The sequence below is a fragment of the Nocardiopsis metallicus genome (genome assembly GCF_014201115.1).
Lineage (GTDB): Bacteria > Actinomycetota > Actinomycetes > Streptosporangiales > Streptosporangiaceae > Nocardiopsis > Nocardiopsis metallicus.
In genome coordinates this window covers 5,666,620-6,127,992 of sequence record NZ_JACHDO010000001.1, presented here as the reverse complement: position 1 = coordinate 6,127,992, position 461,373 = coordinate 5,666,620, and the positions used below count along the sequence as shown (strand labels likewise).

Genomic DNA, 461,373 nt, shown 5'->3' with positions numbered 1-461,373 from the left:
ACGGGTTGAAGGTACTGGGAGACCCCTCGTACATCAGAAACCGCTGCTGGTGGCCAGACCTGCAGGCTGTACAAGTCGCAGCATAAAGGAGCCCGGAGGAGAGCTCTGGGGGCCTCAACCGTCTCATATCGGACGGAAGGATCCAGTTGCCTGGTTCCGACTTATCCCAGCAGCTCTCTTCGGGGCTCCCTCAGTGTCAGGCATCCCTGACACCGTCATCATAGGCGTGCATGGGGGCAACCCGTCAAGCTGTCCCGGACTCCAGCAGTCAGATCAGACCGGGGCCTACTGGGATGGGTAGGACGATAGATCCGCTTCCCCGTGACGATGTCCGACCATGTCATCCAGATGAAGACATACCGGTCAGCAACAGTGGACCTGATCCGCATCCCGCAGGCGGTCGAACTAGCTCCGCTGTGACTCCAGTGTTCCGAAACCCGGCGGTCGGCGGTGGTCTTCCGTGGTCTCCAACGGCACGGCAGCACCCGGGCAGGCTGGAACGAATCACCGCGTATCGGGGCAAAAATCCCACCATCCCGCAAACTTTTAATCCGCGGGTTCAGGGTTCGATCCCCTGGGGCCCTACCAGGAAAAACCCCAGGTCAGAGCGTGTTTACTACCGTTCTAGCCTGGGGTTTTCGTGTGCCCGGGACACCCGAGAAACTTCATGTGCGCTCTATGCCATCGCCCATGACTCCACCTGAGTGAGGGCTGGCTCCGCGAGCCTCAGGCAGTCCCGGTTTAGCGACTACCCGTCGCGCCACGCGTCGGTGGCACAGGCGACCTCGAAGTGCCACCACCCGTCCTCTTGGCCGCGGACGAGCAACGCCTTGAGTCCGCCGAAGTCCGCATCGGCGGGCACGGTGAAGGCGACCAACGGGAATTCCTCGCTGAAAACCTCGCCACCCAGGCCAAACGGCGACAGCAGCTCGTGTACAGCCCGAGGGCTTCGCCCCAGCGGGCCGGAGGGAACGGGCAGGACCCGGATGGTGCAGTTGCCCGATGCCTCAACCCGCTCCTGCGCCCAGTGGAGGCCATCGGCGTCCGTCACGAACCGCACGATCTCGCCCTCGGCCACCCCGTCCTGCAGGAAGGGGGCGTTCTCCACGCGGGCGGTATCGCGGCTCAGCCGCGTGGCCCACAACCCCTCAGTGTCATGAGGGAGCCAGCCTTCTCGCGGCGCGAACCGGTACCACACCTTGATCCGACCGTTCCCAGCGGTGACGGGCTCGGGTGGAGTCATGGAAGTCATGGTCCAAATGATCGCGCACTCACCCTGAAGCATCGAACGCGAGTACGTCTGCTCTTGGCCCGGAAGATGCTCTGCGCGGTCCCGGGCGTGTTCGCTCCGTCAGGGGCGGGGCTGTTCGGCCTTGACCTCGCCAAGGAAGGCCTGCCACGCCGCCGGAGGGAAGCTGAGGTGCCCGAGCTCCCTGTTCTGGGTGTCGCGCACAAGCACGGTCTCTCCCTCCGAGACCTCGACGCGCTCCGCACCGCCGCTACCGCTGTAGGAACCCTTGTGCCAAGTACGGTGGCTCATGATTCTCCCGCTCGTCGCAGATCTCGGATGAGGTCCAGCCAGGGGCAGGACCGTGCTCAGACGCCCCGGCTGCTGGTCCAGGCGTACCGGGCCGCCGACGCGATCGCGGACAAGTTCGGCCTCCACCACCTCTCCGCCCGTACCATCCAGGTGCTCCTGTACGCAGCCGACCAGACCGGGGACGAGGTGAAGCGGGCCGCCGCCACCTACGTGCGCGGGAAACCTTCTTCTGCTCCGGCGAACACGAAGCAGGGCGCCGCCTGCTCGAACGGACAGCGGAGAATCTGGCGCCCTCGGACGCGCGCTCGTGGGCGGCCTACGGATCCCTGCACATGCGTGCCGCCGTGTTCGCCGCGCGGAACCGCCAACCCCGGCAGGCCGCACCCCACCTGGTACAAGCACGCCTCGCAGCTGAGCACACCCGGGAGGCGGTCTACACCGGAACGGCCTTCGGCAGCGCTTCGGTGCGCGTCCACCAGGTCACCCTGGCCCTGGAGTGCGAGGACCCCGACCAGGCCCTGCAGGCGGCTGCGGGTTGGACTCCGCCCCGGGAACTTCCCGTCGAGCGAGCTTCGCACTACTTCATCGACGTAGCCCGCGCCCACCACCTCCTGGGGCGCCAGGAGGTGGCTCTGGCCAACCTCCGGGCCGCGTGGCAGAAGGCCCCGGAGCACACACGGCTCAACCCTCACGTGCGGGCGCTGTCAGGTCTCCTCCTGGTCCCTGGCCTCGCAGAGGAGATCACAGAGCGGTTGGCCTCCGACCTCGGTTGCCGTGACGGCAAGCCAAGTCGGCTCTGGGTCTGCGCGAACAGGGTTCTGGGGGGCCAAGCGCCGCAAGCAGGAAACGGACCAGACCGCGCACGCCCGCCGAGCGGGTAGGGCACTGCTGGCGGGGCTGTAGTGACCACCGGGAGATCGCCAACCCCGGTGACCACGCTTGGACACTTATCCATCGGCCCGGCATATGCCAGAGCGTCCATCACACCCGGCCCGAAACACCTCGCGCACGTCCCCGACCGCTCCCGGCGGTGACCGCGGCGGCGGGAATGGTCGGGCGCCTGTTTCGGTCCCCTGCCCCGGGATGATCTTGCTACCAGGAGGAACTTCGGCGCTGAACTTGCTTCTGGTAGCAAGATCACCGGGGATCAGGGGGTTTGGGAAGCAACGGACAGGTACCCGTGGTCACGGGCGACGGAGCGGGCCTCTGACGGGGCACGGTCAGGGTCTCGCTGACGGTCGCCGCCTTCGGGAGTGAATAGTCCTCCGGCGCCGGTTACTTCTCGGACGGCTCGGCCTGCTCGGCCTGCCCGGAGGGTTCGGCCTGCTCAGCCTCCTCGGACGGCTCGGCCTGCGCGGACGGCTCAACCTGCGCGGCGATCTGGGCGGCCTCTACCCGGTCGGCTTCGGTGACCACGCGGCGCAGGGCCGGGACGGCCAGGGCCAGGGACACCAGCACCAGGACACCCGAGGCGAGGGGCACGTAGTACAGCTCCACCCGGCCGAGGAAACCCGCGGAGAGGGCGGCGATCGGGCCGAAGGCGGCGCCGGACACCTGGACGAACGACATCACCCGGCCGAGCTGGCGACCCGGGACGATCAGCTGGATGGCACCGAGCATCACGATGTTGGACGCGGTGATCACGAACCCCAGGAGCACCCAGGCGGCGACGGCCGCGTAGGCGTTGGGGGCCAGGCCGAAGCCGATGAAGCACAGACCGGTGACGGTGAAGAACACCACCTCCAGCCGGAACCGGCCGAGCCGGGCGACCAGGAGGCCGACGGTGGTGGCACCCAGGAGGGCACCGACGGCGGAGGACCCGAGGAACACCCCGTACAGGGCGGCCGGGACACCGAAGTGGTTCTGGGCGAGCAGCACCATGACGGCGCTCAGAGCGGTGAAGGCGGCGTTGAGCGCCAGGTTGAAGAGCAGGATCGTGCCGAGGGAACTGCCGCGGAAGACGAACCCGAACCCTTCGCGCAGGTCGGCCAGGGGCGAGGGGCGTTTGGCGGCGGAGTCCTGGCCGGAGTCGTCGTGGCCGGGGGCGCGGCGGACCGCCAGGGGCAGGCCGAGCAGCACCAGGGCGCCCAGTGCGTACGCACCGGCGTTGACGGCGATGGGGAGGAACGCGAAGACCACGAACAGGAACCCGGCGAGCGGCCCGCCGGCGAAGTCCTGGGTGACGGTCCGGCCGCCCTCGACGCGCCCGTTCGCGCGGTCGATCGTGCCAGCCGGGGCGAGAGCCGGCATGAGGGCCCGCCCGGCCAGGTCGTAGAACACCTCGCAGGTCATGACGGTGAACATGACCGCGTACAGCACCCAGATGGTGGCTTGGCCGGTGGCGATGAACCCGGCCAGGGCGACCAGCACGACGGCGCGGATCAGGTTGGTCCCGATCATCAGGCGGACGCGGTCGACCCGGTCCACGATCACCCCGGCGGCCAGTCCGAACAGCAGGAACGGCAGGAAACGGGCGGCGATGAGCCCGGAGACGAGGAGGGGGTCGTTGGTGAGGAAGGCCGCGACCAGGGGCAGGGCGATCACCATCATGCCGTCGCCGAGGTTGCTGGCCAGGCTGCCGAGCCAGAAGCGGTTGAAGTCGCGGCCGAGGCCGGGTTTGCGAGTGGCCTTCTGCAAGGGGGATGACTCTTTCCGAGAGAGCTGTGCGGGCCGTGCGGTCTGGTTCATAGTGCCGGTTACCCGACCCTGTCCCGTGAAGGGATCATCACGTCTTGGCCACTGTTGCCGCACCGCCACAGGCCTTCCGGACACTGGCCGAGCGCGCCCGTACCGCCCCGGAGCTGGGGTTCTCGTGTGCCCGGAGTGATCATTGTGGGTTACAGTTGTCGAACACGAGTTCGATGAGCAGCGTCTTCCCCTTCGGCTGCGTTCGCAGGCGGAGAGGGGGGACCGGTGTTCGCGCATCTGCGCGTCGCCTCGGCGTTCTCGTTCCGGCACGGGACAGCCCCGCCCGCGGCGTTGGTCGAGCGGGCGGGCTTCGACGACCAGCCGGCGGTGGCCCTGACCGACCGGGACGGGCTCTTCGGGGTCGCCGAGCACGTCAGGGCATGCGCCGCGACCGGGGTGCGGCCCGTGGTGGGTGTCGACCTCGCCCTCGCCTCGCCCGGGGGCGGACGCATCGTGCTGTTGGCCCGAGGCGCCCGGGGCTGGGCGAACCTGTGCCGCCTGGTCACCCGGGTGCACCACGCGGCCGCGCCCGTGGCGGTCACCTCCGAGCAGCTGGCCGAACACCGCGAAGGCCTGGTCGCGCTGCTCGGCTCCGACTCCGACGTGGGCCGCGCGCTGGCCCAGGACCGGCCGTCGCACGCCCGTGAACTGCTGCGTTCCTGGCGGGAGCTGGGCCTGGAGACCGCCCTGGCACCGCACGACCACGGCGCCTCCGGGCAGCGGCGCACCGCCCGGGACATGATCCGCCTGGCCGACGACGAACACCTCCTGGTGGTGCTCACCAACGCCGTGCGCTACCCGAACCCCGACCGGGCCGGGGTGGCGCGCGCCCTGGACCGGATCCGGCAGCACGCCCCCGGCGGCTACCGGCCCGCCCCGTACACCGACCGGGCCCACCTGGCCTCAGGCGAGGAGATGTTCCGGGCCGCGGTCGGCGTGTGCGCCGGGGACCGCACCCGGGCCCGGCGGCTGATCGCGCACACCCTGGCGCTGGCCGCCTCCTGCGCGCTGGACCCCGGGGCCGATCTGGGCTGGGGCCGCCTCCACCTGCCCGAACGCGCCCAGGCCCGAGCCGAACTACGGAACCGGGTCGCCGAGGGCGCCGCCCGGCTGGGCCTGGCAGGCGACCGGCGCGCGGACGAACGCGCACGGCGGGAACTGGAGACCATCGCCCGGCTGGGCCTGGACAGCTACTTCCTCACCGTCGCCGACGCCGCCCGAGCCATCCGGGACAAGCAGATCCGCTGCTCCGCCCGGGGTTCGGCGGTGGGCAGCCTCACCGTGCACCTGCTGGGGATCTCCGCGACCAACCCCCTGGACCACGGTCTGCTGTTCGAGCGCTTCTGCACCCCGAGCCGCCCCGGCCTGCCCGACATCGACCTGGACGTGGAGTCGGCGAGGAGGTTGGAGGCCTACGACGCGGTCATCGCCTCCCACCCCGGGGCGAGCGCGGCGGTGGCCATGATGGAGACCTACCGGGCCCGCAGCGCCCTGCGGGACGCCGGGACCGCGCTGTCGATGCCCGCGGCCGAGGTCGACCGCATCGCCTCGGTCTTCCCCCGGGTACGCGCCTCCCGGATCAGCGAGACCGCCCGCGAACTCCCTGAGCTGCGTGGCCTGGACGGTCTGGACAGCGAGCAGGTGCGCAGGCTCTTCGCGCTCGCCGAAAGCCTGTCCGGCCTGCCCCGGCACGTGGCGATGCACCCCTGCGGGCTGGTGCTGGCCGACCGTTCCCTGGGCGAGAGGGTGCCCACACAGCCCTCCGGTGCCGGGTACCCGATGGTCCAGGCGGACAAGGAGGACGTGGAACACCTCGGGCTGCTCAAACTCGACGTACTGGGGGTGCGGATGCAGTCGGCCCTGGCCCACAGCCTGGACGAGATCGACCGCACCACCGGGCGGAGGCCGGACCTGGAGGCCCTGCCGGACGGCGACCCGGCCACCGCCCACATGGTCGGGGCGTCCAACACCCTCGGCTGTTTCCAGATCGAGAGCCCGGGCCAGCGAGAACTGGTCTCCCGGCTGCGCCCGCGCGGGATCGCGGACCTGATCGCCGACATCTCCCTGTTCCGGCCCGGCCCCATGGGCACCGACATGGTCGCCGCCTACCTCGGGGCCCGCGACGGCGCCTGCCCGCCCCCGCTCCCCCACCCCGCCCTGGCCCCGGTCCTGGCCGAGACCGGCGGCGCGCTGCTCTTCCACGAACAGCTCCTGCGCGCCCTCGACACCATGACCGGGTGCGGGCTGGACCGGGCCGAGGCGATGCGGCGCGCGCTCGCCACCGACCAGGGCCGCCGCGAGGTGGAGGAGGAGGTGCGCACCCGGATGGTCGAACGCGGACACGACGGCCGCACCGTCGAGGACACCTGGCGGTTGGTGGCGGCGTTCGGCAACTTCGGCTTCTGCAAGGCGCACGCGGCCGCCTTCGCCCTGCCCACGTACCAGAGCGCGTGGCTCAAGCGGCACTTCCCGGCGGCGTTCTTCGCGGGTTTGATGACCCACGACCCCGGCATGTACCCGCGCCGGGTGCTCCTCAACGACGCCCGCCGCATGGGGGTGCACGTGCTCGGCCTGGACCTGCACGCCTCCCAGCGGCACTGGAGTGTGGAGCGGATCGGGGAGCGGCGGTGGGGGCTGCGTCCGGCCCTGGCCGACCTGGCCGCCCTCACCGGGACCGAACTCGGTCGCCTGCTGGCCCGGCGCCCCTTCGCCGACCTGCGGGACCTGGTCACCCGGGGCGGCCTGTCCGGGGAGGCGTTGGACAACCTGGTCCTGGCCGGCGGCCTGGACGCCCTGGCCGGGGCCGACGGATCGCCCGGCGCTCCGGACCGGCGCGACGTGCTCGTGCACGCCCACTCCCTGGCCCGCGCCCACCACGGGCCCGCGGGCGGTCCTGGCGACACCCCCGGGCAGCTCTCACTGAACGACACCCCCACGGCCGTGCCCGCGGGACGCTCCGCGCCGATGACCCACACCGAACGCGTCAGCGAGGAGCTCCGCGCCCTGGGCTACGAGCTCTCCGGGCACCGGCTGGACCCCTACACGGCGCGCCTGGCCGAGCTGGCCTCCACCAGGAACCTGGTCCAGGCCCGGGATCTGCACCGGCTCCCCGACGGCGCCCGGGTGCTGGTGGCGGGGGTCCGGGTCTGCACCCAGACCCCGCCCACCCGCTCGGGCCGACGCGTCATCTTCACCAGCGTCGAGGACCGCAGCGGCGTCATCGAGGTGGCCCTGTTCTCCGACGCCCAGCGGCACTCCGCCGAAGCGGTGTTCACGTCGCGGCTGCTGGCCGTGCACGGCCGGATCCGCCGTGCCGCCCCGGGTGCCCTGCCCACCGTCACCGCCACCCGGGTCCAGCCCTTGGAGGAGCTCTGAAGGTCAGGGTCGGCGCCCGGCTAGGACGCAGAACTCGTTGCCCTCCGGGTCCACGAGTACGACCCAGCTCTCGGTGCCCTGACCGACGTCGGCGTACCGGGCGCCCAGGTCGAGCAGGCGGCGGACCTCCTCGCTCTGCTCGCGGTCGGCGGGGCTGACGTCGAGGTGCAGCCGGTTCTTGACGGTCTTGGCCTCGGGCACGCGCGCGAACGTCAGGACAGGCGGCACCGGACCGGGCCGGTCCCCGCCGAGGGCCCGGGGCGGACCGATCGTGACGGTTCCGTCGGCCTCGTCCACGTCGTGCACCTCGTATTCGAGGACCGAGCACCAGAACCGGGCGAGGGCGGTCGGGTCGGCGCAGTCGACGCCGAGTTCGGTGAGCCTGCTGGCCATCTTCGGTACCTCCAGAGACGGATCGCCGTTCGCTCCGAGCTTGCCACCTCACCGCTCGGGGCCGCTCGGCCGCCGCAACGGGATGCCCTGGACGTCACAGCGGCCCGGCGGACGCCCCCGGCCTCATTCCGGGTCGGTCAGCAGCTCAGAGTGGGCCGAGGCGTTGCCCAGGGAGCGGAGCAGCTCGCCGACGAGGCGGTCCGTGGCGCTGCCGGGTTTCTCCAGTTCCAGTTGGGGCACCCGGGTGACCTGTTCGTAGCGTTCGGCGTCGTACTCCACACCCGGGGACGGGTACCGGTCGTCGGCCCAGGCGGACACGCCGTGCAGGTTGGTGACGGCCACGCCCACGTCCCAGCTGCCGCCGTACCCGGCGTCCTCGGAGAGGCTGCCGAGCAGGTCGAGGAAGGCGCGCACCCGGAAGGCCAGGGCGCCGTCGAAGATCAGGTGCTGGCCGTACCGGCGGTCGGCCGACCGGCCGCAGTACAGGAACACCTCGCCGCGTTCGCGGACGATGAACCGCAGGTCGTTCTGTTCCCTGGCCTGCGCCGAGGTCTGGCTGGCGATGCCCACGCCGCCCGCGGTGCGGAACCCGGACCACAGGTCCCCGAACTCCGGGGCGACCAGGGCGGTCTCGCCGCCGCGCTCGCGGGTGCGCGCGGAGATCCCGTCGCGGACGAGGTCGAACAGCAGGGGGCGGGCGTCCTCGGCCGCCGTCCAGGCCTTGAACATGCCGGGGATGCGGCGCGAGGGCAGCGCGACCACGTGCAGGTGGGCCAGCTCGCCCTCGGGGAAGGGGTCCTTCTGCACCTGTTCGCGCAGTGCGGTGCGCACCACGTCCAGGGAGGTGTCCCTGGCCCGGATGAGCCGTTCCACCTCGGCGTCGGGCAGGCGCCGCTTCTCCCGGTCGCCGCGCCCGTAGTACGCGCCGCCCGCCATGTGCGGGGCCAGCGGGGAGGCGGGCACCTCGATGAGCAGGTACCCGTGGCCCGGCAGGGCGCTCTCCAGCCAGTCCACCGAAACCTGGAGCGGCGGGTCGCAGGAGGAGGCGGCGATCCGGGCCGGGGTCTCCAGGATCTGGTCGGCCCACTCGACCGGTGCCAGTTCGAACCTGCCCTCGGTCTTGATCTCCCGGACCCCGACCACGATCAACCCGCCGTCGATCGCGAACGAAGCCATGTCCTTGGCCTGGTCCTTGGAGCTGCGGAGCTGCTGTTTGGCCTCGCGTTTGGGCGTCTCGGTGAACGCGCCCTCGTTCAGTGCCGCTTCGAGTTCGGCTTCGCTGGAGGGCCGCCACGTCGGGGGGAGGACTCGATCCATGTCGGCATCATGCCCACTCTCACCGACAACCGCGCACGACTGGCCGAATCAGGGCCGACTCGTCCCGAATCGCAACCTTGACCTCCCCGAACCCCCCGAACTCGTCGCTGTGGCGCGGGTCCGGGAGGATGCGGCGCGGCCCCGGGGCGGCACGGGCGCCAGCGGGATCTCGGTGGCCACCGTGGCCCGTGACCACGCAGCACGCGTACGCTCCTACGAACTGAGCACCCATGAGTGGAACCGCCGCGGCCGGACCTCGGCTGACCACGACGGGCGCGGTCGATGGCCGACAGGTCCGAGTGACGGAGTGACGGAGTGACGCGATGACGATCACAGTGGCGATCCTCGACGACTACCAGGGGGTCGCGGCCTCGCTGGCCCCCTGGGAGGACTCCGCGCTCGACCTGGAACTGAAGGTGTACCGCGAGCCGGTGCGCGACGAGGACCAGCTCGTGGAGCGGCTCGGCGACTGCGACGCGGTGGTGCTGATGCGTGAGCGCACCCCGCTGCCGCGCCGGGTCGTGGAGCGGCTGCCGGGGCTGCGCCTGGTGGTCACGACCGGGATGAGGAACAGCGCGATCGAACCCGGGCCGGGGGTGACCGTGTGCGGGACGGAGTCCTCCTCGGCGCCCCCGGCCGAGCTCACCTGGGCGCTGATCACCGCGCTGCGCCGGAACCTGCTCGCCGAGGACCGGGCCGTGCGCGAGGGACGGTGGCAGAGCACGCTCGGCGGGGACCTGGAGGGGGCGGTCCTCGGGCTGGTCGGCCTGGGCAAGATCGGCGCGCGCGTCGCGACGGTAGGTCAGTCCTTCGGTATGCGGGTGCTGGCCTGGAGCCAGAACCTCGATTCCGCCCGGGCCGCGGACCTCGGTGTGGAAGCGGTGCCCAAGGACGAGCTGCTGGCCGGTTCGGACATCGTGTCGCTGCACCTGCGACTGAGCGAGCGCTCCCGGCATGTCATCGGCGCGGCCGAGATCGCGAGGATGAAGCCCGGGGCGCTCCTGGTCAACACCGCGCGCTCGGGCCTGGTGGACACCGAGGCGCTGCTCAAGGCACTGCACGAAGGAGGGCTCGGCGGCGCGGGCCTGGACGTCTTCGACACCGAGCCCCTGCCGGCGGGCGACCCCCTGCTCAACGCCCCGAACACGGTGCTCGCCCCGCATCTGGGGTACGTGACCCGGGGAAACTACCGCACCTACTTCACCCAGGCCCTGGAGGACGTGGAGGCCTTCTTCACCGGAGCCCCGGTTCGGGTCATCGAGGAGGGAACCCGCGCCTAGGCGGTCAGGGCTCCGCGGACTCCGCGTTCGCCGTCCCCCGGAAGGTACGGCGGTAGGCGCTGGGCGACACCCCGAGCCCGGCCTGCATGTGCTGCCGCAGTGATGCCCCCGTGCCGAAACCAGCGCGGTCGGCGATGCGGTCCACCGGCAGGTCCGAGCCCTCCAGGAGCTGGCGGGCCAGGTCGAGTTTGCGCTGGGTGAGCCACTGGCCCGGAGACATGCCCGTCTCCTCGCGGAAGCGGCGGGTGAACGTGCGCACGCTCATCGCCTCCCGTTCGGCCATCTCGGCCAGACCCGGCTGGAGGTGCAGGTTCTCCTGGGCCCAGGCCCTGGCGCGGGCGGTCGCGGACCTTTCCGGGGCGGGCACGGGCAGCTTGATGTACTGGGCCTGGCCTCCGTCGCGGTGCGGCGGGACCACGGTGTTGCGGGCGACCTGGTTGGCGGTGGCGGCTCCGTGGTCAGTGCGGATCATGTGCAGGCACAGGTCGATGCCGGAGGCGACCCCGGCGGAGGTGAGCACCCGGCCGTTGTCGGTGTAGAGCACGTCCGGGTCGAGGTCGATGTGCGGGTACATCGCGCGGAAGTACCCGGCGGACATCCAGTGCGTGGTCACCCGGCAGCCGTCCAGGAGTCCGACGGCGGCGAGCACGAACGCGCCCGAACAGACGGAGGCGATCCTGGTGCGCTCGCCGACCCGGGTGAGGGCGGCGGCCAGCGCGGGGTCGATCGGGTCGTGCGGGCGCTCGCCGTAGTCCTCCTCGGCTGCGGGCAGGACCACCGTGTCCGCCTCGGCGAGGGCTTCGGGGCCGTGCCGGACGTTGAGGGTGAGGTCGGAGTCGGAGTCGGTGCCGATCACGCCCGGTTCCAGGGCGCAGGTGGCCACTTCGTAGAGCGGTCGGCCGTCGGCCCCGCGGACCCGGCCGAAGAGGCGGTGGACGATGCCCGCCTCGATGGGGAGTACGCCGTGCCGCACGAACACGGCCACACGGTGGCGGTCGGATCGGGTGAAGACGCTCATACCGCCACCCTCATACTTCCGAGCTCATGCCTTCACTATATGGCCCGATTCTTTCGATTGTTGACTTTCCGGCCACTGTTTCTGGAGTGCCCGGAAGACGAGCCTGGGGGCATGTCTTCCAGAACCGATTCCCCCAGTGCTTCCACGACCTCCGGGGCCTCCGCACGTCAGCGCCCGCCGGCACGCGTCCACCGCGCCTGGGGGGTCGCTCTGGTCTCGGGCCTGGCCATCGTGGCCGCGGCGGCCTTCACCGCGATGCCGGGCCTGCTCATGGACCCGCTACACACCGAGTACCGGTGGTCGCGCGCCTCGATCGGCCTGGCCGCCTCGGTCAACATGGTCGTCTACGGCCTGGTCGCGCCGTTCGCGGCGGCGATGATGGACCGGTTCGGCATCCGCCGGATCGCCCTGGCCGCGCTGGCGGTGATCGTGCTCGGCTCCGGGCTGACTACCGTGATGACCGCGCCCTGGCAGCTGACGCTCTACTGGGGGCTGCTGATCGGCGCGGGTACCGGTTCGCTGGCGATGACCTTCGCCGCGACCGTCGCCCACCACTGGTTCCTGGAGCGGCGCGGCCTGGTCGTCGGGGCGCTGACCGGGGCGAGCGCCTTCGGGCAGCTGGTCTTCCTGCCCGCCCTGGCGTGGGTCGTGGACCAGCAGGGGTGGCGACCGGCCCTGGTGACGCTGGCCCTGACCGCCACCGCGACGGCGGTACTCGTCGCCCTGCTGCTGCGCGACCACCCCGCCGACCTCGGCCTGCGGCCCTACGGCGCGAAGACGGACGTACCCCGGCCGGAGGCGGAGCGGGGCGCGGCCCGGCGGACGGTCGGGGTCCTGTTCGAGTCCGTGCGCGGTCGGCGGTTCTGGGTGCTCGGCGGGACCTTCGCGGTCTGCGGGGCGACCACCAACGGCCTCATGTGGACCCACTTCGTGCCCGCCGCGCAGGACCAGGGCATGGCCGTGACCGCGGCCGCCGCGCTGGTGTCGGCGATCGGGGTGTTCTCGCTGGTCGGAACAGTGCTCTCCGGCTGGCTGACCGACCGATTCGACCCGCGCCGCCTGCTGGTCGCCTACTACGCGGGCCGAGGGCTGCTGCTGGTCGCGCTGCCCGCGCTGCTGGGCCCGGACGCCGGGGCCGCGCTGGTGGCCTTCGTGGTGGTCTTCGGCCTGCTGGACGTGGCGACCGTTCCGCCGACCATCCTGCTGTGCCGCCGGGTCTTCGGCGCGGACGGGGCGATCGTCTTCGGGTGGGTCAACGCCCTGCACCAGGTGGGTGCGGGGTCCATGGCGGTGCTGGGCGGGTTCACCCGCGACCTGACCGGCGGCTACGGCCCGGTGTGGCTGGTCGCGGCGGCGCTGTGCGCGGTGGGCGCCCTGCTGGCTCTCCAGATCCCCCGTACCGACAAGGACGAGGAGGAGTGATCCCATGGCTGAGCGCGACTGCGACCCCGGTTCCGGACCCCGCCGCCCCTCCCGGCCCTCCCTCCCCTTCTCCCTGGCCCTGCTGCTCCTGGCCGCGGCCGTCGCCTACGTGGGATGGGCCGGACTCGACCAGAGCCTGAGGGCCGCGCGCGGCGAGGGCGCTCCGGGCGTGTTCACCGCCACCGGCCTCAGCTGCGTCCAGCACCCCGGGCACGAGTCGTGCACCTGCCACGGAACCTTCCGCCCCGACACCGGGGGGACGGACCGCGACGTCTACCTGCACGCCGCCGGGCACGACACCTGCCGGGAGGGCGAGCCGGTCCCGGCCGTCGACGCGGGTGCCGCCAACCGGGTCTACGGCCCGGACGGCTCCCGCGAGTGGCTGCTCTCCCTCGCCCTCCTCGCGGGCACGGCGGCCGTCTACGCGGGGGTAGCCCTGGTGTGGGCGCGGTGGGCCCGGTCCCGGTCCCAGCGGAAGGCGCGCTGGAGTTCGCGCGGGGCCGCCTCGACCATGGTGTCCAGGAAGCGGGCGGCGGCGGAGGCGTCCCGCGCCTCCCGGTCGCCCTCCCCCGGCACGTCGAAGGCGCGGGAGGTCAGCTCCACCACCGAGGCGGGCCAGCCGGGGCCGGAGTCGTCGCAGCCGTAACCGGTGATCAGCAGTTCGCGGCCGAGCTCGGTGACGTAGCGGTCGGATTCCTTGCTGCCCACGCCGAGCGATGCCCGCAGCGCCCGGGTGGTCATCGGCCCCTGGAGCAGCAACGTCCGGGCCAGGTCGCGGGCGCCCGGGCTCAGGTGCCCGCACCGGGTGAAGTCGTCCGGTTCGCCCGGATAGGCGTACAGGTCGGCGAGCAGGTCGGGGCTGATCAGCGTCTGCCGGTTGCCGAGGAACCTACCGAGCCAGGCCTGGCCCCGGGCCGGGAGCTCGTCCTTCCACCCCCACATCGCCTCGAAGTCGGCTCCCATCCCGGTGGAGAGCACCTCGGCCTCGTCGTCGCGGGAGATCTCCCGCAGGCAGGGGTAGGCGGGCCGGTCCCCGCCGAACAGCACGGCGAACCCGACGTCGTGCACGAACTCCCGCGCCTCGTCGATGGTGCGGATGACCGGCCGATCGCACCACCAGCGCTTCAGCCTCGCTTCGAGAAGATCGTCCATGGCAACTCCTGAGGGGCCCGAGGGGCGTGCGGTCGAACAGGGGTTCGGGTGATGCGTGGTTATTGTGGCAGGTATGACCGAGGACCGTCGGCGGGCGCCGCTGAGCAGTGAACTCGCACAGCGGGTGGTCGACCTCATCGCACCGACCATCAGCCACAACATCAACGTGATGGACGAGCACGGCACGATCATCGCGTGCATGGAGCCCGGCCGGGTGGGCAGTCTGCACCGCGGTGCCCAGCGGGTCATCGCCGAGCGCCGCAGCGTGCTGGTGACCGTGCCCGAGCCGGGGACGTCCGACCGGCCCGGCGCCAACGAACCCCTGATGATCGACGGCGAGCTGCGCGGGGTCGTCGGGGTCACCGGCAACCCCCGGGAGGTGGAGGACCTGGCCCGGGTGGTCGCGCTCACCGTCCAGCTGCTCATCGCCCAGGAACACGAGCAGGACGCGGTGAGCAGGCGGCACACCGAGGCCCGCGACCTGGTGGCGGCGCTGAGCTCGGGGACGACCCGCCCGGACGACGCCCGGGCCCGGCTGGCCGCGGCCGGGCTCCAGCCGCCGTGGTCACTGGCGCTGTGGGCGGCGGGCGACCCCAGGCCCGGCGGCGGGGTCGCCCCGCCGCCGACGGCGGAGAGCGCCGCCGCCAGGGTGAACGGCGACGGCGCACGACGGGCGGCCGTCCTGCACGGCGCACTGTGGATCATCGGGCACGACCGGGCGCCCGCGGCGGACTCCCCGGGCCTGCCCGCGGCCAGCCGCCACACGCGCACCCCCGCCACCGACGACGTGGACGCGCTGATGGCCTACGCCGAGGAGTCCCGGGCGCTGTGCCGGTACGCGGGGCTGATCCCCCGGATCGAGCGCGCCGAGCCGTGGTCGCGCGAGATCGCCGTGTCCGTGGCCCACCTGCCCCGCCGCACCCTCACCCGGATGAGCGCCCGGACCGCGTCGCTCAGCGGGGCGCAGCGCCGGACCGTGTCCGCGATGGCCTCGGCCGGTTCGATGCGCGAGGCGGCCGACGCCGTGTTCGTGCACCGCAACACCCTGCTCCAGCGGGTGGACCGCATCCGGAGCGCCACCGGCCTGGACATTCGGCGGCCGGATCACCTGACCACGGTGCACATGTGTCTGTACGCGGAAGCCGCACTGGGCATTTCGCACATACCTCCGGGGTAAAAGCGCAGGAAGACTGGGCTCTACGCCGTCGAAATGCACCGAACCGGATTCTATGATCTGGCTCATGTCCACCGCGTTGCATGCACATGACGAGACCGTTGACGCACCCCCAGCCGTCCGTGTCGTAGTGATCCCCGACTCGTTCAAGGGGAGCGCCTCCGCCGTGGAGGCCGCCGAGGCCATGGCCGACGGCGCCCGCGAGGCGTACACCGACCGGGGAATCCCCGTGTCCGTCGACGCCCTGCCCTTCGCCGACGGCGGTGAGGGCACCCTGGACGCCCTCCTGGGCGCCTGGGGCACCGAACCGCTCACGGTGGACACCACCGACGCCCTCGGCCGCCCGACCCGGGCCCGCTTCGGCGTCTCCCCCGACGGCGCCACCGGGGTCATCGAGGCCGCCGAGGCCAACGGGCTGCCCGGCATCGCCGACGTCCCCCTCCAGGCCCGCACCGCCAGCAGTCGGGGCGTCGGGGCCCTGGTCACCGCGCTCCTGGACCGGGGCGTGGCGGAGATCCTGCTGTGCATCGGCGGTTCGGCCTCCACTGACGGCGGCACCGGCATGCTGAGCGCGCTCGGCGCCCGCTTCCTCGCCTCGGACGGCACCGAACTCCCCGACGGCGGCGGCCGCCTCGGGGAGCTGGCCTCCCTCGACCTGGACCGGCTGGACCCGCGCGCCCGCGAGGTGCGCTGGCGGGTGGCGTGCGACGTCACCAACCCGCTGGTCGGCCCCGAGGGCGCCGCCGCCGTCTTCGGCCCGCAGAAGGGCGCCGACCCCGAGGACGTGCGCGTCCTCGACACCGGGCTCGACCGGCTGGCCGACGTGCTGACCGAAACCACCGGCAGCGATCTTCGGGACGTGCCCGGCATGGGTGCGGCAGGCGGCATGCCCGTCACCCTCACGGCCCTGCTCGGCGCCGAGGTCCTGCCCGGGTCGCAGATGGTCGCCGAGGTCCTGGGGGCGGAGAAGCTGCTGGCCCGCGCCGACCTCGTCCTCACCGGCGAGGGCCGCTTCGACAGCCAGTCCCTGGGCGGCAAGGTCGTCGACGCGGTCCGCCGCCTCACCCCGCAGAACGTGCCCGTCGTGGTGATCGCCGGCAGCGTGTCGGTCGGCCGCGACGAGCTCCGCCGCTCCGGGATCACCGCGGCGTTCTCTATCGCCCAGGGCCCCCGGACCCTGGACCAGATGCGGGACGAGGCCGTCCCCGCCATCACCTGGACGGCGTTCAACTGCTGTCGTCTGCTCGCACACCATCCCCGGCAACCGGCCCCCGGCCCGGATCCAGCCACCCCTTAAGGACCGCTCCCTTGCTTGACCTCGTCATTCTCCTCCTGCTGGTGGCGGGCATCGTGCTCGTCACCGCGAGGTGGAAAGTCAGCCCGTTCCTGGCGCTGATGGGCGCCGCCGTCCTCGGCGCGTTCCTCTACCGGCTCCCGCTGGTGGAGATCATCCCGACCGTGACCACGACGTTCGGCACCACGCTGGGCAACATCGGTCTGGTCATCCTCTTCGGCACGATGATCGGCGTGATCCTGGAGCGCTCCGGCGCCGCGATCGCGATGGCCGAGAGCCTGATCAGGATCCTCGGCACCCGGTTCCCGAACCTGACGATGTCGCTCATCGGCTACATCGTCTCCATCCCGGTGTTCTGCGACTCCGGGTACGTCATCCTGAACTCGCTGCGCAAGGCGATCACCCTGCGCACCGGGGTGTCCGCGCTGGCCACCTCGATCGCGCTGATGACCGGCCTGTACGCCACGCACACCCTGGTCCCGCCGACCCCGGGTCCGCTGGCGGCCGCCGAGAACATCGGCGTCGCCGACAACCTCGGCATGATCATCGCCGTCGGTCTGCCCGTCTCCGTCGTGGCCGCGCTCGCCGGTCTGGCCTACGCGAGCTTCTTCTCCCGCAAGGACTTCGCCCCGCTCCCGGCCGAGGACGCCGCTGACATCAGCGAGCAGTCCTACGACGAGCTGCGCGAGAGCTACGGCAAGCTGCCCAACGGCTTCCTCGCCTTCTTCCCGATCCTGCTCCCGCTGGTCCTGATCTGCGTCGGGTCCGTGGTGAAGCTGCCCGCGCGGCCGATCGGCGACGGAACCCTGTTCGACGTGGTGTCCTTCCTGGGCACCCCGGTCATCGCGCTCACCCTCGGCCTGATCTGCGCCGTGACACTGCTGCGCGGCCACGGCAAGCTCGCCCGGTTCAACGAGCAGATCAACGACTCCGTGCGCATCGCCGCGCCGATCCTGCTCATCACCGGTGCCGGTGCCGCCTTCGGCGGTGTGCTCGCCGCCTCCCCGCTGACCGAGTTCCTCTCGGACAACCTCAGCGGTCTGGGCATCGGCCTGGCCGTACCGTTCCTGATCGCGGCGGCGCTCAAGACCGCCCAGGGTTCGTCGACGGTGGCGATCGTGAGCAGCTCGGCGATGGTCGCGCCCATGCTCGGCTCGCTGGGCCTGGGGTCGCCGGAGGGCATGGTCCTCAGCGTGCTGGCGATCGGGGCCGGTGCGATGGTGGTCTCGCACGCCAACGACTCCTACTTCTGGGTCGTCTCGCAGCTGAGCCGCGTCCCGGTCGCGACCGCCTACCGGACCCTCACGGTGGCCACCCTCATCGAGGGCGTGGCCGCTTTCGCGGCGATCTGGGTGGCGAGCCTGTTCCTGTTGTGAGCCAGCTGCCGCAGGGCAGTGAACAGGGCTGATCGGGTGCAGGCGATCAGGCCACGGGGTCCGGACGGATCAGTGTTTCCAGAAACACTGTCGTCCGGGCCCCTCTCACGTGCGCCGGCCACGGGGGAACCAAGCGTCCCGCAGCCGCATCACTACGGTGGGTCCGGCCCCCAGCCCCCAGCCCCCCCCCAGACCCCCACGAAAGCGGACCGGGTGCAGCCCCTCGGCCCGAACGACCCCAGCGCACCGGCCCCCACCGCCTCACCCCTGTCCTCGGCAGCGGCGGCACGGGCCGCGTCTTCCTGGGTCGTACCCGGTCCGGCATCCGGGACCGACACGGCTCGACCAGAGCGAGGGCCGAGCCGGTCAACCGGAAGCTCAGGCGCGGAAGGCGGCCTGGCGGGTCTTGTTGAGGCAGGAGGCGATGTCCCAGACAGCGATCGCGACCACCGCGGCCGCGATCGGGAAGGTGGCCACCGACCAGTCGGCGGGGACGTCGAAGACCGCGCCGAAGCGCTCGGGGAGGTCGGGGACGATCAGCTGGTCCCGAAGGAGCAGCCACACGGCCACGGTGGCCCAGGTGGCCCCGGCGAGGACGTTGCCCACGGCCAGCGCCGGGGTCCACCGGCCGGCCCACCAGACGCCGACGGCCACGGCGGCCTCGACCGCGATCAGGCCCACCAGCAGCACGGCCCAGGGCCGGGCCAGGTCCGGGTTGAGCACCTGGACCTGTGAGGACGGGTCGGAGACCCCGGTGAACTGCCACGTCAGGAGAAAGATCACCAGTCCCAGCAGAGCCACCTGGAACAGCGTCTCCCCCAGCCCGACCTGGCGCCACGGCGTCTCCTCCGGCAACTGCTTGGTGTCCCAGGCGAGCAGCGGCTCCTCCCGCTTGTCCGCGGGGCGGGCCCGCTCCACCGCCGCGTAGGCGAGGGTCACCCAGAAGCAGACGTGCACCGCGGTCACGAACAGGGTGCCCACCGCGGCCAGCGCGGTGTCCCCGAAGCCGTCGGCACCGGACAGCAGCCGCTCCAGCAGCACCGCCCCGAGTCCGAGCGGCAGCAGGATCCCCAGCAGCGTCCTCAGCAGACGGACGTAGCCCGGGTACAACCCCGGCCCGATCAGATACCGGGGACGGTCCCCGTACTCACGGGCCAGCGCGTCGGGATCGCCCAGCTCGGTGAGCGCTTCCACCTCGGCCTTGGCCGGGTCGGTACCGGCCTCGACCTTGGCCTCGATCGTGTCCAGGATGGACCCGCGCAGTTCACGGGCCACGTCCGGACCGGCCTCCGAGTCGAGGTGGCGGGTGACGCTCCAGACGTAGCGGTCGGTCAGCGTGGATTCGGTCTTGCCTTCACTCATCGGTTTCCCTTCGTCCGAGAGCCCGGATCGCGCCGTCCAGCACGTGCCACTCCCGCGTCAGTTGTTCGAGCAGTGCCTCACCGTCCGGGCTGACCTGGTAGAACTTGCGCGGCCGCGCCTCCTCGGTGTTCCACTCACTGGTCAGCAAGCCCTGTTTCTCCAACCGCCGCAGCAGCGGGTAGAGCGTGTTTCCGTCCACCGAGAACCCGGCCTTCTCCAGGGTCTCCAGCAGGGCGTAGCCGTAGCGCGGCCGCCCCAGCGTGGCGAGGCAGGCCAGCACCACCGTGCCGCGCCGCAGTTCCTGAAGGTGTCCGGCCAGGAGCTCGTCTTGCTTCATGCTCCACACGATAGTGTGCGCCACACACCATCGTCAATCACACATCACTGTGGAGACAGAAAAACGGACCCCCGGCGCAGGCCGGGGGACCGACAGGGCCAGAGGCCCGATGGAGGTCGCGCACAGGGTCAGTACTCGGGGAGACCGCCCCCGAAGAACGCCCTGGGGTGTCCACGAGCATCGCCTCGATCCGGGCCTCCGACACGCCGCGCTCGCGGATGCGCGGGAGGACCTCCTCGCCCAGGTGGAGGTGGTTCCACTGGGGCAGGAAGGCCACCACGTTCGGGGCGAGCCGGTCGTTGAAGCAGGCGGCGTCCTGGGAGAGCACCATGCGTTCGGCGTAGCCCCGCTCACACATCCGCACCAGGGGGTCCGCGCGGGCCTCGAAGGCGGTGTCGAAGTTCAGGCCGAAGCGGCCCATGCCCAGGACGAACCCGGCGTCGGCGAGCCGGGCGAGGTGGTCGGCGCCCGTGGTGCCACCGATGTGGCCCAGGAGGACGCGGGCCGGATCCACGTCCTCCTCATCGCACATGACCTGCTTGACCAGCAGCCCCGCCCGGGACACCGGGTGGGTGTGCACGGTGACGGGGACACCGGGCGGGTGTGCACGGTGACGGGGACGCCGGTCTCGTGGTGGGCGCGGGCCACCGCGCGCATGACGCGTTCGACGCCCGGGGCCCGCCCCGACCCGGCCATCGCCCGACCCCCGCCCGAGCCCTCTCAGCCGGATCCGGCCTTGTAGGCGGACCGCGGTCCGCCTACAATTCTGAACAGTGTTCAAAGATATGACGGGGGACCTCTGATGGCAGCGCCACGGTTACTGGCACCCGACTTCGCCAGGGGCGGAATGCTCCTGCTGATCCTGTTGTCCAACACCGCCTTCTTCCTGTACGCCGGGGACTACACGCGTTCCGACAACTACCCGGACCCGACCTCGGTCGCGGACAGCGTCACGCAGTTCCTGATGCTCGCCCTGCTCGACGTGCGGGTCTATCCGCTCTTCGCCTTCCTGGTGGGCTACGGGATCGTCCAGACCCTCACCCGCCGGATGGCCGCCGGGGCCACCCAGGACGAGGCGGCCGCGACCATCCGCAGCCGCAACCGCTGGCTGTTCGCCTTCGGTTTCGTACACGCCGCCCTGCTGCTGAGCACCGAGGTCCTGGCCGCCTACGGCCTCATCGGCCTGGTGCTGTGCGCCCTGTTCCTGCGCGGAAGCGAGCGGCGGCTGCGCGCGGGCATCCTCACCGGGGTCGGCCTGCTCGCCCTGGTGTTCGCGGCGGCCGCCGCGGCGCTGGCCCTGATCACGGTCCTCAGCCCGGCGGGGGAGGCCGTCGCGCTCACCGACGGGGGCGCACGCTACCTGCTCAGCGGTGCCGCGGAGGAGAACTACCTCGTCTCCGTGCTGTTCCGGCTGCCCACCTGGGTCGTGCTGCTGTTCATCAACGGTTTCGGCGTGGTGCTGCCGACCGCGATCCTGATCGGCATGTGGGCGGCCCGGCACCGCGTCCTGGAGGAGCCCGAACGGCACCGCACCCTCATCCGGCGCGTGGCCGTCATCGGCACCGCCCTGGGCCTGGCCGGTGCGCTGCCCGGAGCGCTCAAGCACGTGGGCGCCTTCGACCCGGCCCCCTACTACGGGCTCAGCGACACGGCCATGACCTTGACCGCCTGGACCAGCGGGCTCGCGGGCGGCCTGGGGTACGTGGCGCTGTTCGTCCTGCTCTCCGGGTTCCTCACCCGCCGGGGACGCCCGCCCGTGGTGGTGACCTCGGTCGCCGCGCTGGGCAAGCGTTCGCTGAGCGGCTACCTGTCCCACTCGATCGTGCTGGTCCCGGTGCTCTCCGCCTGGGGGCTGGGCCTGGGAGCCCACCTGACCAGCTTCACCATGGCCCTGTTCGCGCTCGGGCTCTGGCTGGTCACCGTGGTGGTCGCCGCCCTCATGGAGCGCGGTGGCAGGCGGGGACCCTTCGAGGTGCTGCTGCGCCGCCTGAGCCTGCGCAAACGACCACGACAGCTGAGCGGCCGGTAGACCACCGGAGCTCCCGGGGCAGCGGAGGCGACCCGGGTCAGCGGTTAGATTGGGCGCATGCCGACCACACCCGAGCCCGAGACCGGCGGCCCCACCAACGGCGGGGCCGCCGAAGGACGCCGCACGCCGGGCCCCCGGCGGCGGCTGAACCGGGAGCGGATCGTCAGCACCGCGGTGGAACTCATCGAGGCCCGGGGGCTGCGCGCCCTGTCCATGCGCAGCCTCGCCGAACGACTGGAGGTCGCCCCCGGAACCCTGTACACCTACGTCGCCAACCGCACCGCGCTGGAGACCCTGATCCTGGACAGCGTGATCGCCCAGGACGGCCTCCCGCACGAGCTGCCCGGCCCCTGGCTGGAAAAGCTGGCCGCCTGGGCCCGGAAGGACTGGGTGACCTTCCGCGAGAAGCCCTGGGTGACGGAGCTGCGCCAGGCCAACCACGACTTCGGCCCGGCCTCGGTCACCTGGCTGGACTCGGCGCTGCGGGTCTTCGACGGCACGGGACTTCCCGCGCAGGTCAAGTTCGACATGATCGACAGTCTGGACGCCTACGTACTCGGGGCCGCCACCGTCCACACGCAGTCCGTCGACCGCGTACCGAACCCCGCCCCGGACATGCTCCCCGAGATCCACCAGGCCAACCTGGAGGCGACGACGCTCGTCGAAGCCGTGGGCGAAGGTGGCGTGCCCTTCAGCCAGAGCCGGTTCGAGTTCGGTCTGCGCTGCCTGCTCGCTGGTTTCCAGGTCATCGCGGAACAGGAGCAAGCACAGGAGCATGGGCAGGAGGAGGGGCAGGGGGAGGGACAGGGCACACCCGCCGAGGCCCCCTGAACCACCCTGTTCCAGCGATCACGGAGCAGGAACAAGAGCGGGAGCAGGGCGCGCCCGCACAAGCCCGCCGAGCCCTAACCCCCGGGCTCCGCCGGGGCGTAGAGTTCGGCGACCTCGCCGACCGCGTTCCAGGCGTCATCAGTGGGCCTGCCGTCAGCCGCCAGCGCCAGGGCGTCGAGCATCACGTGCCAGCCGGTGGCGAAGTCGGCGGCGGGCTCGGGGAGCAGTTCACCGTGCACGAGTGTGAGCCGGGTCCCCTCGGGCACGGCTTCCAGGGTCCAGCGGACCTGCGAGTCGGGGACGCCCTCCCAGCACCAGGTGTGCACGAGCACCCCCTTCTCCCCCTCCCCCGGCGGGACGGCCTCACTGACCACCCCGGTGGCCGCGCCCTCGTCACCGAAGTCGAAGCCGACCGCGCCTTTGACCCTGGGGTCGATCGTGCAGCCGGGGAGCCACAGCGCCAGCCTCTCGGGCTCGGTGATCCATGCCCACACCCGTTCGGGGGCGTGCGCGAGCACGCGTTCGAAGCGGATCCGGAACGCGCCGTCCGCACCGATGCCGAGCGTTCCGCGCAGGGAATCCGGGGTCGGGGTCGAGGTCGTCATGACTCTCCTTCGTCCATGGCTCGTTCCAGGGCGTCGAGCGCCGTGTTCCACCGTCCGCGCTGGGCTTCGAGCCAGTCGCCCACCTCGTCCAGCGCGGCCGAGTCAACCGAGTAGAACCGCTGCCGCCCCTGGTTGCGCACCCGCAGCACCCCGGCCTCGACCAGCACGCGCAGGTGCTGTGAGACGGCGGGACGGCTGATGTCGAACCCGGCCGCGATCTCCCCGGCCGAGCGCTCGCCCGCCACCAGCACCTCGACCACGCGCCGCCGGTTCGGCTCTCCGATCGCCTCCATGACATCCACACCAAATATGTAAGCATCGACTTACGCATTTGGTCAAGAGGCTGACCCGGAAAAAAGAAGCTGTGACTCCTGGGACTGGTGTGACAGGTTGGGCCCATGCCTGATTACCGCCGTGACCTGCTCCGCGACCAGTACGACATGACCTGGGCGCTGTTCGAGTACCACCTGGAGCGCCTCCGGCCCGACGACTTCCTCTGGGAGCCCGCCGAACTCTGCTGGACCCTGCGCCAGGGCCCCGGCGGGGTGTGGACCCCGGACTGGGCCGACAGCGAACCCGACCCCGTCCCGGTGCCCACCATCGCCTGGCTGACCTGGCACATCGGCTGGTGGTGGACGGTCACGCTCGACCACACCCTGGGGCGCACCCCGCAGGAGCGCGCCGAGATCCGCTGGCCGGGCGAGGAGCGGACCGTGGACTGGCTCCGCGGGCTGGGCCTGGACTGGATCGAGGCGCTGTCCGAGATGGACCTGGACTCACCCGCCTCCTTCCCCTGGCAGGGGGCGAACGGCAAGACCAACGCGCACACCGCCGCGTGGGTCAACAGCGAACTGATGAAGAACGCCGCCGAGGTCGGCCAGCTGCGTATGCTGCGGGCCGCGTTGAAGTCCTGATCCGGCCCCGGTCACCCCTGGCCCCGGGTCACCCCTGGCCCCGGGTCGCCCCTGGTCCCGGGTCGCCCCTGGTCCCGGGTCGCCCCTGGTCCCGGGTCACCCCTGGCCCCGATCGCGCACCACGACCTTGCTCAGTTGGGACACCCCTGCCTCCAGCGGTCCGCGGCCGACGGTACGGCGCCAGAGGAAGGCGCCCACCACGGCGAACACGAAGAAGACCTCCGACGCGTTGCCGTTGACCCAGTACGCCATCCGCCCGGACTCCTCGCCGACGGTCTCCTGCCAGGCCAGCAGCAGGGCGTGCAGGACGTAGACGGTCAGCGCCAGGGCCCCGGCCGCCGTGAAGGGCGCGACCAGGCGGGGCAGGCGCTCGGCCGCGTACAGGCAGCCGACCAGCAGCACCGCGGCCACCCCGATCCCGCCGAGCACCTCGGGGGCGGTGGAGGTGTGGGACATACTGCTCAGCAACCAGCGGGCGTCGTCGGTGGGGACCGGCCCGGAGACCTCCTCGCGCGGGCCCAGTTCCCACACGATCCCCCAGGTCTCCCAGGCGTGCCAGGAGCCCCGGTAGGCCACGAAGGCGGCCAGCATCCCGGCACAGGCCAGGCGCAGCCGAACCACCTCCGAGCGCAGGTCCAGGCGGCCGACGGCGATCCCGGCGAGCACCGCGGCGAGGCAGCTCAGCGCCGGGTAGAAGCCGTAGACCAGCAGTTCCAGCAGCCCCTGGTGGACCAGCAGCTGGGCGGGGTCGATCTCGTTCCAGAACCCCGCGAAGTCGGCCATCCACCCGCCGGTCTCGCTGGAGTGGCGCAGCGCGAACAGCAGCTGCGGGCCGATGATCAGACTGGCCGCGGCGGCGGTCGCCACCCACGGCGCGGCCATCCGCAGGAACGGGATGGCCAGCAGGAAGTAGAGCCCGTAGTAGGTGATGATCACCGTCAGGTGGGACTCCGCGGCCACGATGACGGCGTTCAGCGCCCAGCCGATGAGCATGAGCGCGGCCCCGCGCACCGCCACCCGTTTGGCGGTGATGCCGCCCCGCCGCCCGGTGTGCGGTCGTCGTCCCCCGGAGAGCAGGGCGAGGGACACCCCGGCCACGAAGGCGAACACCAGAGTGGACCGGCCCCAGGCGTACTGCTCGATCAGGTGCGCGATGGGGCGTTCGGGGTCCATGAACGGCACCCAGAAGTGGACCACCAGCATCCCGGCGATGGCGATCCACCGGGCCAGGTCGACCCCGTCCAGCCGTCCCGGGCCCGAGCCCTGGGCGGGGGCCGTGTTCTTCTCAACAGTGCCGCGCTCGTTCCCCGCCGTATCGGCCTTGGGAGGTGGGTCGGTCCGCCCGCTTCGGGGGTACTCGGCCTCGGCCTCGGTGACTTCGGCGGGCTCGGTCGGCTGGGGTGAGCGGGGGTACTTCATCGGCCTCTAACGGGGTGGCGGAGAGGGAGAGTGGCTACACAAAGGGGTGAAACCGTAACATGTCACTCCTTTCCCCCTCAGGCACCGCGTACGCCCACCCCAGCCCCCTGACATGGCTCGGCTCCGTCCGCAGCCGTGCTCCCACCCCGGTGCTCCGACGTGTTGACCACACTCTCCGTGTCCTCCGATGGGGGGACTGTCGGTCGGGCCGGCGAGAACAGACACTGGAGTGCCGCGCCCCTTCCCCCGGCCCAGAGGTGGTCATGCTCGCCGACATCAGGAACCAGCACCCCGCCGCCACCTGGCGCTGGCTCCCCCGGTCCTCGCCGTGCTCGCGGTCGCACTCGTCCTGGTGGTCCTCCTGGGCGGTGTGCGCCAGACCTCCGAGGCCCTGTGGATCATGCTGGTCAACCTGGCGATCGGCTTCACGGCGCTGGCCCCGGTGGCCTGGCTGGCGGTGCGCGGCCGCCCCGGCGGCCCGCGCGCCCTGGTGGTGGCCGCGGCGCTGGTCGCGGTCAGCATGGTCGCGCTCTTCCTGCCCCGGGTGGGGTTCTTCGCCGACCTGGACTGGAACTGGCAGGGCAAGCTGATCGAGCTGGTGTGGCTGGTCGTGCTCTTCCTCGTGCTGCGCCGGTGGGCCCGCGAGGAGGCCGGGCTCCGCTGGCGGTGGGAGCCGGGTTCGGTCCGTCCCGTCGTGACGGTGATCGCCCTGTTCTTCCTGGTGATCATGGGCCTGCTGTTGTTCGCCCTGTGGCTCCAGGGCGACCCCGCCGAACCGGTGGACGGTGAGCGCCTGCTGTTCGACTCCACCTACCCGAACCTCACCGAGGAACTGCTGTGGCGCGGCGCGATCCTGGCCGTACTGGACCGGGCTCTGGGCACCCCGTGGCGGTTCTTCGGCGCCCCCGTCGGCTGGGGTCTGGTGCTGACCTCGCTCGGGTTCTCCTTCTGGCACGGCTTCCTCTACGGCCCCGACGGGATGACGGTCAGCCTCGGTCTACTGCTGTTCTCGCTGATCTCCGCGGTGATCCTGGGCTGGGTGCGGGCACGGAGCGGTTCGGTCTGGCCCGCCTACCTCGGGCACTGCGCACCCGAACTGGGTATGAGCGCGGCGCTCGGCCTCTGGTGGGTCCTAGCCTGACCTCGGAAGCTCCGGGGGGTGTCAGTCGGTGGCCGCCGGGGCCTTCTCCCGAGCCACCGCGCCCTCTCCGCTGCCGCCCTCGTCGTCCTCGGCCCCGGTCTCGGCACCGCCCGCACCGGTCTCCTCGGTGGCGTCCAGGCGGGTGTGGCGCAGCAGCCACAGCACCGCCACGCCCACCGGGGCCAGGACGAGCGCACCGAAGCCGTAGCCGAACTGCACCGCCGTGGTGAAGGCGCCGAAGGCCGCGTCCAGCAGCTGCCCCGCCTCCTCGGCCGGGAGTTGTTCGGCCACGCCCATGGCCCCGCCGACGCTCTCCCCGGCCTCCTCCCGGAGCGGTCCGGGCAGGTCGTCGAGCCCGGCGCCGCCCAGGCCCCGCCGGTAGACGATCGCGGCCATGCTGCCCAGGAAGGCCATGCTGAGCGCGGCTCCGAAGCCGCCCGCGACATCGCCCATCGCCGCCGCCGACCCCGCCTTGCGGACCGGGGCGCTGACCACGATGAGGTTGATCGCGAGGGTGAAGAGCGGGCCCAGGGCCGTGGCCATCACCGTGGCCAGGCCGATCAGGACGGGAGCGCCGACCTGTCCTGCCAGGAGCGCGAAGGCTCCTCCGGCTGCGGAGGCCACGAGCAGACCGCCGCCCATGGCCGCGGAGGGGCGCATCCAGCGGATCAGCAGGGGCGAGGCCATCCCGCCGACGATCGAGGCGAGCGCCGGGACGACCATCAGCAGACCGGTCTCGGCGGGTGAGAGCCCGAGCGAGCTCTGGAAGTACTGCACCAGCAGCATGTCCGCGCCGCCGTAGGCCAGGAGCATCAACAGCATGGCGCCGAGCGAGACGGCGAAGGCGGGGACGGCGAACAGCCGCATGTCCATGAGGGGTTCGGGCAGGCGCAGCTGCCTGCGGACGAACAGTGTTCCGAGCACCAGGCCGACCGCCACCGGGATCAGGTAGGGCCACACGGGGCCCTCCGCGCCCGAGGCGCTCCGGTCGGCGATCTCCTGGAGCCCGAAGATCACGCTGATGATCGCCCCCATGGACAGCAGGACGCTCAGCAGGTCCACGCTCCCCTCGACCCGCTCCCGGTGGCCGGGCAGCAGCGGCGCGCTGACCAGCAGGAGCACGGCGACCGGGACGTTGATCAGGAAGACCGCGCCCCACGAGAAGTGTTCGAGGACGATCCCGCCCAGCGGCGGTCCCAGGGCCATCCCGGCGGAGAAGGAGCTCATGACCACCGCGACCGCCACGGAGAACTGGCGGGCGTCGGTGAAGGCCACGCGGAGCATACCGAGGATGCTCGGCGTCATCGTGGCCGCGGCCATGCCCATCAGGGCCCGCATCGCGATCAGGACCTCCGGGGTGGGCGCGAAGGCCGCGACCAGGGAGGCGGTCCCGTAGACGGCCACCCCGGTCATGAGCAGGCGGCGGCGTCCGATCTTGGAGCCCAGCCAGCCCATGGTGAGGACCAGGCTGACCGCGAGGAACTCCCCCACGTGCAGGATCCACAGCATCTGGGTGCTGCCCGGCGCGAGGTCGGCGGCGATCGCGGGCAGGGCCATGAACAGCACGGTCATGTCCGTGGCCGCCATGACCAGGGGAAGTGTCATGACGGCGAGGGCCAGCCACGCCCGCCAGGTCGCGCGTTGGGGGGCTTGGGAAGTCACGGCGTCCTCCACCAGGTTCGATCTCCAGGTTCGATGCGGTCTGCCCGACGTTAGGACCTCAACCAATGTTGAGCTCAACCCCGAGCCCCCTCTTCGTGTCCCGGATCACCCTAGCCGCCCCGCCGATTCACTTTCCCCGCGAGAAACACTTGCCAAGTTGGAAAGTAATTGCCACCCTGAAAGAGAAGCATCCCCTACGGAAGGCAGCACATGAGCCACCACGCACCGGCGCTGGAGGCCACCGGACTGGTCAAGCGGTACGGCACGGTGACCGCGCTCGCCGGAATCGACCTGACCGCCGCTCACGGCGAGATCCTGGGCCTTCTCGGCCCCAACGGCGCGGGCAAGACCACCACCATCGAAATCCTCACCGGGCTGCGCGCCCCCACCGAGGGCCGCGCCCGGGTCCTGGGCCTGGACCCGGTCCGTCGGCGCGCCGAGGTCCGCGAGCGCGTCGCGGTCCAACCTCAGCAGGCCGCGCTGTTCGAGCACCAGACCGTCATGGAGACCCTGCGCCTGTGGGCCTCGCTCCACACGGACCCCGCCGGCCCCGAGGAGGTGGTGGAACGCATGGGCCTGACCGCGTCACGGGACGTGCGCGTGCACCGGCTCTCCGGCGGCCAGCGCCAACGACTGCTGGTCGGCACCGCGCTGGTCTCCCGGCCCGAGCTGCTCATCCTCGACGAACCGTCCACCGGCATGGACCCCAACGCCCGCCTCGACCTGTGGGCGGCGGTCCGGGGCCACCGGGACGGCGGCGGCACCGTCCTGCTGTCCACCCACTCCATGGAGGAGGCCGCCGAGCTGTGCGACCGGGTCGCACTCCTGGACCGGGGCAGCCTCGCCGCCCTGGGCACCCCGGCCGACCTGGTCTCCCGCCACGCCCCCGAGCAGGCCGACCGAGGGCTGGGGTTCGGTCTGGAACAGGTCTTCCGCGACCTCACCGGCCGTTCCCTCGCCGACGCCGACACCGAGACAGACGCCGAGACCACGCAGGAGACCCGATGAACACGCGTTCCACCCCCGCGGGGCCGAACTCCACCACCACGGGCCCGGTCACGGCCGCCGCGCCCCCGCTCTCCGCCACCCGCGAACTCCTGGGGCTACACACCCGCGAGTTCCTCCGCGACCGCCGCAACTTCCTGCCGGCCCTGATCCTGCCCCTGGCCCTGGGTGCGCTGTTCCTCGCCATAGCCCACACCATCCCCGAAGCCGAAACCGGTGCCGGGTTGACCTTCGGGCAGATGATCGTCCCGATGCTGCTCCTGCTGACCATGACCAGCGCACCGCTGACCGCGACCGCCAGCCCCCTCGCGACCCTGCGCGCCCAGGGTTCCCTCCGGCTGCTGGGCACCACCCCGGTCGGCCGGACCCGCTTCCTCCTGACCCACATGCCGGTCCGGCTGGGACTGGTCGCGGTCCAGCTGGTCGTGCTCGTCACGGCAGGCACAACCCTGGGCCACATCGCCCCCGCCGACATCCCGGCCCTGTTCGGCGTCTCCGTGCTGGGCCTGCTGATGTTCGGCGCCGCCGGCTACCTGATCGGCGGGGTGGCGGGCGGGACCGACTCCGCCCAGAACACGAGCCTGTTCGTGCAGATGGTGTCGATCATGCTGTCCTTCATGTTCCTGCCGATGGGCATGCTCCCGGACAGCCTGGCGAAGGCGGTCAGCTACCTTCCGCCCAGTTTCCTCGCCGACCTCTTCCTCTCCCTGACCCCGGGCTGGGAGCAGCTCCACCCGACCTGGCTCTCGGTGCTGGTCGTCCTGGGCACCGCGGCCGTCCTCACCGCCCTGGCCGTCCGCCTCTTCCGCTGGGACCAGGGCGAACGGTAGCCGAGCGGGGAGGGGTGACGCGCACAACTGCACAAGGCCGGTCCCGTCGGGCCTGTGTGTAATATCGTCCCTCCATGACCCCCTGCGCGAAAGGCTCCCCGTCCCACGGCACCGCCCGAGTCGGCAGCCCGGATCTGGTCGACGCGCTCGCGGAGCAACTCGGCCTGCGGCTCGCGCCACGCGAGTTCTCCCTGCCCGACGGGACGCGGGTCGCCGTGGACGGAGCCGACGGCGACCCGCCCAACGTGCTCGTCCAGAGCACCCGGATACGGGGACAGCTCAAGTCCAGCCACCGCAACAAGATCATCTCGAACGCCTTCAAACTGCTGTGGTTGCGTGACAGCACCTTCCCCAGCGCCCACCCCCTCCTGGCGGTGAGCCCCGAGGCCGCTCGGCTGTTCAGCGCCGACGCCTGGCTCACGATCGCCCTACGGCACACTCGCATCGCCGTGGTCGTCGTTTCCCCCGAGGGAGACATCACCACCCCGATACCCCTCCGTGATCAACTGTTCACCGGCCGGTGACGCCTCACTTCTAGCTTTGACGGGTCAACGACCCCGCGGGCCGTCGACCGTTTCGCCGCTTCCGCCCGCTCTCCCACGACGTCCTGGCCCGACCCTGCCCAGGACAGCTCACACGGAGGGCGCACGGTGGAATTCCGTACCCCGCAAACGAACGCTCCGATTCCGGTCACGGACCCGACGTGACCGACGATCACATCGAGATACGGGGCCTCACCAAGCGTTATCCGGGCGGCGACCCCGAACGGCCCGCCCTGTCCGGGATCGACCTCGACATCGGGCACCGCCACTTCGTCAGCCTCATCGGCCCCAGCGGCTGCGGCAAGTCCACCCTCCTGCGGGTGATCGCCGGCCTGGAGGGCCACGACGACGGGAGCGTCTCCCTCTTCGGGGAGAGCCCGCGCGAACTGTGCCGACGCAAGGCGGTGGGCCTGGTCCCCCAGACACCGGCCCTGCTGCCCTGGCTCACCGTGCGCCAGAACGTGGCCCTGCCCTCGAAGGTCAACCGGCGGGCACCGCGAAACGGGGACTCCCCCGACGAACTCCTCCGCGCGGTCGGTCTCGACGACGCCGCCCACCGCTACCCGCACGAGCTGTCCGGGGGCATGCGCCAGCGAGTGGCGATCGCCCGTGCCTTCGGGCTCCGGCCGGAGGTACTGCTCATGGACGAGCCGTTCTCCGCCCTCGACGAGTTCACCCGGGAAGCGCTCCAGATCCAGCTCCTGGCCCTGTGGCAGAGCCGGGCGACCACGGTCGTGTTCGTGACGCACTCCGTGCACGAGGCGGTCACGCTCTCCGACCGGGTCGTGGTGATGTCCGCCCGGCCCGGCCGCGTACACGAGGTCCTGCCCATCGACCTGCCCCGGCCCAGGGACCGGGAGGTCGTGAGCGGATTGCGGACCAACGACCTGGAGCGGCGCGTGCGCACCTGCCTCCAGAGCGCCTGGGAGAGCGGTGCCGCGCCCGACGACCTCATCCCCCCGGCGGGTGTCCGGTGAAGCAGAGGACGAACGCGGCCGCCCCGACCCACGGGCCCGCCCCCGAGCCATCGGCCGGGAACGCCCCCGGCACCGCCCCCGATGGCGCTCACCCCGGCCGGAGCCGCTCCGGGCGGCCCCTCCTCGGCCAGCACCTCCTCGGCTGGCCCCTCTTCGGCCGGGCCCGGTCCGCCGGGGCCGGGCGCACCGCCCCGCGGCGCTCCGGTGCCCGGCGGCGCTCCCCGCTCCGCCCCGCCGTCTGGTTGCCCACCGCCGTGCTCCTGGTGGTCCTCGGCTTCGCCTGGTCGGCGGTGGCCGAGGAACACCCGTACATCCTGCCCGCGCTGTCCGAGGTCGGCCGAACCCTGGTCGGCGACCCGCTGCTCTTCCTGGGCAACGCCTGGGCCACCCTCCGGATCGCCCTCGTCGGTGTGGCCTTCGGCGCCGGGACCGCCTTCGTCCTCGCTCTCCTGATGTCGGAGATCCCGCTGGTCCGGCGGGCGCTCATGCCCCTGGCCGTGGTCCTCAACGTGACCCCGGTCGTGGCCATCGCCCCGGCCCTGGTGGTGGCCTTCGGGTTCGGCATGACCCCGAAGGTCGTGGTCACCGCGATCATCACCTTCTTCCCGGTGCTGATCAACGTGGCCACCGGCCTGCGCTCGGTCCCCTCCCCGGTCCTGCACGTCTTCCAGACCCTGCACGCCTCCCGCCTGGAAGTGCTGTTCCGCCTGCGGATCCCCAGCAGCCTTCCGTACACCCTCGCCGCCCTCCGGGTGGTGCTCCCCCTGTCCATCGTGGGTGCCGTGGTCGCGGAGTTCGTCGCCGCCGGGTCCTCCGGCGGCCTGGGGACGATGATCCGCAACTCCGCGGCCACCGCCCGCCTGGACTACGTCTACGCGGCCATCACCTGCCTGGCCGCGATGGGTGTCCTGATGCTCGCGCTGGTCACAGCGGTCGAACGCCGACTGCTGTTCTGGCACGACTCCCAGCAAGAACCCTCACGATGAACGGAACACACATGCCAGCCCCCGCCCCCAGCCACCCCCGCCCCCGCCCCCGGCACCTCAGACCGATCGCCGCGCTCCTGACCACCGGTCTCCTCGTCTCGGCCTGCGGTACGGATGACCCGGGAGACGCTCCCCGGGCCGCTTCGGTCATCGACGAGGAGCGCTGCGAGACCAACGCCGCCGCCGGAACGATCACCTACATCACCGGCTACCACTACCAGGCCTCCGTCACCCAGCTGGAGGTCATCGCCGCGGACGGCCTCGACCTCTTCGACGCCCTCTGCCTGGACGTGGAGATCCAGCCGGGCAACGGCGACGTCATGGGCAACGCCCAGCTGGTCTCGGCGGGCACCGCCCACTTCACCCCCACCAGCAACGAGGCCGAGGTCCTCCAGGCCAACGAGCGCGACCACGAGGTCATCGGCATCGCCACCTACGGCCACGTCCCCATCTCCTCGCTGCTCACCGGAACCGGCATCGAGGACCTCACGGAGCTGGAGGGACAGACCCTCGGCCACCAGAGCATGATCCCGGCACCGCTGGAGGCCATGCTCGTCTCCGCCGGCGTCGACGTCGACTCCATCGAGCAGGTCGAGGCGGGCTACGACCCCAGCATCCTGCCCCGGGACCAGGTCCAGGCGCTGACGGGCTTCCGCTCCAACGAGCCCCACCAGCTCGACGCCATGGACGAGGACTACACCGAATGGCTCCCGGAGGACTTCGGGGTCGTCGGCTCGTTCGGTGTGATGGCCACCAACCCGGAGTGGGCCGAGGAGCACCCCACCGTCGTCGAGGACTTCCTGCGCGCCATCGCCAAGGCCTTCGAGCACTGCACGGAGAACGGCGAGGAGTGCGTGCAGTACGCCGCTGACCTGGACGAGGCCGGGTTCGACACCGAGCACAACCTGAAGGTGTGGAACACCGAACGCGAGCTCGTCGGCGCCTCCACCCCGGACGACCAGCCCAACGGCTACATCGACCTCGGAATGACCGAGCAGGAGGGCCAGACGCTCCTGGACAACGGCGCCCTGGACAACCTGCCGGACCTGGAGCCGCTCTTCGAGCCGCGTTACCTGGAGGCTGTCCACGTGGCGACCGAGGTCGTCTGGCCCGTCGAGGAGTGACCGGCCGGGCGGGGAACGCCCGGACAGGAATCACTCGAACAGGGACGACAGAGGAGCCCACGTTGGCAGCACCATACGGGACCCCGGCCGACGCGACCGAGTACGGGATCTTCCTCCCGATCGGCAGCGGCGGCTGGATCGTGTCCGAGACCGCTCCGCACCCGGAGGCGACCTACGAGTACAACCGCGAGGCCGCGGTCCTCGCCGAGGCCCACGGTTTCGACTTCGTCATGTCCATGGGCAAGTGGCGCGGCTACGGCGGAACCACCGCGCACTGGGAACACACCCTGGAGTCCATGACGATGATGGCGGGGCTCGCCGAGGCCACCGAACGCGTCAAGGTGTGGGCGACCGTACACACCAACCTGTTCCACCCGGCTCTGGCCGCCAAGATGTTCACCACGCTCCAGGAGATCAGCGGCGGGCGCGCCGGGATGAACATCGTCGTCGGCGCCTACGCGCGCGAGTTCGAGCAGATGGGGCTCTGGCGACAGGACCTGGACCACGCCGACCGCTACCGGTACACCGAGGAGTGGGCCACCGCGCTGCGGCGCCTGTGGACCGAGGACTCGGTGACGATGGACGGCGAGTTCCTCCAGCTCGACGACTGCCGTTCGCTACCGCACCCGGCCCCTCCGCCCACCCTGATCGGCGCGGGGCGCTCCCCCGCCGGTCTGGGGTTCCAGGCCCGCCACTGCGACGGTTCCTTCCTCACCGCCCAGGACCTTCCCGGACTGCGTGAGGCGAGTCGACGCGTGAAGGAGGGGGCCGAGCAGCAGGGGCGGAGCATCCGCACCTACTCGATGCTCACCGTGGTGATGGACGAGACCGACGCCGCGGCCCAGGCCCGCAGGGCCGAGTTCGGCCGGGGCGCCGACGTCGAGGCCATCGTCAACATGAAGCGTTCCTGGGGCCTACCCCTGGAGAAGGCGCTGTCGTTGACGGCCGACTGCCCGGCGGACGAGGTGTTCCAGACCCCGTTCGTCACGGGTTCACCGGAAACGGTGGCCGCGCGGGTGCGCGAGTTGGTCGAGGAGGCGGAGCTGGACGGGCTGATGCTGATCTTCCCGGACTACCACGCCGACCTCCGGGCCTTCGGGGAACGGGTCATGCCGCTGCTCCAACCCGAAAAGGCCCTGCGGTGACTGGGCTCATCACCGACGTGTCCGGGGGCCTCCGGCCTCTGCCCGCCCCTCGGGGAGAGGCCGCGCTCCTGGTGATCGACGTCCAGCGGGACTTCGCCGCCCCGGATCGGCTCCCCTGGCTCGCCGAGAGCGACCAGGACCGAATCACAGGGGCGGTGGAGCGCGTCGCGGAGCTGGTCCGGGCCGCGCGCTCCGCCGGGATCCGGGTGGTCTGGGTGGCCCTGGAGCAGGATGCCGACGAGCCGTGGGAGTCCTCGCTCTGGTTGCGCGGCATCGCCCGGGAGCCGCGGGAGACCAGGCTCGCACAGGAACCGTGTGTGGCGGGTACCTCCGGCGCGGAGTGGTTCGGGGTCGCGCCCGCCCCGGGTGAGGATGTCGTCGTCAAGCGGCGCTACTCGGCCTTCCACGGCACGGACCTCGCGGAGCGACTGCGCGGCCACGGGGTCACCTGGCTGGCCGTGTGCGGTCTGACCGCCGACTGCTGCGTTGACGCCACCGTACGGGACGGCTTCCAGCTCGGTTTCCGCACCGTGGTCGCCGCGGACGCCACCGCCTCCTACGACCGGGACCGGCACGCCCACACACTCGACGTGCTGGGCCGGCACGCGGCGGTGGTCGCCACGGTCAAAGCCATGACCGAGGCCTGGGGCTCGTCCTAGACGACCGGTACGGCGGCGGCCCGGATCATCCGGCGGGTGTCCTCGCGCGCAGCGGGGCGCCCGCCTCGTGCATGTGGGTGATGGCCTCGACGTGCGAACGGACGAAACCGGTCTCGTGGTAGGACACCCCGATCTCCTCGCAGTAGTCGCGCACGATCGGCTGGGCCTTGGCCAGGTGGGGGCTGGGCATGCTCGGGAAGAGGTGGTGCTCGATCTGGTAGTTGAGCCCGCCGAGCGCCAGGTCCGTGAAGCCGCCGCCGCGGACGTTGCGCGAGGTCAGTACCTGCTTGCGGAGGAAGTCGAGTTTCTCGCCCTTCTTCAGGGTCGGCATGCCCTTGTGGTTGGGCGCGAAGATGCAGCCCAGGTAGACCCCGAACAGCCCCTGCTGGACCGCGATGAACGCGACCGCCTGGAGCGGGTCGAGGACGATGATGATCGCACCGAGGTAGAGCACGAAGTGCCCCGCCAGCAGCGCGCCCTCCAGGACCCGCTGTTTGGTGGAGGGCTTGAAGAGCGCCCGCACACTGCCGACGTGCAGGTTCAGCCCCTCCAGCAGCAGGAGCGGGTAGAAGAGGAAGGCCTGGTAGCGGCCGAGGAAGGCGGGGATGCCCCGCGCTTTCCTGGCCTGGTCCTCAGACCACACGAACAGGTCCGGGTTGACGTCCGGATCGTGCTCCTCGTGGTTGGGGTTGGCATGGTGGCGGGTGTGCTTGTCCTGCCACCAGCCGTAGCCCAGGCCGATGCCGAGGTTGCCGACGACCCGGCCGACGGCCTCGCTGAGGCGGCGACCGTTGAAGATCTGACGGTGCGCGAGCTCGTGGGAGACCAGCCCCACCTGGCCGAACACGGCGGCCATGGCGACGGCGGTGACGATCTGCCACCACGAGTTCCCGATCAGGAAGAACGCCACCCATGAGCCGACGAAGGCCAGGGCGATGAGGCTCAGTCGCACCGCGAAGTAGACGGGGGTGCGTTCCATGAGTCCGGCGTCCTGGATCCGACGGGACAGCCGGGCGAAGTCACTACCCCTGACCTTCGTGGCCCCCTGGTCGGTTTCTCGGGTTCCTGTGGTGTTGTTGGGCATGGGTACTGCCACTCCCCCGACGTTGATGGTGCCTCCGACTCCGGTGGCCCCGATAAACCAACGCTAGGCCGAAGCGGGCCGCGGTTCCATGGCGCTCGCACGACGCGGGATGGGGGTGCCTGCACCCCTGATTTTTCGCTCCCCTTGCTTTGCTACCTGCTGGTCACCCGCCTGGAGGGCTCCATACCCTGCATAAGTATACTTCGCTATATATATTTAAAAGTATAGTCAGCGTCGGTATCGCGGAGCTCCCTCACGGCCGCGATCCCCCGACCGCCCCGCCCCGGCGGGGCCTGGGAGGACAGGAGGACCTTCGGTATCTTGACAGTGCCGCCCCTGCCCTCGGGCGGGACGCCGCCCCGAGCCGAAGGTGCCCCGTGACGCCCCCACTGAAAGCCCTGCTCCCCCATGACCCCGAGAGTCTCGGCGGCCACCGCCTGCTGGGACGGCTCGGCTCCGGCGGCCAGGGCACCGTCTACCTGGCCGAACAGGCCGACGGGACTCAGGTCGCGGTCAAGACCCTCGACCCCGGGGGCATGGCCGACCCCGAGGTGCGCCGAAGATTCGAACGCGAGGCCGAGGCAGCGCGTCTGGTGACCTCCTTCTGCACGGCGGCCGTGCTGCACGCCGACTTCGACTCCGAGCCCGCCCACATCATCAGCGAGTACGTGGAGGGCCCCACCCTGCACCGGACGGTGGCGGACGGCGGTCCGTTGGACGGCGGCGACCTGATGCGGCTGTCGGTGGCTACGGCGACCGCCCTGGTCGCGGTGCACGAGGCGGGCATCGTGCACCGCGATCTCAAGCCCGGGAACGTACTCATGGCCCCGGGCGGACCACGGGTGATCGACTTCGGCATCTCCCAGATCACCGAGGGCGCGGGCACCCTCACCCGCCCCACCATCGGCACGCCCGGGTTCATGTCGCCCGAGCAGCTCGCGGACGGCCGGGTCAACGCGGCCACGGACGTGTTCGCCTGGGGCGCGGTGATGGTCTTCGCGGCGACCGGAAAACCACCCTTCGACGCCGCCACGGTACCGGGGGTCCTGCACAGGGTCCTGCACGTCGAACCCGACCTGAGCGGACTGCCCGAGCACCTGCGTCCGCTGGTCGCCCAGGCCCTGGCCAAGGCCCCGGCCGACCGGCCCACCGCCATCGACGTGCTGCACCGCCTACTGGGCCGCGCACCCGAGCCCGCGCCTGAACCCGCCCCCGAACCCGCCGAGGCGCCGACAGTGCCGAAGGCACCGGCGGCACCGGCGGCGCCGCGCACGCTTCCCCGGCCCGCCCCCTCCGACGAACCGACCCGTGTTCTGCCGAGCCGACCGCCCCACCCGCCCGCGAACAGCCCGGCGAGACCGCCGACGGAGCGGCCGACCGACAGGGCGAAGAACGACCCGCCGCCGGTGAACCCGACTATCGCGTGGACGGTCACCATCCTGATCCTGGTGGCCCTACCGGTGACCGCCGTCATCCTCGCCATGACGCCCTGACCCGCACCGAGCCCGTACATCAGCGCTGTTCAGGGCGGTAGAAACTGAGGACAACCTCTCAAACGGGACTCCGTTGTACATAACGCAAAAGTGTTAGGTTAGGCTCTCCTTCGTCGTCAGCAATTGAAGGAGAAACCACCATGAAGTCCCCTGGTCGTCCCGTCACGGCGCTCTCGCTCATTCTGGCATCCTCCCTGGTCCTGGCCGGATGCTCGACCGACGCACAGGACTCCGACGGCTCCGCCGCCGCTGACGGCACCACGGTCGAGGTCGAGGACAACAACGGCACGCAGACGGTGGCCTCGCCGCCCGCGTCGGTGGTCGCACTCGACAACCGCACCTTCGAGACGCTCTCGGACTGGGACATCGAGCTGTCGGCCGCCGCCGTCTCGCTCATGCCCGACACGATCGGCTACACGCAGGACGACTCGATCATCGACATCGGCACACACAACGAGCCCGACCTCGAGTCGATCGTCGCCGCCGAGCCGGACCTGGTCGTCAACGGCCAGCGCTTCACCCAGCACCAGGACGACATCGCCTCCCTCGTGCCCGACGCCGCGATCCTGGAGCTCGAACCGCGTGAGGGCGAGCCCTTCGACGCCGAGCTCAAGCGCCAGATCACCGTGCTCGGCGAGGTCTTCGACAAGCAGGACGAGGCCGCCGAGCTCGTCGCGGAGTTCGACGCCGCCGTCGAGCGGGTCAACGACGCCTACGACGAGGACGCCAGCGTCATGGCCGTCACCACCTCCGGCGGCGAGATCGGCTACCTGGCCCCCGGCGTCGGCCGCACCCTCGGCCCGGCCTTCGACATCTTCGGTCTCACCCCGGCTCTGGAGGTCGACGGTGCCAGCGACGACCACCAGGGCGACGACATCTCCGTCGAGGCCATCGCCGACTCCAACCCCGACTGGATCCTCGTGATGGACCGCGACGCCGCCGTCGCCGTCGACGAGGCCGGGTACGAGGAGGCCGACAAGATCCTGTCCGAGTCCGAGGCGCTCGCCGGCGTGAGCGCCGTCGAGAACGAGCAGATCGTCTACATGCCCATCGACACCTACACCAACGAGGGCATCCAGACCTACACCGAGTTCTTCAACGCGTTCGCCGACGCGCTGGAGGCCCAGGCTTGATCCGCCCCACCCGTTCGACGCGCGCCGACGGCGGTGCCCCCGCCACCGTCGGCGCGTGCCGCTGTGCGGAGGTCGATCCCGCATGAAGACCGCGCCCCCGGCCGCGTCCCCGAAGCTCTCGCGCACCCGGCGCCCCGGACGGCTCTTCGACTGGAAGCTGCTCGTCGGTATCGCCGTCGTGGCCGCCCTGCTCGTGCTCTCCCTGACCACCGGCGTGTACGACGTCTTCGGCGCCGAGGGCGGCGGCGAGATGTTCGCGATCACCCGCATCCCGCGCACGATCGCCCTCGTACTGGCGGGCGCCGCGATGGCGATGTCGGGGCTGATCATGCAGCTGCTGACACAGAACCGCTTCGTCGAGCCGACCACCACCGGCACCACCGAGTGGGCCGGGCTGGGCCTGCTCACCGTGATGATCCTGATCCCCGGGGCGAGCATCGGCACCCGCATGTTCGGTGCCGTCGTGGCGGCGTTCATCGGCACGATGGTGTTCTTCCTGTTCCTGCGCCGGGTCACCCTGCGCTCCTCGCTGATCGTCCCGATCGTGGGCATCATGCTGGGCGCCGTGGTCAGCGCGGTGTCGACCTTCATCGCGCTGCAGACCGACATGCTGCAGAACCTGGGCGTGTGGTTCGCCGGGAGCTTCACCTCGGTACTGCGGGGACAGTACGAGATGCTGTGGATCGTGGCGCTCGTGGCCGTCGCGGTGTTCGTCATCGCCGACCGCTTCACCGTCGCCGGGCTCGGCCAGGAGATCTCCACCAACGTCGGCCTGAACTACAACCGGGTCATTCTGCTGGGCACCAGCCTGATCGCGATCGCCACCGGCGTGGTGACCGTGGTCGTGGGCAACCTGCCGTTCCTCGGGCTCATCGTGCCCAACATCGTCTCGATGCTGCGCGGCGACGACCTGCGCAGCAACCTGCCGTGGGTGTGCCTGCTCGGCATCGGCATCGTGACGGTGTGCGACCTGATCGGCCGGACGATCATCATGCCCTTCGAGGTGCCCGTCTCCCTCATCCTCGGGGTCGTCGGCGCCGCCGTGTTCATCCTTCTCCTGTTGAGGCAGCGCCGCCGTGGCTGAGTCGACCGCTTCCCCCGCAAGCCCTCCGGGTGCCCCGCGACCGCCCCGGGTGACCGAGCCGCTCGCCGCACCGCCCGAACGCGCCGAGCCCGCCGCGGCCGCCGAGCGCCCTGAACGCACGTCCCGAACCCTGCCCGCCGGGCGCGCCCGCCGCCGCTACTGGACCATCGTCACGGTGCTCTCGGTACTGGCGGTCGGGTTCGCCTTCGGCCTGCTGGCCTGGGACAACCCGATGCCGGTGGGCTCGGACGGCTTCTGGCGCATCGCCCAGATGCGGGCCACCAACATCGTGGTCATGGCCGTGGTGGCGATCTGCCAGGCCATCGCCACGGTGAGCTTCCAGACCGTCACCAACAACCGCATCATCACCCCGTCCATCATGGGGTTCGAGGCGCTCTACATCGCCGTCCAGACCAGCGCCGTGTACTTCCTGGGCGTCGCCGGGATCCTGGCCATCCAGGGGGTCTCGCAGTTCCTGCTGCAGATCGCGGTCATGGTCGGGTTCGCCATGCTGCTGTACGGCTGGCTGCTGTCCGGCAGGTACGGCAACCTCCAGGTGATGCTGCTGATCGGCATCATCATCGGCGGCGGCCTCGCCTCGATCTCCACCTTCATGCAGCGGCTGCTCACCCCGAGCGAGTTCGACGTGCTGGCCGCCCGGCTGTTCGGCAACGTCTCCAACGCCGACGCCTCCTACCTGCCGGTCGCGGTCCCGCTGTGCCTGGCCGCCGCGACCCTGCTGGTGCTGAGCTCGCGCCGGCTCAACATCGTGGCGCTGGGGCGGGACGCCAGCACGGGCCTGGGGCTGAACCACCGCCGCGAGACCATGCGCGTGCTGTTCCTGGTGTCGATCCTCATGGCGGTCTCGACCGCGTTGGTGGGGCCGATGACCTTCCTCGGCTTCCTGGTGGCGACCCTCGCCTACCAGTTCGCCGACACCCACGACCACCGCTACGTCTTCCCGGTCGCCGCGCTGACCTGCTTCGTGGTGCTCAGCGGCGCCTACTTCGTCATGCGGAACATCTTCTACGCCAACGGCGTGGTCTCGATCATCATCGAGCTCGTCGGCGGCCTGGTGTTCCTGTTCGTCATCCTCAGAAAGGGCCGACTGTGATCACCCTCAAAGGTGTACGCAAGGAGTACAGCAGCGAGGTCGCGATCGGCCCCGTGGACCTGGAGATCCCCGAGGGCGGTCTGACCGCCCTGGTGGGGCCGAACGGCGCCGGGAAGTCGACGCTGCTCACGATGGTGGGCCGCCTGCTCGGCATCGACGAGGGGACCATCGAGGTCGCCGGGTACGACGTGACCAAGACGGCCTCCAAGGACCTGGCCAAGATCGTCTCGGTCCTGCGCCAGGAGAACCACTTCATCACCCGGCTGACCGTGCGCCAGCTGGTCGCCTTCGGGCGCTTCCCCTACTCCAAGGGACGGATGACGGTCGAGGACGAGGAGATCGTGAGCCGGGCGATCGACTTCCTGGACCTCACCGACCTGGAGGACCGCTACCTCGACCAGCTCTCGGGCGGGCAGCGCCAGCGCGCCTACGTGGCGATGGTGCTCTCCCAGGACACCGAGTACGTGCTGCTGGACGAGCCGCTCAACAACCTCGACATGCGCCACTCGGTGCAGATGATGAAGCACCTGCGCCGCGCGGCCGAGGAGCTCGACCGGACCATCGTGATCGTGCTGCACGACATCAACTTCGCGGGCCACTACGCGGACCACATCTGCGCGGTCAAGGACGGCTCCGTGGTGGAGTTCGGCACCCCGGCCCAGATCATGACCGACGACGTCCTCACCCGGGTGTTCGAGACCCCGGTGAACGTCGTCGACGGCCCGAACGGACCGCTCGCGGTCTACTACTGAGCCCGGGCCGGGGCCGGGGCCGATACTGGAGTGATGCGCACACCTCCCGCCGAAGTGGCCATCACCCCCGAACTCGTCCGCCGGCTCCTGCGCGAGCAGCACCCCGACCTGGCCGCCCTGCCCCTGGCGACGGTCGCCAACGGCTGGGACAACACGATCCTGACCCTGGGCGAGCACCTGTGCGTCCGGGTACCGCGGCGCGCGGCGGCCGAGCGGCTGGTCGTGAACGAACAGCGGTGGCTGCCCGGGATCGCCGAACGCGTGGGCGTCCCCGTCTCGGCCCCGCTGCGCGTGGGACACCCCGGCCCCGACTACCCCTGGCACTGGTCGGTGAACCCGTGGTTCGAGGGCCGCACCGCCGCAGAGGTACCGGTCGGCGAACGCTCCGACCTGGTCGGACCGCTCGCCCTCTTCCTGTCCCAGCTGCACGCGCCCGCGCCCGGGGACGCCCCCGAGAACCCGTTCCGGGGCGTCCCCCTGGGCGTACGCGAGTCCAAGCTGCGCGAGCGCGTCGCCGACAGCGGCATCCCCCGCTCGGCGGAACTGCTCGCCCTGTGGGAGAAGCTGGTCGACACCCCCGAATGGACCGGGCCGGCGCTCTGGCTGCACGGCGACCTGCACCCGGCCAACATCCTGGTGAGTACCGAGGCGCGCACCCGCGCCGAGGGCCGCCTGTCCCTGACCGCGGTCCTGGACTTCGGCGACCTGACCTCCGGCGACCCCGCCTCCGACCTCGCCGTCGCCTGGATGACCTTCACCCCGCAGGACCGCGCCCGCCTGCGCGCCGAACTGGACCGGCTGGCGAGCACCGGCGAACACGTGACCGGCCTCGACGACCACACCTGGCAGCGCGCCCGCGCCTGGGCGATCCTCTACGCCGCCCTGCTGGCCGCCAGTGCCGAGGAGTACCCGCTGCTGGGGGCTATGGGAGACCACACCATCACCCAGCTGCTGGACACGTAAGGCGGACGAAGGCGGTAAGAGGAGCGGGTTTGTCACCCCCCGAGCAGGTAGGGGCGGACGAGGGAGTCCGTGGGGTCCTCGTGTTCCGGCCAGAGTTCGATCAGGTCTTCGGGCAGGGTGTGTGGGGTGTCGTGGGCGGTCGTCTCCGGGGCCGGGCGGGGGATCGGTTCCCGGTAGCGGCTCAGTTCGAGGCGGCGGGGTGCCGGGGCAAGCGCCGGACGGGGCCGAGGGAGGGGTTCGGTCCGGGTGGGGGCGCCGATGACCTGGGCGAGGCTCCAGGCCACCGCGGAGGCGAACACCCACCACAGGCGGGAAGTCATCGAAAGTCGGGGCCTGCGGTGACGGCCGCCGGTACAGTTCTGCACAGTTGATCTCCTGTTGTGGCAGGTGGTTGATCAGCCCCGGGGCCGGTGTGGGTAGCACCGCCCCGGGGCGTTCTGCGTTCTTGAGTGCTGGCGCGGACTGGTGAAGGGGTGGGGCGGGGGAATAGGAGCGGGTGTCAATGGCCCGTGTGCGCACGGGCTGCGCTTCCCGCCGTGTCGGCTGGTGCTGGTTGGCGGTGATCAGCTGGCCAGGTCGTACCAGGCCTCGCCCAGGTCCGGTTCCCGGTCCAGCCGCACCATGGCCCGCATCTCCAGCGGCATACCCAGCTCGCCTTCCCACCACCAGTACTCGGCGATCCGGTCCACCAGCCACAGCCCGCGTCCGCCCGGGGTCATCTCACCGGGCTGCCGGTCCACGAGCTGCGGTGTGGAGAAGGGCCCGCCCCACTTGCGGCCCTGGTCGACCACGCTGAGCAGCACGACCTGGTCGCTGAGGAGTTCGAGGCCGACCCACATCCGGCCGTGCTGCTCCCCGGTCGCGGTGTGCTGGACGGCGTTGCTGGCCAGCTCGCTGAAGACCAGCTCGACCCAGAACCCGCGCCCGTTCCGGAGTAGGGCATCGCGCACGGACCACTCGCGCACCCGCGCCACGTCCGTGGTGTTGCCACCGAAGTAGGCCCATCGCGGCGACCACACCCCCACCCCACCCTTAGGCCGCCGAGGCCCCGGTGCCCGACCACCACTCATAACACCCTCCCTGGATCGCTCTCCACCAGATGGCAGCTAGATCTGCTGCCCTCAGCACAAGCATGGACCGCCAAAGCTAAATCTGCAATAGTGCAGAAAGAAGTCATGCTGTTTACGTAGATTGATTGTTGAATCATGCCGAGTGATACGGTTCACGAAGATCAAGGGAGGTCAGACAGGATGGTCGTGCGCCTCAGCCCCACCGCTCGTCAGCGACGCCTCATGGCTGAGCTGACTCGGCTACGCGACAGCTCGGGGCTCTCCAGAGCCCAGGTCGCCGAACGCATCGGGATCACCGACAGCACACTGTGGCGCTACGAGACCGGTATGACCCGCCCCAAACCCGGGGACGTGGCCATCCTGCTCGACGTCTACGGGGTCCACGGGGCAGAGCGCGAAGAGCTCATCGAGATGGCCAAGCACGCGCGTAAGCGCGGCTGGTGGCACCGGCACCGCCAAGCCCTCAAGCCCGGCTTCGACAGCTACATCGGGTTGGAGGCCGCCGCCTCGGTGGTGCGTACCTTCCAGACCAGCGTGGTCCCCGGCATCCTGCAAACCGAGGCCTATGCCAGGGCTGTCATCGAGCAGACAGCCATCTCCTCGGCCCCGGACATGGTGGACGAGAAAGTGCTGGTACGGATGTCCCGCCAGGAACTGATCACCCGTGAGGACGCCCCGCTCCAGGTTGTCGCCATCCTGGACGAGGCGGTCCTGCGCCGACAGGTCGGCGGCCCCGAAACAATGCACGAGCAGCTCCAACGCCTCATAGCCCTGGCTCAACACCCCAATGTGACCATCCGCGTGGTGCCCTTTGCCCACGGAGCCCACCCCGGGCTTGACGGGCAGTTCAACCTCCTCGAATTCCCCGAGCAGGCCGACCCTGATCTGGTCTACCTGGAGCAGGCGGGCAGCGGCCTGGTTCCGGAGGACCCCGAGGAAGTTCGCAGGTATACGCTGATGTTCGGGAGTCTGCTGGGCAGGGCGCTCAAGGCCAACGAAAGCCTCTCCTTCATGCGCGGGCTCCTGTCAGACGACCAGTAAGCCCCCCTCGAACGATGAGGAGGCCCGGAGATGTCCGCGCCGCACACCCCCGCTCACACCTCGTGGCACAAGAGCAGCTACAGCACCAACGGTGGTGATTGCGTCGAGGTGGCCGAGGGCCACAAAGTCCTGATCCGCGACACCCAGCACCGGGAAGACGGACACCTCTCCTTCCGCAGTGCCGAGTGGTTCAGCCTCCTGAGCGCTCTCAAGCTCTGACACGGGCGGGGACCTCGACCCGCTGGTCGGGGAAAGTGACGTCGGGTTCGGCAGGGTCCTCCGCGAAGAAAACCTCTCCGGCCCCGCAGCGAACGATTTGAAGGATGAGGCACAAGGTGACTTTTGACGAGGCCGAGCAGATGGGCTGGCGCAAGTCCAGCTACTCGGGTGGCGGCGGTGGCAACTGTGTTGAGGTTGGCTGGCACAAGAGCAGCTACTCCGGAAGCGCTGGAGGCAACTGCGTGGAGGTCGCGGAAGGACAGAAGGTCCTGGTCCGCGACACCCAGCACAGGGAACACGGCTACCTCTCCTTTCAGGGTGGCGAGTGGTCCAGTCTCCTGAGCACTCTCAAGCGCTGACACGAACGGGCGCCCCGCTCCTCCAGCCGGGGGCGGTCACCCCTTCCTGCTTCCCCTCCTTCGCGGTGCCGGAGCCGCCTGAGGGTCAGCAGCCCTGGGCCGAGCCAGGGAAGGCAACGTCGGGGTCGGCGGGGTCTTCCGTGAAGAAGACCTCCCCGACCCCGCACTGCTCCGAGAGGGCCGAAGCGAGCTCCTCTCGCTGCTCGCTCTCCTGGAGCTCGATGACGTACCGGGACGCGAAGTCGCCCGGCCGCAGGTCTTCGGCCGACTCCCCCTGTCCGGTGAGCTCATCGAAGACCTCCCCCTCGGTGAGGAAGCGGTAGACGACCACCTCGGCGGTCTGGTCCAGCAGCTCCTCGACAGCCTCTCGCTCTTCCTCGGTGGCGGGACCGTTCTCCACGCACACCGGTTCCGTGGACTCTTCCGCGCACATGACGACGGTGAGCTCCTTGCTGTGCTGAACCGGGATCAGGCCGCACCCGGTGGCGGACACCAACAGCAGAGGGGCAGCGGTCAACGCGGTCAGGGTTCGGGGCAGGGGCATCGGTGGAACTCACTTCTGGTCGGGGACTCCCCTGTCGGATGCCCGTACGCCTCCCCGGGTTTCCCTCAAGCGCCTACCGTGAAGCGCATGGACACCGCTCAGCCACGGTCCGCACCCTCGCGCGGTGCCGTCGCCCTCATCGAGAACTCCCGCGGGGAGCTCCTCCTCCACCTGCGCGACGACATCCCGGATATCGCCTGGCCCGGCCGCTGGTCCGCGCTCGGCGGGGGCTGCGACCCGGACGAGAGCCCCAGGGAGACCATCGTCCGCGAACTCGACGAGGAGGCCGGGCTCGCCGTCGACGACCTGGTCGAGCTCTTCGAGGTGCCCGACCCCGGCGGGTCGAGTGACGTCGTCACCGTGTTCGCGGCCACCTGGAACGGCGACGCCCGGGAGCTGCCCCTCACCGAGGGCGTCAAGCTCGACTGGTTCCACCCCGACCGCCTGGGTTCCCTGAGCCTGCCCCTGTTCCTGCGGGAAGCGCTCCGCAGATACCTCGGGGACTGAGCCGGTACACCGGGAACCGAGCCGGGCCCGCTTCCCCGGAAATGTCTCAGGCGGGTGCGAGCATCGGGTTCCGGATTCCTTTCCCAGAGGAGAGCCCCATGTCGTTCCAGGCCTACTTGGACACCATCGAGGACAAGACGGGACTGGTGCCGCGTGCGCTGGTCGACCTCGCCAAGGAGAAGGGGTACGACGACCCCTCGGTCAAGGCGGGCACCATCGTCAAGTGGCTGGCCGACGACTACGGGCTGGGCCGGGGCCACGCGATGGCGCTGGTCCACGTCATCAAGAAGGGCCCCAAGATCGACGCCAAGCACGTGGGCACCTCCGGCAGCCACCGGGACGCCTCCGACGAGCTCTGGCTCGACGGCAAGGCCACCAACCCGAACAGAGCCTGAAACCGGGCCGGGTCCGGGGCCTGCGCATTCGGCCCCGGACCCGGCCCCGATCAGGGCGTGACGATCGCGAAGTTCGGATCGGGCTGATCCAGCACGCCCATGAGCTTGTGTACGGCACCCAGGTCCCCGCTGTGGTCGAGTCCGGCGGTGTCCCCGTTCGCGAGGAGGCCGAGGAACTGCGGCTTGGTCAGGTTCAGGGTCAGGTCGGCGTCCGTGCCGCCTCCGCTCCCCTGGACGGGCCAGTGGACGAAGGCTCCGTTGGACAGCTGGGAGCGGTGGCTCTCCCCGAGATCGGTGATGTTCCAGTCGATGGTCAGCGCCGTCCCGGCGGCCTCGGGGCCGTTCACCCGGATGGAGATCGTGTCCAACAGCTGCGTGACGGTGAGCATGGCGGCCAGACTCGACGAGCCGAGCTCCGTCTTCACCACCCCGTCGCGCAGTTCGCTCGCCCCGGTGAGGTAGCAGTTGCGCCAGGTGGCGTTCTCCGCTCCCTCTCCGAGCCGCTGGTAGACCGAGGCGAGCAGCTCCCTGGCGTCGGGGTTCGACGGCTCCGCGAACACGGCGTGCTTGAGCAACTGGGCGGCGAACCTCAGATCACCCTCCTCTGCGTAGGAGCGGGCCTTGGCCAGCACGGCGTCGATCCCGCCGATCGTGTCCACGTACCTCTTGGCGCTCTCCGTCGGCGGGTGCTCCCAGAGTGAGGACGGGTTGCCGTCGTACCAGCCCAGGTAGCGCTGGAAGATCGCCTTCACGTTGTGGGACAGCGAACCGTAGTAGCCCCGGGTGCTCCAGGCCCCCTCCAGCCCTTCCGGCAACCGCAGTTCCTCCGCGATCTCCGGGCCGGTGAGCCCCTGGTTGAGCAGGCGCAGGGTCTGGTCGTGCATGTAGGCGTACAGGTCGCGCTGCTCGGACAGGTAGCCCACGATCTTCTCGCGGCCCCAGGTCGGCCAGTGGTGGGAGGCGAACAGCACGTCCGCGCGGTCGGCGAAGCGCTGGATCGCCTCGTTGAGGTAGCGCGACCAGATCCGGGCGTCGCGCACCACCGCGCCGCGCAGGGTGAGGATGTTGTGCATGTTGTGGGTGGCGTTCTCCGCCATGCACAGGGCCCGGTGGTCGGGCAGCAGGAAGTTCATCTCCGAGGGGGCCTCGGTGCCGGGGGTCATCTGGAAGACGAACCGGACCCCGTCCACGACCTCCTCCTGGCCTGTGCGGGAGATGTCCACCGTCGGCGGTACCAGGCCGGGCGTGCCCGTGGACACGGTCGGCCCCAGCCCCATGCCGACCACCCCGGCGGGGCCGATCCCCAGGTTCGCGCCCGAGTAGTACATGCCCCGCCGCAGCATCGCGGGCCCGGCGTAGACGTTCTCCACCACGGAGTGCTCCAGGAAGCCCTCCGGAGCGAGGATCGGCGCGTCGTCCCGCTCCGGGTCGATCACCCCGGGGGCGCCGCCGAAGTGGTCGAGGTGCGAATGGGTGTAGAGCAGCCCCGTCACGGGCCGCTCACCGCGGTGTTCCCGGTACAGGGCCAGCCCCGCCGCGGCCGTCTCGGCCGAGATGAGCGGGTCGACGACGACCACCCCGCGCTCGCCCTCGATCAGGGTCATGTTGGACAGGTCCAGTGCCCGGACCTGGTAGATCCCCTCGGCGACCTCGTACAGCCCCTGTTTGGCGCACAGCTGGGACTGGCGCCACAGGCTCGGGTCGACGGAGTCGGGACGCTCCCCCTCCAGGAAGGAGAAGGCGTCGATGTCCCACACCACGTCGCCCCGGGCGTCGCGGACCACACCGGGGGTCAGTTTGGCGACGAAGCCGCGGTCGGCGTTCTCGAAGTCCGTCCTGTCCTCGTGCCTGAGCTCGGTCACGGTCGTCCCTCCAACGGAGCACACGGGTGCGGTCGGGCCGCCTGGCCCACCCTCCATGGTCGGCGGAGACAGCCCACCGGGGCTCCGCCGCCGCACCAAGCCCGCACCAACTTCCGGTACTGATCCCGTACCGGCGATCAGCCGGGACCGGAACCGCTTACAGCCCGGTGACCGGCACGGCCCCAGCGAGTGCGGGCGCGCTCCGGGCCCCGCACCGGAGCGTCATCCGAGCAGGCGCGACCTCACCCGCCGGACCAGGGCCAGGGCGGCGGCCGCCGCGATCACGAGTCCGCCGAGCAGGACGGTCCACGGAGGGACCGCGTCACCCGGATACCCCGGCAGGGCCAGCAACGACCATGCGGGCGGCAGGACCAGAAGCGGAGCCCACCAGGGCCCGGGCAGGACCCAGAGCAGCACCGGCGCGAGGACGGACACGGCCGCCACCCCCTTGACCACGACCAGCGCCTCGACCTTGTTGCCCGCGAACGCGGCGGTGGCCAGCACCACCAGGGGCGCGAACAGCGAGGCGAGCAGCACGGCCGCGACCAGGCCCGGCGACACCTGCGGGCCCAGCCCCGAAACGGGAACGGCGATCGCCAGTCCGACCAGGGCGAGAAGGAGGGCCGTCCCCGTCCGGAACCCGAAATAGGCGGGCAGGGACAGCGGAGAGACGCGCAGCACCAGCAGGACGCGGTCGTCGACGTCCTCCGTCACGCGCAGCGCCACCACGCTGCCGACCATCACCGGCACGTGCAGCAGGACCAGTGCGCCGAACACAGCGCAGGCGTGCGGCGCGGGATCGAAACCGTGGGCGGACCGCAGGTACTCGGCGATCGCCGGATAGGCCCACCGCAGGACCAGTGCCAGGGGCAGGGGCGCCAGGGCCACCGCCAGCAGAAGCGGGTCGCGCCGCCCGCCGACGAGTTCGTACCGGGCCAGGGCCAGGACCGGGTGGACCCGCCGGCCGGGCCCGGCGTAAGGCCCCGAACGCGCCCGGGCGGCGGGCCCCCTGCGGGGGGCGCGACCCGCAGGGGGCCGGCCGCCCCGGCCCGCCCTCTCCTCCCCGGTGACGGTGCTCTGCCGGGCCGCCCACCAGCACAGGGCCGTCGCGGAGACGACCGCGTACACCAGCGCCACCGCCCAGCCGGGCCCCTCCGGTATCCCGTCCCGAGCGGTCAGGCCCCGGCTGATCAGTTCGGCGCCCGCGGTGGTGGGCACGGCCCACAGCAGCGGGCTCTGGACGACACCGGCCAGGTGCAGTACCGGAACCGCGACGAGCGGGGCGATGACCGGAGCCGTGGCGAGCAGGGCGCCCTGGAGGGTTCGGGTGAGCGCGCCCAGCCCGAGGCAGGCGGCCACCAGCAGGACCGAGGTCAGCGCGACTCCGGCCGTGCTGTAACCGAGCGCGCCCCACAGGCGCCCCTGCGGCGCGGTCACCGCGATCATCGGCAGGGCCATGGCGACGGCGGGCAGGGCCAGCGCCCCCACGCGCACGAGTGCGGCTTCTCCTGGGCTGACGGGGGTGACCGCGCGGGCGGCGTCGGTTCCCTCGACCCGTTCGAACATGAGCAGGGCGACCGCGAACAGCGCCCCGAACCCGGCGGTGTCCAGGAACAGGAGGTAGGGAACCAGGGCCTGGGCGCCCGAGGCGGGTAGCGCCAGCAGCAGTCCGGTCCAGAGCGCGGCGAGGACGGCGGCGATCGCCACGACCCCGTACCGCCACAGCACCTTCGCCTCAAGCGCGAACGCGCCCGCGAGCCGGTTCACAGCCGGACCCTGGTGACCTCGGCGAAGACGTCGTCGAGGGTGGCCTCGCGGGTGTGCAGGGTCGTGACCGCCCCCGAGGCCACGAGGTCGGACAGCTCACCGCCCGCACCCAGGTCCGCGAGGCCGAAGGTGCGTCGGCGGGTGCGGCCACCGGTCACGTACTCGGCCACCACGCCGGGGTGGCCGTAGCGGCGGCGGAAGCCGTCAGGGGTGTCGACGGCGGCGATCCGGCCGTCGACGACGAAGGCCAGCCGGTCGCACAGGTCCTCGGCGGTACGCATGTCGTGGGTGGTGAGGAAGACGGTGGCGCCCCGGTCCGCCTCGGCCCGGACGACCTCGCGCAGCCGCGCCGCGCGTACGGGGTCCTGACCCGAGGTGGGCTCGTCCAGGAAGAGCAGGCGTGGACGGTTGAGCAGGGCCCGGGCCAGGCTCAGGCGCATCCTCATCCCCTTGGAGAAGGTACTCAGCCGCTGGTCCGCGGCCTCCGCCAGGTCGACGCGCTCCAACAGCCCGGCGGGGTCCGCCGCGGGGCCGCGGTAGAGGGAGGCGAACGCCTCCAGGTTCTCCCTCGCGGTGAGGCGGGTGAACTCGGCGGGCAGCTCGAACCCGACACCGATCTGCTCGTAGTAGCCCCTGCCCCATTCCGTGAGCGGTCTGCCGAGCACGCTCACGCTGCCTTCGTAACCGCGCAGCAGCCGGGTCAGGACGCGTTGGACCGTGGACTTGCCGGCCCCGGAGGGGCCGAGGAAGCCGAAGACCTCCCCGGCCGTCACGGTGAAGTCCATCTGACGCACCGCGTCCCCTTCGGCCCCGCGGTAGCGCACGCTCAGGTCCGCCACGGAGATGACTTCGTCTGCGCCGACCGCCTCAGCCATTGCGGGCTCCGGGGTTTTCGAGGGCGTCGAAGGCCTGCTCCATGAGTGCGGGCAGGTCCGTCTCACCGTCCTGTTCGACCCAGACGGTGATGGCGGTGGCGAGCGCGGCGGTGCAGGCGGACGCGACCACGCGGGCGGCCATCGGCGGCGCTGCGGCCGCCTCCGGGTCGCTGAGTCCCCTCTCGAAGGCGCTGCGTGACCCGTCCATGCTCTCCCCCATGCGGGAACGCAGGGCCGGGGTGGTCAGCAGCAGCCGGGACCTCAGCAGCAGGGCCTCCCGCTCACGTGCGTAGACGGCGGGCACAGCGCTCATCACCGCGTCCCGCACGCGACGCAACGCGGGTTTGTCCGGTGGTTCGGCCCGAATCAGCTCTTCGAGCAGGGGGTCGTAGTCGTCCCGCAGGACGACGTCCTCCTTGGTGGGGAAGTACCGGAAGAACGTCATGTGCGAGACGCCCGCCTCGGCCGCGATCCTGGCGACGGTCGTGTCCTCGTACCCGTGTTCGGCGAACAGCCGGAACGCCGCCTCCCGCAGTGCGTTCCGGGTGCGCTCCCGTTTCTGCTCACGCCAGTGCGCCATGACCCTCGAGACGATTGGTGTTAGTTGATAACACGTTAGTCTCTAACACTACGCGCGCGGATCCTTCGTGTACACCGTCTGGGGCCGGTCCGCCTTCGAGCACGGCCGACACCGGCCAGCAGCGCGCAGGCCGGGTGACGGCGCGGGGAAGGAACCGGCGCCGGTTCGGAACCGGAGCGATGGCGGGGTGCGCCGACATGCGGCAGGAACGGGGCACGGCCGCGGGGCCGGGAGCAGCACCCGACGCCTTCCCCGCCTACGCCGCCTTCGTGTTCGCCCTCCCCCTCAGCGCGCGGGCGCCGCGCCGAGGGGGCCCGCGCCTTTGAACCGGGTGGCGGGAGAGAGGTGGGGGGACCCGGGTGCGCCCCTGGACCGGAGCCTCAGGAGTCGGCCCCGCAGACCAGCTCGCGGATCTTGTCCGGGAACTCGTAGGGGGCCAGGTGGCCCGCCCCCTCCAGGACGTGGGTTCCGGTGTTCAGGAAGCGGCGGGCGGGGCCGTGCAGGCGGGCCGGGGAGAAGAACACGTCGTCCGAACCTGTCGCCACGGTGACGTTCTTCTCCTGCCAGGCGAGCAGCGACTCGGTGTCCAGCGGCCCCGGCGCCAGACTGGTACGGCAGTACCTGCCGACCATCGTCATCCAGTGCGCGAACGGGTGGACGGGGTACCGGGAGGAGGGTCCGCTCATGAAGTTCAACAACCGGGTGCTCTTGTCCTCCCGGGGGCCGATCATCCAGGGGAGCGTGACCCGCATCAGTTCGGGGGAGGTAGCCGCCGGGGTCAGCCCGGCGGGGTTGACCAGCACCAGACCCTTGACCAGGGAACACGGCCTACTCGCCAGTGCCACCGCCGCTCCCAGGGAGTGCCCCAGGACGATCGCGGGACGGTCCACGAGCTCGGGCAGCACCTCGTCGAACCAGGCGCCGTAGGCCCGGGCCCGATGACCGCGGGGGCGTTTGCCGCAGCTGAGCCCCGGCTGCCCGGGCAGGTCCACCAGGAGTACGTCCCTCTCCGCCGTCATGTCGGAGGCGGGGGAGGCGCTGAGGGCGCTGTTGAAGTTCGTACCGCTCAGCACGACCACCGGGGCTCCGGAACCGCCCTCGAAGCGGAAGGCGCGGGTCGGGCCGATGGCCGTGGAGATCCGCGGCAGGGCTTCGAGGTCGGTGAACTCGGCCAACCGTTCCTCGCACCAGCCCCGAACCAGCCTCTCGGCGGCCTCGGATCGGTAGACGCGCGCACCTTGGATGGCGGCCTCGGTCATCGAACACCTGGTTTCGGGTAGGAGTCAACCTTCGCCGACCAGTCTTCCCGGCACACCCGCTGAGGACCCTACGCCGCGCGAAACAGTCAATGCTACCGCTGAACACATCCGAGACCAACCTGGCCGCGGAAGGTTATTTTACCTGTTCAGGGGATATGTTGAAGTCCAGCCTCCCACTCCTCGACACGTGAGTGAAATCCCACGAAAAGCGTCTGGAACTGGACATACACTCTCGCATCAACGAACATGGGCGCGGCGTCAAGCGCCATCACAGGTGTGCCGGGAAGACTGGTCGGCGTCCCTGTCTCCCCATGTCCCGGAGTTATGACGCATGACGCCCCAGCACGCCTCACCTCTGCGCGCCCGGCGCAGGTCCCGTTTCGCCGAACGGCCACAGGCACCGGCGCCACACAGTCTTCCACTCGGCACCAACGGCTACACGTCCTCCTGGGGCCACAACGCGCACGGCGAACTCAGCGCCTGCCCGCCAGGACACGGCTGACGGCCTGACCGCAAAAACCACCTTCCGCTCCGTCACACCGTGTTCGCCGACCGGGACACCCCGGCCGTGCACACGGTGTTCAGCCGTGAAAGGACAGTGGCGTGGTGCTACTGCTTCTCCTCATCGTGCTCGCCGTGACCGTCGCGAGTACACCCTTACTAGACAGGTTCCTGGGCCGTAACGCCGGTTGGCCCATCGCCGCGGTGTTCCTGGCCCTGACGGTCATGGTCGCTCTCCAGGCCCCCCAGGTCCTGGGTGCCGGTGTCCCGCTGGAGTACACCCAGCCCTGGATGCCCAGGCTCGGGGTCGACCTGCACCTGCGCATGGACGGCCTCGGCTGGATGTTCACCATGCTGGTCACCGGTATCGGTGCCCTGATCATGGCCTACTCCACCAGGTACTTCCCATCAGGCCGCAGACTCGGTTTCTACTTCCTGATGTCGCTCTTCGCGTTCGCGATGGCGGGGCTGGTGCTGGCCGACGACGTCGTGCTGCTCTTCGTGTTCTGGGAGATCACCACGATCGCCTCGTTCTACCTGATCGGCCTTTCCGGGCCGTCGGCGAGCCGCCCGGCGATCCGTACCTTCCTGCTCACGGCCATGGGCGGACTCGCGCTGCTGGGCGCCGTCGTGCTGCTGGTGGTACGCACCGGAACGACACAGCTGAGCGTGATCCTGTCGGACACGGCGTGGACGCAGGACACCGCGTTCGTCTCCGTGGTGGCCCTGCTGGTGATCGTGGCGGTCTTCAGCAAGTCAGCGCAGTTCCCCTTCCACTACTGGCTGCCGGACGCCATGGCCGCGAGCACTCCGGTCAGCGCCTACCTGCACGCCGCCGCCATGGTCAAGGCCGGGATCTACCTGGCGATGCGTTTCACCCCGGCGTTCGGTGACCTGTTCCTGTGGAACGTCCTGCTCATCTCAGCGGGTCTGATCACCGCGGTGATGGGTGCGTTCTTCGCACTCCAGCAGAACGACCTCAAGCGGCTGGCGGCCTTCTCCACGGTCAGCCAGCTCGGTCTCCTGGTGGCGGTGATCGGTGTGGGCACTCCCCAGGCCCTGGTGGCCGCCTCGGTGCACACCGTCGCGCACGCGCTGTTCAAGTCGGCCCTGTTCATGGTGGTCGGCCTGGTGGACATCCAGACCGGTACCCGGGACATCCGCAAGCTGGGCGGCCTGCGGCGCCGAATGCCGGTCACAGCACTCATCGCGGCACTGGCCGCCCTGTCCATGTCGGGCATCCCTCCCCTGCTGGGCTTCATCAGCAAGGAGAGCTTGTTCGAGTCGTTCCTGCACGCCCCCGGCCCGGCCTGGTTCGGTCCGCTCGCCGGCGTGCTCGCGGTCTCGGCCTCCGTGCTCACGTTCGCCTATTCCTTCCGCTTCGTGTACCGCACCTTCTTCGGCGCGTCCCGCAGCGAGGAGGGCACGAAGGAGGCCACGGCCGGCGAGGCCCGGGGCAGCTTCTGGGCCCCGGCCATCGTCGCCTCCCTCGGCGGCGTGCTGCTCGGCCTGACCGTCCCGATCCTGGACCCGCTGGTGAACGAGGTGGCCGCCAACACCACGCACGTGACCTCGGACGCCCACCTCGTGCTGTGGCACGGGTTCAACGCCGCGCTCGTCATGTCCATGGCAGCGATCGGCCTCGGCGCCCTCGTGGCCTCGCGCTCCCGGGCCGGAGACGCCCTGGCCGGCCGCGACTTCGTACCGGTCTCCGGCGTGGGGGTGTTCGAATCCCTTTACAGCGGGATCATCCGGTTGGGCAAGCGAACCGGTGACCTCACCCGGACGGACTCCCCCGCCTTCCACCTCGGCGCGCCCACGGTCCTCATCGTCGCGTTGGCAGCGGTAGCGGTCATCTTCGGTGTGGACCTGCCGCCGGCCGCGGGACAGACCTCCTTCGGACTAGACTGGTTGCTCGTCGGACTGATGGCGGCGGCCGTCCTGGCCGCGGTCATCACACGCTCCCGCATGGCGGGGCTGGCGCTGGTCGGCGTGGCGGGGTTCACCGTGGCGCTCTGGCTGCTCTTCCTCGGCGCCTTCGACGTCGCGCTGACCCAGTTCCTGGTGGAGATCCTCACCGTGGTCGTCGCGGTCCTGGTACTGCGCCGGCTGCCCAAGAAGTTCCACCCGGTCAAGAGCGGGCGCAAGGCGCTGACCGCGGTGATCGCCGTCGCCGCCGGGCTGAGCGCCGGTATCGCGGCCTTCGCCCTGACCGGCCGCCGGGAACTCTCTCCGGCGGCGGAGTACTTCCTGGAGAACGCACCCGCGGACACCGGCGGTACCAACGTCGTCAACACCATCCTGGTCGACTACCGGGCACTCGACACCTTCGGTGAACTCGTCGTGCTGGGCGTAGCGGGCCTGATCATCATCGCGGTCCTGCACTCCAGCGGGCTGCTGCCCGTGCACGGTTCCCGCCGGGTCGTGGTACCCAGCAGCAACGCGGCCTTCTCCGCCGAGGACAACACCGTGCTCATGCGCACGGTCGGCCGCTACCTGATGCCGCTCCTGGTGCTGTGGTCCCTGTACCTGCTGTTCCGCGGGCACAACGAACCCGGCGGCGGTTTCATCGCCGGCCTGGTCGGCGGCTCGGCGTTCGCTCTGCTCTACTTGGCCGCTCCCAGCGACAAGAGGGCGAAGATCCGGCTGGCCTACCCGGCGATCATCGCTTCCGGAGTGCTCATCGCCGCCTTCTCCGGGTTCCTGGGCTACGCGGACGGATCCTTCCTCCGGCCGCTGCACGCGGAGATCCCGCTGGCCTGGGGCGGCTACTTCCACTTCACCACGGCCTTCGTCTTCGACATCGGCGTCTACCTCGGCGTCGTCGGAGTCCTGCTCACCGCACTCAACGAACTGGGGCTCGACCGGGGCTCTCCCCAGAACGGCGAGGCCGAGAACGCAGGCGCCGACCCCGAGAAGGGGCGTGACTCCGAAACGGACCGCGACACCACCGTCCTGGACGACTCCACCACAGGAGGTAAGCGATGACTCTCGCCATCACGATCGGGATCCTGGTCGCGGGAGGCGTCTACCTGATGCTGCAGCGCGGCATGGTCAGGATCGTCCTCGGTCTGCTCCTGGTGGGTCACGGGGCGAACCTGCTGCTGATGTCCTCGGGGGGCATCTTCCGCCGGGAGCTGCCCCTGCTCCAGTTCGGCTGGGGCTCCCAGACCGCTGACCCGCTTCCCCAGGCCTTCGTCCTGACCGCGATCGTCATCGCCTTCTCGATCGCGATCTACATGCTCACTCTCGCCGCTTCCGGCAGCGACGACGACACCGAGGAGGCCTCATGAACACCGCGTTGCTCCCTCTCTTCGTCGCGGCCCCGTTGGTCGCGGCAGGGCTGTTGCTCTTCGTCAGAGGGCCCCTGTGGGTCCGGCGCACGCTGTTGCTGGCGCCGAGCGCGGGCGCGATGCTCGCCGGCGCCTGGCTGATCTGGCTCACCCGTGACGGGACCGTCTTCGCCCACAACGTGGGCCTGTGGCAGGACGGGATCGCGATCCCCTTCGTCGCGGACGTCTTCAGCGCCCTGATGCTGTGGACCACCGCGCTGCTGGCCCTGGTCTGCTCGATGTTCGCGATAGCCACCGGTGACGACCGGCAGACCTATTTCTCCCCGCTGGTGCTGGTCCTCACCTCCGGTGTGTCCGGTGCCCTGCTCACCGGCGACATCTTCAACATGTTCGTGTTCATCGAGGTCATGCTCCTGCCCTCGTACGGACTGCTGGCGATGATGGGGGTCTTGGGGCGGCTGAAGGCCGGTCGCATCTACGTCACCGTGAACCTGCTGACCTCCACCGTCTTCCTCGCCGGTGTGGCGCTGGTCTACGCGGCGGCGGGAACCGTCCACCTGGGTGAGCTCGCCGGAGCCGCCAAGGAGTCCCCGATGGTGGCCGTGGGCATGGGTGTCATCATCCTGGCCCTGGCGATCAAGGCCGCGGTGGTGCCCATCCACGGCTGGCTGGCACGCACCTACCCCTTCACCTCGCCCGCCATCACCGCGCTGTTCTCGGGGCTGCACACCAAGGTGGCGATCTACGCCATCTACCGCCTGTACGCGCTGGTCTTCGACGGGGACGCGAAGTTCCTGTGGATCGGCCTGGTGGCCTTCACCCTCACCATGGTCATCGGTGTCATGGGGGCGGTCGGTGAGAACACCACCCGCTCCATCCTGGTCTTCCACATGATCAGCCAGATCGGGTACATCCTGCTGGGCGTGGCCCTGTTCACCGAGATCGGCCTGATGGCGGGTATCTTCTACCTCATCCACCACATGATCGTGAAGGCCTCGCTGTTCCTGTCCACCGGGGCCATCGAGCACACCCACGGCACCGGCTCCCTGGACCGGCTCGGCGGCATCGCCAAGCGAGAACCCCTGCTGGGCATGGTGTTCATGGGCGCGGCGCTGTCCCTGGCGGGACTGCCGCCCTTCTCCGGGTTCGTCGCCAAGCTCAGCCTGGTGATCGCCGCGGTGGACGGCGCGCAGTGGACGGTCGCGGCCGTGATGATCGCGGTCAGCCTCATCACCCTGATGTCCATGCTCAAGATCTGGGGCGGGGTCTTCTGGGGCAAGGAGCCGGAGCCGGAGGGCTCCGACCAGGCTCCCGTGACCGCCGCGGGGAACGGAGCCACGGACACGCTCACCCGGCCCAAGATCAAGGCGTCCTTGATCGTCCCGGGCCTGATCCTGACCGTGACCACCCTGTGCATCGGCCTGGGCGCACACGTGCTCCTCGAGTTGAGCGCGCAGGCCGCCGCGAACCTGTTGGACACCTCCACCTACGTCGAGGCGGTGCTGGGCCGATGACCTATCTGACATGGGCGCTCCGAACGCTCTGGTTCCCCTTCTACGCGGCCGGGGAGATCGTGAAGACCTCCTTGCAGGTGATGTGGGACATCGTCACACCGGGCAGCTCCGCCACCCCGGCCTTCGTCGAGGTTCCGCTCCGGGCGAGCAGTGACTTCGAGGTGACCATGCTGGCCAACCTCATCTCGCTGACCCCCGGAACAGTGACGGTCGCCGTACGGAACGAGCCCTCCACCCTCTGGGTGCACGGCCTGTACGTGGAGGACCGGGAGTCCTTCCAACGGGGCATCCACGCGATGGAGGACCGTCTGCTGGCAGTCACCCGACCGACCGGATCGACGGAACACGCTCTCGACGAGGTGGGACAGCGCTGATGGAGTTCATCGACATCGGTATCGTCGCGATCATGGTGGCCATGGTCATCGCGACGTACCGCATCCTGACCGGCCCGTCGGCCGCCGACCGGGGAGCCGCGTCCGACGTGGTCTTCTTCGGCTTCGTCGGCCTGGTCGCCATGCTGGGGTTTCGGATCGACACAGAACTGGTCGTGGACATCGTCCTGGTGTGCGCCCTGGTCGGCTTCCTCGCGGCCCTGTCCCTGGCCCGACTGATCACCGGAGGCAAGCGATGAGCGTGCTGTACGTGCTCGGAATCATCAGCATGGTCCTCGGGGCCATGGTGTTCCTGGTCGGCTCGATCGGGCTGCTGCGGCTGCGTGACTTCTACGCGCGGCTGAGCGGGGTCACCATCGCCGGAGCCCTGGGGACGGGCCTGCTGCTGTTCGGGCTCTTCCTGCACTACCCGACCGTGGCGAACGCGATCAAGCTCGGCCTGGCCCTGCTGATCCAGCTGGCCACGGCCGCGGTCGGCGGCAACGCCCTGGTCCGCGCCGGATACCTGACCGGGGTCAAGCCGGTCGCGGACACGAAGTTCGACGACCTGGCCGCGACGACCTCGGAAAACGATTCCAAGTCCGGTTAGTCGTCGTCCGGACCTCCAGCGAGACAGCACGGGCCCCGTCACCGAAAGGTGGCGGGGCCCGTGCGCTTATACGTTTTCACCACCGCCGGGCAATGGTGAAGAGCCTCACCCGCTCTTTACGTTTATGCCGCACCCATCTTTGCAAACTTCGGCCTCCGTTGTCAGGGTCCTTGCCCACAAGTCACAGGACACAGCGGTGACGCGTCACAGGACACAGCGTGACGCGGGCCGGATCGCGGTCGCTCACCGGCTCAGCCCTCCTGACCGGAGAGCCTGAGGGCGACGACAGGACCGAGCACACCGGCACACCACCGCCCCGGACCACAGTCAAAAGCGAACCAAGCAGAAGTAAAAAAAATACAAGCGCCCTGGAATAATGCCGCGTCCATTCCTCTACCGCTGTGTCGGTTAGGGGTTGACCGGAAATTGTGAAATGACTGTGACGTGGTACTTCTGCTACTGCTTCTGGTCCTCGCCGCCGCCGTGTTCGCGACGTTCCCCCTCCACCGGGCCCTGGGGCGCGCCGCCGGTTGGCCGCTCGCGCTCGTGCTGCTGGCGTCGACCGGACTGGTTCTGGCCCAGGCCCCGCAGGTACTCGGAGCCGGCACGCCGATCGAGTTCGCCAAGCCCTGGATGCCCGAGATCGGCGTCGAACTGCGCCTGCGCATGGACGGGGTCGGTTGGCTGTTCACCCTGCTGGTGAACGGCGTCGGTGCGCTCATCCTGGCTTACTCGGCCCGCTACTTCCCGCCCGGGCCGCGGCTGGGCTTCTACGCCCTGATGACCTTCTTCGCGCTCGCGATGACCGGGCTGGTGATGGCCGACGACGTGGTGCTGCTGTTCGTCTTCTGGGAACTGACGACCGTCGCCTCGTTCCTCCTGATCGGCACGTCCGGCCGCTCCGGAAACGCCCCGGCGATCCGCGCCCTCCTGACCACCGTGGTGGGCGGGCTCGCCCTGATGACCGCCGCGATCCTGATGGCCCTGCGCACGGGAACCACACGGCTGAGCACGATCCTGGCCGACCCGGTGTGGGCCGAGGACCCCGCCTTCTCCTCAACGGTGGCGGTACTGGTGATTCTGGCGGCCTTCACCAAGTCGGCCCAGTTCCCCTTCCACTACTGGCTGCCGGACGCCATGGCGGCAAACACCCCGGTCAGCGCCTATCTGCACGCGGCGGCGATGGTCAAGGCCGGGATCTTCCTGCTGATGCGGTTCACCCCGGCCTTCGCCGAACTCCCCCTGTGGAACTACACGCTCATCGCCTTCGGTCTGGTCACCGCGGTGGTCGGCGCGGTGTTCGCGTTCCAGCAGTACGACCTCAAGAAGCTCGCCGCATACTCCACGGTGAGCCAGCTCGGGCTGCTGGTGGCGGTGATCGGGGTGGGCACCGAGGCGGCCCTGGTGGCCGCTGCGGTACACACCCTCGCGCACGCGCTGTTCAAGGCAGCGCTGTTCATGGTGGTCGGGCTGGTGGACCACCAGGCGGGCAGCCGCGACCTGCGCGAGATCCGCCGGTTGGGGATCGCGGGCGGTCTACGGCGCCGGATGCCGGTCACCGCGACCGTGGCGGCGCTGGCCGGACTGTCCATGGCGGGCGTCCCGCCGCTCCTGGGTTTCGTCAGCAAGGAGAACGTCTTCAAGGGCCTACTGGAGGCGCCCGGCCCCGCGTGGGTGGGGCCGGCCGCCGGAACGGTCGCCGTCATCGCCTCCGTCTTCACCTTCGCCTACACCTACCGGTTCGTGCACGGCGCGTTCTGGAGCTCCTCGCCGCGCCCGGACCGGAGCGGAACCTCCGTGTCCGAGGCCGGATACGGCTTCGCGGGCCCGCCCGCCGTCGCCGCCGTTCTCGGCCTGGTGCTGGGCCTCGCCGTCCCCGTCCTGAACCCGATGGCCGAACGGGCCGCCGCCGAAGCCACCGGGGAGGCGGAGGCCGAGGCCGGGCTGGCCCTGTGGCACGGACTGTCCGCTGACCTGTTCATGTCCCTGGCCGCGATCGCCCTGGGCGCACTGCTGGTGTGGTGGACCGCCTCCGGTGAACGGCTGGCCGGTCGCCGGCTCTTCCCCGTGGACGGGGTCATCGTCTTCGAGGCGCTACGCGAGGGGATCATGGCCCTGGGCCGACGCGTGGGCGACCTCACGCGCTCCGACGCTCCTCCGCGGCACCTGGTCGTGCCGATCGTTCTGGTGATCGCGCTGGCCGGGATCATCACCGCGACGGGTCTGGAGGTACCCGAACCGTACGGGGAGACCTCCTCTCCACTGGACTGGCTGCTGATCGCTCTGATCACGGCCTCCGTCATCGGCGCCGTCTACGTCCGGTCCCGCACCGCCGGGCTGGTCCTGGTCGGCTCAGCCGGGCTGACCACCGCGCTGTGGCTCTTCCTGCTCGGCGCGTTCGACGTGGCCTTCGCCCAGATGGTGGTGGAGATCCTCACCGTGGTCATCGCCGCCCTGATCCTGCGCCGGCTGCCCGCGCGGTTCCACCGGATCTCGCTCCGGCGCTACCTCGCCACCGGGGCGATCGCGCTCTTCGCCGGCCTCTCGGCGGCTTTGGGGGTCTTCTACCTGACCGGGCGCCGGGGCCGGTCGGAGGCCTCGCAGTACTTCCTGGAGAACTCCGAGGAGGACACCGGCGGCACCAACGTCGTCAACACCATCCTGGTCGACTACCGGGCCCTGGACACCCTGGGCGAGCTGGTCGTCCTGGGCGTGGCAGGACTGATCGTCATCGCCGTGCTCAACTCCAGCGGTCTGCTGACCGCGCACGGTGACCGCAGACTCGTCGTCAGCCGCTCCAGCGCCGTCTACGACGCGGACGACAACACCCTGGTCATGCGCGCGGTGAGTTACCTGCTGCTGCCGCTGATCGTGTTCTGGTCGCTGTGGCTGTTCCTGCGCGGCCACACCGACGTCGGCGGCGGCTTCGTCGCCGGACTGCTGGGCGGAGCCGCGTTCGCGCTGCTGTACCTGGCGGCGCCCAGCGCCTCGGTGGCCAAGATCAGGCTGGCCTACCCGCGCATCATCGGCGCCGGTGTGGCGATCTCCCTGGCCTCGGGGCTGTTCGGGTACCTGGACGGCTCGTTCCTGCGCCCGCTGCACGGATACGTGACGCTGCCGCTGGTGGGTGAGTACCACCTGACCGCCGCACTCGTGTTCGACGCCGGCGTCTACCTCGCGGTGGTCGGCGTCATCCTCACCGCGCTGAACCAGCTCGGGTTGGAGGAGTCCCTGCCCGGCGATTCCACCGCCGGCACCGTGAGGCCAGTCAGGGATCAGCCGCCCACCGACGACCCCGGGACCCCGCCCGAGGTGGACGCCCAAAGCCCGCTCCGAGAGACACCGGACAAGGAGGGAGGTGCCCGATGACCCTGGCCATCACCGTGGGCGTACTGGTGAGCGGCGCGGTGTTCCTCATGCTGCAGCGCGGCCTGGTACGGATCATCCTCGGCTTCGTACTGCTGGGACAGGCCGCGAACCTGATCCTGATGTCGGCCGGCGGAACCTATCTGCGGGCCCAGCCGCTGCTGGACTACACCCCGGTGGACCAGGCGTCCGATCCGCTGCCGCAGGCCTTCGTGCTGACCGCGATCGTGATCGCCTTCTCGATCACCATCTACATGCTCACCATCGCGACGGCCGGATGCTCCGACGACACGGAGGACCGCTCGTGAACACCTCGCTGAACCTGCCGGAGCCGACCGCCTACCTTCCGCTGCTCATCGTCCTGCCGTTGGCGGTCGCCGCGGCCCTGGTGCTGTTCCGCGTACCGGTCCGCCTGGAGCGCGCACTGCTGCTGGCCCCGGGCGCCCTCATCCTGGTAGCGAGCACCGGGCTGCTGTGGCTGGTCCGCGACGGAACGGTCCTGGCACACAACGTGGCACTGTGGCAGGGGGGAATCGCCATCCCGTTGGTCGTGGACGCCTTCAGCGCGCTGATGCTGTGGGCCACCGCCCTGTTGGTACTGGTCTGCACGGCCTTCGCCATCGCCGTGGGCGATGACCGGGCCGCCTACTTCGGACCGCTGGTGCTGACGCTCTCCGCCGGTGTGGTCGGCGTGCTGATGACCGCGGACGTGTTCAACATGTTCGTGTTCATCGAGGTCATGCTGTTGCCCGCCTACGGGCTGCTCGCCATGCTGGGGTCGCGGGACCGCATCCGGGCCGGACGCGTGTACGTCACCGTGAACCTGCTGACCTCCACCATCTTCCTCGCCGGTGTGGCCCTGGTGTACGGCACGGCCGGCACGGTGAACCTGGCCGCCCTGGCCGGTGCTGCCGCCGAATCCCCGGCGGTGGCCACGGGAACCGGGGTCATCATCCTCGCCCTGAGTGTGAAGGCGGCGGTGGTCCCGGTACACGGCTGGCTGGCCCCTTCCTACACCAACACCTCCGCGGCGGTGACCGCTCTGCTCTCGGGGCTGCACACCAAGGTGGCGATCTACGCCATCTACCGCCTGTACGCCGTGGTCTTCGACGGGGACACGCGCTTCCTGTGGATCGGCGTCGCGGCCTTCTCACTGACGATGCTCATCGGGGTGCTCGGGGCGGTGGGGGAGAACAGCACCCGTTCCATCCTGGTCTTCCACATGGTCAGCCAGATCGGCTACATCCTGCTGGGCGCGGCCCTGTTCACCGAACTGGGCCTGATGGCGGGCATCTTCTACCTGATCCACAACATGTTCGTGAAGACTTCGCTCTTCCTGTCCACCGGGGCGATCGAGCACACCCACGGCACCGGAGCCCTGGACCGGCTCGGCGGCATCGCCAAGCGGGAACCCCTGCTCGGGGCGGTGTTCCTGGCCGCGGCGCTGTCCCTGTCCGGGCTGCCGCCCTTCTCCGGGTTCGTGGCCAAGGTGACGCTGGTGGCGGGCGCTCTGGAGGCCGGGCAGTGGGAAGCCGCAGCCACCGCCGTCGTGGTCAGCGTGTTCACGCTGATGTCCATGATGAAGATCTGGGGCAGCACCTTCTGGGGCGATCCGCCGAAGGAGGAGGGGGGCGACGGCGACACCGGGAACGCGGGAGAGGACGCCGCCGGAGGCGGGGTCGCGATCCAGGACCCGCCCCGGGTCCGGACCGCCCTGCTGCTGCCCGGTCTGGTCCTGGCCCTGCTGACCCTGGCTCTGGGGCTGGGCGCCCAGGTCCTGCTGTCCCTGAGCGCCCAGGCCGCCGGCCACCTGCTGGACCCGTCAACCTATGTCGAGGCGGTGCTGCGATGACTCCGCGAACCTTCCTGGCCTGGATCCTGGGGATGCTCTGGCTCCCCTGCTACGTCCTCTACGACCTCCTGCACGGCTCCGTCAGGGTGTCCAGGGACATTCTGCTGCCGGGCGACACGATCGTCCCGGCCTTCGTCGAGGTACCCCTGCGCTGTCGCAACGACCTGGAGATCAGTCTGATGGCCAACCTGATCTCGCTCTCGCCCGGGTCGCTCACGGTCGCCGCCCGGCACGACCCGGCGACGCTGTGGGTGCACGCGATGTACGCGAAGGACCACAGGTCGGTCCTGCACCAGGTCCACACCCTGGAGGACACCGTGCTGCGCGCCACCCGGCCGGAGGGGGTGCCGCCCCGCCCGGAGGACCTGGAACGCGACGAGAAGGGGGAACGGCGGTGACACTGATCAACCTGGCCCTGGTCCTGGTCGTCGTCTCGATGGTGCTGGGAGTGGTCCGGATCCTGCTCGGCCCCAGCGGCGCGGACCGGGGCGCCGCCACGGATCTGGTCTTTTTCGGGTTCGTGATCCTGATCGCCCTGTTGGGCGTGCGACTGAGCACGACGCTTCTGGTGGACATCGTCCTGGTCGCGACTCTGGTGGGGCTGTTGGCCGCGATCTCCCTGGCCCGGCTGACCGCGGGAGGAAAACGGTGAACGACGTGATGGAGAGTGTCGGCGACACCGTGATGTTCGTCGGTGCACTGGTGTTCCTGGTGAGCGCCATCGGGATGCTCCGGCTGCCCGACGTGTACTCGCGGTTGAGCGCGTTGACCATCGCGGGCTCGCTCAGCACGGGACTGGTCATCATCGGGCTGTTCCTGCACCAACCGTCGCTGGGCAACGCCCTGAAACTGGGTCTGGCCCTGCTGATCCAACTGGTCACGACGGCGGTGGGCGGGTCGGCGATGGCCCGTGCCGGATACCTGATCGGCGCCCCCAGGAACGAACGCACCCTGTTCGACGACCTGGCAGTGGAGGGGGACCACGGCGGCGGCGACAGCCGGCACCCCGGGTACTCACGGCCCTCCGAGGGCGAATCCGGGCCGGAAAACCGCACATAACACGTTTTTCGTCCGGTTCGATACCACGTTTTACGGTGCCATGAGACACACGCTGTTTTCCCGCTGAACCGAAAATCGTGTGCTAGATTCGGAGAAGTTGCAGTCGTGGTACCCGTTGAGTTTCCAACGTTTCGGGTGATCACCGCGGTGACGGGAAAATCGTCAGACCGCGGTTTTCTTCATTTTCCCCGAACGAGAGGTTCATCTATGGCTACCGGCACAGTCAAGTGGTTCAACGCTGACAAGGGCTTCGGCTTCATCGAGCAGGACGGCGGCGGCGCCGACGTCTTCGCCCACTTCTCCGCCATCCAGTCCACTGGCTACCGCGAGCTCGCGGAGGGCCAGTCCGTGGAGTTCGACGTCACCCAGGGCGCCAAGGGCCTCCAGGCTGAGAACATCACCGTCATCTAATCGAACACGACCCCTGGGCCGACCAAGCCCTAAGGCTGTTCGAGCGGCAGGGGCCCGACCTACTGGTGCTGGGCCCCTGTTTTCTTGTTTCACAGGACCGGATCTCTGGCCGTCGTTCTCCGACAGGCACCGGTTCGTCCGCCACGACCCCGGGTTTTCCCGCGTGGGCCGTGGATCTCGAAGTATTTTTCTTCGACGCACACCCGGTGCCACACGCCGAAGCCCCGCTGCGGGCTTCAACCCGGCAAGCGTCGTTGGCGAAAGGTCACCCATGAACCACCCCCGTACCAGCGCGCGCCGCGACCGTCCCTCCAGCAGTTTCGGTGGCGGATCCCGCGGCGGCTCCGGCTCCTACGGCCGTCCGCCCCGCCGTTCCTTCGACGGCCCCCGTCGCGGCGGCGGCTACCAGGGCCGCTCCGGCGGCGGCCGCCCCTCCGGTGGAGAGTTCGCCCTCCCCGTCACGGTCAACCCCGGGCTCGACCCGGTCGACAACTTCCAGGACCTGGACATGCCGGCGCCGCTGAAGGCGACGCTGGCCCGCCAGGGCCTGACCACCCCGTCCACCATCCAGGCGGCCACGCTGCCGAACTCGCTGGCCAAGCGGGACGTCCTGGGCCGCAGCCAGACCGGCTCGGGCAAGACGCTCGCCTTCGGCCTGGCCCTGCTGGCCCGCCTCGACGGCCGCACCGCTGAGCCGCACCGCCCGCTGGCCGTGGTCCTCGCACCCACCCGCGAGCTCGCCCAGCAGGTCACCGACGCCCTCACCCCCTACGCCCGCTCGGTGCGGGTGCGGATGGCGACCGTGGTGGGCGGCATGCCCATCAGCCGCCAGGCCCGCGCGCTGCGCCAGGGCGTGGAGCTGCTCGTGGCCACCCCGGGCCGACTGCGCGACCTCATGGAGCGGGGCGACTGCGTCCTGGACCAGGTCGAGGCCGTCGTACTCGACGAGGCCGACCAGATGACCGACATGGGCTTCATGCCGCAGGTCACCGCGGTCCTGGAGCAGGTCCCGGCCGACGGTCAGCGCATGCTGTTCTCCGCCACCCTGGACCGGAACGTGGACCAGCTGGTCCGCCGCTTCCTCAACGACCCGGTCGTCCACTCGGTCGACCCGTCCGAGGGCGCGGTCTCCACCATGGAGCACCACGTCCTGCACGTGGCCCACGCGGACAAGATGTCCACCGCCACCCACATCGCGGCGCGTGAGGGCCAGGTCATCATGTTCCTGGACACCAAGCACGCCGTGGACCGGATGGCACAGCACCTGCTCGACAGCGGCGTCCGCGCGGCCCCGCTGCACGGCGGCCGCTCCCAGCCGCAGCGCACCCGCACCCTCAAGCAGTTCAAGGAGGGCACGGTCACCGCGCTGATCGCCACGAACGTCGCCGCGCGCGGCATCCACGTGGACGGCCTGGACCTGGTCGTCAACATCGACCCGCCCACGGACCACAAGGACTACCTGCACCGCGGCGGCCGTACCGCCCGCGCCGGTGAGTCCGGCAACGTGGTCACGCTCGTGACGCCCAACCAGCGCCGCGAGATGACCCGCCTGATGTACCGCGCGCGGATCGAGCCGCAGATCGCCCAGGTGCACCCCGAGGACCCGGAGCTGGCCCGCGTGACCGGCGCCCGCGCCCCCTCCGGTGAGCCGGTGACCCTGCCGGCCGAGCCCCGTCGTGAGAACCGCCAGCGCGGCCCGCGCGGCGGCGGCTACGGCGGTTCCCGCAGTGGCGGCGGCTACGGCGGCCCGCGCGGAGGTTCCTCCTCCCGTCCGCGCCGTCCGCGCCGCGCCCCGCAGGTCTAGGGCAGCCAGACACACGAGCCCCGTCACCCCGAGGGGCGGGTTCTAGCGATCCCCGCAACACCCTGGATTTCAGGGAGTTGCGGGGACCCCGAGAATCCGCCGAGTGGGTGGCGGGGCTCCGTCGTGTCCGGGAGCGGGTCAGGGGCGGACCAGGACCCGGGCGAATCCGCCCCCGCGCATGAGGGCGAACCCGTCCGCGATCTCGGCCAGCGGCACCGGCGGAGACAGCAGCCGGTCCAGGTCCAGGCCGTCGCCGTGCTCCAGCAGCCAGTCCACGCCCCGGACGAAGCTCTCCAGGGTGTAGTTGTGCACCCCGATCACACTGATCCTGCGGGTGACCAGCAGGGCCGGATCCAGGGTCACCGCGGTGGCGCCCGGACTGACCGAACCGGCGGCGATCAGGCGACCGCCCACGTCCACCGCGTCCAAGGCGCCGACAAACGCGTCCGGGTGGCCGGAGGCCTCCACCACCACGGGGTAGGGGCCTTCGGCGTCGGGGCCGCCGCCCAGGCTCTCGGCCAGGGTCAGGCGCTCCGCCGAGGGCTCACGCACGCCCACCCGGCATCCCATGGCCGCGAACATGGCGACGCAGTAGGCGCCGACCGCGCCCGCGCCCACCACCAGCACGGCGCGGCCGGCTACCTCCGGTCCGGCCGCCGAGACGATCTCCGCCGCCGTGGCCACCGCGCAGCCGGCGGAGACCACCAGGGTGTCCTCGGGGCCGTCCGGGACCCGCAGAACGGGTACGCCCGGGAGCAGGCGCACGCGGTCGGCCAGGGTTCCGGTGGCGCGCGGCTCCCGGTCCACGGACTCGTGGCCGTACTTGAGTACCGAGCGGCACTTCATGGCGAGCCCGTCGGCGCAGCGGTCGCAGGTGCCGCAGGCGTCGAACAGCGCGAACACCACCCGGTCGCCCGGGAGCAGCGGGGTGCCGCGCAGGTCCTTGGCGTCGGGGTCGATGTCGTGGACCACGCCCACCCCCTCGTGGCCGAGGGCTGTCCGCGGCGGGGCCGGGCGGTGCCCGAGCACCGTGTGCAGGTCGGACCCGCAGACGGCGGCGGCGAGCATCGTCAGATCGATCTCCCCCGCTTTCCTGGGGGAGAGCTCGACCCGCTCGACCGCCACCTCCCCTTCGTGGAAGGTCGCGATCCTCGCGAGATCGGCCCCGTCGCGCGGTTCGGCGTCCAAGGAACCCTCCGTCCGAAATCTTCCGAAGGCCCATGCTGGTGGGAGACAGCCACGGTGGGGTGAGCGGAGAGTGGCTCCCCGGAGAACATCCCGTTCAACGGTGACCGACGAGAACGCCCCTGGTGAACTCGGCCGCCAGGAGCCAGGCCCCGTGCGAATGCCGGGCATCCAGGGGTCAGCCGTGTCGTCGGTGATCCGGCCCACCCGGGCCGAACCCTCGGTCGACCGAGTCAGCAGGCAGCCCCGAAAGCGCATCGCGAGCGGTGACTGGCCAGGGGCTGTTTCGGCCCCCTCTCCCGGGATGACGCTTCTATGTCAAGTGGCGGGTTGAAGACAGACCTCAGCCCGCCCTCTCACCACTTGATCAGCGACCATCGCCCGATACACCACATCCACCAGATGCCGCTTCAAAGCCCGATACGCACCCTTGGTGCCCTTGGCCCCCTCCCGGGAACGCACGAACTCCCGCGCTGGCTCACCCAGCCGGACCTGGACCACCCCGATCGAGTGCAACGCCCGATTCACCTGCCGGTTCCCACCCCGGTGCAACCGGTGCCGATCCCGCCCCGAGGAAAACACCGGAATCGGCGCGCTCCCCGCCCACCGCGCCATCCTCGCCGAGGTCGCAAACCGCGACACATCCCCCACCTGCGCAAGCAACACCGCAGCCCAGACCACACCCACACCACGAATCCCCAACAGGTTCGGCGCCAACGGCTCCACCAACTCCTTCAGGCGCCGCTCCACCTCGGCCGCACGCACGAACAGGGTGTGGATCTCCTCCAACTGCTCCAGCAGAGCCCACCGCACCATCTCGTCCAACCCGGCCCCCTCCACCAGCGCACGCACCCGCCCCACCTTGGCCCGGGTGGCCAACGCCCCCTGGCCCAGACGGTGGTCCAGCTCGATGTGCACCGCCGCCAGCACCCGGTTGGTCAGGGCCACACGCTGATCGGTCAGGTTCTGGCGCAGGTTCACCAGCACACGCACCTGCCGCACCTGCGGGTCGATCCGGTGACGGGCCAGGCCAGGGTCGGCCAGGGCCGCACGCGCGATGGCCACCGCGTCGATCACGTCGGACTTGGCGCCCACCGGCCCGCCCAGGCGGCGGTGGGCGGCCATAGCACGCGGTGGCACCCACACCACCTCCTGGCCCGCCCCCAGCAGAGCGTCGGCCAGGGCCCGGCCCAGGCCGGGGCCGCCCTCGATGGCCCACAGCACCGGGCTGTTTGCGGCCAGGGCACGGATCCAGGCCAAGAGCTGGCCCAGGGCCTGGGGGCCCGTGTTGACCTTCTTGGCCCTGCCCAGGCGGGTGCCGTCCTGGGCCAGCGCGACGGCCTGGTGCATGTCCTTGTGCGGATCGATACCCACTGTCACCATGGTGGTGTCCTGCTTCCTCTTGGTCAGGAACGGGACGACTACCAGGGCCCTGGCCCGGGGGACAGATCTACTGTGAGTTATCGGCTGCACAGGCTTCTATGAGGTCACTCCCGCGGCCAGGGCCTTGGCCTGCGAGCGCTGGTGGACAGGTCATCGATAGGTCCACGCGGGACAGATCTTGCTGGAGTCACCCCAGCGCCGCTGCCGGGCGGCTCCCGTCGAAACCCTCCCGACACCCACCATGGTGAACCAGTAGATCTTGCTACCAGGGGCGAGTTCGGCGCCGAACTTGCCCCTGGTAGCAAGATCACCGGGGGTCTGGAGGTTGGGGACACAGCGGACAGTTCCGAGCGCGGGTTTCGGGCCCCGGACCATACCGCACCGTCTCGCACCACCCCGCACCGTTCCCGCGGCGCACCGTCTCGCACCACCCCGCACCGTCCCCGTGGCGCACCGTCCCCGCACCGGCCGAAGGCAGCCGAAGGGCTGCCCGCGGGCACGCCGAAGAACCCCGCCGGGTGGCGGGGCCTTCGGCGCCAGGGGGTTGCGGGAGGGGTGGCTAGGTGAGGGACTCGCGGTAGGCGAGCCAGCCGCCGTGGTGGGTGATGTCCTCGGCTCCCTCGGCAGCCGCCGGGTCGCAACCGAAGCCGACCACGGTACGGTCGTCGGCGAGAGTGACCGCGCCGAGGGACATGGGGGCGGGCAGAGCAGCAAGGAACGCGCCGAGTCCGGCCGGGGAGATCGACCAGACCTCGCAGCGCAGTGCCGAACCGCCGCTGTTCACCCGCAGCAGGCCGGGTTTGGGCGGCGTGGTGGCGAGGGCGAACAGTCGGTAGTCCTCGCTGGTGGTGGTCGCCTCCAGGAAGCGGGCGCCGAGTCCGGTGAGCTGGTGGTTGAGGGGCTGGCCGCGCAGGTGGGCGCCGAAGACCGCCAGTTCCAGGCCGTTGGCGGGTTGGACCCGGCCGGGCTCCTCTTCGTTGAGGAGTCCGGCCAGGTCCAGGGCCACCTGGTCCTCGAAGGCGTTCGTGACCACGGTGACCCCGAACGGGTGGCCGTCGGCGATACCGGCGGGAACGGCGACGGCGGCGAGGTCCAGGAGGTTGACGAAGTTGGTGTAGGTGCCCAGCCGGGAGTTGACCCCCACCGGGTCGGCGGCCACCTCGGCCAGGGTGGGGTGTCCGACGGTGGTCGGCAGCAGCAGGCCGTCGAAGCCGCTCAGGAGCGCGCGGGCGGTCGCCTTGTAAGCGGTCAGGCGGTGCTGGTCTGCCGCGAGTGCGGTGGCGGGCAGCTCCGCGGCGGACAGGATGATCCCGGCGACCGTGGGGTCGGCGCCTTCGGGGTGCGCGGCGAGGAACTCGCCTACGGCCGCGTGGCGTTCGGCGACCAGCGCGCCGTCGTAGAGCAGCCGGGCGGCCTCCAGGAGCGGGGTGATGTCGACGCTCTCCACCGACACACCCGCGTCGGTGAGCCGGGCGGCGGCCCTGTGGAAGGCTTCGCGTTCGGCGTCGCTGAGCGCGGACAGGCCTTCGGTGGTGGGAACCGCGACCCGGGCCGGGTCGCGTGGAGCCAGGCGGACGTCGGCGGGCCAGGGTCGGCTGGCCGGGTCCTCGGGGTCGGGACCGGTCATCACCGCGAGGGCGCGCTGGCCGGTGGCCAGGTCCGGAGCGAAGACGGTGACGGTGTCGTAGGGCTTGGCGGCGGGCACCACCCCCGTGTTGGGGACCAGGCCGAGGGTCGGCTTGAGGCCGACGATCCCGTGCAGGGCGGCGGGCACCCGGCCGGAGCCGGCGGTGTCGGTACCCAGGGAGAAGTCGGCGATCCCCAGGGCAACCGCCACGGCCGAGCCCGAGCTGGAGCCGCCGGAGACCCGGGTGGGGTCGAGGGCGTTGCGCACGGCGCCGTAGGGGCTGCGGGTCCCCACCAGGCCGGTGGCGAACTGGTCCAGGTTGGTCTTGCCGAGCACCAGCGTCCCCGCCGTGACCAGCCGCTCCACGGCGGTCGCGCTCTCCCGGGGTGTGTACGCGAAACCGGGGTGGGCGGCGGTGGTGGGCAGACCGGCGACGTCGATGTTGTCCTTGACCGCGACGAGCGTTCCCGCCAGTGGCAGCGTCTCACCCGAGGCCAGGCGCTCCTCCAGCGCCTTGGCCTCCACCGCCAGCTCGCCTTCGGGGCGCAGCGTGATCCAGACCTCCGGCCGGTCAGCCTCGGCGATCCGACGGTAGGCGGCGTGCACTCTTTCGGTGGGTGTGGGCTCGGTGGGTGTGGGCTCGGTGGGTGTGGGCTCGGTGGGTGTGGGCTCGGTGGGCGTGGGCATCAGGCGGCTTCTCCTCGGGTGATGACGGCCATGGCGCGCCCCGGGTCCAGGTGCTGGCCGGGGCTGACGAGGATCTCGGCGACGGTTCCGGCCGAGGGCGCCCGAACCACCACCTCCAACTTCATGGCCTCCAGGCGGACGATGGGCTGCCCCTCCTCGACAGTCTCCCCCGGTTCCACGTCCACCTTCCAGACGCTCGCGGACAGCGGCGCCTCCACCAGGGACGCACCGGACGGAAGCTCCAGCTCCCCGGCGAGCGCCACCGGCTCGGGTTCGGGCTTGTCCTCGAACTCGCCCGCGGCCTCCCAGCGCTGCCGCTCCTCCTCGAAGGCGGTGGCCTGCCTACGCTCGAACTCCTTGATGGAGTCGGCGTTCTCGGCAAGGAAGCGCTCGTGGTCGGCGAGCACGAACTCGCCCTCGGCCACCTGGAGCTCGTGGCGTCCGGCGAGCAGGTCGGCCCGGATGTCCAGCAGCTCCTCGTGCTCCACCGGGTACCAGGTGATCTGGTCGAAGAACCGCAGCAGCCACGGGGTCCCCGGCTCGAACCGGCCGTACTGGCGCAGCCCGGACCAGATCGGCACGGTGCGCCCGATCAGCTGGTAGCCGCCGGGGCTCTCCATCCCGTACACGCACAGGTAGGCGCCGCCGATCCCCACCCCCGCCTCGGGCGTCCAGGTCCGCGCGGGGCTGTACTTGGTGGTGACCAGCCGGTGGCGCGGGTCCAGCGGGGTCGCGGCGGGCGCGCCCAGGTACACGTCACCCAGGCCCAGCACCAGGTAGGAGGCGTCGAAGACGATGTCCCGCACCTGGTCCACGGAGTCCAGGCCGTTGATCCGGCGGATGAACTCGATGTTGTCCGGGTTCCAGGGCGCGTCGTCGCGCACCCCGGTCTCGTAGCGCGCGATGGCCTCGTGGATGGAGGGGTCGTCGAAGGACATCGGCAGGTGCAGGGTCCGGCTGGGCACCCGCAGCCGGGCGGTGGGCGGAAGCTGTGCCTCGATCTCCTGGAGCAGACCGAGGAGGGTGCGCAGCGGCAGCACCTCGGGGTCGGTGTGCAGGTGCAGCGAGCGTACCCCCGGGGTGGTGTCCACGATCCCGGCGGGCGCGGCCTGGTCGAGCGCGGCCATCAGGGCGTGCACGCGCATCCGGAGCCCCAGGTCGAGCACCATCGGCCCGTATTCGACCAGGATGTTGTCGTGGCCGCCGCGCCGGTAGGTGACCTCGGGGGTGCCCTCACCGGCGGGGACGCGGGCCAGGACGCCGTCGTCGCCGTCGGCCCCGGTGGAGCGCAGCAGCGGCGCGGAGACCGGGGCGGTGTGCAGCTTCTCGGCGGCGGCCTCGGTGACCGGGTGGAACCGGACGGTGTCGCCGGGGCGGAGCTGGCCGACCTTCCAGCGCGAGCCGCTCACCACGGTGACCGGGCAGACGAACCCGCCGAGGCTGGGCCCGTCCGGGCCGAGCAGCACGGGCGTGTCGCCGGAGAGGTTGACCGCGCCGATGGAGTAGGCGGTGTCGTGCACGTTGGAGGGGTGCAGCCCGGCCTGGCCGCCGTCCGGGCGGGCCCAGGTCTGCTTGGGCCCGGACAGCCGCACGCCGTTGCGGGCGGACTGCGGGTGCACCCGCCAGGAGGTGGCGTAGAAGTCGGCCAGCCCCTCCCGGGTGAGGAAGTCAGGTGCGGCGTGCGGGCCCTCGGAGACCTCGATGTCCCAGTGCGTGCCGTCCCCGTCACCAGCGTCCGCGGGCGCCCGGAAGTCGGGGCGGTCGGCGTCGGGGACCGGGGCGGTCGCGGGTGGGTTCGCGGGGAGCGGGTTGGCCCTGAGCACGTCACCCAGCCGCAGCGCCCGCCCCGCGTGCCCGCCGTACTCACCGGCAGTGAACGTGGACGCGCTGCCCAGGTACTCGGGGACGTCCAGTCCGCCCTGAACCAGCACGTACGTGCGCATGCCCGGCCCCTTCGCCGGTCCCACGTCCAGCAGCGCCCCGGCGGGCACGACCACCGGCTCCCACTGCGGCACCGGCTCGCCGTCCACCGTGACGTCGGCCGGAGCGCCGGCCACGCACACCGTCGTGCTGTGGGTGAAGCGCAGCGCCGGGCCCTCCATCGTGCACTCCAGGCCCGCGGTGCCCTCGGGGTTGCCCACAGCCGTGTTGCCCAGGCGCAGCGACAGGTCGTCCATCGCGCCCGACGGCGGTACGCCCACCTGCCAGTACCCGGTGCGGCCCGGGAAGTCCTGGACGGTGGTCAGGGTGCCCGCGCGCTCCACCTCGATGCGCGGTTCGGGGTCGCCGACGCCGCCGCAGGTGGCGGTGGTGTGCGCGAGGGCGCGCACGTCCGGGTGGGCGCTCAGGGCGCGCAGCAGCCCCAGGTTGGTCTGCACCCCGTCGATCCGGGTCTGGGACAGGGCCCGGCTGAGTCGTCCAAGGGCGTCCTCGCGGTCGTCGCCGCGCACGATGACCTTGGCCAGCATGGGGTCGTAGTCGCTGGTCACCCGCTGTCCGGTCTCCACCCAGCCGTCCACGCGGACGTCGGCGGGCGCCTCCACCCGGGTGAGCAGCCCGGAGCTGGGCCGGAAGTCGTGCGCCGGGTCCTCCGCGTACACGCGGGCCTCCACGGCGTGGCCGACGCGCTCCGGCCCTTGAGCCGGAACACCGTCGAGTACGTCCTCGCCGCGGGCCAGGCGCAGCATCCAGGCCACCAGGTCCACCCCGGTGATCTCCTCGGTGACCGGGTGCTCCACCTGGAGGCGGGTGTTGACCTCCAGGAAGGAGGCTTCCCCCCGTTCCACGTCGTAGACGAACTCCACGGTCCCGGCACTGCGGTAGGACACCCCGGAGCAGAGTTCACGGGCGGTGCGGTGCAGCTCGGCGCGCAGCGCGTCCGGCAGCCCCGGGGCGGGCGCCTCCTCCACGACCTTCTGGTTGCGCCGCTGCAGGGAGCAGTCGCGGTCTCCGAGGGTGACCACGTTGCCGTGGCCGTCGCCGAAGACCTGCACCTCGATGTGCCGGGCCCTGGACACGAAGCGTTCCACGAACACCCCGCCGCCGCCGAAGTGCGTCTGCGCCATCCGGCTGACCTGATCGAAGGCGGAGCGCAGCGCCTCCTCGTCGAAGCAGGGGCGCAGGCCGATCCCGCCGCCGCCCGAGGTGGACTTGAGGATCACCGGGTAGCCGATCCGCTCCGCGGCGGTGAGGGCCTGCTCCACGTCGGGCAGGGTCTCGCTGCCCGCCACCATCGGCAGCCCGGCGGCGGCCGCGGCCTTGCGGGCGGTGTGCTTGTCGCCGAACTCCTCCAGGTGGCGCGGTTCGGGGCCGACGAACACCAGCCCGGCGGCCTCCACGGCGTGCGCGAACTCCGCGCTCTCGGACAGGAACCCGTAGCCCGGGTGGACGGCACCGGCACCGGTCTCGGCGGCGGCCGCGAGGACGCGCTCGATGTTGAGGTAGCTCTCGGCGGCGGGGGCCGGGCCGAGGCGGACGGCCTCGTCGGCCGTCCGGGTGTGCGGCGCGCCCGCGTCGGCGTCGGAGTAGACGGCGACGGTGCGCAGGCCGAGTTCACGTGCGGAGCGGATGATGCGGCAGGCGATCTCGCCGCGGTTGGCGACGAGCACGGAGTCGAACACGGGGCTCTCCCTCTGGTCGGAGGCTGAGGCTGGCGGTCGGGATCGCGAGGGGTGGAGGGCGCGGGGGTTCAGTAGAGGTCGGAGTGCAGCGCCATCTGGACCAGGGCGCGCTGGGCGCGTTCCAGGACGACCTCCATGGACGCGCCGACGTGCTCGTGCAGAGCGCGGTAGGCGGCGTCGAGTTCGTCGGCGCGCAGGTGCTCGACGATCTGGAGGTGCTCGCTGATGGTCGAGGTGATCCGGTCCTCGGTGAGGAAGTCGTACATGCGCACGCGGCGGATCCGCTGGTTGACCGAGATCAGGGACTCGGTGAGGGCGCCGTTGCCGGAGGCCCGGGACAGGGCGGCGTGGAACTCCTCGTCGAGGAGGACGAACGAGGGGTCGGGTTCGGGGGGATCGGCGCTCAGCTTCTCCCAGCGCTCCAGTTCGGCGACCAGGATCCGCGGGTCGTGCCGGATGGCCCGGTCCTCTATGGCACGGGCGATCCCGCGCAGTTCGAGGGCGACCCGGAGCTCGTAGAGGTCGCGCAGCTCGGCGAGGTTGGGGACGGCCACGTAGAAGCCGTTGTCTCGGCGCTCGACCAGGCCGTCGGAGTGGAGTCGGGCCAGGGCCTCGCGGACGGGGGTGCGGGAGACCCCGAAGCGTTCGGCGAGGCGGACCTCGCCCAGGCGGGTGTGCGGAGTGACGCGGCCGCTCAGGACCTCCTCACGCATCAGGGCGTAGACACGGTCGCGTCGGGAGAGGGTGCCCTCCTCGGCGCCGGTCGGCCGTGTATACATCGGTGTGTCCATGGGCCCAGACGCTAGGAAGCCCGTGTTTCACGAACCCTGTCGCACGGTGAAGCCTGGGTTTCCCTGTGTTTCGGTGTGTTTCGCGCCTGGCCGGGAGCTCACACCGGGGCGCGCCGTCCCCCGGGCGCACGAACAGGGCGCCCCTCCTGGTTCCGGTGAACGATGACGGAACCGGGAGGAGCGCCCGTGGGAGTGCCGGGACGGCGTTCGGGAGAGGTGAAACGCCGTCCCGGGGAAGGGGCCGCCCGCTCTCTACTTCGCGCGGCCCGTGGTCGGTGGGCCTACAGGGAGATCCCCAGGGCCCAGGTCATCAGCCCGTACATGGTGGCCAAGACGCACAGGAGGGCGGCCAGGTTGAGCCACACTCCGCCTCTGATCATCTCGCCGATCTTGACGTAGCCCGACCCGAAGGCGATCGCGTTCGGCGGGGTCGCCACCGGGAGCATGAAGGCCATGGTGGCGGCGAGCGCGACCGGGACCACCAGGGCGAGGACGTCGACGTCCATACCCATCGCCACACCGCCCATGATCGGCAGGAAGGTCGCCGCCGTGGCCGTGTTGCTGGTGAGCTCGGTGAGGAAGAGGACGAGTGCGGCGACAGCCATGATCAGCACCCAGACGGGCACGCCAGACAGGAAGGAGACCTGCCCGCCGATCCAGGAGCTCAGGCCGGAGTTGGTGAACTGGGCGGAGATGGCCAGGCCGCCGCCGAAGAGCAGCAGGACGCCCCAGGGGAGCTTGACCGCGGTGTCCCAGTCGAGCAGCTGGGTCCTCTTGTCCACCGGGATGACGAAGAGCAGGACGGCGACGGTCATCGCGATGCCGGCGTCGCTCACACTGCCGAGCCACGGCGCGACGGAGGCCACCCGCTCGATGTCGGCGATCATCGGGACGAAGATCCAGGACAGCGCGGCGAAGGCGAAGATCGCGAGGACCAGCTTCTCACCGCGGGACATCCGCCCCATCTGGTCGAGCTCGTCGCGGATGAGCTCCTGTGCCCCCTCGACCTTCCTGATGGACGGCTTGAAGAGGCGGGTGAGCACGAACCACGCGATGAGCATGAAGATGACCGCCAGCGGCACGCCGGCCATCATCCACTGGCCGAAGCCGATCTGGATGTCGTGGATGTCGTTGAGGTAGCCGACCATCAGGACGTTGGGCGGGGTTCCGATGAGGGTGGAGACGGAGCCGATGGAGGCGGCGTAGGCGATGCCCAGCATGAGGGCGGTGGCGAAGTTCGCGTCCGTGCGGCCGCCCCGGAACTGGGCGATCAGCGCGATGACGGAGAGGCCGACCGGCAGCATCATCACGGCTGTGGCGGTGTTGGACACCCACATGGAGATGAAGCCGGTGGCGATCATGAAGCCACCGATCAGGCCGACCGTGTTCGATCCGACCCTGGAGACGATCGTGAGGGCGATGCGCTTGTGGAGGTTCCACTTCTGCATGGCCAGGGCGAGCATGAAGCCGCCCATGAAGAGGAAGATCGTGTCGGATCCGTAGGAGGGGGCCACGTCGCCGATGGCCGTGCCGTCCACCATGAGGGGGAAGAGCACCAGCGGAAGCAGTGAGGTCACCGGGATCGGGATCGCCTCGGTCGCCCACCAGGTGGCGATCCAGGCGGTGATCGCCGCGACCACCGCTCCGTTGACCGACAGGACCTCCTCGGTCTCGCCGTCGCCGAGCGGCAGCGGCATCTCCGGCATGAGGAGGTAGATCACCAGGGCGAGCACCGGGCCCAGGGCGAGGCCGACGATCCGGCCGCGGGTCATGACGTGCGAGGACCTCTCCTCGCGTTTGACCGACGACGTGTCGGGGGCGTCGACGCCCTGCGGGGTCGCCATGGGTTCCTCCTCCGTTGCGCGCCGATTCCGCGAGGCGCCCGTCTTCGGAGGTGCGACCCGCGCGTTGCTGCGGGATTACCTCCGGATTACGTCCTGACCTCACAGATGGTGAGCTCACAGGGTGGTGTGCGCAAAGTAACTCTCCATTTCTTGGGATTCCTCTGACATAGAGCCACGTTCGGTATATGTCACGGGACACAAGGTGATGTGGGTTCGTCCGCTCAACCCACGCCTCACCGCGTCTAAGCTGCGAGTATGCGACCGACAGGACCCACCAGACGGGCCGCCCTCCTGGGCGCCGCCGGAGCCCTCACCTCGGTCGTCGTGGGCGGTTGCACACGCAGCCCCGCCCCCGGGCTCAGCCGGATCGTGATCGCCACCGGGCCGCCGGGAGCCGTCTACCGGGAGATCGGCGGGGAGCTGGCCCGACTACTCGACGAACGGATGCCCGACCAAGAGGTCGTCACCGTGGAGACCGGAGCCTCCCACGACAACCTGATCCTCCTGGACGCGGGCGAAGCCCACCTCGGGCTGTCCAGCCTCGACTCCAGCCTGGACACCGACGTCGCCGCCCCGGGATCGATGGTCAGCGCGGTGGGCCGACTCTACGACAGCTTCGTGCACCTGGTCGTGACCCAGGAGTCCCCGGTCCGGCGGCTGGCTGACCTGGAGGGCCGGAGGGTGTCGATCGGCGCCGTCAACTCCGGCACCGAGTTCACCGTCGACGAGATCATCGACGTCACCGGTGTTCGGCCCGAGGTGGTCAGGCTCGACCAGGCCGACTCCGCCCAGGCCCTGGACTCCGGTGAGATCGACGCGATGTTCTCCCTGACCGGCCTGCCCACGCCCGCCATCGCCGAACTCGCCGAACTCCGTGCGCTGCGCCTGGTCGACCTGGCCGAAACCGCCGACCAGATGGCATCCGTCTACCCCGAGGCGTACTTCCCGGCGACCATCCCCGCCACGACGTACACAGGTATCGCGGCCTGCCCCACGATGTCCATACCGAACCTGCTCCTGTGCCGCAACGACCTGCCCGACGACCTCGTCTACGTGGTGACCGACAGCGTGTACACGGGCGCCTCCCGGGTGGCCGAACAGCGGCCGGAGGCAGCGCAGATCAACGTGCGCACCGGCATCTCCACCGGCGTCGTACCCCTGCACCCGGGCGCGGAGAGCTGGTACCGGGACAACAAACCCGCCTCCCAGGGGTCCGACACCCCGCCACCGGGCTGAGTCGCCCCAGGCGGTTCAGTCGTCCTCCGAGCCCTCCTCAAGGGCCGGAGGATCCGCCGGGGGCAGGGTGATCACCACACCGAACCCGCGTCTGCCGTCCTGGGCCAGACCGTCGCCCAGCGTGAGCCGCCCGCCGGACTCCCGCACCAGGTCGGCGACGATCGCCAACCCCAGCCCGGTGCCCTCGGTGTTCTGGTGGCTGGGCGAACGCCAGAAGCGGCCCAGGGCCAGCTCCCGCTCCTCCTCCGGCAACCCCACACCGTCGTCGAGCACCCCGATCCGCACCTGTTCACCGTCCTCGGCGCGCACCTCGATCCGGGTGCCGCCGGACAGCCGCAGGGCGTTGCTGACCAGCTCGTCGAGGATGCTGCCCAACCCGCCCGCGGGGGCGTGCGCCCACACGTGGTCGGGCAGGTCCGTGGTCACCTCGATACCGCGGGACTCACCCAGCGCCTTCCAGCGCGCCACCCGGGTGTCGACCAGCCCGGCGACCTCGACCACTTCGGAACCGGTCACGCTCTCCAGCCGGGTCGCGGCCAGCAGCGAGTTCAGCATGCGGTGCATGACGGTGGTCTCGTCGATCGCCACCTCGTGCGCCTCCCGCGCCTGCGGGCTCTTCAGGTAGGGCGCAAGGTTCTCCACCGAGAGCCGCAGGCTGGCCAACGGGTTGCGGAGCTGGTGGGAGGCCTCGGAGACGAACGAACGCTGCCGCTCCAGGGCGCGGCGCACCACCTCCACCATCGTGTTGAAGGAGTCCGTGAGCCGGCGCAGCTCCGGCGGACCGCTCTCGGCGTCCACACGGACGTCCAGGTCACCCGAGGTCACCGCCGTGGTCGCCTCGTCCAGTCGGCGGATCGGCTGCAGGACCCAGCGGGACAGCGGCATGGACGCGGACACCAGGAGAGCCAACGGCAGGGTACTGAACAGCGCCATCCACCCCCACGTGCCGAGGATGGCCCCTGCCAGCTCGTCGGTGGGCGAGACGAGCACCACGACACCGGCGACCTCGCTGTCCCGACCGATGGGTTCGGCGACGACCAGCGGCGCCGACTCCCAGGGCCACACCGTGGTCGGCGGTTCCGGGCGCTCCCCGGCCAGGGCCGCGGTGATCCCACCGGTCTCGGCCGCCTCGGCGACCACCTCCCGCATCCGGGGACGGTCGCCCGAGCCCGCCACCACTCTTCCGTCGGGGGCGACCACGACGGCGGGGATGCCGTAGAGCTGCTCGTACCGGGCCATCTCCTGGGTGAGGGCGTTGCCCCGGTCGGTCTCCAGAGCGGTGCGGGCCAGTGCCGCGAACCGCCCCGCGTCAGCGAGGCGGTCGACGTAGACCTGCTGGGTCTGCTGCTGGGCGATGACCGCCCCCAGCGGTGCCAGCACCGCCACGACCAGCACGAAGGCGACCGGCAGCAGAATCGTCAGGAGCCGCCGCAGCACGGCTCAGGCCTCGTCGAGCATGTAGCCGACCCCGCGCACCGTACGGATCCGCGGCACCGCACCGACCTTGGCGCGCAGCGAGGCGATATGGGTGTCCAGGGTCCGCGAGGAGGCCTCCCACGCGGCGCCCCACACCTGGTCGAGGATCTGGTCCCGGGCCACCACCCTGGGCGCACGCTCCACCAGCAGACGCAGCAGATCGAACTCCTTGCGCGTCAACGGGAGCGGTTCGCCCTCCACCCGCGCTTCCCGGGAGTTGACGTCGAGCGTGAGCGGCCCGACCCGCAACGGCGGGTCCTCCCGCTCGGGTTCGGCACGCGCCGACCGCGTCCGCCGCAGTACCGCTTCGATCCGCGCGAGCAACTCGGCGACGCCGAAGGGCTTGACCACGTAATCATCGGCACCCGCCCGCAACCCGCGCACCCGGTCCCGCTCCTCGCTCCGCGCGGTCACCGCGATGATCGCCGTCTGCGGCCGCTGCCGGAGCTTGCGCAACAGGTCGATCCCGTCGGCGTCGGGCAACCCGAGGTCGAGCAGGACCACATCGGCCGCCGGCGCCGAAAGCGCCCGCTCGGCCGTGGCCACCCGCTGCACGTCAAAGGAGGCCGCCCGGAGCGCGGTCACCAGCCCGCGGGCCACCCGGTCATCGTCCTCGACCACGAGAATACGCATGGCTAGACATAGTAGGCAGAGTTCGAGGCCCCCGGCCCCGAGGCCACGCGCTCAGGCTCTCGGCAGGCGGCGGTCCTCACCGTGAACCACATCGGAGTACGCCCGCGTACCTGAGGCGCGCTCGGCCAGGAAACTCCGTTCTTGCGAGCTCATCGTGTGCGGCACGGTGGCCGCCAGCAGAGGGTGTACCGAGACCCTCCCCTCCCGGAGAGCCCTGATGATAGATGTTCTGGCTCAGGTGACGGATCTGCCCGCTCTGTGCAACGACCGAGTCGTCCCTCGCGTCACCCGCGCTGTTTCGAACCTCCGGACCCTCCGTGGGGCCTCCTTCTCCTCACTCTCATGCGTTCCCTGGAACGGTATGGCCCAGCAGCCACTTCCACCGTTCCCAGATGACGCGACTTCCTTTCCGTCAAAACCGGCCTGAAGTGCCTGCCCAGGGCTCGCCGTCCGACACATTTCGCAGCTCTCCGATATGACAACCTCCTCACCCCGGCAGGGGATTTCATGTAAGCACAGAGAAGCATGTGACCAGTGAGGTTTTCTCAGCGAAATGATCTCTGCGGAGCAGGGTGATTTTCGGATCCCCGCCGGGCCGGACGAGTGGCACCTGGATGCGAGCAGACGTAAAGCCCCTGGTAGGACAGGTCTCACCACAAGATCATGTCCGTAACCACCAGAGGCTTCACGTTGGTCACCTATTCTGCCACCCTCGACGTCCCACGCCACATCGTCGAGTTCCTCGCCCGACACCTGGCCGCCCACCGCCGAAGCATCGCCACTCCGAAGGGCTCACGGGCACTCGGGCCGTTCCGCCAAGCGGTGCTGGTGCTGCGCTGGTTCCGTGAGCGCGGCTGTGTGCACTGCCTGGCCCGTGACGCCGGAATCTCCCAGGCCACCAGCTACCGCTACCTACACGAAGGCATCGACGTCCTCGCCGGCCAGGCCCCCGACCTGCACGAAGTCTTGGCCAATTGCCACAACGAAGGGATAGCGCGCGTAGTCTTGGACGGCACGCTGATCGCCTCCGACCGCCTCGCGGGCGTCCGCGAGAACGGCAACGACCTGTGGTTCAGCCAAAAACACAAGGCCTTCGGCGGCAACATCCAGTTCCTATCCGCACCGGACGGCACCCCGCTGTGGGTCTCCGCAGTCGAGCCCGGATCCACCCCCGACATCACCGCCGCCCGCCTCCACGCCCTGCCCGCCCTGTACAAGGCAGCGGCCGAGGGCCTGCCCACCCTGGCTGACAAGGGCTACCAAGGCGCCGGTATCGGCGTGCACACCCCCATCAAGCGCCCTACGGGCCAGGGCGAAGGGGCTCTGCACGTGGACACACGGATGTATAACGCGCTGTTGCGGCACGTGCGTGCGCTCGGTGAGCGCACCGCCGCCGAACTCAAGGAGCGCTGGCGGACGCTGAAGTACGTCACGCTTAGCCCGAGCCGGATCGGAGACATCGCCCGTGCGGCTCTTGTCCTCAACAGGCAGTGGAAATGATCTTCGCTGAGAAAACCTCAGTGGGAGAGATGTTCTTCCTGGACATCAGTGAAAAGTATCAGTTCTGTCACGCAACCCAAAGGTGCCCACGGGTTTCATTTTGATCCATGCTGCCACCAAGGGCTCAGCGGCCGGCGACCCAGGGCCCGTTGCCCCCGACCAACTTCAGCGTTTCGAGCCGAAGACCGCTTTGACCTTTCTGGACCTGCCCTGTTTCCGCTCCTGCCAGGGTTAACGGAAACCTGAGCACATCCGCATAGGTGTTTCGACCCCTGACTCCCACGGCGTCGAGGACACTTTCGCCAACACGGAACCGACAACCCTTCATTCAGCCTCAGACCTCGACGGCAGCTCCCCGGGTGCGTCAAACTTGAAACGTACATCGCCTCTCCGTTTATGCACCCCTCCGCCCACACGGGCCGGATCCGGTCGACATGAATAACACCCTCGTGGGGATGTACAAGCAGGACCTGCTATCAGCACAATACATAAGTGGGACAGCGCCGACCCTCACTTATTCAAGGGACCACGGGAAACAGGAGCATCAATGGTGGCAACAGAAGAATCGAGGCCGACGCGTGGGTGACGCGGAACTGCACGGACGAGCCAGACGGGGGCTCAGGTGAAGGGGCTGGGAACGGACCTCGGCCGATGGCGGAAGTCGAGCTACAGCGCGGACCAGGGAAACTGCGTCGAAACCGCGCTGCGGGACAGCGGGGAGGTCAGGTTACGGGACTCCAGTCGGCCAAACGACACCACGCTGGGGTTCGGCCCGTGCGAGTGGACAGCTCTGCTCCAGCACGTGATGGTCGGGTGAGCGGTGCTCCGCGCGGCCCGGGTGCCCCCGGACCGCGCATTCCAAGAGTCAGACCAGGCTGACGTAGATGTCGGCGTCCCCGCGCACCTCGTCGTCCAGGGTGCGGGTGGACGGGTGCTGCGGCCCCATGACGTCCTGGTACTTCCGTCGGACGGCCGCGTACTCCTCGGCCACGTCCTCACCCAGGCCCTTGCGGCTGAGCAGGTGGTTGCGCTCGGCCAGCAGGGTCAGAGGGTGCCTCTCCCCCAGCTTGGTCCGGCAGGCGACCAGAGCCTGCTCGTCCATCTCCCGAGCGGTCTCGACCTCCCCCAGCATGAAATGGTTGTTGGCCAGGTTGACCCGGCAGGCCAAGGTATTCGGGTGGTCGTTACCGATCGTCGTGGACATCAGTTCCAGGGCCGAACTGTCCAGTACCAGTGCCTCCGCTGGCCGGCTGAGGCGACGCATGATGAGAGCTCGGTTCACGTTGGCGGCGGCCACGTACGGGTGGTGCTCCCCCAGGAGCCGCGTGTAGGGGTCGGCCACGTCCTCCGCCAGTTTGAGCGCCTCGTCGAAGCGGTCGATCGTCCGTAGTGACCGGGCGTGCACCATGGCGATGTACAGAGCTTGACTGCTGCCTCGCCCCTGGAGTGCCACGACGCGTTCCCAGGCGTACCTGGACTGCTCGTAGGCCTCCTGGTGGTGTCCGGCCCGGCGCAGCATCACCGACCAGGCGGCGATGTTGATCAGCAGCTGGACGTCGTCCTCGTCCCACAGCACCTGGCAGCGCTCCACCAGGTCGGCCTGGACCCGCTCGGCCTCCTGATAGCGACCGTCCTCCATGAGCGCCTCGGCGTAACCGTTGACGGTACCCAGAGTCCTGATGTGTTCGTGCCCCTGAACGATCTCGAACCGCCGCAGCGCTTCCTCGTACCTGCGCACGGCACGGTCCGGAAAACCGGTGAGCTGTTCGTTGAAGGCCACCACACGGGCCATCATGAGGGTCCACGGATCGTCCTCACCGAACAGACGGATCCGTCGGTCCAGGCTGGCCGTGGCCTCGATCAGTCCGTCGTGGAACCGGCCGGCCAGCCACAGGTTGCGAATGTTCTCGCGTTCGGCCTCCATGACCTCCGGGTCGTCGTCTCCCATGACCTCACGCATGGTCGCCAGGGTCTCCCCGCACAGTTCCCGTGCCTCGGTCAGACGTCCCAGCCGCTGAAGGGCGCGGGAGAGCTGAATCGCCATGGAGAGGGTGTCGGGGTGCCGGTCACCGAGCGTCCGCTGCCAGGTGTCGTAGGTGACCTGGCACAGTTTGATGATCTCCTGGGCCTGGCCGCGCACCACACCGGTCCAGCAGAGCGTGATGACCACCCGACGCATCCACGGGTCCTCACAGTCCCAGGCCTCGGAGGCCCACACGTGCGGGAGCAGGTCGGCGTAGCGGGGGCTGCCATCGGCGACGTCGCCCCGAGGACCGGCGCGCCCCAGGAGCTGGTGGGCGCAGTGCTGGAGCACGACCCTCTCCTCAGGGGTCATCGGGGCCCGCACCGCCACCTGTACCAGTCGGTGCAGGGAGATGCTGTTCTGCTGGTGGTCGATGTGCGCGAGGCTGTTGCGGCCGATCGCACGGATCGCGATGTTCAGCCTGGTGGGGTCTTCCAGCACCTCCACCAGTTCCGGTGGCCCCACGATCCCCCGGGCGAACTCGAAGACGTACTTGGGGATGGGTGACGCCGCCAGGAAGGAGCAGAGCTGGAGCAGTCGCAGGGCACCCGGGTTGGTCACCGCCAGCCGGTCCAGGGAGACGTTCCAGGCCGCCGCCACCGGGACCTGGTAGTCCGGGTCCTCCGGTTCCAGGAGACGGATCATCTCCTCTTTCTTGCGGGCGAACTGTTCGAGGTAATCGGCTGCGGACATACCGCTCTCGTGCAGCCAGACCGCCGCCTGGTTGAGCGCCAGGGGAAGGTCACCGAGCTCCTCGGCCAGCTGTTCGGCCTCGTTCGCGGTGAGCGACCGGGGACCGCGCCTGCGCAGCAGCTGGATGCTCTCATCCCGGTCGAACTCCCGGATGGACATGGAGCCGTAGCCCCCTGGAAGCTCCCAGCTTCCATCCCGAGAAGTGATGATCACGTGCCCCTCGCCCCCGACAGGAAGAAATCTCTGGATTTCCGCCCGGGACTGCGCATTGTCGTAGATGAGGAGCCAACGGCGAAAACGGCTTCCCTGGCGCAGGGCCTCCAGCACCTCGCTGACAATGTACTCATTGTCAGCGCCGGCACTACCGATACCGAAGCTGGCCGCTATATGCGCGAAGGAATTCCGAACCTGGTTGATGTGCTGGGCTGGAATCCAGCAAATCAGATCGTACTCGGCGGCGTTACGATAGAGGTACTCCTTCGCCATCTCCGTCTTGCCGACACCGGACATGCCACGAAGAGCGGTGATGACCTGCTGCTGATCCCGCAGGAGCTGTTCGCGAAGTGAGTTCAGCAGTCCCTCACGCCCCACGAAGGAGGCGTTGCGGTGCGGGACCTGGACCCAGGTCGCGGCCCGCGGGCGCCCTCCCGCCGAGGACCGACCGGCAAGCTCGGTGGGCCTGGAGGCCGAAGCGAGAGAATCTGTCATGTTTTCCCCACCAAACTGGCTCTCGGGATTTTCCGGGCTTCCCTCCGTGCTCCCCGGGGCCGTTCTGGGACGCGCCCCCAAGGGAACATCCGCAGAATCCTCATGCGCAGACCCGGACGATTGCGAGTCTAGACCAAACTCGCGGGGGGCCGTTGCCCTGGACGTGGAACGGGGAGGGTGGTTTTCGTGTTCCTGCTGGGCCTCGGTAAGTTCTGTGGTGATATTGGCCGATTCGAATCGAAAACCGGATATGGATACAGAATCCAGCGCATCGGACATCGAATTCATCCAATAACGCGACACGGGGGTCCGGCGCGGGTTCTCCGGTCTGCGCCCGAGCAGCAGCAGGGGAAGCTCCTCGAACCACGGGTCGAGGTCGCGCAGGTGCTCCGCGGCCAACCACAGCATCCGGAGCACCTCGGGCACCCGTCCGCCGAGCAGTAACAGCTCGCGCCGGACACCCTCGCGGAACTCCCACCGGGCCTCACGCGGGCGCCACCTGCCTTCAACGCCCCCGCCCGTGCCGGGTTCCTCCACCTGACGGATCAGGCCGCTGAAGAACACCTCCGTGAGTTCGGAGGGAGAGGCCCCGCCCAGGACGTCCGCGCAGACCGCCTTCACCATGCGCGGATGGAGCGGTACCGCGGCCAGGGCCACAGCCAGGTCGAAGGCCTCGGGGCTGACGCTCTGCTGGAAGCGGCGCACCTCCCGCGCCCAGTCGGACTCCGCGGGTCCGACCGCGTCGCCGCCCCGGGCACCCTCGGGCGGGTCGGGGGGCGACGCGTGCGGCTGCTCCCGGGCGGGGAACTCGGCCGTGTGCACCCACAGCCGGGACCTGCTCCGGTACATCACGAACGAGGCCCAGTCGTGCAGCGCCCCGGGCCACAGCGGCAGGACCGGGATGAGGGTGCCGAAGGGCGCCTCCTCCTCGCCGACCTCGGTGATCGTACGTTCACGCAGGTAGCCGCGGTTGGGCGCGCCCGGAGCCGCGGGCCAGGACATCCGGATCTCGGTGGGGACGGTGCGCAGGGTGCCGCGCCGCCACACCTGCGGCTGCAGCAGGTGCACGACCGCGACCGCGCTCCGGGCACCCAGGTCCGCGAGCCAGGACTGGAACTCGCGGTCGCCCCAGGCGGTACCGAGTCCGCCGGTCAGGACCAGGGTGATCCGGGGTCCGGACTCCTCCGGTCCGGGAATCCGGCGGACCCGCCCCCTGGAATCCACCAACCGGGGCTCGCCCGTGCGCTCGGAGTCGAAGTACAGCCGACGCACCTCACGGAAGACCCCGCTGTCCTGGAGCATCCGGCCGAAGGCACCGGCCACCCCCTGCTGGAAGAGCATGGAGACGCCGTCGTCGACGAGCACGGTCAGCCGCACGGAACGCGGGCGTCGGCGGCGGGTGGCCGGGACGATCGGAACCCCCGCGGACTCACGTTCCCGTTCGTCCCACTGGAGGCTGTCCAGGAGCGCGCGGGCGTAGTTGCGGGCGGTGCCCTCCGGGTCGATCTGGTCGGCCGGGCCCTGCGGGGTTCTGAGATTGAAGGGGCTGAGGGCGGAGAGCAAGCGCTGCCGGTCCTGGAGTACGGGCTGGGCGAAGGCCGTCTCCAGTTCGGACTCTTCCGGCGCCCCTGCCTGTACCGCCTGCCTGGAGGGCGCCGGGGATCCCCGCCGAAGGCCGGCCCCCTCGCCGAGGAGAGGGGCGTCCTGGACCGTCGCGCCCGTGGCGTCCGGGCCGGTGTCGACCGTGTCGGCAACCCGGTCACCGTCGGTCCCGATCCATGTCCCGCCCCCGGCGCCGCCGCCCCGGGCGCCGTCGGCGGCCGGGGACCAGAGCCCTCCGGGATCCTCCGGCAGCGGTTCGGTGTCGGGTGCGTGGTACCGGGGCGCGTAGCGCGCGGGCGCGGCGTCGGTGCTGCGTTTCATCACGGCGGCGAGGTAGAGGGCGTCGGCCAGGTCGGTCGCGGACAGGCCCAGGTCACCGAACGGGATGCCCGTTCGGCTGCCGTCCAGCCGACCACCCGGAGGCAGCGGGAAAGCCCCCTCACTCATTCAGGGTCGTCCGTGAGCCGGTGCCACAGGAGTTCGGCCAGGTGGTCCACTTGGTCGCTCGTCGGGCCCGCTTGCTGCTGCGTGGTCTCGGAGAGCAGGTAGACCGCGTTCAGGAGTTGGTCCAGGGCCAGCCGGTCCCCGTCGCGGCCCGCCTCCAGGAAGCGGGTGATCAGTTCCCGGGTGCCGGTGGGCGGGGTACCCCGGAAGTGTCCGGCGACGGCGGCCATCAGTTCGGACTCGTCCGGCATACCGACCCGCACCGGGATGCAACGGCGCAGAAAGGCCGGCGGGAGGTCCCGGTCGGTGTTGCAGGTCAGCACGATGATCGGAAATGCCGAGCAGAGGATCTCGCCGTTGTGGACCTCGACTCGCCGCCCGGGGTCGTCGGTGCCGACCTCGATCGACTCGGCCACGTTGGCCAGCCGGGCCAGTTCGGGGATCCGGTAGCCGCCGTTCTCGAACAGGTCGAGGAGGTCGCCGGAGAGGTCGAAGTCGCCGAGGTCGAAGTCGTCGATCAGCAGGACGCGGGGGAGTTTGCGGGGGAGGAAGGCGGTGCCCAGCGGGCCGAGGGTCAGGTAGCGGCCGATGGACTTGGCGCTGCTGCTCAGGTGCGCCTCGGTCTCCGCGCCGGTCCGGGTGGCCTCCTTGGAGTAGCGCAGGTCAGTGGGGCCGCGCGTCCTGTTCCTGGTGTTCTCCAGGTTGAGGTCGTGGATCTGGGTGAGGGGGTCGTAGGCGTACAGCCCGTCCGCCGCGGTGGCCCTGCTGGTGACCGCCCAGCGCAGCAGGCGGCCCAGTTTCAGTTCCCGGGCGATCTGGTGGGCCAGGCTGGACTTGCCCACACCGGGCGGGCCCACGAGCAGCAGGGGGCGCCGCAGGTGGATGGCGGCGTTCACCTTGTCCAGCAACTGGCGGCGGTTGGGGCCGAGCGGTACCGCGAACCCCAGGGAGCGGGCCGGGCCGAGGTAGCGGCCGCTGTCCTGGTCAGGGGGCGGCGGGGCCGGGTCGGGGGTGCCGGAGTAGGTCCGCCAGGGGGGTGGGGGTGGTAACTGTGACGCCAGGTCGAGGTGACCGCGCGGCTGGCCGGTCCCGTGGAAGATCCACCACTCCGGCACCTCCCGAGCGGAGTCGGTCGCCCCTGGTTCTGTGCTCATGGACTGTCCTTCAAAGCGCCGGGCGGTGGCTAGAGGATGCTGTCGGGGGATATCTGGGACGGCCGGGGCGGGCGCACGGGCTGTTGGTCATGGAACATCATGGCCACGTCGGAGGGGTTCTCGATGTACACGCTGGCCTCGGTGGACCCGGCTCCGGTCCGACAGTCGAAGAGGACTTTGGGCAAGCCGTACACCTGCTTCGCCGTCAAAGTCACCTCTCCTTCCAACCGCACCGGATTCAGCCAGTCTCCAATCGACCCTTCTCGCTCTCCGCAATGCCACACGACAACCGGGACCCCAACACCAAGCGCACGAAGAACATGCTTAACCGGATGTTTGAGCCCGCTCGGAACAGAAAGGCAGATGATATCTTCATTTCCCAATCGTCTGTGGAGCAGTATCTCATCCATATCCCCCGCGTGGAAGAGGTCAACCACATTCGCGTTTCCCCGTTGTTCGAGAGATTCCCACCGCTCCCGTGTGAGCTGGCGAATCTTCCCCACGGCCTCGAACCGGTGGTCCGTCACCTCCGCGGCCCGGTAGACCAGCTCGGCCCGGTCGCCGAGCGCGGGCCGGTCCCCCGCCCCCTCGTTCTGCCAGGACTCCACCCGCAGAGCGGACATCAGGTCCAGTCCGACGACCAGTTCCACCCGCAGCCCGGGGTGCCGGAGGATCCGCGCCTCCTCCTCCACCAGATCCAGTCGCTCCCCTACCCTGCGCGCGATCTCACCGCTGGCGACATCTCGGTCGACCCAGTGAGCCCAGAACTCCGGTAGGCCGTCACCGCGTTGGCGGAGCACCGCCCAGCTCTCCAGTTCGTAGCGGTCCCGGCGGGCTCCGGAGCTGACCCACACGATCAGACGGGCCGGGCCGTCCACGGAGGCCGGGGGGTCGAGGGGAGGACGCCAGCGGGTGGGCTCCCCCCATGCCGAAAGCAGCGCGGCGCAAGAAAGCCCGGGGTGGTCACGGGACAGCTGGGTACACATGATCAGCACCGGGGGAACGCCGTCCCGCGCGGTGAAATCGGCGAGCGCGACCAGGGCCTCCCACGCGGTGTTCGGCGCGGGCAGCCTGCCCTGAGCGACGAGGCCCCCTCTCACCTGCTCGTAGACGGCCCTGATCCGGCCCTCGCAGGGGATGCGACTGAGCTGTTGGCGTACCTCGTCCAGATCGGGCCAGGTGGATCCGGGGAGCTGGTGGGCGAGGGTCTCGTTCTCCTCGGCCGCCACGAAGGGGCGCAGCAGTTCCACCACCGCCAGCGCGGGCCGGGAACCGGACTCGCGAGCGGGCAGCCACCGGCTCAGTTCGAGGAAGGAGTAGTTCCGGGCGCAGTGATCGACCATGCTCTCAGCGAAGACCTCCGCCGCGCCCGTCCGTACCCGGTTGCGGGTTCTGGTCGAGAGGTAGCGCAGGAGGGTCGCCTGCCCCCGCTCCTCAGCGAGGTTGTCGATCTCGCACAGGGCCTCCACGATGCGCGACCGCAGCTCGGGAGGGAGCTCGTGGCCCACGGGTAGGCCTTCGGGCGCGCCCTCGCTCACTCCTCCTCTCCCAGCAGGGGCCGGGCCGCGTCCCAGACGGCGCGCATGCGGACACCGCCGTCCTCCCGCATGTCGAGCTGGTCGAGAACCTCCTGCAGGATCCCGAAGTCCCGGTGGGCCCGCAGGACCAGCTCCTCCGCGTAGAGCTGGTCCGGCTGGTCGGAGGGGATCCGGCTGCGCAGGCGCTGGTCGAGCGCTCGGTGGAAGGCGCGGCGCGCGACGGGGGAGGAGATCGTGTCCAGTTCGGCCGCGAACAACGAGAGCCGATGGATCAGGTCGGGCCGGACCGGACCGACCTTGGGGGGACCGGGGCCGGGGCCCGGCCGCCACACGGGCGGGATCTCCTCGGTGGGGATCATCCAGCCGACCCGTCCCTCGGACGAAGCGGCGCAGACGATGCCCAGGAGCTCGTTGTCGTGCGGTTCGATCACCCCGCCACCGCTGAACCCTCCCTCGATACGGACGACGCTGCCCGGTTCGGTGTCGAACTGGACGTACTCGCTCCTGGGGCCGCCGCGGCGCCGCAGTCGTGCGGTGGCCCACCGTCCGTGTTCGGCGTTGACGAACCCCGACACGCTCACCCGCTCACCGCGGGCGCGGAAGGCCCCCACCCGGTTGAACGAAACGGGCCGGACACCGGGGGCGGGGTCCAGGCGCAGTACGGCCACGTCCCAGGGTGCGCGGTCCTCCCACCACCAGCCGTCCTCCAGCACGGTTCCGGTGATGACCTCCGGGTGACCGGGGCGACGCAGGTGGACTGTGCTGCCGGGCCCCGCGTCGCTCCCCCCGTCAGCCCGGACCGCGCTGTTGACGACGTGCGCGCAGGTGATCGCGTGTTTCGGAGACACCACGACCGCGGCGCCCCACAAACCCCGGCCGTCCCGGTCGACCATTCTCAACTGCCAGTCCGTGGACACGTTGTACCTGTTCAATCAACGAGCTCCCGTTCAACCGACTAACGGGGGCCGGAACACAGGGGGACGGTTCCCGTGAAACACAGCCCCACTGACAACGCGACTGTTTGTTTCGGCCACATTCTACCGATCATCACCAAAAACCAGGGGGCCGAGAACCTACATTTTTTACACCGGAAGAGACACCAAGCACTACACAAGTCGAAAAGCGATGACTTTCACTTAAGGCCACAGACCACCGCATAGATAAACTGGCGAAACAACAGCACCTCAGAAAACACGAACGGCCGCCCAACACCATGGGTGGACGGCCGCGCCAGCGGTGCGATCCCCGACCGGGGTGACTTCTCGGGCCCCTGGTCAGGACGGACGCCGAACCAGTCCGGGCGGGTCAGGCCGACACGGACTCCGCGGCCCCGCTCTCCTGGCGGACGCGACCCCAGGGCAGCAGCCGGTCCACCGAGTAGCGTCCGCCGGAGAAGCCCAGCGCCAGGGCCGCGACGGCGAGGACCAGCGGCAGCTCGAAGCCGCCGACCAGGGGGTCGCCGACGTGGGCGAAGAAGTACGCCGCGCCCATCATGAAGGTGAGGAGCAGCCCGGCGAGGGGCAGGGCGAAGCCGACGATGAGCGCGACCCCCGCACCCACCTCGATGACAGCGCCCAGGAGGGCGGAGAACTGCGGGAAGGGGATGCCCATCGCCTCGAAGCCCTGGGCGGTGCCGTTGAGGTCGGCCGCCTTGGGCAGTCCGTGGGCGATGAAGACGACCCCGACGACGACCCTGGCGAGCAGAGCGGTGAGGTCACTGATGCTGAGTCTGAGCGATTCGGTCATGGTGGTTCCTGTTTCTGTGAGCGGGTACCCCCGGAACCAGGCGGAACTCTCGGGCCTACGACTCCAACACTTGAGTGCGCAACCTTTTCCAGGGAAGCCACATGTTAGTACGTATCCGCCCGGACACATAGCGTGGACGGGTGAGAGTTCCGTGAGACTTGGGTAAGATCCGCGTCCGCCCCGGCCAGGGCAGACAACAGAACGCCGCTCAGTCCCGGACGTCGGCCGTGTCCGGGTCCGCGTACCTGGGCTCCTCGCCCTGGGGGTCGAGCGCGGACAGCATGGACTCGGAGATCTCGCGCAGCTGCCCCACCTGCTCACTGCTGAGCGCGTCGAACAGGACCCGGCGCACCTCGCGCACGTGGCCCGGGGCAGCCGCCTCCAGGACCTTCATCCCCGCGGGCGTGATCTCGACGATCGTGGTGCGCCGGTTCTCCGGCCGTTTGAAGCGGCGGATCATCCCGTCGCCCTCCAGCCGTGCGGCCGCGTGCGAGAGCCTGCTCGGCGAGGAGCGCAGCAAGCGGGCCAGCCGGGTCATCGTCAGTTCGCGCCCGGGCGCCTCGGAGAGCATCGCCAGGATCTGGTAGTACGCGTGCGGAAGCCCGGAGTCGTGCCTGAGCTGGCGGTCCAGCGCCCCGTCCATCAGGTTGACGGCCATCAGGAAGGCACGCCAGGCCTGCTGCTCGCCGTCGTCGAGCCAGCGCGTCTCGGCCATCGGACCCGAGCCCCCTGAAGTACTTGAGCGTGCAATTGTGACGCTGCCGCACACGAGCCGCGCCCCCGCGTGAACCCGTAGGCCGACCGACTGGTCTGGTGGCCGGGCCCGCCCGAAGACGCACCCGGACGGCCTCCGCGCACGCGGAGGACGCCCCGCCGACCATCGGCGCCACCGCGGACGGCAACCCCGCTGACCTAAGGCTTCCGGGGCTTTCCGCCACGCTACTACGACGCGCCCCGATCTGCCCGGGGCGCTCCCTTGCTCAGCGAACACAGCAGCGGTCCCACCACTGGTCCAGATGGGATCGTCCCTCGGGGCCCACTCGCGACCGGAACCCGACCAGAGGCCCGTGAACACGAGAAACCCGGTAGAAGGGCTACCGGAACACCATGGGGTTCTGGGAAACTCCCGATCATGACAGGCACACGAAACCCTGCCGACGCGAGGACCGTGGAGGATCTGCTCCGGATCGACGGACGGATCAAGTACCTGCACTTCTGGGGGCACCAGCCGCCACCCGACGGGGTCTCGGCCAGCTGCCTGTCCCAGTGGTGGCCCGCCGGCTTCACCGTGGAGGGGACCGACTACCCCACCGCCGAACACTTCGTGATGGCCGGGAAGGCGCGGCTGTTCGGGGACACCGAAGCCGAAGAACGGATCCTCGCCGCGGGTCACCCGCGTGACGCCAAGGAAATCGGCCGCGAGGTCCGCGGCTTCGACGAGGAGGCCTGGGAGCGGGAGCGCTTCGAGATCGCCGTCCGGGGCAACGTCGCCAAGTTCGGTCAGAACGAGGACCTGCGCGCCTTCCTGCTCGATACCGGCGAGCGCGTCCTGGTCGAGGCCAGCCCGCGCGACCGGGTGTGGGGGATCGGGATGGGCAAGGAGAACGAGAACGCCGAACGCCCGCGCCTGTGGCGCGGGCGCAACCTGCTCGGCTTCGCCCTGATGGAGGCCAGGGCCAGGCTCTCCGAGCGGGACGGCTGAACGGGACTTCCACCCAGGGCTTCCACCCGGGCTTGTGCCCAGGGGATCCGGAGTGGGTCGGGGAGCGTTCTCCCCGATTTCACTTCGGATTCCCTTGTTTACCCTACGTGCCCACCCCTGCCGGAGTAGAGTCCGAGAACGCGGACAGCACGGTGCCCCGGCACCCGCGCCTGTTTCCCGCCCGAGTGGCGCTTGGGCCACCGAACCCGCGGCCCGACCAGCGAGGTCCCGCCGTGTCGGGGAGACAGATCCTCCAGCTTCGTCGAACGCGCGTGTTCCGGACTCCACCGTCCTCACTTTCCAGGACGACACCCAGGGGAATCCCATGGCCTACTACCGCATTCAGCTGAACGACGGCTCCTCCCACACTCTCCAGGCGGTGCGGATGCGCACCGACGCGAGCAGCCTCTACCTGGAGGAACGCGCCGCCGGCGACTGGCGCGAGGTGTTCAGCAACCCGATTGACGACGTCGAACGCGTCCAGCGCCGGTTCACCGAGAACGACGGCACCTGGACCTGGCTCCAGGAGCGCCTGCCCGCCCCGGTCGGCGGGGTCCGCGCCTGGTGAACCCGAACGGCGCGGGGCGCAGCGGCCCCGCGCCGCCTGGTTCGGTCCGAGGACTACGGGGCTACCAGGGCAGGACGCCGTAGCTCTCCGGGTCCTGGGCCGAGGCGAGGTGCCCCCACAGGACCCCGCTGGGCCCGTCCTCTGGCAGGTTGGCCAGGTGCAGGCTGACCAGCGCCCCCTGCCTCGCGCTGCGCGGACCGCTGTGCCCGTTGAGGTCGGTGGCGCAGAACCCCGGGTTGGCGGCGTTGACCTTCACCGAGGTGTCCGCCAGCTCCTTCGCGTACAGGGCGGTGAGCATGTTGACCGCCGTCTTGGACACCGGGTAGGCAGGCGAGCCGGACATCCCGAAGAAGGGGCCCTCCGGGTCGGTCATGGATCCGATCGAGCCGACCTCACTGGACACGTTCACCACCCGCCCCGCCGCTGACCGGCGCAGCAGAGGCAGGAACGCGTTGGTCACCGTCACCACCGAGACCGTGTTCAGGTCCAGGAGCGTGCGCAGCTGATCCGGGTCCGAGGTGCTCGGGGCCGCCCCGAAGCCCAGGGCCGCACCCGCGTTGTTCACCAGCACGTCCAACCGCCCGAACTCGCTCTCCACCCGCGCCGCGGCCGCCTTCACGCTCTGCTGGTCGGTGACGTCCAGGGCCACCAGGTGCACGTCCGACCCCTCGTCCCGCAGGTCCCGCTCCGCGGCCGAGCCGCGCTCCGGATCCCGCGCGCCGAGCAGGACGGTCGCGCCCGTCTCCCCCAGCAGCCGTGCGGTCTCCAGCCCGATGCCCTTGTTCGCCCCGGTGACCAAGGCGATCCTCGTGTCGTCGCCGTTGGTGCTCTGCTTGTTCTGACTCTCACTCATGGGGCCATCGTGGGCACCCGACCGGGACGGGAAAAGGGACCGGCCGATGGTGGTATCGGCAGTACCAGTGTCATCGGCATCCGACTCAGGCACTCTGGAAGAGAGCCCGCAGCGACCGGAGCACCGAGGAGGACGTGATGGCCGACCGTTCCGAACTGGCCGCGTTCCTGCGCGACCGCCGCGGCCGGGTCGTGCCCGCCGACGTCGGACTCCCCGAGACCGGGCGGCGCCGCACCCCCGGGCTGCGCCGCCAGGAGGTCGCCCAGCTCGCCGGGATGTCCGTGGAGTACTACGTGCGCCTGGAACAGGCCCGCGGGCCGAACCCCTCCGACCAGGTGCTGTCCGCGCTCGCCCGGGCACTCGTGCTCTCCGCGGACGAACGCGCCTACCTGTTCCGGATGGCCGGAGCCGAGCCGCCGTCGGTCCGCGCCCCGGTCCGGGAGGTCTCCCTCGCCGTCCGGCACCTGCTGGACAGCCTCACCGCCACCCCCGCCTACGTCCTGGACGCCAAGTACGACGTCCTGGCCTGGAACACGCTGGCCACCCACTTCATCGGTGACATGGCCACGGTCGACGAGTCCGAGCGCAACATCATCATGTGGATGTTCCGGCGCCCCGACGACGACCCGCGGGTGGCTGAGCGCCCCCACGCCAACTGCATGGAGCGCAACTCCGTCGCGGACCTGCGCGCGGCCTACGCCCGCTACCCGGGCGACCCCGGCATCAACCGGATGCTGACCACGCTGCTGGGCACCTCGCCCCGCTTCTCCCGGCTGTGGGCGGAGCGCACCGTGCGGGAGCGGCGCGGCTTCCGCAAGAGTGTGGACCACCCGCTCGTCGGCTACCTGGAGTACGAGTGTCAGGTGCTGCACGTCCCCGAGACCGACCAGCGGGTGATGCTGTACTGCGCCGAACCCGGCTCCCCCAGCGAGGAGGGGATGCGCCGCCTGGCCGCCGAGCACACCCCGCCCCGGGCAGGTGACTTCCCCGGCGGAGCCCGCAACGCCACGCTCGGTGCCGACCGCGGTACCCGACGAAGCGCCTCGGAGGGCCGCCAGTAGTCTGGCCGCGGCCCCTGCTCCCGGATACCCCTGCCCCGAGCCCCCTGCCCCACCGAGGATCCGTGCCCGACTCCCCTGCCGTGGACACCAGGCTGCCCAGAACCTTCGGTGCCGTCCTGTGGCTCCCGCTGTCCCTCTACGCCCGGCACCCGATCGCCCTGCTCGCGGCCACCGCCCTTCCCCTCCTCCCCGGCCAGGCCCTCAGCGCCTACTACGGCTTCCGGGAGACCGAAGGCGCCCGTGTGGTCGACGGCGAGGTGCTGGCGCCACCAGTGCCGCCCGGCTTCGACGACTCACTCACGCTGGGCGTCCTCCAACTGTCCCCGGGCTGGCCCGCGGGTGCGCTGACCCTCGTGGGCTGGGTGGTCGGGTTGGCCGCCGGAGCTCTGGTCGCGGCGGCCCTGCTGCTCGGCCGCCGCCTCCCCGCCCGCGCGGTGGTTCGGAGCCTGCTGCGCCGTCTCCCCCTGCTGCTGCTCTGGACGGTGGCGGTGCTGGCGTACGCGTCCCTGTCCCTGTTCACCGGCGGGATGGGGTTCGCGGTGCTGGTCTCCCTCTTCCAGGACCCCTCCCCCGGGCTCGCGGGCGGAGTGGCCTGGCCGCTGGTGGGGCTGGCGGCGCTGCTGGTGCTGACGCCCCTCCTCATCGGGATGCCCGTCGCCCTGCTCCGCGGTCTGACCCTGGCCGAGGGGATCGGCGCGGCCTGGCTGCTGTGCCGTCGTCGCCGGATCGCGCACCTGCTGTGCCTGGTCCCGCTGGCCGCTCTGCTCCTGCTGCCCCAGGAGGTCGGGGAGCGCATGGCTGGGACGGTGGCCGGAACCGGCCCCGCCCTCGGGGCCGCGCTCGGCCTCGAGATCCTGCTGGTGCTCCTCCTCGCCCCGCTGCCCGTGCTCCTGCTGACCGCCCAGTCGCTGTGGACCCGGTCCGGTCCGGTGCCGATCGGCGGCCCGTCCGACAGCGACTGGGTCGCCGACCACCTGGACGACCGTGGCGCCACCGCCGAGGCCACCGAGGCGCCCCACCGCCGTCCGACGGCTGCCATAGCCCTGCTCGCCGTGCTCGTCCTGGTACCGCTGGCAGGTGGCGGTGCCCTCCGGTCCAACCCGCACGCGGCTCCGGGCGTGACCACCGAGCGGCTGGGCCGTGACGAGCCGCCGCGGCTCATCGCCGACGCGCCGCAGGCCGAGGCTGGTGCGCATCCCCGTAGGGCGTTCGTGGACGGGGAGAGCCGGATGCTGACCTTCCTGGCCTGTGCCGACCCCGAATGTTCCAGCTGGGAGAGCGCGGAACTCCTCCATCCGGACGACCTCCCGTACATCCCCACCCCTGAGAACCCCTGGGACTGGGAGCCCGTCCACGTTCTCTCCCTGGACGACGACCGCCCGGTGCTGTTGGTCGGGCGCACCCGGGTCACCTGTGTCGATCCCTTGTGCGGCCTGCGAGCGTGAGGTAGGGCGGAAGCGGCTGTGCGGGGCGCGACCTCCGAAGAGCTCGGGGGAGGACCCCGGCACGGGCGGGCCGGGAGGCGCCGCCCGACCCTCTGCCGGTGAGGTCGGAACGTTCATGCCCCAGTCGCCTGGTCTGAGTCTCGTCCAACGAGAGGACAGTTACTGAATGTTTATTAAGCAAGTGAGGACCGGGAAGTCTCGATAGCGTGGTGGCCAACCGGGCGCGAACCCCCGAGCCATCCGCCCGGAGTACCCGTGCGGTACGAGGAAGTGGAGAGCAGGAATGAGCGAGACGAGCCCCGGGCAGACGCGTTCCGACGAGGACCGGGCCCCCGAGCGCGCCCCGCGCAAGCGGGTGAACCGTCGCGAGCAGATCCTGCGCACCGCGGCCGACGTGTTCTCCGCCCAGGGCTTCAACAACACCTCGCTGGCCGACATCGCGGCGATGCTCGACATCACCCCGGCGGGGGTGCTGCACCACTTCGGGTCCAAGACCGACCTGCTCACCGCCGTGCTGGAGCTGCGCGACGACGACGAACCCGCCCCCGAGGGCGGCGGCATGCTCGACCACCTGGTCACCACGGCCCAGCGCAACGCCGAACGCCCCGGGACCACCCAGCTGTACGCGGTGCTGTCCGCCGAGAGCGCCACCGCCGAGCACCCCGCCCAGGAGTGGTTCCGCGAGCGCTACACGGTGCTGCGCCAGGAGGTCGAGGACGCGGTCCTGGACCGGATCGGCCCCGAGCACCGAACGGCCGCGAGCACCCCGGGCCCGAGCGGCCACTCCCCCGCCCGCTCCGCGGCCGCCGCGGTGCTCGCCACCATGGACGGGCTCCAGGTGCAGTGGCTGCTGGACCCGGAGGCCGTGGACATGGCCGCCGTCACCGAGCTGGTGATCGACGCGATCGTGGCGAAGCTGAGTGCCTCGGTGGCCGGTGGCGGCGTCCCCGCGGCCACCGGGAACACCGGGGACATCCAGATCTGAGTGTGCGGCCCGAGGACCAGCGGGCAGCGGAAAGGGGCGTCGCGGTGCTGTTCGCACCGCGACGCCCCTCGCGTTCGTTCGGGGCCTAAGCGCCCCGGACCGTGCCCGCTACCTCAGGGTCACAGGCCCTCGCCGTGCACGGAGCCGGGCGTGCCGTAGCTGGTCATCTGCGGCTCGCCGGTCTCACTGCCCTCGAGCCACTCGTCCCAGGACTTCTGCCAGTAGCCCCAGCCGTTGTCCCACTCGAACTCGCGGTCGGTACCGGTGGTGTCGAGGATGTCACCCATCAGGGTGTTGTCGAAGAACCACTTGGCGTCGTCGTAGCGCATGTTGGTGCAGCCGTTGGAGGTGTTGGCCGAACCGATGTTGCCGTTGGCCGACATCTCGTGCACGAACTCGCCGCTGTTGGAGGTGCGCACCGCGTAGTTCACGTCCACCCGGTAGGACCCGGGGGCGTCCTCGGGGATACCGACGGTCGCCGAGTCCATGGTCAGCTGCGTGTAGCGCTCCATCAGCACGTGGACACCGCTGGTGGTGGTGTCGAAGCGACGGTTGGCCGCTCCGTTGCTCACCTCGATGACGCGGTCCTCTTCGCCGTCGATCTCGATGACCATCTCGTGGTCGGGCACGTGCATGGTCGCGATGAGCTCGCGGCCGATCTCGAAGTTGATCTGGTAGTTGCGCACACCGAAGACACCCTCGGAGGCCTCGACCCCGGCGAGGTTCAGGTCGACGGTGACCTCCTGGTACGCCTCCCAGTACTGCTCGGGCCGGAAGACCGCCATCTGGTCGGTGACCCAGTTCCAGGCGCCGGCGACCTCCTTCTCGGCGACGACGTTCATGGAGTTCTCCACCTGCGCCTTGTTACTGACCGGCAGGTCGAAGTTGATCACCACGGGCATGCCGACACCGACGGTGTCACCGGAGCTGGGGAAGTTGGAGACGAGTTCGAGGCGCTGGCCGGGGACCGCGTCGTGAGTGGTGAACTCGGCGCTGAACTCCGTCTCCTCACCTGAGCCGTTCTCGGCCGTGGCGGTCACCACGATCTCCGAGCCCGGGCGCAGGTTCCAGTCGCTGACCCACTCGGTCTCGTCCTCGTTGAGGGTGCCCGTCATGGCGTAGAGGTCGCCGTCGTCGTCGCCCTCCTCGCCCCCGGCCGCGGCCTCGCTGACCACGACCTGGTCGACCTGGACGTCGGTGATGACCCCGTGCTCGGCGCTGACCCGGATGGGGGTGTTGGGGGCGATCTCCTCGGCACCGGTCTCCGGCGTGATGCTGAGCTGGGCCGGTTCGGCGTCAACGGGATCGCCGTTGCTCTGCGTCTCGGCGTCGCCGGACGTACAGGCGGTCGCGACGAGCGCGAGCGCCACCAGTCCGATGCCGAACCGTCGCGTCACCGCCGGGTGGGTCTTCCCCGTCACGTCTGGACCTCCATAGCTGAAACTCGAACCCGACCTACTGCCTACTGCTCTGAGTAAGACGCTCCCACACGGAAAAGGTTCTGAACTTTCGCGCATCGGTATGGAGCGGTTATCCGGGACGCGTGCCCACCGCCCCCAGAACCGCCGAGAATACACCCAGGGGGTACGCGCCAGTCCACCAGGGGGTGGGGTTCCGGCCGCCCGGAAGCGCCTCTGCTTGCCCTGCCATCATGCCCGAACTAAAATCTTGTTCGTTCGCTCAGGTTTCTGGGAAATGAAAGCTGTGCACTCGATCAGGTTTCAGGCAGCAGAGAGAGGAAGAAGCGGTATGCCGTGGATCTGGCTGGTCGGCGCGATCCTCCTCGAGGTCTTCGCCACCACCTCGCTGAAGTTCTCCGAGGGTTTCACCAGGCTCCTGCCCTCGGTCCTCGTCGTCGGCGGTTACGCCGGAGCGTTCTACCTGCTCTCCCAGGTGCTCAGCCGGGGCATGCCGCTCGGCGTGGCCTACGGGGTGTGGGCGGCCGCCGGGATCGCCCTGCTCGCGGTCATCGGGGCGGTCTTCCTCGGCGAATCCCTGACCTGGGTGCAGGTGGGCGGGATCGCGCTGGTCATCGCCGGGGTCATGGCCCTGGAGATGGGCGGTGGGCACTGACCGCCGGACGGCTTCGGGCAGGATGGCGAACGTGAGCACCGAGCAGCGGGTCGAGGACCCGGAGAACATCAGTGACGGCCGCCGGCGCAAGGGCGAGCAGCGGCGCCGCCTGCTCCTCGACGCCACCATGGAGGTCATCACACGGGACGGAGTCACCGCCGTCAGCCAGCGCCGGGTCGCCGCCGAGGCGGGGGTCCCGCCCAGTACCGTCACCTACTACTACGCGACCGTCGACGACCTCCTGGTCGACGCCCTCACCAGGGTGAACGACGCCTACGTGCGGTTGGTCGACGCCCTGCCCGAGGACCCGGACGAGGCCCTGCGCGGGTTCGCCGCCCTCATCGCCGAGGGCGCCGGAAGCGACCGGGCGCACGCCCTGGCCGAGATGGAGCTCTTCCTCATCGCGGCCCGCCGCCCCGCGCTGCGGGAGCAGGTCGACCGCTGGACGGCGGCCGTGGACGCCTTCCTGGCGCCCTACCTCCCCGACCCCGCCGCCCGGGCCGGGGTGGCCGCGGCCTCGGACGGGTACTTCCTGCGCTGCTGCACGTCCAACCCCCCGCCCGACGCCGACGAGGTCCACCGGGCCCTGCGCCGCCTCATCGACCGCGAACGCGCCGCCCTCTGAGCCCCTGTCGCCCCCGCACCGAACTCCGAGGAACCCGAACCCCGAGGAACACCGTGAACACAGTCCACCCATCCTCCGGGCACCCGGCCACGGGCTCTGCGTCCTCCGACCCCCTCTCCACGGAGGGGGTCCGGCGCATCGCCATGGAGCTCACAGCGCAGGCGGAGTCGGGGCTGGCGTACTGCACCGACCGCTTCGACATCGAGCGCTTCCACCGCATCGGCGCCCTGGCCCGCGACCTGATGCAGACCGTCGCCGCCGAGGACCTGCCCGCCTACGAAAGAACGGTCGCCTCGGCCGCCGGGTACACCACCCCGAAGGTCGACGTGCGCGCCGGGATCTTCGATCCCCCTGGCAGGGTCCTGCTCGTGCGGGAGGTCTCCGACCCGCACCGCTGGTCCCTGCCGGGTGGATGGTGCGACATCCGGGAGAGCCCCCGGCAGGCGATCGAACGCGAGGTGGCGGAGGAGGCCGGGCTCACCGTGCGGGCCACCCACCTCGCGGGGGTCGTGGACCGGGAACTGTGGCCGCATACCCCGGTGTACGACCGGCACATCTACAAGCTCCTCTTCGTGTGCGCGCCGTTGGCCGAGCTGGACCCCTCCTTCACGAGCGAAGAGACCAGCGAAGTGGCGTGGTTCGAGGTGGACGACCTCCCCGAGCTGTCGCCGTCGCGGGTCGTGCCCGAGCAGATCACGCTGCTGCACCGGCACTGGGCCCGCCCCGGGCCCGCGCACCTGGACTGATCCCGGTGGCGAGGCCCCGGAACGCCGCACGCCGCACGCCGCACGCGGTCAACGCCACGAGCGGTCATCTTCGTTCACGGTCCCCGCCGTCTCGGACCATGTCCACCAGCAACCGCAGTACGAACATCGCCGTGGTCGCCAGCAGCAGCCACGCCAACAGGTTGAGCGCCTGGGTGTGGGTGGCCAGTTCCGGCCAGGACACCCCCGGCCGCTCGGTGACGTTGAACAACCCCACCGACATGAATCCGGTGACCACAGCCAGCACGGTCATGACCGCGCGGCGCACCACCGAGCGCAGGAGCCTTCGGTCCTCGGGGTGGGCGAACATCCGGGCCTGCACGGTGAACCGGCCCTTGTGCAGCTGGTCGGTGATCCGGTCCAGCCTGCGCGGCAGTCTGCGCAGGGTGGGCAGCAGGGCGATCAGCTCCCCGGACGCCATCTGGCGCAGGTTGCCCGTGCCCAGCTGCTCGGACATCCGGGCCCCGGCGTACCGTTTGGCCTCGGCCACCGTGTCGAAGCCCGGTGACAGGTGCACCAGCGTTCCCTCCAGGGTGGCCATCGCCCGGAAGACCGCGGCCAGTTCGGCCGGGAGCACCAGTCCGAACCGGGTGACCAGCATCAGCAGTTCGGTGAACATCCGCATGCTGGCGGTGGTTCCGCCGTTCAGGTAGCGCGCCATGAACTGACCGAGCGAGCGACGCAACCGCTCGGTGTCGATCTCCCCCGGGTCATCGACCACGTCGAGCAGGGTGTCCGTCAGCAGCACCGCGTCGCCCCGGTCGATGGCGAGCAGCATCATCTGCAGGGCCTCCCGGGTCTGGGCGTCCAACCGGCCCACCGACCCGTAGTCCAACAGCCCCACCCCGCCCCCGTCGAGCAGCAGGATGTTGCCCGGGTGCGGGTCCGCGTGGAAGATCCCGCTCGTCAGCACCTGTTCCATCAGGCAGTCCAGGAGGATGCGGGCGGTACGCTCCCCCTCCTCCGGGGACAGGTCTCCCCCGCCGACCTGGGTCCCGTGCAGCCGCTCCATCACCAGGACACGGCGGCTGGTGTAGGCGTCGTACACCTGCGGGATGCGCACCGGGGAGTCACCGGTGGCGTCGGCGACGGCGGCGATGTTGGCCGCCTCCACCTCGAAGTCCAGCTCCTCCAGCAGCGCCTCGGCGAACCCCTCCGCCAGTTCGAGCACTCCGATCGCGGGCCCCCAGTCGGTGTGCTCGTCGAAGCGCCGGGCGAGTCTGCGGATGATGTCGAGGTCGCGCCTGACCACCGGGCCGATCCCGGGCCGCTGCACCTTGACCACGACCTCCTCGCCGCCGTGCAGCCGGGCCAGGTGGGCCTGGGCGATGGAGGCGGCGGCCAGGGGTTCGGGGTCGAACTCGGCGAACACCGCACCGGACTCCCGGCCCAGCTCGCCCTCCACGCACTCACGGATCTGCTCGAAGGGCACCTTGGCCACCTCGCTGTGCAGGCGGCCCAGCTCCTCCACGAACACCGGCGGCAGCAGGTCGCGCCGGGTGGCCAGCACCTGGCCGAGCTTGACGAACACCACCCCGGCCTCCTCCATGGAGCGCACCAGGGAGCGGGCCAGGCGCCGCTGCACCGAGGTGTCCTCGACCCCCTCTCTCCGGCCGAGCACGTAGCCGCCCAGCCCGTGCCGGGCCAGGATCCACAGGATGCGCCGGTAGCGCCCCATCCGGCCGAACCAGCCCCTGGCCTCGCGGACCATGGCGACCGGCCGGACTCTGGTACCCCGGGGCAGGAGCAGTTCCAGGCCGACGAAGGCGAGCATCGCGCCCACCGCCATCGCGAAGAGCATCAGTGCCATGAACCCCGGCTGGTCCATCTCGGCGGGCTCGGTGGAGTTGAGCGCTTCGAAGGTGCCGTAGTAGGCCAGGATCGCGCCCACGGCGCCCACCGGCGCCCCGAACAGTGCCGCCAGGGCCAGCCTCGGCAGGTTGAACGGCACGTCCATGAGTCGGCTGGCCAGCTTGCCCAGGCCCAACAGCACCAGGACGAGCAGGATCAGCGACAGGACCTGTCCGACGACCATGCCGAACACCGAGGCGACGGTCAGCGTTTCCATGAACGCCCTTCCGAGGAGTCCGCCCCGGACGCACGTGGAGACGCACGCACGGGGACACAGGGTTATGGGTGCAGGGTTCCAGATGCACCGCGGGTCGGGGGCACCGAGGTGCGGACACGGCGTTACAGAGGCAGGGGGTTACAGCGGCAGGTGGTTGCAGAGGCAGGGGGTTACAGCGGCACAGGGTGACAAGGGCACAGGGCGCCAGCGGCACGCGGTCAGGGGGCAGGTTTGCCCAGACGTGAGGACACAGGGCTGACAGAGGGTTGTCGTCGAGGCGCTGGTGGTAGGGGCGCGGGGCCGCGGGAGCACCAGGTTCTGGGGGCCGGGAGGATGGTGCTGCCTGAGTCCAGATTGCCATCCCTGGCTCCCCGGGCGACAGTCCGCTTCCTCAGCCTGTGGATAACTGCCCGGACCCGCGGCCGGGCCCGGTGGAAAGGGAACCAGCGCCGAAAGGCCCGAGGTCGAGGGGCTCAACGGCGAAGGGCCCGAGGGAACACGTCCCACGGGCCCACTGCGCTCAGCCGCCTGATCGCCTCGGCGGGCGGTCGTCAGCTTCTCAGCAGGTCAGCTCCCAGGAGCACTCCAGCTCACCGATGCCCGGGCCGCCGCCCGCCTCGCGCTGCGCGAACGTACCCGCCGGGGCCTGGTTGCCCAGGTACTCGGCCAGCCGGACCACGATCGCGTTCTGCACGTGTGTGGGCGCCGCGCCCGCGTGGTCGTTGTTGACGACGCTGAAGTACAGCTCCGCACCGTCCGGCCCCTGTACGTAACCCGAGAGCGCGCTCACCCCGGTCATCGTGCCGGTCTTGGCCTGGGCCACACCCTCCGCGGCGGTACCGCCCATCCGCGACGCCAGGGTGCCGCCGACCCACGGGTCGCGCTCGCCCGCCACCGGCAGCGAGTGGTGCCAGACCTCGTACCAGGAGGCGTCCTGGACACTGTCGAGCAGGTCCACGACGGTGTTCGCGGTGACCCAGTTGCCCCGGGACAGCCCCGACCCGTCGTTGAGGACCAGGTCGGAGGTGTCCACCCCCACCCGCTGGAGCGCCTCCTCCTGGGCGGCCAGACCCGCCTCCCAGGAGCCCTCGCCCGCGACCTCCCGGCCGATGCTCTTGACCAGCATCTCCGAGTGCCCGTTGTTGCTGAACTTCATCAGCGGGACCAGGACCTCGCCCAACGTCATGGAGGAGTGCTCGGCGACCACCCTGGGCCGGTGCCACTCGCCTGGCACCTCACCACGGGCCACCTCTCCCTTGACCGCGACGCCGTTGTCCTCCAGAGCCCGGGCGAACAGGTGCCCGGCCAGCCCGGCCGGGTCGTCCACGGTGCGCAGAGCCACCAGCGGACCGGCGTCCGCGGGCAGCGACCCGGTCACCTCGATCGTGTTGGTGCCCACCGGGCGGTCGACCACCAGGCTGCTCACACCCCCGGCCGGCCCGGTGACGGCCCGGTTGTCCAGCTCGACGTACCCGTCGGCGGCGCCCAGGTCCACGCTCACCGGTCCGCCCTGCGCCCCCGCGGTCACGGTCACCTCGGTGACACCGGTGTCGAAGCGCTCTCCGTGAGCGACCGTCAGCGCCGAGATCTGCGCCGAGTAGGCGTAGGGCTCATCCTCGGGCCACCAGTCGTCCACGAGCCGCTGGTCGTCGAACCACGAGTCGTCGGCGTACAGGTCGCCGACCGAGGTCACTCCGGAGGCGGCCACGTCGGCTGCGATGGCGTCCAGGTCCGCCTCGGCCAGGGTCGGGTCGCCCCCGCCGACCAGGTACAGCTCCGGCACGTCCCCACGGCCCGGGCGGCGCTCGACCACGGCCTCCGTCTCGAAGGTGTGGTCGGCCCCCAGCACCTCCAACGCGGCGGCGCCGGTGAAGGCCTTGATGTTGGAGGCGGGCAGCAGCCGGGTGTCGGCGTCACGCGAGTAGAGCACCTCACCGGTGTCCGCGTCGGTGACCACCACCCCCGAGGTCGCGCCCTCCAGCGCGGGGTCCTCCAGGAGGGCGTCGATGTCGGAGCGCAGGTCGTCGAGGCGCTCGGTCGGGTCCGCGGTGTCGGCCAACGCGGGCACGGCGGTGAGTGGGGCCAGGGAGACCAGCGGGGCGGTGGCGAGGGCGGCCGCGGCCAGCCAGCGGCGGCCGCGCCGCGTCCCCTGGCGGTGGGGGGTTGCGGGGGTCATGGGACTCCTCGGAGGAAAGTGCCGATCTGGAGCATGCCAAGCGAACCTAACCGACGGTCCCCCGTTGACGCCAGAGCGTGCCCGGCGGTTCGCTGACAAAAGGGGCGGGCCGGGGAAGAATCCCCGACCCGCCCCGGCGGCCGCTCCGGCCGTTGACCCGGTACCGGCCCAACACCGGCTCAGCGGTCAGATCAGTTCGATCACCTGCGAGTAGTGGCACGCGTCCCGGTGCCCGCTCCCCCGGTCCATCAGCTCCGGAGGCTCCTCCACGCACTTGGTGCGTTCGGCGTCCGAGAGCTCGTTGGCGAACTTCGGGCAACGGGTCCGGAACCGGCAGCCCGAGGGCGGGTTGGCCGGGCTGGGGATGTCACCGGTGACGGTGATCCGCTCCCGGGTCCGCTCCTTGATCGGGTCCGGCAGCGGGATAGCCGAGATCAGCGCCTGCGTGTACGGGTGCGCCGGTGCGGTGAACAGCTGGTCCGTCGTGGCCGTCTCCACCATCTTGCCGAGGTACATCACGGCAACGCGGTCCGCGATGTGCTTGACCACCGACAGGTCGTGCGAGACGAACAGGTAGGACAGACCCAGCTCGTCCTGGAGGTCCTCCAGCAGGTTGATCACACCCGCCTGGATGGACACGTCCAGCGCCGAGACCGGCTCGTCCAGGACCAGCACCCTCGGGTTGAGCGACAGCGCGCGGGCCACCCCGATGCGCTGGCGCTGACCGCCGGAGAACTCGTGCGGGTACCGGGAACCGTGTTCGGGGTTGAGCCCCACCAGTTCCAGGAGCTCCGCCACGCGCTTCCTCGCGTCCCGATGCCCGCTCCCGTGGATGCGCATCGGTTCGGCGATGATGTCCGCGACCGTCATACGCGGGTCCAGGGAGGCGAACGGGTCCTGGAAGACCAGTTGGAGGTCCTTGCGCAGCGGCCGCATCTGGCGATCGGACAGACCGTGCAGGGGCTGACCCATGTAGGAGATCTCGCCCGAGGTGAGCTTGATCAGGTTCAGCAGCAGCCGCGCCGTGGTGGACTTGCCGCAGCCGGATTCCCCCACCAGCGCGAGCGTCTCCCGTTCGCGCAGGTCCAGCGAGATCCCGGAGACCGCCTGCACGTCGCCGATCTTGCGGCGCAGCAGCCCCTTGGAGCGGATCGGGAAGTGCTTGACCAGGTCGGTGGCGCTGAGCAGGATCTCGGGCTCGGCCGCGCCGGAAACCTCACGGCCCGGCTCGGCGCCAAGCTCCTCCAGGTACTCCTCGCGGGCCTCGGCCCCCAGCGACTCGGCCGCCTCCATCTCGGCGACCGAACCCACGCCCTCGGTGTCCACCGCGGTGGCCTTGAACAGGTCGGCCGCCTCGACCCCCACCAGCTCCTCGCTGAAGTGGCAGGCCGCGCTGTGGGCGGTGGGATCGTCCGTGGACTCGGCCCGCGGCCCGTCACCGGTCCGCTCTTCGCCGTTCTCGATGAGGAGCAGGCGCGGTTCCTCCTGGTGGCACAGGTCCCGGGCCATCGGGCAGCGCGGGGCGAACCCGCAGCCCTGCGGAAGGTCCCGCAGTGAGGGCGGGGTGCCGAGGATGGGCGTGAGCCGGTCGTTGCGGTCACCGTCCAGACGCGGCAGCGAACCGAGCAGCCCCAGCGCGTAGGGCATGCGCGGCCGGTAGAAGACCTCCTCCACCGTGCCCTTCTCCACGATGCGGCCGGCGTACATCACGCCCACCCGGTCGACCTGACCGGCGACGACGCCGAGGTCGTGGGTGATCAGCACCAAGGCGGCCCCGGTCTCCCGGCGGGCCCGCTGCAGGGCGTCCAGCACCTGCGCCTGGACGGTCACGTCGAGCGCCGTGGTGGGCTCGTCCGCGATGATCACGTCCGGGTCGTTGGCCATCGCGATCGCGATCACCACGCGCTGGCGCATACCGCCGGACAGCTCGTGCGGGTACTGCTTGAGCCGCTGCTCCGGGGACGGGATGCCCACGATCTCCAGCAGCTCCAGCGCCCGGTCCAGGGCGGCCTTCTTGCTCACCTTCTTGTGGGCGTGCACCGCCTCGGCGATCTGGTAGCCGATCGTGTAGACGGGGTTGAGCGAGGTCAGCGGGTCCTGGAAGATCATCGCGATCTTCTGCCCCCGGACCGCGCTGATCTGCTTGTCGTTGAGCCCGAGGATCTCCTGGCCCAGCACCCGGACCGAGCCCTCCACCTTGGCGTTCCTGGGCAGCAGGCCCATGATCGCCATGGAGGTCACGGACTTGCCGGAGCCCGACTCGCCCACGATGCCCAGGGCCTCGCCGCGGCGAAGCCGGTAGGAGACCTCCCGGACCGCGGGCAGCGGCCCGTCCTCGGAGGGGAAGGTGACGCTCAGGTCGGTGACCTCGAGCACCACGTCGTCGGTGTCCGCCACGACGGTGTTTCCTTCATTCGTGTACTCAGTCGTCATCGCCGCACCTTGCTCTGTCGTGGGTCGAGAGCGTCCCGGAGACCGTCACCGATGAAGTTGATCGTCAGACAGATCAGCACCAGCAGCACACCCGGAGGGTAGAACAGCCACGGACGCGTGGACACCGCCGTACGGGCGCTGCCGATCATCTGGCCGAGCGAGATGTCCGGCAGCTGGATGCCCAGCCCCAGGAACGACATGCCCGCCTCGGCGAGGATGGCCACCGCGACCAGCAGGGTGGCGGCGACGATGATCGGGCCGGCCGCGTTGGGCAGCAGGTGCCGCAGGATGATCCACGGCGCCGAGGCCCCCGAGGCGCGGGCCGCCTCCACGAACTCCTGTTCGCGCAGGGACAGCACGACACCGCGCACCACGCGGGCGATGGAGGCCCAGGAGAAGATCGCGATGATCAGTGCGATCGCGGCCCAGTTCGTACCGGCACCGCTGTTGCCCGCGATCGCCGCGGCGGCGACGAGCAGCGGGACGATCAGGAAGATGTCGACGACCCGCATCATGAGGGCGTCGACCCGGCCGCCGTAGTAGCCGGCGGTGGCGCCCCACAGGGAGCCGACGGCCGTGGACACCAGCGAGACGGTGAAGGCGACCTTCAGCGTCTGCTGGGCCCCGCGCATGAGCTGGCCGAGGACGTCGTGTCCGGCGGCCGAGGTGCCCAGGGGGTGGGTCCCGGACGGCGGCTGGTTGCTGGGGATCTCCCGGTAGACCGTGTGGTCCCACATCCAGAGGAAGGGGCCGACGAACGCGAACAGGACGATCAGCACCAGGATGAACAGGCTGATCATCGCCGGACGGTGTCGGCTGAACCGGAGCAGGACGGTCTGGAGCTGGGTGCGGTCGGCGCTGCTCCTCGCCTTCTTCGCCGGGTCACGGCGCGCGCTCTCGAACATGCCGTTCTCACTCATAGCGAATCCTCGGGTCCAGCACGGCGTACAGCAGGTCGGCGATCAGGTTGGCCAGGATGACCAGCGTGCCGCTGAGCAGCAGCCAACCCATCAGTGCGAAGGAGTCGTTGTTGTCCACCGCGGTGATGAAGAAGTCACCGAGACCGCGCCACTGGAAGACCACCTCGGTGAGGATGGCCCCGTCGATGACGCCCGCCACGCTGATGGCGACCACGGTGGTCAGCGGGATCAGCGCGGTGCGCAGGGCGTGGCGGCGGATGACCGTGTGGTTGCGCAGGCCCTTGGCCCGGGCCAGGCGCACGTAGTCGCTGTTCATGACTTCGAGCATGGAGGTGCGCTGGTAGCGGCTCCAGGAGGCGAAACTGATCAGCATCAGCACGATCGTCGGCAGGGCCATGTGGGCGAAGGCGTTGAGGAACTGGTCCCACAACGGTTCGCCCTGGGCTCTGAACCGCCCGTCACCGATGGTGGCGAAGACCTGTTCGCCCACCATCAGGTTGAACTTCACGCCCGCGGCCTGCATGATGCCGGCGAACCAGAAGGTGGGCATCGCCAGGGCCAGGAAGCCGATGAAGGTGAGCGTGTAGTCGAGCTTGGAGTACTGGCGCAGCGCGCTGACCACACCGGTGATGATCGCGAGGCCGAGGGCGAAGACCATGGCCGCGCCGACCAGGCGCAGGGTGGTCCACAGGCGCTCGGCGATGTTCGCGCCGATGTCGTAGTGGGGCCCCTGTGTGGAGGGGCCGAACTCGCCCTGGAGCAGACCGATGTCGCCGTTGCCGCCGATGCCGGTCATCCACAGCCAGTACCGCTCCGGCATGGAGCGGTCCAGGTAGAGGCGCTCTTCGGCCTGTTGGAGGACGGCCTCCGTGGGCGGGGGCTGGGACATCCGGATCTCGGCGAGCGGATCACCGGTGACGTCGATCATCACGAACGTGAGGACGGATGCGAGCAGCAGGACGGGTATCGCGCCCAGGAGTCGCCGCATCGTGTAAACGAGCATGGGAGTGATCCTTCAGGGGTGGACGAGGACCGGCCCGGCCCCGGGAGTGTGTCCCGGGACCGGGCCTGCGGTACTCACCGGACTAGTCGCAACTAGTCGGCGAGGTCCCACTCACCGATGTTGTAGGTGGCGCGGTAGCTGGACTGCAGGTTGTCGTGAACGTCGGGCAGGCGGTCGGTGTTCACGAAGAAGTAGTTCGGCTCCGCCATGATCGGCAGCACGTAGGCCTCGGGGACGTGGATCGCCATGGCCTGGTTGGCCAGGTCGGCGGCGGTGTCCAGGTCCGGGGCGTTGTCCACGCCCTCGGTCAGCTCGTCGACCTCGTCGTTGGAGTAGCCGCCGAAGTTGCTGCCGCTCCCGGAGTTCCACTGCTGGTACGGGGTCGCGGTGAAGTACGGCGAGCCGGACCAGCCGAACTGGACGATGTCGTACTCGGCCGCGCCGAGCATGCCGCCGAGGTCGTCGGTCATGTCGATGTTGGCGGTGATGCCGATCTCGGCGAGCTGGGCCTGGATCAGCTGGACCGAGGTGTTGCGGATGGCGGTGTCGGTGCTGCGCAGTCGGAACGGACCGATCTCCTCACCGTCGAGGGTGAGGGTGTCGCCGACCTCGTAGCCGGCGTCCTCGAGGATGCTGGTGGCCTCCTCGATGTCACCGGTGCCCAGCGGCTCGTCCGCGTAGTGGTCGACGTAGTACTCGCTGTCGCTGCCGAAGGTGTGGTTGTTCTTCAGCTCGTAGTCGGGGTAACCGGCACCGAAGTTGCGGTTCGCGATGTCGTCGCGGTCGATCGCGGTGAAGATGGCGCGGCGCAGCTCGACGTCCTGGAGCTGCTCGTTCGCCAGGTTGAGGTCGATGTGCTCCCAGGTGGCACCTTCGGCGACGGTCACCTCCGCGTTCGGCAGGTCCTGGATCTCGAGGATGACGTCCTCGCTGTACTGGGCGGGGTTGGCCCCGTCGATCTCACCGTTGACGAAGGCGTTGGCGAAGGTGCCCTCGTCGGTGTTGAACATCATCGTGATGCGGTCGAGCTTGGGCTCGTCACCGAACCAGTTCTCGTTCGGCTCCTTGACGACCTCGTTCTCCAGGTCGCCGTCCACGATCAGGTACGGGCCGCCGGACCACTCGGGGCGCTCGCCGTGCAGCCAGGAGTAGTACTCGCCCAGGTCGTCCGCGTCGTCGACGTCCCAGCCGTTCTCCTCGGCCAGGTGCGCGGGGAGGAAGCCGCCGGCCTGGTTGTGGGCGTCGAACAGGCCCATCCACTCGGGGTTGGCCTGCCCCTCCTTCAGCTGGACGGTCGCGGTCTTCCCGTCGACCTCGATGCTCTCGACCTTGTCGTTGTTGGCCGAGGAACGCGGGTCGCAGCCGGTGCAGTAGCCCTCGTCGGGGCTGGTGCCGAGCATCCAGGAGACGCGGAGGTCCTCACCGGTCATCGGCTCGCCGTCACTCCACACGGCGTCGTCGGCGAGCGTGACGGTCCACTCGAAGGGGCCCTCGTCGACGTCGTCGTTGACGAGCTGGGGCTCCTCGGCGAGGTAGTCCATGTTGAACTCGTAGGTCGCGTCCGGCTGCCACTGACCCGTGTAGGGCAGGACGCCGGAGAGCATCTGGACGGTGTAGACGCTACCGCCCGCGACGCTGATGGCCTGCCAGTCACCGGGCAGGCTGTTGATCACCCAGGTGACCTCCTTGGCACCACCGTTGCCGCCGTCACCTCCGCCGTCACCGGCACAGCCACTGGCCACCATCACCGCTGACGTCGCCGCGGCGGCGAGTGCCAACGTCTTTCGACGCTTGAACATAGTCACACCCTTGATCACTCATGCGAACTGGCTACGGGGTCGATGCCGGTCGGGCACACCCCGCCGAAACTAGGCGATTAGTCAATTAGAAGACCATTGAGTGAAATGTCTGTATAGCCCCAATGCCGGATTCGTGACCCATCCGCAACCGGTTCGCGCTCATGCCCGGTCGCGACCGGCACGAAACCCCAACACACCGGACACTCCTGCATCGCAGCAGGTCAAGCGAACCCCAAGCGGCAACGCCAGGCTAACCAGATACGGACACCAGGGAAAAGCATTGCGGTCCAATCAAGTCCCCTCACCGCCCGAGAGGGAAATGTAAACGACGTTTAACTACAATTTCGACGCATGCGACCACTGAGAGAGAAACCGACAGGCGGCGCAAACATCCCATGATGGGCAAGCTTCACCCTCAGCACACCCCGCACCCACGCGAAGGCGGCCTACACTTCGAGAAAAAATTCATGGGATGAACCCATGGCCACTTCTTTAAAAGCAGCAGAGGACAAAAAGCATCCGTGCGCGCGTCCCGAACCCCACGCACGGGCCGACCGAAACCGCGAATCCTGCTCCCACGAAGCGGATAGGGTTCCCAGTGACGACTCCCGTCATCCTCAGCGCCCCGCCCAGCGAGAGAGGCATCCACCGTGTCCGAATCGGTCCGCCTGGTCTGTCCTGCAGGCCGCAAGTACGTGGAGCTATGGGGCGGTTACGCTCTGGTCGCGCTGGGCGCCGTAGTCGCGGTCAGCGGCTCCGGCCACTGGGCGAGCATCGTTCTGGGCGCCCTCCTCGTCCTCGGCGGCGCCGCCGCGGCCTTCGACGGCCACCGGATCAAGGCGCCGGTCCTGGAGGTCTCCGAGGACGAGTTCCGCTACGAACGCGGGAGCTACGTCGTGCGGGTCCCCTTCAACGAGATCGGCTCCTACTACGTGTTGCCCGGGCGCATCCGCTCCCTGGGCCTGTGCGACCACACCGGGCGCCCCAAGCGCTTCCCGTCGCTGAAGAGCCGCCGGACCTCGCGCACCTACCTGCCGCTGACCGGGATGACCAACCCCGCCAAGGTGGAGTCCTTCATGGCCGTGGCCGGCATCCCGCCCCGCAAGCGCTCCCTGACCGCCTGAAGCCCGAGCAGGCCTCCTACAGGCCGTGCGCGCGGCGCCCGTTCGGACCGGCCGCTCACCGCCGACACGGCACTCATCTGTGAACACAACAGATCATTTCGCCCACACGCGCCCCAGGGACATACCACCGCAAGGCTGATTCATCTAGGCTCGATGGGGTGAAGCAGTCCAGAATCACCGCCATCCTGACCGTAGCGGGGATGCTCGCGGCCATGTGGGTCTTCGAGATCCTCGACACCCCTCTCGGGGGCCAACTCGACCGGCAGTTCGGCATCCAGGCCGGTAACACCTCCGCGCCCTGGACCGTGCTGACCGCACCGTTCATGCACGGCAACTTCGCCCACCTGATCGGCAACTCGCTGCCCTTCCTGGTGCTGGGCTCACTCGTCGCCTTCAGCGGCCTGGGCCGGTTCCTGCTCACCACGCTGATCGTGGCCGTGGTCAGCGGCGTCGGCGTGTGGCTGTTCACCGCCAGCGGCGTCATCACGGTGGGCGCCAGCGGACTGGTCTTCGGCTACTTCGGGTACACGGTGCTGCGCGGCATCATCGAACGCAAGACCGTCGACATCGTCATCATGATCTGCGTGGTCATCTTCTACGGAACGATGATCTGGGGGGTCCTGCCCCAGCACCCCGGCGTCTCCTGGCAGGCGCACCTGTTCGGCTTCCTCGGCGGTCTCCTGGCCGCCTACGTGCTGCCCAGGCGCGAGAAGCCGGGCCAGATCAACCAGGGAAGCGTCGGAGGGGCCCAGGGCGGCTACTACGCGCCCTGAGGCCGCACGGACACGGCGGGGGCCGCCTCCCCTCCCGGGAGGCGGCCCCCGCTTCGTGTGCGGCGGCCGGAGTCGGCCGGACGGGACCGGACGCGCGGCCAGAGCGCGAGGGCTCAGAACTCCAGGCCCTCGGCGTCCTCCATCAGGGTGCGATCCAGGAACAGGGGGTTCTGCGCGAGCCACTGGCGGGCGCCCTCCGCCGGGTCGGTGACCCCGGGGCCGACCGTGAGCGCCTGCAGGGAGGCCAGCTCGTCGTCGTTCATGGTCCAGTTCCGGATCCACTCGGTCAGCTCGGGGTAGTCCTCCTCGAACCCCGCGCGCCCGATCGAGTGCAGGCCCTCGCTGCCGCCCATCGCCCCCTGCGGGTCCTCGAGGTCCCGCAGCTCGTACTGCGCGTAGGCCGGGTGCGGACGCCACAGCGTCACCACGATGGGCTCCTGCGCGGTGACGGCCTCGTCCAGCTCGGTCATCATCGTCGAACCCGATGAGGTCCGGAGCTCGAAGTCCTCCTCCAGCCGGTACCCGGGCATGGCCTGGTCCCGGGTGACCTGGGTCAGACCGGCGTCGGGTTCGATACCGACGATGGTACCGTCCAGGTCGTCGGCGTACCCCGGGAGGTCGTCGATCGACTGCACGTCCTCCATGTACTCGGGGACGGTGAGGGTGAGGGTCGCGTTGTCGTACCAGGAGCCGAGGCTCTCGATCCGGCCCCGGTGCTCCTCCATGTACTCGTGGTGGGTGACCGGAAGCCACATGTCCAGGTACAGGTCGAGCTCACCGTCGGCCACCCCCTCGAAGGCCGGGGCGACGTCGACGTCGGTGACCTCGACGTTGTAGCCCTTCTCCTGAAGGATGACCTCCCACATGTGGGTGACCGCGATGGCCTCCTCCCAGGCGATCAACGCGATGTTCACGTCCTGGAGGTCCCCACCGCCGTCGAGGCCGTCCATCATGCCGTTCTCACCGGCGCAGGCGGACAGCAGGAGCACACCGCTCATACCGGCGGCGGCCAGTGCCGTCCCGCGCTTACGGCTGTCCATCATGTAATCGTTTTCCCTCACTGCGTGCCTCCACGGAGCCGACCCACGTGAGGGGGGGCCACCAGGACCGGCTCCGGAACAACTTCGCCCAGACGAAGGCCGCCCCCACACATGGTGGAGGCGGCCGCTCCCGTATGTCTACCCGATCAGACAGGGCGTTTTGTACGCCCAGTGATCAGGGCCACACACTGGGATTCCGAAAGGCAGGGCCCGGGGGCCAGTGCACACCGGGCCCCTGGGACCGGGGTCCTAGAACTCGAGGCCCTCGGCGGCGTCGCCCAGGGTGCGCTCCAGGAACTCGGTGTTCTCGGAGAGCCACTCGCGGGCGCCGGCCTCGGCGTCGGTGACGTCGTCGCCGACGGTCAGCTCCTCGAGGGTGGCGAGCTCGTCGTCGCTCATGGTCCAGCCCTCGAGCCACTCGGCGAGCTGCGGGTAGTCCTCGGTGAAACCGTCACGGCCGACCGAGTGGATGGTCTCGGCGTCGCCCATGAGGCCCTCGGGGTCCTCGAGGTCCTTCAGGTCGTGCTTGGCGTAGGCCGGGTGCGGACGCCACAGCGTCACGACGATGGGCTCCTCGTCCGCGATCGCGGAGTCCAGCTCGGCGAGCATCGCCGCACCGGAGGAGGTGACCAGCTCGAAGTCCTCGTCCAGACCGTAGCCCGGCATCGCGGAGTTCTCGGTGGTGTCGGTCAGACCGGCGCCCGGGTCGATGCCGACGATGCGGCCGTCCAGCTCGTCCGCGTGGTCGAGCAGGTCGGGGATGGAGTTGACGTCCTCCATGTACGCGGGGACCGTCAGGGTCAGGATGGCGTTGTCGTACCAGGAACCCAGGTCCTCCAGCTGGTCCCCGTAGTCCTCCCAGTACTGCGCGTGCGTGTTGGGAAGCCACGTGTCCAGGAAGAGGTCCACGTCGCCGTTGGCGGCGCCCTGGTACATCGGGGCGACGTCGACGTCGGTGACCTCGACGTTGTAGCCCTTCTCCTCGAGGATGACCTCCCACATGTGGGTGACCGCGATGGCCTCCTCCCAGGCGATCAACGCGATGTTGACGTCCTGGAGGTCGTCCGCGGTACCCGCGCCGCCGTTGCCGGCGTCGTCGGAGCCTCCGGTCAGGTCCTCGCCGTCGCCGCCACAGGCGGACAGCAGGAGTACACCGCTCATCCCGGCCGCGGCCAGGGTCGTCATGCGCTTACGGCTCTTCATCTGGGTTCCTTCCATCAGGACTACTACGTAAAAGACTGGGGATCAGGACGAGCTGCTGGCCCGGGCCTGAGGACTCTTGCGGGTGACGGCCGCGGTCAGGCGGTCCAGGAAGATCGCCAGGATGACCACGGCGATACCCGCCTCGAAGCCCAGCGCACCGTCGTTTCGGGTGATGCCCTGGTAGACCTGGCTGCCCAGACCACCGGCACCGACCATGCCCGCGATGACGACCATGGACAGGCCCAGCATGATCACCTGGTTGACGCCGGCCATGATCGTCGGCAGGGCGAGCGGGAGCTGGATGCCGGTGAGGATCTTGTGTCTGGGGGCACCGAAGGCCTCGCCAGCCTCGACCAGCTCCCTGTCGATCTGCCGGATGCCGAGCTCGGTCAGGCGCACACCGGGCGGCATCGCGAACACGATGGTCGCGACCACACCGGGCACCGCACCGATGGAGAAGAAGAAGATCGCCGGGATCAGGTAGACGAACGCCGGCAGCGTCTGCATCAGGTCCAGGACCGGCTTGGTGATCTTGCTGACGAAGTCGTTGTAGGCGGCCAGGACGCCGATCGGGATCGCGATGACCACCGCGATGAGGCTGGCCACCAGGACCAGGCCCAGGGTGTCCATGGCGTTGGACCACTGGCCGACGGAGGCCACGACCGTCAGCGCGATCAGTGCGAACACTCCGAGGCGCCATCCGGCCACCGAGAGCGCGAGCAGGCTCAGCAGCAGGATCATCAGCAGGGAGGTCGGGTTGGTGACCAGCATCGGCAGGACCAGCCAGCCGAGCAGGACCAGCACGAGCCAGCCGCTGGCCACGACCCCCGTGCGCACGCGGTTGGCGGGGTCCACCAGGCCCAGCGCCGTCGTCGCGATCAGGAAGACCAGCGAGACGACGAAGTAGGGCTCGACGTTCGTGTCGAAGAGGTTCATCGCCCAGATGAAGAGCCCCGGCACGCTGTTGATGACGGTGGTCATCAGCTCGAACTGCGCCTGCGCGATGTACAGGAGCGAGGTCACCACGACGATGGCGAGCAGCGGGGTCCGGCGTGAGCGCACCAGCGGGACCGCGATGATCACGGCCGCGATGAAGGCGAGCTGACCGGCGGCGGGATCGACGAAGAACCCGGACAGCACGGCGACGGCCCAGCGGATAAAGTCGCCGGTCAGATCGAAGAACAGACCGAAGTTGGCCTTGAGCCAGGCGTTGAACGCGTTGAACCCGTCGCCGATGGGGAGGGCGGGCGGGAAGTCGACGGGGGTCACTTGGCGATCTCCTCGTTCTCGTCCCGGGCGAGGGAGGCGAGCACCGACTCACGGGTGACCATGCCCAGGACCTCGCCCTCGGCCGACACCACTCGCAGGCGGTCGGCGGTGGAGACGCTGGTGTACAGGTCCGCGACCAGCGTGTCCGAGCTGACCTGGGGGGCGCTGGCGTCGACGGCCACACCGGCGGCGACGGCCTCGGCAGCGGTGAGCACACGGCTGCGGTCGACGTCCTCGACGAAGCGCTCGACGTACTCGTTGGCCGGGGCGTTGAGGATCTCCGCGGCCTCGCCGATCTGGGCGACGCGGCCGTCGCGGAGCACGCAGATCCGGTCACCGAGGCGCATGGCCTCGTTGAGGTCGTGCGTGATGAAGATGATCGTCTTGCCCAGCGTCGCCTGGAGCTCCAGGAGCTGGGTCTGCATGTCGCGGCGGATCAGCGGGTCGAGCGCGCTGAAGGCCTCGTCCATGAGGATGATGTCGGTGTCGGCGGCCAGGGCGCGGGCCAGGCCCACGCGCTGCTGCATACCGCCGGAGAGCTGGTGCGGGAGCTTGTCCTCCCAGCCGTCGAGGCCCACGAGACCGAGGGTCTCCTTGGCCTTGGCGAAGCGTTCGGCGCGGGGCATGCCGCGCAGCTCCAGGCCGTAGGCGGCGTTCTCCAGCACCGTGCGGTGCGGGAGGAGGGCGAAGTGCTGGAAGACCATGCTGATCTTCTCGGACCTCAGCTTCAGCAGGTTCTTGTGGCTGAGGGCGGTGATGTCCACGCCGTCGATCTCGACCGTTCCGGCCGTCGAGTCGAGCAGGCCGTTGAGCATGCGGATCAGGGTTGACTTACCCGATCCGGACAGACCCATGACGACGAAGATCTCGCCCGGTTGGACCTCGAAGGACACGTCGATGACAGCAGCGGTCACGTCGAGGTCGGCGATGGTGTCGCGGTGGCTGCCGTCGGCGAGCCGTTCGACGGCCGCCTTCGACTGCCTACCGAACACCTTGTACAGGTGGTCTGCGCGTACTACTGGCACGGTCTCCTCTACGGGGCTGTCCCTGACCGCGAGATGCGGCGGAGCCCCGAAAGACCCCGCAGTCGTCCCGCGGTTCCTTCAGGTAGCCGGTCCACGCAGAGCCCCCCGTGCGCGCCCTAAGCGGGCGAAACCGCTACCTGGTTCACGTCGGGGCGCCACCTTACCGAGATGTGTACGCACAGTTCAGACGGTATGTCACTACCAAATAACATGTTTAGCCGCCATAAAACCCGTCCGCCGACCTGTGGCACGGGATGCCGGGGCCACAGAGCACCCATATGTGATCTATACCACTGGACACTTTGGGGCGACAACGGTCACATTTACGTGACAGGCGCACAGAGCGACGGAACGTGTCAAAGCATGACCGTACCGTAAGGCCCCCTCGGGCCACCAGAGCGGCCCCTACCCCTCTCCGATCCGGGTCCGGGAGAAGTTCTGGTGCGACCGCGAGGGCGTCGGTCCGCGCTGGCCCTGGTACCTGGAGCCGTAGGCGGCCGAACCGTAGGGGCGCTCCGCGGGCGAGGTGAGCCGGAACATGCACAGCTGCCCGATCTTCATGCCCGGGTAGAGCTTGATCGGCAGGGTCGCCACGTTCGACAGCTCCAGGGTGACGTGCCCGGAGAACCCGGGGTCGATGAACCCGGCCGTCGAGTGCGTGAGCAGGCCCAGACGGCCCAGGGAACTCTTGCCCTCCAGCCGGCTCGCGATGTCGTCCGGCAGCGTCACCGCCTCGTAGGTGGAGGCCAGCACGAACTCCCCGGGGTGCAGGATGAACGCCTCGTGCCCGTCCGTCTCGACCAGCCGGGTCAGATCCGGCTGTTCCACCGACGGGTCGATGTGGGGGTACTTGTGGTTCTCGAACACCCGGAAGAACCGGTCGAGGCGCACGTCGATACTGGACGGCTGGACCAGTGAGGGTTCGAAGGGATCGACCCGGACCCGCCCGGAGTCGATTTCTGACCTGATATCGCGATCGGAGAGCAGCACGCTCCGAACTTACCGCCTGCGGGAACACCCCGGATGCGGCTCGACCCCGGCGCCCGCCCACCGCGCCGACTTGCCCTCGGGGCCCCGAGTTGGGCTAGGATAGCCAGCGTCGGCCAGCCCCCGGGCGCCGCAGCGCGGATGTAGTTCAATGGTAGAACTTCAGCTTCCCAAGCTGATAACGCGGGTTCGATTCCCGTCATCCGCTCCGTTCGAAAGACGGCCCCTGAGCAGCGAACATCGTTCGCACGCCAGGGGCCGTTTTCGCGTTCAGGGTGCACCAGCGGGTGCACGGGGGTGCGGATGACGCGCCCAGCTCCCGTCATACAGCCGGTTCGGCAGGCGCACGGGGGTGCACGACCACCAGACATCAGCTCCGCAAAGCAACCCGAGGCACAGGCGAGAGCCATGCCTCCGGTCTCTTGAAGCCCCCGGTTATGTCACCCCGGGCAACTACCGTGCCTTCATGGACCTGACCTACATCGAGGCATGGCAGCTCTGGTTCACAGGCACCCAGCTTTCCGACCACTCCTTGTATGGCGCCCCCATCGTGTGGTGGGGCCGGGGAGGAAAGCTCCTCGCTTTCGTGGCTGGCCTAGCCGTACTTGTCGACATCATCGGCCTCGAGCTCCTCCGTGACCACGGCCGTCGGGTTTTCGCGGGCTTCGACAAGTTCATCCAAAACGAGGGACGTGAGCAAGCCCCGAGATGGTTTTACCGAGCCTTCGCCGTCTACGGGATCCTCCTCCTTGCCTGGCTATTCTCGGTCGTCGCTCACTTCGCCCGGGGCTGGAGCTACTCGCTCCTCTGGTGGTGGTCTCCACTCCTGGTTCCTGCAGCGTTTTTCCTCGTCATGCTGGCCGTCATGGTGCTGGTGGCCGTCTACAGTGCACTCTTGACACACCCGGCCCTAGCCCGGATCGCGAGCATCATCAGCCTGCTGCTTTTCCTCATCGGGTTCCATTTCGACTTCCTGGCATCATAGACCTTGATCAAATTTATCTATTCATACAAATAAGACCAAATGGATCAATTTTCATGATATGAGAATTTTCTGTTCGCGCGCCGAAGGTTTTCGGAGATCTTTGGTGAATTCCCTTTGATTCAGGCCGCACCCAAGCGATGGTCTGCACCATGGCGACCATCAACCAGCGCAAACTCGCAGGCGGGGCCACCCGGTACTGGGTCAAATGGCGGCTCGGCGGCACCCGTGACGGGGCACCCCAGTCCGAGCCCTTCCACAACCACGCCGACGCCCACACCTTCCGGCTCCACGTCGAATCCGCGGGCCACCAGTGGCCCGAGAACTGGATCCCTCGGCAAGGCTGGGCCGAGGGATGGATCCCCGGCCAGGGCTGGCTCAAGACCGAGGAAGAGCCCGAGGATGAACCGGCACTCTTCGCTGACTTCGCCTGCGAGTACCTCGACTCCCTGTCCGGGATCGACGAGCGCACCCGAGCCGACTACCACCGCGACCTCAAACGCCACCTGCTCCCCCACTTCGCGAAGGTGAACCTGCGCGAGCCAGGCGAGCTCACCCATCAGCACGTGCGGCAGTGGGTCAATCACCTCCAGGCCGGGGTGGCCGACCCGCGCACCCCCATCAACCCCCGCACCGGCAAGGGTTCCAAGAAGGGGGCCAAGCGGGGACAGCGCGCCGGGTGGCTCCGACCTCCGCTCGCACCGAAGACCATCCAGAACCTGCACGGGCTACTGTTCATCATCTTGGCCGAGGCCACCCGCACCGAGCCGCCGCTGCGCCAGTCCAACCCCGCCGCCCGCACCCGCCTGCCCCGCGTGGACGACGGAGAAGGCAACCAGGAGATGTGCTTCCTCACCAACAACGAAGCACGCCTGCTCATCGAAGCCATGGACCCCGACGTGCGCGACATGGTCGAGGTGCTGCTGCGCACCGGGCTGCGTTACAGCGAACTCACCGCCCTGCAGGTCCGAGACATCACCACCACCTCAGCCCGCACGGTCGACGGCAACCAGGTCCACAAGGGGTTCTTGGAGGTCAAGCGGGCCTGGAAGCGACAGAAGGACAACTCCTTCAAGCTCGGCGCCCCGAAGACGAAGACCTCGCGCCGCCGGGTACCGCTCACCCCGGACACCATTGTGCTGCTGCGTTCGCGCTTGGAGGGCAAGGGCCCGGAGGAGTTCGTGTTCACCACTTCCACCGGGGCGTGGTGGCGCCACTCCTCCTTCTACACACGCCGCTGGGCACCCGGGGTCAAGCGCGCCCGGGAACGCGGGCTGGCCAAGAAGCCGCGTATCCACGACCTGCGCCACACCCACGTGGCACGGCTCATCGACAAGGACGTGCACGTGTTCAAGATCCAACGCCGCCTGGGCCACTCCTCGATCACCACGACCATGGACCGCTACGGCCACCTCATGGCCGATCTGGACGAGACCATGATCGAGGCCATCGACGGCGCACCCACCGCCCACACCCCCGGGCTGGGCCTGGACGAATACCAGAAGCTGAAACTGATCTCCTAACTCGGATGCCCTCAGTCGAAGCGCACGAGGGTGGGGGTGGGAGCGGGCTCGAAGCCCGCTCCCACCCCCTCTTTGTCACTGCTGATGGGTTCAGCCGGGAGCGGGCCACCGCCGTACGGTGCGCCTGCGGGGTACGACCTGCTGGGCCGCCTGCTCCACGATGTGCTCCAGATCCTGTGCGGTGAAGCGCACGTGCTTGCCCAGCCTGCGGTGCGGTACCCGCCGCAGGCGTACCCGTTCTCGCAGCCAGGACTCGGGCACCGCCAGTACCCGTGCCGCTTCGGGGATGCTCAGCAACTGCTTGGTCAACGACCCCGTGTCAGGGACTTCAGGCGGCTCGGTCGTCGTCACCCTCGACCTCCACTTTTGCGAACCCTTTTGCGAACGGTTCTGCGATCGTCCTTCTTGTCTTGCGGTCGGTTCTGCGAACGGCCCGGATCAGGCGTCTCTCCTCCTCAGACGTCCCGCCCCACACCCCGTACAACTCGCCCCGGCCAAGGGCATCGGTTAGACAGTTGAGCTGGACCGGACACACCCGGCACACCCGTTTGGCGGCCCGTACCGACGTGCTCTGGGCTGGGAACCACAGATCCGGGTCCATGTCCCGGCAGGCCGCCCAGGCCCACCAGCCCCCGCTTGCCCGGTCGGGCCCCGTGGGGCCACCAAACGGCCCGTCTGCCCCGCGCGACCCAGACACGCCCGCCGGGCGCGGGAACCGGTCCTGGGCGGCCACGGCGGCCGGTGCGGCCCGCGTCCGTGACGGTGCGTTTCGTCCGATGTCTGCGCCAGCCGTTGGAACGTCATCCATGGGCTTCGCCTCCCGCGCTGGTAGCCCGCACCATCCCCGACCTCGTCACCGGGAGCCAGCGCCGACAGCATCCAGTGACCACACCAGTCATAGGCATCAGCAAGGCGTTGGTACGGGACACGGTGAACTCGGTTTCGAGGCACCCAGAGTCGTAGTGGGCCAGGGAGTCAGGGGCCGTGTGTACGGGGACGTTCGCGCCCCCGCACACACGGGCCCCCGCCCGCCCTACGTGAAATAGACCGCCAACTGGGCTATAAAGCCGGGGCGTCCGACGGACCACCCCAAAGCCCGCCTGACCTGCAGTGAGTCTTGACTCACGGGTAGTCCGCCCCAGGCCGGAACACCAGCTGGCCCCTGGGACGGAACAAGCGTTGGAGGGGTTACCGGAGCCCCTGTTGGCGGGGTACCGATGGGCGCATTTCAGGCACCCCATCCGACCTCCTCATACGTCTCGAAGGCTCCGGCAATGTGCCTCAAGCCCACAGGGCGAAGGTCAGTGGCCGCACGCCAGATGGGCGCACCGGCCCCCGGCTGCTCCAGCTCGTGTTGGGTGGTCAAGTACACCTGGAGTCGGTCCGAGCAGGTCTCGGCCAACTTCTGGGCGACGTTCTCTCCTCGCTTGGCGGAGTGCACGACGAACAGCACCAGGGTGACGACGCCGCTGAAGCGGATCCTGCTCTTGTAGCCGGACATCTTGTTCTTGAGCTGGGTCAGGGACTCGGTCCCGGTGTCGTACTCCACGAACGCCTGGAGGTTCAGACCGTTCTCGCACCAGAGCAGTCGGGCGTCGGGGCGCACGTCATAGCCGAAGCGCTTCTCGCACTCGCGCTCTCCGAGCCACTCCTTGAGCTCGGCTCCGCAGGCTCGCGCGCCACGCAGGAAGTCCACCCTGGTCTGCGCCAGGCCCAGGATGTGGTTCAGCTTGGGCGAGTGGGCGACCGCCAGGGCCCGGTCCGAACGGAACTTCAGCGCGTCGGGTTCCTTGCCCTGGTGCAGGGCCACCAGCACAGCCCCGGTGGCGTTCAGGATCCAGTGGTCAGGGGCGTTGCGGTCGTGAGCGTGACGGCGGAAGCGGTCAATGACCCCGTACCGGTGCAGGGTGAGCAGGCGGCTGCGCGCCCGGCGCGGTCCCGCCTCGGGGAAGAAGAGGTGCTGTAGGTGGTGGGTGGTCAGTACCCGGTGTTCCCAGAGCGCGACGAGGATCTGCCGGTCCCTTTTCGTGATCCGGGGAGCGAGTCGGAGCAGGGTCGAGCGGTAGTTCCCCACAGGTGTCCTCCACGGTGGTGACTGAGTTTTTCCTTTCACTGAGTGAGGGACGCAGCGACTACCAGAATTCGACACCAGGAGCCGATAATTCTTCTCATCCGGACTTTCGAGCAGGAGCCCGGAAGCACGCGATCACGCTGGCTCGGAAATCACTCAAAACCCAAGCAATAGATCCCCATAGCTGACATATTCTCGATCTCGTTGACCACCCGACGCCTGCCGCCACCAGCAAGGCAGGGCGGCACCGACAACGGCACCGCCCCAAGGCGAGGACGCGGTTCAGCTGGCCAGGCTCAGCCAGGTGCGGACCAGACCAGCGAGTTCATCGAACTCGCCCTCCGGACTTCGCGAGCCCTCTCCGCGCAGGAGGGCCTCTTCGACTGTCGGTGGGTGGAAGAGGTAGGGGCGGACTCCTCGCACGCCGTCGTCGTCCACGCACCAACCCCGGTCCGAGGGGTGCGGCTCACGAGGTCGCGGCATCCTCCATGCCGCGACCTCAGACACACTCTTGAACAGCGCGAACGGGTCTTCTCCCGTACGTGCTTCCCCTGCTCCACGCCTCGCTGCTCCAGTCTCGATCGAGGTCGTTTCGAGCAGCCGCGATCGTTCGCTGGGCGGCCGGAACGCACGCTGTTGCGGCCGCAGTGGGGTGGCGCTGCACAGTACGGCGGCCAACAGGGATCCGAGCATCCACCGCAGCCGTTCACGCCAGCCCTGTAGGGGTTTGCGGTGCCTACCGATAGGCTTTTCCACGATCTCCTCCTGGTGATGTCAGGTGGGGATTGAGCCCCGGCTCGGTGTTCGCAGCACCGCGCCGGGGCACCTTCGTTGTTCTGGACTTCCTCTCTGTGCGGCGCTGAGGGGTGTCTCTGGTTCCGGGTTCGCACACCACCCGAAACTGCGATTATCACTCAAGCCACATAAAGAGAATCAATCATTCACGAACCCGCTCAGAATTAACTTTTTCTGCACGGTTGGTTGATGTTCGCTTGGGTGAGCAAGGTTCTTCAAGGCCCAGCGAAAACGAATTCACTTCCGGAATCCGGAACGGTTACCAGCGTCGGGTCAGGCCCACCAGTTCCTCCAGCTCCCCGTGCTGCCAGGCGGCCAATGGCCGGGCCAGGACGGCCCTGGCTGCGCCGACGAGGAGTTCCTGCCGGACCAGGTACGGGCGGGCTCCCCTCCGCCGCCGTTGGCGCCGACTACGCTTGTCCACGATTTCCTCCTGCTCATCCGGGTGGTGATCAGGCCCCGGCCGGTGTTGCCTCACCAGCCGGGGCACCTCGTCTCGCCTGGTTCGCGAAGACCACGGGTGTCGATGGCACCGAAGCTCCGGGCTGCACTTCCCGTCGTCATCCGATTCAGATCACGGACATCGTGTGCGCGGGAAGCCAGCGACGAGCACGCTCCTCGACCAGGCCGCGCACCTCTACGGCGTTGAGTTCGCCCCCATCGCTGTCCACCGCGAACCACACACGCTTGCCCTCGCCCCAGCGGTAGGCACCGCACACCTGTCGGGTGAAAGCTTGCATGAGGGCGAGCCCCCGCCCGTGCTCGGTCAGGAGCTCCACCAGTTCCCCGCCCTCGGGGAAGCGGGGGAGGGTCGGTTCGGCGTCGTACACCTCGACCACTCCGCAGCGGCCCGACCGCGCCCACACCTCCACTCCGATCTCAGGCCGGCCGTGCAACAGCGCATTGGTGAACGCCTCGCTCACCGCCAGCCTGGCCACTCCTCGCCCGGCCTCGCCGATACCGGCCGCCACCAGCGCGTGGTCGACCATCGTTCGCGCGAGCCCCACGTCCGTCGCCCTCGGACGCCTCCACTTACACGAGACCCCGTTCATCCAGCACCACCTCGTCTGTCCGCTCTCGAACCTGTGCCACCTCTACATCAACACCGCAGGCCTCCCACCGGTTCGGCCGTCAACCCGCGATGGGTCCATAATGATTTGCAACAACGCAAATTACAAGCACAGCAAGTTGATTTGCGTACAATGAGTAATGATGCGTGTTTCCCGTGTGGTGGGAAGATGACAGCGCCAGCACAGCGACGACAGGAGGTGGAGATGCCCGAGGGCACTCCGGTCCATGGTTCCCCTGCCCGGCGGCACTACCTGGTCAGCCAGCTCAAACGGCTACGCACCCGGACCGGGCTGTCCCAGGAGGAGGCCGCCGAGGCGATGGGCTGGCACAAGTCCAAGGTCTCCCGAATGGAGAACGGCAAGTGGAAACGGCTGAGCGGACCGGAGATCGACGCCCTGTGCCGCCTCTACGAAGCCCCTGACGAACTCCGCGAAGAGCTCTCCCACATCGCCAAGGCCGCCAGCCGCAACCGGTCCGCAGCCTGGTGGAACGCCTACGAGGACGTCCCCGGCGGTGCGTACTACCCGCTGGAGTACGAGGCCGGGCAGATCTTCGAGTACACGCTCGGGCTGTTCGGCGGCCTGGCCCAACACCCCGACTATGTCCGGGCCCTCATGGAACGAGGCGCGGTGCCCGACGAGGCCGAGCGCGAACGCAGGCTGGAAGCCCGTGTGGAGCGGACCCGCAGCATCCTGCGGCGTGAGACTCCCCCGCAGATGTGGTGGGTGATCGACGAGCCCGTCCTCACCTGCCAGATCGGCGGCAACAAGGTGATGCGCACCCAGCTCGAACACCTCCTGGAGCTGAGCGAGCACCCCGCGATCAACCTCCAGGTGCTCCCGCAGTCCGAGGGCATGAGCCTGAACTACGGCTTCTCCCTGCTGTGGATCGGTGACGATCGCGTGGGGCATGTGGACGTCCCACCTCATGGGTTGTTGTTCGACGCCCAGGAGGATGTGCAACACCATGAACTCAGGTCCCAGCACCTGCGGGCCGCGGCCGCTTCTCCCGAACGCTCCCGCGACCTGATCCGCGCCAGGATCAGCGAACTCACCTGAGGAAGGTCCCCACATGAACGACATGACGACGCCCTGGCACAAGTCGAGCTACAGCAACGAGGCCGGTACCTGCGTGGAGGTCCGCGAAGGCCCCAACACGCTGGTTCGCGACAACCAGAACCCCCACCTGGACGTACTGGGTTTCCCCACCCGGGCCTGGGCCGACTTCCTGTCCGGGATCAGAGCGAACTGACGCTGGGGCCACCCGTCCCGAAGGACGAGCGGCCCCAGATCCCCTCCCGGCTTCCCTTCACCCGGCCTCGCGGAGTACGTTCACCACCCGTTCCAGGTGCTCATGAGGGAAGAGAAGATGCGCGCTGGGCGCTGTCTTGCCTCGGCCTCCGATGAGCTCGGGTAGAAGCGGGCGTACGCACCACCAGGACTCGGTGAGTCCCCACTGGGACAGGGCCAAGCGGAGCTCGGGGTCTCGGCTGAGCAGGCCCACCAGGTGTTCGGCGTCCTCGGCCTCCAGCTCCAGCCAAGCCCGGTCCGCGCAGAAGTCGATCCACCGACTATCGCCCGCCGCGAGTCCGGGCGGTGAGGCGGCGAGCATGGCCCCGTAGTCCTGGCAGCTCGATCGGGTGCGGATACCGAGCTCCCAGAGCCGGGTGATGAGCGGCATCAGGTCCTCGTCAATAGGAACCTGCGCCCCTTGAGGTGTGCGCAGCGGCCGCCAAGGATGGAGTGCGGGCGGCGACGTCATCGCGGTCTCCGTTCGTGCGTGCGGCGGCCAGGGCCCAGATCCGCACCGCGTCGATGTGGGCGCGCTTCAGGCCCTGGTAGGGGTCGGGTTGGATCAGCAGGGTGGGCACCCCGTTCAGGGCTCGCTGGCGGGCCCACTCGTGGTCGGGGTGGGCAAAGTCGTCGTCGATCCACACCAGGGGCGCCTGCGCGGCCCAGGTGGCGACGGCGTCGCGTTTCCACAGGTAGCCGTTGGGGTGGCGGGTGAGCTGCCTGATGGGGCCGAGGTCGATGTGCGGGTAGACGTCGAGGCCGAGCCGGGGGCCGATGGTGCGTGCGGCCGCGCACTGCCAACTGGTGGCCCAGATCGGGCGAAGCAGGCCCGTGGAGTGGAGCTCGGTGATCCACGAACCGTGGTCCGGGTTCAGCCAGACCGGCACTTCGGTGCCGTTGAGGTCGACCCGGTGGGGCCGGTAGTCGGGTGGGAGTGAACCTCCGGGCCCGGGGAAGGGGTTGAGCACCCCGTCGATGTCGATGAGCAGGTACGGGGGGTTGGCCGTCATCACACATCCCGTCAGACGTTGAGGAGCCGGACCGCTTCTTCGATATGCGTGCCCACGACCCGGGCGTACATGTGGTCATCGGGTTCATGGGCGATCCACAGCGCGGCCTGGGCGAGGTACCACTCGACGATCCACACCCGGTGCCAGCCCAGCGCCCAGTCCTGAGCGGACAGCCCGCCCCGATCAGCCAGGGTTTCCTCGGGGCCTGCGGCCTGGACGTAGCGTTCGAGCAGGGCGCGGGTGCGGTCAGGGTCGGCGGGGTCGATGGTGCCGTGCCAGGAGGCCAGGTCGAGCAGGCCGGGCCCGTGGAAGGCACGGGCGAGGTCGTACATGTACACCCGGCCCGGGCTGATGAGCAGGCTGGTGGGGTGGAACTCCGAGTGCACCCACCCGAACGGGGCCAGCGCGGCGCCCTGCGCCCTGGCCGGTGCCGCCTTCTCCAGCAACCTCAGAGCGGTTTTGAGGTCGGCGGTGTCGGCCCAGCGGTTGTTCTCGTGCAGCACGGTCAGGGTGCGCAGTGCCCGGCCGGGCAGTGAGGCCAGCCAGTCGGTGTCTCCGGGTGAGAGGAAGTCGGGGACAGCGGCCGAGTGCAGTTGCCGGGCTGCAGCCACCCCGTCGTCGTCACTGGCCTGGCGGCAGGGTTGGCCCAGGTCCTCCAGGAGCATCCCCAACGTGGTGCCACTCCGGGTCGAGGTGAGCACCCAGGGAACGTCGACCCCGGCCTGGCGGGCGGCGATGAGGGCCTGATCCTCGTGAGTGAAGGGTTCACTGGCGTACTTGAAGATCACCGTCCCACCATCAGGGGTGTGGAGGCGTTCCACGTGCGAGAGCGCCCAGCTGTGCAGGACCTCCGCCGAAGTACTGTCGACCCCCGCAGCGCTGGTGACCTCCTGGCGCAGCCGGTCGATGTCCTGGGTGTGCACGAACACTCCCTTTCTCGCGATCGAAGCGCCGGGGCCGCGCGGGCCCCGGCGGGCCTGGTTGTTCAGGTGGTGGAGCCGTAGGAGCGCACGGCCTGGATCCACTGGTCGCGGAACTGGGCGAGTTCGTCACGGAAGCGGCCCATGGGGGTGCCGTAGGCCGCGACCACGCCGCCCTTCTGGGAGGGGGTGGACTGGCAGCCGTGCACGAGCCGACCGCCCAGGGCGGTGTGGGCCTTGATCGACTCGATCCTGCGGTTCTCGTTGAACAGGCCGCCGTGGAAGACCTCGTCCAGGGCCTGCACGGTGGGCTCGTCCAAGTCGTAGACCACGCGTGCGGTGTCGCCGAAGAACCAGGCGGGTCCGACTACGGAGATTCGGCCGTCGGCGTCGACCTTGTTGAGCGCGGTGAGCGTGGACACCTCCGCAAGGATCCTCAGGTGTTCGGCGGTGATCCCGGGGACGTCCAGGGTGGGCAGGTGTTCGGTGCGGAAGAGGTAGCTGTAGACCTTCCAGGCGATCCCCAGCACCTCGGCAGGGTCGTGGGTGATGCGGACATGGTCCTCGATGAACCGCAGCGCCTTCTGTTCCAGGGCTTCGTCGGAGGACTCCTCCAGAGGCAGCATCCGATCAGTGACGGTCTGCCAGTCGACGACACGCCAGCCGGTGGACTCCAGACGGAAGAAGTAGTCCTCGGGCTGAACGGTAAGCGTGGAACCGTCCACCGTGATTCCGGGCAAGCGTTCCCAGCGGGGGTCGAAGCGGTGGTCGGGCAGCTCCACCGTGAACGGGGCGAGTGTGGTCGTCATGCCTGTTCCCTTTCCTCTTCTGCAGCTTCGGACAGATCTCACCGTCTCGTCGGGGAGCCTCTGCCGAGAAGGCTCGGCCTCGGGGTTCGTGCGTGAGTCCAGAGCGAAGGAGTGCACAGGGGGCGTGCGTTTTCGCAACTTCGTTCCCCACAGGCCAGGCGCGTGCCACACTGCACTCCCCCGGACACCGCGGAAACACTGTGGAGACGCCGTGCCGCGCACCCCCAAACAGCCGAACACCCAACTCGCGCAGCTCTTGGACGAGTCAGGTATGCCCGCAAAGGGACTCGCCCGCCGAGTGGTCTCGCGCGGTGATGAGCTGGGGCTCTCACTGTCCTACGACCACAACAGCGTGCGCCGCTGGTTGGAAGGGGAACGGCCACAACAACCGGTCCCCGCGCTGATTTCCGGAGTTCTCTCCGAGGCCCTGGGGCGCCCCGTCAGCCCGCAAGAGTGCGGCCTACCCGGCGGGGACGAGCGCACCCTGGAATTCCCGCTCTCCTGGACCACGGGTATCTCCACCGCTGGGCAGCTGTACCGGGCCGACGTCGAACGCCGCCGTGTGCTGCTCGGCGGATACTCCCCTGCCGCCTACCCGAGCGCCACCACCCGCTGGCTCACCCATCCGCCCTCCCCGGGCCCTGCGCACCGGGGCCGAACACGGGTCGGACGCCCTGAAATCGCCGCCATCCGGCAAATGACCCGGGCTTTCCGCGACCTCGACAACCGCGTGGGCGGGGGCCGTATCCGCAGCACCGTCGTGCAGTACCTCGACGCCAACGTCACCCCGCTCCTCCACGGCACCTACACCGAAGAGATCGGACGGGAGCTGTTCTCAGCGGCGGCCGAGCTGACCAAGGCTGTGGGGTGGATGGCCTACGACTGCGAGCAACACGGCTTGGCCCAGCGCTACCTGGTGCAGGCGCTACGCATGGCCAAGACCGCGCAGGACGACGGCCTGTGCGCCGAGATCCTCGCCGCGATGGGCCACCAGGCCACCTACATCGGCCGCTCCGCCGAAGCGGTGGACCTTGCGCGGGCAGCCCAGTCCGCAGCCACCCGCACCGGGCTCACAGCGCTCATGGCCGAGTGCCACCTCATCGAGGCCCACGGCCACGCGGGCCTATCCGACCACCGAGCCACCTCGGTTTCCCTGGGCGCAGGGGTGAAGGCTTTCGAGGCCGAGGATCCCGATCCTCCGGAGTGGCTGGCCTACTTCGATGAGGCTTACCTCGCGGCGAAGGTCGCGCACTGCTTCCTCGCCCTGAACGACGACACCCAGACCGCCGCGTACGCGGAACGTTCCCTGGAGATGAACACCGACTACGTCCGCGGCCGCACGTTCAACCTGCTGATGCTCGCCACAGCCCACGCCCCCAACGAACCCGAAGAAGCCGTCCGGATAGGTGGCCAGGCCCTGGATCTGGTCGAGGGATTGCAGTCCCGCCGAGCCCTGTCCTACCTACGTGGCTTGGGCCACCGCCTCCGCGCCCACGAAAGCTCGCCCGCAGTCGAGGAGTTCACCGTGCGGGCCAGGGAGGCCGTCACACGAGAGTGAGCGTCCGGTAGACCGCCACAACCGTGGACGCACCGACGATCTCGCCGCGGTCGATCATCTTCACTGCCTCTTCCAGAGGCCACCAGCGGATCTCCTGTGCCTCGTTAATGTCCGGAGGGGTGTCGGTCAGGTCAGCGCCGCGAGCCAGGTAGATGATCTGGGGTTGGTCCACCGACCCGATCGCGGGTTGGAAGGTCACCATGTGCTCCATCGAGCGAGGCCGCCACCCGGTCTCCTCCTCGACCTCACGGGCGGCTGCGGCCTCGATATCCTCCGCGCCGTCCACGTAGCCGCCCGGTAGTTCCCACACCCAGCGGTCGATGATGAACCGGTGCCGCCGCATCAGGAGCACTTCTCGCTGGTCGTTGGCCACCAGCGTCATCGCGGCCGGGGGCATGGCCACGACGTACTGCGTGAAGGACACCCCGTCCGGGAGGGTGATGTCGACCGTAGACAGTCGGATGTGCCGGTTCTCGTCCACCAGCTTCTCGCCGTGGATCGTCCATTGCGTACTCACACCGGCATCCTAAGTTCAGAATCACCAAAAAATTCCCCATTAATGCAACTGATTTAGGCCTGATTCTTTTTTATTCCCCCAATAGAACTTCCCTGACATGATCACGCTCTTCCGATTCATTTTGCATGTCTTCTGATTCAGAACCTGATCCTTCAAGAACCCAGTAAGCATCTGAACTTGATAGCGCCGACTCGGCCCCCTCTTGCACTACCCCAGAGAGAACACGGTCTAGAGCCTCCTCTCGCCGAACACGGCTGAGTCGATCGCTGGCAGCGCGCTCGACTGATCGCAAGTAAGCACTCGCAGCCTGGTCTTTTTGAACTTCCGACATACCTGTTGAAGCTTCCGAACCACCCTCCCCACGTTTAATTGTGTTCACCCTCTCAGAGAAGTCTTGAAGAATATCCAATAGGGCTTCTGATGAGACTGGGAGATGCTCCGCCTTTTTCGCCAACAAGACGAAAAGGGTGTAAAAATCTGATTTATTGCGAAAGCGAGTCCGGCGCATCTGACTGGCAATCGGAGAAAGCGTTGAAATAACACGACCAAATCGACGCTCCAAATCCTCAATCACTCCAGCAGGAACACCCTGTTTTTCATAAGCAAGGAACAGCTCATCAAGCCCGTCTTTCTTGTTTGGGTAAGCTCCAGAAATTACAGCATAGGAAATTTCCGCCACGAATTCATCGCTTCTTCTGCGCAGATAGTCCTTCGGAGAAAAAAGGCCCAAGTCTGAAAATAGTGAGTTCTGCGAAGCCAGTTCAATAAGTTTTACAAATGGCCCAGTGTAGGCGGCATGCCTTAGCTCTTGGGGTTCCATTGCCTCAACAGTTTTGTTCAGGCGGCGGAATATCTCACGAAGGACATTATCTCCCACACTTGGCAATTTTCGCGCGACAAGCTCGTAGCTCCGGAATCTACGCTGCAGACCTTCCTCCAGCTCAGAGAACGTCTTACCTCTCCACTCATCACCTAGCTCCTCACCCCCACCCAGCCTGATCTTACCTTCAATAAAGTTGAGGCAAGCCGAAATCCTCTGCTGACCATCAACAACAATCGTACTCTCACTTCCATCTGCCGAAGTCTCAGTTTGGATATAAACTTCAGGAACCGGAAGGCCCCTGAGAATCGAGTCAACCAAGAACCCTTGCTGTTCAGTATTCCAAACCAAGTTTCGCTGAAAAGGAGGCCTTAGAATTAGCACACCTTCCGCGTACTGCCTGAAGAAGTGATTAATCGTCAGGTTCGAAGGCGTGGAAGCCAACTGCGGATCAAAGGCAAGAGAACCTTCAGGCGTCATTCGTACATTCCCCTTCTGCATTTTACCAGCCCGTCGGATACATAGTTCCTAAGACTCCAATAGTCACGATATATCCATATACCGAGAGAAATTTCTCGGTCCAACAGTCTAGAAATGTGCTCTTCTACTCCAACAAGAGCGGTCATCCAGCTCGGCCCAAAAGAAAGAGCCGGGAGTAGCTTATGAGCCAAAATCGTTCCATCAAATAAGCGCCTTCTCTGCCATGAGATATTATCCCTTACCAGCTCTTCCATGTAACCCAGCGTCGGCTGAGACGCTTTACGCAGATCTCTCCATGCAGTTTCAAAGTGGTACTCAGAAATAACAGCAAGATCTATATCAGATTCAATATCAAACCTCTTCAGCTTACCGAATTTCGCCTTGGATGGATTCAAGGAAAGCCCAATGGCACCGGATCCGATACAGAAAATGCCATTCCGATCCACCTCCAAGCTGTTCGCAATCAAAGCAGCAGTAGACCTAAATCCATCAGGAGTATCCTTGAAAGAATAGGGGTCATTTCTGAGAAAGTTATCGTCAATCCATGTGAGAACAGAATCACACCGCAGGATTTCATCCTCCGATGGATATGCCACGCTTCAGCTCCTTAGCGATCTAGTTAACGCATGCGCCATGCTATCCTAAAGCAACCGAAAGAGGAAGCACTAATCCAGGAATGTGGAATAGCAACTCGACTGGACAAACTAAATCCGAGGATTTTGAGGTTAGCTAAGCTGTCCTCTAGTCGTTCTAATGTTCAGGGGTTCTAACCGTACTCCAATGGAGCCCGAACTAGCTCCGCTGCGTCTCCACTGCCATAGAAACCGATATTCGGTGGCGGCCTTCTGTGGACACCGACGGCATCACAAGGCCTAGACAGGGTTGGAAGAAACATCGCATAACGAGCGAAATCCCTGCTCTTCCGTGAATTTTAAGCCGCTGAGTGACGTTCGATTCGTTGTTCTGGTGCACCCGTGAGGGTGCACCAGAACAACGAAGGTCGTGCACCCGCCCGGTGCACGGGGGGCGGCACAACGTGGGGGAACCAGGGGCAACAGAGTGATGGTCAGCGCCACTGCCTGCGGATTCTCGTGTTTACGCAGGTCACGCCACTCACGGTGGGCGGTTCGATTCCCGTCATCCGCTCCGTAAGAAAGACGGCCCCTGAGCAGCGAACACGGTTCGCACGCCAGGGGCCGTCTTCGCGTTCAGGGTGCACCAGCGGGTGCACGGGGCCTCAGATGACGCGCCCAGCTCCCGTCATACGCGCGGTTTGCAGATGTGGTGGGTAATCGGCGAAGCCGTCCTCACCTGCCAGATCGGCGACAACAAGGCGATGCGCACCCAGCTCGAACATCACCTGGAGCCGAGCGACCACCCCCGATCAATCTCCAGGTGCTCCCGCCGCCCGGGGGAACGCAGGCTCTGCGGCACCCGCAATCGAACCCGCTGAGATCATCATCCGGGGCTTGTTCCGCTCCCCCGGATCCGTCCGCGCCCCACCCGGGGCAGAACGCGGCCCTCTCTTGTGAAACCTCCGATTGCACCCGTTGACAGAGGTGACCCAGGACACAAGAATGGTGATACTTTTGGGAGCGCTCCCAGCGCTTCCGGCCGCTACCCCCAAGCGGAAGGACCCCCGTGAACCCGGCACACAGAACAAGGATGACGGCGCTCGGCGCAGCAGCCGCTCTAGGTGCGAGTCTCCTCGCGGCGCCCCCGGCGCAGGCCGACGAGGAACCCGTCGAGCAGATCACCAACGGCGACTTCTCCGACGGCACGACCGGCTGGTGGGCCAGCGAGGGACTGGACCTGGCAGTCACCGACGAGGAAGTCCTGTGCGTGGACGTCCCCGGCGGCACCGGCGACCCCTGGGACCAGATCATCGGCCAGAACGACATCCCCCTCGTGGCCGGTGAGTCCTACGCCTTCTCCTTCAGCGCCTCCGGCGCCGGACGCCCCGCCCGCGCCCTGATCCAGGAACCCGTCGACCCCTGGCGGACCCAGCTGGACGAACGGCCGGTGCTCACCGCCGAGACCTCCTCCCACGAGTACGTCTTCACCGCCTCGGCCGACATGGACGACGCCCAGGTCGCTTTCCAGATCGGCGGCGCCGCCGAGGACTGGGTCTTCTGTCTGGACGACGTGTCGCTGCTCGGCGGGGCGGAGCCCCCGGTCTACCAGCCCGACACCGGGCCCCGGGTGCGGGTCAACCAGGTGGCTTACCTCCCCCACGGCCCCAAGAACGCCACCGTGGTCACCGACTCGGAGGACTCCCTGCCCTGGGAGCTGTCCGACGCCGACGGCGCGGTCGTGGCCGAAGGCGACACCGTCCCGTACGGCCTGGACTCCTCGTCCGGCCAGAACGTGCACACCGTGGACTTCGGGGGCGTCACCGAGGCGGGCCAGGGCTACACGCTGACCGCGGACGGGGAGACCAGCTATCCCTTCGCGATCAGTGCCGACCCCTACGCGGAGCTGGCCACCGACGCCCTGGAGTTCTACTACACCCAGCGCAGCGGTATCGAGATCCTCGACGAGATCGCCCCGGGTTACGGTCGCGAGGCCGGGCACGTGGGGGTCGCGCCCAACCAGGGCGACACCGAGGTCACCTGTCACCACTCCGAGCCGTGCGACTACGCCCTGGACGTGTCCGGAGGCTGGTACGACGCGGGCGACCACGGCAAGTACGTGGTCAACGGCGGCATTTCGGTGCACCAGATGATGAGCGTCTACGAGCGCGCGCACACCGCGCCCACCGGTAACCCCGACCGGGTTTCGGACTCCTCCCTGGCGATCCCGGAGCGCGACAACGGTGTCCCGGACGTTCTGGACGAGGCCCGCTGGCAGATGGAGTTCCTCCTGTCCATGCAGGTTCCCGAGGGTGAGGAGCTCGCGGGCATGGCGCACCACAAGGTTCACGACGAGCGCTGGACCGGCCTGCCCCTGATGCCCGCCGACGACCCCCAGCCCCGGTATCTGCACCCGCCGTCGACGGCTGCCACGCTGAACCTGGCCGCGACCGCGGCCCAGTGCTCCCGGGTGTTCGCCCCATACGACACCGAGTTCGCGGCCGAGTGCCTGACGGCCGCGGAGACAGCCTGGGAGGCCGCCGTAGCCAATCCCGAGCGGTACGCGGCGGCGGGCGGCGAGGGCGGCGGCCCCTACGACGACGACACCCTGGTCGACGAGTTCTACTGGGCCGCTGCGGAGCTGTACCTGGCCACCGGGGCCGGAACCTACGAGGAGGCGGTGACCTCCTCGCCGATGCACACAGAGGACGTCTTCACCGCCTCCGGGTTCGACTGGCGCTGGACCGCCCCGCTGGGCCGTCTCCAGCTGGCTGCCCTTCCCAACGGTCTGCCCGACCGCGACGAGGTCCGCGCCTCGGTCGTCGAAGGGGCCGAACAGTACCTGGCCAGTGTCGAGGAGCACCCCTACGGCCTGGCCTACGCTCCGGACGACGGCGTCTTCGCCTGGGGCTCCAACAACCTCGTGCTCAACAACCTGGTGGTGGTCGCCACCGCGTACGACCTCACCGGCGAATCGCGCTTCCGCGACGCGGTACTGGAGGGCATGGACTACATCCTCGGCCGCAACGCCCTGAACCAGTCCTACGTGACCGGATACGGCACCAACGACGCGGTCAACCAGCACAGCCGCTGGTACGCCAACCAGCTCGACCCGGCCCTGCCCAACCCACCCGCGGGCACGTTGTCCGGCGGACCCAACTCCGACACCGGGACGTGGGACCCCGTGGCCCAGGCCAACCTGGCCGGATGCGCGCCCCAGTTCTGCTACATCGACCACATCGACTCGTGGGCGACCAACGAGCTGACCATCAACTGGAACTCCACGCTGGCCTGGGTGTCCGCGTTCGTGACGGACCAGGGCGACGCCTCCTCCCCGGCTACGGCCTCCTGCGAGGTCGACTACGTGGTGCACGGTGAGTGGTCCGGGCGCTTCAACACCCAGATCACCGTACGCAACACCGGGGACGTGCGGGTCGAGGGCTGGGAGGTGGCCTGGTCCTTCCCCGGGGCGCAGAGCCTGGACCGCCACTGGAGCGGTGTGCTCACCCAGTCCGGACACGCGGTGACCGCGGGCGACGCCGAGTGGAACGCGGCCATCGCACCCGACGGCGAGGCGACCTTCGGCTTCATCGGCACGCTGCCCGACGGGGTCGCCAACGCCGTACCGGAGAGGTTCACCCTCAACGGAGCCGTCTGCGGCTGACCCGTAGCGGCGGGAACCATCTCGAAACCCCGGCCGGGGTCTGGGCGAAGGCGCACGGCGTCCCGTCCAGACCCCGGCCGGTTTCTCGGTGGAGGAGTGCGCCAACCTCCCGCGGTGGTTCCCGTCCCCTCCCCGGTACGCCTGTTGAGGCAGTGCTCGGACGTTGCCCTCCTACCGGGCGTGAAACGCAGGTTCGACGCTGAACCGGCTGTCCGGCCTGATCGGGCCGGCGGGCTCAGGGTGGTTCCGGTGTTCCCGGGCGGCGCTGCCGGGCCCCGGTTCCGGGTGGCGCTGCGGGGACGGGCACGCAGGGGTCCCAGAGCGGCGGGGTGGGCCCGGCCTCGGAAGAACCACCCTCAGCGAGCATCGAAAACCTACAGCGGCCACAGTAGACATGGCTACTTCGTGCTGCTACATTTTCTGTCGTAGCCACCGAGATACACGGCTAGGCCACCGGATACGCCGGTGGGGAGCAGGACGGCTCGCCCGGCGCGCACTGCCGTACGGCGCCGGGAGCCGGTAGGACCGCAGTACGAATAGTTCAGCAGTACCCGCAGTAACGCAGTACCGGCCTTCCGCTCGCACAGGGAAGGCCGCAGCAGGAAGTAGAGCAGGACGGCTCGACGGTGTGCACGTGCTTCAAGACACCGGGGGCCGGTAGGACCGCAGTACGAAAAGTTGAGCAGTACCCGCAGTAACGCAGTACCGGCCTCCCGCTCGCACAGGGGAGACCGCAGCAGGACGAAGGACGCGGTAGGGCTCGACCGGCGCACGGTTGTTCAGCGTCGGGGGCCGGTAGGACCGCAGTCGAAAACATTGCACGAAGTGAGAAGCGAGAGGAGTAAATGCCATCAGGATCGCCTGAGCGAGGAGAAGTTCCGCTCGGGTACCGCAGGCCCCGGTTCGGAAGAAGGTGGTCCACGGTCACACAACCGCGATCCCCGCGATCCCGTTCTAGCTCGACTTCGGGAAGCGGAAGACCGGCAGCTGCCGGTAGGTGGTATTGAACTCTCGGGCCCCAGCGCCGTACGGCGCTGGGGCCCTCGACGTGCGTTCAGGAGAAGAAGGACACGCACTTGCCCCGTCCCGAAACCGGCAACCGGTTCGACGATGACGACTACCCCGCCTACACCGTGGGCGCCGCAGCGGAGATGATCGGCACCACGCCGGCCTTCCTGCGCGCACTGGGAGAGGCCAAACTGATCAAGCCCCTGCGCTCGGAGGGCGGTCACCGCCGCTACTCCCGCTACCAGCTCAGGATCGCCGCACGCGCCCGCGAGCTTGTGGACGAAGGCACACCGATCGAGTCCGCGTGCCGCATCATCATCCTCGAGGATCAGCTCGAGGAGGCACAGCGCATCAACGAGGAGCTTCGTGCCGCCAACCCGCCCCAGACGTGAGAGGGGACCCGCCCGCTGGCCCCGGGCCGGATCCTGAGCCCACACGAGCAGCGCCGTGCGGATAAGCGGGGCCCTTGCGAACTCACTGCTCCGCGGGTCCGCGACGGCTGCCTCGGTCGGCCTCTGAAGAGCGGCGTGCCCTGTGCCGGCCCGAACTGTTTCGGCAAATTCTGAATAGAAGTCGGAATACGTGGCAGGAAGTCACTGAGACAGGCGACGACGTCACCGATCCGTACGAGGAGGAGTGCTCATGAGCCAGTCGGAGAAACTCAGGGGCAGGGCCGCCCAGGTTTCGGGGAAGTTCAAGGAGTTGGCCGGCAGGGCGACCGGGAACAACCGGATGCGCTACAGGGGCCGCTTCGAGATGTTCAAGGGCCGGGCTCTCACCCGGACCGCGGTCTGGAAGGACTCCCTGCGCGGAACCCTCCGCGACCTGCGCGTCAGCGGACGATGAACACCTGAACACCGAGCGCTGCCCCATGCGAACGGCCCTTCCCGCGACGATTCCGGGAAGGGCCGTTCCTGTCCGATGGCCTGACGGCCGTCACTAACCGATGGGTGGATAGGCGAGGAAGAACAGGCCCGTTCTCAGGAGTGTGTTCAGCCAGAGGTTGCGGTAGCAGGCCCAGAGGTAGCCGCACAGCAGGCCGATGGGGGTGTAGATGAGCAGGGCCATCCCGAGGTGCTGGACGAACGTGTCGCCGGGCAGGGGGATGAGGACCAGGTAGGGCTGGATGAGCGCGTAGAACAGGGCGAACAACAGGGACGTGGTGATGATCCCCGCCCACCTGCCCCAGAGCAGTTCCAGGCGGGTCTGGACCATGGTCCGGAAGAAGGCCTCCTCGCAGAACGCGGCCGCCAGGAAGACCGCGATCAGCACGACCACGATCACCACCGGCGGCCAGCCGACCCGGAACGGGGCGAGCAGGAGGGCCGTGAACGCGATCGCCAGCAGCACCGGGGCCAGGCCGAGCCAGCGCCAGGGTTCGGTGACCTTCACCGCGATCTCGGACAGGCCGGTACCCTCGCCTCGGAGAATGGTGATCAGGCGGTCGATCGCGATCGCCGGGAGGGCGAGCAAGAAAAGCACCCGCGGGACCAAGGAGATCGGGGCGGTCGTGCTCACGTCCGCTCCAGGGCCGAGGGCGCTGAGTACCCAGTAGAGGCCCGCGATGGCCACGACGCAGGCGGCCAGGCACAAGCCCAACCAGACCAGCTGGCCGTGGACGGGCTGTGTCGTGAGGGCTTGCCTCACCCTGCTGTCGAGTTCACGCCGCCGACCGAAGTACACGGTCAGGAGGCCGGCGAGGACCCCCGCGGTCACCGTCGGCCCCCAGGAGACGAGGAGCCGATACCCCCCGCCGTACATGACGTCCTGCCGTAGCTGTGGGTCGATGGCCAGGGTGAACACGACGAGGAACAGGGCGGTACCGACCGCACCCGAGATCACCATGCTCCGCAGCGTCACCGCCAGCACCCCCTGGTCACAGCCGAACCTCCATCATCACCCAGAGCCGTCCGAAAGGGTGAGTGTGCGTCTGACGTGTGTCGATGCGGGCGAACCGCTCCGAGCTGGCCGTACCGGAAAACCGGTTGCCGCCCTGGAAGGTCTGCTGGAGGCTGGCGGACCATGGACGACTACCACCCCCTGAAGAGTTACGGACCGGGCTCGGCCCAGCAGTACGACAGGCACCAGCGCGGTGACGAGGAGGCCACGGCCGCCTTCCTGGCGGAGTACGCGGGCGCTGGCGGATCGGCGTTGGAGTTCGCGATCGGGACCGGTCGGATCGCGCTTCCGCTCGGGAGGCACGGTGTGCGGGTCGACGGCATCGAGCTCTCACCGGACATGGTGTCCGGACTGCGCGGGAAACCGGAGGGCGCGGACCTGGAGGTGATCGTCGGTGACATGGCGGCCGAGACCACCGGTCGGACCTATCCGCTCGTGTACCTGGTCTACAACACCGTCTACAACATCCTCGGCCAGGACGGCCAGGTGGAGTGCTTCCGCAACGCCGCCCGCCATCTGGACGAGGGCGGGGTGTTCGTGGTCGAGGCGGCCCCGCCCTGGCAGTGGATCAAGGGTGACCAGTTCGTCAACGTCGAGCGCATCACGCCGGGCTCGGTGACCCTCGACGTGAACCAGTACGACCACGTCACGCAGCTGCTCGACGAGAACCACGTGCGGATCGGCGCCGAAGGCATCAGGCTCGCCCCGATCTCCTGCCGCCTGATCTGGCCCTCGGAGATGGACCTCATGGCACGGCTGGCCGGACTACGGCTCCTCGACCGGTGGGGCGGGTGGAACGGTGAGCCGTTCACCGAGCGGAGCCCCATGCACGTCAGTGTCTACGGCCGGGCCTGAACGCCCCGATAAATAATGACTAATGAGTACATTCCACTGACCCATAACTCACAATGATGCGCCTTTCCGGATTGTGTCCGGATGCGGCCACAGCCGAGATGGGCGACAGAAAAGCGATGTAGTACTGGCTTTCAGAGGGGTGACGCGGCTCGCGTTTCCCCTCTGAAACCTGTTCACGGAGAAGATTCGGGCAAGGGATCTCGTATGAACGAAGTAGCCAAACGCTGCGTCGCCGCCGCGCTTCTCGCCGCGGGCCTCACCGCGGGGGCCGCGGGGACGGCGCTCGCCGGCACCCAGATCGGGGGCGGCACCTGGTATCACGGCACCACTTCCAGCAGCGTCTACTCGAACTACTACCACGCGCGCAACTGCCACGGGTCGACCGCGGTGGGCGCCTACACCGACCGCTCCAGGAACACCGCGCCCGGACTCACCTCCTACGCCAGTGCGCCCAAGGCCTGGACCAACAACCAGACCTACTACCGCAGCGGCTGCTAGCGCATTCGGGAAAGGAGTCACCGTGAAAACCCTCAAGCGTATTTCGGTCGCCGGAATCGCGACCGCCGTTCTCACCTTCGCGGCAGCGGGAACCGCCTCGGCCGGGCATTCCTTCGTCGGCGGAGGTGAATGGTTCCGGGGTGTCACCGGAGTCCCCGGAGCGGGCGAGGTCTTCTCCCACTACCGCCACGGCTCCGCCTGCCACGGCGCCACCGCGGTGGGTACGCGCACCGTCCGGGTGAACAGGGACGCCGGGCAGTGGGCGAAAGCCGCCGCGCCGCGCGCCAACGCGAACAACCAGAGCTACTGGCGCAACAGCTGCTAGATCCGGGAGCCCCGTGAAGACCCTCGGCCGCCTCCAGCGCACCTCCACGACAGCCACGACAGCCACGACAGCCACAACCACCGTCATGACCGCACTCGTCACCGCGATCACGACCGTCGTCATCACGGCCGCGGTCATCCTCGGGACCGCCGCGCCCGCCCTCGCCCAGACCTCCCATGTCGGCGGCGGGGTGTGGGAGCGCAGCCTCACCGGCGTCCCGGGGCAGGGTTTCGTCCGCTCGAACTACCACCATCAGAACAAATGCCACGGAGCCACCGCCGTGGGCACCCACACCGAGCGGGTCAGCGCCCCCGCCGGGATCTGGGCCAGGGCCGAGGCCTCGCGAGCCAGGGCCAACAACCAGCAGTACTGGCGTAACAGCTGCTGACCGGCGTCCGTCCGGTGGACCCGTCGGCCAGCCCGCTCCAGGCCCCGGGTCCGCCCCTCCCTGACAGGACCGCACCAGGTGCCGAACCGCACCCTCCGCTTCGCCTACACCGCGTGTGCCGCGTTCGCCGCGCTGCTCGCCTTCCTCCTCGCCGCCACCGCGGAACAGACCGTCCACGTGCTCGAGGACTCCGCCCTGGTCTGGATCACCGAGAACGACGGCACCCACGACACCGACGAGGTCGCGCGTGCCGTACAGGAGGTCGCCGACACGCACGGCACCGCCATCGGCTACAGCGTCCTGGACGTCAACGACCCCTCGTCGCTGGCCCACCTGTACCTGGCGGTCTCCGACCCCGGCTCCCGGTACGCTCGCTGGCTGGACGAGGGCTACCCCTCCTTCGGCCGTGCCTTCACCGTCCGGACCCATCCGATGCCGGAGTTCGGCGACGTCGGCCCCAACGGGTACTACCTGGTGTTCGGCGGCCCCGAAGCCGAGCAGGCCCTGCGCACCGCTCTCGCCGAGCACGGCCTGTTCGAGGCCCCCGGCAGCCAGACCACCCAGCTGTGGCACTTCCTCACCGGCGGCCACCTGCTCCACCTCGTGGCCGTCGCCCTGCTCACCACCGTCACCGCCACCGGCGCGGGCGTGCTGCTCTCCACCCGCGACCACGCCGTCCGGCGTCTGCACGGCCGTTCCTACCCGGGCACCCTCGCCGGGGAACTGGCCGGAGTCCTACGCCTGTGGGCGGTGGCGCTGCCAGTCTCGGCCGCCGCCGTGCTGCTCCTCCTCGGCGGTTACAACGGCTGGAACCAGATCGGCCTCTATACCGGTCTGGCCCTGCTGTTCCTCGCCCTACTCGCCGTCGCGTGCCTGGTCGCGCACGCGCTGTGCCTCGCCCTGGTACACACCACCGAGATCCTGCCCGCGCTCAAAGGGCGCCTGCCCGTGCGCGGCGCCACCGTCGCCGTTCACCTGGTCCGCGTCCCGGTTCTGTTCCTGACGCTGACGCTCCTGGGCAGTGTCGTGACCACCGCCCAGGACGTCCGGGACCAGCGCCTCGGCCTCGAGGTCGTCGAACAGTACGGCCAGACCTCGCGCCCCGCGCTGAGCGCCCACTACGGCTGGGCGGACGAGGGGGCGGTGGACGACGAACTCGGCCCGTGGCTGCGGCAGGCCGACATCGACGGCGACATGGTGCTGGCTGCCCAGCTGCACCCCGCCGAACTCCTTCCGTCCGCACCCGCCGAACCGGACGCGCCCGCCCCGGGAAACCCCACCCCGGGAAACCCCATCCTTCTGGTCAACGACACCTACCTGGCCCAGGAGGAACTCCTCTCCCCCGCCGGGGAACGGTACGGGCCGGACCGGGCCGTGCGCCTCCTCCTGCCCGCCTCGGCCGCGGAGCACGCCGCACCCCTCACCGAAGGGGTGGCCGGGTGGCTCGGCGCCAACAGCGCCCCCGAGAGCGTCTCCGAGGTGGTGGTCCGGCCTGCGGCCGACGGCCAGAACCTGTTCACCTACGGCGCCGGGGAACGTCTCGGCGCGGCCCTGCCCCTGCTGTACGAACCCGTGGTGATCGCCCTGCCCAACGGGGCGGTCCTGTCCGACAGCGGCTACGTGAACCACCTGTCCGGGCGGCAGACGGTCTTCCCCGACCCGGGTGTGGTGGAGGCGTTCCGGACCCGGAACCCGGAGGCGTCCCGCTACATCTCCATGGTCGAGCCCCTCAGCACCAGTGCGCGCACGACCCACGCCCGCACCGTGCACGCGCTGCGCGCCGAACTGTTCAACCTGTTCGGCGCGGGCACCGTGCTCCTACTGACCGCCGTCGCCGCGTGCGTGGTGCACGTGCGCACCCGGGCACAGGAGATCTTCGCCCGCCACCTCAGCGGCTGGAGCTTCCCGGCCACACACCGGAGGCTGCTGACCACCGAGGCGGCCATCGCGGCGGCGTTCGTGGGCTGGACCGCCTGGACCACCACCGAGACCGAACCCGTCCACGCTGCGGGAATCGCCCTGGCCTCGCTCACCCTCACCCTGGGCGCGCTCGCGTACTTCCACCGACGCGTGGTCCGTGAGGGCGCCAGCCAGGCCTGACCCGCCCCGAAGCAGAGAAGCACCGAGGAGCACCGTGATCACCCTGAGGAAACTCACCAAGTCCTTCGGCCCCCGCGTCCTGTGGCGGGACCTCGACCTGACCGTCGAACCCGGCCGCATGCTCGCGCTGGTCGGCGCCAGCGGATCGGGCAAGACCACCCTGCTCAACTGCATGGGTCTGCTGGAGCGGCCCACCTCCGGGCAGGTCCTGTTCCAGGGCACGGACCTCAGCAGCCTGGGTCCGGCGCGCCAACGCCGCTTCCGCCGCGACCACCTGGGCTATCTCTTCCAGGACTACGCCCTGATCGAGAACGCCACGGTCCGGGCCAACCTCGACGTGGCCCGTCGGCGCGGCGCCCGCCCACCAGGCCGCGCCGAGGCCCTCGCCCGCGTCGGCCTGGCCGGTCGGGAGCAGGAGAGGGTCCACCACCTGTCAGGCGGCGAACAGCAGCGCGTGGCCCTGGCCCGACTCATCGTCAAACGGCCGGCGCTGGTGCTGGCCGACGAACCCACCGGTGCCCTGGACAGCGACAACGCCGCCATGGTGGTCGATACGTTGCGCCAGCTGAGCCGTGAGGGCTGCGCGGTGGTGATCGCCACCCACGACCCCGCCGTCCGCGACGCCTGCGACTCCACCCGCGCTCTGGAAGCCCGAGGCCGCCCCGAGGGCCTCGGACGAGCGTGATCTAGTCTCGGCCGGGTGAGGAACACACCACCGCGGAGCGCGGGTGCGACGGCCGACCGGGTGACGCGGGCCGTGACGAGCGCGGTGGAGACCGTCCGCGCGGCGCTGGCCGACGCCCACCGGATCAGGCGTCTGCGCGCCTTCGTCGAGCTCTGGCCGGAGTCGGCGCTGGACCGCGCGGCGGAGGTGGACGCCCGGGTCGCCGACGGGGCCCGTCTGCCGCTGGCCGGGGTTCCGCTCGCGGTGAAGGCCGCGGAGGGGACCGCCTCGCACCAGGCCCAACGCTTGATCGCCGCCGGTGCGGTGCCCATCGGCGCCACGTCGGTGCCGGGGCCGGGAACGCGGTGGAAGACCTGGGGGCACACGGACGAGGGGCCCACGCTCAACCCCTGGCGGGCGGACCGGGTTCCGGGCGGTTCCTCGGCCGGCTCCGCCGTCGCCGTGGCCACCGGAGTGGTGCCGTTGGCGACCGCGAGCGACGGTGCCGGGTCCACCCGCATCCCCGCGGCCTGGTGCGGGGTCCTCGGCTACAAGCCGACCACGGGCCTGCTCCCGGCCCGCGACCGCGCCGGTCTGACGGTCGGCGGGCCGATCGCGCGCACGGTTTCCGACCTCGAGCTGTATCGGAGTACCGTCCTCGGCGGCGCGTCTGCGGCGGCACCCGCCCAAGTGCGCGTCGCATGGTCCCCCGCCCTGGGATTCAACCGGCCGGACCCGGAGGTGGTGGCGGTCGCGGAACGGGCGCTGCGGCACTGGGCCCGGACTTGCGACGTGACGTTGTCGGAGCCCGGGCTCGCGCTCACCGACCCCGCGGAGTCCTGGCTCTCCCGCAGGGACCAGGACTCACCCGCCAGCAGACCCGACGTCGATGGGGACAGCATCTCCGCGCTGGCGGAGCTCTTCGCCGCCGCGGACCTGCTCGCCACACCCGCACTCCGGGCCGGGCGAGGTGATGGGCGTGGGCTTGACCTGGCTGTTCAACCTCACCGGCCACCCGGCCCTGAGCCTTCCCGCGGGGCTCACCCCGGACGGTCTGCCCGTCGGGCTGCACCTGGTCGCGCGGCACCACGAGGACGCCCTGCTCCTGGCCGCGGCCCGATCCGCCGAACAAGCGCTCCCGTCCCTGCCCGAGAACCCCCTCGGCGGTGGGGTTCGCGCGTCGGAGCTGTAGCATCTGAGGCGGATTCTCCCCCTCGTCCGCGTGTTCCCCGGTCCCGGAGAAAGCCGTGCGACGGGGCTGCCCCAGACACGGAAACGGACGGCATGGACGCTGAAGAGACCCAGGTCATGGCCCGGACAGGCCAGTTCACGACCACGGTGACCTGGGAGACCTCGGTCAGAGGCCGGGTGGCCGCCGCGATCGACCGGTTCTCCGGCCCGCTGACCGACCTCGCCGAACGCGACGCCAACGACGGCGACACCCGCATGCTGGTCGCCGACTTCTTCAGCGTCGGCCTGAACTTCAGCAAGTTCCAGGACCTGACCACGGAGTACCGCACCAGCGGGGACTCGATCGACTACGCGATCATCCTGGAGGGCGAGCTCTTCGCCCCGATCGAGGTGCGCCGGATCGGCCAGGACCTGGACCTGCGCAACATCCAGATGGCCCGGCGGCTGGCCGTCGACGAGGGCGCGGACTGGGTCTTCCTCACCAACGGACGGGTCTGGCGGGTCTACCACCTGCGCCCCGACCCCGGCGGCGGCGCGCCCCAGCCGGTGACGGTCGTCGACGTGGACCTGTTGGACGAGGAGGCCTACGAGCGCAACGTGGACGGCCTGTTCCACCTTGACCCGCGAGTCCGTGGAGCACGGCCGGCTGGACGCGCTGCGCCGCTGGCGCGAGGCGGTCGAGCCCGCCCCGCTGGCCGGGGCCCTGCTCAGCGACGAGGTCGTGGCGGCGGTCCGCGGTCGGCTGCGGGACGCCTCCGAGCACCCGGGGCACCCCGGTGAGGACGACGAGATCCGCCGCGTCCTCACCGAGGAGGTCGTCCCCCGCGGGCTGCTCGGCTGAGTCGAACTCCGGCGCGGACCGTTCCGGCGAGCCCAGCACCGGAATCACTCCAGTGGACCGACCCCACGGCTCACTCCAGCGGGACGCTCATGACCCGGTCGTCGTCATCGGCCGGGGAACCCCAGGGGTCGCGGTTGCTCGTGCTCAGCCACAGGGCGTCGCCGTCCGGGGCGGTGACCACCGTGCGCAGACGGCCGAGCTCATCGACGAAGTGGGCCTCGGGCTCACCCACCGTGCCGTCGCCGTTCAACGGGACCTCCCACAGCCGCGCGCCGCGCAGCGAGGCCACGTACAGCGAGTCACCGGCGATGGCCGCCCCGCTGGGCGAGGCCTCGGCGGGTTCCCAGGTGACCAGCGGGTCCGTGTACTCGTCACCGCCGCCCGGGCCCTCCACCTCGGGCCAGCCGTAGTTGTTGCCCGGCTCGATCAGGTTGACCTCGTCCAGGAGGTCCTGGCCGAACTCGGTCGCGTACAGGTTCTCCGCCTCGTCCCAGGCCAGACCCTGTACGTTGCGGTGGCCGTAGCTGTAGGCGTAGTTGTCGAAGGGGTTGTCCGGCGCGGGGTCGCCGGTGGTGGTCATCCGCAGGATCTTCCCGGCCAGGGAGTCGGTGTCCTGGGAGCTGTCCGGGTCCTGGGCGTCCCCCGTGGCCGCGTACAGGTATCCGTCCGGGCCGAACTCGATCCGCCCGCCGTTGTGGGTGTTGGCCGCCGGAATGCCGTCCAGGATCACCTCCGGTTCACCGAGGGAGTCGGCTTCGTCGTCGTACTCCACCCGGCTGACCCGGTTGTCGGATTCGGTCGTGTAGTAGACGTACACGTAGGGCTCCTCCGGGAAGTCCGGGTCCACGGCCAGGCCGAGGAGGCCGCCCTCGCCGCCGTGCGCCACCCCCTCGATCGTGCCCGCCTCCGAGGTCTGCCCGTCCGGAGCCAGGCGGGCGACCACCGCGGAGTCCCGCTGGGCCACCAGCGCGGAACCGTCGGGGAGGAAATCGATCCCCCACGGCACGTCGAATCCGGTGGCCAGGTCCTCGGGCTGGCCCGGGTCGAGGGCTCCGGCCCCGGCCGATCCACTGCCGGGTTCGGTGTTCTCCCCCGGTCCCGCACCGTTGGCCTCGGTGGTCGAACAGGCACTCGCGAGAAGCGCGGCACCCAGGAGGGCGAGGGTTCTGGTGGTGTACGTGTGCGTCCGAGTGTGTGCTGGTGTCCGTTCCATACCCGGACCCTGCCCCGCTCGGCACGCCCGTATCCGCGTCCCGCGCCGCTCGCCCCCACCCTCCGGCCGCTCAGCCGCGATCCGCGCGCGTGCTGTTCTCGTAGCCCTGGTCGACCTCCTCGAAGAGCCGCTCGACGTCGGTGAGCAGGCCGCTGTAGACCGGCCAGTTCTCGTCGTCCCAGCGCTCGCGCATCCTGGTTCGCTCCTCGTCCACCAGGCGCAGTGCGTCCTGGACCCGCCCGCACAACTCCTCGGAGGCGGAGCCGCGTTCGGGCTCCTCGTGGTCGTGCACGGCCCCGAAGATCTCCGAGGCGCGCTCGACCAGCGGGGCGAACTCGCGCAGGAAGGCGTCGTCGGGCCCGGAGTAGCGCGAGCCCCGGCCCGTGGTGGTGCGCAGGGTCCGGACGATGGACTGCACGTGCCGGGAGGCCCGGCTCAGGGCGGCGATCCAGTCCCGGTAGGTGTCCAGGGCCCCGGGGTCGAGATGCTTGCCGGGCACGAGGCGCCGCGGGTTGAGCCGGGTCCGGTCCTCCTGGCGCCGGACCGCCTCCTGCGCGTTGCGGACGGAACCGTCGAACCCGCCGCTGGCCCGCCCCCAGTGGTCCAGGTCCAGGCCCTCACGTCCTTCACGCAGGCCCTCGGCCATCTCACTGGTCAGGGAACGCAGGCCGTCGGCGAGGTCCAGGACCGCGTTCTCGGCGTCCCGGAACCGGATGGCCGGAGCGAACACCGTGTTGGTGGCCAGCGCGCAGACGGCGCCCACGCAGACCATCAGCAGGAGGTAGCCGAGGTCTTCGGGGTTCTCCGCCGTGCCTCCCGCGAGAGCGAAGGCGGCGACCACGGGGAGCTGGGTGCCCTGCGCGCCGAAGAAGCGCGCCTGACCGGCGGCCAGCGCGACCAGGAGCAGCAGGGCGAACGTCCACAGCTGGGCACCGGTCGTGAGCCCGACCAGCCCGGCCAGCAGCGCACCGGCGAAGACCGCCGCGACGTAGCGGCCGGACTGGAGCACCGACCCGTACACGCTCGGCCGGACCACGAGCAGCGCGGTGAAGGGCGCGAAACCGACCTGTGAGGAGGCGCCGAGCAGGGTGCCCACCACCCAGGCCAGGGTCGCGGCCACCGTGCACTTGAGGATGAGGACGACGGTCTCGCGCTCGAAACCCCGCCGCTGGCGGGCACGCCTGAGCCCGTCACGTAGCCTCTCGAACATCCTGGTCCCCCTCCGGACACGCGACGCAGTCGAACGTGCGGCTTTTCCGCTGGACGTGCTGACCTCAGTCCGAGGGGGGCGCCGTGGCCAGGTAGACGGTGTTGGTGGCCGGATGCTCCTGGTAGGGGTTGGGGAAGCTGACCACCTCGGCGCGCACGTCCGTGAAGCACTGGCGCAGCACCTCCGTGTACCCCTCGTCCGGCGGGTCGTTGGACCACAGGGCGAAGACCCCGCCGGGGTGCAGGTGCCCGAGGAGGCGGCGGACCCCGTCGGGCTCGTAGAAGGGCGCGTGCGCGGGGTTGAGCAGGTGGCGGGGGGAGTGGTCGATGTCCACGACCACGGCGTGGAAACGGCGGCCCGGGTCCTGCTGGTCCAGGTCCTCCCCTGCGGCGAGCGCGAAGAAGTCGCCCTGGGCCAGGCGACAGCGGGGGTCCGCGGTGAGCCGCTTCCCCGCCGGGATGAGTTCGGCCTCGTGCCAGGCCACGACCTCGGACAGCGCCTCGACCACCACCAGCGAGCGCACATCGGGGTCTTCGAGCACGGTCAGGGCGGTGTGGCCGAGCCCCAACCCGCCGACCACCACGTCGTAGCCGCCGTCCGGGACGGGGCCGCGGTGGAGTTCGGTGAGGGCGAGTCTGGCCACGTCGATCTCGCCTTGGACGAACAGGCTGGACATGAGGAAGTCGTCGTCGAGTTTGATCTCGTGGACCTCGGCCTTGGCCATCGGGTCCCATCGGACCCGCAGACTGATCACGCCCATGGGCGTCGGCCGCCAGTCGAGTTCCTGGAAACGCAGGTTCACGGTGCCCCCGGTTCAGTGGTCGCGCACAGGTGTGCGCGGTGTCGACACTAGGGCAGCACAGAGCGTGAGCGGGGCCGGAACGCCCCGCGGAGCAAGGCCTATATCCGTTCCTCGATCAGTTCGACCCCGGGCGCCCCCGTCATCGCCTCGGCGGCCTCGGCCCACGGCATCCGTACCGGCATCGGCTGTCTGCCGCGTACCTTCGCCAGTTCCTCGCGGAAACGGAAGAGCACCGCGAAGTCGCGCGGAAAGGCCGACGGATCCGTTCCCAGGAAGGTGCCCACCTTGGTGGCCCGGTCCAACACGGCCTGCCACTGGTCGGCACGGGCGAGCCCGACCGACTCCACACCGTGGGAGAACAACCCCATACGGATCTCCTCGTAGGCCGGGGAACGGTCCAGGTACTCCTCCAGGGCCCGCAGGGAGGGTTCCTTGTTGAACACCGTCCAGAACGGCACCGACCCGCTGCGCAGGGCCCAGTACGGTTCGACGAGCATGAAGGACTCCACCAGCAGCCGGTCCGAGGGCAGGCCGCGCCGTCGGTGCCAGCCGCGGTACATGTCGGCCACCGGCGGGCTGAGCGACTCCGGTTCGTCATGACGCAGCCGTAGCAGTGTCCACCCCTGCTGTTCGGCGAGTTCGCGGAGGTCGTCCATGAGCTCCTCAGCGAAACCCCATTCGGCTTCGGGGCTGTCCCCGTCGGGTTCGGGGGCGACGAAGGACGTGTAGTCGGAGTCGTACGCGCGCAGGTAATCGCGTACCCGCTCACTTCCGTAGCGCAGCTCGTCCAGGGTGGCGCCGCCGAACCCGCCGTGTTGGAACACGTACCGGTCCTCGACCCGGGTCGTGGGCCAGCGCATGGCGCAGTCGGACACCACGAGGGTGCCGCCCGGCTCCAGGGTCCTTCGGAGGTAGGCGCGGTAGGCCTCCGGCAGACGGAGCCACTTGACCCGGAAATAGCACATGCCCGCGACCATGAGCCTGTCCTGGTTGGGGTCGTGCATGTGGTGCAGCCGCCAGTCCGGGTTGGCGCGCAGCAGGTCCTGACCGGTCGAGCGCATCTTCAAGAGGTCCTTCTCCCCGTCCTCCGGGGGGACACCGTGGCGCCGGACCGGTATCAGCAGCGTCTGGGGGATCCAGGGCGCCTCCAGCGCGGCTGCCAAGTGCGTCAGGGCCCCGTTCGCCGAACCGACGAAGGCGACGTCCGCCTGCTTCCTGGGATGGTGGCGCACGATCCACTCGGCGAGTTCGTCGGACCTGACGTCCCTGACACTGTGCGCCTGGATGGCCTCGTACCAGCCCGAGACCGCGTACAACCGCTCCTTAGCGGGCCGGGGGATCCGGTTGACGATCCCGGCCGCCACCGCCAGCGCCCGGGCCGTGGCCTTGGGCGTCTCGCCTCCGGTGGGGGAGTTCTCAGCTGCGTTGTAGGAAGAAAGGGCATTCAACATCGCGGTCGCCGAATCGAACCCGGCGACGACTCGCTGTGGCTTCATGACGCCTCCTCGCGCTCACCGACGAAATCTTGGACCGCGTCCGCGAGCTGTCGGGGACCGGTGGAGCTGAGCGCGTGGTACTGGCCCGGCAGGACCACCAGGCGACCTCGGGGAAGCAGCCGTGTGGCCTCCTCCACCCAAGCCTGGGAACAGACCTTGTCCTGACTCCCCCAGACCACCAGGGCCGGCTGCGACACGTCGGGCAGGACCCGTTCGAGGCGGTGCTTCCTGCTCTGCGCCCAGCTTCGGAGCACACGGCCCGCTCCGGCGTCCCAGTAGTCGGGCACGCTGTAGGACAGCACGTCGGCCCCCTCCAGCATGTTGTTCCAGATCAGGCGTGCTCCGAGCAGGGGCCAGGCCCTGCCCCGGGGGTCGGTGGTGGGTGCGGCCAGGACGACCGACCCCACGTCGTCGGGGGCCAGGGCCGCTGCCTCGGCCACCACCTGGCTTCCCATGGAGACACCGAGGAGGCAGGGCCGGTCCATCTCTCGGGCCCTTGTCCACTCCAGGAGTGCGTCCGCCAGCTCCGGCACCGCCAGGAAACCACCCGGCGACGTGCTCTTGCCGTAGCCCGGGAGGTCGACGCCCCACGCCTCGACCCGGCCGGACAACCGCCTCAGCAGAGGCATCGTCTGTCTGGTGGACACTCCCGCGCCGTGGACGCAGACCACCGGGCCGAGTGGCCCCGGCACCCGCCAGCTGGCCACCTCGCCGAAGGAAATCCTGTCCGTACACCTCTGAGGTTCCATCTCCCCTCCCTGACACAGGTAGGTGATCCGCTGAGGTGGGATTGCACCCCCTACCCATCTGGGCAAAGGCCGAACCCCGGGCACCGCCCGGAAGACGGGCGCGCCCTTCCCCGGCCGGGGTGTCAGGAGCAGCGGACGCGCGGGGACAGCCACGGGAACGGCGGGGGGACTACTTGCGGACCATGACCAGAACGCCGCAGGACCAGCCGAGCAGCGGGAGGCGTTCCCAGCCGGCGCGGGACTCCAGGTTCTCGATGAGGGCCTCCACCGCCAGGCAGTGGTCCTCGGGGGCGCAGGCGCCCGAAGGCTGGCGGGCGAGGTCGTCCACCACGTAGAAACCACCGCGGTCCACCAGGGAGAGCGCCTCGTCCAGGTGGGTGAACTTGCCCGGCCGGGTGTCGGCGAAGACCAGGTCGTAGCCGGGACCGTCGTCGGTGGCGCGCGCGCTGAGCCACTCTCCGCCGTCGGCCTCGAAGATCGTCACCCGCGGGTCGGGCGTGTGGTGGCGCCGGGCCACGCCCAGGCGTTCGGGGTCGTTGTCGAGGGTGTCCAGGCGGGCCTGCGCGTCCATTCCGGCCAGCAGCCAGGCGGTGCCCGCCCCGGTCCCGGTGCCCAGTTCGAGGATCCGGCCGCCGGGTTTGGCCGCGGCGAGCGCGCGCAGGAGCTGCCCGACCGCCTCCTCACAGGACATGCTGAACCCGATTCCCTCGGTGTCGTGCTCGATCGCGTCGAGGGTGACGGGACGCCGACTGTTCTGGGTGGCTGCCACGGTGACCGCTCTCCGCTTCGGTGGGTCGGGGAGTCCAGGCTACGCCGGAGGGGCGCCGTGATCCAGGAGTCTCAGCCCTGGTGAGGCGCGGGGCGATCCGCGGAAAAGAGGCCCCCGGTGGCGGGGGACGGCCACCGGGGTGGTGTGGAGACGGGGGGTGGCTGCCGGAACGGTGCCGTCCTCACCATTCCGGCAGCCCTACCGCTCTTCCCGCACCGGAGAGGGCACCGGAGGAGGAGGCGCGAGCCGTGCGGGGAGAGGGCGGGCACGAAGCCCGAGTGGGATTCTGTCGCTTTCGGGATCCGAGGACCACTGACCAGTCGGTAATTCGACCCGAAAAGGATCACTGTCGTTTCGCCGTGGGTGAGAACAGGGGACTACGCGGCCTCGTAGACCCGGTTCAGGCGTTCCATGTCCACGATCACCACGCTCCGGTACCTGGACAGCAGCAGGCCCTCGGAGCGGAAGCGGCGGATCGCGTTACCGACGGCGTCGGTGCGGGCGCCGATGAGTTTGCCCAGGTCCGTGTGGGAGAGCCGGATCCCCAGGTGGACCCCCTCCTCGGTGGGTACCCCGTGATGCCGGGCCATGTCCACCAGCATCCGGGCCACCCGGGCCTCGACCTCGTAACCCGCGAGCTCGGCCCGCTGGAGGTCCGCGCGCTCCTGGCGCTCACCCATCACGGCGACCATCGCCCGCCAGGCGTCGGGGTGCTCCTCCAGGAAGGAGTCGAAGACCTGGTGCGGGTAGACCCGGACGGTGAGCGGGGCGCACGAGGTGACCGTGGCGGAGGGCCTGGTCCCCCGGAACAAGCTGAGCTCCCCGACCAGGTCGCCCCAACGCCGGATACCGAACATCGCCTCGGTGCCGTTGCGCAGGACGGACGTGACCTTGACGCAGGCGGGGTCAGCCCGCTTGCCGCGCCCGGGCGGGCCCAAGAGCATGACCTGCTCCTCCTCGTCCCCCTGGGAGATGAGGACCCGGTCGGCGGGCAGGTAACGCGGCGGCGCGAGTGCGAGGAGCGCTTCCGCGGTCTGAGGCCCGAGCCTGGACATGAAGCTGCCCTGAGGCCAGTCGGTCATGCGTCCTCCGATCATCCCCACAATGATGCCCGGGTGGTACCCGGTTCCGCCGGAGAAGCACGGGATACGGGAGATCTTGTGACCTTCGGCCAATCTCCCGGGTCAGACCGACGGCTCGGTGGGGAAAAGCTCCAACAGGTCGAGTGCTTTCACTCAGAGGAGTTCTCACGGGTACGCCCGGTGTGTTTCGAAGGACACCGGGGCAGCGTGGAGGACGGCACCGGCGGGTCAACCGATGCGGCTGTCAGGCCATGAGGTCGGCCAGGCCGCGGCCAGGGCGTCTTCAGTGGGTACCGCCCCTCCTCGGAGCAGGCCCTCAAGGGCGGCCAGCTCTTTCGCGAACGGCGTGAGCGCGGGTTGGCTCCGACCGGGATCGCCTGGCCAAGGGTTTTCCGGACAGGGCTGGGAGGGCTGTCACCCGGGCACCGTAGGCTTCCCCCAAACCCCCCGAAAGACAAGGTTCGTATGCGCTTCTTCAGACGCGGCTGGCGGCCCTGGAAGGGTTCGCGGCCTTCCGGACCACCTGTGGCGCCCGCTACCGGGCCGCCCGCGCCCGAGCCGTTGAAGGGGGAGCTGCCCCGGTACTACGACCACGTGGTGCGCATCGGGGTGGAGGTGCAACCACAGGACGAGGCCGCCTTCCTCGGAGCAGTGGCTGGTCAGCCCTGGCAGGTCCAGAGCCTCGGCCAGGGGCGGCACGACGTGCGCGTCCCGGTCTCAGGTGCCGCGCTCGGCTCGACGGGGGCGGCCCTGGCGGAGTTCCACCACGCCCTGAACAGGGCCGGAGCGGGTGTTCGGATCGTTTTCGCGGCCCGTCTGCGCCCACAGCTGTCGCCGTCGCGCCGGTACATGGTGATGCCCCGGGGCTGGATGACCAGGCCGGGGTGGCTCGCGGCCCCCGTCCGGGGGCTGATGGCCTGGCGGTCCCGGGGAACCATCCAGGCGGCCTCCCTCGCTGAGGCGAGATCACGGCTGGCGGACTTCGCGAACCGCAACCCGGAAGCCGGTTCACCGGACGGGCTCACGGTGGTCGGGCCGCCGGACCCTCCCCGTGCCACGAACCCCGGCACGGATCCGGCTCCGGAGGACCTACTGGACGACTGGCGTTTCCTCCTCGCCACCTCGCTCCTGGTCTGCGTCGTGGGCGGATCAGCGATCCTCGGCCTTTACGCCGCCACGTGGCGGTCCGAGGGGAACGTCTTCCCGGTCGCCGCCGCCTCCCTGCTCGCCCTCCCCAGCGGGTTCGGGGTGTGGCAGATGCTGCGGCACATCCCGGAGGGCCGGATCAACACGTGGCTCCCCCTGGGACTGACCACCCTGGGCGTGCCCCTGACGGTTGCCCTGAGCACCTCCAACCAGGACGCCTATCTGGCGGCGTTCGGGATCTCGCCCGGGGACGTGGTGACCAACGGCCCGGGGCGGCTCTTCGCACTGGCCGGCTTCCTGCCGGCGCTGGCCGTCCTCTTCGTCTCCCTGGGGGCGTTCGGGCTCCTCAGGTACTTCCACCTGGGCGGTCGCGGGACGGAGTTCTTTCCACGGCTGATGACGGTACTCGCGGTCTGCCTGTACGGGCTCGCCACCCTGTTCGTGCTCCTCACCACCATGAAGGGGCCATTGGAGCAGGGCGCCCAGGTCGGCGCCGACCACGTCGCCCACTACCGGTCGGAGGGCGGTGCACCACGCGGCCACGTGGGGGTCACCCCGTCCGCTGTGTGCGTCGAACCCCCGGATGACCCGGTCAAACGCATCGGAGCGCCGCTGACCACCGACCGCCCGGTGCTGTACTTCGAGGGGGCGAACGACATCGACCTCCTGTGGGACCGCGAACACGGCCTCACCAAGGTGCCCCGCTTCTCGGTGAGCCTCACCCCGGTCACCGACCTCGACGACGTCTGCCCCAGACCCCGGGGCACCGGCTGAAAGAGCGCAGTCCCCGAGGAAGGACACCTCACCTTCGGGACTCCGCCCGGCCGAGCACAGCACCGGTGACAGCGGGCTCGTCGCACGAGAACCGACCAGGCCGCTGCACCCCGGACTCGGAAGCACCGGACTCGGAGGCACCGGGCTCCCCAGGCCTGCGGGGATCGGCGCGGCGTGTCGCGGCTGGTCATTCGCCCGGACGGAACAGCGGCGGCGAGGTCAGTGGTGGTGTCTGGGGCCGGGCGCCTGTTTCGGTCCCCTGGTAGCAAGATCATCGGGGATACGGGGGTTTCGGAAGCAACGGACAGCCCCCAGACGCGGGTTTCGGGCGCCATCCCCACGACACACGGACCGGCGCGCCGCTTCCGTCGCTGCTGCTGTTCCGTTGCCGGAAATGACCGGCCGCGACACGGCCAAGCGTTGGGCACCGGGGTGGGGAGGGCACCGGCCGAAGGCCGAGGCAGTTGGGCGCCTTAGGCCCCTTTTGGCCCCTTTCGGGGCCCGTCTGCCACCCCGACCACACCTCCCCCGTTTCCCGACAGCCGCCCACCGCCGTCGCAGCGAAGCGGGTCAGGGTGGAGCGCCCTGATTCGGCGAAGCCGCGACGGCGACGACCTTGACGCGCGCAGCGCAGACGGCCACCATCGAGCGGCGGGAAACGGGGGAACCAGAACCGGAACCGGACACAACGCGTGGAGTCCGGGACTCTTGCAGTCGCCTCTGGTGGTCCGCAAGGTGCCGCGAACCTTCGTCAGAGGGCCCGCGGATTCCTTGTAGGGCCGGGGAAAAGCGCGCCGCTACGATGTCCCGCATGACTGCAAACGTGGATGTTCAGGTCACGTTCGACTGCGCTGACCCGGAGCGGGTCGCCCGGTTCTGGTGTGAGGTGTTGGGGTACGTCGTGCCTCCGCCGCCGGAGGGGTTCGCCAGCTGGGACGAGTTCGGTCAGACGCTGCCGCCCGAGCAGCGGAATTCGGCGTTCGCCTGCGAGGACCCCTCGGGCAAACGGCCGCGGTTCTATTTCCAGCGGGTCCCCGAGGGCAAGACCGCCAAGAACCGGCTGCACCTCGACGTGCGGGCCGGGGCGGGGCTGGTCGGGGAGGAGCGCCTCTCCACGCTCCAGGCCGAGCGCAAGCGGCTGGAAGCGCTTGGGGCGACGTGTGTGCGGGTGATGGAAGCCGACGAGATCAACGAGTCGTGCATCGTGATGCAGGACGTCGAGGGCAACGAGTTCTGCCTGGACTGATGATCTGAACCCGAGTGCCTGGTTTCGGGAACCCGGGCGGGGCCGCAGGGGGTTCGGTCCCGCCCGGGTGGGTTCACTCGTCGAGGTGCTTGTCGACCCAGGCGTCCAGTGGCTGGCCCTGGATCGCCGCCGCCATGAGCTCGGGGAAGGCGTCCGGGGTGCAGGCGAAGGCCGGGACTCCCAATTCGGCCAAGGCCGAGGCGTTCTGGCGGTCGTAGAAGGGGGCGCCCTCGTCGGAGAGGGCCAGCAGCACCACCACCTGGACCCCGGCGGACTTCATGGCCGCAACCCGCTTGAGCATCTCCGCGCGCACCCCGCCCTCGTAGAGGTCGCTGATCAGCACGAAGATCGAGTCCTGCGGGCGGTCGATGAGGGTCTGGCTGTAGCGAAGGGCCTTGTTGATGTTGGTGCCGCCGCCCAGCTGAGTGCCGAAGAGGACCTCGACCGGGTCGGTGAGCTGGTCGGTGAGGTCGACGACGGCGGTGTCGAAGACCACCAGGGAGGTCTTCAGGGTGCTCATCGAGGCGAGCACCGCGCCGAAGACGCTGGCGTAGACGACGGAGGAGGCCATGGAACCGCTCTGGTCGATGGCCAGGACGACGTCCTTTTGCACCCCCTGGCTACGGCGGCCGTAGCCGACCAGGGTCTGCGGGATGACCGTGTTGTGCTCGGGCAGGTAGTGCGCCAGGTTGCGGCGGATGGTGGCGTTCCAGTCGATGTCCGCGACCCGGCGGGGGCGGTGGGTGCGTGCGGAGCGGTCGATGGCCCCGCGGACCACCGATCGGGTCTTCTGGGCGACGCGCCTCTCCAGGTCGTCCACGACCTTGCGCACGATGGCGCGGGCGCTCTCCCTGGCCTCGGCGGGCATCACCCGGTTGAGGGAGAGCAGGGTCCCGACGAGGTGCACGTCGGGCTCGACGGCCTCCATCATCTCCGGTTCCAGGAGGAGCTGGTGCAGGCCCAGCCGGTCCATGGCGTCGGACTGCATCACCTGGACGACGGACGACGGGAAGTACTCCCGGATGTCCCCCAGCCAACGGGAGACGCGGGGCGCCGAACCGCTGAGGTCGGCCCCGCGGTCACCTCCGGAGGCCGCCTGGTCGCCCCGGTTGTACAGGGCGGACAGCGCCGAGTCCATGGCTTGGTCGGTGCCGGTCAGGTTCGCGCACCGGGACTCCGAACCGAGGACGAGACGCCAGCGGCGGGACCGCTCGGCGCCCCGGGTGGCCTCGGTGCTCCCGGTGGCCTCGGTGCCCCCGGTGGCCTCGGTGCTCCCGGTGGCCCCGGTGGCCTCTGCCCCGGCCACGACTGCTTCCGTGCTCACGCGCCGCTCCTCTCCAGTAGTGCCGTCACCGCGGCGACGGCCGGGGCCGCGCGGCGGTGGTCGATGGGGCGCCGGGTCCGGGTGACCGCGGCCTGACCGCCGTCGACCCTGGTCACGGCGGTACCGATCTCCTGCCGTTCGGGACCGCCGAAGGCGCCGAAAGTCCGGCGGAGCAGCGGCAGGACGGCGGTGAACCGTTCCTCGGACAGGCCGAGCAGCCAGGTGTCGATGAGGCCGAGCAGCCGCTCGTCATGCACCAGGATCAGCCCGCTGCCCTGCAGGAAACCCTCCAGCCAGGCGGCGGCGCGGGTGGGTTCGGTGCCCGGGGACATCGCCAGGCCCAGTCTGCGGCGCAGCTCCTCCGGGGTGATCCGGCCCGCGTCGACGAGGACGCGGTTCACCCGCCCCGCGATCCGGCCCGGCACGTTGTCGCGTTCGGCCAGGGACTCCAGGGCCTCGGTCCAGCCCCGGGCGTCCTCGTCCAGCAGCGCCGCGGCGCTGTGCGTCTGGTCGATGGCCTGCACGAACCTGGCCGCCGCGTCGTCGTCCAGCCCGCGCACCGCCGGGGCCAGGCCCACGCACACCCGGGCCAGGATCTGCCGGGCGACCGCGCGCAGGCGGGCGCTGTCCGTACCGCGTACGTCCCCGTACCGGGCCGAGCGGGCCAGCGGCGGCAGCGCCGCCATCAGGTGGGTGATGTCGCTGTCGGTCGCGGCCCGGTCGGTGAGCAGGGCGAGCACGTCCGGGAGCGCCTCGCCGAGGTCGGCGAACAGGCACTGCTCGGTGAGCGCGGTCAGGGTGGGCAGTTCGGCGTCGGCGGCGATCTCCACCACCCGGGCGGTGGCGGCCGAGACCACGGTGGTCCCCCACGGAGCGGCCTCGATCAGCGCCACGTCCATGTCGGGCTCCCAGCGCAGCCGCCAGGACTCGCGGAAGGTGCCCCGGGAGCCGCTCCCGGTGCGGCTGGTGGAGCGCGGCACGCCCCATTCGACACCGAGCACCCTCAGCCGGTGCAGCAGCACGCTGCGTTCACGCTGGCTGTCCTTGCGCAGGTCCAGGTCGAGATCGCGGTCGAAGGCCTCGGGCTTGAGGCGGAGCCGTTTCTGCGCGGACACGAGATCGCGCTGCAACGGCACCATGGGGGTGTCCGGGGGCACCGATCCGAGGCGTTCGCCGATCACCATCCGCCCGTGCACCAGGGCCGCCCGGGTCTGCTCGCCCTCGCAGAGCACGGCGGTGACCGCCTCGGAGACCTCGTCGATCCCGGCCAGCGGCCGCCCGCGCAGCACGGCGAGGCTCTCGGCGAGCCGCACCCCCTCGATCACGTGCGAGGAGGAGACCGGCTGGCCCTCCTCGCGCAGGATCCGGGCGGCCTCGGTGAGCCAGCGGTGGACCGGCAGGTCGGGCGCGGTGAACAGGTGGTGGTACCAGCCGGGCGAGGTCACCCCGGCGCCGTAGCCGCTGGCGGTGGCGAGCCGTCCGTGCGTCCACGGCACCCAGGTGGCGGTGGTCTTCACCTTGGGCAGCGCCTTGAGCAGGGCGTTGTCCGCGGAGACCGGGTAGTCGGAGAGGTCGCGCAGCGCGGGCGCGTGCCAGGCCCCGCACACCACCGCGACGCGTTCGTACCCCTCCCTGAGCACGGCGCGCAGGGTCTTGCGCATGTAGGCCTCGCGGCGCGCGTCCCGCCCGGTCTCGGGGCCGGACTCGGCGCGGACGGCGGCCATGGCGTCGGCGATCGCGGGGAACGGTGAGGGTTCACCGTCGCCGCGCTGCTCCACGACGTCGTCCCACCAGCGTTCGGCGTCGTCGTACCCGGCGGCCTCCGCGAGCACCCCGAGCGGGTCGGTACGGACCTTGGGCGGCTCTGCCCCACCCGGCTCGACCGCCTCGGTCTCCTGTGCCTGCTCCTTCAACCCGTGCTCCTCGGCCTCCGCCCGCTCGATCCGCTCCGCCAGCGAGTGCGAGGCGGGCAGGTCGCAAAAGCGCACCGGGACGCCGCGTCCGTGCGCGTGGACCAAGGCGGCCCACTCCGGGGAGAAGGACGCGAACGGCCAGAACCCCCAGCCCTCCTTGGACCGCACCGTCCCGGCCTTGGGGGTGTCGGCCAGGTGGACCAGCAGCGCCACCGGCGGTTCCAGGCCGCCCACCAGGGAGGTGATCGCGTCGGCCTCGGGCGGCCCCTCGATCAGCACGATGTCCGGCTTGATCTCGTCCAGGGCGGCCGCCACGGCCCGGGCCGAACCCGGGCCGTGGTGGCGGACACCGAGGACACTCACCTTGTCGGCGTCCGGTCGGGGTCGTCCCATCAGGCGCCCACCTCGCGGCAGGCCCGGTAGAAGTCGCCCCAGCCGTCGCGCTCGCGGGCGACGGTCTCCAGGTACTCGCGCCACACGACCCCGTCGGAGACGCGGTCCTGGACGACGGCGCCCTGGATGCCGGCGGCGACGTCGGCCGGGCGCAGCCGGCCGTCGCCGAAGTGGGCGGCCAGCGCGATCCCGTTGGTGATCACCGAGATCGCCTCGGCGGTGCTCAGGGTGCCGCTGGGCGACTTGACCTTGGTGGTGTTGTCCTCGGTGAGGCCGGAGCGCAGCTCGCGGAAGACGGTCACCACCCGCTGGATCTCGGTGAGGCTGGTGGGCACCTCGGGCAGTTCCAGGGAGCGGCCGAGCTGCTCCACGCGCTGGGTGACGATGCGGACCTCGTCCTCGGCGCTGTCCGGGACCGGCAGCACCACGGTGTTGAAGCGGCGGCGCAGCGCGCTGGAGAGGTCGTTGACACCGCGGTCGCGGTCGTTGGCGGTCGCGATGATGTTGAACCCGCGCTGGGCCTGCACCTCGATGCCGAGTTCGGCGACCGGCAGGGCCTTCTCCGAAAGCACGGTGATGAGGCCGTCCTGCACGTCGGAGGGCATACGGGTGAGCTCCTCGATGCGGCCGATGGAGCCGCGCGCCATGGCGGTCATCACCGGGCTGGGCACCATCGCGGCCTCGGAGGGGCCCTCGGCGAGCAGGCGGGCGTAGTTCCAGCCGTACCGGACGGCTTCCTCGGAGGTCCCGGCGGTGCCCTGGACCAGCAGGGTGGAATCGCCGGAGACCGCCGCCGCGAGGTGCTCGGACAGCCAGGTCTTGGCGGTACCGGGGACCCCGATGAGCAGGAGGGCGCGGTCGGTGGCCAGGGTGGCCACGGCCACCTCCACCACCCGACGCGAGCCGATGTACTTGGGGGTGATCTCGGTGCCGTCGTCGAGGGTGGCGCCCAGCAGGTACTGGGTGACCGCCCACGGGGACAGGTGCCAGCCCGGGGGGCGCCGGCGGTCGTCGGCCTCGGCCAGCGCCGCGAGCTCGGCGGCGTAGGTCTGCTCGGCGTGGGGTCGCAGAGCGGTCGCTGCCTGCGTGCTGGTGGCGGTGGTGGTCAACTGAGCTCCCTGTGCATGTCGAGGCGGAATCGGAGGGTGTCCCGGAGGAGGGCGTGGGGGTGGGCCTCCTCCTCGTGGGGCGGACGTTCCGGGAGGAGGTCGAGGTGCTGCGGCGGCATGTGTTCGGCGATGACCCCGCGGAGTACCCGTCGGCCCCGGTCCCGGGCGCTGTGCCGGGCACCGGGTCGGCTGCCGGCGGGGGCGCTGTCGCCGCCCTCGAGGAGAAGTCTGACGGCGGCCTCCGACAGTTCGCGGGTCCACGGGGCGCCGACGGCGCGGAGGGTTTCGCCCAGGAAGTCGTGCCGGTGGGCCCGCTCGGCGACGGCGAGGGCCCGCGCGCACCGTTCGGCCGCGGGCAGGGCGGCCAGTAGCGGGGCGATCCGCTGTCCGAGCGGGTCGTGGGCGCCCACGGCGACCATCCGGGGCAGCCCGGCCTCGGGGTCGTCGAGCACGGCCCTGGACCAGTCGGCGTCCTCGCGCAGGCAGGCGGCCTCGATGAGTGCCGAACGCAACTCGGGGTGGTCGGCGGCCAGGGCCAGCACTCCGGCCGGGTCGGTGTCGAGCCGTTCGGTCCACACGTCCAGCGGGGCCTGGGTGAGGAGCGTGCGGCTGAGGACCCAGCGTTCGTCGTGGGTGGGGTTGGCCTTGCGTGGCGCGGTGAGGGCGAGGTCGCGCAGCAGGTCGGCCCGGCCGGTGTCCAGGTCGGCGACGTCCACCGGCCGCGGTGAGGCGCGGTCGATCCGCAGGTGGTGGCGTAGGTGGTCGCGGAGCCGATGGGCGTGGGCGCTGTCGGGCAGTCGGGTGAGCAGGGTCAGGGCTCGGCCGCGGACGGTGGCGTTGCGGTCGTCCAGGGCGGGGGCGAGTACCGCCTCGTCCTCGGGTCCGAGGTTGACCGCCAGGGCCTCCAGGAGGCCGCGCCGATCCTCACCCCTGGTCTCCTGCGGCCAGGTGGCGGCGAGCAGGTCGCGGGCGGCAGCGGGGTCCGCGGCGCGCAGGGCGAAGAGCGATCGGCGGCGCTGGGCGGGGGTGCCGCCGTACCAGGCGGCGTCGGTGTACACGTCGGTGGCCAGGGGTTCGCGGGCGACGAAGGACCACGCACCGTTGAACGAGGCCAGCCAGGTGCCCCGGCCACCGACGGCGGTGGCGACGAGGGGGCGCAGCCCGCTGTCCCGGGCGGCGCGTTCGAGCAGGTCGGGGATGTGGGTGTGGCTGGCCCGGCGGCCGCACCGGAACGCCAGGTGCAGCCATTCGGGGAGGAGTTCGGAGCGGTCCGCGAGGATGACGTCCAGCCGGTGGGTGGCGGCGGCGCTGACCTCGGGGCGGTGGTCGGGTGCGTCGGGGGTGACCGGTTCGGCGGTGTGCGCGGTGTACCCGGCGCGGGCGCGGACGGTGTCGAGGGCGACCAGGTCCAGCAGGGCGGCGGCGCCCTCACGGGTACTGCGGGGCAGGTCGGGAAGGGCGGGGACGGGTCGGCGGGAGGTGCCGACCAGCGCGGTGGAGACCAGGCGGTCCCAGGAGGGGGACGGGGGCGATGAGGGCCGGGGCTCGGCGGACGCGCTCTCGGGGAACGTGCTTGCGGCGGGCTCGGTCTCGGGGGAGGTGTTCTCGGACAGAGCGCTCTGCGGGGGCTGGGGGTGGTTCACAGGGTCACTGCCTTTCCGTCGGCGTCCCACACGGTCATGGGGGTCAGGCCGGTGGCGGGTGACCACTCGGCGGCGACGGTGGCGGGGCGTCCGCCGGTGACCGCGAGGAGCCGCCACAGCTCCGCGCTGTCCATGGGCAGGGAGGCCCCGGTGGGGTCGGCCAGGTGCCAGCCGTCGGCGCGGGCGGGGACCGCGTTCTCCAGGACCACCGGCCAGGCCTCCAGCCAGGGGTCCTCGGCCAGGGCCTCGGCGTAGGAGTCCAGGGCCTGGTCGACGGTGCCGCCGGGCGGCGGCGGGGCGGGGCGTTCGGTCATCGAACCGGTGCGGACCGCGCGGCGGCCGTCGGGGTGGAAGGCGAGTTCGCCGTCGGCCTCGGTGCCGGACCGGAAGGGGGAGTCCGGGGTCCGGGTGGGGCGGGCGAAGGTCAGGGAGAGGGCGTACCTGCCGGTGGCCGCCCCGCGCAGCCACTGGCGACGGCTGCGCATGCCGTCGGGGGTGAGGCTGTCGCGGTGGCCGAGGACCCGCCAGGCGTCCTGGAGCCGCTCCCCGCCGGCCAAGACCTCCTCGGTGCGGGTGCTGATCCCCACCCGGGCGCGCAGCACGGCCCGGGAGCGGAGTCTGGTCCGTGCGAGGGCGTCGCCGGAGGAACCGGTGGCGTCCTGGGCATCGGCGGGACCCGGACCGGACTCGGCGGCCGCGACCGCCAGGTAGCCGTCCACCAGCAGGTGCAGCATGCCCAGGCGTTCCAGGAGGCGGTCCGGCCAGCGGTCCCCGTTTTCCCCGCCGCCCCGGCCGCCGGTTTGGGGCAGCTGGGTGACCAGCGAGGCCGCGCCGCCCGCTTTGGCGTCCACCAGGCGTTTGGCCATCCGGTCCCAGTGGTCGTAGCCGAGTGTGGGAACCTCGGCGAGGCCGCCGTCGACCTGGTCGTGCAGCCACAGCCGGAGCTCCTCCAGCCCGGCGGTGACCGCCTGTTCCCGGGCGCGCAGGGTGGCGGCCGCCTTCTCGGGGTCGACCGGTGCGGGGGCCGCGGCTCCGCTCGCGCGCCCCTGGCGGGCCGCACGTCCCGCGAGCCACGTGGCGACCCACTCGGGCCGGTCCCCGCGTTCGGCCACCGCGCCCTGGCTCCACAGCGCGAGCAGGGCGAGGACGTGTTTGCAGGGGATCTTGCGGCTGGGGCAGCTGCACTTGTAGGCGGGGCCCTTGTCCCCGTCCAGGTGCGCTGCGGCCAGGTAGGGCTTGGCCCCGCTCCCCTTGCACTCACCCCAGACGGCCGAGGCGGCGCCGCCGTCGGCGGCGATGACGCCGCACTCGGGCCACGATCCGGCCTTGGCCACCTTGAGAGCGGCCTTGTGTGATGAGGGGTCCGGAGCCAGAGCCCAGACTTCGTCGGTACTCCATCGATCGCTCACACAGGCAACACTAGGGAGCACCACTGACAATCCGGGGCCCTCGGGACACCGCCCAGTCCCGGACAAAAAAGAAAAACCCAACACGGGTCCGGAAAAGAATTCGGGCGGGAACCGGCACGTGTTGAAAAGCCGGTGCGAACAATCCTAGGATGCCAGGATCAAGGCGACTCGATCCCCGGCCGCCCCGTCCCGTTTCTCGAACACCCCGCTCCCCTTCCTTTCACCTCGTCAGTACCGCGTGTCCAGGTGACTTATCAACCCGAAGGGAGGGAAGCGGCCCCGCGAACCCTTCTCCGGGTGTCCGCACCCCCGAGATGACGACGACTCCGCACCATGTCGAGAACGGCGGCGAGCGACCCGCTTCCGCCCCGGTCCGCAACCCCGCCCCGCACGACCCGACCGCGTCCCGGGGCTGCCCGGTCACGGCCGCCCAGGATTCCCCGGCCGCCCACGGCTCCCCCGCCGACAGGATCCGGCTGTACGAGCCCACCCCGCCCGAGGGGCGCACCAAGCTCTGGAAACGGCTGCGCGAGCGGCACGGGCCCCTCGTCCCGGTGGAACTGGAGCCCGGGGTGCGCGCCTGGCTGCTGCTCGACTACCGCGAGACCCTCACCCTCCTCCAGCAACCGCACCTGTTCGCCCGGGACACCCGCAAGTGGCGCGAGGCCGTCGAGGGCCGGGTCGACCTCGACCGCACCGTCCCCATGATGACCTGGCTGCCCAACGCCCTCTACGCTGACGGCGCCGAGCACGCCCGGCTGCGCGCGCCGATCATGGACGGCCTGACCCGGATCGACATGAACGGCATGGCCCGCACCGTGCGCCGGATCGCCGACGAGCTGGTGGACTCGTTCGTGACCCGGGGCAGCGCCGACCTCATCGGCGACTACGCCGGCCAGCTCCCCGCCCTGGTGGTGAACCGGCTCTTCGGGCTGCCCGACAGCTACGGCCACATGCTGAACGGCCTCACCGCCCTCATCTTCCACGAGGACGCCCAGCGCACGGACGAGGCGATCAACGGCATGCGGCAGTACTTCGCCGGCCTGGTCTCCCGCAAGGCGGACGCCCCCGGGGACGACCTGGTCAGCCAGATGATGGCGCACCCCTCGAAGCTCACCCCGCTCGAGGTCGCCTACGAGGCGTCCCTCATCGTCAGCGCCAGCCACATGATGACCGCCCACCTCATCGGCAACACCATGCGTACGCTGCTCACCGACGACCGCATCCGCTCCGCCCACACCGACGCGCGCCTGTCCACGCACGACCTGCTGGACCACGTCATGTGGAACGACAGCCCCCTGCAACTGCTGGCCGGACGGATCGTGCTCCAGGACGTGCGGATCGGCAAAGCGCGGATACGCAAGGGCGACGCCATCTACCTCGGGGTGGAAGGGGCGCACCACGACCCGGCCGTGCGGGTCGGCAGGCCGGACCCGGACACCGGTCTGGCCAGCGGCAGCCGCGCCCACCTGGCGTTCGGCGCCGGACCGCACAGTTGTCCGGCCCGCGAGATGGGCCGTCTGGTGGCCTCGACCGGTGTGACCGTGCTCCAGGAACGGCTCGGCGGGCTCCGACTCGCGGTCGACCCGCGGGAGCTGCGCCCGCTGGCCTCCCCGTTCCTGCACGGGGTCCGGGAACTGCCGGTCGCCTTCCAGCCCGGCCGCCCCAGCGAACCGCCCGCCGCTCAGACCCAGCAGATGGAGCAGGTCCCGCCGGTGGCCGAGGAGGAGCAACCTCCGGAGGACCTGCTCGGAAGGCTGCTCAACTGGTGGCGCGGCCTCGGAAGCTGAAGGATGACGCGGGTTTTTCGGGCTTGTGAACAGGGAAGCCGCCACTACTGGTGGTTCAACGGATGCACGTTCACGCGATCGACTTCATAGTCGGATCCACGCCCCCATAAGGCAGCCCGAGAAACCCGATTTCCGGGAATCGCCCTTTATGGGAACCGGTCCACGGACCCCGTTAATTCCGTGGACTCCCGCTGCACGAGAAAAGGAAAATACGTGCGAACATTGAATCCCCCCTCCCCCTCCCCCGCCCCGGCGAAGGCCCCGAGGAAACGCTCCTGGCTGACCGCGATCGCCGCGAAGTCCGCACTCGTCGTCGGTCTCTCCCTGTTCGGTGCCGGCGCCGTTGTGGCGCCCGCCCAGGCCGCCAACCCCTACGAGCGCGGCCCCGACCCGACGGAGCGGAGCGTCACGGCCCTGCGCGGCCATCTCGACACCGACACCACACGGGTCTCCTCCCTGGTGAGCGGGTTCGGCGGCGGCACCATCTACCACCCCACCGACACCAGCGAGGGCACCTACGGCGGCGTGGTGATCGCGCCCGGTTACACCGCGAGCTCGTCCTCCATGTCCTGGTACGGACACCGCATCGCCTCCCAGGGGTTCGTGGTGTTCACGATCGACACCATCACGAGGTACGACCAGCCCAACAGCCGCGGCCGACAGCTGGACAGCGCGCTGGACTACCTGGTCGACCGCAGTGACGTCAGGGACATGGTGGACGGCGACCGCCTGGCGGTCATGGGCCACTCCATGGGCGGCGGCGGCACCCTCGCGGTGGCCGACGACCGGCCGGAACTGCGCGCGGCGATCCCGCTGACGCCCTGGCACACCCAGAAGAGGTGGGGGAGCGTGCAGACGCCGACCCTCATCATCGGCGCCGAGAACGACCTCACCGCGTCGGTCCGCTCACACGCGATCCCGATGTACGAGAGCCTTGACGGCTCCCTGGACGCCGCCTACCTGGAGTTGCGCGGTGCGAGCCACTTCGCGCCGAACGTCTCCAACACGACCATCGCGAAGTACAGCATCTCCTGGCTGAAGCGGTTCGTGGACGATGACGTCCGCTACGACCAGTTCCTCTGCCCGCCGCCCCGCACCGGTTTCGGCACGGACTTCTCCGACTACCGGGACACCTGCCCGCACGGCGGCTGAACCGTCTGAGACTGACAAGGGCGGTGGCCCGGAGGGGATTTTCCCCTCCGGGCCACCGCCCTTCGCGCGCTGCCCGGGTCTGGGGCCCCGGTGACCCGTCCTTCGCCGGTCGCCTCCCCGTCCCGGTGGAGACGGGAGGCCGGGTCGGCAGGAAACGCCGCTGCCACGGGCTCGCCGCTGCCCCGGGCTCGGCGCTGGAGCTCGCGGGTGCGAGGGCGCTCCGGTCCGGCGCGGCCGTCGAGAGCACGGCCGCAGCCGAGGCCGTACGGACTCGTCCGACGCACCCCGAGGACGCTGCTCCGCCGGTCGAGCGATGCGCGGGAGCCAGCCCGGCCTCCTCCCCCGCCCCTGTGCGGCGAGGCACGCTCATCGTTGGGACGGCACTGAGGTCGGCCGCCGATCCCGTGGGAGAACCCGGTTCCGACTGGCTGCGGGCGAGGGGCCCGGCCCGCGGGGATCCTCGGGCAGGAGCGGGGCGGACCGGGGAGAGAGGCGCTCGAAGCGGACGGGTCGGGAGGCGGTCCGCGCACAGGACGGCGGCCCGGAGGAGGTCCCCCCGGGCCGCCTGTCTGGTTCTGCCCGCTAGTCGTGGAAGGGCAGGTCCTCCGGGGAGAGCCGCTCGAAGTCGACCTCCTCGATGGGGCCGCCCTCGCGGTCGGTCACCCGGGCCTCCTGGACCATCTCGATGTCGCCGCCCGACTTGTACTGGACGACGTAGACACCCTCGTGGCCGCCGTGGTCACCGTCCGAGGAGGCGAAGGGCGTGAAGCCGGGGCCCTGCCACTCCTGCGTCTCCAGGGCGTCGATCAGCGACTGCCGCGTGAGGTCCTCGCCAGCGGACTTGAGGACCTGGGCGAACATGACGGCCTGGGTCATGCCGAACACGTGCGTGTTGGTGACGGGGCCGCCGTCACCGTACTCGTCGTAGACGGCCAGGAAGAACTGCGCCCAGTCGTCGTCCTCGTCCTCCACGCGCGGCATGTAGCTCGTGATGATCGTGTCGGCCAGGAAGGCGTCGGCCGGCACGTCCTCGGCGTCGGTGCCCTCGGTGAATGAGGAGAGCAGCGCCTGGAGCGTGGCGGTGTCACCGCCGATGCTGGAGACCACCCACTGCGGCTCGTAACCCATTCCGGCGGCCTCGAGCATGGCGAGCGCGACGAAGGCGGGGATGCAGGAGCAGACGATCACCTCGGCCCCGGAGTTCTCCATCTCGGCCATCTGCGAGCTGAGGTCGGTGACCTCGGCCTCGTAGTGCTGCCGGGCGACGACCTCGTCGCCGAGGTACTGGTCGAGCCCGGCCTGGGAGTCCACGCCGATGTCGTCGTTCTGGTAGAGGTAACCGACGTTCTGGCCGGCGAAGTTCTCGGCGATGTACTCGCCCTGGATCTTGGCTTCCTTGGTGTAGTCGGTCTGCCAGCCGTAGGTGAGCGGGTGCTCCTCGGTGTTGTTCCAGGCCAGGGCACCGGATGACGGGAAGATGTCCGGAACGCCCTCCTCGTTGAGGTAGTCGAGCACACCACTGTGCGTGGGGGTGCCCAGACCTCCGACCATCGCGAAGATCTCGTCCTCGATGACCAGCTGACGCGTGACGTCGATGGTCTCGGAGGGGTCGTACTTGTCGTCCTCGACGCGGTAGTCGATCTGCCTGCCGTTCACGCCGCCCTGGGCGTTGACGTACTCGAACACGGCCGCAGCACCCTGGGAGACGGCCATGTATCCGGGCGCGGCGGGGCCGGTGAGGGGCTGGTGGGAGCCGATGACGACGGTGTCGTCGGTGACACCGGGCGCGACGTCCAGGTCGACGTCGGCGCCCTCGCCGACCTCGCCCGCTCCGGAGCAGGCGGTGGCCAGCAGGGCCAGGGCAAGGGCCGAGGCCAGGGCGGCTCGGGTTCCACTTCGCTTTCGCATGGTTTTCTCCTTCGTCAAGGGGGGATCAAGAGGAGTTGCTGTTGCGGGCTCGGAGCCGGGCTCTGAGGCTTTGGAGTGCGCCGTGGACCCCGAGGGGCCAGAAGCGCAGGATGAGGATGAGGACGACGCCGAAGAACACGATCGGAAGGTTGTTCTCGGCGTTGCGGGTCAGGTCCATGGCCCGGGCCAGGTCCCTGGCCCAGATCTCCAGGTAGACGACGGCGATCGAGGCCCACAGGGCACCCCACAGGCTGCCGATGCCGCCGAGGACCAGGGCGGCGAGCAGGGTCAGCGAGAGCACCAGGGTGAAACTGCTGGGGGTGACGGTGCCGAGCACGTACGCCTGGAGGCCGCCGGCCAGGCCGCCCGCGGTGGAGGCGATCACGAAGGCGACCACCTTGGTCTTGCCGACGGGGATGCCGGCCATGGCGGCGGCGGTCTCGTCGTCGCGGATGGCGCGCATGCGGCGGCCCAGCCGTCCGGCGGAGATCGTGGCGAGCGCGGCCAGACCGATGACCACCGTCGTCCACACGACCAGGGCCCGCCACTCGCTGGTGGAGACGATGCCGTCGAGGAAGGGCGGGGCCCCGGCGGTGCGGATGTTCAGTCCGTTGCTGCCGCCGAAGACGTCGTGGTAGCGGTGCGCGAGCCCGGGCAGGCCGACCGCGAGGATGAGTGTGGCACCGGCCAGGTAGGGGCCGTGCAGGCGCGCGGTGGCGGCGCCGACCACGACGCCCGCCGCGATCGAGACCGCGACGATGATGAGGAGGTTGGCGGCCAGCGGAAGCATCGGCTGGTGCAGGACGAGCAGCGCCATCGTGTAGGCGCCGATCATCATGAACGCGCCGTGGCCCAGGGAGACCTGGCCGGAACCGCCGACCAGCAGTTGCAGCCCCGCGATGGCGAGCATGGTGTAGCCGACGGCGGCGACGCGTAGGGCGGTGAGGTCCCCGGTGGCGAACAGCAGACCGGTGACGGCGGCCAGCCCGAGCGCGGCCAGCAGCAGGTGCCGGGCGGGCAGCGGCAGCGAGCCCCACCGGGAGGTGCGGGGCAGCCCGGGCGGAACTGTTCCGGAGCCGGAGCTGGTCGAGCGCTCTTCGCGCTCGGTGGTGGGCGAGGTCATGTCTGGCTACACCTTTCGCGCGGTCGGTCGGGACAGGATGCCGTCGGGGCGCACGCTCAGGACGATGACGACGATGGCCAGGGCGGCCAGGGTCGCCAGTTCGGGGCCGACGTACCCGGACACGTAGGACATGCCGAGGCCGATGAGCAGGCCGCCGATGACCGCCCCGAAGGGGTTGTCCAGGCCGCCGACGACCGCCGCGGTGATCCCGAAGACGAACACGACATCGAAGACGTTCGGGGAGATGAACGGCGGACCGGCGAGCATGCCCGCCAGCGCGCCGATGAGGGAGGCGATGCCCCAGCCGGCGGTGAGCATCAGGCCGACCTTCACGCCGCTGAGGCGAGCGGCCTCGGGGCGGAAGGCGGCGGCGCGCATCCGCAGGCCGAGCGGGGTGAACCGGTACAGGGCGAACAGCAGGAGGGCGACCACGCCCACGGAGGCCAGTGCGAACACGTCAGAGGGCGCGAAGCGGCCCACGTAGCTGAACGCGTACTGGAAGCCGTGCTGCTCGTTGCCCCAGATCATGCCGACCCCGCCCTGGACCACCAGCAGGATGCCGAGGGTGACGATGATGGCGTTGAGCTGGGAGGTCCGGGCGATGGGCCGGACGATCACGCGTTCCACGAAGGCACCGACCAGCAGACCGGTGGTGAGGGCGGCGGCGAATCCGATCCAGTAGGAGCCGGTGAGCTGGGTGACCGTGTAGGCGGTGTAGACCGACAGCAGCGCGAGGGCGGGCTGGGCGAAGTTCACCAGCCGGGTGGCCTGGTAGATGATGACCAGGGACAGCGCCAGCGCCGCGTAGGCCGCCCCGGACGCCAGCCCGTTGAGGGTCAGGGTGATGAAGTAGTTCATGGGGTCTCCCTCAGAAGCCGAGGTAGGCGTGGCGCGTGCGGTCGTCGGCCAGGAGTCCGTCGGAGGGGCCCTCGGCGGCGACACTCCCCTGGTTGAGGACGTAGCCGTGGTCGGTGACGGACAGGGCCCCGGCGGCGTTCTGCTCGACGAGGACGACGGTGAGCCCGGTGCGGTCGCGCAGGTCGCGGAGCAGGGTGAAGATCTGCTTGGTGACCAGGGGCGCGAGGCCCAGTGAGGGTTCGTCGAGGAGCAGCGCCTTGGGCCGGGCCATGAGCGCGCGGCCGATGGCGAGCATCTGGCGCTCACCGCCCGAAAGGGTGCTGGCGGTCTTGTTCCGGCGTTCCACCAGGGGTGGGAACAGGTCCATGACCTCGTCGAACGTGGTGCGGTCGCGCCGGTCGGAGCGCCACAGGGCGCCCAGGCGCAGGTTCTCCTCCACGGTGAGTTCGACGATCACTCCGCCGCCCTCGGGGACGTGCGCCAGGCCTCGGGTGATGACCTTCTCGGTGGGCAGGCGGGTGATGTCCTCGCCCGCGAACAGGACCCTGCCCGAGGAGGCGCGGTGCAGTCCGGTGAGGGTGCGCAGCAGGGTGGTCTTGCCCGCGCCGTTGGCGCCCAGGACGGCGCACAGCCCGCGTGCGGGGATGTCCAGGCTGACGCCGTCGAGGGCTCGGACGGCTCCGTAGGAGGCGCTGAGGCCCTGGACGCTGAGGAGGGGCTCGGCGGTCAGGGGTCCGCCGTTCCCGTTGGTGCCGGTACTCGTGGCGGCCGGGTTGTTCATCGGGGGGCTCCGTTCCCGTTGCCGAGCGAGGGGTCGACGACGGCGGGACCGCCGTCCGAGGGACCTTCGTCGGCGGGTGTGCCCAGGTAGGCCTGGGTGACGGCGGGGTCGGCCTGGACCTCCTCGGGGGTCCCGGAGGCGATGACCTTGCCGAAGTTGAGGACCACGATGTGGTCGCAGACCTTCATGACCAGGTCCATGTGGTGTTCGACCAGGACGACCGCCATGTGCTGGCTGAAGCCGCGGATCTGGTCGGCGAGCGTGTCCATCTGCTGGCCTGAGAGCCCGCTGGCGGGTTCGTCCAGGAGGAGGAGTTCCGGTTCGCTGACGCAGGCGCGGGCGAGGGCGACCTGCTTCTGCACGCCGTAGGGGAGGGTGCCCGGTAGCCGGAGGGCGTACTCGGCGATACCGAAGCGCACCAGGGTGGCCATGGCCCGCTCCTTGAGCTCCTGCTCGTCGCGGTGGTGCCGCCCGAAACCGCTGATCAGCGAGAACGCTCCGCCCTTGGCGGTGCGGTCGGCGCCGACCATGACGTTCCAGATGACCGGCATCATCGGGAAGAGGTTGAGGCCCTGGAAAGTGCGGGCGATCCCGGCCTTGGCCAGGTGGTGGGTGCGCTTGCCGGGTGGCGGCGCGCCCTTCCAGGAGATCTCTCCCTGCGTGGGGCGCAGCACACCGGACAGGACGTTGAAGAGGGTGGTCTTACCCGCTCCGTTGGGGCCGATGAGGCCGACGACGGAGCCCGGCTCGACCTGGAGTCCGACGTCGTCGAGCGCGGTGAGCCCTCCGAAGCGCACGGTCACCCCGTTCGCTCTCAGGAGATGTTCCGGTGCGGTCGTTGTCATGACTGCCTTTCTCGCGGTAGCTACCAGAGAATCCGTACCGACCAGTTGGTATGACTAGATGGAAGAAGCGCTGTGGATAGGGGGCGCTGCTGGTGTGGGGACCGTCCGCCTCGTCGCGGCCGGCCCAGGGGGATGTTTCAGTTCAGTAGGCGTGCCAGGTCCACCCGGGACCTGATGTTGAGCTTGCGGAAGATGCCCCGCAGATGGTGCTCCACGGTGCGCGGGCTGATGAACATGTGCGCGGCCACCTCGCGGTTGGTCGCGCCCTCCGCCACCAGCCGGGCGATCTGCTGCTGTTGGGCGGTCAGCTCGCCGGTGGAGGGTGTCTCGGGACCGCGGTCCGCGGTGCCGATGGCGCGCAGCTCGGCGCGGGTCTGTCGCACCCACAGCCGGGCGCCGAAGCGCTCGAAGGTCTCCAGCGCGTTGTACAGGTGCTCGCGGGCCCTTCCGGGCAGGCGGGCCCGGCGCAGGTGGGCGCCGAAGAGCAGTTGGGTGCGCGCCTGTTCGACGTCGTCGTCTCCGCAGACCCGGTGCTGGGACAGCGCGACCTCGAAGTGGTCGGCCGCCTCCTCGCCCGCCGCGAGCAGGCCGTCCCCGCGCGCGGCCAGGGCCAGCGCGCTCGGGCTCTCCACTGCCTCGGCCCAGCGCCGGTACCCGGCCTGGGAGGTGCGCGCCCACTCGGTCTCACCGGTGCGGACGGCGGCCTCCACGAAGTGCGGTGCGGTGAGCAGGCGCATGGTGGGGTGCCCGTGCCCGGGGCCGGCGTGCACCAGGGAGCGCAGCCGGAAGAACGCCTCCGCGGCGTTGCCCCGGGACAGGTCCAGGACGGCCAGGGCCCAGGCGGCCAGCGCCGAGGGCAGGCCGAGGCTGTTCTCCCCGGCCTGGGCGGTGACCGCGCGCGCCCGGATCTGGCAGGTGTCGACATCGCCCTGGATGGCGGCGATCATCGCGAGGGAGGCCAGGTGTTGGGTCGCCCAGATGGACTGCCCCGACTCGCGGGAGGTACGCAGTCCGGCCAGGGCGGTTCCGGCGGCGGACGGGAAGCGGCCGCTCCAGAACTCGGAGAAGACCAGGAAGGCCAGGGCCGAGGGGACGAACGCGTGCTCACCGCGGGAACGGGCCGCCTCCACCGCGCGGGAGGTGATGGTGCGGACGAAGGGTGCGTCGCCCAGGCGCAGGCCGGCGATGCCCGCCCACACCATCTCCGAGGGCGCGGTCATCTCGTGCGAGAGCCGGACGGCCTCGCGCAGCAGCGGGGTGGAGTTCGCGTAGTCGCCCCGGAAGGAGATCGTGCACCCCTCCAGGTAGTTGGCGGCCAGCCTCATCGGGGCCGGATCGTCCGGGCGGACCAGGGGCACGGCGAGTTCGGCGGCCTTGGCGTGCCGGACCGGGTCACCGGCGTAGGAGGCGCTGTCGGCGGAGCGGACCAGCGCGCGCAGGGCCAGGTCGCGGTCGTGCGGGACGAGGTCGCTGCCCACCGCGTACAGGCGTTCGGCGGCGTCGATCGCGTTGGAGTCGCGCATGTCGAACTCGGCCTCGATGAGAGCGACGATGGCCCGGCGCCGGTCCGACACCGCGAGCGGCCGGGCCTGGCCCAGCAGTCGGGCGGCGCGGGCGGAATCCCCGGCCAGGTAGGACTCGAAGGAGGCGGTGGCCAGGCGGCAGGTGCGTTCGTCGAGGTCGGGGGTGAGGGCGGCGGCGCGCTCGTTGGTGAACGAGGCCGGCATCGGTCCCTCCAGGCGCTTGGCCCGCCTGGCCGCGGCCGCGACCTGATCGGCGAGCTCGGCGTCGGGGACGTCGGCCCCGCAGGCGGTGTGCCGGGCGAACTCGACCGGGGCGTACTCGCGGTCGGTCACCGCGGCCAGGGCCCGGTGGGCCTCGCGCAGACGCCCGGCGGGGGTGCCCTGGGCGACGGCCTCACGCAGCAGGGGATCAACGAAGACCAGGGTGTCGCCGTCCACGCGCACCAGGCCGCGCTCCTCGGCGGGTTCCAGTTCCGTCACGGACAGGTGCGGGCCGTCGGCGGCGTCGAGCAGCAGGTGGACGCGGGGCTCGGCGGCCAGGGCACCGAGCAGCAGGATCTGTCGGGTCCGCTCGGGAAGCTCCTGGTAGGGGGCGAGCTGAGCCGCCCGCAGGCGCCCGGCCAGGGGCAGGGGGTCAGGAAGGGAATGGTCGCCCTGGACCTGCTCCGTGGTCAGGGCCGCGAGGAAGCCGAGGACGGCGGCCGGGTTGCCGTGGGCGGCGCGGACCAGGGCTGCGCGAACCGAGGAGGACAGGTGGGCGGGGGCGCGGTCGGTGAGGATGTCGTGGATCGCGCGGTCCTCCAACGGGACGAGGACCTGCTCGGCGACCCCCGGAACCAGTGCGGATCCGGGGCCCTCACCCGCGGCGAACACCGCGACGACCCGGGTGCCGGTGAGGCGGCGGGCGGCGAAGGCCAGGGCGGCGAGGGAGGCGTCGTCGAGGAGGTCGGCGTCGTCCACGCACAGCAGGAGGGGCTGATCGGCGCTGACTTCGGCGAGGAAGTCGAGAAGGGAGGTGTAGAGCGCGAAGCGGTCGGTCTCGGCGACGCCGCCCCGGGTGAGGGCCGCGCACAGCAGCTCGCGCCGGGGTTCGGGCAGCCGGTCCAGGACCGGTTCGACCGGCCGGAGGAGGCGCTGGAGTCCGGAGAGGGGGAAGTCGGCCTCGTCAGCGACCCCGGCCATGTGCAGGACGGTGAATCCACCTGCGGTGTTACGGGTGTGTTCGAGAAGGGTGGTCTTTCCCAGGCCGGGGCCGCTCGTGAGGAGCACGGACGCGCCTCGCCCGGACCTCGCGTCGCCCAGGGCTTCGGCGAGGATCCGCTGCTCAGCGTCCCGGCCCCGGAGGCGTACGCTCAGGGGCTCCGTGTACCGTTCTGTCACGTTGCTCACATTCGCACAGCGACACCCTGTTCCGGCAGGTCTGCGTGGGCACACTGGTCGTTTCACCGATACCCGCACGGAGTCACACACGGTACCCGTGCGAGGGGGCCCGGAGGGCTTTCGGAGGGGCTCCCGGTAGAGGCGTTCCGGGTGTGGAACCCGTTGCCCACCTGCGCTTCCGCGCCCGAGAAAAAGTGACACCCATCACCCTGGCGGGCCGCCGGAGGCGCCCCCGACCGCCCCCGCACGCGTCCGGCCTGGTTATCAAGACGTAACGTGCGGGCAACACCTCACCCGCGAACCAGACAAATAACCCATAGAACCCTCTGGATAGTTTTTTGTCCTCTTCAGGACACTGTCGGTGATGTCCCCGGCCGGGATATCCAGTGCGGGACACACTGGATCGGACAGCCGGAGGACCCGCATGGAGAACCGCTCCCTGACAGCGGAAGACCGACCCGTTCCCGTCGGCACCGCCAACCGACCCCTCACGTTCGGTGTGGAGGAGGAGTTCTTCGTCGTCGATCCCCGCACCCGCCGCATCCTCTCCAGAGCACCCGAGGTCCTGGCCCGCGCCCAGGGTCTCGGCACCCACCTGTGCGGTGAGTTCACCGGCGCCCAGGTGGAGGCCAACAGCCCCGTGTGCACCACCGCCGAGGACGCCCGCTCCTTCCTGGTGACCGCCCGCGGCGAACTCCACCGGGCCGCCGCCGACGCCGGACTGGCCGTGGCCGCCACCGGCACCGTGATCCTCGGCGACCCCGCCGCCGCCTCCCTCAGCGAGGGCCGCCGCTACGCCGCCATCGCCGCCCACTTCGGCGCCCTGCGCGACTCCCACGTGGTCTGCGGCTGCCACGTGCACGTCGGCATACCCGACCGCCCCACCGCCGTGGCCGTCAGCGACCACCTGCGCCGGTGGCTGCCCTTCCTCGTCGCCCTCTCCGCGAACTCCCCCTTCCAGTCCGGCCGCGACACCGGCCACGCCAGCTGGCGCACAATCACCTGGAACCGCCTGCCCTCCTCCGGACCGCCGCCCCTTCTGCGCACCCTCACCGAACACGAACGCGCCGTCCGGGGCCTGGCCGCGACCGGGGCGATCCTTGACCGGCACATGGTCTATTGGGACATCCGCCTCTCCGACCACCTGCCCACCCTGGAGATCCGGGTCGGCGACGTGGCCGCCACCGCCGAGGAGGCACTGCTCTTCGCCATCCTCACCCGGGGGCTCACCACCCGGGCCCTGACCGACGTACGCGCCGGCGCCCCGGCCCCCGCCATCAGCGGCCCCACCCTGCGCGCCGCCGTCTGGCGGGCCGCCCGCGAGGGCCTGGAGGGCGTCGTCCCCGACCCCCTGACCGGTGAGACCCTCACCGCGAGCACCGCGATGGAACGGGTTCGGCGGGCCGCGTTACCCGGCCTGGCCCTCACCGGCGACACGGACCTGGTGTCCTCCCTACTCGACCGCGTCCTGACCTCGGGCTCGGGCGCCCACCGCCAACGCGCCGCCTACGCGAAACGGGGGCGGATGACCGACGTGGTAGACCACGTCCTCACCCAGACCAGGGAAGGGCTAACAACCGTCCGGTGTCGGTGAGGGCGACCTGGGTGACAGGTCAGGGGGCGTCCGGATCCCGTGCTCCCTCGACAGCGCCGACAGCGCTGCCAGGTAGCCGGACATACCGTGCGCTCCCGGCCCGGGAGGGGTGGAGGCGGAACAGAGGTAGACCCCCCGCAACGGCGTGCGATACGGATCGACCCGCGGAGCGGGCCGCATCAGGGTCTGCCGTACCGTCATCGCGCCCGCCGCGATATCACCTCCGACGTAGTTCGGGTCGTACTCCTCCAGGCGGGCGGCGGACATGCCCCGAGCCGCGATGACCGTGTCACCGAAGCCCGGCGCGTACCCCTCCACACGGCGCCGGACCAGTTCCACCGGATCGCGCGTATCACCGTTCGGCACGTGGGCGTAAGCCCACACCGGACGCCGCCCCGGCGCGCCCCGTCCGGGATCGGTGACAGCCGGATCCACCAGGAGCACGAACGGCTCCGCCACCGGGCGCCCGCGCGCGGTCTCGGTCTCCGCGCGGAACATCTGCTCCTGGGTACCACCCAAGTGAACCGTGCCCGCCCTTCCCACCTCCGGCGCCGCCCAGGGAACGGGCGCAGAGACGAGGAAGTCGGCCTTGGCCGCACCGGGGCCGTAGCGGAAACGTCGCAGAGTGGCACGGTAACGGTCGGGCAGCAGCTCACCCGCCATGGACAGGAAACCTCGGGGTGCGACGTCCAGCAGCATCGACCGGGCCGGGGGAAGGTCACGCAGGTCCGTGACGTCCGCACCCGTGTGGATGACGCCACCGTGCGCACGGAGATCGGCGACCAGGGCATCGGCTATCTCCGCGCTGCCGCCCCGGGGCAGCGGCCAGCCTCCTGGGGCGTGCGCCAGATGCCCCAGGAGAAGGGCGACCGCCGCCCCCGGCAACGAGGGCAGCGGGCCCGTCACGTGCCCGGCCACACCTGCGAACAAGGCCCTGGCCCGCTCCGTGGTGAAGGGACCGCGTCCCCACCCGTGCGGGAGGATTCGTGAGGCCACGAGAGCCGCGGCGACCGGGTCGGGGAGAGACCGCTGGTCGGACAGGAACAGATCCGTCACCCTGTGGCCTCGACCGACCAGGGGTTCCATGAGGCTCCGCCAACGAGGGCCGTCTTCGCCCAGCTCCGCGCATGTCGCGTCCAGGTCGGCATAGGCGAGAGCGGCCCCGCCTCCGGGAAGAGGATGGGCGTAGGAGACCTCCGGGCGGAGCATCCGTACACCTCGGGCGGCCAGGTCGAACTCCCGGAGGAACCGCGAGGAGCCTGCCAGCGGGTGCACCGCCGAACAGATGTCGTGCCGGATGTCGGAGTCCAGCAGGGCGAGCGTGCGCAGCCCGCCGCCGACCACGTCGTCGCGCTCGTAGACCGCGACGCGCAGTCCCGCCCTGGCCATCGTCACCGCGGCCGCCAGCCCGTTCGGCCCGCTTCCGACCACCACGGCGTCAGCGTCACGCATCCGGTCAACACCTCCCTCGTCGAGCGGTCCCCGGGGAAGAGGAGCACGGCCCGAACCCGCTACGCGACCGCGGCGACAGCGGTTTCCGGATCGGTGTCCGGCTTCCCCTCTGCGAAGCCGAGCAGCTCGATCAGCTTGGGATTCTCCTGCGCGATGGGGCCCCGCGCCGCCAGCAACAGCTGGAGGACTTCCTCGCCGCCGTACTCGGCGACGGCGGAGAAGCCGTCCTAGGGCTCCGCCCCGGCCGGGTTCTCGACAGTCCGCGCGCCACAGTCTGCGCGCTTCCGCTGGCGGTGCTGCCCGCCATGGCCGGGGCGGGGAAGGCCCCACCGCTCAGAAGTACCGCGCAGGCGGCGACAGCAAACGTACGCCTTCCCTCTTCTCAACTTCACTCCTCATGGCCGTTGGCCCCAGCCTTGGATCGTAAGCATTCAGAAGGCGTTGGGGACTGCGGAGGGTAGATGGCCTTAGCTGGTCAGGCGGAGGCGGGGATGGGCGGCATCCACAACTGTCCGGTGAACGCCCGGCGCAGCGCTTCGAACGCGCTCACCCCGTGCTTGCGGGCCGAGTCGATGTAGGAACGCACCCCGAGCCAGGCCGCCGCCCCCTGACGGGACTGGTGGCAACCGGAGATCTTCACCTGGGTCTTGAGGGGTCTGAGCGCTCTTTCGGCGAGGTTGTTGGTGAAGGGCACCAGGTGGGGCCGGTCGGAGAAGCCCAACACCTGCTCGGCCCGCTCCCGCAGACGCTCGAGCAGGTTGCGGGCCGGTGATTGCTTCCTTCCTTGGGCCCGGGGATGGCAGGACAGCCCGACCGCGATGCCGTGGTGGAACAACTCCCCTTGGGCCAGGAGCACCCCGGCGGGGATGTGCTCGGCCTGGCCGCAGCGCACACGCCCCGCCTCGCGGGCCAAGGTGGCCAGCGCGGACCGGATCTGACGGTGCCAGTGCTGGCCGGGGTGGTCCTGTTCGGCAGCGGTGAGCTCGCGGATCAGGTGCGCCCCGCACAGCTGGTGGGCGCACGTGTAACCCGAGTACAAGGCCAAGGAGTCGTGCACCAGGGTGCCGGTAAAGCCCGGCAGTACCCCCAACGTGTTCGCCCCGGCTCGTGAACGCGGAGCTAGACCCAGCAGGGTCAGGTGCTCGTTGCAGGCCACATGCAACCAGCACCGTTGGTCCTTGATGCGGGTGGTGGTCTCATCGGCGTGCAGCACGTGGGCCAGGGTGAGCAACGCCCGGATCAGGTTGAGGCTGTCGCTGACCAGAGCATGGGCCTCGCCCAGTAGATGCGACACCCATCCGGTGGAGACCTTCGCGCCGGTCAGGTCGTTGATGAGCTGTGCGGTGCGCTCCACCGGGATGTGCTGGAACACGAGCAGGTAGACGGCCAGGGTGCGCAGGTGGGGGCCGTAGGAGGAAGGGGAGGCGGCCAGTTCCTGGGGCATCGCTGCTTGGGTGATGCTTCCGCACTGGCACGCGCAGGTGTGGGCGCGGTGCTCACTCACCTGCACCGTGACCAGGGGGATGTCGCGGACCTGACGGCGCTGGTAGCCAATGGAGGAGGCCGGGTCCAGCTCGGCGTGGCACCCGGTGCAGGTGGCGGGCAGATGGTCGTGGACCTGGTCGGGGTTTTCGACCATAGGCAGTCCGAAGCCTTCAGCGCCTGGTTGGCGTCCGCGTTTGCGGGCGCTCTTCTTGGCGGGTGCGCGTTCGGGCTTGTCGAACAGGTCCGAGGAGGGTGGCAGGGAGGAGTTGCCGGAGTTGCGTCCCAGGCGGCGTTCGAGCTGCGCGACCCGGGTGGTCAGACGCGCGTTGTCGGCTCGGAGCTGTTCGTTCTCGGCCTTGAGGCGGGTGATCTCTTCGGTCTGCTGGGCCAGGTGCTGGCGCAGGGCGGTGTTTTGTTCGTGGAGCACACCGATCAGCGCGAGCAGGTCCTCACGCGAGGCGGTCTCCAGTCCCGACGGCATGGTGGACATCGTGCCTGGTCCAGTGTCGCCCTGTCAGGCGAACCCAGCAACTGAATGCTTACAGCACGCCCCTGTCCGTTGTGACGAGATCTCGCACCGGCCCCCGGGTCCCCCTCCAGGACATCGACAACCTCTGCCACATTGGTGAATTTCAGCCGACCAGGATCACTGATCCCCGAAGTCTCGAACTCCCCTTGCCGATAACCGATAACGGCAGCGACGGCGATACTCGAGAGCAGGGACATGAAAAGCACGGAAGAAACGACGGCAAGGATTTTTTTCAGCAGAAGGACCACCACCCCAGGGAAGTATGCACCATATCGGAGACTGAATCACCTCCTGCGAACCCTGAGGGCTTTTCGATGCAGCCACACCGTTCCCTCGCACCCGGCGAGCTCTGGTCACGTTGTGTGGTGTGACGTGGGCCGTTTCGGTTTCGGGACGGCTGGGATAGCGTTTGCCGGGCTTTGGCCGCACGGTTGTTCGGAGGGCGCCCGTTGTCCGGGGTCATCGTCGGGTTCGGAGTCATCGCCAGCATCGTCGTCATCGGCTACATGCTCGGGCGCATCCCCCTGCTGGGGCCGGGTGCGAAGGAGGTCCTCAGCAAGCTGGCGTTCTACGTGGCCAGCCCCGCGCTGCTGTTCACGATCCTCTCCGGCACCGACCTGTCGGTACTGGTGTCCGGGCCGGTGCTGGTGAGCGTGCTGAGCGTGCTGGTCGCGGCGCTGACCTTCCTCGTGGTCGGAATCATCCGACGATGGGGTGTGGGCCGCACGACGGTGGGGACCCTGGGCTCCTCGTACGTGAACGCGGGCAACCTGGGCATCCCGATCTCCGTGTACGTGCTCGGTGACGCCTCGCTGGTCGCACCGATCCTGCTGCTCCAGCTGCTGGTGCTGGCACCGGTCTCGCTGACCGTGCTGGACCTGAACAACGGCAGCGCGAAAGGCTTCTGGCCCGTACTGCGCCGCGCGCTGGGCACGCCCGTGCGCAATCCGGTGGTGATCGCCTCCCTCGCCGGGGTCCTGGTGTCCGCCTCCGCCTGGACGCCGCCCGGTCCCCTGATGGAGCCGTTCGAGCTGGTCGGCGGGATGGCCGTGCCCGCGATGCTGCTGGCCTTCGGGATCTCTCTGCACGGCAGCGCCCTGCCCGGGCGTGGTGGCCCAGACCAGGGGCCGGTGCTGCTGGCCGTGGCCCTGAAGTCGGTGGGCCAACCGCTGGCCGCCTGGGCGCTGGGTTCACTGGTGTTCGGGCTGGAAGGCGCCGCCCTGTTCTCGGTGGTGGTGCTGGCCGCGCTGCCGACCGCGCAGAACGTGTTCAACTACGCCACCCAGTACCGGACCGGCGAGGTGCTGACCCGGGAGGTGGTCCTGCTGTCCACCTTCCTCACCGTCCCGGCGCTGTTCGCCATCACCTTCCTGTTGGGCTGACCTCCGAGGAGGCGCCCACAGGCGAAGGCCCCGCCCGCGCTCGGTGCGCGGACGGGGCCGGGACCGGGGCCATGCTCCCGGAAGTGCCCGGTCAGTCGGCGAAGGGCACGTTCTCGATCTCGCCGAAGGGGCCGGCTCGCAGGGTCAGCTCGTCCACCTCGGCGGGCGGGGCGGCGAACACCGCGATGAGCTGGTAGGAGTTGCCCGGCTGCATCTCGTGGACCTCCTCCGCGAACCCGGAGTAGGTCTGGCCGCCGAAGTTCAGCAGCGTCACGTAGCGGACCAGGTCGGTGTCGGGCTCCAGCAACTGGAAGCCGCCCAGCGCGCCCTGGCTGAACTCGGCCGGGCCGCCCGGGGAGACCGCGTCCTCGCCTCCCATGTCGGGCAGTACCGGGTCGTCGCCGGTGTTGGTGAGGGTGACCGTGCTGATCACGTAGGCGCCGTCGCGGCGCAGCGGGTGCACGTCGAGCCGGATGTCGCCGTCGGTGACGGTGTCCACGGTCTCGGCGGTGTCGTCCTCGACGAACGGCGCGGGCGGGAACACGTGCCGGTCGCTGGAGCCGAGCGTGCCCTCCTCTCGGCTGCCGCTGGAGCCCCCGTCGCGGCTCTCGTCGCGGTCCACCCGGTAGGAGAACTCCACGCGGCGGTTGCGCGCCTCGGCCTCCTCGGTGTCCGAGCCGCCCTCCTCGGCGACGGGTTCGGTGGCCCCGCGACCCTCCACGGTGAAGGTGAGGTCGCCGTCGGACTCCTCTTCGAGGATGTCCCGGACGGTCTCGGCGCGTTCCTCGGACAGGGTCTGGTTGTAGTCGTCGGAACCGGTGCCGTCGGTGTGGCCGATGACGGTGACCTCGGGGTCGGCCGGGTCGATGTTGCGTTCCAGGGAGGCTGCGGCCTCGCGGACGATCTGCTCGGCCTCGTCGGTGAGTTCGGCGGAGTCGAAGTCGAACATCACGTCGGACTTCAGGGCGACCGTCTCGGTGTCCCCGTCGCGGGTGGTGGAGGCGACGTCGGAGTCGACGAAGCTCTCCATCTCGCCGATCCACTCGTCCCAGCCGGGCTCGGGGCGCATGTTCTCGAACTCGACCGTGTCGCCGAACTCGGGCCCGTCGCGGACGGTCATGGCGGCGCCGTTGGGGTCGACGGGGTCGGGCTGCTCCTCGTCCACGTCCACGACGGGGATGCCGGTCATGGCCCCCAGGCCGCTGCCGACGAAGGTGACCTGCTGGACCTCGTCGGGCAGGCGCGGGAAGTAGCCCCGGTACTGGTTGGTGGCGCCCACGGTGACGGGGAAGAGGCCGTCGTCGGGGGGAACGGAACCGTAGTAGTAGCCCTCCTCGTCGGTGAGCTCGGCGTAAGCTCGTCCGCTGACCGGGTCGATCAGGGTGTTGGGCATCGACAGGTTGCTGACGATGCCCCGGAAGTGGTCGACGTAGGTCTCTTCGTAGTGGATGACGGTGTACTCGTCGGTGCGCTCCAGGCCGTTGATGGCGAAGCGCAGGGTGGAGTCCTGGCCGGTGTCCTGGAAGATCGTCCCCTCCCGGGTGTAGGGGAACTCGGCCTCGACCTCGGGGCGGGGATCCTCTTCGGGGTCGACGTCGATGGTGTCGGGGCCGGGGTTGTCGTCGGCCTGGAGGTCGCGGACGATGCCGCAGCTGGACAGGGCCAGCGCCGCCGCGGTGACGACCGCGGTCACGGCCAGCGCGCGTCCTGCCGCGAGGGGCTGTCGTACTGACATGGGGGTGCTCCCTAGCTCGCTTACCCAACACTGGATAGGACCCGACCAACATCGTGTTGGTTCCTCCCGGTTCGGTAATTTTTGCGCCTGGCACTACAGCTAGCCACCCGAGAAGAACGGCCCCCAGCCCCAATGCCCCCGGCGGGCGGAATTCCTAGCGTTGAGGTGACCTCGACCGACCTCCGCTGGAGCCTTGATGTTTTCGCCCCTCACGCACTCCACCCGTACCCGAAGCCGCCCCGCCCGGCCCTCCTGGCCAGCCTCGCTCGGCCTTTCCCTGGCCCTGGGCATGGCCGCTCCCCTGGCGCTCATGCCCTCAGCACCAGCCCAGGCTCAAGCCATCGCCCCGGCCCCACCTCTCACCCCGGACACGGCACAGGCCTTCGTTGACGGTCGTGTCCCCGAACTCCTGGCCGAGCACGGCGCCCCGGGGCTGACGGTGTCGATCGTCGCCGACGGCGAACCCCTGGCCGGGGCCGCGCACGGGGTCGCCGACCTCGCGGACGGGACACCCATGGATGAGGGATCCCACGCCTTGCCCACCGCATCGATCGCCAAGTCCTTCACGGCCGTGGCCGTGCTCCAGCTCGCCGAACAGGGCGAGGTGGACCTGCACGAGGACGTCAACACCTACCTGCCCGAGGAGCTGCGCGTACCGGACACCCACCCGGGTGAGCCGGTCACCCTCCACCACCTGCTCACCCACACCCCGGGGTTCGACGAGCGCACCGACATGGACGACCCCGAGGACACCGCCGGCCAGCGGGACCTGGCGGAGTTCCTGCGGGACAACACCCCCGAGCGGATCTTCCCGCCGGGCCGGTACACCGCCTACTCCAACTACGGGACCGGCCTGGCCGGGTACGTGGTCCAGGAGGTCAGCGGGGTGCCGTTCGAGGAGTACGCCGAGCGGAACGTGTTCGCCCCGCTGGGCATGGACGGCACGGAGTTCGGCCAGCTGCACGAGCTCGCCCAGGAGCACGACCTCGTCACCGGGCACGGACCCGACGGCGCACCGGCCGCCCTCGTCCACATCCCGCTGGTCCCCGCCGGGGCCGCGGTGACCAGCACCGGGGACATGTCCAGGTTCATGCTGGCGCTGCTCAACGGCGGTGAACTGGACGGCGAGCGCGTGCTCGGCACCGAGTCGGTGGCGATGATGCTCGACCGGCAGTTCGAGCACCACCCGGACGCCACCGCGATGGGCTACGGGACCTACGAGTGGCGGACCGGGCCGCCCCGGGGCGTGGGGCACGGCGGGGACCTGGACGGCATCCACACCGGCTACCTGCTCCTGCCCGAACTCGACGCGGGGGTGTTCGTTGCCGTCAACGGGGACGACACCGACCCCGAGGCGGGGGCGGGCCTCCTGCACGACCTGCGTTTCGCCGTGTTGCAGGCCTTCGCCGACGAGTTCGGCCCGGCCGACGCCCGAACCGGTTCCGAAGCCGCCCCCGAGGCCGACCCCGGAGACGACCTGAGCGTCTACTCCGGGAGCTACGTCACCACCAGGCGCGCCGTTGAGGGAACCGCCCGGATCATCACGCTCTTCGACAACCTCGCGGTGCGCGACGCGGGTGACGGGACGCTGCGGGTCCGAGGCGTCATGATTCCCCAGGAGCGCTGGCTCCCGGTCGGCGACGGGGTGTTCGTCGGCCAGGACAGCGGGGAGCGGCTGGTCTTCACCGTCGAGGACGGCCGGGCAGCGGCCGTGTACCTGGACGCCAATCCCACCAACGGTTACGACCGGACCTCGGCGCTCGCCGGCCCCGGGCTCCACCTGATCACCGTGGTCGTCGCCCTTCTGGTACTGCTCACCGGCACCGCGCACCTGCGCCGCCCCCGCGGCGCGGCAGGGGTCGCCGCCGCCGTGTCAGCCTCCCTCACCGCGCTGGCCTGCCTGGTCTCGGTCGGCCTGGTCGTCTACGCGGTCACGGATATGAACCGGCTCCAGGACTGGGTCTTCGGTGACTCGGTCGTCCTCACCATGCCCCTGGCCTCGGCTGTTCCGCTCGCCCTGACCACGGCCGGATTCGCGGTAACCGCCTGGGTCCGTGGCTGGTGGGGTGAGGGATGGTGGGGCCGGATCCGACGCGTGCACTACTCGCTGCTGCCCCTGGCCGCCCTCGCCGTGATCGCGGTCGGCGTCCAGTACGGTCTGGTCTGGCCGCAGGGCTGAGAACAGGGGCCCGAGACCGCGCGCACGGGCAGAGTGCTCAACAAAAACCTCGGTCAAGGGTTGGTAACGCTCCCGGAACGGGAACACCTACCTTGAGGGCCCGCCCCCACCCCCTTGGGGGACGGGCCCGTCCACGTGTCGGCGCCCCGAGCGGCCCGAACAACCCGAACGCCCGGGTAACCGGAGCGGCCCGAGCGCCCAGAACACCCGGGCGCACAGAACACACCGAGGGGCCGGCGCGGCCCCGGGATCACTCCCCGGCCGCACCGGCCCCTCGCTCTTCTTCGGCCCCGGGGCTAACCCCAATGCCGTGTAGTTAGGCGAAGCGCGGGTGTGTCAAATCACCTGAAACCAGGACGGAGCTCCTGCTAGAACCGTGTCAACCACGATCACCGTTCAGCAGGAGCTCCGTTGGACACCCAGTGTGCCATCTCCCAACCGTTCACAGTCGCGTCCGGGGCCTTCGCCCCGGGCCACCTCGGCGAACTCACCCGCATCATCCCCTTCGAGATGGTCGACCACGCACTGGACCAGACCCACAGGACACAAAAACGGATCCGGGACCTGCCCTCCCGAGTCGTGGTCTACCTCCTGCTGGCAGCAGCTCTGTTCCCCGATATGGGCTGGTCACAGGTATGGCAGCGCCTCACATCGGGCCTGAAGGGCCTGAGCGTGTCCGCACCCACCGCCAGCGCGCTGGCCCAGGCCCGCACCCGGGTCGGGGCCGCGCCGCTACGTTGGCTACTCGACCTGCTACGCGGCCCGGCAGCGGGCATCGCCACCCCCGGAACGCGGTGGCGGGGCCTGCTGGTCTGTGCGATCGACGGCACCACCATGTCGGTCCCTGACAGTCCAGCCAACCTGAGGCGCTACACCAAGCACGGCTCGCACAACGGCGGCTCCAGCTACCCCTCCCTGCGGCTGCTCGCACTGGTCTCCTGCGGCACCCGCACGCTCATCGACACCTGTTTCGGGCCCACCACCCGCGGCGAGACCACCTACGCCCCGGCACTGTTGCGCAGCCTGGGTGAGGGGATGCTCGTGCTCTTGGACCGCAACTTCGCCGCCCAGGACCTGCTCAAATACATCGCTGCTACCGGCGCTCACGTCTTGGTCAGGGTGAAGATGAGCCGTAGGCTGCCGGTCCTGGCCCGGCTGAGCGATGGCTCCTACCTGTCGCGGATGGGCGCGCTTCGGGTTCGCGTCATCGAATGCCAGATCACCGTCGCCACCACCCAGGGCCGCCGCACGGTCGATTACCGGCTGGCCACCACCTTGACCGGTCACCGGGCCCATCCCGCTGCCGGGCTGGTGCGGCTCTACCACCAGCGTTGGGAGATCGAGACCGCCTACCTTGAGATCAAGTCCACCCTGCTGGGCGGGCGTGTGCTGCGGGCCCGTACCCCGGGCGGGATCGACCAGGAGGTCTACGCGCTGCTGGTCACCTATCAGGTACTGCGTTTGGCGATGGCCGATGCCACTGCGGCCCGCGGCGGTGTCGATCCTGACCGGGCCAGTTTCACTGTTGCGCTCAACACCGCCCGCGACCTGGTCATCCAGGCCGCGGGGGTGATCGCTTCAGCGGTGATCGATCTGGTCGGTGTCATCGGTCGCCGGGTGTTGGCTGATCTGTTGCCCGATCGGCGTATCCGGACCCGACCCCGCGTGGTCAAACGCGCGATCTCCAAGTACAACGCGAAGGGCGTGGTTGACCGGACCAGTTACAAGGCCACCATCAGCATCGACATCCTGGCTGGGCCAGGCCCTTGACACAGCACCCAGAACCTTAACTACACGGCATTGGGGCTAACCCCAGGCCAGAGCGGTCAGCTCCGGGTCCTCCAGCGCGGTGCCGATGTCACGCAGCACCTTGGAGCCCAGCTCGCCGTCGACCAGCCGGTGGTCGAAGGAGAGCGACAGGGTGGTCACCTTGCGGATCTTCAGCTCACCCTTGTGGACCCACGGCATGTCGCGGATTTGCCCGAAGGCGAGGATGGCGGCCTCGCCCGGGTTGATGATCGGCGTACCGGCGTCCACTCCGAACACACCGACGTTGGTGATGGTGATGGTGCCGCCGGACATGTCGGCCGGGCTGGTCTTGCCCGCCCTCGCCTTCTCCGTCAGCGCCTTCAGGGACGCCGCCAGCTCCGGGAGGGTCTGGGCGTCGGCGTCCTTGATGTTGGGCACCACCAGGCCGCGCTCGGTGGCTGCCGCGATCCCCAGGTTCACGTAGTTCTTGACCACGATCTCCTGGTTCTCCTCGTCCCAGGAGGCGTTGACCTCCGGATGGCGGCGGACCGCCATGAGCAGGGCCTTGGCCACCAGCAGGAGCGGCGACACCTTGACGTCGGCGAAGTCGCGGCGCTCACGCAGCCGGGCGACCGCCTTCATCGTCTTGGTGACGTCCACCTGGAGGAACTCGGTGACGTGCGGCGCGGTGAACGCGCTGTTCACCATGGCCGCGGCGGTGTGCTTGCGCACGCCCTTGATCGGGACGCGCCGCTCGCGGGCGGTGCGGTCCGCCGCGGGCGCGCCCTCCGGTGCCGCAGCCTCGGCGGCCGTCGCGGACGGGGCTGTCCCCTGCGCGGACGCGGCGGCCTCCACGGCCGCGTGGACGTCCTCGCGGGTCACGACCCCGCCCTTACCGGTCGGGGCGACCGTCGCCAGGTCCACCCCGAGGTCCTTGGCGAGCTTGCGCACCGGCGGCTTGGCCAGCGGACGGCCCGAGGCGGGCGCGGGCCCGGCGGGCACCGCCACGACCGCGGGCGCGGGCTCGGCGGGCTTGGGCGCGGGCGGAGAGACCGGCCCCGAGGGGCTCGGGCGGCGGCGGGCGCGGCGCTGGGTGGCGGACGCCTTCTCGCCGTAGCCCACCAGGGGCTTCTCCCGCTCCTCGGTGTCCTCGGTGGGGCCGGCGGTCATGCCGGCGGCCGGGGCCGGAGCCTCAGCGCCGGACCCGGAGTAGGGCTCGGTACCGGAACCCCCGGTGCCGTCGTCCACGGTGATGATGACCGAGCCGACCTCGACCGTGTCGCCCTCGGCGGCGAGCAGCTCCTTGACCGTCCCGGAGAACGGCACGGGGAGCTCGACGACGGCCTTGGCGGTCTCGATCTCGCAGATCATCTGACCGTCGGTGACGGTGTCGCCCGGCTTGACGTACCAGGTGAGGAGTTCGGCCTCGACCAGGCCCTCACCGACGTCGGGCAGTTTGAACGAGTGCACGCCGTCAACGGCGGGCGCGCTCTTGTGAATCGCCATGTTGTGCGGTTTCCCCGATCTAGTACGCGAACGCCCGGTCGACGCCGTCCAGGACCCGGTCCAGGTCCGGCAGGTAGTGCTCCTCCAGCCTGGACTGCGGGTAGGGGGTGTCGAACGCGGCCACGCGGATGACCGGCGATTCCAGGTGGTAGAAGCACTCCTCGGTGACCCGGGCGGCGATCTCCGCGCCGGGGCCGCCGGTGAGGGTGGCCTCGTGCGCCACGACCAGACGGCCGGTGCGCTTCACCGACTCGGTGATGGTCGGGTAGTCGATCGGCGCGAGCGAGCGCACGTCGACGACCTCGATGGAGTGTTCGGTGTCGGCTTCGGCCGCCTGGAGGGCGGTCTTGACCATCGGCCCGTAGGCCAGCAGCGTGCAGTCGGTGCCGGAGCGCGCGATGCGGGCCGCGCCCATCGGGGTGACCTCGTCGATGGAGGCCTCGGTGTCGACCTCGGTCTTCTCGTAGTAGCGCCGCTTGGGCTCCAGGAAGATGACCGGGTCGTCGGAGCGGATGGCCTGCTGGATCATCCAGTAGGCGTCCTCCGGGTTGGCGACCGTGACCACGCGCAGCCCGGCGGTGTGCTGGAAGTAGGCCTCCGGCGACTCGCTGTGGTGCTCCACCGCGCCGATGCCGCCGCCGTAGGGGATGCGCATGACGACGGGCATGGCGAGCTTGCCCGCCGAACGGCGGCGCATCTTGGCGAGCTGGGTGAAGGTCTGGTTCGCGGCGGGGAAGAAGAAGCCGTCGAACTGGATCTCCACCACGGGTCGGTAGCCGCGCATGGCCATACCGATGGCGGTGCCGACGATGCCGGACTCGGCCAGCGGGGTGTCGATGACCCGGTCGGCGCCGAAGTCCTTGTAGAGGCCGTCGGTGACCCGGAAGACGCCGCCGAGCTTGCCGACGTCCTCTCCCATCATCAGGACCTTGGGGTCGTGCTCCATCGCGGCGCGCAGTCCGGCGTTGATGGCCTTGCCGATAGTGAGGTTGGTTCCCATGGCCTAGCGGCCCCCTTCCGCGCCCGCACCCTCGAAGGAGGACAGGTAGTCGGCGAACTCGGCCCGCTGCTGGTCGATGTGGACGTTGGGTTCGGCGTAGACCTCGTGGAAGATGTCCAGCGGCTCGGGGTCGGGCATGTTGCGGCACTGGGTGCGCACCGTCTCGCCGACCTTGTCGGCCTCCTCCTCGATCGAGGCGAAGAAGGCCTCGTCAGCGAGGCCGTTGGCCTCCAGGTAGCGGCGTACGCGCAGGATCGGGTCCTTGGCCTTCCACTCGTCGAGCTCACCCTTGTCCCGGTAACGGGTGGGGTCGTCGTTGGTGGTGTGGGCACCCATCCGGTAGGTGAACGCCTCGATCAGCGTGGGTCCGTTGCCGGTGCGCGCGTTGTCCAGGGCGGCGCGGGTGACCGCGAGGCAGGCGAGGACGTCGTTGCCGTCCACGCGCATGCCCGGGAAGCCGAATCCGGCCGCGCGCTTGTAGATCGGCACGCGGGACTGGCGCTCCAGTGGCTCGGAGATGGCCCACTGGTTGTTCTGGCAGAAGAAGACCACGGGTGCGTTGTTCACCGAGGCGAAGTTGAAGGCCTCGTTGGTGTCGCCCTGGCTGGTGGCCCCGTCCCCGAAGTAGGAGATGACGGCGGTGCCGTCCTCACCGACGGCGCCGTCGCGCTGGACGCCCATGGCGTAGCCGGTGGCGTGCAGCGCCTGGCTGCCGATGACGATCGTGTACAGGTGGAAGCCGTGCTCGTGCGGGTCCCAGCCGCCGTTGCTGGCGCCGCGGAACATGCTGAGCAGTTCCTTGGGCTGGATGCCGCGGCACCAGGCGACGCCGTGCTCGCGGTAGGAGGGGAAGGCCATGTCGCGGTCGTGGAGTGCGCGCCCGGAGCCGATCTGCGCGGCCTCCTGGCCGAGCAGTGAGACCCACAGGCCCAGTTCGCCCTGGCGCTGGAGGGTGATCGCCTCGCTGTCGACCCGGCGGACCAGCACCAGGTCTCGGTAGAGCGCGCGGATCTCCTCCGCGCTGATGTCCAGGGGGTAGTCGGGGTGCTCGGTGAGCTCCCCTTCCGGTGTCAGGAGCTGGATGAGCTCCGGCTCCTCGTGCGCGGCGGTGTCCGACACGTCGCTCCTCGGGTTCTCGGGGCCGACTTCGCGTGGGTGAACGCTGATCGACCGTTTAACGGCCCATGCGCTCCCAGGGTGTGGGGAGGGTCATGGACAGCCCTCCCCACATCGTGACAGAACTCACTGTGGGGAGCGCAAGACCCCAGCGGCACCTTTTACGTTGTGCGACCCATGCTCCCGGACGCGTGACCAGGCGAGTTACCAGGGCTCCCTAGCATTTACAAGGTCTTCCAACTACTTTGCGGCAACTTGTCCGCAACGGGCGGATAGCGCCCTGCCCGGAACCCGGGAAGTGCCCAGTCCGTGTGAGCCAGTGCCGACTGCTCGGTGGCAGCGCGAATGCGCACAGGCGGAGATGCCCCTCATCCGGGCCGGTACGTCCACGCCCCTATATCCCCCGTGATCTTGCTACCAGGAGCGATTTCGGCGCCGAACTTGCTCCTGGTAGCAAGATCACGAAGGAAAGGGGCACAGGAGGACCGCGCCGCTCTGCTGGAACGAAGCGGCCGTTCGGGTGAGTTCTGTCGGGTGGGTTGTGGAGGGTCAGCCGAGCAGGGCGAGCAGGTGCTGGCCCATCGCTCCGGCCGTGACGGCCAGGGCGTAGCCGGTCAGGAGGAGGCCGGTCCGGCGGCGGGGCTTGCGGTGGCTGGCCGGGCGGCGGGGGCGATCCGAGCGACGGGGCAGTGGCGGGCGCGGAACCTGCTCCCTGCGGGGGCGGGGGATCGACACCGGGCGCTTGGGCTCGGCCTCCTCGGCGGGCTCGCGTGCCGGTTGCGGTGCGGGAGCGGGTTCCGGGGCGGGGGTGCGGTCGGAGACGTCATCCTGACGCCAGCAGGATTCAGCGGACTCGGCCCCTCGCAGCCACGCGGGCGGGTCTCCCTCGGCGAAGCGGCGACGCAGTCCGGGGGTGTCGGGCATCCGCGCGAGGAGCTCGCGCTCCCTCGGGGTGCGTCCCAGCGAGACCAACGGCGGAAGCGACTCGGGTGCCCGACCGCCGGAGGAATGCACCTCCGGGCGGATTCCGGGCCGGAGCACGGGGCGGCTGAAGCGTCGACCCCGGGGAGCATCCAGGACTCGGCGCAGGTCGAGGGGCATGGTCTCGGTGCTCATCGGGCGCCTCCGCAGACACACGGGGCAGAGGACACGGTGGTGGCGGTGGCGGTGGGGTAGGTGAACTCGGCCCACAGCACCGTGCCCAGCACGCTCAGCGAGTCCGGTTCGGCCCAGCGCTGGGTGCCCCACTCGTTGGCGAGCTGGTGGATGAGCTGGAGGCCGCGCCCGGACTCGGCCTGTGCCCAGTTCTCCACCGATCGCCGTGCGGGCGGGAACATCGGCCGGGCGTCCAGGGGCCCGTCATCGATGACGGACAGCCGCAGGGTGGTCTGGCGGCCCATCACGATGGGCGTGGAGAGCATCCGGATCACCGTGCCGCCGGAGCGCTGGGATCGCGAATGCGTGACGGCGTTGGCGAACGCCTCGCTCGCACAGAGTTCGACGTCCTCGCGGATGTGGCGGGGAACCCCGGCGAGGGATTCGAGGTCAGAGCGGAGTTCCGCTCGGAAGCGGGGACAGGTGGAGGGCGTTCCGGGGTACTGGCGCGCTTCCCAGCGCCGCCCCGGGTAGGCGGGAGTGGGCATCTGAGGGAGAATGGACACGTCGGCAACTCCTGTTCGAGGGTTCGTTGTCGGCCTGGCCCCGGGGGTGGTGCAACACCCGCCGGGGTTTCCCATGCCATCGGAGTGCGCTGGAACTCAACGTCACCACCGGTGTACGCAACGATAGAAACTTATGGCATAACCGTCAACACATATGCAATAAGTTTGTTGAGATCTTGCGCTGCCGGGCAGGAGGGGGCAGGTACGTCCCGGCGCTACGGTGGGACGCGAGTACACGTCATGCCGGAAGGGGCACGCTGGATGAGCACCCTCGAACCGCCTCGTGCGCGGTACAAACAGGTGGCCGCGCTGCTGCGCGACGCCATCCGGAGGGGTGACTACGCGCCGGGCAGCACGCTGCCCAGCCAGCCGGACCTCGCTCGGGAGTACGGGCTCAACCAGAGCTCCATCAGCCGGGCGGTGTCCATGCTCCAGGCGGAGGGATGGGTTCGGACCGAGCACGGCCGCGGATCCGTCGTCCTGGAGGTCCCGACCGTCAAACGTGTTCGGAAGATCGACCGCGACTACCGTTCCTCGCACAGCGGCAGTTCCTACGCCGAAGAGCTCGCTGAGGCGGGGCTGACACCCCGCACCGAGCTCGTCCACTGGGGTGAGGAAGCACCCAGCGAAGAGATCGCCGAGGCCCTCCAGATCGCCCCTGAGGACACTGTGCTCGTGCGCAAGCGGCACATGTTCGCCGATGAGAAGCCCGTTCAGCTCGCCATCTCGCACATCCCCATGCAGGTCGCTGGCGGCACCGAGATCGCCATGCCCGACACTGGCCCGAGTGGCATGTACGAGCGGCTGGCCCAGCGCGGTTTCGGGCCGGTCCGCTTCTCCGAGGACATCGAGGTGCGCGGAGCGACCGCGGAGGAATCCGCCTTCCTCGACATCGCCCAGGGGCAACCCGTCTTCCAGGTCATGCGTACTGCTTTCGACACCGGGGACAGGCCGGTCGAAGCCTGCTTGAACGTCCTCGCCGCACTGCGCTGGCGCCTCACCTACACCTGGGAGCAGCCACGGTGAACGACGGTGTCCTGCACAGTGTCAGTGTCAGCGCGATCGTGGTGCGCCCTGAGGACGGGAAGGTCCTCGTCATCCAGCGCGCCGACGACGAGCGGTGGGTGCCGCCGGGCGGTGTCCTGGAGCTCGCGGAGACCCCCGAGCGGTGCGCAGTTCGTGAGGTGCGGGAAGAGACCGGGGTCGAGGTCCGACCACTGCGGCTGACCGGGGTCTACAAGAACATGAAGCTCGGCGTGGTCTCCCTGGGTCTGCTGTGCGAACCGATCGGCGGCCAGGCCCGCCCCAGCGACGAGGCGCTGTCCGTGGCCTGGCTCGAACCCGAAGCGGCGATCCGCGCCGCACCCGAGGCCCGGGGTATCCGCATCGCCGACGCGCTGTCCGACGATGGCCCCTTCATCCGCGTCCACGACGGAACCCACCTGTTGACCAGCACTGCCGAGGACGATCTCGGGTAGCGAAGCACCCACAACGCTTGCGGAGAACCCTTGGGCTGCGCCCGTGACGCCCCGCACCGGACCCAGAGGTGGGTGCTATACACGCTGGAGTTCCCATGCGCAAAAGAAAAGCTCACATACAAACATGCGTGCCACTAAGGTGAGCATCATGAGCGACGAGGTGACCGACGCGCGTCCCCTACAGGTACGCATCGCCGATGACCTGCGCAACCAGATCCGCCGGGGTGACCTCGCCCCCGGGAACAAACTCCCCGCACTCCACGCACTCGCCGAGCGTTATGAAGTCAGCGTGATTGTGGCCCGAGGCTCAATCGACCTCCTACGCCAGGAAGGGCTGCTGACCAGCAGGAAAGGCAGCGGCACCTACGTCCGTGAGCCCAAGAGGGCGCGCCGCTACGGGCTCCAGCGCTACAGCCGATCCGTGTGGGGCGGCCCCGAACCGCAGAGCGTGCTTCGGGCAGAGGGCGCGGAGCAGGGGCAGAAGGTCGAGCAGGAGACCGAGACAGCGCAGATCCCCGCCCCGCCCTTCGTGGTGGAGCGGCTGCCGGACGTCGAGGAGGGCGACCTCGTCTTCGTGCGCAGGCGCATCACGAAGCTCGACGGGACCATCAACCAGTCCGCGGACAGCTACTTCAGCCTCGCCACCGCCGAGCAGAACCCCGAGATCGTGGACGGGCCCGGAGGGCACATCGCCGACATCGATCGTGTGAGTCCCGTGCGGGAGATCCAAGAAGAGATCGGGGCCCGCATGCCCACCGGCCCGGAGGCGAGTCGGCTGCGCATTCCACCGGGCACCCCGGTGTTCGAGGTGATCCGGACCTATCACACCGAAGACGGCCCGCTCGATGTGGCGCAGTTCCTGATCCGCGCCGACATGGCCGTCTTCGACTACCGCTTCCCTGTCCCGGACTGATGGCCGGATCCGGCCCAGGCTTTCTGACATCGTCCTTGGCGCTCTCAGAGCTGGGTGAGGCCCTGGCGGGTCACGCGCCAGACTCCCGGGGTCTTCTCCACCGCGCGGGTGCAGATGTCCCTGAGGTTCTGGTGCAGGAGGGCGATCAGGTCATCGCGGCGAACGTTGTTGGGCAGCATGAACATGTGGATCCTGGCGGCCTTGTACGCCGCCAGTTCCGTTGGCCGTTGGAGGATGTGCTCGTCCTTGCTGATGACCGCCCAGTCGTGCGCGGTCAGTTTGGCGAGCCAGTCCTCGTCGCGTACGCCCTCAGCCAGCTCTCGGCTGCCGTACAGGTCAGCAGGGGTATGCACCACATAGCCGAGGTCGCTGAGGCAGCGGCGAGTCGTCCGGCCCGCCACGTTCTCGTCCATGTAGAACTCAGGCGGCCTGGCCCAGAGCGAGGCGTGCGGCGGTTCGGACGGAGTCGACGGTGATCCCGAACTCATCGGCTACCACCTCGGGGGACTCGTCGGCTCTGAGCATCCCCGCGACGTCGGCCACGCGCACCCCGGAGTCCGCGAAGAAAGGCTGCCCGAAGAACCGGTGCGGGTCGATCACCACCGCGTGCGGTTCGGAAACCATCAACCGCAGCCGCTCCGGGTACTCGTCGTCCTCCCAGACGACGTACCTCAGGTAGTCCTGGATGATCTCCCGCATCACGTGCTGACCCGTGACTCCCTCGATGATGCCCTCGCCCTGAGACGTTCGGGAGAAGTCCCACAGAACATCCACACCGTCGGTGGCCAGCTCGCGTGCTACCAGGGCGTACTCCCCGAACTCCTGCCTGAGCCGTTCCAGGGCGGGCCGGATCCGACGCGGACGCACCCCGGCACGGCGCAGAGCACGCAGGACATGGACCTCGGCCAGGGCGATGAAGGGCATGGTCGCCGTCAACCGGCTCGGTTCCGGGGGCAGGGCGTGCACCAGGCCGGGCTCCCCGTCCCCGCCGCCAACCCAGTTCTTGAGGGTCGAACGCGGCGTCCCCAGGTAGCGGGCGGCGTCGGAAACATTGAGCACACCCATGGTGAACCTGATGTCGTCCATACCGACCACCTTCCCTCACGGCCCATCATCCCCTACGTCTGGTCAGGGAGAGCCCCCGGCACCAGGGTGTCGTCACCTCCGCTGTCGAGGGACAACCTAGCGATCCCCGGCGGCCGTCATGGGTGGAATCCAGGAAGTGGAACGGCTTCGGTTCGGCAGGCGCCTGCGGCAGTGGCGCCGGGCTCCCGCATCAGAGCCGTGAGGTGCCCAGCACACCGTCGGCGGATGACATCTGTCATCGGTGGGGCCGGGTGAAACACAGCGCGAACCGGTGATTCCGGGGACTCCCGGGCCCGCCTTCACCGAAGTTAGGTTCGAGGCATGAACCACGAAGAGCAGCGACCACCGATGACGCCCCCGGCGAACGCGCAGACCCCGCCGATGACGCCGCCGCCCGCCCCGCCCGCTCCCCGCAAGCGCCGCCGCGGCCCACGTCCGGTGCCTCCCGGCCGGGAGTACCACGAGGTACTCACCACGGAGAAGCGTCAGATCTGGCGGGGCATCGCCGCGCTGGCCCTGCTCATGGTCGGGATGCTCGTCTTCGCCTTCGGGTTCACGTTCCTGGGCTTCGCGATCGACATGGCGCTCGGCCGGGGCAACATGTTCGAGGGCGAGTTCGAGATCACCCCCGTGAACCAGGCGGCGGGCCTGCTCGGGCTCGCCATGCTGCTGCCGTGGAGCATGCTCGTCCAGCGGTGGCTCTACGGGGTGAGGGGCGCTTCCCTGCACTCGGTCCGCTCGCTCTTCCGCCCGGAGGTGTTCGGCCGCTCTCTCCTGGTCATCCTGCCGATCTGGGTGGTCTACATGAGCGCCTTCACCCTCCTGGCCCCCTACGAGCAGACGGACTGGCTGTACACCGACCTCGTGCTCATGTTCGCCGTCGTGATGCTGCTGGCTCCGCTGCAGTCGGCCGGTGAGGAGTACGGCTTCCGCGGGCTGGCCTTCCGGGTCGCCGCGAGCTGGGGGCGCGGACCGCGCGCCGCGCTCGTCCTGGGCGTCGTGGTGTCGAGCCTGCTGTTCATGGTGGCGCACGCGGCGTTCGACCCGTGGCTGAACCTCTACTACTTCGTCTTCGGCGCCACCCTGGCGCTCATCTCGTGGCGCACCGGCGGCCTGGAGCTGGCCGTGGTCATCCACGCGGTGAACAACACGGTCGCCTTCCTGCTCGTGGCCGTCACGCACACCGACCTAGCCGAGGGGATGGACCGCTCGGCCGGTGTCGGTTCGCCGATCATGCTGCTTCCCTGCGTGATCCTCATCGTGATCACGGCCGTGGTGTGGTTCCGGACCCGGCACACGGGTCCGCCCCGCACCCCGGCACCGCAAACCCCGGCACCGGAATCGGCGAGGGGGCCCGGATCGGACCCGGCCGCGCAAACAGAAACGGGCTGAGACAAACCCGGTCTCAGGCACGGCGAAGGCACCGACATCGACCCTGTGTCACTGTCGGTGCGTTCTCCGTGATAATTCCGCGAGTCGTCCGCATAGGCGGTGGAGTGCGCTTTCGCGCCTGGGCCCTCCCAAGGGTTCGGGAGGCCGGGAGCGCACTTCTCGCCGCGTCTTCGGTTGTCTTTTTCGACCCGCTTCGCTCCGAGCGGCCTGAAACCGTCAACCGGAGCCTTCTGGGAGCCCGTTACGGGGCTCGCACTTGTCCCACTAACGCCGGTTGTGCCCGTTTATTCGGACGCGTCCCGGGCCTTGGGCGCGGGCACGCGCATTCCGCGCTCGCGGCCGTAGTCGGCGAGCATCTCGCGCAGCTGGCGGCGCGCGCGGTGCAGTCGGGACATCACCGTGCCCAGAGGCGTCCCCATGCGGGCGGCGACCTCCTTGTAGGCGTAGCCCTCGATGTCCACGAGGTAGATGACCTCCTGGAACTCCTCCGGCAAGCGGGCCAGGGCCTGCTTGATGTCGGAGTCGGGCAGGTGGTCCAGGACCTCGGTCTCGGCCGAGCGCATACCGGACGACGTGTGCGTCTCGGCGGCGGCGAGCTGCCAGTCCTTGATCTCGTCAGTGGTCTCCTGACGCGGTTCCCGCTGCTTCTTCCGGTAACTGTTGATAAAAGTGTTGGTCAAGATCCGGTACAGCCAGGCCCGCAGATTGGTACCGGCCCGGAACTGGTGGAAATTGGCGAAGGCCTTGGCGAACGTCTCCTGAACGAGGTCTTCTGCGTCGGCCGGATTGCGGGTCATCCGCAGGGCCGTCGGATAGAGCTGGTCTGCGAACGGCGTCACCGCGGTGGCGAAGTCCAGTGTCTGGTCCTCGTCGCGGGTCACACCGGCCGTGGAGGTCTGATCCTTTTCGAGAGTCGTCAAGATTCCCCCTAGGGACGACCGAACGATCACTTCCACACTGTTAGACGCAGCAACACGCTCCTAATGATGACATCAATTGGAGTGATACGGGTCACGAACGTACCGAAAGCATCGCCAGTCCCGTTAAGGATGCGGTAAAAGCCCTGCGTGGCAGCTGGCCGGGACACGTCCGCGTCCTCGGGTGTCATACGCTGGCGACGCCCGCCAGGCGCGTCCCGACGAGGCGCCCTTCGAACGGCGGAGCAGTGGCATACCCATTTTTTCCTGTGGAGGACCTGTGGCCCGCGTCGTGGTTGACGTCATGCTCAAGCCCGAGATCCTGGACCCCCAGGGCCAGGCCATCGCCGGTGCCTGCTCCCGCCTCGGTTTCGAGGGGATCGACCAGGTCCGCCAGGGCAAGCGCTTCGAGGTCGAGGTCGAGGGCGAGGTGGACGAGGCCAAGCTCGCCGACGTCCGCCGCCTGGCCGAGACCCTGCTCGCGAACACCGTGATCGAGGACTTCGAGGTCCGTCCGGCCTGATCCGCCCGGCGCGCCAGGCTCGGCCCACCCAGCCTGACCGATTCGTCTCGTACGGCTCGCCCTGCCCCGCGCGGCCGTACTCGAAACACAGCCCCGCCTGAAGCCCGGCAGCCCCTGCCGCCACGGGCGGGAACCGTGTTCGGTCCGGGTAACGGACGGCGCCAACCGAGCCTCCGGCGCCCGCAGTGCCGGAAGTGTCCGGATTCCACAGCCGCGTCCCCTGAGGGCGCGGCTGTTCGTTTTACCGGCGACGGCCTCGGGAAGGGTTCCTAACGTGCCGAGCTGGTCACCGATACGGAGCACGAGAGGTACACGGATGGACACCGTTTTCTCGATCTCCCTCCCCAGGCAGGCGTACACGGTCGCCGTCGTACGCGACATCCTCGGCGCGCTTCTGAGCCGCTCCGGCCTGTGCCGGGAGTGCGTCGACGACATCCTTCTGGCCGCGTCCGAAGCCTGTGCCAACGCCGTCGAACACGGGGCGCCCTCCCCCGACTACGAGGTCGAGGTGGAGCTCGCCCCCGGCTGGTGCGAGCTCCAGATATCCCATACCGGGCGAGCTCCCGACACAGCGGCGCTCGTCCAGAGGTTCACCTCGGAACACACGCCCCTCCCGGGCCTGGAAGCAGAATCGGGCAGGGGCATTTTGCTGATGCGCTACCTCATGGACGAGGTCGACTTCAGCGGTGAACCCCGGACCACCGTCATACTGCGCAAACGCCTCACCGCCTGCGACCCCGCCAGTGGGGACACCCTGCCCCGAAGCGACCCGGCGGCGCGTTTCGCGCTCCTGTAGACCCGACCCGCCACACCCCGTGGACCGTCCCCGCGGGGGCGTGGCTCGGGCGCGCACCGGCTCCGCGGCGACTCCGCGGCGACTCCGCGGCGACTCATCACCGGCCCCGTTCACCGTCCGGGGCACCTTCTCCGCGGCCCGCGCGGCCCCCGTGACGCACACCACGCGACCTGTCGAGTCACACACCCGCACCCCCTCCCGGCGGGGTTTCCCTGGGAGGATCACACAGTCCGACACCCCTGGGAGGGGGTGACCGTCGTACCCGAGCACAGGTGAGCGGGTACGCTGCGGGTAACGGAGCGCCGTCCCCGTGACGGGGTCAGGCACCGCCTTCTCCCCGTAGGACAACAATCCCGGAGTGTGCTCATGACAGCCCGTGTGGGCGTCGTCACCTTCCCAGGCTCCCTCGACGACAAGGACGCCGTGCGCGCGGTCTCCCTCGCCGGTGCCGAACCCGTCGCGCTCTGGCACGCGGACGCCGACCTCAAGGGGGTCGACGCCGTGGTGCTGCCCGGCGGCTTCTCCTACGGGGACTACCTCCGCTGCGGTGCCATCGCCCGGTTCGCCCCGCTGATGTCCGAGCTGGTCCCGGCGGCGCGTTCGGGCGCCCTGCCGGTCCTGGGCATCTGCAACGGCTTCCAGATCCTGTGCGAGAGCCACCTGCTCCCCGGTGCCCTCACCCGCAACTCCTCACTGCGGTTCGTCAACCGCGACCAGGTGCTGCGGATGGAGAACACCCGGACCGCGTGGACCGCCGACTACGCCGAGGGCCAGGAGATCCTGGTCGTCCTCAAGAGCGGCGAGGGCAGCTACGTCGCCGACGAGCAGACCCTGGACCAGCTGGAGTCCGAGGGCCGGGTCATCGCCCGCTACGTCGGGGGCAACCCCAACGGCTCGCGTCGCGACATCGCCGGTATCACCAACGAGCACGGCAACGTGGTCGGGCTGATGCCGCACCCCGAGCACGCCGTCGAGGCGCTGACCGGCCCCTCCACCGAGGGCCTGGGCTTCTTCACCTCGATCCTCAGCCACCTCTCGGCCGGGGCCCCGGCCCCCGCCTGACCGACACCGGCCGCGAACCCGGCGGCCCGACGCACACCGGTTCGGTCGACACCGGACCGACGCACCCGACAGGGGGACGATCCTCGCGATGATGGCGCTGCTGCGCTCCCGGCGCATGTTGTACGTACTGGTGGGTCTGGTCGTGGTCGGCCTCGTGGTTTCCGGGGCCGTCGGCCTCTTCCAGTCGTTCAACGCACCCACCACCGCCGCTCCCGGCGGGGACCAGGGGCAGCAGGGCCAACCGGACCAGCCCGGGCAGGGGCAGCAGGGCGCCCAGCCCGACCCCCCGCCCGAGGTCGGCTCGCTGGGCCGGCCCCCGTCCGGGTTCACGTACGTGGACCAGGACGAGGCGCACTGCGACCCCCAGGGCCAGTGCTTCCGGCTGATCGTCATCGCGGGCGAGGACGGCCAGGAGCTCGACGACGACGCCGAGGAGAGCGTCCAGACGGTGTACGAACACCTGCTGGACAACGGCTGGCGCCAGGAACTGCCGCCGGGCACCGAGTCCGAGGACGAGATCGCCCTCGTGGACTCCGTCCTCACCGACGGCACGACCCTGGTGGCCGACTCCACCGCCCCGTCCCCCGGCGCCCTGCCGGTGCTGATGCTCGGCAACGCCGACATGCCCGCCTACTGATCCGGTGCCGGGCGGCGGACACAGCCAAGGCTCGGCCTGACCCACCTCCGCGCAACTCCGCGACACCCGAACGGAACCACCGCATGTCTGAAGCACCCGGTCTCGACACCGTCGCCAACGCGACCGACAGTCCGGACACACCCCAGCCGTACGCCGAACTGGGCATGCCCAAGGACGAGTACGACCGGGTCCGTGAGATCCTGGGCCGCCGTCCCACCGCCGCCGAGCTGGCCATCTACTCGGTGATGTGGAGCGAGCACTGCTCCTACAAGTCCTCCAAGGTGCACCTGCGCCAGTTCGGTGAGAAGGCTCCGGAGAACGACTCCCTGCTCGTGGGCATGGGCGAGAACGCGGGCGTCGTGGACGTCGGCGACGGGAACGCGGTCACGTTCAAGATCGAGTCGCACAACAGCCCGTCCTTCGTCGAGCCCCACCAGGGCGCGGCCACCGGTGTGGGCGGCATCGTCCGCGACATCCTCACCATGGGCGCCCGCCCCGTGGCCGTGATGGACGCGCTGCGCTTCGGCCCCGCCGACGCCGACGACACCAAGCGGATGCTGCCCGGCGTGACCTCCGGGATCTCCTTCTACGGCAACTGCCTCGGTCTGCCCAACATCGGCGGTGAGATCGGCTTCGACCAGAGCTACCTCGGCAACCCGCTGGTCAACGCCCTGTGCATCGGTGTGCTCAAGCACGAGGACATCAAGCTCGCCCAGGCGCCCGGCCCGGGCAACAAGGTGGTCCTGTTCGGTTCCACCACCGGCCCCGACGGCATCGGCGGCGCCTCCGTCCTGGCCAGCGCCTCCTTCGACGAGGAGCTGGAGTCCAAGCGGCCCAGCGTCCAGGTCGGCGACCCGTTCATGGAGAAGCTGCTCATCGAGTGCAGCCTGGAGCTGTACGCCAAGGACATGGTCGTCGGTATCCAGGACCTCGGTGCGGCGGGTGTCTCCTGCGCCACCACCGAACTCGCCGCGGGCGGTACCGGCGGCATGAACATCCAGCTGGACCGGGTCCCGCTGCGCGACCACCGGCTCACCCCCGAGGAAATCCTCATGAGTGAGTCGCAGGAGCGCATGATGGCGATCGTCGAGCCCGCAAAGATGGCCGACTTCCTCGCGGTCTGCGACAAGTGGGGCATCCTCGCCGCCGAGATCGGCGAGGTCACCGAGGTGACCCCCGAGGAGGCCGAGCGCGGCGGCCGCCTGGTGATGACCTGGCACGGCGAGACCGTCGTGGACATGCCGCCGCGGACCGCCTCCGACGAGGGTCCGGTCTACGAGCGCCCCTACGCCCGCCCGGAGTCCCAGGACGCCCTGCAGGCCGACGACCCCGCCAAGCTGGCCCGCCCCGAGGGCGACGCCGAGCTGCGCGAACAGCTCCTGAAGGTCCTGGGCGCCCCCGGCATCGGCGACCCGACCTGGGTCACCCAGCAGTACGACAGCTACGTGCGCGGCGACACGGTCGTGTCCGCCCCGCACGACTCCGGGATGATCAGGATCTCCGAGGACTCCGACCGAGGCGTGGCCCTGGCCACCGACGGCAACGGCCGGTACACCCTCCTGGACCCGTACACGGGCACCCAGCTGGCCTTCGCCGAGGCCTTCCGCAACGTCTCGGCCACCGGCGCCCGTCCGCTGGCGGTCACCAACTGCCTCAACTTCGGCTCACCCGAGGACCCCGGGGTCATGTGGCAGTTCGCGGAGACCACCCGTGGCCTGGCCGACGCCTGCCAGCAGCTCGGCACCCCGGTGACCGGCGGCAACGTCAGCTTCTACAACCAGACCGGCGACGTGCCGATCAACCCGACCCCGGTGATCGGTGTGCTCGGCGTGATCGACGACGTCAACACCCGCCTGCGCTCCGGCTTCGACACCGACGGCGCGCGCGTGTTCCTGCTGGGCGAGACCCGCCCCGAGTTCGGCGGCTCCGCCTGGGCCGACGTGATCCACGGCCACCTGGGCGGGCTGCCGCCGCAGGTGGACCTGACCGCCGAGGCCGCCCTCGGCGAGGTCCTGGCCTCCTCCGCCGAGCAGGGCCTGGCCGCGGCCGCGCACGACCTGTCGGATGGCGGCCTGGGCGTGGCCCTGGCCGAGTCCGCGCTGCGCGGCGGCAGGGGCCTGCGCGTGGAGGTGGACGGCGACGCCTTCACGGCGCTGTTCAGCGAGTCCGGCGCCCGCGCGATCGTCGCGGTCGAGCCTGGCCGGGAGGAGGCGTTCGTCGCGCTGGCCGCCCAGCACGGCGTCCCCGTCACCCAGATCGGCACCGTGGGCGGCGAGAGCCTGTCCGTGACCCACCCGAACGGGGTGGTGGAGATCGGTCTGGACGAGCTGCGCGCCTCCTACGAGGCGGCCCTGCCCGCCCTGATGGAAGGCGTGTAGGCCTGACGGCTGCCTGACCTGACACGTCTGCTCGAAGAGGGGGCGCTCCCTGCGGGGCGTCCCCTCTCGCGTGTTCCGGTGGTTCGGGGAGACGGGGTGACGACCGGCGGCGACGCCGCTTCGGCCGCCTCGGCCAACCGCTTGTCGTAGGTCACGAAAGCACTGAGCGCGGCGCCCAGGCCCCGCGCACAGCAAACGTGTAGTGCGGCCAAGGACCTGCGGCGCCTCCCGGGAGTGAGATCCCCGGCGTTGTCGACCACCTCCGCGGGCATACGCGGATGTGCCGCCCTCGGCAGCCACGCACCAGCCCGTTCGACCGTGTCGGGGCTTGCTCCGGCAGCGTGCGGCGCATGAGGCTTCCCCCCGTGCGGGAAGACACCGCCGCGGCCATCTGATCGGTACCCCGATCCGTAGGTGACGGGTGACTGGGGTAGGACTGGGAGTCAGGGAGGTGTGAGCACATGGAACGTGCCAGACGCGGCAGATTGAAGGGGGCGCTCGGGAGTCACGACCGTCCGGCGAGTGCGCTGACTTTCCGGGTGGTCCTGGCCCTGTTCGGAGCGCTGGTGCTCCTTCTGGGCACCGCGGCGGCCGTCACCTGGACCGACGAGACCTGGCTGATCATCGTCCTGGGGCTCGGTTTCGTGGCCGCCTGCGTGAACGTGTACTGGGTGAGCCGCCGTCTCCACTACGAGCGGCCCCGGCACTGAACGGTGCGCTCTCGGTCCGGCGGCGGCCGCCCGGGGCTCTCTGCTGGAAGAAACCGGAGAGAATCCTGGAAACCCGCCCCCTGTCTCCGCGAACACGGATACAGTTACCCTCAGTGATCACCCGTGGTACTGGGTGGTCGATCAGCCCCGGGTCGGTAGTCCTGCCCCCGGCCCGGGGTTTACTCCTCCCCTGTATGTCCCGGTCTGCCCTGTCCGGCCGGGGTGAGGGTGACGGCGATCGGGCGGTGGTCCGAGTGCGGAACGTCCGGGTTGGCCGGGTCGCTCGGTGCCAGGTCCTCACTGATGAGGACGTGGTCGATCTGTTGGTCCGAGCGGGCGCCCGAGACCATCGTGGGGAACGGGCGCACCTCGGCGAAGGCGTCCAGAAGTCCGCTCTGCGCCAGGCGCATCTCCTCCGGCTCGAAGTTGAGGTCACCGGCGACCACCACGGGCGCCGACGTGCGCTCGCGGACCTGGTCGGCGAGCAGCAGGAGTTCATCGAACTGCCCCCTCGCGCTCGGGTTCCCCAGGTCGTAGCCCTCGGGCTGCAGGTGGGTCGAGATCACGGTGACCTCGGCGTCCGCCCACTCCATGGTGACCGCCAGCGCCTGGGCGCCGGTCGGACCGCTGTCAGGGAGCGGATAACCGCGGACCTCGGTGACCGGCAGGTCGGTGAGCAGGGCGTCGCCCCAGAACGGGCCGTCGGCCGGTCCCCAGTAGGCGTTCATGCCCAGGTGCCCGGCCAGGAGCGACAAACCGTCGTGACCGCCGTTGAGCAGCCAGCCCCGGTCGACCTCGCTCAGGGCTATGACGTCGGCGTCGAGTTCGCGCAGGACCTCGGCCTGTTCGGCGACCGAGAGGCGGCCGTCCATCCCGAACCCCATGCGCACGTTGTAGGCGGCCACCCGGAGTTCGGCGGTGTCGGATCCGGAGGCGGATCCGGAGTCGGCCCCGCTGGTGCGCAGCAGCGGGGCGGTGACCGTGGCGGCCAGGGCGACGGCGGCCGCGACGGCGATGACCTGGTGTGTGCGCCGCTGGTCCGGGACCGTGGCCGCGCCCCGGGTCCGGGGCAGGATCGCCGCGGCGAGCACGGCCAGCGCGGCGAAAGGCACGTACTCGTTGGGCACGTGCAGGTCGTAGGCGGCGTAGAAGGCGAACACCAGGACCACGAGCAGCAGCAGCCCGACTGAGGCGAGCAGACCGGTTCGGACCGGGGAGACCAGCGCGTCCGGCTCAGGGGTGCCCGCGGTGGCCCACCCGGCGCATGTGGCCAGGGCGAGCTGTCCCAGCAGCAGCGCCGCGAGCGTCCACGCGGGCAGGGTCCCGGGGACGTCGTTCGGCAGCTGGGGCGCCAGCCACAGCGTGGTGAGGGCGGCGAGCAGCACGGCCAGGGGCAGCAGGGGGTTCGGGGTGAAGCGCCGGGGGGACGCGGCCAGGGCGACGGACAGCACCGCCACCACGCTGAGCGCGGCCGCCGAGTAGGGGGTTGCGCCGACGGTCTGGGCCACGGCGGGGTTGGCGGTGTAGAGCCCGGCCAGGAAGAGCAGCGGCCCCAGCGCCAGCCAGGCGCGAGCCCGGGTCGGGGCCGCGTCTGCGGCGGCCGTGCGCCAGACCCGGGCCGCCAGCACCGGGAACGCCAGGGCAACCACGAGCACCGCGGCCCAGGCCAGGGCACCCGCGCGCCAGACCAGGTCCACCGTGCCGAGCGCCGTGTGGATCACGGCCGAGGCCGCCGTCCCGGCGACCACCCCGACCATCATCCCGTGCGCGGTCAGGCGCCCGTCCGCCGCCGTGGCCATAGCCGTGCACACCAGCCACACGGCGCCCACGCCCACCAGTGCGGAGGCCAGGTACAGCTGGGGGTAGCCGCCCTGGGTGAACTGGAGCCCCACCCGGCCGACCGCGAGCAGCGCCCCGGCGGCCAGGGCGATTCCCAGGGGCGGCACCCGGCGGGCGAGCCCGACGAACAGGAAGGGCGCCAGGAACCAGACCAGCGCGTAGGCCCCGATCAGCTCGGGGCTGGTCGCCCCCGCTTGGCCGAAGACAGTGATCAACGAGGGCAGGAACACCCGGAGCACGTCCAGCAGCAGGACCGTTCCGAGCGTCGTCAGCAACCGTCCCTGGTGCATCGCGGCTCCAGCCGTCGGGGGATAGGTGAATGATTCTCACCTTTTCGGCCACGCGGCGCAAGAAGCGCAGGTATGAGAGCCGTACCGGATGAAACCAGGCAAGCCCGGATGGGTACGGCAACAGAGAGACCGAGGGAACGGCAGGCCGTCAGGTCCCGAGACACCGGGGGAACCGTGCGACTGGTGAATGAAGACACGCGAGCGGAGGTCGCCGCTGTGGTCGAGCGCTACCGTTGGCTGCCCCTGGTTCCGGTCACCGCGGTGGTGGTCCTCCTGGCCGCCACCGGTGTCCTGCCCGCCTGGCCGGGACTGGTCCACCTGGTGGCGCTGCCTCCGCTGGACCTGTTCGGCGATATGCGGGCGCTACTGACGACCACCACCGGTCCCGTCTCCTTCTCCGTCACCCTCGTCCTGGTACTGGCCGCACGCGTCCTCGTGCTGGCCCTGATGACGGGCGGGCTCACCCGGCGGCGGCTCCTACTGGCCGGGGTCTTCTACGGGGTGCTCCTGGTACCGCTGCTACTCGCCGCGCAGTTCGTCTACATCGCCAACACCCTGATGTACTCACGGCTGTTCTGGGGCGCTTTCGTGGCGGTGGTGATCCTCTTCCTGCTGCTGGCCCCCCTCCCCTGGAGCGTGGCGGCGTACGAAGGCGGGGCACGGCTGCGCACGGCCCTCGCCCGTACCTGGCGCGGTGGCCTGCGGCTGGAGGTGACCCTGCCCTACGCCGCCGCGGTGGCGGTCATCGGCGCCCTCGCCCACCTGTTCCCCGCGCTCACGATCGCACTGGTGCCGCTCTCGGCGGCGCTGACAGCCGCGGCCCTGACCGCGCTGTCCCGACCCGCACCCGCGCGCCCCCTGCTGCGCCTGGCCTCGATAGCGGCCGTGCTGGTCGTGATCGCCTCCGGGTGGGTCACCTCCCGCGGCACCGACATGCCTCCGCCGGCCGAGCCGCGCGAGGGCTCGATCATGGTGATGTCGGGGATCGACTCGCGCTCGGGGATCGGAGACATGTTCAGCTCCCGCACCGACCTGCTCGGATACGACTGCGAGCACACCTACTACTTCTCCTACGCGGGCCCGGGGGACGGCCAGCCGCAGCGCCAGGCCCGCTGTCCGATACGTACCGGCGCCCCCTACGAGGGCGCGCACACCCAGCGTCCCGTCAGCGAGCAGGTGGAGGTCTTCGCCGAGCAGGTACGGGACCTGCCGCGGCCGCTGGTCGTGGCGGGCCACTCACACGGCGCGTGGATCGCCTGGAAGGCCGTGGCCTCGGGGGCTGCCCCCGAGGTCGACGCCGTGTTCCTGGTCGGCCCCTTCCCGGAGAGCACGGGCGGGTACCGTCCGATGGGAGAGCCGGGTACGGGCCGTCCGGCGTCGGATTTGCTGCACCTGTTCATCCCCCTGGCCCAGGCGGTGGACTTCAACTTCGACGCCGACGCACCCGCGGGCTACGAACTGCTGGGCACCACCAGCACACCCGCCGACATCTACTCCATGCCGCTGCCCGACGGGGTCCGCAGCCTCAACGTCCCCTCCTCCAGCGACCTGCCGTTGAAGCCCTCCGGCTGGCGCATGGGAGTGGACCGCGACCTGTGCCCGCTACGCACCCCGCACGCCTACCTGCCGACCACGCCCGCCTACTACGAGGAGGCGAACCGGTTCCTGGACGGTGAGCCGCCGCGCGACTGCCCGGTCGTGTTCGACTGGGCGGCGCCGCTGACCGTGCCCTTCTCGACGCCTCAGGTCCGGGTCGGCCCGCCGGACTGACCGGCGGAGCACCGTGGCACGGCGAAGGGGCGGGAACCCGTCGGCTCCCGCCCCTCGCCCGGACCGCGCAACTCACCCGGTCACCCGGACCGCCGGGTCAGCGGCGGTCCTCGTAGCCCTCCGGGAGCCACTCCTCCCAGATCTCGCGGTTCTCGTCCACCCAGATCTCCGCCGCCTCCGGGGGCGAGAGATCCTGGTCGGCGATCATCCGCGCGACGGCGTTCTGGTCGGAGTTGGTCCACGTCCAGTTGTCGAGGAACCGGTAGGCGTGGTCGTCGTGCTCCACGAACCCGGCCCGGAAGATCTTGTTCAGCTCGTAGACCGGGTAGTCGCAGTCCACGAACTCCGGGTCGGCGTCGCAGCCCTCGTAGTACTCGGGGAAGTCGACCTTGACCAGGTCGATCTCCTCCTGGAACCACTGCGGGTCGTAGAAGTAGAAGAGCACCGGCTCCTCGTTGGCGGCCCTGCGGCGGACCTCGGTGATCTGCGCCGCCTCCGAACCCGCGTAGACCATCTGCAGGTCCAGGTCGAAGGCGTTGATCATGCCCTGGTCCTGGCTGACGAAGCCGGGCGCGCCCGCGAGGAACTCTCCGCTGTCACCGGTCTGGGCGGTCCGGAAGAGATCGGTGTTCTCCTTCAGCCCCTCCACGGTGGTGATCTCCGGGTACTCCTGGGCCAGGTAGGCGGGGACGTACCAGCCGATCACGCCCTCGTTGCCGTTCGGGCCGCCGTCCACGGCGGTGCCGTTGCCCTCGGGCCCGTACAGCTCGAACAGGTCGTCGTGGCCCCAGTTCTCCAGGATCACGTCCATGACGCCCTGGTCCAGGGCCTGCCACGAGGGCTGTTCGTCCACCCGGACCAGCTGGACCTCGTACTCCATCTCCTCGCGGAGGATGTGCGCCAGTACCTCGGCGCTGGCTTCGTAGCCCACCCAGTTGTTGACCGCGATCCGCACGGAGTTGGGGTCGCGGGTGATCTGGTCGGTGCGCACCGCGCAGGAGCTCACCATCACCAGGGCCAGGCCCACGGAGAGCAGCCGAAGCAGGGTGCCCCTTCTCAGAAAACTAGGCACGGGGTGCCCTCCTTCCCTGCGTCACACGGTCCAGGAACAGGCCGAGGAAGACGATGGCCAGGCCGGAGGCGATACCCAGGCCCAGCTCGTTCTGGGCCAGGCCGAGCACCACGTCGTTGCCGAGTGCGCCCGCGCCGACCAGCGCGCCCATGACCACCATGGACAGCACGAGGATGATGCCCTGGTTGATCGCCAGTCGCAGCGATCCCACGGCCATCGGAAGTTCCACCTTGGTGAGCAGTTGCCACTTGGTGGACCCCTGGGACGTGGCGGCCTCGATGGTGCCCACCGGCACCCCGCGGATACCGTCGTTGACCAGCCTGATCACCGGGGGCAGCGCGAAGATCACCGCCGCGGCCAGGGCCGGTACGGGCCCCAGGCCCAGCAGCGCGACCGCCGGGATCAGGTACACGAACGGCGGCAGGGTCTGCATGAAGTCCAGGACGGGCCGCAGGATCGCGGCGAAGACGTCGCTGCGCGACATCAGCACGCCGACCACCACGCCCAGCGCGATGGTGACCACGGTGGCCACCAGCACCTGGGACAGCGTGTCCATGGCGTTGGACCACACGCCCAGCAGGCCGATCGCGACGAAGGAGCCGCCGGAGACCAGCCCGACGCGCCAGCCGGAGAAGATCCAGCCGAGCGCCGCGGCGACCAGCACCACCAGCCACCAGGGCGAACCGGTGAGCAGGTTGTTCAGCGGGCCCAGGACGGTGGTCTGCGTCCACCCGCCGAAGGCCGCGGCCGCGGGGCCGATGGCCGCCTGGGCGGCGTCGTTGACCGCGTTGATCGGGGTGTCGATCCGGATGGACAGGTCGCGCGGCCAGCCGCCCAGGTCGAGCAGGCGGCCGACGGCGGTGACCAGGATGACCAGCGCGAGCCCGCCGCCCAGCAGCGGCATTCGCTGGTGCTCGGGGATCCTCGGAGTGTGCGCGCCGTGGCCGACCGCGCCCGTGACCCGGTCCATCGCGATCGCCAGCATGACGATCGCCAGACCGGCCTGGAAGGCCTGGCCCACGTTGATCTTGGCCAGCGCCTGGTAGATGGCGTCACCCAGACCGCCCGCGCCGATCACCGACGCGATGACGACCATGGAGACCGCGAGCATGATCGTCTGGTTGACGCCCAGCAGGATGGTGCGCTTGGCCAGCGGCAGCTGCACCTTGGTGAGGATCTGCCAGGGGGTCGAACCGAGCGAGGTGGTGGCCTCGACCGCGCCCTTGTTCACCTCGCGGATGCCCAGCGCGGTGATCCGCACGACCGGCGGGAGCGCGTAGACCGCGGTCACCACGGCCGACGCCGGGTTGCCGATGCCGAACAGCAGCACGAACGGCAGCAGGTAGGCGAAGGCGGGCATGATCTGCATGAAGTCCAGCACCGGGCGCAGGCCCCGGTAGAACCGGTCGCTGCGCCCGGCCAGGATGCCGAGCGGGATGCCGAACAGCAGCGCCATGAAGACCGCGGTGATGATGAGCGACAGCGTCGTCATCGACTCGTTCCACAGTCCGGTCAGCGCGAACACGCCGAAGGTGGCCAGCACCAGCAGCGCCACCCGCCACCCGGCGATCCGCCAGGCGGCGAACACGCCGAGCACCGTCACCCCGGCCCAGGTGAGGAAGTCCAGGAAGTAGTTGATCAGCACGACGGCCGATCCCAGACCCACCGAGATGTAGTTGAAGAAGTAGAGGAACAGCGGGCTGTCGTTGCGGTTGGCGACGACCCACGCGTAGACCCCGTCCAGCCAGGCCATGAAGCTGTCGCCGACGCCGGTCGGGAAGCCTGCGGCCCAGGCCGGGTTGCCCAGCGCCCTGGTCGCCCAGTAGCCCGCGACCAGCACCGCGACCGCGATCAGCGCCTGCAGCCAGGTGTTGCGCAGCAGGCCGCCGGAGCCGCCCCGGTTCCCCGGGCCTCCCGCGCCGGAGCCGGTGGCCCTGACGGGTTCGGTCATCGCGGCCATGTCACCCACCGTTCCCGGTCGGCGCGGGGCCGGCGTGGTCGGTGGCCTCGTCGGAGATCTCCTCCACCGTCTCCTCCTCGATCGCGGCGACCTGTTCGGCCCCCTCCAGCTGGTCCTCCGCGATGGCGCGCAGCACGTCGTCACGGCCCACGTAGCCGAGGAGGGTGTCGCCCTCCACGACCCGGACCGGGGCGGTGCTCGCGGCGAGCATGGGCAGGATATGGGCCAGGACGGTGCCCGGCTCGGTGGTCGGGCCGTCCGTGCGCTCGTCGGGGAAGGCGTCGCGGACCAGCCACCGCGCGGTGAGCACGGTGGTGCGGGCGACGTCGGAGGTGAAGTCGGCGACGTAGGCGTTGGCCGGGCGGCCCACGACCTCCTCCGGGGTGCCGACCTGGACGAGCTCGCCGTCGCGCATGATGGCGATGCGATCGCCCAGCTTGAGCGCTTCCTGGAGGTCGTGGGTGATGAACACCGAGGTCTTGTTCAGCTCGCGCTGGAGCCGGACGACCTCGTTCTGCATGTCCCGGCGGATCAGCGGGTCCAGGGCGCTGAACGGTTCGTCGAACAGCAGGACCTGCGGGTCCACCGCCAGCGCGCGGGCCAGGCCCACGCGCTGCTGCATACCGCCGGAGAGTTCGCCGGGGCGGGCGTTCTCATAGCCGGTCAGGCCGACCATGTCGATCATCTCGCGGGCCCGCGCGTAGCGTTCGGGGCGCGGCATCCCGCGCACCTCCAGGCCGTAGGCGACGTTGTCGATGATCTTGCGGTTGGGCAGCAGCCCGAAGTGCTGGAAGACCATGGCCATCTTGTGCCTGCGCAGCTCGCGCAGCCGCTGGTCGCTGGCCTCCTCGATGTCCTCACCGTCGAGCAGCACCGAACCGGAGGTCGGCTCGATCAGCCGGGTCAGGCACCGGATCAGCGTGGACTTGCCGGACCCGGACAGGCCCATGACCACGAAGATCTCACCGGGGCGAACGTCGAAGGAGACGTCGCGCACCGCGACGGTGCAGCCGGTCCGCTCCTTGATGACGTCCCGGTCGGCCCGCTCCAGGTCGGTGCCGATGACGCTGTCGGCGTTCCTGCCGAAGATCTTCCACAGGTTGCGGACGGAGAAGGTCACGTCGGACGGGCCCGCGGCCGGGGCCGTCTCGGTGGCCTGGGTACTCATCGGGTCTCCTTCTTCTCCGCCGCCCGGCCCGCCGCGCGGTCCTGGCGGATCAGGTCCGCGGCGCGCTCGCCCAGGGCGAGGACCATGACCATCGGGTTGGGCGTGGGCAGGGTCGGGAACACCGAGGCGTCGGCGATCCGCAGGCCGCGCAGACCGCGCACCTTCAGGCGGGGGTCGACCACTGCGGTGTCGTCGTCGGCGGCGCCCATCTTGCAGGTACCGGCCGGGTGGTAGACGGTGTGCGCGGCGCGGCGACCGTACTCGGACAGCTCCTCGTCCGTCTGGACCTTCGGACCGGGGGCGACCTCGCGCTTGAGCCACGACTTGAAGGGCTCGGTCGCGGCGACCTCGCGAGCGATCTTCAGCCCGTCCACGATGGTCTTCTCGTCGTACCCCTCGGGGTCGGTGAAGTAACGGAAGTCCAGGGCGGGCGGCGCCTTGGGGTCGCTGCTGGTCAGGGAGAGCTTGCCGCGACCGCGGGACCGGGGGATGTTCGGGGTCATGCAGACCGCGTAACCGTCCTCGGGCGAGTCATAGCCCAGCCGCTTCGTGTTGTCGTCGAAGGGGATCTGGTAGATGTGGAACATCAGGTCCGGGCGGGGGTCGCTCTTGTCGCGCCGCACGAACAGGGCCGCGTCGGAGTCCATCACGGTCTCCTCGGGGACCCGCTCGTTGGTCTCCCACATGATGATCGACTCGGGGTGGTCCTGGAGGTTCTCGCCCACGCCCGGCAGGTCGTGGCGGCTCTCGATGCCGACCGCACCCAGCTCCTCGGCGTTGCCGACGCCGGACAGCATCAGCAGGCGGGGGCTGTCCACGGCGCCCGCGGCCAGGATGACCTCCTGGCGCGCGTTGACCGTGATCTGCTCGCCGCCCGAGGTGGTGGCGCTGACGCCGGTGGCGCGGTCGCCGTCGAAGAGGACCTGGCCGACCCAGGTCTCCAGCAGCACGGTGAGGTTCTTCCGCACGTCCATGATGGGGTGCAGGTAGGCCACCGAGGCGGAGGAGCGGTAGCCGGTGTAGGGGTCGTAGGCGATGGACAGGAAGCCCGCGCCGTCGGCGAACCCGCCGCCGTGCGAGGTCAGGGCGTTGAAGTCCTCGATGACCGGAACGCCGGCGGCTTCGGAGGCCGAGGACACCCAGTCCTTGACCATGGCGTTGCGGTCCTTCTCCGCGATGGGGATGATGTTGCACTTGATGCGGTCGGCGTAGGACTGCACGGTGGCGTTGTCCCAGCCCTCGGCGCCCGCGGCGACCCACTCGTCCAGGTCCTCGGCGAACGGCCGGAAGCTGATGAGGGTGTTGTGCGAGGAGCAGCCGCCCAGCACCCGGGCGCGCGAGTGCAGGATGTGCGAGTTGCCGTTGGGCTGCTCGGTGGTGGTGTACCCGTAGTCGAGGTCGCTGTCGAGGACGCTCAACCAGTCGCGGAGCCGGAGCACGTTCTCGTGGTCCCGGTCGTCGGGCCCGCCCTCGATGACGCAGACGGTGGTGCCGGGATCCTCGGTGAGCCGGTTGGCGATCACCGATCCCGCGGTGCCTCCGCCGACGATGACGTAGTCGTAAGTGGTTTCGTTCATGGACACGGCCCGAATCCTCTCGTTTCTCTTGCTCGGGGGATGGCGGGGGGAGACCGACCCGTGTGTTTTTTGGTTTCCCGGCTGTCGCACGGGGTCGTTCGACACGCGGTGGTGATGGGCGCGACGCGCGGTGTGGATTCGTGCGCCGCGCACTGGCGAGGAGGGCACCCGCCGATGCGTAGGACGGACCCGCACCGGCGGGTGACCTCGGGGTTCCGGGCGGTTCAGCCACCCGGAACCCTCGGGTCGGTCAACCGGACCGGCGCTAGCCGAACCAGCGCTGCGGCTCGGGCGACAGGTTCCGGTAGACGTGCTTGGCCTCGCGGTACTCGTCGAGACCGGCCAGGCCGAGTTCGCGGCCAACGCCGCTGCGGCCGAAGCCGCCCCACTCTGCGCCCGGGAAGTAGGGACCGTAGTCGTTGATCCACACCGTGCCGTGGCGCAGGGCCGCGGCCACGCGCTCGCCGCGGGCGGTGTCGTTGGTCCAGACACCGCCGGAGAGCCCGTAGTCGGTGTCGTTGCCCAGCTCGATCGCCTGCTCTTCGGTCTCGAAGCGCTCGACGGTCACGACCGGGCCGAAGACCTCGGTCTGGACGATGTCCATGGACCGGTCGCAGTCCACGAACACGGTGGGGCGGTAGAAGTAGCCGTCCTGGAGATCGGCGTCGTCGGGGCGCTTTCCGCCCGCGATGACCTTCGCGCCCTCTTCGACGCCGCGCGCCACGGCCTTCTCGACCTTGGCCCGGTGCTCGGCGGAGACCAGCGGCCCGCAGCGCACGCCCTCGTCCTGGCCGCGGCCGATCCGGATGGCCTCGGCCCGGCGGGCGAGCTCGGTGGTGAAGGCGTCGTAGATGTCGTTGTGCACGATCAGTCGCGCACCGGCCGAACACACCTGACCGGAGTGGAAGAACGCGGCGCTGAGCGCGTAGTCCACGGCCGTGTCCAGGTCCACGTCGGGGAAGATGATGTTCGGGTTCTTGCCGCCCAGCTCCAGGGCGATCTTCTTGACCGTCTCGGCGGCCGCGGCCATGATCCGGCGCCCGGTGACCAGACCGCCGGTGAAGGAGACCAGGTCGACGTCGGGGTGCTCGGACAGCGGTGCGCCCGCGTCGGGGCCGCTGCCCAGGACCATGTTGACCACACCGGCGGGGATGCCCGCCTCGGTGGTGAGCTCGACCAGCTTGGCGGTGGTCACCGGGGTGACCTCGCTCGGCTTGATCACCATGGTGTTGCCCGCGGCGATGGCCGGGGCCATCTTCCAGGCGAGCTGGAGCAGCGGGTAGTTCCACGGCGTGATCATGCCGCAGACGCCGACCGGCTCGTAGACGACCTTGCTGTGCACGCCCTCGGGCGCGGACACCAGCCGTCCGGCGTCCTTGTCGGCCAGCCCGGCGTAGTAGCGGAAGACGTTGGTGACGTCGTCGACGTCGATCCCGCCCTCCTCGATGGTCTTGCCGGTGTCGAGCGACTCCATGACCGCGATCTCCTCGCGGTCGCGCTGGAGCAGGTCGGCGATCCGCTCGAGGATCCGGCCGCGGTCCCCGGCCGTGGTGCTGCGCCACTCGCCGCCGTCGAAGGCGCGGCGGGCGGCGGCGATGGCGGCCTCGGTGTCGGCCTTGCCGCCTTCACTGACGATGGTCAGAACGGATGCGTCCGCGGGGTCCAGGATTTCCCGGACGCGTCCGTTCTGCGCCGCCCGCCACTCTCCGTCGATGTACAGACTGGTGGCCGTGGCCGCACCCGGCTCGGACAGGTACGGCACGGACGGCAGGGATGCACGGGTCTGGTTCACGGACCCCTTCTGCCCAAGATCGCTAGTCACAAACTGCCTCGTCTCGTAGGTCACTTATGCCACAACGTTCCCACAACCCATACTGATCAGGAAAAACAGCGCGTTGTGGGATGCCTTCTCCGTGGCTCAGATCACCAGGCCCTTCAGGCAACACCTACGTTCCGGGCTTACCCGACCACGGGTGGACACTCCACCGTGGGGAAGACCGGAACGAGTCTTTGACGTGCATTTGTGTTGACCTCGGGGGTGGGCCGGGCTCAGGTTTCAGGGGCCGAGCACTGGAGGTTCGGACGGCGGTCGGGACCGGGTCGACCCCGCCACCGCGCGCGGGCGGGGGTGTACGCCTACCGGCACGCTCTGGTGACCTGACTCTCCGTTCCGGAGACCCGGGGAATACAAATCGGACTCTTTGACGTACATTTAGGTGTACCTAAGTTGGTTCGCCGACTCTCTCCGAGAAGCACCCCCATGGACCGCTGCCCGCGCACCCCGCTGAGGAACGCATGCTGCTTGAACAGGAACGCCGCGATGTCTGCCTGACCGCCCGCGCCATCGCCCAGCACCCGGGAACCGCCCCCGGCGAAGCGGGGTCCGTCAGCGTCCGCAGCGGCGACCTGGTGGTGGTGACCCCCCATGGTCTCCCGCTGGACCAGATCCAGCCGCAGGACTGCCCGGTGATGTCCCTGGACGACCGGATGCTCGAGGGCCGCCGAGACCCGGCCGCCGAGACCACCCTGCACATGGCCGTGCACCGCCACGCCGCCGACCACGGCCGCGAATCCCTCGCCCTGGTCAACGCGTTCACCACCGACACCACCGCGGTGTCCTCGGTGCTCCCCGAACTGCCCCCGATCCACCACCGCGCCGCCGGCCTGGGCGGAGCGATCAGCGTGACCCCGTACATGCCCTACGGCACCGGTGACATCGCCGACCAGGCGGTCAAGGCCCTCAAAGGCCGGGACGCCGCCCTGCTCGCCAACCACGGCGGTCTGGCCCTGGGCCGGAACCTGGAGCACGCCATGGAGAACTTCCGGCTGCTCGACTGGCTCTGCACCACCTACCTGCGCGCCCGCTGGGTCGGCCAGCCCCGAGTCCTCTCCGAGGACGAGCTCGCCGAGGCCCGTCAACGCGACAACTACGGCTGGGCGGGCCCCGACCCCTTCCTGTACTAAAGCGGGGCCTGCGCTCAGGCAACGGCCTGTACTAGAGAAGGAATCCGGCAGCGAGACTGGCCCTCTCCTCTCTGTAGTGGAACGCCGCACTCCGCGTCATCCTCACCACCCAGGCCTGAGCCACCCCAACCAACACTCACAGGCGACTGACACCGCCCGGGGGCATGGCTGATCCCCAAGCGCGCTGTCGGTGAACTCGCACAGACCTCCTTACCGGACCGGCCGCCAGTGGCACCGGAACCCTCGCCCGCTGCCGGGCCCCTGCGTGGTGTGCGGTTCCTCGGGTACCTGGGGTTCCTGGGGTACCTGGGGTACCTGGGGGTTCCCCGTTTCCCGTCCCGTGATGGTGGCCGTCTGTGCTGCGCGCGTCGAGGTCGTGGCCGTCGGAGCGCTTCGCGCTGGAGTGGCGCTCCGCCTTGACCCGCTTCGCTGCGACGGCGGTGGGCGGCTATCGGGAAACGGGGCAGGTACGGTCCGGGGCGGCAGACGGGCCCAACTACCCCGGTCCTCGGCCGGTCCTCTCCCCAGCCCTGCGCAGACCGGCGGGCCGTGTCGCGGCCGGCCACCCGTGCCAGCGAACACCACCAGCAGCCCACCAGCCCCCCGGACCCGGTTTCGGCCCCCCTTTCAAAGATGATCTTGCTACCAGGAGCAAGTTCGGCGCCGAACTTGCTCCTGGTAGCAAGATCACCGGGAATGAAGGGGTTTCGGAAGCAGCGGACCACCCCCAGGTGCGGGTTACAGACACTCGGCTTGCCCGGGGCCGACACCACAGCGCTGAACCCCGCCCTCACCACCGGCTGGCCCGATGGCACGCATGACCGGCCGCGACACGCACCCCGATCCCCGCAGAGGTGAAGAACCCGCTGCCCTCGCCGCCGCCTTTCCGTCCGGGCCCATGACCGGCCGCGACACGGCCAGGCGTTGCGCACCGGGGTGGGGAGAGGACCGGCCGAAGACCGAAGCAGTTGGCCGTTGGCAGTTGCCTTTGGCCCCGTTGGGCCCCTCTGGGGCCCGCCTGCCACCCCGACCACACCTGCCCCGTTTCCCGATAGCCGCCCACCGCCGTCGCAGCGCAGACGGCAACCATCACGCGACGGGAAACGGAGGAACCCCGCACAGCGAGGCAGGCACACATCAGGATGGCTTCTCCCCCAGTACCTGAGCGGGCAATGCCCGTCCTACACGAGGCTCGGCGGGGTAGCAGCCCCACGAGATAGCAGCCCGGCAGGACTGCAGCTCAGTGGCCTGTTGGTCGATATCCGGGCTGGGCAGTACACCTAGGCGACCGGTTCTTCCTCGGGGAGCTCGTCGGGCTGGGTCCAGGCGAGGTAGAGGGCCGGGGTCGTCGTGTGGGCCATCACCAGCGACCAGAGCAGCGGCAGGACGAGCCAACCGGGGAAGTCCGCTCCCCCGGGGCTGAAGACGATCTTGTTGAGTGCGGACAAGACGAAGCTCGATCCCAGCATCGCGCTCGTCATGTGCTGGCCGAAGCGGTGTGCGTCGTCGCGGTCCCCGCGCTGGCGCTCATCCAGGAGCCGGTACGGCAGTGACATTCGGGTGATCTGATTCAGCCTGGTGATCAGGTAGAGAACCGGGCCGAGCAGACCGAGGAACGCCACCGTCAGGAGGAGATCCAGATTGCCGGGATCGGCGATGCCCCCTGCGGCCAGGCTGGCGCAGGCGGCCAGGACCAGCAGGACGAGCAGTACGGCATGGAGCCGTCGGCGGGTCCGGGAGGCCCGGACGCGGTTCAGGGCGGGCTTCTCGGTGTCGGCCAGCAGGAGGTTGTCGCCGGGAATGGGAAGCAGGGACTTCAGGGGCTTCACGGGAGGCTCCTTCTGAGGGGGAGGCGGCCTACTGGCCGATGCGGGGGAAGGGTTCGGTGGAGAAGACGACCTCGACCGGCACCTCGAAGTACTTCGCGATGCGCAGTGCCAGGTGGAGGCTGGGGCTGTACTCGCCCCGTTCCAGGTAGCCGACGGTCTGGTAGTGGACCCCCAGGGCCTCGGCCAGCTGGCGGCGGGAGACGTCGCGTTCGGCTCGCAGCATGGCGATCCGGTTGTAGATGGTCTCCGCGGCCGCCGCCTTGGCACGGCGGCCGTTGCCGCTCTGTTTGTTCTCAGTAGGCACGCTTCATCGCTTCCTCTCGGGCCGCCTGGACCCGCGACCCCGACGTACGACGGGCCATCCGCCGCAGCACAGCCTGCGCGACGAGGAACCCGGTCACCGCCCACAGTGCCAGCACTCCGGCGACCAGCGGCAACTCTGGAACGTCGTACCCCCCGGCGGCCAGAGCCTCGGCCGGGAAGAGCGCGGCGCGCACCCCCTCGCCCATCCAGTAGATCGGGAAGACCATGGCGACGCCCTGGACCCAGCCGGGCAGGAAATCCACGGGGGTGAAGATCCCAGAGATCCCCACCAGCCCCATGAGCGGCAGCATGGCCAGGCCGACACCCATCCGGGGGTTGCTGATCAGCGAACCGAGGACCGCGCCGATCAGGGACAGCGTGGTCAGGCCGAGCAGGCAGACCCACAGCAGGGTGAAGGCGCCCTGCCAGCCCTGAAGGGCGACGCCGTCGATGAACAGCAGTGCCGGTACCAACAGCAGGGACAGGGAGAACACCGACATCAGCAGGATGTGCACGGTCCTGCCGACCGCGTACCCGACCATGCCGTGCGGGACGGCCCGGGAGCGCAGGAGCGTCCCGTCCTCGCGTTCGGTGGCCAGGACCTGGGCGGTGGTCATCACGCCCAGGAGCGCCATCAACATGACGAGTCCGGTGAAGATGATCCCCAGCCCCGCGCCGGGCCCTTCGGAGTCGCCGTCGTCGAGGAAGAACGCCATCCCGAGGAAGAGCGCGGGAAACAGCGCGTAGCCGAAGATCACCTCCTGGGCGTTGCCCATCGAGGCGCGGAACTCGACCAGGCCCCGGTTCAGTCCGGCGCGGGCGGCGTTGACCCTGGGGCCGACGGAGGTGCTCATCGGGTCTCCTTCGTGAACTCTTCGGCGGCGCGCTCGGCGTCACCGCTCTCGTACCGCTGGACCATGGCGAGGTAGACGTCCTCCAGGGAGGGCCGGGTCACCCTCAGTTCGGTGACCGCGTCCGCGTGCTCGGCGTACAGCTCCGCGACGTGCTTGGCGGGGTTGTCGGTGCTGTGGACGTGGCGCTGCCCGTCGACGCTCCAGGTGACCTCGCTGTCCTGGGCGATCAGGGAGGAGAGCTGGGCGGGGCTGCCGTCGGCGACGATCCGCCCCCCGGCGAGGAGGAGGATGCGGTCGGCGAGCTTCTCGGCCTCGTCGAGGTCGTGGGTGGTGAGCAGGATCGTGGTGTCCTCCTCGTCGGCGAGCCGGAACACCAGGTCGTGGAAGTCGCGGCGGGCCTTGGGGTCGAACCCGGCGGTGGGTTCGTCGAGGAAGAGCAGTTCGGGGCGGCCGACGACGCCGATGGCCACGTCCAGGCGGCGGCGCTGCCCGCCGGAGAGGGTCTTGATCCGCTTGGTGGCGTGCTCGGTGAGGCCGACCAGGTCCAGGAGCGCGTCGGTCTCGTGCGGGCGGACGCGCTCGGGCGTGGAGTGCGGGGCGTAGAAGCGCCCGAAGTGGTGCAGCAGGTCGCGGACCCGCCAGGCGCCGTGGTCGCGCCAGGACTGGAGGACCACGCCCAGCCGGGAACGCCACTCCTCGTCACCGTGGTCCGGGTCGGAGCCCAGGACGTCGACGTCACCGGCGGAGCGGCGACGGAAGCCCTCGAGGATCTCGATGGTGGTGGTCTTGCCCGCGCCGTTGGGCCCCAGGAGCGCGATGACCTCGCCGCGCCGGGCGGTGAGGTCGACCCCCTTGAGGACCTCGGTACTGCCGTAGTTCATCCGCAGGTCACTGACCCGCAGTACGGTCTCGGCCGGGGTCCCGGTGGCCGGTGCGCTGGCCCTGGACCGGCCCTGCGCCGCCTGACTCGTCACAGCAGTCCTTTCGTTCGTCGTCCTTCTACTTCGATTGATAGTACATGTACTACATTTTCGAGCACAGAAAGTATCATGGGCAGCAGAGTGACAACGGCGGCCGCGAAAGAGCGCTCAGCCCCGAACCCGCAGGTCAGCCAGGATGGAAAAGAGGAGTGGCCACATCCGGCCACGCGACATCCGGGTACGGATACTCAGTGATCCGTCAGTCTCAGACGTGAGAATGGTGCCGACGACCAACCCGCCACGGCAGGAGGCTCCCATGCGCTGTAGCTACATCAGGCTCCTCGTCAACGACTACGAGGCCTGCTTCCGCTTCTACGCCGACGTCCTCAAGCTCCCGGTCCTGTGGGGCGACGAGAACAGCCGCTACGCCGAGTTCGACGTGCAGTCCCGGACCCGGCTGGCGATCAACCAGCGCGAGGTGATGGCCGAGGCCCTGGAGACCGACACCGCCGACCCCGAACTCCCGCACCAGGACCGGTTCGCGGTGATCTTCGAGGTGGACGACGTGGACGAGTCCGCCGCCAAGCTGGTCGCGGACGGCGCCCGTCTGGTGATGGAGCCCCGGGACTGGACCGCGTGGGGCATCCGGGCCGCCCACTTCCGCGACCCGGACGGCTACCTCCTGGAGATCAACTGCCCGCTGATCCCGGTTCCCGCCGACGACCGAGACGTCTGAGCAGCGGCCTGAGGGCGCTCAGGCCGCCACGTGCTCCACGAGCAGTTCGTTGACCCGGTCGGCGCGCTCCACCCCGAGAAGGTGCGCGGCGCCGTAGACCACCTCGAACCGGGCACCGGAGATCCCGTCGGCGAGCCTGCGCCCGTGCCCGGGCGGCAGCAGGGGGTCGTGCGCGGCGGAGACCACCATGGTCGGCACCCGCACCTCGGCCACCAGGTTGCGTTGGTCCAGCCCGGACACGGCGTCGCAGATCGAGGCGAAGGCACCGGCGTCGATACCGCCGAAGTCCTCGGTGAAGCGTGCCGCGACCTCCGGGCGGTCGTCGGTCAGGTCCGGGGTGAACCAGGGCAGGACCACGTCCGCGGTGACCGAGTCCAGCCCCGTCCCCCGCACCCTGGCGGCGATCCGGTCCCAGCGGTGCATGGCCGGGGTGCGCGGAGTCCCGGCCAGCAGCGCGAGCCGCTCCAGGGTTCGGGGGGAGTTGGCGGCGATCCAGAGCAGCAGGGAGCCGCCGAAGCCCGCACCGACCGCCGAGACCCGGGAGAACCCCCGCTCCTCCAGCACACCGAGGATGTCCAGGGCCAGGTCCTCGACCGAGTAGGGCCCCTCGGGCGCCGGGGAGAACCCGTGCCCCCGGTGGTTGACCCGCAGTACCCGGCGGTTGCGGGTGAGTTCGGGCATCTGGGGTTCCCAGACCGACATCTTCGTTCCGAACGGCGGCACGAGCAGCACGACGGGTGCGTGCTTGGGGCCGTCGAGTCGGTACTGGAGCGGTATCAGGGCCATGGAACCTCCGGGTCGCCAGACGGCCAGGTTATCCACAGTGCTTTCGAGGAAGCCAGAAAACCGCGTCATGCCCCTCCAATGGAGGACAGGAACTGACCGCCATGCTTCCTAGAGTCGAGGTACCGAGACGGACCCGACGAAGGAGAGTTCCCATGGCGGCGACGGCCACCGAGAACAACAGCCAGGTCGATGTCGAGCGGGAGGCGCTGCTGGCCTTCCTCGCCGAGCAGCGCGAATTCCTGCTCACCACGGTGCGGGGCCTGGACGACGAGCGGCTCCAGGAGCGACCGACCGTCAGCGCCCTGAACCTGATCGGACTGGTCAAGCACCTGTCCAACACCGAACGCGGCTGGCTCCAGTTCATCGAACAGGGCTCCCCGGAGGTCGACTACGAGGCCCAGGAGACCTACGACCACCACGAGAACACCTTCCGACTGGTCGGCGACGAGACCGTGGAAGGGGTCCTGGCCCACTACGCGGAGACGGCGCGGGCCACCGAGGCCTACATCCGGCCCCTGGGCAGCCTGGAGGTCAGCCGGCCGCTCCCCGCCGCCCCCTGGTTCCCGGAGGACACCTCCTGGACCGCCCGTGACGTTCTCCTGCACCTGATCCGCGAGACCGCGCAGCACTGCGGCCACGCCGACATCATCCGCGAGTCCATCGACGGCCAGAAGACCATGGGTTGACCCGCGACACGCCGACGGATTCCTTGATGGGTAGCGCACGCGACACTCTCCGTATGCGGGACCATGGGGTGGCCCCATTCCCGAGCGGCGAGGAGCGCGGAGTGAGCCCGACCTGGATCGACATCGACGACGAGGCCCTCCGGGAGACCATGCGTTTCTCCGGCGCCCGCAACCAGGACGACGCGGTCAACCTGGCCCTGCGGGTGTTCGCGGCCCGGCACCGGAGCCGGACCGAGACCCTCGGAGAGCGCGACCGCTCCGAGGCGGCGCCCCGGAGCGGTCAGGGGGGCCGGGAGAGCAGGGGTTCGGTGGACAGGGGCGAGTTCCACCAGGGGGCGATCCGGCGCCGCCGGGAGAACGGCTCCTGACGAACGGGCCCCGGGACACGAGCGGGGCGGACGCACCGACCGGTGAATCCGCCCCGTCCACGACGGCGGCGAGGGCCGCCTCCGCATCCCGCGTGGACAAGGGAACGGGAAGCATCCGGATACCACCGGGCACAGGTGGGGACGGGTAGCGGAACTCCCCGGCAACGGCAACGGGGACGCCCCCACCGACCAGTGGAAACGTCCCCGTCTACGAGGTGGCGAGGGTCGCCTCCGCATCCCCCCTCAAAGTACGGAGGCAACCCTCGCTCTGGGAAGCGGCCTGCGACTCCTCCCCCCGGGAGTCGCGGCCTTGAAGGTCTGCCACGTGGAAGCGATCTTGTCGTTCCGCGTTGATAGGAACACTACCCACCACACCCTCGAATAACAACCCTCTGTCACGGGAAACTACTTAAAGTGATCGCCATTCCTGGGGTGAGGAACGGCCAAGCCGCTGTGGGCATCGTCAACACGGGGTCATGAGCGGGTGCTCGGAAGGCGGACATAGCCTGGTGAGGTGAGATCACCGCTGTTCACCCCGCGTTGGATCGGCCTGCACCTCGTGGCCGTGCTCGTGGCCGTCGTGTGTGTCGCCGGGACCTACTGGCAGGGCACCACTGCCTTCGAACCCGACCGCGACGTCATCACCAATCCGGTGGAGGACCTGGCCGACGCCGTGTCCATCACCGATCTCGGTGAGCCCGGCGAGTTCCTGCACCCGAACCTCACGACGAACACCGCGGTCGAGGCCAGCGGGCACTTCGACGCGGAGTCGCAGCTCCTCGTGCCCCAGCGCATGGACGGGGACGAGGGTTACGCGGTGGTCATCCCGCTGGTCACCGGGGAGGGTGTGGCCCTGCCGGTCAACCGGGGCTGGTCCGAGGACGGCACCGACCTGCCCGCGCCGCCCGAGGGCGAGGTCACCGTCACCGGCTGGCTCCAGCCGCCGCAGGAGCATGCGGAGGGGTTCGTCCCGATGGGCCGGCCCGAGGTGGGCACGGTCGAACGGATCGCCCCGTCCGTGCTGGTCGGTGAGTGGGACTACCGGATCTACGCGGCCTACGTCACCCTGCCCGAGCGCGAACCCGCCGTCGACGGGCTCACCCCGGTGCCGCCGCCGGAACCGCCCACCGAGTTCACGATCAACTGGCGCAGCCTCAGCTACGCCGTCCAGTGGGCCATGTTCGGCGTCTCCGCGGTGGTCTTCTGGATCATCCTCATGCGGCGTGAACTGGCCGAGGCCCGTACCCGTAATACGGGTAGGGCCTCGGCGGAGAACGGAGAGGACTCGGATCAGCCGGTGGGCGCGGGCTCCTGAGCCTGCGCGGCCCGCCGCTCGGCCTCGATTTCCCTGGCCTTCTCGGACTTGACCACCCGGTGCTCGACCACGAAACCCAGGATCGGAACGGTGCCAGCGAGCACGACCCCCAGGGTGCGGCCCGCGTCCCAACGGCGGTCCAGGGAGACCCACAGGGTGACGAGCACGTAGGCCATGTAGATGTAGCCGTGCGGCATGACGACGTAGTGCATCAGCGGTGACTCGGGACCGAACCAGTGCTCCCAGCCCTGGGGTGCGCCGACCAGGGCGAACATCGAGGTCTCACCGACCAGGTACTTCGCGGGCATCGCCAGGAAGGTCAGCCCCAACAGGAAAACACCCGTGATGTATGCGAGCACCCGGTACAACGCGAACGAAACACGCCTCTTGTCCACTGCGACTTCACCCATTCAACGACTTCGCCCCGAGGAGGGTCGGGTCCCCTCCATCGAGGCTAAGCGCTGTCCGGCACGGCGGGTCCTCGGGGTGACCGTGCCCGGACAATCTCACATTTTCGCAGTTCGTAGCAGGTCTGTCCGGTGGGGCTGGGCATGGGTCACGGTCGGACCGTCGACCGGGCCTACTTCTTGTCCTTGTTGTTGACGCGGGTCGGCGGGCTCCACCGCCCGTCGGACTTGGCCGTCCAGGCCTTCGGGATCATCCGCAGGGACAGGTAGGAGTCCACGACGCGGATCGGGAAGAAGAACAGGCCGTAGAAGAGGTACGACGGACGCCGCCGGATCATGGTCATGACGCAGGTCAGCATGTAGTCGGGCACGAGCAGACCGATCATCAGGGCGGTCAGCGGAAGGAAGGCCGTCACCGCGGTGAAGCCGTCGGAGAAGTACGGCAGCCCCGCCACCGCCTCCCCGCCGAACGTGCCGATCAGTACGAACACCGCGATCGCCACGGTGACCAGGAAGAGGAACGAGACCAGGACGACCTCGATGATGTACAGCGCCAGCGCCACCCAGAAGAAGCTCGGCCACACCTTGTGGCGCCGGACCGTCTGCCAAAAGCCCAGCGTCCAGCGGCCCACCTGCTTGCGGTAGTCCTTGAACGTGAACGGGTCCTGGCTGTAGGCCTTCGTGTCCGGCCGCATCGAGATCCGGCCCAGGCGCTTGCGGTGCACCTCGAAGGTCATGTTGAAGTCCTCGATCACCAGCCCCGGCGGGTTGACGGTGATCTCCCGCAGGGCGCGGCTGCGGTACACGCTCGCGAACCCCGGGACGATGAAGGAGGTGTTGGCCCGCTTCCAGGTCTGACCGAAACGCATGAAGTACTGGAGCATGAAGTACAGGCGGTCCCGGTAGGCCGAGATGATCCGCCCGATGATGTTGCGTTCCCTCGGCTTCCACTCCGAGACCACGAACCCGGCGACGGCGGCCACGTCCTGGTCGAGCAGTTGACGTTTGGCGCCCTCCACGTATCCCGCGTCGAGCTCCGTGTCGGCGTCCAGAATCAGCACGCCGTCGTAGTTCTCGGTCAGGGAGAACTCCTCGATGACCGCTTCGATGGCCCCCGCCTTGCCCCGGTTGGTGAGGAGTTCGAGGACGTTCACGCCGGTCTTGGCCGCGATCTCGGCGGTCGCGTCCTTGGACGAGTCCGAGACCACGTAGATGTCCCACCGGTTGAACAGGCCCAGCGCGGAGGAGATCGCGGTGTCGATCACCGGCTCCTCGTTGTGCGCCGGGATGATGACGGCGATGGTGGTCTCCGCCAGGCGCTGCTCCGTGAGGTCGCCACCGGGTTCCACCGTGCTGACGGCGCCGTTGGCGGCACCGGCCTCGGGGCCGCTTTCGGCCAGCGCGACGCCGCCGCCCGGCCCGCCCGCTCCCACGAGGACCCGTTCCCGGTGGCGCCCACCGGTGACCGCCGTGCGCTGGAGGTCCTCGGGCCTTCTGCGCAGGGCCTTGCGGACCCCGCCCTCGGCCAGCCTGAGCAGACCGGCCACGGTCCACAGCAGGAGGTTCAGGCCGAAGGCCATCCACAGGAAGACGTAGCCGAGGGCACCGATCCCCGCGGCGGCGGCCATGGACGACGCGAAGTCGAACCAGTAGACAAAGAGTGCGACAGCCAGGACCAGGGCTATCAGCCCGGTCAGCAGCCCGCCGATGAATCGCACGATACGCACAGCCCTGGGACCCTCCGAATGTTATCGGTTTCGGACCGACATTAACCCGCAAAGTCGGCGTTAGGTTGACGCCCTACGCGACCGGTAGGTTCACCCGAGTTCGCGTCCTATGTAGGCCACGCAAATCGTATACATGGGCTTGCGTGAGGTGGTACCCATTAGAAGATATTTGAGACGAGGCGCCGGAGGTCGCCACTACCCTGATTTATCCAAGAACGTACCGGTTCTTGGTAAATCCTCGTTGAACACGACCCACAGAGAGAAGGAGAGCGCCAGGCGTGATCGGCGGCTCACGATCCCCCTCGCCAGATCCTGCCCACCACACCCCGGACCCCGACCCCGGGAGCACCGCCGCCACCAGCGACGACACCGGTCGGATCCGGGCGGCTGTCCATCAGCCGCACTATTGGCCCCAGGGCTGTTGCAAAGTCGGGGATGAGTAGCGTTATCACTGATCACAAGCCTGCAGCGATCCAGTAGAAGACCCCACACACAACAACGGAGCCCTGGTAGAAGGTCAGGAACTCTCACACCCCTGGCCTCACAAGGACTCCGTTGCGCCCCCAGTCTGCCACGCCCTCTCCGGCCCTGTCCGCGCCCACCGGGGACGAAGCCGATCCTCGCGATCGGCGGGGCCGCCGCCACCGCCTGGGCTGCATCATCTTGATCTGCCTGTGCGCCGTGCTCTGCGGAGCCCGCTCCCTGACCGCGATCGGCCAGTGGGCGCATAACGCGCCCCAACACACCCTGACCCGATTGGGAGCCCGCATCACCCACCCCGAACTCGGAGTGCGCACCGCCCCCTCTGCGGCCACGATCCGCAGGGTCCTGACCAGCCTGGACCCCGCCGCGCTGAACCGCATGAGCACCGCCGCCGACTTGGCCGTGCTCATCATCGACGGCAAAAGTGTGCGAGGCTCGCGCACCCGCCGCTCCCAGGCCGTGCACCTACTGGCCGCGATGGCCCCTACCGGACAGGTGGCCGCTCAGATCCGGGTGGCGGACAAGACCAGCGAGATCCCCGCTCTCCAGGATGTCCTGGCCGGGATGGACATCGAAGGCAGTGTGATCTGCGCTGATGCGTTGCACACCCAGACCGATACCGCCCAGCACCTGGTCAAGGAGCGCAAGGCCCACTACCTACTCACCGTCAAACGCAACCAGCCAACCTTGTTCAACCAGGTCAAAGCACTTCCGTGGAGGCAAGCGCCCGCCCTGTTCACCGAGGCCTCGCGTGGGCACGGGCGCCAGGAGAGGCGCACGGTCAAGGTGCTCACCGCTCCCCGGATCGCTTTTCCGTACGCCTGCCAGGTGGTGCGGGTGCACCGGTGGGTCAAGGAGGTGGCCACTGGCCGGGTGAGGCGCACCTACGCCTATGTGATCACGAGTTTGTCCGCAGAGCAGGCCGGTGCTGCCCGGTTGGCGGGCTTGGTGCGGGGTCATTGGCGGATCGAGGCGCTGCATCATGTGCGGGACGTGAGCTTTGGCGAGGACGCCTCCAGGGTGCGGTGCGGGAACGGCCCACAGAACATGGCGATGCTGCGCAACCTGACGATTCCGCTGCTGACGGAGCTGGGGATGACCAGCATCCCCGAAGCGATCCGTTGGGTGTCCTACGAGACCTTCACTCGCCCTCTAGAGCTACTCAAGATCCCCTGAACAGGGGCAACGCATCCCTCACCCGACTTTGCAACAGCCCTGTATTGGCCCTGGCTGGGGTTGATCGACAAGATCGATCGCTCTGACCGGTTCGTCATGCTTGACACGGTTCAGTTCGAACGCCGCGGCTGGCAGAACCGAAACTACATCGCCGGCCACGGCAAGCCGGTGCTGCTTACCGTGCCCGTCACCCAGGCGAGCCGCGACGAGCTCATCCGGGACAAGAAGATAGACAACACACAGAAATGGCGTAACAAGCACTACAGGGCACTCGCTGAACACAGTTACCGCAAGGCCCCATACTGGGCCGATTACCGTGAAGAAATCGGCCAACTGTACGAGACCGAGTGGGAGGACCTCGCAGACCTGGCCATAGCCACCACCCGCATGCTGACCCGCGGCTTCGGCATCGAGACACCGATCCTGCGCGCCAGCGAACTCGGGGACTTCCCCGGGCACAAGAGTGAGTTGCTCGCCCAGATCTGCGCCAAGGCCGGGGCGGACACCCTGCTCTCCGGTGACGGCGCGAGGAACTACCTGGATCCCGAAACCATGGACCGCCACGGGATCGGCATCGAGTGGCAGAACTTCAACCACCCGGTGTACCCGCAGCACACGCGTGGACCCGCCGACGCATTCGTGCCCCGCCTGTCGGCGATCGACCTCCTACTCAACGCCGGACCGGACGCGCTACGAGTGCTCCGACAGGCAAGATCCCGCGGCTGACCTCGATCAGCAAGCGGGACACCGCCCGCCCGAGTCCTCGGGCGCAGTGGTCCCGACGGCCCGGGTAACAACCGATCGCTCCCCATGCAAGGACAGGAAGCTGGCATGACGACGGACTGGTCACAGGAGCGTCTCCTGGTCTACTCCCCCCACCCCGACGACGAGACTCTCGGCTGCGGCGGCCTGATGCACAAGGCCAAGTGCGCGGGCGCGGAGGTCTTCGTGCAGTTCCTGACGGTCGGCGACACCGCGGACCAGTCCCCGAAGGGCTTCTCCACCGCCGAGGAGCGCTACACCGAGATCAAGAAGGCCTCCGAGCACTTCCGCTGGGACGACTGGCACATGGCCCTGCCGGGCGACACCCACCACCTGAGGCTGGACTCCGTCCCCCGCGTGGACCTGACGCAGCTGATCGAGCGGGAGAGCCCGCTCTCGATCGCACGTCTGAAGCCCAGTGTGGTGCTCGTACCGCACCGCACCAGCTACAACCAGGACCACCAGGCCGCCGCCGAGGCGGTTCACACCGCCCTGCGTCCCTCGAACACCCGGCTCCGCCACCATCCGCGGTTGGTGCTGGCCTACGAGGAGGCCGCCGACCAGTGGCGGACCGAGCCCGTGCAGTCCCCCAACCTCATCGTGGAACTCGGTGAGGAGGACCTGGCGGCCAAGCTCCACGGCATGGAGCTGTACGGCTCCCAGAGCCACGAGCACCCGCACACCCGTTCCGAACTCACCCTGCGCAGCCTCGCCGTCCTCAGGGGCATGCAGGCCGGAGTGGCCCTCGGCGAGGGTTACCACGTCCTGCGCTATCTGGCCTGAACAGCCAGGACGACGCAAGGACTCCCCCACCTGTCACACGAAGACCCATCCCCCGTGAAGAACAGAGCATCTACACCGCCCAAAGTGGAGGGGAAACCATGAAGGCTGTCATCACCGGAGGAGCCGGGTTCATCGGCTCGCACCTGTGCGACCACCTGATCGCTCAGGGACACGAGGTCATCGTGCTCGACGACCTCTCAACAGGTTCGCTGTCGAACCTGTCCCAGTTGGAGGGCTCCGCCAAGTTGCGATTCGTCCAGGGTGACATCCTGGACCGTGAACTGGTGGACGAGCTCGTCGCGGAGGCGGATACCGTGTTCCACCTCGCCGCGGCGGTGGGTGTCTACAACATCGTCGACAACCCGCTGCGCTCGCTGCGGATCAACCTGCACGGCACCGAGAACATCGTGGAGGCCGCGGTCAAGCACCGTGTGCCCTACATGATCGCCTCGACCAGCGAGGTCTACGGCAAGAACGACGCCGACGGCCTCAAGGAGAACGACGACCGGATCTACGGCTCGCCGATCAAGAGCCGCTGGTCCTACGCCGCGGCCAAGGGGCTGGACGAGCTGGTCGCCTACGTCCACGGTGTGGAGTCCGGCGTGCCCTGCGTCATCACCCGGTTCTTCAACGTGGTGGGGCCGCGGCAGACCGGTAGGTACGGCATGGTCGTTCCCCGGTTCGTCGACCAGGCGCTGTCGGACGAGCCCATCACCGTCTACGGCACGGGTACCCAGCGCCGCTGCTTCGGTTCGGTGTTCGACGTGGTCCCCCAGTTGACCAAGCTGATGGACACCCCCGAGGCCTACAACCAGGCGGTCAACCTGGGCGGGCGCGAGGAGGTCTCCATCAAGGGGCTCGCCGACCGGGTCGTGGAGCTGACCGGTTCAGGCAGCGCCATCTCCTACATCGACTACGAGCAGGCCTACGGAGAGGGATACGAGGACATGCAGCGCCGCTACCCCGACACCTCCCTGGCCGCGCGGCTGATCGGCTACGAGCCGACGCGGGACCTGAACGACATCATCGGCTCCATCGTCGAGCACCGCCGTTCGGCCGACCCGGTACCGGCGCCGGTCTAGGCAGGTCACTGACGGGAGGACGTCCCCCGGGTGCCCGCCGACCCGGAAGAACCCTCCTCTGACCGCCCCGCCGGTCGCTACCCGTCAGACACGAGCAGACCCACAGCCGCCAACAGCGAGAACACAGCGATGAGAGGGGAGGTCACGAGGCCCGGCCCCCGCCTCGTGGACCCGACGCGACACCCGCCTGCCCGCCAGAGGGCAGCAAGCCGGGTCGCCGGCTTCTTCCCTGTCTCGGCCCCTCACAAAGGCCCCTCGGCCCCAGCGGCCGCGCCCGTTCAGGGCATACCACAGACACGGCACCCCTGCCTGGGTGCGCCCCTCCCGCACTCAAGGGCCCGCACCCAGGCAGGGCGCGGGCACCGCACCGGTTCACCGGTCAACCGCCCAGGTGCACAGGAAGCCGTTGCGGTTCACGGCACGAGCACCGTGGCCACCACGGTCACCGTCATGGCCAGGACGCCCGTGCACAGCACGGCCATGGCCCAGGGGCTGGCCACGCTCAGCGGTGGCTGTCCCGTCCGCGGATCGCGTACCCCGTGGCGGGTACGCCGCCACCGCAGCAACAGGTGCAGTCCGAGGCCCGCGCCCAACAGCAGGGTGAAGCCCATGAAACCCACCCGGAGCAGGGGGGCGACCTCGGGCACTACGGCGGATCCCGGTTCGAGCGGGCCGCGCAGGTAGAGCAGTCCCACCAGGGCCAGCAGGATCAGCATGCGCTGCCAGGACAGTAGCGTGCGTTCGGGTTGGAGGCCGGGGTCGCGCCGTTCCTCACTCGGATTCACAGCAGGTTCCCCAGCAGAACCGCCAGGCACACCATGCCCACGGCGAACGTGGTGATCAGCGGAAGAACGCTCATCGGCAGGCTCCCGCCGCGTCGCATGACTTTCTGGACGCGGTACCAGCGCAGCGGAGCGTAGACGGTCACGATTCCGGCGAGCACGGCCAGGAGCAGCCCCACCACCGTACGGAGCGTCTCGTCCCAGGCCAGCGGGAGCAGGTGGAGCACGGCGACCGCACCGGCGAGCAGGGCCAGGGCCGTCCGGATCCACGCCAGGAAGGTACGTTCGTTGGCGAGGGTGAAGCGGTAGTCCACGGCCTGTTCACCCTCGGGCACCTCCGTGCTCATGGGTCCCCCTCGGGTTGTTTCGGTGTTCGGCCCACAACGGGAGCTCCGGTCACCACAATGAACCCGTGCCCCGTGAACCGACACTAACCATGTGTCGCCTTTCCTCCCAAACAGGTATGCAACACGTGTTGTGTCGGAAACCACCAGCTCACGAGGTGGGTGCGAGCCACCCGCGAGGCATGTGGAACAAACAAGTGGGCACTACCGCTGTAGCACCCAAGAGGATGGCAGTTGGCCACCGGTCGACACCAACAAGACGAACGAAGAGCAGGAGACCACGTGTCCACCGTCGAACTCACCAAAGACAACTTCGCGGAAACGCTGAAGGACAACAGCTTCGTCCTGATCGACTTCTGGGCTGACTGGTGCGGTCCCTGCCGCCAGTTCGCCCCGGTGTTCGACAAGTCCTCGGAGAAGCACGAGGACATCGTGCACGCCAAGGTCGACACCGAGGCCCAGCGCGAGCTCGCCTTCGAGTTCAAGATCCAGTCCATCCCGACGCTGATGATCGTGCGCGACCAGACGGTCATCTACAACGAGCCGGGCGCCCTCCCCTCCGAGGCCCTGGAGAGCCTGATCACCCAGGCCCGGGAACTGGACATGGACGAGGTCAAGAAGAAGATCGCCGAGCAGGGCGAGACCGCGCAGTAGCACGCTCCGCGAACCGACCGCCCCGACCCCCGACGCCGCACCGGCCCGGGACCGTCGGGGCGGTCGTGCGCGTGCCCCCGGCGGAACAGGGGCTTCGGGTCGGGATGCGGCTCCCCGTCTGGGCCCGGCTGCTCTAGGCGGGCAAGAGCGAACGGAGCTTCACCGCCCCAGCCGTCCGGGGCTGCTGTTCGGCCCGGAGGGCTCCGCCCCACCGAGCCAGCTCCCGGGGCACCCGCGCCAGACCCGCCCCGGCCTCTTCCGAGATCAGGTCGCCGAGCTCGCCGCCCGGGAGCACGACTCCCGTCAGCGGCGGCCCCGGCACGCCGTGCAGCAGGGGTACGCGCCCCGGAGGTCGGTCGGCACCGGCCGCCCCGACCGGGGACGACACCAAGACGTCACCGGGGGCTTCCCACTCCACCGCCTGCGTTCACCTTGGCCACGGGGTTCGTTCACCCGGGCTTCACGCGGGCATATTTGCATGGGAATCGACCGCGCTCAGCGGGTTCTACCCCTCACGCGCACACCGAGCTCCGTCCGACCCGGAAGTGGCCCCATGTCTGTCAGCAACACCGCGACCCCGCGAGGCACCGAGTCCGGCCGCGGCATCGCCCCCGACACCGTCCGGTACAACCGCGAGGTGCCCGACCTGGGTGACCCCGTCTTCGACATCTCCGACCTGTCGATCTACTACGGATCGAACAAGGCCGTCCGTGACGTGAACCTGAAGGTGGGTCCGCGCCAGATCACCGCCATGATCGGCCCGTCCGGCTGCGGCAAGAGCACGGTGCTGCGCACGCTCAACCGGATGAACGACCTCATCCCCGGTGCACGGATCGAGGGCAAGGTGACCTACCACGGCGAGGACCTCTACGCCCCCGAGGTCGACCCGATCGAGGTGCGCCGCCGGATCGGGATGGTCTTCCAGAAGCCCAACCCCTTCCCCAAGTCCATCTACGACAACATCGCCTACGGCCCGCGGATCAACGGTGTCCGCGGCAACATGGACGACCTGGTCGAGGAGACCCTCACCAAGGCCGCGCTGTGGGACGAGGTCAAGGACAAGCTGAAGGAGAGCGCCTTCGCCCTCTCCGGCGGTCAGCAGCAGCGCCTGTGCATCGCGCGCACCATCGCGGTGAACCCCGAGGTCATCCTCATGGACGAGCCCTGCTCGGCCCTGGACCCGATCGCCACGCTCAAGATCGAGGACCTGATGTACGAGCTGGCGGCCGAGTTCACCATCGTCATCGTCACCCACAACATGCAGCAGGCGGCCCGCGTCTCGGACCGCACGGCGTTCTTCACCGCCGGCGTGGACGAGGTGGGCGACCGCTACGGCAGCCTCGTGGAGTTCGACGAGACCGCGACGATCTTCAGCAAGCCCGCCGACCAGCGCACCGAGGACTACATCTCGGGCCGTTTCGGGTAGCCGAGCGGTCGAGCTCCACCCGCCCTCGCCCCCTCGACGAAGTGGACCCGCCCATGCCCGCCATCACCTCCTCCGCACCGGTCCCCCCGCCTTCGGGCACACCGGACGACGAGGTGCGGGCGGGGCGTACGGAGGGTCCGCTGCGGGTCCTGCTGGTCGAGCCGGAGTCCGAGCAGTCGCACCAGCTGGTGCTCTCGCTGAGCGGGCACGACGTGGACATCACGGTCTGCGTGGACGGCGCCGAGGCCCTGCTCCGGGTGGGGATGGTGCGTCCGGACACGCTGCTGACCAACGCGGCCCCGCCCGAGGTGGACCTGGAGACGCTGGTGCGGGTGACCCGGCGGGCCATGGACATCCCGATACTCATCGGGGTGGGCCCGGGTGACTCGCAGCGGGCGATGCGGGCGCTGGCCGCGGGGGCCACCGCCTGCGTGAACCGGCCCTACCGCATCCCCGAGCTCTCGGCGCTGCTGCGCGGTTCGCTCCCCGGCCCGGAGGGTTCGCCCGTCACGGGGACCGGCGGTCCGGTGGCGCTGCGCTCGGGCGACCTGGAGTTGGACGCGCTGGGGCACCGGTTGTTCGTGGACGGGCAGCCGGTCAACCTGGCCCTGCGGGAGTTCGGGATCATGGACTTCCTGCTCAGACACAGCGGCAGAGTGGTCAGCCGCGAGGAGCTGTGGACCGAGGTCTGGCACAAGCCCCTTCCCCCGGTGAACAACACGATCGCCGTGCACATCCGCCGGCTGCGGCACAAGCTGGGCGACTCCGAGTCCCAGCCCAGGTTCATCCACACGGTCCGGGGCATCGGCTACCGGCTGGACACGGCGAACGGCGGGTAATCGCCCGGAGGGAATCCAGTGCCGTTTCGAGGGCCCTCCGGAAAACACCGGAGCGGCCCGTCATTCATGTCCTCATCACCTTTTTCGAAACCAACGCCAAGGTGAAGCGGCCAGAAATCAGAGCTGTCACCTTCCCGTGTGCCACAGTCACGCCAAGCACCCGAAAACCCGATCATACAAGCAGGTCAGCGCAGGCGGTCCGAACCCACCCGAGGCCGCCGACACCATGACACCCAGCAGCCGTTATCAAATGGTGACCCTCATTCACCTGCCATTCACTCTTCTTCTATCCAACGGCCTCTATTTCGATGGCGCCACGACTTTCACCGCACTTAGTGTCGTTTCACGTCAGCCCCGACAGCGGTGATTCAACGAGGAGAACTACGACATGCGCAACGGGCGTTCCAAGCTCGCCGTTCTGGCGGCCATCCCCCTGCTCGCGGCAGCGTGCAGCAACGGCGACAACGGTGACAACGGAGACGGCTCCGCCAGCACCACCGACGCCGAGCTCAGTGCCTCGCTGACCGGTGCCGGGGCCAGCTTCCCCGACCCGCTCTTCCAGGACTGGATGCACACCTACGGCCAGGACGTGCAGCCGGGCGTGAGCATCAACTACCAGAGCGTCGGCTCCGGCGCCGGTATCGAGCAGTTCCTCGAGCAGACGGTGGACTTCGGCTCCTCCGAGCGCTACCTGACCGACGAGGACCTGCAGGTCGCCGCCGACAACCGCGGCTGCGAGGCCCTCCAGTTCCCGGTCGTCTTCGGTTCGGTCGTCGTCGCCTTCGACAACCCCGACCTGGACGGCATCGTCCTGGACGCGGAGGCCGTCGCCGGCATCTTCGCCGGTGAGATCACCAACTACACGGACCCGGCGATCGCCGACCTCAACCCGGACATGGACCTGCCGGACGACGAGATCATCCCGGTCCACCGTTCCGACAGCTCCGGCACCACCGAGGTGTTCACCCACTACCTGTCCACCGAGGTGGACTGGTGGGCCGAGGAGTACGGCTCCGGCGGCGAGATCGACTGGGCCCCCGGCCTGGTCGGCGGCCAGGGCAACGACGGCGTGGCCCAGGGCATCAGCCAGAACCCGGGCGGCGTGGGCTACGTGAACCAGGCCTTCGTGCAGGAGGCCGGCCTGGCCGCCGCGCAGATCATCAACGCGGACGGTGAGCCGATCGCGCCGACCCTGGAGTCCACCACCGCCGCCTCCGAGGAGGCGGAGATCCCCGAGGACTTCCGCTTCAGCATCGACGGCATCGGCGGTGAGGGGTACCCGATCGCCGGTACCAACTGGATCTTCACCTACACCTGCGGCTACGACCAGGCCGACGCCGACGCCATCATCGACTTCTGGACCTGGGCGCTGACCGACGAGACCGCCAACGACGTCGTGGCCGAGCTGGGCTACGCCCCCCTGGGTGACGAGCTCAAGGACCGCGTGCTCGCCGAGATCCAGCGCACCAACGCCGACAACGGCGACGGTGACGAGGGCGCCGCGGACGCCGACGAGGACACCGAGGCTGACGAGAACGCCGAGGACGACTCCGACGAGTAGCACCTCCCGGGGCCGGGGCGACCGGTCGCCCCGGCCCCGGACCACGCCCCCTCGGGGGCGACCACGACCGCTCTCCCACTCCCACGAAAGCCATCAAGAGGAGAAGCACCATGTCCACTGAGGCCCCCGAGGCCCCGGCCCCCGAGGAACCCCGGCGGGGCACGCTGAGGTCCGGCAAGGGCAGGTACGCCGACCCCCTCTTCAAGTGGGCGGTCGCGGCCTGCGGCACCATCGTGCTGGTGCTGCTGGCGCTGATGGTCATCCGCACCACCTCCGAGGCCTGGCCCGTCTTCGCCAAGGAGGGCTTCTTCGGCTTCCTCACCGGTGAGGAGTGGCAGTCCGGGAACTCCCGCACCGAGATCACCGGCACCTACGGCGCCTGGCCCTTCATCTACGGCACCCTGGTCACCTCGGCCATCGCGATCGCCATCGCGCTGCCGCTGGCGATCATGGTCGCCTTCTACCTCACCCACCTGGCTCCGCGCCGCATCGCCAAGCCGCTCTCCTACACGGTGGAGCTGCTCGCCGCGGTGCCCAGCGTCATCTTCGGCCTGTGGGGCCTGCACTGGTTCCTGCCGAACGTGCTCCGGCCGTTCTTCGAGTTCCTGGAGAGCGTGCTCGGCTGGTTCTTCCTCTTCGAGGGCCCGATCCGCGGCGTCGGCTACCTGTCCGCCGGGATCGTGCTGGCCATCATGATCCTGCCGATCATGACCGCCATCATCCGCGAGGTCATCGCGGTCCACCCGATCGACCAGCGGATGGCCGCCTACGCCCTGGGCTCCACCCGCTGGGAGGTCCTGCGCAAGGTCGTACTGCCCGCCAGCTTCTCCGGGATCGTGGCCGCCGCCATGCTGGGCCTGGGCCGCGCCCTGGGCGAGACCATCGCGGTCCTGATGCTGATCGGCGGCTCCCAGTCCTGGAGCACGAGCCTGTTCGGCACCGGCAGCAGCATGGCCTCGCACATCGCCGCGACCTTCGGTGAGGCCACCCCCGAGTCCAGGACGGCCCTGATGGCCATCGGTGTCGCGCTGTTCCTGGTCACGATGATCGTCAACATCCTCGCCCGCGTCATCGTCTGGCGCCTGGGGCGTATGACGGGAGACGCCGCCGTATGAGCACCATGACCTCGCCCCCTCCGCGCAAGCACGTCCCGCTGAGCCAGCGCCCCCCGGGTTCCTCCGTCCGGCGCTTCAAGGACCGCAGCGCCACCTTCGTCCTGACCGCCGCGATGGTCATCGCGATGATCCCGCTGATCCTCATCGTCTTCGAGGTGACCCGGCGCGGCATCGGCGTGGTCAACCTGGACTTCATCACCGCGACCGAGCCCCCGCCCCGGCGCGAGGGCGGCGGCTACGCGGCCGGTTTCTTCGGCACCCTGTACATCATGGCGCTGGCCGTCCTGATGTCCATCCCGTTCGGCATCGCCACCGCGGTCTACATCGTCGAGTACGGACCCAACCGGCTCACCGCCTCGATCCGCTTCTTCACCGACGTGATGACCGGCATCCCCTCGATCTTCGTGGGTCTGTTCGTCTACGGCCTGCTGGTGATCGGCTGGGGCGGCATGGGCTTCGGTACCTTCGTCGGCGCGGTGGCCATCGCCGTGATGATGCTGCCGATCGTCACCCGGTCCGCCGAGGAGATGCTCCGGCTGGTCCCGAACGAGATGCGCAACGCCAGCTACGGCCTGGGCGCGCGCAAGTGGCAGACCATCGCCCACACGGTGCTGCCCGCCGCCGCGCCCGGTCTGACCACCGGTTCGATGCTGGCGATCGCCCGCGGTATCGGCGAGACCGCGCCCCTGCTGCTGACCGCCTTCGGTTCGGGTCTGGTCGTCACCGCCTTCCAGGGCAGCCCGCAGGGCGCCGTGCCCATGCAGCTGTACAAGGGCGCCACGCAGCCCTTCGAGGCCGGTATCGACCGCGCCTGGGGCGCGGCGCTGTGCCTGTTCGTGCTGGTGCTGGCCTTCACCGTGGCGGCACGCTGGGTGGGCTCCAAGGCCTCCACCAACTCATAGGTCCCGGCTGGCCGCCGGGCCGACTCCCAGAACGGTCGTCTCCACCGAGGGGCCGCGCACCACCGCCGTCCGGGCGGGGTGCGCGGCCCCTTCCCGTTGGCTCGGGTGCTGGAGACTGGCCCCGTCGAGCGGGCACCGGTAGCCTTGCCCGAGCCCGTTCCCCAGCAGATTCCGGAGAGCCCCCGATGGCCGACACCGCCGACTACGCCGCCACCTTCGCCCTCGTCGACACCGACGGCGACGGCCTCATCTGCGCCCAGGAGCTGGCCTCGCTGATGCGCAACCTGGGCGACCAGACCACCGACGAGCAGGCCACCGAGGTCGTGCGCGCGATGGACAGCGACGGCGACGAGCGCATCTCCCTGGAGGAGTTCGCCAGCTACATGTCCCGCAACCAGAACTGAGCCCGCGCGGCCCGCGAGTCGCCCGGGACGCTCCGGGTCCGGCTCAGCGGGGGTCGGAGGCGAGGTAGACGGTGTCCGGGACGCCCCGGGCGACCACCACCTCGACGACCTCCACCGAGGCGAAGCGGGTGCGCAGCAGCTCCTCGAAGCTGTCCACGGCGTTGGCGCTCCAGAACGAGAGCACGCCGCCGGGGGCCATCAGACGGGTGAGCTGGGCCAGCCCCGCCTCCTCGTACAGGCGGTTGTTGTTCTCCACCACGGTCCAGTCCGGGCCGTTGTCGGTGTCCAGGCAGATGACGTCGTAGCGGCTGGGTTTCTCGGCGGCGGAGGCCTCCGCCAGCCAGGCGACGATGTCGGCGTTGTGGACGCGGCAGCGGGGGTCGCGGTGGACGTAGTCGGCGGCCTCACCGAGCTCGTCGTCGTGCCAGGCGATCACCTGGGGTTCGAGCTCCACCACGTCGACGCGGGACACCCGCGGGTCGTCGAGGGCCTCGCGGGCGGAGAAGCCCACGCCCAGTCCGCCGACCAGCACACGGGCGTGCGAGCGGCCCGCGGGAAGTGCGGCCAGGCTCTCACGCACCATCTCGCGTTCGGAGGTCCCGTCCCGGGTGTCCATGAGGAACAGCCCGTTGGAGTAGATCTCGTAGTGGGCACCCACCCGGCGCAACACCAGGTCGCCGCCGGTCTCACCGGTCACCCGGGCCAGGGTGACCGTCTCGCCCTCGGGGGTGGGGTGCGCGGGGGCGAGGTCTCGCGTTCGCTGGTTCATGTCCCACATTGTGCCCCGCGGGGCCTGATCCCGCTGTGCCTTGGAAGATCCGGGGCTTGGGCCGGGTCGGTGCGGGGCCAGTTGGCTACTCGTGAGTAGGTTGGGTTCCGGCGCGTCACCGAGAGGAGTGTTCATGACCATGGGCCAACGCCTGGAGAAGCTGTGCAAGGTCGCCCCGCTCGCCCTGGGCGGGCTGTTCGTGGGTTCGGGGGTGCTGCACTTCGTCGCCCCCAAGCCGTTCGAGGCGATCATGCCGCGCCAGCTGCCCGCGCACCGGGAGTTCGTGTACGGCAGCGGTGCCGCCGAACTAGCCTGCGGGCTCGGCCTGCTGACCAGGCAGAAGTGGGCCGGTCCGGCCAGCGCCGCGCTGCTGCTGGCCGTGTGGCCGGCCAACGTCCAGATGGCGCTCGACTCCGGTTCGGGCCGTCTGCCCTCGGTGGCAGACAACAAGCTCGTCGCCTGGGGCCGGGTCCCGCTGCAGGTCCCGCTGATCTGGGCCGCGCTCCAGTCGCGCCCCAGGGCGGGGACCGCTCAGGACTGAGCCGGGCGGGCCGTGGCCGGAACGCTGGCGATCCGGCCACGGGTCCGCACGGCGGCGGTCCGGTCGGCTGTCCTTGAGCAGGTAGCCGACGGTCGCCGCCGAGGTCCTGGAGAACTACGAGGGCTGATTCTCGGCACCGGCCTCCGGCTCAGCCTGTGTTCGGGGGCGCGTGCGCGCGGTGAGCCGGTGGATCAGGGCCACCGGCACCGCGCACAGCCACCCCAGGCAGAGGGCCCACAGGGCGCCGGTGAGCGCTCCGGCGAAGACGTAGGAGAAGAACGCCAGAGGCCCCGCACCCGCGGCCAGGACGGCGGCGACCGCGCGCAGGGAGTTGGCCAGGGCCAGGCCGAGCAGGATTCCGGCCCAGGCGGAGAGCATGAGCCGCCACGAGTTGGCCTCCGGGCGCCGCAGCAGCGCCCGGTGCACCCACCAGGCCGCGACGGCGGCCAGGATCAGGGCGGCCAGGATCTCGATCCCCAGGTTCCAGGCTGGCTGGCCCACCAAGGCGTGGAAGGTGAGCCGGGGGAAGGCGAAGGGCACGCCCAGCGACGTGGGCAGCATCAGCCAGGCCGCGCGGGCGCCCAGCCAGGTGAGGAAGGCCGCGCTGCCGAAGAGCGCGCAGGTGAACAGGGGCACGGCCGCGGCGACGACGAGGGTCAGGGCGTTGTGGGGGGCGGGCCCTCGGGGGGCACGGTCGTCGGGGGCACGATCGCTATTGCGAATAACATTCACCTTTTGCATGATAGTGATCCAGGTCTCATCGGCACAGTCCTTCTCTTGGTCCCTCCTCCCCACCCCCCAGGAGCGAGATTGCAGCGCACCGGCAAGCGCAGGCTCGTCACGGCCGCCCTGACCGCCCTCGTGCTGGTGCTCGGCGGTGTCGTCGCCACCGTCACCCGGCACGATCCCGGCCCCACCCGCTACCTCACCGACGACCAGGGGCGGGCGCTCTTCCTGCACGGCCTCAACACGTCGGGCTCGACCAAGAGCGACCCCGACCGGCTGCCGTGGATCACCGAGGAGGACGTCCAGACCGAGTACGACGCCATGGGCACCAACTTCGTTCGCTTCCTCATCCAGTGGCAGGCCCTGGAACCCGAGGAGGGCGTCTACGACGAGGAGTACCTGGACGCCGTCGCCGAACGCGTCGAGTGGTACGCCGACCGCGGTTACCACGTGCTGCTCGACATGCACCAGGACCTGTACGGCCGCTACACCAGCCCCGAGGAGCACTCCGGCAACGGCGCACCCGAGTGGGCCACCCACAACGACGGGCTGCGGGTGGAGAGCAACGAGATGTGGGAGCTGGTCTACCTGGAGCCCGGGGTGGTGCGGGCCTTCGACCACTTCTGGGGCACCACCGGCGAACACCCCGGTCTGATGGACGCCTACGCCGACGCCTGGGGGCACGTGGCCGCACGGTTCTCCGGCCACCCGGCGGTGCTCGGCTACGACCTCATGAACGAACCCTTCGGCGGCAGCCTCCAGGGCGCCGACTTCGAGGCCGGGCCCCTCGCCGAGCTCTACCGCCGCTCCATCGCGCGCGTCCGCGAGGCCGACCAGGACACGTGGATCTTCGTGGAGGGCCAGGCCGTGGGCGTGAACTGGGGCCTGCCCTCCCACCTGCCCCGTCTCGACGACCCGCGCGGGGACGAGCCGAGGATCGTCTACGCCCCGCACATGTACGCCCTGCCCATGGACCTGGGCCAGCCCTACGAGGGCGACGCCAAGCGGCGCGTCGACGCCAGCGTCGACGCGTGGTCGCACAGCGTCCAGCTGGTCGGGGAACGCCTGGAGGCGCCGATCGTGCTCGGCGAGTTCGGCCTGGACATGTCCGGGGCGGGCGCGCCGGAGTTCGTCGAGCGGATTCTGGCGGAGACCGAGGCGATGTCGGCCGGACGCGTGTACTGGTCCAACGACCACGACGGCTGGGGCCCCTGGGAGGACCGGGCCGAAGGCGGGGAGCTCACCCCCGGCCCGCTCGCGCACGTGATGAACCGGGCCTACCCGCGTGCCGTGGCGGGTGAGCCCCTGGAGCTGGGCTACGACGACGCCGCCGAGACGCTGTCGGTGCGCTACACCGAACGCGCGGGGGTGTCCGGGTCCACGGAGCTCTACCTGCCCGAGGACGTCTTCGGCGGCGGCCCCGGCCAGGGCTTCGAACTGACCGTGGACACCCCGGCCGGGGACGGCGGATGGACGTCGGACTGGGACGGGCAGCTCCGGATCCTGCACGTCACCGTCAACGGCGCGGCCGACGGCGACGAGACCGCCCTGACCGTGGCCCCGGAGTGAGGGCGGCGGCCCTGACCCGGGCGGGGCCCGCTCAGACCGGACCGCCGACGCTGGTGGCGCCCGCGCTCACGACCAGGACGGCCCCGGGGACGGGGAGGAGCGGGGCGCGGTTCGGCCGGGTGATCCCGTCCTCGGACAGGACCGGTACCGCCACGACGAGCTCCCACTCCTGCGTGCCGTCCCAGGAGGCGCGCCGGCACAGCGGAGCCCCGGCCCGAACCACACGCTCGCCTTGCCTGTCGTACGTCGTGGGACGCACGGTCGGGAAAGGTGGTTCGGGCCGGGGCCGGGCCTGACGCGCTGCGCCCGGAAGCTCCGGGAGCCTAGAGGCGGCAGGCGTAGATGTCGGTGACCAGGATCGCGCGGGCGCCGAGCCGCCACAGGTCGTCCATGATGCGCTGGGCGTCCTTGCGCGGCACCATCGAGCGGACCGCGACCCAGCCCTCGCGGTGCAGCGGGGAGACCGTCGGCCCCTCCATGCCCGGGGTGAGGGCGACCGCCGACTCCAGCTTCTCGGCGTGCACGTCGTAGTCCATCATCACGTAGTCGCGGGCCACGAGGACGCCGCGCAGGCGGCGGAGCAGCTGGTCGATCTGCGGGTCCTCGGGAGCGTCCGTGGGCCGGATGACCACGGCCTCGGAGACCAGGATCGGGTCGCCGAAGGTCTCCATGCCCGCGTTGCGCAGAGTGGTACCGGTGGAGACGACGTCGGCGACCGCGTCGGCCACGCCGAGCTGCACCGAGCTCTCCACCGCGCCGTCCAGGTGGATGACGCGGGCGTCGATGCCCTGCTCGTCCAGGTAGGCGCGGAGCAGGCCGTCGAAGGAGGTGGCGACGCGCTTGCCGTCGAGGTCGGCGATCTTCATCCGGCCGCCGCCCGGGGCAGCGAAGCGGAAGGTGGAGCCGCCGAAGCCCAGTGGGAGGACCTCGTCCACCGGGGCGCCGGAGTCCAGCAGCATGTCACGGCCGGTGATCCCGGCCTGGAGGATGCCCTCGCCCACGTAGACGGCGATGTCCTTGGGGCGCAGGAAGAAGAACTCGGTGTTGTTGTCCGGGTCGACCATGACGAGGTCGCGGCTGCTCTTGCGCTGCCGGTAGCCGGCCTCGACCAGCATCCGGACGGCGGGGTCGGACAGCTGGCCCTTGTTGGGCACGGCGATTCTGAGCATGTCGGGCATTGACTGGATTCCTTCGTGGTTCTGGCGGATTTCGGGGACGTCCGGTGGGCCGGTGCGCGCTCGCGCCCCGCGAGGGGCGCGGAACACCGGCCTAGAGATGCTTGTAGACGTCCTCGAGGCGCAGGCCACGGGCCAGCATCAGAACCTGGAGGTGGTAGAGGAGCTGCGAGATCTCTTCGGCGGCTTGCTCGTCCGACTCGTACTCGGCGGCCATCCAGACCTCTGCGGCCTCCTCGACGACCTTCTTGCCGATGGCGTGGACACCGGCGTCGAGCTGGGCGACGGTCCCGGACCCCTCGGGGCGGGAGCGTGCCTTCTCGGACAGCTCGGCGAACAGCTCTTCGAAGGTCTTCATGGTGTCTTTCCTCGACCGACAGTGCGGTACCAGAGTAGGCGCTTCAGACTCCCCGTGACCAACCGGGGAGGAGAAGTCTCATCATGTGAGAGCAGCTGGTGCGCCAGGCCGCTCGGGGCAGACCGCCGGGCGGACCACCCCGGGGCGCGGCTCAGGCCATCCGGCGGGCGACGGCGCGGAACAACGGCCTGGGCAGGAGGCGCAGGATCCCGGCTGCGGTCTTGTACTGGCCCCCCGGGATGACCACCGGCCGCCCGGCCGACCAGGCGAGAAGCGAGTCGCGGACGATGTGCTCCTTGGGCACGAAGGCGAACGCGGGCATGCCCTGTTCCTGCACGCCCCGGGTCATGTCGGTACGCACGAAACCGGGCAGCACCGCCGTGACGTGGACGCCCTGTCCGCGCACCTCCGCGGCGACGCTCTCGCTCCACAGCGTGACGAACTTCTTGCCCGCGCCGTAGACGGAACCGCCCGGGTTCGCGGGGATCTCCCCGGCCATCGACGACACGTTCACCACACCCAGCTTGCCGTCGTACCCGGCGGCACGGCGGGCGGTCTGGACCGGCAGCACGGCGCGGGCGAGCTGGAGGACGGCGCGCACGTTGAGATCGATCATGGCGTCGATCTCGGCGGGGTCCTGCTCGGCGAAGACGCCGCCGTCGCCGCGCCCGGCGTTGTTGACCAGGAGGTCGATCGGGGCGAGGTCGCCGCTGCCGTCCGCGGTCAGGCGTTCGGCGACGGCCATGACGCCCTCGGGGCTGCCGAGGTCGGCGGAGATCACCTCGACGCCGGTGCCGTAGCGTTCGCGGATCTCGTCGGCGAGCTCGGCCAGCAGTTCACCGCGGCGCGCGACCACGACGAGGTCGTAGCCGCGCTGGCCGAGTCTGCGGGCGTACTCCTCACCGATACCGCTGGAGGCCCCGGTGACCAGCGCGGTCCGGGAGTGCTCGAAAGAATCGGGGGCGGGGGTGTTCGCGGCGTCGCTCATGCCCTCAGCGTAGGGCTTGGGCGTAGGGCCGCCCGGCCTGGAACGGCCTCGCGCAGCGGGCGTGACGTGGGTTCCCGCTCCGGCGGTGGTGATGGCCACGCGGTGTTTCCCGGACAAACACACGCATGGGCTCCCTTGTGCGACACGGAGGCGTTAGCGTTCAATCATGTCCGAGACACAGAGCCCTGCCGGACCCTTTTCCGCCCTGAGGCTGGACGAGCGTCTGCGTGACACCAGACTCTTCTTCAGCCAGGCGTTGAAAACCTTCCACGCGACGGGTTCCATCCTGCCCAGCAGCGGCGCGCTGGCGCACGCCATGGCCCACTACGTCCGCGCCCGCCCCGACCCCGACCAGCCCGTGCGCATCCTGGAGGCCGGTGCCGGAACCGGTGCCATCAGCCGCGGGATCGCCGCCGCGATGCGCCCGGGCGACACCGTGGACTTCGTGGAGGCCAACCCGGAGTTCGCCTCCTACGTCGAGCACCTGCTGAAGACCGATCCGGTGATGTCGCCGATCGCCGACAGCGCCCAGGTGCACGCCTGCCTCGTGAACGAGATGGGCACGGACCTCACCTACGACGTGATCGTGTCGGGCCTGCCGTTCGCCAACTTCACCGCGGACCAGGTCAGCGAAATCCTCGACTACTACTTCACGGTGCTGCGGCCCGGCGGGACCCTGTCCTTCTACGGGTACCTGTACACCAAGGAGGTCAAGGCCGTGATCGCCAAGCGCGAGGACTACCTGCGCCAGGCGCGGACGAGCTGGGTGGTCCAGGACTGGCTGGACCGCTACGGCGTCGGCTCCGAGAAGGTCTTCGCTAACATCCCGCCCGCGTGGGTGCACCACCTGCGCAAACCGGAGTGGGAGTCCTCCAGCAGCTGACCGGCCGTCACCATCCGAAGACCCCGTCCACAGGCTGTGGATGACTTCTCGAGAGTCTCCGTGAGCCCGGGTCGGGGTTTTCGCCTGTCCGGGGTCGCTCACCGCGCCTCTACGGGTGTGACCTGCGACTATCCCGTCGGACGAGGAACCCGCCCAGCACTGGCCAGCCGCCCCCGGAGTGACCTGCATCACCTGCCCGAGGTTCGCACCCACAGCTGGGGCGCGGGTAGTCTCGCGTTGACTTCCGAGGGACCTGTCCTTTTCCGGAACAGCACGAATGCCCGGTTCATCCGGTTGCACGCTAAATATTCCGTTAGGTCTGTCCAAAGGCCCTCGAGGCTCAATCCGCGCCACATCCCCCCGGTTTACGTTCTTCCCACCAGACCCATGTGAACCAGACACATGCGCGCGGAGTCCTATATCTCACCAATTTTCGCAGGTCAGTAAAGGACCAGTGGAGGAGGCAACGTGACGCTCACCCAGGTGGTCAATGCGGCTCCGGAGGCCCCGCGGGGGCCGGCTGACACGACCCTTGAGGCCATGCCCCTCGACGTCCGGCAGCGTGTCTCCGCCCTCGCCCGCACCTCGCGCCTGCTCGTGGCCTGCGACTACGACGGCGCCCTGACCCCGGTGGACAACAGCCGACGCGGTCCGCTGCCCGAGGCCGTCCGCGCCCTGCGCGACCTCGCCGACCTGCCCGGCACCGTGTGCGCGGTCATCTCCGCCCGGCCCCTGCGCGACCTTGCCGTCCTCTCCCGGCTGCCCTCGGAGGTCAGGCTGGTGGGCGCCTACGGCACCGAGTTCGACACCGACCTCACCATCGACCCCGGCCACCCCGGCACCGGCCCCGACGCGCCGCCCGCGGACAAGTCCGCCGCCCTGGAGCTGCTGCGCGAACAGGTCGAGGCCACCGCGATCCTCTACATCGGCGGCGGCGACGGCGAGGAGCCGGTGTTCATGAACCTGAACACCGGTGCCGACGCGGGCGTGCGTGTGGGTGAGGAGCCCACCGTCGCCGCGCACAGCGTCCCCGACACCCCCACCGCCGCGACCCTGCTGTCCCTCCTGGCCACCGAACGCCGCTCCTGGGTGTTCGGCGAGCGCCCCACGCCCATCGAGCGCATGTCCATGCTGTCCAACCAGGCCTCCGTGGCGCTGGTCGGCCCGGACGCGCGGCTGCTGTGGTTCTGTCACCCCGAGCCGGACTCCAACGCCCTGTTCGCCGAGGTCCTGGGCGGCCGCCAGGCGGGCGTCTTCGCGATCGCCCCCGCCCACGGCGGCCTCCCCCTCGGCCAGCGCTACCTGCCGGACACCATGACCGTGCGCACCCGCTGGTCCCGCCTGGAGGTCACCGACTACCTCGCCCACGACACCGCCCCGGGCCGCACCGACCTGGTCCGGGTGATCGGCGGCGTCACCCCCGCGACCATCGAGTTCGCCCCGCGCCCGGACTTCGGCCGCGCCCCCATCCGCATCACGGTGGAGCCCGAGGGCCTGCGCGTCCAGGGCGCCGACTTCCCGATGGTGCTGCGCTCCCCGGGCGTGGAGTGGCGCGTGGACCACGACGGCACCGACGACGTCGCCCGCGCCACCGTCCACCCGCGCTCGGAGCGCCCGGTGGTACTGGAGCTGCGCTGCGGCACCGACTCCCTGGCCGCTGAGGAGCGCACCGAGCCCGAGCGCCAGGAACAGGCCGCCCACCACTGGTCGGACTGGCTGAGGACCCTGGACCTCCCCGGCACCGAGAACTCCCTGGCCGCCCGTTCGGCGTTGACGTTGCGGGGTCTGTGCACCCCCACCGGGGGTGTGATGGCCGCGGCCACCACCTCCCTGCCCGAGGAGATCGGCGGGGTCCGCAACTGGGACTACCGGTACTGCTGGCTGCGCGACGGCGCCCTGACCGTCCAGGCCCTGGTCACCCTGGGCTCCACCGCCGAGGCCGAGGCCTTCCTGGACTGGGTCCACCAAGTGGTCGCCTCCCTGCCCTCACCCGAACTCCTGCGCCCCCTCTACAGCCTGCGCGGCACCGACCTGGGCCCCGAGGAGGTCATCGAGTCCCTGTCCGGCTACGCCGGATCACGCCCGGTCCGCATCGGCAACCTCGCCGACCACCAGGTCCAGCTGGACGTGTTCGGGCCCGTGGTCGAGCTCATCACCCACCTGGCCCAGGCCAAGGGGGCCCTGTCCGACCGCGACTGGGACCTGGTGCGCTCCATGGCCCAGGCCGTGGCAAGGCGCTGGCACGAGGCCGACCACGGCATCTGGGAGGAGCGCGACGAACCCCGCCAGCGGGTGTACTCCAAGGTGATGTGCTGGCTCACCCTGGACCGCGCCCTGACCCTGGCCCAGCGCTACCGGCGCGAGGCCGACCCCGGCTGGGCCGCCCTGCGCGCCCGGATCGCCGAGGAGGTCCTGGAGAAGGGCTGGAACGACCAGGCCCAGGCCTACGCCACGGCCTATGACGGCACCGACCTGGACGCGGCCTCGCTGCACATCGGCCTGTCCGGGCTGATCGACCCGGCCGACGAGCGCTTCCAGGCCACCGTGACCGCGGTGGAGGCCGAGCTGCGCAGCGGGCCGACCGTGTACCGCTACCACCGTGACGACGGCCTGCCCGGCGGTGAGGGCGGCTTCCACCTGTGCACCACCTGGCTGATCGAGGCCTACCTGCTCACCGGACGGCGCGCCGAGGCCGAGGAGCTGTTCAAGCACCTGGTGGACTGCGCCGGGCCCACCGGGTTGATCCCCGAGGAGTTCGACCCGGTCACCGAGCGGGCCCTGGGCAACCACCCGCAGGCCTACTCCCACCTGGGGCTGATCCGCTGCGCCCAGCTCCTGGACCGGTACTGACCCGCAGTGGCCGACCGCAGGGCACCGGTCGGAAGTCACGGACGCGACGTTGAGGGGTATCCCGCTCGCACCAGGGGGTGCCCCTCCCGCGTTCCCGGCCCCTGCGGGGTGGCGGGCTTCGTGTCGCGGCCGTCAAGGCCCGTGACGGAACGACGAGGGACCGGCCGTAAGCCGCGCCCGGGGGTTGTCCGCTGCTTCCAAAACCCCTGTATCCCCGGTGATCTTGCTACCAGGAGCGCTGAGCCACCGAAACCCAAGGCGCCGAACTCGCTCCTGGTAGCAAGATCATCTTCGAAGCAGGGGCCGAAACCGGGCCCGGGGGATCTGGCGGGCCGCTGGTGGTGTTCGCCGGTAGGGGTGAACGGCCGCGACACGCGAACCGGTCAGCGGCGGCGGGGGCCGTTCTCCAGGCGCTCGCGGACCGCGGGCCACTCCGCGCGGAGCACCGAGTAGTACACCGCGTCCCGGCGGCGGCCGCCCGGCATCACGTTGTAGCTGCGCAGGACGCCCTCTTCGGTGGCGCCGATCGCGCGCAGTCCGCGGCGGGCGCGTTCGTTGAGGACGTCGGTCTTGAACTCCACCCGCTCGGTGTCCATCGCCTCGAAGGCCTGGCGCAGCAGCAGGTACTTGGCCCAGTGGTTGACGCCCCGGCCCCGGAAGTCGCGGCCCAGCCAGGAGCTGCCGATCTCCAGGCGCAGGTCGGCTTCGGAGAGGTTGCCGTAGCTCATGCTGCCCGCGATCCGTCCACTGGCCGCGTCGGTGATCGTGTACGTGGTACGACTGCCGTTCCCGGAGGCGGTCAGGTAGGAGTCGAAGAACCGCTCGAAGTCGGCGTCGTCGTCGACCCGGGTTACGAAGTGCGTCCAGATGTCGGGGTCCAGGGCCTGGGCGCGCCAGCCCTCACGGTCCTTCTCCTCGACGGGAGTGAGCACCACGTGCTCGTTCTCCAGGCGAACCCTCGACTTCTCGATCCACTGCCCGAACCGCGCCATGCCGACTCTCTCTGGTTTGCCTACGGTGTCCGACCCGGATTGTAGGGTTCCGTCACATTCGGATGCCTCGGCGCCCCCGGCGCTTGTGGAAGGGAACCCGCCATGGCTGCGACTCTCAGCCGACGCGAGCTCAACCGCGCCACCCTGGACCGCCAGTTCCTGTTGCGTCGGGTGGACCGGCCTGCCACGGAGGTGCTCGCCCGGCTGGTCGGTCTCCAGGCGCAGACCGCGCACACCTGGTACGTGGGTTTCCAGAGCCGTCTGGAGGACCCCGATCCGCACGCGGTGGGGCGGTTGCTCACCGACGGCTCGCTGGTGCGGATGTCGCTGATGCGTTCCACCCTGCACCTGGTCTCCGCACAGGACGCGGCCTGGATCCGGCCGACCACCCAGGAGGTCATGGACAAGGACCTGGCGCACAGTGCGCACGGGAAGGCCACCGCCGAGGTGGACCTGGACGCGGTGGTGGCCCTGGGCCGGGAACTGTTGGAGGAGCGCCCGCTCACCCCCAAAGAGCTGGGCGAACGCATCGGTCAGCGGTGGGAGGGCGTGCCCGGCACCCACCTGGCCTACGTGGTGCGCTGCCTGCTGCCGGTCGTGCAGGTCCCGCCGCGCGGGGTGTGGGGCGCCTCGGGGCAGCCCGCTCTCGCCCCCGCCGACACCTGGACCGGGCGTCCCTTCGCGCCAGGCCCCGACCGGGAGGCGCTGGTCCTGCGCTATCTGGCGGCCTTCGGCCCCGCCAGTGTGCGGGACGTCCAGGCCTGGTCCGGGCTGACCCGCCTCAAGGAGGTCGTGGAAGGGCTGCGCGAGCGGTTGGTGTCCTTCCGCGACGAGGCCGGGGTCGAGCTGTTCGACCTGCCAGAGGCGCCGCGCCCCTCTGCGGACGTCTCCGCTCCGGTCCGCTTCCTCTACGACTTCGACAACCTGCTGCGGGGTCACGCCGATCGGAGCCGGGTGATCTCCGCCGCGAACCTCAAGCGCGTCTCCTCGCGCAACGGGATGCCGCCCGCGACGGTGCTCGTGGACGGCGAGGTGGCCGCCGCCTGGAAGGTGGATCGGAGCCGCCGGACACCCTCCCTCGACATCACACCTTTCCGGCTTTTCAACAACTCGGAAAGCGAGGAGATCGTCATGGAAGGAATGCGCCTCCTCTCCTTCTTCTCCGCAGCTCAGGAGGGTGGAGAGGTCCGTTTCTCCACTCCTGCCTGAATTTTCCCCCGTTCGCCACTCACCCGCTTTGTGCATATGCGTCCTGATCACGGAGAGCACGTGCGGGTATGACAGGATTCTGGGGTGACTGAAGAGTTCCGTGCCGCGTTCCAACGTGTGCTCGACACCGCCGCCAGCCAGGCACCCGGCTTCCACGAGGCCGTGCACGACGTGTTCCGGCTCTCCTCCGATGTACCCCGGGAGGAACTGGCCATCGCGCTGGAGGCGCTGACTCCGGTCCTGAGCGACGTCGAACCCTACGCCGGGGTGGCCTCCGACCTCTCCGTCCTGGCCGGAGCCCTGGTGGAGTCCGGCGCCCCCGCGGGTCAGGTCGGCCTGGAGGTGCTGCGCCAGCTCGGCAGCTACGGCCAGGCCGCCGCGGCCTTCATGCACGCCTGGGAGAAGACCGGTGGCGGGCCCCTCCCCTCCCCGAACGACGTGGGCGAGACCGATGAGAAGCGGGTCGAGGAGGTCCTCGGCGACAACGCCCCGCTGGCCACCGTCGGCTGGTGGACCTCGCTGCGCTACGGGCTGGCCGCCAAGGCCATGCTCGGCGACTCCGGGGTGCGCTCCGCGGTGCGCGCGGACCCCGGCGCGATGGACCAGCTCGGCCAGCTCGTCCAGGCCCTCTCCACCCGCCTGAGCGAGTTCGTTGAGGTCCGCGAGCTGCTGCGGATGTCCGAGGTCAGCCGGATCCTGGTCCTGGACCGGGCCTCCTGGCGGGGCTTTCGGGTGCGCTTCGACGGCGTGAGCGACAACTTCCAGCTGCACACCCTGCTCGCCGACGCGCTGATCGGCAAGGAGGGGTACCGGCTGCCCGGCACCCGCCCGGACCCGCGCTGGGTGGCGGCCTCCATGGACGCCGCGGTGGACCCGCTGGCCGACGTCGTACGCGGCGAATGGGACCTGGTCGGCGGTGACGGCACGTGGATCGGCAACGAGGCCTGTCCCGGGGACATCCCCCTGGTGGACAACGAGCGGGTGCTGGTCCTGGAACCGCAGTCGCTGCTGCACTCCTGGCGGGCCGGCCGCCGCCACCCGCACATCACCGGCGCCCTCGCCGTCCTGGAGGAGCTGCATCCGGACGAGGCGGCCGCCTGGTGGGCGCGCATGCACCCGGCCGGTTCGGTCCGTCACCCGCAGGCCCCGCCGATCGAGCTCGACGACACCGGCTCGCACCGCCGTCCGCCCCGGCACTTCGGGGTGGCCGCGCACTTCGCCGAGGTGGACTCGGGCCCGATGTCGGCGTCGTTCAGCGCCCTGGACCCGGAGCTGGACACCCCCGGCCCCGGGCTGGCCCCGTCCTTCGAGGACGTCACGATCAACCCCGACCCGGCTTCCGCGCCCGATCAGCCCCTGGCACCCCCGGCCAGCCCGGCGCCGGAGGAGGAGCCGGACGAGCCGGACGACTTCGCGGTTCCGGCCATGTGGGCCGCACCCTCCGCGCCGTCCGCACCCGCCGGACAGGGCTTCGACGACCTCTTCGACTCGTCCCTGGACGAGCCCGCGTGGCGCGACCCACGCCCGCTCCCGGAGTCCGAAGCCGAAACCGAGCCCTGGCTCCGGTCCGAGCCCGAACCCCGGCCGGAGCCGGTCGACGACGGCCTGCCGCCCGGCGCGCGCCTGCTGCCGCCGATGCCTCCCGGGGTGTCGGACAGCAGCACCTGGGCCCCGGGCTGGAAGTGGCCGATGCGCCCGCCCGAGCGCTGAACCCCTGCTGCCCCTCTGGCACCACCGTGACCGCTTCCGGTCACCGCTGTTCGACACCTCGTCGCTCCACCGCATGTGACAGCTGTCATCACCCGCCCACCGCGTCCCTCACACGGGGGCGGTGATGACTGCGACTGTCGGCTGGAGGTGGTTTCACGGGATTCTGGGGACATGACGACGAACACGGACACCCCCAGGGTCACGGTGACGAGGACGCCATCGGGGCCCCGCCCCGCCCCAGCCGTGAAGCGGCCCTCAAGGCCGCCGGGAAGGCGTGGGACGTGGAGGAGACCAAGCGTGCCAAGGCCGAGATGAAGGGCATGCGCCCCTGGCCCAAGGAGATGAAGCGGCAGGACAAGGTCCTGCTCTGGATGCTCATCGGCATCCCCGCGTTCTTCATGCTGACGATGCCGCTGCGTCCGTTCTTCATCGCCGACCACCCGGTGGCCCTGGCGTTCGCCACCGGCAGCTACGCCGCGATCGGGGCAGCCTCAGCCTTCGCGAGCATCGGCGAGGGCTCCCTGTGGCTGGTGATCGTCGCGGGAGCGGTCGGCAAGGCGAAGGTCAGCTGGCTCTTCTGGTGGGCGGGCCGCCGCTGGGGGATGAACATCGTCAGCTTCATGGTCCCGAGCGAACGCGGCCGCAAGTTCGCCAGGAAGCTGGAGACGATGAACCCGTGGGTCATGCGGCTCCTCATCCCGCTGAGCTACCTGCCGGGCGTACCCCCCGCGCTCCCGCACATCGTCGCCGGGGTGAGCGGGATGCGTCTGACCACCCTGATGCTGCTGGACCTGTTCGGAGCCCTGATGGTCACCTCCGTCGTCGCGGGCATCGGCTACACCTCGGGGCAGGCGGGTGTGGACGTGGTCCTGCTCATCGACAGCTACGCCCTCTGGATCATGCTCGCGCTCATCATGGCCATGGCGATCCTCCCGACCATCCCCACCGTCAGGGATCAGCGGAAGCGCAAGGCCCAGTTCCTGAAGGAGACGGGTGAGGCCTACGACGCCGAGACCGAGCGGTTGGCCTCCGAAGCCGCGGGGACCGCGCCCGAGGCCGGATCCGGAACCGGCACCCCCGAGGCCGAGCAGAACGTTCCCGACTTCCCCGAAGCCCCACTGTCCAGCAACAACGCCTGAAAGTAGGGCCGTGAACGCGCATGGTCACACACAGCGGCGGGGTACCCGACTAGGCTGGCGAGCGGCAATCCGACACCCCGGGCAAGCCGGCTGCACTGGGTGCGTCACAAACACACTCAAGGAGATCCCGTCATGGGACAGCAACACTTCGATCTGGTCGTCCTCGGTGCCGGGCCCGGCGGTTACGTCGCGGCGATCCGCGCCGCTCAGCTGGGCCTCAAGGCGGCCGTCGTCGAGGAGAAGTACTGGGGCGGGGTCTGCCTCAACGTGGGCTGCATCCCCTCCAAGGCCCTGCTGCGCAACGCCGAGCTGGCCCACCTGTTCAACAACGAGGCCGACTACTTCGGCATCAAGGTGGACGGCACGGTCGAGTTCGACTACGGCAAGGCGTTCAGCCGCAGCCGGGAAGTAGCGGACGGCCGGGTCAAGGGCGTCCACTTCCTGATGAAGAAGAACAAGATCACCGAGCTCAACGGGCGCGGCACCTTCGTCGACGACCACACGATCGAGGTCAAGGGCGAGGACGGCTCCACCGAGACCGTCACCTTCGACAACGCGGTGATCGCCGCGGGCTCCTCCACCAAGCTGATCCCCGGCACCTCGCTGTCGGAGCGGGTCGTCACCTACGAGGAGCAGATCCTCACCGAGGAGCTCCCCGAGAGCATCATCATCGCGGGCGCGGGCGCCATCGGCGTCGAGTTCGCCTACGTGATGAGCAACTACGGGGTGGACGTCACCATCGTGGAGTTCCTCGACCGGGTCGTCCCGCTGGAGGACGAGGAGGTCTCCAAGGAGATCGCCCGCGCCTACAAGAAGCTCGGCGTGAAGATCCTGACCTCCACCAAGGTGGAGAGGGTCGAGGACACCGGCTCGGGTGTGAAGGTGACCGTCACCGGCAGCGACGGCAAGGAGCAGACCCTGGAGTCGGACAAGCTCCTCCAGGCGATCGGTTTCGCGCCCAACGTCGAGGGTTACGGCCTGGACAAGACCGGGGTGGAGCTGACCGAGCGCGGCGCCATCGCCATCGACGGGCGCGGCCGCACCAACGTCCCGCACATCTTCGCGATCGGCGACGTCACCGCCAAGCTCATGCTGGCGCACACCGCCGAGGCCATGGGCATCGTGGCGGTGGAGACCATCGCGGACGCCGAGACGCAGGAGATCGACTACCGGTTCATCCCGCGGGCGACCTACTGCCAGCCGCAGATCGCCAGCTTCGGCTACAGCGAGAAGGAGGCCAGGGAGGCGGGCTACGACGTCCAGGTCGCCAAGTTCCCGTTCATGGCCAACGGCAAGGCGCACGGCCTGGGTGACACCCGCGGTTTCGTCAAGATCATCTCCGACGGCAAGTACGGGGAGTTCCTGGGCGCCCACATGGTCGGCCCGGACGTCACCGAGCTGCTGCCGGAGCTGACCCTGGCCCAGCAGTGGGACCTGACGGTGCACGAGGTGGCGCGCAACATCCACGCCCACCCGACCCTCAGCGAGGCGGTCAAGGAAGCCGTGCACGGCCTGGCCGGGCACATGATCAACTACTGATCCGCCACCGCGCGAACTCAGACGGGGCCGGTCCGGGGAGTCTTCCCCAAGACCGGCCCCGTCCGGTCGGCCGAGGCGCCCCGGGGTCCCCGGACTTGCTAAGTTTCCCTGTGTCCCCCGTCGGCGCCCTCTCCCCCGGCCCGGCGCACCCCGAACCGAAAGCCACCCATGCGCCTGATCCCGTCCACACCCCTGTCGTGCCTGGGCACGGCCGTCGCCGCGGTCGTCATCGGCGGTGTCGTCCTCGTCGGCTGCGACGTGGTCGACCTCGACCTGGACCTGAGCCTGTCGTCGGGCGGCGCGGACTCCCCCGAGGAGGAGGCGAGCGCCAGCCCCAGCCCCGAGGACGCAGAGGGCACAGAGGAGCAGGAGGAGGAAGCGGCCTCCGCCTACGGTCTGCCTGAATCCTGCGAGGCGGCCAACGCCACCCAGATCGTCGGCGACCTGGCCCCGGGCCCGGTCCTGACCGAGGAGAGCGGGCCGATCGAGGGGATCGAGGACGCAGAGCAGCTCTCCTGCACCTTCAGCGACGGCGGTACCGAACCCGGAACCCCGTCGTTCACCCTCGTGTTCACCTCGGGCGCGGACCCCAGCGCCAACCCGGACGTCGTCCAGGTGCCCGGCGCGGAGGCCGAGATGAACTGGGAGGTGGACGTCGACGTGGACGTGGACACCTACCACACCGAGGACTCGGACGACCTCGGCGGCGACCTGGAGTACGTCGGCACGGTGGACGGCTCCAGCAAGCACCTGTACCTCCAGCTGCCCGGCGACTTCCACGTCACCGCCATCGCCTACTTCGACGACGTGGAGCGAGGAGACCTGGAGAAGGTCGTCTTCCAGGCCGCGGGCCAGATCCGCGGCTAGGGGTCTTCTGAACGCTCTGCGGGGCCGCCGACAGCACTAGAACCCAAGGGATGGCGGGCGGCCCTGCTTCTGCTGTTCTAGAGCGTTGATGGCGGTTCGGCGGCTCACCAGGTGCCAGGGGTCGGCTCTGCAGCCCTCTTCCCCCGGGCCCGCACGCAACGCCTGGCCGTGTCGCGGTCGGTCACTCTCACCGGCGGAACGACGGCTGAGGGGCGCGGATCCTCCTCGGGAGGGTTCCGGCCTCCTCTTCGAAGATGATCTTGCTACCAGGAGCAAGTTCGGCGCCGAACTTGCTCCTGGTAGCAAGATCATCGGGGATGAGAGGGTTTCGGAAGCACAGGACAGGCCACCGGTCGGGTTTCGGTCTGCGGGGTAGTCGCCCGTCGGCACGGGCGCAGGAGCTCCAGAAAGCTCCCATCAACGATCTAGCGCCCGTACCGCTTGAGGCCGCCTGTGCTCAGGGTGACCCCGACCCCGGGGATCTCGACGGTGTGCCCGTAGCCGAGCTCGGCGATGTCGCGGTACCTGCCGCCCCCGGGCTCGCTGTGGACCGTGACGCTGTCGTCGTCGCGGTCCACCAGCAGGTAGACGCCGATGTCACAGGCGGCGTAGGCGCGGGCCTTCTCGACCCGGTCACGGGTGCTGGTGTCGGAGTCCCATGAGGTGACCTCGACGACTACCAGAACCCCGGCGGGATCCGCCCACTCACCCTGTCCGGCGAAGTGGTCGACCGGCGCGAGGATGCCGTCCGGGCGCGCCCGGCCCTTGCGGTAGGAGTCGACCTTCAGGCCCTGGCCTGCGACATCCAGGTCCAGGTCCGGCCGCTGGGTCATGAACTGGCGCATCACCCACATGAGGATCGCGTTGTGGTCGCTGTCGGGAACGGTCCGGGTCTCCACCAGGCCGTTGAGGTACTCGAGGGTGACATCCTCACGGGCGGCAGCCCGGGCGATGAACTCGAACTGTTCGACACTCAGTTTCTCGGTGGGAGGTCTGGGCGAGGGCTGCTCGATCACAGTCATGGTGTGCGGCCCTTCCGGTGCGGACTCCTGTGCCCGTTCCTCATGGGGATCCCCTTGAGGAACGGGAGAGGCCGCCGACAGTGCTCACTGTCGGCGGCCTCTCCTCCAGCTTCGGGGACCGGGGCCGGTCAGTAGTCGACCGGGATCTCCTCGAACTCGCCGAAGGGTCCCGCGCGCAGGGTCAGTTCCTTGACGTCCACGGGCGGGGCCGGGAACACCGCGACCAGCTCGTGCGAGTTACCGGGCTGGATCATGTGCACTTCCTCGGCGAAGCTGCTGTAGCGGCCGTCACCGAAGTCCATCTGCGCCACGTAGCGCACCAGGCCGTTGTCCGGCTCGTACAGCTGGAAGCCGCCGAGCGTGCCCTTGTTGAACTGCTCCGGGCCGCCCGCGACCGACTCCGAACCGCCCAGCTCTGGGGTGAGCGGCGCGTCGGTGGTGTTGGTCATCGCCACGGTGCCGATGACGTAGGCGCCGTCCCGGCGCAGCGGGTAGATCTCCAGCTTGATGCCGTCCTTCTCGCCCTCGGCGACCACCGACCCCGGGTCGTCGCTGTAGGGGGCGGGCCAGGTGACGTTGCGCTGGGCCACGCCCAGGCCGTCGTCGTCGTACTCCTCGTCCTCGGTCGCCTCGACCGTGGGGTTGAAGACGTAGGAGAACTCCACCCGGCGGTTGCGGGCACGCGCCTCCTCGTCGTCGGGGCCGCCCTCGCGGGCGATGGGCTCGCGCATGCCGCGCCCCTCGACCTCCAGCTTGTAGTCCGTGCCGAGTTCCTCCGCGAGGAGGTTGCGCACGGTCTCGGCGCGCTTCACCGACAGGTTGTCGTTGTAGGCGGCGTCGCCGATGCCGTCGGTGTGGCCGATGACGGTGATGGTGGGGTCGTCGGGGTCGACGTTGTTGGCCAGCGTGGTGGCCGCGCGCCGCACGACGTCCGCGGCGGTGTCGGTCAGGTCCGAGCGGTCGAACTCGAACATCACGTCCGAGTGCAGCGAGATGATCTCGCGGTCGCCGTCACGGGTGGTGGAGGCCACCTCGGAGTCGACGAAGCTCTGCACCCAGCCCTCGTCGGCCAGCGCGTCGTCACCGGGGCGGCGGTTGGCGAAGGTGAGGTTCTCGCCGCGGGCGGGCGGGTTGTCGAGGCTCAGGTGGTCCGGCCCGTTGGGGCTCTCGGGGTCCGCCCGCTCCTCGTCCACGTCCTGGATCGTGATGCCGGTCATGGCGCCCAGGCCGCTGCCGACGAAGGTCACCTGCGCGACCTCGTCCGGAATCCGCGGGAAGTAGCGGGTGTACTCGTTGGTGACCCCGTCGTGCACGGGGTACAGGCCGTCCTCGTTCGGGCTCTCGGAGCCGTACTTGAGTCCTTCCTGGTCGAGGAACTGCCGGTACACGCGTCCGGTGAGCGGGTCGACCAGGGTGTGGGCCATGCTCAGGTTCCGGTTGGGACCCTCGAAGTCGCCTGGGTAGGTGACCTCGTAGTGCATGACCGTGTAGTCGTCGGTGCGCTCCAGGCCGGTGATGGAGAAGCGCATCTCGGCGTCCTGGCCGGTGTCCTGGAAGATGCGACCCTCTCGGACGTAGGGGAACTCCTCCCTGACCTCCGGCGGACCGGACGCGTCGCCGAAGGTCTGGGACCACCAGTCGGACACGGGGGTACAGCCGCTGAGCAGGAGGCTGCCCGAGACCATGAGCGCGACCACGGTGAGGGGCGTCTTCCGCGCCATGTGGGGGAACTCCGATCGTTGAGGAGACTTACGGGCAATATCCTCCTGCACTCGCGGGGTCGAACCGACCACGGAGCCCCCCTGAGAGCACTGTCAACCGCCCTGGCCAGGGGTGACCCCTATGGGGGATTCTTCGGTTATGGCGTCTGAACGCCTCCCCCACGCCTGCGTGGGCCCCCCTGATCGGGCTGCTCACCGGCGCCGCGGCGCTGGCCTTCGCCGAGGTCACGGCGGCACTGGGCGGGGCCTGCGGGCCGGTGGTGACGGTCGCCGACGCGGTGGTGGAGGTGAGCCCGCCGACTCCGGTGGGGACCGTCCCGGACGGGGCCGAGGGCTGGCACCGTGTCCGGGCGCGGGTCGCGTGAGCGGGTTCGGGGATGGGTGAGTCGGACGCCGCGCGAACGGACGCCAGCGCTTAGCGTCGTACTCCGGTGACGGAGGGACATCACCTGAAGGAGTGACGCATGCGCAGGACCAGTCTGAGCCGCCGCACCGGCGGCACCGGCCCCGCGGCTGCCACGGGCGCCACCGCGGCGGCGCTCCTCCTGGTGCTGAGCGCCTGTGGCGGCGGGGGCGAAGGCGCTGGCGACGACCCCCCGCAGGAAACGGGGCGGGAGGGGGCGGCCGGGAACGGGAGCGCGGCCGAGCCCTTCGGCCCCGGTTGTTCGGACTTCCCCGGGAAGGGACCGGGCAGCTTCGAGGAGATGGCGCAGCGGCCCTTCGCCACCGCCATCGCCGACAGCCCGGTCCTGGGCAACCTGTCCGACGCCCTGGAGCGGTCCGGCCTCAGCGACCGCATGGACACCGCCGAGGGCATGACCGTGTTCGCCCCGGTCGACGACGCCTTCGACATGTACCCGGACGGGGAGATGGACGACCTCCTGGAGGAGCCGTACGGTCTGGCCCACCTGCTCAACTACCACGTGGTCGCGGGCGAGGTCCCCTCCGCGGAACTGGACGGAGGCGTGTTCGACGCCCTCAACGGCGGTCAGGTGCGCTCGTCCGCCTCGGGTGGCCGGTACACCGTGGACGGCTACGCGCCCGTGGTCTGCGCGGACGTGGAGACCGCCAACGCCACCGTGCACGTGGTGGGCATGCTGCTCATCCCGTCCTGATCACCTTCCCGAGCACCGCCCGGGGCCCCGCCCGAGAAAAAATCGAAAAAGATCCCCATCCACCAATCCGCTCCCCCCTCGGCCCCGAATCCCCCACGTGACCATCAAGACACGCGGGGAACGGACTCCGCCACGCGACAGACGACGGGTAGCCGTCGGGGTGGGTGTCGGCCTGCTCGCGGTCGGGGCGGCGCTCGGTTTCGGCGAACTCGCCGCCGGGCTCCTCCGTGCGACGTCTCCGGTGGTCACGGTCGGCGACGCACTCGTCGACAACAGTCCCGCGTTCCTCATGAAGTGGGCGATCGAGGTCTTCGGGACGGCCGACAAGGCCGTGCTGATCACCGGAGTCCTGGTCGTCCTCGTCCTGGTCGGGGCGCTGCTGGGTGTCGTGGCGCTGCGCCGCCCCATGGTGGGGTACGCGGGACTGGTGCTGTTCGCGGCGGCCGGGCTCGCCGCCGTGGCCCTCCGCCGCACCGACGGCTTCGGAGCGGCCGCTGCCGTGGTCGTCGGTGCGGGGGCGGGCGCCGTGGCCCTCGCGCTTGTGCTGAGGAGTGCGCGCCACACCCTTGAACCATGGGGAGGAAGAGGGGAGACCGAGGCACCAGCGGACACGGAAGGCGCTGCGCCCGCACAGGACAGCGCGCCCACCGTTCCCGAACCGGGGCCGGACCGGGGACCAGGGAGGCGCGGTTTCGTTTTCACCGCGGCAGGGGTCCTCGCCGCGTCCGGTTCCGCCGGTGCCCTCGGCCGCTGGCTGCCGTCCCTGACGGGCGGCGCGGGTTCCCGGGCCGAGCTGGCCCTGCCCGCACCGGCCGCGCCGCTTCCCGCCCTGCCCTCGGGGACCGACCTCGGCGTTCCCGGCCTGGAGCCCTTCACCACCCCGAACCCGGACTTCTACCGGATCGACACCGCGCTGACCATCCCCCGGCTGGACTCCACCCAGTGGACGCTGCGCGTGCACGGCCTGGTGGACCGCCCCTTCGAGATCGACATGGACGAACTGCTCTCCCGTGAGCTGGTCGAGTCCGACATCACCCTGGTGTGCGTGTCCAACCAGGTCGGCGGGGACCTGATCAGCAACACCCGCTGGCTCGGTTTCCCCCTCGCCGAACTGATCCGGGAGGCGGGGGTGCATTCGGGTGCCGACCAGATCCTCAGTACGTCCAGCGACGGTTGGACCTGCGGCACCCCCACCGAGGTCGTCATGGACGGCCGCGACGCCCTTCTCGCCGTCGGCATGGGCGGGGAGCCCCTCCCCCACGCCAACGGCTACCCCGCGCGGATGGTGGTGCCCGGCCTGTACGGGTTCGTCAGCGCCACCAAGTGGGTCACCGACATCAAGCTCACCCGCTTCGCCGACGAACAGGCCTACTGGGCCCAGCGCGGCTGGGGCGTGCGGGCCCCGGTGAAGACCATGTCCCGTGTCGACGTGCCCGCCCCGCTCGGGCGCGTCGAGTCCGGGGAGGTCGTGCTCGCCGGAATAGCGTGGGCACAGCACCGCGGTATCGACGCGGTCGAGGTCAGGGTGGACGACGGCGAGTGGTGGGAGGCCGAGCTGGCCGAGGTCCCCGGCATCGATACGTGGGTCCAGTGGGTGACCGAGACCACCGTCGACCCCGGTAACCACTCCGTCGAGGTCCGGGCGACCGATTCCACCGGGTTCACCCAGCCTTCCGAACGGGTGGAACCAGTACCCGACGGCGCCACGGGGTGGCATCGCATCCGTTTCACCGCGACCTGAGGCGCGGCGTCCGAAGGGGTTCGGTCGCACACCGACTGACCATCACACAGAGCAACAACACAGACACAAAAAGAGAACCGCAAGGAGAGAACGATGATGCGCAAGAACGCCATGATCCGTAAGAACGCCCTCGCCGCCAGTGCCGCGGCCGCCGCACTCGCCTTCGGCCTGACCGCCTGTGGTGACATGGACGACACCGGCACCGAGACCGAGACCGGTAGCGCCGAGGAGACCGAAGAGAACGGCATGGACGAGGACAACGACGAGGGCGCGGAGGGCATGACGACCGCGGGCGAGAACTTCGGCCCGGGCTGTGCCCAGGTGCCCGAGGACGGTGACGGCAGCTTCGAGGGCATGGCCCAGGACCCGGTCGCCACCGCGGCGTCCAACAACCCGCTGCTGTCCACGCTGGTCACCGCCGTCGGCGAGGCCGACCTGGTCGACACGCTGAACTCGGCCGAGGACATCACCGTCTTCGCGCCCACCAACGACGCGTTCGACAAGATCCCCGAGGAGGACCTGAACGCCCTGCTTGAGGACCAGGAGCAGCTCACCGAGGTGCTGACCTACCACGTGGTCGAGGGCGAGCAGGACCCCGCCGCGCTGGAGGACGGCACGTTCACCTCGCTGCAGGGTCAGGAAGTCACCACCGAGGGCGCTGGCGAGGAGTTCACCGTCAACGGTGACTCCCAGGTGGTCTGCGGCAACGTGCAGACCTCCAACGCCACCGTCTACATCGTCGACACGGTGCTGATGCCCTCCTGATGAGAGGGTGACCTCCGAGGTATCCCGAAGTACACCCGGACGGTCCGTGCGCTGACGCCGGACCGTCCGGGTCCCACACCCGAAGACCAACGAGAAGGGTTCGGATGGACAGGGCAGAGGCTGTGCCGCACGACGCGGCCCACGATGCCGTCCCGCCGGGGCTGGAGGAGCTGCTGCGCCAGGTCGCGCGCGGCGACGAACAGGCCTTCGGCCAGGTCTACGACCTGATCAGCCCCTCCGTCTACGGGCTGGTGCGCCGGATCCTGCGCGACCCGGCGCAGTCGGAGGAGGTCGCCCAGGAGGTCCTGGTCGAGGTGTGGCGCAGCGCCTGCCGTTACGACTCCCGCCGGGGCAGCCCGCAGGCCTGGGTGATGACGCTGGCCCACCGGAGAGCTGTGGACCGGGTGCGTTCGGAGCAGGCCAGCAGCGACCGCGAGGCCCGGGCGGCCGCCGCGGACACCAAGCGGCCCTACGACGAGGTGGCCGAGGAGGCCACCAACCGGCTCGAACGGGAACGCGTGCGCCGATGTCTGGACACACTGACCGAACTCCAGGAGCAGTCAGTGCGCCTGGCTTTCTACGGGGGTTACTCCTACCGTGAGGTGGCCAAGCTGCTGTCGGCGCCCCTGGGCACCGTCAAGACACGGATGCGCGACGGACTGATCAGGCTCAGAGACTGTTTGGGGGTGGAGTGGTGAGAAGGACGATGGGCCAGGATCTGCACACACTGACCGGCGCCTACGCGCTGAACGCCCTCACCCCGAGCGAGAGCGTCCGCTTCGAGGACCACCTGGCCGACTGCGACTCCTGCGTCCAGGAGGTGCGGGGCTTCACCGAGACCTCCGCTCTGCTGGCCTCGGCCGCCGCGCAGACCCCTCCCGAGGAACTGCGGGAGCGGGTGCTGGCGGAGGTCGCCCAGACCCGCCAGTTGGCACCTGCCCCCGAACGCCTCCCCGAACCCCGCCGCCGGCTCTGGCCGTGGACCCTCGGCCTGGCCCTGGCCGCCTGCGTGGCCGTGATCATCGCCCTGGGCGCGACCGTGCTCGACCAGGGCCGCCAGGTGGACGAGCTCCGCTCCAACGAACAGCAGATCGCCGCGGTGCTCGCCGCGCCGGACTCGGTCTCCACCAGCGCCGAGCCCATGGAGGGCGTGAGCGTGACGGTCGTGCACTCCGAGAGCCTGGGCAACCTGGTGTTCAGCGCGCACGGACTGGACGACCTGCACGACGAGGACTACCAGCTCTGGCTGACCCGTCACGACGGCAGCGTGTACTCGGCGGGTGTGCTCTCCGTGGACGACTCCGGGTTCGTACTGCCGGTGCTCGCGGCCCCGGACGAGGGCACCGAGGGTGTGGCGGTGACCGTCGAGCCCGAGGGCGGCTCGGACCAGCCCACCTCCGACCCCGTGATGGCGATGCCGGTCACCGGTTGACCCGACCCGCACCGTCCCCGAGGCGAGGCCCCCGCAGCGACATCGAGAACCAGAGCTGCGGGGGCTTCATCGCGTTCTCAACGGCTCCCCACTGTCACCTCAACTGGGTGACGGCAGCTGGGTCACGGCACCGCGATCTCCTCCGGCCGGGGCAGGGCCCGCATCGTCGGACCGAGCGTGAACAGGGCGGCCAGCGCCGACACCACCGCCATCATCAGGAACACCATCGTCGGTCCGGCGAGGTCGAACAGCAGCCCGACGCTGAGGATTCCGATCGGCTGGGACAGCAGGGCCATGAACGTCACCGCGCCCAGCGCCCGCCCCTGGAGGCGGTCGGGGACGGAGGTGGCGACGTAGCCGTAGAACACAGCGTTCACGCACGGCACCGCGGCGAAGACGCACCCCATGATCAGCCCGAGCGAGAGCACCCCCGGCGCGGCCAGGAGCGCGAGCGCGAACACCGGCGCGGACCAGGCCGCGAAGAGGAAGATCGCGGTGGGCCGCACCAGGCGGATGACCACCCCGGCGACCAGGGCACCGGCCAGCCCGCCCGCGCCCGCGAGGGAGACCGTCAGGCCGACCATGAAGTTGGAGGCGCCCCGGTCGTCGGCGGTGGCGATCAGCGCCAGGAAAGCCCCGGTCTGGGTGAAAGCGATGTTGAAGCCCACGATCCACAGCATCATCGGCCGCAGAATCGGGTGCCGGGCCAGCAGCACGAACCCGCTCACCGCGCCCCGCAGGCTCAGCCGTTCCGGTTCGCTCTCGTGGTGGGCCTGCATGGGCCTGCGAATGCGGAGGATCAGCGCCGTGGACACCAGGTAGCAGACCGCCTCCGCGAGGAAGGGGAAGGCCCGGCCCAGGCTGAAGAAGAATCCGGCGACGGGCGGGCCGAGGGCGGTTGTGGTGAAGAAGCGGATCTGGTTCTGCGCGGCGGCACCGGCCATCTGCGAGGACGGCACGAGCTGTTTGATCGCGGCCATGGCGACCGGGTTGGAGATCCCCATCAGCGCCGAGGACGCGACCGCCACACAGAACACGAGGGGCACCGTGGCGTGCCCGCCGAACAGCATCCCGGCGAAGGCGACGAGCAGGACCAGTCGGCCGAGGTCGCAGATCAGCAGAAGGGTGCGGCGGTCGGCCCGGTCCGCGAGCGAACCGCCCAGAACCGCCGTGATCATGGCGGTGGCCACCTGGGCCGCGCCGACGAACCCGGCCTGGGCCGCCGAGCCGGCCAACAGCAGCATCAGCAGCGGATAGGCGACCTCGCCGCTCTCCTTACCCAGTCCGGCGAAGAAACGGCTCGTCCACAGGGTCTGGAAGTCCTGGTTCCGGATCAGCGGTGCGACCTCGACTGCTCCGCTCCCCGGGGGTTCCGGGGGCTCCAGCGATTCCGGTGAATCCGGTAGTTCCGAGGGGTCCGGGGGCAGCGTTGGCTTGGGTGACAACCTTGGTTCCGTTGACGGCCCGGGGTCCGGGGGCAGTGTTGGCTCCGGGGGTTCCGGCGGTTCCGGTAATTCCGGGGGTTTCGGGGGCAGGTAGGGCTGCCGCCGTTGAATCGTCATGTTGTACGACCACTCGTCGTGTTCCCCCGAGGGAGTCGGGATGGCCCGCGGCTCCGCTCCGGGCGAAGTTCGTGTCGCCCCAGTCGCGGTGTGCATGCGGGTCTCGGGCGTCAGATGGGGAAAACGGGAAACACGAAGGAGGGTCTTTGGGGGGGTGGGTTGCTCATGTCGCCATTATGCGCGTGTTGTAGGCGTTAGCGAGCTTTTGAGTAGCTATGTGACGAGCATCCGCCGAATTGGCCACTATCGGCCTCAAATGCACGCGCAAAGCACCGTGCACCTGATGACCGATAGCTCTGGCCCCGGCTGGTCGGACGAGGTGTCCTGCCTGCTCAGTGATGCAGGCCCTTCCGCCCCGGGGTCCAGAAGGCCTTGACCCGAACCGCCTCCCGGGGCCACCCGCGCTCGTTCACCAGGTGCGCGCGGACCGCCTGCCCCGTCCGGGCCTCACCCGCGACGAGGGCGAACCCCGGTTCGTCCGGCAGTTCCATCGCGGCGACGGCGGCGGGCAGTAGCGGTGACGAGGCGGCGGACTCCCCGTTCCGGTGCACACGGACGACCTGCCCCAGGCCGGAGACCGGCACCTCGTCCTCAGGGGTGTCGCTCTCCAGCACCCCGAAGGTGCGCGTGTTCGGCCCGAGTTCGGTCAGCAGGGGCTCGAAGGCGCAGGCACCGGTCTCCTCGCCGACGAACAGGTGGTAGGGCGCCCGTTCCACTTCCGGCTCCAGTTCCGGTTCCCCCTGAGGGCCCCAAAGGCGCACCGGGTCACCGGACCGGACAGAGCGGGCCCACTCCAGCCCGATGCCCTCCCCCTCGTAGAGGTGGGCCCACAGCTCGAACTCGCCCCGCTCCCGGGAGAGTTCGCGAATCGTGTAGGTCCGCAGGGTCTCACCGGGGCGGACGATGCCGTAGAGGGAGAGGGGGTCGCGGATCTCGACGCGAACGTGCTGCCCGGGCGTGTACTCGCGTTCGATCAGTTCCTCGGACCGGATCCGGATCCGCCGCAGGGTGGGCGTGACCTCGCCGACCTCGGTGACGACCCCTTCGGACCGGTACTGGCCGAAGTGGTTCACCAGGGGGTTGGCCGACCTGCGCCGCACAGCCTGGTCTGCTTTGTTCGCCTTATCCGACATGACACACTCCTAGATAGATGCTCTCACTTTAGTTAGAGCCTCTAACTCAATATGCTGCGCACGGGACTGTCAAGGTTCATCGGAGGCAGGAGGCAGAGGGGGTTCAGCCCCGCGGAGGCGTGTACTCCAGGCCCAGATCCGCGCAGACCCCGCGCAGGTACTCCTCGAAGAGCGGCCCGGCGTCGGTGTAGGCGAAGTCCAGCTGGTGCAGGACCTCCATGCACAGCAGCCCGTAGATCCGGACCCAGGTCGTCAGGAAGACGTGGGCGGCCGCCGGCGGAAGGGCTCCGTCGATCCGCTCCGAGTAGGCGACCAACTGGTTCCGCAGGGAGGGTTCGAGCTCGGCGAGGTCGGGCGCCGGGTAGGGGGCCTGTACCCAGAGCTCGACGAACTCCCCGAGGAAGGCCCGCTCGAACCCGACCCCCGCGGCCAGTCGGGGCGAGTCCGGCACGTGCCCGCGCGACTCCCGCAGCGGGCGGGCGAAGGTCCACTCGAACTCGGCCGGGTGCGCCACGGCCCAACCGCGCAGCGCCCGGCACATCGCGAGCAGCCGGTCCCCGGGCGAATCGTCCGCGTGCAGGTCGCGGGCGGCGGTGACCGCCCCGCCCAGCTCCCGGTAGAAGTCGGTGATCATCGCCTCGACCAGCTCGTCGTGCCCGGTGAAGTACCGGTACAGCGCGGGGCCGCTCAGCCCCATCTCGCGCGCGACGGCGTTCACCGTGACCGCGGCGGTACCGCGCTCCACGAGCAGGCGGCGAGCGGTCGTCCGGGCCTCAGCCAGGGTCGCCGCCCGCTGCCGCTCGCGCCGGGTCTGTGCGGTCATCGCCCCTCCTCCACGGACTGTTCCGCACCAGAGCCTAGTCGTGACGGAGTCCGTCAGCGCGGCGGTCGGGGATCAGTCGTGCAGGAGGTCAGTCGTGCAGGAGTTCGTCGGCGCGGCGGTCGGGGTGGCGGCCCTGGGCGGCGGCCTCGATCGTCCACGGGGTGCGTTCGGCGTAGGCGACGACGGCCGCCACGACCAGTGAGCCGCCGGCGATCAGCACGTAGGACAGGGTCCACCCGCCGGTGAGCTCACCGAAGAGGCCGAACAGCAGCGGACCGCCCAGCGCGATCCCGCTGCCCGCGCCCTGCACGAACCCGGACAGGGCCGCGGCCCCCTGCGGGGTGGCGCTGCGGGCGTTGATCATGGTCATGACCACCACGAACAGGCTGGTGCCCATACCGAGGAAGAGCACCCACAGCGGGGCGTACTCGGGGGCCGCGGCCACGCCGAGGTAGCCGATGCCGTAGCCGCTCAACCCGAGCGCGACGATCGGGAAGGTGTTGGCCGCGCGCAGCGTGACGGTGGGCGCGACCAGGCCGAACAGCAGGCTGGTGCCGACCATCAGGGAGACCATGCTCCCGGCCATGGCGGCGCTGTGCCCGGCGTCGTTGAGCAGCGCGGGCAGCCAGGTGAACAGCGTGAAGACGTTCCAGGTGACCATGCCGAACAGCAGCGCCATCCGCCAGGCCATGCCCACCCGCCAGATCGGGCGGGCCAGGGCCGGTCCGCCCGAGGGGACTGCGGCACGCGGGACCGTTCCGGGGCGGCGCCACTGGACGGTCCACAGCACCGCCGCGGCCAGTGCCAGGAAGGACCACGCGCCCAGAGCCGCGCGCCACCCGGCGACCTCGGCCAGGGGGACCGCGACCAGGGGCGGGAAGAGGGCGCCGACATGGATGGCGACCATCTGGACCGTGCTGAGGGCGGCGATCCGGTCCGGGAAGTACTGCTTGATCAGCGGGGGCAGCACCACGTTGCCCAGAGCGGCGCCGGTGAGCGCGACCCCGGTCAGCACCAGCAGGGTTCCGGTATCGGGGGCGAAGGCGCGCAGCACCTGGCCCGCACCGGTCAGGAGCATGCTCAGCGCCGCCGTGGCCTCGGGGCCCAGACGGCGCATGATCGCGGGGGTGACCAGGCCGAAGATCGCGAAGGCGACCAGCGGCAGGGTGCCGAAGACGCCGACGACGGTGGCGGCGAAGCCGAACTCCTCGCCCACGGTGGTCAACAGCGGGGAGAGGGAGGTGACGACGAGGCGCAGGTTGAGCGCCGCGCAGACGATGGCGACCAGGGCCAGGATGCGGCCCCGTAGTTCCGGGCGTACCGACGATCGGTCGGTGACGACCGCGACAGAGGAAGGTCTCACGGTGACGGACGTCCCTTTGTGTTGCGGCGGTGCGGCGTTGCACCAGAGCGGGGCCGACCGGCGGGCGACGTTGCCGTCCAGGAAGGGTTCTCCCCCTGGCGTGCCAAATACGACCTTTTCGCTCAAATGTTACGCATGTTCCGGTGTCAAACTCAACAACCCGTATTAAATACGGGTAAACTCCGGACATGGCTGATCTTGACGAACTAGATACGGCGATTCTGGCCGAACTGCAGTCAGACGCACGAAAAACCAACCGGGATGTGGCCGCGGCGGTGGGCGCATCGCCCACGACCACGCTGGATCGCACCCGCGCGCTCCGCGAAAAGGGTGTGATTCGGGGCTCACTCCTGGACGTGGACCTCGAACTCATCGGCCGCCCGGTCCAGGCGCTCATCACCGTCAGCGTCGTGAAACCCTCACGGCACAACATCGAGGCCTTCCGCGACTGGGTCCGCGCCCTGCCGGACACCCTGTCCGTGTTCGTCACCTCGGGGAACGAGGACTTCCTGGTGCACGTGGCCCTGCCGGACAACAACAGCCTGTACGCCTTCGTGGTGGACAAGCTGACCGAACGCCCCGAGGTCGCCGACGTGCGCGCCTCGATCGTCTACGAGCACCTGCGCAACCACCGGATCGCGCCCACCAACGCCCGCGCCCACCGCGGCCACCACTGACCCGGCGGCGATCAGGGGGCCGGAGCCCCCACGGGCCCACGTCCGCCGGGGGCTCCGGCACCGCTTCGTGCGGGCGCCGGGCCTACCAGTCACCGCCTCGCGTACCGCCCCGGAGTCAGGGGAGACAGGGGGCACTAGCCTTGCGGAGTTCCCCTTTCCCTACGTGAGACATCCAATGACCACACCGATCGTTGTCGCAGTGCTGGTCGCGGCGCTGCTGCACGCGGCGTGGAACGCCATCGCGCACGCGATCACCGACCGGCTGCTCGGGTTCGCGCTGATCGGCCTCGGCGGGATGCTCGCGGCCCTCCCACTGCTGTTCGTGGTCGGGACGCCGCCGCCCGAGGCCTGGCCGATCCTGCTGGGCTCCCTGGTCACGCACCTGCTCTACCTGACCCTGCTGATGCTGTCCTACCGGACCGGGGACTTCGGGCAGGTCTACCCGCTGGCACGCGGAACCGCGCCCTGGGTGGTCGCGCTGATCGGAGTGGTGCTGCTCGGCGAGACCCTGCCTCCCGCGGAGCTGGCCGGGGTCCTGGTCATCTCGGCCGGGCTCATGGTCCTGGTGTTCGCCGGCGGTCTTCCCCGACGCCAGCACGCGCCCGCGCTCCTGGCCGCGTTCGCGACCGGGCTGGCGATCGCCTCCTACACCGTGGTGGACGCCTACGGCGTCCGGCTGACCCAGGATCCGCTGGGTTACATCACCTGGATCATGACCCTTCAGGGGCCCGTGTTCTTCCTGGTGGCTCTGGCTACCAGGAAGCGGAGGCTGGCCGACCAGCTCAGGCCGGTCTGGCGGGTCGGTCTGCTCGGCGGCGCGGTCAGCGCGGGCGCCTACGGCCTGGTCCTGTGGGCGCAGCTGTCCGGTGCGGTCGCGGGGATCGCGGCGCTGCGGGAGACGAGCATCGTCTTCGCGGCGCTGATCGGGCTGGTGTTCTTCCGGGAGCGCTTCGGTCCGGTCCGGATCGTCGCCTCGGCCGTGGTCGTCTCCGGGGTCCTCCTGCTGGCCCTGTGACCCCCCGCGCACCACCGGCCCCGTTAAGCTGCCAAGGCCCGGGGCAGAGCGGTTTCGGGGCCTGATCCGGTCAGAAGTGAGTACTCCTACTCAGTAACCGGGGGCGCCGGGCGGGGGTCCCAACGAGTATGACGAACAAGCGATACACCGCCCCCGTGACCCTCTTCGCCGCGCTCACCGCCGGGACGCTCCTCACCGGCTGCGGGCTCGTGCGGGACGCCAGCCCGCCGGACCCCGGGGCCGCCCGGGGCGGCGAGGCGGTCGAGGAGCCCGCCGAGAGCCCCACCGAAACGCCCGAGCCGCCCGCCTCCGAAGACCCCGCGGCGCCCGTCTCCGACGGCGACCCGGACTGGATCCCGCCGTCGTTCGCCACCGGCTGGTCCTTCGAGTACGACCCCGAGCTCAACACGCACCACGCCAGTTCGGAAGGCACCGGGTGTGACGTGCTGTTCGCCCAGACCACCGGGGTCGAGCAGGCGCGCGAGGACGGGTACGAGCCGGTCGGAGCCCTCGACCACCTGCTGGAGAACATCGCCGAGCGGACCGGGAACACCCCGGTCGAGCAGCCCGCGACGCCCTACCGGATCATGGCCGACTCGGGGGAGACCTTCGAGTTCGAGACCAAGCACGCCACCTTCGACAACTCCGAGGAGAACCGCACGCTCCGGGCCGGTGTGCTGTGGCTCGACGACGCCGAACTCGTGCTCAGCTCCTCGTGCCCCACCGACGAGTGGGACGACCAGCAGTTCGACATCACCATGCTCGTCGGGGCCGCCTCGATCTCCAACGCCTGACCCCGCGCCGCCCTCCGGCACCGACCTGCTCCGGCCCCTCGCCCCGTACCGGCCCCTGGCCCGGACCCGGCCCCGAGCGCGGTTCGGATGGACCGTAGGCTGACCGGTGTGACTGGATTCTCACCGCCTCCCGGGGCCGGCGAGAGCACCGAGATCCGCCGCGTCTGGAGCGGTCTCGGACTCCCCGGTCTCGTGGACGTGCACACGCACTTCATGCCGGACAACATGCTGCGCAAGGTGTGGGCCTACTTCGACGCCCTCGGCGAGGGGGTGTGGCCCATCACCTACCGGTTCAGTCAGGAGGAGCGCGTCGCCACCCTGAGGGACTTCGGGGTCCTGAACTTCACCGCGCTCTCCTACCCGCACCGCCCGGCCATGGCCACGTGGCTCAACGGCTGGGCCGCCGAGTTCGCCCACCACCACCCCGACTCACTGCGCAGCGCCACCTTCTACCCCGAGCCCGAGGCCAAGGACTACGTGGCCGAGGCGATCGGCTCAGGCACCAGGATCTTCAAGGCCCACCTCCAGGTCGGCGCCTACGACCCGCGCGACCCCCTGCTCACCGACGTCTGGGGAGCCCTCGCCGACTCCGGGACCCCGGTGGTCGTGCACTGCGCCTCCGGACCGATCCCCGGGAACTTCACCGGCCCCGAACCCTTCGCCGAGGTGCTCCGCCAGCACCCAGAGCTGACCGCGGTGATCGCCCACGCGGGCGCACCCGAGTACACGCCCTTCCTGGACCTGGTCGAGCGGTACGACCGCGTCCACCTGGACACCACCATGGCGTTCACCCCGTTCATCGAACAGCGCTCCCCCTTCCCCCGCTCCGAGTCCACCCGGCTGCGGGAGTTCGGCGACCGCGTGCTCCTGGGTACCGACTTCCCGAACATCCCGTACTCCTACTACGAGCAGATCCGGTCCCTGGTCCGACTGGACCTGGGCGACGACTGGCTGCGCGGGGTCCTGCACGACAACGCCGCGCGGCTGTTCGACCTGCGTTCCGGACCCGAAGCGCCCTAGTCATCCTGTCGGCGTTCCCGGTCACCCGGATAGCCGGCGGCAAGCTCCACAACCAGCACAGCGAAGCGACGTCACAGCAGAGAGGGCACGATGGAACTCACCCTGACCCCCCTGGAGTTCGCCCGCCGGACCCGCCGACTGCACCCGCACCGCGAGGCGGTGGTCGACGGGGAGCTCCGGCTGACCTACGAGCAGTTCTTCGACCGCTGCGACCGCTGCTCGTCGGCGCTCCAGGGCATGGGCGTCGAACAGGGGGACCGGGTCGCCTACATCGCACCCAACACCCATGCCCAGCTCGAATCCTTCTACGCGGTCCCGCAACTGGGCGCGGTCCTCGTGCCGGTCAACTTCCGGCTGACCGCCGACGACTTCGTCTACATCGTCAACCACTCCGGCGCCAGGGTGCTGTGCGTGCACGCCGACCAGCTCGACGCGGTCGACAGCGTGCGCGACCAGATGCCGGACGTGGAGAGGTTCGTCGCCCTGGAGGGCGCACGGGAGGGCTGGGAGGACTACGAGTCCCTGGTCGCCTCGGCCACCCCGGGCTTCACGCGCCCGGAGATCGCGGAGACGGACCTGCTGACCATCAACTACACGTCGGGGACGACCGCGCGCCCCAAGGGCGTGATGATCACCCACCGCAACGCCTACATGAACTCGGTGGGCACCCTGCTGCACCTGCGTGTCGGGCTCGGCGAGAAGTACCTGTGGACCCTGCCGATGTTCCACGCCAACGGCTGGACCTACACGTGGACGGTCACCGCGGCCGGGGGCACCCACGTGTGCCTGCCCGCCATGGACCCGGCACGGGTGTTCGAGCTGATCCGCACCGAGGAGGTCAGCTGGCTGTGCGCCGCGCCCACGGTGCTGATCATGCTCTCCAACACCCCCGCGGACGTCCGCGGGGCGGTCCCGCCGGGGGTGCACGTGGTGACCGCCGGGGCCTCGCCCGCCGCCGAGACCATCGAGCGGCTGGAGGAGGACTTCGGCTGGACCGTCACCCACGTGTACGGCCTGACCGAGACCACCCCGTTCATCACCGTGTGCGAGCCCCTGCCCGAGCACCGGGAACTGTCCGTGCGCGAACGCGGCGCGGTCAAGGCCCGCCAGGGCGTCGAGCTGATCACCTCCGGTGAGCTGCGGGTGGTCGACGAGTCCGGCGCCGAGGTGCCCTGGGACGGCAGGACGGTCGGCCAGATCACCGTGCGCGGCAACGTGGTGATGAAGGGCTACTACAACGACCCCGAAGCCACCGAGCGGGCGATGGGCGACGGCTGGTTCCGCACCGGCGACGCCGCCGTCACCCACCCGGACGGTTACGTGGAGATCCAGGACCGGCTCAAGGACGTGATCATCTCCGGCGGGGAGAACATCTCCTCGGTGGAGGTGGAGGGCGTCCTGCTGCGGCACCCGGCGGTGCTGGAGGTGGCGATCGTGGGGGTTGCGCACGAGCGCTGGGGCGAGACCCCGCGCGCCTCCGTCGTGCTGCGCGAGGGAGCGACGGCGACGGAGGCGGAGATCATCGCCTTCGCCCGCGACAACCTCGCGCACTTCAAGGCGCCCACCCAGGTGGAGTTCGTGGATCAGCTGCCCAAGACCGCCACCGGCAAGATCCAGAAGTTCGTGCTGCGCGGCGGCGCCTCCGCCGTTTCCCGCCAGTAGCCCCGAAGGCGACCCGGGCGCACCGTCCCCGTCCTGCGGCCATGCGCGGGACGGGGCAGCGGGTCGGGGACGGAGCGGATCCAGAAGGGCGCCCGGCTAGCCGGGGTTCGGGGTGAGCAGGACGAAGCCAGCGGAGAGCGAATCGGAGCAGGCCGCCAGCCGCCCCACGCCCGGGGCGTCCTCCGGTCCCATGAGCACCCGGCCGCCGGCCTTTCGGACCCCGGCGACGGCGGCGTCGCAGTCGGTGACATGGAAGACCGGGTGCCAGTCGGCCCGGCCCCCGGTCTGCGGGAGGTCGGCCGGGTCCATGCCCATGATCCCGCCGAAGTAGCGGTCGTCCCCCAGCCCCGCCGGTCGGATCGTGGAGTACCTGCCCTGCCCTCCGGGCAGGTCGACGTCCTCGAACTCCCAGCCGAACAACCCGCCGTAGAAAGCCCGGGCGCCCTGTGCTGAGGGAGTCCACAGTTCGGCCCACATGAAGGTGCCGGGCTCGTCGGTCCGTTCCATCCCGGGCAGCGTCCCGGCTTCCCAGAGCGCGACCGTCCCGCCCTGCGGGTCGCTCAGGTGGGCCATCCGGCCCAGGCCCATGACGTCCATGGGCCCCACCAGGGCCGTGGCACCCAGTTCCCGGGCCCGCTGGAACGACATGTCCAGGTCAGGGGTGTTGTAGTAGATCGACCAGGACACCGGATCGTCCTCGGACGTCTTCGGCCCGAGGCCGCCGATCAGCGCCCCGTCGGACAGGAGCTTCATGTAACCGCCGGTCTCCGGTCCGGCCGACTCGGCCGTCCAACCGAACACCTCCCCGTAGAACTCGAGCGCCCGGTCCACGTCAGAAGTGGTCAGCTCGACCCAACAGGGCGAACCGATCACGTAGTCGGTGGTGATCATGCTGCCTCCCCTAGCTTGGCGTTTAACCTGCTTGCTTGGCTCCGGGGTGCCCCGTAGTGCCCGTTTTGTTCTTCTTGGGAACCCCGTATCGGGGAGCTGGACGCTTGTTCTGGCTCCCCACCGGACGCCCCGGACCAGGCCCGCAGGATTTCGGTGCACCCACACACACCGGCAGGTCAGCGCGAATGTACCGAAACCCCCGACGCACCCGCGCCGGACTCATCCGGTCCGCTTCCACCAGCCGATGCCAGGGCAATCTGACCTGACGCGCCAACAACCGGGCCAGACGTAGCTGGGTATAGGCCACCACGACCAGCCAGGACCACCGGTCCGCCGATCGCGGGTCCCGTAGCCGGGGTGCGTTCCACCCCAACGACTGTTTGAGGAAGCGGAAGGTGTGCTCGATGTCGAACCGGCGCAAATAAGCCCACCACATCTGACTGACCTGCTCTGAGCGCATGCCGGTGGCTGAGGACCACAACCACAACGGTTTGGGATCGCGCCGCGAGGGCAAAGCCTGCACCTGCAACAACACCAGGGTGCCCTCGATCACCGGTAGCTCACCGGGGTGCTCGGCCCAGGCTGAGCGGTGGGTCAGCCGGGGATGCATCCGATCCCAGGAGCGCGCGGTGGCACTGCCGTAGCGGCGGGTGGCAGCGGTGGTCACCGTCTCCGGCTCGGGCCAGGTATCGGGGGCGGCCATCCGTAGGGCAGCCCCGTGTTTGGGCGGGCGCCCGTTGGCTGAGATCGGTCGGTGCTCGGCTGGGCCGTAGAGCACCCGGTTGGAGGGCAACCGGCCCACCACCTGAACGGGCAGATCAGCGAGCAGATAGGCCAGACGAGGACTGTCATAGCCCGCGTCAACCACCACCACAATGTCGGGATCGCCCTGCTGGTGGTGTTCAGCCCTGATCAATCGGGCGATCAGCTGGCGGACTTGGTGGGCGGTGACGGTGGTGGGGTCCTCGTCACTGTGCAGGCGGCGCAGGTCCAGGGGCGCGGTCCAGGAGGTGGAGCCCTCTTCCAGTGCGACGATCATGGAGTAGGGCCAGCCCGGGACCATCTCGGCCTGGCCGGTGCCGCGCCCGTAGGTGTGGCACCAGGCCCGGTCAGGGCTGGTCCAGGCGTCCGGGCGCAGCCAGGGGGAGACATCGCAGGCCAACACGATGCGCCCGTGGAAGCGGGGCAGGGGCAGCGAGGCCAGGATCGATCGCAGTTGGGTGGTGTCGATGCTTCCGTGGGCCAGGGCGGCGTAGGCCGAGCCGTGGCCGCGGTGGTGTTCGGGCTCCAGGGAGAGTTGTGCCAGGTGGCGCACGGGGGTCGGGGTGCTGACCAGGGCTTCGCAGACCTCGAAGAGGGCGTCAGCACGTGTGGTCAGGCAGGCGTGGAACTGGGAGCGGAATCGGGCCAATGTCGACAGTGGCTCGACAGGGGTGTGCTGGTGCAGCAGACTCATGGTGACGGCCTTCGTTGTGATCAGGTGTGTTCGTGGTTGAAGCACATGATCACGCGAAGGCCGTTGTGCTGTCCGGGAAACAACGAAGCCCGTGACCGGGACGGTATCCGGTCACGGGCTCGAGGTTAAACGCCAAGCTAGTGGACGCGCTGCACAACGCCGGTCCGCTCACGCTCCTGCTCGACGAGTGCCACCACCTCCTCCAGGTGTGGGGGCGCCTGCTCGCCGAGATCCTGGACGAGATCCCCGACGCCCACGTGATCGGGCTGACCGGGACCCCCGCCGCAAGCCTCACCACCGCCGAGAAGGACCTGGTCGACCGGCTCTTCGGCCCGCCCGTCACCGGGGCGTCCATCCCCGCGCTGGTCCGGGACGGGTACCTGGCCCCCTTCGCCGAGCTCGTGCACGTCACCGAACCCACCCTGACCGAACACGAGTACCTGGCCGGGCAGGGGTCGAGGTTCACGGCGATGTGCACGGATCTGCTCGCCCCCGGGTTCGCGACCACCGACTTCCTGCCCTGGCTGGACGCGCGCTTCGTCTCCCGGGACGCACGGGAGGGCGGCCTGGTCGGCTGGGCCGCGCTGGCCGCACAGTCCCCCGAACTCACCGACGCCGTGCTCCGCCTGCACCATCAGGGACTGATCGCGCTGCCCGACGGCGCCCGGGTCCACGAGCGGCACCGGCACCCGCCGCAGGCCGAGGACTGGACGGCGCTGATCGGCGACTACGCCAAGAACTGCCTGGACCCCGATTCCGAGCGCGACAAGGCGGCGCGCCAGCGCATCCGCTCCGCGCTGCCGTCCGTGGGCTACCACCTGACCCACAACGGCATCCGCCGCGGCGCCTCCCCCGTGGACCGGGTGCTGGCCCGCAGCGCCGCGAAGTCCCTGGCCACCGTGGAGATCATCGCCGCCGAGAAGGACGCGGTCGGCCCCCGGCTGCGCGCCCTCGTGCTGTGCGACCACGAACGCGCCTCCGCCCGAGCGCCCGCCGCGCTGCGCGGCGTACTCCGCGACGACGCCGGTTCGGCCTGGCTCCAGGTGCACCAGCTCGCCACCGATCCGCGCACCTCGGTACTGGACCCGCTGCTGGTCACCGGCCGGACCGTGGCGACCGGGCCGGGAACCAGCGCGGCCTTCCTGGAGTTCGCCCGCGCGGAACTGCCCGGGGTGCAGCTGTCCGTGCGTGAGGTGGACGGCCTGCACGTGGTGGAGGGCGGCTGGACCTCGCGTACCTGGGTGGGTGTGGTGACGCGGTTCCTGGAGTCCGGCCGCTGCCAGGTGCTGGTGGGCACCCGGGCGCTGCTCGGTGAGGGCTGGGACGCGCGCGGGGTGAACACGGTGGTGGACCTGACCACCGCCACCACCCCCACCGCGGTGGTGCAGAGCCGGGGGCGTGCGCTGCGGCTGGACCCGGAGTGGCCGGAGAAGACGGCGCACACCTGGACGGTCGTGTGCGTGAGCCGTGAGCACCCGCGCGGGGCGGCCGACTGGAGCCGGTTCGTGCGCAAACACGAGGGGTACCTCGGGGTGAGCGCCGACGGCGAGGTGATGAGCGGGGTCGCGCACGTGGACCCGGAGCTGTCGCCGTACGAGCCGCCCACCGACCCGAGGGCCGTGAACACCCGCATGCTGGCCCGCGCGGCCGACCGGGCGGGCACCCGGGAGCGGTGGCGGCTGGGTTCGGGGTACGAGGACACGCTGCTGCCCACGCTCCGGGTGTACGGGAGCCGCGCTGTTCCGGCGGAGGCGGCGGCGCGGGCCGCCGAGGCGGGCCGGGACGTGGCACGGCCCGAACCGCCCGAGGTTCTGGTGGGTGACCAGGTGATCTGGCCCGAGCCCGACGGCACCCCGCCCGTCCGGAAGCTGCTGCCCACGGTGGTCTTCGGCGCGGTCACGGCCCTCTGCCTGGTCCTGGCCCCGTTCGTGCCCGGGATGCTCGCCGCGGCCGCGGGGTTCGGGCTGGCGGCGCTGGTCCACTGGTGGTTCGACACCCGTCGGGTACGTCAGGAGATCCTGGTGAAGCGGCGGGAGGCGGAGCGGATCCGTTCCCTGGCCGGCAGACCGGTGGAGACCTCCCGCTACGCGTGCGCGGTGGCCGACGCGCTGCGCTGGGCGGGGCACTCGGCCAGCGGCGCCGAGGGGGTGCGCGTCCACGTGGACACCGACGGCGTGTACCGGTTCACGCTCGCCGACCCGGAATCGGCGGAGCTGTTCACCGAGTCCCTGGACGAGACCCTGGGCCCGCTGGTGGGCGACCCGCGCTATCTGATCCCCCGGCACGTCCTCACCGTGCCGGAACCCTCCGCGGACGGGGGCCAGGTCCCGGGCGCGCCCGTCCGGGGCGCCCCCGCGGACCCGACCGTGCCGGTCTTCCACGCGGTGCCGTCGGTCCTGGCCCGCAACAGGAAGGGCGCGCTCGCCTTCGAGAAGGCGTGGCAGCGGTGGGTGTCCCGGGGCGAGGTAGTGCACAGCCGCACCGAGGAGGGCCGGTCCCTGGTCGCCGCGCACTTCGGCAGCTCTCCGATCGAGGTCACCACGGCCCGCCGGCTGGTCTGGGAGTGAGCCGGCGGAACCGCTCAGGGCCGCGCGGCCGGGGACGTGGTGCTGGGCCAGGTGGACGGCCGCACCTACGCGTTCACCGGGCTGGAGCGGGTCGGCGGGGTGGTGGTCTACGACGTCACCGACCCGCACGACGTGACCTTCACCCAGTACCTCAACCCTGGTGGAACACCTGGGCACCACCCGATACGTCACCGCGCTCATCGCCGACCTGAATCTGAGGACCGGGCGCCTGAAGTGGGTCAGCCACGGCCGCCACCCGCCGGTACGGATTCGCGACGGACGCCTGGTCGACCTCCCCGTCTGCCAGCCGGGCTCCCCGCTCGGTGTCGACCTGGGCCCGGGCGCGACCGTGAGCGAGGAACAGCTCCACCCGGGTGACCGCCTGGTGCTGTTCACCTACGGGATCACCGAGACGCACGGCCCGGGAGGCGACGAGTTCGGCCTGGACCGGTTCGTGAACTTCATCGTCCGCCACGACGCGGAGGGCCTGCCCGTCCCGGAGGCCCTGCGCCGCCTGATCCACAGCATCCTCGACTACCACGGCGGTGCCCTCCAGGACGACGCCACGGTGCTGTTCGTGGAGTGGCACGGACCCTGAAGACGTGCCTGCGGTTCAGGTTCGCGGGAAGAGGGCGTCGACGAACGGGTTGCGGAACTTGCCCTCGGGGTCGATCCGTTCCAGCAGACCGGCGAAGTCGGCGGCACGCGGGTAGGAGGCCATGACCTCCTCCGGGGGCAGCGTGGAGAGCTTGCCCCAGTGCGGTCGGGCGCCCAGTGGGGCGAGGCGTTCCTCCACCGCCGCGAGTACCGGGGCAACCGCCTCCGGGTCCGGCAGCCAGGTGAAGTGGAAGGTCACCGAGTCCCGACCGTAGGAGGGGCTGAGCCACATGTCGTCGGCGCGGACCGTGCGCACCTCGGAGACGTGCAGCACGGGGGCGATCAGGGAGCCGATCCCGCGCAGCGCCGCGAAGGCCTCCGGAACGGCCGCGCGCGGCAGGTAGAGCTCGGACTGGAGCTCCTGCCCCGCGCTCGGTTGGAACTCGGGCCGAAAGTGCGGCAACCGCTCGAACCAGGGGCCCGCCAGGCCCAACTGCTCAGTGGCAGGATCGGTCGGCGCCCCGGGGACCGGGTGTTCGGGGCCGGTCGCCGCGTGTCCCCCGGCCCAATCGCCTTCGGGGTCGCCCTCGCGGTGCTTGAGCCAGACGCGCCCGGTGTCCGCTTCCCAGTCGGTGAACAGGCTGACGCTGTACGCGGAGCCGAAGACCGCGTCGAAGCGGTCCGCCACCTCGTCCAGCGGGACGTCGAGCCGGACCCGCTGTGACACCTGGAAGGCGGGTTCGATCTCCAGCGTGAGCCGCGTGACCACGCCAAGGGCGCCGAGCGCCACCACCGCCCCGGGAAAGACCTCGTCGCCACGGCGCAGCCAGGCCGCTTCCCCGTCCGGACCGACCCGCTCGATCCCCCGCACCGCGGCGGCCAGACAGGGTTGGGCGTCCCCTGAACCGTGGGTCCCGGTGGCACAGGACCCGGCCACCGAGATGTGCGGCAGCGAGGCCAGATTGCCCAGGGCGAAACCCCGCCGGTGCAGTTCCGCGGCGAGCTCGGCGTACCGGGTTCCCGCGGAGACGGTCACGGTGGACGCCGACGGATCGACCTCGATCTCCTGCGGGAGTGCGTCCAACCGGACCAGGTCGTGTGTGGAGTCCGCGACCCCGTTGAAGGAGTGACCGCTGCCCAGCGCCCTGATCCGAGGGCTGTCCCGCACCAGGGCGCGGAGTCGGTCGAGACTGGCGGGCCGGTGGATCCGGGGGCTGGCGTAGGTGAGGTTCCCGGCCCAGTTGCGGACCGGTCCGGATGAGGGGGCAACGGAGGAGGGTACGGACGAGGCAGACATGGAGGGTCTCCCGGGCAGGGGGCAGGGGGCAGGGGGCAGGGGGCAGGGGGCAGGGGGCACCCAAGCCTACGGGCGTGGCGCTGTCAGGCCAGGCAGGCGGGTCGCTCTCCGCCGTTGAACTCGACCATCTCCTCGAAGGCGGCGAGCACGTCCAGGGGCGCGCCCGGTTCGGCTCCGTCCAGTTCGGCGTAGGCGCGATGCAGGTTTCCGACGATCCGTTCCGGGTCGATGAGCTCGGCGTAGGGTCCCGGGTCCGCCTCGAACGCCGTCTCCAACGGGGTCCGCCCCCTCCGACGCCCCTTCTCCGCCAGGTCGCGGAGCCAGTGGGTGTACTCGATCGTCAGCTCGATCGCCTCGGGCCCGCAGACCGGCCCGTGCCCGCACACGAGTACCCGGGCGTCGAACCCGCGCAGCCGTTCCATCGCTTCCAGGGTTCCGCTGACGGACCCCATCAGGGTGAAGGGGGTGCACCCGCTGAGTACGGTGTCACCCGTGAAGAGGACCCGTTCGTCGGGCAGCCACACGACGACGTCGTTGGTGGTGTGGGCCGGACCCACGTAGTGCAGTTCCGCGACGCGGTCCCCGAGCCGCAGGTCGAGGCGGTCGGTGAAGGTCATCGTGTGAGTCACCAGGGGAATGTCGCCCCAGTCGACGTCCGGCCACAGCCGGGTCAGTGCCAACCCGGTCTCCTCGATCTCCGCCACCGCCCGCTCGTGGGCGATCACCTCGGCGGAGTCACCGAAGACGGAGTTTCCGAAGACGTGGTCGCCGTGGTGGTGCGTGTTGACGACGATCCTGCGCGGCCCGGGCGCGAGCGCGTCCACCGCCCGGCGCAGGTCCTTCGCCCGCCGTTCGGTGGCGGCGGTGTCGACGACCACGGCACCGCCGTCGAAGACGATCACCCCGGAGTTGCTGTGGCCCGGTCCATCCGTCTGATCTGCCGGGGGGTGAGCCCTTCGGCCGCCGGGTCGAAGTCGCATTCGCCCGCGACCTGGGACCGGAACGGTTCTGGGTCGAAGAACGAGATACGGCGCGTCGCCGTCCGGACCGTCATGAGGAGCTCCCAGAACTCCTTCCTTCCCACCCCGCCCGGTGCTCGGACACCGACCCCGGTGATCACGACACGACGGTTCATCAGATCCCTCCCCCTCCACGCCAGGCCGTCTTTTCGGCCTCCGGTGCGAGCTGATGACCCTCACTGTGGTCGGACCCGCTTGAGACAGCCTCAAAAGGTGTTCGCGGACGATCGGAGGGGGAGGGATGAGCCGGGTCTACCTGCTGTTCCTCAGAGGCCGACCGCGTCGGCGAGCAGGTCTACCTGCTCCGGATCGGCGCTGTTGCCAGTGAAGATGAGCTCGTGGCAGCCGGCCGCCTCAAAGGCGGCGACCGCCTTGCGGATGTCGTCCTCCGCCGTGTAGGCGCCGTCGATGGCGTACTGGAGCCACTCCTCGCCGATGAAGGCGTAGTAGGGGCGGATCTCCTCGTCCACGACGGTCTTCGCGTCGGGCCCGAGCGCGAACATCACGGCCGCCGAGGTCGGCAGCTCGCCCGGGTGCCCGGCTTCCGTCCAGGCCTGCCGCGCCGGGACGGCGAACTCCGTGAACTCGTCGGCCGTGCAGTCCCCGATGACCCAGCCGCCGCCGAACTCGCGGATCCGCCGGAGCGTCGCCGCGGACATACCGCCGAACATCAGTTCCGGACCGCCGGGGGTGGCGGGGGCCGGTCCGATCTGGGTGTCGCCGCCCCACACCTCCTTCATCCGGCGGAGCTGGCCGTCGAGGTCCCGGCCGCGGGCCCCGAAGTCCACCCCGGTCAGCTCGAAGTCGTCCTCGCGCAGCCCCGGGGCGAGACCCAGCCGGAGCCGCCCCGGGCCCGCTATGCGGTCCAGGGTGGCGGTCTGCTTGGCGAACAGGGTGTGGTTGGTCCTCAGCGGGCCCAGGAGGACCCCGGTGGCCAGCCTGATCTCGCGGGTGGCGCCGGCGGCGGCGGCCAGGGTGACCAGCGGCTCGGGGGTCGTGTAGACGACGCGGTCGCTGACGGCGAGCGTGCTGAAGCCGCGGTTCTCGGCCCTTCGCGCCCACTCGACCACGGTCGTGCCGTCGATACCTCCGCGGATGTGGCCTGGAAGTCCGATGCCGATGTCCATGTGTGTTCGTCTCCTTGACGTGTTGGTTCGGGAAGGACCCGTTGCGGGGTACCGCGTTCGGGGGTAGGGGGGAAGGGTCACGCGGTGGCGGCGGACGCGGTGGCCCGCAGCAGCCGCACCAGCGAGGCCGCCTCGGGCGGCCCGTGCTGGAACTTGCGTCCGTTCAGGGCGAAGGTCGGCACGCCCCGGGCGCCGATGGACCTGGCCTCGGCGAGGTCGGTGCGCACGTCGTCGGCGTACTGGTCCCCGTCCAGGACCTCCAGGGCCTGACCGCGGTCCAGCCCTGCCTCGGCGGCGAGGTCGGCGAGCACGGCGTGGTCGGCGATGTTGAGGTTGCGCGTGTGGTAGCCGTTCAGGAGGGCCTCGACGATCGCGTCCTGCCTGCCCAGTTCGCGGGCCCAGGCGGAGACGCGGTGCGCGTCGAACGTGTTGACCGGGTACGCGGAGCCCAGCCGCAGTTCCAGGCCGTCGGCCGCGCCGATCCTGGAGATCTCCGCGAACCGCGCCCGCACGTGGGAATGGTCTCCCCCGGGGCCCGCCATGACCTCGATCGCGCTGGGCCCGACCTGGTCGGAGAGCGTCGGGTCGAGCTGGAAGGCCCGCCAGACAACGGTGACCTGGTCGGCGCGGTCGAAGTCGGCGAGGGCGGTTTCCAGGCGGCGCTTGCCGATATAGCACCAGGGGCAGATGACGTCTGACCAGATGTCGATACGCATGGGGCGGTCTCCTCGTTCGTTCGTCACGGATTCGGTTCTGTTCACTTCTCGGTGTCGACCGTCTTCGGCTCGGGTTGCTCGGGACTCTCCGGTTTCCCGGAACCGCCGCGCCGCTCCGGGATGAGCAGAGCCGTGATCGCGGAGAGCAGGACGAAGGCACTCATGGTCAGGAAGACGGTGCTCATCGCGTTGTCCAGGCCGTCGATGTAGGGCGCGGCGATGTCGGGGTGGACACGCTGGAGGAAGGACGTGTCGTCCAGGTCCTCCGTGGCCACGCCCTCGCGTACGGTGTCGACCGCCGCACGGTTGTCCGGGTCGGCCATGACCTCGGGGTCCTCGGCCGCCCGGGAGAACTCCGCGGTCCCTGCCTCTTTCGTGATCTCCGTGACCGCCGCGGTGAACAGCAGCGACACGAAGAGCGCGGCGCCTACGGCGCCGCCCAGCTGGCGGGTGAAGGAGTAGAGGCCGCTGGCGACACCGATGTCCTTGGGCTCGACACTCGTCTGCAGCGCGATGAGCACCGTCTGGAAGAAGAAACCCAAACCGACGCCCATGAAGGACACCACGACCACGACGAGCGCCAGGTGAGTCTGCGCGTCCATGAACGCCAGTGCCAGATAGCTCGCGCTCATGATCGCCACGCCGGCGACCAGCAGCGGTTTCGAGCGCCCGGTGCGTTCGGTGACCGGCCCGCAGACGTAGGACCCGATGGTGGTGAAGACCGACTGGGGCAGGAGCAGGAGCCCCGCGGTGGTGGGTGAGAGGCCCTGGACCACCTGGAGGTAGAGGGGCAGCACTGTCAGCGCCCCGAAAACACCCATACCGCCGAGGAAGTTCACCGCGTTGACCATCGAGAACGACCTGCTGCGGAACAGCCGGGGAGGCAGGATCGCGGCGTCGGCCATGCGGCGCTCCGTGAGGAGGAAGGCGACGAGGCCGAGGAGGCTGAGGGCGTACAGGGACAGGACGGTGGGCGACCACCACCCCCACTCGCGGCCCTGTTCGACGGCGACCAGCGCCGGGATGACGGCCAGGACCAGCAGGACGGCCCCGAGGACGTCGACCCGGCGCCGGGCCCGGTGGGCGGCGGAGGCCTGGAAGTACCTGGCCACCACGAGGAAGCAGAACAGCCCCAGCGGAAGGTTGATCAGGAACACCCACCGCCAGCCGTCGACCCACAGCAGGGTGTCCATCCCGGCGAACAGGCCTCCGCCGACCGGGCCCGCGACACTGGCCACGCCGAACATCAGACCCAGGTTCGCCTGGTGGCGGACCCTGCGCTCGGGGGTGAAAAGATCCGCGGTGATGGCCAGGGCAAGCGTCATGAGGCCGCCGGCTCCCAGGCCCTGCACCGCGCGGTAGGCGGACAGTTCGTAGATCGACTGGGCGAACGCGCACAGGGCCGACCCGAGGACGAAGACCGAGATGGCCACCAGGTAGAGGCGTTTACGGCCGAAGATGTCCGACATCTTCCCGTAGAGCGGCGCCGAGGCGGTCATCGCCACGAGATAGGAGACGGTGACCCACGCCTGCCCGGTCATACCGCTGAGCTGGTCGGCGATGGTACGCAGCGCCGTGGCCATGATCATCGTGTCGAGCGCGGAGAGGAAGACACCGATGAAGAGGCCGGTGAGGACGAAGCCGGCCGCCTTCGAGGCGGGCCTTTCCCCCTCGGAGACCGGGGTTTGCGGCGTACTCATGAACGGTTTCCCTCCGGTCGCGCCGACAGCGGCTCCCCGAAGGGCTCGGGGTCGGCCCGCGTGGTGACCCGCTTGATCTCGTAGCAGTTGTCGTCGGTGGCCAGCACCTCGAACGCGTCCCACAGCCGGAGGGCGCGCTCACCGTCGGGGACGCGGTCGAACACCGGGCCGAATCGGCCCGGCTGACCGTTCACCGCGAGCGTGGGCACACCGATGGGTTCGAGGTCCTGATCGCCGGAGGGGACCCGTTCGTGCGATTCCAGGACGGCGCCGTCCCAGTTCCGGTCGTCGGCGGCCCCGGCCAGGCCCAACGGCAGTCCGCTTTCGGACAGGGCCGCCTCAGTCACCCCCTTGAGCTCTCCGAGGGCCGTCCGCCACAGGTCCGGGGCCTGGGTGAAACCCGCCCGGATCGGGGTGAGGAGGCCGTCCGCGGAGTGCAGGTGCGTGCCGAGCGCCGTGTAGAAGGCGCCGACCCGTTCCGGGTCGTGTTCCGCCGCGACCGCCGCGACCACCCGGACGGGTCCCTTGGTGAGTTCGAGGATTTCGCGCACCTGGTCGGAAACGCCCGGCCCGCTGTTGAGCAGGCCCAGTCCCATCGGGTGCCAGCGGACGCGCACGCGTTCCCGGCGCTCCAGCGAGACGATCCACCTGGAGGTGATCCAGGCGTAGGGGCACAGGGGGTCGAACCAGAAGTCGACCTCGGCCGTTGACCGGCTCATGTCGCGTTCCCCCCTGCCCCGGGGGCGGACGGGCTCCCCGGCTCGGGCCGCACCGTGATAACGACCTTGCCCCTGAGGTGCCCGGTCTCGGAAAGGCGGTGGGCTTCGGCGGCGTCGGCAAGGTCGAAGGCGCCCGCGATGGGCACCTGGAGGCCGACCCGTTCGTGCAGGGCGACGAGTTCGGCCAGGCGCTCCCTGGACCGCTGGCTGCGGATCGCTCGGACGCCCGTCTCCTCCACCAGGTCGAACGAGACCAGGGTCCCGATCCGGCCGCGGTCCCCGACCAGCGCGAGCGAGGCCCGGAGCGCCTCCTCCCCTGCCGCGTCCAGAGCGGCGTCGACCCCTTGGGGGGCGGCCTCGCGCACGCGTTCGACCAGCCCTTCCCCGTAGGCGACCGGTACCGCGCCGAGGGAGCGCAGGTACTCGTGGTTGCCGGGGCTCGCGGTGCCGATGACGGTGGCGCCCAGGTCGCGCGCGATCTGTACGGCGAACGTGCCGACCCCGCCCGCGGCGGCATGGACGAGCACGGTTTCGCGTGGGCCGACCTTGAGTTCCTCCAGGGCTGTGTGAGCGGTCTGGCCGGAGGCCGAGAGCACCCCGGCCACTTCCCAGGACATGCCCTCGGGCTTGGCGACCACCTGTTCGACCGGGGCCACCGTGTATTCGGCGTAGCACGAGAGCAGCTGCCAGCCGAGCACGCCGTCACCGGGGGCGAACTCGGTGACGCCCTTCCCGACGGCGTCGACGGTCCCGGCGAACTCGTTGCCGAGGACCTGCGGGAAGGTGACCGGGAAACCGAACGAAAGGCCCTGGCGGAGCGCTGTGTCGAAGGGCTGGACGCCGGCGGCGCGGATCCGTACCCGGACCTCCCCCGGGCCCGGCTCGGGCGTGGGGAGCTCGACGGTTTCAAGTACGTCGGGAGCCCCGTGTGCGGAGAACGCGATTGCGCGCATCTGCTGTTCCTTACTTCAGTGCCGGTGGTGAGCGATGTCGCGGACTCGGGCGGCCAAAGTCCCGGTTAATCCTCGGTCCTCCGTCACACGGGTCCGGAAGTACTCCACTCGCATCCTCGGATGTCAAGTGCACTTGATGTCAACTGGCCTGGTCACCTTCGTCGAAACAGCGCACGGCCAGGTGCGAGGGGTTCGGTCGAGGCCTCCTCGAACCGCCCTTGACCGCACCGGCTCAGAATCAGCGGCATGAGAATGCTCTTTGTCGCAGGAGGAAGCGGCGGTGTGATCTTCGCGATCACCCCCCTGGCCCTGGCCGCGCGCAACACCGGGCACGAGGTGTCCGTCGCCGCCCCGGAGAACGTCGTCGACACGGTGGCCGGGACCGGTCTGCCCTGTGTGCCGGTCACCCGTCTGACCATGCTCGACTTCATGTTCCGCGACCGTGACGGGGAGCCGGTCGAACGGCCGACTGACCTGCACGAGCCGTTCATCTTCAACGGCAGGGGGGATGGGCCGCTTCGCCGCGGGGAGCCTGGACGGTCTGCTCGAACTCACCGCCGCCTGGCGTCCGGACGTCGTCGTCGGAGGGGCCCTGTCCTTCTCCGCCGGACTGGTCGCCGCGCACCTGGGGGTGCCCTTCGTCCAGCACGCCGTGGACATGGGCGAGCCCCGGATGATCGACCTGGCCGCGGCCGCGGAGCTGGCCCCGGAACTCCAGCGCCTGGGCCTGCGGAGCATGCCCGAGCCGGACCTGTTCATCGACGTCTGTCCCCCGAGCCTGCGCCGGGCCGACGCCCAGCCCGCCGAGCTCATGCGGTACATCCCGATCAGCACGCAGGGGGCGGTCGAACCCTGGATGTACGCCAAGGGGGAACGCCGCCGGGTACTGGTCACCGCCGGGAGCCGGGTCACCCCGGAGTTCGACCTCGACATCCTGTCCGGGCTGGCGGAGAAGGTCTCCTCCCTCGACATGGAGCTGCTGATCGCCGCCCCGCAGAAAGTGGTCTCCGAGCTGCCCCACCTGCCCGAGGAAATCCGGGTGGGCTGGTTGCCACTGGACGTGCTGGCCCCCACCTGTGATCTCCTGGTGCACCACGCCGGCGGGAACACCATGCTGACTGGCATGGCCAACGGCGTTCCCCAGGTGGTCGTCCCCTACCTCCCCTACGTCGTGGACTACTCGACGCGGCTCCGGGACTCGGGAGCGGCGGAGATGCTCCTGCCCGGCGAGGACTCGCCCGAGAACATCGCCGACGCCCGCGAAAGGGTCCTCGACGACCCGGAGTACACCAGGAAGGCGGCCGAGATCCGCACGGAGATGCGCTCCCTGCCCACCCCCGCCGCCGTGCTCGGGAAGGTCGAGTCCCTGGTCGGCTGAGCGCTCCGGCCGGGGACCGGGCGCACGCGACCAGGGCCGGGAACGGCTCAGGCGGTGGCCTCGACGATCGTGTAGCCCAGGTGGTCGCGCTCCAGTACAGACACCTGGGAGATCATCGCCCTGAACTCCTCCGCGAACTCCCGTCCGCCCTTGTGCACCACCGTCGGGTAGTGCTCCGCCACGACGTGTTCGATCCGCTCCGCCGACCGCCGCAGGTGCGGGGTGGCGTCCGTGGTCCTGGCCACGGTGAACCCGGCCTCGGCGAACAGGCTCTGGTACTCCTGCGCGGTCGGCAGAGCGGAGACCGTGAAGCCCTCCTTGAGCACCTCGCGCAGCTGGTCGGAGAGCTCGGTGCGCTCGATGAGAACGTCGGTGAGGCGGTCCTTGGGGTCCAGTTCCGGCTGCACCTCGTCCCACCAGCCGATATGCAGGTTCTGGCCCATGAAGATCTCATAAAGCCACCCGCGGTCGTCGTAGAACTCCCCGACCTCGTCGGGGCGCATGGAGTCCTGTTCACTAGTCATACCGCGACACCTCTTCGCTGTCCGTCCGTTGGCGACCCGAGCGTGGCAGCCGCCCCTCGACCCCCACTCGAAGGAACAGGGAAGCCGGACGTCCACCACGGCTCCAGCGCCTTTCGAATCCGGGCGGCGATGTTGGCTCCGCCAGATCACCGCGCACGGAACGCGCCCGATCACCGCGCGCAGAAGGAGAGAGCATGGCGGTCCCCAAGGAGCTCTACACCGAAGTCCTCCAGTTCTACGCGGAGCAGAGGCAGGCTCTCGACAGCCGAAACTTCGCCTTCTACGACCGGGCGCTGGCCGACCTTCCCGGGCTCCGCCCGCCCCCGGCACTTCCCGAGGGACACACGACCAGCGGCTACTTCTACTGGGTCCAGATGGACGCCGAACTCAGGGACGGGGTCGCGGCGGACCTGCGGGACGCCGGCGTGTACACCACCTTCCGCTACCCGCCGCTGCACCTGGTCGAGGCGTTTCGCCCGGCCGAGCCGACGCACCTGCCCAACACCGAGGCGGCGGCCGAGGAGACCCTGTGCCTGCCGATCCACCAGGGCCTGTCGGACACCGACCTGGCCACCGTGGTCACCGCGCTGCGCACCGCCCTCGAAGCGCGCCGGTGAAGGCCCCGGGCGCTCCGGCGCAGACCCGGGAACACACCGACACGACCAGCCGAGAGCAGACGAATGCAGCTGCTGTTCATTGCCCCGGTGGCGAAGACCCACCACGAGACCACGCTGGGCCTGGACCTGGCCGACCAGCTGTCGGAAGCGGGATTCACGTCGCACTTCCTGGTCGACCCCTACAACTCCGAGCAGGCGCGCGACCGCGGCTACGCCCACACCCCCTCGTACCCGGGCAGGGGAACGTCCAGCGGACCGTCGACTCGCTGGTGCGGGCCGTACGGCCCGCGGCCATCGTTCTCTGCGACTAACTCGCTGTCGCCAGGCGCGTCCGCCTCTCCCGAGCACGTCCACCTTTTCTCAAGACGGCCTCAAGGCCGGTCCCCGAACCTGGAACCAGGCGTTAGCACCCTCTTTCCGACGTCACCGGAGAACAGCATGGATGCACAGAACTCACCCGTCGCCCTCGTCACCGGAGCCACCAGCGGTATCGGCCTCGCCGTGGCACGGGGGCTCGGCCGCCTCAACCACCGGATCCACATCTGCGCGCGTGACGCCGAGGGCGTCGCCGACACGGTCAAGGGCCTGCGGGCCGAGGGGTTCGAGGCGGACGGAACCGTCTGCGACGTCTCCAACCCCGAGCAGGTCGAGGCGCTGGTGAGCGCGACCGCCACGATGGCCCTCGACCGGTACGGGCACCTGTTCCCGGGCCACCTGGACGAGGTGGCCAAAACAAGGGACGCCGCGCGGTCCCGGGTCCTCGCCGCCTGAAACAGACACCGGGACCGACCCATGGCATCTGCACCGAATGTGCGTCGCGGCCCGCACAAGGGCTCCCCACCCATGGCACAAAAGAAGCCGCCCGAGCTGTTTTACCAGTTCGGGCGGCCTCTCCACTGTCTCAAGGTGGCGCACTCGGGAGGACTCGAACCCCCAACCTTCTGATCCGTAGTCAGATGCTCTATCCATTGAGCTACGAGTGCAGGTCTTCAGTTGTGTGTCGCCCGGGTGAGTCCTGCTCTCCCTTGCGACGTCTCCGACTCTATCACGGTGCCGGAGTGCCTTCGCGCCATTGTGGGGTGTGACGCCGACCATGCGGACGCCGCCGGGGTCCCGGCGGCGTCCGGGCTCCTCAGATGGCTTCCTCCACGGAGGCAGCCCACAGCTCCAGGGCGGTGTCGACCTGGTCGGCGTTGACCACCAGGGCCGGGATGAAGCGGACGACGTTGCCCGCCGGGCCGCAGGTCAGCAGGAGCAGACCGTTCTGGGCGGCGGCCTGCTGGACGCGCAGGGCGGCGGCGCCGTCGGGGCTGCCGTCCGGGGTGACGAACTCGTTGGCCCGCATCAGGCCGCGGCCGCGGACGTCGCCGATGGCCGGGTGGGCCTCGGCGATCTTGGCCAGCCCCTGCTGGAGGCGCTCGCCCTGGCGGGCCGCGTTCTCCACGAGGCCTTCCTCCTGGATGACGTCCAGGGTGGCCAGCGCGGCGGCGCAGGACACGGCGTTGCCGCCGTAGGTGCCGCCCTGGGAGCCCGGCCAGGCCTTCTCCATGATGGCGTTCGGCGCGGCGATGGCCGAGAGCGGGAAGCCGCTGGCCAGGCCCTTGGCGGTGATGACGATGTCCGGGCGGATCCCCGAGGGCTCGTGGCCCCAGAAGGTACCGGTGCGGCCGAATCCGGTCTGGACCTCGTCGGCGATCAGCAGGAACCCGTGCTGGTCGGCGCGCTCGCGCAGCCCCTGGAGGAAGGCGTCCGGGACGGGGACGTAACCGCCCTCGCCGAGGACCGGCTCGATGAACACCGCGGCGGTGTCCTTCGGGGAGGTCACCGTGGCGAACTGGTAGTCCAGCTCGCGCAGTGCGTAGGCCACGGCTTCTTCCTCGGAGAGGCCGAGCCGGTAGGCGTACGGGAAGGGCGAGACCACCACGCCGGGGACCAGGGGGCCGATGCCGGCGCGGATCTTCACCCCGGAGGTGGTCAGGGAGGCGGCGCCCATGGTGCGGCCGTGGAAGGAACCCTGGAAGACCACGGCGTTCTGTCGGCCGGTGGCCTGGCGGGCCAGGCGCAGCGCGGCCTCCACCGCCTCGCTGCCGGAGTTCACGTAGAACAGCCGGTCGATGCCTTCGGGCAGGACCTCGCCGAGGCGCTCGGTGAGTCGCAGCAGGGGCTTGTGCATCACGGTGGTGTACTGGCCGTGGATCAGCGTCGCGACCTGCTCCTGGGCGGCGGCGACCACCTTCGGGTGGCAGTGCCCGGTGCTGGTGACTCCGATCCCGGCGGTGAAGTCCAGGAAGCGGCGGTCGTCATCGTCGTAGATGTAGACACCCTCGCCTCGTGCGGCGACGACGGGGGTCGCCTGCTTGAGGGCCGGGGAGAGCTCCGCCATGCGATGGCCTCAATTCCTTGTATCGGGTTCCGTAGGATTGTTGACAATCGACGCTGCTATGGAAACATCCGGGACGCGGCGGTGTCCAGCGGACGCACGTCGGGCAGTTCTGACCACAGGCCCCCTCTACCGGGGAGGCCCGTCGACGGAGGAGAGAACATGTCGGATCGCGAAGCACAGGTCGTCGCACAGGTGGACAAGAGGCTCTTCCTGGGCGGAAAGTGGCGGGACGCCTCCTCCGGAGCCGCCTTCGAGGTCGAGGACCCCTCCACCCGCAGGGTGCTGTGCGAGGTCGCGGACGCGGGCAAGCAGGACGCCCTGGAGGCCCTGGACGCGGCCGAGCGGGCGCAGCCGGGGTGGGCGAAGGTCGCGCCCCGCGAGCGCAGCCAGATCCTGTACCGGAGCTTCCAGCTGCTCATGGAGCGCCAGGAGGAGCTGGCGGTCCTGATGACCCTGGAGATGGGCAAGCCTCTCGCCGAGGCCAAGGGGGAGATCGCCTACGCCGCCGAGTTCTTCCGCTGGTTCGCCGAGGAGGCCGTGCGGATCGACGGCGGTTTCGCCACCTCCCCGGACGGCAAGTCGCGCTTCCTCGTCATGCGCCAGCCGGTCGGCCCCTGCATGCTCATCACCCCCTGGAACTTCCCCATGGCGATGGGCACCCGCAAGATCGGCCCGGCCATCGCCTCCGGGTGCACGATGATCCTCAAGCCCGCCCACCAGACCCCCCTGTCCGCGCTGGCCCTGGCCGGGATCCTCGACGAGGCGGGCCTGCCCGAGGGCGTCCTGAGCGTCCTGCCCACGACCGACCCCGGCGGGGTCACCGAGCCCCTCCTCACGGACGGCCGCATCCGCAAGCTCTCCTTCACCGGCTCCACTGCCGTGGGCAGGAAGCTGCTGGAGCAGAGCGCGCCCCAGGTCCTGCGCACCTCCATGGAGCTGGGCGGCAACGCCCCGTTCCTGGTCTTCGACGACGCCGACCTGGGCGCCGCGGTGGACGGGGCGATGCTCGCCAAGATGCGCAACATCGGTGAGGCCTGCACGGCGGCAAACCGGATCTACGCGCAGTCCGGGATCGCGGAGGAGTTCTCCCGGCGGCTCAGCGAGCGCATGGGCGCGCTGCGGCTGGGCCGGGGGCTGGACGAGAACGCCGACGTGGGACCGCTGATCGACGACAAGGCCCGGCAGAAGGTGCAGAGCCTGGTGGACGACGCCGTGGAGCGGGGCGCGCGCGTGCTCGTCGGCGGCGGCGCGGGCGAGGGCCCCGGGCACTTCTACCAGCCGACGGTGCTCGCCGACGTGCCCTTCGCCGCGGAGCTGTCCAACACCGAGATCTTCGGACCGGTGGCCCCGGTACTGACCTTCGAGACCGAGGAGGAAGCGGTCCGGGCCGCCAACGACACCGAGTTCGGCCTGGTCAGCTACCTGTACACCCGGGACCTCAACCGGGCGATGCGGGTCAGCGAGGCCCTGGAGACCGGCATGGTCGGCCTCAACCAGGGCGTGGTGTCCAACCCGGCGGCGCCGTTCGGCGGGGTCAAGCACTCGGGTCTGGGCCGTGAGGGCGGCCGGGTCGGCATCGACGAGTTCCTGGACACCAAGTACGTGGGCATCGGCGGACTCAGCTGATCCGGATTCCCGCCTGTCCCCCTTTGTTTCCGAAAGCATGAAACGGCGCCCGGGAAAAGGGGCGCCAAAACTGCGAGGAGCGATAAGGGGAAAGGCGGGTTTCGGACATGGAAAGGACGCCCCGGGGCCCGCGGCCCGGGTAACGAGGAGAGGGCGCGGCTCCGGGGAAGGGGTCCGCGACAGCCCGCCCGGCCGCGAACCCGCCTTCCTTCTTCCCCGGAGCCGCTGGAGGTGCCTCGGGCGGCTGGGGGCTCCTCCCGTGCCCCCTGCGCCCCGCCGGAAGCGCGCCGCGAACCCCCACGGTTCCACGGACGCCTCCGTCTGGGCGGAGCGGCTCACACGCCGCCCGAGGCCGCGTGCGCCCGCTCAGCGAACGGGGCACGCGGTCCTTGGGCTCTTTAGAGCAGACCGCCGGGCAGGTCGGTGTCCGGGGCCTCGGCGCCGACGAGGCCGGTGTCCACGGCGTCGGGGTCGGCCAGGTCGGACGGGGCGCCGCCGACGGCGTCCTCGACCTCCTCGACGCCGGGGGCCTCGGACAGTGCCCCGGCGTCGACGTCGGCCGCGTCGGGCAGCTCGACTGCTTCGGTCGCACCCTCGACGTCAGCCGCCTCGGGGAGCTCGGCGAGGCCGTCGGTCCCAGGCAGGGCGTCGACGACCTCCAGGTCGATGTCGGTGTCGGTGTCGACGCCGTCCAGGACCTGGCCCGTCACGGAAGCTGCCTCGAAGGCGACGGCCTCGGCGTCTCCACGGGCCACGGTGACGGCGTAGAGCACGGAGTAGGTGACGCCGCGGGCAGCGGCGGTGTACTCGTCGGTGCTCGGCTCCGGGGCGTTCACCTGCGGGACGGTCGCGTCGGCACTGTCGGCCAGCTCCTGCGCGGAGTCCGCGACACCGTTGGTGTCGGGTGCGGTGACCTCGGGGGCCTCGGGGGCCTCGGGGAGCTCGACCTGCGGAACACTGACGTCCGGGTCGGCGACGCCCGGAGCGGTGATCTTGTTGACCGTGCCCGGGTTGGCGACCTTGTTGACCGTGCCCGGGTTGGCGACCTTGTTGACCGTGCCCGGGTTGGCGACGCGGTCGAGGGTGTCCGCGGAGGCCAGACCGCCGCCGAGGGCGACGAAGCCGGCGGTGGTGGCGGCGATCAGCAGGGTCCGGGCCGAGGTACGGGTGTTGTCGAACATGGGAGTCCTCAAAGTCGGTGTTCGGTCGTTCGCGTGTGCGGCCCGGCCGGGAGTCCTCGCTGGGGACGGACGGTGCCAGGGGTCTCCCGGCCGGGGTTCTCAGTCAGTGGTCCGAGGGGCCGCCGACTGACGTGAACTCCGCTTCTGCCACCGGTTACGCCTGTGGGGCGGGCCTCGGGAGAGCGGGGCTCACGACAGTCCCCAGAGCGTCCGGGCGGTCACTCGCGAAGAGGCGAGGAGCCGGGGCTGGGCGGGGCCGTGCGTGGGCCGGACGTCGCGCTGCGGCGACGGGGAGAGGACCCGCTAGTCGGGTGCGAAGGTCGGCTCGTCCGCGGCGGCGCTGGGGACCGCGCGCAGGAAGTGCCGGGCGGCCTGGTCGAGGCCGGGCGCCGGCGCGGGAAGGCCGGCGCGGGACGGGAAGTCCGCGCAGTTGGGGCCGGTGACCGTACCGGTGTGCGCGGAGGCGTTGGAGGACGCCGTGCGCTCGGCCGGGTCGGCGTCCGATGTGGTCGCGCCGACGGTCGCGGACGCGGCGGGCTCGGCCGGGCCACCGGTTTCGGGGAGGCCGTCCAACACGTGGGGGCCCTCGTGGACCTGCACGGCGGTCTCGGGCTCCGGCTCGGCTTCCTCAGCCGGAGCAGCGGTCCGCTGGGGGACGCTCTCCTGGTCAGGCGCGGTCACCGGAGTCTTGTCGGTGCCGACCGGACCGCTGGGGGCGACGGTCTCGTCGATGTGCCCGCCGACCTCGGTGGTGACCTGGTCGAGAGTGGTGCCCAGGGTCTCGTGCACCGGTTCCACGGCCTCGGCGGCCGGTTCCGGTACGACCGGCTCCAGCGTCGGCTCTGGCGCCAGCTCTGGCGGAGCGAGTGTCCCCCCGCCCTGTGCGGTGGTCTCCGCGAGACCGGTGCCACCGGCCAGGGGAAGGTCCTCGGCCTCCGCGGCCTGCGCGGAGGCGGATCCGAGGAGCCAGAGCGCCGCCAGGGCCCCGCACAGCAGACCGAGCAGCAACAGGGTGCGCCGGACCGGGACGGACAGCACGGCGGTGCGCGCGCCGGAGGCGTTCGCGAAGCCGTGGAGTGCGGTCACCGTGGGTCCTTAGCGGAGGTCCGTCAGAGGTTCGTGCGACTGGGGTCCGAAATGGCCTTTCCCTGCCGCCCGAAAAGGACGCTAGCACGAAATACCCACCGGCACGCAACCCGCGAGGCACAATTCCTCGAACCGATTTATCGACCCCGGTACGGGGTTCCGTCAATTGCGGCCAACCGCGATGAGCGGTGACCGGTCTCAGAGCTGGGACCCGAGCTACGGGGTCGGGGACTCGGCGTTGATCCGGGCGACGGTGTCGACCATGTGCGACTCGATCAGCTCCAGCAGACGCTCCTCGGCGCCCTCCACGATCGCGTCCAGGATGCGCCGGTGCTCGTCCAGGAGCTCCTGGGGCTCGGGGTAGACGTCCTGCATCACGGTCAGGCACATCCGGGTCTCCACCAGGAGGGTCTGGGCCATGCGCTCCAGGCGTGAGTTGCCCGCGCAGCTGACCAGGGTCTGGTGGAACTCCTGGTCGGCGTCGCTCATCGCGGTCCGGTCGCCGCTGGCGGCGGCCTCGGCCAGCCGGTCCACCGCGGGGGTGAGGCGGGCCAGGGCCTCACCGCGGTTGCCGCGCATGATCAGCTCGCAGGCGGCGCGTTCCACCGCGAGGCGGGCCACGTAGACGTCCCGGACGTCGTCGGGGGTCAGCTCGCACACGAACAGGCCCCTGTGCCGTTCGCTGCGGAGCAGGCCCTCCTGGACCAGGCGCTGCATGGCCTCGCGGAGCGGACCCCGGCTGACCCCCAGCTGCCCCGCCAGTTCGGCCTCGCCGAGCTGGTCCCCGGGGGCGAGGGAGCCGTACATGATCGCGGACCGCAGCTGGTCGGCGATCAGCTCGGCGGTGGACCGCCGGGGGACGGGTCTGAGCTGACCAGGGGCTGACATGGAGGTTCCCTTTCTTCGGAGCTGCGGGGTCGTCTTCGGAGGCAACGGTGCCGCGGCACGACTGTGACGAACCGGGCGCGGGCTGGCCCTGAGGTTAACCGGCGGCGAAGGCGCTCCGGACCGCGGAGGCCCCGGAACGGAAGAGCGTGCCCGGGCCCGGCCTGGCCTGGCACCGACCGGCGAGCCGGAGCCCCTCCCAGACGCTCACCTGGTTGGCGGTGAGCACGGTCTTGCCCAGCAGGGCCTCCATCGGTTCGATGAGGTCCGCGCTGTGCAGGGCGGTGTCCGGGACCAGGACCGCCTCGGCCCTGGGGTGGTCGTTGGAGATGACGAAGTCGAGCGCCTCGTCCGGGTCGAGGCCGCCCACCTCGGCGGCGGTGGCGATCCCGCGGCTGGCCAGGGACAGCACGGTGACGCCCGCCGCGGTGAGGAACTCCACGAAGCGCTGGGCCACGTCGTCCGGGTAGGTGGCGGCGATCGCGACCCGGGAGAGGCCCAGCTGGGCCAGGGCGTGCACGAAGGCGAAGGAGGTGCTGGAGCTCGGCGCCCCGGTCACGCTCCGCACGCCCTGGACCTGGCGCCGGGCACCCTCCCAGCCGAACACGAAGCTTCCGCTCGTGCAGGCCCATACCGCGGAGTCGACCTCCATGGCGGCGAGCTCCCGCGCCCCCTCGGCGAGCACGCCCTCGCTGCCGACGTCCAGCAGGGCGTCCACCCGGTGGGCGTCCTCGCGCATGAGCGTGTGCACCACGGGGAGTTCGGTCTCCCCGCCGAGCAGTTCGGCGAAGGTCTTGTAGTCGTCCTCGGCGCTGTAACCGGGGTACAGGATTCCGACACGGGTCATGGTTCTCCTCGTTGCGGTTCGAGGCGCTGACGCCCTCCGGGCGGCGGTCACGCGGCGCTGGGCGCCGCGACGTCGATCAGGCTCTGTCCGTGGGCCACGGCCCGTCGTCCGGCGGCCCGCAGCAGGCCCCACATGGTGACCTGGTTGGCCGCTATCACCGGTTTGCCCAGTTCCCGTTCCAGCGGCGCGATGATGTCGTAGGTGAGGACGTTGGTGCAGCTGATGTACACGGCCTGCGCATCCGGGTGATCGGCTTCGTGCACCGCGCGGGCGACCTCGGCGTAGGTGACCTTCCAGATGTGGCTGAGCAGGCCGAGGCCGACGCTGGAGGTGACCGCCACGTCGTGTTCGGCGAGGTAGGCGAGCAGGCGGTCGGTGACGCTGTCCACGTACGGGGTGACCACCGCGATCCGGTCCGTCCCCAGGGTCTCCAGAGCGCGGATCAGCGCTCCGGAGGTGGTGACGGCGGCCGGTGCGCCCGCGGCCAGCATGGTCCGGTGGAGTTCGCGTTCGCCCGCCGCGCCGTGGACGAAGCTGCCCGAGGCGCAGGCGTAGCCGACCGCGAGGGGCTCGGGGGCCAGGAGCGCGCGGACCGCCCTGGTCACGCTCTTGCCCTTGCTGAGGGCGGCGGCCTGGTCGACCGTCACCGGGACGTGCACGTACGGCAGGCGGGTGACGTGCAACGAGACGTCGTCGGGCGCCCAGCGCCACAGTTCGCGGTCGAGCGCGAAGTCGTAGGGCGCGATCACGCCGATCCCCGCCTGCCACGGGGTCCGGGTGGCCGCCGACAGTTCGACGACCCCGTGTACGGCGGCCTGTTCGGGTACGGGCGCACCCGCCGCGTGGAGCGCGGCTTCCAGGCCGTGCTCGTGGGCCGGCCGTTCTCCCTGGTTCCGCATCGGTCACTCACCTCCCAGTGCTGTTCACAGTGCTGTGCTTTCGGACTTTCGGACTTCGGGGCTTTCGGACTTCGGGGCTTTCGGGCTCGGGGCGGGCGCGCCCGGTCAGCGCTCGAGCCGCTCGTACAGGAGGCGCTCACCGACACTGCCGGAGCGCCATACGTCGTTGCAGGCCTCGGCCATGGCGGGAAGGTTCTCGATGACCGTGGCGAACACGTTTCCGGGCACCCAGCCCACGTCGCCGTTGAGCAGGAGGTTGTTGCGCCCGTAGAAGAGGGCGAGGTCGATGACGCCGGGCAGGTGGTCGATGCCCTTGTCCTCCTTGAAGGAGCGGTCGAGCATGCCCCCGTCGAAGGAGAAGTAGACGATGTCGCCGGGGATCGGGGTGACGGTGGGGTTCTCCTGGCCGGGTTCGGGGTCGGCGAACCTCGGGACCATCGTGTAGACCTCGTTGCGCGCGTACTTGGCGTGCTGGGCGGCGTCACCTTGCGGGAGGGCTTTCCACACCGCCTCGCAGGTACGGGGCGCGTCCTTGTCGAGCAGCTCCGCCACGCAGGAGACCCCGCGTTTGGCGAGTGTGACGGTCATGTAGCGGGGCAAGTGCCCTCCCTGCGAGTACTGGTCCTTCGATGGGGTTTGTACGGGTTCCGCTGGGGCTCCCGGGTTCCCGTGGACTCCTGGGCCACGGGACTGTTGATTGTCGACAATCTTACGATTAACCCTCCGGAGGCGGCAATAGACCCCGGGGCGTGCGGGTATCCCGCCAGTGTCGGGGCAGCCCCACATGCACCTTTAGCCGGAAACAGTCGTTTTGTGGATTGTTGACAATCCTATGTCGGCTCCCTAGCGTTTCCCGTGCGGGGCGGAACCACCCCTCGACGGCAGGATGAAGAACAAGGCCAGAGCGCCGAGATCAGAGCACCGCCGCAACCGGAAAGCGCGCCCGTGAACAGTTCCACCGCCACCCCGTCCGCGCCCGACCGTCCCCGTCTCCTCGTCCTCCGAGGGGACGACCTCCCGCCGGGGCACGAACGCGTCGACGACCACCCCGGACTCGGAGAGGTCGTCTACGCCACCGCCGACGAACTCCCCGCCAAGCTTCCTGGCACGGACGCCCTGCTGGTGTGGGACCTGTTCACCGAGGCCCTCTCCGACTCCTGGACCAAGGCCGACTCCCTGCGCTGGGTACACGCCGCCACCACGGGCGTGGACAACCTGATGTTCCCCGGGCTGGTGGACAGCGACGTGGTGGTCACCAACTCGCGCGGCGTCTTCGACGAGCACATCGCCGAGTACGTCCTGGGGCTGGTGATCTCCTTCGCCAAGGACTTCCACCGCACCTGGGAGTACCAGCAGGACCGGTTGTGGAGGCACCGCGAGACCGAACGGGTGACGGGCAAGCGCGCCCTGGTCGTCGGTACCGGCCCCATCGGCCGCGCGATCGCCCACAAGCTCCAGGCCGTCGGCGTGGAGGTGCACGGCTCGGGCAGCCGCGCCCGCGACGGCGACCCCGACTTCGGCTCCGTCGCCGAGTCCACCCTGGCCGAGCGGGCCCGGGGCGGCGGGAACACCCTGTACACCGAGGTCCCCGAGGCCGACTACGTGGTCATCGCGGCCCCGCTCACCGAGGCCACCCACGGCCTGGTCGACCGGCACTTCCTCGACCTCATGAAACCGACCGCGCGGCTGATCAACATCGCCCGCGGCCCCATCGTCGTCCAGTCCGACCTGGTCGCCGCCCTGGACCGGGGCTCGATCGCCGGTGCGGCACTGGACGTCTTCGAAAGGGAACCGCTCAAGGCCGTCAACCCCCTGTGGGGCCTGCCGGGGTCCGTCGTCTCTCCGCACATGTCCGGTGACGTGGTCGGTTGGCGGGAGGACCTGGTGGAGCTGTTCCTGGAAAACCTCGCCCGCTACCTGGACGGGCGTGAACTGCGCAATGTCGTGGACAAGAGCCGGGGCTACGTACCCGGCTGACCCCTCGCGTGACTTGGGAGGCTGAAGTGACGATCCGTCCCGACCGGGCCGAGACCGACAACGCTGGTGCGGCCGTCGGTACGGCCGAAGGCTCCACCGGAGCCGACGGGGGCGCCGCGCGCGGCGCCCCGTCGGCGCACGCGGGAGACCCCGTGACCCCGGCCGACCTGTCCGCCGAAGAACTCCTGCACGCCTACTCCGCCGGGGAGCTCTCCCCGGTGGAGGCGGTGGAGGCGGTGCTCGACCGCATCGAGCAGGACAACCCCGCGTTGAACGCCTTCTGCCTGGTGCGCCCCGAGGAGGCGCGTGAGGCGGCCCGGGCCTCCGCCGAACGGTGGCGGCGCGGCGAACCGGTCGGAAGGCTGGACGGGGTGCCCGCCTCGGTCAAGGACATCCACCTGACGAAGGGGTGGCCCACCCTCAAGGGGTCGGTGGCCGCCTCTCAGGAGGGCCCGTGGGACGAGGACTCCCCGGTGGTGGCCCGGATGCGGGAGCACGGTGCGGTGTTCGTCGGCAAGACCACCACCCCCGAGCTGGCTTGGAAGGGTGTCACCGACAACCCGCTCACCGGGATCACGCGCAACCCGTGGGACCTGTCCACCACTCCCGGCGGCTCCAGCGGGGGTTCGGCGGCGGCGGTGGCGGCCGGAATGGGCCCGCTGTCCACCGGCACCGACGGGGGCGGGTCCATCCGCATCCCGGCGAGTTTCACCGGAATCTGCGGGATCAAGCCCACCTGGGGTCTGGTCCCGCACTACCCCGCGAGCCCGTTCGGGTCGCTGGCGCACACGGGGCCGATGGCCCGGACCGTGGGCGACATGGCGCTGATGCTGGACGTGATCAGCGGCTTCGACGCCCGGGACTGGATGGCGCTGCCCACCCCGGGCCCCGGCCTGGCCGAGGCGGGCCGCGGTACCGACCCCGCGGAGCTGGTCCGCGGGCTGCGGATCGCCTACAGCCCGACGCTGGGCGGTCAGCGCGTGGACCCGGAGGTGGCCCGCGCGGTCGCCGAGGCGGTGCGCGTGTTCGAGTCGCTGGGAGCCAAGGTGGAGGAGGCCGATCCGGGGCTGCCGGAGTCCGTGGACGAGTTCCACGTGCTCTGGTACTCGGGTGCGGCCAAGGCCACCGAGAAGCTCACCGCGCGGGACCGGGACCTGCAGGACCCGGGGCTGCGGTCGATCATCGAGGAGGGGCTGACCTACTCGGCGCAGGACTACCTGACCGCGATGGCGCTGCGGATGGCGATGGGCGCCCAGATGGGCCGCTTCCACGAGACCTACGACCTGCTGCTCACCCCGACCATGCCGATGGTGGCCTTCGAGGCCGGACTGGAGTCGCCGCCGGAGCTGGCCGGGCGGCGGTGGACGTCCTGGGCCGGGTTCAGCTACCCGTTCAACATGACCCAGCAGCCCGCGGCGAGCGTTCCGTGCGGGTTCAGCGGCTCGGGGCTGCCGATCGGCCTTCAGGTGGTGGGCCCCCGCCACTCCGACGAGCGCGTGCTGCGGGCCTGCCGGGCCTTCGAACTCGCCCGGCCCTGGGTGTCCCGGCGGCCCTGAGGGCTTCACACAACGCGATTTCTCGGTGACGGGATGGTGACGATGCGGCGACGGTAGTCACATCCCCACCAGCCGTGAACAGGCACTTTGCTCCCCGGGCAGGAATTTTGTCCGTTTCCAGGACTTTTGCCCGGGGAGTTCGGTGCCTTAAGACCCCCGCGGGGCCCCGCACAGGCGTTAACGTCTTCATCGGAGTGGTGTCACGCGCGCACGATGCGGGATGAGGGAGGACCGATGACCGGTGGTGGGGCCGAGGGTGCTCGGAAACAGATCAGGGTCTTCCTCGTCGACGACCACGAGGTCGTCCGGCGCGGCGTGGCCGCGCTGCTGGAGACCGAGGACGACATGACCGTCGTCGGCGAGGCCGGGACCGCCGAACAGGCGCTGTCGCGGATCCCCGTCGTCCTGCCCGATGTCGCCGTACTGGACGTGCGGCTACCGGGCGGTTCGGGCGTGCAGGTGTGCCGGGAGATCCGGTCCGACCACCCCGAGATCGCCTGCCTGATGCTCACGTCCTTCGCCGACGAGGACGCCCTCTACGACGCCGTCATGGCCGGGGCCGCCGGGTACGTGCTCAAGCAGATCCACGGCGCCGACCTGGTCGGCGCGGTCCGCACGGTCGCCGCGGGCGGTTCCCTGCTGGACTCGGGCAGCACCGGGGCGATGCTGGAGCGGCTGCGCGGCGCCCAGGCCGAGCCGGACCCGCTGGCCGAGCTGACCCCGCAGGAACGGCAGATCCTCGACCTCATCGGCGAGGGCATGACCAACCGGCAGATCGGCGAGCGACTGTACCTGGCCGAGAAGACCGTGAAGAACTACGTGTCGGCGCTGCTGGCCAAGCTGGACCTCAAGCGCCGCACCCAGGCCGCGGTCCTGGTCGCCGAACTCCGCGGCCGCCGCTACTGAGACCCGTTCTGGTTCACCCCCGATGATCCTGCTACCAGGAGCAAGTTCGACGCCGATTTCGCTCCTGGTAGCAAGACCGCCTTCAGGAGGGGGTGGCTGACCAGCGCGTCCATCGAGATCGTCCAGTAGCGCGGGCGCCGCGGGGTTCCGTCGGGCCGCTCCCCTCGATGACGGGGTCCACCTGCGAGAATGAAGACTTCCTCATGTCCGTTTCATCCGGACGCCGTCTTCCTCGGACAAGCTCGTCAGTTATGAGATCACCTCTGGTGCCGCCGGCTCTCGGGGCGCTGACGGTCGTGCTGGTCGCGGCCGCCGCCCTGGTCTGGGCGGTGTTCCTGCGCGCTCCCGACCCGGGCCCCGCCTCGGAGGTGGTGGTCGGTGAGTCCACCGATGACGCCACCGCCGGGCCCACCGATGACGGCCTGGTCGAACCTCCGCCGCCCGTCACCGACCGGGGCGGTGCCGGGAGCCCGTCCGCGGAGCCCTCGCCCGAACCCGAGCCCGCACCGAGGGGGTTCCCCTTCGACTGCCTCGACGAGAACGTGAACCACGAGGCCTGGGGTGAGGACGAGTGGGACGACTGGTGGGACGACTGTTTGGACGCGCGGTACGAGAACGGGGACGACGATGACGACTGACCGCCCCCGGGGCGGAGGCGGTGCCGAGGGTGCTGACGGCGCCGATCCCGACGCCACCACCGTGCACGTTCCGCCCGGCCGTTCCAGACCCGCAGGCCCGGCCTCCGGCTCCGAGGGTCCCTCGGGGCGCACCTCGCTCTTTCCCACGATGGTCATCCGCGGGCCGCAGCCCGAGCTCCCCCAGCGCCGACGGGTGCCCGCACGGCTGCTCATCATGGTGTGGGTCGTGCTGCTCATGGCAGCCGTCCTGGTGCTGGTCAACGTCGTCACCTGGAGCGCCCTGACCGCCCGGACCGACGAGCGGGTCGACCGCGCTCTGGCCCAGGAGACAGCCGAGTTCCAGGAGTTCGCGGCGGTCGGGGTCGACCCGGACACCGGTGAGGCCTTCACCGACGTCGCCTCCCTCATCCGGGTCCACCTGGAGCGCCAGTACCCCGATGACTCCGAGATCCTCTTCGGCTGGGTGGACGAGCCCGAGGACACCGAGAGCGCGGAGCAGACGTCCCCGCGGGGCGGCAGGGGCGCGACCGGACCCGATCCCGGGCGTGTCCGGCAGGGGCAGGAACCGCCCTACGACCTGTCCGCCGATCCGGAGACGGTCGAGGCGGTCCTGGGCTCCCCCGACGCCCGGGGCGGGCTGGACACCCCCGCCGGGCCGGTCGAGTGGGAGAAGGTCCGCGTACTCCCACCGGGTGGAGAGGGCCCGGCGGGGTGGTTCGTGACCGGCTACTTCACCGCTCAGGACCACGACACCACCGTCGGGACCATGAGCACCCTGGCCCTGGTCAGCGGCCTGGGGCTGCTCGCCGCCGCCACCGCCGCCTGGTGGGTGGCGGGTCGCATCCTCGCCCCGGTCCGGCTGGTCCGGCAGACCGCCGCGGAGATCTCCGAGGAGGACCTCACCCAGCGCATCGAGGTGTCCGGCCGGGACGACATCGCGGCCCTGGCCGAGCAGTTCAACAGCATGCTGGACCGGTTGGAGGGCGCGTTCAGCGAGCAGCGCCGCTTCGTCGACGACGCCGGACACGAACTGCGCACCCCCATCACCATCGTGCGCGGCCACCTGGAGCTCATGGGCGACGACCCCGGGGAGCGCCGGGAGGTGGTCCGGCTGGTCACCGACGAACTGGACCGGATGGGCCGCATCGTCGAGGACCTGCTGCTGCTCGCCAAGGCCCAGCAGCCCGACTTCGTCCGCCCCGAACCCGTCTCCCTGGCCGAGCTCACCAGCGACATCGATGCCAAGGTCCGCCAGCTGGGCGACCGGGACTGGCGGCTGGAGGGCCTGGCCGAGGAGACCGTGCGGCTGGACCCGCAGCGCGTCACCCAGGCCATGGTGCAGCTCGCGGCCAACGCCGTGCGGCACACCGCGCCCGGGTCGACCCTGCGCACGGGTTCGCGGGTCAGCGGTGCCGAGGTGCGGCTGTGGGTGTCCGACCAGGGCCCCGGCATCCCCGCCGAGGAGCACGGACGCGTCTTCGAACGCTTCTCCCGGGGCGGGCGCACCGCGCGCGGTGACCGCGGCGCCGGGCTGGGCCTGGCCATCGTCCGGGCGATCGCCGAGGCCCACCACGGCCGGGTGGACCTGCGCTCGGCCCCCGGGGCGGGCTCCACCTTCACCCTGGTCCTCCCCCTGTCCCCCGTTGACGGACGCGTTGGAAGGGAACACCTGTGAGCCGGGTACTCATCGTCGAGGACGAGGAGCGGATCGCCTCGTTCGTGCGCAAGGGCCTGACCGCCAGCGGGTTCACCACCACGGTGGTGGGCACCGGCGCGGAGGCCGTGGACTACGCGGTCACCGGCGGGTTCGACCTGATGCTGCTGGACCTGGGCCTGCCGGACACCGACGGCTTCGACGTGCTGCGCCGGGTGCGCTCCCTGGGCGTGGACGTCCCCGTGGTGATCCTGACCGCCCGGGACGGGGTGCGCGACACCGTGACCGGGCTGGAGATCGGCGCCGACGACTACGTCACCAAGCCGTTCCGGTTCGAGGAGCTGCTGGCCCGGGTGCGGCTGCGGATACGCACCGAGCGCACCGCCGACCCCACGGTACTGCGCGCGGGCGGGCTGTCCCTGGACCTGCGCACCCGCCGGGTGGCGGTGGGCGGGGACTCCATCGACCTCACCGCCCGGGAGTTCGCCCTGCTGGAGCTGCTCATACGGCACCAGGGGCAGGTGATGACCCGGCAGCAGATGCTCTCGCACGTGTGGGGCTACGACTACGACCCGGGCTCCAACGTGGTGGACGTGTTCGTGCGCGCGCTGCGCCGCAAGGTGGGTTCGGAGCGCATCGTGACGGTGCGGGGCATGGGGTACCGGCTGACCGGGTGAGCTGGCCGGGGCTGAGTGACCGCGCATCCGGGTGACAGCCCCGCCATCCGAAGATGAACGTTCCCTCATGGAAGGCTCATGAAGGCCTCACCCCGGCCTTCCACGATGGTCACATGTTCTTCTTCGCGCTGGCGGTCGACCTGACCGCGATCACGGTGTTGTCCTACGCCCTCTACTTCCGCAGGCACGGCCGGCGGGACCTGGTGCTCGCCTACGTGGCGCTCAACGTCGGCATCTTCGCCGTGGTCTCCATGCTGGCCCAGCAGGAGGTGGGCCTGGCGGTCGGCTTCGGGCTGTTCGGAGTGCTGTCGATCCTGCGGCTGCGCTCGGACCTGATCAGTCAGGGCGAGATCGGCTATTACTTCGTGGCGATCGCCCTCGGTCTGGTGAACGCGGTGGCCGCTCCGATGCCGTGGCTCGTGGTGGGGCTGAACGCCCTGCTGCTGTCCGCCCTGTACCTGGCCGGGCACCCGAAACTGTTGGCCCGCACGCAGCGGCGGATCATGACGCTGGACGTCGTGCACGAGGACCCGGTGGCACTCCGGCAGGACCTGGAGGGGCGGCTGCGCGGACGGGTGCGGCACGTGGACGTCACGGAGGTGGACTACGTGCGTGACCTGATGGTGGTGGACGTGCGCTTCCAGGAGCCGAAGCTGGCCGAGGTGCCGGGCACGGCGGCCGAGCGCCGTCAGCCCATGCCCGCCTGGTGGGGTGCCCGTTGAGCCTCGACCTCTCCCCCGGACTCACCGGCGCCGCCACCGGCCCGGGTCCGAGGACCGCGCCGGAAGCCGTGCCGGTAAGCGCTGTGGGCCGCCCGGCTGAGGGACCGCCCGGCCTGGAACGACTGCGGCCCGTGTCCCTGGCCGAGATCAACGAGCGCGCCGCCCTGGTCACCCGCACCTGCCGCAAGTACCTGCTCCCCGCCGAGCTGGTGCCCGCCCTCTTCGCGGGGGCGGAGCGCGGGTTCGGGGTACTGGAGATCGGCGGCCGTACCTCCTTCCTGTACTCCTCCACCTACCTGGACACCCCGGACCTGCGGACCTTCCACGACCACCGGCAGGGGCGGCGGCTGCGCTACAAGGTGCGCACCCGCACCTACGTGGACACCGGGACGAGGATGTTCGAGGTGAAGCTGAAGGGTGCGCGCGGGATCACCGACAAGGTGCGGACCGAGCTCCCGATGGACGCCCCCGTGGACCGGTTGACCTGGCGGACCCGGGACTTCCTGGACCGCTCCCTGAGCCGCTGCCGCCTGGACCCGCCGGACGTCCTGCTGCCCGCCGCCGTGACCGACTACCGCCGGACCACGGTGGTGGCCCTGTCCGGCGAGGAGCGGGTGACCGTGGACCACGACCTGGTCGGCTACCGGGGCGGCTGGGAGGTGCGGATGCGCCCGGACACCGTGCTGCTGGAGGTCAAGACCCGGGGCGGGCTGACCACGACGGAGCGGCGGCTGCACGAGCTCGGGGTTCGCGAGGCGCGGTTCAGCAAGTACGCGGCAGCGCTGGCCGCCCTCGAACCGCGGCTGCGGGGCAACCGCTGGCACCGGGCGACGGGCCGCTGCATGGACCACCCGGTCCCCTCGCGCGGCCACGAGAGCGCGGGTCGCGACGGTTGACGCGGTGCCGGATGTTCCACGTGAAACATCCGGCACCGGTTTCGCACCCGGCTCTGACCTGAGGAAGCAAGCGGCCGCCGCCTCGTAACCGGTCGGGGCGGCGGCCTTTCGCCGTGAGCCCTCTCCCGCTACAAGAGGGAGACCACGGCACCACAATGGTTGCACCCCGTACCCCACAGGTCCAGACCGGCAGAGCCGCCCCCATGTCCTGGGGGCCGCCTGGCTCGACCCGCAGGCCGGGCCGGACACCGTCCCGGACCACGGCTGAGGCCCGCGGTCCCGTCAGTCGGCGGGGCGCAGGTCCAGGCTCCGGAGGAGCTGGGCGTTGAGGGCGACGATGATGGTGGACAGGCTCATCAGCACCGCACCCACCGCGGGGGCGAGCACGATACCGATCGGGGCCAGCACACCGGCGGCCAGCGGGACGGCGGCGATGTTGTACCCGGCGGCCCACACGAGGTTCTGGATCATCTTCCGGTAGCCCGCTCGGGAGAGCTTGCGGACGGAGACGACTCCGCGCGGGTCATCCGAGGCCAGGACCACCCCGGCGGACTCGATGGCCACGTCGGTTCCGGCGCCGATGGCGATACCGACGTCCGCACGGGCCAGGGCGGGGGCGTCGTTGACCCCGTCGCCGACCATGGCGACCCGGTGCCCCCGGTCCTGGAGGTCGCGGACCACGGCGTCCTTCTGGTCCGGCAGGACCTGGGCGAACACCTCGTCCAGGCCGAGCTCGGCGGCCACGGTGTCGGCGACGTTGCGGGCGTCGCCGGTCACCATCGCCACGCGCACGCCCTGGGCCTGGAGTTGGCGGACGGCCGAGGCCGACTCGGGCCGGACCTCGTCGGCCAGGGCCAGCGCCCCTGCCACGGCACCGTCGGCGACCACGTGCAGGACGGTGGCTCCCTGGTCCCGCCAGGGTCCGGTGCTCCGGGCCAGGTCGGCGGGTTCGGTGACGCCGAGGGAGTCCAGGAGCGCGGGCCCGCCCACGTACACCGCGGTCCCGTCGACGGTGGCCTGGACCCCGTGCCCGGTCAGGGAGCGGAAGCCGGCGGCCTCGGGCACCGGGCCCGCCTCGGCGGCGGCCCGGACGATCGCCTTGGCCAGCGGGTGCTCGGAGTCGGACTCCACAGCCCCGGCCAGGGCGAGGACGCTCTCGACGGAGCGGCCTTCGGCCGCGGCGGTGCCGGTGACGGCCGGGGCGCCCTTGGTCAGGGTGCCGGTCTTGTCGAAGAGCACCGTGTCCACGAGGCGGGTGCGCTCCAGGGCCAGCCGGTCCTTGACCAGGATGCCGTTGCGCGCGGACAGCGCAGTGGAGATCGCGATGACCAGCGGGATGGCCAGCCCCAGCGCGTGGGGGCAGGCGATGACCAGCACGGTGACGGTCCGCTCGACCGCCTGGCTGCCGTCGCCGAGCAGCAGGCCCCAGACCACGGCGGTGATCACGGCGGCGGTCAGCGCGAACCAGAAGAGCAGGGCGGCGGCCCGGTCGGCCAGCGCCTGCGAACGCGACTTGGACTCCTGGGCCTCGCTGACGAGGCGCTGGATCCCGGCGAGGGCGGTGTCGTCGCCGACCGCGTCCACCCGGACCCGGACGGAGGAGTCGGTGGCCACGGTCCCGGCGACCACCCGGTCGCCTTCGGTTCGGCTGACGGTGCGGGACTCGCCGGTGATCATGGATTCGTCCACGGCCGCGCTGCCCCGGACCACGGTGCCGTCGGCGGGGACCCGGCCCCCGGAGCGGACCAGGACGGTGTCCCCGGTACGGAGTTCGGCCACGGGGACCTCCTCGGTCCTGCCGTCGGAGCCGACGCGTTCGGCGCGGTCCGGCAGCAGGGCGGCGAGGGCTTCCAGGGCGCCGGAGGCCTGACCGAGGGCGCGCATCTCCAGCCAGTGCCCGAGGAGCATCACCACGACCAGCAGGACCAGCTCCCACCAGAAGTCGAGTTCCGTGCCGACCACCCCGAAGGTGGCGAGCATGCTCGACCCGAAGGCGACGGTGATCGCCATCGCGACCAGGGTCATCATCCCGGGCCTGCGGGCGCGCAGCTCACCGGGGACCCCGGCGAGGAAGGGCCAGCCGCCGTAGAGGAAGACGACGGTGCCCAGGACCGGCGGCACCCAGGTGAGGCCTTCGGGGACGTGGTAGCCGAGCCAACCGGCGATCATGTGGCTGGTGAAGACCACGGGCACGCTGAGCAGCAGACTCCACCAGAACCGGTTGCGGAACATGGCGGCGTGGTCCCCGTGTCCGCCGTGGTCTTGGTGGCTTCCGTGACCCTGATGCTCCCCGTGATCCTCGTTTCCTCCCTCTGTCGTGGTGCCGTGGTCCCCGTGCTGTCCTGCGCTCATGTCGTACTCCCCTCCACATCCGAAAATACCCGTATGGGGTATCTGACACGTGGACGCCGCCCCTGTCCGCGCGCCCTCTTCAACAGATATACCCCCTAGGGGTATATCTGACAACCCCAGAGGCCTGCCCCGGACACAAGGAACGCCCGCCGGGATTCCCCGGCGGGCGTACTTCTGTGGATTTTCGACTAGCCTCTGACCTGGGTGGAGTCCTCGGACTCCCTGCCGTACCAGGGCCACCACTGGACGGTGTGCCCGTGCGGGATCATCCGGTCCAGGCGAATCGTGAGCCTGAGTGCGAACCCGCCCGCGATCATCCCGGCCACCAGGTCTGTGAACCAGTGGAAGTGCAGGTAGATCGAGACGGTCGACTGCAGGAGCGCGATGCACACGATGCAGTAGGCCAGTCGTTTGATGATGTGCGGCCGGGCCGCGCCGAACCTGATGATGAGGAACAGCACCAAGCCGTAGATGAGGATCGCGTTGGCCCCGTGCCCGGAGGGGAAGGCGACGTTGCCCGCCCCGGCGAAGAAGTCGGGGTCGTAGTGCTTGGCGTGGCCCCGGTTGAACAGCAGCTTCATCACGGAGACCATCGACATCATCCCGAAGACGCCGCCCGCCCCCAGGATGATCGGTCTCCAGCTGCGGTGCCAGTAGGCGAGTTGGAGCGTGGTCACCCCCAGGACCGGCAGGGCCACGTAACGGGAGGCCACGTTGTCCGGCCAGAAGATGAGCGGCTCGCGCAGCACGTCCCAGTAGGGCCGGTGCAGCTCGTTCAGGAAGTTGTCGACCGGGTGCAGCGGCCCCGCGGCCAGCATCGTCATGACGATCAGCGCCACGAAGAGCATGATCGCGATCCGGTCCGAGGCGAGCCCCCACGCGATCTCGCTCACACTCGGCCATCTGACCGCGCGCACGACGGGCGGCCCCGGGTCGATTTCCTTGGCCCGAACCACGGGGATGGGGCCGCTGTACGGGCCGGGCTCGGGCGTGCGCCGTTCCTCTGGCACGTGCGACCTCTCCGCCCCCCGTGACGCTGTCACGTGGGGCGTTGTCGTCTGTCTGGACCGCGCATGCCGGGTCCGCGAAGAATGCGTCATGTGCTCAGTGCTGTCTCACACGTCGTGGGCTTGCCTGTGGCACTGCTGAGGCGTGGGGGACGGGCTAGCCGCGGTTGTTGGGACTGGTCCTGACGTCATCGGGGCCGACACGGGTGTTGGTGATACGGGCGTTGGCAACGTACCGAGGGGGATCTCCCCACACCCCTTCGACGGTCGAACCTTCGGGCTGGTTCACGGTGGTCGTGGCCGGCCGCCGGACAGGTTCGGCATCCGAGGTTCGGAACTGGTCGGCAGTGGCGTCTGCGTTGGCGCTCGCTACCATTCAAGTGCTGTCAGCGCAGGTCAGGGCGCTCTCGTTGGGCCATCACCGTGACGTGGGTAACTCTCCGTACGGCTTTGGGTGGTTATCGCCAACATGCGAGCCTACCCGGACACTTGCCCTCATTGGTGGTTTCGCGGGTCAAGTGTGACTCTTCTACCTCGGACTTTGCCCGAAGCCCACGCCGGAGACCCGTGCCTTTCACCGGGACGCGACCGGTTCGTGAGGGTTCCGTTAGCGCTTCGAGGCCGACCGTCCGGCCGACCCGCTCGCGTGTGGCACTCTTCAAGGAGCTTGTCAGACGCTGGAGTGTGTCGACTCGTGTGCTGGTCGCGCACGGGTCGGGAAACGGAAGGGCCCTGGATGGTCGACCTCCCACAGTTGCCGGACGACCCCTCGAAGCTGGCCCGTGAGCCACTGAGGGAGCAGATCCGGCAGGTACTGGTAGAGGGTCTGCTGTCCGGGCGGTGGCAGCCCGGCGAACGCATCGTGGAACGCAGGATCGCGACGGAGCTGCGGGTCAGCCAGGCTCCGGTCCGCGAAGCGCTCCGCGAGCTGGAGACGCTGCGCCTCATCGAGACCGTGCCGAACAAGGGGGCCAGGGTCAGGGCCTTCGGGGTCCAGGACATGGCGGAGATCTACCCCGTCCGCGCCGGTCTAGAGCTGGTCGCCGCCCAGTTGGCCGCTCCGCGCCTGGCCGAGGACGCCTCCTCGCTCGAACGCGAGGTGGAGGCGCTGCAACGCGCCACCGCGCAGGGCGACGTCACCGAGCAGATCAAGCACAGCGTGGAGTTCCACCGCGAGGTCGTGCGGGCGGCGGACAACAGCGTGCTGCTGCACACCTGGGAGTCCCTGGGCGTCGAGGTGTGGACGGCGCTGTCCGTGCGCTGGCTCAACATGGAGCTGCACGCCAAGGCCGCCGACCACGCGCAGATCACACGGGCTTTCCGCGAGGGCGATCCGGCCGCGGGCCAGATGCTCAGCGACCACGTCCTGAACTACGTCGAGGCCGCGCTGAAGACGCACGAGGGCAGTCGGTAACCGCCTCCCGGACACGCCGACCGGGCCCCTGCCGGACTCCGCATCCATCACGTGCATCTCGCACACCTTCACCGGCCTCCCGCGCACCGCGGGAGGTCTTTTCGCACCCCCGACCCGGGCCAGCCGCGTTATCACCTGGTGCTTTGCACCAAAGTTCGGGTATCTCCCGTAAAGTTGTATTGATCGATCATCGATCAGACCGTAGAGTGTGCGCGACACACGTCACATCAACACGCGTGTACCCCCTGGTGGCACGGGGTCGTTCAGCCGGCCGGTGAACGAACTCGGGCGACCTCCCGGCGGATGCTTACGGCACCCCAGACCGGGAAGCAATGCCGTCAAGGGTTTCGGCGTGACAACTGCACACGTGACCCGACTCGCTTCGCGTCCGCAACCGGGCCCCGCCACGGCCCCAGCGGACGCGCCCCGAAACAGCCACACGTGCCGCCGCCGATGAGCCCGGCGGCGGCACACGCCCAGGCCGCGCCCGACAGCGGGGCCAGGGCGGGCCCCGTCATCCGGCCCACAGGCCGGAGCGACGGGACTCCGCGCACGTAGAAAGGCACACCATGGCTGACACGGCCAAGCCGAAGGGCGGCACCGCCCGGGGCTCCGCGTCCCGGCGCCGGAGCCGTAAGGACACGGCTCTGGGCAACGAGAAGCCGGAGACCCTCCTCGACTACTACCGCCAGATGCTCTTCATCCGACGCTTCGAGGAGCGCACCGGACAGGCCTACACCCAGGCCCGCATCGGCGGTTACTGCCACCTCAACCTCGGCGAGGAAGCCACCGTCGTCGGTCTGATGGACGCCCTGCAGGAGCGCGACTACCTGTTCACGAACTACCGTGACCACGGGTACGCGATCGGCAAGGGCATGGACCCCAAGCGGGTCATGGCCGAGCTCTACGGGCGCGTCGACGGCGTGTCCAAGGGCTGGGGCGGCTCCATGCACATGTACGACACCCAGACCCGCATGCTCGGCGGCTACGGCATCGTCGGCGGTCAGCTCCCGCTGGCCACCGGTGCGGCGCTGGCCGTCACCTACCGCGGCGGCGACGAGGTCGTCATGTGTCAGATGGGCGACGGCACCACCAACATCGGCGCCTGGCACGAGTCCCTCAACATCGCCAAGCTGTGGAACCTGCCGGTCGTCTTCGTGGTGATCAACAACTTCACCGGCATGGGCACCACCGTGGAGATGTCCTCCGCCGAGCCCGAGCTGTACAAGCGCGGCGCCGCCTTCCGCATCGAGGGCGAGCGCGTCGACGGCCGTGACGTCCTCGCCGTCCGCGACACCGCCACCCGGCTGGTCGAGCGCGCCCGCGAGGAGCAGACGCCGTTCCTGCTGGAGGCCTGGAGCTACCGGCAGAAGGGCCACTCCGTCGTGGACCCGGCCAAGTACCGCACCGACGAGCAGCGCGACGAGGCCCGCTCCGAGGAGAACGACCCGATCGCGCTCTTCGACGCCAAGCTGGCCAAGGCCGGGATCCTCACCGACGACCTGCGCGAGGAGATCGCCGCCTCGGTCAAGGCCGAGGTGACCGAGGCCGCCGACTTCGCGGAGAACAGCCCGAAGCCGGACGTGTCCACGCTCTTCGACTACACCTACGCCACCCCGGTGCCGAACGAGTCGCGGCGTATGCCCGCCGACCCGGTGTTCGCGGAATAGGGAAGGAACCACTCACATGTCCGTGATCACCTATCGCCAGGCCCTGCGGGACACCCTCCGGGCCGAGATGGTGCGCGACGAGAACGTCCTCGTGATCGGCGAGGAGATCGGCGTCTTCGAGGGCTCCTACAAGATCACCGAGGGGCTCCTCAAGGAGTTCGGCCCCCGGCGGGTCAAGGACACCCCGATCGCCGAGGAGGGCTTCGTCGGTGCCGCCGTCGGTGCCGCCATGCTGGGCCTGCGCCCGGTCGTGGAGCTGATGACGATCAACTTCTCGCTGATCGCCATCGACCAGATCATCAACCACGCCGCCAAGATCTACGGGATGTTCGGCGGTCAGACCAGCGTTCCCATGGTCATCCGCACCCCCGGTGGCGGCGGCCAGCAGCTCGGCGCGACGCACTCGCAGAACATCGAGCTGTTCTACTCCTTCATCCCCGGCCTCAAGGTGATGGCGCCCAGCACCCCGGCCGAGGCCTCCTCGATGCTGCGCGCGGCCATCCGCGACGACGACCCGGTGCTGTTCCTGGAGAACCTGGGTCTGTACAACTCCAAGGGCGAGGTCCCCGAGGACTACGCCGAGCCGGAGAACAGCAACGTCGCCACGATCGGCCGTGCCGCCGTGACCCGCGAGGGCAGCGACATCACGCTGATCGGCTACTCCCGGATGGCCATGGTCGCCACCCAGGTCGCCGAGAAGCTGGCCGAAGAGGACATCAGCGTCGAGGTCGTGGACCTGCGCAGCCTGCGCCCCCTCGACCGGCAGACCTTCGTGGACTCGGTCAAGAAGACCGGTGCCGCGGTGATCTGCGAGGACGACTGGCTCACCTACGGGATCGGCGCGGAGATCGCCGCCTCGATCCAGGAGGGGGCCTTCGACTACCTGGACGCCCCGGTGCGCCGGGTGGCCATGGCGGAAGTGCCGATGCCCTACGCCAAGCCGCTGGAGACCGCCGCCCTGCCGTCGGTCGAGTCGATCAGCACCGTGATCAAGGAAACCCTGAGCGCCGTCGGCAAACGGGTCGGGTAGAGGGAGTAGTCAATGAGCGAGATCCACATGCCGCGCCTCTCCGACACCATGGAGGAGGGCGTCATCTCCACCTGGGTGAAGAAGGTGGGGGACAAGGTCGCCTCCGGTGACGTGCTGGTCGAGATCGAGACCGACAAGGCCGTCATGGAGTACGAGGCCTACGAGGACGGTTACCTCGTCAAGCAGAACGTCTCCGAGGGCGACACCGTGCCGATCGGTGAGGTCATCGGTCTCATCGGCGACTCCCCGGACGCGGTGCCCGAGGACTCGGGGTCCTCCGACGCTCCGGCCGCGCAGGAGAAGGAGGAGCCCAAGGACGAGGAGCCCAAGGGCGAGGAGAAGGAGGAGAGCAAGCCCGCCGAGGCCGCTCCCGCCGCCTCCGCCGCCGAGGGCGACTCCTCCGGCGAGCGCCCCCGTACCTCTCCGCTGGCCCGCAGGCTGGCCAAGGAGTACGGCCTGGACATCACCAAGATCAAGGGCTCCGGCCCCAAGGGCCGGATCGTGCGCGCCGACATCGAGGCCGCCGCCAAGGACGGCTCCGCCGCGCACGACGCTCCGGCCGCCGAGAAGAGCGCTCCCTCGACTTCGGCCGCTCCGGCTCCCGCCGCCCAGTCCGCCTCGACCCAGGACGACGTCCGGGGCTCCGAGGAGGTCAAGACCAGCAACGTGCGCAAGGTGATCGCGCGCCGTCTGACCGAGAGCAAGCAGACGGTTCCGCACTTCTACCTGCGCCGCGCGATCGACGCCGAGGGCCTCAAGGCCTTCCGCGCCCAGATCAACGAGCAGCTGTCCAGCACGGGCGTGAAGATCAGCTTCAACGACCTGATCGTCAAGGCCTGCGCCACCGCGCTCAAGCTGCACCCGGAGGTCAACACCTCCTGGATCAACGACACCCTGGTCCAGCACCACCGGATCAACGTCGGTGTCGCGGTCGCCGTGGACGCCGGTCTGGTCGTGCCGGTGCTGCACGACACCGACAAGGCGACCCTGTCGGAGATCTCCACCCGCACGCGCGAGCTCGCGGGCAAGGCCCGGGACAACAAGCTCAAGCCGCAGGAGATGAGCGGCGGCACGTTCAGCGTGTCCAACCTGGGCATGTTCGGCATGGACAGCTTCTCCGCGGTGATCAACCCGCCGGAGGCCGCCATCCTCGCCGTCGGTGCCATGCGCCCGGAGGCCGTGGTCGTGGACGGTGAGGTCGCCGTGCGCAACCGCATCGCCCTGGAGCTGTCGGTCGACCACCGCGCCGTCGACGGTGCCGTCGGTGCTGCGTTCCTCAAGGAGCTCGCCGAGATCCTCGAAGAGCCCATGCGGATCATCCTGTAACACCTGCTGTACGACGCCCCTTGCCTGACGCCCCGGCCGGAAGCACTTTCCGGCCGGGGCGTTCTGCATTACCAGAAGTTATCCACACCCTGTGGACAAATCTCCACGATCCCTACATGAGCAGTGCGGTGACGTGGCTGACCACCATTCCGGCGGCCAGGGCCATGCCGAAGGTCAGGGTCGAGGCCGCCCAGTCACTGCGCCACCAGCGCGGGGCCCGGTGGCGGCCGCGGGGCCTGCGGGGCGGGAACGGGTCGTCGGGTTCGGTCTCCCAGCGCCTGGCCTGCCTGGCCTTGCGTTCGGCGTGTTCGCGGCGGTCCTTGTCGACGGCCATCCATTCGGGGACGGCGCCGTTCTTGAGCCGGTGGGCGACTTTGGGGTTGCCCACCATCTGCCGGAGCAGGCGCTGCTCGCGCTCGGCGAAGGTCTCCGGGGCCATCGTCACCCGGCGGGGTGACGGTGCGGGGGTCCGGGTGAACCTCTGGCCTCGAGGCGCCTCCAACACCGACCGAACCCTCATCTGGGTGCTGGTCACCGCTCACCACCGCCCAGGAGGAACTCGGCCCACACCGCCGTACCCAGGTCGGCACAGAAGGGGAACGGCACCACCGGGTAAGCGCCCCACCTCACCGCCAGCATCTCCACCATCAACAGACCCCGGCCACGCTCGGCGCTCAGCCACTCCTGTTCGGTGCGGTCGGTCGGGATCTGCGGGGCGGATTCCCGGGCTCCGTCGTCCACGACCACCAGGCGCAGCACACCGGGCTCGGACTCGAACAGCGCACGCAGGACCCGGCCGCCGGAATCGCCCGAGAGCGTGTGCTCGATCGCGTTGGCCACGAGCTCGCTCGCGCACAGCGTGAGCGTTTCGACCAGGTCTTCCCCGAACCCGGCCAGGTCGGCGCGCAGGTCCGCGCGCACCGTGCTCATCCGGGGCAGCTGTCCCGGGTAAATCCGCGCCCGCCAGCGGGCAGGGCTCAGGTGAGGCACAATGGACATGTCGACAACTCGCTTTCTTTACAGATCTGCTTGTCGGCCTGCTCTGGGGGTGTTTGCCGCACCCGCCAGAGCTTTGTCTTGAGTACTGCTGATGGTCCGCGCGCCCGCCGGACTTGAGGAACCGGTGCCGCAGCGGGCACGCGGGGCTTTGAGGGTGGTCCGGGCTCTAGTTACCGGTCGGGTTCGTCCCCTGGATGCGGTGCCCGAGCAGTCGGAGGAGTTCGCGGCGGGTAGGTGCGGTGATGCGCTCCCAGCGGTCGCCCTCGCCCGTCCAGTCGAAAGGGCGCCGGGCCACGTAGATCTCGTGGGGTGCGGCGCCCTCGATAGTCAGGTTCCACTGCTTGTAGAGCAACGGACACAGGATGCGCTCGGGGACGGGCAGCTCGTCTTCACAGGACAGGTTCGCCTCGGAGGATGTCGGCAGGCTTGCCCCATCACCCCCGACCGGCCTGAGCGCGTGAGTCGGGTCGGGGTGCTCGGAGATGGCCTGGTCAACGATGAGGGTGGCCAGCTCTGCGTCGGCTTCCTCGCGGGCGATCCGCAGTGCTTCCCGGATCAGGGGGAGCCGGTTGCGCAGAGTGTGGGCATGCCACTCCGCCAGCTGTGAGGCGGTCAGGTGCGCGGGCGGATGCAGGGCTTCGTCGAGGACGGTGAGCAGGTCCCTGGTGTAGATGTCGTGCATCAGAGCGCCGCCCCCAGCCGACGTAGCCAGGACAGGACAACCTGAAGGATCTCCAGGGGCGCGGTGTCCAATGGCCGCCGAGGTGCCGGGATCAGCGGAGGCCGAGCCGAGCGAGCGGGCCGCGCTTCGGAGTGGAAGGGCAGGTTCGCGGCGAAAGCACGCACACGCCCAGCCCTGCGGGGGCGACGGCGACACATCAGCTCGGCCGTGCGATAGCGCACATAGGTCAGCTCAGACAGGTTCAAGCAACGCGGCATAGCGCGGCTCCTGGTGTTCGGATGCCGGGTGGTAAGTCCAGCGGGAACGAATACATGCCCCATACTGACTCCGTCAGACTGACACGTCAATAGGACACTGTCAGACTGACCCAAATACCCACTTCTGAGTAGGAGCTTTATGATCCAGAAAGCGGAGCACCCCGAACCAGAGAAGGCAGAAGCCCCCGTGGCACCACCGAACCAGCCCAGCATCGAGCGCCGCCGTTTGGCCGCCGAACTGCGCAGTCTGCGCGAGGGCACAGGGATGACCACCGAGGAGGCCAGGACTGCACTCGGATGGTCGTCAGGACGCCTCAACCACATGGAGGGCGGGCGTCATTCCATTCCAGACGCGTCGGGACTGCGCGCTCTACTGGACCTCTACAAGGTCACCGATGCCAGCCGAAGAGAGGCGCTGGAAGCACTCCGCAAGGAGGCCAAAGCCCGGCCGTGGTGGCGAGACTACGAGGACGTCCTCACCGATGGCTTCCTCGGGTGGGAAGCCCGCGCACGACGCATCTTCGCCTACCACCCGATCGTGGTTCCCGGCCTGCTACAGACACCGGAGTACGCAGCCGCATCCGCACGAGCATCTCTGGCCCGCACCGAGGAGGAGATCGGACGTATTGTCGCCGCTCGCATGAAGCGGCAGGAACAAGTGCTCGGACGTTCGGATGCGCCCGAGTTCCGATGCGTTCTCGACGAAGCCGTCCTGCTGCGCTTGGCCGCGCTGCCAACTGAACTGGCCCAGGGACAGCTTCGCCACCTGCTGGACACAGCCACCACTGTGAATACCGTAAGTCTGTTGGTGCTGCCCATAAGCGTTGGCCTGCACGGCTGTCTCCATGGCTCGACAGTGCTGCTTGAGTACGACGACGAGCGGGACCCTCCGATCGTGTACCTCGAAACACGGAGCCGGGGCACCTACGTGACCGGCCCAGCCCAGGTGGCGGACTACCGCCTTGCTCTGGATGACGTGACCGCAGACGCCTTGTCAAAGAGCGCCAGTATCGACTTGCTCAAGAACCTGATCACCGACTAGAAGAGGCACCCGTGTATTCATCCCGCGAGTTCCACAAGTCCAGCTACAGCCCGAACGAGTCCGCGTGCGTCGAGGTTGCGGAGGGGGCAACCACTGCGATGCGCGACACCGAGAATCGCGAGAAAGGCACCTTGGTGTTCCCGTCCGCCGAGTGGCGGGCGCTGCTCGATGCCGCCCAGCACGTGACTGTTCAGGTGTCCTGAAGAAGACTCAAGCTGTTTCGGGCATCCAGCACTCGCCCTGGGCCAGGTGGACCAGGGCGTCGAACATGCCAATACCGTGCTTGGCGGCGGTCGCGATATAGGAGCGCACCGCGCAGAACCACTCGGCCCCGGCCAGGGACCGTAAGCACCCCGAGACCTTCTGGCGGACCTTGACCATCCGCACCTCGCGCTCGGCCGCGTTGTTGTCGAACGGGGCCCGCTCATCGACCGTGAACCGCAGGTAATCCGCTTCCCGGTCGCGCATCCGCCTGGCCAACGCGTGGAACTTGGCCACCAGCTTGGACTCCCGGCCCGAAGTCTGGGCCAGGCCGATGGCCACCGCGCTGCGCCACTGGTGACCCAGCCCGTCCAAACGCACGGTGTCGATTCCCTCCAGCGAGGAGACCGTGGCCAGGTGCGCATCGACCAGGCGCTTCATCTGACGCAGCGCGTCAGCGGCCTGCCCGGCCCAGCACCACACCCCCTCCCCAGCCGCGTCCTGGACCGCTTGCAACTCGCGCAGCAGGTGGGCGTTGCACAACACATGAGCGGCCACACCCTTATAGGTGTCATAGGGGGCCCAGGCGTCATGGACCGCCAACCCAGCGAAGGCGGGCAGGACCCCGGCGGCGTCCATCCCCACGGTGCCGCGTTTGGGGTGGGCGCTCAGCAGGCTCCACTTGCCGGTGGAGGCCGAATGCACCCACACCAGGCCCCCGCCCACCCGCAGCGAGGTCTCGTCGAAGTGCGCCACCTGGGCGGAAGCGATCTCCTCGGTGGCGGCGCGAGTGAAGGCCTCCAACGCGGTGGCGGCCCGGCGTGCGGTGTCCACGACTGTGCCCGCCGACACGGGGCATCCCACCAGGTCCGACAGGGCTTGGGCGGTGCGCTTGGCGGACAGGAACTGGCCCAGGTACAGGTAGCAGATCATCGCGCGCACGTTCGCTCCGAACTGGACCGGAGCGTTGATCCCCTCGGGGGCGCTGGCTCGGGTGCGCTCCCCGCAGGCGCAGGTGTGCTCGATCATCTGGTGCTCGGTCACCGTGGGTTTGATGGGGGGCAGGTCCACGACCTGGCGGCGCACCAGCCCGGTCTGCTCGGATCCGGCCAGGTCTCCTCCGCACCCACCGCAGGTGTGGGGGTGGTGTTCCAGCACGTGGTCGGGGTCCGGGGTTTGGGCGCGCGTTTGGCCTGGGTGGCCGGGTTGCCCGCCGGGTTTGCGGCCGGTGCGGCGGCGCTGGGACTTCGGCTTCGGCTTGACGAAGGGGTCCGTGGAGGAAGGCTTGGAGGAGTTCGTGGAGTCGCTGTCCAGTCGGGCTTGAAGCTCGGCGATGCGCTCGTTGGCTTGGGACAGATCAGCGCGGAGTTGGGTGATCGTGGCTGCCTGCTCAACGACCAGCGCGGCGAGCTCCTCGTAGGAGGGCGCGGGCTGGTCGGAGGAGGTCACGGGCTCATCGTTACAGGCTAGGCGCGTGCCGCGCAGGCAAACCGATCAACCCGCCCGAGAGACCTGAACAGTCACCCCAGCACGAGGCTTAGACAAAAACGCGGAAGCCCCCACCTGTGAGGGTGAGGGCTTCCGTGTATTCATCCCGCGAACAATGCACCCCGGTGCTGCGGAGGCGAGAAGCAGGCTCCTGTGACCGTAATTGGCCGGGGAGAGTTCAGGGCAGTACATCCGCACCGACCAGGCCTGAACCACCCGAACCAACGATGCCCCGACCATCCAAACTGGCTGGGGCATCGGAGTTCGTGGAGCGACCAATCCCGAATCTGTTCGCGTGCGACAGCACCCGGGACGGAAGCGCCCCTGATACCTAGAGAGCGCCGCCGGTGAGCGCGAGCCACTCACCAGGGGCGATGACCAGAACAGTGCTGCGGGGGTTCTTCGAGTCACGCAGGCCGACCACGTCAGTCGTGTGTTCGGTGATGGCGACCTCGACGCAGTCGCCGGTGCCGCTTCCGCTGGCTTTGCGGAAGTCCGCGTCCTTGAACAGGGGGTTCATCTGTCAGCCTTCCTGGAAGTGATGCTCGAATCCGATCAGGGAGCGTAATCCGGCCTGGGGCAGGTACCGGCGTAGTGGAACAGCGTTGGCCCGGCACACCTGGCGCCAGTGCACGTACTCATCAACGACCACCGGGTCGCTGGTGACGTCCACGTGCGTCAGAGCGCCATCGTCGTCGTAGACCATGCGCCCCACGCGCTCATCGTCGAAGAGCCAGTAGTCCCCATCGGGCACTCCCAGTTTCTCCGCTGTGGGTCGCGGCAGGATGGCGATCTCCTCACCCGCGTCGATGTTTGACGGGTAGGCACAGGTCATCTCGAAAATGACGTACTCGGTGAGCGGTTCGCTCACCACGTGCACGCGTCCGATCGAGGCACCCCTGCGGTTGATGGCGCGCACCCGGTCCGCCCAGGGCCCCAGCCATGACGGATCCTGGGGCAGACCGGCGCGGAACCTCTCCAGGGGCACGCGCTCGCTCTTGGAGTCGTAGAGGTCCAGGGTCTCCAGCCGGAAGACCTGATGTCGGAAGTCGTCGAAGGTACGGAAGAAGTCGGCCATCGTCATCACGGTCACTGCGACGCTCCGATGTGGGGGTGGTCGTGGACACGTTAGTCTGAACAGCGTCTTCAGATTCGAATCATCCGAAGACTTTTAAGACTCAATCAGGACTAGTATGGGAGAAGTCGTGCCGGAGGGCAAGAGATCCGACACCGCCAGACAAGAGCTCGCCTCCCTGCTGCGAACGGCTCGCCTCGATCGCGGGATGTCAGGGCAAGAGCTGGCGAACGCCCTGGGCTGGTCGCAGTCGAAGGTCTCCAAGATCGAGAACGGACGCACCCGCCCTTCCGGCGATGACGTCCAGACTTGGCTCGAGGCCTGCCGGGCATCCACCGAAGCGCTCCACCACGGCTCCGAGCTGGCTGAGGGTGCTCTCGTGGAATCGCGCCACTGGAGAGTGGTTCACGCTGACGGGTTGAGCTCCGGCCAAGGCGGGGTGAAGGCCCTGGAAGGACGCTCGGACACAGTCCGCTCCTTCCAGCCCTCCCTGATTCCAGGGCTGCTCCAGACGGCCGAGTACGCCCGCCAGGTGTTGACCGCTGTCAACGTCTCCGGCCAGAGCGACATCCCCGAGGCCGTCTCAGCACGCATCAGCCGTCAGGACGTGCTCTACGACAGCGATCGGCGATTCGAGTTCACGCTCACCGACGCCGCACTGCGCTGGCACCCGCACGGCAGGGACATCCTGCCCGCACAGCTGGACCGCCTGCTCTCGATCGCCACCCTGACCAACGTCTCCCTGCGCGTCCTGCCCCTCGGGGCGTCCTTCGGCCACCTGCAAAGCAACGGCTTCCTGCTGTTCGAAACCCAGGACGACCCCACCGTCATCGTGGAGACGTTCACCAGGGAACTCCGCATCACCGACCCACAGGAAGTCGCCCAGTACCACGACATCCACACCCGCCTGACTGACCACGCCCTCTCCGAGGACGATTCGCGCAGCTACATCCGCGATCTCGCCACGTCCACCTGACCGCTCGATACCCGACGCACGCGCTCCATTGACTTTCGATCAAGTCCAAGATTAGTCTTACTTTAGTCAAATCTTATGTCGGGAGGGGTGCACGTGGTCCTGTTCCTCAACGGCCCCGTCCAGAACGGTGACTTCACGTTCCGCAACGCCCCTGGCAAAGCTGTGGGGATCAGGCTCGCCTCAGCCCTGAACAGCGTTCTCGGCCGACCCGAGGTTCCGCACCTGTGGAACACCGCCACACTCTCCGGCGACATTCGCTACCGCACCCAGGATCGTCCCCATGCTCCTCCGCGAGCCGCGTTCGAGCACGCGCGCCTGACCGACAAGTACGGGCCCGGCATGCCCCAGCCCACATCAGTTATCACCGACGCCGACCCCGGTGTCGCTGAGCTGGCGTTGACCATCGTCGACGAGCACCTGGCCAACGGGGTGCTGCGCATCGGCGCAGCGAATGTTCAAGAGTGCGCGGGATGCGGGCACACGGTCGGGCTCGGCGCCAGACGATGCACCTCATGCACGAATGAATGTCTGCGGGTTCGGTCAACCCGTCACCTCATCAAGGACAACGGTGCTGGGCAAGCCACGTCGGCTTCTGAGCTTCTGCACATGCGCAACCGGCGGCGTCAGCACCACCTGGATGAGATCAGCCGCCACGTCCCCCACCGCCTATTGCTCTCCCGGCCTCGGTCGCATGGCGTCCACCTGGACGCTCTCGGCCTGCGCGGTCACGTCCTCGATCCACGGACCGGTCTCCACGTGACCGCTCTCTTTGCTACGCAGCGGCAAGGTGCGGAACTGGCTGCCATGACCGTGACCCCGAACGCCCTCGTTCACATCGCGGCCTACGCAAGCGGATTCGTCGATCATCACGGACACAGATTGCGGTACGCGCTTCATGGGCGCGTTCCCTACGACGCGGTGCCAGCGCTCCAGCGCGTCTACGACTTCCACCGCGCCGATGACAGCGACCGCCGTGTCTTCGAGTCCTGGTTCCTCCCCCTACTCGCGCTACGGAACAAGAACCGAACCCACCCCGGACAGCTACCCGCTTTGGTGAAGTACTTCCTCAAGGTCAGGCGCGCCGAACCCCGGATCGACCAGGATGAAACCGCAGAGCGCCTTCGGGAGAAGATCACGATGGGAGACCCTGACTGGGTGATGGACAAACACCTTCTGGCTGCCGCGCTGAACAGGCACGAGAGGCTGATGTCGCGTGTCTGAATGGGAGCTGGTGAAGGATCGGACCGCCTCAGCCGGTGCGGTCTGGCGCTCAGCTGACGGGCAGTACTTCAAACGAACCGGCGGCTCCGAGGTCACAGAGGAGTCAGGGCACCAGAGCCTGCTCTCAGAACTCGGCTTTCCGGTCCCTCAACCAACCCAGAGCGGCACAGACGGCACGCTGAACTACTTCATCGAGCCCAGTGCTGGCCAACGCACGCTACATGAACTCGCCCTGGAACAAGGGCGGGCGAGCAACGGCAGGGTGGGCGATGCTCTGGTCGACCGGGCTGCCGAGATCTCCGCGAAACTGCTCCAAGCCCAGGCCCGAAACCCGCTCCCCACTGATGAGGTCTCTCTTCGTCGTTGGTTCTCGGACGCGGGGTTCACCGCCGTCGTTTTCACTGAGAACCCGGACCTGGACACACCTGTCGTGCACTCCCTCATCGACCAGGCCGTGGACCGGCTGTCGGAAGTGCCCATGTGCCACAGCCACCTGGACTACGGACTGCCCAACGTCTTCGACGACACGGTCATCGACTGGCAGCACCACGCACCAGCACCCTTGGGGTACGACGTCTACCCGATGCTCGACATCGCGGCGTTCAAAGGCGGCGGCAGAGGTTACGCCTTCAGCCCCCAGGGCTCCGGCAAAGTCGGGTTGTAGGGATGTGACCTGCGTCTTCGTAGGGCGAACAAGCAGAAGCGGGCGTGTCCGACCCGGTTGGATGGAAGTTCTTCACGCTTTCGCCCAACCGAGGAACACGCCCGCGAATGTCATCGTCTCACCCCGGCGAGCTCATCGTCGAGCCCGTCTCCCGCCAGGATCACCTGATCCAGGTCCTTCAAGGTGTGCCCGACCCACGCAAACCCCGCGGACGACGCCACACCCTGGCCGCGCTGATCGCCGTGGCCGTCTGCGCGACCCTGGCCGGAGCCAAAGGGTTCACCGCGATCGGCCAGTGGGCCGCCGAGACCACCACCCACACCCTCACCGCCCTGGGCATGCTCCGGGGAGCCGCCGACGAGGCGACCTTTCGCCGCACCTTCGCCCGCTTGGACGCCGACCTGCTCGATCAGGTGCTGGGCGCTTGGGCCGCCACCCGCCTGATGGTGGTCAACGGGCTGCGGGTCATCTCCTTGGACGGCAAGACCCTGCGCGGTGCCCGTACCGGAACCGAACGGGCACCGCACCTGGTCGCCGCCTTGTGCGGCACCACCACCCTGGGCCAGGTCGCGGTGGACGCCAAAAGCAACGAGATTCCCGCCGTGCGGGACCTGCTCGGCCTCCTGGACATCGACGGAGCGGTCGTCACCCTTGACGCGATGCACACCCAGACCGACACCGCTACCACCATCCGGACCGGGGGCGCCCACTACGTCTTCACAGTCAAGGCCAACAACAAAAACCTGTACGCCCAGCTCAAGAAGGTGCCGTGGAAGCACGTGCCCGTACACACCACACGCGATACCGGGCACGGCCGCAAAGAGACCCGCACCATCAAGACCGCCCAGGTCCCGGCATGGGTCACCTTCGAAGGCGCCGCTCAGATCGCCCAGCTACGCCGCACCACCTGGCGCAAGAAGTCCAAGGGCTCACCCAAACGCAAGAGCGTGGAGGTCGTCTACCTGATGTTGCTTCAGTTCGGTAGACACCTGTGAGCTGGGGTTTTACGCGGCCTGAGACAGCGCCGCAAGCCTGTCTTGAGCAACTTCGGTGTGGCGACGTTCATACTCAGCCGGGCTGAGCTGACCATTGGCCGAATGCCGCCGCCAGGGGTTGTAGAACCCCTCGATATAGGAGAACACCTCCCGCTCCGCATCCGCCCTGGTGGCGAAACGGGTGCGGTCGATCAACTCGGTCTCCAACGACGCGAAGAAGCTCTCGGTGACGGCGTTGTCGTAACACGACCCCGTCCGCCCCGTCGAGGGAGCGATCCCTGCCTCTTCGCAGCGGCGACCAAAGGCCAGACTGGTGTATTGCGATCCCTTGTCCGAGTGATGGATCAGCCCCGGACCGGGACGGCGGGCGGTCACCGCCATGGCCAGCGCGTCGCAGACCAGATCGGCGCGCATGTGAGGGGCCATCGCCCAGCCCACGATGCGGCGCGAGAACAGGTCCATCACCACCGCCAGGTACACCCACCCCTGGTCGGTGGGCACGTAGGTGATGTCCGCGCTCCACTTGGTGTTGGGGGCATGGGCGGTGAAGTCACGACCGACCAGATCCGGTGGGGCTGTGGCCATCCGGTCCTGGGAGGTCAGGCTTTTGCGGCCGGTGCGGCGGTGGACCCCGACCAGGCCCTGGCGGCGCATCAGCCGGGTGATGCGGTTGCGTCCAGCGCGGATGCCGTCGAGCTCGGCCAGGTCGGCCTGGAGCCTGGGGGAGCCGTAGGTGCCGCGGGAGCGCTCGTGGTGGCCCTGGATGCGCTCGGACAGGTCAGCGTCGGAGCGTTCCTTGGCCGTGGGGCCGTCCTGGATTCGGTGGTGGTGTTTGTAGTAGCCCTGCCGCGATACGCCGAGCAGCCGGGACATCAGGGAGACGGAGTGGCGTGTCTTTTCTTCGTCGATCAGCCGGAACATCACCGACTGGTCTCCCGGACGAAGAAAGCCGTGGCCTTGCGCAGGATCTCGCGCTCTTCGCGCAGCTGGGCGTTCTCTCGGCGAAGGCGGGCCAGTTCGGCCTTGTCATCGCTGGTGGTGCCCTCTGCCTGGCCGGAGTCGATCTTGGCCTGATTGATCCAGGTGCGGATCGTCTGGGCCGAGGGTTCGAACTCAGCTGCCAGGTCCTCGGGGCTACGGCCGGAGCGGGCCAGCGCGATGATCTGATCGCGGTACTCCGGCGGGTACGCAGGGCGGGTCTTGGGCACTTCAATCTCCTCGTTCAATGACAAAGTATCCGAAAGCGGACACCTGTCCACCGAACCGAAGCAAGATCAACCTGATCACCTCGGCCGACCACCGCGTTGCTCCTGCGTTGGTGCTGTCCGGGTGGGTGCGCCAGCACTGGGGGATCGAGAACAAGCTCCATCACGTGCGGGATGTGACCTACGACGAGGACCGCTCCCAAGTGCGCACGGGCAGCGCTCCCCAGGTCATGGCGACCCTGCGCAACACCGCGATCGGACTGCTGCGAGCAGCCGGGTTCGACAACATCGCCCAGGCCAACCGTCACATGATCCGCGACGAGGCTCGCCCACTCAGACTCCTACAGACCTGACTTTGCCGGAGCCCTGCTTCAGCCCCGAGCAACGTCTCCGCTACGTCAGCGCTCTGGACGAGGTGGCCAAGAGCCTTTCCGGGCAGGCGCTGAGCCTCTATCTGGGTGACTTCCTGCTGGTCAAATGCTTCTTCTTCCTCGCTCTTATGCGACCGAAACCGGGACAGGGCACCCGCCCGGACAAGCAGAGGAAATGGCTCTACCGAAGGAAGCTTTTCACGTTGGGAGTCGATGAGTATGCGAAGTCCCGAACGATTGACACCGGACTTTTCCCAAAGCTCAGTGAGTTCGAAGACACGTCGGGAAAACCCCATCCGCGACCGTGACTACCTTCTCGACAAGGACGGGATGATCTTCAAGGTCATCGGAGACTCCCACCCCGAATCCCACCACCTCGGCTACGTGAAGTACTACCCTGACGCGCGCGGCGATCGGAGCCTCTTCGGCCGTAGCTACCGCCAGAACAGCGTGGTCTCCAAGTCGTTCGGCATCCTGGCTGACCGACCCGAGTGCTACGTGTACTCCGAGATGTTGGGATGTGTCATCACAGGGGTACCACGTAGCCACGTGGCCCACCACTACTCGGCACGCGAGACCTTACGCGCACTGCTGGTCGAACCAAGAGACTACGAGAATCTTTCCGTGGGAAGGGATCTCCTCGCGATCGCCCGACACCTCGACCAACGGCAACAGCTCGACCTGTTCGGCGTCACCGGATCCTTCCTGGTGGGATGCGCGAATAAACGATCGGACACCGACCTCGTCTGCTACGGGAAAGAGGGATACCGAGCGGCACGGAAACTCTTCGGCTCCTCAAATCTGATCCAACCCTATGCGGGAGAGAACCAAACTCTTCTCTACCTGCGCAGGGCGAAGTACATGGAAGGCAGCGGCTTCGACACACTCCTCAAACAAGAGCAACGCAAGCTCCAGGGCCTCACTACCGGATCCGGCGCGCATATCAACTGTGAGCCTCTTCGAGAGGATGACGCCGGACCCCTGCACGGGCTTCAGGCAAAGGAGATCGGTGAGATCACGCTCTTGGCGACGGTCACCGATCACTCCGAGGGGGTTTCCACCCCCGCTCTCTACGAGATCAACGTGGAAAGGGTCCTCAGCGCGACCGTGGACGACCCGCAGACCTTCGCCAGTAGGGTTCGCTATCTGCGCTCCTACCTGGGCGCTTACACCGGGGCGTTCCGCTCCGGTGACGTGGTCCACGTGTCCGGAAAGCTCGTCCACCTGCTCGACGGTGGGAAAAGCTCCTTCGGTGTGGAACTGACCCCCTGGAGCGCGAGTCGGTCCTACATCGCAGACCTGACCGCGAACGTTCCCGTCCCGCAAGGAATCCCCTGACTTCTGCGGGGACCTTCAATCACGGATACCCCTGCCTTCACTACAGGATTCGCAGCAGAACACAGGCATCCCTGGCTGATGAGGCGTCGGTCGGGTCGGTCCCCTGGAGGCGGTGCCCGAGCAACCGGAGGAGTCCGCGTCGCGTAGGCGCGGTGATCCGCTCCCAACGGTCACCGTCACCCGTCCAGTCGAAAGGGCGCCGGGCCACGTAGATCTCGTGGGGAGCGACGCCCTCGATGGTCAGGTTCCACTGTTTGTAGAGCAACGGGCACAGGACGTGCTCCGGGATCGGCAGCCCTGCCTCGGGCGGGCTCGCCTGTATGGCCCCGGCAGGCAACCGGGGCCATACTGTCCTGATGGCTTTCCCACGCGCACGCACCTCCGGTGCTGACTCGGCGAGAAACAAGCTCTGGTGACCGTAGCTGGCCAGGGATTCGGCACGTTTTCCTCTGAACCTGGAGTGCGCGCATGGCCAGGCCCCCTGTCTGCCGATGGCGGAAGACTGCACGCGCTCGCTCCTGAGCTGGTTCGCCCGATCACGATCGTGAACCGCGAGCCGACGGCGCGTCGGGGACGTGACAACACCTCCCATGCGCACAAACGCACTCCCTAATGTCGCAGCCGCGCATGCAATGAAAAGCGAACACCGTACGCACCAATGATGCGGAGTCCCGACACGACCCGAGGAAGTTCGTGACCATGCCAGAGTTGGGCGGCAACAGGCCAGCTTCTAAGATCGATGACATGCACTCCATCGACGAGCGAACCGCGATGCTCGCTCTGCTGCTGCGCCAGGACGCGCGGTGGTCGGTGATCGCCGACGAAGCGATGGAGTCCGGAAGCGCGATCTCTGTACTTCAGAACCGGCTCGGTCACGACACCCTGTTTCCGGACCTGGTCGATGAGGCACCTGAAGTCATCCAAGCCCAGAAGATGATCGCTTCCTGCCGCAGTGAAGGAACGCAGGTGCTTTCCTTCCTGGATCCCGACTATCCCAGCCAGTTGCGCGACATCCACGAAATGCCGCCGTTGGTTTTCGCCCGGGGACAGCTTCAACCGGACACGCGAGCCATCGCTGTGGTGGGCTCGCGCAAAGCTTCGGAGCACGGATTGCGCATGGCCTACAGCATCGCTTCGCGCCTGGGGTCAATGAAGGTGACGGTGGTCAGCGGGCTCGCTGAGGGAGTGGACGCTGCCGCGCACCGGGCCGCGCTGGACTGCGGCGGACGCACCGTCGCGGTCATCGGTACGGGAATCAACCGGCACTACCCACGCCAGCACAAGGAGCTTCAGGACGAGGTCGCCCATCGCGGTCTGCTCCTGTCGCAGTTCCTGCCCGATGCCCCACCGACCAAGGCTTCCTTCCCCATGCGCAACGCCGTGATGAGCGGTTACGCGGCCGCGACCATCGTGGTTGAGGCTGGCGAGCACAGCGGAGCCCGAATCCAGGCCCGGTACGCTCTGCAGCACGGTCGACCGCTGATCTTCCCCCAGGAGCTCCTCAGAAACCAGTGGGCACGCGAGTTCGCGGAGCGACCCGGTGTCCATGTAGTCGAGAACATGGAACAGATGATGACGACCGTGGAGGAGCGCATCCACGACGCGGCAACGACCGCAGCCGACATCACCGCGCACGTCTCTCTCACGAAGGAAGAGGCGTTTGCCTGGTAGCCCCGCTCGTGAGGTGGTGGAGCGCTCGGTCGCAGAGCAGAGCAAGTTCCTCACCCCGGTTCTCGCCGGTTCATCCGGGGTCTGCCCCAAATGCTTCGGTGCCGTGCCTTCGATCCCGGTGCGTTGCAGCAACTGTCTCGATGCTTCGCATCGGGGCAGAGGAAAAGTGGCTGACCTGGTTACACCCCTGACCTATCGGGTCGGCTACCAACACCACAACCAGGCGGCACACGATCTGCGGGCTTACAAGGCCGATCCGCCGCGCCGTGAAGCACAGCTACGTCTGACGTGCCTGTTCTGGTACTTCTGCCTCCTACATCTGGGATGCATGAAGGATCGTTTGGGGATCACCGGGTTCACCCACGTGGCTTTCGTTCCCAGCACCAAGAGAGTTCAGGCCTGACACCCTCTCGAAGCAATGCTCTCACCGATGATCCCGATACCCCGGCCCGCGCTGACTCTCAACGCTGGGATAGATCCCTCCCAGCGTGTGCTTCACACCGAATGGTTCACCGCTGCCCCGCTGGTTCCTGCGGAGGGGCGGCCTGCCGCAGTGTTGTTGATCGACGACACGTGGGTGAGTGGCGCGCGGGCACAGTCGGCCACCCACAGTCTGAAAAACGCGGGCGCTGAGCAGGTGTCCGTCCTTGTACTGGCCCGGCAGATCAATCCAGGCTACGAACCGGCACAACCGCTGCTAGCCCAGGTGAGGAACACGCCGTACGATCCGCGTACGTGTGTCTGGCACTGATCTCTGGCAAGCGTGTGGAGTTGAGGACACTGCTTCATATTGTCAGTACAACCCCCTACCTGGGGTTCTCCCGGTTTCCGATAACCAGCATCAGAAGCGGCAGGGGGATGAGCACGGCCCAAACACGGTGGAGCCCCTCCCATTCAGGCGCGGACGGCGGATACCAGAGCCAGAACTCGCTCCGGTACATCAGGGAGACGGCCACGAGCACCAGCAGCACCGTGCTTCCGATGAGCGCCGCCGGGTATCCGTTCATCCAGCGCCGTACAACAGACGTGCAGGCCAACCCCGTCAGAATGACCACGGCCGCTTCCACCGGCAACCCCGCGAACACCCCACTGTGCTCCTCGGGCAGTCGCAGCTCCACCGACAGGTAAGCGACACCCCAGGCTGCCGCCGCGGCCGCCCCGGCCAGCAGTGTGCGCGTCCACTGACGCATCCATCGGGGCACGGGTGAGGCCGCGGTCGTGTTCTCCGCGGCGTCAGTCAGTCCGAATCCGGCGGCCGCGCCCAGAAGGACCGCCGCCGAGCGAAGCGACACCGCCAGCAGGTCGGTGTCGACGTACGGTCCGGTGAACCCCCAGGCGGTGATCAGCACCGACACGAGGGCGGCCACGCCCAGGGGAACCCAGTCCATCGCCCGGGCGGTCGCAAACACGATCCGCGGCATCACGCGCATGCGGTCCCCCGTTCGGCACCGCTCGGCTCCCCGGGCGGAACTGCCACGCCGAGAACGTCCGCGGCCTCTTCCAGGGTTGTCTCCACGTCCACCAGCCGCTCCCACTCCTGGTGCACCAGCGTCTGGGTGTTCGGGTCCGCCAGGAGCTCCTCGGCCATGTCGAGTTCGGCCTGGCCATAGGAGACCGCCCCGAACACCGAAGCCGGAAGCTCCACCGCCACGACCTCATCCGAGCCGACCTCCGCCATGTGCTCACGTTCGGTACCCGCGGCGACGGGGGCTTCGGTCTGACCGAGCAGCCACAGCGCGATGACCGTCCGGGCCTGACCCGCGGCGTCACAGCCGAAGCCCCCCTGACCGTCCGACTGCAGTACGTCCGGGGGAGGGAAGCCCGCCATGAACGCGGCCACCGACCCGGCGACCGCACGCCGGTACTCGACCTCTCCCCCGTTTCTGCCCCAGGTGGTACCGACGAGGGCGTACCCTCCGCCTTCCAGGTCGTTGAAGGCGTATCCGGTGTACTGGTAGACGGCTTCGAGCTGGGGCGCCTGCGGCGGAGCCGCTTCGAGCACCGGGCCGATCGCGTCCCGCCACAGCGGTACCCAGGGCTCGAAGCCCGGCAGCGCGCAGTAGTCGACTCCGTCGTGCTCCTCGCAGGCACTCGCCTGAGCGGTGACCGTCACCCGTCCCTCGTGCGTCCCGGCGAGTTCGACCGGCTCGGCCCCTTCGAAGGCGGATGGGACGGCGGTCAGGGTCGCGGCACCCACCACGGCGGCGGAGGCCGCGACCGCGGCGGCTACCGTACCGGTGGTGCGCCGGTGGCGCATCACAGCTGCCAGGGAAACCGCGGTCACCAGGGCCGCCAGGTAGAGCAGGTGCCATAGCGGCGGCCGGGCGGCTTCGAAGGGCAGCGCCTGGGTGGGGACGAGCGGCAGCAGCCAACTGTCACGGAACTGGAACAGCGACCACACGATGAGCATGAGGACCACGGGAGCCGCGACGGGAGAGGGTACCCAGCGCCCCAGCGCCACTCCGAGTGCGCCCATCAGCATGACGGCCAGCACCCCGGCCGCGAGCTCCTGGGGCCGGAAGACACCGGCGGGGGCCGCACCCACGAGCAGGGTCGGCACGTGCAGGGACAACACGAGGAGCGCAGCGGCAGCGCCGCAGAACAGGGACGCGCACAGGACGGACCAGGTTCGGTTCGCGGCCGGAAGCGGCAGGGATTCCAGCAGGTCAGCCGTACCTCCACCTCGTTCTCGGAGTACCGCCAGGTTCGCCGCGAGCATGACACCCGCTCCGACCAGGACGAGAGTGGTGGCGGCGTCCACGCTCTGGATCGTCCAGTCCGTCATGTCCCGCCACGTCGACAGGGTTCTGGAGACGAGCAGCACCAATACCAGGGGCAGGACGAGAGGGCTTCTCGCGAACCGGTGAATCTCGGCCCACGTGAGCGCCATTGCAGGGGAAGTCAACGGAGTCTCCCGATGCTGTTCTCCGTGTCGGCCGCCTTCGGCGCGGATTCGAGCAGGAGGAGGTAGCCGTCCTCCACCGCGGGTTCGGCTGCCCGCGCACCCGGAGGCCGCTCTCCGATGCTCCGGTAGTCTCCCGAGGCCGTGCGCCACATCGCGTGCTGCCGCCCCGGCGGCCGCTCGGACACCCACACCCGGCCACGGGCGTGTTCCGCCAGTTCCTGAGGCGTCCCGGCGAAGAGGACCCGACCGTCCCGGTAGACCAGGACCCGGCTGCACAGGGCGGCGACGTCATCGGTCTGGTGAGTCGACAGCACCACCGTGCGCTGCTCGCTCTTCTGTGAGATCAACGTACGGAACCGCATGCGCTGCTCCGGGTCCAAACCGACGGTCGGCTCGTCCAGGATCACGAACCCGGGGTCGGCCAGGAATGCCTGCGCGATGGCGAGTCGCTGGCGCATACCACCCGAGAGTTTCCTGATCTTGGTCCCCGCGGACGAGGACAGGTCGACCTCTGCCAGAGCACGCGCCACCGCCTCTTCGCGCTCCTCCTTATTGGAGATCTCCCGCAGAACAGCGATGTAGTCGAGCATCTCCTGGCAGGTGAAGTTCGGATACATTCCGGGGTCCTGCGGAAGGTATCCCAGGTTCCGTCGGATTCTTGTCCGCTCGGATGTGATGTCGGGGTTCAGACCGAGGAGGTCCAGCTGTCCCGCGTCAGCTCTGAGAACGGTGGCCAGGCACCTCAGAAGCGTGGTCTTACCCGCCCCGTTCGGCCCCAGCACCCCGGTCACCCCCATGGCCAGGTCGAAGTCCAGCCCGTTGATGACCTTGTGCGTGCCGTAGGACTTGCTGAGCTTTCGCACCGAGACGGTGTACTTCGCCATCGCCCCTCCCAGCGGGATCGTGATTCGCGCGGGCTGTACTCGATAAGGGCGAGCACAGACCCGATCTCCAAGAACTCCGCCGTTGAGGGCGACTCAAATTCACAGAACCATCCATCCGGGGGCACGCGCAACCGAAATCCCAGGCGCCCCAATCAAAAGAACTCCGGCCAAGCACCTGAACACTGGTCATTGAAGTTGAATGAAAAAGCGACCGCATTCGGCCACGAAAAGGCATTGACACGTTATCGAAATCTACGATAAGTACCCCGCGAGGGATCTGGAGAAATTCAGGGCTCGGGGCGTTCATCCGTCGGTCGATACTTCAGGAGAACTGGCGGGTCGGGCCGCCGTGGCGCCCCGTACGCCCTGCCCCGCCCGGAAGCGCTTTCCGATCGAACGCCACGTGCCGTCGAACGTTATCCACATCCTGTGGACAACTCCCCGCTTCTCTCAACATGACCGATGCGGTGCCCCGGATGACCACCGACCGACCGCCGAGTCGCGGGCGCTACTCGGCACCACTCGACGCCGCACTGCGCGAGCCCGCTCGAACAATGCGGAAGCCCCCACCTGCGAAGGCGAGGGCTTCCGTGTACTCATCCCGCGAACACCGTACCCCGATGCCGCGCGGGCCCTGTCGGCCAGATTCCGCGACTGAACGTGTAGCGTCCAGCTCATGGCTCATGTAATGCACCTGACCGAACTCTCACGCTGGCGGGCCGGGGGAGACATCGAGGCCGACTCCCTCGACTCCGAGGGGTTCTTGCACGCCTCTCCTGACACGCCCACCATGCTGGCCGTGGCCAATGCGTTCTACTCCGAACCCGCAGAGCCGATGATCGTGCTGGTGGTGGACACCGAGAAGGTGCCCGCCGAGGTTCGGTGGGAGGCAGCCGCCCCCACTCCCCCACCCGGAGCCGCCGAAGACGTGCTCTTCCCGCACGTCTACGGGACGATCCCCCGCCGGGCGGTGTGCGCCCTGCGGCGGCTGGTCCGCGACCCTCGGGGGAGGTACACGGCGATGGAGACCGTCATGGATCCCGGGCCCTGTCTGGTCTCGGACGGCTGAGCGGCAAAGCGACAGGGCGATGAGTCGACGTGAGGACACATCACCTTGTCATCCGCGCGACGCCCGCGCGCACAGCACCCCCCGTCCACGCGAAGGGCCCCGGTTCAGCGGAGAATCCTGATGAACCGGGGCCCGCTCGGCCCTGCTCGGGTGCGACCGGGTCAGGCGTGGCCGAGGCCGGTCTGGTCGGACGCGACGTTGCTGTGCTGCCCGACGCTGGTCGGCACCGTGTGGCGGGCCCGACCCTTGTCGATGCCGAGGAGGCGGTTGAAGTGCCCCTTCTTCCCGACCACGAACCAGGCGACCGCGCCGAACAACGGGGCCCAGAGGATGAAGATGACCCACAGGAGCTTGCCGCCCCCGGAGGTGTCGCCGTCGATCAGCGCCGAGATGACCGCCGCGATCACCAGCACGATGACGGCGAGGAAAATCAGCCCGAAGATGATACCGGTGATGCCGGTCAGCCAGGCGAGAGCGGGACTGACGTCGTCCACGTTCCGCGGCAGGTCGGCCCGGCTCACCTGGTCCGAAAGGTTCGTGATCATGACTCCCCCAAGCAAGACGTAGTTGCCTCGATACACAGAGTAGTAACCCAGGGTGGCCAGGCACACACATTCCGACAGTTTCGGGCGTTTCCCTGACCTGGACGGCGCACTTCCGAATCCGTGGTCCCCCACCGGTCAGCGCCGACTACTTTCGGGTAGCGCCCCCCACCAGGCTTTTCCACTGCTTTACTGGAAGCATGGGCAAGCTTCGGCGATCTGGCAGGTCCACTCCCTCTCTCCTCCCCGGGATCGGCACCGGAAACGGTGGCGACACGGGCACCCGCGACCACCGACTCGTGCGTACGGCCAGAACCACCCCGCACACCGGGGGCTCGGCAGAGGCCGGGTGAGCGGTGTCCAGGCAACCCCAGTACCTCTGGCTGGCCGACCAGCTCCGTGAACCGATCCTCAACGGCGAACTGACCCCCGGAACGCGGCTCCCCTCCCGCACCCGGCTGGCCCGCGCCTACCGGGTCAGCGAGCAGATCTCCCGCACTGCTCTCCGCCTACTGGTCACCGAGGGCCTGGTCGAGGCCCGGCCCGGCTCCGGGTACTACGTGCGGACCGTGCCCGAGATCTACCGGCTCTCCCGCACCGACGCCACCTCAGGCTCCGGCCTGGGCAGGCTCTCCCGCGAACTGATCAGCACCGAACAGGAACTCTGCTCGGCCCCGCTCAGCTCCAGGCTCCGGCTCCGCGACGGCGAACCCGTGTACCTGACCACCTCGCGGGGGTTCTCCGCGAACCGGCCGGTCACCCTGCACCGGTCCTGGGAACCCGCGGTACTGACCGCCGGAACCCTGCGCACCCCCTTCGACGCCGCCGAGACCGGCCCCCTGGAGCGGCTAGGCGCGGCCGGGTTCCCTGTGGACCGGGTCGTGGAGGAGGTCGGGGTCCGAGCCCTGCGCGACTCCGAGGCCGCACTCCTGGACTCCGCCCCCGGGGTGACCGTCCTGGTCGTCGAACGGACCCACTACAGCGGTGACCGCCCGGTCGAGACCTCCGACCTCATCGGCTCGGCCGAGCAGTGCCGACTCCTCTACAAACTGTCCCTCGCCCGCCCGCGCCCGAGGCGCTAGCACCCCAAAATCCCCCGTGATCTTGCTACCAGAAGCGAAATCGGCGCCGAACTTGCTTCTGGTAGCAAGATCACCGGGGGCGCGGGGGCAGGAGTGTTGGTGGCACCGGGCATGGCGAAGGGCGGTGGCCCGTCTCCTCCGCGCGACTGCTCCACGGAAGGGGCGAACCACCGCCCTCAGTTGCCATCCGGCCGGGTCAGAGCTGATCAGCCCGGCACGGACCCGGTCAGGCTCAGGCCCGGGTGAACTCCTTGGCGACGACCTCGGCGATCTGCGCGGTGTTCAGCGCGGCGCCCTTGCGCAGGTTGTCCCCGCACAGGAAGAGGTCGAGCGACTTCGGGTCGTCGATGGACTGCCGGATGCGGCCGACCCAGGTCGGATCGGTGCCCACGACGTCGTTCGGGGTCGGGAACTCGCCCTTGGCGGGGTCGTCCAGGACCTCGACGCCCTCGGCCGCGCCCAGCAGCTTGCGGGCGTCGTCGGCGGCGATCTCGCTGTCGAAGGTCGCGTGCACGACCAGCGAGTGCGTGGTGATCACCGGGACGCGCACGCAGGTGGCGGAGACCTTCAGGTCGGGCAGGCCCAGGATCTTGCGGGACTCGTTGCGGACCTTCAGCTCCTCCGAGGACCAGCCGTCGTCCTTGAGCGAACCCGCCCACGGCACGACGTTGTAGGCCAGCGGCGCCGGGAACGGGCCGAGCTCGTCGACGGCCGAGCGCATGTCGCCCGACTTGTCGCCGAGGGTGCGGTCCGAGGCGGCCTTGGCCATCTGGTCGCGCAGGACGTCGATACCCTCCTGGCCGGCTCCGGAGGCGGCCTGGTAGGAGGAGACCACGAGCTCCTGGACGCCGTAGGTCCGGTGCAGGGCACCGATCGCCACGATCATCGACAGGGTGGTGCAGTTCGGGTTCGAGATGATGCCGCGCGGACGGTTGCGCACCTGGTCCGCGTTGACCTCGGGAACCACCAGCGGGACGTCGGAGTCCAGGCGGAACGCGCCGGAGTTGTCGACGGCGACCGCACCGCGGGCGGCGGCGATCGGCGCCCACTCCTTGGACACCTCGTCCGGTACGTCGAACATGGCGACGTCGACGCCGTCGAAGACCTCGGGGGCCAGCGCCTGCACGACGACGTCCTCGCCGCGCACGCTCAGGACCTTGCCCGCGCTGCGGGGCGAGGCGATCAGGCGGATCTCGCCCCACACGTTCTCACGCTGGGTGAGGATGTCGAGCATGACGGTGCCGACGGCGCCGGTCGCGCCGACGATGGCCAGGGTGGGAAGACGGTTGCTCATCGGCCGGTACCTCCGTAGACGACAGCCTCGACCTGGTCGGCGTCGAGCTGGAACTCACTGTGCGCGGCCTGGACCGCGGCGTCGACCTGGTCCTCCTCGACGATGACCGAGATGCGGATCTCCGAGGTGGAGATCATCTCGACGTTGGTGCCGGAGGAGGCGATCGCGTCGAAGAAGCGCGCGGTGACGCCCGGGTAGGAGCGCATACCGGCGCCGATCAGCGAGACCTTGCCGATCTTGTCGTCGTAGCGCAGGGAGTCGTAGCCGACCTTCTCCTGAACCTTCTTCAGGGCGGACACCGCCACCTTGCCGAACTCCTTCGGCGCGGTGAACGAGATGTCCGTGCGGGATGTGGAGACCGCCGACACGTTCTGCACGATCATGTCGATGTTGATCTCGGCGTCCGCGAGCGCCTTGAAGATCGTCGCGGCCTCACCGACCTTGTCGGGGACGCCGACGACGGTGATCTTGGCTTCGCTCCGGTCGTGGGAGACCCCGGAGATGATCGGCTGTTCCATGCCTTCGCTTTCCTCGACTTCCGAAACGATCCACGTTCCGGGCTTCTGGCTGAACGACGAGCGGACGTGCAGGGGAATGTTGTACTGGCGCGCGTACTCGACGCAGCGCAGGTGCAGGATCTTCGTGCCGCTGGCGGCCATCTCCAGCATCTCCTCGTAGGAGATCTGCGGGATGCGCTGCGCGGTGGGAACGACGCGGGGGTCGGCGGTGAACACGCCGTCCACGTCGCTGTAGATCTCGCAGGCGTCGGCGTTGAGCGCGCCCGCGAGAGCGACGGCGGTGGTGTCGGAACCGCCACGACCCAGGGACGTGATGTCCTTGGTGTCCTGGGAGACGCCCTGGAAGCCGGCGACGATGCAGATGGAGCCCTCGCCGATGGCCTCCTGGATGCGCCCGGGGGTCACGTCGATGATCTTGGCGTTGCCGTGCAACGACGTGGTGATGACCCCGGCCTGGGATCCGGTGAAGGAACGGGCCTCGTACCCGAGGTTCTCGATGGCCATCGCCACGAGGGCCATCGACATGCGCTCACCGGCGGTGACGAGCATGTCGAGCTCGCGCGCCGGAGGCATCGGGGAGACCTGTTCCGCCAGGTCCAGCAGTTCGTCGGTCGTGTCGCCCATGGCCGAGACCACGACCACGACGTCATGTCCCGCCTTTTTCTGAGCCACGATCCTTTGGGCTACTCGCTTGATGGCTTCCGCGTCAGCCACGGAAGACCCACCGTACTTCTGCACGATTAGGGCCACGATCGATGCTCCTGAGGAGTTGGGATCAAGACAATTAACAATCGGAGTGTAGCTAGCGACGCCAACAACACCCGCTCCGACCTGCGGAGGGAGGGCGTGGCGTCTTGACACGCCAGCGCTCGGGCCTACCCGTTCGAACGGAGGTTACTCATATTTCGACCAGATTACGGCGAAGTGTGAGCTAGAACTCCAGGCTGCGGCGGCCCTCGAAGGCACGTCCCAGAGTGACTTCGTCGGCGTACTCGAGGTCGCCGCCGACGGGCAGCCCGCTGGCCAGACGGGTGACTTTCAGGCCCATGGGTTTGACCAGCCGCGCCAGGTAGGTCGCGGTGGCCTCCCCTTCCAGGTTCGGGTCGGTCGCCAGGATGAGCTCGGTGATCTGGCCGTCGGCCAGGCGGGTCATGAGCTCCTTGACCCGGAGGTCGTCGGGGCCCACACCCTCGATGGGGCTGATGGCGCCCCCGAGCACGTGGTAGCGCCCGCGGAACTCGCGGGTGCGTTCGATGGCGACGACGTCCTTGGATTCCTCGACGACGCAGATGACGGCGGCGTCGCGGCGGGCGTCACGGCAGATACGGCACTCGGTTTCCTCGGCGACGTTGCCGCAGATCGAGCAGAAGCGCACCCGCTCCTTGACCTCGACGAGTGCGTTGACCAGGCGCTTGACATCCGCGTGTTCCGCGGACAGCAGGTGGAAGGCGATGCGTTGCGCGCTCTTCGGACCGACGCCGGGCAGCCGCCCGAGCTCGTCGATCAGATTCTGAACCGCGCCTTCGTACATACCTACCCACTCGGTCGGAACCGGGACGGGGCCCGGCGGGGCTGCTCCCGCCCCTCACCCCACCGTATCGGGGGGCGGTGACCTCTTGTGACGGCGGTCCGGTCGTGTCCCGGCCGAAGGCGCCGGAAGACGGGAAGCCGCAGGAAGGAGCGCGGGAAAGGGCCCAGGAAAGGTCGTCGCCCCGGTGCCGGTGGGCACCGGGGCGACGACCGCGAGGATTCGAGGTGTGCCTCGAAGACGGGTCTGCGGGCAGTCCTAGAAGCCGGGGAGACCGGGCATGCCGCCGGGCATCCCGCCGCCCAGACCCTCGGCCAGCGGGCCCATCTTCTCCTGCTGGAGGCGCTCGACCTGCGCCTCGGCGTCACGGATGGCCGCCAGGACCAGGTCCGCCACGGTCTGCGCGGTCTCCTCCGCGTCGGTGGGGTCCACGGCCTTGGGGTCGACAGTGATGTCCTCGACCTGTCCGCGCCCGCTCAGCTTGACCTTGACCAGGCCACCTCCGGAGGTGCCCTCGACCTCGGCCTCCTCCAGGGCCTGCTGGGCCTGCGCCAGCTGCTGCTGCATCTGCTGGGCCTGCTGAAGCAGGGCCTGCATGTCCATTCCGCCAGGGTTCACGGCCATCTCCTCGCCGCACACGTGGTGCTGTTCGTAGCTGCGTGTCACTTGCCTGTGAGGGTAACCGGTCCGGCCAAGGCTCCCCCGCCACCTGCGCCGACAGCTCGGTCGGCGTTCACCCGGCTTTAGGCCGGGGAGTTCCTGGCGTTCTCGATGACCTCGTCCAGGGCCTCCCGGGTGCGTTCCAGGCCGCGGATCGCGCCACTCACTCGGTCGCGTTCGGCGCACAGCCAGTCGAGCAGGTCCGGCGCGGGTTCCCCGCGCTCCCGCGCGTACACGCAGGGCAGCAGTTCACGAATGGTCTCGGTGTTGAGCCCGGCCCCGAGCAGGCACTGGACGCGGTCCACCCGCTCCACCGCGTCCTCGCCGTACTCGCGGTGCCCGCCGGACGTGCGCCGGGACGCGAGCAGCCCCCGCTCCTCGTAGTAGCGCAGCGAGCGGGGGCTCACCCCGCTGCGCGCGGACAGTTCACCGATACGCACAGGCACCTCCGGCGCGACGCGTGACCCTGGTCACGAACACTTGAACCTCACACGGATGTCAGATTCTACGCTCACGTCATGGACACCTCGCCGAAGCACCCGAACGAGAACCCGAACCAGATCCCCAACCCTCTGCTCAGCGCCTACGACCTCGGCCCCCTGCGCCTTCCGAACCGGGTCGTCATGGCCCCGATGACCCGGCTGCGCGCCGACCGCGACGGGGTCCCCACCGAGCTCATGGCCGCCTACTACACCCAGCGGGCCAGCGCGGGCCTGATCGTCTCCGAGGGGATCGCCCCCAGCGTGGCCGGACAGCAGTACCTGACCGAGCCGGGCCTGTACTCGGCCGAGCAGGTCCAGGGGTGGCGGCGCGTGACCGACGCCGTGCACGCGGCGGGCGGCCGGATCTTCGCCCAGCTCATGCACGCCGGGCGCGGCGGGCACCCGGCCAACCGGCCCGACGGCGGGACCCCGGTGGCGCCCTCGGCGGTGCCGCGGACCGACCTCGTGCACACCCTGGACGGCAAGGTCGCCCCGGTCACCCCGCGCGCGCTGACCACCGGGGAGATCGCGCGGACCGTCACCGAGTACGCGGACGCGGCCCGGGCGGCGCTGCGGGCCGGGTTCGACGGGGTCGAGATCCACGGGGCCAACGGATACCTGCCTCACCAGTTCCTCGCCGACAACACCAACCTGCGCACGGACGCCTACGGCGGCGGGACCTCCGGCCGGGTCCGGTTCCCCGTGGAGGTCGCCGAGGCGGTCGCGGACGCCGTCGGGGCGGACCGGGTGGGGCTGCGGCTCTCCCCCGGGAACCGGCAGTTCGAGATGGTGGAGCGCGACCCGGCCCCGGTCTACCGGGAGCTACTGCGCCGGATCGCGCCGCTGGGCCTGGCCTACCTGCACGTCACCGAAGACCCCCGCCACCCCGCACTGGCCGAGGCGCGCCGGGACTGGTCGGGCACGCTCGTGGGCAACACCGGCGAACACGAGGTGACCACCCCGCAGAGCGCGGCCGCGCTGCTCGGCGAGGGACGGGCCGACCTCGTCTCCGTGGGACGGCCCTACATCGCCAACCCGGACGTGGTCGAACGGCTGGCGGCCGGGGTGCCCTGGGCCCGGATCCGGGAGAAGGACTTCCACTACACGTCCGGGGCGCGCGGCTACGCGGACTACCCCCGGCACGACGAGGCCAGCGGAACCAGCGGCAACGGCCTCGTGGGCGGCAACGAGCGCTTGGTGGCACCGTTGACCTGATTTCACCAGGCGCGAGGTCGAGGAGTAGCGAAAAAATCACGTTCGGTTGAAAGGATGTCCCGCGGGGTTCCCGGGTACCACTGGTATCCGGGGACACCATCCTTGAACAGCGAGAACAACAGGGGACTGAGGACGTGTTGACCGCCAGAGAGCGCAACTCGGCTCTGATCGAGGCGATAATCGCGGACGGCACGCTGACCGACGCCGCACTCGTCGACGCCTTCCGTTCCGTGCCCCGTCACCTGTTCATCCCGGAGAACGGCGCGCTGACCGCCAACGGCGGCGCCCTGAACGCCATGGGCAACCCCGACCGCTGGCTGGCCGCCGTGTACACGGACAACGCCATCGTCACCAGGATCGAGGGACCCGAAGTACCCAGACAGCGCGGCAGGGGAGCCGCCACCTCGTGCAGCTCCGCGCCGACCGTGCTGGCCCGGATGCTGGAACTCGCCGACCTCGCCGACGGGCAGAAGGTGCTGGAGGTAGGCACCGGCACGGGATGGAACACCGCGTTGCTCGCCCACCGCCTCGGCGACGGCGCCGTCACCTCGGTGGAGATCGACGAGCGGTTGCTGGATGCTGCCCGGGAGGCGCTCCGGGACGCGGGGTTCTCCCCCGGCACCCATCTGACCGACGGCCACGGCGGCTACCCGCAAGCGGCGCCCTTCGACCGGATCATCAGCGCCTGCGGGGTGCGCCGGGTGCCCGCGGCCTGGCTCGAACAGCTCACCGACGACGGGATCGTGGTGTGCCCCTGGGGGATGTTGGAGAGCGCGGGCGTACTCATGCGGCTCGAACTCGGCGCCGGGGATGCCGGGGCCCCTGGGGGTTCGGGCGTTCAGGGCCTCACGGCGCTGGGTCGCTTCCACGGCGGGGTGGGGTTCGTCCCGTTGCGCACGCCCGGTCCGGCCCTGCCCCCGGTACGGGACGCCGGCCAGCAGCCGGACGAGTACCGGCTCACCCAGGTCGACCCGGTCGCCCCGATGCTGGCCTTCGCCTCGGCCTTCGCCGTCTCGGTCATGGTCCCGGACTGGCGGATGCGGCGCCGGTGGATCGGCACGGGTTCGGGGATGTGGCTGTGCGACCGGTGGGGGGAGTCGTGGGTGCGGATCTACCCCTACGGCACCTCGTGGATGATCGAGCAGGGCGGGCCCAGAAGCATCTGGGACGAGGTCGAGGAGGCCCTGCTGGAGTGGTCCGCCCTGGGAGAGCCCGACCCGAGCCGGTTCGGCCTGCTGGTGGCGGCCGACGGGGAACAGCGGGTGTGGCTGGACGCACCGGACGGACGCTCTTGGCCGGTCGGCTCCCCGGTCTGAGCGGGGTCACTGCCCGCACGGGGCCGGGGTTCGGGCGAGGCCGGGGCTCGCACGGGGCCGGGGCTCGGGCGGAGCCGCCAGGGGCCCGGGAACGCCGACAGCCCCCGGCCGGTCGGTGGATTCAAGGGGTCATCGCAACACCTCGTTGATCACACGAGTGTATGCAAACGCTCGGCTGGAGTTTTCCAGCCGAGCGTTTTGCGTGGCCGACCGTTCAGCTTCTGAGCCACGTGCTCCAGGTCCAGCGGGCCGTGCACCGACAGATCGGTGCCCTTGGGAAAGTACTGGCGCAACAGCCCGTTGGTGTTCTCGTTCGACCCGCGCTGCCAGGGCGAGGCCGGGTCGCAGAAGAACACCGGCACCCCCGTATCCACCGAGAACCTTCTGTGACCGGCCATCTCGCTGCCCTGGTCCCAGGTCAAGGACCCGCGCAGATGCTCGGGCAGCGTCTGGACCAGAGCGCTCAGAACGCCTCCCACCGCCTCGGCGGTGTGCTCGCCGGGCAGGTGCCCGAGCATCACATACCTGCTCGACCGCTCGACCAAGGTGATGATCGCGGACTTGTTATGCGCCCCCGTGATCAAATCGCCCTCCCAATGCCCTGGAACAGCACGGTCTTCGACCTCGGCGGGGCGCTCGCTGATCATCACCATCGGATCAACGAACCGGCTCTGCCTGTGCTCGGAGGAACGGCGGGGCTTGCGTCGGATGCGTCCGGTGCGCAGCGCGGCGGCGACCTCGCGTTTGAGCCCGCCCCGGGCCTGGACGTAGAGCGCCTGGTAGATCGTTTCGTGGCTCACACGCATGTCCTGGTCATCAGGATGGTCCTCAACGATCCGGTTGCTGATCTGCTCGGGGGACCATTGTTCCTCCAACCCTTGGGCGACGTAGTCGCGCAAGGGGCCGGGGCAGGCGAGCTTGGCGGGTTTGGGACGCGCCCGCTGTGCGATGGCCCGGCGTTGGGCCGTATAGGCGCCGTAGGAGCCGTCCTGGCCACGGTGGTGGTCGAGTTCACGCTTGATCGTCGAGGCGGGTCGCCCCAGGTCGCGGCCGATCGCTCGCAGGCTCCACCCGGCCCGGTGAAGGTCAGCGATCCTCTCCCGCTCGTGCAGGGTCAAAAAGCGTGGATGCACCTGCCGTTCGAGTGCGTCCAACGCTGGTTGGGGGCTGGTCATGGGCTCTATGGTGGTCTGTCCGGTGGAGTAGTTCACCCGGCGGCCATCGGCATAGATCCTTGAGTTGCCGGACTTGCGTACCCCGCGGTCCCAGTCTTTGGCGGTGCGCTCGTTGATCCCGACCCGCCGGGCGGCCTCTCGGCGGGGCACAGCGCTCTGACGCAGGCGGTGGTACTCGTCTCGTGCTGGGTGGCGGCGCTGCTGGCGCCTGGAGCGTAGTCCGGCTTTGCGTGCCCAGGTGAACGCGGTGTTGGGGTTGATACCGAGCTTTCGGGCTACCTCGGTGACGTTCCCGGACTCGGTCATCAGCTCCAGGAACCGCTCCCGCAGCCGGGCCAGTTCTTGCTTGGAAAACGACACGGTGGTCGCAACCTCCCCAAAGTCAGGGTGTTGCGACCACCACTAGAACCCAAGGTCCTGCCGGTGGGGGCCGTCGCCGCGCGGTCACGGTTGACCTTCGGTGTCCTTGCTCTCCTGGGTGGAGTGCTTCTCCCGGAGCCTGCGCAGCAGCTCCTGCTTGCGCTCGCGCGCGTCGTCGCTGGGACCACCCTTGGCCCCCGCGCTGTTACCGCGCATCGCGGACCGGGAGACGGTGGTGCGCTGACCACCCATCCCGAGAAGGTTGTCGCTGTTCTTGGACATGCCCGTGGTCCTTCCCTGCCACGATCAACGAGACATAGCGTCTCGTTTAGATCGTCGCATCTGATAGTACAGGCTTTAATACGAGACGTCTCGTCATTTTTCAGCGGATACCGTGGAGCCATGGCCGACAACACCGCTGAACAGAACCGACGGGCCCCGGATCCCCGCCGTCGCAGCCAACGCGCGCGGAACGCCATCATCGACGCAGCCGCCGAACTGCTGGGTGAGGTCGGTTACGCCAGACTCACCATGGAGGCCATCGCCGCCCGCGCGAAGGTCGGCAAGCAGACCATCTACCGCTGGTGGCCCTCCAAGGCCGCCGTGGTCTTCGAGGTCTTCACCCGGCTGACCGGGGCCGAGGCCGGGCTGCCCCTGCCCGACACCGGCGACCTGGCCGCCGACCTCAAGACCGTGTTCCGCGCCACCGTCGACGAGTTCGCCGACCCGGCCATGGACCGCACCACGCGGGCCTTCACCGCGGAGGTCCAGCACGACGAGGAGTTCGCCCGGGCGGTCACCGAGCGGCTCATCCAGCCCAACAGCGAGGCGGTCCGGGCCCGGCTGCGCTCCGGGCAGGACGCCGGTCAGCTCGCCCCGGACGCCGACCTCGACCTCGCCGTGGAGATGCTCAACGGTCCGATCAACCACCGGTGGCTGCTGCGCACCGGACCGCTGACGCACGAGTACGTGGACCGGCTCGTGGGCACGGTCCTGCGCGGGCTGCGACCCTGACCCCCACGCTCGGTCCGGGTCCGGGTCCGGGTCCAGGACGGTAGGACGGTCAGGCCTCGGGCGCGGCCCCGTGTTCGATCTCCTCAAGCAGCTTTCCCCCGAGCTCGGTCTCGATGAGCGCGGCGCCGCCGCCCGCGGGGCGCGTGCCCGAACCGCCGCCGGAACCACCGGAGGTATTCGAGCCCGACCCGCCCTGGGGCTGGCTGTTCGGGGCTGGAGCGCTGGACGCGGGAACACTCGGCGCGGGTGCGCTGGGTGCCGGAGCGCTGGGTGCCGGAGCGCTGGGCTCGGCCGTCTTCGGGGCCGATCCGCGCTGAACGGGACGGCCGAAACCGCCGTCGTCCGGCGGCGGGGCCGCGGCACCGTCCTCGTACGGGTCGGGCGGCGGCTCCTGGAGCCCGGTGACGATCCGGTCCGGCGGCGGACCCGCGGGCCGCGCGGGGGCGGCGGCCTGCGGGGCTGGCGCGGCCCCGGGAGAACCGGGCCCGGGCTGTTCGGCCTGCGGGGCGGGGGCCGGGGCGTCCCAACCCGCGGGCTCGGCGGGCTGCGGGGCCTGCTGCTGCGGAGCCTGACGGGGAGCGGGTTCGGCGCGGAGCGGGGGCGCCTGGTTTCCGCCGCTGGCGGGAGCCACCCGGACCTCGGCCCCGAGGACCTGCTGGATCGCACCGGCGACGACCTTGTCGCTTCCGCTGTTACTGAAGCCCTTGGCCTCGTTGGGCTTGTTGAAGCCGAGCAGCACGGTGTTGCCCTCGACCCCGACCGGATGGACGTCGCTGCCGGTCAGCACCATCCAGGTGAACCGGCGACGGCCCTTGACCGCTTCCAGGATCTGGTGCCAGGCGCCCTGGACCCGGCCCAGGTCGAGCGGGCCGCCACCGCTCGCGGGTGCGGACGCCGCGGCACCCCGCGCGGGTTCGGGAGCGTTGCTCGGCGGGGCGTCCCAGCCCGCGGGCTCACCGGCGGCCGCCTGGGGCGCCGGACGAGGAGCGGGTTCGGGCGCGCTGGGCCGTGTCGGCGCCTGCGGCGCGGCAGGCGCAGGAGCCGGGGCCGCGGGTGCCACCGGGGCGGGCGCGGCGGGTGCGGGAGCCACCGGGGCGGTGGCGCCGGGTGCCGGAGCGGACGCGGCCGGGGCGATGGCGCCGGAGGCGACGCGGCGCTCCATCTGCTCCAGCCGGGCCAGCAGCGCGGCGCCCTGGGCGCCGTCGGTGGCGGGCAGGAGGATGCGCGAGCACATGAGTTCCAGGAGCAGCCTGGGCGCGGTCGCGCCGCGCATCTCGGTCAGCCCCTGGTTGAGGATCTCGGCGCCTCTGGACAGCTCGGCCGGGCCGAGCCGGGCGGCCTGCTCCCTCATCTGCTCCGCGGACTCCGGAGAGACGTTCACCAGCCCCTTGTCCAGGGCGTCCGGGACGGCGGCGAGCACCACGAGGTCGCGGAAGCGCTCCAGCAGGTCCGTGGTGAAGCGGCGCGGGTCGTGCCCGCCCTCGACGATCCGGTCGATCAGGCTGAACGCGGCGGCGCCGTCGCGGGCGCCCAGGGCGTCGACCATCTCGCCGAGCAGGCTGGAGTCGGTGTAGCCGAGCAGGGAGACCGCGCCCTCACGGGTGATGCCGCCCTCGTCCGAACCGGCGATGAGCTGGTCCAGGACGGAGAGGGTGTCACGGGCCGAACCGGCGCCGGCGCGCACGACCAGCGGCAGCGCGGCGGGGTCGTAGGAGACGTCCTCCTGCTTGAGGAGGTCCTCCATGAGCTCCTTGAGCGTGCTCGGCGGAATGAGCCGGAAGGGGTAGTGGTGGGTCCGCGAACGGATCGTGCCGATGACCTTCTCGGGTTCGGTGGTGGCGAACACGAACTTCAGGTGCGGCGGGGGTTCCTCCACCAGCTTGAGGAGCGCGTTGAAACCCTCGCGGGTCACCATGTGCGCCTCGTCGATGATGTAGATCTTGTAGCGCGAGTTGACCGGCGAGAAGAACGCGCGTTCGCGCAGGTCGCGGGCGTCGTCGACACCACCGTGGGAGGCGGCGTCGATCTCGATCACGTCGATGCTGCCGCCGCCGTCGGGGGCGAGCGCCACACAGGAGTCACAGGTCCCGCAGGGGTCGGGGGTGGGGCCCTGCTCGCAGTTGAGGGAGCGCGCGAGGATGCGCGCGCTGGTCGTCTTGCCGCAGCCGCGCGGGCCGCTGAAGAGATAGGCGTGGTTGATGCGCCCGCTGCGCAACGCCTGGCGCAGCGGGTCGGTCACGTGCTCCTGACCGCGCACCTCACCGAACGTCGCGGGACGGTACTTGCGGTACAGCGCGATGCTCACGGTGTGATCACTCCCCTGTGTCCCTGCCTCGGTCCCATTCAACCCCTTGGCAGTGACAACTCGCGCAGGGTCGGGGAAACCGGAAGGGGGCGGCACTGGGGCGAAAGACCCCCAGAAACAAGAAAGGACCCCCCGCGCACCCGCCAGAGCCCACTTATCCTTGCTGCCTTCCGGCCCTGGGGAGGTTCATAGGGTGACGCCGCACGAGGGGTCTGCCCCGAGTGTATCCGAACCACGGCCCCCCGCAACCCGGGCCGGACGCCCTCCCGAGCCCTGTTCACACCCGTTCGAACCACTCCCGGGAAGCCTGTACAGTTGTCCGTGGAGGATTCGCCTAGTGGCCTAGGGCGCACGCTTGGAAAGCGTGTTGGGAGCAATCCCTCAGGGGTTCGAATCCCCTATCCTCCGCCACAGCCCACCAGGGCAGGCGAAAGGCCCCGACCGGAACACGGTCGGGGCCTTCGTCGTTGTTGGTCTCGGTTTCGGGCCCGGTCGGCCATCGTGGAACCGCCCGGCGACGCAGCGGTGGATCCGGGACGGCCCCGAGGTGTGCCGGAGTGCCGCCGGGTCGTACCTCCGGCCAGGCGGACGAAGCCACCAGCCCACGTCGCCGCCCTCTCCCCGGCCCCCGGACAGCACCCGGTCGGGCCCACCGCTGTCGCGATCATGCTCATTCACGGTGATCCTATTGACGCCGGGTGAGCTGAATGGTCCTTTGTACGGGAATCTTGCCGTTCTACGAGGAGGTACCCGGTGGGTCCCGAGGAGTGCTGGCGCATCATCGAGAAGGAGCGGCTCGAACTGGCCGACCTCCTTGGCGAACTGGACGAGTCCCAACTGAACACCGCCTCGCTGTGCGAGGGATGGCGGGTCCGCGACGTGGCCGGGCACCTGGCCGGGGTGGCCGATCCACCCTCCCCCGGCCGGATGCTCCTGGACGTCGTGCGCGCCGGAGGCAGCTTCCACCGGCTGAACCGCGACTCGGCGATACGCAACGCCGATCGGCTCGGCCCACGACTGGCGGATGAACTGCGTGCGCTGGCGGCCTCACGACGGCTGCCAGCGGTCACCAACTACCGCAACACCCTCTTCGACGTCCTTGTCCACGGCCAGGACATCTCCGCCCCCCTCGGCATCACACGGGTGATGCCTGTCGAGGCCGCTTGCGCGGGCGCGACGCAGGTCTGGTCGATCGGTTTTCCCTTCCACGCGCGGCGACGGCTGGACGGCCTCCGACTGACGGCCACCGACGCCGACTGGCAGGTGGGGTCAGGCGCGGAGGTACGCGGCCCGATCCAGGCCCTGCTGCTGTTCCTCACCGGCCGCACCACTGCACTGGACTCCCTGTCCGGGGCGGGCATGGAGGCGTTCCGGACCAGCCCCTGACCCCCGAACGGCGAGGCGCCCCGGATCCGTGGACGGGTCGGCCTGGTCGCACGGCGGCCTGCGGGCCAGCCCTCTACGGCCTCGGGATGTTGCGGAGGTTGGAGCGGGCCAGGTCGATCATCGAGCCCACCCCGCCCCTGAGCACCGTGCGGCCCGCGGACAGGGCGAAGCCGGTGACCTGGTCGGCGGTGACCTTGGAGGGCATCGACAGCGCGTTGGGGTCGGTGACCACGTCCACCAGCACGGGCTCGTTCGCGGTCAGCGCCTGGTGCAGCGCCTCCCGCACGTCCTGCGGGTCCTCCACCCGGATGGCCCGCATGCCCACGGCCTCGGCGACCTTGGAGTAGTCCACCGGGGCGTGGTCGGTCTCGAAGGCGGGCATGCCGTCCACCATCATCTCCAGCCGGACCATGCCGAGCGAGGAGTTGTTGAACACCACCGTCGTGATGGGCAGGCCGTGCTGCTGGACGGTGATCAGCTCGCCCAGGAGCATGCTCAGGCCGCCGTCGCCGGACATGGACACGACCTTGCGGTCCGGGGCGGCGTAGGCGGCCCCGATGGCGTGCGGCAGGGCGTTGGCCATGGTGCCGTGGGTGAAGGAGCCGATCACGCGGCGGCGGCCGTTCGGGGTGAGGTAGCGGGCGGCCCACACGTTGTTCATGCCGGTGTCGACGGTGAACACGGTGTCGTCGGGCGCCAGGGAGTCGAGGATGCTCGCCACGTACTCGGGGTGGATCGGGGTGTGGTGTTCGATGTTCTTCGTGTAGGCGTCCACGACCCTGGTCAGGGCGCGTTCGTGGCGGCGGAGCACGTCCTTGAGGAAGGTGTCGTCGTCCTTGCGGCGGACCGACGGGCGCAGGGCGCGCAGGGTCGCGGCGACGTCGCCGTGCACGCCGAGCTGGAGGGGGACGCGACGGCCCAGGCGGCGCGGGTCGTGGTCGACCTGCACGACGTTGCGCTTGGGCAGGAAGTCGTCGTAGGGGAAGTCGCAGCCGAGCAGGACGGTGAGGTCGGCCTCCTTGAGCGCCTCGTAACAGGCGCCGTAGCCGAGCAGGCCGATCATGCCCACGTCGAACGGGTTGTCGTACTGGATCCACTCCTTGCCGCGCAGGGTGTGCCCGACCGGGGCGTTGACCCGCTCGGCCAGGGCCATGACCTCCTGGTGCGCATGGCGGACCCCGGCGCCGCAGAACAGGGCGACCGTGTCCGCCTCGTTGATCCGCCGGGCGAGCTCGCGGACGTCGTCCTCACCGGGCCAGGCGGTGGCCTGCCCGGCGGTGACGGGGGTGGTGTCGGCGGGGCCTGCGGCCTTCTGTCCGGCGATGTCCCCGGGCAGGACGAGCACGGCGGCCCCCGGGGTGCCGAGGGCGTGCTGGATCGCTATCCGGGCCAGCCGGGGCATCTGGTCGGGGTGGGCGACCAGCTCGCGGAACTCGGTGACGTCGCCGAAGAGCCGTTCGGGGTGGGTCTCCTGGAAGAACCCGGTCCCGATCTGGTGCGAGGGGATGTGCGAGGCCAGTGCGAGCACGGGGGCTCCGCTGCGCTGGGCGTCGTAGAGCCCCTGGACGAGGTGGGTGTTCCCCGGTCCGCAGGATCCCGCGCAGACGGCGAGTTTCCCGTCGATCTGGGCCTGCGCGGCGGCGGCGAAGGCGGCGGCCTCCTCGTTGCGCACGTGCACCCACTCGATGCCGTCGGTGCCGTGGACGGCGTCCACGACCGGGTTGAGGCTGTCGCCCACGACCCCGTAGATACGGGTGACCCCCGCGGCGAGCAGCGTGCGTACGAGTTGTTCGGCGACGGTGTTCCTGCTCATGACGGACCCTCCCGGGCAAGGCGCGACCGGGGGCCGGACCTGTCACCCCCGGTCCACGCTAAGAGCGCCCGGCCCCGATCACCCGCACCGCCACACCGCGACGGTCGGGAGCGCCCGAACAGCGACCGGTACTTCACGACCCCCTCGCGATTCATTGTGCAACTTGTTGCATAATGAAGATGGGTCGGCAGGACACCGGCCCAGAGGCACCCCGCGCGAGGAGACTTCATGAGCGAGTACCCCCACCTTCTGGAACCCCTGGACCTGGGCTTCACCACCCTCAGGAACCGCGTGATCATGGGCTCCATGCACGTCGGCCTGGAGGAGGCCCCCGGCGGTTTCGAGAGGATGGCCGCCTTCTACGCCGAACGCGCCCGCGGCGGGGTCGGCCTCATCGTCACCGGCGGGATCGCCCCCAACCCCGAGGGCGCCACCTTCACCGGCAGCGCCAAGCTCACCAACGACGAAGAGGTCGCCGAGCACCGGGTGATCACCGAGGCCGTGCACCGCGACGGCGGCAGGATCGCCATGCAGATCCTGCACACCGGCCGCTACGCCTTCGGTGAGGACTCCGTCTCCGCCAGCGCCCTCCAGGCGCCGATCAGCCCCTTCGTGCCGCACGCCCTCACCGATGAGGAGATCGAGCGCACCATCGGGGACTTCGTCCGCTGCGCCGAGCTCGCCCAGCGCGCCGGGTACGACGGCGTCGAGGTCATGGGCTCCGAGGGCTACCTCATCAACCAGTTCATCGCGCCCGCCACCAACAAGCGCGAGGACCGCTGGGGCGGTTCCTTCGACAACCGCGTCCGCCTCCCCCTGGAGATCGTCCGCCGCGTCCGCGAGCGCGTGGGAACCGACTTCATCCTCATCTACCGCCTGTCCATGCTCGACCTCGTGCCCGACGGCTCCACCTACGACGAGGTCGTCGAGCTCGGCAAGCGCGTCGAGGCCGCGGGCGCCGACATCATCAACACCGGCATCGGCTGGCACGAGGCCCGCGTCCCCACCATCGCGACCTCCGTGCCGCGCGGTGCCTACACCTGGATCACCCAGCGCCTCAAGAAGGAGCTGACGGTCCCGCTGGTGGCGGTCAACCGCATCAACACCCCCGAGATCGCCGAGCGGATCATCGCCGAGGGCCGCGCCGACATGGTCTCCCTCGCCCGCCCGATGCTCGCCGACGCCGCCTTCGTCGCCAAGGCCGAGGCCGGCAAGGCGGAGGAGATCAACACCTGCATCGGCTGCAACCAGGCCTGCCTGGACCACACGTTCAGCCTCAAGATCACCTCCTGCCTGGTCAACCCGCGCGCCTGCCACGAGACCGAGCTGGTGCTGTCCCCCACCCGGACCCGTAAGAACGTGGCCGTGGTCGGCGCGGGCCCCGCCGGGCTCGCCTTCTCCGTGTCCGCCGCCGAGGTCGGCCACAGCGTCACCCTCTTCGACTCCGCGGCCGAGATCGGCGGCCAGCTCAACATGGCCCGCCGCGTACCCGGCAAGGAGGAGTTCAACGAGACCCTCCGCTACTTCCGCGTCCAGCTCGACAAGCACGGCGTGGACCTGCGGCTGAACACCACCGTCACCGCCGGTGACCTCGACGGCTACGACGAGGTCGTCCTCGCCACCGGCGTCACCCCACGTACCCCGCCGATCCCGGGCGTGGACCACGCCAGCGTGGTCAGCTACGTGGACGTGCTGCGCGGCGGCGCCGAGGTCGGCGAGAAGGTCGCGATCATCGGCGCGGGCGGCATCGGCTTCGACGTCGCCGAGTTCCTCACCGACGGCGGGGACGGCGCCAGCCAGGACCCGGACACCTTCTTCCGCCTCTGGGGCGTGGACACCGACTACAGGGAGCGCGGCGGCCTGGGCACCCCCGAGCGGCCCGCCCCGCCCCGTCAGGTCCATCTGCTCCAGCGCAAGACCAGCAAGGTCGGCAAGGGCCTGGGCAAGACCACCGGGTGGATCCACCGCCTGGAGCTGCGCCACCGCGGCGTGGAGATGGTCGCGGGCGCCGAGTACCGCCGGATCGACGACGAGGGCCTGCACCTGACCGTGGACGGCGAGGAGCGGGTGCTCGACGTCGACACCGTGGTGGTGTGCGCCGGCCAGGACCCGCGCCGGGACCTGGCCGAGGAGCTCACCGCCGCCGGGCGCACCGTGCACCTGATCGGCGGCGCCGACGTCGCCGCCGAGCTGGACGCCAAGCGCGCCATCAAGCAGGGCACCGAACTGGCCGCCGCCCTGTAAGCCCTCCGGGTGGGTGGGCCGACCGGTCCGCCCACCCACCCGGCCCTACCTAGAATGCGCTCATGTCCCTGCCCCACGCGATACTGACCGCCCTGCTGGAGAAGCCCTCCTCCGGACTGGAACTCACCCGACGCTTCGACCGCTCCATCGGGTACTTCTGGTCCGCCACCCACCAGCAGATCTATCGCGAGCTGGGCAAGCTGGAGAAGGCCGGGCACATCCGGGCGCTGCCCACGGACTCGCCCGCCCGGGGCCAGAAGAAGGAGTACGAGGTGCTGGCCCCGGGCCGGGAGGAGCTGGAGCGCTGGGTCGGGCAGCGGGAGGAGCCGCGCGCCCTGCGCGACCCCCTGATGCTGCGCCTGCGCGCGACGGGGGTCGTGGGAGTGGGCGAGGGCCTGGTCGAGGAGCTGCGCCGCCACCGTGCGCTGCACGCCGCCCGGCTGGCGGAGTACCGGGAGTTCCAGCGGCGCGACGCCGCCCGCGGCCACGGGACCGAGCGCGACCGGGTCCAGGGGCTGGTGCTCCAGGGCGGTATCGACCTGGAACTGTTCTGGGTGAACTGGCTGGACAAGGCCATCGACGGCCTGGCCGGCCCCGAGCACACGCCCGCTTCGCAGGTCGGCTGAACGCACAAGAAACCGCCCCCGGCTGTGCCGGGGGCGGCTGGTGGCGGTGGATGAGGGATTTGAACCCTCGAAGGGTTGCCCCTTACCCGCTTTCGAGGCGGGCGCCATCGGCCACTAGGCGAATCCACCGAGACGTACTCTACCGGACTCGGCGCCGTGCGAAAAATCGAATCAGCAGCTCCGAGCACCTTTCGGCGATGTCTTTGCTGATCAGGTCGGGCGGAACTACTTCCGGACGGTGGTTCTGCCGGGGGTCCCGTACCAGATCCCACACCGAACCCGCCGCGCCCGCCTTGGCGTCGCGCGCCCCGTAGACCAGGCGGCCCACCCGGGAGAGCACGGCGGCCCCCGCGCACATCACACAGGGCTCCAGGGTGACCACCAGGGTGCATCCGGACAGCCGCCAGCCGCCGTGCGCCTCGGCCGCCGCGCGCAGCGCCAGCACCTCGGCGTGCCCGGTCGGGTCCCCGTCCGCCTCGCGCGTGTTGTGCCCGCGGCCCAGGACCGCTCCGTCGGGCCCGAGCACCACCGCACCCACCGGGACGTCGTCGGTGGCCAGGGCCAGCTCGGCCTCGGCCAGGGCGTCGAGCATCGCTCCGTCGACCGTGCCGCGATCGAGTTCGGGCAGGCCGTCCCCCCGGTCGCTCACCCGGTCACAGCCTCATCGAGTCGAGCAGCTCGGCGAAACCGGCGCGCTCGGCGACCACGGCGAGCACGTCGCTGGGCAGCACACCGCCGCCCACGGACAGGTCGGAGAGCTCGTCCTCGGTCACGCCGAGGTCGGTGAGCAGGTCCCCTTCCCCGTCCGGCCTGGGATCGGGGCGCGCGCCCGCGCTCTCCGCGGGCACCGGGGCACCGAGTCCGCCCGCTTCGGAGAGCACCCCGGCCAGCGGATGGTCGTGCACCACCCGGCCGTCGGAGAGGTAGACCCTCGGATCCGGATCGGACTCGTCCACCCGGACGACGGCGAACCACTCGTCGTCCGCCTCCATCAGGAGCAGGGCCAGCTCACTGCCCCAGTCCGTGGCGAGGTCCATCATGAGGTCGGTGATGTCGTCGATGACCTCCACGTCACCGAGATCGACCTCACTTCCCCGCCACGTCTTCCCGTTCGGAGCGAAGACGGCTGCGAAGGTCGACACCGCGTGCCCTCCTGTCTCTCCTGGTCGTTTTCCAGGCGATCCCTACCCCATGCCGTCCAGGACACGCTGGAAGGACTGGGCGAATCCCAACCGCTCGGACACGCTGGCGAGCACCTCGTCCGGGTACAGGTCGAGGTCGCCGGCGAGAGCGCCCAGCTCCATCTCGTCCAGGCCCAGGTCCGCGACCACGGACAGGTCGCCCGCGGGCAGGACCTGGTCGAGGTCGTCGTCGTCCGGGAGGTCGATGTCCAGGTAGTCCAGGACGTCCCGGGCGACCTGCCAGTCGACCGAAGCGGTGACATCGGACAGGAAGAGGGAGACCTCCCCGCCGTACACCCGGACGATGATGAAGAAGTCGTCGCCGACCGACACCAGCCCGAGGGATCCGCTGATGCTCGGCTGCTGGCGCAGGGCGTGGATGAGCCCCTTGAGATCGTGCGTCAGCGCTACGGGGAGCAGGTCGACATCCCAGTACTCCTCTTCCCTGTACGCGACGGCCGCGAAGTCACCCGAGTCGTCGTCACCATGATCGAGCACTGTCATCGTCACCCCAACCCGGACGGTGTTTCGGTGCGGACGAGTGGAGTCCGGCTCGCCCGTGCGAGTGCCATGGTAACGATCACCCTCACCTCGCCGTAGCCCCTTGTCCGCCGGAGAACGCCCTAACGCTCTCACGAGAGGCGCCTCTCCCGCGCCCCCGTGAGCGATCCCATGCACACCCGTTCCCCACCGGAGACCCCAGCGACAGCGAATCCGGGGGTGTGGCGGCCCTGTTGCGCCCTGATCCGGGTGATACGCGCGGTTAGACTCGGGCAGGCCCCTCCCCCCGTCAACCGTCCCGTTATCCCAGCTCACCCGGAGAACGTTTTGGAAACCCTGGTCGTCGACCACCCCTTGGTCGCGCACAAACTGACCACCCTGCGCGACGTGCGGACCGACTCACCGACCTTCCGACGGCTGACGGACGAGCTGGTCACCCTGCTCGCCTACGAGGCGACGCGGGACGTGCGCGTGACAGAGGTCACCATCGAGACCCCGCTCGTGGAGACCACCGGCATCCAGTTGACGCGTCCCACCCCGCTGGTGGTCCCGATCCTGCGCGCCGGACTGGGCATGCTCGACGGCATGACCCGCCTGCTGCCCACCGCCGAGGTCGGCTTCCTGGGCATGGCGCGCGACGAGGAGACCCTCCAGCCCGCCACCTACGCCGACCGGCTCCCGCAGGACCTGTCGGGCCGCCAGTGCTACGTGCTGGACCCGATGCTGGCCACCGGCGGCACCCTGGCCGCGGCGCTCAAGCTGCTCGTGGAGCGCGGCGCCGACCACATCACCGCGATCTGTCTGCTGGTGGCGCCCGAGGGCCTGGTGGCCGTGGAGCAGAAGCTGGTCGAAACCCTGCCCGACGACCACGGCGCGACGCTGCGGGTGGTGACCGCGGCGGTGGACGAGCGGCTGAACGAGAACGGCTTCATCCTCCCGGGGCTCGGCGACGCGGGAGACCGTCTGTACGGCTGCTCCTGATCTCAGGTTCCCGTCACAGGGGCACAAGCGCCCAACCGGATCACCGGTTGGGCGCTTTTTCGGTTCTTTTTGGGCCGGGGTGAATGAACGCCCGAAAATCGGGCATTGGTCCCATCGTGCGCACACCTCCGGGGCGTTGCCCCAGGTCGAGCCCGCTGGGTCGGGCACCGAGCGACACGGTGCTGCATTAGCCGAATTCATTTCGAGATTGGAACGTAACAGATTAGAGTGATCATGGTTCCTGACCACCCGTAACCGGGTGCATGCCAGACCGAAACCACCCCACAAGGGGCCTAGCCCACTGATATCAGAACCCCGCCGCCTGTTTCCGGCGCGGAGCTCCGACCACCCTCCAGTGGCTACGCAAAGCCCCCAAGCGCACACGCGCCGTGCTGTTCCGCCCTCGCAGCCCTAAGGAGTGAGATGCCCGAGAACCCCTCCCCCTCGACAACCCCGGCCGCCCGCGACCACCACTTCAGACCCGTCATCAGTCGCCTGTCCTCCGAGTTCTCCGAGGTGCACCACTCCTCCACCGTCTCCCGCTGCGTGGACGCGGCCAGACACGGCGCCCAGGACGTGACCGGACGGGCCACCCCGGACCTCGTGGAGCGGATCGCCCGCCAGCACCTCCAGGTGCTGGCCCTGGCCTTCGCGGAGCAGCGTTAGACCCTCCTACGGCCGCACGCCCCTGGCGCTCCCCCCGCGCCGGTTTCGGGCGCGCGCTCCCTCCCTCTTCGGAACGTGAAGAACCGGGTTCCCTGTCGTCTCACTCCCTGCGTCGGCGGACCCCTCCTCGGAACCCGGCACCGTTCCCGGGCGCTCCCCACCCCCAGCAGCCGACTCAGGACCCAATTTTCACCGCCCTGACCTGCGCAAGAACGAAAACTCTTTCCGGACCGTCTTTCACTGAGTTACCAACACCACCGGAACCGGACACAACCCGCAAGCGTCGAACGTCCGACATAACGCCACGCCGAGGGTGCGCTCCAGGCTTTACGGGCATGATGGTCGGTGGGACAATCACTGCTGGGTTGGTGGGTCAGGTGGATTCCAAGGGGAGTCAGTCGTGGCGAAGTTGAAGAAATGGGGCGGTTACGCGCTCATCGCTTTCGTGGCGTTTTATCTGCTCACGCAGCCAGAAAGCGCGGCCGGAGTGATTCAGAGCGGACTGGATCTCCTGGTGGGTGGCGCAGAGTCGATGTCCCGGTTCGTCAACACGCTGCTGTCGTAGGCGGGGAATGGGTCGGGTGTCATGAAGCTCGTAGCCTCGAGCAATGCGGCTCCAGCATCGGTGAACCGCTATCTCCTGCCCCATGAGCAGGACGTCGTGACCATCCGTCGCCACCCCGCGGTCCTCATCGGACCGGTGGGTGCGGTTCTGGCGGCCCTGGTCTTCGCGGCCATCCTGAGCAGGACGATCGGCGCCAACAGCAACGCGACGCTGGCCCTGGTCTGGTGGCTCTGGCTGCTGGTGCTGGTGTGGTTCGTCTGGCGGGTCGCCGAGTGGTCGGTCGACTACTTCGTGATCACGTCGGCGCGACTACTGCTGACCACGGGGCTGATCACCCGGCAGGTGAACATGATGCCGCTGGGCAAGGTCACCGACATGCGGTTCGAGAGAACACTGCTCGGCCGCTTCCTCGGGTACGGCACCTTCGTGATGGAGTCCGCCGGTCAGGACCAGGCGCTCAGCAGGATCGCTTTCATTCCCTACCCCGAGCAGCTCTACCTCGAGGTCGTGGGACTGATCTTCAAGGAGTAGCCGGGCCGCATACCCGACCACAGTCGTTCGCGAGGCACCCGTCCAGGTGGCGGGTGCTTTCTCGTGCCCGGGGACCGGTTCTGGGCACGGCCCGGCTCTAGGACGGAGCCTGGCTCCCGACCTGTTCACCTTCCGTTCACCTTGGAAACCCAGAACCCCCGACAGGCCTGCGCAGTGGCCGACCTGACACGGGGCCCGATTGACTTCAAGGTGAACATAGGGTTAACTTGGGTCATCTGATAAGGAAACGAGGAGGGCTACATGGCACGCAGGACCGAAAACGGGCCGCACCTCACTCGCTCCGTGACCACCTCCAGGCGCACCAGGTCCGCCGCTGCGAGCCGTCGGCTCTCCGGCCTGACCCCCGAGCCCGCGCTGGTACCCAAGCCGCGCGCGGACCACGAGAACGCCGACACGACCACTTCGGAGCACCCGATCATGCACTGGGTCCTGGTCACCGACGACAACGGCCGCACCCGGCCCGAGGCGCGCTGGCTCTAAGCAGCCACCGACGCAGCCCGAAGGGCCGTTCAGCACAACCCCGAGGGGCCGCCCGCCATCCGCGCGGGCGGCCCCTCGTCATGCCCCCGGATCTCACTTTCCGAAACCGCTTCATCGCTATGTCGACAAAGCGGCAAGGAAATAAACCCTGATTCGGATGTCCTTATATGAGGCGCACGACGACAACCGAGAGTGATGCCCGTCTCATCCGAACGCCTTGACGCTTTCTGAAACGAGACGTATCGTCTCATACATGAGGCTTTACATCTTCCTGTGACCAGCGCCGGACGCCCGCGTTCCGAGTGAGCACCCACCGCCACCGCGGTGTCGCGCCCGCTCCGCTGGCGTCGCCCTGCCGCGGTCGCGTACGGACAGCCTCATGCACCCTTTTTCGGACCACCGGCACACCTGTGTGTTCGTGCCCGAAACCTCTGGCTCTCCTCGGCGACCCATGGCCCCGACCACCATCGGCCCACCACGCAGACCAGGAGAGACCCCATGCTCGATACCCGACTCCAACGCCGCTCCCAGCTCGCCCTGAACCAGATCAGCAAGCGCTACGGCGACCAGACCGTCCTCGACCGCGTCAGCCTCACGATCAGCCCCGGCGAACGCGTCGGCGTGATCGGCGACAACGGCTCCGGCAAGAGCACCCTCATACGCCTCCTCGCGGGTGAGGAGGAACCCGACAACGGGGAGCTCACCGTCCGGGCCGCGGGCGGTGTCGGCTACCTGCCCCAGACCCTCGAAAGAGTCTCCGGCGGGATACCGAACGGCACCGTCGGCGACGCGATCGACGCCGCGCTCCAGGAACTCCGGGACCTCGAAACCCGCATCCACCGGGCCGAAGCGACCCTCGGCGACGCGACACCGGAGGAGCTCGACGCCTACGGCGACCTCCTGACGGAGTTCGAGGCACGCGAGGGCTACGACGCCGACGCCCGTGTCGACGCCGGCCTGCACGGCCTGGGCCTGCCCGGCCTGGACCGGGACCGTCCGCTGCGGACGCTGTCCGGCGGCGAGCGTTCGAGGCTGGCACTGGCCGCGATGCTGGCCGCCTCACCCGAACTCCTCCTGCTGGACGAGCCCACCAACGACCTGGACGACCGCGCGGTCTCCTGGTTGGAGGAACGGCTCCGAAAGCACCGGGGCACCGTCGTCGCCGTCACCCATGACCGCGCCTTCCTGGCCGGGGTGACCGACACCGTCCTCGAAGTGGACGCGGACACCCACCAGGTCAGCCGGTACGGCAACGGGTACGACGGGTTCCTCGCCGCGAAGGCGGCGGCCCGGGCCCGCTGGCTCCGCGAGTACGAGGACTGGAAACAGGACCTGGCCAGGCAGCGGCGGCTGGCCGACAACCACATCGCCGCGCTGCAGGCGATCCCGCGCAAGATGGAGAAGGCGGCGTTCGGCCACGGCGCGTTCAAGATGCGCGGCGCTGCGCACGGTTCCATGGGCCGGATCCGCAACGCCAAGGAGAGGTTGGCCCGACTGACCGCACAACCGGTGGCGCCGCCCCCGGTCCCGCTCCAGATGAGCGCCGAGTTCGCCGGCCCCCTCACCGACGAGGAGGCGGCGGGGGCGGACCCGATCCCGGTCGCCGAGCTGGAACGGGTCCGGGTGGACCACCGGCTGGACGTCCGGGCACTGTCCCTGGCACCCGGTGAACGGGTCCTGGTCACCGGCCCGAACGGGGCGGGCAAGACCACCCTGCTCCGAGTCCTGTCCGGGGAGCTGCTCCCCGGGTCCGGCCGGACGGCCCTGCCGGAGCGGATCGGCCTGCTCCGGCAGGAGGACGCCCCGGTACCCGCAGGGCAGACCGTGCTCCAGGCCTACGCGGCCGGACGCCCGGGCCGGCCGGAGGGTTACCGGAACGAGCTCGCCGCACTCGGACTCTTCCGGGTCGGAGACCTGGACCAGACGGTGGCCTCACTGTCCGTGGGGCAGCGCCGCAGGATCGAGGTGGCCCGGATGACGTCGGGCGCCCACGACCTGCTGCTCCTGGACGAGCCCACCAACCACCTCTCCCCCGGCCTGGTGGAGGAACTGGAGGAGGCGCTGGCCCACTACACGGGCGCCCTGGTACTGGTGACACACGACCGGATGATGCGCGAACGCTTCGTCGGCCGTCACCTGGAACTGCACAAGGGCACCGTGATCGCCGACTCCGAGGAGAGGTGATGTCGACCGGGCGCTATGTCGACGAATCTCTTTGTCGACATTTTGGCCAGTACATAAGTCGACTTATGTACTGGCCAATACCTGTCCGTGAGCCCAGCGCCACCGCCGTGCCCACGGACAGGTTGACCGGGAACACTCACGACCAGAGCAGGTCTTCGACGCTCACCCACCGAGAAGACCGCGCCGACGCGCTGCCCGAGCCGCTCCGCGACCAGGACCACTCGCAGGCTGCGATCCCGCACACCAGCGAGGCGGCACCGAACCCGGCGAGCAGGGTGTTCCGCCCCCGCCGAGACCGTCTCCGCCCGCATCGAGGCCGAGCTGGGCGATCGGCGCTCGATCCACCCGAGCGCCTACGAGATCATGACCCACCTGGTCACGCAGCCGGGACGAACGCCTCGGTCCGAGGCCTGCCGCGCGCTCACCCGCTCACAGCCCCCACATCTCCCGCCTGGTCAACCAGACGCAGATCCGAGGTCTGGTGGACCGCGCACGCGCGGCCGGGGACGGCCGCGCCTTCCATATCCAACTCCCCCGGGGCGGCCGTGTCTGCACCGAGACCTCGAAGACCCCGGTCGGCACCCCCGCAGAGGAGACCGGCGCGCCCACCCCGCTCACCGGCCTCCTACCGGAACCCGACAGACAACAGTCGACAAGTCGACGGGTTAACCCGGAGCCATGTCGACGAATCGGCTGTAGTGGCCCTGGAAGGCGACGGTCACGTCGGCGGTGGGGCCGTTACGGTGCTTGGCCACGATGATGTCCGCCTCGCCCGCCCTCGGCGACTCCTTGTCGTGCACGTCCTCGCGGTAGAGCAGGATCACCATGTCCGCGTCCTGCTCGATACTGCCCGATTCGCGAAGATCAGACACCTGTGGGCGCTTATCGGTGCGTTGTTCCGGTCCACGGTTGAGCTGGGACAGCGCGACCACCGGCACCTCCAGCTCCTTGGCCAGGAGCTTGAGCGAACGCGACATCTCGGAGACCTCCTGCTGACGGCTCTCCACCCGACCGGGCGAGCTCATCAACTGGAGGTAGTCGACGATCACGAGCTTGAGGTCGTGCTGCTGCTTGAGGCGGCGGCACTTGGCCCGGATCTCCATCATCGACATGTTCGGGGAGTCGTCGATGAACAGCGGCGCGCCGGCCACCTCGCCCATCCGTCTGGCCAGCCGAGCCCAGTCGTCGTCGGTCATCAGACCGGACCGCATGGTGTGCAGCGGCACCCGTGCCTCGGCGGAGAGCAGACGCATGACGATCTCGTTGCGCCCCATCTCCAGACTGAAGAAAACGGACGCCATATCGTTCTTGATAGACGCAGCACGCGCGAAATCCAAAGCCAGGGTGCTTTTTCCAACGGCCGGCCTCGCGGCGATGATGACCATCTGGCCGGGGTGGAGGCCGTTGGTGAGGGCGTCGAAGTCGGCGAAACCGGTGGGGACACCGGTCATGCTGCCGTCGTTGGCGCCGATCGCCTCGATCTCGTCCAGGGCCCCGGGCATGATGTCGCCCAGGACCACGTAGTCCTCACCGGTGCGCTTCTCCGCGACCTTGTAGATCTCGGCTTGGGCGTGGTCGACGAGGTCGTCCACCTCGCCGTCGCCCGCGTAACCGATCTGCGCGATGCGGGTGCCGACCTCGACCAGGCGGCGCAGAACGGCGCGGTCCGAGACGATCTTGGCGTAGTAGCCCGCGTTGGCCGCGGTGGGGATCGCCTCGGTGAGGGTGTGCAGGTACGGCGCCCCGCCGACCCGGGTGGCCTCGCCGCGCTTGGTCAGCTCCGCGTTGACGGAGATGGCGTCGACCGGTTCGCCCCGGGAGAAGAGGTCGACGACGCTCTCGTAGATGATCTGGTGCGCCGGGCGGTAGAAGTCCGCGGAGCGGATGATCTCGACGACCTGGGTGATGGCGTCCTTGGACAGCAGCATGCCGCCCAGGACGCTCTGTTCGGCCTGGATGTCATGGGGTGGGGTGCGCTCGTATCCGCCTTCTTCAGGTGGTTGCTCAGCGACACTCACGAACTTCTCCCCACACCGGCCGCGTGCGCCGACCCGGATCTGGCCGACCCTTCCAGGATGCCCCATCCCGGGTGCCGAAGGCGCCGCGCGGGGCACCTGTGGACACGTCCTTACCACCACATCCGAAGCCCTGTGGGGCATTGCGCGCAGAGGTTATGCACATCACCTGTGGATAACTTTGCCGCGAGTCGCCCATAGCCCATTTGAACTGGGAAAACGCAGCCGTGACCAGGACGTGCAAGATGTCTCACAGGGCGGCTTTCCACAGGTTATCCACAGGCTTCGACGACCCTGTGGACAACGCCACAGCGGCACTCGAACGCCTGTCCGGTACTGTGGCTCCGTCATGGCAACTCTGCTCTCGGCGTCCCCCTTCCGGCACCGTCACGACCGTGAGATCTTCGCTCTCGCCGTCCCCACGTTCTTCGCGCTCATCGCCGAACCCCTCTTCCTGCTCACCGACTCCGCGATCGTCGGCAGCCTGGGCACCCGGGCATTGGCCGGACTCGGAATCGCCGGGCAGGTCCTGCTGACCCTGGCCGCGGTGTGCGTCTTCCTCGCCTACGGAACCACCGCCGCAGTGGCGCGCAGGTTCGGCGCCGGTGACGTCCCCGGCGGTGTCCGGGACGGGGTGCACGGGCTCTGGCTCGCGATCCTGCTGGGGATCGCCGCGATCGGGATCGGCTGGCCGCTGGGGCCGTGGATGATCGAACTCCTGGGCGCCTCGCCGGAGGTCACCCCCTACGCGCTCACCTACCTGCGGATCAGCCTGCTGAGCACACCGTTCCTGCTGATCGTCATGGCCGGGACCGGGGTGCTGCGCGGCCTACAGGACGCCCGGACCCCGCTGCTGGTGGCGGTCGCCACCTACATCGGCAACGCCGTACTGTGCGCGCTCCTCGTGTTCGTGTTCGACTGGGGCATCGCCGGTTCGGCCTGGTCGACGGTACTCGCCCAGGGGGCGGGCGCGTTCTGGTACGTGGGCGTGATCGCCCGGTCGGCCCGGCGCCAGGGCGTCTCCCTCCTGCCGACCCCGACCGGGCTGCGCGCCTCGGCCTCGGCCGGTTTCGCGCTGTTCCTGCGCAGTGTGTCGATGCGCGTGGTGGCGCTGGTGACCACCGCCGTCGCTGCCCGGCTCGGTGACGAGTCGATCGCCGCGCACCAGGTCAGCTACAACATCTGGGCCCTGCTGGTGTTCGCGATGGACGCCATCGCCATCGCCGGGCAGTCGATCGTGGGCCGCTACCTCGGCGCCGGTGACGTGCGCGGGACCAAGGACTCCACCCGCCGCATGGTCGAGTGGGGCGTGATGTCCGGGCTGGTGTTCACCGCCGTGGTGTTCCTCGTCCTGCCCTGGGCCCACATCCCCTTCACCTCGGACCCCCGGGTGGCCTCGCTGATCATGGCCTCCCTCGTGGTGGTGGCGCTGATGCAGCCGCTCAGCGGGGTGACGATGGTGCTGGACGGCGTCCTCATGGGCGCCGGTGACCAGCGCTACCTGGCCTGGGCGTCCCTGTGGACGATGCTCGCCTACCTGCCGTTCGCCCTGGTCATCCCCCGGCTCGCCACCTCCGAGGTGGGGGGCCTGGTGGGGCTGTGGATCGCCTTCGCCGTGTGGATCCTGGCCCGCGCCCTCACCCTGGGTCTGCGCGCCCGCGGCGAGGCCTGGCTGGTCACCGGCGCGACCAGGCACTGAGGCGTTCGGGCACGGAGACCGTTCGGGCGCCGGGAGGGCGGGGGCCGAAACAAGCGGGCGAACCGTCCCTGCGGCGGGGAGCAGGGACGGTTTCGTCGGCTCGGGTCCTACTTCCAGAAAGCTCTGCTGCTAGAAAGACGTGTCCAGGTCTCCGACGGCGGGGCCGTGGTAGAAGGTGGCGACCCGCTCGGAGGTCGGGACGGCCGGGTAGGTCGGCAGCTCCTCCAGGGTCAGTTCCCGGCCGACGTGCCTGCTCAGGTGGCTGAGCTGTTCGCGCAGCCTGTTCCCCACGTCGTTGCGCAGCTTGGGCAGCATCGAGTAGAGCTTGTCGCCCGGGCAGTTGGTGGCGTTGTAGTCGCGGTGCCCCACGATCGCCTCCTGCGGGTCCAGGCGGTACACGAGGCACAGCCATGCGCAGGTACTGACCAGGGAGGACATGAGCGCCCCGGGTGGGGTCGCCGAGGAGTAGGTTCCCTCGTTCTCGATCCCGATCGTGTGCGAGTTGTGGTTCGCGGTGTGCGCGCCGATCACGTGCCCGCCTTCACGGATCGCCTGGAGCGACTTGTCGCGGCCCTCCATGATGTGCCCGCCGCGGCTGATCGTGAGCTGCTGCCCGGTGTCACTCCACCCGTTGGTGTCCATGTGATAGCGCTGGATGGCCCTGGACAGCGCGGCGGCGTGACTGGTCGACATGTCGGACACGTTCCCGGTCGCGGTGTGGTGCACGACGATGTGGGTCGGCCCCTGCGCCCGTAGCGCGATGTTCGTCTTGGGAGCGCGGGCCCCCCAGTCAGCCCGGGTGTACACCTTGGGTATCGCCGCGGCGGAGGCCTGGCTCGCCACCGAAACACCGAACGCCCCGCCCAGAAGCGCTCCCCCGGCGGCCAGGGCGGCCCCTCGAAGCATCGTCCTGCGGTCCACCCCCAGGGGGTGGTCGGTTGTGGGTCGTCTCTCAACGGCCATCGGTATGCTGTCCTCTCCGTGCGGAGCATCGCGGGACGCGACGCAACACAGAGAACACGCTAGATTACAAAGAGTAACCAAAGGGTGGTTTTCAGTACTTCGGCGTGTTCCGAAAAGGCCCGCTCCGGGCAAACGAAAAGCCCCGCCCCTCCGAAGAGGGACGGGGCTCAGCGAGCCGGGACGGTCAGCGCGAGGCTAGGGAGACAAACCCTAGGCGCCGACGATGTCCAGCTTGATCGTCGCGGCGACCTCGGGGTGCAGGCGGACCTGGACCTTGTGGGCACCGACGGACTTGATCGGGTTCTTGATCTCGATCCGGCGCTTGTCCAGCTCGGGACCGCCGGTGGCCTTGACGGCCTCGACGATGTCCGCGGGCGTGACCGAACCGAACAGACGACCGCCCTGACCGGCGCGCTGCTTGAGGCGCACGTTCAGCGCACCGACCTGGCCGGCGACCTGCTGGGCCTCGTCCAGGGTGCGGATGTCACGCGCCTTGCGGGCACGCTGGATCAGGTCGATCTGCTTCTGACCGCCGCGGGTCCACCGAATGGCGAACCCTCGGGGCAGCAGGTAGTTGCGACCGTAACCGTTCTTCACCTCGACGACGTCGCCGGGGGCTCCGAGACCGTTGACCTCGTGGGTCAAAATCAGCTTCACGACAAAAACCTCCCTCGGATATCGCCGCTAGCGAGCGGTGCTGGTGTAGGGCAGCAGGGCCACCTCGCGCGCGTTCTTGATCGCCGTGGCGACGTCGCGCTGGTGCTGCGTGCAGTTGCCGGTCACCCGACGGGCACGGATCTTGCCGCGCTCGGAGATGAACTTACGGAGAAGCGTGGTGTCCTTGAAGTCGATGTAGGACTGCTTCTCCTGGCAGAAGAGGCAAACCTTCTTCTTGGGCTTGCGCGCTGCCGGCTTAGCCATCGTGGTGCTCCTTCGCAAGAGCCCCGGGGTCTTCCCGGGGATGGGCTGGGACAAATGAAAGGTGACTCGGTCCCGAGTGGAACCGGGTCGGGTGTTACGTGGGGTGGACGCCGTCTAGAACGGGGGCTCGTCGGAGAATCCTCCGCCGTTGCCGCCACCGAATCCGCCGCCACCGCCGTTGGTCGCCCACGGGTCGTCGGCCGGGGCACCACCGCGGCCGCCCTGGCCGCCCTGGTTGCCACCGAATCCGCCGCCCTGGTTCCCGTAGCCGCCGCCCTGGGGCTGTCCGCCCTGGGGCTGGCCGCCACCGAATCCGCCGCCCTGATTTCCGCCGAAGCCGCCGCCGCCCTGGCGCTGCGTCTTCGTCACCTTGGCGGTGGCGCTACGCAGGGCCGGGCCGACCTCTTCGACGTCGATCTCGTAGACGGTCCGCTTCTCACCCTCGCGGGTCTCGAAGGACCGCTGCTTCAGACGACCCTGCACGATGACGCGCATGCCGCGCTGAAGGCTCTCGGCCACGTTCTCCGCGTACTGACGCCATACGGTGCAGGAGAGGAACATGGACTCTCCGTCCTTCCACTCCCCTGACGCGCGGTCGAAGGTGCGGGGCGTCGAGGCCACACGGAAGTTGGCGACCGCGGCTCCACTGGGCGTGAAGCGCAGTTCAGGGTCGTCGACGAGATTGCCGACGAGCGTGATCTGGGTTTCGCCTGCCATGGATCGGCTCCGGTTCGAGATAGTTCGGGATCAGGCGGTTTCGCCTGTTCCACGCATCATCCACGTCCCTAGAGACAGAACAGTCCCAAGGAAAGAATCGGACGCGCGGGGTCAGGGGGTCGGGGCACCGGGGTGCCTAGTGAACCTCGGGACGCAGAACCTTGGTGCGGAGCACGGCCTCGGCGATGCCGAGCTGACGGTCGAGCTCCTTGACCGTCTCGGGCTTGGCGGTCAGGTCGATGACCGCGTAGATGCCCTCGGAGTTCTTGTTGATGTCGTAGGCGAGACGACGCTTGCCCCAGATCTCCGTCTTCTCGACCGAGCCACCGTCGTTGCGCACGACGGCCAGGAAGTTCTCCAGCGACGGGGCGACAGTGCGCTCGTCGAGGTTCGGGTCGAGGATGACCATGATTTCGTAACGACGCATAAGCGTACGTTCCTCCTCTGGACTGTTGCGGCCATGGAATCTCCATGGCAGGAGGGCAGGAGCCCGGCGCGGGCGCTGCCCCGGCAGGACCGGGGTGCACAGCACGGGCTCTGAGCCATACGGGAACCAAGGCTACCAGCAGCGGTGTACCACCGGCGCGGGGTTGTGGACAACGGTCGAGGGCCGGTGTCGGCGGGTCTCCCCCGCCGGCCACCGGCCCTCGTCCGTGCTGCCTGCTATCCGTACTGCCTGCCGGCTGCTACCCGTGGCTCAGTCCCTGGGCCTGAGCAGGCTGTTGCTGTTGCCGTTGTTGCCCTGGTCACCCGTGTCCGGGGGGCCGGGGAAGCCCGGCTGGTCGTCGTCCTCGTTGCAGTGGTCCGGTGGGAACCAGCTGTCGCACTCGTCCGGCAGCTCAGGAGTGTCCTCGCCCTGGCATTCCCGGTCCCGGGGGTCACACTCTTCCTCGGTGGGCTCCTCGCTGGGCTCCTCGCTCGGTACCTCGCTGGGTTCCTCGCTCGGTTCCTCCTCGCTGGGTTCCTCGCTCGGCGAAGGGGTCGGCATGAACATCTGGTCCTCGCCCACCCACTGCGGGGCCGGGAAGGAGCGGGCCTCCACACCCTCCATGGCGGTCTCCATGAAGGCCTTCCACACCTTGGCCGAGGTGGTACCACCGAAGATCTCACCCGCGCTGGCGTCGAACTGCAGCGGTTCACCGCTACGACGGCTCAGTCCCACCGCCGTGGACAGCTGCGGTGTGTAACCCACGAACCAGGCCGAGACGGCGTCGGAGGAGGTACCGGTCTTGCCCGCCACGTCGCGGCCGTCGCTGAGGGCCGCGTTTCTCGCGCCGCCCTCCTGGACCGCCATCTGCATCGCGTAGGTGGCGTCCGCGGCCACGGCGCTGGTGAGCACCTCCTTGCCGGACTCGATCTCGTCCGCGTCCTTGGGCGGGCGAGGGTTTCCCTCCTTGTCGATGACCTCGGTGACCATGTGCGCCGGGAAGTGGCGGCCCTCGTTGGCGAAGGTCGCGTAGGCGCTGGCCATGTCGAGCGCGTTCACCTGGTGGGTGCCCAGCGCGATCAGCGGCCCGAGCGTGGAGGTCTCCTGCCGGGCCGGGTCGACACCCATGTCGACCGCGAGCTCGTCCACGCGGGCCTCACCGACCCGGATGGCCAGATCCACGAAGCTGGTGTTCACCGAGCTCGCGGTGGACTCGATCAGGTCGACCGGACCGTAGTCGACGTTGCCCGAGTTGTTCACCGGGTTGGCCAGGCCGGGGTACTCCAGTCCGCTGTCGCCGTCGAGGACGGTCCGCAGGCCGATGTCGTCCATCAGCGCCCGGGCCAGCACGTAGGGCTTGTAGGCCGAACCCGCCTGGGTCTGGTGGGTGAGCGAGTTGTTCTCCCACTCGGCCACGTTCGGACCGCCGTGGAAGGCCACGATCTGCCCTGTGGCCGGGTCGACCGCGGTCAGCCCCTTCATGGTGTCCTCGGCCTCACCAGGGGGGAGCACCGAGAAGGCCTCGGCCGCGGCGTCCATCAGATCCGGGTCGAGCGAGGTCTTGACGACGAAACCCTCGGTGGCCAGGGCGCCGCCCGAGATATCGTACCGCTCGGTGACCTCGTTGAGGACCGCGTTGCGGACGTAGCCCAGCTTGGGATCGCCCTCGGCGACCTCGGGCTCGTAGGCGATGATGCTGTCCGGGATCTCCAGCTTCTTGGCCTCTGCCTCGGGCAGACCGCGCTCACCGCCGGTGTTCTCGTACATCGCGGCCAGCTGCCGCTGTACGTAGGGCCAGCGTTCCTCGTTGAGGTAGGTCTCCGTCCAGGAGCCCTCTTCGGGGTTCTCGAAGTTGCTGGGCATCTGGATGATGATGCCCAGGTAGGCGCCCTCGGCCCGGTCCAGCTCGCTCACGCTCTTGCCGAAGTACTCCTGGGCGGCCATCTCGATGCCCGAGGCGCCTCGGCCGAAGTAGATCGTGTTGAGGTAGGTCGTGAGGATCTGGTCGGGATCGAGCTGCTGGTCGAGCTTGATCGCGATGAAGATCTCGCGGATCTTGCGGGTCAGCGGCGGCTCGCCGTCGAGCTCGCTGTAGTAGTTGCGGGCCATCTGCTGGGTGATGGTCGAACCACCGCCGGCCTCGCCCCTGGAGAGGATGGCGCGGCCGATGCCCTTGAGGTTGATGCCCGGGTCCTCGTAGAAGGTGGCCTGCTCGGCGGCGAGCACACCGTCGACGACCTCCTCCGGGATGTCCTCGCGCTGGATGACGACACGCTTGACGTCACCGGTGGTGAGCGCGAGTTCGGGCTCCTCCTCCCCCTCGGCGGCCCACATGATCTGGGTGGCCGAAGCCTCCTTCTCCGCGTTGCGCGCGAGTTCCTTCTCGTCGGGCGCCATGGAGTACAGCACCGCGAAGGCGGCCACACCGCCGATGATCATCAGGCCGAAGACGGCCAGCGCGGGCTTCCAGGCCTTGGACAGGAAGCGCTTCCACCAGGGGCGGTCGTCCGGCTCGTCCTGGCGGGGGCGACGGCGTCCGCCGCCACCGCCGCGGCCGCCGGAGCCAGCGGCGGCACGGCCGCCCTGACGGCGGCCCTCGGAGCGGGCGCCGTGTTCACGGTCACGGGGGTCGCGGGGGCCGGACGAGCGGCGGCGTCCGCCGGCGCGGGGGTCGTCCGGGCGGCGACGGGGGCGCTGGCCATCCTCGGGGCGCCGGGGGCGCTGGCCGTCGGGGCGGCGGCGCGGCCGGTCACCGTCCTCGGGGCGGCGCCGGCGCTCGCCGTCGGGGCGGCGGGGCCGCTCTCCCTCGGCGCGGCGGCGTCCGCCCTCGGGCCGGGGGCGCCCTTCGGAACGGGCTCCGTCCTGCGGGGGGCGGGCTCTGCGGGAGCGCGGGGCGGGCTGGTCGTCTCCCCAGAAACCGTCCTCGGAATCGGGTCGGCGACGGCCGCCCGCACGCTCTTCCCGGGGCGGGCCCGCAGCCCTGCGCCTTCCGCCGTCGCCGCGCGAACCGTCGTCCGGGCCCTCAGCCCGGCGACGGCCGCCTTCGGCATTCCGTCGTCGTTCGGTACTCACGTGGTCCTCGATTGCCTCTCACGGCCGATCGGCCTGACGATTCCTTGGTGGAAACGGGGGTCGGTCCCCCTGGGGGATCGGTGATTCGCGACCTGTGGTGGTGAACCGGCGCGGCTCAGAGGCCGGTTCGGCCTACTTCCACCGCTGTTGCCTGTCGTTCAAGGCTTGATAAAGAGACGCCCAGTCGGGGGCGAAGGTTTTCAACAGGTCGCGAAGACGTTAGCCGCTACTTCCTCCTGATCGTTGGCCTGCGGGAGCGCCGCCCCTGTCCCGTCGGTGCTCTGGTTCGACGGGAACGTCGCCGCGGCAGTGGCTTCGTTGGGGGCCTGTACCGGCCGCGCACGCAAATCAAGGGTCACGTTAGAGCGAGCGAACGGTATAGCACAACCCACGCGCGAGGGTATCGCGCACTTTGGAAGTCCTCGTCACCCTCTGCCAGGAACCTCCGGTCTCCGCAGTTCAGCGACTACGTGACCAGCGGAGCCGAACATGTGATCGCGCTCACTCGATGTGTACGGGAGTGCGTCGTCCCTGTTCGGCGGTGTCCGTGTGACATTGCGCGCGGGCCTGCCGGTGCACGAGCGGCTCCGTGGTCACTACCGGTCACCTCAGACACCCTGGCTCCACCAGCCGCATGCGTTCCCACCACGAAGCAAAGATAGAGTCATAGCAGAACAAACCAGCCAGACATGCACAGTTCTCCCCAGTAGCCGACGGCCGCGAGGGGGAACAGAACCGCGGTGCGCGCTGCTGACCACATACGGAATACGAACGCAGGATGACGAGACCCGGACCGCCGTCGGCGCGGGCCCGTCGCCGTGCGCTGTGGAATCCACGTTCGCGGAGAAGAAGGAGCAAGGACCAATGGGTTCGGTACGTGTAGCCGTCGTGGGCGTCGGCAACTGTGCGGCGTCGCTCGTCCAGGGTGTGCAGTACTACAAGGACGCCGACCCGGAGTCCCGGGTCCCCGGCCTGATGCATGTCCAGTTCGGCCCGTACCACGTGAGCGACATCGAGTTCGTCGCCGCCTTCGACGTGGACGCCAAGAAGGTCGGCCACGACCTGGCCGAGGCCATCGTCGCGAGCGAGAACAACACCGTCAAGATCTGCGACGTCCCGCCGACCGGCGTGACCGTCATGCGCGGCCCGACCTACGACGGCCTGGGCAAGTACTACCGCGAGATGATCCAGGAGTCCCCCGAGGACGCCGTGGACGTCGTCGCCGCCCTGAAGGCCACCGAGGCCGACGTCCTCGTCTCCTACCTCCCGGTGGGTTCCGAGGAGGCGGACAAGTTCTACGCCCAGTGCGCCATCGACGCCGGTGTGGCCTTCGTCAACGCGCTCCCGGTGTTCATCGCCTCCGACCCCGAGTGGGCCGAGAAGTTCACCAGGGCGGGCGTGCCGATCATCGGCGACGACATCAAGTCGCAGATCGGCGCCACCATCACCCACCGGGTGCTGTCCAAGCTGTTCGAGGACCGGGGCGTGATCGTGGACCGCACCTACCAGCTGAACTTCGGCGGCAACATGGACTTCAAGAACATGTTGGAGCGCGAGCGCCTGGAGTCCAAGAAGGTCTCCAAGACCCAGTCGGTCACCTCGCAGATCCCGCACGAGCTCAAGGCCGGTTCGGTGCACATCGGCCCGTCGGACCACGTGCCGTGGCTGGACGACCGCAAGTGGGCCTACATCCGCCTCGAGGGCCGCGCCTTCGGTGACGTCCCGCTGAACCTGGAGTACAAGCTCGAGGTGTGGGACTCCCCGAACTCCGCGGGCATCATCATCGACGCCGTGCGCGCCGCGAAGATCGCCAAGGACCGCGGCATCGGCGGCCCGATCCTGGAGCCCTCCTCCTACTTCATGAAGTCGCCGCCGGAGCAGTACAGCGACGCCGAGGCGCACGACAAGGTCGAGAGGTTCATCGCGGGCGAGCAGTAGGCAGCGGCTCGCCCGGCGAGCGGTAACGCGAAGAGCGCCGCAGCAGCGCATCCGCCCGGGGCCGCCACGGCCCCGGGCGGTCCGCGTTCCCCCGGACGGCCTAATCTGAGGGCGTGTCCTTCTTCGGTGATCTGCGCGTGGTCCTCCAGGGGGCCCGGTTCCGCCGGCTGTTCGGTACCCGGTTGGTCTCCCAGTTCTCCGACGGGATCTACCAGGCCGGACTGGCCGGTTTCGTCTTCTTCAACCCCGAACAGCACACGGGGGCCGGGGAGGTCGCCGCGGCCTTCGCCGTCCTGCTCCTCCCCTTCTCCGTGGTCGCCCCGTTCGCGGGTGTCCTCATCGACCGTTGGCCCCGCCGCCAGGTCCTTCTGCTGTCGTCCCTGTTCAAGGCCGCTCTGGCCACGGTGACGGCGCTCCTGGTCGCCAACGGCGAGGGGCCCGCGTTCTTCGTCGCGGCCCTGCTCGTGCTGAGCGTCAACCGCTTCTTCCTGTCCGGGCTCTCCGCGGGCCTGCCCTACGTGGTGCCCCGGGACAAGCTGATGATGGCCAACGCGGTGACTCCCACCTGCGGAACAGTCGCGAGCTCGCTCGGTACCGGTGTGGGCCTGGCCATCGGCATGATCGGCGGCGAGGCGGCGCTGGGCACCGGAATGATCCTCTTCGTGGCCGCGCTGGGCTTCGCCGCCGCCGCACTGGTGTCGCTCACCCTGCGGTACCGGGAGCTGGGCCCGCACCTGGAGGAGGAGACCGAGGAGGTCCGGGCCGCGCTGCGCAACGTGGTCAAGGGCATGGCCACCGGGGTCCGCCATATCTGCGAGCGGGTGCCCGCCCGGGACGGCCTGCTCACCATCGGCGGCCACCGGGTGCTCTTCGGCGTCTCCACGCTGCTGACGATGCTGCTGTACAACAACACGTTCACCGGCGGCGGCGTCGCCGGGATCGCCGGTTTCTCGGTGGCGGCGGGCCTGCTCGCCCTCGGTTTCTTCCTCGGCGCGGTGGCCACCCCGGCGGCGACCGCGCGGATCAGCGAGAGCGCGTGGATCGCGTCCCTGCTCGTCTCCGCCGCGGTGGCGCTGCTGCTGTTCGGCCTGCCCTTCTCCGCGGCCCTGTTCCCGGTGGCCGCGTTCGTGCTGGGCTTCGTGTCCCAGGCGGTGAAGGTCACTGTCGACACGTTGGTTCAGCGACATGTCGACGATGCCTTCCGCGGCCGGGTGTTCTCGGTCTACGACGTGCTGTTCAACGCCACGTTCGTGCTGGGTGCGGGGCTGACCGCCGGGCTGGTCCCGCAGTCCGGTGTGAGCGTCCCGGTGGTGGGCGGCATGATCCTCGCCTACCTCCTGATGAGCACCGCCTGGACGATCCGCGCCCGCCGCCTCTCCCGCCGACCCGCCACCCCCGAACCGGTCTAGCGGTCGCCGCGCGCCTCCACCACCAGGTCGCTGACCGTTCCCGCGGCTCGGGCCGGAGTGGGTGCAGGTCCCCTCTTCTTCCTCGCCGGTGTGACCTTGGGCCCGAGCCGGTCCTGGCGTTCGCTCAGGGCTTCGGTCACCACTCGGCGTTCGAGGGGGCTGGAGAAGACGATGTTGGTGGTGACCGGGCCCAGGGAGGCGATCCGGCCGACGGTCTCCTCCAGGTGGCGCATGGAGCGGGCGTACACCTTGAGGACGAAGCAGTCCTCACCGGTCACGTGGTGCGCCTCGACGATCTCCGGGGTCGCCTCGATGAGGTCGTGGCAGGGCTTGTAGTTGTTGGTCGGGTAGCGCAGGCGCACGAGAGCCAGAACGGACAGGCCGATCCGTTCGGGGTCCACCACCGCCGTGTATCCGGTGATGACGCCGTTCTCCTCCAGCCGCCGCACCCGCTCGGCCACGCTGCTGGGTGACATCGACACCCTGCGGCCCAGCTCGGCGTAGCCCAGGCGCCCGTCCTCCTGGAGGGCGGACAGCAGGCGAAGATCAGTATCGTCCATGGATTCAACGGTCATGGGCGAAAAATAGCACCGTTTCGATGGCCATTCATCGATAACACCGATGAACACCCATGGCTCAGCCAGGGGAGTCTTCCTAGCCTGGAGACATGACGACAACAGACATCGACACCACCCCGAACCCCGTGCTGCGGACCTCCCCCGCGGACCCGGCCACGGCCGCCGCGCACTTCGCCGCCCGGCTCTCCCTGTACACGGACGTCTCCGACGTGCACTCCGCCTTGGAGAGCGGCGACCCGGGTTTCGTACTGGTGGACGTCCGGGACACGGCAGCCTGGGAGCAGGGCCACGCCCCGGGGGCGGTTCACCTCCCCTATCGGCTGGTGGCCGAGCGGGCCGAGGACCTCGTCACCGCGGGGACCCCCGTGGTCGTCCACTGCTGGAGCCCGGCGTGCGACGGCGGAGCCCGCGGTGCGCTGGCCTTCGCCCGGCTCGGCTACCGGGTCAAGGAGATGATCGGCGGGATGGAGTACTGGGTGCGCGAAGGCCTGCCCGTGGAGACCGCCGCAGGGGTTGCCGCAGGACCCGTCGACCCGCTGGTCGGGCCGGTGGGCGGTCTCTCCTGCTCCTGCTGAGGCACGTGCCGGGTGCGGGGGGCTTGTCGACTTGTCCCCCTGTCCGTTTGTCGCCCTAGCCGTTTGTGGTCCTGTCGGCCGGGGAGGCCTCGTCCGCGATGGTCTTTCGGTAGACGCGTAGGCCGCGGGACTCGTAGTTGGTGAGGGCGTGCTCGCCGTCCAGGGAGCAGGTGTGCAGCCATACGCGGCGGGTGGGTTCGCGGCCGGGGCGGCGGTCGGCGAGGGTCCAGGCGCGGCGGAGGGTCTCGGTGAGCATGTGCCCGCCCAGGCCCCGGCCGAGGAAGCCCGGGAGGAGGCCGAAGTAGACGATCTCGACCGCGCCCTCGGGCTGTGCCTCCAGTTCGGCGTAGCCCGCCGGGGTGCCGCGGTCGTGCAGGACCCAGGTCTCGACCTCGGGGTGCTCCACCCGGTCGCGCCACTCCTGGTCGGTCCAGGGGTCGCGGTCGGTCCACTGGTGGTCGCGTCCGACCGCCTCGTAGAGGAACCGGGAGAGCTCCGGGCTGGGCACCTCCGCACGGACGAAGCGCACGTCGCCCCCGGGTTCGCGTCCGGGCTTCAGCTCGGCGGGGTCGGTCATCTCCAGGTACCAGGTGGTGGTGCTCATCACGCCATCCTCGCACCGGCGGCCCGGAGCGCCGCGAGCAGGTGGGCCGAGCAGGAAGGGACGACGTATCGACATGTCGGCGCATCGATCCGTAATTAAAGCGTCACTTAATGTAGTGTCCCTCCAGGTGTTCGTAGAGCGGGGGATGGTGGCCATGGGAGCAGGTTTCGGACTCGGTGAAACCTCGGACGGCTTCGGGGTCCGGGCGGTCGCCAGGCGGGTCGGGGCGGTGCGCCGCCAGCTGCCCGTCCGCGGGGACCGGCTGCTCGACGTCGGTTGCCGGGACGGCGACCACGTCCTCGCCCTCGCGGAGGGGTACGTGCGGGTGGACGCCGTCGACGTCGACCCCGAGCGGCTCAGCGCCCTGGGCGCGCGCATCGCCGGAACCCCTTTGGAGGACCGGGTGGGTGTGCACAAGATGTCCGCCGAGGCGCTGGCCTTCGACGCCAACACCTTCGACCGGGTCACCGCCTTCGACGTCGTCGAGCACCTGGACGACCTGGAAGGCTCGCTGTGCGAGATCCACCGCGTGCTCAGGCACGGCGGTGCGTTCTCCATGACCACGTCCAACCGGTGGTGCCCGTTCGAGCGGAACGGGGTCCGGTGGGGAGGACGGCGGCGCTCCGGCCTGACGGCACCGTTCCTGCCCTGGGTGCGGCCGCTACACGAGCGGATGTCCCCCGCGCGCTCCTTCAGCAGCCAGGAGCTCGGGCGCCTGCTGCGCGGGCACGGCCTGCGGGTGCGCGCGATCGACTACCTCACACCGCACGTCCCCGAGTCCCTCCAGGGCGCTTCGGACGCGCTGGAGGGCACACCGCTGCGGGTCTTCGGGGCGGCGATGGCGGTCACCGCGGTCAAGCCCGGGCTCTGAAACGAACCCGGGACCGGCCCCTCGAAACCGCCCCTACTTCTCCTGACGGCCTTCCTGCTCCAGGTGCTCGGCCGCCCAGGAGCGAAGCTCGGCGACGACCTTCTCCTTCTCCATCGGGCCGTTCTCCAGGCGCAGTTCCAGGAGGTACCGGTAGGCCTTGCCGACCAGCGGTCCGGGCTTGACCCCCAGGACCTCCTGGATCTCGTTGCCGTCCAGGTCCGGCCGGATCCGGTCCAGCTCCTCCTGCTGGGCGAGCTCGGAGATCCGGCGCTCGATGTCGTCGTAGGACCGGGCCAGCGCGGCGGCCTTGCGCCGGTTGCGGGTGGTGCAGTCGGCGCGCGTCAGGATGTGCAGCCGCTCCAGCTGGTCCCCGGCGTCTCGGGCGTAGCGGCGCACCGCCGAATCCGTCCACTCGCCTTTGCCGTAGCCGTGGAACCGCAGGTGCAGCGCGACCAGCGTGCTCACCTGGGTGGTCACGTCCTTGGGGAAGCGCAGCGCGTTCATCCGCTTACGGCTCATCGAGGCGCCGACGACCTCGTGGTGGTGGAAGGTCACCCGGTTGCCGCCCTCGAAGGCGCGGGTCCTGGGCTTGCCGATGTCGTGCAGCAGGGCGGCCAGGCGCAGGACGAGGTCGGGCTCGTGGCCGCGCTTTCGCTCCAGGTCCATGGCCTGGTCCAGGACGGTGAGCGAGTGCTCGTAGACGTCCTTGTGCCGGTGGTGCTCGTCGATCTCCAGCCGCATCCTGGGGATCTCGGGCATGACGTGATCGGCGACGCCCAGGTCCACCATGAGCTCGATACCTCGGCGCGGGTCCGGGCTGAGCATGAGCTTGGTGAACTCGTCGCGCACGCGCTCGGCCGAGACGATGGCGAGCCGGTCCGCCATGTTCCGGGCGGCCTCGGCCACCTCGGGGGCCAGGGAGAAGCCGAGCTGGGCGGCGAAGCGGACCGCGCGCATGATGCGCAGCGGGTCGTCGCTGAAGGAGTCCTCGGGGCGGCCCGGGGTCCGCAGCACCTTGGCCCGCAGGTCCTCGAGGCCGCCGAAGGGGTCGACGAACTCCTGGCTGGGCAGGCGCACCGCCATCGCGTTGACGGTGAAGTCACGGCGCAGCAGGTCGTCGTGGATGTTCGTGCCGTAGGCCACCTCGGGCTTGCGGGACTTGGGCGAGTAGTCCTCGCTGCGGTAGGTGGTGATCTCCAGCTGGAGGCCGCGCTTGCGCAGACCCACGGTGCCGAACTCGATGCCGACGGTCCACACGGAGTCCGCCCAGCCGTCGATCAGTTCCAGGATGCGCTGGGGCACGGCGTCCGTGGTGAGGTCCACGTCGTTGGTGGCGCGTCCGAGCAGCGCGTCGCGGACCGGCCCGCCCACGATGGCGAGCTGTTGGCCGTGTGAGTCGAAGCGGTCGCCGAGTTCCTCCGCGACGGGCTGGATCGAGTCGACCAGTGCGGTGACCGCCGCCCGCTGCGCACCGCTGAGTGCGCCCGCGGACGTGTTCACCTGGGCGGACGGGTCCTGGGCAGCGTCGTTCTCACGCGAAAACTCTGTGTTCGGCACACCACGCAGGTTAGGCGGCCCCACGGGGTGACCGCGAATCGATTCGGTGCGACGGAGACCCTTTCGATACGCCCGCGGGGCCGTGGCGGCTCTGGTGCGGAACCCCCGGTGGATGAAAGGGTGGGCCGACCACGTCCCTCGAACAACGGGTCGGACCAGAACCGGGGTTCGGGGAACGCGGTATCTTCGGGTGGAGTGGTGGCACGTCACAGTCAGTCCGAGGCCACCAGCCCCGCTTCCGCCGAGCGCGCCGCGCGGGCACCCTGACCGACCCCGCCCCACCTTCCGTATCCCTGGCGGGACGGACACCTGGACCCGAATCAGGAAACCAAGCGTTGCGTCGAACTGCTTCCGCGGCCGCGGTCATGGCCATGACCGCCGCTCTGCTTCCGATACCGGCCACCCTCTCGTCCGCATCGGCGGAGCCCGAGGAGGAGGGGTCGGCGGCCCCGCTCGTCGTGGACCGGATCACCCCGGACGCCATCGGTGAGGACAGCACCCTGCGGGTGGCGGGCGAGGTGACCAACACCACCGGAGAGACCGTCGAGGACGTCACCGTCCGCATGCGGTACTCCAGACACCCCTTCACCTCCCGCGACGAGCTGGACAAGTTCGCCACCGGTGAGGACTGGCAGCCCAACGCCTCCGGACCGGACGAGGAGTTCGACGGCGAGCTGGTGCCTGACGGCACCCTGGAGTACTCGCTGAGCACCCCGGTCGAGGACCTCGGCCTGAGCTCCTACGGGGTGTACCCCATGATCATCGAGGCGGTCGACGGCGACGGCGACACCCTCGGCGCGCAGTACACCTTCCTCCCCTACACCGCCGACTCCGACGAGGACGACGTCCCGTCGGTGGACCTGGCGTGGGTCTGGCCGCTGATGGACGACCCCCAGCGGGCCGACGACGACACCTTCCTCAGCGGCGACCTCCACGACTCCGTCGGCGCCGGGGGGCGGCTGGGGCGCCTCCTGGAGTCCGGCGCGCAGGTCCCCCTGTCCTTCGAGGCCGGGGACGAGGACCTGATCGAGGAGCTGGGCCTGGATGAGGCGGAGGAGGCCGAGGAGGCCCCGGCCGAGAACGCCACCGCCGAGGATGACGCCGACTCGGCCACCCCCGAGGAAGACGAGGGGGACGAGGACGAGAACGGCGAGGACACCGAGGGCTCGGACGAGGAGGGCGGGGCCCCGCCGGCCCGGACCGAGGGCATCCCGGTGACCTGGGCGGTCGACCCCAGCACACTGGACGACATCCTCCGGATGGCCACGGCGGAGCACGAGGTGATCGAGGACCTCCTCACGGACCCGGCCGAGGAACCGGTCCGGCACACGCGGGACCCGAACACGGCCGCCCAGGTGTGGCTGCGCGAGGCCCGCGAGGTCCTGGCCGCGGACACCGTGGTGGCCTCCCCCTACGCCAACACCGACCTGGCCGCGCTGCTGCGCAACGACATGGACTCCGACGCCCAGGCCTCGCTGCGGCTCGGGCAGGAGGCCCTGGCGCGTTCGCTCGGGCTCTCGGCCGACGACCGGTTCGCGGTTCCGGCCGAGGGGATCATGGAGGAGAACGTCCAGGAGCTGTTCACCGAGAACGGCGCCTACCGCTTCCTCCTGAACGAGGAGGCCGTCCCGCCCGCCTCCTGGATCTCCACCACCCCCACCGCGCAGGCCCCGCTCCCCGCGAGCGGCGACGGGGCCGAGGGCGAGGAGCCCTACGCCCTGGTCTCCGACTCCGGCCTGACCGACGTGCTCTCCATGCCCTCGTGGGAGCCCGGCGAGTCCACCCTGGCCCTCCAACGCTTCGCCGCCGAGACCGCGATGATCGCCGGAGAGAGCACCGGCGACGAGCGCGTGGTCATCGCCGCGCCCGAGCCCGGCTGGGACCCCAGCCCCGAATTCGCCGCGGGCGTCCTGGACGCCACCGACAGCCTCCCCTGGCTCTCCCCCGAGCGCCTGGACCGGGTGGAGCTGTCCGAAGCCGAGGACCGCGAGGAGACCCGCAAGGGGCTGACCTACCCGGACCACGCCTACGGGGACGAGCTCAGCTCCACCTACCTCGGCCAGATCGAGGACGTCGGCCGGGACGTGCGCCTGTTCAACAGCATCCTGGTCGGCGACAGCGACCCCTTCCGCCCGGCGCTCGTGCGTCTGGAGTCGGTGTACTGGCGCGATCGCGAGGCGATGGCAGGCGCCACCCGCTCCCTGGTGGGCCGGAGCGTGCAGAGCCGCCGGGAGGACGTGCGCGTCATCCCGGGCGACCCGGTCACCCTGGCCAGCAGCACCGGAACCACGGGTGTGCTCGTGGCCAACGACCTCGAGGACGAGGCGGTCTACGTCTATCTGTCGCTGTACTCGGAGAACTCCGAGCGGCTGAGCATCGGCGAGTACACGCACCACTTCGAGATCGCGCCCGGGGCCAGGACCACGGTCTACGTGCCGCTGTCGGCCCGAATCAACGGCAGCACGAACGTGCAGGTCAGTCTGCAGAACGCCGCGGGCGAGCCGATCAGCTCGCAGGACACCGTGATCCAGGTGAACGCCACCGGCCTGGGCACCCAGGCGCTGATGATCAGCGGGATCGGCCTGTTGATCCTGATCGCGGCTCTGGCACCCCGCGCGCTGCGCAAGTGGGCCCGCAAGCAGGCGGCCAAGGCCAACGCCACCGCGACTGCGGCCAAGGACGGCGACGGCGACGGCGACGGCGACGGCGACGGCACCGAGGAATCCGAAGCCACCGAGGACGCCGAGGCCAAGGCCGAAGGCACCGGAACCGCGGAGCCTGCGGAGCCCGGGGAAAGAGGGTCCGAGGCCCCCGGGGCGGACGAGACCTCCACCGAGGCCGGCTCCGGCGAGGGCACGGACACTCCCCGGGAAGCCGAGCCGCACACCCCCGCCGGTACGGAGCCGGACGGCGAGAGCCGACCGGACGGCAGCGGCGCCGGTAAGTGACCGCCACCCCTTGATCCGCGGCGCCGCCCCCGCGGCGCCGCGGCACGAACCTTCCCAGTCGGACGAAAGGAACCCTGATCCACGGTGGTCACCGACTCCCCGAACGGCGACGAGCAGCCCCCTCGTTACGCGCCCAAGCACCGCAGGTCCCCCTACGAGGGCGCCCTGCCGGGTGAGAGCCCTCTCCGCCCCTCCGGCGGACCCGCCCCCTCCTTCGAGGAGGGCGAGCTTCCCGCCCCCGAACCCGCCCCCGCGTCAGGGAGCGGATCCGGACCCGGCTCGGGCTCCGGCTCAGCCCCCGCTTCCGCCCCCGGGCCCGACGCCGCTTCCGCCCCCGCCCCCGGGCCCGACGCCGGGTCGGGCGGGATGATGCGCTCCAGCATGATCATGGCCGTGGGCACCATGGCCTCCCGCATCACCGGCTTCGCCCGCACCATCGTGCTGGCCGCCGCCATCGGCACCCACCTGCTCGGTGACGCCTACCACACGGCGCACACGATCCCCTTCATCCTGAACGACCTGCTCATCGGCGGCCTGATGGCCTCCGTGGTCATTCCGTTCCTGGTCAAGCGGCGCAAGCGGGACGCGGACGGCGGCAAGGCGACCGAGGACCGCCTGTTCACCTCGATGGTGCTGGCGCTGCTGCTGGTGACCGGGGCCGCGATCGCGGCCGCCGAGGCCCTCATCTGGCTGTACGGATCCCGGTTCACCCCGGTGCAGTTCGAGGCCTCGGTCTACCTGGCCCGCTTCCTGCTCTCCCAGATCTTCTTCGTGGGTCTGAGCGGGCTGCTGAGCGCCATGCTCAACACCCGCGGCAAGTTCGGCGCCGCGGTCTGGGCCCCGGTGCTCAACAACGTCGTCATCATGGGCGTGGCCGCGATGTTCCTGGTCGTGGCGGGCCCTGGCCGCACCCCGGAGACCGTCACCACCGCCGAGCTCACCCTGCTGGGCGCGGGCACCGCGGCGGGCATGGCCCTGCAGGCACTGGTGCTGTTCGTCGCGCTCACCCGCACCGGCTACCGCTGGCGCCCCCGCCTGGACCTGCGCGGATCCGGGCTCGGTGAGGCGATGCGCACCGCCGGGTGGATGATGCTCTACACCCTGCTGACCCAGGCGGGCCTGTGGATCACCACCAACATCGCCAACGCGGCGAACGTGGCCAGTATCGAGCAGGGCCTGGACGTCGGTGCCGGTATCAGCGCCTACAACCTGGCGTACCAGCTCTTCCAGCTGCCCTACGCGATCATCGCGGTCTCCCTGATCACCGTGCTACTGCCCCGGATGAGCGCGCACGCCGACGACCGCGACTGGGAGGCCGTCCGCTCGGACTTCTTCCGCACCCTGCGGATCTCCGCGTTCGTGCTGGTTCCGATCGCCTTCGCGGTCGCGATGTTCGCCGAGCCGCTGTCGATCCTGGCGTTCGCCCGCGGGTCGGTCTCGATCGCCGACGCGGCCGCCATCGGCCAGATCCTCGCCGTGATGTCGCTCGGCATGCTGCCGTTCACCGTGTTCCAGCTGATGCTGCGCGTGTTCTTCGCCATGGGCGACACCAGGACCCCCGCCCTCATCGGCGCGGCCAACCTCGCTGTTCACAGCGGTCTGGCCCTGGCCGCCTACCTGCTCCTGCCGCCGAACCTGGTCGTGGTCGGCGTGGCCGCGGGCTTCATGGTGTCGTTCCTGTCGGGGCTGACCATCGCTGGTCAGATCCTCAGCCGACGCATCGGGGGACTTGACGGAAAGCACGTGATTGGCACATTGTTGCGCCTGCACCTGGCCGTCGTTCCCAGCATCGCGGCTGGCTTCGGTGTGCTCTGGTTCTTCGACACCCAGGTCGGGCCAGGTCTGATCACCTACATCGGTGCTCCCGTCGTCGGATGCTTCGTCGGCGCGCTGCTCTTCCTCGTGTCCGCCCGCCTGCTGCGCGTGCCCGAGCTGAGCGCCGCCGTGGAACTCATCCGCGGCCGCCTGCGTCGTTAGATGCCGTGACCCCCTCCGGCCCCGCCCCGCCGGAGTCCCGTAGTCGTCCCAGCCAGAAAAGGACCACCCGACGGTGTCCAGCGATCACCCCCGTCAGTACGCCGACGGTCCGGAGCCCGGACCGGAGCAACCCCCTGAGGATTCCTCCAGACGTCACCTGGTGATGCCCGGGGACGTCCTCGACGCCTACGAGCGTTCCGAGCCCCGGAGCGAACCGGAGACGGGCCTGAAGACGGTCCGGGACCCGAGCGAGATCGGTGACCTGGGTACCGCGGACCGCGCGGGCCTGGAGGACGGCGACGAGATCGGTGGTTCGTCCCACACCGGTCCGGGCAACATCGCGAAGTCGACCGCGATCATGGCGGTGGGCACGATCGCCTCCCGTGTCACGGGCTTCGTCCGCACCATCGTGCTGGCGGCGGCGATCGGCACCCAGCTGCTGGGTGACGCCTACCAGACCGCCGGCATGGTGCCGTACATGATCTACGACCTGCTCATCGGCGGGTTGTTGGCCAGTGTGTTCGTGCCGTTCCTGGTCAAGCGGCGCAAGCTGGACGCCGACGGCGGGAACAAGACCGAGCAGCGCCTGGTCACCCTGATGCTGCTGGCGCTGTTCGTGCTGACCCTGGTGTCGGTGCTGATCGCCGAGTGGTTCATCCGGATCTACGCGGGCGGGTTCAGCGGGGCGCAGTACGACGTCTCCGTCATCCTGGCCCGGTACCTGGTGCTCCAGATCTTCTTCATCGGCGCCAGCGGTCTGGCCAGCGCGATGCTGAACGCGCGCAACAGGTTCGGCGCTCCCATGTGGGCGCCGGTCGTGAACAACATCGTCATCATCGGCATCTGCCTGTGGTTCCTGTCCATCGCCGGGCCGGGCCGCACGCCGGAGACCGTGACCCAGAGCGAGCTGGCCCTGCTGGGCCTGGGTACCGCGCTCGGCCAGGTCGTCCAGGCGGCCGTGCTGTTGTGGGCTCTGTGGGCCGCTGGCTTCCGCTGGCGCCCCCGCCTGGACCTGCGCGGCTCCGGACTCGGCGAGGCTGCCAGCGCGGCCTCGTGGATGATGCTCTACATCGTCGTCGCCCAGGTGGGCGCCCTCGTCTCCACCAACGTCGCCACGCGCGCGGGTTCGATGTCCGCCGAGCTCGGCTACGACACGGGTTCGGGTATCGCGGCGTACAAGTTCGCGTCAATGCTGTTCCAGCTGCCGTACGCGATCATCGCGGTCTCGGTGATCACGGCCCTGCTGCCCCGGATGAGCGAGCACGTCGCGGCCGGGCGCAAGGACCAGGTGCGCAGCGACTTCTCCCGCGGCTTCCGCCTGTCGTCGGTGCTGATCGTGCCGATCTCGGTGGCGATGATCGTCTTCGCGGTCCCCTTCTGCGTGATGATCTACGCGCAGGGCAGCACCAGTGCCGAGGACGCGGCCGCGATCGGTCGCATCCTGATGGTCTTCTGCGTGATGTTGATCCCCTTCACGCTGTTCCAGCTGCAGATGCGCGTGTTCTACGCGCTGGGTGACACGCGTACCCCGGCCCTGGTCTCGATCCCCTCCGAGATCGCCCACGCGGTGACCGCGCTCAGCCTGCTGTACTTCATGGCCGACAGCCCGCAGCACATCGTGGTGTGGCTGCCGGTACCGTACGGGCTCTACTACATCGTGGGCTCGGTCATCATGTGGTACATGCTGCACAAGAGGCTGAACGGGCTGGACGGCCGCAGGACCGCGTCGACCCTGTTCAAGTTGCACGCGGCCACCGTCCCGGCGGCCGCGTTCGGCGTGCTGATGATCATCGTCTTCAACGGCCTCCCGGGGGATCTGTGGCCCGCCCTCGCGTCGATGGTGGCCGGAGGGCTGGTCGGTGCCGTACTGTTCGTGGTTGCCGCCAAGTTCCTCAATGTGACCGAAGTCACATCATTCCTCGATTTGGTCAAAACCCGGCTGCGACGCCGCTGATCACCTGGAATGGATGACGTTGGGTAGTCGCACCCTGGTACGTCCCAGAAGGTGAATGAGTACCCGATGTCCTCCAAAGAGGCTGTTCAGGCGTCCTAGCATGGACAGACACCGCTTTACCGCCAGAGCACCGTTTAGCCGAGCTGCCCGAAGGGAGGCTGGGGACAGCAGACAGGGCCGACCCCCTCGCGTGCGCCCACCGTGGCATCACGCGACCCAGCGGCACTGGCGCCCGTCACTCCCATCATGAGCACCTTCCTGATCGAACCCGGGGCGAAGCTGGCCAACCGCTACCGACTCGACCACGTGGTGAGCGAGACCGGTGGTGCGACCCGGTGGAAGGCCACCGACGAGACGCTCGCGCGTCCGGTCGCGGTATGGACCTTCGCCGAAGGATTCCCGCGCACCTCAGAGGTGGTCCGCGCGGCCCGTGCCACGAGCCGTATCCCGGACGCCCGCGTCACCCAGGTCTTCGACGCCGACGACACCTCACCCGTCCCCTACGTCGTCGAGGAGTGGGTCATCGGCTCCTCCCTCGCCGACCTCCTGGCACAGGGACCGATGGAGCCCGAGCGCGCGGCGGGCCTGGTCGCCGAGGCGGCCGAGGCCATCTCCGCCGCGCACGCCCAGGGGCTCCACCACCTTTGCCTGTCCCCCAGCAAGCTCATGTGGAGCAGCGGCGGAGCGGTCAAGGTCACCGGTATCGGCGTGGACGCCGCGCTGCTGGGGAACAACGTCCCCCAGCCCGGCGCGGTCGACGCCCAGGGCCTGGGCAACCTGCTCTACGCGGCGCTCACCGGCTACTGGCCCAGCGGTCCGCAGAGCGGCCTGCCCGGCGCCCCGCAGGGGCCCATGGGCCCCTACCCGCCCGGACAGCTCCGGCAGGGCGTGAGCGAACCCCTGGCCTCCATCACCACCCGCGCGGCGCTGCCGCAGCTGGTCGGTCAGATGGTGCCGGGACCGCCCATCTCCAGCCCCGCCGAGTTCTGCTCGGCCATGGCCGCGGTGCCGCGGCTCATCCCGCTGCCGGTCTCCCCGGCGGAGACCTCGCAGCAGCCCGAGCCCGGCACCTCCCGGCGCACGGGCGAGTTCGACGCCACCAACAGCCAGCGGCGCGGCGGCCGCAACGGTTCGGCTCCGGCCCGGAGCAACGGCGCCCGACCGGCACCCTCACGCATGGACCAGCGGGCCACCCGCGACAAGGGCGGTTCGGCCAAACGGATCCTGATCGGTGCGGTGGCGGTGGCGCTGTTCGCCGCCGTCGTCGTCGGGGCCTGGCAGTTCGGCTCGATGATGAACCCCGGATCGGACGAGGCCGTCGACCCGAGCGCCAGCACGACCGAGGACGAGCCGGACGACGCGGAGTTGACGGTCTTCGACATCAACGGGGCCCGGGGCTTCGACCCGATGCCGAACGGCGACGGTGACGAGCACTCCCAGAACGCCCACCTCGCCTTCGACGACGACACGGACAGCAGCTGGAGGACCCAGGGCTACTGGGACCCCCTGGAGATGCAGAAGGAGGGCGTCGGCCTCCTGCTGGACCTGGAGTCCAGCGAGCAGGTCCACGAGGTGGACCTGCTGCTCTCCGGTGGAACTCACGGTGTGGAGATCCGGGTCGGGGACAGCGACGAGGTCAGCGATCAGGAAAGCCTGGACGCCAACCTCCCGGCCGCGTGGTCGGGCAGCGTCGGCGGCGAAGAGACCATCCCCCTCGACGAGAGCGCGACCGGACGGTACGTCCTGATCTGGTTCACCGAGCTCCCGGAGAACGACGGAGAATGGCGTGGGACCATTAACGAGGTCGAGGTACGCGGGACCTAGTTCTAGTTGTGGGGTATGTGATCAGCGCTGATGGACGCGTCCCAGGAGCTTCCTGACAAGGAGCTGTTGTCAAGACACGCTCAGGGTGACGAACAGGCGTTCGCGGTACTGGTTCGCCGCCACCGTGAGCGCCTGTGGGCTGTCGCCATCCGGATGATGGGCGAGCCGGAGGAAGCCTCGGACGCCCTCCAGGACGCCTTCCTGTCCGCGTTCCGCGCCGCCGACCGCTTCCGGGGCGACGCCCAGGTCACGACCTGGCTGCACCGCATCGTGGTCAACGCCTGCCACGACCGCCTCAGACGGCGCAAGGTGCGCCCGGCCACCCCGACCGAGGACGAGACCCTCGACGTCATCTCCAACGAACGCCTGAGCCGTTCAGGGGGCGGCCACGACCACGCGGCGCAGACCGAGGCCCGCCTGGACGTGCACGCCGCCCTGGAGCTCCTGCCGCTGGACCAGCGCATGGCGTTGACCCTCGTGGACATGCTCGGCTACCGCGTGGACGAGGCCGCCGAGATCCTCGAGGTCGCCTCGGGCACGGTCAAGAGCAGATGTGCTCGAGGTCGCGCCAAACTTCTTCCCTCACTGGCCCATCTAAGGAACCCTGGGCCGCCCCGAGACGTCACATCTGGGAGAGGAGGTGCCAACCCATCGTGACGTCCCATCCAGACGTGGAGGCACTCGCCTTCTTCGCGGAGGACCTTCTGGCCCCCGACGAAGAACGCTCCGTGGCCGCCCACATCGAGACCTGCGCGAACTGCGCCACCACCCTCGACGAGCTCTCAGGGGTCACCCGTGTCCTCGCCGAGGCACCCGCACCCGCGCTGCCGCAAGACGTCGCCGACCTCCTCGACGGCCGCATCTCCGAAGCCGTGGACGAACGCTCGGCGGCCGCCTCTTCAGCTGGGGCACCTGCGCCTGAGACACCCGTGCCCGGACCCCACGGTCCGGAGAGCACCGAACCCGGAACACCCGCGGACGACGCGCTCGCCCCGGTCGTTCCCCTCGCCGCCCGACGCCGACGCTTCGGCCTGCCGCACCTGATGGCGGTCGCCGCCGCGTCCGTGTTCGTGGTCGGCGGCGGTGCCGCGATCATCAGCGGGGTGATGGGCGGCCAGCAGGAGAGCGGCATCGCCTCACCGCTGATGGACGAGGACGCCGAACCGGAGGTCGCCCCCGACACCGCCCAGTCCTACTCCGCCGAGTCGGTGGCCAGCGGCACGGTCTACACCGAGGAGGGGCTCGGCGCCCAGGCAGCCGGCGTCCTGGCCGCGGCAGAAGCCGGGCCCACGGAGAGCGAGGGGGCCGAGGAGGACATGGGCGCCCAGGCCGTGAAGGGCCTGCCTGCCGGCGCACAGGAGTGCGTCACCCGCTTCGAGGAGGCCAACGGCGTCCGGGTCACCCTGGTCGACGACGCGCACTTCGACTCCGGCGACGGCGCCGAGCGCGCGTGGGTCCTGTTCACCCGGGACACCGAAGGCGCCTCCGCTGTCGTGCTCGACCCCGGCCAGTGCTCCCGGGGCAGCAGCTTCGACTCCGGGATCCTCGCCGAGCAACCGCTGTAACGGGTCTGCTCTCAACCGTTTCCCGGGCGGACCAACCCTGTCTCATAAGCCAGCACCACCAGGCCCACGCGGTCACGGACGTCGAGTTTGGCGAGCAGGCGGCCCACATGGGTACGGGCTGTGGCCGGGCTCAGGTGAAGGTGCCCGCCGATCTCCTGGTTGGACATCCCGCGGCCGACCAGGGCGAGGACCTCGCGTTCACGATCGGTCAGGACGTCCAGGCGGGCGGCGGCCCCGGGCGGGAGCGCGGTGGCGGCCAGGCGTTCGATCACGCTCCGGGTCACCCCGGGTGAGAGCAGGGCGTCCCCGGCCGCGACCGTGCGGACCGCCTCCCTGAGCTCGCGGGGTTTGGCGTCCTTGAGCAGGAACCCGGCCGCGCCCAGGCGCAGCGCGGCGAACACGTTGTCGTCCTCGCCGAAGGTGGTGAGGACGACGACCCGGGTGTCGACATGTCGGCGCCCCGACGTGTCGACACGTCGACGTTCCAGTTCTTGCAGGACGTCGAGGCCGTCCACCGCGGGCATCTGGAGGTCGAGCAGGACCACCTCCGGTCGGAAGCGGTCGATTTGCGCCAACGCCTGGCGGCCGTCGGCGGCCTCGGCCACCACCTCGATGTCGCCGTCCCGTTCCAGCAGCGAACGGACCCCGGCGCGCACGAGCTCCTGGTCGTCCACGAGCAGGACCCTCCTCACGCGTCACCTCCGAGGGGGATCCGGGCGCGCACGCGGAACCCGCCGCCGGGGGCGGCTCCCGCCTGCAGTGTTCCCTCCACCATCCGTACCCTCTCCCGCATCCCGGCCAGTCCCATGCCCTTGCCGTGTTCATCGGCGGGGGCGGCCGTCCCGTCATCGGTGACCGTCACCTCGAGCGCGTCCTCCGTTCGTTCGATCAGCACTGCGGCGCAGCGGGCCCGCGCATGCCGGATGGTGTTGGTGAGGGCCTCCTGGACCACGCGGTACGCGGTCGCGTCGACCAGCCCTGGCAGCCCCGGCGGCACCAGGGTTCCCTCCCCGGCGGCGTTCCCCCTCACCTCGACGGCCAGCCCCGCGGCCCGAACCGAGGCCACCAGCTCCGCCAGGTGGGCCAGGCCTGCGACCTGTTCCACTCCTCCGTCGGCCCCTCCCCCGCTCCCGGAGCCGCGCAGCGCGCGCACCGTCGAGCGCAGATCGCGCAACCCTTCCCGGGCGGCCTGGGCGACGTGCTCCAGCTCCGTGCGGGCCGCGGACAAGTCCACCGCGCCCTCCTCCAGGGCTTCCCCGGCCACCGCGGTGTGCAGGGACACGACCGACAGGTGGTGGCCGACCGCGTCATGCAGGTCCCGGGCGATCCGGGCGCGTTCGCGGGCCAGGCGTTCAGCCGACTCCGCTTCCCGGGCCTGGCGGTCCAGTTCCGCGATGCGCTCGCGTTGGCGGGCGCCCTCCCGGCGCTGCTTCGCCCCGTCCCCGAGGGCGATCGCCGCCCCCATGATCGCTGCCGTCGACGCCAGTTCGTATCCGAGGAGGAAGGCGAGGTCCTGGCCCTCCAGCGCCCTGCTCGATGTGGAGACGAGCACCAGTGCCACCGCCGCTCCCACCGTCCACGAAGTACGGCCGAAGGAGGCTGCCGAGTACAGGGCTGCCGCCATGGGGACCGCAAGGCCGATGACGGGGAGGTCCACGACGTAGTAGGTGATCAGGAGCAGCGAAGTGACCAGGAGAACGGTCATGGGCCACCTGCGCCGAACCAGCATGAGCAGGCCGAGGGCCGCCGCGAACCCGTACGCCACCGCGGGGTGGGGGGCACCGCCGCCGATGTCCGCGCCGATCGCGATCGCCACGACGGCGAAGACGGCGAACCCCAGCAGCGCGTCGATGATGACGGCCTGGCGGCCAGAACGATCGCGGGAGCCTGAGTGGTCGGGCATGCGGCGATTCTACGGAGCGCGCCCCGCGGGCACCCGCTCTCCCGCGCGCGCCCGGCTACGCGTTTGGACGTACCGGAGAGGGAGCGGTGGCGGACGCCCCGGGGCCGGTGTCCTCCGTAACGTCCGAAGGGACAGCAGCGAAGCAGGAGGGGGACCAGTCATGGACCGGCAGCAGAACACCCTGAGCGGCATCCCGTGGTCGCTGGTGCTCGCACTCGGCGCCCTCGCCCTGTTGCGGCCCCTGATGAGCGCCACCGGGGTCTCCGAGGCGATCGGCTCGCCCTGGGCTCAGCTGGGGGCGACCGTACTCATCACCGCGGCCTGGGTCGCGGCCGTGGTCGTGGCCCGGGTCCCCCGCCCGTTCCTCACCCTGGTCTGCACCGGGGTGGCCTACGGGGTGCTCACGATCGTGGTGAGCGCGGCGCTGTCCCCGTTCCTCCTCGGAGAGCTCCAGGGGCCGATCACCAACCCGTTCGCGGTGGTGTCGGTACTCCTCACCAACGCGCTCTGGGGGGCCGTCTCCGGAGGCCTGGCCCTGGCGGTCCGAGCGGCCCTGGGCCGAGGTCCGAAACGGGGCTGAGATCTATACCCCGCCCCCGTACGCTGGGCGGATGTCAGGGCGGGAATGGGGTGCGCCTACCATCGGTTGTGCTAACCATCTTCCCCTGTCACGCCATCGTGGCCGGGCAGCGACTGTGTGAAGGGCCTAGAGCGTGAGTGACGTCCGCAATGTCATCATCATCGGTTCCGGACCGGCGGGTTACACCGCCGCCGTGTACGCCGCGCGCGCGGAACTGCGCCCGCTGGTGTTCGAGGGGTCCATCACGGCCGGTGGTGCGCTCATGAACACCACCGACGTCGAGAACTTCCCCGGCTTCCCGGACGGGATCATGGGCCCGGACCTCATGGACAACCTGCGCAAGCAGGCGGAGCGCTTCGGCGCCGAGCTGGTCCCCGAGGACGTCACCGACGTGGACTTGACCAAGCCGGTCAAGGAGGTCACCGCGGGCGGTGAGACCTTCCTCGCGCACACCGTCATCCTGGCCACCGGCTCCGGCTACCGCGAGCTGGGCGTCCCCGGCGAGAAGGAACTGTCCGGCCGGGGCACCTCCTGGTGCGCCACCTGCGACGGCTTCTTCTTCCGCGACCAGGACATCGCGGTTGCGGGCGGCGGCGACACCGCCATGGAGGAGGCCCTCTTCCTCACCCGCTTCGCCAAGTCGGTGACGGTCATCCACCGCCGTGACGAGCTGCGCGCCAGCAAGATCATGGCCGAGCGCGCCTTCGCCAACGACAAGATCACCTTCCTCTGGGACACCGAGATCACCGAGGTCCTCGGAGAGGACCGCGTCAGCGGGCTCAAGCTGATCAACAACAAGACCAACGAGACCAGCACCCTGGACGTGACCGGTCTGTTCGTCGCGATCGGCCACGACCCGCGCGTGGAGCTCTTCCAGAAGCAGATCGAGCTCGACGAGGAGGGTTACGTGAAGGTGGACGCCCCGTCCACGCGGACCAACCTCGAGGGCGTCTTCGCCGCGGGCGACGTGGTCGACCACCAGTACCGCCAGGCGATCACCGCCGCGGGCACCGGGTGCTCGGCCGCGTTGGACGCCGAGCGCTTCCTGGCCGAGATGGGCAACTAACGCCCCTCGGGCAGCGGACCAGCCTCCCCCGCACCTTCCATCCGGTTTCGTCGAACCAAGGAGAACCAAGCAGTGCCCACCGTCAAGAACGCCACCGACGCCACCTTCAAGGCGGACGTCCTCGACAACAGCAAGCCGGTCCTGGTGGACTTCTGGGCCGACTGGTGCGGCCCCTGCAAGCAGATGGCCCCGGTCCTGGACAAGCTCGCCGAGGAGCACGGCGACAAGATCGATGTCGTCAAGATCAACACCGACCAGAACCCCGAAACCCCCCGCGCGTACAACGTCATGTCGCTGCCGACCATGAACGTGTACAAGGACGGCGAGGTCGTCAAGCAGATCATCGGCGCCAAGCCGAAGCGTCTCCTGGAGCAGGAGCTCGCCGAGTTCCTGTAGGCCCGGGAACCGAGCACACGCGAGCCGAGAGGCCCCCAGGTCCGACTTGGGTTCTAGTGGTGGTCGCAACACCCTGACTTTGGGGAGGTTGCGACCACCGTGTCGTTTTCCAAGCAAGAACTGGCCCGGCTGCGGGAGCGGTTCCTGGAGCTGATGACCGAGTCCGGGAACGTCACCGAGGTAGCCCGAAAGCTCGGTATCAACCCCAACACCGCGTTCACCTGGGCACGCAAAGCCGGACTACGCTCCAGGCGCCAGCAGCGCCGCCACCCAGCACGAGACGAGTACCACCGCCTGCGTCAGAGCGCTGTGCCCCGCCGAGAGGCCGCCCGGCGGGTCGGGATCAACGAGCGCACCGCCAAAGACTGGGACCGCGGGGTACGCAAGTCCGGCAACTCAAGGATCTATGCCGATGGCCGCCGGGTGAACTACTCCACCGGACAGACCACCATAGAGCCCATGACCAGCCCCCAACCAGCGTTGGACGCACTCGAACGGCAGGTGCATCCACGCTTTTTGACCCTGCACGAGCGGGAGAGGATCGCTGACCTTCACCGGGCCGGGTGGAGCCTGCGAGCGATCGGCCGCGACCTGGGGCGACCCGCCTCGACGATCAAGCGTGAACTCGACCACCACCGTGGCCAGGACGGCTCCTACGGCGCCTATACGGCCCAACGCCGGGCCATCGCACAGCGGGCGCGTCCCAAACCCGCCAAGCTCGCCTGCCCCGGCCCCTTGCGCGACTACGTCGCCCAAGGGTTGGAGGAACAATGGTCCCCCGAGCAGATCAGCAACCGGATCGTTGAGGACCATCCTGATGACCAGGACATGCGTGTGAGCCACGAAACGATCTACCAGGCGCTCTACGTCCAGGCCCGGGGCGGGCTCAAACGCGAGGTCGCCGCCGCGCTGCGCACCGGACGCATCCGACGCAAGCCCCGCCGTTCCTCCGAGCACAGGCAGAGCCGGTTCGTTGATCCGATGGTGATGATCAGCGAGCGCCCCGCCGAGGTCGAAGACCGTGCTGTTCCAGGGCATTGGGAGGGCGATTTGATCACGGGGGCGCATAACAAGTCCGCGATCATCACCTTGGTCGAGCGGTCGAGCAGGTATGTGATGCTCGGGCACCTGCCCGGCGAGCACACCGCCGAGGCGGTGGGAGGCGTTCTGAGCGCTCTGGTCCAGACGCTGCCCGAGCATCTGCGCGGGTCCTTGACCTGGGACCAGGGCAGCGAGATGGCCGGTCACAGAAGGTTCTCGGTGGATACGGGGGTGCCGGTGTTCTTCTGCGACCCGGCCTCGCCCTGGCAGCGCGGGTCGAACGAGAACACCAACGGGCTGTTGCGCCAGTACTTTCCCAAGGGCACCGATCTGTCGGTGCACGGCCCGCTGGACCTGGAGCACGTGGCTCAGAAGCTGAACGGTCGGCCACGCAAAACGCTCGGCTGGAAAACTCCAGCCGAGCGTTTGCATACACTCGTGTGATCAACGAGGTGTTGCGATGACCCCTTGAATCCACCGACCGGCCGGGGGCTGTCGGCGTTCCCGCAAGCTCGCCCGGGGGTGGCCGCCCCCGCACTCCCCCACGTCGCTCCTGGCGTTTCGAGGCGGCCTGTTTCACGTGAAACAGGCCCCGCGCATCAGCCCCGGCGGCTGTTCCCGGACACGCTGCCCGGACGCCCCGACCCGGACACGACGATGGCGGTGTTTCACGTGAAACACCGCCATCGCGCGCGAGGGTGGAAGGTCAGTTCTCGCGGTCCATCAGTTGTCCCGGTCCATCTGGCCGATGATCCGCTCCAGGTCCTCCATCGTCGCGAACTCCACGACGATCTTGCCCTTCTTCCGGCCGATGTCCACCTTGACGGTGGTGTCGAGCCGGTCGCCCAGCCGTGTAGCCCACTCCTCGATCTGCGGGGGGTTACTGATCCGGCCGGCGGCGGACCGGCGGGGTTTCTCCTCCTCCGGGATCTCCCGGAGCGCGACGATCTCCTCCAGCGAGCGGACCGACAGGCCTTCGTCGTTGACCCGCTTGGCAAGACGCTCCTGGGCCTCGGGGTCATCGATCGCCAGCAGCGCACGCGCGTGGCCCGCGCTGAGCACCCCGGCCGCCACCCGCGTCTGCACCTTCCCTGGGAGGTTGAGCAGACGCAGTGTGTTGGCGATGTGTGAACGCGACTTACCGACCTGCTGGGCCAGCTCCCCCTGGGTGGTGCCGAAGTCGTCCAGCATCTGCTGGTACGCGGCCGCCTCCTCCAGCGGGTTGAGCTGCTGCCGGTGCAGGTTCTCCAGGAGCGCCTCCCGGAGCAGCTCGTCGTCGTCCGTCTTCCGGACGATCGCGGGGATCCGCTCGAGCTCCGCGAGCTTGCTCGCCCGGAACCGGCGCTCCCCCATGATCAGCTCGTAGCGGGGATGGTCCCCGCCCTCGAGCTTGCGGACCACGACGGGCTGAAGCAGACCGACCTCGATGATCGAGTCCCTCAGCTCCTCCAGGGCCTCCTCGTCGAAGTGCGTCCTGGGCTGACGGGGGTTGGGGGTGATCGAGGCGAGCTCGAGCTCCTCCAGGTAGGTCCCGTCCGGCATCTCCACCGGGCCCTGCTGAACCTCGGGGGGTTCGGGGACGGCGGACACCGTCGTCTCGCGAACGCTCTCCACCGGCGCGGGGGCGGTCGGCCCCTGCGGAATGAGCGCCCCCAGTCCCTTGCCCAGTCCGCGCCGCTGCTGGCTCACCGGCAACTCCCTCCACACTCCTTGCGTGTTTCCGCTCGACCGGCCGCGCCGGTCGAGCGGAGTGTTTCACGTGAAACAACCACCGTCAGCCGACGTTGAGCCCCTCGGCCCGAAAGGCGATCTCGCGAGCCGCCTCCAGGTAGGCCACCGCGCCGGTGGACGTGGGGTCGTAGGTCATGACCGACTGCGCGTAACTGGGCGCCTCGGAGACACGAACACTCCGCGGCACCAAAGTGTCCAGAACGAGCTCGCCGAAGTGCGAGCGCACCTCGTCGGCCACCTGCTGGGCGAGCCGGGTCCGGCCGTCGTACATCGTCAGCAGAATCGTGGTGATCGACAGCCCCGTGTTCAGGTGCGACTTGACCAGCTCCACGTTGCGCAGCAGTTGACCGAGCCCCTCCAGCGCGTAGTACTCGCACTGGATCGGAATCATGACCTCGTCGCACGCCACCATCGCGTTGACCGTCAACAGGCCGAGCGAGGGCGGGCAGTCGATGAGGATGTAGTCGAGGTCCGACGTGTCGTAGGCCGCGAAGGCCCGCTTGAGCCGGGCCTCACGGGCGACCAGGGAGACCAGTTCGATCTCCGCGCCCGCCAGGTCGATGGTGGCCGGGGCGCACCAAAGGTTGGGGATGTCCGGGACCGGCTGAGCCAGCTTACGGATCTCCTCGTCCTCGACCAGGCAGTGGTAGATGGACCGGGTCTGGTTGTCGCGTTCCATGCCAAGAGCGGTGGACGCGTTCCCCTGCGGGTCGAGATCGACCACGAGGACACGCTGACCGTGCATGGCCAGGGCGGCGGCGATGTTCACCGTCGTGGTGGTCTTGCCCACCCCGCCCTTCTGGTTGGCGACGCTGATCACCCGGCAGGACTTGGGGCGAGGCCAAGGGTCCTCGTGCCCACGAACCTCCATCGCGGCATGCGCCGCGCGGGCAATGGGGGTGTCGGGGACGCCTTCGCGGGCCGTGTCGCCATGCCATGTTTCACGTGAAACAGGGGGCTGGCTCACCGCGGGGTCCGCTGATGTCTCACGTGAGACATCGAGCAGATCTCCATAGGCGCCCGCTGGTGTTTCACGTGAAACACCAGCGTTGTCGGCTGGGTTCTGGGGCACGAATGAGTTCACCTCTTCCGTCCGCGCTTCTTCTTGCCGTTCCGCGCCTTCTTCTGGGAACCTCCCGACGCGGACGGACCACCGTCGGATGTCACCGTGACGCGAACGACCGTGGTAGCGGGATCGACTTTACCCCGCCCAACCCTGATCACATCGCAGACGCCAGGGCGCAGTTTCGAAACGTCTTTCTCCGCCTCGGCCAGTTCGGCCTCCGCCTGCTCCCCCTTGAGGGCCAACAGGCTGCCGCCCTTGCGCAGTAGAGGCAGCGACCACCCCGCCAGCCGGGAGAGCGGTGCGACCGCCCGGGCTGTGACGAAGTCGGTGTACAGCTCTCCGTGCGCTTCCTCCGCGCGGCCCCGCCGAACCTCCACGTTGGTCAGGCCAAGGGCCTCGACCGCCTCGTCGAGGAAGACCGTCCGCCGCAGCAGGGGCTCCAGGAGAGTCATCTTGATATCCGGACGCAGCAGACCGAGCACCAGACCGGGCAGTCCCGCACCCGATCCGACGTCCACCACCTCCGCGCCCTCGGGGATCAGCTCCTCGACGACAGCGCAGTTGATGAGGTGTCGCTCCCAGAGGCGGGGCACCTCGCGCGGGCCGATCAGCCCGCGACGCACCCCGTCGTCAGCGAGGAGTTCGGCATAGCGCGTCGCCACGGGCAGGGTGTCTCCGAAGACCGCCACCGCCTGCGGGGGCGGCGCGGGGAGCGTAGCGCCGGGCTCCTCAGTGCCCGAGGTCATCGGTCACCACCTGTCGGAACTCGTCCATCGTCACTTCCATGAACCGTTGGGTCGCCATGTCGACCTGTCCACAAGGGGACATCGGCCGACCGACACGGGAAGCGCGCGGCGGATCGCGGTCGTCGCGCGCATGGGGTTTGCTTCCTTCCCCGCACGGATCGCATGGCGCGCGGCTCCACTCGCGGCGTCACCCCGGGAGTCCCGAGGGCGGCACGACTCGTGTCGGGAAGGCCCCCGGAGATGATCCTACGCGGGGGCCGCACCCGGGTTTCACGTGAAACACCTCCCGCGCCCGTGGTACGCCTCGCTCCTCCGAGCGATGTCGGCATCAGCAGGCTTCCCCTCAGGCAGCGCCCCGAGGACGGCGGCCTGGCTCCGTCCCCCTCGGATCGCCCTTGGCACAGCGGGCCTGTTCGTCTCCGGGATCGGGTAGGAGGGCCGGGTCGCCCGGCCCTCCCCCCACACCACCGGACATGCGGGCCCGCATCCGGCGGTTCGTCAAACTGATCTCAACCGCTGCCAGGTCGGCTTGAGCATCCGCAGACCAAAGCCCTCCCAGTAGGAGTTGGGCAGCGCCTGCTGAAGGACGACCGAGCCACCGATCCGCCAGTACCCCTTGCTGCTGATCACCCAGTCCCGGGCCACACGATCCGAGATACCGAGCGAGCGCAACATCCGGCGGCGGGTCCTGGCCCGCTTCCATTCCTTCCAACGGACCTGCCGCATCCTGCGGCGGAGCCATTCATCCAACCCCTGGAACACCCTGGGGGTGTCCGCGAGCCGGAAGTAACCCATCCACCCGACGATGAACCGGTTCAACCGGCCGATGCGATACTCCATCGCAACCGACCACCGGCGCGAGGTCAGCTCCCGGATCCGCACCTTCCAGCGCCTGAGCGCCTTGGGATCGACCCGGATACGCACCCCGGCCCGGGTGAAGTAGAAACCGAACCCCAGCAACGTCGCGACGGATGCCGGAACCACCTTCGACTTCTCCCGGTTCACCTTCAGCTTCAACCGCTGCTCGACCACGACCGTGATCGAGTCGAGCACCCTGTGAGCGGCCCGCCTGCTACGCGTGAAGACACGGATGTCATCGGCGTAGCGCACGAACCGGTGACCGCGACGCCACAGCTCCCGATCCAGGTCGTCGAGCATGATGTTGGACAGGACCGGCGAAAGCGGAGACCCCTGCGGGGTCCCCTGCGCGCTCGGCATCTTGACCCCGTCCGCCATGATCCCGGCTTCCAGAAAGGACCGGATCAGTCGCAGCACCCTGCGGTCGTCAACCCTGCGCGCCACCCGGGCCATCAACACATCGTGCTGGACCCGGTCGAAGAACCGGTCCAGGTCGATGTCCACGACCCATCGGTGGCCGTCCTCAATAGCCCGCCGCGCGACCCGCACCGCCTGATGGGCGGACCGGCCGGGACGGAACCCGAACGAAGACCCGGAGAACTCCGGGTCGAAGATCGGGGTGAGGACCTGCGCGATGGCCTGCTGGATCAAACGGTCCAGCACCGTGGGAACACCCAGCATCCGCTCGCCGCCCCCGGGCTTGGGGATCATCACCCGGCGGACCGGCGAGGGCCGGTATCTCCCCGCGTCGAGTTCTTCCCGAACGCCCTCCCAGTGCTCGCGCAGCCATCCCCGCAGATCAGCGGTAGTGACTCCATCCACACCCGGGGCACCCCGGTTGGTCTCGACCCGTTCGAGCGCCGCGGCCAGGTTCGCGCTGGACAGCATTCGCTGCCACAGATCCCCCTGGCCGTGGTGGACATCGTCTCCAGGCCGCGCCGACAGGTCACTACGCTCTACGGCGGTACTCAACGGAAATGCACCGTCCCCTCCCACCGCAGGCCCGCCTTCGGCGGGGTGGCTGCGATCTGTGTGACCAGCACGAGCGGCACCGGTTCCTCTGTCCCATTTGACGTTCGGCCCTTCCCAGCCCACGAGCGATCCCGGCTGGTACTACGACCTCTGCTGACTTCTGCCCGGTCAGCCGCTCCCTTGCGGTCGCGGCCGTCGGCGCGGCGACATACTCAGCACAACCGACACCCGGACAGACCTCCCCAGGTAAGAACAGCTACTTTCCCCCTACGCCTGCCGCATCTACACCCCGGCCGTCTTGGCAGTGACGGGCTTCGCCATCCATGGCTGGCTCACCCCGACCGGACTGCCTTGTATGCGGTTCGTGTTCCTCAGTGCAGGGTTTCGCCTCGGGCTTCCTCCCGACCCCACCTCGCGGTGACGCCGTTGCCTCCGGCTCAGAGTTAGCACTGCCGCTTCCTCTAGAGGACTTCCACCTCCAAGCAACTGCCCATGCTGGGCACACCACGACGAAGGGGCGGTGTTTCACGTGAAACACCGCCCCTTGGGTCTGACCTTGTTCCGCTAGTCGGCGGGGTGGACCACCACGTAGCGGTTGGGCTCCTCGCCCTCAGACTCGCTGCGCAGACCGGCCGCGGCCACGGCGTCGTGCACGACCTTGCGCTCGAACGGGGTCATCGGCTCCAGCGGGTGAATGTCGCCGGTCTCCTTGACCTTGTTCGCGGCCTCGGCGCCGATCTGGAAGAGCACCTTGCGGCGCCCCTCGCGGTAGCCGCCGATGTCCAGCATCAGGCGGCTGCGCTCACCGGTGACCCGGTGCACGGCCAGACGGGTCAGCTCCTGGAGGGCCTCCAGTACCTCACCGTCGTCACCGATCAGCTCGTCCAGGGTGGCGCCGACGACGGAGACCATCGCGCGGTCGCCCTCGACGTCCATGTCGATGTCGCCGTCGAAGTCCGCGATGTCGAGGAGGCCCTCGATGTAGTCCGCGGCGATGTCACCCTCGTTCTCCAGGGCGTCGACATCGATTCCGGCCTCAGGTGCCTCAGCCACCGCTACTCCACCGCTCTCTTCCTCGCTACTTCCCACAGCGATCCCGTCTCCTCAATCCGTCAGTCCCTGACCGTCGTACGCCTCAGGGGCATTGTCGCCTGCGCACTCGAAAGTCGCCGCGGCCGACACGAAACAGGGAGGCCCTACTTGGACCCACCGCTGCGCTTGGAACGCGTCTGCTTCTTCGGCTGCTTGCGTTCGATCTTAGGCCGTTCCTTCGGTTCCGGCGCGGGTTCGGGCGCCTTCTTCCGGCCGAGCATGCCCTTGTTGGAACCCTTGGCGCTGCCCTTGTCGGAGTCGGCGGCCTCACCGGGAAGCGGCTGGTTCCGGTAGAGGAAGTGCTGCTGCACCATCGTCCAGACGTTGGACGTGACCCAGTAGACGAGCACACCGATCGGCATCATGAGACCGAAGAGCCCGAACGCGGGCGCCATGTACATCATGATCTTCTGGGTCTGCATCATCGGGTTGTCGGGCTGCTGCGCGATGCTGCGCTTGATGCTCTGACGCATGGTCAGGAACGTCGTGGCACCCATGACCACACAGGCGATCGCGATGACGATCTTCGCCATGATGGGGTCGGTCGCGCCGAGCGCCAGCAGGTCCTCTTCCGAGGTGTTGAACTGGGCGGCGATCGGGGCCGCGAAGATCATCGCCTCACGGGCGTTGTTGGCGAGCTCCTCGGTGAAGCCGTAACGGGCGTGGCCCTCGGCGACGCTGCGCAGCACGCTGAACAGTGCGAAGAAGACCGGCATCTGGAGCAGCAGCGGGAGGCAGCCCATGATGGGGTTGGTGCCGCTCTCCTGGTAGAGCTTCATCGACTCCTTCTGGAGTCGCTCCTTGTCGTGCTTGTAGCGCTCCCGAAGCTTCATGATCTTCGGCTGCACTTCCTGCATCTTGCGCTGCGTGTTCATCTGCTTGACGAACAGCGGCACCATCAGGAGTCGCATCAGACAGGTCAGCAGCACGATGGACAGGCCCCAGGCCCAGCCGCTGTCGGGGTTCAGGCCGACGAAGGTCAGACCCGAGTGGATCCAGACCAATACGTGGCCGATGATGTTGTAAAGCCAGTCCAGCACCGGCCAACTCCTCGGTGATTCGGTTCAGCTACTGGTCCCCGGATGCGGCGCCGGTGTGCCCGGTTCCGTCCGTAGACTCCTCGGACTTCTCGTTCCGGCGCCCCTTGGGCGGCGGAACCGGATCAAGACCCCCGGGGTGGAAGGGGTGACAGCGGGCGATCCGCCTGACCGTCAGCCACAACCCGCGGGGTCCTCCGTGCACGCGGAGCGCCTCGACGCCGTACGCGCTGCACGAAGGGTAGAAACGACAGACCGGGGGAAAGAGCGGGCTGATAAAACGCTGGTAACCGCGGATGGGCAGGATCAACAACCGTGCGAAAGCCGTCGGTCTGTGCTCGGTCATTGCTGCGTCCACCGTTCTCCGCCCTCCTGGGGGCGGCGGTCGCCGTCTGCTTCACTCTTCGCCGACTCGACCGGTTCGGGGCGCGGGCCCCCGCGGCCGCGTCGGCGTTTGGCGGCCCCTCGGGGACGCTGAGCCGCGGCGATCGCGCTGTCGAGTTGTACCGCCAGCTCCTCCTGCCGCAGGGACGCGGCCGAGGGCTTGGCGCGCACTACCAGAAGGCTACCGTTTGGCAGATCAGCCAACCGTGCCCGTACCACGTGGCGCAGGCGCCGCTGTACGCGCTTGCGCACCACGGCCCCGCCGACGGCCTTGCTCACGACGAAACCGACGCGCGGCGGTGCCGGGGCGTCGGTGTCGGTACTGCTGTCAGCTGGTTGCCGGGGGGCGAGGTAGACCACGCCCAGGGCGTCGCGCGAGGCGCGCCGCCCCGAACGCATGACCGTTCCGAACTCGGCGCTGCGGCGCATCCGGTTCTCCGGCGACAACATCGGCGTTCCTCCGGGAGAGGGGTGCGGCACGGCCCTCGGCTACCGGTTCCGTGCCCCACGACAAAGGGACCGGCCGGCGAGAAGGCCGGACCGGTCCCAGTGAAGACTTGAGGCTAGACGTGGCCTAGTGGCTCACGGTCAGCGCGGCGCGTCCCTTACGACGTCGCGAGGCGATGATGGCGCGACCGGCGCGCGTACGCATGCGCAGCCGGAAGCCGTGGACCTTCGCGCGACGCCGGTTGTTCGGCTGAAACGTACGCTTGCTCACTACTGGCTCCAGGGGCGTGTCAGGAAAGTACTACGACAGACCCCCAGGATATGCGGGGCCTTACAGTGCGTGTGCCGTGGCCGCGCTTCGCGGGAAAACACGAGCGCAGGCAGAATCATCGGCATAAGCATAAAGAACATACGACCTGGTCGGGTCGTGGTCAAATCAGACCTGCCGACGGACCCGCCCGCGGCTGCTGGCGGGTGGGCCGTGACCGGTGGCGGACGCCACTGCGCACAGTCTACCCCGCCGCCTGTGGACAACCGGTTGTCCACAGCGTGTGAGACTTCCACAGGGGGCGGAGGCTGTGGATAACCTCAACCTGTGGATAACTCTCCCCCGAGGCCGCCCGCAGCCGCCCCGAAGCTGTGGATAACTTGCTTACACACGCCTTGACCTGCGCATTGTGGATAACTTCACAGAACACACAGGGGGCTGCCATCCTGTGGATAAACCTGTGCACAACTTGTGGACAACCCCGCGAACCTGTGGATACCCAGAGGTAGTCAAACCCTTGGCCGCCGCGGACCGATCCGGTTGTCCACAGGCTCCGAACGACCGAACCGACCGCTCCCGTACCGGCTCCCCTGCCCCGGCACCCCCCGCAGGGGAGGACAATGGGACGGGTGGGCCCCCGGGTTCCCACGCGCCCGATACACGCCGTACAACCTCCCCCGTCCCCTCACCGCTTCCAATCCGCTCCGAACAGATCCGCACCGAAGGGACAGCAACCATGGCAGGTCACCTTGGCTGACGCACAGGTCAACCTCGCAATGGTCTGGTCAAGCGTGTTGGACGGGATCGACAACGACTCCCTGCCCGCGCACCAGCGCGCATGGCTGCCGCAGACCCGGCCACTGGGTCTGATCGAGGACACGGCGCTGATCGCAGCGCCCAACGAGTTCACCAAGAAGGTCCTGGAGACACGCCTCTACCCGGCGATCAGCAAGGCCCTCTCCGCGCACCTGGGACGGGAGATCCGGGTCGCGGTGACCGTGGACCCCACCGCCGTGCCCACCCCGCCGCCGACCCCCGCGCCGTACGGCGTGAGCCGAGACACGGGCGCGCACACCCCTCTCTCGACCCCCGGTGCCGCGCGCCCCGAGCAGCCCGCCGGCCACGAGCCCGCGCCCCGGGAGGCCCCGGCGCACGAGCCGCGCGGCCAGCACGCGCGCCCGGCCGGTGCCCCCCACACCGAGACCCCGTACCCCGCGCAGGCCCCGCACCCCTCCGAGGCGCTCGGCGCCCACCCCGGGCACGCGCGGGCGCAGGAGGCACAGGCCGACCTGCTCGGCAACGCGCCGCAACAGGCGGAACCGCGGTCGGGGGCGGAACGGTCTTCGGCGCCGGCACCGCAGGAAGTACAGCAGCCCGCACCCCAGCAGGCCGCGCCCCGGCAACACCAGGAGCCGCGGTACGCGGAGCCCGGCGGCTGGGCCCCCGCCTCTCAGGAGCAACTCCCCCAGAGCCACTCCCCCGCACCGCCGGACCCGGCGCCCCAGGCACCGGTCACGCAGCACACCGCCGCGCCCGCGTCTTCGGCCCGGCCGCAGGGCGGGCCGGAGGCACAGACCTCCTGGCCGACCTCTCCGGGTTGGGAACAGTCCACCCAGGAACAGCTGTGGCAGCAGCAGAGCTGGGGGGACCCGTCCTGGGACCAGCCCAACCGCTGGGAGACCCCGGCCGCGCAGGCCCCCGCCCCGGAGCCCGCTCCGGCCGAAGCCGCCGCGCCGGGCGGGCCAGAGGAACCGCAGGCCGCCGCCGAGTCGGCCGAGGACGCACCACCCCCCTCTCCCGTCGAGGAGGAGGGCGCGCGGAGCAGCGCTCCGGCCTCCCCCTCACCTTCCTCTCCCCCCGGGCGCTCTCCGGAGATCCCGCCGGGCGAGCACGCGCGGCTGAACCCGAAGTACACCTTCGACACCTTCGTCATCGGCTCCAGCAACCGGTTCGCGCACGCGGCCTCGGTCGCGGCCGCCGAGGCCCCGGCCAAGGCGTACAACCCGCTGTTCATCCACGGGGGCTCCGGGCTGGGCAAGACCCACCTGCTGCACGCCATCGGCCACTACACGCACCGGCTCTACGAGGGTTCGAGGGTGCGGTACGTGAGCTCGGAGGAGTTCACCAACGAGTTCATCAACTCGATCCGGGACGGCAAGGCGGACGGGTTCCGCCGCCGCTACCGGGACATCGACGTACTGCTGGTGGACGACATCCAGTTCCTGGAGAACAAGGAGCAGACGCAGGAGGAGTTCTTCCACACCTTCAACACGCTCCACAACTCCGACAAGCAGATCGTCATCTCCAGCGACCGGCCGCCCAAGCAGCTGACCACGCTGGAGGACCGGATGCGCAGCCGGTTCGAGTGGGGCCTGCTGACGGACGTCCAGCCGCCCGAGCTGGAGACCCGGATCGCCATCCTCCGCAAGAAGGCGGCACAGGAGGGTCTGGCCGCCCCGCCCGAGGTGCTGGAGTTCATCGCCAGCAAGATCTCCACCAACATCCGGGAGCTGGAGGGCGCGCTCATCCGGGTGACGGCCTTCGCCAGCCTCAACCGGCAGTCGGTGGACCTGGACCTGACCGGCCAGGTGCTGCGGGACCTGGTCCCCAACGCCGAGGTGCCCGAGGTCACGGCCAGCGCGATCATGTCGCAGACGGCGGCCTACTTCGGGCTCAGCCTGGAGGACCTGTGCGGAACCTCCCGCTCCCGGGTCCTGGTGACGGCGCGGCAGATCGCCATGTACCTGTGCCGTGAGCTGACCGACCTGTCCCTGCCCAAGATCGGGCAGCAGTTCGGCCGCGACCACACCACCGTCATGCACGCCGACCGCAAGGTCCGCGCGCTGATGGCCGAGCGCCGCTCCATCTACAACCAGGTGCACGAGCTCACCAGCCGGATCAAGGACCAGCCCTCGCTGACCTGACCGCCTTGCCCTGTCCCCGCTCAGCCGGGCAAGGGGCGAGGCGGCACAGGGACACAGAGGGGGAGGCCCCGCCGCACCAGGCGGGGCCTCCCCCTCCCTTCCGGCCACAAGTCCCCCCCTGTCGCCCTGTCGACTTCTCTCCAGAGCCACCGCTCCCCCGGCACCCGCCCTCGACCGCCCCTCGACGCGCCCGCGTGCCACTGTCTCCGGGGCGCCGTGTCCACGCGCCGGCGCCTTCTCCCGAAAGCACCCTCCCCCGGCCCCGACCGCCTCCCCTGGGCCCCGGGCCCTGTCCACAGCCTGAGCACCGTCTCCCGCCCTTCCGCTCTGTCCACAGTCTCCAGGGCTCCCCCGGAACCGCCCGCACAGAGTTATCCACAGGCTTGTGTGAGGGTTTCCGCCCTGGGGAGGGGTAAGCCCGTGTCATGGCCGAGGCGTACCATCCGTGCCGGACACACACTGTTTCCCCTGGTTTCCAGGACCTCCGGAGCCTGTTGCCCTGCCCACACCGGCGGAACGAGGCCAAGATGAGGGACCGTGACAACGATCAGGGTTCGTAGTTTGAGAAGAGCCTGTGGAAAACCCTGTGCACAGACTCTTTGTCCAGCTTCGCGAGCTCTGTGCGGTGCTCCGAAAAAAAGTTTTGAGGTTTCTCGGCGAAGTTATCCACAGGAAGGGCGCCAAATCTGTGGACAACGCTGTGGATAACCTGTGGACAACCCCCCGAACCCTGTGGGTAACTCACCGTCGCCCTGTGGACACGGCCACCCGTCATCGGATCACCGCACCACCGCCTGCTGTGGACAACTTGGGGAAAACCTGTGGACGAACCTGTGGACGATCTGTGGACAAGCTGTGGGCCCCTGTTTCCGTCCACAGGCGGGCCGAGTTACGCACAGGGTCATCCACAGGGCCTGTGGACAAAAATTCGCGGTCTGACCTGCGAGAACAAGGGTTATCCACATTATCCACAGGCCCTACTACTACGACGCACCTTCATTAACCAAGATGTGGCGTCAAAACAGCTTCGCGGAAAATCTGTGGACAAAGCCCCGAGATCGAGGTGACGGCGCTCCTGTCCTGAGCTGGCAGCGGCAGCGGGTGAATCCGGGTAACGTGTGGTCTCGCCCCTGTCCTCCGCCGCTCCGGATCTGAGCGGTGGCCCCTACGGGATCCGAGGCCGCTTCCGTGGCTCGGTCCGCCTCCGGCGCGGACACCGTCCACACCCTTGGGACGGAGCCCTCCGGCCGATCCACGAGACACCCACGAGCTGCAACGTTGAGGCTGCGACCGGTCCCCCGGTCCTGCGGAAAGTGAGTCGGAAAGTGAAGTTCCGGGTCGAACGCGACGTACTGGCCGACGCTGTCGCCTGGACAGCGCGAACACTGCCGACGCGCCCCTCTGTTCCGGTCCTGGCCGGGATCCTGCTGGACGCCGGCGAGGCCGACGGCCGCCAGCGGCTGCGCCTGTCCGGCTTCGACTACGAGGTCTCGGCTCAGGTCGCGGTGGACATCGAGACCGAGGAGGCCGGGCAGACCCTGGTTTCCGGTCGTCTCCTCGCCGAGATCACCCGCAACCTTCCTCCGCAGACTGTGGAGATCTCCACGGACGGCCCCAAGGTCGTCGTCAGCTGTGGCAGCGCCAAGTTCACCCTGAACACCATGCCGGTCGAGGACTACCCGTCCCTGCCGGAGATGCCCGGTGTCAGCGGGACCATCGGCAGCGACGTCTTCGCCGCCGCGGTCAGCCAGGTCGCCGTGGCCGCGGGGCGTGACGACACGCTCCCGATGCTCACCGGCGTCCGGGTCGAGATCGAGGGCGAGACCATCACGCTCGCCTCCACCGACCGCTACCGCCTGGCCGTCCGCGAGCTGAGCTGGAAGCCGGAGAACCCCGAGCTGTCCGCCATCGCGCTGGTTCCGGCCAAGACGCTGCACGACACCGCCAAGACCCTCACCTCGGGCGCCGAGGTCTCCATCGCCCTGTCGGGCAGCGACTCCGGAGAGGGCATGCTCGGCTTCGAGGGCGGCGGCCGCCGGACCACCACGCGTCTGCTGGACGGCGAGTTCCCCAAGTACCGCGCCCTGCTGCCGGACACCTTCAACACGGTGGCCGAGGTCAGCCGCTCCGAGTTCATCGAGGCCGTGAAGCGCGTCTCGCTGGTCGCCGAGCGCAACACCCCGCTGCGGCTGGCCTTCTCCCAGGGTGCCCTGGTGCTCGAGGCGGGCACCGGCGAGGACGCACAGGCTGTGGAGACCCTCGAGGCGGAACTGGACGGCGAAGACATCCAGATCGCCTTCAACTCCGGGTTCCTGCTGGACGGGCTCGGCGCCATCGGCACCGACGTGGCCCGCCTGCACTTCACCACCTCGACCAAGCCCGCGATCCTCACCGGCAAGCCGGCCGAGGAGGGCTCGTCCCCCGAGTACCGCTACCTGATCATGCCGGTCCGCCTCTCCGGCTGACCGGAACACCCGTTCGACCATCCGGCCATTCGGTCGTTCGGGGGCCGCCGCCCGTGCACAGCGCCACGGGCGTGCGGCTTCCACATGTCCACAGGTGCCCAAGGGGGAGTCCACAGATGCAACTCGGAATGATCGGTCTCGGCAAGATGGGCGGCAACATGGCCGCCCGCCTGCGCGAGAAGGGCCACGATGTCGTCGGCTACGACGTCTCCCCCGGTGAGCGGGACGTAGAGACGCTGCCCGAGCTGGTCGACCGCCTCCAGGCGCCGCGCGCCGTGTGGGTGATGGTCCCGGCCGGTGACCCGACCGCGACGATCATCGCCGAGCTCGGCGAGCTGCTCTCCGAGGGCGACATCATCGTCGAGGGCGGCAACACCCACTACGTCGACGACGCCCCGCGCGCGGAGGAACTGGCCGCCAAGGGCATCGGCTACGTCGACGCCGGGGTCAGCGGCGGTGTGTGGGGACGCCAGAACGGCTACGGCATCATGGTCGGCGGCCGGGACGAGGACGTGGAGCGCCTGCGCCCCGTCTTCGACTCCCTCACCCCCGACGACGGCGGCGGCTTCGTGCACGCCGGCGCGGTCGGTGCCGGACACTTCGTGAAGATGGTCCACAACGGCATCGAGTACGGCATGATGCAGTCCTTCGCCGAGGGCTACGAGCTCATGGTCGCCTCCGGCATCGTCAAGGACGTCCCCGGCACCCTGGAGAGCTGGCGCGAGGGCACGGTGGTCCGCTCCTGGCTGCTGGACCTTCTCGGCCGCGCCCTGGAGGAGGACCCGGACCTGTCGGAGCTGCGCGGATACGTGCAGGACTCCGGTGAGGGCCGCTGGACCGTCCAGGCCGCCGTGGACCTCGCGGTCCCCGCCCCGGCGATCACCGCCTCGCTCTTCGCCCGGTTCGCCTCCCGCCAGGACGACAGCCAGGCCATGAAGGTCGTCGCCGCCCTGCGCAACCAGTTCGGCGGGCACGCCGTCACCAAGACCGAGGCGAAGACCGTCACCAAGACCGAGGCGAAGACCGTCACCGAGGCCGAGGCACAGGCTGTCGACGAGGGCTAGTCGCACCCTGTTCTCTCTCCGGGGGCGGTCCGGGGTTCACCGGACCGCCCCCGGCACCGTTTTCCCAGCGTGTTCCACCGCTTCGCACCGTCTCCCCGTCTTTTCCGCTCCCCCGCTTCAGGAGGAAGGCCGGATGTACGTCTCCCACCTGCAACTGGCCGACTTCCGCTCCTATGAGTCGGCCCTGCTGCGACTCGACCCCGGCGTGAGCGTGTTCGTCGGCTCCAACGGCCAGGGCAAGACCAATCTGGTCGAGGCGATCGGTTACGTCGCCACCCTCGGCAGCCACCGGGTCTCCTCGGACACCCCGCTGGTCCGTCAGGGCGCGCCCCGCGCGATCGTCAGCGCCAAGGTCGTCCGGGACGGCCGGGACATGATGGTCGATCTGGAGATCAACCCGGGCAGGGCCAACCGGGCCCGGGTGAACCGCGGTGCGGCCGGGCGCCCCCGCGACGTGCTGGGCATCCTGCGTACTGTGCTCTTCGCCCCCGAGGACCTGGCTCTGGTCAAGGGTGACCCGGGTGAGCGGCGCCGCTTCCTCGACGACCTGCTGGTGGCGCGGGCCCCGCGGATGGCGGGGGTGCGATCGGACTACGAGCGGGTGCTCAAGCAGCGCAACGCCTTGCTGAAGTCGGCCTCGGCCCGGTTGCGCCAGCGCGGCACCCCGGACCTGAGCACGCTGGAGGTCTGGGACTCCCACTTGGCCGAGACCGGGGCCGAGCTCCTGGCCGCCCGGCTGGGGCTGGTGGAGGAGCTGCGGCCGCTGATCGCGCACTCCTACGCGGGGCTGACCGACTCCGGCGGTCCGGCGGTGCCCACCTACCGCAGTTCGGCCGTCCCGGAGGGACGGGAGCTCGCGCACGACCGTCCACAGCTTGTGGGCATCCTGCGCGCGGCCATGGCCGAGGCGCGCGACCGCGAGCTCCAGCGGGGTATCAGTCTGGTCGGCCCGCACCGCGACGAACTCCACCTCCAGCTCGGTGAACTCCCCGCCAAGGGGTACGCCAGTCAGGGGGAGTCCTGGTCGTACGCGCTGTCCTTCAAACTGGCCGCGTTCGAGCTGCTGCGGGCCGAGGGTGACGACCCGGTCCTGATCCTGGACGACGTCTTCGCCGAGCTGGACGCCGAGCGCCGCCGCAGGCTGGCCGAGCGGGTGCGCGACGCGGAGCAGGTGCTGGTGACCGCGGCGGTGGGTGAGGACATCCCGAAGGAGCTGGACGGCGCCAGGTTCGGAGTGCGCCGGGGGGTGGTCGAGAGTGAGTGAGGGTTATCCACAGCCTGTGGATCCGAGGTCGGGCCATGACGCTCCCGGGCTCCCGCCCGACGCCGCCCGTCCACAGCCTGTGGACAAGAACCCTTCGGGGTCCCCGGCCGCTCCCGATTCCGCCACTTCCCCAGCTCCGGATCCCTCCCCTGTCTCCGGTGCCGATCTGGCCCGCCAGGCGCTGGCACGGGCCAAGGCGCAGGCACGCGACCGCGGAGCGGTGCCCCGGGGGATGAACCGGAACCGAAAGCGTGGCCGATTGCGGTCACGGAACGAGCCCCAACTGTTCGGTGACGCCGTGCGCACCTGGCTGATCGAGCACGGTTGGCAGGAGCAGGTGGCTATCGGCGGGGTGTTCGGCCGGTGGGCGGACATCGTGGGCGACTTCAACGCCGAGCACCTGCGCCCGGAGAGTTATTCGGAAGGCGAACTCGTCGTGGTGGCTGATTCGCCCACGATGGCGGCCCACGCGCGAGCGATGGTGCGGGATCTGATGCGCCGTCTGAACGAGGAGCTGGGTGACGGCACCGTTATCGCCATCAAGGTCAAGGGGCCCGGTTTCCGCCGTAGATGACCCTTTTGGGGGATGGCCTCCGAAGTGCCGAAAGCCCTTGTGAGCTGGGTGTTCAGGGTGGTCCCGTGGGGCCTTCGGGGCGGTTCGGGTCTCGGGAGCGAACCTCCCGCACTCGGGCCACGGCATCGGGGAGCGAGGGTGATCGGCCTTCCAAGGCCACTCAACCGCGCCGGGACTTGCGCGAGGGTCCCCCCGCGTGTAGGGACTCGACTCCCGCCCCGAACGTTCGTTCTCGGGCGGCACAGCGCCGCCAATGCCACTTTGTCGCACCGTCCGGGGTATCATGGGGACGGTTCTTCAGACGCCTGTAGCCGGTACCACGCCCCCATGTAGAGGGTGGGCGGACGGCCCGTGCGGTGAACGGTGATCCCCCAGGTGTCGCGGCACGTCGACCCTTCGATCACCCTGCCGTGGGTTGCCCGTGTCCGCTCGGCCGCGGCCGACAGGCGTCCCCAGCAGGAGGGTGTTCCCACTTGGCCTACGACGCAGGATCAATCACGGTTCTCGAGGGGCTTGAGGCAGTACGCAAGCGCCCAGGCATGTACATCGGCTCCACCGGGGAGCGGGGTCTACACCACCTGGTCTACGAGGTGGTCGACAACTCGGTCGACGAGGCGTTGGCGGGTCACGCCGACGCCATCGAGGTGACCCTGCTCGCTGACGGCGGCATCAGGGTGGCCGACAACGGTCGAGGCATCCCGGTCGGCATCCACCCCGTGGAGAAGCGTCCGGCCGTGGAGGTCGTCCTCACCACGCTGCACGCGGGCGGCAAGTTCGACGGCAAGTCCTACGCCGTCTCCGGCGGTCTGCACGGTGTCGGCATCTCCGTCGTCAACGCGCTGTCCACGGCTCTGGACGTGGAGATTCGCCAGCAGGGGCACGTCTGGCGCCAACACTACGAGATGACCGCCCCCACCGGCGAGCTCATCAAGGGTGAGGAGACCGACGAGACCGGTACCCAGATCACCTTCTGGGCCGACGGCAGCATCTTCGAGACCACCACGTTCTCGTTCGAGACGCTGGCCCGCCGGATGCAGGAGATGGCCTTCCTCAACAAGGGACTGTCCATCACCATCCGCGACGAGCGCCCCGACCACATCGACGACGCCCCGGTGGTGAACACCTTCCACTACGAGGAGGGGCTGTCGGACTACGTCCGGCACATCAACGCCAAGAAGGAGCCGGCGCACGCGTCGATCATCTCCTTCGAGGAGGACGGCGAAGGCATCGCGGTCGAGGTCGCCATGCAGTGGAACCAGTCCTACACCTCGTCGGTGCACACCTTCGCCAACACCATCAACACGGCGGAGGGCGGTACGCACGAAGAGGGTTTCCGCTCCGCGCTCACGACTCTGGTCAACCGGTACGCCCGGGACCAGAAGCTGCTGCGCGACAAGGAGGACAACCTCACCGGCGACGACATCCGCGAGGGTCTGACCGCGATCATCTCGGTCAAGCTCGCCGACCCGCAGTTCGAGGGCCAGACCAAGACGAAGCTCGGCAACACCGAGGCCAAGTCCTTCGTCCAGAAGGTCACCAACGAGCACCTGCGCGACTGGTTCGAGCGCAACCCGGGTGAGGGCAAGGACATCGTGTCCAAGGCCAGCCAGGCCGCCCGTGCCCGCGTCGCCGCCCGCCAGGCCCGCGACCTGACCCGCCGCAAGACACTCCTCGAGACCACCTCCCTCCCGGGCAAGCTGTCGGACTGCCAGTCCACCAACCCGGAGGAGTGCGAGGTCTACATCGTCGAGGGCGACTCGGCCGGTGGCTCCGCCAAGGGCGGTCGCAACCCGCACAACCAGGCCATCCTGCCCATCCGCGGCAAGATCCTGAACGTCGAGAAGTCGCGCATCGACCGCATCCTCAAGAACAACGAGGTCCAGGCGATCATCACCGCCCTGGGCACCGGTATCCATGAGGAGTTCGACGCCGAGAAGCTGCGGTACCACAAGGTCATCCTGATGGCCGACGCCGACGTCGACGGTCAGCACATCCGCACGCTGCTGCTCACGCTGCTGTTCCGCTTCATGAAGCCGCTGGTCGAGGCCGGGAACGTCTATCTGGCCGCCCCTCCGCTCTACAAGATCAAGTGGGACCAGAAGGGCAGCGACGCCGACTACGCCTTCTCCGACGCCGAGCGGGACCGGCTCATCGAGGCCGGGGTCGCCCAGGGCAAGAGGGACCCCCGCCCGCGCGACATGGTGCAGCGCTTCAAGGGTCTGGGCGAGATGAACGCCAACGAGCTGTGGGACACCACGATGGACCCGGACCGCCGTGTCCTGCTCCAGGTCAGCCTGGAGGACGCGGCCCAGGCCGACGAGATGTTCAGCGTGCTCATGGGTGAGGACGTCGAGTCGCGGCGCGCCTTCATCCAGCGCAACGCCAAGGACGTCCGTTTCCTGGACATCTAGGTCCCCTGTTCCCACCCGTGCTCAAGCAAGCTTCGTAGAAGGGATCGACATCCGTGACGGATGCGAACAGCCCCGACGCCCCTGAGGGCGGTGACTCCGGTGTGGAGTCCCTGCCGCGCCTGACCGACCGGATCGAACCGGTCGACATCCAGGTCGAGATGCAGCGCAGCTACCTCGACTACGCGATGTCGGTCATCGTCGGCCGCGCCCTCCCCGACGTCCGTGACGGGCTCAAGCCGGTCCACCAGCGCGTGCTCTACGCGATGTACGACGGCGGCTACCGTCCCGACCGCGGGTACTTCAAGTGCGCCCGCGTCGTCGGTGACGTGATGGGTAACTACCACCCGCACGGTGACAGCGCCATCTACGACACCCTGGTCCGCCTGGCCCAGTGGTGGTCGATGCGGATGCCGCTGGTCGACCCGAACGGCAACTTCGGCTCGCCGGGCAACGACCCGGCCGCCGCCATGCGCTACACCGAGTGCAAGCTCGCGCCGCTGGCCATGGAGATGCTCCGGGACATCGACAAGGAGACCGTCGACTTCCGGCCCAACTACGACGGCCGCTCCTCCGAGCCCGTCGTACTTCCCGCCCGCTTCCCGAACCTGCTGGTCAACGGCTCCTCGGGTATCGCGGTCGGCATGGCGACCAATATCCCGCCGCACAACCTGCGCGAGGTCGCCGACGGCGTCAACTGGTACCTGGACAACCCCGAGGCCGAGGACGAGGAGCTGCTCGACCAGCTCATCGCCCGGGTCAAGGGCCCCGACTTCCCGACCCGGGGCCTCATCGTGGGCAAGCGCGGGATCGAGGAGGCCTACCGGACCGGCCGCGGCTCCATCACCATGCGCGCCGTGGTCGAGGTCGAGGAGGACAGCCGGGGCCGTCAGACCCTGGTCATCACCGAGCTGCCCTACCAGGTCAACCCGGACAACCTCGCGCTGAAGATCGCCGACCTTGTCAAGGAAGGCAAGATGACCGGCATCGCCGACGTGCGTGACGAGAGCAGCGGCCGTACCGGCCAGCGCCTGGTCATCGTGCTCAAGCGCGACGCCGTCGCCAAGGTCGTGCTGAACAACCTGTACAAGCACACCCAGCTGCAGGACACCTTCGGCGCGAACATGCTGGCCCTGGTCGACGGGGTTCCGCGTACCCTGCGCCTGGACCAGATGATCCGCCACTGGGTCAAGCACCAGGTCGAGGTCATCGTCCGCCGGACGAAGTACCTCCTGCGCAAGGCCGAGGAGCGCGCGCACATCCTGCGCGCCCTCCTGCGGGCCATGGACCGGATCGAAGAGGTCATCAGCCTCATCCGGAGCAGTGCCTCCGCCGACGAGGCGCGCACCGGCCTGATGGGTCTGCTGGAGATCGACGACATCCAGGCTCGCGCCATCCTGGACATGCAGCTGCGCAAGCTCGCGGCCCTGGAGCGCAACGCCCTGACGGCCGAGTACGACGAGCTGATGGCGCTCATCGACGACTACAACGACATCCTCTCCTCGGACGTGCGCCAGCGCAGCATCATCCGCGAGGAGCTGGGCGAGATCGTCGAGAAGTACGGCGACGAGCGGCGCACGCACATCATCCCGTTCGAGGGTGACATGCGCATGGAGGACTTCATCGCCGAGGAGGACGTGGTCGTCACGATCTCCCGCGGCGGATACGCCAAGCGCACCCGCATCGACAACTACCGCGCCCAGAAGCGCGGCGGCAAGGGCGTGCGGGGCGCCCAGCTCAAGCAGGACGACATCGTCCAGCACTTCTTCGTCACCACCACCCACCACTGGATCCTGTGCTTCACGAACCAGGGCCGGGTGTACCGGATGAAGGCCTACGAGCTGCCGGAGGCCGCTCGCGACGCCCGCGGCCAGCACGTCGCCAACCTGCTGCCCTTCCAGCCGGGCGAGGAGATCGCGCAGATCATGGCGCTGCGCGACTACGAGGCGGCGCCGTACCTGGTACTGGCCACCCGCGAGGGCCTGGTCAAGAAGTCGCGCCTGGAGGACTTCGACTCCGCGCGCGCGGCGGGCATCATCGCGATCAACCTCCGTGAGGAGGACGAGCTGATCGCGGCGCGTCTGGTCTTCCCCGACGACGATCTGCTGCTGATCTCCAGTGACGCCCAGGCGATCCGCTTCCCGGCCTCCGACGAGTCGCTGCGCCCCATGGGCCGCGCGACCAGCGGTGTGATCGGCATGCGGTTCCTGGAGGACGATTACCTGCTCTCCATGGACGTCATCCGCCCCGACGACGGCTCCACCGACGTCCTGGTCACCACCGAGAACGGGTACGCCAAGCGGACCCCCTCGGAGCAGTACCCGGTGCAGAACCGCGGCGGCAAGGGTGTGCTCACGGCGAAGGTGGTGGAGGCCCGCGGGAAGCTGGTCGGTGCGCTCATGGTGGACCCGGAGGTGGACGAGATCTTCGCGATCACCTCCGCCGGCGGGGTCATCCGCACCGGAGCCGCCGAGGTGAAGCAGTCCGGTCGCACCACCATGGGCGTCCGCCTGATGAACCTGGACAAGGGCAACAAGATCGTGGCCGTCGCGGCCAACGCCGAGGCCGCGGAGGAGGCCGAGGCCGAGGAGGTCGCCGACGCCGTCGAGGCCGCCGAAGCCGCCGCGGCCGACACGGTCGAGGAGCAGGTCTCGGGTGAAGGCAACCCCGACGCCTAGACTGCGCGTTAAGCCCAGTACGTCCCGTGGGGTTCGTTTCGGCGGCCCCACGGGACACACGCATCGACCCGTCTCAACGAAAGTCCAGCGGTAGCGCTTCTATGTCTGAGAACCAGCGGAACACCACCAGCAACGAGTCCGACGCGGCTGCGACCGCCGGTGACACGGACGTGGAGACGGCGGAGTCGACCGCTGAGGGCTCCTCCACGGCAACGGGTACGGAATCGGGGGGAACGACAGTGACGACCGAATCGAGGCCCGATCCGGAGGAGCCCATGTCCTCGGGGGGCGCCCCGGAGGGACCGGGCGCCGTCAAGGCGACCCTGGCCAGCCGCAAGGCCCACCTGACCGTCTCCCGCGTGGAGCCGTGGTCGGTGATGAAGTTCAGCTTCGTGGTCGCCCTCGTCTGCTTCATCATCCTGTTCGTGGCGGTCGCGGTGATCTACGCGACCCTGTCGATGCTGGGTGTCTTCGATGAACTGACCAGCATGATCAATGCCCTCCTGGAGGGTGACGGCGGCGAGGACGAGCTGGGCCTGAACCCGGCAGCCTGGTTCTCCCCCGGCCGTGTGCTGGGCTACACGGGTGTGATCGGCGCGCTGAACGTCGTGCTGATCACCGCCCTGTCCACGGTGGGCGCGATGCTGTACAACCTGGTCTCCGACCTGGTCGGCGGTGTCGACGTGACCCTCTCCGAGGCCGAGTAGTCCTCGAACCTGCCCGCTGGGCCCGGTGCTCCTGGAGGAGGCCGGGCCCAACGCCTTTCCGGGGCTGTCCCGAGCACTACCCGAAACCCGCTAAAATAGGAGGTGAAGAGGGACGCGGTACGTCCGTGTGCCTTCCTCCCCGCCCCGCGGAAACCGGTTCGCTCCGGTCCTCCGGATGCGGTAGAGTTCCTGACGGAACGAGGGCGTATAGCTCAGTCGGTTAGAGCGCATCCCTGATAAGGATGAGGCCCCAGGTTCAAGTCCTGGTACGCCCACCCAGTTTCAACTGGTCAGAGCCTTGCTTCTCCACCCGGAGAGCAGGGCTCTTCCTGTTGTGACCGTCATCTGACCGTGGGACCCCACGGCATCCCCTGTCAGAGCCCGCACTCCCCCGGCACTGAACGGCACCGGCCGGACGCCGAGTCGACAACAGATCGAATCGCTATGTCGACTCGACTGTAGCCGGTCACCCCCGCTCGGGCAGGGGCACGCCCAGCAGCTCCAGGAGCTCCGCCGTGACCACCCGGTAGGTTCCGCCATAGCGGAGCAGTCGGCAGGGGAACTGGCCGCTTCTGGCGAGCTTGTACGCCGTCGTCCTCCCCATGTGCAGGGCACGGGCGGCCGTCATCAGGTCCACCACCGCTGGCAGGTCGTACAGCTCTCGGATCGTGAATGCTCTGGTCTTCTCAGTCACTGGTCTCCCGTGGGTTGGTGTTGCTTGCAAGGGGAGACAAGTCACCATGTCGACCAGCCGTGACATCGGCCCTGGTGATCCGGGTATGACAGAGGTCCTGAGCCGGGCCCAGGACCTCGCATGCGTTACTGGGGTAGCTGGAGAAATGCCGCCCACTCAGCGGCGGCACGGTGAGATGGCCGAGGCATCAGACCCAATCGCGTCCAGGGCCAGCCGCTCGCCGTAGAGGCGGGGCGCTCCGCCTTTGCGCTGGTCACGGACGGGCATGAGGGGTTGGATCACCTTCCATGCCGCGTCGGAGAGGCCGGAGGGGCAGCGTCGGGGTTCAGCGGCCCCGGAACCGTTGCATTGGCACACACGACGCGATCATTCCGGGGCCGTTTTCGTGTCAGCGCACGCGGTTGCCCTCATCACCCAGCGTTCGCAGTCGCATACACAACAGTCACTCAGGCGGGGACCAGAGTGAACTCGAGTATCGGGGTCTCACTTACCCCGTGTCCATACCTGCCATGATCCTGCTCGTGCTGGTAGGCCTTGAGCCATTGGGTCCCCGAAAGGGAGCTCTGGCGGTGCACCTGCAGGTCATCCCCAAAATGCTTGACGCTGAGCACGATCTTGCCGTTCGTGGCGGGCTGGACGAACCATTGGCTGGATTCGTTCACCTGGTTGAGGCAGATTCCGCCCGCCGCCTGCCAGAACATGTAGTTGTCCCAGTGGCGTTTGGTCTGCTCGATGACGTAGCCGTCGCCTTGCTGGTGGAAGACGACCGGATCTCCGTGGTCTCCGTATTGACCGGTCAACTTGATCCACTCCCAGCGGGACTCTATCTCTCCCGCAACACCTTGATCCCCGCAGGTCAAGTAGTAGGGCTTGCCTGTCTCGATGCCGTCGTAAGACATACTCAACTCTCTGAACGAGCCAGCAGTGACTTTGATGTTACTTAAAGTGACTAGCTCGTGTGTGGGGTTCGGCGATCTCCCGGAGGAACAAACCGAACGCCCCTCGTGTGCAAGCCCCGCCCCGACCGGTCGGGGCTTTTCTATGCCCTGAAAGAGGCGCCTCACGTGCCCGATGTCCGCAAGCAGTCACGAGCTGACGCCGGTCTCGCACCGGCCCGCAGTAGATCCCCGGTCGGAAAGTCCGAGGTGCGCGGCTTCACCGTGCACCACACCGCCGGCCCCGCCACCCAGACCCCGGCGCAGATTCAGAGTTACCACTTCTCGATCGGCTGGGCCGACGTCGGGTACGCGCGCCTGGTTGTCGACCACGGTTCATACGCCGTGATCGATACCTACGACAACGTCCTTCCCAGCGTTCACGCCCTGGCCGCCGTCCGGCAGTGCTACGCCGAGGCGCAGAGCTGGGCGGGCCGGGCGCTTCCCGTGACCAGTCATCGCGACCTCGTGTCAACCGGGGCCCGGCGACGCCTTGTATGCCTGGGCGAAGGGCGGCATGGACCTTGACGGAACAGCAGCAGAAGGAGACGAGGAGTTGCACGGACTCTGAGAAGGTGACAGCGGCGAGCGAGTCGAAGGACTCCAGACCTCCCTCAGGCACGCGGGGTTCGGTGGCCTGCTTGGCGACTTCGGCCCGCGCGGCGACGGCGTCGACGGCGAGTACGGCGGCGCCACCACGAGGCGGTTCTGGCCGCTCGGCGATACGTCGGCTCGAGCGCGACGAGCAGTGTTCGCGTGAGCGCGATCGCTGCCGCACAGATTCGACGGGCCGTCGCACGACGCGAGGCCGAGCGGGTCGTGGCTGGCCTTGACCTCGACAAGGGGGATTGCTGACATGGCACACGAAGCACCCGAGCTGGGGCCTTGACCCCGGGCAGCAAGGCCGAGACCCAATAGGACGCACGCTCGCGCGGCTGGCGCACGGCGCTTCAGAGCGCGGTGTCGACGGCTCTCGTCGCCGTTGCCGCCGTCGTTCTCGACCAGGTCGTGCCTGGCGAGGTCATCGACTGGCCGACGCTTGGCGTGGCCGTGGCGACCGCGGCCGGAACCGCACTCGCGGCCTGGGTCCAGCGTCGCCTCGAGGGCGGCACTGATCAGGATTGGTGACTGATATATTCGTACGCGTGTTCTAGTCGTGGTTGGGGAAGACCACGAGGGGAATGCAACAGGGCGCCCTTACTCTCTCGGAGGGAGAGTGAGGGCGCCCTTCGCTGTGTCCGGGGTGCCAGCCGACTTCCTGGAGAAGCTTCATGTTCATCACGCCCGCCTTGCTGTTCCCGGCGAAATGTCCCCCGGGAAGGCGAGAATGTTCCCATGACAGCAACGGTGTGGGTATCAACCCAAGACACTCCTGAGTACCCCTCAGTCACACCAGGGCCCGGTGGACCGGGTGAGGCTTGGCAGCGAGCGGGAACGGTGCCCGGTTCCAGGGAGAAAGACCTATGGGACCAGATTCAGACGTATCTCGGGCTCAGAAGGGCCCGCTTCCGCCAGCGCGTGGACTTCTACTTCGATGGCGATCCCCAATGTGAGTGGGTCCAACTCGCCAAGACGACGTCAGGGGCACGGTTCTGGATCGCGTTCGACATCGGAAGCGGGCAGCGGTACTTGGTCCCGGAGACGCAGGCTGAGGTGTTCACCCGTCAGGCGCGTCGTCCCCCAGAAGGACACCCCGGCCTGCTCCCGTCGGTTCCTATCGGTGTCCGTCTTCGGGCCACTGATGGAGTTCTGTTCGACGTCGCCTCGTCGTAAGCGCGAAGGAAGATCCTGCGCTTCTTCCGCACCATGGGGAGACGAGGCGCTTCGTCGTGTCCGGGCCTACAGTGCCACCGTGGTGACGAACCCCAGGGTGGCGAGCCCTTCCCCACGGCACAGCCGATCGGACGCGTCGTCGAGTTCGGTTTGGAGTACCTGGTAGGCGGTCCCCGAGCGCTGGCCCCATGCCATCGCGGCTCGCCACAGCGTGCGGCCGTGGCCCCGGCCGCGGTACGAGGGCAGGACACCGAAGTACTGGGGCAGCAAGCGCGTCCGGCCGACCGGGTCGGGCCTGGTCGCCATCGGGCCGATCGCTCCGACCACGCGGCCGCCCTCGGTCACGGTCAGCACCGGGCCATCGAGGGCGCCTGCGTGCTCCTTGGCGGCGAGGAAGGCGAACCCTTCGCCGGCCAGTTCCTCGGCGAAGTCGGGCCACGTGGCGCGCACGGATTCGGGGAGCCGATCAAGCTCGGTAGCGCCCTCGACCTCGGGCACCTCGGCCCCGGGGGCGAACACGCGCAGTTGGATGCGACAGCACCGGCCGGGCTGAGGGTCGGCAGTGAGGCGTACGAGGTGTGCGCGGTCGGCGCCGAGGTCGGCCGCCAGCTTGGCCGCGTGCTCGGCCGCCTGGTCCAAGTCGACCTCGCCGTACAGGTGAACACGCACCGTGCGCCGGTTCCCGCGTTGGAGCAGCGTCGGCACCGCGGTTTGCCCGTCGCTGTCCCTGACGTGGTCGACCAGGACGTGCTCGGCTTTGGCCCCGCCCCAGCGGGCGTCTTTGTCATGGGGCAGGAACCGGCCGGTTCCGGAGACCTCGACGACCTGTCTCCACAGGTCGGGGGTGATCGCGGCCGGATGCATCGGGCCCAGGGTGGGGACGTAGGGCACCGGGAACACGAGCCCCTCGGGACCGCTGGTGTCGCGCATGGCGACATGCTACTCACACGCCACGGGCCCCGGTGGCGACTGGCGGATTCCACCAGGGCCCGCGTCACCCGCCGCTAGAACGGGTTGTCATCACCGGCGTTGCAACTGCACTGCTCGGACTCCAGGACCGCGTCCAGGTCCTCGACGACCTCGACCGACTCCTGGCTGGGCAGGGTCGGCACAGCAACCGTCACAGGGGCCATCACACATTCACCTCCTTCCGCTTTCCGTGCTGGCAGTACATCCCCAAGGGGGCCTTGGCCTGCTGGTACTGCTTGGCCAGCGGGCGACACACCGTGCAGGAGCCGGACAGCGCACATCCGGAGTACCCGCCGGTGCGCAGCATGAGGCGGTCGGCGACCTCGCCGAGCCGGGACAGGCCCTCGACACCTTCGGACATGAGGTCGATCGCGTCGTCTCGGCCGACCTTGCAGATCGACGCGCGCCCGTGCGGATCGGAGTGAAAGAAGGTGTGGCCTGCGTTGCAGCCCGTGAACTGCTTGCGCTCGCGCAGGTGTTCGGCCGACTGGGTGACCAGCACGCCGCCGTCGCCCTGAATGGTCGGGGCCATGTTCACGAACACGTGGTGCGGCACCCCGCGCGACTCCGCCATGGCGCACATGGCGTCGACCTCGTTCTCGTTGTGGTTGGACACCACCACGTTCAGGTTCACGGGAAGACCAGCCTCGACGGCGGCGTCAAGGCCACGGATGAACTTCCGGTAGGAACCGCGACGGCGGGTCATGCCGTCGTAGGACTCCTCCGTCGCCCCGTACACCGACAGAGTGAGCCGGTAGGGCCGGTAGGTGGTCAGCACTTCCAGGATGCGCGGGTTCGACAGGCGGGACCCGTTCGAGCTGATGCTGATCATCATGCCCAGCTCGTAGGCGAGCCGGTGCACGTCCGGAAAGTACTTGTCGATCAGCGGTTCCCCGCCGGTGAGCTGAACCCACACCACCCCGGCGTCGCGCATGATGTGCAACAGCTTCTCGCGGCCCGCCCAGTCGAGGCCGTCGAACGGCCGGTCACCGAGGTAGCAGTGTTCGCAGTCGTAGTTACAGCCCAGGTTCAGCTCGTAGGAGGCGCGCACGTACCCATACGGGGAGCGCTCACGCACGAGCACGGTCGGGTCGAGGCGGCGCCCGAGCAGGTCGAGGCCGAACACGGTAGCGGCGGTGTCGACCAGCCACCCGGGCACCGGAGTTCCCCCGGGGGCGGCGGCGAGTTCGTCGTAGCGGCGTCGGGGGAGCTTGGCCCCGGCCGTGTGGCCAGGGCGCATCAACAGGTGGTGGTCGAGGAAGGGGGCGACGATCAGGTCATGCATATGTGCTGGTCTCCTCGGTCGAAACGGCGAGTCGGTACCGGCGTTGTGTGGGGTGGCGGCCCCGAGGTGGGTGGTTCCTCGGGGCCGCGTCCGGCTGGTGCATGGCCGGGTAAGCGCCGCCCCTCGCCCCCGGATCGAGGGGCGGCGGTTGGTCCCGCGTGTCCGGCGACAGCCACGCACACCGGACACACGGGGGTCGGGGGTTGGTGGTGCCCGCTACGGGGTGCGGGCACCACCTCGGCCAGCGGTGGTCTCGGCACTGGCCGCCCGGTTCGCGCGTTGGGGACTGCACGCACCGGGGGTTCGTAGAGCAGCACGCAACACGTCCTGTATGCGCGCTATCGGATGTCCAGGCTCAACAGCGCCCGGGGGCAGGATCAGCGCAAGGCCGACAACATCGACCGCGTTCACCGGGGGATGTCTTCGACTCATGCGGGCACCCGCCAGTCGATGTAGGAGCGCACCATGTCGGGCTCGGGTTCCTCGTCGACGCTCCGGATTCGCTGGCTGATCTCCTCGGCGGTGTCCGCGTACACGGTCGTCGCCTCCTTCTTCGCAACGAAGCAACGACCCCGGTCGGTCGGGATCGCGAACACCCGCCAGTCGGGGTGTTCGCGTGCGAGTAGCTCGATCACTCGGTCAAAGGTTCGGCGAGCCTGGCGCGGAACTGGAGGGACGGCCGCGCTCGGTGCAGGTCGAGAACGGACGTCGGATCGGACGGGGCGCAGGACCGAACCCAGCAGGCAGAGGAACAGCCGGATCATCGCTGTCCCTCCCTCGGTGGGGGGGACCACGCGCGCCTCGGCCACGGGTACGCGGATCTCGTCACCCCGATGTGTGCGGATCTTCAGCATGTGACCGGGAGTTCCGGGGCGGCCGCGTTGGTAGCCGATCACCTCGTCAGGCCGGGTCCGCTTGCTGTTGGCGACCGTCACCCACGTGCCGAGCGGGTAGTGACGGTGGACTTCGCGCCACAGCGTCTCGAGGCGGAGCGGCTCGAGCTGCTTCATCAGCTCGCCGATCTCCTCGCCGTTCAGTTCACGCCCGTCAGCCAGGACGGCGTCGTTCGTGAGGATGACGTCTCGCTGGTCGTCCAAGGTGAACAGCTCCATCACTAGACCACCGCCCAGCAGTCGCCGAGGTAAGGCCGGACGCGGTGGGCGCTTCGGGGCCTTCGCCGGGGTGAGACTCCGCGTGATCGTGGGCTTTGGGCGGGGGTTCCTTCCTTGAAACCGGACATTGAGGATCTTCTCCTGTTCGCTGTCTGTAGGGCCAATACTCAGGTGAAGACATCATGCGCTAGAAACACCGACTAGCACAACCCTAAAAGAGAGACTCTACGATTTTCGCCCGGCGGTAGGATGCATCTATGGCACGCGCGAACCCCACCTACTCGCCGTCTGTACGGCGTCGACGCCTCGGGCGGCACCTCCGACGCCTGCGCGAGGACGCCGGCTACACGATGGCCAACGTCAGCGAGCGGCTCGGCTGGGCCAAGGCCAAGATCGGCAAACTCGAGACGAGCGAGCTGAAGACGGTCAAACCCGCTGACCTCGACGCGCTGCTGACCCTCTACAACGTCGAGGAGAACGAGCAGCGGGAAGCCCTCCACCAGCTCGCGCGCGACGCCAAGGAACGCGGTTGGTGGTGGAAGTACCGGGACGTCTTCGGAGCGGAGAGCCTGCCGGACTTCGAGACCGAGGCGAGCCTCATCCGGACCTACCAGGTCGCGATCGTGCCGGGCCTCCTCCAGACCCCCGAGTACGCCGAAGGCGTGTTCTCCGGGGGCCGATACACCTCGGCAGAGCACATCAAGCGGCAGGTGGCCGCGCGCATGGAGCGCCGCGAGATCCTGACGCGCTACGACCGTCCGCCCCGCCTGGTGGCGGTGATCGACGAGGCCGCGCTACGTCGCCCCATGGGTGGACCCGAGGTGATGCGCGCGCAGTTCGAGTACCTGTTGAGAATCGGGCAGTTGCCGAACATCGACGTCCAGGTGCTCCCCTTCAGCGCAGGCCCGCACGCCGCACTCGGGATGTCGTTCACCCTCCTGGACTTCCCCGATCCGCTGGACGCTCCGATCGCCTACACGGATAGCGTGGCCTCCGGCGTCTTCGAGGAGACCGACGCCGAGGTCGAGAGCTACACGACGACCTTCGGCGAACTGCAAGGCGCGGCACTGTCGACCGTGCATAGCGCCCGTTTCATCGAGGACATCCTGCCCGAAGAAAGCGACGAATCATGATGACACCTGAGTTCCGCAAAGCGTCCTACAGCAACCACAACCAGGACTGCGTCGAGTGCGCGTACCTGCCTGAAGGGGCCGGGGCGATCCGAGACACGAAGCACCGCGAGGCCGGGCACCTCGAGTTCCCGCGGGCTGAGTGGACCGCGTTCCTCGCCGACCTGAAGGGTCTCGACGGGTAGACGCGCCTGGACATCACAGAACCCCCGTACCGTCCCGGGTGCGGGGGTTCTGTGTACCTGAGTCGCGTCCTACAGACGCTCCTCGAGGAGCATACCGGGACGAGGCGCCCAGCGAAATGACCTCACGCTGCGCTCGGGCGTGGCCTCATCCTTGGGGCTTGCCTCCCCCGACATGTGTCCGTGCGCCACACGTGCGCCAGGAGGCGCGTTCGACTGCGAACATCCGCGAACGCCGGCAAACAAGAATCCCCAGGTCAGGAGCTGTCGGAAGCTCCTGACCTGGGGGTCGTGAGTGCCTGATAAGGATGAGGCCCCAGGTTCAAGTCCTGGTACGCCCACCCAGTTTCAACTGGTCAGAGCCTTGCTTCTCCACCCGGAGAGCAGGGCTCTTCCTGTTGTGACCGTCATCTGACCGTGGGACCCCACGGCATCCCCTGTCAGAGCCCGCACTCCCCCGGCACTGAACGGCACCGGCCGGACGCCGAGTCGACAACAGATCGAATCGCTATGTCGACTCGACTGTAGCCGGTCACCCCCGCTCGGGCAGGGGCACGCCCAGCAGCTCCAGGAGCTCCGCCGTGACCACCCGGTAGGTCCCGCCGTAGCGAAGGAGCCGACAGGGGAACTGGCGAGCTCGTAGGCCGTTGTCCGTCCCATGTGCAGGGCACGGGCTGCCGTCATCAGGTCGACGGCGGCGGGTAGGTCGTACAGCTCTCGGATCGTGAATGCTCTGGACTTCTCGGCCACCGGTCTCCCGTGGGTTGAAGTTGCTTGCAAGGGGAGACAAGTCACCATGTCCACAGGCCGTGACATCGACCTGGAGGTCGTCTCGGAGGGAGAGGCTGGCCAGGAGGCGGTGCGTGCCTCCTCCGGGGCTTAGGGCGCCCATTGGCCTCGAAGACAGGCACCACTCGAAACCCTACTCTTACGAGGCGGTGTGCTCACGCCGCAAGCAGTCGATCTCGCCACTCGGTGGTTGGCGGGGCGGATCGTTATCGACGCGTGGATCCTCCCACTCGCGGTTCCAGGAGTGCGCGAACGCCCGCTCCGCTGCTGGCATCCCCACCGAGCCCCACCTATGTCTCACGGGCACTCCGGACACCGAACGCGTGTCGGAAGTGACCCAACAGTGCGCGTCGTTCAGGTCAGGGTCAACTGGTAGACGGCGCGATGACGGCCAGGCCCCTTGAAGTCGCTGATGACCGAGACCCCGTTGACTTCGTGGTCTCCGGGGACGTTGACGAAACCGAGGGCGGTCCAACTGGCGTGTGCCGCGTGATTGTCGGGTTCCGAGGTGAGGTACAGGCGTCGGCAGCCCCACACCTCGGCCTGGGAGCGCACACTGTCCAGGAGCGCCCGTGTGATCCCCTGGCGCCGGTGTCGCGGGTGGGTCATGACGTCTTGCACATAGACGTCCTGGGGGTCGTCCTGGCTGCGGAAGGCCATCACCGCTCCGGCGACGGTGCCATCATCCGCGACGGCGATGGGGCAGGTGGAGGAGAACAACGTGGCGTAGAGCCAGTAGTCGGACAGGGTGCGCGCTGAGATGTACGGCTCGCCGAACTCCATGAGGCGCAGGACCTCGCCGATCCGTTCGGGGTGAAGGGGCGTGACGATCATGGACGTTCCTCGGTGTGGACCTGGTGGACGATGGTGGTCAATTGGTGCGCCATGTCGGAGGGAGCGACGGCGTCAGCGACACTGCGGCCGACGATGACGATATCCCAGTCATCACTGGCCGTGAGAGCGTCGTCGGTCGTGCTGAACCCGCCGGAAACCGCGACGGGCAGCCGACTGCGCGAGCGAATCATTCTGGCGGTCGCGAGGGGGTGATTGCCTCCGACTCCTAGGTCGATGTTGGTGGTGACGACGAACCCGTCAACACCGGTTCGTTCCATATCGCGCAGCCACGAGGGCTCAAGGCGTTCCGCCGCCACGTCGAGCGTGAGTGCGACTCCGAGGCGACGCGCAGCCGCGACGGCGGCGGATACGCTGGCGATCGAGGCCGGTCCGATGAGAAGGACGACATCAGCTCCCGCCTCGGCCGCGAGCTCGACTTGGTCGCGACCCCAGTCAGCGGACATCATCTCGGCCACCACGGCCGCGTCCGGTGCGTGACGCTTGACGGCCTCGATCGCGGCGACGCCCGCTCGCTTGATCAACGGGTCGCCGACCTCGAGGAGATCGACCCCCGCATCGGCGGAGGCCGTGGCGACCTCGACCGCACGATCGAGGTTGTGGACGTCGAGGGCGACTTGGATGGAACGTTGGCCTCGACGGCGCCGGTACCGTTCACGGGCGCTCGGTTCCCCTCGTGGGGAAGCCGTTCGCTGCTGGGCGGCGTGAGCCTCTCTGGCGGTGAGCCAGTGAGAGGAGACCTTGCCCTGGGATATGAGGGATTGTTCGATGTGAGACGGTAGTTCGATCCAGCCGGTCCGAAGTTCCCTGAGTAACCCGAAGAGGGCTCCCCCCTCAGAAGGGGATGCTTCGTGGGCCGACCCTCCGTTGAGGAGCCGCATTCTCGCGAGGAGCTTCGCCGTGGAAGCAGGAGCCGCGTCCCAACCCTTGTCGGCGGCGAGGCCCCTCATCACGGCGTGGGCCACTTCCGGATGTGGCAGTGGTGCTCGCGGCCCCTCGAGAAGTCCCTGCAGAGTGCGTTCACGAACGTGCCAGTTGCCGTCCGAAAGCAACGCTTGGACGTGGTCGTGCACGGCGACGGTGTCGAGAGTTCCTACCGCGCGGGCGATAGCGGCGCGCACCTTGTAGTCATCATCGTGGACGAGATGTTCGACGACGCGGTTCACGAACGTTGAGCTGAGTCCGCGGTGACCGAGCAGAGCCTCCGCCAGGCCCGCCCGTACGCGCCAGTCCAGATGTCGCAGGAGTCGCTGAAGCAGATCGGCATGGTCATGCCTGGCACCGGCGAACAGATCGAAGTGCCGTGCTAGGAAGGCGGCCTCCTCAGCCTGGTCTAGGTCGATACAGTCCACGATGCGTGTACTGACCTGGATGTCGAGAGCGTGTTCGACGTGGCGGGCGACCTCGTCCCAGATCCCGAAACCGTGGGTTCGTAGTTGCTCGACGATCCAGGGCGCGTACTGTTCCCCGAGCGACTCCCCGAGGTGCGGAGTCGCGAGCAGCGCACGCGCGAGCTGGTGAGTCGCGGTCTGTGTACACCGGCGAGCACAAGAGCGAACCACCTCGGCGGACACGAGAGCACCACTGGCCGCAGCAGTCTCGAGCAACATCGGTAGAGCGGCGTCCAGATCGATCGACGGCGCCATGGCGATGACCCCGACGAGGTTTGGCGCACGGCAGTCGAGGGCGCACACGACGAAGTCGAATACGCCCCGAGCCGCAGCCGATCGGGCGGCGTGATCAGCCAGGTCATTGAAGGCCGCGACCGTCGCGATGGATCGTCCCCTGGCTGTCATCTGCTCGACGATGTGGACGGCGAGAAAGTACTCACGGAACACGTCATGCGTGAATCGTTCTCGTCCGTCCGAGGCCCGCTCGACGAATGCGAACACTGGCTCCCCAGCGGGAGCTTTCGACGCCCGAACCGGTTCAGGCTGTTGATCGGCGATGGCCAACGGTCCGGGGATGGCCTCGGGCATCAGTTCGCGGGCGAGCCGCGTGAAGCGACCCGTGTCCGAGCCGATGTCGTGGGAGCCACGGCCGAGAACCATACAAACGCAGTGGTCGACAAGCCGAAACGCATTGATGGCCCCTGGTCGCGCTCGTACCGGAGTGGTGTCCCCAGCGGTCCGCAGCATCCGCATGTACAAGGGCGTTCTCGCCAGGTACCGCAGCGATTCCGGCAGGTCCGAGAACGGGATCTGATCCGCGTGACGCTCGCGGTCCCACAGTTCCCGGGCCTCCGCCAGAGTCCATGGCTCCATGGTGTGGGACGCCCTGGACGGCTGCGCCACATGGCCGAAGGCGGCGGCTGACAGGACGGGAAAGGGTGACAGGTCGGGTTCGGGAGACGTTCTCACCACGACAAGGAACCGCAGGCGATCGGAATGGGCTTGTCGAAGGATGCCGTCGATATGCCGCCCGACGGAGGTGAGGTGCTCCTGGGTGTCGACGCCATCGATGACCACGACGCACGGGCGCTCGAGGAAGTGTGATGCGCGTTCCAGAGTCAGCAGTGCGTCCTCACCACCAGACAGCGAGGCGTACCGCAGTATCTCCGTGGCGAGGTTCATCGTGGACAGAGCCCACGTGGAACAGGTGTGCAGCTGGAAGTCCACATGCTCCGACCACCGGTGCGCCAGGTACTGGGTGAGTAGGGTCTTCCCGCTGCCGGTGGCTCCGGTGAGGACGAAGACCCGCGCTTGAGAGTCGAGGAACCGCCGGAATCGTTCGAGGGCTGTCTGATCGGGGTGGTACGTCGACTCGGTGACCGTGGTTCGAGCCGCATCAAGAAGGGAGGCGGTTCGTTGCCCGGAGCGGCCACCAAAGTGGATGCCACTGGCCGCTGTCTCGTCCTGCGGCTGCGACTGGGCGGTCGGATCGTCGGGAGTCTCGGATCGCAGGATGAGCTCGAACCGATCAGCTACCTCCGGCTCGGATCGGGTGAGGTCCGTATCGAGGAGTTGCTGTGTGTCGTAGCGCAGCCTCGCCCTGGTGCCGCGGCGTTCCCAGTTGGACACGGCGGCATCGTTGACCCCCAGATGAGCCGCGAACTCCCGAACGCTCATGCGTTTGGCCTCGCGAAAGGCGCGTGCCTCCCGGCCGGTCCATCGGGCCACCAACGAACCCATGGGTCCGTATCCCTTCCGTTTCGCACCGGGTCGTCCTCGTGCACCTTACGGTAGCCAGCCGACAACGGAATTAGGGCAGGACTAGGACGGCGCCCCATGGCTGCGTTCCGAGCCGAAGTGACAGCGTGGACGTGCCTGGCCGGAGCCGAGCCGGGTAGCTGTCAACGACGGTTGAAAGTGGCTCCGTACCGATCGAAGAGAGGCAGGACATGCCGACTGCTCGTCGCAGCAAGACCGATCACCTCATCTACGCCGACGTCGTGGACTCCAAGAGCAAGGCAGGGGTCTGGATGGGAGAGCGCGAGTCCTTCCAGGAGCAGCAGAGCAGGATTCTCGAAGCCGTCAAGGACAAGCTCGACTGGGTGACCGTCGAGGGCGCCGTCATGGCGATCAGCACCGAGCCCGCTGGGATCGCCATCATCGCTCCGAACCCCACCCTGCCCGGCGTGATCGTCCTGGCGGACGGCGGTTCGCCCGCCGCCTCGGCCGAACTTCAGGTCACCTACGAGAAGGCCATTCGCGAGGCCATGGCCGAACTGGGCATCAGCGAAGAGGAAACGGCCTGACACCATGACCTCTTCTTCCCAGCTCCTGTGGGGGAAGTACGTCCAGTACGACCGGGACGAGGAATCCGTGCTCCTCGACCCGGTCGGTCTGGACAGCGTGTACCTCGACCGCGGGGAGGTCGCAGACCTCTCCGCTGCTCCCCCGACCGCGACTCATGACGCCCTCGCTGGGCTCGGCTTCACACCGGACGAGCCACCGACCGGCCGGCGCGAAGCCCTCCGTGCCCGCCTCCACGACCTGGGCCTCGCCCCGACACCCAGCCGGATCAGCGGTCTGCGCGTCGTACTCACCGACCGCTGCAACATGGCGTGCACGTACTGCTTCGTCGACACCAACACCGGCAAGCCCGACATGACACACCACGAACTCGCAGAGGGGCTGACGTACCTCTTCGAACAGAACGCTGGGCAGCGGGAAGTCTCGATCCAGTGGTTCGGCGGTGAGCCGACGATCCGGTTCGACCTCATGCGCTACGGCGATGCGCTGGCCGACGAGCTTGCATCCCGCTACGACGTCGAGCGCATCCGCCGCACCGTCGTCACCAACGGAGCCCGCCTCACAGACGAGATGCTTGAGCACTTCGTCCGGCACCAGTACGGCATCGGCATCTCGGTCGACGGCCCGCCGGCCATCAACGCCGTCAACCGCAGACTCCTCGGCGGTCAATCCGCCGACGACCGCATCGGCGCCAACGTTCGGTGCCTGCTGGAGGCCGATGGCCTCTACGTGGGATGCAATCTCACACCGACAGCGGCCAACATCGGTCAGCTCGGCGAGACGGTCTCGTGGATCATCGAGGAACTCGGGCTGAAGTTCATCTACGTCAACACCCCGATTCCCTCCGAAGGGCGCTGGCGCGTCAAGGGACGCGACCTCGCGCGCGAACTCTATGAGGCCCGGCTCACCGCGCTCAGCAAGGGAGGCATGCTCTTCTCCGTCCTCGACCGTGCCTTTCAGGCTCTCGACACCCGGCGCCCGATGCTCTTCGACCACATGCAGGGCGACCGGAGCCTCAACGCTGCCCTGCTGCCCGGCAGCAGGATCAGCCTGTGCGACATCAACTTCACCGAGCCCAGTTTCATCCACACGCTCGATGAGTTGCGCGCTGGCCCGGAGCTGTTGGGCGGCGTCGCCAAAGAGGTCGCCCCGTACGAGAAATGCGGCGACTGTCCAGCGCTGGCCATCTGCGGCGGGCCGTCACGCAATGAGCAGGCCCTGGTGGGCGCGGACGCGCCTGATGAGGAGATGTGCGCCTTCTACACCGGAACGGTCGAGATCGCGGTCTGGGACAACACGGGGGTGCAATGACCACCCCGCGGTTCCGGACCGCGCTCGTCTCCACTGCCGGGCACTGCGCCGTCGCGTGCGGATTCTGCTTCCGGGCCGATCGGGCCCACGGATTCCTGGACGTCGCGACGTACACCCGATCCCTGTCCCGCCTCAGGGAGATCGGCGTCGAGAGCATCTGCCTCACGGGCGGTGAGCCGACGCATCACCCCGAACTGCGACAACTGGTTCGTCTTTCGCACCAGTTCGGTTTGCCTGTCTCCGTGGTGACCTCGGCCCGTACCGAGGCCGAGGTCACCGCCCTCGCCGAAGTCGCACACCTCGTGGAGAACGTGACCGTCTCCGCGGACTCGCGTGGCGCGATGAAGCTGGGTCGGACCAGGCGTTCCGTGGGGTCGGGTATCAGTACCCTGCTGAGGGTCGATGCCCCTGCGAGCGTCCTGCACGTCAGCTACTGGGACCTTGTCGACGATGAATGCCGTGAGCTGGCGCGGCTCGTGACGGAGGCGGGCGCGGAGCTCCAGTTCAGCCCGGTCTTGCTCGACGAGCTCGCGATCCAGCGCGCCCGGATGACCGTGGCTGGCTACGAGGAGCAGCAGCAACGCGATGCGGCCGTACTCGAGCATCACTTCGAACTCGGGGATGGCTTTCGCGACTACCTCGCCCATCTGCGGGCCATGCGGCGCTCACCAGGATGTCGGCACCTCTGCCGGTCGCGAGCGCTGTACGTCTCCGCTGAGGGCCAACTGAGGCGCTGCCCATTCAGCGAAGTCGGCGTGAGCACCCACCAACCCCGGTCTGACGTCAGGGAGTTCCTCGTCCGGCCGACCACCGACCGGGTCACTACAGACTGCGCTGCCATCTGCCGTTCCTGACACCCCGCGAGGTCACCCGTGCAGACACCCGTCACGACATCCGAAGAGTTCGTCACCCGCTGGCGGACGCCACCGAACTTCCCTGTCGCGGCCCCTTTGGTCCCCTTCGAGTTCCAGTTCCCGAAGGCCGTTGACATCCTCGACCACATCAGACGCGACAACGAGGTGCGCTACACCGTCCTCGATCCGGACGACTGGCAGGTCCGCCTGGACCGCACCGCGGCCTTCCGCAGCGCACCGCTGGAGGAACTCCTGACCTGGCGCTTTCGGCTGGTGCACTTCAACCTGAGCCGCTTCTACAAGGACTTCCTGGAGGGCTTCCAGAACGACGTCATGACCCCGTGGCGCACGTTTCTTTCAGCTCAGGGCTTCACCTGGCAGCGATGTGCTCCGCTGCTGTTCATCTCCAGCCAGGGCGCCGCCTCTACCTACCACAACGACAATTCCCACGGACTGGTGTGGCAGGTCGAGGGTGTCAAGGCGTTCCACAGCTACGTCGACCCTGACCGAGTCCTCGCGGCGGAGGACGCCGTCATCGGCAAGACCACAGCCGAAGAACCGCCCGCCCACAACGAAGCTGAGCGTCTCTCCATCCGCATGGAGCCGGGAGACACGCTGTGGAGCCACGCCCTCACACCGCACTGGGTCACCAGTGAGACACCGCTCAGCATGAGCATCAACCTCTCCCACGGAGCCCTGTGCCACCACGGCGTCTACGCCGAACGGGAAGTGGCCCTGCGCCGCTACTGGGATGACCATCCCGCCGAAGCCTGGCTCCACGACCTGCGCAACACCCGCTACTGACGGGAACGGGAGTGTAAAGGTAGGGGTGTAACTCCAAGGGGGTAGGAGTGCACCATGAGTGACAAGACGCAGGTCAAGGCCGATACTGGCAGGTCGGACGAAGAGTTCGTCCAGGAACTGAAGACCAAGGCCGAGGCCGAGGGCATCGAGCTGGTCGGCGAGAACGGGCTACTGGCCCGCCTGACCAAGACCGCCCTGGAGAACGTCCTGGCCGCCGAGATGGACACCCACCTGGGCTACGCCAAGCACGAACGCTCCACCGAGCCCGGCGGCAACACCCGCAACGGCACCCGGTCCAAGACCCTGACCACCGAGGCCGGACCCGTCGAGCTCGACGTGCCCCGCGACCGCGACGGCTCCTTCGAGCCCCAGATCGTCCGCAAGCGCCAGAGGCGGTTGAACGGGGTCAACGGCATCGTCCTCTCACTCTCAGCCCGCGGCCTGACCCACGGCGAGATCTGCGCCCACCTGGCCGAGGTCTACGACGCCAACGTGTCCAAGCAGACCATCTCCAACATCACCGAGGCGGCCATGGAGCGCATGGCCGAGTGGCAGAACCGGCCCCTGGACCAGGTCTACCCGGTGCTGTTCGTGGACGCCATCAACGTCAAGATCCGCGATGGCCAGGTCGCCAACCGGCCCATCTACGTCGTGCTCGGCGTCACGGCCGAGGGTGAGCGCGACATCCTCGGTCTGTGGGCCGGCGATGGGAACGAGGGCGCCAAGTACTGGGCGCACGTGTTCACCGAACTCAAGAACCGTGGTGTGGCCGACGTGCTCATGCTCGTGGCCGACGGGATCAAGGGCATGAGCGAGGCGGTGGAGTCGGTGTGGCCGCGCACGGTGGTGCAGACCTGCATCGTGCACCTGCTGCGCAACAGCTTCCGCTACGCCTCCCGGGCCGACTGGGAGAAGGTCGCCAAGGCGCTCAAGCCCGTCTACACCGCCGCCACCGAGGAGGCCGCTCTGGAGCGGTTCTCCGAGTTCTGCGAGGAGTGGGGGGACAAGTACCCGGCGATCGTGCGGTTGTGGGAGAACGCCTGGGCGGAGATGGTGCCGTTCCTGGCCTTCGATGTGGAGATCCGCAAGATCATCTGCACCACGAACGCGATCGAGTCGATCAACGCCCGGATCCGCCGCGCGGTCAAGGCTCGGGGGCACTTCCCCAACGAGCAGGCCGCGCTCAAGTGCGTCTACATGGCGTTGATGGCTCTGGATCCGAAGGGGACCGGGCGGGCCAAGTGGAGCGCGCGCTGGAAGAAGGCGCTGAACGCGTTCGATCTGACCTTTGATGGCCGGTTGACCGCGACACGCCGCTGACCAAGAACAACAGTTACACCCTTAACTTGACACACCCACGGGAACCGGGGTGGTCCTGCCACGACGGGCAGGACCACCCCAGGCGCGTCCCTACGGCGTAAGCCGGTTGGGGCCGCGGAAGAGGAAGCTGGCCTCACGGATGGAGTCCAGACCGAGCAGCACCATCAGGACACGGCTGAGGCCCATACCAAGACCGCCGTGCGGCGGGCAGCCGTACCGGAAGGTGTTCAGGTAGTCCTGCATGGGTCCGGTGTTCATGTCCTTCTCGGCGGCCTGCTTGAGCAGGACGCCGTGCCGGTGCTCGCGCTGGGCGCCGGTAGTGATCTCCAGTCCCTTCCACATCAGGTCGAAGCTGGATGTGAGGTCGGGTCGCCCGGCCGGACGCATGTGGTAGAAGGGTCGGATACTGGCCGGGTAGTCAGTGACGAAGACGAACTCGTGCCCCGTCTCTCGCTGGATGTGGGCGGCGATCCCGCGTTCCCCCTCCGGGTCCAGGTCCTCCTTGGCGCCTTCGGGGTCCCAGCCCTCGGCTCGGAGGATTTCCTGAGCGTCGGCCATGGTGATTCGCGGGAATGGCACCGAGGGGACCGTTACCTCGACGCCGAAGGCTTCCCGGATCGCCTCGCCGTGGGCCTCGGCGACTTTGGCCAGGGCGTGCGCGAGCATCCGCTCTTCGAACGCCATGACGTCTTCGACGTCCGAGATCCAGGCCAGCTCGACGTCCACACCGGTGAACTCGGTCGCGTGCCGGGAGGTGAATGAGGGCTCGGCGCGGAAGACGGGGCCGATCTCGAAGACCTTGTCGATCCCGGCCGCGATCGCCATCTGTTTGAAGAACTGCGGCGACTGGGCCAGATAGGCGTCTCGGTCGAAGTAGCCGAGCTTGAACACCTCGGCGCCGGACTCCGAGGCGGTGCCCATCAGCTTGGGGGTGTGCATCTCGGTGCACCCCTGCGCATAGGCGTACTCGCGCATGCCCTGCTCGAGGGTGGTCTGCACGGCGAAGAGCACCTGGGCGGGGAAACGGCGACGCACGTCCAGGAAGCGCCAGTCCAGACGCTGCTCGAGCCCGGTGTGCTCGTCGATGGGCAGAGGGGTCTCGGCCAGGTTCAGGATCTCGACGGACTCGGGGATGATCTCCAGTCCACCGAGCTTGACGATGGGGTTGTCGACCACACGGCCAGTGATGCGGACGGCTGACTCCGTGGTCAGACGCTCCAGCTCCGACTCGACAACGTCACCAGCGCTACCTCGCTTGTGCGTGACCTGGGTCATGCCGGTGTGGTCCCTCACGACCACGAATTGGATCTTGCTCTGCAGGCGGAGGGTGTTCACCCATCCTGAGATCGAAACAGATTCCCCGACGTGTTCTCGCAGTTCAGCGACCAGTACACGGCTCGTAGGGTGGATCACAGCAGTCCTCCAAAGGACCTCGTCATGATCCCTTGGGAGTGCGGGCGAGAAGGGCAACTCGCGGTGCCACCGCACTTTCGTCGCTCGGACAGCGACCTCGTTCAGGCCCTATGACGGGGGCCATCCGGCGGGGCATGGGGCCGCAGAGGACCGTTCCTCCCCGCGCTCGGGAGGGTCTTCGCCGCGGGGCGTGAGACTGCCTTCCCAGCTACCGGCAGTTCTCTCGGCTCACGTGGTCCCGCGGTTACTCGTCTCCGTCAACGCGTTGCGAGAAAGCATAGGAGGCCACAAGCCACCAACGCAACGAGGAAGGCCATGACTACTGAAAGACAGGTTCTGGCACGGATTCTGTGGTTCGGCGTCGATGAGCACCGTGCCGTAGACACGCCCCTTGCCCGGGGTGAACTTGTCCATCCCGGTCATGCGAACCCGTTCATCTTCTGCGCTGCGCCCGTGTGTTGAGCCAGTCCACCGAAACCCCGATCGCCTCGTCCTCCCGCTCGGTGGAATCGAAACCGTGGTCGGACCCCTGCACCGTGTGGAAGTCCGTGTCGGCCCGGTCGGAGGCAGCGGCCCTAGCGATGCCGTAGGACACGTAGCTGTCCTGGTCACCGTGGACCACGAGCGAGGGAGCCCGGGATGACGTGTAGGCGCTGAGGGGATCGTAGAGGCTGAACTCGCGCCACATGATCGGGCTGATGGGAAACTCGCCGTCGATCAACAACTGACCGCTGGCGCCCAACTCCCGCTGTTGGTCAGGACCGAAGTTCTCCACTCCCCAGGGGAGCTCTGGGTTGAGGAAGGTGTGCTTCAGGTCGAGTACGGGGTTCCACAGGACGAGGGAGTCGATCCGGTCGCCGAGTACAGGAAGCAGGAGTGAAGAGGACACGGCCCCGAAGCTCGCGGCCAGAACGGAGAGCGGTTCGGGCCAGGTGTCCAGAGCGTGCTCGATGACCGACTGGAGGTCGAGCATCTCGCCAGCGACGGTCACACCGCGGGGCGTCCCACCACTCTTTCCATGTCCCCGGTAGGAGAACCGAACGACGTTGAACCCCTTGTCGGACAGACTCTCGGCCAAGCGGACGAACATGCCGCCCTCGTCCTTGTCGACGGTGATGCCGTGGGCCTGGACAACGGTGCCCTTCGAGCGGTCTCCTTTGGAAGGGTGCAGGACCGCGTCGAGCGGGACGCCGTCGGCGCTGACTACGTCGAGGGCGCGCATGGGCTGGACTTCCTGAGCCGGGGGCGGGAACAGGCTCCTGCTTCAAGGGTCGTCCTCAACGTTCCGCCTGGAGTGATGCGAACTCGGACGAGGACCGGCCCCTGGAGCAGACGACGCCGAAAGGATACCGGCCAACAAGCACTACGGTCAGGCACGCCGATTCGTATCCTGACCGTAGGTGCCACGGTCCGAGGCCGTAGTGTCATCCGCCGTTGGTCCCGGCAGGTCGACGCTGTGGCTGGAGCGGGCAGCCATGACCTGGATGGCAGTGGGGGCTCTGGCGTTCACCCCGTCTCACAGGACTCGGGGAGATGAACCTTGCGCCCGTCCCACACAAGGTCGCCCATTTTCCCGCCCGGCGGCCTCGTGCCCCTGCTAGGAAGATGGCAGCGTTGATCCTGGCTTGAGGGCCCAGCTCCCGATTCTTCTCAATTTCCAAATCTCGTTAGGATGGCCACGATGTCAAGGGAGTGGGCGGCGCGCGTATGACGGAAGCGATCGAGAACCCGATCCTCAACTCACCGTATGAGCAGCCGGATCGCTACTACGAGATCGGTCCGCAGGGCCCGACAGGTGAGATCCAAGAGGGACGGCGGCCCAGCGAGTCGTTCATCCCCATTGCGGTGTCCAAGAAGGGGAAGCAGGGCACCGACCAGATCGAGCTCGACTTCGACACAACGGGCGAGCGCCGGGAACGCAACACCCTCATCAACGACCTGCGTCGTGAGGTCGCCCGGTGGCGGCGCGGTGGCGATTACTCAGGCGTCACCCCGATCAGCCGCAAGCTACTGCAGCACTGGGCCGCCCCAGACCGGGACAACCGCGTACTGTTCTGCCAGCGCGAGGCCGCGGAGACCGCGATCTTCCTCGTAGAGGTCGCCGGCCGTCACGGCTACACCGACTGGCGCAGGCGCCTGGAGCCCGAGAACGACGCGCACAACTCCGGTCTGCCCCGTATCGCGCTGAAGATGGCCACGGGTACCGGTAAGACGGTCGTGATGGCGATGTTGATCGCCTGGCAGACGCTGAACAAGGTTCAGTCCCCACGTGACGCGCGGTTCACCAGCCGGTTCCTGATGGTCACGCCCGGAATCACGATCCGAGACCGCCTGCGCGTGCTGCTTCCCGAAGAGCCGGAGAACTACTACGACCAGCGCGACCTGATCCCGGCGGATCTCAAGGGCGGCCTGGCCCATGCCCGGATAGCGATCACCAACTACCACGCCTTCCAGCTCAAGGACGCCAAGGAGATCCAGGGCATCGCCCGCAACACCCGACTGCTGCTCAAGGGCGACCGCAAGGAGGATGCCTTCAAGGAGACCCCGAAGGCCATGGTGAGCCGGGTGCTCCGTGACCTGGGCGGTTCGGGCAAGCAGCAGGTCATCGTCTTCAATGACGAGGCGCACCACTGCTACCAGGACAAGCCGCTGTCCGCCGCAGAGCAGGGCACCAAGCTCGACAAGGAAGAGCAGGCGGCCAACGAAGAGGCCCGGGTCTGGTTCCGTGGCCTGCAGGCAGTGGCCAGGCACGCCGGGATCAAGCAGATCATCGACCTCTCGGCCACGCCGTTCTACCTCAAGGGCTCGGGCTACAACGAGGGCTACATCTTCCCCTGGACTGTCAGCGACTTCTCGCTGATGGACGCGATCGAGTCGGGAATCGTCAAAGTCCCCCGCACGCCGGTGGACGACGACGCACGTCACAAACTCGTCACCTATCTGCGACTGTGGGACTTCGTCGGCGACAAGCTGCCGAAGAGGGCACCGAAGAACACGGTGAAGGACTGGCTCCCCGAGCCCGAGCTGGAAGGCGCGCTGCACAGTCTGCACCGCAGCTACACGAAGGCCTTCCAACACTGGGAGACTTCGCTGCAACAGCACGGCGAGCCCCCGCCGGTCTTCATTGTGGTCTGCCCCAACACCACGGTGAGCAGGCTCGTCTACGAGTGGATCGCCGGCCGAGAGGCCGTGGAGGACGACGAGGTCGTGGCGCACACTCCCGGCAATCTGAAGCTGCTCAGCAACGTGGTCGACGGCAAGCCGTTGGCCCGACCGCGCACGATCCTCATCGATTCCCGGGCGCTCGAATCCGGTGAAGGCCTGAAGAAGGACTTCAAGCAGGCCGCGGCCGCCGAGATCGCCGCTTTCCAGGCGGAGTACCGACGCCGCTACCCGGGCGCCGACGTCGAGAAGATCACCGAGGAAGAACTCCTTCGAGAGGTGATGAACACCGTCGGCAAGAAGGGACGGCTCGGCGAGCAGGTCCGGTGCGTGGTCAGCGTGTCCATGCTGACCGAGGGATGGGACGCCAACACCGTCACCCATATCCTGGGCATCCGTCCCTTCCGCAGCCAACTGCTGTGCGAGCAGGTGGTGGGCCGAGGACTGCGGCGTCGCTCCTACGCGGTCAACGACGAGGGATTCTTCGAACCGGAATACGCCAACGTCTACGGCATCCCCTTCCAGTTCATTCCCTCAGACAAGCCGGCCAAGGAACCTCTGCCTCCCAAACCGGTCCAGGAGGTCCGAGCTCTAGAAGGCCGCGATGACCTCCGGATCACCTTCCCCAAACTCGACGGCTATCGCGCCGAACTCCCCGACGAGGAGATCAATCTGGATCTCGACGTCGCACCGGTGTTCGAGATCGGACCAGACACAGTGCCAAGCTGGGTGGAGCTGCAAGGGGTCGTAGGCGCGGGCGAGCACGACACGAGTGAGGAGCGCACCTACCGGCGCCAGGAGGTAGCCTTCGCGCTCGCCAAGCGCATCCTCGATAGCCAGTTCAACACCGCCGACGACAAACGCCCCTGGCTGTTCCCCAAACTCGTCGAGATCTGCCGGGAGTGGCTCGACCACCGGGTGACGATCGACAAGGGCTACAGCCTCGGCCCCCTGATGACCATCACACAGGCGCAGGCCGAGGCCGCCGAGCAGATCTGGGGCGCGATCATCCGCTTCATCGGCGACCGACGGATTCGCCTACGGCCGATGCTGAACAGGTTCGACCCCCAAGGCTCGACCGAAGGGGTCTACTTCCACACCCGTAAGGCCACGGTACCGACGGAGAAGTCCGAGGTCTCGCACGTGACCCTGGACGGTGTGCTCGGCAATACCTGGGAGCAGTTGCTCGCGAGCGAGCTGGAGCTGAACCCGAACGTCGCGGCTTATGTGAAGAACGACCATCTCGGTTTCTCCATCCCCTACGTGCATGGGGGACGGTCCCACTCCTACGTACCGGATTTCCTGGTCCGGCTTCATCGCCCAGGCGATGAAGACTTCGACCGCTACCTGATCGTGGAGGTCTCCGGCAGCCAGAAGAGCCCCGGGCCAACCCGGGCCAAGGCCGCTACGGCCCGGGATTCCTGGTGTGTTGCGGTGAACAATCATCGTGGTTTCGGCCGCTGGGGCTATGTCGAGATGACCGATCCCCTCTTGTTCAAGGCCCGACTGGCCGAGGCGATCCAACTGCTCTACGGCGATCAGCCGATCATCGGTGACCCGGACCTGCTCGACTACGACATGCAGATGAGGAGCGCCGGTGGCGCGTAAGAAGACCGCGAAGGGACCGATCCCCGTCGACGCCATCAAGCACGACGACAAGCGGACCAACATCCCCACCGCCGACGCCCACGACTTCGTGGATCCGGCTCTCGAAGAGGTCCGCAAGGTCCGCTACGACCGGGACGAGACCCTCGACCCGCAGCTCGTCTGGCGCGGCAAGTACCCGGAGGCCGACGAGCAGGGTAGCGACGACAACGACCTCGTGGTGGACGCCCCACCGATCTACATCCAGGAGAAGATCGACCCCCGCGTCCTCATCGAGAACCTCCGCCGTACCGCCGAGCGACCCGAAGAGGAGCCCGAGCTCACACTCTTCGACGACTTCGACGGCCTGGACGAACTCGATCAGGTGGATTTCTACCGGCATACCGCTAACTGGTCGAACCGCATGATCCTTGGTGACTCGCTACAGGTCATGTCCTCGCTCGCCGAACGGGAACACCTGCGCGGCAAGGTCCAGATGATCTACATCGATCCGCCGTACGGCATCAAGTTCGGATCCAACTGGCAGGTGTCGGCAGGAAGCCGGGATGTCAAGGATGGAAAGCTGGAAGACGCTGCACGTGAGGCCGAGCAGATCAAAGCCTTTCGGGATACCTGGGAGCTAGGAATCCACTCTTATTTGTCGTACTTGCGGGATCGACTGCATGCGGCGCGGGATTTGCTGACGGAGTCGGGTTCTTGCTTTGTCCAGATTGGCGACGAAAACGTTCACCTTGTCCGATCTCTGATGGACGAGGTTTTTGGTGTCGATAAATTTATAAGTCAGATTGTTTTCGTGAAAACTGGAGGTTTTGCGGCAGACTACCTTCCTCGAAATTTCGACAACTTGCTGTGGTATGGGAAAACTGAGAGCCCTAAGTTTCGAACTCTTTTCGAGAAGTTCGATACGAGTCCGCAAGGTTCACCTTATCGTTGGGTTGAATTCCCTGATGGAAATTGTCGAGGGTTGACGAAAGAAGAAAGAGATGGCAAGTCGCCGCTTCCGGAGGGTCGATATTACCAGCCGACTTCTCTTAATTCGCAAGGTGCTGCTGCCACTCCGCAGCCTTTTGTTTATGAAGGGCGAAGTTTCGCTCCGCCGAGGGGGAATCATTGGAAGGCAAGTTGGCCTGATGGGATGAATCGTCTGTCTTGGGCTCAGCGGATACATGTTGCGAAATCAAGTCTGCGCTTCAAGCGAATGTCTGATGACTTCCCCTGGAAATCGCGTACTAGCGTATGGACGGACACTGCGACGGGGAATTTTACTGACGATAAACTCTATGTTGTCCAGACTGCTTCAAAAGTTATCGAGCGTTGCATTCTAATGGCGACTGACCCCGGGGATCTCGTTCTTGACCCGACTTGCGGTAGCGGAACCACGGCCCATGTCGCTGAGCAATGGGGTCGTCGGTGGATCACTATCGACACTTCGCGGGTCGCCTTGGCTCTAGCCCGTCAGCGGGTGATGGGAGCGAAATACCCCTGGTATCTGGTCTCAGACTCCGCTGAGGGGCACGCGAAGGAGGAGGTGCTCGCTGAGAAGCCGCTGCCGCGTCAGAAATTCACGAACGACATCCGGCACGGTTTCGTCTATGATCGTGTACAGCACATCACCTTGAAGTCGATCGCGAACAACCCTGACATTCAGGAGGGGATGACTCGCGAGGAGATTGACGAGGCGATCCGGCGACACGCCGACTATGAGTTGCTCTACGACAAGCCGTACGAGGACAAGAAGAAGATCCGGGTCGCTGGGCCGTTCACGGTGGAGTCGCTGAGCCCACATCGCTCGCTTGCGTTCGCCGGTGGACCGGAAGAGTCAGCGAGTGAAATATCGGCGGCGAAGGAAGCCGATGCCCCCAACTTCGAGCAGTCAATCCTAGACAATCTGGCCAAGGCGGGCATCCAGAACGGCCGACGCAAGGAGCGGATCACCTTCGCCTCGTTCGAGAGCTACGCGGGCGCATACATCCAAGCGATCGGCGAACGGACTGAGCCGGGCGAAGAGGGCACGGCCTCTCGGGTGGCGTTGGCGATCGGGCCGCAGTACGGGACAGTGAGTCCCTCGTTCGTGAAGAAGGCCGCCCGCGAGGCGATCAACGCCGACGGGGTCGACCTGCTGTGCGTGCTCGGCTTCGCGTTCGACGCCCAGGTCACCGGAGTGACCGAGGGCGATGGTGTGACCGTGGAGGCCTCCGATGAGGGCTTCGCCAATGTGGAGGCCACCCGCAGGCTCGGGCGCATCCCAGTGCTCATGGTGCGGATGAACTCGGATCTACTCATGGGTGAGGAGCTCAAGAAGACCGGGGCTGGCAACCTGTTCACCGTTTTCGGCGAGCCCGACATCGACGTCGAGGAAACTGAGGAAGGCGTCGTCGTGCGGCTCAACGGGGTGGATGTCTTCGACCCGACCACCGGCGAGATCCGCAGCAATGACACCAGCCAGATCGCGCTGTGGATGGTGGACACCGACTACAACGAGGAGTCGTTCTTCGTTCGGCACTGCTACTTCACCGGAAGCACCAACCCCTATAAGCAACTCAAAACGGCGCTGAAGGCCGAGATCGACGCTGAGGCGTGGGAGTCACTGAACGCCACCATCTCTCAGCCGTTCGCGAAACCGGAGACCGGTAAGATCGCGGTCAAGGTGATCAACAACTACGGCGACGAGGTCATGAAGGTTTTTGACGTGTGACGCTGGCGGAACGGGACAGCAGGAGCACGACAGCAACGAGAAGGCGGCGGCGATGGCGTCCTATACTCCAGCACAGCAGGAAGCGATCGACTGCCTGGACGAGCCCTTGCAGATCATCGCCTGCGCGGGCTCCGGCAAGACCCAGGTGATCTCCCAGCGCATCGCCGCGATCCTCGCCCAGCCGGGGGTGGAACCCCGCAACGTCATCGCGTTCACCTTCACCGAGAAGGCCGCGGCCGAACTCAAGGACCGGATCCTCGGCATCGTCGCCGCCGAACGCGGTGAGATCGTCGGCATGGCGGAGATGTACATCGGCACCATGCACGGCTACTGTCTGGACCTCCTGCAGCGGCTGGTGCCCGAGACCTTCAAGTTCTCGGTGCTCAGCGACATAACAGCCCGCCTTCTCGTGGACCGCAACAGCAAGAAGTCCGGACTGACCACCTGTCCCACCCTCCCACGGGCGACACAGTCCCACCTGAAGCGCTATCAGAACTCCAGCCTGTTCCTGCAGGCCATGAGCGTGCTCCGGGAGGACGTCGTCGACGATGCCCAGGTGCCCGAGGGAGTCGCCGCATCGTTCCACTCCTACATGAAGCTCCTGTACAATCACGCGAGCTTCGACTACACCGAGATGATCCACCTGGCCGTGCAGTTCCTCGAGGCAGATCCGGACGAGGACGAGAACGCGGCGGTCGTCCAGAAGCATGTCCGCGATGACATCAGATACGTGGTCGTCGACGAGTATCAGGACGTCAACCCGTTGCAGGAGCGTCTGATCGAGGGCTTGGTGCGTCATGGCGCCAATCTCTGCGTGGTCGGCGACGACGATCAGACGATCTACCAGTGGCGGGGCAGCCAGGTCTCCAACATCGTCACCTTCGCTGAACGCCACGACGGAGTGCGACGGGTGACGCTGGCGGACAACTTCCGTTCCAGCCCGGGGATCGTCGAGCTTGGCCGGTCCATCGCCGAGCGTGTCCCGGACGGTGAGCGACTGCCCAAGCGCATGGTCTCGGCCGAGTCCCAGGAATGGCAGCGCGGGGACCTGCTCGCGCTCTCTTTCGATGACGCTGAGGGGGAAGCCGCCTGGATTTGTGACCGGATCGAAGAGATGCGCGGAGTGCCGTTCCGCGACACCCCGGACGCGGAGCCCCGCGGGTTGTCGTGGTCGGACTGCTCGGTGCTGTTCCGCTCTGTGGCCAAAGACGCCGACCCACTGGTTGCCGAGCTGAAGCGACGCGGTATCCCCTATGTGGTCAAAGGGCTGAACCGGCTCTTCGACACCCCAGAGGTCGAAGCGGTCGTCGGGATCTTCCGTTTCATGGTCCAGGAGATCTCAGCCGGAGAGTTGCGCACGCTGTGGCAGAACGCCGAGCTCCTCCCGGAGGGTTACGACTGGCCAGCCGCCCTCGACGTCCTTGAGCAGGGGAGGGCTTTCGAGCAAGGGGGCCGTTTCGGTGTGTACAACATCCAGCGGGTCTATCTCGACTTCCTGGAGAAGCTGACGCTGCGCGAGGAGACCGTGCCAGGGCCGGAAGGCCGAGGTGAGCTGGTCTACTACCAGCTGGGCAAGTTCAGCCAAGTGATCTCAGACTTCGAGCAGATCTACTTCACCACCGAACCGGCGGAGAAGTATCAGTCGTTCGTCTCCTGGCTGACCCACCAGGCCCCCGGCTACTACGCCGAGTCCAATGCCGACGTGGGCTATGCCGCGCCGGACGCGGTTACGCTCTCCACCGTGCATCAGGCCAAGGGGATGCAGTGGCCGGTCGTGTTCGTGCCGTGCCTGCGTAAGAACCGCTTCCCCTCCCAGCGGCACGGAGGCCTGGGGCTGTTCCACGTCTTGCCGCAGGAAGCCGTCGAGGACCCGGACCGCTACCGGGGTACGGTCGAAGACGAAACCCGCTTGTTCTACGTGGCGGTCACCCGGGCGCAGAAGTACCTCAACCTGACCTACTCACCAGGAAGGACCACGCGATACCGCAACCGCTCGCCCTTCTTCGACCACTGCTCGGACCAGAGGTGGGTGTCGACCAGACCGAGTACGCGTCCCCTGCCGGATCGGCTGCCTGCCGTACCACGGCGGGAGACACCGCAGTTGACGTTCTCCTTCTCCGAGCTCAAGTACCTCTTCGAATGCCCGTACTCGTTCAAGCTGCGCTTCCTCTACGGCTTCAACCCTCCGCTGCACGAGGCCCTGGGTTACGGCAAAGGGCTACACGACGCCTTGGCGGAGGTACACAAGAGAGCCATCGCTGGGGAGTTGCTCGATGCTTCCGACGCCGAGGATCTGGTCGAACGCCACCTGCACACCCCGTTCGCCTACCCCGAGCTTCGGGCCACCCTCAGCGCAGCCGCGATCAAGGCGATTAGGCGTTACTTCGCCACTCACGGCGAGGAAATCCCGCAGACTGAACACTCCGAGAAACAGGTTCAGGTACATGTGGCCCCGGGCATCACCGTGGATGGACGCATCGACCTCATTCGTCGGCTGGACACCGACGAACTGTCCATCGTGGACTTCAAGTCCACTGATCGGGCCCAGGCCGAAGAGGTCACTCGCGACCAGCTCCACGTCTATGCGGTCGGCTATGGAGAGCTAACTGGGGAGAATGCGGACCTCGTCGAGGTCCTCAACCTCGACGAGGCTGGACAGACCACCCGCGAGGAGATCGAGGACTCCCTGCTCACCAACGTACACAACAAGATCTGGGAAGCAGGTGAAGCCCTCCGGGCCAACGACCTACCACGGCTGAACTCATGGTGCGATCAGTGTGACCGCTGCGACTTCGTCGCCCTGTGCCGGGACAAGCCGGCCTCAAGGAGCAGACGCTGACTGCCCGTACGTGGGCAGCCTGGGCTCGGAACGCCTGAATCACCGAAAGCTCAGCGAAGGTCGGAAAGCCAGGTCTCGTCGGTGGTGAGGTAGTCGCGTCCCACAGCCTCCTGCGCCAGCCTCACTCCCGAGGCCAAGCAGCTCTTCACTGCGTCTCTGTGTTCGGGAGGAAGCCAGCCGACCAGTCCTTCGGCCACTTCAGGTGAGACCGGCTTCTGCCCACTCCGCCGACGTCCCCTGTCCAAGAGAGCCGTGTAGAGGCCGATCGCGGGGCGGATCGTGGGCAAACCGTGCTGGGCTGCGAGCGAGGCGGCGTTGGCAGGAATCTTGATTCCCTTCGCGTCCACATCCCCGAAGTAGGCGACATCGTTCACCGCCTGGTCCAGCCGTGCGATGGACAACACCGACGCCTCGAACGCACCGCCTGCGCCCCAAGCGACAAGGGAAACCCTGTGATCGGACCGACTTCGCAGGGCGTGGACGAGTGAGTCGAACGTGTCGCTGTTCTCCACGACGAGCAGTATGTCTCCTCCCCCAACCAGTTCACTGGTGAACCGTACGGTTGCGCGGTAGGCCGCGAGCAGCTCCAAGGTCAGCCGATCCGGGCCGAACATCCCGGTTGCGAGGAGCCGGTCGAGGACCTTCTCTTCACCGAAGATCTCCAATGACCTCTCCCTGTGCGGGACAGGGGGAGGATCGGGAGTCGAGTGCAGCCATGCGTTGATCTCCGCAAGGCGGTCGTGCTGGCTCGGAGCCACCCGGGACTCGGGTACCCACGACAAGGCGGGATGCCAGACGATCTGCCGACGTGGGGTTGAGGCCCTGCCCGTCACGGGCAGAGTGACGAATTTCGGAAGCGGTGGATGCTCAGAGCGATCATAGGAGCGTGCGCTTGGGAGGGTGATCTGCTCGGTCTCGGCGAGCTCCTCCAGGAGGCCGGCGAGGATGATGCGGCGGTTCGGATCGGTACGCGAAGCGGGATCAACACGGTCGAGTATGGCCCAAAGGTCGACCAGGGGGACACGGCGACCCCGGCACCCTCGAAGGGCGGTGGCGAACCGCTCGCCCCGCCTACTCAGTCGCGTGTTCGCCATCATCGTTTCCTGTCTCCGAGCGTGCGTACACCCTGCTCGCGGTGATGGAGCCGGTTCCATCGGGTTTACCGAGTCTGGAGATCTCAGCGCGGATCACATCGTGCACCGAGAGGTAGACCAGCCCGGCACGCAGGTCCGCGTCGTTGCGCAGGCGAATGATCAGAGGGAAAGCGGCGAGCGCGTTGGTGTCGAACAGGCCCGTGGTGTAGATCAACTGGACTCCGAGCGCCTTGGCCACGGCCATCTGCAGTTCGATCAGGTAACCGGCCGAAGCACGGCCGATGGGGTTGTCCAGGAACAGAACACCGGAGTGCTGGCGTGTGTGCCCGCGGGCGTTCGCCCGCAACGCGGCCATAGTGCAGTAGATGATGATGGCGGCCGTCAGGAGTTGCCCTCCTGAGAAGATGTCGTTGATCTGCGAGACACGGACGCGTTCGGTCCTCAGCACAGCGTCGGGTTTGAGGATCTCCACCTTGATGCCCTTGGGAGTGGCCGCCCGGACTCCGCGCAGCAGAAGGGTGAGACCGTCCCTGCGGCCGTTGCTTCGCGGTGGTCGCTTGCGTCCGGTCTCCTGCTCAGGAGGGGTGACTGCCTCATCGATCACCGTGCCGAGCCGGTCGTCTAGTACATCCCTCGCGACCACCGTGTAGGTGATGCGCAAGAACTCCTGCCCGCCCCAGTCTCCCAAGCCCTCAGGCAGCTTTGAGAGTCTCCTGGCGTTCCGGAGTGTGTGGAGACCCTTCTCCACCATTCCGCGCAGGCGTTCGATGATTCCAGCGCGGTGTCTGTCCAGTTGGGTGAGCTCATCGCTTAGGCTCCGAAGTCGCGGACGCAGAGCCGATTCCCACTCTCCCGCGTAGTCGGGCAGTTGCTCACGTTCGACACTGATGATCTGACGGCGGACCGGGCTGTCGACCTGGGCGAAGCGCTCATCGCTTGCGTACTGGGCGAGCCGGTCGGCCGCGCGGCGTTCGACACTCGTCGCGTCATTGAGCAGCGTTTCCGCTTTTCGCAACCTCTCTACGAGCGAGGTTCGCTGCTCACTGGCCTGTTCCGAGGTGCCGGTGAAAAGTTCGGCGTCACCTGCCTCCTCCTGAGGCGGGGCGACATCATCCATCACGTCGAGATGTGAACGGAGGCGGTCGACCAGTTCCTGCTTGTGTGAGGTCTGCTGTTTCAGCGCCTCGTGTCGTTCCTTCGCTCTTTCGTGGGCGCTGTGAGCCTCCGTGAACTCCGTCTCGGCGCGGCTGACGAGTTCCTCAGCCTGAGCGATACTGGTCGGGTAACTGTAGTGCGGCTCCAGAGTCACTTCCTGCCGTTGGAACCGTGAGAACTCGTTCTCCAGTTGCCCGACGACCCCGGCTTGAGCGGTGCGGTCACGCTCATGGTTTTCGACGGTGCGTCGGGCCCTGTCGGTAGCCGCGGCTCTGGATGCGGCGTCGGCTCCGTCCGGAGTGGCGAGCAAACGCTCGGCCGCGGGGAGAATCCGCGCGGGTTGGACCTCCTCGAGGCGGGCTTGGGCTTGCGTTTCGACCTTCTCCGCCGCGTTGAGGCGATCACGAAGGTCAGCGCCGATACGGACGGCCTCGTATGCTTCACGGGCGAAGCGATGGCTGTCACGCAGGCGTGAGATGGATTCCTCAGGCACGGGTTCGGTGTCAGCGACGCTTCCGGATCCCGGAACGGAGGCCATCTCCTCACGACAGGTGTTCGCTGCACGCAGACTGTCGTCGCAGTCGCGTTGCGCCTCGTGGGCATCGCGTCGATGCCGCTCAGCCAGCTCTCTGTATTCATCAGCCTGCTGTGTGTGGGACGTGACAGCCGCCCAGGCTTCTCTGGCGGTCTGTCGCAATCCAGGAAGGCGGTCCGCCTGTGCTACCAGGCTGAGTAGTCGTTCCGTCGTCGCGCGTTGCTCTTCCTCGTCGGCGCGGAGAGAGGGAAGCCGGACCTCCCTGAGGTCGTTCTGTTCTTCCTCGATCTCATCGCTCTGCGTTTCCAGGCTTTCCACGAGCGCTTTCGCTTCAGCAAGCGCTCCTTCCGCGGTCTGATTCTCCTCGCGTAGCCGCGATAGCGTCCCAGGCGGATAGCGCTCGGACCAGGCACTCACCAGCGTCAGGAGCCCCCGGTCGGATTGTGCTTGGGAGGTGAGTGCACCCAGTTTGGTTCGGGAACGGTCGACGAGTTCGGTGACGCGCTGACGCTCAAGCTCAGCCTGTTCCTCGTCGTACATGGCCGGGTTGGGTGGCACGAGGAAGGGGGGCGAAACCGGAGATTCCGGGGGCAAGGTGGTGATCTGTGCCGTGGTCCCCACCGCGACGACCGTACGCGGCAGAAGCCGGGCGCGCGTGAGGACCTCCTTGGCACGCGGAATGTGGTCGGCGTTGTTCAGTACCACACCACCGACCAGGTCTGGGTGGGCTCCCAGAGCCGGTTCGCGGTCTTCCGGGCGCATGGTCGACAGATACAGCCAGCCCGACCATGCGTGGATCCCGGCGGCCTCGAGTTCGTTCAACGCGTCGGTGACGTCGACACTGGGGGGCAGCAACCCGCCCGACCCGAGGGCGTCGAGCACCCGTTGGTTCTCGCTGAGACTGATTCCCACCCGGGCCTGTTCCTCGCGGTTGCTGTCGAGCGCGTCCTTGAGAAGTTCGATCAGTGCGGGAGTGTCCAGTTCCGGATCCACCTCTTGGGTGCCCAGGAGCGCCACGAGACGTTCATCCGTCCGCAGTCGCTCCGCTGCGCCCTCGGCGGCTACCAAGGCATCCTCAGCCGTGCGGGCCCTGTTCCTGGCCTCATCCGCTGCCTGGCTGGCTTGGCGGATCTCCCGTCGTAGCCTTCCTAGCGCCGTGGCCAGTTCGGACATCCTCTGCTCGGCGTTTTTGATGTTGGCGACGGTGCGCTTGAGAACGGTGTCGGCTTGGTCCGCCCTGGCGGACACGTCGTCCTCGACTGAGGTGAGAAGGGAGTCGCTGACAGCGTCCTTGACCAGGCGCACGATCGTTTCCACGTCCGTGTCGGCCCGTCGCGCGCGGGCTCGTTCGCTTTCGGCGCTGCCCATCTCCTCCACACGCTCATCCTCGGCTTGTTGGGCCGCCTTGGTGAGCAATGCGCATCGCTTCTGAGCTTCCTCAGCCGACTGCTGAGCCTGGTCTGCGGTATGGGACAGACCGCGTACGAGTCGGCGTGCCGCTCTGTCCCGAGCCTCCAAGAGCGGCGCCGCCTGCTGTTCCTGATCGGAAACGAGCGACCGGATCTGTTCCGCTTCGTCATGGGCCCGGTGGTAGGCGATGAGGACTCCGGTGGCCTGCCAGGCGGCTAGGTGGTCACGAGCCTCGTCTAGCCGGGCTTCCAGTTGTTCCAGCTCCGCGCAGGCCCGTTTCCATCTGAGTTCGGCCTGGGCACGGCGCATCTCGATGGTGATTCGGTTGAGCCTGCGCTCCCTGCGGTCCTCTCGCTGTTGCCCCTCGGCCGCCTCTTCGAGCTCGTCCTTGAGGGTGCCCAGCCGCTCCGCTTCCTGATCACGGCGTAGCTTCAACGCGATCGCGAAGGCTCGAGCCCTTCTCTGCGCTTCGGCCAACTGGTCAGTGACAGCCGCACGTTCCTGCGCTGCTTCGGCCAGTGGGTGAAGCTGTTCCAGAGCACCAGAGACGAACTCTCGCTCCGAGAGGAGCTGGCCGCGCTGCGCCAGTCGGGTGGCGTACTGCTCGACGACATCACCGACCACACGGACCGATTCCTCGTCGGTGACGGCTGTGAGCAACCAGTCGACGAAGGCTTCGTCCGATTTGAAGGTGAAGGCGTCCGCGGCCTCGCCCTCGCCCGCGTTCATACGACGCTGGTAACGGAAGAGCTCGGGGTCGAGCCCCAACCGGGTGAGGCGTTCGCGCCAGATCCCGTGATTGACGGTCCAGACGGTTTCCAGATGCGGCTCGACCTTGCCCGCTTCCTCGAACCGACTGCGGAATCCGGTCATGGACACGGTCTGGCTGCCTTCAGTGAGCGGCAGACAGTCCAGGTTGAACCGCTCGGTGGGACGGAACGAATACCACGCTTCGAGAAGCCGAGAAGGATCACTTGACACGACCTGTCCACGCCAGGTGGATACCTTGCCCACCACGACGCGCTGTCCAGTCTTGAAGTGTTGCCATTCCAATGCCACATGGGCCACATCGTGGGCCTGGACGAAGTTCTCCAGGAGCCGACTGCTCGAGCTGCCCACGACCTGGCGCCGCCCAGGGAGCATGACCGAGAAGATGAGCTTGATGAGGACGGATTTGCCGCCTCCGTTCTCCAGGAACAGTACCGTCGCGGGACTCGGACGCCGGAGGGGAGCGGACACACTGGCAGCGGTGGAATCGAGCTCGAAAAGGGGAGCGGGTGTCCCGTTCGGTACAGGCGGACCGACGTTCCTCAGGTCCAGGGTTACATCCTGGTAGCGGGCGCCTTTGGGACCGATGGAGAACAGCCGCACGCGTGAGAGTTCGTACATCCGACTTTCTGGCCTACTCTTCGTCCGCATCGAGAACGTGTAGCGAACCGGAGCCGTCAGCGACTGCCACGACCCCTAGTTCGAGCAGTTCGTTGAAGGCCGCGTCGGCAGCCAGGTCGCGCACCTGTGTCTGATAACGCGGTGTCGTGCGGTATGTGCCGCCTCCCTCGCCGTTGACGTGGGCGAGCAGGCCTTGATCCGCGAGGAACTTCAGAGCTTTGGAGACCATGCCGCGGGTGGTGCTCGGAGCGAGACGACCATCCTTCGTGCGCGTGGTCTCGGGTCGCCGTTTGTAGATCTGCCAGAGCCTTTCCAGATCGCTGGCGCCGTCCTCAGGATCGGAGTTCTCCTCGAGGTTGGCGGATCTCTCCTCAAGGATCTGACAGGTTTGGCGGACCACGCCGTCGATTTGGTCGACGCTGGTCCGCCCGACATAGGAGTCGTCCACGAGGTCATCCGGACGGGGGAACGCCAGAGCCGCCGCAGCGAGGTGGACGAGCCCGTGCAGAGCACGCTCACCTCGGTCGCGCGCGGAGGTTCGCCGTACGTACTCCTCCATACGGACCTCGAAGAGCGAACCCTCGCAGGCAGCGACAACAAGACCTGTTCGTCGGTCGCAGCCCAGAACGGTGAGCCCCAGTCCACCCGCCACGGCCGCGGTGGTTTCGGCAAAGAGCGGATCCTCGTTGTGGCGGCGGATGAAGTCGGCGTAGATGGGATCTCTGGTCGGCAGCAGCCGTGGACGCATACCGAGCGCGACCAGATGTGCCGCGTCAGCGGCGTCCGCTGGAGAGATACTCGGACTCACGCGATCTCGCCCTCTTCGTTGTTCGTGGCCGGAGCATCCGTGAAGTCACGCGACAACCGGGCCTGGCCTACGAGCAGGTCCGTGCCGCCGAACTGCAGATCCCACAGCTCCTGTCCGTCGTCCACCGCCATCAGCACCCGATCGTCCTGCTTCCGTAGCGACTGGCCGATACCGGGGGAAACGGCATGGAGCACTCGCAGCATCACCAGTGTGGGCAAGTCGGGATCAGACTCGCGAGCCTCTTCCAGTAGGCCCGACAGCCTGCGTGGTACTTCGTGAAGGTCCAAGAGGGCGTCCGCCTGGGTCCACTGCTCGTCCGTGAACACGTCGGGGCCCGGAAGTGGCATCAGGTAGGGCTCTGGTAGCTCACCCGCGAACTCGCTCCTCTCAGCGACAGGGCTGATGAGCGCCTGTACCAATGATCGCAAGCGCAGGGCTGATGGTCGCCGCAGTCCGACCCCCGCTCGGAAGAAGGCGTCGGTCGGTTCAGTCGCCTCCGAGAGCGTCAACTCGAGGACCGGCGTCAACACCTGGCCGAACAGGTCGATCGCCGCGACCTTGGGACGTCCGGAGAACTGTTGGCGGTCCTGCTCGGAGCGGAACACTTCACGTGCCTCCAGCAAGCGCGCCTGGAGTTGGGTGTGTCTGTCCAGGCACTCTTCGACGATGGTGACCAGAGTCGCGGCCTTCAGCTTCCGGCTCGGTTCGACAGCCTCATCGCGGGCCTCACGGATGTTGTCGAGAATCGACGTTTCCGCGCGGTACCGGCCCAGTACGTGCGTGAGCGCCTCATCGATCAACTCGGGCATCTGACGCTCCCAGTCGACTGAGCGAACGTCCCTCCGGGTCGCCTCCAACATCCGCCGAAGCTTCTCCGCGTACCGAACCGTCGCATACCGGGCCTGCTGCGCAGCGGCTTGGGCATCGGAGAGCTTCCCACGTCGGATCAGGTTCTCGAGTTTGATCTCCGCGGCGATCTGCGCGGACTCCACATCGAGGTCCAAGGCACCGATGAGGACGTTGATCGCCTCATCCGATGCCCGAAGGTAGATCTCTCCGTCCGGAGCTGAGAGTTCGACGAGGAGCTTGAAGTCGAAAGCGCGCCGTTGGTAACCGACATCGGGGGAGTAAACACCATAGAAAGCACGAAAACCCCTGTCCACGGTTCCGACGTTGATCAGGTTCTCCAGGACCCACCTCGTGATCCGCTCGTGTTCATCCCGATCACGCCCGGGGGCCTGCGCAGCCACGAATGGCATGACCTCAGCGATCACATCGTCATGGTCGGCACCGTGGTCGAAGTCCATCTTGATGGTGACCTGATCGATGATCTGGAAGGCGATCTCCGACATCGCGTACACGGTGGCGTCGGCGAAGTCCAGATGCCCCTTGCGAACATCGAGGTCATGGATGGGCCCGGTGCAGGCAAGCGACTTGAGCCTGCGTTCCAGACCTTCGTCGAAGAACGCCTCGATGTTTGCAACGTCATTGGGAGAGACGCGTTCAGACACGAGCACAACAGTAGTGCATCGAGTTCAGGTAGTGACTGTTCAGGTGTCCTGAAGAAGACTCAAGCTGTTTCGGGCATCCAGCACTCGCCCTGGGCCAGGTGGACCAGGGCGTCGAACATGCCAATACCGTGCTTGGCGGCGGTCGCGATATAGGAGCGCACCGCGCAGAACCACTCGGCCCCGGCCAGGGACCGTAAGCACCCCGAGACCTTCTGGCGGACCTTGACCATCCGCACCTCGCGCTCGGCCGCGTTGTTGTCGAACGGGGCCCGCTCATCGACCGTGAACCGCAGGTAATCCGCTTCCCGGTCGCGCATCCGCCTGGCCAACGCGTGGAACTTGGCCACCAGCTTGGACTCCCGGCCCGAAGTCTGGGCCAGGCCGATGGCCACCGCGCTGCGCCACTGGTGACCCAGCCCGTCCAAACGCACGGTGTCGATTCCCTCCAGCGAGGAGACCGTGGCCAGGTGCGCATCGACCAGGCGCTTCATCTGACGCAGCGCGTCAGCGGCCTGCCCGGCCCAGCACCACACCCCCTCCCCAGCCGCGTCCTGGACCGCTTGCAACTCGCGCAGCAGGTGGGCGTTGCACAACACATGAGCGGCCACACCCTTATAGGTGTCATAGGGGGCCCAGGCGTCATGGACCGCCAACCCAGCGAAGGCGGGCAGGACCCCGGCGGCGTCCATCCCCACGGTGCCGCGTTTGGGGTGGGCGCTCAGCAGGCTCCACTTGCCGGTGGAGGCCGAATGCACCCACACCAGGCCCCCGCCCACCCGCAGCGAGGTCTCGTCGAAGTGCGCCACCTGGGCGGAAGCGATCTCCTCGGTGGCGGCGCGAGTGAAGGCCTCCAACGCGGTGGCGGCCCGGCGTGCGGTGTCCACGACTGTGCCCGCCGACACGGGGCATCCCACCAGGTCCGACAGGGCTTGGGCGGTGCGCTTGGCGGACAGGAACTGGCCCAGGTACAGGTAGCAGATCATCGCGCGCACGTTCGCTCCGAACTGGACCGGAGCGTTGATCCCCTCGGGGGCGCTGGCTCGGGTGCGCTCCCCGCAGGCGCAGGTGTGCTCGATCATCTGGTGCTCGGTCACCGTGGGTTTGATGGGGGGCAGGTCCACGACCTGGCGGCGCACCAGCCCGGTCTGCTCGGATCCGGCCAGGTCTCCTCCGCACCCACCGCAGGTGTGGGGGTGGTGTTCCAGCACGTGGTCGGGGTCCGGGGTTTGGGCGCGCGTTTGGCCTGGGTGGCCGGGTTGCCCGCCGGGTTTGCGGCCGGTGCGGCGGCGCTGGGACTTCGGCTTCGGCTTGACGAAGGGGTCCGTGGAGGAAGGCTTGGAGGAGTTCGTGGAGTCGCTGTCCAGTCGGGCTTGAAGCTCGGCGATGCGCTCGTTGGCTTGGGACAGATCAGCGCGGAGTTGGGTGATCGTGGCTGCCTGCTCAACGACCAGCGCGGCGAGCTCCTCGTAGGAGGGCGCGGGCTGGTCGGAGGAGGTCACGGGCTCATCGTTACAGGCTAGGCGCGTGCCGCGCAGGCAAACCGATCAACCCGCCCGAGAGACCTGAACAGTCACTTCAGGTATAGGGGGTGAAAATCTGAACAATGCGACTCATCGGGACACCTGCTCGACCTAAATTCACGAAGGAAGCCCAAAACAGTGGTGTCTGTGGTCGACTGGAA

At 69.3% G+C, this 461,373-nt stretch carries 406 protein-coding genes, 5 tRNA genes, 1 other RNA gene and 4 pseudogenes (1 of these 416 only partly in view); 211 read left to right on the top strand and 205 right to left on the bottom strand.

The features are described from left to right. Positions 1 to 86, top strand: the end of a protein-coding gene (locus HNR07_RS26910) for a DUF3800 domain-containing protein (RefSeq protein WP_246421282.1). It extends 757 nt beyond the left edge of the window; 86 of the gene's 843 nt are visible here — the last part of the coding sequence; its start codon lies beyond the left edge, outside the window; its stop codon occupies positions 84 to 86. A gap of 662 nt (positions 87 to 748) precedes the next feature. Here HNR07_RS26910 and HNR07_RS26905 read toward each other — a convergent pair. Both HNR07_RS26905 and HNR07_RS26900 read right to left on the bottom strand, forming a co-directional pair. After that, positions 749 to 1,252: a DUF4265 domain-containing protein gene (locus HNR07_RS26905; protein ID WP_184367698.1), complete on the bottom strand. Its 504-nt coding sequence runs from the start codon at positions 1,250 to 1,252 to the stop codon at positions 749 to 751. Between the two features lie 99 nt (positions 1,253 to 1,351). Then, complete coding sequence (locus HNR07_RS26900; RefSeq protein ID WP_184367695.1) at positions 1,352 to 1,540, bottom strand: DUF397 domain-containing protein; 189 nt, start codon at positions 1,538 to 1,540, stop codon at positions 1,352 to 1,354. A gap of 332 nt (positions 1,541 to 1,872) precedes the next feature. Here HNR07_RS26900 and HNR07_RS35230 point away from each other — a divergent pair, with 332 nt between their 5' ends. Then, positions 1,873 to 2,421 carry a hypothetical protein gene (locus tag HNR07_RS35230; RefSeq protein ID WP_246420510.1) on the top strand — a complete coding sequence of 183 codons (549 nt, stop codon included), beginning with the start codon at positions 1,873 to 1,875 and terminating at the stop codon, positions 2,419 to 2,421. Between the two features lie 394 nt (positions 2,422 to 2,815). On the opposite strand, the gene HNR07_RS26890 is transcribed toward HNR07_RS35230, so the two are convergent. After that, positions 2,816 to 4,177 carry an MFS transporter gene (locus HNR07_RS26890; RefSeq protein ID WP_184367692.1) on the bottom strand — a complete coding sequence of 454 codons (1,362 nt, stop codon included), beginning with the start codon at positions 4,175 to 4,177 and terminating at the stop codon, positions 2,816 to 2,818. Positions 4,178 to 4,453: 276 nt separating this feature from the next. On the opposite strand from HNR07_RS26890, the gene dnaE reads away from it, so the two are divergent. Next, a complete protein-coding gene (gene dnaE, locus HNR07_RS26885; protein WP_184367689.1) occupies positions 4,454 to 7,603 on the top strand; it encodes a DNA polymerase III subunit alpha in 3,150 nt (1,049 codons plus the stop codon). 3 nt (positions 7,604 to 7,606) lie between these two features. Here the strand turns inward: dnaE and HNR07_RS26880 are convergent, their stop codons facing one another. Further along, positions 7,607 to 7,996 (bottom strand): VOC family protein, encoded by a 390-nt coding sequence (locus HNR07_RS26880; protein ID WP_184367684.1) that lies wholly within the window; start codon positions 7,994 to 7,996, stop codon positions 7,607 to 7,609. A 123-nt stretch (positions 7,997 to 8,119) separates the two neighbouring features. Then, positions 8,120 to 9,313: an AlbA family DNA-binding domain-containing protein gene (locus HNR07_RS26875; protein ID WP_184367681.1), complete on the bottom strand. Its 1,194-nt coding sequence runs from the start codon at positions 9,311 to 9,313 to the stop codon at positions 8,120 to 8,122. Positions 9,314 to 9,636: 323 nt separating this feature from the next. Here HNR07_RS26875 and HNR07_RS26870 point away from each other — a divergent pair, with 323 nt between their 5' ends. Beyond that, positions 9,637 to 10,593, top strand: coding sequence for a D-2-hydroxyacid dehydrogenase family protein (locus HNR07_RS26870; protein ID WP_184367678.1), 957 nt, complete (start codon positions 9,637 to 9,639; stop codon positions 10,591 to 10,593). Between the two features lie 4 nt (positions 10,594 to 10,597). On the opposite strand, the gene HNR07_RS26865 is transcribed toward HNR07_RS26870, so the two are convergent. After that, positions 10,598 to 11,611 carry a GlxA family transcriptional regulator gene (locus tag HNR07_RS26865; protein WP_184367675.1) on the bottom strand — a complete coding sequence of 338 codons (1,014 nt, stop codon included), beginning with the start codon at positions 11,609 to 11,611 and terminating at the stop codon, positions 10,598 to 10,600. A gap of 111 nt (positions 11,612 to 11,722) precedes the next feature. Here HNR07_RS26865 and HNR07_RS26860 point away from each other — a divergent pair, with 111 nt between their 5' ends. Next, positions 11,723 to 13,033, top strand: coding sequence for an MFS transporter (locus HNR07_RS26860; protein ID WP_184367672.1), 1,311 nt, complete (start codon positions 11,723 to 11,725; stop codon positions 13,031 to 13,033). A 420-nt stretch (positions 13,034 to 13,453) separates the two neighbouring features. On the opposite strand, the gene HNR07_RS26855 is transcribed toward HNR07_RS26860, so the two are convergent. Then, positions 13,454 to 14,185, bottom strand: coding sequence for an AlkZ-related protein (locus tag HNR07_RS26855; protein WP_184367669.1), 732 nt, complete (start codon positions 14,183 to 14,185; stop codon positions 13,454 to 13,456). A 73-nt stretch (positions 14,186 to 14,258) separates the two neighbouring features. On the opposite strand from HNR07_RS26855, the gene HNR07_RS26850 reads away from it, so the two are divergent. Genes HNR07_RS26850 through HNR07_RS26840 form a run of 3 tightly spaced genes read left to right on the top strand, consistent with a single transcriptional unit; the run spans position 14,259 to position 18,029 of the window. Beyond that, complete coding sequence (locus HNR07_RS26850; RefSeq protein WP_184367666.1) at positions 14,259 to 15,362, top strand: sugar diacid recognition domain-containing protein; 1,104 nt, start codon at positions 14,259 to 14,261, stop codon at positions 15,360 to 15,362. 52 nt (positions 15,363 to 15,414) lie between these two features. After that, positions 15,415 to 16,656 carry a glycerate kinase gene (locus tag HNR07_RS26845; RefSeq protein WP_184367663.1) on the top strand — a complete coding sequence of 414 codons (1,242 nt, stop codon included), beginning with the start codon at positions 15,415 to 15,417 and terminating at the stop codon, positions 16,654 to 16,656. A gap of 11 nt (positions 16,657 to 16,667) precedes the next feature. Further along, complete coding sequence (locus HNR07_RS26840) at positions 16,668 to 18,029, top strand: GntP family permease (protein WP_184367661.1); 1,362 nt, start codon at positions 16,668 to 16,670, stop codon at positions 18,027 to 18,029. A gap of 378 nt (positions 18,030 to 18,407) precedes the next feature. Here the strand turns inward: HNR07_RS26840 and HNR07_RS26835 are convergent, their stop codons facing one another. The 3 genes from HNR07_RS26835 to HNR07_RS26825 are packed head-to-tail and all read right to left on the bottom strand — an operon-like array spanning position 18,408 to position 20,308. Beyond that, entirely contained in the window at positions 18,408 to 19,391 is a 984-nt protein-coding gene (locus tag HNR07_RS26835) for a permease prefix domain 1-containing protein (protein WP_184367658.1), read from the bottom strand. Then, positions 19,384 to 19,728 (bottom strand): PadR family transcriptional regulator, encoded by a 345-nt coding sequence (locus HNR07_RS26830; protein WP_184367656.1) that lies wholly within the window; start codon positions 19,726 to 19,728, stop codon positions 19,384 to 19,386. The genes HNR07_RS26835 and HNR07_RS26830 overlap by 8 nt, the downstream gene beginning before the upstream one ends. Before the next feature lie 37 nt (positions 19,729 to 19,765). Next, the gene (locus tag HNR07_RS26825; RefSeq protein ID WP_312893990.1) at positions 19,766 to 20,308 is read right to left on the bottom strand and encodes a phosphotriesterase family protein; all 543 of its coding nucleotides are present in this window, start codon (positions 20,306 to 20,308) and stop codon (positions 19,766 to 19,768) included. 222 nt (positions 20,309 to 20,530) lie between these two features. On the opposite strand from HNR07_RS26825, the gene HNR07_RS26820 reads away from it, so the two are divergent. Beyond that, positions 20,531 to 21,757 carry a DUF418 domain-containing protein gene (locus tag HNR07_RS26820; RefSeq protein WP_184367653.1) on the top strand — a complete coding sequence of 409 codons (1,227 nt, stop codon included), beginning with the start codon at positions 20,531 to 20,533 and terminating at the stop codon, positions 21,755 to 21,757. Between the two features lie 57 nt (positions 21,758 to 21,814). Beyond that, positions 21,815 to 22,588, top strand: coding sequence for a TetR/AcrR family transcriptional regulator (locus HNR07_RS26815; RefSeq protein WP_184367650.1), 774 nt, complete (start codon positions 21,815 to 21,817; stop codon positions 22,586 to 22,588). 74 nt (positions 22,589 to 22,662) lie between these two features. On the opposite strand, the gene HNR07_RS26810 is transcribed toward HNR07_RS26815, so the two are convergent. Both HNR07_RS26810 and HNR07_RS26805 read right to left on the bottom strand, forming a co-directional pair. Then, complete coding sequence (locus HNR07_RS26810; protein WP_184367647.1) at positions 22,663 to 23,193, bottom strand: SRPBCC domain-containing protein; 531 nt, start codon at positions 23,191 to 23,193, stop codon at positions 22,663 to 22,665. Continuing rightward, complete coding sequence (locus tag HNR07_RS26805; protein ID WP_221318945.1) at positions 23,190 to 23,486, bottom strand: ArsR/SmtB family transcription factor; 297 nt, start codon at positions 23,484 to 23,486, stop codon at positions 23,190 to 23,192. The genes HNR07_RS26810 and HNR07_RS26805 overlap by 4 nt, the downstream gene beginning before the upstream one ends. Before the next feature lie 105 nt (positions 23,487 to 23,591). Between HNR07_RS26805 and HNR07_RS26800 the strand changes: the two genes are divergently transcribed. Continuing rightward, entirely contained in the window at positions 23,592 to 24,107 is a 516-nt protein-coding gene (locus tag HNR07_RS26800; protein WP_184367641.1) for a DinB family protein, read from the top strand. Between the two features lie 96 nt (positions 24,108 to 24,203). Here HNR07_RS26800 and HNR07_RS35725 read toward each other — a convergent pair whose 3' ends face one another. Next, the gene (locus HNR07_RS35725) at positions 24,204 to 25,526 is read right to left on the bottom strand and encodes a heparan-alpha-glucosaminide N-acetyltransferase domain-containing protein (RefSeq protein WP_184367638.1); all 1,323 of its coding nucleotides are present in this window, start codon (positions 25,524 to 25,526) and stop codon (positions 24,204 to 24,206) included. 328 nt (positions 25,527 to 25,854) lie between these two features. On the opposite strand from HNR07_RS35725, the gene HNR07_RS26790 reads away from it, so the two are divergent. Further along, entirely contained in the window at positions 25,855 to 26,667 is an 813-nt protein-coding gene (locus HNR07_RS26790) for a CPBP family intramembrane glutamic endopeptidase (protein WP_184367635.1), read from the top strand. A gap of 21 nt (positions 26,668 to 26,688) precedes the next feature. On the opposite strand, the gene HNR07_RS26785 is transcribed toward HNR07_RS26790, so the two are convergent. Then, positions 26,689 to 28,272 carry an MFS transporter gene (locus HNR07_RS26785; RefSeq protein ID WP_221319900.1) on the bottom strand — a complete coding sequence of 528 codons (1,584 nt, stop codon included), beginning with the start codon at positions 28,270 to 28,272 and terminating at the stop codon, positions 26,689 to 26,691. A 267-nt stretch (positions 28,273 to 28,539) separates the two neighbouring features. On the opposite strand from HNR07_RS26785, the gene HNR07_RS26780 reads away from it, so the two are divergent. From HNR07_RS26780 to HNR07_RS26745, 8 genes are all read left to right on the top strand, one after another. Next, complete coding sequence (locus tag HNR07_RS26780) at positions 28,540 to 29,337, top strand: ABC transporter ATP-binding protein (protein WP_184367629.1); 798 nt, start codon at positions 28,540 to 28,542, stop codon at positions 29,335 to 29,337. Next, the gene (locus tag HNR07_RS26775) at positions 29,334 to 30,164 is read left to right on the top strand and encodes an ABC transporter permease (protein ID WP_184367626.1); all 831 of its coding nucleotides are present in this window, start codon (positions 29,334 to 29,336) and stop codon (positions 30,162 to 30,164) included. Before HNR07_RS26780 ends, HNR07_RS26775 begins: the two co-directional genes overlap by 4 nt. A 74-nt stretch (positions 30,165 to 30,238) precedes the next feature. After that, on the top strand, positions 30,239 to 30,688 hold the full coding sequence (locus HNR07_RS26770) for a hypothetical protein (RefSeq protein ID WP_184367624.1): 450 nt from the start codon (positions 30,239 to 30,241) through the stop codon (positions 30,686 to 30,688). 179 nt (positions 30,689 to 30,867) lie between these two features. Next, positions 30,868 to 31,683, top strand: a complete 816-nt coding sequence (locus HNR07_RS26765; protein WP_184367621.1) for an ABC transporter ATP-binding protein — start codon at positions 30,868 to 30,870, stop codon at positions 31,681 to 31,683. Then, positions 31,680 to 32,669 (top strand): ABC transporter permease, encoded by a 990-nt coding sequence (locus HNR07_RS35960; protein ID WP_184367618.1) that lies wholly within the window; start codon positions 31,680 to 31,682, stop codon positions 32,667 to 32,669. Before HNR07_RS26765 ends, HNR07_RS35960 begins: the two co-directional genes overlap by 4 nt. A gap of 11 nt (positions 32,670 to 32,680) precedes the next feature. Continuing rightward, positions 32,681 to 33,793, top strand: a complete 1,113-nt coding sequence (locus HNR07_RS26755; protein WP_184367615.1) for an ABC transporter substrate-binding protein — start codon at positions 32,681 to 32,683, stop codon at positions 33,791 to 33,793. Between the two features lie 62 nt (positions 33,794 to 33,855). Next, a complete protein-coding gene (locus tag HNR07_RS26750) occupies positions 33,856 to 34,938 on the top strand; it encodes an LLM class flavin-dependent oxidoreductase (RefSeq protein ID WP_184367612.1) in 1,083 nt (360 codons plus the stop codon). After that, on the top strand, positions 34,935 to 35,597 hold the full coding sequence (locus tag HNR07_RS26745) for a cysteine hydrolase family protein (protein ID WP_184367610.1): 663 nt from the start codon (positions 34,935 to 34,937) through the stop codon (positions 35,595 to 35,597). The genes HNR07_RS26750 and HNR07_RS26745 overlap by 4 nt, the downstream gene beginning before the upstream one ends. Positions 35,598 to 35,622: 25 nt before the next feature. Here the strand turns inward: HNR07_RS26745 and HNR07_RS26740 are convergent, their stop codons facing one another. After that, complete coding sequence (locus HNR07_RS26740) at positions 35,623 to 36,681, bottom strand: fatty acid desaturase family protein (protein WP_184367608.1); 1,059 nt, start codon at positions 36,679 to 36,681, stop codon at positions 35,623 to 35,625. Between the two features lie 377 nt (positions 36,682 to 37,058). Here HNR07_RS26740 and HNR07_RS26735 point away from each other — a divergent pair, with 377 nt between their 5' ends. The 6 genes from HNR07_RS26735 (at position 37,059) to HNR07_RS26710 (ending at position 43,220) form a co-directional block, all read left to right on the top strand. Next, on the top strand, positions 37,059 to 38,174 hold the full coding sequence (locus HNR07_RS26735) for a serine/threonine-protein kinase (RefSeq protein WP_184367605.1): 1,116 nt from the start codon (positions 37,059 to 37,061) through the stop codon (positions 38,172 to 38,174). Positions 38,175 to 38,314: 140 nt separating this feature from the next. Beyond that, positions 38,315 to 39,307 (top strand): siderophore ABC transporter substrate-binding protein, encoded by a 993-nt coding sequence (locus HNR07_RS26730; RefSeq protein WP_184367602.1) that lies wholly within the window; start codon positions 38,315 to 38,317, stop codon positions 39,305 to 39,307. A gap of 82 nt (positions 39,308 to 39,389) precedes the next feature. Continuing rightward, a complete protein-coding gene (locus HNR07_RS26725; RefSeq protein WP_184367599.1) occupies positions 39,390 to 40,391 on the top strand; it encodes an ABC transporter permease in 1,002 nt (333 codons plus the stop codon). A 49-nt stretch (positions 40,392 to 40,440) separates the two neighbouring features. Next, the gene (locus HNR07_RS26720; protein WP_184367596.1) at positions 40,441 to 41,505 is read left to right on the top strand and encodes an iron chelate uptake ABC transporter family permease subunit; all 1,065 of its coding nucleotides are present in this window, start codon (positions 40,441 to 40,443) and stop codon (positions 41,503 to 41,505) included. After that, positions 41,502 to 42,257: an iron ABC transporter ATP-binding protein gene (locus HNR07_RS26715; protein ID WP_184367593.1), complete on the top strand. Its 756-nt coding sequence runs from the start codon at positions 41,502 to 41,504 to the stop codon at positions 42,255 to 42,257. Before HNR07_RS26720 ends, HNR07_RS26715 begins: the two co-directional genes overlap by 4 nt. 33 nt (positions 42,258 to 42,290) lie before the next feature. Then, complete coding sequence (locus tag HNR07_RS26710) at positions 42,291 to 43,220, top strand: aminoglycoside phosphotransferase family protein (protein WP_184367590.1); 930 nt, start codon at positions 42,291 to 42,293, stop codon at positions 43,218 to 43,220. 32 nt (positions 43,221 to 43,252) lie between these two features. Here HNR07_RS26710 and HNR07_RS26705 read toward each other — a convergent pair whose 3' ends face one another. After that, positions 43,253 to 43,540, bottom strand: a complete 288-nt coding sequence (locus tag HNR07_RS26705; RefSeq protein ID WP_184367587.1) for a hypothetical protein — start codon at positions 43,538 to 43,540, stop codon at positions 43,253 to 43,255. Positions 43,541 to 43,783: 243 nt separating this feature from the next. Beyond that, a complete protein-coding gene (locus HNR07_RS26700) occupies positions 43,784 to 44,239 on the bottom strand; it encodes an ATP-binding protein (protein ID WP_184367584.1) in 456 nt (151 codons plus the stop codon). 273 nt (positions 44,240 to 44,512) lie between these two features. Here HNR07_RS26700 and HNR07_RS26695 point away from each other — a divergent pair, with 273 nt between their 5' ends. From HNR07_RS26695 to HNR07_RS26685, 3 genes are all read left to right on the top strand, one after another. Further along, on the top strand, positions 44,513 to 45,331 hold the full coding sequence (locus HNR07_RS26695; RefSeq protein ID WP_184367581.1) for a helix-turn-helix domain-containing protein: 819 nt from the start codon (positions 44,513 to 44,515) through the stop codon (positions 45,329 to 45,331). A 30-nt stretch (positions 45,332 to 45,361) separates the two neighbouring features. Then, positions 45,362 to 45,550: a DUF397 domain-containing protein gene (locus tag HNR07_RS26690; protein ID WP_184367579.1), complete on the top strand. Its 189-nt coding sequence runs from the start codon at positions 45,362 to 45,364 to the stop codon at positions 45,548 to 45,550. Between the two features lie 116 nt (positions 45,551 to 45,666). Then, positions 45,667 to 45,909, top strand: a complete 243-nt coding sequence (locus HNR07_RS26685; RefSeq protein WP_376769950.1) for a DUF397 domain-containing protein — start codon at positions 45,667 to 45,669, stop codon at positions 45,907 to 45,909. 85 nt (positions 45,910 to 45,994) lie between these two features. Here HNR07_RS26685 and HNR07_RS26680 read toward each other — a convergent pair whose 3' ends face one another. After that, on the bottom strand, positions 45,995 to 46,426 hold the full coding sequence (locus HNR07_RS26680) for a permease-like cell division protein FtsX (RefSeq protein ID WP_184367573.1): 432 nt from the start codon (positions 46,424 to 46,426) through the stop codon (positions 45,995 to 45,997). A 114-nt stretch (positions 46,427 to 46,540) separates the two neighbouring features. Between HNR07_RS26680 and HNR07_RS26675 the strand changes: the two genes are divergently transcribed. Both HNR07_RS26675 and HNR07_RS26670 read left to right on the top strand, forming a co-directional pair. Further along, positions 46,541 to 46,960: an NUDIX domain-containing protein gene (locus tag HNR07_RS26675; RefSeq protein ID WP_184367570.1), complete on the top strand. Its 420-nt coding sequence runs from the start codon at positions 46,541 to 46,543 to the stop codon at positions 46,958 to 46,960. 98 nt (positions 46,961 to 47,058) lie between these two features. Then, the gene (locus HNR07_RS26670) at positions 47,059 to 47,355 is read left to right on the top strand and encodes a DUF4287 domain-containing protein (RefSeq protein ID WP_017579051.1); all 297 of its coding nucleotides are present in this window, start codon (positions 47,059 to 47,061) and stop codon (positions 47,353 to 47,355) included. 50 nt (positions 47,356 to 47,405) lie between these two features. On the opposite strand, the gene HNR07_RS26665 is transcribed toward HNR07_RS26670, so the two are convergent. The 5 genes from HNR07_RS26665 to HNR07_RS26645 form a co-directional block, all read right to left on the bottom strand. Continuing rightward, entirely contained in the window at positions 47,406 to 49,217 is a 1,812-nt protein-coding gene (locus HNR07_RS26665) for an alkyl/aryl-sulfatase (RefSeq protein ID WP_184367567.1), read from the bottom strand. 222 nt (positions 49,218 to 49,439) lie between these two features. Further along, entirely contained in the window at positions 49,440 to 50,984 is a 1,545-nt protein-coding gene (locus tag HNR07_RS26660; RefSeq protein WP_184367564.1) for a fluoroquinolone export ABC transporter permease subunit, read from the bottom strand. Beyond that, the gene (locus tag HNR07_RS26655; RefSeq protein WP_184367561.1) at positions 50,981 to 51,859 is read right to left on the bottom strand and encodes an ABC transporter ATP-binding protein; all 879 of its coding nucleotides are present in this window, start codon (positions 51,857 to 51,859) and stop codon (positions 50,981 to 50,983) included. Before HNR07_RS26655 ends, HNR07_RS26660 begins: the two co-directional genes overlap by 4 nt. Continuing rightward, positions 51,852 to 52,439: a TetR family transcriptional regulator gene (locus HNR07_RS26650; protein WP_184367558.1), complete on the bottom strand. Its 588-nt coding sequence runs from the start codon at positions 52,437 to 52,439 to the stop codon at positions 51,852 to 51,854. The genes HNR07_RS26655 and HNR07_RS26650 overlap by 8 nt, the downstream gene beginning before the upstream one ends. A gap of 380 nt (positions 52,440 to 52,819) precedes the next feature. Continuing rightward, a complete protein-coding gene (locus HNR07_RS26645) occupies positions 52,820 to 53,698 on the bottom strand; it encodes an alpha/beta fold hydrolase (RefSeq protein WP_184367555.1) in 879 nt (292 codons plus the stop codon). A 603-nt stretch (positions 53,699 to 54,301) separates the two neighbouring features. Between HNR07_RS26645 and HNR07_RS26640 the strand changes: the two genes are divergently transcribed. The 14 genes from HNR07_RS26640 to HNR07_RS26575 all read left to right on the top strand — a co-directional run bounded on the left by HNR07_RS26640 (position 54,302) and on the right by HNR07_RS26575 (position 68,479). Beyond that, a complete protein-coding gene (locus HNR07_RS26640; RefSeq protein WP_184367552.1) occupies positions 54,302 to 57,187 on the top strand; it encodes a DUF4040 family protein in 2,886 nt (961 codons plus the stop codon). After that, positions 57,184 to 57,492, top strand: a complete 309-nt coding sequence (locus tag HNR07_RS26635; RefSeq protein WP_184367549.1) for a sodium:proton antiporter — start codon at positions 57,184 to 57,186, stop codon at positions 57,490 to 57,492. The genes HNR07_RS26640 and HNR07_RS26635 overlap by 4 nt, the downstream gene beginning before the upstream one ends. Next, the gene (locus HNR07_RS26630) at positions 57,489 to 59,006 is read left to right on the top strand and encodes a monovalent cation/H+ antiporter subunit D family protein (RefSeq protein ID WP_184367546.1); all 1,518 of its coding nucleotides are present in this window, start codon (positions 57,489 to 57,491) and stop codon (positions 59,004 to 59,006) included. Before HNR07_RS26635 ends, HNR07_RS26630 begins: the two co-directional genes overlap by 4 nt. Continuing rightward, complete coding sequence (locus HNR07_RS26625) at positions 59,003 to 59,380, top strand: Na+/H+ antiporter subunit E (RefSeq protein WP_184367543.1); 378 nt, start codon at positions 59,003 to 59,005, stop codon at positions 59,378 to 59,380. Before HNR07_RS26630 ends, HNR07_RS26625 begins: the two co-directional genes overlap by 4 nt. Continuing rightward, positions 59,380 to 59,637 carry a monovalent cation/H+ antiporter complex subunit F gene (locus tag HNR07_RS26620; protein ID WP_184367540.1) on the top strand — a complete coding sequence of 86 codons (258 nt, stop codon included), beginning with the start codon at positions 59,380 to 59,382 and terminating at the stop codon, positions 59,635 to 59,637. Before HNR07_RS26625 ends, HNR07_RS26620 begins: the two co-directional genes overlap by 1 nt. Continuing rightward, entirely contained in the window at positions 59,634 to 59,987 is a 354-nt protein-coding gene (mnhG, locus tag HNR07_RS26615) for a monovalent cation/H(+) antiporter subunit G (RefSeq protein WP_184367537.1), read from the top strand. The genes HNR07_RS26620 and mnhG (HNR07_RS26615) overlap by 4 nt, the downstream gene beginning before the upstream one ends. Before the next feature lie 444 nt (positions 59,988 to 60,431). Then, positions 60,432 to 63,356 carry a DUF4040 family protein gene (locus HNR07_RS26610; protein ID WP_184367534.1) on the top strand — a complete coding sequence of 975 codons (2,925 nt, stop codon included), beginning with the start codon at positions 60,432 to 60,434 and terminating at the stop codon, positions 63,354 to 63,356. Beyond that, the gene (locus HNR07_RS26605; protein WP_184367531.1) at positions 63,353 to 63,661 is read left to right on the top strand and encodes a sodium:proton antiporter; all 309 of its coding nucleotides are present in this window, start codon (positions 63,353 to 63,355) and stop codon (positions 63,659 to 63,661) included. Before HNR07_RS26610 ends, HNR07_RS26605 begins: the two co-directional genes overlap by 4 nt. Beyond that, complete coding sequence (locus HNR07_RS26600; protein ID WP_254419656.1) at positions 63,658 to 65,205, top strand: monovalent cation/H+ antiporter subunit D family protein; 1,548 nt, start codon at positions 63,658 to 63,660, stop codon at positions 65,203 to 65,205. The genes HNR07_RS26605 and HNR07_RS26600 overlap by 4 nt, the downstream gene beginning before the upstream one ends. Then, positions 65,202 to 65,603 carry a Na+/H+ antiporter subunit E gene (locus HNR07_RS26595; protein ID WP_184367526.1) on the top strand — a complete coding sequence of 134 codons (402 nt, stop codon included), beginning with the start codon at positions 65,202 to 65,204 and terminating at the stop codon, positions 65,601 to 65,603. The genes HNR07_RS26600 and HNR07_RS26595 overlap by 4 nt, the downstream gene beginning before the upstream one ends. A 38-nt stretch (positions 65,604 to 65,641) precedes the next feature. Next, positions 65,642 to 65,857: a monovalent cation/H+ antiporter complex subunit F gene (locus HNR07_RS26590; protein ID WP_221319891.1), complete on the top strand. Its 216-nt coding sequence runs from the start codon at positions 65,642 to 65,644 to the stop codon at positions 65,855 to 65,857. After that, entirely contained in the window at positions 65,854 to 66,264 is a 411-nt protein-coding gene (gene mnhG / locus HNR07_RS26585; RefSeq protein ID WP_312893989.1) for a monovalent cation/H(+) antiporter subunit G, read from the top strand. Before HNR07_RS26590 ends, mnhG (HNR07_RS26585) begins: the two co-directional genes overlap by 4 nt. A 207-nt stretch (positions 66,265 to 66,471) precedes the next feature. After that, positions 66,472 to 66,675 (top strand): cold-shock protein, encoded by a 204-nt coding sequence (locus HNR07_RS26580; RefSeq protein ID WP_017579069.1) that lies wholly within the window; start codon positions 66,472 to 66,474, stop codon positions 66,673 to 66,675. 271 nt (positions 66,676 to 66,946) lie between these two features. Beyond that, positions 66,947 to 68,479 carry a DEAD/DEAH box helicase gene (locus tag HNR07_RS26575; protein WP_184367520.1) on the top strand — a complete coding sequence of 511 codons (1,533 nt, stop codon included), beginning with the start codon at positions 66,947 to 66,949 and terminating at the stop codon, positions 68,477 to 68,479. A 138-nt stretch (positions 68,480 to 68,617) separates the two neighbouring features. Here the strand turns inward: HNR07_RS26575 and HNR07_RS26570 are convergent, their stop codons facing one another. The 6 genes from HNR07_RS26570 to HNR07_RS26545 all read right to left on the bottom strand — a co-directional run bounded on the left by HNR07_RS26570 (position 68,618) and on the right by HNR07_RS26545 (position 79,616). Then, positions 68,618 to 69,667 (bottom strand): alcohol dehydrogenase catalytic domain-containing protein, encoded by a 1,050-nt coding sequence (locus HNR07_RS26570; protein ID WP_184367517.1) that lies wholly within the window; start codon positions 69,665 to 69,667, stop codon positions 68,618 to 68,620. Positions 69,668 to 69,982: 315 nt separating this feature from the next. Beyond that, complete coding sequence (locus HNR07_RS26565) at positions 69,983 to 71,047, bottom strand: IS110 family RNA-guided transposase (protein WP_184366136.1); 1,065 nt, start codon at positions 71,045 to 71,047, stop codon at positions 69,983 to 69,985. Between the two features lie 559 nt (positions 71,048 to 71,606). After that, positions 71,607 to 73,361, bottom strand: a complete 1,755-nt coding sequence (gene atzF / locus HNR07_RS26560) for an allophanate hydrolase (RefSeq protein ID WP_184367515.1) — start codon at positions 73,359 to 73,361, stop codon at positions 71,607 to 71,609. After that, positions 73,361 to 76,981, bottom strand: coding sequence for an urea carboxylase (uca, locus tag HNR07_RS26555; protein ID WP_184367512.1), 3,621 nt, complete (start codon positions 76,979 to 76,981; stop codon positions 73,361 to 73,363). Before uca ends, atzF begins: the two co-directional genes overlap by 1 nt. A gap of 68 nt (positions 76,982 to 77,049) precedes the next feature. Further along, on the bottom strand, positions 77,050 to 77,772 hold the full coding sequence (locus HNR07_RS26550; protein WP_184367509.1) for a GntR family transcriptional regulator: 723 nt from the start codon (positions 77,770 to 77,772) through the stop codon (positions 77,050 to 77,052). Positions 77,773 to 78,053: 281 nt separating this feature from the next. Further along, a complete protein-coding gene (locus HNR07_RS26545; protein WP_184367506.1) occupies positions 78,054 to 79,616 on the bottom strand; it encodes an SLC13 family permease in 1,563 nt (520 codons plus the stop codon). 255 nt (positions 79,617 to 79,871) lie between these two features. Between HNR07_RS26545 and HNR07_RS26540 the strand changes: the two genes are divergently transcribed. Next, on the top strand, positions 79,872 to 80,852 hold the full coding sequence (locus tag HNR07_RS26540; RefSeq protein ID WP_184367487.1) for a TAXI family TRAP transporter solute-binding subunit: 981 nt from the start codon (positions 79,872 to 79,874) through the stop codon (positions 80,850 to 80,852). Positions 80,853 to 80,867: 15 nt separating this feature from the next. On the opposite strand, the gene HNR07_RS26535 is transcribed toward HNR07_RS26540, so the two are convergent. Together HNR07_RS26535 and HNR07_RS26530 are read right to left on the bottom strand one after the other, a co-directional pair. Then, entirely contained in the window at positions 80,868 to 82,289 is a 1,422-nt protein-coding gene (locus HNR07_RS26535) for a sensor histidine kinase (RefSeq protein WP_184367484.1), read from the bottom strand. Positions 82,290 to 82,292: 3 nt separating this feature from the next. Then, positions 82,293 to 82,961: a response regulator transcription factor gene (locus HNR07_RS26530; protein WP_017579077.1), complete on the bottom strand. Its 669-nt coding sequence runs from the start codon at positions 82,959 to 82,961 to the stop codon at positions 82,293 to 82,295. A gap of 690 nt (positions 82,962 to 83,651) precedes the next feature. Between HNR07_RS26530 and HNR07_RS26525 the strand changes: the two genes are divergently transcribed. Next, positions 83,652 to 84,461: a transposase family protein gene (locus tag HNR07_RS26525; RefSeq protein ID WP_184371353.1), complete on the top strand. Its 810-nt coding sequence runs from the start codon at positions 83,652 to 83,654 to the stop codon at positions 84,459 to 84,461. A gap of 622 nt (positions 84,462 to 85,083) precedes the next feature. Next, on the top strand, positions 85,084 to 85,278 hold the full coding sequence (locus HNR07_RS35720) for a DUF397 domain-containing protein (RefSeq protein ID WP_312893988.1): 195 nt from the start codon (positions 85,084 to 85,086) through the stop codon (positions 85,276 to 85,278). Between the two features lie 48 nt (positions 85,279 to 85,326). On the opposite strand, the gene fxsT is transcribed toward HNR07_RS35720, so the two are convergent. The 6 genes from fxsT to HNR07_RS26490 form a co-directional block, all read right to left on the bottom strand. Next, complete coding sequence (gene fxsT / locus HNR07_RS26515; RefSeq protein WP_184367481.1) at positions 85,327 to 89,934, bottom strand: FxSxx-COOH system tetratricopeptide repeat protein; 4,608 nt, start codon at positions 89,932 to 89,934, stop codon at positions 85,327 to 85,329. After that, positions 89,931 to 91,085, bottom strand: coding sequence for an AAA family ATPase (locus tag HNR07_RS26510; RefSeq protein ID WP_184367478.1), 1,155 nt, complete (start codon positions 91,083 to 91,085; stop codon positions 89,931 to 89,933). Before HNR07_RS26510 ends, fxsT begins: the two co-directional genes overlap by 4 nt. A 29-nt stretch (positions 91,086 to 91,114) precedes the next feature. Then, positions 91,115 to 92,623, bottom strand: a complete 1,509-nt coding sequence (locus HNR07_RS26505) for a hypothetical protein (protein ID WP_184367475.1) — start codon at positions 92,621 to 92,623, stop codon at positions 91,115 to 91,117. Beyond that, the gene (locus HNR07_RS26500) at positions 92,620 to 93,555 is read right to left on the bottom strand and encodes a trypsin-like peptidase domain-containing protein (protein WP_184367472.1); all 936 of its coding nucleotides are present in this window, start codon (positions 93,553 to 93,555) and stop codon (positions 92,620 to 92,622) included. Before HNR07_RS26500 ends, HNR07_RS26505 begins: the two co-directional genes overlap by 4 nt. A gap of 373 nt (positions 93,556 to 93,928) precedes the next feature. Further along, the gene (locus HNR07_RS26495; RefSeq protein WP_184367469.1) at positions 93,929 to 94,369 is read right to left on the bottom strand and encodes a DoxX family protein; all 441 of its coding nucleotides are present in this window, start codon (positions 94,367 to 94,369) and stop codon (positions 93,929 to 93,931) included. Between the two features lie 208 nt (positions 94,370 to 94,577). Continuing rightward, on the bottom strand, positions 94,578 to 95,084 hold the full coding sequence (locus tag HNR07_RS26490) for a MarR family winged helix-turn-helix transcriptional regulator (RefSeq protein ID WP_184367466.1): 507 nt from the start codon (positions 95,082 to 95,084) through the stop codon (positions 94,578 to 94,580). Positions 95,085 to 95,501: 417 nt separating this feature from the next. Here HNR07_RS26490 and HNR07_RS26485 point away from each other — a divergent pair, with 417 nt between their 5' ends. Further along, positions 95,502 to 96,071 (top strand): NADAR family protein, encoded by a 570-nt coding sequence (locus tag HNR07_RS26485; RefSeq protein WP_184367463.1) that lies wholly within the window; start codon positions 95,502 to 95,504, stop codon positions 96,069 to 96,071. Positions 96,072 to 96,396: 325 nt separating this feature from the next. Then, positions 96,397 to 96,639 carry a hypothetical protein gene (locus HNR07_RS26480; RefSeq protein ID WP_184367460.1) on the top strand — a complete coding sequence of 81 codons (243 nt, stop codon included), beginning with the start codon at positions 96,397 to 96,399 and terminating at the stop codon, positions 96,637 to 96,639. Positions 96,640 to 96,700: 61 nt separating this feature from the next. On the opposite strand, the gene HNR07_RS26475 is transcribed toward HNR07_RS26480, so the two are convergent. Next, entirely contained in the window at positions 96,701 to 97,492 is a 792-nt protein-coding gene (locus HNR07_RS26475) for an SDR family oxidoreductase (protein WP_184367457.1), read from the bottom strand. Between the two features lie 137 nt (positions 97,493 to 97,629). On the opposite strand from HNR07_RS26475, the gene HNR07_RS26470 reads away from it, so the two are divergent. The 3 genes from HNR07_RS26470 (at position 97,630) to HNR07_RS26460 (ending at position 100,983) form a co-directional block, all read left to right on the top strand. After that, positions 97,630 to 98,553: a helix-turn-helix transcriptional regulator gene (locus tag HNR07_RS26470; protein WP_184367454.1), complete on the top strand. Its 924-nt coding sequence runs from the start codon at positions 97,630 to 97,632 to the stop codon at positions 98,551 to 98,553. A gap of 62 nt (positions 98,554 to 98,615) precedes the next feature. After that, complete coding sequence (locus HNR07_RS26465; RefSeq protein WP_184367451.1) at positions 98,616 to 99,998, top strand: hypothetical protein; 1,383 nt, start codon at positions 98,616 to 98,618, stop codon at positions 99,996 to 99,998. Between the two features lie 283 nt (positions 99,999 to 100,281). Continuing rightward, complete coding sequence (locus HNR07_RS26460; protein ID WP_184367448.1) at positions 100,282 to 100,983, top strand: TetR/AcrR family transcriptional regulator; 702 nt, start codon at positions 100,282 to 100,284, stop codon at positions 100,981 to 100,983. 119 nt (positions 100,984 to 101,102) lie between these two features. Here HNR07_RS26460 and HNR07_RS26455 read toward each other — a convergent pair whose 3' ends face one another. Beyond that, on the bottom strand, positions 101,103 to 102,404 hold the full coding sequence (locus HNR07_RS26455; protein ID WP_184367445.1) for a L,D-transpeptidase: 1,302 nt from the start codon (positions 102,402 to 102,404) through the stop codon (positions 101,103 to 101,105). A gap of 328 nt (positions 102,405 to 102,732) precedes the next feature. Between HNR07_RS26455 and HNR07_RS26450 the strand changes: the two genes are divergently transcribed. From HNR07_RS26450 to HNR07_RS26440, 3 genes are all read left to right on the top strand, one after another. After that, entirely contained in the window at positions 102,733 to 103,056 is a 324-nt protein-coding gene (locus tag HNR07_RS26450; RefSeq protein ID WP_184367442.1) for a DMT family transporter, read from the top strand. A gap of 31 nt (positions 103,057 to 103,087) precedes the next feature. Beyond that, positions 103,088 to 103,681, top strand: a complete 594-nt coding sequence (locus HNR07_RS26445) for a TetR/AcrR family transcriptional regulator (protein WP_312893987.1) — start codon at positions 103,088 to 103,090, stop codon at positions 103,679 to 103,681. Positions 103,682 to 103,824: 143 nt separating this feature from the next. After that, positions 103,825 to 104,427 (top strand): NUDIX hydrolase N-terminal domain-containing protein, encoded by a 603-nt coding sequence (locus HNR07_RS26440; protein ID WP_184372715.1) that lies wholly within the window; start codon positions 103,825 to 103,827, stop codon positions 104,425 to 104,427. A 64-nt stretch (positions 104,428 to 104,491) separates the two neighbouring features. Here the strand turns inward: HNR07_RS26440 and HNR07_RS26435 are convergent, their stop codons facing one another. The 6 genes from HNR07_RS26435 to HNR07_RS26410 form a co-directional block, all read right to left on the bottom strand. Continuing rightward, positions 104,492 to 106,513 carry an ABC1 kinase family protein gene (locus HNR07_RS26435; RefSeq protein ID WP_184367439.1) on the bottom strand — a complete coding sequence of 674 codons (2,022 nt, stop codon included), beginning with the start codon at positions 106,511 to 106,513 and terminating at the stop codon, positions 104,492 to 104,494. A gap of 559 nt (positions 106,514 to 107,072) precedes the next feature. Beyond that, a complete protein-coding gene (dacB, locus tag HNR07_RS26430) occupies positions 107,073 to 108,689 on the bottom strand; it encodes a D-alanyl-D-alanine carboxypeptidase/D-alanyl-D-alanine endopeptidase (RefSeq protein WP_184367436.1) in 1,617 nt (538 codons plus the stop codon). Positions 108,690 to 108,875: 186 nt separating this feature from the next. Further along, the gene (locus HNR07_RS26425; protein ID WP_184367433.1) at positions 108,876 to 111,122 is read right to left on the bottom strand and encodes an ABC transporter ATP-binding protein; all 2,247 of its coding nucleotides are present in this window, start codon (positions 111,120 to 111,122) and stop codon (positions 108,876 to 108,878) included. Then, on the bottom strand, positions 111,119 to 112,042 hold the full coding sequence (locus tag HNR07_RS26420; RefSeq protein WP_184367430.1) for an ABC transporter permease: 924 nt from the start codon (positions 112,040 to 112,042) through the stop codon (positions 111,119 to 111,121). The genes HNR07_RS26425 and HNR07_RS26420 overlap by 4 nt, the downstream gene beginning before the upstream one ends. After that, a complete protein-coding gene (locus tag HNR07_RS26415) occupies positions 112,035 to 113,045 on the bottom strand; it encodes an ABC transporter permease (RefSeq protein ID WP_184367427.1) in 1,011 nt (336 codons plus the stop codon). Before HNR07_RS26415 ends, HNR07_RS26420 begins: the two co-directional genes overlap by 8 nt. Before the next feature lie 92 nt (positions 113,046 to 113,137). Further along, positions 113,138 to 114,844, bottom strand: coding sequence for an ABC transporter family substrate-binding protein (locus HNR07_RS26410; protein ID WP_184367424.1), 1,707 nt, complete (start codon positions 114,842 to 114,844; stop codon positions 113,138 to 113,140). Positions 114,845 to 115,494: 650 nt separating this feature from the next. On the opposite strand from HNR07_RS26410, the gene HNR07_RS26405 reads away from it, so the two are divergent. Both HNR07_RS26405 and HNR07_RS26400 read left to right on the top strand, forming a co-directional pair. Further along, complete coding sequence (locus tag HNR07_RS26405; RefSeq protein WP_184367420.1) at positions 115,495 to 115,968, top strand: hypothetical protein; 474 nt, start codon at positions 115,495 to 115,497, stop codon at positions 115,966 to 115,968. A gap of 158 nt (positions 115,969 to 116,126) precedes the next feature. Continuing rightward, positions 116,127 to 116,741 carry a rhomboid family intramembrane serine protease gene (locus tag HNR07_RS26400; RefSeq protein ID WP_184367417.1) on the top strand — a complete coding sequence of 205 codons (615 nt, stop codon included), beginning with the start codon at positions 116,127 to 116,129 and terminating at the stop codon, positions 116,739 to 116,741. A 113-nt stretch (positions 116,742 to 116,854) separates the two neighbouring features. Here the strand turns inward: HNR07_RS26400 and HNR07_RS26395 are convergent, their stop codons facing one another. The 5 genes from HNR07_RS26395 to dcd all read right to left on the bottom strand — a co-directional run bounded on the left by HNR07_RS26395 (position 116,855) and on the right by dcd (position 122,268). Beyond that, entirely contained in the window at positions 116,855 to 117,781 is a 927-nt protein-coding gene (locus HNR07_RS26395) for a glycine betaine ABC transporter substrate-binding protein (RefSeq protein WP_184372712.1), read from the bottom strand. A 249-nt stretch (positions 117,782 to 118,030) separates the two neighbouring features. Beyond that, on the bottom strand, positions 118,031 to 118,984 hold the full coding sequence (locus HNR07_RS26390; protein ID WP_184367414.1) for a glycine betaine ABC transporter substrate-binding protein: 954 nt from the start codon (positions 118,982 to 118,984) through the stop codon (positions 118,031 to 118,033). 42 nt (positions 118,985 to 119,026) lie between these two features. Next, entirely contained in the window at positions 119,027 to 120,253 is a 1,227-nt protein-coding gene (locus HNR07_RS26385; RefSeq protein WP_184367411.1) for an ABC transporter permease, read from the bottom strand. Further along, on the bottom strand, positions 120,250 to 121,278 hold the full coding sequence (locus HNR07_RS26380) for a quaternary amine ABC transporter ATP-binding protein (RefSeq protein WP_184367408.1): 1,029 nt from the start codon (positions 121,276 to 121,278) through the stop codon (positions 120,250 to 120,252). The genes HNR07_RS26385 and HNR07_RS26380 overlap by 4 nt, the downstream gene beginning before the upstream one ends. Before the next feature lie 405 nt (positions 121,279 to 121,683). Beyond that, positions 121,684 to 122,268 (bottom strand): dCTP deaminase, encoded by a 585-nt coding sequence (gene dcd, locus HNR07_RS26375; protein WP_184367405.1) that lies wholly within the window; start codon positions 122,266 to 122,268, stop codon positions 121,684 to 121,686. Positions 122,269 to 122,402: 134 nt separating this feature from the next. Between dcd and HNR07_RS26370 the strand changes: the two genes are divergently transcribed. The 3 genes from HNR07_RS26370 to HNR07_RS26360 all read left to right on the top strand — a co-directional run bounded on the left by HNR07_RS26370 (position 122,403) and on the right by HNR07_RS26360 (position 124,770). Then, positions 122,403 to 122,473: transfer RNA gene (locus HNR07_RS26370), tRNA-Gly, on the top strand. A 258-nt stretch (positions 122,474 to 122,731) separates the two neighbouring features. Continuing rightward, positions 122,732 to 123,250 carry a hypothetical protein gene (locus HNR07_RS26365; protein WP_184367402.1) on the top strand — a complete coding sequence of 173 codons (519 nt, stop codon included), beginning with the start codon at positions 122,732 to 122,734 and terminating at the stop codon, positions 123,248 to 123,250. Between the two features lie 149 nt (positions 123,251 to 123,399). Then, a complete protein-coding gene (locus HNR07_RS26360; RefSeq protein ID WP_184367399.1) occupies positions 123,400 to 124,770 on the top strand; it encodes a tyrosine-type recombinase/integrase in 1,371 nt (456 codons plus the stop codon). Positions 124,771 to 124,860: 90 nt separating this feature from the next. On the opposite strand, the gene HNR07_RS26355 is transcribed toward HNR07_RS26360, so the two are convergent. From HNR07_RS26355 to HNR07_RS26330, 6 genes are all read right to left on the bottom strand, one after another. Next, a complete protein-coding gene (locus HNR07_RS26355; protein ID WP_221318942.1) occupies positions 124,861 to 125,079 on the bottom strand; it encodes a helix-turn-helix domain-containing protein in 219 nt (72 codons plus the stop codon). A gap of 19 nt (positions 125,080 to 125,098) precedes the next feature. Then, positions 125,099 to 125,578, bottom strand: coding sequence for a WhiB family transcriptional regulator (locus HNR07_RS35715; RefSeq protein ID WP_184367394.1), 480 nt, complete (start codon positions 125,576 to 125,578; stop codon positions 125,099 to 125,101). A 420-nt stretch (positions 125,579 to 125,998) separates the two neighbouring features. Beyond that, entirely contained in the window at positions 125,999 to 126,844 is an 846-nt protein-coding gene (locus tag HNR07_RS26345; protein ID WP_184367391.1) for a replication-relaxation family protein, read from the bottom strand. A 279-nt stretch (positions 126,845 to 127,123) separates the two neighbouring features. After that, a complete protein-coding gene (locus tag HNR07_RS26340; protein WP_184373119.1) occupies positions 127,124 to 127,324 on the bottom strand; it encodes a hypothetical protein in 201 nt (66 codons plus the stop codon). 571 nt (positions 127,325 to 127,895) lie between these two features. After that, positions 127,896 to 128,060: a hypothetical protein gene (locus tag HNR07_RS26335; RefSeq protein ID WP_184367390.1), complete on the bottom strand. Its 165-nt coding sequence runs from the start codon at positions 128,058 to 128,060 to the stop codon at positions 127,896 to 127,898. A gap of 145 nt (positions 128,061 to 128,205) precedes the next feature. Beyond that, positions 128,206 to 128,643 (bottom strand): ATP-binding protein, encoded by a 438-nt coding sequence (locus HNR07_RS26330; protein ID WP_312893986.1) that lies wholly within the window; start codon positions 128,641 to 128,643, stop codon positions 128,206 to 128,208. 231 nt (positions 128,644 to 128,874) lie between these two features. On the opposite strand from HNR07_RS26330, the gene HNR07_RS26325 reads away from it, so the two are divergent. Together HNR07_RS26325 and HNR07_RS26320 are read left to right on the top strand one after the other, a co-directional pair. Continuing rightward, the gene (locus HNR07_RS26325; protein WP_184367386.1) at positions 128,875 to 129,765 is read left to right on the top strand and encodes a helix-turn-helix domain-containing protein; all 891 of its coding nucleotides are present in this window, start codon (positions 128,875 to 128,877) and stop codon (positions 129,763 to 129,765) included. A gap of 13 nt (positions 129,766 to 129,778) precedes the next feature. After that, positions 129,779 to 129,958: a DUF397 domain-containing protein gene (locus HNR07_RS26320; protein WP_184367384.1), complete on the top strand. Its 180-nt coding sequence runs from the start codon at positions 129,779 to 129,781 to the stop codon at positions 129,956 to 129,958. Between the two features lie 57 nt (positions 129,959 to 130,015). On the opposite strand, the gene HNR07_RS26315 is transcribed toward HNR07_RS26320, so the two are convergent. From HNR07_RS26315 to HNR07_RS26300, 4 genes are all read right to left on the bottom strand, one after another. Then, complete coding sequence (locus HNR07_RS26315) at positions 130,016 to 130,387, bottom strand: hypothetical protein (RefSeq protein WP_184367382.1); 372 nt, start codon at positions 130,385 to 130,387, stop codon at positions 130,016 to 130,018. A gap of 10 nt (positions 130,388 to 130,397) precedes the next feature. After that, positions 130,398 to 131,009, bottom strand: coding sequence for an HAD domain-containing protein (locus tag HNR07_RS26310; protein ID WP_184367380.1), 612 nt, complete (start codon positions 131,007 to 131,009; stop codon positions 130,398 to 130,400). An 11-nt stretch (positions 131,010 to 131,020) separates the two neighbouring features. After that, positions 131,021 to 131,932, bottom strand: a complete 912-nt coding sequence (locus HNR07_RS26305) for an aminoglycoside phosphotransferase/kinase family protein (protein WP_184367378.1) — start codon at positions 131,930 to 131,932, stop codon at positions 131,021 to 131,023. A 62-nt stretch (positions 131,933 to 131,994) separates the two neighbouring features. After that, positions 131,995 to 132,738: a hypothetical protein gene (locus tag HNR07_RS26300; protein WP_184367376.1), complete on the bottom strand. Its 744-nt coding sequence runs from the start codon at positions 132,736 to 132,738 to the stop codon at positions 131,995 to 131,997. A gap of 211 nt (positions 132,739 to 132,949) precedes the next feature. On the opposite strand from HNR07_RS26300, the gene HNR07_RS26295 reads away from it, so the two are divergent. After that, positions 132,950 to 134,296: a hypothetical protein gene (locus HNR07_RS26295; RefSeq protein WP_184367374.1), complete on the top strand. Its 1,347-nt coding sequence runs from the start codon at positions 132,950 to 132,952 to the stop codon at positions 134,294 to 134,296. Here HNR07_RS26295 and HNR07_RS26290 read toward each other — a convergent pair. The 3 genes from HNR07_RS26290 to HNR07_RS26280 form a co-directional block, all read right to left on the bottom strand. Further along, positions 134,283 to 134,813, bottom strand: a complete 531-nt coding sequence (locus HNR07_RS26290) for an NUDIX hydrolase (protein WP_184367371.1) — start codon at positions 134,811 to 134,813, stop codon at positions 134,283 to 134,285. The two genes, HNR07_RS26295 and HNR07_RS26290, sit on opposite strands and share 14 nt — an antisense overlap. A gap of 70 nt (positions 134,814 to 134,883) precedes the next feature. After that, positions 134,884 to 136,113: a DUF262 domain-containing protein gene (locus tag HNR07_RS26285; protein ID WP_184367368.1), complete on the bottom strand. Its 1,230-nt coding sequence runs from the start codon at positions 136,111 to 136,113 to the stop codon at positions 134,884 to 134,886. After that, positions 136,110 to 136,709, bottom strand: coding sequence for a hypothetical protein (locus tag HNR07_RS26280; protein WP_184367365.1), 600 nt, complete (start codon positions 136,707 to 136,709; stop codon positions 136,110 to 136,112). Before HNR07_RS26280 ends, HNR07_RS26285 begins: the two co-directional genes overlap by 4 nt. A 617-nt stretch (positions 136,710 to 137,326) precedes the next feature. On the opposite strand from HNR07_RS26280, the gene HNR07_RS35205 reads away from it, so the two are divergent. The 4 genes from HNR07_RS35205 (at position 137,327) to HNR07_RS26265 (ending at position 142,203) form a co-directional block, all read left to right on the top strand. Beyond that, complete coding sequence (locus HNR07_RS35205; RefSeq protein ID WP_376769949.1) at positions 137,327 to 137,566, top strand: Scr1 family TA system antitoxin-like transcriptional regulator; 240 nt, start codon at positions 137,327 to 137,329, stop codon at positions 137,564 to 137,566. A gap of 212 nt (positions 137,567 to 137,778) precedes the next feature. Continuing rightward, positions 137,779 to 140,349, top strand: coding sequence for a glycoside hydrolase family 9 protein (locus HNR07_RS26275; RefSeq protein WP_184367362.1), 2,571 nt, complete (start codon positions 137,779 to 137,781; stop codon positions 140,347 to 140,349). Positions 140,350 to 141,425: 1,076 nt separating this feature from the next. Next, on the top strand, positions 141,426 to 141,749 hold the full coding sequence (locus HNR07_RS26270) for a MerR family transcriptional regulator (RefSeq protein WP_184367359.1): 324 nt from the start codon (positions 141,426 to 141,428) through the stop codon (positions 141,747 to 141,749). Positions 141,750 to 141,999: 250 nt separating this feature from the next. Continuing rightward, positions 142,000 to 142,203, top strand: a complete 204-nt coding sequence (locus HNR07_RS26265) for a CsbD family protein (RefSeq protein WP_184367356.1) — start codon at positions 142,000 to 142,002, stop codon at positions 142,201 to 142,203. Between the two features lie 93 nt (positions 142,204 to 142,296). Here HNR07_RS26265 and HNR07_RS26260 read toward each other — a convergent pair whose 3' ends face one another. After that, complete coding sequence (locus HNR07_RS26260) at positions 142,297 to 143,217, bottom strand: CPBP family intramembrane glutamic endopeptidase (RefSeq protein WP_312893984.1); 921 nt, start codon at positions 143,215 to 143,217, stop codon at positions 142,297 to 142,299. 162 nt (positions 143,218 to 143,379) lie between these two features. Between HNR07_RS26260 and HNR07_RS26255 the strand changes: the two genes are divergently transcribed. From HNR07_RS26255 to HNR07_RS35705, 9 genes and pseudogenes are all read left to right on the top strand, one after another. Continuing rightward, positions 143,380 to 144,111: a class I SAM-dependent DNA methyltransferase gene (locus tag HNR07_RS26255; protein ID WP_184367351.1), complete on the top strand. Its 732-nt coding sequence runs from the start codon at positions 143,380 to 143,382 to the stop codon at positions 144,109 to 144,111. Positions 144,112 to 144,315: 204 nt separating this feature from the next. Further along, complete coding sequence (locus HNR07_RS26250) at positions 144,316 to 144,609, top strand: lactococcin 972 family bacteriocin (protein ID WP_184367347.1); 294 nt, start codon at positions 144,316 to 144,318, stop codon at positions 144,607 to 144,609. Between the two features lie 22 nt (positions 144,610 to 144,631). Beyond that, the gene (locus HNR07_RS26245; protein WP_184367344.1) at positions 144,632 to 144,934 is read left to right on the top strand and encodes a lactococcin 972 family bacteriocin; all 303 of its coding nucleotides are present in this window, start codon (positions 144,632 to 144,634) and stop codon (positions 144,932 to 144,934) included. A gap of 85 nt (positions 144,935 to 145,019) precedes the next feature. Beyond that, positions 145,020 to 145,322 carry a lactococcin 972 family bacteriocin gene (locus tag HNR07_RS26240; protein WP_184367341.1) on the top strand — a complete coding sequence of 101 codons (303 nt, stop codon included), beginning with the start codon at positions 145,020 to 145,022 and terminating at the stop codon, positions 145,320 to 145,322. A 78-nt stretch (positions 145,323 to 145,400) separates the two neighbouring features. Then, positions 145,401 to 147,422 (top strand): hypothetical protein, encoded by a 2,022-nt coding sequence (locus tag HNR07_RS26235; protein WP_184367338.1) that lies wholly within the window; start codon positions 145,401 to 145,403, stop codon positions 147,420 to 147,422. A 34-nt stretch (positions 147,423 to 147,456) separates the two neighbouring features. Next, positions 147,457 to 148,107 carry an ABC transporter ATP-binding protein gene (locus HNR07_RS26230; protein WP_184367335.1) on the top strand — a complete coding sequence of 217 codons (651 nt, stop codon included), beginning with the start codon at positions 147,457 to 147,459 and terminating at the stop codon, positions 148,105 to 148,107. Between the two features lie 15 nt (positions 148,108 to 148,122). Continuing rightward, positions 148,123 to 148,704 (top strand): annotated as a pseudogene (locus HNR07_RS35955) (amidase family protein); the annotation flags it as partial. Positions 148,705 to 149,065: 361 nt separating this feature from the next. Next, positions 149,066 to 149,278 carry an amidase family protein gene (locus tag HNR07_RS35950; protein ID WP_312894086.1) on the top strand — a complete coding sequence of 71 codons (213 nt, stop codon included), beginning with the start codon at positions 149,066 to 149,068 and terminating at the stop codon, positions 149,276 to 149,278. 92 nt (positions 149,279 to 149,370) lie between these two features. After that, positions 149,371 to 150,118, top strand: a pseudogene (locus HNR07_RS35705) (hypothetical protein). A 70-nt stretch (positions 150,119 to 150,188) separates the two neighbouring features. On the opposite strand, the gene HNR07_RS26215 reads toward HNR07_RS35705, so the two are convergent. The 7 genes from HNR07_RS26215 to HNR07_RS26185 all read right to left on the bottom strand — a co-directional run bounded on the left by HNR07_RS26215 (position 150,189) and on the right by HNR07_RS26185 (position 157,439). Beyond that, positions 150,189 to 151,331 carry a PQQ-dependent sugar dehydrogenase gene (locus HNR07_RS26215; RefSeq protein WP_184367332.1) on the bottom strand — a complete coding sequence of 381 codons (1,143 nt, stop codon included), beginning with the start codon at positions 151,329 to 151,331 and terminating at the stop codon, positions 150,189 to 150,191. Positions 151,332 to 151,401: 70 nt separating this feature from the next. After that, a complete protein-coding gene (locus tag HNR07_RS26210; protein WP_184367329.1) occupies positions 151,402 to 152,541 on the bottom strand; it encodes an FUSC family protein in 1,140 nt (379 codons plus the stop codon). Positions 152,542 to 152,605: 64 nt separating this feature from the next. Further along, entirely contained in the window at positions 152,606 to 153,343 is a 738-nt protein-coding gene (locus HNR07_RS26205) for a polyamine aminopropyltransferase (RefSeq protein ID WP_184367326.1), read from the bottom strand. Between the two features lie 98 nt (positions 153,344 to 153,441). Next, on the bottom strand, positions 153,442 to 154,839 hold the full coding sequence (locus HNR07_RS26200) for a hypothetical protein (protein ID WP_184367324.1): 1,398 nt from the start codon (positions 154,837 to 154,839) through the stop codon (positions 153,442 to 153,444). Further along, positions 154,836 to 155,588: an alpha/beta fold hydrolase gene (locus HNR07_RS26195; protein WP_184367321.1), complete on the bottom strand. Its 753-nt coding sequence runs from the start codon at positions 155,586 to 155,588 to the stop codon at positions 154,836 to 154,838. Before HNR07_RS26195 ends, HNR07_RS26200 begins: the two co-directional genes overlap by 4 nt. Positions 155,589 to 155,757: 169 nt before the next feature. Then, a complete protein-coding gene (locus HNR07_RS26190) occupies positions 155,758 to 156,357 on the bottom strand; it encodes an O-methyltransferase (protein ID WP_184367318.1) in 600 nt (199 codons plus the stop codon). A 377-nt stretch (positions 156,358 to 156,734) separates the two neighbouring features. Then, positions 156,735 to 157,439 carry a Crp/Fnr family transcriptional regulator gene (locus HNR07_RS26185; protein ID WP_184367315.1) on the bottom strand — a complete coding sequence of 235 codons (705 nt, stop codon included), beginning with the start codon at positions 157,437 to 157,439 and terminating at the stop codon, positions 156,735 to 156,737. Between the two features lie 525 nt (positions 157,440 to 157,964). On the opposite strand from HNR07_RS26185, the gene HNR07_RS26180 reads away from it, so the two are divergent. Beyond that, the gene (locus tag HNR07_RS26180) at positions 157,965 to 159,359 is read left to right on the top strand and encodes a hypothetical protein (protein WP_312893983.1); all 1,395 of its coding nucleotides are present in this window, start codon (positions 157,965 to 157,967) and stop codon (positions 159,357 to 159,359) included. A gap of 802 nt (positions 159,360 to 160,161) precedes the next feature. Continuing rightward, positions 160,162 to 160,605: a VOC family protein gene (locus HNR07_RS26175; RefSeq protein WP_221318941.1), complete on the top strand. Its 444-nt coding sequence runs from the start codon at positions 160,162 to 160,164 to the stop codon at positions 160,603 to 160,605. A gap of 73 nt (positions 160,606 to 160,678) precedes the next feature. Here HNR07_RS26175 and HNR07_RS26170 read toward each other — a convergent pair whose 3' ends face one another. The 5 genes from HNR07_RS26170 to HNR07_RS26150 all read right to left on the bottom strand — a co-directional run bounded on the left by HNR07_RS26170 (position 160,679) and on the right by HNR07_RS26150 (position 168,321). Further along, the gene (locus HNR07_RS26170; protein ID WP_184372707.1) at positions 160,679 to 161,743 is read right to left on the bottom strand and encodes a VWA domain-containing protein; all 1,065 of its coding nucleotides are present in this window, start codon (positions 161,741 to 161,743) and stop codon (positions 160,679 to 160,681) included. A gap of 182 nt (positions 161,744 to 161,925) precedes the next feature. Beyond that, complete coding sequence (locus HNR07_RS26165; RefSeq protein ID WP_184367309.1) at positions 161,926 to 164,235, bottom strand: DUF5682 family protein; 2,310 nt, start codon at positions 164,233 to 164,235, stop codon at positions 161,926 to 161,928. Then, positions 164,235 to 165,344 (bottom strand): ATP-binding protein, encoded by a 1,110-nt coding sequence (locus tag HNR07_RS26160; protein WP_184367306.1) that lies wholly within the window; start codon positions 165,342 to 165,344, stop codon positions 164,235 to 164,237. The genes HNR07_RS26165 and HNR07_RS26160 overlap by 1 nt, the downstream gene beginning before the upstream one ends. Continuing rightward, complete coding sequence (locus tag HNR07_RS26155; protein WP_184367303.1) at positions 165,341 to 166,987, bottom strand: DUF5691 domain-containing protein; 1,647 nt, start codon at positions 166,985 to 166,987, stop codon at positions 165,341 to 165,343. Before HNR07_RS26155 ends, HNR07_RS26160 begins: the two co-directional genes overlap by 4 nt. Beyond that, positions 166,984 to 168,321 (bottom strand): SWIM zinc finger family protein, encoded by a 1,338-nt coding sequence (locus HNR07_RS26150; protein ID WP_184372704.1) that lies wholly within the window; start codon positions 168,319 to 168,321, stop codon positions 166,984 to 166,986. The genes HNR07_RS26155 and HNR07_RS26150 overlap by 4 nt, the downstream gene beginning before the upstream one ends. 389 nt (positions 168,322 to 168,710) lie before the next feature. On the opposite strand from HNR07_RS26150, the gene HNR07_RS26145 reads away from it, so the two are divergent. Together HNR07_RS26145 and HNR07_RS26140 are read left to right on the top strand one after the other, a co-directional pair. Then, positions 168,711 to 170,186, top strand: coding sequence for a cytochrome P450 (locus tag HNR07_RS26145; RefSeq protein WP_221318940.1), 1,476 nt, complete (start codon positions 168,711 to 168,713; stop codon positions 170,184 to 170,186). A gap of 279 nt (positions 170,187 to 170,465) precedes the next feature. After that, positions 170,466 to 171,338 (top strand): dienelactone hydrolase family protein, encoded by an 873-nt coding sequence (locus HNR07_RS26140; protein WP_184372698.1) that lies wholly within the window; start codon positions 170,466 to 170,468, stop codon positions 171,336 to 171,338. Positions 171,339 to 171,920: 582 nt separating this feature from the next. On the opposite strand, the gene HNR07_RS26135 is transcribed toward HNR07_RS26140, so the two are convergent. The 6 genes from HNR07_RS26135 to HNR07_RS26110 form a co-directional block, all read right to left on the bottom strand. Further along, positions 171,921 to 173,246: an ABC transporter substrate-binding protein gene (locus tag HNR07_RS26135; protein ID WP_184367300.1), complete on the bottom strand. Its 1,326-nt coding sequence runs from the start codon at positions 173,244 to 173,246 to the stop codon at positions 171,921 to 171,923. A 25-nt stretch (positions 173,247 to 173,271) separates the two neighbouring features. Then, the gene (locus tag HNR07_RS26130; RefSeq protein WP_184367298.1) at positions 173,272 to 174,369 is read right to left on the bottom strand and encodes a branched-chain amino acid ABC transporter permease; all 1,098 of its coding nucleotides are present in this window, start codon (positions 174,367 to 174,369) and stop codon (positions 173,272 to 173,274) included. 6 nt (positions 174,370 to 174,375) lie between these two features. Further along, the gene (locus HNR07_RS26125) at positions 174,376 to 175,227 is read right to left on the bottom strand and encodes a branched-chain amino acid ABC transporter permease (RefSeq protein WP_184367296.1); all 852 of its coding nucleotides are present in this window, start codon (positions 175,225 to 175,227) and stop codon (positions 174,376 to 174,378) included. 10 nt (positions 175,228 to 175,237) lie between these two features. Beyond that, entirely contained in the window at positions 175,238 to 175,957 is a 720-nt protein-coding gene (locus HNR07_RS26120; RefSeq protein WP_184372696.1) for an ABC transporter ATP-binding protein, read from the bottom strand. Positions 175,958 to 176,004: 47 nt separating this feature from the next. Continuing rightward, entirely contained in the window at positions 176,005 to 176,853 is an 849-nt protein-coding gene (locus HNR07_RS26115; protein WP_184367294.1) for an ABC transporter ATP-binding protein, read from the bottom strand. 137 nt (positions 176,854 to 176,990) lie between these two features. Continuing rightward, on the bottom strand, positions 176,991 to 179,765 hold the full coding sequence (locus HNR07_RS26110) for a LuxR family transcriptional regulator (protein ID WP_184367292.1): 2,775 nt from the start codon (positions 179,763 to 179,765) through the stop codon (positions 176,991 to 176,993). A 415-nt stretch (positions 179,766 to 180,180) separates the two neighbouring features. Here HNR07_RS26110 and HNR07_RS26105 point away from each other — a divergent pair, with 415 nt between their 5' ends. Next, positions 180,181 to 181,350, top strand: a complete 1,170-nt coding sequence (locus HNR07_RS26105) for a carboxylate-amine ligase (RefSeq protein ID WP_184367290.1) — start codon at positions 180,181 to 180,183, stop codon at positions 181,348 to 181,350. On the opposite strand, the gene HNR07_RS26100 is transcribed toward HNR07_RS26105, so the two are convergent. After that, the gene (locus tag HNR07_RS26100) at positions 181,327 to 182,802 is read right to left on the bottom strand and encodes a phytoene desaturase family protein (protein WP_184367288.1); all 1,476 of its coding nucleotides are present in this window, start codon (positions 182,800 to 182,802) and stop codon (positions 181,327 to 181,329) included. The genes HNR07_RS26105 and HNR07_RS26100 overlap by 24 nt on opposite strands. A 475-nt stretch (positions 182,803 to 183,277) precedes the next feature. Beyond that, on the bottom strand, positions 183,278 to 184,777 hold the full coding sequence (gene tnpC, locus HNR07_RS26095; protein WP_221318653.1) for an IS66 family transposase: 1,500 nt from the start codon (positions 184,775 to 184,777) through the stop codon (positions 183,278 to 183,280). A 488-nt stretch (positions 184,778 to 185,265) separates the two neighbouring features. On the opposite strand from tnpC (HNR07_RS26095), the gene HNR07_RS26090 reads away from it, so the two are divergent. After that, entirely contained in the window at positions 185,266 to 186,198 is a 933-nt protein-coding gene (locus HNR07_RS26090) for an AEC family transporter (RefSeq protein ID WP_184372693.1), read from the top strand. A 91-nt stretch (positions 186,199 to 186,289) separates the two neighbouring features. Here HNR07_RS26090 and HNR07_RS26085 read toward each other — a convergent pair whose 3' ends face one another. After that, the gene (locus HNR07_RS26085) at positions 186,290 to 187,933 is read right to left on the bottom strand and encodes an OmpA family protein (protein ID WP_184367286.1); all 1,644 of its coding nucleotides are present in this window, start codon (positions 187,931 to 187,933) and stop codon (positions 186,290 to 186,292) included. A 196-nt stretch (positions 187,934 to 188,129) separates the two neighbouring features. Here HNR07_RS26085 and HNR07_RS26080 point away from each other — a divergent pair, with 196 nt between their 5' ends. Both HNR07_RS26080 and HNR07_RS26075 read left to right on the top strand, forming a co-directional pair. After that, positions 188,130 to 190,112, top strand: coding sequence for a serine hydrolase domain-containing protein (locus HNR07_RS26080; protein WP_184367284.1), 1,983 nt, complete (start codon positions 188,130 to 188,132; stop codon positions 190,110 to 190,112). Between the two features lie 411 nt (positions 190,113 to 190,523). Beyond that, complete coding sequence (locus HNR07_RS26075) at positions 190,524 to 191,882, top strand: IS4 family transposase (protein WP_184361008.1); 1,359 nt, start codon at positions 190,524 to 190,526, stop codon at positions 191,880 to 191,882. A 36-nt stretch (positions 191,883 to 191,918) separates the two neighbouring features. Here HNR07_RS26075 and HNR07_RS26070 read toward each other — a convergent pair whose 3' ends face one another. From HNR07_RS26070 to HNR07_RS26050, 5 genes are all read right to left on the bottom strand, one after another. After that, positions 191,919 to 193,367 (bottom strand): dihydrolipoamide acetyltransferase family protein, encoded by a 1,449-nt coding sequence (locus HNR07_RS26070; RefSeq protein ID WP_184367282.1) that lies wholly within the window; start codon positions 193,365 to 193,367, stop codon positions 191,919 to 191,921. A 19-nt stretch (positions 193,368 to 193,386) separates the two neighbouring features. Then, complete coding sequence (locus tag HNR07_RS26065; RefSeq protein WP_184367281.1) at positions 193,387 to 194,367, bottom strand: alpha-ketoacid dehydrogenase subunit beta; 981 nt, start codon at positions 194,365 to 194,367, stop codon at positions 193,387 to 193,389. A 3-nt stretch (positions 194,368 to 194,370) separates the two neighbouring features. Further along, positions 194,371 to 195,486, bottom strand: a complete 1,116-nt coding sequence (pdhA, locus tag HNR07_RS26060; RefSeq protein WP_184367279.1) for a pyruvate dehydrogenase (acetyl-transferring) E1 component subunit alpha — start codon at positions 195,484 to 195,486, stop codon at positions 194,371 to 194,373. 546 nt (positions 195,487 to 196,032) lie between these two features. Then, entirely contained in the window at positions 196,033 to 196,599 is a 567-nt protein-coding gene (locus tag HNR07_RS26055) for a hypothetical protein (RefSeq protein WP_184373117.1), read from the bottom strand. Next, positions 196,596 to 197,144, bottom strand: coding sequence for an ATP-binding protein (locus HNR07_RS26050; RefSeq protein ID WP_312893982.1), 549 nt, complete (start codon positions 197,142 to 197,144; stop codon positions 196,596 to 196,598). Before HNR07_RS26050 ends, HNR07_RS26055 begins: the two co-directional genes overlap by 4 nt. 261 nt (positions 197,145 to 197,405) lie before the next feature. Between HNR07_RS26050 and HNR07_RS26045 the strand changes: the two genes are divergently transcribed. The 3 genes from HNR07_RS26045 (at position 197,406) to HNR07_RS26035 (ending at position 199,535) form a co-directional block, all read left to right on the top strand. Then, positions 197,406 to 198,170, top strand: a complete 765-nt coding sequence (locus HNR07_RS26045) for a GntR family transcriptional regulator (RefSeq protein WP_184367277.1) — start codon at positions 197,406 to 197,408, stop codon at positions 198,168 to 198,170. Further along, positions 198,167 to 198,622, top strand: coding sequence for an NUDIX domain-containing protein (locus HNR07_RS26040; RefSeq protein ID WP_184367275.1), 456 nt, complete (start codon positions 198,167 to 198,169; stop codon positions 198,620 to 198,622). Before HNR07_RS26045 ends, HNR07_RS26040 begins: the two co-directional genes overlap by 4 nt. Positions 198,623 to 198,770: 148 nt before the next feature. Next, positions 198,771 to 199,535 carry a GntR family transcriptional regulator gene (locus HNR07_RS26035; RefSeq protein ID WP_184367273.1) on the top strand — a complete coding sequence of 255 codons (765 nt, stop codon included), beginning with the start codon at positions 198,771 to 198,773 and terminating at the stop codon, positions 199,533 to 199,535. Between the two features lie 44 nt (positions 199,536 to 199,579). Here HNR07_RS26035 and HNR07_RS26030 read toward each other — a convergent pair whose 3' ends face one another. Both HNR07_RS26030 and HNR07_RS26025 read right to left on the bottom strand, forming a co-directional pair. Next, entirely contained in the window at positions 199,580 to 199,948 is a 369-nt protein-coding gene (locus tag HNR07_RS26030) for a PIN-like domain-containing protein (protein ID WP_184367271.1), read from the bottom strand. Between the two features lie 7 nt (positions 199,949 to 199,955). Beyond that, positions 199,956 to 200,621: a DUF433 domain-containing protein gene (locus HNR07_RS26025; RefSeq protein WP_184367269.1), complete on the bottom strand. Its 666-nt coding sequence runs from the start codon at positions 200,619 to 200,621 to the stop codon at positions 199,956 to 199,958. Between the two features lie 321 nt (positions 200,622 to 200,942). Between HNR07_RS26025 and HNR07_RS26020 the strand changes: the two genes are divergently transcribed. Beyond that, positions 200,943 to 202,013 carry a CPBP family intramembrane glutamic endopeptidase gene (locus tag HNR07_RS26020; protein WP_221318939.1) on the top strand — a complete coding sequence of 357 codons (1,071 nt, stop codon included), beginning with the start codon at positions 200,943 to 200,945 and terminating at the stop codon, positions 202,011 to 202,013. A 284-nt stretch (positions 202,014 to 202,297) separates the two neighbouring features. Here the strand turns inward: HNR07_RS26020 and HNR07_RS26015 are convergent, their stop codons facing one another. After that, positions 202,298 to 202,933, bottom strand: coding sequence for a sigma-70 family RNA polymerase sigma factor (locus HNR07_RS26015; RefSeq protein WP_184367267.1), 636 nt, complete (start codon positions 202,931 to 202,933; stop codon positions 202,298 to 202,300). A gap of 277 nt (positions 202,934 to 203,210) precedes the next feature. On the opposite strand from HNR07_RS26015, the gene purS reads away from it, so the two are divergent. The 6 genes from purS (at position 203,211) to HNR07_RS25985 (ending at position 209,036) form a co-directional block, all read left to right on the top strand. Then, a complete protein-coding gene (purS, locus tag HNR07_RS26010) occupies positions 203,211 to 203,453 on the top strand; it encodes a phosphoribosylformylglycinamidine synthase subunit PurS (RefSeq protein WP_067602247.1) in 243 nt (80 codons plus the stop codon). 316 nt (positions 203,454 to 203,769) lie between these two features. After that, positions 203,770 to 204,249, top strand: coding sequence for an ATP-binding protein (locus tag HNR07_RS26005; RefSeq protein WP_184367265.1), 480 nt, complete (start codon positions 203,770 to 203,772; stop codon positions 204,247 to 204,249). 366 nt (positions 204,250 to 204,615) lie between these two features. Then, positions 204,616 to 205,311, top strand: coding sequence for a phosphoribosylformylglycinamidine synthase subunit PurQ (gene purQ, locus HNR07_RS26000; RefSeq protein WP_184367263.1), 696 nt, complete (start codon positions 204,616 to 204,618; stop codon positions 205,309 to 205,311). Between the two features lie 88 nt (positions 205,312 to 205,399). After that, the gene (locus HNR07_RS25995) at positions 205,400 to 205,948 is read left to right on the top strand and encodes a hypothetical protein (RefSeq protein ID WP_184367261.1); all 549 of its coding nucleotides are present in this window, start codon (positions 205,400 to 205,402) and stop codon (positions 205,946 to 205,948) included. An 83-nt stretch (positions 205,949 to 206,031) separates the two neighbouring features. Beyond that, entirely contained in the window at positions 206,032 to 208,326 is a 2,295-nt protein-coding gene (purL, locus tag HNR07_RS25990) for a phosphoribosylformylglycinamidine synthase subunit PurL (RefSeq protein ID WP_184367259.1), read from the top strand. Positions 208,327 to 208,787: 461 nt separating this feature from the next. After that, positions 208,788 to 209,036 carry a hypothetical protein gene (locus HNR07_RS25985; protein ID WP_184367257.1) on the top strand — a complete coding sequence of 83 codons (249 nt, stop codon included), beginning with the start codon at positions 208,788 to 208,790 and terminating at the stop codon, positions 209,034 to 209,036. A gap of 179 nt (positions 209,037 to 209,215) precedes the next feature. Here the strand turns inward: HNR07_RS25985 and HNR07_RS25980 are convergent, their stop codons facing one another. Further along, on the bottom strand, positions 209,216 to 211,165 hold the full coding sequence (locus HNR07_RS25980; RefSeq protein ID WP_184367255.1) for an endonuclease/exonuclease/phosphatase family protein: 1,950 nt from the start codon (positions 211,163 to 211,165) through the stop codon (positions 209,216 to 209,218). A 183-nt stretch (positions 211,166 to 211,348) separates the two neighbouring features. Between HNR07_RS25980 and HNR07_RS25975 the strand changes: the two genes are divergently transcribed. Continuing rightward, on the top strand, positions 211,349 to 212,935 hold the full coding sequence (locus tag HNR07_RS25975) for a hypothetical protein (protein ID WP_184367253.1): 1,587 nt from the start codon (positions 211,349 to 211,351) through the stop codon (positions 212,933 to 212,935). Between the two features lie 97 nt (positions 212,936 to 213,032). On the opposite strand, the gene HNR07_RS25970 is transcribed toward HNR07_RS25975, so the two are convergent. The 5 genes from HNR07_RS25970 to HNR07_RS25950 all read right to left on the bottom strand — a co-directional run bounded on the left by HNR07_RS25970 (position 213,033) and on the right by HNR07_RS25950 (position 220,504). After that, positions 213,033 to 214,007, bottom strand: a complete 975-nt coding sequence (locus HNR07_RS25970; RefSeq protein WP_312893981.1) for a glycine betaine ABC transporter substrate-binding protein — start codon at positions 214,005 to 214,007, stop codon at positions 213,033 to 213,035. Beyond that, the gene (locus tag HNR07_RS25965; RefSeq protein ID WP_221318938.1) at positions 214,000 to 215,967 is read right to left on the bottom strand and encodes an ABC transporter permease; all 1,968 of its coding nucleotides are present in this window, start codon (positions 215,965 to 215,967) and stop codon (positions 214,000 to 214,002) included. Before HNR07_RS25965 ends, HNR07_RS25970 begins: the two co-directional genes overlap by 8 nt. A 1-nt stretch (position 215,968) precedes the next feature. Next, positions 215,969 to 217,135 carry a quaternary amine ABC transporter ATP-binding protein gene (locus tag HNR07_RS25960; protein ID WP_184367249.1) on the bottom strand — a complete coding sequence of 389 codons (1,167 nt, stop codon included), beginning with the start codon at positions 217,133 to 217,135 and terminating at the stop codon, positions 215,969 to 215,971. Then, on the bottom strand, positions 217,132 to 218,718 hold the full coding sequence (locus HNR07_RS25955) for a GMC family oxidoreductase (protein ID WP_184367247.1): 1,587 nt from the start codon (positions 218,716 to 218,718) through the stop codon (positions 217,132 to 217,134). The genes HNR07_RS25960 and HNR07_RS25955 overlap by 4 nt, the downstream gene beginning before the upstream one ends. A gap of 259 nt (positions 218,719 to 218,977) precedes the next feature. Then, positions 218,978 to 220,504 carry an aldehyde dehydrogenase family protein gene (locus HNR07_RS25950; protein ID WP_184367244.1) on the bottom strand — a complete coding sequence of 509 codons (1,527 nt, stop codon included), beginning with the start codon at positions 220,502 to 220,504 and terminating at the stop codon, positions 218,978 to 218,980. A 503-nt stretch (positions 220,505 to 221,007) separates the two neighbouring features. Here HNR07_RS25950 and HNR07_RS25945 point away from each other — a divergent pair. Then, positions 221,008 to 221,676, top strand: a complete 669-nt coding sequence (locus tag HNR07_RS25945; RefSeq protein ID WP_184367242.1) for a class II aldolase/adducin family protein — start codon at positions 221,008 to 221,010, stop codon at positions 221,674 to 221,676. A 1,280-nt stretch (positions 221,677 to 222,956) separates the two neighbouring features. Here HNR07_RS25945 and HNR07_RS25940 read toward each other — a convergent pair. From HNR07_RS25940 to HNR07_RS25925, 4 genes are all read right to left on the bottom strand, one after another. After that, positions 222,957 to 223,505: a hypothetical protein gene (locus HNR07_RS25940; RefSeq protein WP_184367240.1), complete on the bottom strand. Its 549-nt coding sequence runs from the start codon at positions 223,503 to 223,505 to the stop codon at positions 222,957 to 222,959. A gap of 28 nt (positions 223,506 to 223,533) precedes the next feature. After that, the gene (locus HNR07_RS25935; protein ID WP_221319868.1) at positions 223,534 to 223,728 is read right to left on the bottom strand and encodes a helix-turn-helix transcriptional regulator; all 195 of its coding nucleotides are present in this window, start codon (positions 223,726 to 223,728) and stop codon (positions 223,534 to 223,536) included. A gap of 70 nt (positions 223,729 to 223,798) precedes the next feature. Continuing rightward, complete coding sequence (locus HNR07_RS25930) at positions 223,799 to 224,662, bottom strand: ABC transporter permease (RefSeq protein ID WP_184367238.1); 864 nt, start codon at positions 224,660 to 224,662, stop codon at positions 223,799 to 223,801. Continuing rightward, positions 224,659 to 225,636 carry an ABC transporter ATP-binding protein gene (locus tag HNR07_RS25925; protein WP_184367237.1) on the bottom strand — a complete coding sequence of 326 codons (978 nt, stop codon included), beginning with the start codon at positions 225,634 to 225,636 and terminating at the stop codon, positions 224,659 to 224,661. Before HNR07_RS25925 ends, HNR07_RS25930 begins: the two co-directional genes overlap by 4 nt. A 262-nt stretch (positions 225,637 to 225,898) precedes the next feature. On the opposite strand from HNR07_RS25925, the gene HNR07_RS25920 reads away from it, so the two are divergent. Then, positions 225,899 to 226,318 (top strand): VOC family protein, encoded by a 420-nt coding sequence (locus tag HNR07_RS25920; RefSeq protein WP_184367235.1) that lies wholly within the window; start codon positions 225,899 to 225,901, stop codon positions 226,316 to 226,318. Between the two features lie 18 nt (positions 226,319 to 226,336). Here HNR07_RS25920 and HNR07_RS25915 read toward each other — a convergent pair whose 3' ends face one another. Continuing rightward, positions 226,337 to 227,104 carry an alpha/beta fold hydrolase gene (locus HNR07_RS25915; RefSeq protein ID WP_184367233.1) on the bottom strand — a complete coding sequence of 256 codons (768 nt, stop codon included), beginning with the start codon at positions 227,102 to 227,104 and terminating at the stop codon, positions 226,337 to 226,339. A 152-nt stretch (positions 227,105 to 227,256) separates the two neighbouring features. Between HNR07_RS25915 and HNR07_RS25910 the strand changes: the two genes are divergently transcribed. The 3 genes from HNR07_RS25910 (at position 227,257) to HNR07_RS25900 (ending at position 229,473) form a co-directional block, all read left to right on the top strand. Next, positions 227,257 to 227,790 carry a DinB family protein gene (locus HNR07_RS25910; protein WP_184367231.1) on the top strand — a complete coding sequence of 178 codons (534 nt, stop codon included), beginning with the start codon at positions 227,257 to 227,259 and terminating at the stop codon, positions 227,788 to 227,790. Positions 227,791 to 227,891: 101 nt separating this feature from the next. Continuing rightward, entirely contained in the window at positions 227,892 to 228,158 is a 267-nt protein-coding gene (locus HNR07_RS34475; RefSeq protein WP_254419158.1) for a type II toxin-antitoxin system VapB family antitoxin, read from the top strand. A 514-nt stretch (positions 228,159 to 228,672) separates the two neighbouring features. After that, positions 228,673 to 229,473, top strand: a complete 801-nt coding sequence (locus HNR07_RS25900; RefSeq protein ID WP_184367229.1) for an SURF1 family protein — start codon at positions 228,673 to 228,675, stop codon at positions 229,471 to 229,473. Here HNR07_RS25900 and HNR07_RS25895 read toward each other — a convergent pair. Together HNR07_RS25895 and HNR07_RS25890 are read right to left on the bottom strand one after the other, a co-directional pair. Next, entirely contained in the window at positions 229,449 to 229,883 is a 435-nt protein-coding gene (locus HNR07_RS25895; protein WP_184367227.1) for a DUF3817 domain-containing protein, read from the bottom strand. The two genes, HNR07_RS25900 and HNR07_RS25895, sit on opposite strands and share 25 nt — an antisense overlap. Positions 229,884 to 230,053: 170 nt before the next feature. Next, positions 230,054 to 231,607: a glycosyltransferase family 2 protein gene (locus tag HNR07_RS25890; protein WP_184367225.1), complete on the bottom strand. Its 1,554-nt coding sequence runs from the start codon at positions 231,605 to 231,607 to the stop codon at positions 230,054 to 230,056. Between the two features lie 555 nt (positions 231,608 to 232,162). On the opposite strand from HNR07_RS25890, the gene HNR07_RS25885 reads away from it, so the two are divergent. From HNR07_RS25885 to HNR07_RS25870, 4 genes are all read left to right on the top strand, one after another. Continuing rightward, complete coding sequence (locus tag HNR07_RS25885) at positions 232,163 to 233,266, top strand: ISAs1 family transposase (RefSeq protein ID WP_184367224.1); 1,104 nt, start codon at positions 232,163 to 232,165, stop codon at positions 233,264 to 233,266. Between the two features lie 96 nt (positions 233,267 to 233,362). Beyond that, a complete protein-coding gene (locus tag HNR07_RS25880; RefSeq protein WP_246421252.1) occupies positions 233,363 to 233,992 on the top strand; it encodes a WbqC family protein in 630 nt (209 codons plus the stop codon). Positions 233,993 to 234,097: 105 nt separating this feature from the next. Then, positions 234,098 to 234,811, top strand: a complete 714-nt coding sequence (locus tag HNR07_RS25875) for a PIG-L deacetylase family protein (protein ID WP_184367222.1) — start codon at positions 234,098 to 234,100, stop codon at positions 234,809 to 234,811. A 98-nt stretch (positions 234,812 to 234,909) separates the two neighbouring features. Then, positions 234,910 to 235,893, top strand: a complete 984-nt coding sequence (locus HNR07_RS25870) for an NAD-dependent epimerase/dehydratase family protein (RefSeq protein WP_184367220.1) — start codon at positions 234,910 to 234,912, stop codon at positions 235,891 to 235,893. A gap of 413 nt (positions 235,894 to 236,306) precedes the next feature. Here HNR07_RS25870 and HNR07_RS25865 read toward each other — a convergent pair whose 3' ends face one another. Both HNR07_RS25865 and HNR07_RS25860 read right to left on the bottom strand, forming a co-directional pair. Then, positions 236,307 to 236,678 carry a DUF202 domain-containing protein gene (locus HNR07_RS25865; RefSeq protein WP_184367218.1) on the bottom strand — a complete coding sequence of 124 codons (372 nt, stop codon included), beginning with the start codon at positions 236,676 to 236,678 and terminating at the stop codon, positions 236,307 to 236,309. Further along, positions 236,675 to 237,022, bottom strand: a complete 348-nt coding sequence (locus HNR07_RS25860; protein WP_184367217.1) for a YidH family protein — start codon at positions 237,020 to 237,022, stop codon at positions 236,675 to 236,677. The genes HNR07_RS25865 and HNR07_RS25860 overlap by 4 nt, the downstream gene beginning before the upstream one ends. Positions 237,023 to 237,253: 231 nt before the next feature. On the opposite strand from HNR07_RS25860, the gene trxA (HNR07_RS25855) reads away from it, so the two are divergent. After that, on the top strand, positions 237,254 to 237,673 hold the full coding sequence (gene trxA / locus HNR07_RS25855; protein ID WP_221318935.1) for a thioredoxin: 420 nt from the start codon (positions 237,254 to 237,256) through the stop codon (positions 237,671 to 237,673). Between the two features lie 133 nt (positions 237,674 to 237,806). Here trxA (HNR07_RS25855) and HNR07_RS25850 read toward each other — a convergent pair whose 3' ends face one another. Further along, positions 237,807 to 238,091, bottom strand: a complete 285-nt coding sequence (locus HNR07_RS25850) for a hypothetical protein (RefSeq protein WP_184367215.1) — start codon at positions 238,089 to 238,091, stop codon at positions 237,807 to 237,809. Between the two features lie 135 nt (positions 238,092 to 238,226). On the opposite strand from HNR07_RS25850, the gene pstB reads away from it, so the two are divergent. The 6 genes from pstB to HNR07_RS25820 all read left to right on the top strand — a co-directional run bounded on the left by pstB (position 238,227) and on the right by HNR07_RS25820 (position 243,920). Next, positions 238,227 to 239,099, top strand: coding sequence for a phosphate ABC transporter ATP-binding protein PstB (pstB, locus tag HNR07_RS25845; RefSeq protein ID WP_017583761.1), 873 nt, complete (start codon positions 238,227 to 238,229; stop codon positions 239,097 to 239,099). Positions 239,100 to 239,152: 53 nt separating this feature from the next. Next, positions 239,153 to 239,938, top strand: a complete 786-nt coding sequence (locus HNR07_RS25840; protein ID WP_184367213.1) for a response regulator transcription factor — start codon at positions 239,153 to 239,155, stop codon at positions 239,936 to 239,938. A gap of 388 nt (positions 239,939 to 240,326) precedes the next feature. Continuing rightward, positions 240,327 to 241,499 (top strand): phosphate ABC transporter substrate-binding protein PstS, encoded by a 1,173-nt coding sequence (pstS, locus tag HNR07_RS25835; RefSeq protein WP_184367211.1) that lies wholly within the window; start codon positions 240,327 to 240,329, stop codon positions 241,497 to 241,499. 110 nt (positions 241,500 to 241,609) lie between these two features. Beyond that, entirely contained in the window at positions 241,610 to 242,614 is a 1,005-nt protein-coding gene (pstC, locus tag HNR07_RS25830) for a phosphate ABC transporter permease subunit PstC (RefSeq protein ID WP_184367209.1), read from the top strand. After that, positions 242,611 to 243,516, top strand: a complete 906-nt coding sequence (gene pstA / locus HNR07_RS25825; RefSeq protein WP_184367207.1) for a phosphate ABC transporter permease PstA — start codon at positions 242,611 to 242,613, stop codon at positions 243,514 to 243,516. The genes pstC and pstA overlap by 4 nt, the downstream gene beginning before the upstream one ends. Positions 243,517 to 243,701: 185 nt before the next feature. Then, the gene (locus tag HNR07_RS25820) at positions 243,702 to 243,920 is read left to right on the top strand and encodes an EF-hand domain-containing protein (RefSeq protein ID WP_184367205.1); all 219 of its coding nucleotides are present in this window, start codon (positions 243,702 to 243,704) and stop codon (positions 243,918 to 243,920) included. 43 nt (positions 243,921 to 243,963) lie between these two features. Here HNR07_RS25820 and HNR07_RS25815 read toward each other — a convergent pair whose 3' ends face one another. Further along, positions 243,964 to 244,689, bottom strand: a complete 726-nt coding sequence (locus HNR07_RS25815; RefSeq protein ID WP_449407334.1) for a spermine/spermidine synthase domain-containing protein — start codon at positions 244,687 to 244,689, stop codon at positions 243,964 to 243,966. Positions 244,690 to 244,822: 133 nt separating this feature from the next. On the opposite strand from HNR07_RS25815, the gene HNR07_RS25810 reads away from it, so the two are divergent. Then, positions 244,823 to 245,230: a DoxX family protein gene (locus tag HNR07_RS25810; protein ID WP_184367201.1), complete on the top strand. Its 408-nt coding sequence runs from the start codon at positions 244,823 to 244,825 to the stop codon at positions 245,228 to 245,230. Positions 245,231 to 245,344: 114 nt separating this feature from the next. On the opposite strand, the gene HNR07_RS25805 is transcribed toward HNR07_RS25810, so the two are convergent. After that, positions 245,345 to 245,971, bottom strand: coding sequence for a hypothetical protein (locus HNR07_RS25805; RefSeq protein ID WP_221318934.1), 627 nt, complete (start codon positions 245,969 to 245,971; stop codon positions 245,345 to 245,347). A gap of 69 nt (positions 245,972 to 246,040) precedes the next feature. On the opposite strand from HNR07_RS25805, the gene HNR07_RS25800 reads away from it, so the two are divergent. Then, positions 246,041 to 247,525, top strand: coding sequence for a cellulase family glycosylhydrolase (locus HNR07_RS25800; RefSeq protein WP_184367200.1), 1,485 nt, complete (start codon positions 246,041 to 246,043; stop codon positions 247,523 to 247,525). 31 nt (positions 247,526 to 247,556) lie between these two features. Here the strand turns inward: HNR07_RS25800 and HNR07_RS25795 are convergent, their stop codons facing one another. From HNR07_RS25795 to HNR07_RS25780, 4 genes are all read right to left on the bottom strand, one after another. Beyond that, positions 247,557 to 247,784, bottom strand: coding sequence for a hypothetical protein (locus tag HNR07_RS25795; protein ID WP_184367198.1), 228 nt, complete (start codon positions 247,782 to 247,784; stop codon positions 247,557 to 247,559). Positions 247,785 to 247,848: 64 nt separating this feature from the next. Further along, complete coding sequence (hisG, locus tag HNR07_RS25790) at positions 247,849 to 248,703, bottom strand: ATP phosphoribosyltransferase (RefSeq protein ID WP_184367196.1); 855 nt, start codon at positions 248,701 to 248,703, stop codon at positions 247,849 to 247,851. 91 nt (positions 248,704 to 248,794) lie between these two features. Next, on the bottom strand, positions 248,795 to 249,058 hold the full coding sequence (locus HNR07_RS25785) for a phosphoribosyl-ATP diphosphatase (protein ID WP_014913038.1): 264 nt from the start codon (positions 249,056 to 249,058) through the stop codon (positions 248,795 to 248,797). A gap of 151 nt (positions 249,059 to 249,209) precedes the next feature. Continuing rightward, positions 249,210 to 250,046: an SDR family NAD(P)-dependent oxidoreductase gene (locus HNR07_RS25780; RefSeq protein ID WP_184367194.1), complete on the bottom strand. Its 837-nt coding sequence runs from the start codon at positions 250,044 to 250,046 to the stop codon at positions 249,210 to 249,212. A 166-nt stretch (positions 250,047 to 250,212) separates the two neighbouring features. Between HNR07_RS25780 and HNR07_RS25775 the strand changes: the two genes are divergently transcribed. Continuing rightward, on the top strand, positions 250,213 to 250,929 hold the full coding sequence (locus HNR07_RS25775) for a class I SAM-dependent methyltransferase (protein ID WP_184367192.1): 717 nt from the start codon (positions 250,213 to 250,215) through the stop codon (positions 250,927 to 250,929). 468 nt (positions 250,930 to 251,397) lie between these two features. Next, entirely contained in the window at positions 251,398 to 253,779 is a 2,382-nt protein-coding gene (locus tag HNR07_RS25770; RefSeq protein ID WP_376769947.1) for a trehalase-like domain-containing protein, read from the top strand. Positions 253,780 to 254,162: 383 nt separating this feature from the next. On the opposite strand, the gene HNR07_RS25765 is transcribed toward HNR07_RS25770, so the two are convergent. Further along, on the bottom strand, positions 254,163 to 254,771 hold the full coding sequence (locus HNR07_RS25765; protein WP_184367188.1) for a GNAT family N-acetyltransferase: 609 nt from the start codon (positions 254,769 to 254,771) through the stop codon (positions 254,163 to 254,165). A 102-nt stretch (positions 254,772 to 254,873) separates the two neighbouring features. On the opposite strand from HNR07_RS25765, the gene HNR07_RS25760 reads away from it, so the two are divergent. The 5 genes from HNR07_RS25760 (at position 254,874) to HNR07_RS25740 (ending at position 261,235) form a co-directional block, all read left to right on the top strand. Beyond that, complete coding sequence (locus tag HNR07_RS25760) at positions 254,874 to 255,980, top strand: winged helix DNA-binding domain-containing protein (protein WP_184367186.1); 1,107 nt, start codon at positions 254,874 to 254,876, stop codon at positions 255,978 to 255,980. 84 nt (positions 255,981 to 256,064) lie between these two features. After that, positions 256,065 to 257,690, top strand: a complete 1,626-nt coding sequence (locus tag HNR07_RS25755) for a hypothetical protein (RefSeq protein ID WP_184367184.1) — start codon at positions 256,065 to 256,067, stop codon at positions 257,688 to 257,690. Positions 257,691 to 257,971: 281 nt separating this feature from the next. Then, positions 257,972 to 258,829, top strand: coding sequence for a DedA family protein (locus tag HNR07_RS25750; RefSeq protein ID WP_312893980.1), 858 nt, complete (start codon positions 257,972 to 257,974; stop codon positions 258,827 to 258,829). A 132-nt stretch (positions 258,830 to 258,961) separates the two neighbouring features. Beyond that, positions 258,962 to 260,368 (top strand): dihydrolipoyl dehydrogenase, encoded by a 1,407-nt coding sequence (gene lpdA / locus HNR07_RS25745; RefSeq protein WP_184367182.1) that lies wholly within the window; start codon positions 258,962 to 258,964, stop codon positions 260,366 to 260,368. A gap of 168 nt (positions 260,369 to 260,536) precedes the next feature. Continuing rightward, complete coding sequence (locus HNR07_RS25740; protein WP_184367180.1) at positions 260,537 to 261,235, top strand: hypothetical protein; 699 nt, start codon at positions 260,537 to 260,539, stop codon at positions 261,233 to 261,235. A gap of 425 nt (positions 261,236 to 261,660) precedes the next feature. Here HNR07_RS25740 and HNR07_RS25735 read toward each other — a convergent pair whose 3' ends face one another. Further along, positions 261,661 to 262,257: a Uma2 family endonuclease gene (locus tag HNR07_RS25735; RefSeq protein WP_184367178.1), complete on the bottom strand. Its 597-nt coding sequence runs from the start codon at positions 262,255 to 262,257 to the stop codon at positions 261,661 to 261,663. Positions 262,258 to 262,385: 128 nt separating this feature from the next. Continuing rightward, positions 262,386 to 263,978: an OmpA family protein gene (locus HNR07_RS25730; protein WP_184367176.1), complete on the bottom strand. Its 1,593-nt coding sequence runs from the start codon at positions 263,976 to 263,978 to the stop codon at positions 262,386 to 262,388. Between the two features lie 464 nt (positions 263,979 to 264,442). On the opposite strand from HNR07_RS25730, the gene HNR07_RS25725 reads away from it, so the two are divergent. The 5 genes from HNR07_RS25725 (at position 264,443) to HNR07_RS25705 (ending at position 269,031) form a co-directional block, all read left to right on the top strand. Next, on the top strand, positions 264,443 to 265,093 hold the full coding sequence (locus HNR07_RS25725; RefSeq protein WP_184367174.1) for a fasciclin domain-containing protein: 651 nt from the start codon (positions 264,443 to 264,445) through the stop codon (positions 265,091 to 265,093). A gap of 97 nt (positions 265,094 to 265,190) precedes the next feature. Beyond that, complete coding sequence (locus HNR07_RS25720) at positions 265,191 to 266,834, top strand: molybdopterin-dependent oxidoreductase (RefSeq protein ID WP_376769946.1); 1,644 nt, start codon at positions 265,191 to 265,193, stop codon at positions 266,832 to 266,834. Positions 266,835 to 266,945: 111 nt separating this feature from the next. Then, on the top strand, positions 266,946 to 267,599 hold the full coding sequence (locus HNR07_RS25715) for a fasciclin domain-containing protein (RefSeq protein ID WP_184372671.1): 654 nt from the start codon (positions 266,946 to 266,948) through the stop codon (positions 267,597 to 267,599). Positions 267,600 to 267,703: 104 nt separating this feature from the next. After that, complete coding sequence (locus tag HNR07_RS25710; RefSeq protein WP_184367172.1) at positions 267,704 to 268,297, top strand: sigma-70 family RNA polymerase sigma factor; 594 nt, start codon at positions 267,704 to 267,706, stop codon at positions 268,295 to 268,297. A gap of 8 nt (positions 268,298 to 268,305) precedes the next feature. Further along, complete coding sequence (locus HNR07_RS25705; RefSeq protein ID WP_184367170.1) at positions 268,306 to 269,031, top strand: anti-sigma factor; 726 nt, start codon at positions 268,306 to 268,308, stop codon at positions 269,029 to 269,031. A 122-nt stretch (positions 269,032 to 269,153) separates the two neighbouring features. Here the strand turns inward: HNR07_RS25705 and HNR07_RS25700 are convergent, their stop codons facing one another. The 4 genes from HNR07_RS25700 to HNR07_RS25685 all read right to left on the bottom strand — a co-directional run bounded on the left by HNR07_RS25700 (position 269,154) and on the right by HNR07_RS25685 (position 273,912). Next, the gene (locus tag HNR07_RS25700) at positions 269,154 to 270,593 is read right to left on the bottom strand and encodes an MFS transporter (protein WP_184367168.1); all 1,440 of its coding nucleotides are present in this window, start codon (positions 270,591 to 270,593) and stop codon (positions 269,154 to 269,156) included. Positions 270,594 to 270,925: 332 nt separating this feature from the next. Next, complete coding sequence (locus tag HNR07_RS25695; RefSeq protein WP_246420499.1) at positions 270,926 to 271,726, bottom strand: siderophore-interacting protein; 801 nt, start codon at positions 271,724 to 271,726, stop codon at positions 270,926 to 270,928. Between the two features lie 103 nt (positions 271,727 to 271,829). Beyond that, entirely contained in the window at positions 271,830 to 272,549 is a 720-nt protein-coding gene (locus HNR07_RS25690; RefSeq protein WP_184367166.1) for a TetR/AcrR family transcriptional regulator, read from the bottom strand. Positions 272,550 to 272,637: 88 nt separating this feature from the next. Further along, the gene (locus HNR07_RS25685) at positions 272,638 to 273,912 is read right to left on the bottom strand and encodes an MFS transporter (RefSeq protein ID WP_184367164.1); all 1,275 of its coding nucleotides are present in this window, start codon (positions 273,910 to 273,912) and stop codon (positions 272,638 to 272,640) included. Positions 273,913 to 274,100: 188 nt separating this feature from the next. On the opposite strand from HNR07_RS25685, the gene HNR07_RS25680 reads away from it, so the two are divergent. The 5 genes from HNR07_RS25680 to HNR07_RS25660 all read left to right on the top strand — a co-directional run bounded on the left by HNR07_RS25680 (position 274,101) and on the right by HNR07_RS25660 (position 279,080). Further along, entirely contained in the window at positions 274,101 to 274,589 is a 489-nt protein-coding gene (locus HNR07_RS25680) for an Lrp/AsnC family transcriptional regulator (protein WP_184367162.1), read from the top strand. A 175-nt stretch (positions 274,590 to 274,764) separates the two neighbouring features. Next, complete coding sequence (locus HNR07_RS25675; RefSeq protein ID WP_184367160.1) at positions 274,765 to 275,604, top strand: DMT family transporter; 840 nt, start codon at positions 274,765 to 274,767, stop codon at positions 275,602 to 275,604. A 128-nt stretch (positions 275,605 to 275,732) separates the two neighbouring features. Continuing rightward, a complete protein-coding gene (locus HNR07_RS25670; protein ID WP_184367158.1) occupies positions 275,733 to 276,398 on the top strand; it encodes a hypothetical protein in 666 nt (221 codons plus the stop codon). Positions 276,399 to 276,506: 108 nt separating this feature from the next. Further along, positions 276,507 to 277,418, top strand: coding sequence for an amidohydrolase family protein (locus tag HNR07_RS25665; RefSeq protein ID WP_312893979.1), 912 nt, complete (start codon positions 276,507 to 276,509; stop codon positions 277,416 to 277,418). A gap of 90 nt (positions 277,419 to 277,508) precedes the next feature. Next, a complete protein-coding gene (locus HNR07_RS25660) occupies positions 277,509 to 279,080 on the top strand; it encodes a long-chain-fatty-acid--CoA ligase (RefSeq protein ID WP_184367154.1) in 1,572 nt (523 codons plus the stop codon). A gap of 96 nt (positions 279,081 to 279,176) precedes the next feature. Here HNR07_RS25660 and HNR07_RS25655 read toward each other — a convergent pair whose 3' ends face one another. Then, on the bottom strand, positions 279,177 to 279,971 hold the full coding sequence (locus HNR07_RS25655) for a VOC family protein (RefSeq protein WP_184367152.1): 795 nt from the start codon (positions 279,969 to 279,971) through the stop codon (positions 279,177 to 279,179). Between the two features lie 22 nt (positions 279,972 to 279,993). Beyond that, on the bottom strand, positions 279,994 to 281,427 hold the full coding sequence (locus HNR07_RS25650; RefSeq protein WP_184360963.1) for an NF041680 family putative transposase: 1,434 nt from the start codon (positions 281,425 to 281,427) through the stop codon (positions 279,994 to 279,996). A gap of 140 nt (positions 281,428 to 281,567) precedes the next feature. Between HNR07_RS25650 and HNR07_RS25645 the strand changes: the two genes are divergently transcribed. Both HNR07_RS25645 and HNR07_RS25640 read left to right on the top strand, forming a co-directional pair. Beyond that, positions 281,568 to 283,994 carry a helicase-related protein gene (locus HNR07_RS25645; RefSeq protein ID WP_312893978.1) on the top strand — a complete coding sequence of 809 codons (2,427 nt, stop codon included), beginning with the start codon at positions 281,568 to 281,570 and terminating at the stop codon, positions 283,992 to 283,994. Between the two features lie 160 nt (positions 283,995 to 284,154). Continuing rightward, a complete protein-coding gene (locus tag HNR07_RS25640; RefSeq protein ID WP_312893977.1) occupies positions 284,155 to 284,592 on the top strand; it encodes a PP2C family protein-serine/threonine phosphatase in 438 nt (145 codons plus the stop codon). A 15-nt stretch (positions 284,593 to 284,607) separates the two neighbouring features. Here HNR07_RS25640 and HNR07_RS25635 read toward each other — a convergent pair whose 3' ends face one another. The 8 genes and pseudogenes from HNR07_RS25635 to HNR07_RS25600 form a co-directional block, all read right to left on the bottom strand. Further along, positions 284,608 to 285,888, bottom strand: a complete 1,281-nt coding sequence (locus HNR07_RS25635) for a D-arabinono-1,4-lactone oxidase (protein ID WP_184367150.1) — start codon at positions 285,886 to 285,888, stop codon at positions 284,608 to 284,610. Positions 285,889 to 285,971: 83 nt separating this feature from the next. After that, positions 285,972 to 286,790: an MBL fold metallo-hydrolase gene (locus tag HNR07_RS25630; RefSeq protein WP_312893976.1), complete on the bottom strand. Its 819-nt coding sequence runs from the start codon at positions 286,788 to 286,790 to the stop codon at positions 285,972 to 285,974. Between the two features lie 14 nt (positions 286,791 to 286,804). Then, a pseudogene (locus HNR07_RS25625) lies at positions 286,805 to 287,023 on the bottom strand (beta-ketoacyl synthase N-terminal-like domain-containing protein); the annotation flags it as partial. A gap of 150 nt (positions 287,024 to 287,173) precedes the next feature. After that, a complete protein-coding gene (locus tag HNR07_RS25620; RefSeq protein WP_184367146.1) occupies positions 287,174 to 288,034 on the bottom strand; it encodes an LLM class flavin-dependent oxidoreductase in 861 nt (286 codons plus the stop codon). Positions 288,035 to 288,111: 77 nt separating this feature from the next. Next, positions 288,112 to 288,750 carry a DsbA family oxidoreductase gene (locus HNR07_RS25615; RefSeq protein ID WP_184367144.1) on the bottom strand — a complete coding sequence of 213 codons (639 nt, stop codon included), beginning with the start codon at positions 288,748 to 288,750 and terminating at the stop codon, positions 288,112 to 288,114. A gap of 41 nt (positions 288,751 to 288,791) precedes the next feature. Next, entirely contained in the window at positions 288,792 to 290,450 is a 1,659-nt protein-coding gene (locus HNR07_RS25610; RefSeq protein WP_184367142.1) for an MDR family MFS transporter, read from the bottom strand. Beyond that, entirely contained in the window at positions 290,447 to 291,169 is a 723-nt protein-coding gene (locus tag HNR07_RS25605; protein WP_184367140.1) for a mycothiol-dependent nitroreductase Rv2466c family protein, read from the bottom strand. The genes HNR07_RS25610 and HNR07_RS25605 overlap by 4 nt, the downstream gene beginning before the upstream one ends. Beyond that, positions 291,166 to 292,122, bottom strand: a complete 957-nt coding sequence (locus tag HNR07_RS25600) for an NADP-dependent oxidoreductase (RefSeq protein ID WP_184367138.1) — start codon at positions 292,120 to 292,122, stop codon at positions 291,166 to 291,168. Before HNR07_RS25600 ends, HNR07_RS25605 begins: the two co-directional genes overlap by 4 nt. A gap of 508 nt (positions 292,123 to 292,630) precedes the next feature. On the opposite strand from HNR07_RS25600, the gene HNR07_RS25595 reads away from it, so the two are divergent. Beyond that, entirely contained in the window at positions 292,631 to 293,500 is an 870-nt protein-coding gene (locus HNR07_RS25595) for a nucleotide disphospho-sugar-binding domain-containing protein (RefSeq protein ID WP_221318933.1), read from the top strand. Between the two features lie 47 nt (positions 293,501 to 293,547). On the opposite strand, the gene HNR07_RS25590 is transcribed toward HNR07_RS25595, so the two are convergent. Further along, positions 293,548 to 294,024 carry a hypothetical protein gene (locus HNR07_RS25590; RefSeq protein ID WP_184367136.1) on the bottom strand — a complete coding sequence of 159 codons (477 nt, stop codon included), beginning with the start codon at positions 294,022 to 294,024 and terminating at the stop codon, positions 293,548 to 293,550. 194 nt (positions 294,025 to 294,218) lie between these two features. Here HNR07_RS25590 and HNR07_RS25585 point away from each other — a divergent pair, with 194 nt between their 5' ends. Then, a complete protein-coding gene (locus tag HNR07_RS25585) occupies positions 294,219 to 294,641 on the top strand; it encodes a DegT/DnrJ/EryC1/StrS family aminotransferase (protein ID WP_184367134.1) in 423 nt (140 codons plus the stop codon). A gap of 438 nt (positions 294,642 to 295,079) precedes the next feature. Next, the gene (locus HNR07_RS25580; RefSeq protein WP_184367132.1) at positions 295,080 to 295,412 is read left to right on the top strand and encodes an SDR family NAD(P)-dependent oxidoreductase; all 333 of its coding nucleotides are present in this window, start codon (positions 295,080 to 295,082) and stop codon (positions 295,410 to 295,412) included. A gap of 136 nt (positions 295,413 to 295,548) precedes the next feature. Here the strand turns inward: HNR07_RS25580 and HNR07_RS25575 are convergent. Together HNR07_RS25575 and HNR07_RS25570 are read right to left on the bottom strand one after the other, a co-directional pair. After that, a tRNA-Arg gene (locus HNR07_RS25575) sits at positions 295,549 to 295,624 on the bottom strand. A gap of 149 nt (positions 295,625 to 295,773) precedes the next feature. Continuing rightward, a complete protein-coding gene (locus HNR07_RS25570) occupies positions 295,774 to 297,024 on the bottom strand; it encodes an aspartate aminotransferase family protein (protein ID WP_184367130.1) in 1,251 nt (416 codons plus the stop codon). 159 nt (positions 297,025 to 297,183) lie between these two features. On the opposite strand from HNR07_RS25570, the gene HNR07_RS25565 reads away from it, so the two are divergent. Beyond that, positions 297,184 to 298,650, top strand: a complete 1,467-nt coding sequence (locus HNR07_RS25565) for an NAD-dependent succinate-semialdehyde dehydrogenase (RefSeq protein ID WP_184367128.1) — start codon at positions 297,184 to 297,186, stop codon at positions 298,648 to 298,650. Between the two features lie 398 nt (positions 298,651 to 299,048). On the opposite strand, the gene HNR07_RS25560 is transcribed toward HNR07_RS25565, so the two are convergent. The 6 genes from HNR07_RS25560 to HNR07_RS25535 form a co-directional block, all read right to left on the bottom strand. After that, on the bottom strand, positions 299,049 to 299,831 hold the full coding sequence (locus HNR07_RS25560; protein WP_184367126.1) for a hypothetical protein: 783 nt from the start codon (positions 299,829 to 299,831) through the stop codon (positions 299,049 to 299,051). Positions 299,832 to 300,134: 303 nt separating this feature from the next. Then, positions 300,135 to 300,917, bottom strand: a complete 783-nt coding sequence (locus tag HNR07_RS25555; protein WP_184367125.1) for a hypothetical protein — start codon at positions 300,915 to 300,917, stop codon at positions 300,135 to 300,137. Positions 300,918 to 301,133: 216 nt separating this feature from the next. Continuing rightward, entirely contained in the window at positions 301,134 to 301,805 is a 672-nt protein-coding gene (locus HNR07_RS25550) for a GntR family transcriptional regulator (protein WP_184367124.1), read from the bottom strand. 94 nt (positions 301,806 to 301,899) lie between these two features. Continuing rightward, positions 301,900 to 302,649, bottom strand: a complete 750-nt coding sequence (locus tag HNR07_RS25545) for a maleate cis-trans isomerase family protein (protein WP_184367123.1) — start codon at positions 302,647 to 302,649, stop codon at positions 301,900 to 301,902. 47 nt (positions 302,650 to 302,696) lie between these two features. After that, positions 302,697 to 303,548 carry a maleate cis-trans isomerase family protein gene (locus HNR07_RS25540; RefSeq protein ID WP_184367122.1) on the bottom strand — a complete coding sequence of 284 codons (852 nt, stop codon included), beginning with the start codon at positions 303,546 to 303,548 and terminating at the stop codon, positions 302,697 to 302,699. 105 nt (positions 303,549 to 303,653) lie between these two features. Next, positions 303,654 to 304,136: a DUF3830 family protein gene (locus tag HNR07_RS25535; protein WP_184372666.1), complete on the bottom strand. Its 483-nt coding sequence runs from the start codon at positions 304,134 to 304,136 to the stop codon at positions 303,654 to 303,656. Between the two features lie 357 nt (positions 304,137 to 304,493). Here HNR07_RS25535 and HNR07_RS25530 point away from each other — a divergent pair, with 357 nt between their 5' ends. The 8 genes from HNR07_RS25530 (at position 304,494) to HNR07_RS25495 (ending at position 312,574) form a co-directional block, all read left to right on the top strand. Further along, positions 304,494 to 305,525 (top strand): D-2-hydroxyacid dehydrogenase, encoded by a 1,032-nt coding sequence (locus HNR07_RS25530; protein WP_184367121.1) that lies wholly within the window; start codon positions 304,494 to 304,496, stop codon positions 305,523 to 305,525. Between the two features lie 26 nt (positions 305,526 to 305,551). Continuing rightward, entirely contained in the window at positions 305,552 to 307,081 is a 1,530-nt protein-coding gene (locus HNR07_RS25525; protein WP_184367120.1) for an amidase, read from the top strand. Positions 307,082 to 307,315: 234 nt separating this feature from the next. Further along, positions 307,316 to 307,987, top strand: a complete 672-nt coding sequence (locus HNR07_RS25520) for a response regulator (RefSeq protein WP_184367119.1) — start codon at positions 307,316 to 307,318, stop codon at positions 307,985 to 307,987. A 251-nt stretch (positions 307,988 to 308,238) separates the two neighbouring features. After that, positions 308,239 to 308,625, top strand: a complete 387-nt coding sequence (locus HNR07_RS25515; protein ID WP_221318932.1) for a hypothetical protein — start codon at positions 308,239 to 308,241, stop codon at positions 308,623 to 308,625. After that, positions 308,615 to 310,300: a sensor histidine kinase gene (locus HNR07_RS25510; protein WP_184367118.1), complete on the top strand. Its 1,686-nt coding sequence runs from the start codon at positions 308,615 to 308,617 to the stop codon at positions 310,298 to 310,300. The genes HNR07_RS25515 and HNR07_RS25510 overlap by 11 nt, the downstream gene beginning before the upstream one ends. Then, entirely contained in the window at positions 310,297 to 310,956 is a 660-nt protein-coding gene (locus tag HNR07_RS25505) for a response regulator transcription factor (RefSeq protein ID WP_184367117.1), read from the top strand. The genes HNR07_RS25510 and HNR07_RS25505 overlap by 4 nt, the downstream gene beginning before the upstream one ends. Positions 310,957 to 311,069: 113 nt before the next feature. Then, positions 311,070 to 311,678, top strand: coding sequence for a DUF4956 domain-containing protein (locus HNR07_RS25500; RefSeq protein WP_184367116.1), 609 nt, complete (start codon positions 311,070 to 311,072; stop codon positions 311,676 to 311,678). A gap of 68 nt (positions 311,679 to 311,746) precedes the next feature. After that, a complete protein-coding gene (locus HNR07_RS25495) occupies positions 311,747 to 312,574 on the top strand; it encodes a polyphosphate polymerase domain-containing protein (RefSeq protein WP_312893975.1) in 828 nt (275 codons plus the stop codon). 282 nt (positions 312,575 to 312,856) lie between these two features. Here the strand turns inward: HNR07_RS25495 and HNR07_RS25490 are convergent, their stop codons facing one another. Together HNR07_RS25490 and HNR07_RS25485 are read right to left on the bottom strand one after the other, a co-directional pair. After that, positions 312,857 to 314,926: a heavy metal translocating P-type ATPase gene (locus HNR07_RS25490; protein WP_184367115.1), complete on the bottom strand. Its 2,070-nt coding sequence runs from the start codon at positions 314,924 to 314,926 to the stop codon at positions 312,857 to 312,859. Positions 314,927 to 315,114: 188 nt separating this feature from the next. Further along, positions 315,115 to 315,843, bottom strand: a complete 729-nt coding sequence (locus tag HNR07_RS25485) for a phosphatase PAP2 family protein (protein WP_312894080.1) — start codon at positions 315,841 to 315,843, stop codon at positions 315,115 to 315,117. A gap of 826 nt (positions 315,844 to 316,669) precedes the next feature. Between HNR07_RS25485 and HNR07_RS25480 the strand changes: the two genes are divergently transcribed. The 4 genes from HNR07_RS25480 (at position 316,670) to HNR07_RS25465 (ending at position 321,373) form a co-directional block, all read left to right on the top strand. Then, a complete protein-coding gene (locus tag HNR07_RS25480; protein WP_184367114.1) occupies positions 316,670 to 317,347 on the top strand; it encodes a GntR family transcriptional regulator in 678 nt (225 codons plus the stop codon). A 569-nt stretch (positions 317,348 to 317,916) separates the two neighbouring features. Beyond that, positions 317,917 to 319,017, top strand: a complete 1,101-nt coding sequence (gene pdhA / locus HNR07_RS25475; RefSeq protein ID WP_184367113.1) for a pyruvate dehydrogenase (acetyl-transferring) E1 component subunit alpha — start codon at positions 317,917 to 317,919, stop codon at positions 319,015 to 319,017. A 16-nt stretch (positions 319,018 to 319,033) separates the two neighbouring features. Continuing rightward, positions 319,034 to 320,047 (top strand): alpha-ketoacid dehydrogenase subunit beta, encoded by a 1,014-nt coding sequence (locus tag HNR07_RS25470; protein WP_184367112.1) that lies wholly within the window; start codon positions 319,034 to 319,036, stop codon positions 320,045 to 320,047. 12 nt (positions 320,048 to 320,059) lie between these two features. After that, positions 320,060 to 321,373: a dihydrolipoamide acetyltransferase family protein gene (locus HNR07_RS25465; RefSeq protein WP_184367111.1), complete on the top strand. Its 1,314-nt coding sequence runs from the start codon at positions 320,060 to 320,062 to the stop codon at positions 321,371 to 321,373. A gap of 112 nt (positions 321,374 to 321,485) precedes the next feature. On the opposite strand, the gene HNR07_RS25460 is transcribed toward HNR07_RS25465, so the two are convergent. The 3 genes from HNR07_RS25460 to HNR07_RS25450 all read right to left on the bottom strand — a co-directional run bounded on the left by HNR07_RS25460 (position 321,486) and on the right by HNR07_RS25450 (position 323,054). Continuing rightward, positions 321,486 to 321,908, bottom strand: a complete 423-nt coding sequence (locus HNR07_RS25460) for a hypothetical protein (RefSeq protein WP_184367110.1) — start codon at positions 321,906 to 321,908, stop codon at positions 321,486 to 321,488. Beyond that, positions 321,905 to 322,303, bottom strand: coding sequence for an ATP-binding protein (locus HNR07_RS25455; protein ID WP_184372655.1), 399 nt, complete (start codon positions 322,301 to 322,303; stop codon positions 321,905 to 321,907). The genes HNR07_RS25460 and HNR07_RS25455 overlap by 4 nt, the downstream gene beginning before the upstream one ends. Before the next feature lie 235 nt (positions 322,304 to 322,538). Beyond that, the gene (locus HNR07_RS25450) at positions 322,539 to 323,054 is read right to left on the bottom strand and encodes a hypothetical protein (protein WP_184367109.1); all 516 of its coding nucleotides are present in this window, start codon (positions 323,052 to 323,054) and stop codon (positions 322,539 to 322,541) included. A 396-nt stretch (positions 323,055 to 323,450) separates the two neighbouring features. Here HNR07_RS25450 and HNR07_RS25445 point away from each other — a divergent pair, with 396 nt between their 5' ends. Further along, complete coding sequence (locus HNR07_RS25445; protein WP_083926657.1) at positions 323,451 to 324,353, top strand: helix-turn-helix domain-containing protein; 903 nt, start codon at positions 323,451 to 323,453, stop codon at positions 324,351 to 324,353. A gap of 11 nt (positions 324,354 to 324,364) precedes the next feature. Continuing rightward, on the top strand, positions 324,365 to 324,556 hold the full coding sequence (locus HNR07_RS25440) for a DUF397 domain-containing protein (RefSeq protein WP_184367108.1): 192 nt from the start codon (positions 324,365 to 324,367) through the stop codon (positions 324,554 to 324,556). Between the two features lie 7 nt (positions 324,557 to 324,563). Here HNR07_RS25440 and tnpC (HNR07_RS25435) read toward each other — a convergent pair whose 3' ends face one another. From tnpC (HNR07_RS25435) to HNR07_RS25425, 3 genes are all read right to left on the bottom strand, one after another. Further along, positions 324,564 to 326,003 (bottom strand): IS66 family transposase, encoded by a 1,440-nt coding sequence (gene tnpC, locus HNR07_RS25435; RefSeq protein WP_184360673.1) that lies wholly within the window; start codon positions 326,001 to 326,003, stop codon positions 324,564 to 324,566. Between the two features lie 370 nt (positions 326,004 to 326,373). Further along, on the bottom strand, positions 326,374 to 326,562 hold the full coding sequence (locus tag HNR07_RS25430; RefSeq protein WP_184367107.1) for a DUF397 domain-containing protein: 189 nt from the start codon (positions 326,560 to 326,562) through the stop codon (positions 326,374 to 326,376). 3 nt (positions 326,563 to 326,565) lie between these two features. Then, positions 326,566 to 327,120 carry a DUF6879 family protein gene (locus HNR07_RS25425; protein ID WP_246420497.1) on the bottom strand — a complete coding sequence of 185 codons (555 nt, stop codon included), beginning with the start codon at positions 327,118 to 327,120 and terminating at the stop codon, positions 326,566 to 326,568. A gap of 115 nt (positions 327,121 to 327,235) precedes the next feature. On the opposite strand from HNR07_RS25425, the gene HNR07_RS25420 reads away from it, so the two are divergent. From HNR07_RS25420 to HNR07_RS25405, 4 genes are all read left to right on the top strand, one after another. Beyond that, entirely contained in the window at positions 327,236 to 328,093 is an 858-nt protein-coding gene (locus tag HNR07_RS25420) for a helix-turn-helix domain-containing protein (protein WP_184367105.1), read from the top strand. Positions 328,094 to 328,186: 93 nt separating this feature from the next. Further along, entirely contained in the window at positions 328,187 to 329,314 is a 1,128-nt protein-coding gene (locus HNR07_RS25415; protein ID WP_184367104.1) for a hypothetical protein, read from the top strand. After that, positions 329,307 to 329,978 (top strand): phosphotransferase, encoded by a 672-nt coding sequence (locus HNR07_RS25410; protein ID WP_312893974.1) that lies wholly within the window; start codon positions 329,307 to 329,309, stop codon positions 329,976 to 329,978. Before HNR07_RS25415 ends, HNR07_RS25410 begins: the two co-directional genes overlap by 8 nt. Positions 329,979 to 330,085: 107 nt before the next feature. Continuing rightward, on the top strand, positions 330,086 to 330,973 hold the full coding sequence (locus HNR07_RS25405) for an ISAs1 family transposase (protein WP_184367103.1): 888 nt from the start codon (positions 330,086 to 330,088) through the stop codon (positions 330,971 to 330,973). Between the two features lie 9 nt (positions 330,974 to 330,982). Here the strand turns inward: HNR07_RS25405 and HNR07_RS25400 are convergent. Continuing rightward, positions 330,983 to 332,181, bottom strand: a protein-coding gene (locus HNR07_RS25400) for an IS3 family transposase (protein WP_184371482.1) whose coding sequence is annotated in 2 segments (ribosomal slippage) — positions 330,983 to 331,938 and positions 331,938 to 332,181 — 1,200 coding nt in all. Because the reading frame shifts where the segments join, the coding sequence is not laid out codon by codon here. 122 nt (positions 332,182 to 332,303) lie between these two features. Here HNR07_RS25400 and HNR07_RS35195 point away from each other — a divergent pair. The 3 genes and pseudogenes from HNR07_RS35195 to HNR07_RS25385 all read left to right on the top strand — a co-directional run. Next, a pseudogene (locus HNR07_RS35195) lies at positions 332,304 to 332,531 on the top strand (ISAs1-like element ISMul1 family transposase); the annotation flags it as partial. Positions 332,532 to 332,533: 2 nt separating this feature from the next. After that, the gene (locus HNR07_RS25390) at positions 332,534 to 332,857 is read left to right on the top strand and encodes a hypothetical protein (protein ID WP_184367102.1); all 324 of its coding nucleotides are present in this window, start codon (positions 332,534 to 332,536) and stop codon (positions 332,855 to 332,857) included. After that, a complete protein-coding gene (locus tag HNR07_RS25385; RefSeq protein WP_184367101.1) occupies positions 332,814 to 333,887 on the top strand; it encodes a hypothetical protein in 1,074 nt (357 codons plus the stop codon). Before HNR07_RS25390 ends, HNR07_RS25385 begins: the two co-directional genes overlap by 44 nt. Positions 333,888 to 333,927: 40 nt before the next feature. Here HNR07_RS25385 and HNR07_RS25380 read toward each other — a convergent pair whose 3' ends face one another. Next, positions 333,928 to 334,224, bottom strand: coding sequence for a hypothetical protein (locus HNR07_RS25380; protein ID WP_376769945.1), 297 nt, complete (start codon positions 334,222 to 334,224; stop codon positions 333,928 to 333,930). A 407-nt stretch (positions 334,225 to 334,631) separates the two neighbouring features. Here HNR07_RS25380 and HNR07_RS25375 point away from each other — a divergent pair, with 407 nt between their 5' ends. Further along, positions 334,632 to 335,558: a DNA-processing protein DprA gene (locus tag HNR07_RS25375; protein ID WP_184367100.1), complete on the top strand. Its 927-nt coding sequence runs from the start codon at positions 334,632 to 334,634 to the stop codon at positions 335,556 to 335,558. A 166-nt stretch (positions 335,559 to 335,724) separates the two neighbouring features. After that, positions 335,725 to 335,961 (top strand): hypothetical protein, encoded by a 237-nt coding sequence (locus HNR07_RS25370; RefSeq protein ID WP_184367099.1) that lies wholly within the window; start codon positions 335,725 to 335,727, stop codon positions 335,959 to 335,961. A gap of 403 nt (positions 335,962 to 336,364) precedes the next feature. Here HNR07_RS25370 and HNR07_RS25365 read toward each other — a convergent pair whose 3' ends face one another. The 3 genes from HNR07_RS25365 to HNR07_RS25355 form a co-directional block, all read right to left on the bottom strand. Further along, complete coding sequence (locus tag HNR07_RS25365) at positions 336,365 to 336,988, bottom strand: hypothetical protein (protein WP_184367098.1); 624 nt, start codon at positions 336,986 to 336,988, stop codon at positions 336,365 to 336,367. After that, positions 336,979 to 338,343: a hypothetical protein gene (locus HNR07_RS25360; protein WP_221318929.1), complete on the bottom strand. Its 1,365-nt coding sequence runs from the start codon at positions 338,341 to 338,343 to the stop codon at positions 336,979 to 336,981. Before HNR07_RS25360 ends, HNR07_RS25365 begins: the two co-directional genes overlap by 10 nt. Positions 338,344 to 338,459: 116 nt before the next feature. After that, positions 338,460 to 339,347: an ATP-binding cassette domain-containing protein gene (locus tag HNR07_RS25355; RefSeq protein ID WP_184367096.1), complete on the bottom strand. Its 888-nt coding sequence runs from the start codon at positions 339,345 to 339,347 to the stop codon at positions 338,460 to 338,462. Positions 339,348 to 340,023: 676 nt separating this feature from the next. Between HNR07_RS25355 and HNR07_RS25350 the strand changes: the two genes are divergently transcribed. Further along, entirely contained in the window at positions 340,024 to 340,416 is a 393-nt protein-coding gene (locus HNR07_RS25350) for a DUF952 domain-containing protein (protein ID WP_184367095.1), read from the top strand. 161 nt (positions 340,417 to 340,577) lie between these two features. Here HNR07_RS25350 and HNR07_RS25345 read toward each other — a convergent pair whose 3' ends face one another. Beyond that, the gene (locus HNR07_RS25345; protein WP_184367094.1) at positions 340,578 to 340,961 is read right to left on the bottom strand and encodes a PLD nuclease N-terminal domain-containing protein; all 384 of its coding nucleotides are present in this window, start codon (positions 340,959 to 340,961) and stop codon (positions 340,578 to 340,580) included. Between the two features lie 353 nt (positions 340,962 to 341,314). Between HNR07_RS25345 and HNR07_RS25340 the strand changes: the two genes are divergently transcribed. After that, positions 341,315 to 342,040, top strand: coding sequence for a GntR family transcriptional regulator (locus tag HNR07_RS25340; RefSeq protein WP_184367093.1), 726 nt, complete (start codon positions 341,315 to 341,317; stop codon positions 342,038 to 342,040). Positions 342,041 to 342,272: 232 nt separating this feature from the next. Here HNR07_RS25340 and HNR07_RS25335 read toward each other — a convergent pair whose 3' ends face one another. The 5 genes from HNR07_RS25335 to HNR07_RS25315 form a co-directional block, all read right to left on the bottom strand. Then, entirely contained in the window at positions 342,273 to 343,334 is a 1,062-nt protein-coding gene (locus HNR07_RS25335) for an aspartate-semialdehyde dehydrogenase (RefSeq protein ID WP_184367092.1), read from the bottom strand. After that, the gene (locus HNR07_RS25330) at positions 343,331 to 344,602 is read right to left on the bottom strand and encodes an aspartate kinase (protein WP_184367091.1); all 1,272 of its coding nucleotides are present in this window, start codon (positions 344,600 to 344,602) and stop codon (positions 343,331 to 343,333) included. The genes HNR07_RS25335 and HNR07_RS25330 overlap by 4 nt, the downstream gene beginning before the upstream one ends. 181 nt (positions 344,603 to 344,783) lie before the next feature. Then, the gene (gene recR, locus HNR07_RS25325; protein ID WP_017579402.1) at positions 344,784 to 345,383 is read right to left on the bottom strand and encodes a recombination mediator RecR; all 600 of its coding nucleotides are present in this window, start codon (positions 345,381 to 345,383) and stop codon (positions 344,784 to 344,786) included. Positions 345,384 to 345,638: 255 nt separating this feature from the next. Beyond that, positions 345,639 to 345,983, bottom strand: a complete 345-nt coding sequence (locus HNR07_RS25320; protein WP_017588015.1) for a YbaB/EbfC family nucleoid-associated protein — start codon at positions 345,981 to 345,983, stop codon at positions 345,639 to 345,641. Between the two features lie 140 nt (positions 345,984 to 346,123). Further along, the gene (locus HNR07_RS25315; RefSeq protein ID WP_184367090.1) at positions 346,124 to 346,480 is read right to left on the bottom strand and encodes a MerR family transcriptional regulator; all 357 of its coding nucleotides are present in this window, start codon (positions 346,478 to 346,480) and stop codon (positions 346,124 to 346,126) included. A 78-nt stretch (positions 346,481 to 346,558) separates the two neighbouring features. On the opposite strand from HNR07_RS25315, the gene HNR07_RS25310 reads away from it, so the two are divergent. Both HNR07_RS25310 and HNR07_RS25305 read left to right on the top strand, forming a co-directional pair. Beyond that, on the top strand, positions 346,559 to 347,737 hold the full coding sequence (locus tag HNR07_RS25310; protein ID WP_184367089.1) for an alkene reductase: 1,179 nt from the start codon (positions 346,559 to 346,561) through the stop codon (positions 347,735 to 347,737). A gap of 137 nt (positions 347,738 to 347,874) precedes the next feature. Beyond that, positions 347,875 to 349,053, top strand: coding sequence for a methyltransferase domain-containing protein (locus tag HNR07_RS25305; protein ID WP_184372652.1), 1,179 nt, complete (start codon positions 347,875 to 347,877; stop codon positions 349,051 to 349,053). A 149-nt stretch (positions 349,054 to 349,202) separates the two neighbouring features. Here the strand turns inward: HNR07_RS25305 and HNR07_RS25300 are convergent, their stop codons facing one another. Beyond that, a complete protein-coding gene (locus tag HNR07_RS25300; protein ID WP_449406846.1) occupies positions 349,203 to 350,588 on the bottom strand; it encodes an IS30 family transposase in 1,386 nt (461 codons plus the stop codon). Positions 350,589 to 350,672: 84 nt separating this feature from the next. Next, on the bottom strand, positions 350,673 to 350,870 hold the full coding sequence (locus tag HNR07_RS25295) for a DUF6243 family protein (protein ID WP_184367088.1): 198 nt from the start codon (positions 350,868 to 350,870) through the stop codon (positions 350,673 to 350,675). A gap of 120 nt (positions 350,871 to 350,990) precedes the next feature. On the opposite strand from HNR07_RS25295, the gene HNR07_RS25290 reads away from it, so the two are divergent. Next, positions 350,991 to 351,602 carry a TetR/AcrR family transcriptional regulator gene (locus tag HNR07_RS25290; protein ID WP_184367087.1) on the top strand — a complete coding sequence of 204 codons (612 nt, stop codon included), beginning with the start codon at positions 350,991 to 350,993 and terminating at the stop codon, positions 351,600 to 351,602. 49 nt (positions 351,603 to 351,651) lie between these two features. Here the strand turns inward: HNR07_RS25290 and HNR07_RS25285 are convergent, their stop codons facing one another. Further along, the gene (locus HNR07_RS25285; protein ID WP_184367086.1) at positions 351,652 to 353,907 is read right to left on the bottom strand and encodes a DNA polymerase III subunit gamma and tau; all 2,256 of its coding nucleotides are present in this window, start codon (positions 353,905 to 353,907) and stop codon (positions 351,652 to 351,654) included. A 120-nt stretch (positions 353,908 to 354,027) separates the two neighbouring features. Continuing rightward, positions 354,028 to 354,123, bottom strand: an RNA gene (gene ffs / locus HNR07_RS25280) — signal recognition particle sRNA small type. Positions 354,124 to 354,230: 107 nt separating this feature from the next. Between ffs and HNR07_RS25275 the strand changes: the two genes are divergently transcribed. Together HNR07_RS25275 and HNR07_RS25270 are read left to right on the top strand one after the other, a co-directional pair. Continuing rightward, positions 354,231 to 354,318, top strand: a tRNA-Ser gene (locus HNR07_RS25275). A 342-nt stretch (positions 354,319 to 354,660) separates the two neighbouring features. Continuing rightward, on the top strand, positions 354,661 to 355,293 hold the full coding sequence (locus tag HNR07_RS25270) for a maleylpyruvate isomerase family mycothiol-dependent enzyme (protein ID WP_184367085.1): 633 nt from the start codon (positions 354,661 to 354,663) through the stop codon (positions 355,291 to 355,293). Between the two features lie 73 nt (positions 355,294 to 355,366). Here the strand turns inward: HNR07_RS25270 and HNR07_RS25265 are convergent, their stop codons facing one another. Continuing rightward, a complete protein-coding gene (locus HNR07_RS25265) occupies positions 355,367 to 357,106 on the bottom strand; it encodes a pyruvate dehydrogenase (RefSeq protein ID WP_184367084.1) in 1,740 nt (579 codons plus the stop codon). A 228-nt stretch (positions 357,107 to 357,334) separates the two neighbouring features. On the opposite strand from HNR07_RS25265, the gene HNR07_RS25260 reads away from it, so the two are divergent. Both HNR07_RS25260 and HNR07_RS25255 read left to right on the top strand, forming a co-directional pair. Beyond that, positions 357,335 to 359,350: an NADPH-dependent 2,4-dienoyl-CoA reductase gene (locus HNR07_RS25260; protein WP_184367083.1), complete on the top strand. Its 2,016-nt coding sequence runs from the start codon at positions 357,335 to 357,337 to the stop codon at positions 359,348 to 359,350. 62 nt (positions 359,351 to 359,412) lie between these two features. Further along, the gene (locus tag HNR07_RS25255) at positions 359,413 to 359,976 is read left to right on the top strand and encodes a PadR family transcriptional regulator (RefSeq protein WP_184367082.1); all 564 of its coding nucleotides are present in this window, start codon (positions 359,413 to 359,415) and stop codon (positions 359,974 to 359,976) included. Positions 359,977 to 360,017: 41 nt separating this feature from the next. Here the strand turns inward: HNR07_RS25255 and HNR07_RS25250 are convergent. The 4 genes from HNR07_RS25250 to HNR07_RS25235 all read right to left on the bottom strand — a co-directional run bounded on the left by HNR07_RS25250 (position 360,018) and on the right by HNR07_RS25235 (position 361,661). Beyond that, a tRNA-Ser gene (locus HNR07_RS25250) sits at positions 360,018 to 360,105 on the bottom strand. A gap of 10 nt (positions 360,106 to 360,115) precedes the next feature. Beyond that, on the bottom strand, positions 360,116 to 360,568 hold the full coding sequence (locus tag HNR07_RS25245) for a nucleoside deaminase (protein WP_184372649.1): 453 nt from the start codon (positions 360,566 to 360,568) through the stop codon (positions 360,116 to 360,118). 61 nt (positions 360,569 to 360,629) lie between these two features. Next, positions 360,630 to 361,118, bottom strand: a complete 489-nt coding sequence (locus tag HNR07_RS25240; protein WP_184367081.1) for a tRNA adenosine deaminase-associated protein — start codon at positions 361,116 to 361,118, stop codon at positions 360,630 to 360,632. A 42-nt stretch (positions 361,119 to 361,160) separates the two neighbouring features. Then, complete coding sequence (locus tag HNR07_RS25235; RefSeq protein WP_039830929.1) at positions 361,161 to 361,661, bottom strand: tRNA adenosine deaminase-associated protein; 501 nt, start codon at positions 361,659 to 361,661, stop codon at positions 361,161 to 361,163. A gap of 324 nt (positions 361,662 to 361,985) precedes the next feature. Between HNR07_RS25235 and upp the strand changes: the two genes are divergently transcribed. The 6 genes from upp to abc-f all read left to right on the top strand — a co-directional run bounded on the left by upp (position 361,986) and on the right by abc-f (position 367,086). Next, complete coding sequence (upp, locus tag HNR07_RS25230; protein ID WP_184367080.1) at positions 361,986 to 362,639, top strand: uracil phosphoribosyltransferase; 654 nt, start codon at positions 361,986 to 361,988, stop codon at positions 362,637 to 362,639. A 423-nt stretch (positions 362,640 to 363,062) separates the two neighbouring features. Continuing rightward, a complete protein-coding gene (locus tag HNR07_RS25225; protein ID WP_017579420.1) occupies positions 363,063 to 363,305 on the top strand; it encodes a hypothetical protein in 243 nt (80 codons plus the stop codon). A 400-nt stretch (positions 363,306 to 363,705) separates the two neighbouring features. After that, entirely contained in the window at positions 363,706 to 363,870 is a 165-nt protein-coding gene (locus HNR07_RS25220) for a hypothetical protein (RefSeq protein WP_017579421.1), read from the top strand. Between the two features lie 21 nt (positions 363,871 to 363,891). Next, a complete protein-coding gene (locus HNR07_RS25215) occupies positions 363,892 to 364,401 on the top strand; it encodes a PH domain-containing protein (RefSeq protein ID WP_026116316.1) in 510 nt (169 codons plus the stop codon). Between the two features lie 261 nt (positions 364,402 to 364,662). Further along, positions 364,663 to 364,902 carry a hypothetical protein gene (locus HNR07_RS25210; RefSeq protein WP_017579423.1) on the top strand — a complete coding sequence of 80 codons (240 nt, stop codon included), beginning with the start codon at positions 364,663 to 364,665 and terminating at the stop codon, positions 364,900 to 364,902. Positions 364,903 to 365,400: 498 nt separating this feature from the next. Further along, positions 365,401 to 367,086 carry a ribosomal protection-like ABC-F family protein gene (gene abc-f, locus HNR07_RS25205; RefSeq protein WP_184367079.1) on the top strand — a complete coding sequence of 562 codons (1,686 nt, stop codon included), beginning with the start codon at positions 365,401 to 365,403 and terminating at the stop codon, positions 367,084 to 367,086. A 665-nt stretch (positions 367,087 to 367,751) separates the two neighbouring features. On the opposite strand, the gene dnaB is transcribed toward abc-f, so the two are convergent. Beyond that, on the bottom strand, positions 367,752 to 369,104 hold the full coding sequence (dnaB, locus tag HNR07_RS25200; protein WP_184367078.1) for a replicative DNA helicase: 1,353 nt from the start codon (positions 369,102 to 369,104) through the stop codon (positions 367,752 to 367,754). A 346-nt stretch (positions 369,105 to 369,450) separates the two neighbouring features. Here dnaB and HNR07_RS25195 point away from each other — a divergent pair, with 346 nt between their 5' ends. Further along, on the top strand, positions 369,451 to 370,800 hold the full coding sequence (locus tag HNR07_RS25195; RefSeq protein WP_184367077.1) for an MATE family efflux transporter: 1,350 nt from the start codon (positions 369,451 to 369,453) through the stop codon (positions 370,798 to 370,800). 129 nt (positions 370,801 to 370,929) lie between these two features. On the opposite strand, the gene HNR07_RS25190 is transcribed toward HNR07_RS25195, so the two are convergent. The 6 genes from HNR07_RS25190 to HNR07_RS25165 all read right to left on the bottom strand — a co-directional run bounded on the left by HNR07_RS25190 (position 370,930) and on the right by HNR07_RS25165 (position 376,900). Beyond that, positions 370,930 to 371,763 carry a peptidoglycan recognition protein family protein gene (locus tag HNR07_RS25190; RefSeq protein ID WP_184367076.1) on the bottom strand — a complete coding sequence of 278 codons (834 nt, stop codon included), beginning with the start codon at positions 371,761 to 371,763 and terminating at the stop codon, positions 370,930 to 370,932. 210 nt (positions 371,764 to 371,973) lie between these two features. After that, positions 371,974 to 372,420: a 50S ribosomal protein L9 gene (gene rplI / locus HNR07_RS25185; RefSeq protein ID WP_017579428.1), complete on the bottom strand. Its 447-nt coding sequence runs from the start codon at positions 372,418 to 372,420 to the stop codon at positions 371,974 to 371,976. Positions 372,421 to 372,447: 27 nt separating this feature from the next. Beyond that, the gene (rpsR, locus tag HNR07_RS25180; protein ID WP_026116319.1) at positions 372,448 to 372,684 is read right to left on the bottom strand and encodes a 30S ribosomal protein S18; all 237 of its coding nucleotides are present in this window, start codon (positions 372,682 to 372,684) and stop codon (positions 372,448 to 372,450) included. A gap of 114 nt (positions 372,685 to 372,798) precedes the next feature. After that, a complete protein-coding gene (locus HNR07_RS25175; RefSeq protein WP_184367075.1) occupies positions 372,799 to 373,401 on the bottom strand; it encodes a single-stranded DNA-binding protein in 603 nt (200 codons plus the stop codon). Positions 373,402 to 373,537: 136 nt separating this feature from the next. After that, complete coding sequence (gene rpsF / locus HNR07_RS25170; protein ID WP_017579430.1) at positions 373,538 to 373,828, bottom strand: 30S ribosomal protein S6; 291 nt, start codon at positions 373,826 to 373,828, stop codon at positions 373,538 to 373,540. Positions 373,829 to 374,098: 270 nt separating this feature from the next. Next, the gene (locus HNR07_RS25165) at positions 374,099 to 376,900 is read right to left on the bottom strand and encodes a transglycosylase domain-containing protein (protein ID WP_312893973.1); all 2,802 of its coding nucleotides are present in this window, start codon (positions 376,898 to 376,900) and stop codon (positions 374,099 to 374,101) included. 864 nt (positions 376,901 to 377,764) lie between these two features. Between HNR07_RS25165 and HNR07_RS25160 the strand changes: the two genes are divergently transcribed. Continuing rightward, complete coding sequence (locus HNR07_RS25160) at positions 377,765 to 378,838, top strand: inositol-3-phosphate synthase (protein ID WP_184367074.1); 1,074 nt, start codon at positions 377,765 to 377,767, stop codon at positions 378,836 to 378,838. Positions 378,839 to 378,951: 113 nt separating this feature from the next. Further along, positions 378,952 to 380,247 carry an MFS transporter gene (locus tag HNR07_RS25155; protein WP_184367073.1) on the top strand — a complete coding sequence of 432 codons (1,296 nt, stop codon included), beginning with the start codon at positions 378,952 to 378,954 and terminating at the stop codon, positions 380,245 to 380,247. Here the strand turns inward: HNR07_RS25155 and HNR07_RS25150 are convergent. Next, positions 380,244 to 380,822, bottom strand: a complete 579-nt coding sequence (locus tag HNR07_RS25150) for an Lrp/AsnC family transcriptional regulator (RefSeq protein ID WP_184367072.1) — start codon at positions 380,820 to 380,822, stop codon at positions 380,244 to 380,246. The two genes, HNR07_RS25155 and HNR07_RS25150, sit on opposite strands and share 4 nt — an antisense overlap. Before the next feature lie 92 nt (positions 380,823 to 380,914). Between HNR07_RS25150 and HNR07_RS25145 the strand changes: the two genes are divergently transcribed. Next, the gene (locus HNR07_RS25145; protein WP_184367071.1) at positions 380,915 to 381,400 is read left to right on the top strand and encodes a rhodanese-like domain-containing protein; all 486 of its coding nucleotides are present in this window, start codon (positions 380,915 to 380,917) and stop codon (positions 381,398 to 381,400) included. A 55-nt stretch (positions 381,401 to 381,455) separates the two neighbouring features. Here the strand turns inward: HNR07_RS25145 and HNR07_RS25140 are convergent, their stop codons facing one another. Beyond that, entirely contained in the window at positions 381,456 to 382,004 is a 549-nt protein-coding gene (locus HNR07_RS25140; RefSeq protein WP_184367070.1) for a GNAT family N-acetyltransferase, read from the bottom strand. A gap of 154 nt (positions 382,005 to 382,158) precedes the next feature. Here HNR07_RS25140 and HNR07_RS25135 point away from each other — a divergent pair, with 154 nt between their 5' ends. Continuing rightward, positions 382,159 to 382,875, top strand: coding sequence for a class I SAM-dependent methyltransferase (locus HNR07_RS25135; RefSeq protein ID WP_184367069.1), 717 nt, complete (start codon positions 382,159 to 382,161; stop codon positions 382,873 to 382,875). 33 nt (positions 382,876 to 382,908) lie between these two features. Here the strand turns inward: HNR07_RS25135 and HNR07_RS25130 are convergent, their stop codons facing one another. After that, positions 382,909 to 384,432, bottom strand: a complete 1,524-nt coding sequence (locus tag HNR07_RS25130; RefSeq protein ID WP_184367068.1) for a CCA tRNA nucleotidyltransferase — start codon at positions 384,430 to 384,432, stop codon at positions 382,909 to 382,911. Between the two features lie 365 nt (positions 384,433 to 384,797). Here HNR07_RS25130 and HNR07_RS25125 point away from each other — a divergent pair, with 365 nt between their 5' ends. From HNR07_RS25125 to HNR07_RS25100, 6 genes are all read left to right on the top strand, one after another. Then, positions 384,798 to 387,380, top strand: a complete 2,583-nt coding sequence (locus HNR07_RS25125) for a DUF6049 family protein (protein ID WP_184372643.1) — start codon at positions 384,798 to 384,800, stop codon at positions 387,378 to 387,380. A gap of 84 nt (positions 387,381 to 387,464) precedes the next feature. Continuing rightward, on the top strand, positions 387,465 to 389,357 hold the full coding sequence (gene murJ, locus HNR07_RS25120) for a murein biosynthesis integral membrane protein MurJ (protein ID WP_184367067.1): 1,893 nt from the start codon (positions 387,465 to 387,467) through the stop codon (positions 389,355 to 389,357). A gap of 73 nt (positions 389,358 to 389,430) precedes the next feature. Further along, on the top strand, positions 389,431 to 391,311 hold the full coding sequence (murJ, locus tag HNR07_RS25115; RefSeq protein WP_184367066.1) for a murein biosynthesis integral membrane protein MurJ: 1,881 nt from the start codon (positions 389,431 to 389,433) through the stop codon (positions 391,309 to 391,311). A 246-nt stretch (positions 391,312 to 391,557) separates the two neighbouring features. Continuing rightward, positions 391,558 to 393,135 (top strand): protein kinase family protein, encoded by a 1,578-nt coding sequence (locus HNR07_RS25110; RefSeq protein WP_184367065.1) that lies wholly within the window; start codon positions 391,558 to 391,560, stop codon positions 393,133 to 393,135. A 30-nt stretch (positions 393,136 to 393,165) separates the two neighbouring features. Beyond that, positions 393,166 to 393,792: an RNA polymerase sigma factor SigM gene (sigM, locus tag HNR07_RS25105; RefSeq protein ID WP_184367064.1), complete on the top strand. Its 627-nt coding sequence runs from the start codon at positions 393,166 to 393,168 to the stop codon at positions 393,790 to 393,792. 14 nt (positions 393,793 to 393,806) lie between these two features. Next, positions 393,807 to 394,700 (top strand): hypothetical protein, encoded by an 894-nt coding sequence (locus HNR07_RS25100; protein WP_184372640.1) that lies wholly within the window; start codon positions 393,807 to 393,809, stop codon positions 394,698 to 394,700. An 11-nt stretch (positions 394,701 to 394,711) separates the two neighbouring features. Here HNR07_RS25100 and HNR07_RS25095 read toward each other — a convergent pair whose 3' ends face one another. Next, on the bottom strand, positions 394,712 to 395,392 hold the full coding sequence (locus HNR07_RS25095; protein ID WP_184367063.1) for a response regulator: 681 nt from the start codon (positions 395,390 to 395,392) through the stop codon (positions 394,712 to 394,714). After that, on the bottom strand, positions 395,389 to 396,603 hold the full coding sequence (locus HNR07_RS25090; RefSeq protein WP_184367062.1) for a sensor histidine kinase: 1,215 nt from the start codon (positions 396,601 to 396,603) through the stop codon (positions 395,389 to 395,391). The genes HNR07_RS25095 and HNR07_RS25090 overlap by 4 nt, the downstream gene beginning before the upstream one ends. 160 nt (positions 396,604 to 396,763) lie before the next feature. Between HNR07_RS25090 and HNR07_RS25085 the strand changes: the two genes are divergently transcribed. The 4 genes from HNR07_RS25085 to HNR07_RS25070 all read left to right on the top strand — a co-directional run bounded on the left by HNR07_RS25085 (position 396,764) and on the right by HNR07_RS25070 (position 400,130). Next, positions 396,764 to 397,183, top strand: coding sequence for a hypothetical protein (locus tag HNR07_RS25085; protein WP_184367061.1), 420 nt, complete (start codon positions 396,764 to 396,766; stop codon positions 397,181 to 397,183). 133 nt (positions 397,184 to 397,316) lie between these two features. After that, positions 397,317 to 398,249, top strand: a complete 933-nt coding sequence (gene trxB / locus HNR07_RS25080; RefSeq protein ID WP_184367060.1) for a thioredoxin-disulfide reductase — start codon at positions 397,317 to 397,319, stop codon at positions 398,247 to 398,249. Between the two features lie 72 nt (positions 398,250 to 398,321). Further along, a complete protein-coding gene (gene trxA / locus HNR07_RS25075; protein ID WP_184367059.1) occupies positions 398,322 to 398,645 on the top strand; it encodes a thioredoxin in 324 nt (107 codons plus the stop codon). Positions 398,646 to 398,744: 99 nt separating this feature from the next. Beyond that, complete coding sequence (locus HNR07_RS25070; protein WP_449406846.1) at positions 398,745 to 400,130, top strand: IS30 family transposase; 1,386 nt, start codon at positions 398,745 to 398,747, stop codon at positions 400,128 to 400,130. Positions 400,131 to 400,409: 279 nt separating this feature from the next. Here HNR07_RS25070 and HNR07_RS25065 read toward each other — a convergent pair whose 3' ends face one another. From HNR07_RS25065 to rpmH, 9 genes are all read right to left on the bottom strand, one after another. Continuing rightward, positions 400,410 to 401,375, bottom strand: a complete 966-nt coding sequence (locus HNR07_RS25065; RefSeq protein ID WP_184367058.1) for a ParB/RepB/Spo0J family partition protein — start codon at positions 401,373 to 401,375, stop codon at positions 400,410 to 400,412. Positions 401,376 to 401,460: 85 nt separating this feature from the next. After that, positions 401,461 to 402,288 (bottom strand): ParA family protein, encoded by an 828-nt coding sequence (locus tag HNR07_RS25060; protein WP_184367057.1) that lies wholly within the window; start codon positions 402,286 to 402,288, stop codon positions 401,461 to 401,463. Between the two features lie 209 nt (positions 402,289 to 402,497). Next, positions 402,498 to 403,229 carry a 16S rRNA (guanine(527)-N(7))-methyltransferase RsmG gene (gene rsmG / locus HNR07_RS25055; protein ID WP_246420494.1) on the bottom strand — a complete coding sequence of 244 codons (732 nt, stop codon included), beginning with the start codon at positions 403,227 to 403,229 and terminating at the stop codon, positions 402,498 to 402,500. 498 nt (positions 403,230 to 403,727) lie between these two features. Continuing rightward, positions 403,728 to 404,975, bottom strand: coding sequence for a group II intron reverse transcriptase/maturase (gene ltrA, locus HNR07_RS25050; protein ID WP_184361336.1), 1,248 nt, complete (start codon positions 404,973 to 404,975; stop codon positions 403,728 to 403,730). Positions 404,976 to 405,623: 648 nt separating this feature from the next. Beyond that, the gene (locus tag HNR07_RS25045; RefSeq protein WP_184367056.1) at positions 405,624 to 406,112 is read right to left on the bottom strand and encodes a Jag family protein; all 489 of its coding nucleotides are present in this window, start codon (positions 406,110 to 406,112) and stop codon (positions 405,624 to 405,626) included. 143 nt (positions 406,113 to 406,255) lie between these two features. Then, entirely contained in the window at positions 406,256 to 407,191 is a 936-nt protein-coding gene (gene yidC / locus HNR07_RS25040) for a membrane protein insertase YidC (protein ID WP_184367055.1), read from the bottom strand. Positions 407,192 to 407,219: 28 nt separating this feature from the next. Then, positions 407,220 to 407,534, bottom strand: coding sequence for a membrane protein insertion efficiency factor YidD (gene yidD / locus HNR07_RS25035; RefSeq protein ID WP_184367054.1), 315 nt, complete (start codon positions 407,532 to 407,534; stop codon positions 407,220 to 407,222). Continuing rightward, a complete protein-coding gene (gene rnpA / locus HNR07_RS25030) occupies positions 407,531 to 408,022 on the bottom strand; it encodes a ribonuclease P protein component (RefSeq protein WP_017579455.1) in 492 nt (163 codons plus the stop codon). The genes yidD and rnpA overlap by 4 nt, the downstream gene beginning before the upstream one ends. Before the next feature lie 124 nt (positions 408,023 to 408,146). After that, positions 408,147 to 408,290 carry a 50S ribosomal protein L34 gene (gene rpmH, locus HNR07_RS25025; RefSeq protein ID WP_014909187.1) on the bottom strand — a complete coding sequence of 48 codons (144 nt, stop codon included), beginning with the start codon at positions 408,288 to 408,290 and terminating at the stop codon, positions 408,147 to 408,149. Positions 408,291 to 408,907: 617 nt separating this feature from the next. On the opposite strand from rpmH, the gene dnaA reads away from it, so the two are divergent. From dnaA to HNR07_RS24980, 9 genes are all read left to right on the top strand, one after another. After that, positions 408,908 to 411,211: a chromosomal replication initiator protein DnaA gene (gene dnaA, locus HNR07_RS25020; RefSeq protein WP_376769944.1), complete on the top strand. Its 2,304-nt coding sequence runs from the start codon at positions 408,908 to 408,910 to the stop codon at positions 411,209 to 411,211. Positions 411,212 to 412,536: 1,325 nt separating this feature from the next. Next, positions 412,537 to 413,676 (top strand): DNA polymerase III subunit beta, encoded by a 1,140-nt coding sequence (gene dnaN / locus HNR07_RS25015; RefSeq protein ID WP_184367052.1) that lies wholly within the window; start codon positions 412,537 to 412,539, stop codon positions 413,674 to 413,676. Between the two features lie 116 nt (positions 413,677 to 413,792). Beyond that, on the top strand, positions 413,793 to 414,740 hold the full coding sequence (gene gnd, locus HNR07_RS25010) for a phosphogluconate dehydrogenase (NAD(+)-dependent, decarboxylating) (RefSeq protein ID WP_184367051.1): 948 nt from the start codon (positions 413,793 to 413,795) through the stop codon (positions 414,738 to 414,740). A 133-nt stretch (positions 414,741 to 414,873) separates the two neighbouring features. Beyond that, positions 414,874 to 416,004, top strand: coding sequence for a DNA replication/repair protein RecF (gene recF / locus HNR07_RS25005; RefSeq protein WP_184367050.1), 1,131 nt, complete (start codon positions 414,874 to 414,876; stop codon positions 416,002 to 416,004). A gap of 79 nt (positions 416,005 to 416,083) precedes the next feature. Then, a complete protein-coding gene (locus HNR07_RS25000; RefSeq protein WP_376769943.1) occupies positions 416,084 to 416,578 on the top strand; it encodes a DUF721 domain-containing protein in 495 nt (164 codons plus the stop codon). A gap of 473 nt (positions 416,579 to 417,051) precedes the next feature. Then, complete coding sequence (gyrB, locus tag HNR07_RS24995) at positions 417,052 to 418,989, top strand: DNA topoisomerase (ATP-hydrolyzing) subunit B (protein ID WP_184367049.1); 1,938 nt, start codon at positions 417,052 to 417,054, stop codon at positions 418,987 to 418,989. 53 nt (positions 418,990 to 419,042) lie between these two features. Continuing rightward, positions 419,043 to 421,664, top strand: a complete 2,622-nt coding sequence (gyrA, locus tag HNR07_RS24990; protein WP_184367048.1) for a DNA gyrase subunit A — start codon at positions 419,043 to 419,045, stop codon at positions 421,662 to 421,664. Positions 421,665 to 421,765: 101 nt separating this feature from the next. Next, positions 421,766 to 422,371 carry a DUF3566 domain-containing protein gene (locus HNR07_RS24985; protein WP_184367047.1) on the top strand — a complete coding sequence of 202 codons (606 nt, stop codon included), beginning with the start codon at positions 421,766 to 421,768 and terminating at the stop codon, positions 422,369 to 422,371. A gap of 201 nt (positions 422,372 to 422,572) precedes the next feature. Then, positions 422,573 to 422,646, top strand: a tRNA-Ile gene (locus HNR07_RS24980). 191 nt (positions 422,647 to 422,837) lie between these two features. On the opposite strand, the gene HNR07_RS24975 is transcribed toward HNR07_RS24980, so the two are convergent. After that, a complete protein-coding gene (locus HNR07_RS24975) occupies positions 422,838 to 423,065 on the bottom strand; it encodes a helix-turn-helix domain-containing protein (RefSeq protein ID WP_312893972.1) in 228 nt (75 codons plus the stop codon). Positions 423,066 to 423,511: 446 nt separating this feature from the next. Further along, complete coding sequence (locus HNR07_RS24965) at positions 423,512 to 423,964, bottom strand: hypothetical protein (protein WP_184367046.1); 453 nt, start codon at positions 423,962 to 423,964, stop codon at positions 423,512 to 423,514. 246 nt (positions 423,965 to 424,210) lie between these two features. On the opposite strand from HNR07_RS24965, the gene HNR07_RS24960 reads away from it, so the two are divergent. Next, on the top strand, positions 424,211 to 424,528 hold the full coding sequence (locus HNR07_RS24960; RefSeq protein WP_221318926.1) for a peptidoglycan recognition protein family protein: 318 nt from the start codon (positions 424,211 to 424,213) through the stop codon (positions 424,526 to 424,528). A gap of 432 nt (positions 424,529 to 424,960) precedes the next feature. Continuing rightward, positions 424,961 to 425,128: a hypothetical protein gene (locus tag HNR07_RS24955; protein ID WP_184367044.1), complete on the top strand. Its 168-nt coding sequence runs from the start codon at positions 424,961 to 424,963 to the stop codon at positions 425,126 to 425,128. A 711-nt stretch (positions 425,129 to 425,839) separates the two neighbouring features. Here the strand turns inward: HNR07_RS24955 and HNR07_RS24950 are convergent. From HNR07_RS24950 to HNR07_RS35180, 4 genes are all read right to left on the bottom strand, one after another. Next, positions 425,840 to 426,703 (bottom strand): GNAT family N-acetyltransferase, encoded by an 864-nt coding sequence (locus tag HNR07_RS24950; RefSeq protein WP_184367043.1) that lies wholly within the window; start codon positions 426,701 to 426,703, stop codon positions 425,840 to 425,842. Between the two features lie 74 nt (positions 426,704 to 426,777). After that, on the bottom strand, positions 426,778 to 426,906 hold the full coding sequence (locus HNR07_RS35690) for a hypothetical protein (protein WP_281387205.1): 129 nt from the start codon (positions 426,904 to 426,906) through the stop codon (positions 426,778 to 426,780). Continuing rightward, positions 426,906 to 428,027, bottom strand: a complete 1,122-nt coding sequence (locus HNR07_RS24945) for a radical SAM protein (protein ID WP_184367042.1) — start codon at positions 428,025 to 428,027, stop codon at positions 426,906 to 426,908. The genes HNR07_RS35690 and HNR07_RS24945 overlap by 1 nt, the downstream gene beginning before the upstream one ends. A 428-nt stretch (positions 428,028 to 428,455) precedes the next feature. Beyond that, positions 428,456 to 429,124: a hypothetical protein gene (locus tag HNR07_RS35180; RefSeq protein WP_246420491.1), complete on the bottom strand. Its 669-nt coding sequence runs from the start codon at positions 429,122 to 429,124 to the stop codon at positions 428,456 to 428,458. 272 nt (positions 429,125 to 429,396) lie between these two features. Between HNR07_RS35180 and HNR07_RS24935 the strand changes: the two genes are divergently transcribed. Then, complete coding sequence (locus HNR07_RS24935) at positions 429,397 to 430,272, top strand: helix-turn-helix domain-containing protein (protein ID WP_184367041.1); 876 nt, start codon at positions 429,397 to 429,399, stop codon at positions 430,270 to 430,272. Further along, positions 430,269 to 430,454 (top strand): DUF397 domain-containing protein, encoded by a 186-nt coding sequence (locus HNR07_RS24930; RefSeq protein ID WP_184367040.1) that lies wholly within the window; start codon positions 430,269 to 430,271, stop codon positions 430,452 to 430,454. The genes HNR07_RS24935 and HNR07_RS24930 overlap by 4 nt, the downstream gene beginning before the upstream one ends. A 1,140-nt stretch (positions 430,455 to 431,594) precedes the next feature. Here HNR07_RS24930 and HNR07_RS24925 read toward each other — a convergent pair. Both HNR07_RS24925 and HNR07_RS24920 read right to left on the bottom strand, forming a co-directional pair. Next, positions 431,595 to 432,074, bottom strand: coding sequence for a GNAT family N-acetyltransferase (locus HNR07_RS24925; RefSeq protein ID WP_184367039.1), 480 nt, complete (start codon positions 432,072 to 432,074; stop codon positions 431,595 to 431,597). Continuing rightward, positions 432,071 to 435,223, bottom strand: coding sequence for an orotidine 5'-phosphate decarboxylase / HUMPS family protein (locus tag HNR07_RS24920; protein WP_184367038.1), 3,153 nt, complete (start codon positions 435,221 to 435,223; stop codon positions 432,071 to 432,073). Before HNR07_RS24920 ends, HNR07_RS24925 begins: the two co-directional genes overlap by 4 nt. Before the next feature lie 209 nt (positions 435,224 to 435,432). Here HNR07_RS24920 and HNR07_RS24915 point away from each other — a divergent pair, with 209 nt between their 5' ends. Genes HNR07_RS24915 through HNR07_RS24895 form a run of 5 tightly spaced genes read left to right on the top strand, consistent with a single transcriptional unit; the run spans position 435,433 to position 440,076 of the window. Further along, a complete protein-coding gene (locus tag HNR07_RS24915) occupies positions 435,433 to 435,789 on the top strand; it encodes a hypothetical protein (RefSeq protein ID WP_184367037.1) in 357 nt (118 codons plus the stop codon). A 4-nt stretch (positions 435,790 to 435,793) separates the two neighbouring features. Next, positions 435,794 to 437,098 (top strand): radical SAM protein, encoded by a 1,305-nt coding sequence (locus HNR07_RS24910; protein WP_221318925.1) that lies wholly within the window; start codon positions 435,794 to 435,796, stop codon positions 437,096 to 437,098. After that, on the top strand, positions 437,095 to 437,952 hold the full coding sequence (locus HNR07_RS24905) for a radical SAM protein (RefSeq protein WP_184367036.1): 858 nt from the start codon (positions 437,095 to 437,097) through the stop codon (positions 437,950 to 437,952). Before HNR07_RS24910 ends, HNR07_RS24905 begins: the two co-directional genes overlap by 4 nt. Positions 437,953 to 437,970: 18 nt before the next feature. Next, entirely contained in the window at positions 437,971 to 438,756 is a 786-nt protein-coding gene (locus HNR07_RS24900; RefSeq protein WP_184373115.1) for a hypothetical protein, read from the top strand. A 54-nt stretch (positions 438,757 to 438,810) separates the two neighbouring features. Then, positions 438,811 to 440,076 (top strand): IS256 family transposase, encoded by a 1,266-nt coding sequence (locus HNR07_RS24895; protein WP_184367035.1) that lies wholly within the window; start codon positions 438,811 to 438,813, stop codon positions 440,074 to 440,076. A gap of 90 nt (positions 440,077 to 440,166) precedes the next feature. On the opposite strand, the gene aspS is transcribed toward HNR07_RS24895, so the two are convergent. After that, positions 440,167 to 441,489: an aspartate--tRNA(Asn) ligase gene (gene aspS, locus HNR07_RS24890; protein ID WP_184367034.1), complete on the bottom strand. Its 1,323-nt coding sequence runs from the start codon at positions 441,487 to 441,489 to the stop codon at positions 440,167 to 440,169. A gap of 433 nt (positions 441,490 to 441,922) precedes the next feature. Beyond that, entirely contained in the window at positions 441,923 to 442,711 is a 789-nt protein-coding gene (locus HNR07_RS24885) for an alpha/beta hydrolase family protein (protein ID WP_184367033.1), read from the bottom strand. A 485-nt stretch (positions 442,712 to 443,196) separates the two neighbouring features. Between HNR07_RS24885 and HNR07_RS24880 the strand changes: the two genes are divergently transcribed. Genes HNR07_RS24880 through HNR07_RS24870 form a run of 3 tightly spaced genes read left to right on the top strand, consistent with a single transcriptional unit; the run spans position 443,197 to position 451,790 of the window. Beyond that, complete coding sequence (locus HNR07_RS24880; RefSeq protein WP_184367032.1) at positions 443,197 to 446,259, top strand: BPTD_3080 family restriction endonuclease; 3,063 nt, start codon at positions 443,197 to 443,199, stop codon at positions 446,257 to 446,259. Then, entirely contained in the window at positions 446,249 to 448,951 is a 2,703-nt protein-coding gene (locus HNR07_RS24875; RefSeq protein WP_184367031.1) for a site-specific DNA-methyltransferase, read from the top strand. The genes HNR07_RS24880 and HNR07_RS24875 overlap by 11 nt, the downstream gene beginning before the upstream one ends. Further along, positions 448,941 to 451,790 (top strand): ATP-dependent helicase, encoded by a 2,850-nt coding sequence (locus tag HNR07_RS24870; RefSeq protein ID WP_221318923.1) that lies wholly within the window; start codon positions 448,941 to 448,943, stop codon positions 451,788 to 451,790. The genes HNR07_RS24875 and HNR07_RS24870 overlap by 11 nt, the downstream gene beginning before the upstream one ends. Before the next feature lie 50 nt (positions 451,791 to 451,840). On the opposite strand, the gene HNR07_RS24865 is transcribed toward HNR07_RS24870, so the two are convergent. From HNR07_RS24865 to tnpC (HNR07_RS24845), 5 genes are read right to left on the bottom strand one after another with little or no spacing between them, the layout of a single operon-like run. Continuing rightward, positions 451,841 to 452,887, bottom strand: a complete 1,047-nt coding sequence (locus HNR07_RS24865; RefSeq protein ID WP_221318922.1) for a Wadjet anti-phage system protein JetD domain-containing protein — start codon at positions 452,885 to 452,887, stop codon at positions 451,841 to 451,843. After that, complete coding sequence (locus HNR07_RS24860) at positions 452,862 to 457,373, bottom strand: hypothetical protein (RefSeq protein WP_184367029.1); 4,512 nt, start codon at positions 457,371 to 457,373, stop codon at positions 452,862 to 452,864. The genes HNR07_RS24865 and HNR07_RS24860 overlap by 26 nt, the downstream gene beginning before the upstream one ends. A gap of 13 nt (positions 457,374 to 457,386) precedes the next feature. Beyond that, a complete protein-coding gene (locus HNR07_RS24855; RefSeq protein ID WP_184367028.1) occupies positions 457,387 to 458,181 on the bottom strand; it encodes a hypothetical protein in 795 nt (264 codons plus the stop codon). Then, a complete protein-coding gene (locus HNR07_RS24850) occupies positions 458,178 to 459,692 on the bottom strand; it encodes a hypothetical protein (RefSeq protein ID WP_221318921.1) in 1,515 nt (504 codons plus the stop codon). The genes HNR07_RS24855 and HNR07_RS24850 overlap by 4 nt, the downstream gene beginning before the upstream one ends. A 59-nt stretch (positions 459,693 to 459,751) precedes the next feature. Further along, the gene (tnpC, locus tag HNR07_RS24845) at positions 459,752 to 461,191 is read right to left on the bottom strand and encodes an IS66 family transposase (RefSeq protein WP_184360673.1); all 1,440 of its coding nucleotides are present in this window, start codon (positions 461,189 to 461,191) and stop codon (positions 459,752 to 459,754) included. Between the last annotated feature and the right edge of the window lie 182 nt (positions 461,192 to 461,373).

Coding starts and splice junctions, on each gene's coding strand:
- HNR07_RS24945 (WP_184367042.1), bottom strand. CDS start 428,027: ATGCATGACCTGATCGTCGCCCCCTTCCTCGACCACCACCTGTTGATG.
- tnpC (WP_221318653.1), bottom strand. CDS start 184,777: ATGTCCACCATGCCGTCGGGACTGGAGACCGCCTCGCGTGAGGACCTG.
- HNR07_RS25620 (WP_184367146.1), bottom strand. CDS start 288,034: ATGGACATCGGCATCGGACTTCCAGGCCACATCCGCGGAGGTATCGAC.
- HNR07_RS25420 (WP_184367105.1), top strand. CDS start 327,236: ATGGGAGAAGTCGTGCCGGAGGGCAAGAGATCCGACACCGCCAGACAA.
- HNR07_RS25690 (WP_184367166.1), bottom strand. CDS start 272,549: ATGACCGCACAGACCCGGCGCGAGCGGCAGCGGGCGGCGACCCTGGCT.
- HNR07_RS25570 (WP_184367130.1), bottom strand. CDS start 297,024: ATGGCGGAGCTCTCCCCGGCCCTCAAGCAGGCGACCCCCGTCGTCGCC.
- HNR07_RS25565 (WP_184367128.1), top strand. CDS start 297,184: ATGTCGGATCGCGAAGCACAGGTCGTCGCACAGGTGGACAAGAGGCTC.
- HNR07_RS25920 (WP_184367235.1), top strand. CDS start 225,899: ATGCGCTGTAGCTACATCAGGCTCCTCGTCAACGACTACGAGGCCTGC.
- HNR07_RS26045 (WP_184367277.1), top strand. CDS start 197,406: ATGAGCACCCTCGAACCGCCTCGTGCGCGGTACAAACAGGTGGCCGCG.
- purL (WP_184367259.1), top strand. CDS start 206,032: ATGTCTGAAGCACCCGGTCTCGACACCGTCGCCAACGCGACCGACAGT.
- HNR07_RS26670 (WP_017579051.1), top strand. CDS start 47,059: ATGTCGTTCCAGGCCTACTTGGACACCATCGAGGACAAGACGGGACTG.
- HNR07_RS24925 (WP_184367039.1), bottom strand. CDS start 432,074: ATGATCGTCACGCCCCTTCACCCCGAACGGATCGGCGAGGTCCTGCGC.
- HNR07_RS26070 (WP_184367282.1), bottom strand. CDS start 193,367: ATGGCGATTCACAAGAGCGCGCCCGCCGTTGACGGCGTGCACTCGTTC.
- purQ (WP_184367263.1), top strand. CDS start 204,616: ATGACAGCCCGTGTGGGCGTCGTCACCTTCCCAGGCTCCCTCGACGAC.
- HNR07_RS26240 (WP_184367341.1), top strand. CDS start 145,020: ATGACCGCACTCGTCACCGCGATCACGACCGTCGTCATCACGGCCGCG.
- HNR07_RS25445 (WP_083926657.1), top strand. CDS start 323,451: ATGATCCAGAAAGCGGAGCACCCCGAACCAGAGAAGGCAGAAGCCCCC.
- HNR07_RS25335 (WP_184367092.1), bottom strand. CDS start 343,334: ATGAGCAACCGTCTTCCCACCCTGGCCATCGTCGGCGCGACCGGCGCC.
- HNR07_RS25930 (WP_184367238.1), bottom strand. CDS start 224,662: ATGAGCACCTCCGTCGGCCCCAGGGTCAACGCCGCCCGCGCCGGACTG.
- HNR07_RS26810 (WP_184367647.1), bottom strand. CDS start 23,193: ATGACGACCTCGACCCCGACCCCGGATTCCCTGCGCGGAACGCTCGGC.
- rsmG (WP_246420494.1), bottom strand. CDS start 403,229: ATGACCTCGGGCACTGAGGAGCCCGGCGCTACGCTCCCCGCGCCGCCC.
- HNR07_RS25860 (WP_184367217.1), bottom strand. CDS start 237,022: ATGAGCACGGAGGTGCCCGAGGGTGAACAGGCCGTGGACTACCGCTTC.
- HNR07_RS26650 (WP_184367558.1), bottom strand. CDS start 52,439: ATGGCGCACTGGCGTGAGCAGAAACGGGAGCGCACCCGGAACGCACTG.
- HNR07_RS26365 (WP_184367402.1), top strand. CDS start 122,732: ATGGACCTGACCTACATCGAGGCATGGCAGCTCTGGTTCACAGGCACC.
- HNR07_RS26830 (WP_184367656.1), bottom strand. CDS start 19,728: ATGAAGCAAGACGAGCTCCTGGCCGGACACCTTCAGGAACTGCGGCGC.
- recR (WP_017579402.1), bottom strand. CDS start 345,383: ATGTACGAAGGCGCGGTTCAGAATCTGATCGACGAGCTCGGGCGGCTG.
- fxsT (WP_184367481.1), bottom strand. CDS start 89,934: ATGAGTGAGGGGGCTTTCCCGCTGCCTCCGGGTGGTCGGCTGGACGGC.
- HNR07_RS26645 (WP_184367555.1), bottom strand. CDS start 53,698: ATGACCGAGGCCGCCATCCAAGGTGCGCGCGTCTACCGATCCGAGGCC.
- HNR07_RS26175 (WP_221318941.1), top strand. CDS start 160,162: ATGTCCCGCATGACTGCAAACGTGGATGTTCAGGTCACGTTCGACTGC.
- HNR07_RS25110 (WP_184367065.1), top strand. CDS start 391,558: ATGAGCACCTTCCTGATCGAACCCGGGGCGAAGCTGGCCAACCGCTAC.
- HNR07_RS26690 (WP_184367579.1), top strand. CDS start 45,362: ATGTCCGCGCCGCACACCCCCGCTCACACCTCGTGGCACAAGAGCAGC.
- HNR07_RS26820 (WP_184367653.1), top strand. CDS start 20,531: ATGGCAGCGCCACGGTTACTGGCACCCGACTTCGCCAGGGGCGGAATG.
- HNR07_RS25600 (WP_184367138.1), bottom strand. CDS start 292,122: ATGCGCGCAATCGCGTTCTCCGCACACGGGGCTCCCGACGTACTTGAA.
- HNR07_RS25405 (WP_184367103.1), top strand. CDS start 330,086: ATGTCATCGTCTCACCCCGGCGAGCTCATCGTCGAGCCCGTCTCCCGC.
- rnpA (WP_017579455.1), bottom strand. CDS start 408,022: ATGTTGTCGCCGGAGAACCGGATGCGCCGCAGCGCCGAGTTCGGAACG.
- HNR07_RS26320 (WP_184367384.1), top strand. CDS start 129,779: ATGAACGACATGACGACGCCCTGGCACAAGTCGAGCTACAGCAACGAG.
- HNR07_RS24865 (WP_221318922.1), bottom strand. CDS start 452,887: ATGATGGCGAACACGCGACTGAGTAGGCGGGGCGAGCGGTTCGCCACC.
- HNR07_RS25140 (WP_184367070.1), bottom strand. CDS start 382,004: ATGAGCACCACCACCTGGTACCTGGAGATGACCGACCCCGCCGAGCTG.
- HNR07_RS25995 (WP_184367261.1), top strand. CDS start 205,400: ATGATGGCGCTGCTGCGCTCCCGGCGCATGTTGTACGTACTGGTGGGT.
- HNR07_RS26325 (WP_184367386.1), top strand. CDS start 128,875: ATGACAGCGCCAGCACAGCGACGACAGGAGGTGGAGATGCCCGAGGGC.
- HNR07_RS25510 (WP_184367118.1), top strand. CDS start 308,615: ATGACGACTGACCGCCCCCGGGGCGGAGGCGGTGCCGAGGGTGCTGAC.
- HNR07_RS25345 (WP_184367094.1), bottom strand. CDS start 340,961: ATGATCACGAACCTTTCGGACCAGGTGAGCCGGGCCGACCTGCCGCGG.
- HNR07_RS26055 (WP_184373117.1), bottom strand. CDS start 196,599: ATGAGCACCGAGACCATGCCCCTCGACCTGCGCCGAGTCCTGGATGCT.
- HNR07_RS26635 (WP_184367549.1), top strand. CDS start 57,184: ATGACTCTCGCCATCACGATCGGGATCCTGGTCGCGGGAGGCGTCTAC.
- HNR07_RS24935 (WP_184367041.1), top strand. CDS start 429,397: ATGGCACGCGCGAACCCCACCTACTCGCCGTCTGTACGGCGTCGACGC.
- HNR07_RS25965 (WP_221318938.1), bottom strand. CDS start 215,967: ATGGCCGCGATGACCGAACCCGTCAGGGCCACCGGCTCCGGCGCGGGA.
- HNR07_RS26340 (WP_184373119.1), bottom strand. CDS start 127,324: ATGCCGCGACCTCGTGAGCCGCACCCCTCGGACCGGGGTTGGTGCGTG.
- HNR07_RS26460 (WP_184367448.1), top strand. CDS start 100,282: ATGAGCGAGACGAGCCCCGGGCAGACGCGTTCCGACGAGGACCGGGCC.
- HNR07_RS25580 (WP_184367132.1), top strand. CDS start 295,080: ATGGATGCACAGAACTCACCCGTCGCCCTCGTCACCGGAGCCACCAGC.
- HNR07_RS26785 (WP_221319900.1), bottom strand. CDS start 28,272: ATGACACTTCCCCTGGTCATGGCGGCCACGGACATGACCGTGCTGTTC.
- HNR07_RS25135 (WP_184367069.1), top strand. CDS start 382,159: ATGGGAGCAGGTTTCGGACTCGGTGAAACCTCGGACGGCTTCGGGGTC.
- HNR07_RS25740 (WP_184367180.1), top strand. CDS start 260,537: ATGCGCCTGATCCCGTCCACACCCCTGTCGTGCCTGGGCACGGCCGTC.
- HNR07_RS26540 (WP_184367487.1), top strand. CDS start 79,872: ATGCGACCGACAGGACCCACCAGACGGGCCGCCCTCCTGGGCGCCGCC.
- HNR07_RS26435 (WP_184367439.1), bottom strand. CDS start 106,513: ATGGAAACGCTGACCGTCGCCTCGGTGTTCGGCATGGTCGTCGGACAG.
- HNR07_RS25365 (WP_184367098.1), bottom strand. CDS start 336,988: ATGCGCGTGATGCCGCGGATCGTGTTTGCGACCGCCCGGGCGATGGAC.
- HNR07_RS25945 (WP_184367242.1), top strand. CDS start 221,008: ATGCTGCTTGAACAGGAACGCCGCGATGTCTGCCTGACCGCCCGCGCC.
- HNR07_RS26845 (WP_184367663.1), top strand. CDS start 15,415: ATGATCTGGCTCATGTCCACCGCGTTGCATGCACATGACGAGACCGTT.
- pstB (WP_017583761.1), top strand. CDS start 238,227: ATGTCTGTCAGCAACACCGCGACCCCGCGAGGCACCGAGTCCGGCCGC.
- HNR07_RS25560 (WP_184367126.1), bottom strand. CDS start 299,831: ATGTTCGACAACACCCGTACCTCGGCCCGGACCCTGCTGATCGCCGCC.
- HNR07_RS26815 (WP_184367650.1), top strand. CDS start 21,815: ATGCCGACCACACCCGAGCCCGAGACCGGCGGCCCCACCAACGGCGGG.
- sigM (WP_184367064.1), top strand. CDS start 393,166: ATGGACGCGTCCCAGGAGCTTCCTGACAAGGAGCTGTTGTCAAGACAC.
- HNR07_RS25085 (WP_184367061.1), top strand. CDS start 396,764: ATGGACCGGCAGCAGAACACCCTGAGCGGCATCCCGTGGTCGCTGGTG.
- HNR07_RS26595 (WP_184367526.1), top strand. CDS start 65,202: ATGACTCCGCGAACCTTCCTGGCCTGGATCCTGGGGATGCTCTGGCTC.
- HNR07_RS25375 (WP_184367100.1), top strand. CDS start 334,632: ATGCACTCCATCGACGAGCGAACCGCGATGCTCGCTCTGCTGCTGCGC.
- HNR07_RS24910 (WP_221318925.1), top strand. CDS start 435,794: ATGACCTCTTCTTCCCAGCTCCTGTGGGGGAAGTACGTCCAGTACGAC.
- HNR07_RS35690 (WP_281387205.1), bottom strand. CDS start 426,906: ATGGCCCCTGTGACGGTTGCTGTGCCGACCCTGCCCAGCCAGGAGTCG.
- recF (WP_184367050.1), top strand. CDS start 414,874: ATGTACGTCTCCCACCTGCAACTGGCCGACTTCCGCTCCTATGAGTCG.
- HNR07_RS25705 (WP_184367170.1), top strand. CDS start 268,306: ATGGGCCAGGATCTGCACACACTGACCGGCGCCTACGCGCTGAACGCC.
- HNR07_RS26425 (WP_184367433.1), bottom strand. CDS start 111,122: ATGACGACTGAGTACACGAATGAAGGAAACACCGTCGTGGCGGACACC.
- HNR07_RS26170 (WP_184372707.1), bottom strand. CDS start 161,743: ATGGACTCGGCGCTGTCCGCCCTGTACAACCGGGGCGACCAGGCGGCC.
- HNR07_RS26030 (WP_184367271.1), bottom strand. CDS start 199,948: ATGGACGAGAACGTGGCGGGCCGGACGACTCGCCGCTGCCTCAGCGAC.
- HNR07_RS26200 (WP_184367324.1), bottom strand. CDS start 154,839: ATGAAGCCACAGCGAGTCGTCGCCGGGTTCGATTCGGCGACCGCGATG.
- HNR07_RS25810 (WP_184367201.1), top strand. CDS start 244,823: ATGACCATGGGCCAACGCCTGGAGAAGCTGTGCAAGGTCGCCCCGCTC.
- HNR07_RS25780 (WP_184367194.1), bottom strand. CDS start 250,046: ATGAGCGACGCCGCGAACACCCCCGCCCCCGATTCTTTCGAGCACTCC.
- HNR07_RS25295 (WP_184367088.1), bottom strand. CDS start 350,870: ATGTCCAAGAACAGCGACAACCTTCTCGGGATGGGTGGTCAGCGCACC.
- HNR07_RS24930 (WP_184367040.1), top strand. CDS start 430,269: ATGATGACACCTGAGTTCCGCAAAGCGTCCTACAGCAACCACAACCAG.
- HNR07_RS25215 (WP_026116316.1), top strand. CDS start 363,892: ATGAAGCTCGTAGCCTCGAGCAATGCGGCTCCAGCATCGGTGAACCGC.
- pdhA (WP_184367113.1), top strand. CDS start 317,917: ATGGCTGACACGGCCAAGCCGAAGGGCGGCACCGCCCGGGGCTCCGCG.
- HNR07_RS24985 (WP_184367047.1), top strand. CDS start 421,766: ATGTCTGAGAACCAGCGGAACACCACCAGCAACGAGTCCGACGCGGCT.
- HNR07_RS25660 (WP_184367154.1), top strand. CDS start 277,509: ATGGAACTCACCCTGACCCCCCTGGAGTTCGCCCGCCGGACCCGCCGA.
- HNR07_RS35230 (WP_246420510.1), top strand. CDS start 1,873: ATGCGTGCCGCCGTGTTCGCCGCGCGGAACCGCCAACCCCGGCAGGCC.
- HNR07_RS25605 (WP_184367140.1), bottom strand. CDS start 291,169: ATGAGCCGGTCAACGGCCGAGGTCGACTTCTGGTTCGACCCCCTGTGC.
- pstS (WP_184367211.1), top strand. CDS start 240,327: ATGCGCAACGGGCGTTCCAAGCTCGCCGTTCTGGCGGCCATCCCCCTG.
- HNR07_RS26020 (WP_221318939.1), top strand. CDS start 200,943: ATGAACCACGAAGAGCAGCGACCACCGATGACGCCCCCGGCGAACGCG.
- HNR07_RS25595 (WP_221318933.1), top strand. CDS start 292,631: ATGGGCCGCTTCGCCGCGGGGAGCCTGGACGGTCTGCTCGAACTCACC.
- HNR07_RS26865 (WP_184367675.1), bottom strand. CDS start 11,611: ATGAGCGTCTTCACCCGATCCGACCGCCACCGTGTGGCCGTGTTCGTG.
- HNR07_RS25550 (WP_184367124.1), bottom strand. CDS start 301,805: ATGTCAGCCCCTGGTCAGCTCAGACCCGTCCCCCGGCGGTCCACCGCC.
- HNR07_RS26705 (WP_184367587.1), bottom strand. CDS start 43,540: ATGACTTCCCGCCTGTGGTGGGTGTTCGCCTCCGCGGTGGCCTGGAGC.
- HNR07_RS25670 (WP_184367158.1), top strand. CDS start 275,733: ATGACGAACAAGCGATACACCGCCCCCGTGACCCTCTTCGCCGCGCTC.
- HNR07_RS26130 (WP_184367298.1), bottom strand. CDS start 174,369: ATGACCTCGCCCACCACCGAGCGCGAAGAGCGCTCGACCAGCTCCGGC.
- HNR07_RS25160 (WP_184367074.1), top strand. CDS start 377,765: ATGGGTTCGGTACGTGTAGCCGTCGTGGGCGTCGGCAACTGTGCGGCG.
- HNR07_RS25320 (WP_017588015.1), bottom strand. CDS start 345,983: ATGGACATGCAGGCCCTGCTTCAGCAGGCCCAGCAGATGCAGCAGCAG.
- HNR07_RS26725 (WP_184367599.1), top strand. CDS start 39,390: ATGAAGACCGCGCCCCCGGCCGCGTCCCCGAAGCTCTCGCGCACCCGG.
- HNR07_RS25490 (WP_184367115.1), bottom strand. CDS start 314,926: ATGAGCGCAGGACAGCACGGGGACCACGGCACCACGACAGAGGGAGGA.
- dacB (WP_184367436.1), bottom strand. CDS start 108,689: ATGACCCCCGCAACCCCCCACCGCCAGGGGACGCGGCGCGGCCGCCGC.
- HNR07_RS26855 (WP_184367669.1), bottom strand. CDS start 14,185: ATGGACGATCTTCTCGAAGCGAGGCTGAAGCGCTGGTGGTGCGATCGG.
- HNR07_RS24905 (WP_184367036.1), top strand. CDS start 437,095: ATGACCACCCCGCGGTTCCGGACCGCGCTCGTCTCCACTGCCGGGCAC.
- HNR07_RS25450 (WP_184367109.1), bottom strand. CDS start 323,054: ATGCACGACATCTACACCAGGGACCTGCTCACCGTCCTCGACGAAGCC.
- HNR07_RS25910 (WP_184367231.1), top strand. CDS start 227,257: ATGGCGGCGACGGCCACCGAGAACAACAGCCAGGTCGATGTCGAGCGG.
- HNR07_RS26880 (WP_184367684.1), bottom strand. CDS start 7,996: ATGGCCAGCAGGCTCACCGAACTCGGCGTCGACTGCGCCGACCCGACC.
- HNR07_RS26115 (WP_184367294.1), bottom strand. CDS start 176,853: ATGACAACGACCGCACCGGAACATCTCCTGAGAGCGAACGGGGTGACC.
- HNR07_RS26530 (WP_017579077.1), bottom strand. CDS start 82,961: ATGCGTATTCTCGTGGTCGAGGACGATGACCGGGTGGCCCGCGGGCTG.
- HNR07_RS26565 (WP_184366136.1), bottom strand. CDS start 71,047: ATGGTGACAGTGGGTATCGATCCGCACAAGGACATGCACCAGGCCGTC.
- pstA (WP_184367207.1), top strand. CDS start 242,611: ATGAGCACCATGACCTCGCCCCCTCCGCGCAAGCACGTCCCGCTGAGC.
- HNR07_RS26100 (WP_184367288.1), bottom strand. CDS start 182,802: ATGCGTGACGCTGACGCCGTGGTGGTCGGAAGCGGGCCGAACGGGCTG.
- HNR07_RS25715 (WP_184372671.1), top strand. CDS start 266,946: ATGATCCGTAAGAACGCCCTCGCCGCCAGTGCCGCGGCCGCCGCACTC.
- HNR07_RS25820 (WP_184367205.1), top strand. CDS start 243,702: ATGGCCGACACCGCCGACTACGCCGCCACCTTCGCCCTCGTCGACACC.
- HNR07_RS26550 (WP_184367509.1), bottom strand. CDS start 77,772: ATGGACACACCGATGTATACACGGCCGACCGGCGCCGAGGAGGGCACC.
- HNR07_RS25210 (WP_017579423.1), top strand. CDS start 364,663: ATGGCACGCAGGACCGAAAACGGGCCGCACCTCACTCGCTCCGTGACC.
- HNR07_RS25470 (WP_184367112.1), top strand. CDS start 319,034: ATGTCCGTGATCACCTATCGCCAGGCCCTGCGGGACACCCTCCGGGCC.
- HNR07_RS26860 (WP_184367672.1), top strand. CDS start 11,723: ATGTCTTCCAGAACCGATTCCCCCAGTGCTTCCACGACCTCCGGGGCC.
- HNR07_RS25725 (WP_184367174.1), top strand. CDS start 264,443: ATGCGCAGGACCAGTCTGAGCCGCCGCACCGGCGGCACCGGCCCCGCG.
- HNR07_RS26145 (WP_221318940.1), top strand. CDS start 168,711: ATGACGACGACTCCGCACCATGTCGAGAACGGCGGCGAGCGACCCGCT.
- HNR07_RS25805 (WP_221318934.1), bottom strand. CDS start 245,971: ATGCAAAAGGTGAATGTTATTCGCAATAGCGATCGTGCCCCCGACGAC.
- HNR07_RS26065 (WP_184367281.1), bottom strand. CDS start 194,367: ATGGGAACCAACCTCACTATCGGCAAGGCCATCAACGCCGGACTGCGC.
- HNR07_RS35715 (WP_184367394.1), bottom strand. CDS start 125,578: ATGGATGACGTTCCAACGGCTGGCGCAGACATCGGACGAAACGCACCG.
- HNR07_RS25875 (WP_184367222.1), top strand. CDS start 234,098: ATGACGACGGACTGGTCACAGGAGCGTCTCCTGGTCTACTCCCCCCAC.
- HNR07_RS25290 (WP_184367087.1), top strand. CDS start 350,991: ATGGCCGACAACACCGCTGAACAGAACCGACGGGCCCCGGATCCCCGC.
- HNR07_RS26450 (WP_184367442.1), top strand. CDS start 102,733: ATGCCGTGGATCTGGCTGGTCGGCGCGATCCTCCTCGAGGTCTTCGCC.
- HNR07_RS25590 (WP_184367136.1), bottom strand. CDS start 294,024: ATGACTAGTGAACAGGACTCCATGCGCCCCGACGAGGTCGGGGAGTTC.
- HNR07_RS26510 (WP_184367478.1), bottom strand. CDS start 91,085: ATGAGCACAGAACCAGGGGCGACCGACTCCGCTCGGGAGGTGCCGGAG.
- HNR07_RS25480 (WP_184367114.1), top strand. CDS start 316,670: ATGGTCGACCTCCCACAGTTGCCGGACGACCCCTCGAAGCTGGCCCGT.
- ltrA (WP_184361336.1), bottom strand. CDS start 404,975: ATGCTGTCCAGCGCGAACCTGGCCGCGGCGCTCGAACGGGTCGAGACC.
- HNR07_RS25500 (WP_184367116.1), top strand. CDS start 311,070: ATGTTCTTCTTCGCGCTGGCGGTCGACCTGACCGCGATCACGGTGTTG.
- HNR07_RS26490 (WP_184367466.1), bottom strand. CDS start 95,084: ATGGCCGAGACGCGCTGGCTCGACGACGGCGAGCAGCAGGCCTGGCGT.
- HNR07_RS25880 (WP_246421252.1), top strand. CDS start 233,363: ATGCTTGACACGGTTCAGTTCGAACGCCGCGGCTGGCAGAACCGAAAC.
- HNR07_RS24880 (WP_184367032.1), top strand. CDS start 443,197: ATGACGGAAGCGATCGAGAACCCGATCCTCAACTCACCGTATGAGCAG.
- HNR07_RS25545 (WP_184367123.1), bottom strand. CDS start 302,649: ATGACCCGTGTCGGAATCCTGTACCCCGGTTACAGCGCCGAGGACGAC.
- HNR07_RS26210 (WP_184367329.1), bottom strand. CDS start 152,541: ATGTTCGAGAGGCTACGTGACGGGCTCAGGCGTGCCCGCCAGCGGCGG.
- HNR07_RS26420 (WP_184367430.1), bottom strand. CDS start 112,042: ATGAGTGAGAACGGCATGTTCGAGAGCGCGCGCCGTGACCCGGCGAAG.
- HNR07_RS26440 (WP_184372715.1), top strand. CDS start 103,825: ATGGAGCTCACAGCGCAGGCGGAGTCGGGGCTGGCGTACTGCACCGAC.
- HNR07_RS26315 (WP_184367382.1), bottom strand. CDS start 130,387: ATGCCGCTCATCACCCGGCTCTGGGAGCTCGGTATCCGCACCCGATCG.
- pstC (WP_184367209.1), top strand. CDS start 241,610: ATGTCCACTGAGGCCCCCGAGGCCCCGGCCCCCGAGGAACCCCGGCGG.
- HNR07_RS26800 (WP_184367641.1), top strand. CDS start 23,592: ATGCCTGATTACCGCCGTGACCTGCTCCGCGACCAGTACGACATGACC.
- HNR07_RS25195 (WP_184367077.1), top strand. CDS start 369,451: ATGGCAACTCTGCTCTCGGCGTCCCCCTTCCGGCACCGTCACGACCGT.
- HNR07_RS26755 (WP_184367615.1), top strand. CDS start 32,681: ATGCCAGCCCCCGCCCCCAGCCACCCCCGCCCCCGCCCCCGGCACCTC.
- yidD (WP_184367054.1), bottom strand. CDS start 407,534: ATGACCGAGCACAGACCGACGGCTTTCGCACGGTTGTTGATCCTGCCC.
- HNR07_RS26740 (WP_184367608.1), bottom strand. CDS start 36,681: ATGCCCAACAACACCACAGGAACCCGAGAAACCGACCAGGGGGCCACG.
- HNR07_RS25840 (WP_184367213.1), top strand. CDS start 239,153: ATGCCCGCCATCACCTCCTCCGCACCGGTCCCCCCGCCTTCGGGCACA.
- HNR07_RS25895 (WP_184367227.1), bottom strand. CDS start 229,883: ATGGGTGAAGTCGCAGTGGACAAGAGGCGTGTTTCGTTCGCGTTGTAC.
- HNR07_RS26105 (WP_184367290.1), top strand. CDS start 180,181: ATGGAGAACCGCTCCCTGACAGCGGAAGACCGACCCGTTCCCGTCGGC.
- HNR07_RS35725 (WP_184367638.1), bottom strand. CDS start 25,526: ATGAAGTACCCCCGCTCACCCCAGCCGACCGAGCCCGCCGAAGTCACC.
- HNR07_RS26265 (WP_184367356.1), top strand. CDS start 142,000: ATGAGCCAGTCGGAGAAACTCAGGGGCAGGGCCGCCCAGGTTTCGGGG.
- HNR07_RS25150 (WP_184367072.1), bottom strand. CDS start 380,822: ATGACCGTTGAATCCATGGACGATACTGATCTTCGCCTGCTGTCCGCC.
- HNR07_RS25520 (WP_184367119.1), top strand. CDS start 307,316: ATGACCGGTGGTGGGGCCGAGGGTGCTCGGAAACAGATCAGGGTCTTC.
- HNR07_RS25870 (WP_184367220.1), top strand. CDS start 234,910: ATGAAGGCTGTCATCACCGGAGGAGCCGGGTTCATCGGCTCGCACCTG.
- HNR07_RS25430 (WP_184367107.1), bottom strand. CDS start 326,562: ATGAACCCCCTGTTCAAGGACGCGGACTTCCGCAAAGCCAGCGGAAGC.
- HNR07_RS25125 (WP_184372643.1), top strand. CDS start 384,798: ATGGCCATGACCGCCGCTCTGCTTCCGATACCGGCCACCCTCTCGTCC.
- HNR07_RS26710 (WP_184367590.1), top strand. CDS start 42,291: ATGCGCACACCTCCCGCCGAAGTGGCCATCACCCCCGAACTCGTCCGC.
- HNR07_RS25585 (WP_184367134.1), top strand. CDS start 294,219: ATGGCGGTCCCCAAGGAGCTCTACACCGAAGTCCTCCAGTTCTACGCG.
- HNR07_RS24860 (WP_184367029.1), bottom strand. CDS start 457,373: ATGTACGAACTCTCACGCGTGCGGCTGTTCTCCATCGGTCCCAAAGGC.
- HNR07_RS26125 (WP_184367296.1), bottom strand. CDS start 175,227: ATGAACTACTTCATCACCCTGACCCTCAACGGGCTGGCGTCCGGGGCG.
- HNR07_RS26875 (WP_184367681.1), bottom strand. CDS start 9,313: ATGGATCGAGTCCTCCCCCCGACGTGGCGGCCCTCCAGCGAAGCCGAA.
- HNR07_RS26255 (WP_184367351.1), top strand. CDS start 143,380: ATGGACGACTACCACCCCCTGAAGAGTTACGGACCGGGCTCGGCCCAG.
- rpsF (WP_017579430.1), bottom strand. CDS start 373,828: ATGCGTCGTTACGAAATCATGGTCATCCTCGACCCGAACCTCGACGAG.
- HNR07_RS26770 (WP_184367624.1), top strand. CDS start 30,239: ATGACCCCCTGCGCGAAAGGCTCCCCGTCCCACGGCACCGCCCGAGTC.
- HNR07_RS26870 (WP_184367678.1), top strand. CDS start 9,637: ATGACGATCACAGTGGCGATCCTCGACGACTACCAGGGGGTCGCGGCC.
- HNR07_RS25350 (WP_184367095.1), top strand. CDS start 340,024: ATGGCTCATGTAATGCACCTGACCGAACTCTCACGCTGGCGGGCCGGG.
- HNR07_RS26625 (WP_184367543.1), top strand. CDS start 59,003: ATGACCTATCTGACATGGGCGCTCCGAACGCTCTGGTTCCCCTTCTAC.
- HNR07_RS25255 (WP_184367082.1), top strand. CDS start 359,413: ATGTCCCTGCCCCACGCGATACTGACCGCCCTGCTGGAGAAGCCCTCC.
- HNR07_RS25190 (WP_184367076.1), bottom strand. CDS start 371,763: ATGGCCGTTGAGAGACGACCCACAACCGACCACCCCCTGGGGGTGGAC.
- HNR07_RS26195 (WP_184367321.1), bottom strand. CDS start 155,588: ATGGAACCTCAGAGGTGTACGGACAGGATTTCCTTCGGCGAGGTGGCC.
- HNR07_RS25635 (WP_184367150.1), bottom strand. CDS start 285,888: ATGTCTGCCTCGTCCGTACCCTCCTCCGTTGCCCCCTCATCCGGACCG.
- HNR07_RS26495 (WP_184367469.1), bottom strand. CDS start 94,369: ATGACCGAATCGCTCAGACTCAGCATCAGTGACCTCACCGCTCTGCTC.
- lpdA (WP_184367182.1), top strand. CDS start 258,962: ATGGGACAGCAACACTTCGATCTGGTCGTCCTCGGTGCCGGGCCCGGC.
- HNR07_RS26275 (WP_184367362.1), top strand. CDS start 137,779: ATGACGGCGCTCGGCGCAGCAGCCGCTCTAGGTGCGAGTCTCCTCGCG.
- HNR07_RS26580 (WP_017579069.1), top strand. CDS start 66,472: ATGGCTACCGGCACAGTCAAGTGGTTCAACGCTGACAAGGGCTTCGGC.
- HNR07_RS26775 (WP_184367626.1), top strand. CDS start 29,334: ATGAACACGCGTTCCACCCCCGCGGGGCCGAACTCCACCACCACGGGC.
- HNR07_RS26850 (WP_184367666.1), top strand. CDS start 14,259: ATGACCGAGGACCGTCGGCGGGCGCCGCTGAGCAGTGAACTCGCACAG.
- dnaA (WP_376769944.1), top strand. CDS start 408,908: ATGGGACGGGTGGGCCCCCGGGTTCCCACGCGCCCGATACACGCCGTA.
- HNR07_RS24965 (WP_184367046.1), bottom strand. CDS start 423,964: ATGTCTTACGACGGCATCGAGACAGGCAAGCCCTACTACTTGACCTGC.
- HNR07_RS26415 (WP_184367427.1), bottom strand. CDS start 113,045: ATGCTCGTTTACACGATGCGGCGACTCCTGGGCGCGATACCCGTCCTG.
- HNR07_RS26250 (WP_184367347.1), top strand. CDS start 144,316: ATGAACGAAGTAGCCAAACGCTGCGTCGCCGCCGCGCTTCTCGCCGCG.
- HNR07_RS26215 (WP_184367332.1), bottom strand. CDS start 151,331: ATGGAACGGACACCAGCACACACTCGGACGCACACGTACACCACCAGA.
- HNR07_RS26310 (WP_184367380.1), bottom strand. CDS start 131,009: ATGACGGCCAACCCCCCGTACCTGCTCATCGACATCGACGGGGTGCTC.
- HNR07_RS24920 (WP_184367038.1), bottom strand. CDS start 435,223: ATGGGTTCGTTGGTGGCCCGATGGACCGGCCGGGAGGCACGCGCCTTT.
- HNR07_RS25675 (WP_184367160.1), top strand. CDS start 274,765: ATGACCACACCGATCGTTGTCGCAGTGCTGGTCGCGGCGCTGCTGCAC.
- HNR07_RS26620 (WP_184367540.1), top strand. CDS start 59,380: ATGGAGTTCATCGACATCGGTATCGTCGCGATCATGGTGGCCATGGTC.
- HNR07_RS25680 (WP_184367162.1), top strand. CDS start 274,101: ATGGCTGATCTTGACGAACTAGATACGGCGATTCTGGCCGAACTGCAG.
- HNR07_RS26035 (WP_184367273.1), top strand. CDS start 198,771: ATGAGCGACGAGGTGACCGACGCGCGTCCCCTACAGGTACGCATCGCC.
- HNR07_RS26900 (WP_184367695.1), bottom strand. CDS start 1,540: ATGAGCCACCGTACTTGGCACAAGGGTTCCTACAGCGGTAGCGGCGGT.
- HNR07_RS26475 (WP_184367457.1), bottom strand. CDS start 97,492: ATGAGTGAGAGTCAGAACAAGCAGAGCACCAACGGCGACGACACGAGG.
- HNR07_RS25960 (WP_184367249.1), bottom strand. CDS start 217,135: ATGAGTACCCAGGCCACCGAGACGGCCCCGGCCGCGGGCCCGTCCGAC.
- HNR07_RS25775 (WP_184367192.1), top strand. CDS start 250,213: ATGTCCGAGACACAGAGCCCTGCCGGACCCTTTTCCGCCCTGAGGCTG.
- HNR07_RS25355 (WP_184367096.1), bottom strand. CDS start 339,347: ATGGCGAAGTACACCGTCTCGGTGCGAAAGCTCAGCAAGTCCTACGGC.
- HNR07_RS26655 (WP_184367561.1), bottom strand. CDS start 51,859: ATGGCTGAGGCGGTCGGCGCAGACGAAGTCATCTCCGTGGCGGACCTG.
- hisG (WP_184367196.1), bottom strand. CDS start 248,703: ATGCCCGACATGCTCAGAATCGCCGTGCCCAACAAGGGCCAGCTGTCC.
- HNR07_RS25425 (WP_246420497.1), bottom strand. CDS start 327,120: ATGGCCGACTTCTTCCGTACCTTCGACGACTTCCGACATCAGGTCTTC.
- HNR07_RS26135 (WP_184367300.1), bottom strand. CDS start 173,246: ATGCGAAAGCGAAGTGGAACCCGAGCCGCCCTGGCCTCGGCCCTTGCC.
- HNR07_RS25985 (WP_184367257.1), top strand. CDS start 208,788: ATGGAACGTGCCAGACGCGGCAGATTGAAGGGGGCGCTCGGGAGTCAC.
- HNR07_RS26085 (WP_184367286.1), bottom strand. CDS start 187,933: ATGTCAGTACGACAGCCCCTCGCGGCAGGACGCGCGCTGGCCGTGACC.
- HNR07_RS26730 (WP_184367602.1), top strand. CDS start 38,315: ATGAAGTCCCCTGGTCGTCCCGTCACGGCGCTCTCGCTCATTCTGGCA.
- HNR07_RS25765 (WP_184367188.1), bottom strand. CDS start 254,771: ATGGCGCGGTTCGGGCAGTGGATCGAGAAGTCGAGGGTTCGCCTGGAG.
- gnd (WP_184367051.1), top strand. CDS start 413,793: ATGCAACTCGGAATGATCGGTCTCGGCAAGATGGGCGGCAACATGGCC.
- HNR07_RS26165 (WP_184367309.1), bottom strand. CDS start 164,235: ATGGGACGACCCCGACCGGACGCCGACAAGGTGAGTGTCCTCGGTGTC.
- HNR07_RS26905 (WP_184367698.1), bottom strand. CDS start 1,252: ATGACTTCCATGACTCCACCCGAGCCCGTCACCGCTGGGAACGGTCGG.
- HNR07_RS26300 (WP_184367376.1), bottom strand. CDS start 132,738: ATGACGACCACACTCGCCCCGTTCACGGTGGAGCTGCCCGACCACCGC.
- atzF (WP_184367515.1), bottom strand. CDS start 73,361: ATGCCCACGCCCACCGAGCCCACACCCACCGAGCCCACACCCACCGAG.
- HNR07_RS25710 (WP_184367172.1), top strand. CDS start 267,704: ATGGACAGGGCAGAGGCTGTGCCGCACGACGCGGCCCACGATGCCGTC.
- HNR07_RS25245 (WP_184372649.1), bottom strand. CDS start 360,568: ATGCTCGACGCCCTGGCCGAGGCCGAGCTGGCCCTGGCCACCGACGAC.
- HNR07_RS25090 (WP_184367062.1), bottom strand. CDS start 396,603: ATGCCCGACCACTCAGGCTCCCGCGATCGTTCTGGCCGCCAGGCCGTC.
- HNR07_RS26485 (WP_184367463.1), top strand. CDS start 95,502: ATGACAGGCACACGAAACCCTGCCGACGCGAGGACCGTGGAGGATCTG.
- HNR07_RS26695 (WP_184367581.1), top strand. CDS start 44,513: ATGGCTGAGCTGACTCGGCTACGCGACAGCTCGGGGCTCTCCAGAGCC.
- HNR07_RS26025 (WP_184367269.1), bottom strand. CDS start 200,621: ATGGACGACATCAGGTTCACCATGGGTGTGCTCAATGTTTCCGACGCC.
- rpsR (WP_026116319.1), bottom strand. CDS start 372,684: ATGGCTAAGCCGGCAGCGCGCAAGCCCAAGAAGAAGGTTTGCCTCTTC.
- HNR07_RS25655 (WP_184367152.1), bottom strand. CDS start 279,971: ATGATCACCACCGACTACGTGATCGGTTCGCCCTGTTGGGTCGAGCTG.
- HNR07_RS26805 (WP_221318945.1), bottom strand. CDS start 23,486: ATGGAGGCGATCGGAGAGCCGAACCGGCGGCGCGTGGTCGAGGTGCTG.
- HNR07_RS25260 (WP_184367083.1), top strand. CDS start 357,335: ATGAGCGAGTACCCCCACCTTCTGGAACCCCTGGACCTGGGCTTCACC.
- mnhG (WP_184367537.1), top strand. CDS start 59,634: ATGAGCGTGCTGTACGTGCTCGGAATCATCAGCATGGTCCTCGGGGCC.
- HNR07_RS25785 (WP_014913038.1), bottom strand. CDS start 249,058: ATGAAGACCTTCGAAGAGCTGTTCGCCGAGCTGTCCGAGAAGGCACGC.
- HNR07_RS25465 (WP_184367111.1), top strand. CDS start 320,060: ATGAGCGAGATCCACATGCCGCGCCTCTCCGACACCATGGAGGAGGGC.
- HNR07_RS25730 (WP_184367176.1), bottom strand. CDS start 263,978: ATGGCGCGGAAGACGCCCCTCACCGTGGTCGCGCTCATGGTCTCGGGC.
- HNR07_RS25615 (WP_184367144.1), bottom strand. CDS start 288,750: ATGCGTATCGACATCTGGTCAGACGTCATCTGCCCCTGGTGCTATATC.
- HNR07_RS24950 (WP_184367043.1), bottom strand. CDS start 426,703: ATGCGCGACACCAGCGGTCCCGAGGGGCTCGTGTTCCCGGTGCCCTAC.
- HNR07_RS26410 (WP_184367424.1), bottom strand. CDS start 114,844: ATGTTCAAGCGTCGAAAGACGTTGGCACTCGCCGCCGCGGCGACGTCA.
- HNR07_RS26835 (WP_184367658.1), bottom strand. CDS start 19,391: ATGAGTGAAGGCAAGACCGAATCCACGCTGACCGACCGCTACGTCTGG.
- HNR07_RS25915 (WP_184367233.1), bottom strand. CDS start 227,104: ATGGCCCTGATACCGCTCCAGTACCGACTCGACGGCCCCAAGCACGCA.
- HNR07_RS26080 (WP_184367284.1), top strand. CDS start 188,130: ATGTTTTCGCCCCTCACGCACTCCACCCGTACCCGAAGCCGCCCCGCC.
- HNR07_RS26605 (WP_184367531.1), top strand. CDS start 63,353: ATGACCCTGGCCATCACCGTGGGCGTACTGGTGAGCGGCGCGGTGTTC.
- HNR07_RS24885 (WP_184367033.1), bottom strand. CDS start 442,711: ATGCGCGCCCTCGACGTAGTCAGCGCCGACGGCGTCCCGCTCGACGCG.
- HNR07_RS26470 (WP_184367454.1), top strand. CDS start 97,630: ATGGCCGACCGTTCCGAACTGGCCGCGTTCCTGCGCGACCGCCGCGGC.
- HNR07_RS25935 (WP_221319868.1), bottom strand. CDS start 223,728: ATGCTGCGAGCCGAACGCGACGTCTCCCGCCGCCAGCTGGCCGAGGCC.
- HNR07_RS26780 (WP_184367629.1), top strand. CDS start 28,540: ATGAGCCACCACGCACCGGCGCTGGAGGCCACCGGACTGGTCAAGCGG.
- HNR07_RS25695 (WP_246420499.1), bottom strand. CDS start 271,726: ATGTCGGATAAGGCGAACAAAGCAGACCAGGCTGTGCGGCGCAGGTCG.
- HNR07_RS25175 (WP_184367075.1), bottom strand. CDS start 373,401: ATGGCAGGCGAAACCCAGATCACGCTCGTCGGCAATCTCGTCGACGAC.
- HNR07_RS26185 (WP_184367315.1), bottom strand. CDS start 157,439: ATGACCGACTGGCCTCAGGGCAGCTTCATGTCCAGGCTCGGGCCTCAG.
- HNR07_RS25145 (WP_184367071.1), top strand. CDS start 380,915: ATGACGACAACAGACATCGACACCACCCCGAACCCCGTGCTGCGGACC.
- HNR07_RS26675 (WP_184367570.1), top strand. CDS start 46,541: ATGGACACCGCTCAGCCACGGTCCGCACCCTCGCGCGGTGCCGTCGCC.
- HNR07_RS26545 (WP_184367506.1), bottom strand. CDS start 79,616: ATGGCGACCCCGCAGGGCGTCGACGCCCCCGACACGTCGTCGGTCAAA.
- HNR07_RS25310 (WP_184367089.1), top strand. CDS start 346,559: ATGGACACCTCGCCGAAGCACCCGAACGAGAACCCGAACCAGATCCCC.
- HNR07_RS25610 (WP_184367142.1), bottom strand. CDS start 290,450: ATGAGTACGCCGCAAACCCCGGTCTCCGAGGGGGAAAGGCCCGCCTCG.
- HNR07_RS26575 (WP_184367520.1), top strand. CDS start 66,947: ATGAACCACCCCCGTACCAGCGCGCGCCGCGACCGTCCCTCCAGCAGT.
- HNR07_RS26630 (WP_184367546.1), top strand. CDS start 57,489: ATGAACACCGCGTTGCTCCCTCTCTTCGTCGCGGCCCCGTTGGTCGCG.
- HNR07_RS25760 (WP_184367186.1), top strand. CDS start 254,874: ATGGCTGCGACTCTCAGCCGACGCGAGCTCAACCGCGCCACCCTGGAC.
- HNR07_RS25360 (WP_221318929.1), bottom strand. CDS start 338,343: ATGACGGACTGGACGATCCAGAGCGTGGACGCCGCCACCACTCTCGTC.
- HNR07_RS25980 (WP_184367255.1), bottom strand. CDS start 211,165: ATGCACCAGGGACGGTTGCTGACGACGCTCGGAACGGTCCTGCTGCTG.
- HNR07_RS25060 (WP_184367057.1), bottom strand. CDS start 402,288: ATGGAGGTTCGTGGGCACGAGGACCCTTGGCCTCGCCCCAAGTCCTGC.
- HNR07_RS25650 (WP_184360963.1), bottom strand. CDS start 281,427: ATGAGTCTGCTGCACCAGCACACCCCTGTCGAGCCACTGTCGACATTG.
- HNR07_RS26590 (WP_221319891.1), top strand. CDS start 65,642: ATGGTGCTGGGAGTGGTCCGGATCCTGCTCGGCCCCAGCGGCGCGGAC.
- HNR07_RS26360 (WP_184367399.1), top strand. CDS start 123,400: ATGGCGACCATCAACCAGCGCAAACTCGCAGGCGGGGCCACCCGGTAC.
- HNR07_RS25515 (WP_221318932.1), top strand. CDS start 308,239: ATGAGATCACCTCTGGTGCCGCCGGCTCTCGGGGCGCTGACGGTCGTG.
- HNR07_RS24895 (WP_184367035.1), top strand. CDS start 438,811: ATGAGTGACAAGACGCAGGTCAAGGCCGATACTGGCAGGTCGGACGAA.
- HNR07_RS26285 (WP_184367368.1), bottom strand. CDS start 136,113: ATGACGCCTGAAGGTTCTCTTGCCTTTGATCCGCAGTTGGCTTCCACG.
- abc-f (WP_184367079.1), top strand. CDS start 365,401: ATGCTCGATACCCGACTCCAACGCCGCTCCCAGCTCGCCCTGAACCAG.
- HNR07_RS25815 (WP_449407334.1), bottom strand. CDS start 244,689: ATGAACCAGCGAACGCGAGACCTCGCCCCCGCGCACCCCACCCCCGAG.
- HNR07_RS25700 (WP_184367168.1), bottom strand. CDS start 270,593: ATGACGATTCAACGGCGGCAGCCCTACCTGCCCCCGAAACCCCCGGAA.
- HNR07_RS26395 (WP_184372712.1), bottom strand. CDS start 117,781: ATGGACAGCCGTAAGCGCGGGACGGCACTGGCCGCCGCCGGTATGAGC.
- HNR07_RS25540 (WP_184367122.1), bottom strand. CDS start 303,548: ATGCGGAACCAGGGAGAACGGCCGGCCCACGAGCACGGCCTGGAAGCC.
- HNR07_RS25265 (WP_184367084.1), bottom strand. CDS start 357,106: ATGAGCAGGAACACCGTCGCCGAACAACTCGTACGCACGCTGCTCGCC.
- HNR07_RS26005 (WP_184367265.1), top strand. CDS start 203,770: ATGGACACCGTTTTCTCGATCTCCCTCCCCAGGCAGGCGTACACGGTC.
- HNR07_RS25235 (WP_039830929.1), bottom strand. CDS start 361,661: ATGACAGTGCTCGATCATGGTGACGACGACTCGGGTGACTTCGCGGCC.
- HNR07_RS24915 (WP_184367037.1), top strand. CDS start 435,433: ATGCCGACTGCTCGTCGCAGCAAGACCGATCACCTCATCTACGCCGAC.
- HNR07_RS25535 (WP_184372666.1), bottom strand. CDS start 304,136: ATGACCGTCACACTCGCCAAACGCGGGGTCTCCTGCGTGGCGGAGCTG.
- HNR07_RS25225 (WP_017579420.1), top strand. CDS start 363,063: ATGCCCGAGAACCCCTCCCCCTCGACAACCCCGGCCGCCCGCGACCAC.
- HNR07_RS25455 (WP_184372655.1), bottom strand. CDS start 322,303: ATGAGCACGGTGCGCGCGGACCTGCGCGCCGACCTGGCCGGGTTCGGG.
- HNR07_RS26390 (WP_184367414.1), bottom strand. CDS start 118,984: ATGAAGAGCCGTAAGCGCATGACGACCCTGGCCGCGGCCGGGATGAGC.
- HNR07_RS25735 (WP_184367178.1), bottom strand. CDS start 262,257: ATGACTGTGATCGAGCAGCCCTCGCCCAGACCTCCCACCGAGAAACTG.
- HNR07_RS26480 (WP_184367460.1), top strand. CDS start 96,397: ATGGCCTACTACCGCATTCAGCTGAACGACGGCTCCTCCCACACTCTC.